This window comes from Fluviicola sp., assembly GCF_039596395.1.
GTDB lineage: Bacteria > Bacteroidota > Bacteroidia > Flavobacteriales_D > Crocinitomicaceae > Fluviicola.
Genome location: NZ_JBCNJT010000003.1, coordinates 1 through 461,373, shown reverse-complemented (window position 1 = coordinate 461,373; position 461,373 = coordinate 1). Strand labels below are relative to the sequence as shown.

Below are 461,373 nucleotides of genomic sequence, written 5' to 3'. Positions count from 1 at the left end.
ACAGCCTGAGTTCCGACCAGATCATCATTCTTTCTTTCCAGATCCTCATCCTGATTATTGCCAGTTTCGGAGGATTCTGGGCGCTTCTGAACTTTGACGTGGGAGAAATTCTCGGGGCTGAATACGCGCGGCCTTCCATGAGTACATTCCAGGTTGGCCTGACCGCTTCGATTTGTTTCGGGATTCTGTTGAGTGTGATCAAATTGCGTAAACAGTTATTCTCACATGTAAAAGGATTATTTGCGCTTTTCAGCCTGGCAGTTCCGGTACTGATCTGGATCGGATGCATCTCACCGGTAAGTTTGCAACACCTATATTCCATTTTCCTGCTGGTATTGGGGATCATAGTTTTGGTCTACAGTGCCAAAAAATCCAATCTGACGGTAGCCAACTTTGCGCTCGGACTGATCGGTTTGGTGATGCTGTGCCGCTTTTTCGACCTGAAAATGTCTTTAACCGTGAAGGGAATCCTGTTCATTCTGATCGGAAGTTCCTTTTTTGTTGCCAACTACCTCATTCTAAAAAACAGAAAGCATGAAACCAGTAAATAAAAGACTCATCGGGCTGATCGCCATTTCGTTGATCCAGCTGACTTTCCCGCTTTTTTTCATCGCAGCCAAAGAACAAGTCATTGAAACCGGGAAAGAATACCTGTTCCGCATACAACCGGTTGATCCCTACGATTTTTTCCAGGGAAGATACGTGAGGCTGAATGTGCAGCCCTTGTTTTACAAAACAGATAAACCAGGCGATTTCAAACGCAACGACATCGTTTATGCCGAATTTGTACAGGATACCGCAGGAGTAAAAATCACGTCCGTTTCCCATAAAAAGACAAAGCATTCCCTGAAGCTGAAATTGTATGCAGAACCACGTAATACGCTATACATCCAATTGCCGTTCAGACGATTCTACCTGGAAGAAAACAAAGCTTTGACGATTGAAAACAGACTCTTAACAGACCGGCAACATACGAACTTCGTTCATGTAAAGATCCTGAAAGGCGATTTTGTCATAACCGACATCAGTTCCAACGGAAAATCGCTGATTACCGGCTTACCCGTTAAAACACCTGCATTAGCAAACAAAAACTAAGCGTTTTACCCGCGAAAACATTATAATTCAAAAAAGAATTCATTTGAGGCCGTTATTCGGTGAAAAAACTCGAAATTTGTGACTCAGTTAAAAATCAGCATGTCTATAAAAGATAAATACGAAGTGGTTATTGGTTTGGAGGTTCACGCACAGTTGCTGACCAAAACCAAAGCCTATTCTTCAGATCTCAACGAATACGGAGCGCATCCGAACACCAATGTGAGTGTAATTACTCTGGGCCATCCGGGAACTTTGCCCGTGATGAACAAGAAAACAATCGAGTTTGCTGTCAGACTGGGTCTGGCTTGCGGTTGTACGATTGCAGAGCACCAGCATTTTGCCCGCAAAAATTATTTCTATCCCGATCTTCCGAAAGGATACCAGATTACACAGGATACTACTCCGATTTGCACGGGCGGTTCTATCGTGATTAAGGGTGATGACGGTGCAGAAAAAACCATCGGTCTGACGCGTATCCACATGGAAGAAGATGCCGGTAAATCGATCCACGATGTGGATTTGTACGATACATTGGTCGATTTGAACCGCGCGGGAACTCCCTTATTGGAAATCGTTTCCGAGCCGGAAATCCGTTCCAGCCAGGAAGCATACAATTATTTGACAGAAGTGCGCCGTTTGGTGCGTTACCTGGATATTTGTGACGGAAACATGGAAGAAGGTTCCCTTCGCTGTGATGCCAATATTTCCGTTCGCCTGAAAGGTGCTGCTGAATTCGGAACGAAGGTCGAAGTGAAAAACATGAACTCGATCCGGAACGTACAGCGTGCTATTGAATTCGAAGTGGAACGCCAGATTGAAGCGGTGGAGAACGGAGAACGCATTTCACAGGAAACACGCAGCTTTGACGCTTTGAAAGGAATTACCATTTCCATGCGAAGCAAAGAAGCCGCAAACGATTACCGGTATTTCCCGGAGCCGGATTTACAGCCGATCGTTGTGGATGCAACTTACGTGAATTCCGTAAAAGCGAAAATGCCCGCTCTTCCGAGAGAATTGTACGCCAAATACACACAAGAGTTAAAACTTTCCGATTACGACGCTGGAATTCTGACCGATTCCAAATCGATCGCCCTGTTCTTCGAAGAGGTGATTTCGAACACGAAAAATTACAAATCGGCAGCGAACTGGGTCATGGGTGAAGTGAAATCTTACCTGAACCAAAACGGGTTAGAAATCGAAGATTTACCTGTTTCGGCGAAGCAAATTGCGGGAATTATCAACATGATCGAAGGCGGAAAAGTTTCCAACTCCGCTGCGGCACAAAAGCTTTTCCCGGCATTGATCGAAAATCCTGCTGCAGATATCGATGAACTAGCTGTCTCCCTGAATATCATTCAGGAATCCAATGCTGACTCATTAAAAGAAGTTATTTTGGGAGTTTTCGGGCAACACCCGAACGAAGTTTCCCGTTTTAAAGCAGGAGAAAATCAGCTGACAGGATTTTTCATGGGTAAAATCATGCAGGCTTCTGGCGGAAAAGCTGATCCAAGAACAACAAATACGCTGTTGCGTGAATTAATACAAACCGTTTGATGAACCGTTTTTCTTTTTTGAGTGTCCTTTTTTCAGGAATAGTCCTTTTCTCTGCTTGCGGAGACAACAACCTGGATGAAAAAACAGGATTGGAAAACAATTTCCACATCGAAGGCCATATCCAGGGTGCTGCCAACGAAAAACTGAAGATCGAAGCACAATCCCAGCAAGGAGTGATTTCCGTTGCTGAAACAACAACAGATGCTTCGGGGAATTTCGAATTGGACGGCAACATTCCAGGAATGGGGATTTACTCCATGACCTTGGGAGGAAACAGCAAAAATGCGGTCGTGATTCCTTTGGATGTCAACGATCAGCTGGTGGTGAATGCAACGAAGGAAAACTTTGCCATCACACCTTCTTTCTCCGGTACAAAATGGGCGAAACCTTTAACGAAATACATGGTACTGTTCGGCGATTTTGCCAAAAAGCAAATGGAGCAATTGCCTAACATCAAAGACCCTGAACAACAATTGGCCGCTTTCTCCCGCTTGAAACAGCCGATTGTCAAATTCTCCCAGCAGCAGATCCGCAAAGATCCAGGAAATCCGGTGAATATGATCCTGATCAATTTGATGATGCCGTCCCAGGAAGAAGGTTTCGCCAATTGGGATTCTCAAAACCTGGAAGATCTGAGAAAAATGGAAGCAGCTTTTCAGCGAAACTATGCCGATTCTCCGATCACCGGGATGATTTCCCAGCAGGTGGCAGCCATTGATGCACAATACCAAAGTTACCAGCAATACAATGCCGGAACGATGGCCGCTCCTGAAATTGCATTGAAAAACCCTTCCGGAACAGAATTGCGTTTGTCTGCTTTAAAAGGAAAAGTAGTCCTGATCGACTTCTGGGCTTCCTGGTGTGCTCCGTGCCGCAAGGAAAACCCGAATGTGGTTCGCATGTACCAAAAATACCGCAACCAGGGATTTGAAGTATTCTCCGTTTCCTTAGACCAAGACCCGGAAGCATGGAAAGGTGCAATTGCCAAAGACGGATTGATCTGGAAAAACCATGTTTCCGATTTGATGGGCTGGCAAACTCCACTAGTTCAGTCTTATGGTATCCAGGGAATTCCGCATACCGTTCTTTTGAACCGGGAAGGGAATATTGTAGGCGTTGGATTAAGAGGCGCAAAATTGGAACAGAAATTGATAGAACAACTGGCAAAAAATTAAGACTCAGCGCAGGCTGATAACAACTTACAACACAATGACTATGAAACAATTGATTCTTTGTTTGACACTACTATCCGGAATAGCTTTCGGCCAGAAACCGATAGATGTGGAAGTGAGCGGAAACATCTTCAACACAGCCGGAGACAGTATCAAGATCTCACAGTTTTACGGTTCTCACTACCAGGATTTCATCAGCGGAAAACTGGATAAAAAAGGGAATTATTCCCTGAAAGGAAAAGTTCCTGTGGCAGATTATTACGTATTGCGTTTAGGCCAGCAGCACATTAACCTCATTCTGAAAGAAGGATCCGTAATCCGCATCAACGCAGACGGAAACAATATCAATGCGTTCCATACCATTACCGGTTCCGATGAAAGCATCGCCCTGAATGAGTTTGTGGGACAAATGCAGTATTTCAACCAAAAGAAAGATTCTGCCATTACTGCCATGAAAGCAACTCCTGAAAACCAGGAAGCAATCAATAAGTATTACCAAACGGAATATTACAAGTTCTCGGCTTACAGACAGAAGTTCATTGCGGAACACGCGAATTCTCCGGCACTTTTACCGGTTGTAAGCACGCTTGACACCGATAAAGAATTATCTACTTACGAAGCAATTGTGAACCAGTTGCTGGTTGCTTTCCCTTCCTCTCCGAGTGTGCAGAATGCAAAAACCAGTTACGATCAGCTGAAAGCTCAGAAAGACAAGCAAAACTTCCTGGGCTCCGGAAAACCAGCTCCAAACTTCACGCAGAACGACGTAAACGGTAAACCGCTTTCTTTATCCGATCTGAAAGGAAAAGTGATCCTGTTGGATTTCTGGGCTTCCTGGTGCGGCCCTTGCCGTAAGGAAAACCCGAATGTGGTTGCACTTTACAACAAGTACAAAGACGCAGGCTTCACGGTTATGAGTGTGTCGTTGGATAAAGACAAAGCACCGTGGCTTGCTGCTATTGAAAAAGACAAATTGATCTGGCCGAATCACGTTTCCGATCTAAAATACTGGTCCAATGAAGTGGCGAAACTGTACCAGGTTTCTTCCATTCCGTTCACCGTATTGATCGACAGAGACGGAAATATCATCGATACCAAATTAAGAGGAGTGGAATTAGAGCAGGCGCTTAAAACAATCTTCGGATTCTAAGATGGAAATTCCAACAGGAAAGAAAATATACTTTGCTTCTGATTTTCATTTAGGTGTCCCGGTTGGAAAGTCGAGTTTTGAGCGCGAAAAACGCATCATTGACTGGTTGGAGCATATCCGGCAGGACGCTTTTGAAATTTACCTGGTCGGAGACATTTTCGATTTCTGGTTTGAGTACAAACACGCCATCCCGAAAGGATTTGTAAGGGTTCAGGGGAAAATTGCCGAACTGGTTGATTCGGGTATTCCTGTGTATTTCTTTACCGGCAACCACGACATGTGGATGTTTGACTATTTCGAAAAGGAGCTTGGAGTAAAAATCTACCGCGAGCCCATTCAAACGATTTATAACGGCAAGAAGTTCTTCATCGGTCACGGTGACGGTTTAGGCCCGGGAGATCGCGGATATAAGTTTATCAAAAAAGTTTTCGCAGCGAAATGGTCGCAATGGATGTTTGCGCGCCTGCATCCGAATTTCGGCATCGGGCTGGCGAATTATTTCTCCCGCAAAAGCCGCATTGCAACCGGTGATTCTGACAGTAAATTCCTGGGAGAAGATAACGAATGGCTGGTGCAGTATTGCAGGGAACAGGAAGCTATCAATCCGCAGGATTATTACATTTTCGGTCACCGCCACCTTCCGATGACTATCCGGATCAATGAAAGGGCCATATACATCAACCTGGGTGAATGGATTCACTACAACACCTATGCGGTGTTTGACGGGTTTGAGGCGAAATTATTGGAATGGAAGAAATAATTACGAATGCCGAATTGCGAATTCCTAATTCGTGTTCACACAAGTGTAACCAGGTTTAATTATCAATTATAAAGGATAAATTATCAAGAACAATTCATACTTGATAATTTATCATTGATCATTCCCTTTACTCCCCTTCTTTCTTTGGTTCCGGTTCTTTTGGTTTCGGGTCCTTCTTCTTTTTCTCTTTTTCCTTCTTTTGCTTGGTTGTGGTCGGCATCGCATCATCTTCTTTGCCGGAATTCGGAGTTCCGCCAAATGTCCGGATCTCTCTTCCCTGCTCATCGAAGACATGTTCTTCTACCAACACATCTTTTTTGTAAATCGCCGTACTTTTCAATTTACCGTCCGGGAAACGTTCTTCGAACAATCCTTCACGCACTTCTGTCTTCGTCATGGATTTCAATTCGCTGACAACCGCTATGTAATACAATTTCCCGGATTTGATCGGGCGGTTCACTCCTTTTGCCAGGTTATTCCCTTTCAGGATGGCATTTTCGCTCACTGCCTCTCCGCGAACTTCAGTCACCACGATATTTGCATCTTTCAAACTATCTAAAGCCTCTTTTTTCGTCTTTTTATCATACAGCATTTGTCCCAACGCATTCGCAACTGCTTCCGAAGGACAAGCAAATAATTCTGCGTATACGTACTGGTTTGGTTTTGCAGTGACCTTTTTATAATTTTCAATTGACTGAATGGTCTGATTGTAAAACAAGGTCTTAAACTCTCCGTTGCGCGAATCCATATCCCAGGTTTCCGTACGCAGGAGCTTTCCATCGTCGTAATAATAATGCTGAACACCGTGTTTCTTTCCTTCCTTGAAGTTCAACTCTTCAATGATCTTTCCTTCATTGTTAAAAACCAGGAAAGGGCCGTCCAACAAACCTTTTACATAATTTACCTGCTTGATACGCATTCCTTTCGAATTGTACGTAATTTTCGGGCCGTTCAATACGCCCTGGATGTATTTCTCATATTTTGCCGTATCACCTTTCGCGTTGTAAGTCAACTGAGGTCCTTCCAATTGTCCCAGTTTGTAGGTTTTCTCCCACGCAGGAATTTGTGTCGAATCGTTGAAATAAGTCCAGTGGCCGTCTTCCACTCCCTGAACGTGTGAACGGATTACCATGATACAACCCGATTTGTAATAAGTAGTATCGATTCCGTTTGCATAACCGTCCACGAATGTTACACGGCGCTCCAAAATCCCGTTCATGTGACAGGTTTCGCACATTCCGGAGAAAGGCATTTTCTGGGAACTGGTCACTACCCGTTTTCCGTCCTGAGACATTTCCAGTTTCTCATTACAATTTACCACTCCGGCAATTTTACCACATTCCCATTCCGTGTACCTTGCTTTGGAACGATCGGCAGCTTTCTGGTAACAGGGAACCGCTTCTTTTTTGGCAACTCCAAAATTGGGCTGGGCAGCAACCGCCAGCGAAAACAAACAAAACAATGCAACGAGGATTCTCATAGTTATGGATTTTACGACTTGAGAATGTTAGGATTTCAGGCTTTTAAGTCTTTCTATCCTGATGTTCTGAAGTCTTGATGTCTAATCAACCAATTATTGTTCCAACTTCAGCGAAAGTTTAGACAAAGCGTCCTTCATTCTTTTCGGAATCGGAATCGAACATTTATTTACACTGTCGTAGCAAACCAGCACGGAGCTTCCGGTGGTTTTAACTTCGTTCAGCACTTTTACTTCGTAAGATAAGGTAAAACTTTTTTCTCCGATGTGTTTCAGGTAGACAAAAATTTCAACAGGTTCATGCAGAAACACCGGTTTCAGGTATTCCAATTCGTTTTTTCGAAGGATTACACCTGTCTTCTTCCAATCCCAATCTGTTCCAAGCATCTGCCGGAAATAATGGATACGAGCTTCTTCGAAATAATTCAGGTAAACAGCATTATTAACGTGCTGCATCATGTCGCAATCGGAAAAACGAACTTGTAATCTATACGAATCTAACATCGCTTATTTTTTATCTAAAACACTATACTCTGAGTTGTTTGAAATGAATTCAGGAACAACTTCTTTCATCAGACGGACCAATCCGAGATTATCCGTTTTACCTATGGAATCCAGCAGGCTGTCAATGGTTTTGTAAACCTCCGGATCCACTTCTCTTTCAGATGCGATCAGGATCTTCGGATGATGCGTTTCCTGTACGTTTTCAGCATCGTTCAGAAGCTCTTCATACAATTTTTCACCCGGCCTCAATCCCGAATAGCGGATCTCGATATCTTTTCCAAGCTCCAAACCGGATAACTGGATCATTTTCTTTGCCAGATCTACAATTCGAACGGATTTCCCCATGTCGAACACGTAAATCTCGCCTCCGCTTCCCATGATTCCGGCTTCGAGTACCAACTGGCAAGCTTCCGGAATGGTCATGAAATAACGTGTAATGCGTTCATCAGTTACGGTTAGCGGTCCGCCCTGCTCAATTTGTTTCTTAAACAAAGGAATTACCGAACCGTTTGATCCCAATACGTTCCCGAACCGTGTTGTAATGAACTGTGTCTGGCCGTTATTCGCCGCTTGTGCAATGATCTCGGCAATGCGCTTGCTTGCTCCCATTACATTCGTCGGATTCACCGCTTTATCCGTGGAGATCATAACAAATTTGTGAACGGCTTTTTTATTGGATAAATCCACCAGGATCTTGGTTCCTTTCACATTATTCCTCACTGCTTCCGAAGGGTTCAACTCCATCATCGGCACGTGCTTGTATGCTGCCGCATGAAATACCCACGAAGGTTTGAAAGTATCGAATAACTTCTCCATGCGTTCTTCGTTGCAAATGTCTCCGATCACCACTTCGAATGCAGGAATGTCTTTCAATTGTTTCAATTCAAACTCCAGGTCGTACATAGCCGATTCGGCCTGATCGAGTAAGACAACCAATTTGGGCTGATACTCCAATACTTGTCGCACAATTCCCGATCCGATAGAACCTGCTGCACCGGTTACCAATACAACCTGGTCCTTCAACCCGTCGATCAGTTTATCCTGGTTCAGCACGATAGGAGTTCTTCCCAATAAATCTTCGATATTGACCTGCGCTATCTGGTTGGTGGTAAATGCACCGTTGATCCAGCTTTTGGGACTCGGTACTTTTTTCACTTCCACTCCTGCATCCATAGCTTTCTCCACAATGGCACTCCTTTTTTCAGGTTCCAGGTTTTGAATGGCTATAATGATCTGGTAAATGTTGTTTTTCTGAAGGATTTCTTCCAGTTTGGAGGTATGGAATACTTCCGTCCCTTCTATCCTGCTCCCCGAAATGCGGTTATTATCGTCCAGGAAACCGAATACTTTCAGGTTGATACGCACATCTTTTTCGATCATGCGTTTTGCAATAAGCCCGGAAACACCCGCTCCGTAAATCAGCACCAGTTTTTGCTCGCTGCTCGACTTTACAGATTCGAGGTAAAGCAATTTCACCACGAACCGGGAAACAGCCAACAGGAAAAAACAAAACACGTATTCGATTACGATCACCGAAGTCGGGAACAGGAAATAATCATCGATCCAATTGTAACGGACAATCCCTATAACGACGAACAGCGCCGAAGAAACGGTGGTTGCTAAAAAAAGTCGTTTAAAATCCGATGTGGAAGTATGCCGGACCAATCCTTTTTGAATTCCGAACAAGAGGAAAACAATGAGCCTGACAGCAAAAAAAACAATGATCGAATACTTGACGATTCCCAGCTCCATCTTCCATTGAGCCCCATCTGCCTTGATATCAAAACGAATCAGGTAAGCAAGCACCAAAGAAATCGCCGAAATGAATAAATCAATCAGAATTATAATCCACCGGGGCAAATTTTTTTTAGGAAACATGTTGATCGTGCTACTCATTTTGTTCACTGCAAATTTAAGCGAATAAATCAGGTAAACAACCCGCCATTTAAAGAAATCGTTTGTCCGGTAACATAATCGGATTCGTCTTTTAAGAGCCAGTCCATGGTGCTCAGGATGGTTTCCACTCCTCCCAGTCGGTTCTTCGGAATTTGAGCAATAATCTGCTCTTGCATTTCTTCCGAAACTTCGGAGATCATTCCCTGGTCGAAGTAGCCAAGAGCCAAAGCATTGCAGGTAATAGCGCCGTTTGCCAGTTCTTTGGCAACCGTTTTCGTAAGCCCCAGGATTCCGGCTTTACTTGCCGCATAGGCAACTGTTCCGGGAACACCTGTTTGCGCCACCACGGAAGAAATATTGATAATTCGTCCGTAATTATTGCTGCGCATGGAAGGAATCAATCCCTGGCAGAGTAAGAACGGCGCCGTCAGGTTTACCGCAATTACTTCGTTGAAATCAGCAGTGGCAAGTTTCCAGCTCATTCCGTTTTTTGAGATTCCGGCATTGTTGATGAGTACATCCACCCTTCCGAAATTGGCCAGGATACTGGCAATTAAATTCTTGACCTGGTTCTCATCTCTCAGGTCAGCTTTGAACCACGCGTGCTCAGCATTCACATCAAAAGGTTCTTGCTGAAACGTGTGTAAAGCCAATCTCACATCCTGCTTTTCAAAATGCTTCACCATTGACGAACCCAATCCACCGGTTGCCCCTGTAATCAGAATTACTTTTTTGTCCATTTATCTCTTATCTTTTTCACTGTTCTCCACCAAAACGGAGCATTGTTCCAGCTTACATGCGAATATACGATATCTTGCGCGCCGAAATTCAAATTAAATCTTCTGACAGATTCCACATTGGAACCACCAAAATCGAACTTTTTATCTTTGGAAGCAGCATATTCGATCGCGTGCAGCATCAATTTGTACATGCCCCCGGATTTTTTGGCTTCTTCCACCGTAGTTCCTTTCAGGTAAAGGACCGTAGAATCCGTTTCCAAAATCCAGATTCCTCCCAGCCACTTTTTTTCGTGGAGCAAATTGAATTGCACCAACCTTTTGTGGGAATACCGGTTTACCAATTTCTCCAGGATCGGAAGTGTTTGTCCATTGATTCCATGAATGCGGTTCTGAAGTTCATCTTGAAGCAGTTTCATCATGGCCGGAATGTTTTCTTCCTGTGTTACTGTAAACCCGGAAGCTTTATTCACCGAGCGTTTTGCCTGCTGGTTCAACTTGATTTTTCCCGGTTCCAGTTGCTGAAAAATGCGTTGATTCCCGCTAAATCCGTTTCCAAGCTGTAAATCCGCTACCGGAAATTCACGCTTCAGCGCGGCAATGAGTACTTCTTCGGAAACCGGGTCACCGATCCATTCCATATAGCGATTGAAAAACGGCGTCACCAAAACTTTCATTCCTCCTTTCACCACATACGGACAAGCCATTCCGGATTTACGGTCGTCTGAAAACAAGACAGACCAATATTCGGAGGTCGCATCCAAATAAATCGATTCTGAAAATACGGATGCCCGGTGCAATGAGACCAATTCATCCCATTGACGTTTTATTTCCGGAGAATCCGCGCTTACAAACTGCATGACCCGAAATTTACGAATTCATAGCGTGTTTTCGTCCTTGCAACAAAAGCTTCCAGTTGTTTCAGCGAATAATTGGTCATTCCTTTCGGATGTCCGATGACTACAAAGGTTTTCACCTGCCTGTTCGCATACCTTTTGGCTTGCTTCATTAACTGTGAAGCATAATAGCCGTCAGAACTCACGTGGTTCCAGGTTTTGTTCAATAAAACGGATTTCTTTCTTCCCGGCTGGGCCAGAAAAGATCCGTCGCCGATCATTTTGTGATCAGCAGGATTCAATCGTCCCAAAGCGTATAACCGCCAATAGAACAACGGCGAAAATTCCCAGGAAGCAATCGGAATTTCCAGGAAATAGCCATCCGTTTCCGCTTTTGTAACATCCGATCGAAAGCGATACGGGTTTCGAAACGGTGAAACAGCTGTAAAATCAAATTGGTAATGCGCCGATTCGAATTTTCCTCCGGGAAATACCGTGGAATCTTTTTCAATTTCCAGTTCCCGGAACACTTTTTCGACCTGGCTAAACGGTTGGATACACCAGCCTCCTGCGCGGTATGTTGTTGGTTTCCTTCCTGCAAACTCTGAAAGGAACCGGTGATATTTACGGACAATGGTTTCTGCTTCTTCATCCGGGAAATCGGATAATTTGTAGCAGCCATCGGTTACAACCACCCATTTTTTGCCGTCGTAATGTGATTTTTCCCAATGCGGATGAATATGCAGCTGAACTTCACCATTCAATTCCAGTATTTCATAAAGCTGGTTTTTGATGCGCTCGAAATCGGCTTCCAGTTCCGGAAACTGTTCCTTGTATTCCCGGAGTTTGATCAGAAAACCGACATCTACGAAGAAAACCATCGGTATAGCGTGTTTCCGGGCAATTGCCAACAATCGATCGGTTGGCTCAATCATGCATTTTTGAACGCTTCCGGTGTTTGTTCCGAAGAACAGTTCGTAATCAAATGTCAGAATCACCTGCATACTGCGAAGATAACCGAATTTGAGTAGTTGGAGTTCTAAATTCACGATATTGCGTATTACCGCGTCAATATTGGGCAAATAGACACATGTCTATCCGTCATCTTGAACTCGAAATCGCCTGCTTTGCAAAATCTATTGTATTTTAGAGGACTTCAAGACTTTAGGACATCAGGATATTAAGACTTCATTTGCTTTGAGCAGTCATTTCAGTCTTATATCCTAAAATCCTGAAGCCTAATATCCAAAAAATGAAAGAAATTGAGCGGAAATACCTGGTAAGCGATGCCATCTCGGATGTGGTCAAATACCTGCAATCCAAAAAAATAAGACAAGGATATATTTCAGATATCGACGGAAAAACGGTTCGTGTACGTACCAAAGGCGAAAAAGGCTATTTAACCATTAAGGGAAAATCGGTCGGGATATCGAGAGATGAGTTTGAGTATGAGATTCCGCTGGAAGACGCCAATCAATTACTGGCTGATTTTTGCGCGAAAGTCCTGGAAAAAGAACGCTACGAGTTGGTGGTCGGTGAAAAGAAATGGGAAATCGACATCTTTCACGGCAAGCTGGAAGGTTTGAAGATTGCAGAAATTGAACTGGAATCGGAGGACGAGGCCTTTGAATTGCCGAATTGGATTGAAAAAGAGGTTAGTTCGGATGTACAGTATTATAATTCAAAACTGATTGAAAAGGCATGACTTCGGCTTCGCTCAGTCACCTTTTCAATTATAAAACCTCCGCTCAACACTTCAATAAAAGAAGGTTGAGCGGAGTCGAAACCTACTTTTTCAATTCTTTATCAATTTCACCGAAGAAATACCTGCAAGTGCTTCTTCCCCACCAATACGGTTTATCCACATCTTTGTAAGTAATCAAATCGTATTTTGCCTGCGCTTTTTCAAAATAAGCCTGCGCATTTTTAGCACCACCTCCGAACATTTTCGGCGTGTAGAAAGTAGATATCCCTTTCAACAGGTAAATGTGCGGATTGTTTTCATTGATCGCTTTTGCAGCTTTCAGGTTCTCATCGAAGATTTTTCCGTATTTCTGCCAGCGGTTTTCAGGATCTGCCCCGATTCGCGCATTTGCAATCAATGCTTTCATGATGTGCACTTCATCTGTCAAAGGACATGCTTCAATTTTGGTCAATTGTTCTTCGGCATTGTTTACCAGCACATCTTTAATTGCTAAAGTCGGTTCGAAATATGACATCTGCACACAGGAATAAGCATAGTAATAAGCCGGCATCCAGTTTTCCGGGAACTTTTCTTTTACGAGGGCCAACTGCTCGGATTTAGCTTTCCAGCCTTCCAGCGTGTAAGTTGAATCAAAGGTCGCACAAATCGGTTCCAATTCCTTTTTGATCTCATCCTGCGCATTTGCTTGAAGTGTAAATGCCAAAACCACTGTTAAAATCACTTGCTTCATAATCTGTAATTAAATTTCATCTTTATTAAATTCCTTCAGAGACAGGTTGAACCCGAAGAAAATATTGAAATAGAACGGAGGTTTTACTTCATATCTCTGACTTCCGTCGTAACTATACCTGTAGCCCAAAACATTGTGCTGATTGGTAATATTATCTAAACTAATATAAAAGACCGTAAAGAACTTTTTAATGGTTGTTAAATATGCCGCCGTGAAAGCAAGATTGTGGTAATCCGGTGAACGGTCTCCCAGGAACCGGGTGCTGGACGGATTGTAATACGGTCGTCCGCTTGCGTAACTATACGTCAGGGAGAAACTCGTTTGAAGCTTCATAGAGAAATACTTCATCACCACATTCAGGTTGTGATCGGAAACATAGTCGGGAGTGACTTTGCTGATGTAGTTTTGGTACAAGCGTTTCGTGTCGATGTAGCTGTATGAAATCCAGTAATCGAAATTCTTGATCGATTTTTTATCTCTCCAGAAAACATCAATTCCCTGCGCGTAACCGGATCCGCTGTTATCAACCATTCCATAATTGAAACGGAATGCATTCGGTGTGTAAGCAACACCTTGTTCACGGATCAGCTGATCGTAGGATTTGTAATATCCTTCCAGACGGAAAATCCGGTTTTTGGCGATGATCTGGTAATTCGCCATCAAATGCAGTGCTTCCTGGAAATTCGGGCGGTATCCCTGCATCAGGTAGTTTTGCGAAGCCAGCTGGTAGAAATATCCCGAAGCCAATGAAATCTGGCTCGTTTTGCTGGTCTTGATCGCCATGGCCAAACGCGGGGAAATATTTCCCTTTGCCAATAATTTCGAGTATTCCGCACGCACTCCGGGTTTGATTGCAAAATTGCGGAACGGGATGATATCTGCTTCCACGTAACCGGCGCTCAGCATTTCTGAAAATTGCCCGGTTAAAGTATCAAAAGTCTGACGGTACTGGAAATGCTGCAATTCCGAACCGATCACCATTTTAAAACGGTTTCCTGCTGTGTAGATCAATTCGCCGCGTCCCTGAACACGTTTGTCATTTCTGGTTGAAATCAACGTATCCCAGGTAATGTCATCATCGTTGTTACTTAAAGAGAATCCTACGTAATACAACCACTTGTCGTTGATGAAATTCTTGAAGGTCGTATTGACGTACGTATTCTGGTTTTTCAGTCCGAAGCGCATGTTTGCTCCCGCTACTCCCGGATTCGGGATCTCCAGGCCGGAACTGTTATAGGTTTGATTGAAGGTTGTTTTGAACATTCCGCGTGTGGAAGTTTTAGCTACATATCTTCCGGAAAAGCCAAAACCCTGCGGAGCCTCGTAGAATTTCACGTTTGATTTCGCCAATGCCAGAAAGGGAGATAAATTCTGGTAGAACCCGGTAAATTCTACCGCGCTGTTTTCCATTAATTTGGATCCTCCCAGGAAAATACCGGCAAAATTAGCCCCTATATTGATGTTGGTCTGATCCGGCAAATCCAAGGTCGATAAATCCAGGACGGAAGACAAAGCTTGTCCGTAACGCGCCGTGTACCCACCGGTACTGAAAGCCGTTCCTTTAAACTGGAAAGGATTGAAACGGGTTCTTTGCGCAACTCCCGGAACAGAACTTCCGAAGGCATTTTGCGCCACCAAACCATCCACAATAAACGATGTTTCGCTCACATCTCCTCCGCGAACCATTAAACCGGTTTGATCTCCTCCGTTTCGCTGCACACCCGGAAGTGTTTGAATAGCACCGGCAATATCTCCCTGTCCGCCGGCTGTAGTTACAATATCCAGCGGGTCGAGAATGGCTACAGTGCGGTCGTTGGATGCCGACATCGTTCCTGCCGAAATAACAACTTCTTCAATAGCTTTTGATTGTCTTACTTTGACATTTTGGGTAAGCGGCGCTCCTGTGAGGTTCACTTCGATCGCTTGTTCTTCCAATTCGTCACCCCGGATAACCAGCGTTTGTTTACCGGTCATTTTAGTAGTCAGTTTGTACGCTCCTTTTTCATCGGTTTGAGCTCCGTCAGTTGTTCCCTTCACGAAAACAGTGGCCATAAAAACAGGCTTTCCGCTTTGGTTCAGCACCGTTCCTTCAATCGTAGTTTGCGCCGCCAAATAAATGGGAATCAAACCTATAAGCAATAGTAAATACTTCATAACAAAAAATTACGAGGCTAAATTAGATTGAAAAAAAAGAAAACTGACCCTAAAATCGGTGAATTGATTTCACCCATCGGTCAAAAGCAGTTTATAACTTGTCGCTTTCCAAATCGGTCTTTTGGGTGTCAAACACACTCGACCCGATACGGATGGTGAACCATTCCAGGAACAATTCCAGCGTTGGTTTGGGGTATTCTTCATCGGAATCAACCACAGCCAGGCACTCATTTTTCATGATTTTCTTGAAATGCGCTTCGATCAGCGGTTCGTATTCAAAAAAGTCTTCTTCGATCAGGTACAGGTTTCCTTCCAGGTCGTCTGTTTCATCAAAATCAAATTCCGGATCGTGTTGTTTCGCCCAATCGCAAAAGGCTTGTTTCGGTTCTACGTAAATGTATCCTCTGTTTACTACTTTCATATTTGTTGATTTTAGGACATTATGATATTAGGATATTAAAACTTTACTTTAGTCTTAAAGTCCTGAAGCCTTAACATCCTGGCGTCCTTTTAATTCTGTTAACTCCCCTTCTTTCATCGTCGACCAGCGTGTTTTCTTCCTGCCCGGTATTTCCAGCACATAAATCCAATTGCGGTCTTTTTCCTTTTCATTCAGGATACCAATCAATTCTTCCGTTTTAATCGGTGCTTGTGATTCCAGGTAGATCAAATGATTCACTCCGATCAGGAACAAGGAATTCCTGCTTTGTTTTTTGAACTGTGAACCGACCTGGTAAGAAGTACATTTGGGCCCGTAACAATCAATCCAGTTGAAAAAGGCATTTTTTGTTCTTAAACTGTCTTTGAATTCGTAGTGAAGCGCTACAATACTGTCTTTCTGATTGAACAGGTACCATTTTTCCATTTTGGAAGGCCCGAAACGATCCGGGAACAACAAGCTGTCGAGCACAAACCAGGACGCATCTTTGTAAAGGGAATCGAAGGCTGTCAGAAAATATGCTTTTTTGGGCTTTTCATCTTTGATCTCTACTTCTTTTTTGTCGTCATCGATGTGATCGAATTTATCGGAAGTGTGGGAAATATCTTCCAGCGAAATTGTCTTGTCCGCATCATTGTCTGAGCAGGAGACAAGCCATGTTAGTGTAAATGCGGTAAAGAATATCGTGAATAGCTTCATACCTTATACTTTCTTCAATTGTTCTATTGTAAACCTCACATCTTCCGGGGAAATATCCAAATGTGTTACCAAACGGATCATTCCCGGCCCGAATGCTGAAACCTTTACTCCCAACTCTCCGAGCTTTTGAATGTAGGAATCCCGTTTTGTTTCCTCCTTCAAAATTACAACTAAAATGTTTGTCTCGACGGGCAAACTGCTTTCGATCCAACTGCACGCCAAAAAAGCACTTTCCAATTGTTTTGCTCTTTCATGGTCTTCTGCAAGCCGGCTGACATTGTTCTTCAAGGCATACAAACCTGCAGCAGCTAAAAATCCGGCCTGGCGCATTCCGCCTCCCATGACTTTGCGCACTCTTTTCGCCTGGTGAATGAAATCTTTGTTTCCAACCAATAACGATCCTACGGGAGCTCCCAGCCCTTTCGACAAACAAATGGAGATCGAATTGAATTGGGAAGCGTATTTTTTGATTTCAACGCCGTTTACTTCCAATGCATTGAAAATCCGTGCTCCGTCCAAATGAAGCGGAATATTTTTTGACCGGGCCAATTGCGCAATGGCTTCGATATCACCGAAATCATAAACGGCACCACCACCGCGATTGGCCGTATCTTCCAGGGAAATTAATTGGGTAACAGGGAAATGTACATCATCCGGCATGATCCACTTTTCGATTTCCGCAGCAGTCAAACGTCCTCTGTTTCCCTGTAACAAACGCACGGAAGCACCTGAATTCTTTGCAATTCCTCCGCCTTCGTATTTATACACATGACTTTCTTCGTGACAAATCACTTCTCCGCCCGGTTTCACATGAATGTTGATTGCTATCTGATTGGTTTGCGTTCCGCTTGCACAAAATAATGCAGCTTCTTTTCCAAAAAGCTGTGCGGCATAATCCTGCAATTCATTGACCGTCGGGTCTTCTCCATAAACATCATCGCCCACAGAAGCACTGAACATCGCATCCAGCATTTCTTTGGAAGGCTTGGTAACGGTATCTGAACGAAAATCAACGGTATACGGATTCATACTTTTTTTGTGGCAAACTTAGATCAATTCCTTGTAAAATCGACAGGAACGAGACTTTTTTTCGATTTTCCGGATACAAAATAGCACTTCCTCAAACTTTGAGGCACAAAAAAACCATCTTTCCGCACAAAACGAAAAGATGGTCGATATCTTTAATAAAGATTTACAGGCTATTAACGCTTGTGGAAACCTTCGTCAGAAACTGTCAATTTTTTACGGCCCTTGCGACGACGTGCAGCCAATACTTTACGTCCGTTCTTAGTTGCCATGCGGCTACGGAATCCGTGCTTGTTTCTTCTCTTTCTTACAGACGGTTGAAACGTTCTTTTCATGATCTATACTTTATTCGAATGTTCTTATTGCTTTCTTAAATCCCTCGAAATGTCAGACATTTGTCAGAATGGGGTGCAAAGATAGGTAGATTTTCTAATTTTTCAAGTTTTAATTGAAAATAATCGAAAAAAAAGTTTGTTTCAATCGATCACCTATTACTTTTGTGTTACAAAATTAGGAAAAAGATGTTGCGACCAAAGCAAGCGAAGAAAGAAAAGATCCAGTTAACACGTGACAGCTATAAAAAGGCCCGCAAACTTTTTCATTATTTGAAACCTTACCGGTTCCAATATGCGGTCGGCTGGATTTTCCTCGTACTTTCTACATCCGTCGGGTTGATTTTTCCCATTTTGCTGGGACAATTACTGGGTCTGAGCAGCGGTTCACAAACCAGTATGGCAGAGGCTATTAAAGCAATTGATCTTTCCAATATTACAACCGTTGCTGTAGCACTTTTCGCACTTTTCGGCGGACAAGCAGTTTTCAGTTACTTCCGCGTAGTTTTGTTCACCAATGTGACTGAAAAAGCCTTGCGTGATTTGCGTTACGATGTTTTCCAGCGCATGCTTCACCTTCCGATGGATTTTTTTAACCGAAATACCGTTGGTGAGCTAACCAGTCGTATTTCTGCCGATATTACCCAAATCCAGGAAACACTTCGCACTACAGTTGCTGAATTTTTCAGACAAGTAGTGATGGTTGTCGGAGGAATTGCCTACTTGACTTTCGTGTCCTGGAAGCTTTCCCTGATCATGCTTTCAACAGTTCCGGTTATTATGATCGTGGCTGTTTTGTTCGGAAGATTCATCAAACGTTTATCCAAAGATGCCCAGGACCAAACTGCCAGCGCAAATGCCATTGCAGAAGAGTCTTTAACCGGAATCGGGAATATCAAGGCTTTCACCAACGAAAACTACCTCATCAACCGCTTCAAGAGTGCAATTGAAGAAATACGCCGCCTGAATATCAAAAGCGGGATTTGGCGAGGTTTATTCATCTCTTTCATGGTTTTCTGCATGTTCGGATCGATTGTCTTTATCGTTTGGCAAGGACTGTTGATGACCCAGGGAACTCACCCGGAACTGAGCCAGGGAGATTTGTATTCCTTCCTGATGGTGACACTGCTGATGGCAGCAAGTATCGGTTCACTTCCTGAATTTTATACGGGAATTCAAAAAACGATCGGTGGAACGGAAAAGTTGATGGATATTATCAATGAATCCAGTGAGTCTGAAATTTTCAAGGGAACAAACAAACCGGAAATTGACGGATCAATCCGTTTCGAAAATGTGCGTTTCTCCTACCCGCAGCGTTCGGAAATCGAGGTTTTGAAAGGTATTTCTTTCGAACTGAACCGCAACGAAACTTTGGCTTTAGTCGGTACTTCCGGCGGTGGAAAGACCACGATCTCTTCGTTGGTACTAAATTACTACAAAGTCAGCCAGGGAGCGATTTATTTCGGCGACACCAATGCGGACGCCATCGACATTAAATATTTACGCGAACACATTGCGATCGTTCCGCAAGACGTACTATTGTTTGCAGGAACCATCTTCGAGAACATTGCATTCGGAAGGCCGGGAGCAAGCGAAGAAGAAATCATCAGTGCCGCAAAACAGGCAAATGCTTACGATTTCATTACGAGTTTCCCGGATGGTTTCAAAACACAGGTCGGAGATCGTGGAATCCAGTTATCCGGCGGTCAGAAACAGCGTATTGCCATTGCACGCGCCATTTTGAAGAATCCGACTATTTTGATTTTGGACGAAGCTACATCTGCTTTGGATTCCGAATCGGAAAGAGTGGTTCAAGATGCTTTGGAAAAATTGATGCAGGGAAGAACCTGTATTGTCATCGCACATCGTTTGAGTACTATTCGCAATGCGGATAAAATTTTGGTGCTTCAGAACGGACAGATCGTTGAAAGCGGAAATCACTCGGACCTGATGGCAACCAGTGGTGCTTATTCGGATTTGGTAAAAATGCAGATTAATTTGGGATAAATTCATGAATTTACTTGTTTATAAATTTGTGAACAGACTCAAATACAACTGATTAATTTTCAGAAAGATACCGAGATTTTTTTTTTGGGAATTCGTGAATCTTTATAGTACACATTCCTGGTTGTGGAATAACCAGATTCCTCTATGTCAGAACCCATGATTCACATATTCAAGCCCCCATTTATGCAATTCATCAATACTGGGTTTTAGCTTTTCCCCTTTTGTTGTTAAAGTATATTCTACCGTTGGAGGAACAGTTGCAAAAACTTCCCTCTTAACGATTCCGTTTGCTTCCATATTTTTCAATTCCTTCACCAGCATGCGGGTATTGATGTTGGGAATCAAACGTTCCAACTCACTGAAGCGTTTCTTCCCGGTAAACAACGCGTAGATAATCGACATCGACCATTTTCCGCCTATTACCCCCAAGATTTCCTGAAGCGCACATCTTGCTACATTTTTTTCATTTTTTATTTCAGCCATAACCCATTGATTTAATTGAATACTTTAATTTGTGTTATTACTATACATTCGTGTTACTACTTTCAAAAGTAAAGTTTTGTATTTTACTTTGCAACTCATTTTCAAAATAATCAATATGAAGGATTTAAAAAACCGGCAAGTTGCCTTAATAACCGGTGGAACAAAAGGCATCGGAAAAGCCATTGCAGACAAATTGAGCAGCAAAGGAATCCAGGTGGTAGTAACTGCCCGGACTGCACCGAAAGAAAACACAAACGGACACCATTTTATAGCAGCAGACTTAACTCAAGCGGGAAGTGCGGAAAAGATCGCAAAGGAAATCGTAGAAAAGTACGGCAAACTGGATATCATTGTCAATAACGCAGGAGCCAATTTAAGCCCGGGCGGTGGATTCAATGAACTTTCCGACGAACATTGGTTAAATGACTGGCAACTGAATTTCATGTCTGTAGTACGCATCAACAAAGCGTTATTGCCCCTGATGCTGGAACGAAAGAACGGAGTAATTATTAACGTCTCAACAGGAGCTGCCAAACTACCGATCTGGGAAATGACCATGTCTTATTCGTCTGCAAAAGCAGCATTGAATGCATACAGCAAAGCATTGGCAAGCGAAGTAGGTCCGAAAGGCATACGGGTGAATGTTGTTTCTCCGGGAGTTGTCAAAACACCTTTAATGCTTGAATTCATTGAGAATATCGCGAAATCATCAGCCATTAGCTCAGAAGAAGCATTCAAAATTGTCATGGACAAAGTGGGTACGTCACTGGGCAGAATGGCTGAACCGAAAGAAATTGCGGATCTGGTAGCCTTCCTGGTATCTTCGGAAGCGAGCTATATTACAGGAACCAATTATTCCATTGATGGCGGAGCATTGCCGACTGTCTGATTTCAATTTCCGAATTCATAAATTTACTTGTTCATAAATTTGTGAACAGACATTCAAATAACTACTTAACAATCAGTTGATTAAATATTAAACGATTAAAAAAAATCAGATCAATTTAGGTTGATTCTGAAAACATCTAAGTCATAAACAATGTTTGTTTTTTGGGGAATTTGGAAAATTGGGTGTTCCCAAAGATATAAACACACTACTATTTAAGATACTGATTATCAACAACAAAACTTTTTTACTAAAAAAAACGCAGATCTCCGGACCTGCGTTTTTCTTTAAACCGTAACTACTTATTTCACGATCAGCAACTTCCTGGTGATTGCGCTACTTGAAGTGTTGATCCGAACGATGTATTCGCCGGCCTGAAGTGTTTGTGTATCAAAAAAAGCAATGGTACTTCCTGCAGGAATGATCTTCTCCATCACCATACGGCCTGTCATATCCGCCAGGCCAACTGTCAGATTCTCTTTCACCAGGCCATTTACCTGAAGCGTTACCAAACCATTTGCCGGATTCGGGAAAAGATCGATATTCAAATTCTCCAATTCGGATTGGGTCAATCCGGCAGTTGTCGGTGTGTAAGTGGTGGTGGTCTCCCCTACCGAAGTAACTTTTGTGACTACTTTGTTTCCGTAAAACGTAGGACCAACCACGTACGGATAGGCAGAGTTCCAGTTTTCATCCACGGTAGCAAAATAGCAGTAAATCCCTGCAGGATATTCCGGCGTGACGCAGAAACGTCCGTTGTGAATATCGAGATAATCTGAACTGGCAGGAGTTGTAAATTCATAATCTTCGCGGAAATAACCCAAAGGATAAGTTGCATTCACATTCGGGCCGGCAGTGACCGAAGTTCCGTCGTAATAGATATTTCGGACGGTGATATTCCGGAGCGAAAAAGAAGATTTCATGCGCACTATTCCACCTGTCCCGTCTGCATTCTTAAATCCATAAGCTCCGTAAATCGGAAACCCGTCATAGGCATAACCGATTAAGGGTGAATGCTGCGTACTGTCAATCGCGTACAATCCATCCGAATCGTAGAGGTTACAAACCGTGGAAATGACTTGCAGATCCAAATCAAATGCGCTTGGATTCTGATGATGGTGGTAATTTCCCATGGCAGGATGGCCTTTCGCACAGTCAAAACCGCCTCGTTCGCCTACAACTGCATCGCGGTTCCAGACACCGTCTCCCATTCCTCCAAGCGGACCACCGGCAAGAGCATTCGAAGAATTCTTCCAGGAAACTCCATCGCGGTAATCAAACAAGGCAACACCGTTGATAAACACACCGATATTCCCACCGGTTGTAGCGGTAAGTGTTCCCGTATTTTGTGTCGGATTGAGAGGGATTTTAAAAATCGCGTTCTGATCTGTTGCCTGGCTTGGGTTTCCATCCAGAAAAGGGCCGGTCGGATAAGAAGGGATCCCATTGGTCGTTACGTAAACCCAGGAAGCAGAATATTGGATCAATTGCGTGTTTACAGGGACATTATCCTGAACGGGTGTTGAATTTCCGCTCACATAATGGCTTCCCATCAAAGTGGTATTTTGCAACCAGGAAGTGATTGCCGGACCTTGGGAAAAGCCTATTCCGGAGGAAATAGAAAATAGAATCATTGCAGCTGTCTGTTTCATAGTATAAAGCATTTAACCGGTTAGACGACGCTTTTACATGAAACCCTCGCATCAAACAAAATAACCTGTTTCTCTCATTCCCTGCTGGTAAACCGGATTTCTTATTCTCTATAAAACCGGTCCATTCATTAAACCAATGAAGGCAACATGAACAAACCGGCTTTTCTTACGCATATATAGAGGTAACAATTTACTGCAATGCAATTTTTGAATAACTTACTTTTCCGTTATTCGTCACTTTTAAGGTAAAAACACCGGAAGATTCCTTTGAAAGATCAATGATTTGTTCATTTCCGGTAAATTGAGTGGAATAAACAAGCTGACCTGTCGTGTTGTAAATTTCCAGCTCTACATTCCCTGAAACATCCGGCAATTTTAAATTGAAAATTCCATTCGACGGATTCGGAGCAACCTCGGCATCCATTTTCTGAATTTCTTTCACAGATAGCGGTTCCGTAAAACAAGTAACCCCTGAAGAAGGAATGGTTATGTTTGCACCCATGGTAATATCTGCTGTTTCAGGAGCACCATAGTAGGAAGTCCCTAAAATATAAGGGAACTCAGGAGTTCCGTTTCCATCGATCGTGATAAAATAGGCATATGTGCCGGATGGATATTCCGGTGTCACACAAAAACGCCCGTTGTATATATCTAGGTCTCCACCGTTGGCCTGTGACCACGCGTAGTCTTCCACATAAGTTCCTAACGGATAAGTAGCACTGACTGCAGGTCCGTATTGGCCGGAGTTCAATACTGTTCCATCGGGAAGAGTGGTTCGTGTGGTAATATTTCTCAAAGCAAAACCGGTTTTCATACGCGTAATACCACTTGAAGCATCTGTTGCTGTCACATAACCGTAAGGGCCGTAAATTGGATAACCATCAAAGGCGTAACCGATAATCGGTGAATGCTGGGTAGCCGGAGTTCCTTCGTACAATCTTGTCGGGTTTGCATGGCTGTGGTATGCACCTTGCTGTTGAGGATGGGCGCCCATGGTAGTATCCAATACAAATCCTTCGGAAAGGTAAACTTCCACATTCCAGGTCCCTACTCCCATTCCATTGTTATTCGTCCCGTTGTAGTAATGAGCATTTGATAACCCGAAAGCAGGAACACCGTTATTTAATAAGGCAATTGCTCCAACCATAGGAACAGCTGTTTTTGTGACTGGAACTGTAGGTACTCTTGGAAAACGGTAGGTATAATTTTGCTCTGTAGGAGCACCCGGATTCAAAAACCGCCCCATGTTGGTGGTCATCCCGTCTGACTGGGTCCAGACATAAGTGTTGTTATAACATACTTTAGTGACATTTGCCAAAACGGTTGATGTATAAAACACATAAGTTGGCGGGCCTGCCTGTCCGGCGGTATTTTCCCAGTAACTAGCAAATTCTCCCTGATTCATAATCCAGTTATCCAAACCGGTTTGAGCTTGTGTTTTTAAGCTGATTAAAGCCAAAACAAGCAGTGCTGTTTTTTTCATGCTTATTGAATTGTTCGTGGGTATTGAAATTGTTTATTGTTTAAAAAGGTATAGTCTGTCAATGTTTTCAGGAAAGCGATGATGTTCCTTTTATCTTCTTCCATCAGGTTGATCCCGTTCTTTAATTGCGAAGCGAGTGTCGGTGAGGAATGAATGGCTGATGAATAATGGAATAATACCATCTGAAGGTTCCGGTATCTACCGTCGTGCATATAAGGAGCGGACCGCTCGATATTCCGCAATGTAGGAACCTTGAATTTGAGAGAATCGGCACTTTTTTGAGTGATTTTCATCCGGCCGATGTCCTGAAGCGTGGAATCGGGAGCCAGGCCATTATTCTGAAAAGTCTGGTTTGTAAACAAAGGTTCTGAGTGACAGGAAGCACAATGTTGTTTGAACAAAGCATATCCTTTGTTTTCAGAATCGGTAAACTGAACACCCGCTTCGCCCCGCATCACGCGGTCGTATTTGGAATCGGAGCTTACCAGAGTAAGCATGAACTGCGAGATGGCTTTCAAAAAACGTTCGCCGGTGATAGTTTCCGAATGAAAAGCATTTTTGAAAAGCTGCCTGTATTTTTCCTGCTTACGGATCTTTTGAAGCACATTCGGCAAGGTTTCATCCATTTCCAGGTGGTTTTCCAAAGGAGCAAGTGCCTGCATATCGAGATGATTGACCGCTCCGTCCCACATAAACGTTTTTCCCCAGGCCAAATTCACCAAAACCGGGGAATTCCGTGTTCCGATGCGGTCTTTGATTCCATGGCTCAATGCGTGATCTGCGTGTGTGAATGCATTGTAGGGAGAATGACAACTTGCGCAGGAAACCGAACTGTCTGAAGACAAAACCGGATCGTAGAAAAGAACCCTGCCTAATTGCACGGTTGCAGAATCCAGGGGATTCTTTTTGAAATTATAGACCGGTTCAGGCCAATGCGCAGGTGTTTTCCAAAGTCTTTCCGTATAACGAAAAGAAATTGTCAGTAAAATGACCAGCAGGCAAACCAGTTCAACCTTTTTCATCGTTTCAGGTCAATGGATTTAGCCAGCAATCGGGCATATTCAACAGCCCGGGAACCCGGCGACATTACTTGTCGTTCTGTTTTGCCGCTTATAACACGCTCCAACAGGAAATTCAGGTCGATAGTTATTTGCGGGGTTTTCCCGGAATCTGTTTTCAATACAATTTGCTGTGCACCGAAAAATGGATGAGCGTACCCACCGAGATGCAACTGAAATGCTTCTTTTTCCGGCGTTAAGAACGTTCCTTCCAGTTTGCAGTTGATATAACCGCTTTGCCAACTCCAGTACATGCCGTGCATCGGGTCCAATGCTCCGGCCATAGCACCTGAAGTATTTGTAGCGCTATCTATTCCGAATAAAAAACGGATTTCGTCCACTTCAAAGGCAGCTATACCCGGAAAAACCAATTTTCGTGTCGAATCAATTTCAAAATCCACCAAATAAGCCGGAACCGGATCCCGGAATGTCAGCTGTCCGTTATGATAAAACTCAAATTTCGACAGGTAAAACCGTGCCTGCTCCAGCTGGAAAGAATAAGCGTCTGATTGAACAGGAGTATTTAAACCGATGGCCTGATTCTCACATTTCAGGCTTATGTCCACGGTCAATTGTCCCCACCCGAAAAGTGGTACCAGGAACAGGCAATATGTGGCAATTTTAATCAAGGACGAGGTCTTTTTCCGGGTGAAAACAAGTGAGCAATTTCCCGGTTCAGGGCTTTAAACTGTTTTTTCTGATCCGGCCTGCACAACTTCTGTATGTCTTTGAAATGATTGAAATGAATATGCTCGATCTTTGCTTCCACCTTCAAAATTTCCTGCAATAAACTATCTGAAAAAGGTTCATCCAGGTTTGCGTAGAGTTTTTGTTTTTGCTGCTGCAATTCTTTTTGAGCGTTTTCAATTGCACTTCTGTGGCCTTGTATCAACACATCGTATTCGGCTACCTGCTTCTCATCGAAGTGTAATCTTTCGATAATTTCATTCCGGGGCCCGTGATGCCTTCTCTCCGGAGCCATCCACCATTTGTAAATGAACAAAGCATTACTTAGCAGCAATACGACTATGAATCCGTTCCTGATCACTGACTTTTTCATGGGTACAATTGATTGGAAGGTGTCAAATTCATTTCTGAAACCAGATTCGCATCGGTTTCGGAGGAACTTTTTGCCCCCAGCACCAGGATGTTCAAAGTGATGATCATTGCAATTCCCGCCAGGTAAATCACTGTCTGCTTCGTTGAAAGCTTTTCGAGCAATTGTTCCTGCACTTTCGCCTGGATACGCGTAAAAAGGAAGGGCGAAACTTCTGCCGCTTCTATTTTTTCCAGGATATGTAATGAATCTTTTTTCATGCTGTTCATTTTTTAGACGACATTTTGAAGGTTAACCCTCGCTGTCCGTTATTTTTTTTGAAAGATTTGTTTTTGCCCGCTGCACCAAAGATTCTACAGCCTTCGGTGTAAGCTCCATAATCACTGCTATTTCAGCCAATGGAAGCTGCTCTATTTTATTCAGGATTAAAGCAGTTTTTTGATTATCCGGAAGTTCATTGATACACGAAAAAATGAATGCTGTTTCCTCCTTGTTCTCGATTAAAACTCCCGGGTGATTGAATTCAACGGAATCATTTTCGGTCAGTTCGCTCGTAAACCAAAAGAAGCGTTTCTTCCGTTTTTTTGCTTTCAGGAAATCCAGTGATTTATTGATGGTAATCCGGTAAAGCCAGGTACTGTGATTGGCTTCATTCCGGAATTTATCCAATGATTTATAAGCCGCCAGGAAAACATCCTGTGTGATTTCTTCGGCATCGTTTGAATTTTGAACATACTGCAATGCCAGGTTATAAACCTGTTTGGCATATTTTTCATACAGTAGTTCGAGTGTCATTTATGTTCCAGTAGTCCTTAAGAAGCATAATGATACTAAAAGTTTAATTGCCCGGATTTATTTCCGGTAAACATCCATGGCAAATTTGGAAAGTGCTTTCGAACGGAAAGGGTCCGTTACTTCCCTGATTTGAATGAATTCCGTGAGCAGGTAAGCGTTCTCGCCAATCGGGTAGCCTTTTGCCTCGAAGAACAAAAACTGTTGTTTTCGTGTCAAATCCTCTTCGTTATAATTCCAGACACCGGTCTTCTTATAGGAAGCAGAATCCATGTAAATCACCAGTGGTTTTTCCTGGTCATTCCGGATAGATACATAGGGCGCATACAACTGGTTGTTTTCCTTCAACAACGCATACAGGCGCAATTCATCTGTCAACCGGTTCTTTCGCTGTGCTTTTTTGTAAGCATGCTCATACCCTGCAAGTTCTTTTTCAGCCTGATCCTCAGGTAAACCGTAGGCACTGAATCTGTTTATCCACGGAAAATCCACCTCTCCTTTTAGCTCCACGATTTCCTGGCCACTAACAAAGGAATAAAATCCGAAAAATAATAGGAATAACAAAAGCGATTTCATGCAGACAAAATTGTTTCACTTAAAGTTACCTATTCGCAGGTTAGAATTACAGGATCATAACCTTTTAATAACATTTTGCTCTCAAAACATTCATTATTTCACCCTATCTTTGCGGTGAAAAATTGAACTTGTAATCCTTGAGGCACAAGATCCGTTGCTGAAACCAGGTTCAATTAGAGTTTATTTACGGTCAAAAATGCGTTTTCTCAGCGTACTTATTCCACTATTAGGAATTATTTCATTTCAATCCTACTCACAACAACTAATCATCAATGAAGTTTCCCAGGGAACCGGTTCTGCCGAATATGTAGAATTACTGGTTATCGGAACTCCAAGCTGTCAGACTCCAACACCTTGCATGGATTTGAGAGGAGTTGTCCTGGATGACAATAACGGGTATTTTGCGGCAGGAAGCGGAACAGGGATTGCACAAGGTGCGGTACGTTTTGCCAATAATGCATTTTGGAGCTGTATTCCACAGGGAACTATGATTGTGGTGTACAACGACAATGACCGCAATACGGCTATTCCACCGGATGATTTAAGTATGTCGGACGGAAACTGCCGGTTGATTATCCCGGTAAATTCCAACTTGTTGGAAGGACAAAGCATCAGTCCGGCAGCAGGAAACACGGCTTACCCGACGACTGGCTGGTTTGCAGGCGCAGGTACGTGGAACCAGGTTGCTATGTCAAATTCAGGGGATTCTTTCCTGATTATGACGAGCATCAGTGCTGCTTCCCCTTCTCACGCTGTAAGCTACGGAAACAACAGCACCAATGCGATTATTTATTTTTCCGGAGGAGCGTCCGGAAAAGTATTCTCCATGACCAATAACACCAATAACAATCCCTCACTTCAGGCAAACTGGACTTCCGGAAATGTGGGAACGAATGAAACTCCCGGAGCCGCGAATAACACCGCAAACAGTGCATGGATCGCTTCTATGAATCCGCAATGTGGAATTACCAACGGATTGCAAGCCACTGCAACAGCAACACCTACAGGTTGCGGGCCAACTTGCACCGGAACTGTTACAACTACTGTTACAGGCGGAACGGCTCCATACAGCTATTCCTGGACAGGAAGCGGAGCTACAACAGCAAACCTTTCCTCCCAATGTGCAGGAACTTATACGGTGACCGTAACAGATGCAGGAGGATGTTCGACAACTGCACAAGCTACCGTAACTTCTTCCGGTGGCGCAACTATCAATGTTACTGCAACTGCTGTAAATGAAACCTGTCCGGGTGCATGCAACGGTTCAGTCTCTGCAACAGTTACCGGCGGATCGGCTCCATACAGTTATTCCTGGACAGGAAACCCGGCTACAACAGCAACCATTTCCAATTTATGCCCGAACAATTATTCCGTTACCGTAACAGACCAGAATGGTTGTACAGGTTCTGCACAGGCAACAGTTGCAGCAGGAACAGCTTTAAATGTAACAGCAGGTGCGGTGAACGAAACGTGTACGAATGCATGCAACGGTTCTGTTTCAACAACAGTAACCGGCGGATCGGCTCCCTACAGCTATTCCTGGACCGGAAACCCGGCTACCACAGCAATTATTTCCAATTTATGCCCGAATAATTATTCCGTTACTGTAACCGACCAAAACGGTTGTACAGGTTCTGCACAGGCAACAGTTAGTGCCGGAGCAGGCTTGAACGTAACAATCACTTCTTCCAATGAAACGTGTGCAGGTGCATGCGACGGCGGATTAACGGGAAGCGCTTCGGGAGGAGCAACGCCTTACTCCTATTTATGGTCTGACAACAGCACTTTTGCGAATATTTCGAATAAATGTCCCGGAACTTACTCGGTAACTGTAACCGACCAGAATGGTTGTACCGGAAATGCTTCCGGAACCGTAGGAGCCGGCCCGGCTGCCCCCGATGCAACCATTATTACAACAGGTCCTTTCGCTACCACAGACGCTCCTGTTCAATTTACCGCAACAACTCCCGGAGGAACATGGACAGCAAATTGCGGAACGTGTATTTCAGCTTCCGGAGTGTTCAATCCTGCTTCTGCCGGAGCAGGAACATACCAGATTTGCTATACGGTAGGAAACGGCGGATGTTCCGACCAGGATTGCAAAAGTATCGTAGTAACAGGATGTACTCCTCAAACAACCAGTGAATCGCACAGTATCTGTCCGGGCGATTCTTACACCTTCAACGGACAAACTTTTACGAACGCAGGTTCCTACCCCTTTGTATTTACCGGACAAAACGGCTGCGATAGTACACATACGTTGAATCTTTCGGTATTCACTGTCACTCCGAGTTCCAATAACATTACGCGTTGTGAGGGAGATTCTGTCATCGTTGAAGGAACCTGGTACTATGAATCAGACAATGTAGTGATCAACATTACAGATGCAAACGGTTGTCCGACAACCCATACTACTCAAATCGTATTTGAGGATTGCAGCATTGAAGACTATGCGGTTTTCATCCCGAACGTGTTCACGCCGAATAATGACAACATCAATGACTTCTTCTCGGTAAGTATCATGGGAGGTTACCTGGTGGAAGGTTTCATCCTGAACAGATGGGGAAATACCATCAAGGAATTCCACGAAAACGACCTGAAATGGGACGGAAGAACCCAGGACGGAATGATGGTACAGGATGGAGTTTACACGTATGTTTTTATTATCTCAGATAACAACGGGCACAAAACCCGATACAATGGATTCGTGACGGTGATCAGGTAAGAAACAAAGTTCAACTAAAAGAATGCGGGTAATTGGATATTACACGAATTCTTTTGTTTAAATGGTTCAAAATGTTGAACATTTAAACTTTTGAACCATTGAACTTACCCTATTTCTTCACCCGTATCCCGATCACATTCGGTAAGCGCCAGAAAGTTTCATTGGTATCCTTTGCATAAGTTCCCGCAACATAGCTTCCCACCTTTTGCAGGCAAAAATCCCCGATGCTGACATACAAACTGGTTTCCGGGCCGCCCTCCATGTAAATGGCATTGTGAAGCGGATCAGGGAATTGCTTCATAAAAGCGATCAGTTCATTCGGAGTAAAAGGAGACCGGTTGAAAATAAGGATCAGGTTCTCCTGGTCGTCGTGGGCACAAACCAGCATGCTGCACGCTTGGTTCTTTTTCCAGTTCATCGGGTTACCGGCACAATCCAACATGCGTATTCCCTGGGCAAAGCTCGTATATTTTTCCCGGATCGAATCGTAGGCAATGCACTGCATATCATATACTACCGCATCCATTGCATTGAGTGTGTCAACCGGGTTGATCGCAAACATGACATTCCATCCTTCTTTGAATGCAAACTGGTTGTGGTGATCCCGGTTTTTCAACAATCCCCTGCTGATCAGCGGTTTTGCAAGGTCATACATTCCCGCGTTGAAGACGATATTCAGATTCATGGTATCTGCCCATACATTCACGGGCCTGGAAATACTGTCCATGGCAGAAGCGGTAAACAGGTCAAATTCCACTTGCTTCGGATCGATTTTCAACATAGTCAGTTTGGAATCACCGATAATGGACTTCAAAGGTGCATCCGTTTCACAAAATTGCACACCCTTCCCGATCTGCTGCCATTTCACCACCAGGTCCATGGTATCTTTCGGTCGCTTATAAAGCGTATCTGTTCTGTCCTGGGCGAAAATAATCCCGGAACAACCTAAAAGAAATATCGTGATTCCGGCACTAAGACTTCTCATTCCAGTCAAACTTCTTTTTTTCAAACGGGAAAAGATCAAAAAGCTCGCCGGAATAATAGAACTGGTACGCAATTGCACCGAAAGAATAAGGTTTTTCATAAATCTTGATCGTAGAACCTCCAACTCTCGGATTGGGTTTTGGTTTCGATTGCGGATATCCTACATTGAACAAGGTAGCCAAAATTTCCGGACGTTTGTCAATCGGGTAACCGGCTTTTTCCCACTGTACTTTCACCTGCTTTAAAAACAAAGCTGCATACAGGTAGGAATAATAATGGTTGTGAAAGTCCGTGAGGCGATCAATACGTTCTTTGTTAATGCTTGCCGTGTCTTGTCCCACAAAATTCAATAACCCCTCGTATTGAGGCCCCAGATAGTAAATGCTCGACGGATCTTTCAGGTTGTGCTCGATATTCATTGCCGTTTGCTCCTTAATACCGGTTACACCGAACGAGAATTGCGACTCCACGGAAAGTACTTTCAGCGGCCCGATCCATTTTTTATATGCTTCCCGCGAAGAATTAAACAAACGGATTTGTTCTCCAACCAGGCAGGATACGATTAAGCGGCCCTCTACCCCCGTTTGCTTTGCCACCGAATCGATTAGTTTCTTGTCTTTCGAAACAGCTTCCTTAAAGGTTTTCCATTCCGCGATATTCATCCACTCAAAAGCACTCAGATTCGTTACTTCTTTGGTTTGCTTCGCGTTGAATTTAATCCGTGAAAGTGCCTTTCTATACGATTTATTGTCTTTTAACTGCAAATCGACCGCATCGAGCATACGCAATACTTCGTATTCATCCGCCCCTTTTTGAAGAGCCGCCAAAATGTACTGTGCATTTTGAGGATAATATTCATTCAGGACAATGATACGCTCCATTGCTTCGTAGCGTTTTTGTACCATGGTTGCACTGTCGACCTTAAAATCCTGGTTATACTTATCCTGCATTTCCTGGAAATAACGGTTGTTTGCATCAACAATACCACCTTCCTTGGTCCATCCGAGTTGAATGGCTGCATAGGAAACCGTCAGGAAAAAGCCGATCGCGGCAAACAGAAAGGTCAGGGTGAAGAATGGAATTTTAAACCATTTGCTTTTAAATAATCTTTTCACTGGAAGATAAATTTTGGCGCAAAAGTACTATGTTTCAACTAAGTTTATTCGAATGAGCAAATAAAAATCAATTCCTTAGACGGATTATTCTTTCAACCGCACAAAATGACAATATTCCGGCATGTGAAAAGGTTGAATGCCATAACCTTCCGTGCTCGGATAAGATGAATGCAGCCACAAGACTTTATTTTTGAGATCCATGTGCGAAACAATTCCACAATGTCCCCAGGAATTCGGATACCAGAACTGAACAAAATCTCCCGGGAGAACCTGTGACGGATCAGTAATTTCGATTCCTCTTCCGTTGGAAACAAGCGCGTGAACAACTCCTTTCGGATAAGGCAATCCTTCTTTCATTTGCCGGTAAACGTCCTTGATGCTTTCCCGCGGCTGATCTATCCGGATATTGACGGTATCTTCCGAAGTCAATTGCATAAAATGTCCCAAAACTCCGATCACAAATTCGGTACAGACAGCACTTTCATAAGTCGGGGAAATGGTTCTTCCGTAGATCATTGCAGTATCCAGCACTTGCCGGTTTATTCCCGGAAGTTGTTTCAATGAATCTATTGCCGGTTTTTGGGCACAGCTCAGGCAAGCAATCATCAAGGTGATTAAAAAAACTCTTTCTTTCATGGATTATTGTCAGGAGAAAGGTACTTGAAAATTCGGTACTTTTGTTCCGGCTAACTCATTGATCGTAATCGTTTAATCAATCTCATGATGCTTTCACCGGTAATTATCACTTCCAATCACATCGAACTTTCGAATTTCAGACTGAACAAAAGCGGATATTCCATCACTCTGATCCTGATGTACATTACAATTTTGATTCCGGTCATTGTAAGCATCCTGATTTTTTCGTCAGGTGGGAAACCTAGCTTCGGGTTGTTCATTTCCTGGGCCATTTTTGGTTTTATCGCTTACTTTTTCTACCGGCTGGCGACCTGGAACAAGCACGGAAAAGAATATTTTATCCTTGAAAACGACCGGTTGATTTACAAGCCGCAAGCCAAAAACATTTCCTATAAAATCCACGAATTCAACGTTGAAAACCTGGTTGTTTCCATAGTCCAATCGACCGATACAGTCACATACGATGGTGTTACACAAAACCTGGCCTGGTTGCGTTTCAGGGAAGGAGAAAACAGTATTCAAACGAATATAAAAACACCTCAGTCTGTAATTCTTGGAATTGTTCAAACACTCGAAGCAAGAGGAATTAAAAACGACCTTTTCCTGGACAATATCAAAGAGTGAGTAACCGGGCGCTATCCGTTAATGCGTTTTATTCTACCTTTGCATTATGGATAACAATTACGTTTTTTACAAGCTTCGCAAAATTTATCAATGGGACGAAGAGAAAATCGGGAACCTCTTCAAGTCGGTTGAATTCATTGTTTCTCCGCTGGACATTTTTGCCTGGATGAAGCAGGAACAGTACGAAGGTTTCAAAGCCATGCCCGACCAGGCACTGGCAGCTTTACTGAACGGTTTCATCGTAGACCGGAGAGGATTGAAAGACGGAAAAATCCCGGAAGCAGAGGAAAAACTTACCAATAACATTATTTTCCGCAAGCTGCGAATTGCCTTGAATTTCAAGGACGATGATATTGTGGAAACATTGAAGAAGGCGGATATCCGAATCGGTAAACCCGAACTGAATGCTTTTTTCAGAGATCCGAAACACCCGCATTACCGGGTTTGCGGCGACCAGTTCCTGCGCAACTTTCTCCGCGGACTTCAGTTAGGAACCAATCAAAAACGGACATAGTTATGCTGATTTCAACTACTGCTTTTTTAATTTTCAAGTTTGCTGCGGGGATCGCTTTATTTGCAATCTGTTTTTACCTAATCAAACAGCACCTGGAGCAAAAGAAGAAAACGGTGATCAGCATCCTCGCCGGAGTAATTGGCTTCAGCGCCGTTCAGTTGACCTGCTCCAAAGTTTACATCATTGACAGGGACCTGATTTACGAGGAATACTACCTGATGGGAAGCACCAAACAGGCTTTGGGTAACGGGAAAACCATCTCTGTTTCTCCAAACCGCTTTGATGATGTTACCATCATTAATAAATCCGAATTCAAATTAATCCTGGAAGAGGTTATTTACACGGATAATGCGAACAGCGTGCATGCCGACGGTGATTATGAAATAGCTCCTCACTCAGCCTTCGAAGTCTTTTTGCCCGGTAATGAGATTACGTATTTCTTCGAGCAGAATATTCCGGATGCTATTGAAGTGCGAAACGGTAGTTCCAAAACACAGTATTGGTTGCGTCTGGAAAGCCAGAGCGGAGATAATGAAACGATGGAAGCAGTGGATTGACCACATAGAATCTATTTGGTTAAAACCTCAGTTTCGTCATTTCCAGACTCAACAGATCGAAAATGTGAAAGATATTGAGATTGATCTCCAATTCCAGGATGCATTTTAAGGCTTCATTGGCCATCAATGTTCCGATCACTCCCGGAACAACTCCTAAAACACCGTTATCCGAGCAATTCGGAACATCTTCTGCGTTCGGAGGCTCCGGAAATAAATCCCGCAGGTTTTTACTTCCCCGGTGATTGAAAACCGCCAACTGTCCCTGGAAACCGAGAATGCTTCCGTAGACCAATGATTTTCCCAATTCCACACAAGTATCATTTACCGTATAGCGCGTCAGGAAATTATCACAGCCATCGATCACCAAATCGAATTGTGACAAAATGAATGCTGCATTTTCATCCGTGAGTGCACAATCAAAAAGCTCTATTTGCGTATCGGGGTTTTGGGCCAACGCCCGTTCTTTAGCTACTTCCGCTTTCTTCTCCCCCACATCTTCGGGACCGTACAAAACCTGGCGGTGTAAATTCGAATGTTCGATCACATCAAAATCCACAATGCCGATTGTTCCTACACCACATGCAGACAAATACTGCACGATCGGACAACCCAAACCTCCGGCACCAATAACCACAACTCTTGCGTTTTTTAGCTTTGCCTGGCCTAACAATCCCACCTCATCCAGGATTGTTTGTTTGGTGTAGCGTTTTGATTCGTTGGAACTAAACATGAGAAGTTCTTTCTTTATTGGAAACTCCTTCATCCCCTAAATTGTCAGCCACCCTCCTTGGTCCTCCCTCAAGGGAGGAAAAAGAATAACTTCTGTCCCAGTCTTTCCAAACGGCTTCGTAACCTTGTTTCCGGATTAGTTCAGCGATTTCCTCCACCGGGCGTTCATCCGAAATTTCAAATTGCTCCAGGGATTCAGGCTCAACGACATATCCTCCCGGGTTGGTTTTCGAACCGGCGCTCATGGTGGTAACTCCCAAAGGAATGACATGGTTTCTGAAATGTTCCGATTCGCGGGTAGAAACGGATAATTCCACATCTTCATTGAACAGGCGGTAAGCGCAGATCAGCTGTACCAATTCCCGGTCGCCAACTATCACATTGGGTTCAATGATTCCTTCTGCCGGGCGCATTCTCGGGAAAGAGATCGAGTACTTGGTTTGCCAGTACGTTTTCTGCAAATAGTCTAAATGCAACGCGCAGAAAAACGAATCTGTACGCCAGTCTTCCAGGCCCAGTAAAATACCTAAACCGATCTTGTGAATTCCCGCTCTTCCACAACGGTCGGGTGTGTCCAAACGGTACTCAAAATTCGATTTCTTCCCTTTCGGGTGATATGCTTTGTATACTTCCTGGTGATACGTTTCCTGGTAAACCAAAACGGAATACACCCCGGCCTCATGTAAAACACCGTATTCGGCTTCATCCAGAGGTTGTACTTCGATCGAAATGTTGGCAAATTCATTCCGGATCAAATCCATGACCCGCTTGAAATAAGGCACGTGAACCGTATGGTTCGCTTCACCCGTAACCAGCAAAATATGATTGAATCCACGTTCCTTCAAGTAAGCAACTTCCTGCAGGATTTCGTCATCCGTCAGCGTTTTACGACGGATCTTATTGTCGAAACTGAACCCGCAATAAGTACAAATATTGTTGCATTCGTTGCTCAGGTACATCGGTGTATAAAGCTGAATGGTTTTTCCAAAACGTTTTTGGGTCAGTGCATTGCTTTCCTGCGCCATCTGTTCCAGGTAAGGTTCGGCAGCCGGAGAAATCAATGCCTTGAAATCTTCCAAGGTTCGTTTCCCGGCAGACAAGGCACGCTCTACATCTGCAGCTGTTTTGCTGTAAATGGAAGACTTTATTTCGTCCCAATTTGTTTCAGCGAATATTTCTTTGAAATTCATAATCAATCCTCATATTACCCCCCTCCTCGATCCTCCCTCAAGGGAGGAGGCGAATTCAATTTCCCTCCTTGAGGAGGGATTAAGGTCTGACGACTCTAACGAGTATCAGACTCCGTCAGAGGAGGTGGCAATTATTATTTCACATATTCAAAAATCCTGTCAACGGGCTGGAAGCATTTGCAGAACGGGAAATTGCTCCCAAACCGGCTTCATAAGCCATTCTTCCGGATTCCACTGCCATTTTAAAAGCCAAAGCCATTTCTTCCGGGTTCTTTGCAACAGCAATTGCCGTATTTACCAAGACAGCATCTGCCCCCAATTCCATGGCGTGTGCAGCATGCGACGGAGAGCCGATTCCCGCATCCACAATAACAGGAACACGACTTTGCTCAATGATAATTTCCAAAAAATCCAGGGTTTTCAGTCCTTTATTCGTACCGATCGGTGCTCCCAATGGCATCACAGCAGCTGTTCCTGCATCTTCCAATCGCTTGCACAGAACAGGATCAGCATGAATGTACGGCAGGATCACAAATCCTAATTTTGCCAACTCTTCGGTTGCTTTCAATGTTTCTATAGGATCCGGAAGCAAGTACTTGGGATCCGGGTGGATCTCCAGTTTCAACCAATTCGTTTCCATGGCCTCGCGTGCCAATTGTGCCGCAAAAACAGCTTCTTTCGCATTTCTTGCGCCGGAAGTATTCGGCAATAAGTTGATGTGGTTATGATTCAAATGAGCCAACAGGTCATCTGTTTCGGTCTCCAAATCCACACGTTTCAACGCCACAGTCACCAATTCGGAACCCGAAGCCAACACGGCTTGTTCCATTTGTTTGGAAGAACCGAATTTCCCGGTACCTAAAAACAAACGCGACTTTAATTCTTTATCTGCCAGTTTAAGCATAATTCAATGTTTGATCAATTTCACTTACCAATGTTCCCCTGTCCGGTGCTTCCGAGATCATTCCCGAAACGGCGATTCCGTAAACACCTGTTCTTTTCAACAGTTCCACATCATTTTGTACAATTCCCCCGATTGCATAGATCGGGATCGATAGTCCGGCTAATTCCAGTTCTTTCGTAATCCGTTGGTATCCTTCAAAACCAAGAAGCGGACTTAACTTCTCTTTTGTAGCAGTAAAACGCAATGGTCCTAATCCTACATAATCGCACTTTTCACGGATTCGCTGCAATACATCCTCCAATGTATTCGCTGTTCCCCCGATAATTTTAGAAGATCCTAAAGCTTTACGTGCTTCTTCGATCGAATCATCCGTCAATCCCAAATGAATACCGTCTGCATCTACTGCTTTGGCTATTTCAATGGAATCGTTGATGATCAAAAGTGCATTTGCATACGTACACCAAATGCGGGCCTGTGAAGCAACTTCCAGGAATTCTTCCCGCGAAGCTTTTTTAAACCGGACCTGTATCATTTTACAACCGGCTTCCAGCGCATTTGAAATATTCTTTTTTTGTTCTTCGACAGTATCTCCGTGAGATATGTACTGAATCTTACTCAACATGGTATGCTAATAAATATTCGTTACTTGAAAGTCTTTTTTCGATGTATTCTTTTGCTTCCCGGCAAGCCTCCGGTAATTTTTTTCCCAGTGCCAGGCTGGAAGCAATTGCTGCGGAAAGGATGCATCCCGAACCGTGTTTGGAAGGATGTTTTGCAGTCTCTGATTTCGAAGGTATTTCCCGTGGAATTCCACCTTCAAACAACAGATCTACTCCCAAACGCACAGCGCTGTGTCCCCCTTTCAAAAGTACATTCGTCCGTTTTGCCAGTTGGAAAGCCGCCTCAATCTCATCCTCCATTTTGGCAATCCTTCTCACTTCATGCACATTCGGAGTGATCAGATCGATGCTGTCCAGAATCTGGTTCAGCCAATCTTCATTCCAGCTATCATGCAGTTCAAAACCGGATGAAGCGGATAAAACCGGGTCCCAAACGATGGGAATCCGCGGAAAGGTTCTTCTTACGAGTGCAACCAGTTCCAGCAGGATTTCCAGGTTTTGCACAATCCCGATCTTCACAGCTGCCATTTCGTAAGTGCTTAAAAGCGGCTGCAACTGGGCAGTAATTGTTTGCTTACCGAACCAGTCAACCGAAAGGAACTCGCTTTCCGTTTGGTTGGTATTCGCAGTCAGAACGGCCATTCCCAGGCAGCGATGCTGTTCAAACGTTTTCACGTCTGCAAGCACACCTGCTCCACCCGTGGGGTCGAAACCCGCCATGCTGAGAACTATGGGACGTTTGTATTTCATGTTTATTTAAAATATCAATTTGTTGGGGGCGTCCCGTACGTACGGGACGTCTCTACACAATTTCAATTCATTGATGGGATCCGGATTATTCCAGATGCTCCCTAATAATGCTGCTCCGTCAAATCCCATTTCGATTACCTGCTTCACATTCTCTGCCTGAATTCCCCCTAAACCGATTAATCGCATGGTTTTATTTCTTCGGTTTCCGAGGTCAAACTCCACAGCTTTGTATTCGGTTTTCGAAATACTGTCAAACACCGGACTCAAAAACGCATAGGCAAAATGGTCCGGAAGTTCGTTATATGCTTCGACACTGTGAACGGAAGTCGAATAAGTAAACTCCTGCGCTTCTCCGTTCCAGTTCTCCGATTCCCACTTCTGGCGGTCTCTTTCGGAATAATGAAAACGGTTCAGCCCGATACTTTTCCCCCATTCATGATCGTGATGTAAAACCAGTTTCGAACGGTATTCTACAGAAATCTCATTCACCCATTTCAACAGCGATTCTTCACTTGCTCCGTATTTTCGAATATGGAACAAATCCAATCCGGCGTGAAAGAGTTGATTGACAAGCGCTGTCTCACCGGATCTGAAATCGCTATCTGAAAGGACGATCAACATGTCTTGAAGGGTTCAAACAAAGTTTAAAAAGTTCAAAAAGGTTCAAAGGGTTCAAATCTTCTTCGCTCTGCGAGCTCCGAAGGTTCAATGTTGTTGAAAGAATGAAACATTTGAACATTTGAACATTTGAACATTTGAACATTTGAACATTTGAACATTTGAACATTTTCTTTACGAATAAATCTGACTTCCTTTGGTTTTAAATTCCTCTGATTTTTCGAACATTCCCGATTCTGCCGCATCGCGGATATCCTGTGTGATTTTCATCGAACAGAATTTCGGACCGCACATCGAACAGAAATGAGCTACTTTCGCTCCTTCCGCAGGAAGTGTTTCATCGTGGAATTCACGTGCCGTATCCGGGTCCAGAGACAGGTTGAACTGATCTTCCCAACGGAACTCGAAACGTGCCTTGCTCAAAGCATTATCTCGGTATTGTGCTCCCGGATGTCCTTTCGCCAAATCTGCAGCATGCGCCGCCAGTTTATAGGTAATTACCCCGTCTTTTACGTCCTTGCGGTTCGGTAAGCCCAAATGTTCTTTCGGAGTCACGTAACACAACATGGCTGTTCCGAACCAACCGATCATTGCCGCTCCGATAGCAGATGTAATGTGGTCGTAACCCGGTGCGATATCTGTTGTCAATGGCCCGAGCGTGTAAAAAGGTGCTTCGTGACATTCTTTCAACTGCTTGTCCATGTTTTCCTTGATCATGTGCATCGGAACGTGTCCCGGACCTTCGATCATTACCTGAACATCGTGTTTCCAGGCAATTTTTGTCAGTTCGCCCAAAGTTTCCAATTCTCCGAACTGAGCCGCATCGTTTGCATCCGCCAATGATCCCGGACGCAATCCGTCACCCAGGGAAAATGCTACGTCATACGCTTTCATGATCTCACAAATCTCTTCGAAATGCGTGTACAGGAAATTCTCTTTGTGGTGCGCCAAACACCATTTCGCCATGATGGAACCACCGCGGGAAACAATTCCCGTAACGCGTTTTGCAGTCAGAGGAATATAACGCAACAATACTCCCGCGTGAATTGTAAAGTAAGAAACTCCCTGCTCTGCCTGTTCGATCAGCGTATCACGGAAAATTTCCCACGTCAGGTCTTCTGCAATTCCGTTTACTTTTTCCAAAGCCTGGTAAATCGGAACAGTACCGATCGGAACCGGTGAATTGCGGATAATCCATTCACGTGTTTCGTGGATATTCTTCCCGGTGGAAAGGTCCATGATTGTATCAGCCCCCCAACGGCAAGCCCAAACTGCTTTTTCCACTTCTTCTTCGATGGAAGAAGTAACAGCAGAGTTCCCGATGTTCGCATTGATCTTCACCAGGAAATTACGGCCGATAATCATCGGCTCGGATTCCGGGTGATTGATGTTATTCGGGATAATTGCACGGCCTGCCGCGATTTCATCACGCACAAACTCCGGTGTAATGTATCCTTTCGGTGTATTTGCCCCGAAACTTTCCCCGGCGTGCTGAGCGGTCAGCATTTCATAACTTCCGTTCAGCTGGCTTTTCAATTCATCTACGCGCTGGTTCTCACGAATGGCAATGTATTCCATTTCCGGTGTGATAATTCCCTGTTTTGCGTAATGCAACTGGGAAACATTCATTCCCGGCTTTGCACGCAAAGGTTTGCTGATGTGTTCGAAACGCAATTCGTCCAGTTTCGCATCGTTCTTGCGCTCTTTTCCGTAATCGGAACTTACTTCCGGCAACTCTTCCACATCTCCGCGGTCCAGGATCCATTGCTCGCGTAAACGAGGCAATCCTTTACGCACGTCAATCACTGCATTGTCATCCGTGTAGGCACCACCTGTATCGTAAACAGTTACCGGAGCATTTTCCTCCAGTTTCCCGTTTGCATGTTTGGTTTGCGTCAGAGTAATCTCACGCATAGCCACCTGGATATCGTGGATCTTCCCTTTTACGTATACTTTTTTTGAGCCTGAGATAGCACCTGTGGTGATACTTCCGGCTTCGGGTGTTTTGTCTGCTTTTTTCATTTCTTTTATTGGATTTTAGGACTACATGATTTCAGGATCTTAAGACTTAAATATGTAGTTGCCCTATTAATTATTTAGTGTTCGTTTAAATGCTCCTATTTTCTTTTGGATAATTGTAAGTTGATCAACAATCGTTTCTGTTGGGATTTGATAAATTTCACCAACTAATATTAATTGGGTTTCTAATTCATAAGATGACGAAATTGCAATATCTAAAAAGCGGATAAATTCCTTTTCAGAGGATCTGCCTGAGCCCTCAGCAATATTTGAGGGGATCGAAACAGCGCATCTGTTCATCTGAGAAATCAAACCAAATTTTTCATCAATTTTCAAAGAATTTGTCAGGACATAAATTGACTTCACGAAAGACATCGATTCTTTCCAAATCTGCAGTTCTCTAAAATTGTGCGTTTTGATCATATTTAATCTTTTTAGATTTTCTAGTCCTGAAATCCTGATATCTTAATATCCTGAAGTCCGTTATCCACCCTGCGTTGCTTTAATAATTAATATATCGTCATTTTCGCTGACAGGCGTTTCCTGCCAGGAATCTTTCGGGATGACCTGCCCGTTTACGGCCACAGCAATTCCCTTTGAGTTTTCCCCCAACTGATGAAAAACGATGTTCGAAAGCATCGATTGAGCTGCTACTTCGAGTGTTTGATTGTTTACTGATATTGTCATTCCAATTGGTAATTTACGCACTTTAGGAATGACTACAAAGAATGTATCCATTTCACTTTTCCCTACGTCGGTACAAACCGAATCAGGTTCAAAGGGTATTTCTCAGTCGCAGTATGCAGACACCCCTAAAGCGATGATAAAGATAGAATGAATCGCAACGAATTAAAAATGAAAACTGTTAAATGTTGACTAACTGTCGAAAGTTCACTATTTTGCAGTAAACTTACGCCATGAAAATCAACTTCTTACTCCTTATATTTGCCGGATTATTGGTTGCTTCCTGTAAAAAACCGGAAACGAAACCGAAGACAAATGCTACCGGCCCGACAAATCCTTTTACTACGGTCAATTCTTTTTTCCTGAAGAAGGACGGTATTGCATTCAATCCCGCTTACCTGGAAGTCAGCGATCCTTTCGAATATGCCGTTTCAGTATATGCCGCAGCAACTACCCAATCGAATGCAGATGTTTACAGTATGATGATCAATAAGGACATTCCTGTGGGAACTTACGATTACGAGACACTGGTGGAAGAATATGGCTGCTGGTTTTCTTATTCTTCGCCGAACCTGGAACTATATGCTATCAATGACGGCACTTTCCAGATCACAAATCAAAATACATCAGCGGGAATCCTGGAAATGAAATTCCAATTCGAACTGGAAGACCCAAACACCGGACAGACTTACCAGGTGACAGAAGGCAAATTCAAGGTTTATTATTGATTAAAAAATCATGAAACACTACTTTTTTATCCTTTTAGGCCTTTCTTTCCTGGTATTTGGAGCTTGCAAAAAGAAAAAAGAGGAAAAGCCGAAATCAGACGCAACCGTATTCGTGGATTCATTCAGCTTGAAACAAGACGGTGTTTTGTACACTACCGATTCTCCTGACGCATCCTCTAATACGGTATGGATCGGAGTAACAGCCGGAACAATCGGTGAAACCGGTAACTTTTACCAAGTCGGAATTAAGAAAAACCTGCTTCCCGGAACTTATGAATACCAGGGCGGTATAGATGACGTTATTCAGTTTATGATGATCTCCGATCAATTGGTTTATGTTGTAAATCACGGAAATCTTACTGTTCTTTCGAACGACACCATTTTAAAACAAATGGAATGTGACTTTGAATTCGAAATGCTGGAAGATAATTCACATTCAGATACCATTCAAATTACGGAAGGACACGCCAGAATTTCCTATTAATGCTCCCGTTCTCTTCTCAAAAATCGGAAGGTAAAATACAGCATTGTCAGGAATAAGCCCATGAAAATAGTTACTCCCCACGTCCGGGTGTGATCAAATGGGTTCAGAATGCGATCGCCCACATCGCCCATGAGCCGCGTCGGATGATGCAAAATATCCCAACTATTCCAGCGCAGGTATCTCCCGATGTAAATACCGAAACTGCCTACAAACAATAAAAAGACCGAAAGCCCAGTGATCACTTTTTTAGAAAGGAATTGCTCCATCAGTTCTTCCAGGTTCCACAAACTCAGGAAACCAAACAGCAGGCCTGTCCATGCAAAAGACAAAATCAAAACGAGGTCAAACCAGATCGGCATGGAAGAATGGTGGCTCAGATGGAATAAATCCGTCAGAATGTAAGATGCATTCGGGAAAAACAAGAGCCAAACTCCGAGCATTCCGAAAACTGCCAAACGGCTTTTCTGCAAATGGAGACTCATCGTGAGAATCATTGTAAACAGCCAGGGAACAAATGCCAGGAACAGGTTCCAGTTTAAGAACAGGAAATGGCGTGTTCCGGAAAATTCCACCCTGAAAAGGGATAATCCGAAGCAGAATAAGGATAGAATTCCCATAAACAGGGAAATCCGGAATTGATTGGTTTTGATTAGTTGTTTGTACATGATGCGATGATTTTAGGTAAGAAAATGAGTATTCCGGTTATAAGCGCCAAAACAGCACTGATCAATACGGCTGCAGCAGCCAGGTCTTTTACTTTCTTGATTTGAGGATGTCTTTCCGGCGAAACGAAATCGGCCAGTGCTTCCAGTGACGTATTGAATAATTCACAGATAAAGACCAGCCCCGCTACAATGACCAAAGCCATCCATTCATTGAAGGAAATGTTCAGTACAAAACCCAGAACAATTGCAAGAACAGCAGCCACCAAATGGATCCGTGCATTGTGTTCCTCCGCAAACAGTGTTTTTAAACCTGCATAAGCATATTGAAAGCTTTTGATGCGTTCGGAAAGTGAAAATCGTTTGGATGATCCCATAGACTATGTATTGACTTTGTACAGGAACGCAAGGAATCCGGGATATTGTGGAATTAGGATTTATTGGGAAAAATAAAATGCCCTGCTTTAAAAAAGGTGAATTCCAACCTTTTGATTTTGAATACATCTTTGAGACAACATTAAAATCACCCACTATGAAAAACCTACTTTTCTTTTTGTTTCTTGTTTCAAATTTATCCTTTGGACAGCAAGCAGCTTATCATTTGAATGGGATATTTCCCTCTCATTACGATTATTTCCTTTCTCATAACAATGGAATTTACTATTCTAATATCACCGTAAATAATTTCGATTATCCATTAACTTGTTCCATTAGCTACCTACCTAAAAATGGACAATCTGGTTGGAAAAAAAACCTTGTCTTTTCTGAAAACTTTCTACCCCACAAGACAGCTATGGCTACTTGTAATTTATCTAATGATATCATTATTTGTATCCAATCCACTTATAATGATTTCTGTATTGTGCTGAAAATGACACCTAATGGAAATGTTATTTGGGGTAAAATTCTTTCATATCCTTCCTATTGGACAGATTACGGCTCAAATTCAAATCCCTTATCAATAAATGAACAAGATGAAATTACAATAACATTAACTCCAGTTGATAGGCTTTTTCTATCCAAATTGGATACAGATGGAAATCTCATCTTTTCAAAAAGTATTCAAAGTCAAAATGGTGGTGATGGTAAAAATCCAGGATTTTCAACTATTTCAACACCCGATGGAGGTTATTTAATAACCATGAAGGCTAGTAATAATCCAACAATTATAAAATTAGATTCTGAATTAGAAGTTAATTGGGCAAAAAAATGGAGTATTGATTATTATAGCCATCCCAAAGTAGGAGCTATATTACCCAATGGCAATTATTGTATTATCGGAACCGGTGATAGTTCAACGTATATTGCTAATGTCGATCCAAATGGTAATTTATTATCATACAAATATAATATTGATTTATGCTACCCATTCGCATATAATGTGATAAACGACGATTCTATTGAATTTGTTGATTGTAGGGGATTTAGACTCAAAATGAATTTATTTAATAATTCAATAGAAAACACTCACTATGAAAATCAAATACAAATATCAGGGCTTCCAATTTATGCTAATGAAACTATGAATTTCTTGGATCATTCTAATTCCATGATTTATTTGAATCTTGAAAATGATCAGATGGGATGCTTTGATAATACAACTTTTAATAATTCACTTTTAGAACTCACAGTTTATCCTAGTAGTATTTCTAATGAACAAATTTTAATTGAAGACATCGGTAATATTAGTAACTATACACCAATATTTACCATAACCAACGATGTGTCTATGACATTGACTTGTCTCAATAGTCTCGAACTCAAAGAAACTACCAAAACAAACCTTCTTCTCTATCCAAACCCTGCCGTAAAAGGACAAAAAGTCGATCTCGCAATGGAAAAAGAATCCGGACATACGATTCAAATCCTGTCACTTTCCGGAAAAATCATGGAAAATGCGGCAATAGACAAATCCGTTTTCAACGCACCACAGGAGGCCGGAATGTACTTTGTGCAGCTCCTGGACCAAGCTGGAAATGTGATTGCAGTGGAAAAATTGATCGTAGAATAAATAAGATTCATTTTCTTATGAACTAAAAAAGCCCTGACGATTAATCGTCAGGGCTTTTACTTTATGCTGTTCTAAATTACTCAGCTTTTGGAGCTTCAGCAGCCGGTTTTTCCGGTTTCGGTAATAACACTTTGCGGGACAATTTCCATTTTTTCGTTTTCGGATCTTTTCCGACTACTTTAAACTTCAATACGTCACCTTCTTTTACTACGTCTTCCATCTTCGCTACTTTCTCATGAGAGAACTCCGAAATGTGGATCAATCCGTCTGTTCCCGGAAGGATTTCTACGAATACACCGAAATCTTTGATTGCTTTCACTTTTCCTTCGTATTCCGCACCTTCTTCAACAGTTGGAGGGAATGCGATTGAACGGATACGGGATACCGCTGCTTTCATATCATCTCCGTTATTGGACATGATCTGAACACGGCCTTCACCTGTTTCCAATTCTTCGATGGTAATGGTTGTATTCGTGTCTTTCTGGATTCCCTGGATGATTTTTCCTCCAGGCCCGATGATTGCTCCGATCATATCGTTTGGCACATTGAATGCTTCGATACGAGGAGTTTGCGGTTTGAAATCCGGGTTCGGTTTCGCGATGGTCTCAACGATTTTGTTCAAGATGTGTAAACGACCTGCACGAGCCTGATCCAATGCCTGGATCAATACTTCGTATGGCAATCCGTCTACTTTGATATCCATCTGACAAGCTGTGATTCCTTTTGCCGTTCCGGTTACTTTAAAGTCCATATCTCCCAGGTGATCTTCGTCTCCTAAGATATCAGACAATACTGCGAATTTACCATCATCAGCAACCAATCCCATTGCAATACCGGATACCGGAGCTTTGATCTGAACACCACCGTCCATCAATGCCAGCGTACCGGCACAAACTGTCGCCATGGAAGACGAACCGTTTGATTCCAAAATATCCGATACCAAGCGGATCGTGTATGCGTTATCTTCCGGTAAAACCGGCTTCAATGCACGCAATGCCAGGTTTCCGTGCCCGATCTCACGACGGGAAGTTCCGCGCAATGGCTTCGCTTCTCCTGTAGAGAACGGAGGGAAGTTATAATGCAATAAGAATTTCTCTGTTCCGTGGAAAGTAACTCCGTCGATCAATTGCTCGTCCATTTTACCACCCAGGGTCAATGTTGTCAATGACTGAGTTTCCCCGCGTGTAAATACAGAAGATCCGTGAACCATCGGTAAGTAATCCACCTCAGCCCAAATCGGACGGATTTCGTCAAATTTACGGCCATCCAAACGCAATTGTTCGTGCAACATCACCCAACGAACCGCTTTTTTCTTCACTTCGGAGAAGTAAGTAGAAATGAATCCGCCAACCAGCAACAATTCTTCTTCTGTGAACGCTGCTTTTACTTCTGTTTTGATCGCATCGAATAATTCTGTGCGTTTCGCTTTATTTGCAATACCCTGACGGGCAACCTCTTTACACTTTTCCATTGCCAGTTCGTACACTTTCGCTTTTACAGCTTCATCATGTACTTCGTGGGAGTATTCGCGTTTCGGGTTAGCTGTTGGGATCAATCCAGCAAGATCCAACTGGAACTGGCACTGCTCTTTAATAGCCGCGTGTCCGATCTTGATTGCTTCAACCATTTCCAATTCAGAGATTTCCTTGAACTCTCCTTCGATCATGTTCACATCCTTCATGGTACCTGCGATCATCAAATCGATATCGGCAGATTTCATTTCTTCCATAGTAGGGTTCACGATCCACTCACCGTTTACACGACCTACACGTACTTCAGACATTGGCCCGTTGAATGGGATATCAGAAACTGCAATTGCTGCAGAAGCTGCCAAACCACACAATGCATCCGGGTTGTTTACACCATCGTAAGCCAACAACTGGATCATCAACTGAACTTCAGCGTGGTAATCATCCGGGAATAACGGACGCAAAGCGCGGTCCACCAAACGCATGATTAAAATTTCTGCTTCAGACGGACGAGCTTCTCTGCGGAAGAAACCTCCCGGGAAACGCCCTGCTGCTGCATATTTTTCACGGTAATCTACCGTTAACGGAAGGAAATCTACTCCTTCTTTTGCCTCTGGTGCTGCAACTACTGTTGCCAAAAGCACCGTGTTGCCCATTTGTAACACTACTGACCCGTCGGCTTGTTTCGCCAATTTTCCGGTCTCGATGGAAATTTCTTTCCCGCCAGTAACGATGGACTTTTTGATTCCTATATTCATATTTATCTATTACTTATTTATAAAGCCTTCTATTCTGTGTACGGACGCGATGCATCGCGTCCCCACCCTGTTTGTGTTCCAGCAAACATCAATCTTTGATGCATCGCGTCCCCACCATTTTATCCATGCTTTGTGTTCAGCACGCACGCGATGCATTGCGTACCTACTATTATCCTTTCGAATAAACCAAAAAGGGGGACACCGGATCATTCCGACAAGCCCCCCTTTTAATATTTTGTCACAAAAACACCGTGGCTTCGACTCCGCTCTGCCACCGTTGTTTTCGAATTAACGACGTAAACCTAATTCTTTGATCAACGCACGGTATTTCTCGATATCCTTTTTCTTAAGGTAATCTAACATACTACGACGTTTACCAACCAACAATTGCAAAGATCTTTGTGTTCCGTAATCTTTGCGGTTCTTTTTCAAATGCTCCGTTAAGTGAGCGATACGAAATGTAAACAAAGCAACTTGTGCTTCTGTTGAACCTGTGTTTGTCTCTGAACCTCCGTGTTTAGCGAAGATTTCTTTCTTTTTTGCTGAATCTAAATACATGCCAATATTACTTGAATGATTATTATGTAGAACTCCAACTTTTGGAATTACGGTGCAAATATAACACATAATTCTGAATTTCGGATTGCGAATGCCAAATTAGATGTAATTACCCATTCAAAATCTACAAATTGTCCAGTAAAATGCGTTTGATAATTAGCTCATTCATAATTAATCATTGAAAAGGCTACTTTTCATAATAAACCTTCAGCACCTTCCGGTATTTTTTGAACCGGTTATAAGTTGAAGCATAATTTACCGTTGCGTAATTACAACTCCAGTAGACCCATTCCATTCCGTTTTCGAGTATTGATTCATGCTTCTCAGGTTTCTCAAAGTTGACCCGAACAGTGTTGTCTTTCGAACGGTATTGAATCGCTTCGTATTTCCTGTCATCCACTGCGATGAATTCCAGCCTGGAAGTATCAAGGTATAAATCAAATGCGGCGGAATCCACTATTTTCCAGTTCTCCAGGATTTCCAATTTCACGTGTATTTCCCGGTTTACCGAATCTTTCGGGTAGATCTCAAGACCTGAAACCAGGCGTTTGCCATTCATATAACCGGCTGAAACATACAAAGCATATTTGCGGCCAAACCAGCGGTAATTCTCCTGGGAATGGGAGATAAAATTGCAGAGAAAAATGAATGGAAAAGCGAAAAGAATAATCCGGAATTCGAAATTATTCATTCGCAGCTAATTAAAGCCCTCCATCGGAGACGTACATTCCATCTTTGAAGATACGCACTTTCAGCAAGACGCCGTCGTGGTCATACACGAATACTTTTCCGTCTTTCAACTGTCCGTTCTTGAATTGTCCGTCAATCCAGATTTCATCGGATGTCGTATACAATTTGTTGAACCCGTTCGGTTGGAACGTTGCTCCTTTCGCCACACGCGGTGCATGAACAAAGGGTGCATTCATCATGGAATTGCGTACGTGAGAGTTATTGGTGTTTGAATCCTGGATACGCTCGATCTTGCTTACCACGTTTTGGATTTCCGGATTCTCAACCGTTACTTTATGCGGTGTTCTTACATTCAAATAAGTCGAATACAATTGCGGGTAGTTTTGTGACAACCACACAAAGTTTACATGTGCATTTTCAGACTGGTTCTGATTCAAGGATTCTTCCACCCAGAACTGGTAAGAATAAGGAACACTAAACGCGCGTTTTGCGAAGAAAACCTGTCCGGCAACCATTTCACGGTTGTGGAACATCATGCGGCAATCAAACAAACCGTTGTGTACTTCTAAATTCTGGGATTGGGAGATTTTTCTCGGAACTGTACTTGCCTGAAGCAATTCTCCTTTTTTATCGAAGCGGAAATAAGCACCTCCGGGTCTGTTATCCAAATATTCCCCGATCAGTCTCGGAGTTTTTCCATCCGGATAATAACAGATCCAGGCACCGAACTTACGGCCTTTAATGTATCTTCCTTCTTTTCTTTTGGTTTTACTATCCAGTGTAGTCCCATCATTTTCCTCGTCAACAACCCAGTAGCCCGTTCTTTTACCGTAAGCATCCAGTTTATTCAACGTATCTGCTTCCCTAACTTTTGCAGACCAGCTGACATTGGTAAGCAAAAAGAAAAAAGTGAGTATGCCAATTAATTTGTTCAAGGTAATGCGTCTTTAGTTCTGTAATAGTTTCCAGTAGAACGAATATATACTTTTCATCCATATTCGGTAACTCCTGATGAAAATATTTTCTGAACAAATGAATATTCATACTATTTCATTGAACAATGCATTTTTAAAGGAAATCCGGCTTAAATAATTGATTCGGCAGGTAATTTTCGCGAATTATCCGGGAAATCAACCTACTAAATCCATTTCAACGGAAATAATCCGGGAATACGCCGAATAACGTATTTCCAGTGCCTCATGCTGATCATTTACCAGCAAAACAGGAGCATGGAATAATTGGTCTTTGATCCGGCAGCTTCCTTCCTGCAGAAAAACAACACCCATAGTTTCTCCCAGTGTTGAAAGGGTTTCCTCTGGAAAATCAATCACGTGGACTTTCGGGTGGTAATTGGGCCTGAAGATCACATTGAAATCCGTAAGCTTTCCCGTTCCTTTGGTAGGCCAGGAACCGCTGAAACGCGCCAACTGAAATTCATTCACATTTTGATGAATAACCCCGTTGGGAGTTTGATGCTCCATTTTCAGCTGTCCCTTCAGGGGTATTAAAATGCGCTCATATCCTTCGAAGGGCGAGAAATCAGATACCTCTATTTCTACTACTGCCGAACTAATCCTCCAGTCAAAATTACGTTCCGCCAGGCTTGCTCCTTCCGGCGAAATAAACAATTGGGTACTCGTGCCCCCACTCCATTTTGAACTTAAAAAATCAGTCTCTGTCAGTATTTTCATAGTAAAAAAAAATCCTCCTGTTTAGTCAGGAGGATTAACGTATTATGATCTGAAAAGTTTCAGGGAATGTCCTAATTTTTCTCTTAATTCTGTTCGATTGATGATATAATCCAGGAAACCATGCTCTAAAACGAACTCGGAAGTCTGGAAGCCATCCGGAAGATCACGTCCGATTGTTTCCTTTACTACGCGCGGCCCCGCAAATCCGATCAATGCTTCCGGCTCTGCAATATTGATATCTCCCAGCATCGCAAATGAAGCGGTAACACCACCCGTTGTCGGATCTGTCAGATACGAAATATAAGGAAGCTTGTGGCTTGCCAATTGTCCCAGTTTACCGGACACTTTCGCCATCTGCATCAACGAAAATCCTGCTTCCATCATACGTGCACCTCCTGACTTTGAGATGATCATAAACGGTGCTTTCAATTCGATTGCCTTGTCAATTGCGCGGGCAATCTTCTCTCCCATTACGGATCCCATGGATCCACCAACAAACGTAAAGTCCATTGCAGCAACTACAAACGGGAATCCGTTCAAATCTCCATAAGCTGTGCGGATAGCATCTTTTAAACCTGTTGATTTTTGTGTAGCTTTAATCCGGTCTGTGTACTTTTTCGTATCAACGAATTCCAACGGGTCACCTGAAGTTACTTTCTCGTTGATCTCCGTGTATTTCCCTTCATCAAAAATGATTTTGAAGTACTGCTCGGAACCGATGCGCTCGTGGTGTGAACAACGGTCGCACACGTAGTTGTTTTTCTCCAGGTCGTCGTGCGTAAACAATGTTTTACAACGGGAACACTTATTCCACAAACCTTCCGGAGTTTCTTTCTTATCTTTCGTTGAGGTAGTAATACCTTCTTTGGAACGTTTAAACCAACTCATATCACTCTCTTATTTATTCAATGTGTTTATGTTATTCAAATCTTCAAACGATTTTTCAAGGCGCTTCACAAATGTCAATTCTCCTTCACGCAGCCATTTTCTCGGATCGTAGTATTTCTTATTCGGAACATCGTCTCCTTCCGGGTTACCGATCTGTGTTTTCAAATAATCAATTTTAGAAGTCACATAATCGCGAACTCCTTCCGTAAATGCAAACTGAAGGTCTGTATCCAGGTTCATCTTAATCACACCGTACCCGATTGCCTCGCGGATTTCTTCTACTGTTGAACCGGAACCTCCGTGGAATACGAAATCAACCGGATTGTGTCCCGTATTGAATTTTTCCTGCACGTAGTTCTGTGAGTTCAACAAGATTTTCGGAGTCAGTTTCACATTACCCGGTTTGTATACCCCGTGAACATTCCCGAATGCAGCCGCAATCGTAAAGCGTGGGCTTACTTTCATCAGTTCTTCGTAAGCATATGCCACTTCTTCCGGTTGTGTATATAATTTGGAAGAATCCACATCGCTGTTATCTACTCCGTCTTCTTCTCCACCTGTAATTCCCAATTCAATTTCCAGGGTCATCCCGATTTTGCTCATACGAGCCAAATACTTTTTACAGATCTCAATGTTTTCTTCGATCGGTTCCTCGGAAAGGTCCAGCATGTGGGAAGAGTACAATGGTTTTCCCGTTTCCTGATAGAATTTTTCACCGGCATCCAGCAAACCATCCATCCACGGAAGCAAATTTTTCGCACAATGGTCTGTATGAAGAATCACGGTTACACCATAGGCTTCTGCCAAAGCGTGAACGTGTTTCGCACCGGAAATACCTCCTAAAATAGCAGCCTGCTCATCTTTATTCGACAAGGATTTTCCTGCAAAGAAATGTGCTCCGCCATTAGAGAATTGAATGATCACCGGGGAGTTTAACTTCGCAGCTGTTTCCATTACTGCATTGACTGTAGAAGTACTTGTTACATTGACTGCCGGAAGTGCAAATCCTTTTTCTTTCGCATAACGAAAAATTTCCTGAACCTCATCTCCGGAAGCAACTCCGGGTTTAATTGAATAAGCCATTTTAGTCATTATTTGGGGTGTAAAAGTAATGAAAAGCACCGAATAACACCTGTTCAAAATAAGAATATTGTCTGAACGCTTTTTATTTCCCAAAGATGCGCGCAGCAGCAAGGTTTCTCACCACGAAGAACAGGAAGACCACAAGGAATTATAATTGTAGTGACAAACTCAGGGCTGCTGAACTCATTTTGTTTGACATCGATTTTTTGTTTTACTCATTACAAATAAGTCATAAAATCAAATCAATAAATTATCCTTGTGTGCTTTATGTGCCTTGTCGTTCTGCTCAAACCTAGAATGGGAAACCGATACCGAAGTTCAAACGCAATTGGTACAGGTATCTCGGAAGTTCATCGCGGTAGCTCGGCCCGTAAACTTGTTCGGCCAGACTGTAGAATTCGGTTTTCTTCGAGAAAATCCAGCGCTCGCCTGTCGGGAAGCCCGGATCGTGGATCGGAAGCCCCAAGTCAAATCGAAGGACGAAATAGTTGAAGTCGAAACGAAGTCCGTAACCTACGGAAACACCCAGTTCTTTCAGGAAACGCGCAGAGATTTGTCCGCCCGGACGGTTCACATCGTTATTCCTTGTCCAGATATTCCCCGCATCTACAAACAAGCCGTGATTCAAAATTCCTCCCGAACCAAAACGGTATTCCAATGAGGCGTTGAAACGGATATCCCCGATTTGCGTGGCAACCTGGTAAGGATCCAGTAAACCCTGGTAAGCACCCGGACCAAGTGTTCTCGCTGCCCATCCCCGGTTGTCATTCGATCCCCCGGCAAAGAAGGAGTAATCGTAAGGAAGGGAAGTCGGGGAGTTTTTCATCGGGAAACCAACTCCTGCCATGGTTCTGAAGGCAATCAAACTGTGTTTTCCCGTTTTATAATACGCCACTACTTTATTGTCGATAACCGAGAACTGTGAATATGGAATTCCAAAGAATAATTTGTGTCCGAGTGTATCGTAACTCGGATTGATGGACGTAATGGCATTCAACAAATTCCCTGCAATAGAAAAACTTCCGGAATAAGTCAAACGAAGTTTCGGGAACTTTTTACGTGTTTTCAGCAAGTTGTCAAAGTCAAATGTCAATTTGAAATCTTCCCAGATAAACTGATCGCGGTAAGCATTTTTCAGGAACAGGTCATTCAATTGGTTTAGTTTCTCCGTAAAATCTGGTTTCGGATTCAAAGAAACATATTTAATCACCGATGCGAAAGGTAAACCGAAGGAAACGGATTGTGTTTTCCCGTCTCCGACCAGGAATTTATACAGGTAATTGAACTGTAAAACGCTTCTGATGAAATCCGGGCGCTGCTGGTAATTGTATGCAGCAGAGAGTTCCGTACGCGGACGCTGTCTTTTTCCGAGAATGGTTACCCCGAATGGGAAAAGCCCTGGAATATCGAGTTTTGCAGAAGGACCGAATTCAAAAGTGTTGAAACTTCTTCCCTGCGTTTTGATGGTATTTCCTTTGTCGTCTTTACCGAATACACTCGGGTTGGATTCAAAACCTCCCGAAACCGAGAAAATAAAGTTCGTTCCGGTCCGGAAAATATTCCTGTTCGTGTAGTTCAAAGAAGCACTTAATCCCAGGAATCCGTTGGAGTTCTTGGCGCGAGGTTCAAAACTGAAACTTTGTTTCGTTGCCGGTACCAGGTAATAATGAACCCGGACGATACCACTTCCCGGATAAGTTTCACGGATCTCCGGTTTAATGACAGAAAACAGGTTCAATTGCACCAAACGGGTGAAAGAACGTTCCAGGTAATATTCTTTGTAATAATTATCGTTTTCCAGGTAGTTCTGCGCTTCGATAAGGGTCGGACTTACAAAAGGCTTCCCGTTGTAATAGAAGATCGCAACGCGGTTCGGATCATAGTCCACACTGTCTTTCGCCTTTCCCGACAGGGTAAAATCCACATTGCTCTTCAGGTAAACCCGCTGGCTTCTCGGAAGCCCCAATTCTTTGGCAACCGGATCTTCCACTTTTTTGCGGACTTTGCGATATACCAGGGAATCCAATGATATGATGAAACCGTTTTCTTTCAACTCCAATCCTTTTTCCGCTACCGTTTGTCTGAAATTCCCCTTGAAATTGCTGGTATCCGAAAAATGGAAATAAACATCTTCCACTTTCGTGGAAACATGCGGAATGTATCTCACCAGTCTCGGATTGTCCTCGTCCTGGATCACGCGGTCTCCGATCACAACGGTGAAGGTCATTTTCAACTCTTTGTTCTTTGAGTTCGTTGCACGTGAGGTATCCGCCTTGAAAGTCACGTTCGATTCCACGAACCCATAATACGTTTTGTCGCGCATGTAACGGGCAAATTCTCCGCGATAGGCACTGAACTTATCGGCATCGAAAGGAATATTTACAACTTTTTTATCAATAATACTCGCCTTGAAATCCGGGTTCAGCCCGCTCTTATCCGATTCCTTCTGGATGTAGCGTTGGAACTCGTCCTGCATCACAGGGTTTTTACACAGCAGTTTAACGGTATCGATGTAAATGCGGATCCCGGTTTTGATCTCGTAATTCGCAATGACTTTTTTCTTCGTTTTTTGCTTATTCAGCATGCGGTGGATCGTATCAAAATGACCGCTGACTTCCGCGTAAAAATACCCTTTCGAGTGCATGTAGGCCTGAACCTGGGTGAGTGAACGCGACATAGCTCCCGTATCTGCTATCACGGGTGCTTCCCCGAATTTGTATTTGATCAATTGTCTCAGGGTCAAATTCGGATCGAGCGTATCTTTCAGCTTGATCTTTTTGTAGATATAGTCCGGATCTCCTCTGCGGATTGCCCGCTGTCTTCTTTTTTCATTGATGCGGATCTCGCGTTTGGTCCTTTTGACATTTTTGGCATTCAGGCGGTCCAATTTGCGGATTCTTCCGCGTTCTGTTCGTGCACTGTCAATGGAATTATACAATTTCAACCGGAACGGGATTCCTAGTACTCTTAAATTCGGTTTTTGTTTGAGAACGTCTTCCACCTCTGAGGTGCTGATCTTATCCCCTTCTATTTTGAACTTATTTTTCTTGAGCAGGTGTTTGTTTTCCGGGACCAGTTTGGTGGACAAACACCCCTGAACAGCAAAGGCCAGCGCAAATAATACGAATAAGTGCTTCAACTTAAGTTGTTCCAATCCCCTCAACATACAGACAAAAATAAGAAACCAAAACAAAAATTCATTTAAAAGACGCGAATTTGGTATGTTTGACAAAAAAAAGTGGAAGCCCTTTCTAAAGCTAAACAAAAATGGATCCGATCCCTGCAGTTGAAAAAAAACCGGGACCAGGAAATGCTTTTCGTTGTGGAAGGCGAAAAATCAGTACTTGAAGGACTTTCTGCCTTTGCCTCGCATTTAGAATTGGTCGTTTCACTGGAAGCATTCTCCGAGCAAATTCCGGGCCAGTTCCATTCCAAAACTTTTACGGTTACAACAAAGGAGTTAGAACAAATCTCCGAATTGAAAACTCCCAATAAATGCATGGCTGTTTTTAAACGCCCCGACACGGGGTTATTGAACGATGCATTTACCATTGTTCTGGACGGAATCCAGGATCCCGGAAATATGGGAACAATCCTGCGATTAGCCGATTGGTTCGGGGTGAAACAGGTTGTTTGTTCCAAAGACACGGTGGATTGTTACAATTCGAAAGTGATCCAATCCTCCATGGGAGCAATTTACCGCATTCCGGTCCATTATACGGATCTGGCAAGCTATTTGAAGAACAGTCCGCAGCAAAAATACGGTGCCATGCTGAACGGAACGAATTATAAAACAATCGATTATCCGAAAGACGGAATCCTGATCATGGGAAATGAGGGAAAAGGTGTCCGTCCGGAGATTGAAGCACTGATCGATGTTCCGGTAACCATTCCGCGTTTCGGGGAAGCAGAATCGCTCAATGTAGCCACTGCAACAGCCATTTTGCTGGCAGAAATCATTCAATAAATCATGAAGTTCATATACACACTCCTTTTTATTTGCAGTTCGTTTCAGCTGTTCGCCCAATTCGAGCAAACTCCCGACACCAGTAAATACGCCTCCTACCGATTATCGGTGCGCATTGCCAATAACCGCATCAAGGCCGACAGTAACAATGCGGAAGCTTACCTTCAAAGAGGTTATTACCGGAATTTACTCAGAGATTTCGACGGAGCACTGCAGGATATCGACAAGTATCTTTCCCTGAAACCGGCTGAGGCTTCCACCTATAAATCGCGTGCAAAAGTAAACTACGAAAAAGGAGACTTGCAGCAGGCAATCGTGGATATCAACAAAGCAATCGCGCTCAAACCGGATTATTATGAAGCCATCAATGACCGTTCAACCTTGTACTATAAAACCGGGAATTACGAAGCCTGCAAGGCCGATTTGCTGCTTTTACTGAAACACAATCCGGACGACCTTTCCCAGCTTCTTTACCTGGGTTACTGCGAATCAAAACTGGAACATTTCGATAAAGCCATCAGTCATTTCAAGACGATTCTGACCAAGGATTCGCTTTACAAGGAAGCCTGGAACAACATCGGTTATTGCTATTACCGCATGGGCGACAACAAAAAGGCTTTATCCGCAATCAACAAAGCCATTCAGATCGATCCGCGCTATGCAGAAGCGTATGACAAACGGGCGCAGATCAAAATTTCCAACAATGACGGAACCGGCGCACTGGATGACCTCAACAAAGCGCTTTCCTACAATCCATTTCTGACAACTTCGCTGAACAACCGGACACAGGTTTACATGGCTGCGAAAAAATTCCCGGAAGCACTCGGCGATATCAACCTTTTGCTACAATTGGTTTATCCAACGCCGACACTTTTGAGAATGCGTGCCGACATTTACAAGGAATTGGGCGAAACCAAATTGATGGAAGAAGATTTGAAATTTGCGGAAGAACTGGATAAATAATTACGCATTCAAATCGTAATACGCTTTCACCGCATCAACACATTTCATCCCGTCGATAGCTGCAGAAATAATTCCGCCGGCGTAGCCCGCACCTTCTCCGCACGGAAACAATCCTTTGGTATTGACGCTCATACAGGTTTCACTGTCGCGGGGAACAGAAACCGGGCTGGATGTACGTGATTCAGGAGCGTGCAGCACCGCATCATTCGTCAAAAAACCGCGCATTTTACGATCGAAATCCTTGAAAGCCTGGCGCAACCTTTTCGCAATAAAATCGGGTAAAACCGTATTTAGGTCCACGGAAACAATTCCCGGCTGATAAGAGGTTCTCGGGAAATCTTTCGACTTCTTTCCTTCCACAAAATCCTTCAGGCGCTGAGCCGGAACAGCTTGCGTACTTCCCGCTGCTCTCCAGCAATCCTGTTCTACTTTTTGCTGGAATTCCAGGCTCACCAACGAATTTTCCGGGGAATAACCCGGCAATTCGGTTGGTTCTACACTTACTACAATCCCCGAATTGGCTGTGGGGTTATTGCGTTTGGAAGGCGACCAGCCATTGGTTACCACTTCCCCGTTCTCCGTTGCACAGGGCGCAATAATTCCACCCGGACACATACAGAACGAGTAAACTCCCTGATCTGCAACCTGCGTTACCAGGGCATAAGATGCCGGAGGCAGGAACCAGTCGTTGTGGCGTCCGTGGTATTGGATTTCGTCGATGATTTGCTGCGTGTGCTCTACCCGGACTCCCAGGGCAAATGCTTTGGCCTGGATAGCGACTTGTTTTTCTTTTAACAGGTAAAAAATATCACGCGCCGAATGTCCGGTTGCCAGCACCAATGCCTTACAGGGAATCGTTTGATCTCCGTTGATGGTAATCGCCTCAACTTCGCCGTTTGTAATACTGATATCTGTGAGCTTCGATTCAAAATGCACTTCGCCTCCGTATTCGCGGATACAATCGCGCATGGAAACGATGATTTGGGGCAACTTGTTCGTTCCGATATGCGGGTGTGCATCTACAATGATGTCTTCGCGAGCACCAAAATGGACAAACCACTTCAGGGCACGCATCACATCTCCCCGCTTTTTGGAACGCGTATACAACTTCCCGTCCGAATACGTTCCCGCACCGCCTTCTCCGAAACAATAATTGGATTCGGGGTTTACGATGTGTTCTTTATTGAGCTTTGCCAGGTCGCGTCTCCTGGAACGCACGTCTTTTCCCCGTTCAAAAACAATGGGTTTCAAGCCGAGTTCCAATGCTCTCAAACCGGCATACAAACCTGCGGGCCCGGCACCGATAATGTGAACTGTTTTCGAATCTTCCGTTACTTTTTGCGGGTTGAATTCCGGTTCAAACGGCGGAATAACTCCATCCGGGAACACTTCAAAACTGGCATTGATCTTAATATCGCGTTTACGGGCATCGATGGAACGTTTGTGCCATTTATACGCAAAGGAATCGATAGGAAGTTTTAATTCGCGGGAAATAGCCGAGCGGATGAATTGTTCATCTCTTGCTTCTTCCGGAGAAAATTGGAATTGTACCTGCATTCAAAAAGGATTCTGCTGCAAAGATATTTTCTTTTTACAGCAAAGAGAAAAAGAGCGTAAAGTTTTATGGGACCAGATTTTCGCCTTCAGCAGGGCCCTTCTCGTTTTTACCGCAAAGAGAAAAAGAAAAAAGAGGTGTTATCAATGATTTTAACCTTTGCGTTCTTATTTTCTTACGGTTTTTAATTATCCTTCGAAGATGAGCGAGATCCAAAGCACCTTGTTGTAAAGACTGTTGATCGGTTTGGAAACCGGTGAATTATCCTGGATCAATGAATTCTGGAAACTCTGGGAGAATTTTACTTCGAAGCCGAACTTGAAGAAAGGAGCAAACCACTCGAGGCCTCCCCCAACCTGTCCCTGGAAATCATTTGCCTTGATCTTGATAAACGGGTCGATGAAGTTTTGGGAAGCTTCTTCCTGGGATTGCAAATCGTAGGAATATTGTCCGCCGACCAGCACATACGCCGCAAAATTATTAATGCGCAATGTACGGAACTGGAGCATCAGCGGGAAATCCAGGTTCGTGGAATTCACCCGTTCTTCCTTGAAAAGGTCTTTTGTTTTGCTTGGATCCGGATCCTGGTAATAATACTGGACAGCCCGTTCCTGGAAAGATAAAGTAGGAATAAAACGCAAACGAACCACCGGATGGCCCAGCTTGACCGTTGTCACAATTCCGACCTGTCCGCCGGGCTGACGTTTGGTTTCCAGGGATCTTAATCCGTAACTGGAATAGGCATCCGTGGCCGGAACGGCTTTAAAATTGGCCGTATTCACACCCAGCATGAACCCGAAGTGAATCCAGCGTTCATCAAAACGTTTGTAGTTCTTCGGTTTTTCAGGTTGCGCGAACAGCATACCGGTCATTAAAACACCGACAAACGTTATGGCCCATTTTGTATTCATACCTTTCAAACGTGATTTATCATTTTTTATTCTAAAAAATGAGTTCAAGAGTTTAAAATGTTCAAAGGTCTAAACTATTGAACTCTTTGAACCTTTTGAACCCTTTGAACTTTTGAACTTTTGAAACTTACTTTATCCCCGAATAGATCGTTGCAATTCCTCCTGAAACCAATCTGGCAGCTACTTTGTGATACCCCAGTTTTTCGAGGATATCCGTAAATGCTTTTCCTTCCGGGAATGCGGCAACCGATTCCGGTAAGTAAGCATACGCTTTATCGTCCTTCGAAATACGTTTACCAAAGAACGGAATGATGTATTTGGAATGGAAGGCATAATACTGTTTTACGGGGAATTTCTTCGGTTTGGAGAATTCCAGGATGATCAGTTTTCCTCCCGGACGAACTACGCGCAGCATTTCCGACAAGCCTTTTTCCAGGTTCTCATAGTTACGCACTCCGAAACCAACGGTCAATGCATCGAAGTAATTGTCTTCAAAAGGCAGGTTTTCGGAATCGCCCAAACGCATGGAAATGGTTTTATCCAACTTGCGTTTCTTCATTTTTTCGCGCCCTACTTCCAGCATCCCTTCGGAAATATCCATTCCTACGATTTCTTCCGGTTTCAATTTCATCAACTGAATAGCAAAATCGCCTGTTCCGGTAGCCAGGTCCAGAATACGTTTCGGCTGGATCTCTTTCAGCATGTTAACTGCCTTTCTTCTCCAGATCTTGTCAATTCCAACCGATAAAAAATGATTCAGGAAATCATAACGCTTGGAGATCTTGTTGAACATCTCCGCAACTTCTTCCTTCTTCGATTTATCGTCTTTACCGTATGGTTTTACAACTTTTCTCTCCATCTTTTAATTGAGAATGGAAAATGGATCATTGAAAAATAAAACGGGGTTTCGACTCCGCTCAGCCACCTTATTTATTGTCGGCTTTTCAATTCTCAATTTTCAATTTTACATTTAATTATATTGTTTTCCTTCACATTCCTGGATCAACTGATCCGGATCAATACTTACCACCCCGCTTTTTTCACAAACCAAACCTCCGGCCAAATTGGATAATTCCGCAATGCTTTCGATAGAAAGTTCGGCTGTGAGGCACAAGGTTGCCACGGAAATAACCGTATCACCTGCCCCGCTTACATCCGCAATGTTCCGGAAATGCGCCGGTGTGTGGTAATCCGCTTCGTCTTTCTTAATAAAAACGCCGTGTTCCGAAAGTGTTACGAACGTAATTTCATTATCCAGTGCTTTTTCCAGTTCGGAAACGGCCTGGTTAAACAAATCGCGCTGTTGGTAAGAGCAATCAATCCCTATTCCTTCTTTCAATTCTTTCAGGTTCGGCTTGAAAAGCGTTACTCCTTTATATGCCAGGAAATTCTCTTTTTTCGGGTCAACCGTGGTTGGAATCTTTTTCTCGGAAGCCCATTTCACCACTTCACTGATTACTTTCGGAGTCAGTACTCCCTTGTTGTAATCTTCAAAAATGATCGCATCAATGGCTTCTGCATCCAAAACAGAACGGATCTTCTCCAGGAAAGCATCTTCTTCCGCTGCGGATAAAGCGTGCGTATCTTCCGCGTCAATTCGCAACAGGTGCTGATTGTTCCCGATTACACGTGTTTTCACAGTCGTTACACGTTCGGAACTTTTCAAAATCCCGTTTACTGACATGTTCAACCCGTTCAGCAGATCTGTCAGGTCATGTCCTTTTTGGTCGTTGCCAACTACAGAACAGATAACCGGGTTTGCGCCCAAAGACTGCAGGTTCAATCCCACATTTGCTGCTCCACCCAATCGCTGCTCTTCTTTCCCCAAACTGATAATGGGAACCGGTGCTTCGGGGCTTATGCGGTGAACTTTTCCCAGCATGTAAGCATCTATCATCACATCACCAATCACTAAAATGCGTTTGGTTTTGAATGCAGCAAGTATTTCGTGTATCGTCATTTAATTCAATTCTGCTAATGCGTTTGCAACGCGTTTCATGGCTTCGGTCAATGTTTCTTCTGAAGCTGCGTAGGAAATACGCATACAGTTGGCATCACCGAAAGCTTCGCCGGAAACCAGCGCCACTCCTTTATCCAACAGGTACATGCACAAATCCTCTGCAGTATTGATCGTCGCATCTCCATGCTTTTTCCCGAAGAAACTGGAAATGTCCGGGAACACATAAAATGCTCCGCCCGGTTGATTGCTCTTCACACCCGGCATCTTGTCCAAAGCATCCAACACCAGTTTCCGTCTGTTCTCAAATGCTTTCACCATGTCTTTCAGAATAGCAGGATCTGCATTGACTGCGGCAATGGTTGCACGTTGTGCGATGGAACATGTTCCTGAAGTGAACTGTCCCTGGATTTTATTACAGGCTTCTGCAATTTCTTTCGGAGCACCGATGTATCCGACTCTCCAACCGGTCATTGCCCAGGCTTTCGAAACGCCGTTTACGGTTACGATTTGCTCACGAACGTCTTCAAATTGTGCCATGGAATGGTTGTGTCCCACGAAATTGATGTGTTCGTAGATTTCGTCCGACATTACAAGAATATCCGGATTTTCTTTCACCACATCTGCCAATGCTCTCAATTCTTCTTTGGTATAAACCGTTCCCGTAGGATTACAAGGCGATGAGAACATCATCATTTTGGTTTTCGGGGAAAGTGCTTGGCGGAATTGCTCCGGGGTAAATTTAAAATCGCTTTCAATAGTCGTAGCAACCACCACCGGAATACCACCGGCCACTTTCACGATCTCTGCATAGGAAACCCAGTAAGGCGCCGGAATGATAACCTCATCGCCCGGATTGATAACAGCCATCACCAGGTTGGCAATCGATTGCTTTGCCCCGGTTGAAACAACAATGTTTTCACGTTTGTACGGAATCCCGTTATCACGGTTGAATTTATTCGCAATGGCATCTCTCAAATCATCGTATCCGGGAACAGGTGTATATGTAGTGAAGTTCTGCTCCATGGCCTCTTCGGCTGCTTTTTTAATGAAATCCGGGGTATGAAAATCCGGTTCTCCCAAACTCAATGAAATGATGTCTTTTCCCTGGGCACGTAATTCTCTGCTTTTTCGAGACATGGCCAGGGTTGCCGACTCTTCCATTTCCAATACGCGATTAGATAATTGAATCATAAATTGCTTCGTTAATGAGTTTCAAATTTAGGGATTATTCAGAACAATGATGCAATAACCCGGGAATAGTTAACGATTATAAACACCTATTTCCATGACACAAATTCCATGACACTAACCACTATTAACCAATTTTGTTATTCTACCGCAGATGCACAAATGTTTGGAGGCGCTTACCAGTGGGAGTTATGTACCTAAGTCAGGTAATCTCTTTCAGAGATTCTTATGGCAATTTTGTTCAAAGAATCAAATGATAGTTTACCACAGATGCAGATTTTTATGGCCCTTACCAGTCGCCTCTTTTACTTGTATCTGACAAAATTTTCCTTTCTGTTTACACTAATTTACATTGCTTTAAATGAATTGAATTGAGCAGGCTCTACTTTTATGGAAACGGAAAAATTATGAAAGCATTTTTAATCGGGGCATCGGTCATTTTTTGCCTTTACAGCGCGCAAACTTCAGACGTCAAAAAACAGGAAGCATCCATTCCAAAACCGGATTACCGGGAAGATACCGTGGTTTACGGCCCTCAGCCACCTTGTTATTACAGCAATGCTGTGAGTGAATACGTTCGGCGTGTTTTCCAGGACAGCCGGGGATTTTTGTGGTTCGGAACAAACTCAGACGGCCTGGCGCTTTTCGACGGGTATAAACTTTCTTACCTGACTACTTCAGACGGGCTCAGCGGGTCGCAGGTTACAGGAATCATGGAAGACAAACAGGGTAAAGTATGGTTTTCTACCAATAACGGCATTTCCAGGTATGACATTGCTGCCGGTCCGGGAAAAAGCTTCCGGAATTTCGGGGAAAAAGAAGGTTTGAGCGATAAAAGCACCTGGTGTATTTTCCAGGACAGCAGAGGCACCATTTGGGCAGGAACATCCCGGGGATTGTGCCGTTTTAACGGGGAAACCTTTGAAGCTTTCTCCTTGCCTAACGCTCAAAAAAGCTGGATCCGAGCCATTACAGAAGACCGGAAAGGAAATTTGTGGTTTGCTACCGCAGACAAGGGCGCTTTTAAATTCGACGGGAAGAACTTCCTGCAACTGAACACAAAAGACGGCTTGTGCTCAAACAACCTGACCTGCATCCTGGAAGACAAACACGGATATATGTGGTTCGGCTCCATGGATAACGGTATCAGCAAATACACTCCTACGGGGAAAGGAAAGAAGGATTTTCAAACGTTCAATGCCCAAAACGGGATCGGTGGCAATGAGGTATGGACCGTCTACGAAGACCCGAAAGAGAACATCTGGTTTTCCTGCGAAGGTTTCGGGATTTACCTATACCAAAACCAGAAGATTTACAACTACCATGAAAAGCAAGGACTCCACATGGGAGCAGTGCAAGCATTTTACCAGGATAAATTTGGTCTGATGTGGATTGGCGGCGGCGGCGGGTTGGTTCGCTTCACCGGGGATTCTTTCAAAATAATTACCAGGGAAGGTCCGTGGGACGACGGATGCTAAGGACAGTGTGGGAAACAGAATGAGAATGAGTGTGGTTTCCTTGATAATTGATACTTAACTCATTGATCATTCACATTTTTTGTAACCAATTCATTCTTTTTGCATTAATAGCTGCAAACTGAATCCAAATGCGAAACTACTTATCTTACCTCATGGCTATGGGTGTGTGTTTCCTCATCCACACCTCCTGCACTTCGCCGGCTGCTACAAAGCACACAGCGATCATCAAAAACAAAGACCAGGCAAAATTACCTGCCTCAAAACCTTCGGAAACCTTCCGGTTGGCTGCCTTCACCCGTGAACCGGAAACAGCCAATCCAACGTTCAAACGATTGAGAACTCAACCCGTAGAACCGCAACCGGTTATTCCCGAAATAACGGACCTGGAAAAACTCGGAGCTTTGCTGGCAAAATACAATCCGGAAACAGAAGTATTTACCATTGATCCTACGGAGCCTTCTTCGGTTACCAGTACCAACGGCACGCAGGTTTTCTTCCAGGAATCTGCCTTCAAAGACGAACAGGGAAATGTGGTCAGCGAGCCGGTTACCATTGAACTGAAAGTTTGTGACAACCAGCTGGCATTCCTGGCCAACAACCTGGTAACAGAAACCAGCGACGGAAAACTGTTGGAATCCGGCGGTATGATCCATATCCAGGCACTCCTGAATGATCAGAAACTGGTTTTGGACCCTGAAAAAGAAGCCATTGTGCTCTTCCCGAAATTCGGTACGAACCTCGACATGCAATCATTTAGCGGTGTGATGGACGGTGACCTGGTGAAATGGAACCTGCACACACCTGCTCCGGAAGTTTTGGAAGAACCGGTTGTTGCTGCGGAGATTAGCGCTAAAAAAGACAAAAGCCTTCACTTACGTATCCATGAATTCACCGCCAAATTGAATGAAAAAGATGTGAACTGGATGATGGAAAATACCGATCAATCCTTACTCGACTGGCTGGAAGAACAGGATATCAACGGCACCAAACTGCAATCCTGGCTGGCTTTACCCGGACGTAAGATCCAAACCAAGCTGCACCTGAACCGGAAGGGACGGATCAAGCTCATGGAATCCGACCTGGTGGCACATGAAGATATCCTGGATGAATTGCAGCGGTTGTTTGACAAAGCCCCCGCTCTGGACATCAAAACCATGTCGGCCTTCTACAACCAAACTTCCCTGTTCTTGTCTTTCACCGGTAAAAAAGGAGTTTCGGAAGACAAGATCCGCAACCGTGTAAAACGCAAATACGGTAAATTCAAAGCCGAACTGGTCGATGATTTCACGGCCAAAGAATTGAACAACTACATCCTCGAGGTCAACCAGCTGGGATGGCACAACTGCGATCATTTTAAAGAATCCGATCAGAAAGAAGACATTTTAGTGAAAGGCGATCAGAAAAAACCGGTAAAAGTAATCCTGGTGTTTGACAAATTCCAGGCACAGCTGGCCGGCAAACAAACGCTGCAAGGATGGAAATTTGAAGACATACCGCTGGATCAATCCGTACGCGTAATTGCTTTTTCCTTCGATGGCGATAAACCTTTGATGGCCAACCAAACGGTTCAGTTGACCACAAAAGAACTCACCATCAGCGAATTCAAACCATTCTCCTACAACGAACTGGAAATGGCGATGAAAAACTGATCTTATTTCCGCTTAACAAAAGCTTGATGACCGGGGAGGTTTTGGTTTTCCTCCCTGGTACTTGCTAATTTTTATCCGGCAGCACAAACCACGCCCCGTTCTGACCGATGAAAACATCTTTGCCCTTCTGATCTTTTGCACTCACAAACCAGTAATAATCTACCGAAGCTGTTTTTTTCAGGCTTTCAGGATCTAAACGAACCGGTTCCCTGGTCAGTTTTTTTCCTGTAGCGATGGAATAAATATGCACCAGTCCATTTCCGGCAGGTTCTGCTGCAAACATTGCGTCGTCGGAAATAGATGCCGCCGCACTCAGCGAACCATCCGCAAAAGTATGGATCAGGTGCTCCGATGCGCGGTCACCGGTCGGATGAAAAACATGCTGTTTCCCGTTGATGTAAGCAGAAAAAACCGGTTGAATTCCATTGTATCTGGGATTACCGTATTTCCATTCCGTGAAATAGTACCCGTTCACAGTCACCGAATCGTATTCGAACGGAATGAGCACTTTTCCTTTATTGGAGAGCATTCCCGCTTTTCCATCCTGAAAGGCCTTAAAAAAGACAGGAAGCTTATCGTCCGGTACGATGGAATCAAAATATTCATTTTCGTCACTGACCGTTAATCGCTTAAACAGGTTGAAATCTTTCAGCTGCAGCAGTTTCATCCGGGTGGTTTTCCTTGAAACAGTTTGTTTGACCCGAATAAAATACCCGTAAAACTCAAACTGGTCGTCCTTACCTCCGGTAAAAATGGTATCTATCCATTTCTTCAGCGGGTTATAAAACAACAAAAGAGAACGGTTTGCTTCTCTTACCACCAGCCACTCAGAGTTGTTGTTTCCGTACAAATGCTCCAACTCCGTGTATTTTGCCGGGAGAATTTCATTTCCGTGACTGTCCAGCGCGCCAGTGTATTTCCCTTTCCGGATCAGCAAAATGGAACTCATAGTATCGTTTCCGATAAATCCATCCGCTTCAACTTTAAACAACGTATCCTTCTGCTTAAACTGGCTTACTCCTTCGTAAAAATGTGAGCTTACTTCCCACTCATCTTTCGCACCGGAAACGCTCATTTTTGCCTGGAAAGGCCTGGTTATTGAGTTATCCAGCCATCTCGGTCTCTGGAAGGCATTGAAAAAGTTCCCATATCTTCCTGCAAGCAAATTTTCCCGATCATTCGCCAATACAAAACTCTGCTTACCTAGTGGCTGACCCAAAGGAGCTGGTCCTTCCCGTTCTTTTTTCAACCGGTAATTTTTAGGCATAACGGCCGGTATAAATACATTCTCTCTGGTTTCCGTTAAGACATGTTCGTAAGTATACGTTTTAGCGGTCTTTGCAGTTTGGTCCAAAATCGTGTAAACCTCCCTTGTCAATTGAATATACTGGTTGGAAAACGGGATGATTTCTTTTAAAACAAATGTTTTCGTATCGAAATGATACAACGCTTCCTGCTTTCCTTTCCGGAACACGAAGAACTCTTTCCAGTCCTGGATATTGTCAACAGGGTCTTTGGTCAGTAAAACCGTTTTACCGGATTCGACGTTATAAAACAACTGAAATTGCTCTTCTTTCTCAGCGAACAAAAAATTTCCCTCATAATCCGGCTCATAATCCGGCGGACTTTCCGATGTGGTGTATTTCCGGATATCTTCATACTCAAATCCCGAATGAATCACTCCATCTGTTGTTCCAAGAGCTTTCTTCCCGTTTTTCTCCAATGAAAACAGATGATACCTGAACAGGTAAACGGGAAGTACCCGGTCATATTCACAGGGAAAAACATATTTACCGTTCATGACCACACCCTCTTTTCCTTTAGCGCGTACAATGTATTCGCTCTTATGCGAAATCATATCCTGCACCTCATCAAATCGCACGGAAAAAGGAATATTGCCATTGGTATCGGCAAGAATAAACTGGTTATCGATCTTAAAGGGTTGGTAGTGATTCTGGGCAAACAAGCCTGCGCTCAGCATGCACCCAAAAAACAAAAGTGCTTTTGTCATGGTTAAAATATAAGGCAGGCTAAATTTATCCATTTTACCTCCCCGATTTCAACCTTTCGGCAGCTGCAACCAATAAATGATTAGAACTAACTAGTGGGTGCGTTTTTACATGAACTACTTATCCGGCAGCACAAACCACGCCCCGTTCCTACCCATCAGGACATCTTTACCCTGCGCATTTTTTCCGCGGATGTACCAGTATGTTTGATTGAAAGAAGCATATTTCCGGTTATCCGGGTGCAAAGAAACCGGTTCCCGGGACAACAGGTTTCCGTTGATGGAATAGATATTTACCAGGTTGGTTCCCACGTCGTCTATTACAAAAAGCCCGTCGTCGGAGATCTTTGCTGTGGCATTCAAAGTGCTTTCTTTGAACGAATGAATCATTACCGCGGATTGCTGATTATTCGTAGGATGATAAATGTGTTTCTTCCCGTTAAGGTACGCCGAAAAAATGGGCTGCAATACCCGGTAATCCGGATACCCCTGAAACCTGGAGATTAGCGGCGCATAATAGGCATCAAGTTGAATGGAATCGTACTGACAGGCAATTACAGGTATTCCCATCACGGTTAGAATTCCTTTTTTACCGTTTCTACTGGTATTCAGGAAATAAGGAAAGGGGTTACCGGGTACAATATTTTCATAAAAGTCATTGAAATCCAGGACAACCGGTTTGATGGTCTTAAACGGCGGCATCCATTTCACTAGTTTTACCTGGTATTTCTTTTTACTTACAGGTCTTTTTACAAGCAAATACTCCGTGTGGATCTCGATTTCATCCTTATTTGTACCCTTCAAAACCGTATATATTTGGCCGCTTACCTGTTCGTAAAAATACAGCACGGATTCTTTTCCTTCTTTTACCAGCATCCAGTCCTCTCCATCTTCTCCACGTAAACGTTCTATTTTTTCAAAACGGGGTGCGAATAACTCATTCCCGCGGCTATCCACGGCGCCATATAATTTCCCCGTTTTTGTCAAAATGATTCCTGTCGGAAATTCCGGAACAAACACTTCATTCGCTAATACATGAAAAGCAGTATCTTTTTGATTGTCTTTCGGGCTTGCCCATATTTTCCGAAAATGGGCGTTCACCAACCAATCTCCTTTTTTGCCTGTCACTTCAAATGTTGCCGTGTACTTCAATAAGTCTCCAAGCAAAGAAGGAGGCGTTTCTATGGTTTTAAAAGATTGGAACACGTTATCCCTGTATCCTGCCTGGAGGGATTTTCGTGCGCGGTCCAGATCTTTTTTCTCCATTACCATTTCCATTGGCGGATCGTTTTCTTCCTCCTCTTCTCCGGGGCCTATCATAGCTTCATCATACACTTCCGGTCCCTTAAAGGTTTCCAGCAGGACATGATCGTAGGAATATTTTTTAGTGATCCCTTTTTGCGGGTTCCAAACGGAATAAATGCCATATTGCAGGTTGAAAGATTGTTCCGCATACGGATGAATTTGTTTCAGGCTCAAAGTCGTCTTGTCAAATTCGAACAGCGCCTGCTGCTTTCCTTTTTTCAATACAAACATGCCGTTTGCATCCTTTATTCCGTCGACCGGCTCACCGGTAAGCAGCTTGCTTTTATTCGATTTATCCACATACATCAACAGGCTTTTAGCTGTTGGCAGGTACAATTGAAAGAAATTACCGTTGTCATTCAATCCTTTATTTTCCGAGGCACCATCGAGTGAATACAAAGCAATTCGCTGGTAATCAAACCCGGTATGGATAACTCCGTCCGTTGTGGCTAGTGCATTCAACTGTCCACGGCGCAGGATGTATAAATAAGAATAGTAAGTCGGATTCAGGCTCGTAATCTGGTCATATTCTACCGGAAAAACAGCTTGATTATGGCGCACAACGCCGTATTTCCCTTTAAAACGGACAATGTATTCCCGGTTTTGATAATCCGTTACATAGACATCATCAAAGCGTTTTCCAAAGGCAACATTCCCGTTTGTATCGGCAAAAATGTACTGGTTATCGATCTCGAACAGGAGGTTTGCAGCGGAATTTTGAGCAAAGGCGGTTTGAATAAAAACACCAAGAAGTAAGGTCAGAATTATTTTCATTACAGGGATTGATAACGCCGCTAAAATAGGAATTTTTAAGTTTCAATCCCTGCTGAAAATGGATTCATTTCAATCACTTAACTGTTCTTTATTAGAATAAATGTACCTTTCGTTATTTGGTATGTACGGCCGCTGATTTTGAACGTTTCTCCTTCTTTCATCGTTGCCAGGTTCAAAATATCATCCTCTATGGTATGCACCGATCCGCCGGTTTTGGCCGCAATCAACAGGTAATCCGGGTGCAGTCCGTAATACGTTCCGCAAAGAACAACGCGCACGGGCACTTTGACCTGCTCCAGTAAACGGATGTCTTTCACCGGCGCCAATGCATCTGCAACCAGGATCAATTCTTTACAACCCGGGTTGCTTTGATACGCTTTCAGCAAGCCTTCGATGTTATTTTCTGGTCCATCGCCGCCACAGCCCCCGGTCATCGCTTTGATGGCCAGTTTACGCACGGTTTCTATGTCACAGGTTGCCGTTTGGTAAATCCCCCCTATTTGCCCGATCTGCTTTTGAGCTTCGGTTTTCCGGTCGCCGTCGTTGAAAAACGTGATCTGTTTGACTTTTTCATTGTTGAACTGAAGTGCCAGCCACAATAACAACTGCCCGGTGTAGGGCGACATACTTCCGGTAATATCTGCGGCAATAGTCATATTTTTCCATTTATTCCGGTTAAAAACATTCGCTATCACCTGGTCGGCAGAAGCATTTGGAAATACCATACTTCCCGCAACCGGTGTCACGGAAGTTGTTGCACAAACCGCTGTTCCGGAGAGAAAATCCGTTCCTGTTCCCGTTATAGCCACTTCACGGGTTGAGGCTCCCATTGTCCGCTCAAAACTTTTGTGTGACATTGTTTTTGATTCCGGTTTTGATGGCGCACCAACTGTTTTCAGGAACGAAATTTCACTTTTCATACTTTCAATCGTTGGCGGAACACGGTAATGAACCACCACTCCATGAAAAAGCGCAGCAGCTTCTTCCAGGTTTTCACATTCCGTTTGAGCCACCAGGTTCCATTCGGAGACATTACTTTTCCTGATCACCGGGTACAATTCCAATAAAGTTTGCGCGCGTTTTTCATTCAGCACATCAAACGATCTTCCTTTCGGGAAATCGGTGTAGACGATATCAACGGCTATGACTTCGGCATGCGCAGGCAGCTTTTCTGTTAGTTCAACGGTCGATTGCGCCTTTCCGAAACGCATCGGGATGAAAGCATGTGAAAGCGCTCCGGTCGGTGCGTCGTATTTGGCAACCTGCAAGCGTTTACAGGCAGGAAGGATGGTCGTTGCGTGAGCCCCCAAAACGGAACAAACGAATACGAAGGCAAGAATTGTTTTTCTCATGGTGATTTTTGAAGGTAGTGTCGGAAACGTGAAAAGGTAACAACCTCCTCCAAAAATAATTTTGGTTATCTTCATCCGCATGGGAATCTCGAAAAAAGGGAAACGCAAAATCGTTGTGGGCGGAAAAACCTATTTCTGGTGGGTATACAACGAGTATAATGAATCGCGCTTTGACGGAGACCGGCTCCAACTCGTTGCTGAAGATCAGTCGCATTCCATTATTTACGGATTGCAGCAGGAAGACGACAAACGCCTGGCAGCAATCAATTTGCGTCACAGCCAGGGAAGCGTCTGTATTGAATGTCCGAAGTTTGAAAACGAACAGGGAATCATCACTCCGGCCGGCATCCGCAAACTGGTGGAATGGTGTAAAGCCGGAACATCCTCCAAAATCGAATTCGCCAACCACCAGGATATTCCTTATCCCTTATCGGAAGAGCAGAAACAAACCCTTTACAGGGAAATTTTGAGTTTGATATCCAGATGAGTCAACTATGACTTTCTGACAAACAATTATCTCATCCTGCCCTTCTCACGTGTAAGCGCGTAAATGCTTCTTACTCTCTTATTCTCATTTAATCCGAAGCGATCAGCCGCGGCTGATCTGCTTTGGATTCTCACTCTCATTCCGTTCTCTCATAAACCTCTCTTCCCCACTCCTCCACGCTTGTATGGCTATACTCTTCGTTCCACAGCAATTCGCTGAATTCCTGTTTTAGTTGGCGAATGGCTTCCGGGTCGGTGATGCGGATACGGGTTTCGTGGTTGAACAAACAGCCCGAACGGGTGAAATTGACAGAGCCCAGGTAGGCAATGCAATCGTCGATGATGTAGAGTTTACTGTGCAGGTTAAAATCCCTGGAGCGGCCTGGCTTTTTGCGGGTGAAATACGAACCGAAGATCTTGATGGGAAAAAGCGAACTGTAAGAGTAATGCCAGAAACGGATTCCTTTAGCGTAGTTGCGCATCCATTGACCGATAAACGCAATTCCTGTAAACAGCGTAAATGCGACGACATCGGAAACATTGACCGACTCGGCAAACAGGTCCGAAAGGTTGGCAACCGCCAGGAATCCGAACACGAGCATCAAAACAATTCCCGACACGTACAGGAATTCCTTGCGGCTTTTCAATTCTTTGTCCACGTGCTTGTGCTGTTGAATGATACGGTAGCTGTTCTTGTCCGCATGGGCGTGATCTTCCACTTCGTTGGAAGTCACCAGTTCGATGTGTACGCCGAATCTGAAACGTTCCAGGAGAATATCCACCAGCTTTGCAGACAAATACGGCGACATTACCCGGATGGATCGTTTGGCTTTCAGCATATCGTCGAGAATCATTTTCCCGGATCCTTCCCCGATGTAGATATCTCCGGTTACATTGTTGATTGTTTTGCTCATGGTCAGTGGGTTTTCGTCTATACCGACATAAGCAGAAAAAGATAAATTTGGTACAATTGCAGAGGCAGAAAATTTTCTGTCTCCTGCTGAATGATTCCTCCCAAATTTTAACAAACATTTTTTGTAATCAAAAGAAGCATTCTGTAACTTACTTATCTATTCACTGTAATATTTAAGTTTATGTATCGATCCGCAAAATATCGAAACACACTTAACTTAATACCTTTATTACTAGGAGGAATTCTAATTCTTTGCGTAAACTACCAAATCATTGTCTGGGGAATCAAAAGGGATTACCTGAGCGTGATTTATTTCATCTGGGTACTGATCGGGTTCCTGATCTTTATCTTCTACCTGGAGCTCATCTATTTTATGTACTCTGTGATGGAAATAACTCCCCGGGAGATAATTTTCACCAAACCCTGGAGGCGTTTCGGGCTGTTCCGCAAGCGACAGAGCAAATGGATTATTCCGCATTCGGAATGGACGGAATTGCATGCATTCCATGTAAAGTCGAATGCTACGCTTTATTTCAGGAAGGAGCGCGATTCGGTCTTCTTTGCTACCATAGAAGGCGGAAGTACCTTTGCCCGGAAAATCAAAAAGCATTTCCGGGAGAAATTGATCTACTATTCTCCCACCCAGTTTCCACAAAAACTGCGTAATCAAATGCTCGACGAATCATCCGAAAGAGTGATGCGGTACTGATAAAAAAATCCCGGTCTGATAAAGCAGCCGGGATTTTTCATTAAAAGTTTATACTTACGCAGGCTGGACCGTCCAGGTATTGTCCGGGTTCAGGGTCACGTTGATCGCCGATACTCCTTCCAGGAATTGGACCAACGCGGAATTGGTCATCTCTTTCACATTCAATATTTCTCCCTGTTCGTAATCTCCGAATGCTACCCAGTACTCCGGATGAGGATTCAATGCCAGGTTGGAATCCGGTTGAGCAGGCATCAAAAAAGTCGGTGCTCCGGCCATTCCCAGTCCTATCCCCAACTGGTTCGCAGGAATCGTGTTATCTGTTTTGATGTACAAAGTCCCTTCCGGCCCGTTATCAGGTTGGATCACAAAATTGTATCCGCTATCATACGTCAGCAATGCGGTATTATACTCCGTCAAACTTGCAGGAATACATTGAGACGTCACCGATTTCATACGCGCATTGATTGCTTTCTGTTCCATCCACGCAAAATCGTATGCGGGTTCCCAGCTGAACGAGCCGAGTGTAGACGGATAAAGATACTTGGTGAACCACGCTAAGGAATAAGAATCCGGTGTATTTAGCTCCGGGTATTGCTGGAAAATCATAAAACTTCCCGGGTTCATGGAATTGTTGATGAAGTTGATCCGGTATTCAACTCCTGAAGAATTGTTGTCAGCCATAATGAATAATAGTTAAGAGCCGCTAAAGTAACGAATAAATTCAATCCTCCGTTTTTCGTTCCTGAAAAGCCTCAAAACCAAGGGGAAACCCTCGAAGCCCCTTATTATTCCCCGAAAAAATTACTGCCGGATGACAAACCGCTTCATGACCGGTTCCTGGTCTTTTTGTACAAACTCCAGGAAATACTCCCCGTTTGGAAGATCTTCCGCATGGATTTCCAATTGCCCTTCCACTTCCAGGTTCGTGGCTTTATCCGTTCGTATTACTCTCCCCGTCAGGTCAGTGATGCGGATTGTAAGTTGTGACTGGTCCAGCTGGTCACAATACACTTTAAAGCTTCCTGTCGAAGGATTGGGTACTAATGAAATCTTTTCGGCGGCTTGCTCATCCAAACCTAAAAGACATCCCGACCCGGCATTATACAGGTAATGAGCCGGAATATTCGGAGGTGTTGTTAACGAGCCTCCCTGCAAAGACAAATTCGATGCCGTATAATTGCAATTGGGGCCGAAGGTATTCGGACACATGATTTGTGCGGAAAAAGCTGAATTGCTATTCCACAAAAAGATTCTTCCGGACGGAACCAGGAAAAATTGCGGAGCAGTTTGAGAGAATGATGCAACTTCATAGGGAGTATTCTGCCAATTCGCCTGGTCCATATTGTACTGCATCAGCTTGTTGTTCTCCGCACGGTATATTTTTCTGCCGTCTGATGAAAACACTCCGTCATTCGTAGTTGGAAAAGTATGCACAAGTACTAAATTCCCGGTCGGGGCATCCAGTTCGTATAAGCGGGATTTAATCATCAGATGGGTACGGTCCGGGGCAACGATAATTCTCCCGCCTTCCTGGAAAAGAGTTTGGAAAGAATCAAACCCGTTCACCCCGAAATGAATCTTATACAGCGAGTCGCCCTGGTAAGAATACACCCAGTATCCCAAAGCTCCCGATTTTTGTTCATCGTCTGTGTCCAATACCACGTTCAGAGGTTCCCAATCCGTAGATCCGCCGCCATTCAGATAAGGTACTACCACGTTGTTTTGCGAAATAACCGCACCGTTCCCGCCATTGGCCAGCATGTCGATTATTCCGTAAGAAAGTCCCGAATGATCGGATTGAGGTCCCGTGAAAGCCGCTTCAATACAATCTTTTGTCAACAGGTAATATTTTTTGCTGGTGGCCGAAATTCCCGCAGGGTCCGGTAATATGATCGCTCCCTGTTGCGTACTGAAACACCCGAGATGCTCCAGGTTTTGGCCGTTTTGAAGAAACTGCCCGTTTGCTCCCCACGCACCGCCGGTATAATTCGAAGTCGGGGAAGTTCCGCCGTTGGAATAAAATAACAGGTTCCCGGCAGAGTCACAGATAGATGCGCCCGATTCCCTCGAACTCACCGCGTTGGATGAAAGTACCTGGAAAGGTGAAAACCGGAAATCCAAAATACATGTTCCCCAATAGATCGTGCTCACTTCATTTTGGGTGAAGCATTGGGCTGTAATTAACAACGAAACGATGAAGACGCTGATTCTCATGGCAGTAATTGATTTAAACCAAATTAATGCAAATACTTCGAAAATCAAAATGTGCCATCCTGTCGGAATCAAACTTTCATTATCTTCGCGTACGAAAAAAATAAGAACTCACTTCATGAAAAAGGTAGCAGTAATTGGTGCAGGAACAATGGGAAATGGAATTGCCCACACATTCGCACAATTTGGATATACAGTATCGTTGATCGACGTAGCTCAAGCTTCATTGGACAAGGGATTGGCAACGATCACGAAAAACCTGGACCGCCAGGTGGCAAAAGAAGCCATTACAGAAGCTGACAAAGCGGCAACATTGGCAAACATCACCACTTTCACTTCCATGGAAGAAGGTGTAAAAGGAGTGGAATTGGTGGTTGAAGCTGCAACAGAAAACGTAGACCTGAAATTGAACATCTTCAAACAACTGGATGCTTTGACCCCGGAAGATGTGATCCTTGCTTCCAATACTTCTTCTATTTCCATCACGAAAATTGCTTCTGTGACCAACCGTCCGGAAAAAGTAATCGGGATGCACTTCATGAACCCGGTTCCGGTGATGAAACTGGTTGAGATCATTCGCGGGTATTCCACAACAGATGAGGTAACAAACCTGATTATGGAAACCTCCAGAAAACTGAACAAAGTTCCTGTTGAAGTAAATGATTACCCGGGATTCGTGGCAAACCGCATTTTAATGCCGATGATCAACGAAGCCATTTATACCTTGTATGAAGGTGTTGCCGGTGTGGAAGAAATCGATACGGTCATGAAACTGGGAATGGCTCACCCGATGGGACCGTTGCAATTGGCAGATTTCATCGGTTTGGATGTTTGCCTGGCAATTCTGGAAGTACTTCACGATGGTTTCGGAAACCCGAAATACGCTCCTTGTCCGCTATTGGTAAACATGGTAACTGCTGGTAAAAAAGGTGTGAAAACAGGTGAAGGATTCTATTCCTGGAACCATGGAACAAAAGATCTGATCGTGGCACCGAACTTCGCTAAAAAGTAATTTTATAAAAATAAACGGAGAAGCGGAGTTCTGAAAAGAATTCCGCTTTTTTTGTGTAACCCTGTTTGAATCGTACGTTAAACCCTTATGATCGCAAAGCACCAACTGGTTTCCTTACTCGTTTTCATCCTGGCAGGTACAGGCGTTTTCGCTCAGATTTCAGATCAGCGCAAATTTTCTCTCGACAGCATCGTTTCGTCTTTGGATCTTTCTACCCGGAAAGACCTGGAAGCTGCGCACCGTTACCTCAATGCCTGCGCGCAAAACGACGAAGAAAAAGTCTGGCTGTTTTACGGGTACCTGGGCGCTTGTTTCAAATACGACAAAAAACGCATGGGCGACATGAAAGCTCCGTTCTATAACCCGGAACTGACTGCTAAGAAATCAAAAGGAGTGTGTCGCGATTTTGCCCGTGTCTTCGAATACCTGTGCACCAAAAGCAACATTCCCTGTTTTGCCATCAGTGGAAAAACCAAAATGTCGGTTTTTGAATACATCGGCCGGAAATTTCACCGGGTAAGCACCCAAACCAATCACCAATGGAACATAGTGCGGGTAAACGGGAATTGGATGCTCATGGACCCCACCTGGACAGAGATCAGTTCCAAAACCAAAATCTCAGTTCCTGATCCCCAAACCAAAACAATGAAATCGCTGAATATTATTTCTGTGGACCGCACTTATTACAACCCGTCCCCGGAATTTATGGCGAAGACACATGCTCCCATTCATCCGGCTTTCAGTCTTTACTCTGATGTTCCAACCTTCAAATCCATCCGGAAATCACCGAAAAAACAACTCACTTACCGCGAAAATTACCGCTGCAACGAAGTCCTGGATTCCATCTGGAAACAACAAAACACCCTGTTTTCACGTGCGTTCGTGGATGAGAGCTTTCGCTATTCCAATGTTCCTACCCTGTATTCCCTGTTTCGCTACGAGTTGGACATCGCATTGGTGAAACCGGAAAGCAACCACGGAGTTACACTGCAGTTTTACGATGAACGGATCTCCCGTATCCAAAACCTGGTCAAGCACATTCATACCGTTTTTGGTGTCGATTATACCGAACAGAGCCGGGAAACCATCGAAACACTTCAAAAACGCAGGAAAGCACTTGAAAAATTGCACGCAAAACCCAAAAAGAAGTAATTCGGGTTTGGAAGGTCTAATAGAAAATTGATCGCAAGTAACTCTGAGCACTGACAGATAGACTGAGCAATCCTCCGGACAACCAATATGTGATCGTTATATCACGAAAACATAATCTCATGTTCTCAAGACATCATAATATCCGGATATCATGAAATTCAACCCGGGATTCGATCAGGAATTTCCAAATTTGGCTCATCGCCATCTTTCAATATTGCCATTTCTCAACATTTGAACATTGCAATATTGCCATGTTGATATTATGGACATATGGTCATTTTTAGAAGTTTTCTCCTAACTTAGCATTCTAAAGAAAACCGGTGAAATCATTCCTTGCACTTCCCATTTTTAAAGACATTCGCTTCTGGATCATCCTGTTTTTCCTGGTTCGCATGTATGGAATTACCAATCCTCCGCTTGAAGTTGCTCACAACTGGAGACAAACAACCGGAACCATGGTTACCCGGAATTTTTACGAAGGTTCTGCCAATATCCTTTATCCGCGTATTGATTTTGCAGGAGAAAAAACCGGCATCACCGGCATGGAATTCCCGCTCCTGAATTACCTCGATTACTGCGTTTCGGAAATATTCGGTTACCGGCATTGGTACGGACGCCTGATCAACCTCATCGTCAGCAGTTTGGGAATCTGGTACTTTTTCCGGTTGTTGAAACGCTATTTCAGCCCCGAAACCGCATTCAACGCTTCCATCATTCTTTTGGCTTCTATCTGGTTTGCATACAGCCGCAAAATCATGCCCGACACATTTGCCACTTCCCTGGTCATTATCGGGTTTTATTATGCAGCCTGCTATTTCGAAGAACAAAAGCGCCGGTGGCTGAATTTAGTGCTTTTTGCCTGCTTCACCCTTTTAGGTGTACTGGCGAAACTGCCCGCCGGATTTCTACTGGTGCTCTACGCCTTTTTCATCCTGAATAGATACATATCTATCCGTCTCAAAATCGTCTTTTTTACCGTGAGCGGAATGATTCTCGCCCCCATCGCCTGGTGGTATTTCAGCTGGGTTCCTTACCTGGTCGAAAAATATCAATTCTGGCATTTCTTCATGGGAAAACCTATCAGCATCGGGGCAAAAGAATTGGTCGACAACCTGGGCGACGGATTGAAACACTTCTACGATTCCGCCTTGAAATTCGCAGGCTTCGGGCTATTCCTGGCCGGATTGTTCTTTGCTTTCCGGAAACGGGACAAATTGCTCTTACGCATCCTCGGACTAGGTTTTGCGGCCTTCCTGGTAATTGCTCTGAAAGCCGGTTTCACCTTCACACATCACTCCTACTACATCATCCCATTTGTTCCGTTGATGGCCCTGGCTGCAGGTTATGGCGTTGCAGGCTTCCGGAATAAAACCGTTCAAATCATCTTACTTACACTAATCGTCCTGGAAGGAACACTGAACCAACTCCACGACTTCCGGTTGAAAGAACACGAAGCGGCATTCGAGAAACTGGAAGCATACATGGACAGCTTTTCCAAACGTTCCGACCTGATTGCAGTCAATACCGGCGATAACCCCACAGCTATTTATTTTGCGCACCGGAAAGGCTGGGTAGCCAGCAACGACGAATTGCTGAATGCCTCATTCCGGGAAGATATTCACCAAAAAGGATGCAAATACATCGTCATTCTGAAACGCTACCTCGGCGGTGAACTCTATTTGCCGCTTACCAGGGTAATGGATACCGAGGACTGGGCCGTTTACAAACTTTGATCATTCCTTCGGAAGTTCAATCGTTTAAAGATCCAAAAGTTTAAAATACAATTTAAGCCAGCGGCCATTGAAAACTTTAAACCGCAACGATCAGCCGCGGCTGATTTGCTACCAGTTCGACCCCTTGAACCTTTTGAACCTTTTGAACAATATTACTCTTCCTATCCATTTATTTGCATTTTACTCCTAATTTCGCAGGAAGAAAATGGCCAAAAGAAAACAAACCCGTAAAAAAGCTGCTCCCAAACGCAGATCGGCATCGCGCAAAAAAGGTAAAAACAGGTGGATCTGGATCGCACTTGTAGCCGGGGTTCTGGCATTCTTTTTCTTCTGGTACAAAACAGAAGGAATGGTCCAGACATCGACACATTTCCACGAGATCATCCCGCCGGGATACAAAGCAGTCGGACTGGATGTTTCCCACCACCAGGGAGAAATAGACTGGGATTTACTGCTCGACAAAAAGGGATTTGATACCGTTATCGACTTTGTCTACTGCAAAGTAACCGAAGGGGCCGATCATTTAGACACCCAATGGGAACGCAACCGCGAATACCTGAACAAGCACGGAATCTCGAACGGGGCCTATCACTATTTCAACCCGAAATCAGCGCCAAGGCCACAGGCTGCCCATTTCCTTTCCGTCTACAAAATCCGGAGCATAGACCTGCCGCCCGTTATTGACGTGGAAGATGAAGGATTTTCAGACGAAGACCTGCGCGCAAAAGTGCTCATCTGGTGCGAAGAAGTGAAAAAAGCAACCGGCATAAAACCCATCATCTACACCTCTTTAAGCTTCTACGAGACGAAATTCCGGGGAAAAATGGAAGGCTATAACTTTTGGATAGCTGCCTACAGCCGCGAACCTCAGTACATGACAGACCGCGAAGTATTGCACTGGCAGTTCTCAGAATCCGGAAGATTACCCGGCATCAAAGGAATGGTAGATCTGAACGTGAGCAAACTCGACCTTTATTAATTGAACATGTTCAATTGAAAATTGAAAAGAAGCTCAAAAATGAATTTCCTCACTTCAAATCTTTTCAATCCCTGTTTCCCACAAGTGTAACATTCAAAAACACATTTTCGGAATAAGCAGAGGTCATATACGGGTCAAGTACGGATCAAGTATAGGTCAAGTATGGATATAGTACCAAAACGTTATTCCTGTAACAAATCACCGGATTTTCAACAATTCACCAAATCAACCGAAACCTTTGATAAAGCAGCGTTTCTTTAAACAAAGAGAGCAAATCAAAGAGATCATCAAACCATTTATCAAGCTAAAAAATGCACCTTTTCCGGATCAAATCCTCTTTTTTTCATGCAAATTCCGTTTCTCACAAACGAGCATAAACACAATAAAAGGTGACTTCGACTCCGCTCAGTCACCTTTAAACTGCTATCAGAATCTAAGTATCCTGAGCGAAGTCGAAGGGTTAATTATTCCAATACTGCCCTTCCCCGCCTTTCATCTGGTGGTAAGAACGCGTCAAATAAGCAAGTAAAATGCGCATCGCATCAAAGGCCTCTTCCGTTTCCTGGCTGATTTCTTTTTTCTGCAGCTTCAAAAGCAATTTCATATACAAAGCATGGAAACACACTTCCAGGTGGTTCATGCCTTTCAGGTTGGAATGCTCAATAAAATCTTCGATAAAAGGAAGCGCCGTGGAATAAAGCGTCCGGTATTTCTCATCGTTTACTACCGTCAGCAAAGAATTGTGCAGGTACGACAATTCCACCATCACATCCTGTAGTTCCAGGCGGTGCCCGGATTCAATGATGCGCTCCGATTTCATATCCTGGATCAAACCTGCGTACCACGCCCTGTAACGCTCCAGATAAGCGCGATCAGGAAGATTCGGTTCCACAACCTCCTTCATGATACGGTCCAGGTCAAACTGGTATGCACGGATCAGATCTTCGATCTGGTACATGTACAGGATATATTCCGCGACGTTCTCCCTAAGTTTTTGTTGTGCTATCAGCATAATTTATTTGCCCAGGTCTTTGTCCATCATTTCTTGTTCGTGGTTCAGGAAATCAACGAATGATTGTGTCACATTCATTTTCTCATTGATGAAATTGATTTGTCCACCCTGGCCATGGATCAAAAGCACGTCAATTCCGTATTTTTCGCAGTACTTCTTCCCTGCTACTTCGATCTTTTTGGAAAGCACCGTCAAAGCCTCGTTGGTTTCTTTTTCCAACTGGGCTCCTCTCGTTTGCTGCTGGTTCAACAATTGCTCACGCATACGCATGATCTCGTTTTCCAGGTTCTGCATGTCCGCTCCGGTCATCGTACCTTCACGCATGTATTTTTCGTAGTTCTGTGCTTTTTGCTCCAATGCACGCTGCTTTGCCATCATTTCGTTCTGGAAAGCCTCGCCTTTCTTGGTGATACGCGCATCTTCGTTCTTGTAGTACGTAAAGCCGCTTTTCAAACTATCGGAATAATAGAACGCAATCTTCAACCCTTTGGAATTAACTACCGGAACTTCAGGAGCTTTTTCTTCCTTTGTTTTCGGGTCTTCTTTTTTATCTGAACAAGCAAAAGTTGTCAATCCAAGCACTAAACCTGCTGCAATAACGTGTCCTAATTTCATCCTTCTTTGTTTTTAAATGCTTCTTCCCAATCTGTTCTCATAGAAAGAAAGCGATCAAGCGAGTTACGTAATAATTGATCTGTTACCATGCGTTTCAGCTCCTCCAATCCGTTCACGTCCGTTTCGGCAATCTTAAAAGTCTGCTCAAACTGGCCCAATTCAATCTTCACCAAATACTTCGCATTGTACGAAAATATCTGGATCTTGTAACGGGGATGTGGAATGTCTGCTATAACACGCATATTCCGACAAAAATAATAATGAAATTGGAAAAATAATTGATAATGAAGAATTGAAAATTGAAAAGCGCTCAAAAAGGGAGGTTTTCCGACAGATAAAATGCAAAATTGACAATGGAGAATTGAAAAGACTCAAAGACTACCGAAGGCAGGAGTTAAAACATTGAAAATAGCAACTAATTACAATCTTTTCAATTTTCACTTTTGCATTTTGAATTCTAAGCTACTACCAGGTCGTTGTCCGTATATTCCCGGAAATCAAACGGAACATGGACCATGAAAGCATAATCCTGCCCTACTTCATACATATCTTCATCCGATTGTCTGTAGTACCATTCTACTTTCGCCTTCTTGCCAGAATCAACCAGTTCATTCAATTTATAAAGCAAGAATAAAATACGCTTGGAGGAAGTAATGTTGAAATACTCCAAATCGATTCTTACAAGCGTTTCTTCAATCGGATTCGCCATGTAATTATCAAACCATGTTAAAACTGCACCCCAAAAAGCTTCTGGATCATCCGGAATTGAACGTCCTCTAATTTCCATGATTCCTGTATCAGGATTCAAATTTACCATGGGGGTCTGAGCAGTTGCCTGAATTAATAATATATCCATTTCTCACTTTCGCTCCTGCAAGTTGTAAATTATTTTCCAAACCACAAGGTACTTTTCTACGAAAGATTTAATATTTTCGACTAAACAGCTCTGTATCAAGAGCCAAAAATCTTAACATATCCTTAATATTCATTCGCCTGGTGATAGCGCACCAAATCCCTGATCGGGCTTGCGATACGCTTTCCTGGCCGGATATTCCGGCTTTCAAACACCTGTGTAAAAACCCTTTCCTGCTCCTTGCCATAGGTCCCGATAAACGAAATTTCCTGCAATCCGGGAATTCCCATACAATATTGCTCCACAAACAATTCAGCGTTCCGTCGGTGCAAAAAACCGAAGTCCATTCCGGCAGTTTCACCCGCCAAACCGGAAATCCATTGCTGTGAATCCGAACCGGCCAGTTTCGACAGGACAAACTCACGCGACTGGAAAGCTTTTACCCAGGCTTCTTCCCATTTTTCAGTGCGGAGTAAATGCCTCACAAGTAATTTCCCGAAATAGAACCCGCTACCTTCATCGCCGACCAGTGAACCATAGCCGCCAATTCTTTTGGTAATCGTTGAACCGTCATATGCAACCAACACCGAACCTGTGCCCAAAATAGCAACCCATCCCGGTTGATTTCCGTACAAAGCCCTGCACGCCGCAAGGGTATCGGGATAAACATGTACTTCTGAAAACCCCAATTGCTGCAACAATCCGCGCATTTGTGCCTGCACCACTTCACTGGAACAACCGGCTCCGTAAAAATGAAGCGGCACCTGCATTCCTTCGAATTGTGTTTTTAATCCTCCCATGGAAAATCCTTCCGAAAGCGCATACTTCGGGTGTAAACTGTCCGTTTGAAGAAAGATTACTTCGTTGTTTTTGAGCACAATTCCCCAGGTTGTCGACGAACCTCCCGAATCTGCAATGATGTATTTGGCATCCATATTTCAAAAATACCTTTTTTAGGGTATTGTCTGACGCTCATTCCCGGCCTAATTTTGCACGCTGAAACAACACGCACGCGCGTAAGCACACGCAGGCACAAGCGGTTGTTGACCTTATTTTCAAAATGTAAGATTCATGAAATTAAAAGCTTATTGCACCATCCTATTGGCTCTTCTGGTTTTTACCCAATGTAAAAAGAAGAAAAATGAAGATACGGAATTTGACAAAGGACCAATCATGGTCAATATGGCCGATAATTACATCATTCCGGGTTATGCGGATTTGAAATCGAAGGTAATTTCGTTGGAAACTGCGTGGAATGATTTCCTGGGAGATAAAACACAGGCTAAACTGGATGTGGCAAAACAGGCATGGGTCGACGCCAATATTTCGTTCCAGCATGTAAAAGCATTTGATTTCGGGCCGGCAATGACTGCAAATATCGCCTTCACTTTCGGAACTTTCCCTACGGATACGGCTCATATCAACAGCAGTATTTCCAGTGGCAACAGCAGTGACCTCGCTTTGGACGCTTCCGGGCTGGATGCTTTGGACTATTTATTCTACAAACAGGATGCACTGATCGCTTTTCAATCGACTTCCAATGCATGCGTTTACGTATCGGCTGTTATTGCTAAAATGAAAACGGAAATCACGGCGGTTGTTGCGGGATGGGCAAGTTACCGGAGCACTTTCGTGAACGGAACAAGTAACGAGTCTACCAGTCCTTTTGCCTTATTGGTAAACAACTTCTGCAAGGATTTCGAATTGAGTAAAACCACCAAGCTTGGTTTCCCGATCGGGAACCACACCCTGGGAATTCAGCAGCCGAATTATCTGGAAGCACGCCGCTCCGGGATCGGAAGGATCTTGTTGACGGAAAACCTCCGCGCTTCCCGCTGCATTTACTACGGGTTAAATCTGAGCGGAAGCAGCAACGGACAAGGTTTTGACGATTATTTGAACGCTTTGGACAAAGGAACACTTTCCGCCACGATCGCGTCGCGTTTTGATTACATGTACTCCACTCCGCAATCCTGGACAGGAACATTGGAGCAACTCATGACTTCTTCTCCGGGCACACTGGAAAACTTCTACGATTATCAGCAGGGATCTGTGATCAATATGAAAACGGATATGGCGTCTGCTTTTGGTGTCTTGATCACTTACCAGGATACCGATGGCGATTAAGAATCGCTGGCAGGAACTCCTTTTCAGAGAGGTTTCGATCACTCCGCTCATTGCTTTCCGGATCATCATCGGGGCGCTGTTCTTGTTCAGCACGCTGCGTTTTGTTTCCAACGGATGGGTGAAGCAACTGTACATCGATCCTCCCTTCCATTTCACGTATCTCGGTTTCGATTGGGTTCACACCTTGCCGGGAAACTGGATGTATCTTCCTTTTGTGATCATGATCCTTGCCAGCCTGGGAATCATTTTCGGAGCATTTTACCGCGTTTCGGCAAGCTTGTTCTTCCTGGCATTTACGTATGTGGAATTGCTGGACAAGAGTTATTACCTCAATCATTATTATTTCGTAAGCCTCATAGCATTCATCCTGATCTGGCTGCCCGCACATGCGCAATTCAGCGTGGATGCGAAGCGTAAGCCTTCCATTCAGCGGGAAACCATTCCCAACTGGCCTATTTTTTTACTGCGCTTTCAACTGGGAATCGTTTATTGTTTCGCAGGAATCGCCAAAATCAACCCCGACTGGCTGCTGGAAGCACAACCGCTGCGCATGTGGCTGCAGGCATTCCGCGATTTACCGCTGGTCGGTGATTTACTGGCAACTTCCTGGCTGGCCTTCGTTTTTTCCTGGTTTTCCTGCTTTTACGACCTCACGATCCCTTTTTTCCTTTCCGGCAATAAAACCCGGAATATCGCCTATTTGTTCGTGGTTGTCTTTCACATTCTGACCTGGCTTTTGTTCCCTATCGGAGTTTTTCCATGGGTTATGATCCTGAGCACGCTTATTTTCTTCCCGGCCGGTTTCCACCACAAATGGCTCAACCCGCTAAAAAAACTATTCCGCTGGACCAGCCGGCCTTCTCAAAAATACATTTCGCGCTCACGCACCATTACCAGCTGTTTGTCTGTATTTCTGGCGGTTCAGTTGATTCTCCCGTTCCGTTACCTGCTTTACCCTGAAAACCTGTTCTGGCACGAGGAAGGGTTCCGGTTTTCCTGGAGGGTTATGCTGATGGAAAAGAAAGGATACGCCACTTTTTACGTGGAAGACCGCCATACGCGCCGTTCCATTGAGATCACGAACTCGGATTACTTAACGCCGCAACAGATCGACCAGATGTCGCGCCAGCCGGATATGATCCTGCAATTCGCACACTTCCTGGGGAAAAAGTACCGGGATACCACGCTTCATTTCGGCAGCAAAAGCGTACATTTGTCGCGACCAAGGGTAACCGCAGATGTTTACGTCACCTTAAACGGAAGGCCGAACCGGCATTTTGTGAGCCGGGAAACTGATTTAATGCAAGAAGAATACAATTTGAAACACCGGAAATGGATTTTACCTCTCGAAAATTAAGCCTTTCTTTCCTGTTTTCTGTGCTTGTGTCCTTTTCCTGGTCCCAGAATTTCGAAGGAACAATCATCGATCAGACGAAGAGCCCGCAATTCGGGATTTTTGTGCAATGCGGCAATCAGAAAACCATGACGGATGAACAGGGAAAATTCCGGGTTCCCTGCGACAAAGGCCCGCTGATCATTTACGGCGATCAAATCGATACACTGGTTTATGTACTGAACGGAATCGTAGCTCCGAATCCCATTATACAGGTACAAACGTCGGCAGCCGTGGAAGAAGTAGAAGTTCGCGGAAAACGCCTGCATTATTTCGACATTGGTTTCATTCCTCCTATCAAAGGAGTGCAGATTGCCACCGGTACCAATACACTGATTGAAACAGAACGCCAGGGCGGTGCTAAATCGAGCGCGAATCCGAGAGAATTATTCGCTAAAGTTCCCGGCTTAAATATTTGGGAGAGCGACGGTGCCGGAATCCAGATGGGTGTCGGAGGAAGAGGATTAAGCCCGAACCGCGCCGCCAATTTCAACACGCGTCAAAATGGCTACGATATTTCGGCCGATGCACTCGGATACCCGGAAAGTTATTACACGCCACCCCTGGAGGCACTTCAGGCCATCGAAATCATCCGCGGGTCGGCAAGTTTGCAGTACGGAACACAATTTGGCGGACTCATGAACTTCATCATCAAAGATCCGGTTCAAACCAGCCCGTTCCAGTTTACTTCCCGCAACACGGTAGGAAACTACGGCTATTTCGGTACCTTCAACCGCATTTCAGGAACAGCAGGGCGCTTTGAGTACCAGGCATACTACCAATTGAAAACCGGGAACGGTTACCGTCCCAATTCGGATTTCAATCAACAGCAGGGATTTGTTCAGTTGGGCTACCGCATCAACGAGAACAACCAAATCCGGCTCGAATACACGCGCATGAGCTACCTGGCAAAACAGCCTGGCGGATTAACCGATAAGCAATTCGAAGAAGATCCGAAACAAAGCGTGCGCGACCGCAACTGGTTCAAAGTAGACTGGAATATCCTGGCCCTTCATTACGATTCGAAACTTTCCAAAAAGACTTACCTGAATATCCGCGCTTTCGGCATGCTATCCGATCGCTATTCGTTGGGATACCTGGGAAAAATCAGCACAGCTGACCCGGGAGGCAAACGCGACATGATTGCCGGAGAATTCAAAAACACCGGTGTAGAAGCGCGTGTTTTGCATCGCTACAAAGTCACTAAAAAACAAAAGCACGAAAGCGCCTTCCTGGTCGGAGCGCGTTATTACAGAGGCCAGACCACCAATCTCCAGGGACTTGCAACAGACGGCGACCGGGCTGATTTCAAATTCGAGCACCCGGACAACATGGAAAACTCGGATTTCAGTTTCCCTTCCGAAAACTTCGCTGCTTTTACCGACAATATCTGGTTTTTAGGAAACCGCTGGACCATCAATGCCGGTTTGCGTTTTGAATACATCAAAAGTTCGGCAAAAGGCTATTATTACCAATACGCCATTCACCCGCTTACCCTCGACACCTTAAACGTGTCCCGCATTGAAAGTTCCAATACCATCAGCCGTTCCATTCCTTTGGGCGGAGCCGGGGCATCTTTCAAAACGGGGAAATATTCGAACGCTTACTTGAATTTCTGTCAGAATTACCGGGCGGTCAACTTCTCCGACATTCGCGTGGCAAACCCCAATATCGTGGTCGATTCACTAATCAAAGACGAATACGGGAACACTACTGAATTGGGCTGGCGTGGCTTTATCGGGAAATACTTTTACACCGATTTAGCGGTATTCACCCTATTCTACGGAGACAAGATCGGGTTGGCACCTCAACCGAACACCACGAAGAAGATCCGGACCAATATCGGGAACGCATTGAACACCGGTGTGGAATGTTTTGTAGAGTTCGATTTCATCAAAGCATTTATCGACAGTTCCAAAATCGGCTCTTCCATTTTCGTGAACTTCTCCTACATTCACGCTACCTACATTTCATCCAGGGAACAAAGTTATATCGGCAAGCAGGTCGAATACGTGAGTCCGATCATGCTGAAAAGCGGTTTGAAGGTACGCGCCAAAAACTGGCAGGTACAAATCCAGGGATCTTACAACTCGGCGCAGTTCAGTGATGCAACGAATTCCAAACTCGGAAGCGGTGATGCGGTCATCGGGGAAATACCGGCTTACTTCGTGATGGACCTGAGCGCGCGCTACACTTTCAAAAAGTATTTCCAACTGGAAGCAGGTGTCAACAATTTATTGAATACATCTTATTACACAAGGAGAGCAACTGCTTATCCGGGTCCGGGAATCCTTCCTTCGGATGGAATCACTTTTTATGGTACATTGCAGTTTACGATTGAAGTAAAGCGATGAACCCTGCTGAGAAATACCGGATTTTAGAACAAATAGATGCCAAAAAGAAGCGGAAATTTGCTCACATCTTCCTGACCGAAAATAAGATTTCGGGAGTAAAGTCCATTCTGAAAACCGTTCAAAAAACGGAAGAAAACAGCGTTGTTCAGGACCGCCTAAGAAAAGAAGCCGGGTTTTCGTTCATCGTAGACGGTTTACCGGAAACACTCGACTTTTTTGAAAGCGATTCAGAAATTTTCCTGTTCAAATCCTTCCAACCCGGAATAACACTGGCAGATTACCTCGACCAGTTCCGAACCAAAGAGAAAGCACAAAAACTTTTCGAAGTGCTGGAACGGCTGGAACCGATCCTGGAACACATTCATCAGAACAAGCAATACCATCTGGACATCAAACCCGGGAATATCATTGTGGATTCTTCCAAAGGAATCCGGGTGTCACTGATCGATTTCGGGCTGGCTTTGAATAAGAATGAAACAGAAACACGCAAAACGCTTTTCCCATTGGGATTTGCCGCACCGGAATTACTGCTGAATGAATTGGATCTCGTGGATCACCGAACCGATTACTTTGCACTGGGTGTTACCTGCTGGACTTGTCTGCAGGGAAGAATGCCACTGATTGATCCGAATCCGAGTATTACGACCAACCTGCAACTGACTTATCCGTTACCGAACCTGGATTCCAAATACAAAGCTTTCAGTGAAGTGATCCAGAAGCTGGCAGCAAAACATCAATTTACCGTTCCTCCGAACAAATTAAACGCCAACGAACTGAAGACGGCATTGGTAAAAGGAATGGACAAACGCTACAACTCGTATTCGACCTTTATCTCAGATTTTGAAAACAGGCTGAGCCAGAAAAAAGGTTGGTGGCCATTTTAAACCAAGTTTAAAAGGTTCAAAGGGTTCATATGTTTAAACCATTGAATAACTTCAACTTTTTGAACTTCTGATAAAATTGAAAATGTAAAAGTGGCAATTGAAAAGACTTTTCAATTGTCCATTTTCAATTATCCATTAAAAAAACAAGTCTTTCCGATACCCGATAGTAAACCCGAAATTCAGTGCTGAAACCTGGGAACTTGCGTCTCCAGATAGTTTAGCTGAACCAGCTGCTACAATGGCGTAAGACAGCGAAAGGTCCGTGAATAAAGTCCCGAATGCGAATTGCTTTTTCACACCGCCCTGAAGCCCGAAGCTTAGCAGGAATACACTTCCGCTGTTGGAAGCCTGCAAACGGTAAGCATTTACATCGATCGGATCCATGACTTTGGTAGAAAGCTTGTAGAATGAAAAATCAAAAACAGTACCTCCGTACAAACCGAAACCGTAATCGAAGTTGGAACCGATGAAATACCTTCTTGTTCCTCCCTGGATCCCGAATTGTGTAACACCGTTTTTAATTTTTACCATCAATACGGACGGGCTCGTCATCAAATCGATTGCTTCTGCATAGGTAGAATCGGTTCTTGAATTTTTCAGACTCGCATAAGCGCGGATCAAAATAGAAGCGTTCTCATCACGCGGGATTTCCACTCCTAAATTCAGTGTTTTGAACAACTGACCAGAGCCGAATCCATAATTTAAACCTGGACCTATCATCAGCCCAACCTGTGATTTTGCTGAAAAACCCAGCATCACAAGAAGTATTGGAAGTATTAATTTTGCTTTCATGACTCTTATTTTTAGTTTCAGTTTGCTTTCAACCGGACTTTTCCCCACCACTGTGGGCGATCCAATCAAAAGCTATGCTTTTTCTTCTTTATATCTAAAACAACCCGGATGATGTGCTCCCGGGAGGTAGCCGGTACTCATCAAAAATTCGTTCACAATTTCTCCACCGACGAATTTAAAATGCTTTTTAAACAACTTCACCCACTCTTCTTTGGATTTCCCTAAGTGGCTGTCTAACCATTGCTTAAAACTACCAAATTCTTTTTGCAATAACAATACCTGGTTCGCATTGTAAATAACGGCATTTATTTTCAGTTTATTTCGTATGATACCGGAATTCTGAAGTAATTCATTCACTTTATCTTCCTGATAATTAGCAATTTTATCTATCCTATAAACGTCAAAAGCTTCGGAAAAGTTTGCTTGCTTCTTTAAAATGATGTCCCAGGACAAACCTGCCTGGTTAATTTCAAGAATCAAACGCCCGAAAAGCTCATTATCATCTTCAATAGGTGTTCCATAATGAAAATCGTGATAGATACGGTGAAGGTCGTCTTTTGGTTTGGTTAAAACATAATCGCAATAACTCATTTTGCCAGTTTGATTTCATATTTTTACCAAAAATAGGTATTCATGGCGGTATATTCATTCAATGGCTTTGTTCCGGTTGTTAAAAAATCCAGTTTTATTCACCCGCAGGCTGCCGTAACGGGCAATGTGATTATCGGGGAAAATGTATACATCGGTCCGGGTGCTGCGATCCGCGGTGATTGGGGTCAGATTATCATCGAAGACGGATGCAATGTCCAGGAAAACTGCACCATTCACATGTTTCCGGGAACGACCGTTACCCTGAAAAAAGGAGCGCACATCGGTCATGGAGCTATTGTGCACGGCGGAACGATCGGTGAGAATTGCCTGATCGGGATGAATGCCGTGATTATGGACGACGTGGTAATCGAAGAAGAATGCATCATCGGGGCTTTGTGCTTCGTACCCGCAAACACGGTGATTCCGCGCCGGAGCCTCGTTGTAGGGAACCCGGCAAAAATAATCAAGGAAGTTTCCGATGAAATGATTGCCTGGAAAACCAAAGGAACCGCTCTTTACCAGGCTTTGCCGAAAGAATGTTACGAAACACTTATCCCGTGCGAACCGCTGGAAGAAATAGAGCCGAACCGCCCGAGTCAGGAAAAGATGTACCAGACGTGGGAGGCTATCAAAAAAGGATAATCGGAAATACGCTCCAGGACTTTTCGAAAAGGCAGCAAGCAGAAATGATTCAAAAACGGAATTTGAACATCCGTACAAACTAAAAACCCCGACGATTCATGGTGAATGTCGGGGCTAAAAGAAAAATATATATCGTTTATGCGTGCTTCACGTTAACCGCCATCAATCCTTTTCTTCCTTCTTCCAAGTCAAATGTAACGGCGTCGTTTTCATTCACTTTGTCCACCAATCCTGAAACGTGTACAAAGTACTCTTTGTTAGTTTCCTCTTCTTTAACAAAACCAAAACCTTTCGTTTCATTAAAGAACTTAATAGTTCCTTTATTCATATTCTCGTTTATTTGATAAACAAAGATGTAATAATAAATTGAATACGAGTTATTTATTTAAAAAAAAAGACGTAAAATTAAAATGGCCGCTCGTTTGAGCGACCATTTCCTGGAACTATCAATTTCTAAACCAGCATCATAACCGGGTTTTCCATATACTGTTTAAATGTCTGTAAGAATGCGGCTCCTGTAGCTCCGTCTACTACCCGGTGATCACAGGAAAGTGTCACTTTCATAATATTTCCGGGAACAACTTGTCCGTTTTTCACTACAGGCTCCTGGGAAATTCCTCCTACAGCCAAAATACAGCTGTCAGGTGAATTAATGATCGCCGTAAACTGCTCGATACCGAACATTCCCAGGTTCGAAATCGTAAATGTATTTCCTTCCCATTCAGCAGGCTGTAATTTCTTATCTTTTGCTTTTTGAGCCAATACTTTCACTTCTTCACCGATCTGGGTCAATCCTTTGCTGTCTGCAAAACGGATAACCGGAACCAACAACCCTTCTTCAACTGCAACTGCCACCCCGATGTGTACGTGATTGTTTCTGCGGATCACATCACCCAACCAGGATGAATTGATTGCAGGATGCTTGCGAAGTGCCATGGAAGCCGCTTTGATCACCATATCGTTGAATGAAACCTTCACTCCTTCGTTGCTGTTCATGGATTTACGTGCAGCAATTGCATTATCCATATCCAATGAGATCGTCAGGTAGAAATGCGGAGCCGTAAATTTGGACTCACCCAAACGGCGTGCAATGGTTTTACGCATTTGAGACACCGGTTCATCTGTATACGATTCGCTCATTGCGCCTCCTCCTGAAGCAGCAGCAGGTCTTGCCGGCGCATCGTAAGGAACGTAATGGTCTACGTCTCTTTTGGTGATTCTTCCGCCCTCTCCCGTTCCGGTGACAAAGCTAAGGTCTACCCCTTTCTCTTCTGCTAATTTCTTAGCAAGCGGTGAAGCCAAAATACGTCCGTTTGCGGATGTATTTGAAACTGCCGGAGCTGTTGTTTTCGGAGCTGAAGCAACCGCTGCAGGAGCTTTTTCCTCTGCTTTTACTTCTTTTGCCTCCTCTTTTTTCGGCTCTTCCGCTTTTTTCTCTTCGGTCTTTTCCTCTGCCGGAGCCTCTGCTTTACCTGCAGAAGAACCGATCAAAGACTTGATATCTTCTCCTTTTTCGCCAATGATTGCCAATAATGCGTTTACGGGAGCTGTTTTTCCTTTTTCCACACCAATGTGCAACAACACACCGTCGTAAAAAGATTCGAACTCCATGGTTGCTTTATCTGTTTCAATTTCAGCCAACAATTCACCTGATTTAACAGCGTCACCAACTTTTTTGTGCCATTCAGCAACAACACCTTCTGTCATGGTGTCGCTCAATTTGGGCATGTATATAACCTCAGCCATCTGCGATTTATTATAGTCTAATTAATATTCAATAATGTAAGGGTAGTTCGGTTCCTGGTAGATGTCCTCGTACAGATCATCTGCATCCGGGTACGGAGATTCTTCTGCGAATTTCACGGAGTCTTCCACTTCGTTTTTCACCCAGGCATCGATTTCTTCGATTTCTTTTGCCGTCAACCACTTGTTTTCTTTGATCACATTCAAACAGTGCTCGATCGGATCCTGCTCCATCCACTCCGCTACCTCTTCTTTCGTACGGTATTTTTGCGGATCGGACATGGAGTGACCTTTATAGCGGTAAGTGCGAATATCCAATAAAGTTGGCCCGTCACCTCTTCTTGCTCTTGCAACTGCTTCTTCCACTGCTTCGTGAACAGCTTCCGGAGACATTCCGTTTACTGATTTGGAAGGCATTTCGTAAGAATCACCGATTTTAGACAAGTCTGTTACGTTGGTTGTACGCTCAACGGAAGTCCCCATGGCGTAATTGTTATTTTCAATGATGTAGATTACCGGTAATTTCCAGTTCATCGCCATGTTGAATGTTTCGTGCAAAGCTCCCTGGCGAACCGCTCCGTCTCCCATGGAAACGAATACTACGTTATCGGTACCGTTGTATTTCTCTGCAAAGGCAACACCTGTTCCCATTGGAATTTGCGCTCCAACGATTCCGTGTCCACCCATGAAATTTTTCTCTTTATCGAAGAAGTGCATCGATCCACCTTTTCCTTTGGAACATCCGGTAGAACGACCGTACAATTCCGCCATCAATACGCGAACGTCCGTTCCCAACCCGATCGGATGAGCGTGATCGCGGTAAGCCGTCATGTGTGAGTCAGTTGGTTTTGACGCACTGACAGTTCCGGCAACGATTGCTTCCTGACCAATATATAAGTGGCAAAATCCACCAAATTTTTGCTGAATGTACAATTGTCCTGCTTTCTCTTCAAAGCGACGCATTAAAAGCATGTCCTTATACCATTTAATGTAAGTCTCTTTCGAAAATTTAGATGTGCTTTTCAAGGCACTCTTATTTGTTGTTTTTGATGGTTTTGAAGCTGTTTTCGTAGCCATGCTTACCCGTTTTTGTTTGTTTAACGGACAAATATAAAAAGAACTCCTTAGATAGGCATCACGGATTCAATTCAAAATGTAAAATTCAAAACACAAACCAACAGAAAGTCTTGCAGGTTCTTTGAATGAGCAGGAAATAAATTATAGTACAAACTACAATAAGATAATTTAAAACCTTTCATGTATCAAAGTAGGGCGTAAAAATTTACGCCCCTACTTTCGCATTTTGCAGGTTGAATCATTAGTTTTGCAGGCATTCGATCATCATGGTAAAAATCGGCTTACTTTCAGATACACACGGATTTCTTCCCGAACGCGTTTTTGAGTTATTCAAAGATGTGGACGAAATCTGGCATGCCGGAGATATCGGAAGCCTGGACGTGACCGACCGTTTAAAAGCATTTAAACCGCTGAGAGCCGTTTTCGGGAATATCGATGACCAGACGATCCGTTCCGAATTCCCGGAATACCTGACTTTCCGGGTGGAAGGGCTTTCCGTTTCGATGACGCATATTGCAGGAAAGCCGGGAAGATACAGCAAGAACGCCGTCGACTTTATCCGTGAAACGAAACCGAATATCTTTGTTTGCGGGCATTCGCACGTTTTACTCGTACAGCACGACAAAAGCAAAAACACCCTTTGGCTGAATCCCGGCGCATGCGGAAACAAAGGATTCCATTCCATCCAAACGGCTTTGCGGTTTCAGATTAACGGGACCAAAATTGAACAGATGGAAGTGATTGAATTCGGAAAAAGATCGAGCCTGAACAATGAAGACAACATTTAAACGTTATTGCCACATATGAAATATAAACTGGCGCTCATATTACTTATTACACTTCCTGTTGTTACTACTGCACAAACAGGAGGAATTCATTCGTTCCAGAACCTGAACTCCCAGTACAATGCACGAACAATGGGACTTGGCGGTGATGCGATCACGATTTACGACAACGACCTGAACCTGGGACTGAACAATCCGGCGATTATGAATTACGGCATGCACGGACGCTTCGGATTCAACCAGTCGATCATGGCAAGCGGTGTCAATACAGGAGCACTGACTTATGCTCGCAGGATCAGACGCACTATGGGAATGGTTCATTTCCGCTATTCTTCCTACGGAAAAATGAAGCGCACAGATATCGACGGAACTGATTTGGGAACCTTCACACCAGGTGACTTTATATTGGGCGCAAGTGCACAACACGCTTTCAACGAACGGATGTCTGTGGGTGCAACACTGAACATTTTATATTCTCAATTGGATACCTATACCGCTTTCGGGACCAGTTTGGACATTGCAGGACTTTACAGGGATTCCGCCAGAAACCTGAATGTAGTCGGTGTGATCAAAAACCTGGGAGTTCAGTGGAAAGGATTTACCACAGAGAAAAACCCATTGCCACTGGAAGTTCAATTGGGAATTTCCCACAAATTAAGACACGCACCTTTCCGCATCAGTTTGGTTGCCCAGCATTTGCAGAAATGGAACCTTTCATATGTCGACCCGAACGCAAAACCGCGTGTAGATCCATTGACCGGTGATACCATCCAGGTAAAACAATCCGGTTTCTTCGACAACCTTGCGCGCCACGCCAAAGTGCAACTGGAGATCCTGATCGGTAAGAAACTACAAATAAGAACAGCTTTCGACTACCAGCGCAGGAAAGAACTGGCCATTGTGGGCCGTGGCGGACTGGCCGGATTCAGTTTCGGAGCAGGAATGGCTTTCAAGCGTTTCAGCATCGATTATGGCTGGTATGTGTACTCGGTAGCAGGTGGCCAGCACGGCCTGACATTAAATTTTCTGCTCTCCAAAAAATAAACTTACCTCTTTTTAAATCAAGGATTTACAAGTTTTCGAGCAACTTATTTTTAAGTTATTCACCGAAATTTGTTAACATGTTTTTGTAACCTGAATCTTTTTAATACGTAGATTTGCCCAAACCAATAATAATTTATAACATGAAAAAGTTAAGTTTACTTTTAGGTGGAATGATTTTAACAACTGCTGTAATGGCACAAAAACCAACTGAAGGAGCTCCAATGACATTGGAAGGAAACGTTGCTGGTTTAGCTGCATTCGGGTTTATGAACTCTTCTGCTACAAACTTGAATCCTACAACTAACGGGGGTACTACTCCATCTATCGTTGCTCCAGGATTACGTTTCCGTTACTTTGCTACTGACAACATCGCAATTCGTTTGTCTTTAGGATTCAGCAGCAGCAAGACTACTAACAATTTCTACGAAAATGAAGTTGATAACTCAGGAGGTGCTGGTACTTACGTATCTCGTATGGGAACAACAACTATCGGAATCGGTGGAGAATACCACTTCAAAGGAACTGAGAAATTGTCTCCTTACGCTGGTTTGGATATCAACTTCGGTATGGGTAAAATGTCTGTAGAAGGTGAGCAAACTGACGGTGTTACTTGGGTTGCTGCTGATTACTCTGAAAAAGGAGAGCAAAAAACTGCAGGTTTCGGAGTTGGATTGATCGCTGGTACTGATTACTACTTCGTAGAGAACTTCTACTTAGGAGTTGAATTAGGATTAGGATTTAATTCTTACACTATGAAAGAAGGTTCTTTCTCAACTACAGTTGCTGGTGTAACTACTGAAACTACAGGAAATGAAATGAAACAAAGCGGATTCTCTAACAACGTTATGGGTATGTTCCGTTTAGGATGGAGATTCTAATACCAGAACTCATCTAAAAATATGAAGGGTTTTCGCTAAGGCGAAAGCCCTTTTTTATTGAAATCAATTGCCGTTTCCTCGATTTTAAATTAAATTCGCAGCATGCAATCGACGCAACACATTACAATCGCAATTGATGGATTTTCTTCCTGCGGGAAAAGTACGCTGGCAAAGGCACTGGCAAAGAAAATGAACTACACCTTTATCGATTCGGGAGCGATGTACCGTTGTGTAGCACTTTATGCCATTCAAAACGGCTGTGCGCTCGGAGCACATAAAATCAACCTGAGTTGCGTGGTCAACAGCCTTCCCCACATCCGGATTCAATTCGGAACACCCGATATAAACGGAAACCGGCCCGTTTTGTTAAACAGCAAAGATGTTTCCGATGCTATTCGGCAGCTGGAAGTAGCGAACATTGTCAGTGAAGTGGCAGCCATCAAGGAAGTACGCGAATTTTTAGTGAAACAACAGCAGGAACTGGGCAAAAACGGAGGTGTTGTCATGGACGGAAGAGACATCGGGACGGTTGTATTCCCGCATGCGGAATTGAAGCTTTTTATCACTGCCAAACCGGAAATCCGTGCACAAAGAAGGTTCCTGGAATTGCAGGCAAAAGGTGAAACAAACAGCCTGGATGAAATCCTGGAAAATCTCAAACACCGGGACCGTATTGACAGCACCCGCTCAATCAGTCCGCTGACACAAGCCAAGGATGCATTGGTGGTTGACAACTCAGAAATGAGCGAAACAGAACAGCTGGATTATGTGCTGAATCTCGTTAAAAATCATACGCGTGCATAACACTAACTATAACTAACGTTTAGGGATTTAACTGCTTCGTAATCTTAGAGAAATAGAATATTCATCAAACATTAAGTTTTCTTCGTTGAAATCAATAGTTTGTTCATTTTGTATAATATCTAACAGTTTTACCGCCTTTTCTGTATCCTTTTGTTTAAATTTGCACACCTATTAATTCAAACCAAATTATGTTATCAATTGGAAAAATAACAGAAGAAATTATCGGAAGAAGTCCGTTTTTGCGTGAAGCTATGACGGATGATCTGATCAATATTTCTTCACTTGCGCGTAAGATCAAACCAGAAATTGAAGAAGCTTTAGGTAAAGAAGTCAAAGAAGGTGCGATCGTGATGGCAATCAAACGGATGTCTCCGGGACTTTACCACCGTCTTAACATCAAAATCACCAATATCATCGGTGAATTGGGAGATTTCCTGGTTCGCTCGAACTTAGAAGACTTTACATTCGAAAACACGGAATCACTGCGCCTGAAACAAGCAGACCTGGTTCAACTCGTGAATTCGGAATCGGATATTTTCTATACGATCTGCAGAGGAGTTACTGAAACTACCGTTATTTGTTCTCAAAGCATCTCTCCGCGCGTTGAGAACTTATTGATCAATGAACGCTTAAAGTCTCACACCAGGGATTTGGCTTCGATCACAGTAAAACTTCCTGCCGTGAACTCCGAGGTATATGGAATTTATTATTACATCCTGAAGCATTTGGCATGGGAAGGCCTGAACATTGTTGAGATCGTTTCTACAGCCAATGAGTTTACGATCATTGTGAAACAAGATCATGTAGACAAAGCCTTTAAAGTGCTGATGCAATTGAAAAGAGGAAAATAAAAAAATGCCCGGTGAAAATCACCGGGCATTTTTTTATTTTCCTGTAGGGACGCGATGCATCGCGTCCCTACTTTTTCAATGCATCGCGTCCCTACAAATATTTATTTCAAAATGCTTTCACAGTCCCTGTTCCATTGATCAGTACATCCTGTCCCAGCGGTGTTCCCTTGTACAAAATATTCCCGGATTCGGTAATATACCCGTGAATAACCAGGTTATCAGCATTGATCTTAATATCCCCGACCGTTTCCGACGCTACGTAAATGGAATCGGAAACCGTTAACCCGCTTACATCGCAATAGCTGTTGCTCTTTGCACAAATACGTGCTTTTTGGGCAGTTCCCGTAAAGGTAAAATTACACCAGCCATGATTTGCTTCCGCATCGATTTGTATCGCATTGATATCCAGGATCACATCTCCGGCACCATCGCGGCTGTAAAAAGTAAAATAATCGGTGTTGATGGTTCCAACATTCGTCAAAGGTTCCGTTCCGATAAACCGGATATTGATGAGGTGTGTAAAATGGATTTCGGCCACCACCACTTTTTTCGCATTCCGGAGGAATCCGCAACGGTTCTTGTTCTCGATGGTCAATATCCCCCCTTCAGACTTCACTTCAATCAGGTTCAACAGGTTCTTCCCGCCTTTCAGCACCACTTTATCCAACGAATCCTGGATCAGCACGTATTCCACGTGTTCTCTCAAATCCAACTGATTAAATGATGCCAGCTGGATCTCTTTTGTAGTTTCAGATCCCAATAATTTGAAACAGGTCCTGTTTTCCGGTTTTTTACAGGAAAAAACAAGCAAACTTGTTACGATCAACACTATCCAGTTATTTCGCATGATACCTTCCTTTGTAGTTAAAAGTGTATCCAACACCATATTCAATATAATCCGCTTTTGCCCAGTGTGATTTCAAAACCAGGTTCAGCAACAAGCCGTTCCCGAACTGGTAACGCATTCCAACCCGGTGATAGAACATAGCATCCGGCTGGTAGCGGTCCTTCATATATGCTCCCATCCCGATCACAAAACGGAATTTATCCAGCGGAATATTGTATCCGATAAAACCACCGATCTGTAAAATGTCCCACTGCGTTTTCGGGATATATTCGCGGTAATAGGTAATCGATTGTTTCGAAATGACATCCAAGGCGATCTCCATTCCCACTTTCGGCTTGAACTGCTTGAAAAGCATTCCGCTCAATGCGTAAACCGGGTAGCGTCTACCTCCGGTGGGGAAAATCTGTTTATCGGAAATAATCCCGACCACCGAAACATTCCAGTTTTTGAAGAAAGGAACACGTTCGAACGTCGTCAGGTTCAGGTTCGTTACTTCTTTCTTTTTGAAGGTATATTCATAGCCCAATCCGATATAGGGCATGTTTAACCCGAGGTTCGGAACTTTACTGGACCCGTTCGAAAAATGCGTCATATCCAGGCTGTAAATCAAAGCGTGTTGCGGCTTCATGTACCATCTTCCCTGGATTCCCAGGCAAATCAACGCATTCAGATAGGTACTCATCGGTACGTTCTTCGGGTTTTTGGCTACATCATACACTTTGGTAACGGCACCCAAGCCGGCCCCCAACTTACAGGTAAATACATGTTTTTCGCCTCTTGTCCATGGGAATTCAATAAATCCGTAAGCTCCGAAGCCGTAACCCAATATTTCCCTGTTTCCTAAATTAGATCCGTAAAGTGTTATTCCCGCGTAAGGATTCCGGTATTCTTCGCACCAGTTCTTTGAGCGCAAACGCTTACTGAACGAAAGTTCTCCGGCAAAAAGACGGTCTTTGGCAAGATGTCCCATCGTACCACGATGTGCAGCTAAAAAACCGGACTTTCCTTTCAGGGAGAAAGCCCAATCATCGATTCTACTTTCCTGGGAGTAGCAAAAAACAGGAAGTAAAAAAAACAGCAAGGCAATTTTCATAATCCAAAATTACAAATTTTGTTCTATGTACATTTGCAGTATGGAATTAGCTAATAATAATTTAAATCAGGACCCGAGACTGGAAGCTTTTGCGCGTTTATTAACCATTATGGACGACCTGCGCGAAAAATGTCCGTGGGATAAAAAACAAACCATCCAATCGCTGCGGCATCTGACCATTGAGGAAACATACGAATTGGCAGATGCGATCCAAGCCAACGATTTAGCCGGTATCCAGGGCGAATTGGGAGACTTGTTCCTGCATTTGGTTTTTTATGCTAAAATCGGGTCGGAACTGGGAGCTTTTGATGTGACCAGCGTCCTCAACGGAATTTGCGACAAGTTAATCCATCGTCACCCGCACATTTACGGCAACGTAACCGCTGATTCGGAAGAAGAAGTGAAAGCAAACTGGGAAAAGATCAAACTGAAAGAAGGCAAAAAATCTGTGCTGGAAGGCGTACCGAATACGTTACCCGCTTTAATCAAAGCGATGCGCATCCAGGAAAAAGTCAAGGGAATCGGTTTTGAATGGTCTGATATTGAAGACGTCAAAAATAAAGTGATCGAAGAATTCTCGGAATTGCACGAAGCTCAGCAGACTTTGGATCCGGAAAAGATCGAAGACGAATTCGGAGACGTGATGTTCTCACTGGTAAATTATGCCCGTTTCATCAACATCAATCCCGAAGATGCCCTGGAATCCACTAACCGGAAATTCAAATCCCGTTTCCAGAAAATGGAAGAATTGATTGCCGGAGATGCTAAAAACATGGGAGAAATGTCGCTGGAAGAAATGGATGTTTATTGGGAGAAAGCGAAAGTGTTGCTGCGCAACAGTTAATGATCAATGATAAATTATCAGACCGGGGAATTCTTGATAATTGATCCATTCACAATTGATCATTCAAATTAAAGTCCGTTTAATCAATAATCTGCACGTTTAATCATTTTTCGAAGTTTTCACTCGTTAATTAGTGTTAATTATGTAACTTCGGAACTTCTTTAAAACTAGGATAAAACATATGAAACAAATACTCTCCTTATTTGCATTCTTAACCGTTTCAATTATCTCATTTTCTCAAGATCATACCGTTCGCGGATTCTTATTCAATAACGTAAACAGCGAAGTTGTTCCGTTTGAAAAAGTAATTCTTGTTCCGACCGAAAAAACTCAGGCTATCCTTGGAGCAAGTGCGGATGTGAATGGATTCTTTTCCATTCCGAAAGTTCCGATCGGGACTTATCTGTTGAAAATACAATCGGCTGATTTCAAAGAATACAACCAGGAGATCAAGGTTATTGAAAAAGGAGGTATTACCGAATTGAGAATCGAATTACTGGAAGAAGATGCTACCGATATCGGTGAAGTGGAAATTTCAGCTGAAACCAAAGCAAAAACCACCGAGGTACTCATGTCCGTGATCAAATTGGACAAAAAAGGATTGGAGCGAATTCCGGCGGTAGGTGCAGAAAACGATATTACGGCAGCTTTCTCGGTAACTCCGGGGGTTGTTACAACAGGTGACCAGGGAGGTCAGTTGTATGTTCGTGGGGGAACACCAATCCAGAATAAAGTGCTTTTGGACGGAATGACGATTTATAACCCCTTCCACTCCATTGGTTTCTTCTCAATCTTTGAAACGGAATTGGTGAAGAACGTGGATATTTACACCGGAGGATTTGATTCCAAGTACGGAGGAAGAATTTCTTCTGTCATGGATATTACCTACCGCGACGGAAATAAAAAGAATTTCGGAGGAAAAGTTTCCGTGTCTCCTTTCCTTGCAAAATTAGTAGTAGAAGGACCTATGTACCGCGCCAAAGAAGGAAGACCGGGAGCAGGATCGTTTATCTTTTCAGCAAAGCATTCCTTACTGGATTACACCTCCAAAGACTTATACCGCGGAGTAAACAACGGAAACGGGTTGCCTTATAACTTCACGGATTTATACGGAAAATTGACGTTCGCAACCGGACAGGGATCCAAAATCTCCGTCTTCGGGTTCAGCAATACCGACAAGGTAAACTACAACGAATCTGCAGCTTTGGATTTCCAGCAGGCAGGTGGAGGATTGTCGTGGATCTTATTGCCCGGTGGAGGAAAAACATTCATCAAAGGTCACTTAACAGCTTCCAGCTACAAGACCAACTTCAACGAAGTAGGTTCTCAGCCACGTACCAGCTCTATCGTGGGAACAGATCTTGGATTTGATTTCTCTTACTTCCTGAAAAATGAAAGCCAGATCGATTACGGAATCGGGATCAATATTTTCAAAACAGATTATTTGACCTACAACGAAGTGGCATCCAAAATCCAGGACCAAAACAACACGGTTGAGATCGGGGCTTATGCCAATTACAAATTCGTTACCAAAAGATTTGTGGTTCAACCGGGAATGCGCGTTCAGGCTTATGCAAGTTTGAGCACCATTTCACTGGAACCGCGTTTGGGTATCAAATACAACGCAAGCGATATATTCCGTTTGAAATTATCCGGAGGACGTTACTCTCAAAACTTTACGACCGCTTCTTCAGACAGGGATATCGTGAATTTGTTTAACGGGTTATTAAGTGCTCCGTCAAATGTTCAGGCAAATTTCATTACTGAAAACGGAAAAACGAAAAACCCGAAGAACGGGATCCAATACTCCTGGCATGCGATCATCGGTGGTGAACTTGACCTGACCAAGAACCTGATGCTGAACATCGAAGGATACTTCAAGTACTTCCCGCAACTGAGTAATATCAATATAAACAAATTATACGAAGACGTTTCCGAGTTCTCCAAAGAAGACGACGTGTATAAAAAAGACTTCCTGATCGAAAGCGGAAAATCTTACGGGGTTGACGTATTGTTGAAATACACCTTGAACAGGTTGTTCTTATGGGGAGTTTATTCCTACGGAAAGAATACACGCTGGGACGGATTTACCACTTACGCTCCTGTATTTGACCGTCGTCATAACGTAAACTTAGTTGCTTCCTATGCTTTCGGAAAGAAAAAAGACCTGGAGGTAAACGTACGCTGGAACTTCGGATCAGGGCTTCCGTTCACTCCGACTGCAGGTTACTACCAGCCTGAAACATTCGGACAAGGTGTAACAACAGATTATACGTCCACCAATTCATCAGGTGTCGGGGTATTGTTAGGAGATTTCAACTCGAAAAGACTTCCTACTTACCACCGATTGGATATCACGATCAAAAAACAGTTCAAATTCAAGAACAAAACAGAACTTGAAATCATCGCTGCAGTAACCAATGCTTACAACAGAAAGAATATTTTCTATGTGAACCGGGTTACCAATGAAAAGATTTACCAGTTCCCGCTACTTCCGAGTTTGGGGATCAGTTATAAATTCTAACTTCAGTTAAAAAGCGTGTTACTTTACAACACGCTTTTTTTAATTAACAATTTAGGCAACCAGGAATCAATTGTTTCGTTGTATATTCGAACACGAAACTAATTTATAATGTACTACTGCTACAAAACAAGGCTTCTACGCTACGTTCTTTCCGTTTCGACTATGGTTTTTTCAACTATATCGTTCGGTCAAACATCCGCACATGTTGATTCTTTAAACTCGGTTCGTTCTCAACTGATCTCGAACGGTCAATCTACTTCTGAAGTGGATATGCTGCTCCATCAGGCAGGAAGCAACTCTAAATGCATCATTCAGCAACTGGATGATTTCACCTTTACGTTTGTGTCTTATCGCCCCTTGGGAGATGCACAGCGCGAAGAACGGGTGAATCTTCGTTTAAAATCCCATTACCCCTATTTAAACGTAATCGATTTCAGTGATGACTTCACTTCCGTGCGCATCAACTGTAACGTGCAGCTTACGCCTGCAATGATCAATGAATTAGTTTTACATTTTGGATACAACGGTTATGAAATACATTAAGTTACTACTCGTTACTCTCCTATTCTCTTTTTCCTTTTCTCTTTTCACCGGAACCCAATCGGCAAATGCACAGTGTAATACCAACACCTCCATTTGTACGGCAGGAACCGCAGGGCCATACACGTTTGTGTCTCCTGGGCCGGTTGTGAGTACCTGTCTGGATTTCTTCGGCCCGAATATGGGATACATCATCCTGCACATTACGACTTCGGGGCCACTGAACATGCTGATCGACGGAAATTCCAACTCGGGTTTCCTGGATGTAGCTGTTTTCAATATTCCGAACGGGCAATCTCCATGTACTGCCATTCAAAATACCAGCAACCAAATCGGTTGTAACTATGCGAGTGCATCCAGCGGATGTAACCAGTTCGGGAACTCTTTCCCTTGTTCATCGTCTGTTCCGGCTCCGATGGTTACAGCAGGACAGGAAATCATGATCGTGGTTGAAAACTGGAGTGGAAGTTCCAGCACTTTTACCATGTCACTCGGGCCAACAGGAGCTCAAACGGGCCTTCCGAATTCGACCATTACCCCGGCAGGGCCATTTTGTGTAACATCCGGTTCCACGCAATTAATTGCTGCCGACATGGGAGGAACCTGGTCTGGACCGGGAGTTTCCCCGACAGGAGTATTCAATCCTGCAACTGCAGGTATCGGTACACATACCATCAGTTATGTAGTAGGATCAGGTGCATGTACTTCACCGGTTTCCACCACAACCATTACTGTAAACAGCGCAACAGTAACTCCACCACCTGCACAAACCATTTGTGCGGGAGGAAGTGCAACATTGACTGCAAGCGGTGCAGGAACCTATACCTGGTCGCCGCCAACAGGATTATCATCCACAACGGGAGCCACGGTCACCGCCAGTCCGGCATCAACGACCACGTATACCGTTACCGGAAATACAGCCGGCTGTACCAGTAATGCAACGGTCACCGTAACAGTCGCCCCGATCACCGTTGGTGTTACACCAAGTACAACCATTTGTTCGGGTGCTTCTACTACCTTAACAGCAACAGGTGCAACCAATTATACCTGGTCTCCGGCCACTGGATTATCGTCGACAACCGGCGCTACGGTAACTGCTAATCCAACGACAACAACTACGTATACCGTAACAGGAACAACCGGATCCTGCTCGGCAACGGCTACAACAACCGTTACCGTAACTCCATTGAACCTGACCGTTTCACCCAATGCAAGTATTTGCAGCGGTGCATCAACTACATTAACAGCCGGCGGAGCAAGCAGTTATTCCTGGTCGCCTGCAACCGGATTGTCGGCTTCCACGGGAGCAAGTGTTACGGCAACTCCTGCTTCAACGACCACTTACACAGTGACCGGTACAAACGGATCCTGTACAGCTACTCAAACGGTTACTGTAACAGTTACTCCACTTGCGCTCACGGTTTCTCCCAACGCAAGTATTTGCACCGGTGGTTCTACCGTTTTGACTGCCAGTGGAGCAACCAACTATTCCTGGTCACCTTCAACAGGATTATCGTCTACTACGGGAGCCAGTGTTACCGCCAGTCCGACGACAACCACAACGTATACGGTTTCCGGAACCAGCGGAAGCTGTACGGCTTCTTTACCGGTAACGGTTACTGTTACTCCGGTGGTTGTTTCGGTTTCACCGAATACAAGTATTTGCAGCGGAGCTTCAACGACATTAACCGCGTCAGGAGCTACCAATTACAGCTGGAGCCCTTCTACCGGGTTATCTTCTGCTACAGGAGCAAGTGTCACGGCAAATCCAACAGTTACCACTACTTATACCGTAACCGGAACAACAGGATCTTGCTCTGCAACCGCAAGCATGACCTTAACGGTTAACCCGGTTCCAACGGTTAGCGCAACGAATAACGGTCCGCTGTGTGAAGGAGGCACCATGCAACTTCAAGCGACTAGTTTACCGGGAACTAATTACAGCTGGTCAGGGCCAAACGGATTCAGCGCGGGTACTCAAAACGGTTCTATTCCTTCGGTTACAGTAAGCGCAGGCGGGACTTATACAGTTACCACATCCCTCAACGGCTGTACCTCTTCCACAACAACCGACGTAGTTGTCAATTCCGGGCAAGTACCTGTTATTACTCCTGCGGGTCCGTTCTGTGAAGCAGCAGCCAACACGATGCTTTCTGCAAGCATTTCAGGGGGAACCTGGTCGGGAGACGGAATTGTGGATGCCACTACCGGTGAATTCTCACCCACACAGGCAGGAGCAGGTTCTCATTCCATAACATATACCGTTACGAGCGGATGTGCAACACCGGCAACTTCCAGCATTCTTATCAACCCAATGCCTGTTGTTCAGATTTCGACACTACGCTCCAGCGGTTGCGTTCCATTCTCTACTTACATTGTAGACGAGAGCAATCCTTCAGGTTCCGTTACCTGGAATTTCGGAGACGGTTCTCCAAACTCAAATCAGTTGGACAGTGTGAATCATACTTTCAACAGTGCCGGATGCTATGATATTACGGTTACTTCTACCAGCCAGGCGGGATGTGCTACCACCACTTTATTCCCAAGCTTTATTTGTGCTTTGCCGAATGCCGTTGCAGCATTTTCTGTAAACGACCCGGTGCATGGTTTGATGAATCCGGAATTCCATACATTTAATACTTCTTCCAATGCTTCTGTTTATTCCTGGGATTTCGGTGACGGAGAAATGAGCAATTTGTTCAATCCAAGTCATACGTATACGGAAGATGCAGGAAACTATGTGATTACATTGATTGCAAATAATGCAGGAAATTGTCCGGATACGGCCAAAGTTACGGTAACAATCCAGGAAGAATTGGTTTACTACGTTCCGAATACCTTTACTCCGGACGGAGATGAGTTCAACAACGTATTCACTCCGGTATTTACTTCCGGATTTGATCCTTTCAATTATACATTGACGATTTATAACCGCTGGGGAGAAACGCTGTTTGAATCGAACGATACGCAATACGGCTGGGACGGCACATACAACGGTGAATTATGCAAAGCCGGAGTATACACCTGGACAGTACGTTTCAAGTCTTCGGGATCGGATAAAAAGAATACGAAAACGGGACATATCCAATTGTTGAGATAACCATTGAACAGCATAAAAACACATAGGGGCGCGATTCATCGCGCCCCTATGTGTTTGGAATAATTTATTTATTTATTTGCCTGAATGTACTCCCACTTTTCCTCGGTGGTTTTCTTTGTCTTGATTTCTTTGTTCAGCGTTTTCAACACATTTTTGTCCTTTTTAGCCACTGCATACATGATTTCCAAATCTTTGTTCAATTCTGTAACTGATGCGATGAATTTCTCTGCATTCTCCGGAGACTTATTTGCTTCAACGGCTTTCACCTTTGAATTCCAAACCTCTGTCATTCCTTCGGATAATGCTCCGTACATAGGTGTTGCTACAACCGGAGCAAGATACTGGTTCACATTCTCCACGACATTTCGTTTAAATGAAGACTGCATACGATCCAGGTCTCTTTCAGCCTGATAGTAGCTCTCCTTTTTCTGTTGAGCGCTGTAATCATCCAGTTGTTTTTTGTTGTAGATGGTATTCAACTCGATGTATCCCAACAATTCGCCCGGGGAATATTTATTTCTGAACTGGTACATATCGTTTGCATCAAAATACCCCTCTTCACCTGTGATGAAGCTGCCATATACCGCAATTTTACGTGAAACAGGAGTCGGGCCCTCGTATGTGATCTCATTTTTTGCCAGTGTCCGGTAATCTGTTTCTTTGAATTTTTTGGTATCGTACGCATAAATCGGAATGATTCCCTTCCCGCCATATTTTTTAGTGTTCAGGACGGACTCAAACTCATGAACATAAGAAAAGTTCACCTGGTCATTGCGCAAATAAGCAATCATTACCACATCGTACTTGTAAGCCTTTCTAAATGCTGCAATATCAAGATCAACTACGAAGTTTTGCTCCACATTCCCTGTCGGGCTTAAACGTAAATCTACTTTATCACCGGACTTCACTCCTGTTTTAACACCGTCGGCGATATTTACTTTTGAAAATTTGAATTGTGCGTTAACCGAATTCGCGAAAATAAAAACAGCACCTGCCAGGGCTATTTTAAACCATTTTTGATTGACCATTTTTTGAAAAATTTTCGGCAAAACTACTCAATCAAATTGCCTTTTTTCCCCGGAATTGATATTCGCCGAAGCCTAATTGGTAAGCGCTAAAAGCCGATAAACAGAAAGGGACACGATGCATCGCGTCCCTGACATAGTTGGTTTCATTAAGAGCATTCTATTTTTCCCAATATTCGAAGGCTTTTTTCTGAGCGTTGTTCGGATTTTCAATCACATTCACCCCGTATTCCAGGTAGAAGCTTCTTTGAACTTCCGGTAAAGGCAATTCGAGGATTCTTCCCTGGCGAATAACGTTCAATCGTTTGTTCTGATCGTCCAAATAGTTCAGCCAATTATCGATATCGCCATTCAGTTTGAATTCATTGACCCCAATGATTTCGTCATTGATCATAAGTCCGGCCAAATCTGCCGGCGAACCCGGGTAAATGGCAGCCACCAGGAAATGTGCTCCATGTGGCAATGCTTTAAATCCAATCCTTCCCGCTGAATATTTCTGGTTCGGTCTGTGGGTCAACTCCAATCCAATGGTTTCAAGTGCTTCCGTTAGAATCGCTTCAAACGGCCGTGTTCCATAGAAATAATCGGTGATCAGTTCTTCGATTTCAGGGCCTGCCAATTCTTTCAGTAAGCCCAGATAATCTTCCTCGCTGACTCCTTTTCCGTTTAATGCAAAATTGAAATACAGGCGTTTCATCAATTCATCCAAACCGTGTTTATTTGCAGAATATTCGCGGATTTTTACATCACAAACGAATGCCAGCAAACAACCTTCCGTGTAGATCGACACCTTTCTTCCCGGAGCGCCCGGAATATATCCATCCAGCCAGGTATCGTAAGAAGAATCCGCCACCGAATAGTGAAAACGGCCGAAATTGTCAAAGTGTTTCTGCAATTGACCGGTGAATTCATGCAAGTACTGTTTCAAATCAAATACCCCGGACTTGTACAGCATCAAATCTCCCATATACGTAGTCACACCTTCACACAAATATCCCAGCTTCGACAAATTCTCTTTCTGATAATCGTAAGGGAACATTTCGATCGGGCGAATGGCTTTCACATTCCAGGTATGGTACAATTCGTGGGAAGAAACGCCCAATAATTCGGTATAAAGCGCTCCGAATACATCATAAGTCGGGCCGAGAGCAATCACCGTTGATTTCTGGTGTTCCACTCCATGATATGCTTTATAAGGAAGAATGTGGAAGAGGAAATGGTAATGCGGTACCGGAAATTCCAGGAACTTCTCAATCTGCTTATCCGTAAATGCTTTGAAATCTTTGATCAGTCGCGGCCACTCAACGGCGCAATCGCCCTGGAACCACAAATGGAAAATCGTTCCGTGTGATTCGTATTGGTTGTATTGTAAAGTAGCCGAACAAATAAACGGAGAATCTGCCAGTTCATCGAAGTTGGCTGCTCTCAGCACGTTTCCTTCGCGTTCCATGGAACCGGCAATATTCCAGTCGGCAGGAATATTCAGGATGACTTCACATGCTTCCTCTTTTTTTCCGTCCTGGTAAATAAAACAATTTACCGGGTTGGAATACAACATTTCTTTGCTCAGGTAAGTCGAACCGGCGTTCAATTCAGCGGCATAATAACTGTATTCCACACGAATGTCCGTAGGTTCTTTTACCAGGATTTCCCAGGAAGACAAATCCACTTTTCGAAAATCCACGGCTTTACCTTCTGCATTGAATACTTTAAATCCTCTGACATTCTTTGCAAAATTTCCCAGTTCATATCTTCCGGGCCTCCATTTCGGTAAATGAATGATGGAATTCGGCGCCACCTGTTCAAAAATTACCTTGAATTGGATGTACTGCTGGTTTGCCTGTTCGATCCCGATATGATACTGAGCCATTTTATCAATTTTTGCTCAAAATTAGAAAATCCCTGTTGAATTAATTACGTTTTTTGAAATAAGGACTTCCTCCCTTGAGGGAGGACCAAGGAGGGTGGCTGCGCAGATCGTTAACCACCTCCCTTAATCCCTCCTCAAGGAGGGAAACTTAAGAAATTTTCAATTCGATACTATATTGACTCACAATTCCTGAGAATTGATTAATTTCGTCCCGTTACATTTATTGAAAAGAGAAATGAATTACGATATCATAGTTATTGGGAGTGGTCCCGGCGGATATGTTACCGCTATTCGCGCATCGCAATTGGGTTTGAAAACTGCAGTTGTAGAGCGTGATGCATTGGGTGGAATCTGTTTGAACTGGGGATGTATTCCAACAAAAGCGCTATTGAAGAGTGCAAACGTGTTTGAATACATTCAACATGCATCTGACTACGGAATTACCGTAAAGGATTCAAAAGCAGATTTCGGAGGAATGGTTGATCGTTCCAGAGGTGTTGCCAACGGAATGAGCCAGGGAATCCAGTTCCTGATGAAAAAAAACAAGATTGATGTGATCAAAGGAACAGGTGTTCTGAAAGCAGGAAAAAAAGTAGCTGTTACCGGAGAAGACGGGAAAGTGACTGAGTATTCTGCTGACAAAGGAATCATCATCGCAACAGGTGCACGTTCACGTCAGTTGCCGAATTTGCCTCAGGACGGATCCAAAATCATCGGGTACCGTGAAGCAATGAGCATGAAAACGCAACCTAAGAAAATGGTGGTTGTTGGTTCAGGTGCAATCGGTGTGGAATTTGCTTATTTCTACAATGCAATCGGAACAGAAGTAACGATCGTAGAATATTTACCGAACGTAGTTCCGATCGAAGACGAAGAAGTATCCAAGCAATTGGAAAAATCCTTCAAGAAGGCTGGAATCAATATTATGACGAACGCATCTGTTGAAGCGGTTGATACTTCCGGAAAAGGATGTGTTGTGACTATCAAAACAGCTAAAGGGGAAGAAAAGATCGAATGTGATGTGGTTCTTTCTGCTGTTGGAATCCAGGCAAACATTGAAAATATCGGATTGGAAGAATTGGGAATTGTTGTTGACAAGGGAAGAATCCTCGTAAACGATTTCTACCAGACCAATATCCCGGGTTACTTCGCAATCGGAGACGTTATTCCTACGGCTGCACTGGCACACGTTGCTTCTGCCGAAGGAATTATCTGTGTAGAGAAAATCGCGGGTCACCATCCGGAACCACTGGATTACGGAAATATCCCTGGATGTACTTACTGTTCTCCGGAAGTTGCGTCTGTTGGTATGACAGAAAAAGCAGCGAAAGAAGCAGGAATGGAAATCAAAGTGGGGAAATTCCCGTTCTCAGCATCCGGTAAAGCATCTGCCGCCGGAGCAAAAGACGGTTTCGTGAAGTTGATCTTTGACGCGAAATACGGTGAATTGCTGGGAGCTCACATGATCGGGGCAAACGTTACTGAAATGATCGCTGAGATCGTTGCTATCCGCAAACTGGAAGTAACGGGTCATGAATTGATCAAAACGGTTCACCCACACCCAACCATGTCTGAAGCAGTGATGGAAGCTGCAGCAGCTGCATACGGAGAAGTGATCCATTTGTAAGAGATAAATAAATCATTGAAAACAGCAGGGACGCGACGCATCGCGTCCCTGCTGTTTTTTTTATACCAACGCTTTGCAGGATCTCCTAGCAAAAAATAATTTGCAAAAAAATCACCAACTACTGAATTCGTTCAGTTTCGCTCATCTGCCGGAACAATCAACCACTGAGCACTAATCAACTTATTTGAATAGTTCTAAAACTTCGCCTGACAGTTCAATTTTTATTGAAATTGTAAAACAAAAATTCTACCTTGGTTTCTCTAAAACACAAAACAGAACTGATTCTCTTCTCTCTCCTGATAAGTCTAACCGGCGTTAATGACTATTAGTACCTTGATTTGTAATAACGAACACAACTAGTTCTTATGGCTTCACTCAATCCGATCACAGGAGCTCTGGGCGCCCAAAAAGCAGCACATTTACTGCGTCGTGCTACAATGGGACCTAGACTGCAGGATATTACCAGCTTTGCTGGAATGACCGCCCAGGCAGCTTTCAATACACTCGTGCAAACACAATCCGTTCCGGCACTTCCGGTCGATCCTTCAAGCGGAACAGATTGGGTGTATCCCAATACGGTAAGTCCGACCAGTACAAACCTTTCTGATTACACCCGCAGCTGGTGGATGGAAAACATGCGTACCGGCGGAGCAAACCTCACCGAACGGATGATCTGGTTTTACCATACGCATTTCCCGATGATCATGAGCCGGATCGAGAACAATCCGCAGTTTGCGATCGATTACCTGCGCCTGTTGCGCTATTATGCTCTGGGGAATTACAAAGACCTCACAAAAGCACTCATCATCGACAATGCCATGCTCCTGCACCTGGACGGGAACCTGAATATTAAAGGTGTTCCGCAGGAGAACTTTGCGCGTGAATTCCTGGAATTATACACAGTCGGTAAAGGAGAAGAAGTGAGTTTGGGGAATTACACCAATTTCACCGAGCAGGATGTACAGGCATTGACCAAAGCTTTAACCGGATGGGGAATCGATCCGACTTTCCAGACCGTTGATCCGGTAACTACTATTCCAACAGGGAAAGTGAAAGGTTCTGCCACCACTTCCTCGCAACACGACGTCAACGGAAAACAGTTTTCAAGTGCTTTTAACAATACCCTTATTCAAACTGGAAGCGTTACCGGTTCAAATGCCGCTGTAACGGCTGTTTATACGGAATTGGACGATGTCGTAAACATGGTTTTCAACTCACCGCATACGGCAAAACACATTTGCAGGAGAATTTACCGCGAATTCGTTTACTACGATATAACACCGGAAATTGAAACCGACATCATCGAACCGCTGGCAGCCACTTTGGTCAGCAACAATTACAACATTACTTCGGTATTGGAGGTGTTGTTCCAAAGCGAGCATTTCTACGACCTCGATACACCGATTACGGAAGACAACAACATCGGCGCGATCATTAAATCACCGATGGACCTGGTCATCGGAACAATGCGCTTATTCAATCTGACCGTTCCGAGTGTCAGCACACAGCTTGCTGCAAACTATGAAATGTATGCGCAGCTGATCGAACAATTGGATCTCCAGGGACTTCAGTTCTTCGAACCATACGATGTAGCGGGATACGAACCGTATTATCAATTCCCGGACTATCACCGTTACTGGATTTCCTCCAATTACCTGGCGAACCGGTATAAATTTTCGGAACTGCTCATCTCCGGATTTACAGGTATGAGCGGAAACCTTCTGAAACTCGATGTAGTGGCATTTGTAGATACCAACTGCTCAGATCCGGGAAATGCAACAACGCTTGTTCAGGAACTGGTCGACTGGCTTTTCCCCATTACCATCGACACCACCCGTTTCAATTACTTCCGCGACGAGGTTTTACTGGATCAGCTTTCGGCAGCCAACTGGACAACTGAATGGAATAATTACGTGAATACAAGCAGCGATGTCAACGTGCGTTTACAACTGGAATCGCTCTTCACGGCCATGATGCAAACACCTGAATACCAATTATTTTAAAAACTACGCCCTATGGATAGAAGAGACTTTGTACGCATTTCATCTTTACTGGGAACAGGAATGCTCTTAAAATTCAATGGTATTGCATTAAACATGGTTCAACCGGACGGAATCCTGGAATCCATGGCCAAGTCCAGCTTGAACGATAAAATACTGGTATTGATCCAGATGCACGGTGGAAATGACGGATTGAACATGGTTATTCCGATCAATCAGTACGGCAATTACTACAATCTGAGACCAAATATTGCAATTCCGCAAAGCGGAACGCGGCACTATATTACATTGGACCCGAATTTACCTGCGAATAAACAGGTAGGACTTCACCCGGACATGGTCGGTTCAAAAGCCATGTATGATGCCGGGAATATGGCAATCGTTCAGAATGTTTCCTACGAGAATATGAACGGTTCACATTTCCGCAGCCGGGATGTGTGGTACATGGGTGGAAATTACGACGACTATTTCAATTCGGGTTGGATGGGACGCTATTTCGAACATTATTACCCGGATTATCCGACCGGTTACCCGAATGCAACTGTTCCCGATCCGCTGGCATTGGAAATGGGTACGGGAGTTTCTCTGGCCTTCCACAGAAGCCAGGGCATTCCTGCAGGACTTTCCATTCAAAACCCGGATGCATTTTACAACCTGATCAACAGTGTGGGCGCTGAAGAACCTACGAACTTCCCTCCTACGCATGCCGGTGATGAGATCGAATACATCATGCAGATCGAAAGACAATCCAATAACTACGCAGAGCGCCTACGTGACGTTTACGATGCCGGAACAAATTCCGGAACGGTTTACCCGGATTTGTACCCGTATATTGCACCAAGCGGTTCATTGAACAATCCGCTGGCACCGCAATTGAAGATCGTTTCCCGTTTGATCAGCGGAGGAATCGGCACAAAGATCTTCCTGTGCCGGATCGGAGGATTTGACACGCATGCCAACCAGGTTGTCAACAACAACACAACCATGGGATCACATGCCGCTTTGATGTATCACATTTCTTCGGCTGTAAAAGCATTTTACGACGATTTGACCAACCTCGGATTGGCAGACAGGGTATTGACCATGACTTTCTCCGAATTCGGGCGCCGCGTGGCTTCCAATGCCAGTTACGGAACGGACCACGGAAATGCCGCTCCTATGCTGATATACGGAACATGCTTAAATCCGGGAGTTTACGGAGACAATCCCGACTTATCGAACCTGCAAAACGGTAATGTTCCTTTACAGCACGATTACCGGCAAGTGTTCACCTCGGTGGTCAAAGACTGGTTCGGTGCACCGGATGCGGCCATTGAGCACATCAAATTCGAGAATTTCGTAGCTAACCGCGTGGATTATGTCCGCTGTAAGGAACTAAGCGTAACCGAGCTCTTCAAAGAAAATCTGTGGCTCAAATGCTATCCGAACCCGGCGAATTCCAGCATCAGTATTTCGTATGTGCTGAAAAAAGAAACCAAGGTACATATTGAAATCAAGGACATTTCCGGGCGTACGATCGGGAATATTACCAATGCACCTACTGTTCCGGGAGAACACGTACTCGATTTCAATTTATCCCGCTATGCTGACGGAACTTATTTTGTCACTTTAGTCGCAAACGACAGCGTAGTCCTCACTGAAAAAGTAATCCTTTCCAAATAATGATGTTAAACAGAATTACCATTCTTTCACTGCTGTTCTTCCTGGCTTTCCAGGGAATAGCACAAACAAAATACACGGTTCACCGCAAAAACAGGATTTACCTTGGGATTACCGGCGGAATGAATTTCAGCGCAACTCACGTCGTAAAGGATTACAACCTGCTTACGACCACGCCGCAATCGTCGAGTGAGAATACCAATTCGGAAAAAGATTACCAGGGATTGTTTAAAAACAAAGGTTCTCAATTCGGGCTTTACTTTTCCTATTCTTTCAAAAAGAACCTGTCAATCGTTTTCCAGCCTGCCTATCAAATAAGCAGTTTCAACTACCGCACAGCTTATTCCTGGTCGGATACGGTAAACGAAGCTGATTTTGCGATGGAAATGATGCATCAGCAAAAGGTATCTTCGGTAAATCTGCCCTTACTGGTCCGCTGGGATTTTACCGTTTCCCAATTTTCGCCTTACATCCAGGGTGGAATCTTCACCAACTTCAACCACCAGGCAAGAAAAACCATTTTCTACGATTATACCATTGACGAAGATGTGGACAAAGAAACCGCAGATCGCACAGGAGAAACCGATTTTACGGAGCATCTGCTCAAAGCCAATTTCGGACTTACAGCCGGTGTCGGATTTACCTATTTTGCCAATTATTTTGCGATCAGCCTGGAAAGTAATTTCCGCTACGGGTTCCGCTCCATGGTGAACGACCAGAACCGCTATGCCGATTTTACCGGTTTGAGTATGCAATACCTGGATGTTCCGGATCAATTGAAATTCATGAACCTGGATATTCAATTGTCGGTGATGTTCCCGATTGACAACTCCATTTCATTAGGAATCCTTAGAAAAAGCAGACATTAATCCGAACAGTATGAAATTAGCTATTTATTCAATGATCTTTTTGGCACTGGGAATGGGTTTTTCAAGCTGCAAAAAGAAAGTCACCGACGAAGAAGGTCCTTTTATCAAGATCTACGACGATCAGAACGGAAACAAGCATTTCCATCCGCTGAGTATCACCACTTCCGCAAACAATGACGGATATCTGGTCATGAGCGCTTATGACGGATGGCGCATTCATTTGATGATGGTTGACAAGGCCGGCGAATTTGTCTGGAATTACGAATTGCCTGAAAACTATGTCAATGCCGTTCCGAACCTGATCAAAAGCAACGGACAAAACTATCTGGTTTGTATGGATGCCGTCGGATTGTTTACGTATGTGCTGAAAATTGATGAAAGCAATCATTCAACTACCGAGGTAACTTCCTTTGCGAATGTCCTGTACCCTACTTACGCTTACAGTTCCGGGCAAAACGTGTACATCCAGAATTACAACCGACTGAGCATGCAAACAGGCATTCACAAACTGACTCCGGACCTGGCTTCCATTGTACAATCGACAGACCTGGATATTTTCACGGATGTGGAGGATCGCATTGTGGAGCACATTACTTTCAACGGAAAACGCATGCCGTTCTTTATCAGTTCAACGCCTGAGAATAATTACATCGTCATGAACGGTTTCTATAACTACAGTTTTTCACTGATCTTCCTGGATCAGAACCTGAATTTTGCAGGCGTTTACAACGGTGCCGGATTTAACGGAGGATTGGCTGCTATTTCACCTTCGGGAGGAAACCAGTTTTCACTGGCGCGTTTTTCTTATGACAACCTGTATTACAATGCAAATGCTGCTTTGAATCCTGCTGCGATCGATATCACAGAATCCATTTCCGCGCAGGGACACTCCGAACTGGATGCGCAAAAACCGGTATTGATCAAAGAGCTTTCGGTTGGTGGAACTACTTACAAAGCATTCCTGTCTTCAACCCGGAGCAACCAGTTGCTGTTGAGTATTTATGACAAATCGGGAGGAACGCTTGCCGGGAAAAAATACCTGGGGAAGAACATTCCGCTTACAGCCTGTGATTTTATACAAACTGAAACAGGCGAATTGAATATCCTGGTCCAGGCCAAAATTATGGGAAGTTTCGACCGGATTGCCATCCTGAAATTATCCAAAGATCAGTTGGAAGCAATGATATAAAAAGGTAGGCACGCGATTAATCGCGTGCCTACCTTTTAAAATTTATACGATAGTCTCATCCAGCAGATGATTAATCGATGCAATCGTGAATTTGCCGGAGTCGGGGCACAATTCGATATCGATACGGCCTAATTTCAGACCTCCGTAACCAACCTGGTTCACAAAAACTGCTTTTCCTTCTTTGTTTTTGAATTCCTGCATATCGTCGAGGAAAGTATGCGTATGCCCGCCGATGATAACGTGAATTCCGTGAGTTGATGCCGCCAAAACCTTATCGGAAACCTGGTTGGTGTTGTATTCATAGCCTAAATGCGACAAACAAATCACCACATCACACCCTTCTTTGCGCAAAGCATCCGCCTGCGCCTGCGCTGCGGCAATCGGGTCCTGGTAAGTCAATCCTTTCCAATTCTCAACAGGAACCAATCCCTGAAGATTTACTCCCAATCCAAAAACTCCGATCTTAAATCCTGCTTTTTTAACGATGGTATAAGGTTTTACTACTTCTGCAAGCGGAGTTGAGCTCAATTCATAATTCGCATTCACTACCTGGAAAGAAGCATGCGACAAAGCTCTTTTATAAGCCTCCATCCCGATATCAAAATCATGATTACCAAGTGTTACGATATCGTAATTCATAGCTGCCATGGTTTTCATTTCAAGTACTCCTTTAAACTTATTGAAGTAAGGAGTTCCCTGGAAAATATCTCCGGCATCGAGCAATAATACGTGTTCTTCCTGCTCACGAACAGATTGGATCATAGTGGCTCTTCTGGAAACGCCTCCCATATTCGGGAATTTGGGGTGATTTACCGGGAAAGGGTCAATATTGGAATGTGTATCGTTGGTATGGAGGATCACTAATTTGTTTGGCTTTTTCTTAGCGCTGATCAATGAAGGCACCACCATAGAAGCACCGGCGACCACTCCTGTCTGTTGTAAAAATAATCTTCTTTCCATCTTACCAATTTATTCTTTCTTCGGGATAAAAAGCAATTTTTTGCTCTTTTTTAACAGCATCAATAATGAGATCCCTGAAGAGAATATTGGTGTCAAATCGCTGCAAGGGATTGTTAAAGAAGAACATATTATCGCCCCCGTTTGCCAAAAAGTCGGAAGTAACCACCCAGAAATAATTTTTCTCTTTGGCAAGATTATCCGGGAATACCAGTTTCCCCTTTTCCAGTTTAAATCCACCGATCGGTTCTCCGCCTTTTTCTTTTAAATAAGCTTCCATTTCCGGAATTTTATCCAGCGAAAGTTTCAGAAAGACCATGCGGTTATCAAAGGGCATGACTTTATAAATATCTCCGACCGTAATCGGTCCTTTCGGCAAATCGGCTCTCAAGCCTCCGATATTGATAAAGGCTACTACAGGCTCATTTTTAAAGATCACACTGTCCTTAGCATGTTTGATCAATTCGTCGCACAGCCAGAACCCGAGCGTAGAATTCGGTCTTCCGACCACCAGGTCTGTGGTGGTTTCACCGAGCACCAAACCGAATTCCTTCAGCATTTCCCTTCTGTAGGGCGCTATCAGTGAATCCATTTCCACAGATGATTTGCTTGAATCGTTCACATCCTGTTTCGATCCTTTCACCTGTAAATGATAAGAGCAGGCCGTAAGACCTGCTCCTATTAGAAAAAAAAGAAAAACTTGTTTCTTCATATTAGTTTTTAACGATCGTTTTTTGAGTTGATCCGTATGGAGTACTTACTTTCACAAGATACGAACCTGTTTTCAAATCCTGAATGTTTAACTCAATTAAAACTTCATTGATATTGTTAGCTGATTTCACCACTTTACCATCCATAGAAACAATCTCGTAAGCTGTAATAGTTGTAGCGTCTACATTCATCAGCAATTTATTTGTAACCGGGTTCGGGTACAGGATAAATCCGTTCAACAATGCTTCTTCAACTGCTGCAGTACATCCTAAAGTCTCGTAGCTCATGTTTGTAAAGTTCACAAAACAAGCAAAGTTCGGGTTATCAACGAATGGGTTACGGTTTTCCTGTAGAGAATCGATGTAATCGTTTCTGGAAATTTCCCATGCATCCGGCATATCCTGTAAGTTCCATTGTTTCAAAATAGCCTGGTCTTGTCCGTATGCAATGGAACTGCTGATAGGATTCGGGAATCCCCAGTTGTTTCCTGAAACAGTTGTGTAACAAATCGCTTCGTACATCATTGCGCGTGCAGCGTCACCTTTGTGCTCATCTCTTGGTTCGAAAACTTTGTGACCATTTGCATCAAATCCGAATTTACATCCCAAATAAGTCGTTGTCGGAGTTACCACTTTTCCTAACGGGTAGTTGCTTCTCAAAGCATTTGCATCATTTTGGTTTGTAGGGAACAAATGATGGTAGTCATTGTATTCAGGAAGAGCACTTGCATCATATGTAGGCATCCAGCTGTGGCAGTATGTGTGCTCGCGGCTTGTTCCAGTTGCTGTAAAGTCAAACGGTTCTGTATAGATGATGTTTTCACCACTGTAAACACAAGTCACTACACGACGGTTCAAAGTAGTATCTCTTGCAGCAAATTTAGCAACCATCAATGGTCCGTAGTTGCTATAGAATTGCATATCGTGCGGATTTGTCAGGTTGTGAAGATCCGCAACGAATGTCGGGCTGCTTGTAGAAATCGCAGAATAATAACCTGCAGGCATCATAGATCCTGAAGAAGTAACATTCCCTGTCAATGGAGCAGTTGTGTTGTAATTTCTGTAAGTTCCAGGACCATTGTAAGCGTATACCGCGAAGTAGTATCCTGTGCTTGCTACGATGTTATTCGGTGTGAAAGACGTGCTGTTTCCGGAGAAAACAACCTGACCGTCTCCAACCATGTCACCACGCTGGTAAACCATTCCGTCGGCAGGAACTCCTGTAATGGCAGATCCTTTTTTACGAAGTACCAAATACCCTTCTGCTGTTGCAGGAGTAAATGTACCTGTCAAGCGGTATGATTTCACGTTGGAGAAAACCAGGTTAGTTGCCTGAGCAGCCGGTTCTGTCGCAAAGTTACCACCGATACCATACAAGTTAATAACATAAGCAGCCTCATCAGCATCATCGCTGTTGATTGTCAAAACAGCGTTTCTGTTACCTGCTGCAGCCGGAGTAAAGTTTACTGTCAAAGCCTGAGTAGCTCCTGCAGCAACTGTTGCAGGGAAAGCAGGAGAAGCAACTGTAAAATCAGCAGCATTTGCTCCTGAAATAACTGCACTTGAAAGGTTCAAAGTATTGGATGTTCCCAGGTTCTCAACTGTAAAAGTAACCGGAGTCATGGTAGCAACCGGGGAATTTACAGCTTGTGTACCTCCTGAAACGATTGTTGTAGTTCCGTATTTCACATTGATTTCCTGAGCCGGAGTTGCAGCACCAACTGCAATATTCACGTCATCCAACCCGATATTTCCACTCACTTTATTGGTGTAAATGAACTTGATAAAACGTGTCAACGTGTTCGGGTTATCCGTATATTGCTGGTATACACCTGCCGGAGGTGCTGTATGTGCATGCAACGTGGTGTAAGCAACACCATCAGCAGATTCCTGAACGGTAAATGTTCCACCTGAGAAAGAGTTTCCTGCCAGGTAGTAAGTCAATGCACCCGGAGCACTTGCAAAATTGATGATCAGGTAATCACCGGTGTTGTCAAATTTCATAGCCGGAGGTGTATTACCTGAAGCCGTGTAAAATGCAGTTCCGGACTCTGTCCACCCAGTTGGAAGTGTTGTAGTTGTAAAACTCCAACTTGTAGGAAGCACTGCTTGTGCTAATGAAGTGCCCGCCGCAAATGCAGCCAACAGCACCGTTAAAATTGATTTTCTCATCCCTGTTATTTGTTTCATATTCCTATTTTTAAACCAAGGTTAAATCTTCTTCCCATCCCCACAAAAACCAATGCGGAACTGGCATCGAAGTTTAACCCGTTTTGTGAATCAGTGATGTAAACGTTATCCAAAACGTTCATGATACCACCGTTCAATGTGAAATACATTTTAGAAACTCTGAATGTATATCCCACATTAAAATCTAATAATCCGTAGCTTGGCATCTGCCAGGATTCCCTGTCCTTATTTGGCCCAACAAGTGCCAAAGGATCGAAATTCGCGAAGTTTCTGCCGAAGTAAGTGTACCTTACTTTCACATAAAGGTCTTTAATGATCTCATATCTTACGGAACCTCCGATCTGAAGCTGTGCGGCATCACCTACGTGAACGTTTTTCGCACTAAAGTCAACGGAGTCAACCATCACCCCGTTATTATCCACGATATATACTTTGGATCCGGAAATAGTCTTCCAGTCTGCAACTGTTACAACACCTTCCACATTCAGGTTCTTAGTGATGTTGTAATTGAAGTCGACTTCAACTCCTTTGTGCAATGCATCCAAACCGTTGATGTTGTAGGAGAATGTCCCGTCTGGAGTAACTACCGTAGGAGTATACTGCGGCGGTTTGTTTTTCCACAAAGTATAATACAGGTTCAGGTTCGCCGCAAATTTCTTGGTTCTGTAACCATATCCTAATTCTACGGAATATACTTTTTGGTTTTTCGTTTCTAAAAACGGCAGGTTATTGTTATCGAAAACGGTATTCATTTTCGGAGCAATACTTAAGTATCCAACATTCAGGAACACATTGTGGTGCAGGTTGATGTTATAATTCACACCTCCTTTAACCGTTCCTCCCAAAAACCATTTTCTGTCTGTTGTAGCAGTTCTGGCTTCCGGTGACTGGTTGGTGTACTTCTGACCCTTGTATTCTACCGTATCTCCGTAACCTACTGCTTGTCTCATCAAGGTATCCGATAACACAAGGTCTTTTTTCTTGAAGTAATCGATTCGCTGGTTTCCTGTTTCAGAAAGTGAACCGGTCAGGAAAGTAGACCACTTGTCTTTTTTGTACTCAACCTGCGCAAAAGCTCCTCCCCACATCACGATCGCATCGTTGTAATAGGAAACCTTGTCTCCTTTACGTTTCATCGCATAGCTTAGGTTTGCTATTCCTTTTGGTTGGTTCTTGTCCGAATTGTCGATTGCATAATCACCACCTACCAGGTCATAAATCGTTTGATAGTGGCTTCCTCTGTAATAACGTGCATCGATACCGAAAAGCGTTGAGATATTTTTATTGATCTTATAAGAGATCGAGGAAATCAAACCGACCCATTTGTGGTCGTTATTGGCAGATCTCAGGTAATTGGAAGAAGAATGCTCCGTTGTACTGTACAAACTGGAATAGCTGCTGGAGTTCTGATCGTAAATCTTTTGTAAGTTATACAATCCGGTAGTTGTATCCCTTGCCGGTGTATTTCTGAAAGAAGTACCTCCTCCTTTACCAATTGACAGGTAAGCAATCGTTGTCCAGTTGAATTTTTCGTTCGGGTTCCAGGAGTGAGATAAGTTGAACTGCGGTTTGTGGAAGTAGTTTACTTTTTCATTGTAAACTTCTCCATTAATAAATCCGTAATTCGGATTATACTTATTCCCGCGTGCTCCGATCTCTGAAGTGGTGTAATACAAGTTACTTGTACCTGCAACCGAATCAATTTGACGCTGGTAATCAACTCCCGTCTTTTTAGCCAATTTCTCGTCTACGACTGAAATCGGTAATTTGGTAGTTCTCTGACCGTGCGACTGTGGTGCACCGTTTACTCCCAAACTCATGATGTGGTGTTTTCCAAACTTCTTTTGAACTTTGAAGAAATAAGACCATGCATCATCAAATGTAGCATCTGCATAGCTGGAACCCCATTTTCTGGAACCGGCAACTGAAATTCCCCAGTTTCCTTTCATCATTCCGGTATTTAAACCGAAAGACGCTTTATATAATCCATAACTGTTTACTTCACCCTTCACGTGAACGCCAAACTTTTGGTCAATTCCTTTGGTCATGATATTCATTGTACCACCCACAGAAGTAATTGCCAGTTTGGAAGCTCCCAATCCTCTTTGTACCTGAACAGTTCTTGTAATATCACCCAAACCGTCCCAGTTACTCCAGTAAACCTGACCGTTTTCCATGTCATTTACCGGAACACCATCAACCAGAACAGCTACATTTCGCTGATCAAATCCACGGATTGAAATACGGGAATCCCCGGTTCCTCCACCCTGCTCGGTTGCATAAACACCTGGTGTTGAGTTAAGGATCATCGGTAAGTCGCGCGTACCCAATTCTTCCGCAATTTGTTTTGCTGAAATATTCGAAAAGGCAATCGGCGTTTCTCTCAGTTTTGCAACATCGCGAACGATCTCTACCTCATCAATGATATTTCCACTTACTTTCAGTGTAAAGTCATGAACGTAATCTGTATTGCCAACTGCTACTTCCGCTTTGTAATTTTCAAAGCCGTAGTATTCCATGGTGATCGTGTGCTTCGTATTTTTATCAACCTGGAAAGTGTATTTTCCATCAATATCAGTAATTGCTTTAGATGTTGAATCACATGCTACCACCGCACCGATTACCGGCTCATTGGTTTCAGGATCCATCACTACACCGGTCAGTGCAACCTTCTCCTGGGAGAAAGCAGACAACCCAATGAGCAGGCAAAAGAAGACTAGCAGATTTTTCATAAAATCAGTTAAAGGACATTATAAGATTTGAAAATGAATCAATTACTCAATTATAATGCTTTGTTGAGAAGAAGACTTATCAGCGAAATTGATTCTCAACAAGTACGCTCCTTTTCTCAATTTGTCAGTAATCACAACTGCAGCTGTACTTTGGTCGTTTTTAACCTCTGAAACAACTACTTTTCCAAGCAAGTCAATCACCTCAATTGTAGCGATTGTGTTGTTTGTGTTTACATACAAAACTCCGTTTGCAGATGGATTCGGGAAAACAGAAACTGAATTCAATGTATTTTCACCAACACTTAAGAAACAATCACAAGAGTGCTGTCCTAAGTTTGTCCATGTATCTTTCGGTAATGAATCCCATTGCTGGTTCACGATAAACGGATCCGGGTTTACTGTAACTCCTGCTTTAACAGATGCTTTACGGATCAATGTGTGGTTTTCAGTCCAGATACGACCAACAGATCCGTCGTATGGAGGCTGATCTCCCCAACCGTATGCGCTGATCATAGCAGCATCACCGATCTTACCCATCAAATCGATCATTACCGTATTCTTGAACAATGCGATTGCATCATTTCCGTTCATGTAAGTCGGAGCCGGGTATGCATGATCCAACTGATCTGCCATTGCCTGTAAAGCAGGTGAAGCAGCAGGTGAATTCGGTTGAGTTGTTGTCTGGCCATTCACAATAACAAAAGTTGAAAACGGCTGGATAGTTCCTGTAAGGTTTGTTACCCCACCAGCATTTGAAGTTGCATCCCCGTTAGAGAAACGCTCAATGCGATACCCTGACAAGCTGATTGCGTTTGCAGTCGGGTTGTACAACTCGATTGCCTTATCATTTCCTGATCCTTCTACGTATTCAGAAATAAAAATTTCCTGACAATTCTGAGCTTGAGCAACAGCAGAAGATAAAACACCTAAAAAAAGTAATGCTTTTTTCATAACTAATTGATTATTAAATTTACAGATAAATTACAGAGTAACGGTATAACAAATCCATTCAGCTTATTTGCTGAAAAATAGCGCATATAACTTCGGGTGAAGTCCTTGCTATTATGGATGCGTTTCATTTCTATTTCATTATACCAAATATTGTATTTCTAAATGGTTTCAGTCTGCATAAAATTACAGCGTCAAGGAGAACATTCAGAAATTTACGACGCAAAGTTACGGCAAATAATCTATTCCTACATTACATAATTGTTAACAATCAACTAAGGTTATACACTGAGAATTCAATCAATCAACCCTATATTAAACAAGCTGTTAACTATTTTACACCACTCATCAATAATTCACTCCCGTCGGAAACCTTTTTAATTACTTTTGCCGAAACACGATTTATATGAAAATTAAATTATTCATTTCTTTTATCTGCATCCTCTCATTCGGATATGCTCAAAACCTGACCGTTGAAAGCATTTGGAAGTCTGGAGAGTTCTATCCGAATCGCGTGGAAGGCTTTACAGCTTTAAGCGATGGTCAGTCATTTACCAAAATCGTTGAAGAAGGCGGTCAGTATTTTTTAAAAAAGTACCAGTTCAAGGACTACCAGGGAGCCGGAACTGTTCTGGTAAACCTGTCTGCCATCCAATTCAACGGAAAAGCACTGGAATTTGACGATGTAAAATTGAGCAAAAGCGGAAAATGGTTATTGGTACAGGCAAATACAACACCGATCTACCGCCACAGTTATTCAACGACTTACTATGTCTATAATATTCAAAGCAAGGAAACTCACAAAGTAAGTAACGCAGAAGCTCCGCAAACATTGGGAACTTTCTCTCCCGATGAAACCAAACTGGGATACGTTGCGGGAAATAACTTATTCGTATACGATTTGGTAAACCATACCAATAAGCAAATCACATCCGACGGAAAACAAAACAGCATTATCAACGGTACTACCGATTGGGTTTACGAAGAAGAATTTGCGATCACGCAAGGTTTTGAATGGTCACCTGATTCCAAATACCTGGCCTTTATGCGTTTTGACGAAACAAACGTGAAGCAGTTCCAGATGGCGATGTACGGACATTTATACCCGGATGAATACACCTTTAAATATCCGAAAGCAGGAGAAGACAATTCAAAAGTAACTTTCCACATTGCCAATAGCGAAACAGCTGTTGTAAAAGCAGTAAACCTGGGAACTTATGAATACCTGCCGCGCTTCCAATGGTCACCGATCAAGAATGAAGTGTTCGTTTCTACCCTGAACCGTCACCAAAGCCAGGTGAAATACCATTTGGTTACAAACCCGGATAATCCGGCAGACCGTATTTTCTACGAAGAATCATCGGATACGTATCTGGATGCTGACAATGTCATCCTGTTAAAAGACGGAAATTCCATGTTGCGTACTTCTGAAAAAGACGGATACAATCACATCTATCACCTGACCTTTGCCGGAAAACTGAGCCAGGTAACGTCCGGGAACTGGGATGTGATCGACCTTTACGGAATCGACGAAAAGAAAGGCACCGTATTTTATTCATCTTCCGAAAACGGAGCGATCAATAAAACGTTGTATTCCATCAACTGGAAAGGAACAGACAAGAAAATGCTTTCAAAAGCTTCCGGATACCACGATGCGGAATTCGCTCCGGGATTCAATTACTTTATCCGCACCAGTTCAAGTGCCAACACCGTACCAACCACTTCCCTTTGTGACCGCACGGGGAAAGAATTGCAGGTATTGGAAGCAAATACGGAACTTCAAAAGAAATTCGATGGTATGAGCTTCAGTCAGAAAGAATTCATGCAAGTGGACGGCGCTGCCGGAAAATTGAACGCATGGATGATGAAACCTGCAAACTTCGACCCGAACAAAAAATACCCGGTTTACTTCAACGTTTACTGCGGGCCGGGAAGCAACATGGTGACTAATGATTACGACGGGCCAAACTACCTGTACCACCAGTTACTGACCCGTAAAGGATACATTGTTTTCTGTGTGGATACCCGCGGTACACAATTCCGTGGTGCTAAATTCAAAAAATCGACGTACCTGCAACTGGGTAAACTGGAAACCGAAGATTTGATCGCGGTAGCCAAAAACCTTCAGAAAGAATCCTACGTTGATCCGAACAGAATCGGGATCATGGGCTGGAGTTACGGTGGTTTCATGACTTCACTGGCTATGACAAAAGGTGCTGACGTTTTCAAAATGGGAATCGCAGTGGCACCGGTTACCAACTGGAGAAATTACGACAATATCTATACCGAGCGTTTCATGCGTACTCCGCAGGAAAATGCCAGCGGTTATGACGACAATTCCCCTGTCAATCATGCCGACAAGTTAAAAGGGAAATTCTTATTGATCCACGGTTCAGCTGATGACAATGTGCATTACCAGAACACGATGGAATTCATTACCGCACTGGTAAAAGCGAACAAGCAATTTGACCTGTTTATTTATCCGAATAAAAACCATGGTATTTATGGTGGGAATACAAGAAACCACCTGTTTACAATGATGTTGGATTATACGGAGAAAAACCTGTAGATCAACCCGTTCAATTTAATAGCATTGACAAAGGCCTCCGGATTCATTTCCGGAGGCCTTTTTAGCTAACCTTTTTTGGCAAAAAAAGTTTATCGTTTGCAGTTTATTGTATTTATTTCTTTACTAATTTAGTGCGGCTAATAAAATTGTTAGATAACACTCTTATAGATCATCTCATCATGAGCAAAATTGCGAAAATCGAATTAGACGGGAAAGTATATGAATTCCCGGTTGTACAAGGTACTGAAAATGAATTGGCGATTGATATTTCAAAACTTCGTCAGGAAACGGGTTATGTAACTTTAGATGTAGGTTACAAAAATACAGGTGCTACAACCAGTGCCATCACTTTTTTAGATGGTGAAGAAGGAATTCTTCATTACCGTGGATACCCGATCGAGCAATTGGCAGAGAAGGCAAGCTTTATTGAAGTTGCTTATTTGTTGATCTATGGTGATTTGCCGACTCAGGCGCAATTGGATGAGTTTATCTCAAGCATCACTAAACACACATTGGTGCACGAAGATATGAAGCAATTCTTTGAAGCATATCCTGCTCAGGCACACCCAATGGGAGTATTATCTGCAATGGTTTGTTCACTTTCTACCTTCTACCCGGAGTCTTTGGACCCGAACAGAAGTGCTGAGAAAAAGAACAGAACAATTTTACGTTTGTTAGCGAAATTGCCTACACTGGCTGCATGGTCATACAAAAACTCCATGCGTCACCCGTTCATGTACCCTAAGAACGAATACGATTACGTAAAGAACTTCCTGTACATGATGTTTGCAATGCCAACGGAAGATTACAAAGTTGATCCGGTTGTTGTTGACGCATTGAACAAATTGTTGATCCTTCATGCGGATCACGAACAAAACTGTTCTACATCTACAGTTCGTATCGTAGGTTCATCCCAGGCAAACTTATACGCATCCATTTCCGCAGGTATTTCTGCTCTTTGGGGGCCGCTTCACGGTGGAGCTAACCAGGCAGTAATCGAAATGCTGGAGAAAATCCACAACGACGGAGGAGACGTTGACAAATGGGTATTGAAAGCAAAAGACAAGGACGATCCATTCCGTTTGATGGGATTCGGTCACCGCGTTTACAAAAACTTTGACCCGCGTGCTACGATCATTAAGAAAGCTGCAGATGACGTATTGGAGAAATTGAAAATCGACGATCCGTTATTGGAAATTGCCAAGAAATTGGAAAAAGTAGCTTTGGAAGACGAATACTTCAAATCAAGAAGCTTGTACCCGAACGTAGATTTCTACTCCGGAATCATCTACAAAGCTCTTGGAATTCCATCTGAAATGTTTACCGTAATGTTCGCATTAGGACGTCTTCCGGGATGGATTGCACAATGGAAAGAAATGTCTGAAGGTGGAGAACCGATCGGTCGCCCAAGACAAATCTACACTGGATCTGTATCCAGAGATTACGTTGCTATCAAAGACAGAAAATAAGAATCACTCTTTATATGCACAAGGCGTTCAGAAATGGGCGCCTTTTTTGTTAACCACATAGTTCACAATAGAACATAGTTTTTTTTAAACAACCCATTCAAAACTATGTGGCTTATGTACCTATGTAGTTAAAAGAAAATGAGAGCGGAGCGAAACGACAAATTGCCAGCTTGAATAGCACTAATCAAAACAAAACCTCTGTGTTCTATTACCAATGTGGTTTTTAGATTAACCCATATGGTTCATTTATATGGTTAAATACCGAACTAAAAAGGCTGCCATACCTAAGCAGACAGCCTTTTTTTTGCGAATAGTGGTGGTTTTTATTTTTACTTACTGATTACAAACTGCGAAGTGGAATTCCCTGCTTTCAGCACATAAAACCCATTTTCCAAAAGAGAAACATTCAGGTCCGTTTTCATGCTTTCCAAACGAACTTCCGCAACCTTTTGGCCTTTTGCATCATAAATGACTGCCTGTTCTCCCATCAAAGAAGTCGTTCCGATCGATAAATTCTCTGAAGCCGGAACAGGATAAACGAACAGCGCAGAAGCACTCAAATCATCCAACCCGGCACTTGAACAGGAAACAACTACCGTTTGGCTTTGAGAAGCTGTGTTCCCGTTTCCGTCATTGAAATTCCAGGTAATGGTATACGTTCCTGCTGTTGCATACGAAACAGGATCATTGGTCGTTGCAGTAATCACACCTGCGCAATCATCCGTTGCTACCGGGACAGTTACCACCTGGTTACACGTTACATTTACAGTTGGAAGCGCTGAAGTTACAGGTGCCGTGTTATCAATGACCATTACCTGCTGGTTTACACTGATCGAATTTCCGTTTCCGTCATCAAAAACCCAGGTTACAACCGTCGTTCCGATAGCAGAGATCGGGAAAGTACTTGTAGTGGTGCCTGTTATCGTTCCTGCGCAATTATCCGAAGTAGTTGGAACAACCGGTGTAACCGAACATGTTCCGCTCAGATCATCCAAAACCGGTAGAACCGGATCGGTAGTATCATCCACCACTACAGTCTGCGTTTGTGTAGCTGTTCCGTTTGCATTGGTATAAGTCCAGTTGACCGTATAGGTTCCCTGGGCGGAATAATTCATTGGATCGGTTGTTGTGCCGGTCACCGAACCATTATCAGCAGTCGGTGCTGTTACCGACACACTGCACTGGCCAGAAATCGTTGAAAGCGCAGCCTGATCCGGAACGGGAACCGAACCAACCGGAGTATGGTATGTTTTCAATACACACTTATTCGGGATAGCACATCCGGGCATAGAACCGGATTCGATAACCGTAAACGTTGTACCATCCACTACTTCGTAATATCCCGGAGCCGTGTAATTATTTGCGGAAGCAATCACAAAATCCCCCGTCGACTGATCGATATCGAAAGACCTACCGTACCCGAAAGTCCCGAAACTTCCGGTACTCCCGATCAATGTACTCGTATAAACGGGCGTTAATGGCAAAGCCGGAGGAGTTATGATATCGTATTGATAAAGTGTTTTGGCGGTATTTGCCCAGAAATAGAGTTTGTTGTTGTAGTAGCGAAGCAATTTCGCGGTTACTCCCATGTTTACTACAGTTCCTAAAGCATCATTGTTCAACACATCAACCGGAACCAGGGAGGAACCTCCCAAAACCCATAATTTCCCCTGCCCGTCATAAGCCAATCCTTTGATCGAACCTACGCCGGGATTGAATTTCGCAACAACCGCATTGGTGAGCGTATCAATCTTTACAAGCTGGCCCGCCTGATCCAGATACATGTGCCCGTTTGCATATTCCATGAAATTACAATAGGTCGTAATTTCTCCGTTTGGCTCGGCAACAGGCGTCAGCGTATTATTAACCAGGTCGATTAAAGCAACTACTCCACCCTGCGGATAACAAGCATAAGCTTTTGTTGGGCTGGCAACTCCGAGTGTTTGTGCGGATTGAGCAAACGTGTGAATTTCCGTCATTGCAGGATAATTCACGATGGTAATGCGCCCGGCACCTGAAGGTTTTTCACCGATAATGGCCTTATTCCCGGCAATTACATAATCCTGGAGTACGTCATAGCCTGTGCTGACACCATTGGCGGTTTGGTACATTCCTGCTGAGTTTACTGCAGGAGTAAGGGTCGTATTCCGTACAAAAATGTCGGCATTCGGAGTTCCGAAGTTTCCTTCGGCAATGAGTTCCAAACGAAAAGTGGTTTGGGCAGAAAGTGTAGCAGATAAGATTAAGGAAAAGAGAGCTAATCCGACTTTTTTCATCATTTATTGGTTATAAGAACGATGAAAAAGTAACGACGAAGCCAATTCATGACTTGACAATCCGTTCCTTCACTTTTTCACCGAAAGTTACAGTACATACAGATTGGCAGGTCTCCTGGCTAAGTCCTTCAATTCACCTTCCCATGCTGACAGTATCGTCTGCACAGTGGTATTTCGAATTAAATACGGACTCTTACAGTTGCGGGAACAGCTCCGGATTTACACCGGATTCCCTTTTAATCTCCGCCGGGGCGGGGAACCGAATCGCGGTGCAAAAGTAATTCGAAATAGTTGGTTTCAAAATCTTCGATTTCATTTTCATGATTTTAAACCGGGTTTTCTTTTCCATAACATGGGCTTTAAACTGTTTTAAACAAAATCAGTTTAGTAGCGTTCCGGATTTAGCTATAATATAACTTACTCATAAACAAACAACTAAACCCTTGACATACATTTGCTTTGTTCCTTTTGGAACGGATATTTCTTCTGCAACATGAAAAAAACTACAGCTATCCTTCCGTACCTTCCGGTATTCCTGGTGTTTTGGTTTACCGGCTCAATGAACTTATTTGCGCAATGTCCTTCAGGCTCAATCGGGGTATCCGGTGCCGGTTGCGGATGCATTGCAGGGTGTAATTTAACCAGTTTGGGAGGTCCAAATTGCGGCGGCGGTACTTCCGGAAACTGCAGTGCAGGTTATCTACCGATGCAGACAGATATAACCGTGCCAGCGGGATGTACCTACACCGTTAGCGCCACCATGACAGACAGACCCGGTTGTACTTCCGCCCAGGGAGCGGATGGAAATTGTCAGACATGCGACGTGGTTAAAGTAGATATTGCGGGCGGTTCCAAGATCTTCCAGCAAGGAGGAAGCAATGCAACCTTAGTGGACAGTTATACCTTAACCGGACCAGGAACCATTCGTGTTTCCGGCAGAGCCAACAGGGCCGATGAAATTATTACCTACACAACCACTTCCAGCGGACCGACCTGTGTGAACTGCATGAGTACTTTACCGGTTGAATTAACCGCATTCCAGGTTTCACCGGAAGGAAGGGCTGTTGCCTGTGAATGGTGGACCGAAACCGAACTAAACAATGATTTCTTTACAATCGAACGGAGTTTGGACGGAATTCATTTCGAAGCATTTGCCTACATGGACGGAGCAGGAAACAGTAGCGCGCCCCTGCGTTATAAAATCTATGATTACGATCCGTATTCAGATGTAGTGAGCTACTACCGTTTATCCCAAACCGATTTCAACGGGTTTACGCGTTTTCACGAGATCCGGTCGGTGAAATTAAAAAACATACATGAACTCACCATCTATCCGAATCCTTCCAGCGGAACCATTCAAATCACGGGAGATTCCAAAACCTTGCTTGCTTCCAGGTTACTGGATGCTTCCGGAAGAGAAATTGCTTTAAAAGGTGTAGCGGAAAGCAATCAGGTGACAATATCGGATTTACCGGCAGGCGTTTACACCTTCGTTTATTTCAACCAGGAACACCTGATCTCCGAGCGCATTGTTGTAACTCCTTAATCTTCCTGCTTCTCCCCTTTTTTGGAACCTTCGTAAATGGTGTATTTGCGGAAAGAACATTCCAGGTCACCATTGAAGAGTTTGTACTTCTTATCCGGTCTTAAAGCCAGGTATTTGAATCCTTCTTCGCTGGAAGAGATTACAAAACAGGAATATCCCAGTAACTGGTGCTTCATGATACTTCCCAAAGTTCCGTAAAGTTCTTCCACATCCGTTTCCAATCGTTCTCCGTAAGGAGGATTGGTAATCATGAAAGCAGGGCCTTCCGGGAACGGGAATTCATCTACCGAAGCATTGTGTACTTCCACAAATCTCCCGAAGGAAAATCCGCGAAGATTTCTGCGTGTTTTCATGACCATTTGAGAGTCAATATCTCCCCCTATCAGTGTACACGGAAGTTCTTTCACCAATTTATTGGCTTTGGAATGGATTTCATCCCACAAATCGGCATCGAAATTCGCCATATTCTTGAAAGCATAATGCGTTCTTTCGATATTCGACGGAATTCCGGCAGCCAGCAAAGCAGCTTCGATCAGGATGGTTCCTGAACCGCAGAAAGGATCTATCAATGTTGTTTTTTTATCCCATTCGCTCATACGCAAAAGAGCCGCAGCCACTACTTCATTCAAAGGTGCATCACCGGTCGATTGGCGGTAACCTCTCTGGAACAAAGGCAAACCGCTTGTATTCACTGAAATTACTCCTTCGTTCTCACGAACGTATAAATCCACTACAATTTGCGGCGATTTTACGTTGATATCCGGTCTTTCACCTTTTAAGTCGCGGAAATGGTCCACGATCGCATCTTTGATCAGCAAAAACGGGAATTGGGAATGCTTGAAAATGGTAGAATGGATCGCTCCTTTTACAGCAAAGGTCTTTTTGACATCAAACAAAGAAGACCAATTGATTTTCTTTGCTTCGTTGTATAGGTCTTTCTCCGTTTTAACCGGGAACTTGCGCAACTCCACCAATACCGAGATCGCGCAGCGCACATGCAGGTTCAGAAAATACACATCTTTCCATTCACCTTCAATCTGAACGGCTCTATTCAGTTTCGTACTTTCCGGAAATCCAAGCTCCTTTAACTCATCAGCAAGTACATCCTCTAAACCATAAAACGTTTTCAGTACAATTTTCATAAAGCGAATTCAATATTTACTGAACAAAAGTAGACATAATATTTCAACCGCGACGTTTGCAGCATGGCTACAACGAAGGCACAAAGGGAGAAAAAACGTTGTATAAAAATTGTAGGGCGGAAAATTTTACATCCTGCAGTTTTTTTGTTTCCGCAGAAATAAACCAAAAGAAGAGGCGTTTCGGTAAAAAAAAATTACTTTTGATTTTGATGCAATTAGCAAAGCGACTAACTATAATCTTATTTTTGATTACCACCCCCTTTTTCGTTTATTCTCAAGGGGTTGGAGTTGTATTGAGTGGTGGTGGAGCTTCTGGTTTTGCACATATCGGAGTCCTGAAAGCATTGGAAGAAAACAACATTCCGATCAATTACATTACAGGAACTTCATCCGGAGCATTGGTTGGTGCCATGTATGCAAGCGGTTATTCCCCGCAGGAAATCGAAGATTATGTTTTAAGCAATAAATTTCAGCTGATGTCTCAGGGGGCCATTGAACAGCGCTACGAGTTCCTGCTTCGCGAAGACAATGAAAATGCCGCCGGGATCAGTTTTCCCTTTTCGCTCGATAGTATTTTCAGCAAATCGCTTCCTACCAACTTTATCCGCCCGGAATTGCTGGATTTTGAAATGTTGCGCCTGTTCGGAGCAAGCGGTGCTTCACGCAACTACAATTTCGACAGTCTTTTTGTCCCCTTCCGTTGCGTAGCCAGTGATATCGTAGCCAAAAAAGGAGTCGTATTTTCAAACGGCCAGCTGAATGAGGCAGTCAGGGCATCCATGACCTTTCCTTTTTACGTCAACCCGATCCGCATAAACGGCGTCCTTTACTTTGACGGCGGTCTTTATAACAACTTCCCCTCGGATGTCATGTATAACAGTTTTCCGGTGGATTTCATCATCGGAAGTAATGTTTCCTACAATGCTGCTCCTCCAAGGGAAGACGATTTGATCAGTCAGCTGACAAACATGCTTGTAACGCATACTTCCTTTAAAATTCCATGTGAATCGGGAATTATCATCGAACCCAAATCGGCCATCAGCACTTTCGATTTTGACGATGTGGACAAGGCCATTGATGCCGGTTACGAATCTACCATTGCAATGATTGACAGTATCAAACTCATGCTTGATGCAAGGGTTTCTGCAGAAGAACTGAACAAACGGAGAGCAGCTTTCAAAGCAAGCATTCATCCGCTGGTTATTTCTGAAGTAAATACCACGAACAACTATGGAATGGATGAGAGCTATGTCCGGAAATCCATCCTGAAGAACAAGAAAACAGAAACCATTACCGGAATGCGCTTCAAACGCCGGTATTTCAGAACATACGCTACTCCTCAAGTCAAGTACTTGTTCCCTACCCTGGATGTAAAAGCAGATTCTACCTATGCATTGAACATCAAAGTCACCGAAGCAAAACCATTCCGTATTGATCTGGGAGGAATTGTCAGCACACGAGCCATCAACACCGGTTTTGTTCAATTGAACTACATGCGTTTGGACCGGTTTGCAAGTACTTTTCAGGCCGGGGGATATTTCGGGAAATTCTATAACTCGGGAAGAGCGAATGTAGACCTTCATTTTCCGTCTTACTACCCTATTTCGGCAAGTTTCTACGGAGTTATCAATCGCTGGGATTATTTCAAAAGCTTTACTACCTTCTTTGATGACGAAAAACCTTCTTTCCTGGTACAAAATGAAGCTTATGTCGGAGCAGGAATCAAACTGCCGATATTCAATAACTCCAAATTTGCACTGGATTACAGGCACTTTGAAACACAGGACCGCTATTACCAAAGTTCCGATTTTACGAATAAAGATACCACAGACAGAACCATTCTGTATGGAAATTCCCTGATCCTGACAGTGGAACACAATTCCCTGAACAGGAAACAATGGGCATCATCCGGGACGCTTGTCCAATTAAAAGCCATCTACAGTGATGCAAGAGAACACAGTGTTGCGGGATCAACATCTTTGGAAAAATACGATTACCGGAACGGGCACCATTGGTTCAATATTCGCGGTGAAATACAAGGTTTCCCGTTAAGCACCCGGTATTTTTCATTTGGTATCCACGGATTGGCAAGCATCACGAACCTTTCCCTGTTAAAGAATTACACGGCAACACTTCTCAATATGAATGCATTCCAGCCTTTGCCGGATTTGCAAACGTATTTCTTTGCCGAATACCGTTCACCGCAGTACGTAGGAGGTGGATTGAACGTCATTTTCTCCTTGCGGAAAAACATCGATATCCGGGTAGACGGATACTGGTATCAGCCATTTATTTCAATCACCCAAAAGGATGACGGAACATTCGGATATTCCAAACCGTTTAAAGGAGAATCCCAGGTAGCTTCCTTATCAGCCATTTACCATTCGCCATTGGGACCGATCAGAGCTTCACTTAACTATTTCCCGAAGCAAAAAACTCCTTTGGCGTTCCAGTTTACATACGGGTTTATCATTTTCCACGAACGGGCATTCCGGTAAAAGTTTCAAATTGTTCCAACTGTTTAAAAGTTCAAATCAGTGCTTATTAGCTAAACTTTGAACCATTGAACTTTTGAACGATTGAACTTTTAGTATATTCGCATCAAATTCGAAAAAATGGCAAAAATCATCTGTGGTATTCAGCAAATGGGAATCGGTGTTCCCGACGTTCAATCAATCTGGAAATGGTATAGAGAACATTTCGGTGTGGATGTACGCATTTTTGAAGAAGCAGCTGAAGCTCCTTTGATGACCAGATATACCGGAGGCGTTATCCATTCCAGAACTGCAACACTGGCCCTTTCCATGGAAAGCGGTGGTGGATTCGAGATCTGGCAGTTTACTTCCCGTCCGACAGAAAAAAGTACCGAACCCATCATCCTGGGTGATTTCGGGTTGTATGCCTGCCGCATCAAATCCAAAGATGTGAAAGCAACACATGCATTTTTAGTGAAAAAAGGCGCAAAAGTATTGTCTGAACCACAGAAACTTCCAAACGGAAGCTATCATTTCCTGGTAGAAGACCCGAACGGGAATTTATTTGACATCGTGGAAGGGTCTGGTTGGTTCATGGATACCAAATTCGAAGGAAAAACAGGTGGAGTTGCCGGATCTATGATCGGTGTCAGCTCTATCGAAAAAGCCTTGCCGCTTTATCAAAAAATTCTGGGCTACGACAAAATCGTTTACGACGTAACGGATACCTTCGATGCTTTCAACAACATTCCGAACGGAAACCAAAAAGTCAGAAGAGTCTTATTGCAACATACGGAAGACCGCAAAGGGCCATTTGCAAAATTGTTGGGACCAACTCAAATCGAATTGATTCAGGCAGTGGAACGCACGGATGCAAAATCCATTTTCAAAGACCGTTTCTGGGGCGACTGGGGCTTCATTCACCTGTGTTTTGATGTTCAGGGAATGGACGATCTGCAAAAAGAATGCGAAGAAGCAGGCTTTCCTTTTACAGTTGATTCCGGGAAAACATTCGACATGGGAGAAGCAGGCGGAAGATTCAGCTACATTGAAGATCCGGATGGCACCTGGATTGAATTCGTTGAGACTCACAAAGTTCCTGTTATGAAAAAACTGGGATGGTACATCCATCTGAAAAACAAAAAACCGGGAGCGTTTTTACCCAACTGGATGCTGAAAGCGATGAGATTTAATCGCGTAAAGGATTGATTCAACAGTAGCTTCTGTTTATTTTAATCGTTTTATCCTATTAATTAAAATTGTATTTTTGGGACAAATTGTATACATCATGAAATTTCTCCAATTTTCACTTTACTCCATTATCCTGACATCCCTGGTACTGATCACTTCGTGTGAAGACGATATTGATTTTGCCGGAGAGCATGTGGAAACACCTGTTTTGTTCGGGTTACTGGATAAAAACGACTCTTTGCACTATGTAAAGCTGACGCGTACTTTTGGAGGTTCAAACAATTCCCTGGAAGTGGCTCAGATCGAAGATTCCAGTTATTTCCAGGATGCAGAGATCAAAATCGAAGAATGGGCTTCTTTGCCTCCCAACAATGTATTCACGAAAGTCAGAACGTGGATTTTGAAAGATACGGTTTTGACCAATAAAGCTCCGGGCGCTTTCTACAGCCCGAACCAGAAAGTATACTATTTCAAAACGGAAACATTCAATATTTCCAATCCACCGGCTGTAGCTGATGCAAACTTAAACACAGCCCTGAAAGAAGACGTCACTTACAAATTGATTGCAACTATCAACGGAGGATCAATCGTAGTGAATGCTGAAACAAAACTGGTATCCGGAATGGTAATCAGCCAGCCTTCAGCTGCTGCCAGCTATCAGTTTGTTAAAACAGTAGCCGGTGTACAGCAATATAATTCACTTAGTTTAAAAGCCAACAATGGAAATGCGAAAGTAGTCGATGCACGTATGTTAATCAAATTTGACGAATACTTCAACGGTGTTCCGGTAGAAAAATCATTTACCTGGAAAGTAGGAGAATTGAACGGAGATCAACTAACGGGTGCAACCTCTAATTTTGTGGCAAACGGAGAAACATTCTATACACTTATTAAAAACAATTGTACGAATGACCCGACTATCACCAAACGTAAATTAACTTCCGTGCAATTGATTATGACCGGTGGGTCCACAGAATTGAGCAAATACATTCTGGTTAACCAACCAAGTTCCTCTTTAGCTCAAAATAAACCGAGCTATACGAACCTGAGCCGTACGGACGGTGGACCTGTAATCGGAGTCTTCAGTTCACGTATGACCAATAAACAAGAAAAATTCAACACAAACAGCACTGTCATACTTGATAATCTATCCCGAAAAGAATTGAGCATCGGTACGATAACCGGATTGCTGATGTTCTGCAGCGACTACCAGGTTGATATCAATAACGGTGAATCCTGGGTTTGTCAATAAGCTATTAAAACTGAAACATAGAAAAGTCCCGTTTGTCAGCAGATAAGCGGGATTTTTTTATCCTCTCAACAAACCCTTTTATTGTTTTTAGTTCACTAAATTTGTTCCATGAGCGAACGTGTTACTCTTTTCGTCGACATCATCTTACCCATTCCGTTAAGCCAGGAATTTACCTACCGGGTTCCTTTCGAAATGAATGACCAGGTCCGGGAATACCTTCGGGTAATTGTTCCATTCGGAAAAGGCAAATTATACACCGGAATTATCACGAAAATACACCAGGAAGCACCTCGCCTCTACCAGGCAAAATACATCGAGCATATCCTCGATGAAACGCCCATTATCAGCAAAAAACAATACTCGTTCTGGAAATGGATGTCGGAATACTACATGGCACCCATTGGCGATGTCATGAATGCAGCTCTTCCTGCGAATTTCAAATTGGCTAGTGAAACCAAAATTGTTGTTCACCCGGATTTTGACGGGGAAACAGCACAGCTATCCGACCGCGAATACCTGGTAGTGGAAGCACTTCAGATCAAAGAAACACTCGACTTGCGGGAAATTTCCGAGATCATCGGAATCAAAACAATTCAGCCGCTAATCAAAACATTGCTAGAAAAGAACATTGTTTTGACCCTGGAAGAAGTATCCAATAAATTCACTCCCAAAACGGGATTATTTGTGGTACTCCAGGAAGACTACCGTTCCGATGCCGTTCTGAATGAGTTGTTTGAACAACTTGCGCAGAAAAAAACAACCCAAAAACAAGAACAGGTTCTTTTAAAAATCCTTCAACTGGGTGGTTTTCATGAAGGAACAGTTACACCCATTCTCAGAAGATCGCTGGAAGAACAAGGCTGTTCTTTGTCTGCTATTAACACGCTTGAAAAACAAGGCATCCTACGTACCGAACGACTTGAAATCTCCCGCATCAACTCAGCGGACCAGAGCAAATTCGCTTTCCCGGAACTGAGCGAAGCCCAATCAAAAGCACTCAGCGAAATTGAAACGGGTTTCGGAGAAAAAGAAACGATTCTCTTGCAGGGAATTACCGGATCGGGGAAAACGGAAATTTACATTGAACTCATCCGAAAAGTACTCGACCAGGGAAAACAGGTCTTGTTCCTGGTTCCTGAAATTGCGCTGACCACACAGCTGATTCAGCGTTTATCGGCCTATTTCGGTGAAAAGATCGGGGTTTACCATTCCAGGTTCAATTCCAACGAGCGCGTGGAGATCTGGAACAAAGTCCTTCAAAACGACCCGAGACAATTCAGGTTGGTAGTGGGGGCCCGTTCTTCCATTTTCCTGCCGTTCCAGGATTTAGGACTGGTCATTGTGGACGAAGAACATGAATCTTCCTACAAACAACAAGATCCTTCTCCCAGGTACAATGCCCGGGATATGGCCATCGTGCTGGCGCATTACTTCAAAACAAAAACATTGCTGGGTTCTGCCACGCCTTCCATAGAAAGTTACCAGAACACCCGCGACGGCAAATACGGACATGTGTTGCTCACGGAACGCTATTCCCAGGTGAAGCTTCCGGAAATCCTGTGTGCAGATATGAAAGAAGAACGTCGTCAAAAAAGTTTGAATGGCCATTTCTCCAAATTCCTGCTCGAAAATATCATTGAAACTCTCAATAACGGCGAACAAGTAATCCTTTTCCAGAACCGGAGAGGCTACACTCCCATCTGGACCTGCGAAATTTGTGGTTTCAGCCCGAATTGCATCAATTGTGATACGACTTTGAATTACCACAAGCATTCGAACTTATTGAAATGCCACCACTGCAGTTACCAGACTCCTCCGATAGGTACTTGTCCGGCATGCGGAAGCAACCGCTTGAAAATGCTGGGATTCGGAACGGAAAAAATCGAAGACGATCTGTCATTAATCCTTCCGGATATCCGGTTAGGGCGTATGGACCTGGATACAACCCGTAACAAAAACAGCCACCTGGAATTGATCCAGGCTTTTGAAAACCGGGAAATCGATGTGTTGATCGGTACGCAAATGGTAGCAAAAGGACTGGATTTCGATCATGTGGGCCTGGTTGGTATCCTGGATGCCGATCTCATGCTCAATAAAACCGATTTCAGGGCATTTGAACGTGCCTTCCAGTTAATGACACAAGTGGCGGGAAGATCAGGCCGCAGGAACAAGCGCGGAAAGGTCATTATCCAAACCGGGAATCCGGATCATTGGGTAATTCAAAAAGTAATGGCGCATGATTACGATGCTTTTGCGATCAACGAAGTGGTTGAACGCAGGAATTATCACTATCCGCCATTCTATAAATTGATCCGGTTTACCCTGAAACACCGTGACCGGGATTTGGTAGACTCAGGTGCCCAACATTTTGCGAAATTACTGAAAGAGCAATTCCACGAACGCGTTTTAGGTCCTGAATCCCCGGTTATCGCGAGGATTCAGAACTTTTATTTGAAAGAAATTGTTTTAAAAATTGAGCAGGACGCTCCACAAAAGAAAGTAAAGGAACGCTTACATGAGCTGACGGATCAATTTTTCAGCGTTCCCCATTTCAAACCTATTCGACTGATTACTGATGTAGATCCCGCTTAACCAAGGTATGATTTAAGCATCCGGCTTCGGGATGTATGCTTCAGGCGTCGAATTGCCTTTTCTTTTATTTGTCTTACACGCTCTCTGGTCAGATCGAATAAATCTCCGATCTCTTCCAGAGTAAGCGGATGTTTTCCGTTTAGTCCGTAATAAAGTCTTACTACGTCTCCTTCCCTGCCGGATAAGGACGAAAGCGAACGTTCGATCTCTTTACGCAGGGATTCTTTGGTCAATTCATTTTCCGGGCTCGGAAGCGAATCATTCGGCAATACATCGTACATGCTTGATGAACTTTCATCGCCATCTACCAAAGGTGCATCCATGGATAAATGACGTGCTGTGTTTGCCAGCGACTGACGTACATCTTCTACCGAACATTCCAGGTACTCAGCCAATTCATCTGCTGAAGGCGGACGTTCATAAAGTTGCTCCAACTCGCTGTATGCCCTGTTGATCTTATTAATGGTCCCGATCTTGTTCAACGGAAGCCGGACAATACGTGCCTGCTCTGCCAGAGCCTGCAGGATCGATTGACGGATCCACCAAACTGCATAGGAAATAAATTTAAATCCTCTTGTTTCATCAAAGCGCTCTGCAGCCTTGATCAAACCTAAATTCCCTTCATTGATTAAGTCGGGAAGTGATAATCCTTGATTTTGGTACTGTTTGGAAACAGATACTACGAATCTTAAATTAGCTTTTGTTAAACGTTCCAACGCCCTCTTGTCCCCTGCCTTTATTCGTTTAGCTAATTCTACCTCTTCGTCGGCAGTAATTAATTCAACGCGACCAATTTCCTGAAGGTATTTATCGAGAGAAGCCGTCTCCCGATTGGTAACTTGCTTTACAATCTTTAACTGTCTCATGGTCTTTACTATTGATTTACATGAATATAACGATTATAAGATACACTTCGTTGTGTTCGTTGGAATCAAAAAATGTTAAATGAATAAACGGTTTGTTTAAACTAACAAAATGTGTGAATCAATGAAGATTTAGAAAAATCCAGTTAAAAAAGTAACTTTGCAGCCAATTTAAAGCGAATACTATGCGTGTTTTAATGGTTTGTTTGGGAAATATCTGCCGCTCTCCAATGGCAGACGGATGGCTTCGTCACAGGGTGAAAGAGCACAATCTGCAGGTAGAAGTTGATTCTGCAGGAACGGCTAATTATCATGTCGGAGAAAAGCCCGATCACCGGATGAGAAGACTTTCCCTGGAATATGGTGTTTCCATCGACGAATTGCGCGCACGCCAATTTTCCGTGGCGGATTTTGACAATTATGACATTATCTTTGCCATGGATAAAAGCAATGAGCAAAATATTCTGCGCTTAGCCAGAACTGATCAGGACAGACAAAAAGTACGGCTTTTTCTGAACGAATTGTACCCCGGCCAGGACATGGAAGTTCCGGACCCATATTATGGAACGGATATGAATTTCAAAGAAGTGATCGAACTATTGGATCTGGCAACGAACGCATTTTTAAAGAACAACCAATTAATAGAAAATTCATGAGCGCCGGTAATTTATACCTGATTCCCAATACACTTGGTGGAGAATCCACAGAAGATATCATCCCTCAAAAAGTAGCCGAAATTGCCAGTGGATTGCGTGTATTCGCTGTGGAAGACATCAAATCTGCACGTCGTTTACTGCGTAAAATTGACCGTACTTTCCCCATTGACGAATCCGAATTCTTTGTACTGAACAAAGCAACGGCGGCAACGGAAGTATATCACCTGATCAAAGCCATGAAATCGGGAAAAAGTGTAGGAATTATCAGCGAAGCGGGTTGTGCCGGCATCGCAGACCCGGGAGCAATCCTGGTTGCTCTGGCCCATGAAAACGATATTCATGTTTGCCCTACCGTGGGCCCAAGCTCTATTCTGCTCACACTGATCGGAAGCGGTTTCAACGGACAGCAATTCTCTTTCCACGGCTATTTGCCGAAAGACCAAAAAGAACGCATTCGTAAACTCAAAGACCTGGAACAACGCGTGAAAAGAAACGGTGAGACCCAATTATTCATGGATACACCTTTCAGAACGATGCACGTGTTCGAAGACCTGTTAAATATGCTGGCGGATGATACCTTGCTTTGTGTAGCATCCAACCTGACTTTATTTAATGAGCGTATCCAGACAAAAACAATCAAAGACTGGAGGGAAAATGCCTATGACCTAAGCAAGCAACCTACGATGTTTGCACTGGGGAAACTATAACCGGTTTAATGGTTCAAAGAGTTCAAAAGCTTAATCAGCAACAACTAAAACATTTTAAACTTTTGAACCATTTGGAACTTTATTTAATCAGTGTCATGTGGCCGCTTTTCGTGTATTTTTTATCCGTATTCGGATCTTTAAAGCTCACCGTCCAGACATACATTCCTTCGGGCACCAATACTCCGTTATAAGTTCCATCCCACCCCACGCTGGCATCTTTGGATTCGAAAATGGTTTCTCCCCATTTATTAAAGATCAGCAACCTAAAACTATAGGGATCGAATCCGGAAGTAAAGACCGGTTGGAACGTATTGTTGTGTTCGTCACCATTCGGCGTAAAGGAATTCGGTATGTAATAAACCAGTTCATCCAGTACACGCACCACCACTCTGGCAGTATCCGAACATCCGAAAGCATTGGTTGCAACCAATTGAACCGTATAGTTACTTGCAACCTCATCGTACTCATGTGTCGGTGAAACCGCTGCCGAGTTCCCTCCGTCACCGAATGTCCAGGTGTAAGAAGTCGCATTGGTTGACGTATTGATAAAGTGAATTTCAGAATGCGTAACCGTTGCATCGTAAGGAGATGGTGTAAAAGAAGCATCTGCACCCGGCGTGATACAAACAAAATTCACCTTCGTAGAAGTGGCAGAACATCCGTTCAGATCCGTTACGGTTAAAGCTACTGTAAAACATCCGGAAGAAGTATAAGTGGTCGAAGCATTCAAAGGTGAAGTTGCATTCAGGCCATTCCCGAAATTCCACTGAGCACTGGTTGTTGAAGATGTTTGATTGGTAAAAGTGACCGGCAAAGGTGCACAACCCGATAACGTATCGGCAATAAAGTTGGTAGCCGGTATTGCATTCACAACAATTGTTCTGGTTGAAGGCCCCGAACAGGATCCCGGAATGTCATATGTAATCGTAAACGAACCCGGACCGGAAACACCCGGATCAAATAAGCCCGTTGATGTATTTACGATACCGGTTCCGGACCAATTTCCACCCGGACTGGCAGCAACCAATGAAACCGGAGCATCATTCGCACAGAAAGGACCTGCGGCATTGATGGCTGTTGAAACTCCAGAGTTGGAAGTAACAGTTGTAGTTGCGGTAGCCGTACAGGAATTTAGCGAAATGGTCACCGTATAAACCCCGAAATCAGCACCCGTAATGGCAGGAATTGTCGGATTCTGCGAAGTGGAACTGAACGAATTCGGCCCGGTCCAGGAATAAGTTCCTCCCGTGGTGCCGTTTGCCGTTAAATTCAATGGCTGGTTCACACACAAAGGACCATTGTTCGATGCCGTCACTGTTGGAATTGCATTCACCGTAACTGCCGTAGGAGCAGACGTGGAAGAACATCCCAAAGAAGAAACTGTCACCGTATAAGAGCCGCTCGCAGTAACCGTAATAGACTGTGTGGTTGCTCCACCCGACCAGGTATTTCCGCTGGCAGCAGAAGAAGTCAGAACTACTGAACTTCCTGCACAAAATGTAGTTGGTCCGCCTGCTGTAATGGTTGGTGTTGCAGGAATAGGATTCACTGTTACCGACGTAGCAGCGGAAGTAGATGAACAAGATCCGTTTGAAACCGTCACGGTGTAAGAACCCGAAGCTGTTACTGTAATCGATTGCGTGGTTGCTCCGGTCGACCAGGTATTTCCTGTCGCTGAAGAGGATGTCAGTACCACTGAACCACCTGCACAAAAAGTTGTTGGGCCACCAGCGGTAATCGTTGGCGTTGCAGGAAGTGGATTCACAGTTACAGCAGTTGCTGCGGAAGTTGCCGAACAAGGCCCGTTTGAAACGGTTACGGTGTAAGAGCCTGAAGTCGTTACTGTAATCGATTGCGTCGTTGCTCCGGTTGACCAGGTGTTTCCAGTTGCCGATGACGAAGTCAATGTCACGGAACCGCCGGCACAAAAAGTCGTTGATCCTCCTGCTGTGATTGTTGGTGTTGCAGGAAGTGGATTAACCGTAACAGCAGTTGCTGCGGAAGTTGCCGAACACGATCCGTTAGAAACTGTTACCGTATAAGAACCTGAAGTTGTTGCTGTAATCGATTGCGTCGTTGCTCCGGTTGACCAGGTATTTCCGGTTGCCGATGACGAAGTCAACACTACTGAACCGCCCGAACAAAAAGTTGTTGGGCCACCTGCCGTAATGGTTGGCGTTGCAGGAAGCGGATTCACAGTTACAGTAGTTGCGGCAGAAACCGCTGAACAAGGCCCGTTTGAAACCGTTACGGTGTAAGAGCCCGAAGTTGTTACTGTAATCGATTGCGTAGTTGCTCCGGTTGACCAGGTATTTCCGGTTGCAGATGATGAAGTCAACGTTACGGAACCACCGGCACAAAAAGTTGTTGGGCCACCCGCAGTAATTGTTGGTGTTGCAGGAAGTGGATTAACCGTAACTGCAGTTGCAGCAGAAGTTGCCGAACAAGATCCGTTTGAAACCGTTACCGTATAAGAACCTGAAGTCGTTACTGTAATCGATTGCGTGGTTGCTCCTGTTGACCAGGTATTTCCTGTCGCTGACGAGGAAGTCAAGGTTACTGAGCCTCCCGCACAAAAAGTTGTTGGGCCACCTGCAGCAATGGTTGGTGTTGCAGGAAGCGGATTAACAGTAACGGTCGTTGCGGCAGAGATCGAAGAACACGATCCGCTGGATACGGTTACCGTGTAAGAACCGGAAGTTGTAACCGTAATCGATTGCGTCGTCGCTCCGGTCGACCAGGTATTTCCGGTTGAAGCGGATGAAGTTAATGTAACGGATCCTCCGGAACAGAATGTTGTAGGCCCTCCTGCCGTGATTGTAGGTACGGCCGGAGTCGGATTCACTGTAACAACAGTTGCTGCAGAGGTTGCAGAACACCCGTTTGCATCCATAAACGTAACGGTGTAGGAACCACTGGATGTTACAGTAATTGCTTGTGTTGTTGCGCCGGTCGACCAGGTATTTCCGGTTGCAGCTGATGACGTTAAAGTTACTGATCCTCCGGAGCAGAATGTGGTCGGCCCGCCTGCCGTAATGGTTGGTGCAGCAGGAAGCGGATTCACGGTAACAGTTGTCGATGTAGCTGCGGAAGTACAACCGCCGGCTGTAACTGTCAAGGTATAGGTTCCGCTTGTACTCACAGTTATCGACTGTGTGGTGGCACCTGTTGACCAGGTATTCCCGGTTGCCGAAGAAGAGGTCAGTGTCACAGAACCGCCGGAACAAAAAGTCGTTGGGCCGCTTGCTGTAACGGTTGGTGTTGCCGGAAGCGGAGTAACTGTAACAACGGTTGCAGCAGAAGTGGATGAACATCCTCCTCCACCTGTAACAGTAACGGTATATGAACCTCCTGCCGTTACGGTGATCGATTGGGTCGTTGCTCCGTTTGACCAGGTATTTCCGGTCGCTGAAGAGGAAGTCAATACCACAGAACCTCCCGCACAAAATGTGGTGGGACCGCCTGCTGTAATCGTCGGTGGAGTTCCTGCCGTAACTGTTACTGTTCTGCTATTGGTAACCTGGTTCCCGCAGGCATCCGTCACGATCGAATACAGTGTCACTGTTCCGGAAGTTGGGAAGGTGATGCTTGCACTTGCCCCGCTTCCAACACTCGGTGTTCCTGACGGGCTGAAGCTCCAGTTATACGTATATCCCGGTACACCGCCTGTTCCTGATGTAGAAGCAGTAAGCGAACCACCCTGACACAAAGTTGTTGCGGAAAGTGTGATCGGTGTGGTTACATTCGTATATTCCAGTGTTTTACCGATTACATTCACAACGAATGGCGAAGCAGCACCGATGCATGTGTTGGAACAGCCTGTTGATCCCCAACAGGAACGGTAGAATTTCAAAGTGAAAGTCATACTCTGCGGAGTACAGCTTGGTGCCGGTACACAGCCTGAAATATCCGAAAAGATCGTTTGATTGGTAGCGGTACATGTTCCCCCTCCGATTCCGTTGCAGAACCAATAGTATCCCGCAGCAGACGGGCTGTTACAACCTCCTAATCCGATTCGGGTTGCGCCATCCTGGAGCCAGCAGGTAGTTCCGTTGGCAGAATAGGTGAAGGAGAAATTCACATCTGTGATCGTTGCATTGGCAGGACTTGAAAACGTCAGGTTGTAATCGCAGGAGTTCGTAAAGTTGCACGAACCATTGTATCTGGATCCTGTAATGGAAGCCTGTCCTAAAGTTCCTGCTGCAGATACCGTAGGATCCACAACCAATTCATACAGACCAATGTTTTCATTGATCCAATCGTAATCAACCGCTAAATCAACCAGGTTGGAATGAATGATATATTCTCCGGAACGCGCCAGACTTTTAGGGCCGCCTTTTGCGAATAATTTCGCTTCATCCATGACAGCCAATTCCGTTGAACCGGCCATTAATTTCAAGCTTCCTATACCACGGCTGTATGTTCCTCCTGTGAATTTGGCATGAACCGGTGATCCGGCTTCCAACTCTTCCCGGAAAAGCAATTGATCAAAAACACCGAACTCATTGGACTTTATAATGAAACTTGTTTTGATCGCTCCTTTCTGAACGATCATTTCTGCATCTATTCCCGGGAAAATATGGTGAATCATTGCTCCGTCAGTTCCAACAGTATAATCAGACCAATCTGCGGTATATTTCCGGGCTTCTGTTCCGTTTTGAATCACGATCAGTTTCCATTGGTTAAAACGAAGTGTTCCGTTAGCCATTTTCAATTCCGTTCGCGCAGCTGCGAAATCAATGATAGGCTGATCCGGCAAATAAGCAGATTCGTAGCGGGTTCCGGAAACGGGACGCAAAGTAGGATCAATAGTCACCCAATCTCCGTTTACCTGGTGATGTAAATCTCCTAAAGCTCTTTGCAAATAGAATTGGTGCGTGTCATTGAGGTCGATGAAGTAACGCTCATCAACGGTTCGTTTCTCCAACACCTCCACACAATTCTCACATGGAGCATTTTCAGGAAGTTTTCCGAAATCGGGATGCGAATAATACCTGGGATCGTTGTATTTTTTCCAGTCATCCAAATGCCTGGATTCAGAAACGGGAAAAGAAGTCAGGTTATTTGTTGTTGCAATCATCCCGGACTGGGCATGCTTTTCCTGGGCAAATAAAGGAGTCATTCCAACCAGGAGAAGTAGCAGGATGAAAACGCGGTTTCCGGAGTAGTTTATTGTCGGCATGGGCCTGAATTATTTAACGCTATATGCAAATAGACGTAAATAATATCACATAGTGGCGTCGGTTTTTGTTTTTTTTAACCCCCGATTAATATATCGCTAAACTCAAGAAAACTACAACGTTATAGTCAGATTATTTGATTTTTACAGCCCTCTCGCTTTCTTAATATTGTCATAAGCTTCCTGGATGCGCTGGAATTTCTCTTTGGCGCCTTTTTGGTATTCTTCGCCCAAAGAAGCAACTTTATCTGGGTGATAACGCACCGCCATTTGACGGTAAGCTTTCTTCACTTCCTCGTCGCTGGCAGATTCTTCAATACCCAGAATTTCGTAATCGGCATTCAGGTTTTGCTTGAACATTCCCTGTACAGACCTGAAATCCATCGGTGGAACCTGTAACAAGTTTGCCAGGTATTGGAGCGTTTTGATTTCCTGGTCCGAAACCTGGCCATCCGATTGAGCAATCCCGAACAGGTAATGCAGTAATTGAATGCGGATTTCAACCTGCGCGCGCATGCGGATATCCGAACAGATCTGGTCGATCGGAATGCTGGGAGCATCTAAAAAGTGTTTGAGTGTTTGCAGGTGAGAAGTATTGAACTGGTTTCCGAATTGCTGGGCCAAAAAGGATTTCACGAAATTCAATTCCGATTTCACCACTTTCCCGTCGCTTTTCATCATGTAAGCGGAAAGCGCCAGCAATTGCGTCGGGAAATCGTAGCGCTGTGTTTGCTGTGTGTAATACTCGAAAATATCCTGGAACGACTGACGGGAACCTCCTCCCTGTCCGCCCTGATTACCACCCTGGTTATTTCGCGACCGCATCACCTGGTCAATAATCCCACCGATAAAAAAACCGATAATTGCCGGGATAATTCTTCCTCCCGAAACAGCGAACGCTACAATTGCTAAAATAATACTATACACGCTACAAAAATAAAATCCCCGCCCGGGTTGGCTCCGGACGGGGATTATTCATTATACAAATGAGATACTTCTCTCAATAAATTGGTTCAATTCTTCTCCTTTCAGCATTCCCTGGGCAAGCAGGGCAAGATCTGTCAGTTGTTTTACTTTGGTCGATTTCTCCGCATCATCCGAAAGGCTCAAAAGCGCCTCTACTTTTTGATGATTGGCATTGACAACCAGGTTGTATGTTTCCGGAAAAGCTCCGAAGAAACCACCGCCTCCATACTTCTGCTGTTCCATCATTCTGCGGATGAATTCCGGCTGAGTTACGATAATCGGTGCATCGGATTCGCTCATAGATTTGAATTCCACCTTGAATTTTTGGTTATCGACCGCCGATTCGAACAATGGTTTCAAAGCAGTTTGCTGTTCTTCCGTCAATTTTGCAGGCAGTTCGCCTTCTTTCTGGATCAATTGGTCCAGAGTGTCTGCATCCACACGGGAAAAGCTGAAGTTATCAACTGTTTGCTCGATTTTTGAAATCCAGTGCGGAGCCAATGGCCCATCGATCACTGCAACCTGGTATCCGCGGTCTTTCGCCTGTTTTACAAACGAAAAATGTTCTTCCAGGCTGTGTGTGTAAAGCGCCACAACTTTCCCGTCTTTATTGGTCTGAAGCGGTGCAATCTGCTCTTTAAACTCTTCAATGGTGTAATATTTCCCATCCGTGTTTTTGATCAGGGCGAAGCTTTTTGCTTTTTCAGCGAATTTTTCATCGGAAAGCATTCCATATTCTACGAATATCTTCAGGTCATCCCACTTCGCTTCGAAATCAGCGCGGTCCTTTTTGAACATTTCCGCTAATTTATCCGCTACTTTTTTAGTGATGTGTGCCGAAATCTTCTTCACATTCCCATCACTTTGCAGGTACGAACGCGAAACGTTCAATGGAATATCCGGTGAATCGATTACCCCGTGAAGCAAGGTCAAAAACTCAGGAACGATCTCCGCAACCGAATCGGTAATAAATACCTGATTGGAATACAAATTGATCTTATTGCGCTGAACTTCCACATTTTCCTTGATCTTCGGGAAGTAGAGAATTCCTGTCAGGTTGAACGGATAATCCACGTTCAAATGGATGTGGAACAACGGATCTTCAAAAGACATCGGGTACAATTCACGGTAGAAAGAAGTGTAATCTTCATCTTTCAGATCTACCGGAGCCGAAGTCCATGCCGGTTTCGGATTGTTTACCTGGTTCGGAACGTCTACGGAAACGCGTTTTACTTTTCCGTCTTCGTCTTTCTCACCTTCCGGCGAATCGATGTATTCTACTTTCGTTCCGAAGAAAACAGGGATCGGAAGGAATTTACAGTATTTATCCAAAATTCCCTGGATACGTGATTTCTCCAGGAACTCAAGCGATTCTTCGTTGATAAACAAAACGATGTCCGTTCCACGAGTGTCTTTTTCAATTTCTGTCAGGGTAAATTCCGGCGAACCATTACTTTCCCATTGAACCGCCTGTGAACCTTCGTGACGTGACAGCGTGCGGATCTGTACTTTTTCCGCTACCATGAACGCCGAATAGAATCCCAGACCGAAGTGCCCGATGATGCTTTCCGCACCGTCTTTTCCTTCGTATTGTTTCACGAATTCTTCCGCACCTGAAAAAGCAATCTGGTTGATGTATTTGTCGATTTCTTCGGCTGTCATACCGATTCCATTATCGCGGATAGTCAGTGTTTTAGCTTCTTTATCCAAAAGCACTTCCACTTTCAGATCACCCAACTCTCCTTTATATTCACCGGTCGAAGCAAGCACTTTCAACTTCTGACTTGCATCTACGGCATTCGATACCAACTCACGTAAGAAAATCTCATGGTCGGAATACAAGAATTTTTTAATGATTGGAAAAATATTTTCCGTTGAAACATGTATTTGTCCTGTCTTCATACTTTTTGAAATTTGGGTTTGTATTGACAAGGTTTGTGCCAAGGAAAAATGTGTGACAAAATGACAGAAACAAGATCAAAGAAGGTTCAAACAAAGTTCAAAAGGGTTCAAAAAAGTTTAAGCGTTCAATTTGAACATTTGAATCTACCGCGGCAGAAGCTTTTGAACTTTTGAACATTTGAACATTTGAACATTTGAACATTTGTACTAATCTATTTTAACCGTAATAAAAAGCACATCATCAATTTGTTCGGCATCGCCTTTCCAGCTGAAGAAGGTTTTCTCGATGAGTTTATTGCGATGGTCTGCAGGAAGGTCTGTCATTTGCTCGCATAATTTCTTGACACGTTTCGTAGAGAATTTCTTTGGAATTGCTTCTCCGAACTGATCGCTGTAGCCGTCGGAGAACATGATCAGCAAATCTCCTTTTTTAGTCGTAATTTCCTGGTTCAGGAAGTTCTTGTCCAGATAATCGTATGAACCTCCGATGGAGAATGACAATCCGCGGTAAGTTTCCAGTTTCCCTTCCGAAACATGGAAAAGCGGTCTTCCTGCCGATGAAAACATCACCTGGCTGCTCTTTTTATCGAAGCGGCAAAGGATCATGTCCATTCCATCGCGGGAATTCGGGTTTTGGTCCTGTTTCAGGGTTTTGATGATCATTTTATGCAACTGCAAAAGAATTTCAGCCGGGGTTTCCAGCTTGTAAATGGTCACGATTTCGTTGAGCAAGGTTGAGCCGATCAGGGACATAAACGCACCCGGAATTCCATGCCCGGTACAGTCTACCATGGCGTAGTAACTGTACTTTTCATTCTCCGCAAACCAGTAAAAGTCGCCGCTTACAATATCTCTTGGCTGATAGAAGATCGTGGAATCCGGGAAATTGTTCTTAATAATTCCTTCGTCCGGCAGAATGGCTTTCTGGATCCTCAATGCGTAGTTGATGCTATCGGTGATGTTCTTGTTTTTGTCCTGCAATTCATCTTTGATCTGTTCGATCACATCTTTTTCCTCCTGGAGCTCCCTGGTTTTACGGGCCACAATTTTCTCCAGCTTGAGTTTCGCCTCACGCAATGCGTTAATCCTTACACGAATAACCAGCCAAACAATCAAAAAGAACACCGCAGCCAGCAAGACATAAAACCACCATTGTTTCCAATATGGAGAACGGATCTCAAAAGTAATTTTCACCGGTTTTTTCGTCCATGTTCCCTGCGGATTACTGGCCAATAATTCAAAGGTATACGTTCCGTCATCCAGTTTCGGGAAATCCACAAAATCATTGGAAGTACTCCTCCAGGAATCATCCAAACCGATCAGGCGGTATTTGTATTCCACGCTTCTTTGGTCGGAAAAAGCAATTCCCTTGTAGCGGACCGTAACGTTGTACCGCTTGTATTTCAAGGAGATCGGGTTGTTTCCGAAAGCAGACTTCCCATCGAAAGTTATATCGCAAATGGAAGTCAAAGCAAGCTGTCCGGCGCCATTTACCGGGTTCGAATAAACGATGAGCCCGCTGGTTGTTCCGAAGAAAAGCGTATTGTTCTCGCGGTAAAAACTGTTGGTATTATTCTCCCGGAATTTCAGGTTTCCCCTTCCTTTGTCAACGATTGCAGCTTTAAACGTAAGGGTATTCAATTTCGTCATTCCGTCTTTGTGCGTCAGCCAGATCGTTTCCCCGCCATCGTAAAGAATTCCGTAGATGTAATTCGATTTCAATCCATTGGAAATCGTAAAGTTTTTAAACTTGCCGTCTTTGAAGCGGAACACACCGTCTCCTTCGGTAGCGATCCAAACCGCGCCTCCACGATCTTCCGCATAACTGACAATTTTGTAGTTTTTGAGCCCTTCGATGTCTTTGTAAGCCTTGAACTTGCCGTTTTTGTAATGGTAAGGCGGCGTTCCCGGGGAACCGATCCACAAACGGTTCTGGCTGTCTACAAAAAGATCGCGGACGTTGTTATGCATCAATCCTTCCAGGGTTGTGAGCCATTTTTGGGTATTCTTTTTGGTATCGCAAATGTACAGTCCGTCGGTAGTTCCGATATAAACAATCCCGTAAGCTGTTTGGTCGATCGAATTGATGCAGTTCAGGCGCAATCCGTGTTCTTTCGAAAAATGAGCGAATTTGCGGGTTGAAAGGTCGTAGGTAAAAGTTCCGGAATTCTTTGTCCCGATCCATAAAATGCCGTTGTATCCTTTGCGCAGGCAGGTTACCTCATCATTGATAAATCCATTCGACTTGTTGAAAACGGTAATTTCGTTATTTACCAGGTTGTAACTACACAAGCCTTTTTCGCTTCCGAGCCAAACCACATTGTTCTCCACCGTCGTTACCGCACGGATATTCGTATTCTTCAACCCGTTCTTTTCGTTGTAATAAACAAACGGCTGAATGGTTTTCAGGTACAAACCACCACCAAATGTCCCGAACCACATATTTCCTTCGTTGTCCTGGAAAATCTGCTGAATATTCAGATTATCGATCCCGTTTGCTGCGTCTATTTTCTTGATAAAAAAGGAATTCTTATCCGAACCTGTGAAAGTAATCCTGCGAATTCCTTCACCCAGAAAACCCAGCCACAGGTTGTTTTCCCTGTCGCAGATCATGCTGGTCATCCTTCCTTCCGTAATACCGAGTTTTTCGGGTCCGAAGAATGAAACGATGCGGTAACTTCTTCCTTTCCGGATAATTCCGTAAACTCCTTCTCCTTCCACACCGATCCAAAACAAGCTTCCCTGTTTATTTCCCTTGACAATCCGTGAAATGGTTTTGTATTTCAACTCTTCCGGACTTTCAATTTCGCGGGGATTTTTCAGATTATCGTAATTCATTACGACCAATCCATCGCTGGTTCCGATCAAGTAATCGTTCGCGTGATCGTATTCTACCTGGTTAATCCCGTTTGCCAGCGGATTTTCAAGAGGAATCAGTTGTTTTTTTTGATTGAATTTAAACAATCCCTTTCCCTGCGTATAAATTAAAATATCGCCATTTTTATCCTGTACAAACCCGTTGACCTTTACATTCTCCAGTTCTGTCTTTTTGATTTTTTTGAAGCGGTTGTTTTCATAGATGGTAATTCCGCCCTGGAAATGCCCGATGATCGTTTTTTTGCCGAAAGTGGCGTGAGCAGTGACGAAATTTTCTGCCAATCCGTTCTTAACGGTAAATGTTTTGAATTTATCTCCTTCAAAAACATTGAATCCGTCTCCCGTTCCGATCAGCAAAAAGCCATTTTCATTCTGGCTCATACTGTAGACGTAATTCTGGGCTAATCCATTATCGTCCGTGTACGACTTGATGTTGTACAATTGCGCACTAAGCGTTTGTATGATTCCAAAAACCAGTAAACCGGCAAGACTTATCCTGTTTAACATATCAATCTGCTTTTACCCCGATTTTGGATTTATACTTCGGAACTCCTCCGATCGGTGAGGTGTAAAACGGCATACTTTCGCCGTACTGGTTCGTAATATTAATCACAATATTATTGTTTTTCGAATCTCCCTGCTTGACAAACTGAATATCCAGCGAGGTGTTTTTTTCATCTTCCGTCACGGTAAATTCGTGCTCTTTCCACTGGTCATCTCCGGATGATTTGGAAACGGACCCTTTTTTGGAAACAGAAACCAGGCGGATAATCCCGTCGTTATCGTAGTCAAAGACGCTGATCTTCACTTTCACCACACTTTTGCTGATGAAAGGATACAAATGCGAAACCACGGTTTTCTTCTCCGACATGCGCACGCAATACTCATACGTAAAAGCGTTTCCTCCTTCTACTGCGTTGTTACTCGTTGCTGAAGTGGAAAGAAATAATTTGTACAGGTTTCCCGATTGGCCGGAAACTCCGTCTACGACTAGTTTGAACACATTTCCTCCCAATTCCGGGATAAGCTCTCCGCTGGAAGGATTGATCGGTCCGAATGTGAGCCAGTCGTTATCCAGTTTATCGCTTTGACCAACCGTTTTGGAATACAATTCCGTTCCGCTTTTATATTCTCCGGTCGGATCCAGTTTGCGGGCATCCTTATTCGAATGCGCTCCTTTTCCTCCCAGGACGATGAATTTGGTTTTGGTTTCTTCCGATCCGTACATTTCATCGTTTTTACCGCCGCAATCTGCATCGAAAACACGGATATACACCGGATTTTTCTGGGAAGTCGGAATCACAAAAAAGATGACTTGTGAGAAATCATCGTCCCCATGCGACTTATCGGCCTTTTTCCCGAAGGTAACCAGGTAGGTAAAGTTTTCTTCCGTGGAAGGGACCTGCTGGGCTATAAGCAATTGGCTCAGCATCAGGAATGCCCCTAAAACTCCCGCTTGTTTAATTTTCTTCATACACTATAATCAATGATTTTCGGCGTTTCGCGTCGGATAAAGGTTCCATATTCTTCGGAACACGTTTCCCGTAATATTCCATTTCAATTTGCGCTGCCGGAAATCCATTTTTTAGTAATTCGTCACGCACTGCAAGCGAGCGTTTTTTCGACAATTTCAGGTTGTATTCGCTTTTTCCTTTGACATCTGTAAACGAACTGATCAGGATCCGTTTATTTGCAGAGGATCGGTGGTTAAGTGCCAATACTTTGATTTCCTGCTGGTTACTTTTAGTCAGGGAAAACACATCAAAATCGTAAAAGACTTCAAAACTAGTGATTATTTGTTCTTTGCGGATTCGATTGTCCAGAATCTTTTCAATTTCAACCACCGGTGTGTGCACCAATTGGTCTTTTTGAACAAGTGAGCCGTCCTTCAGTTCCGTAACCCGCGAATTGGAGAATCCCATTTCCTGCGCCGCACGGTAATCTTCCAGCAACTCATTCTTCTGATTACTCGTACCCATGGAATACAAATAAAGGCTGTCGCCCACCGACTGAATACGTAACGAATCTTTGTTATTGATAGAGCTCACCGGCACCAGTGTATCACTCAACCCCAGAAACAAGGTGTATTGATTATCTGAAGTTTTCACGGAAGTTTCCCACGATTGGATGGAAGGACTTTCTGCAGGAACCGGAATGTTCGCGCCTTGCTGCACCACAATGGATTTCGTCACACAAAACTTCTTCTGCCCGCTTCCGTCAAGCGCCCGTGCTACAACGCCCATCGTCAATGAATGCGTTCCTTCTTCGGTGACCGACAAATGGATTTGACCGGAATCGGAAACTCTCCATTTTCCATGGTCTAAATCCCAGTAGAAATGTTCTATTTCGTAACCTTCGATTGTGGAGTTTTCTGCGGTAAACGGAATTTCTATGACCGGCGGAATGGTATCAGGGCCTTCGATATGTATTCTGTTGCTTCTTTCAATAGCGAAAGGATACGTGGTTTGATTGAAAAATACCTGACTCGTGGTTCGATCCACAATATTCAGTTCAACGAGGTATTCTCCGTAAGCTTCAAAACAATGCCGGGCTTCTTTTCCTTTTGCGGTATTTCCGTCGCCAAAGCTCCATACGTATTCGAGGGCCAGTTCTTCATCCAATTCGTCGGCTTCTTCAAAAAAAGTATAACAAAACGGATCTTTCACATACGGTTCGCAATCCTTGAAATCAGGAAACAATTCCCGGTAAAAGTAGATCTCATCGTTGCCCGTTCTGTTGGAAGAAAAATAGCCTTTGTTTTCATCTACCGGAACAAAAGCGAAATCATCCTGTGGGGTATTGAAAGGAAAGTCTTTGTGCAACAGTTGATTCCCTGCCCATTCATACAAATCCAATTTTCCGAATCCGGATTCCCTGTCACTTGAAAACACCAAACCGGTTCCGTTGAAACACGGAAACAATTCATTTTTGGCAGAATTCACTGCATTTCCCAGGTTTACAGGAGCAGACCAGGTATCGTTTTGACGGACCGAATAATACAGATCAAATCCGCCGAATCCGCCCGCGCGATCGGAAGCAAAATAAAGCGTGTCGGCCGCAGCATTCAAATACGGATGCGTGTAATTATTTGTTTTTTCGCAGAATGGAAGTTTGTTTCTTTTCGACCACTTTCCTTTTACCAACCTCGATTCATAGAGCTGCAATTTGCTTTTCTTTTTGGACGTAAAGAAGAAAAAGGCACTTTTTTCGTTGGAAGAAAAATAAAGCTGATCACCGTTTTGATTGATCCAGGCCGGTCCGCTGTTGTAACACCTGTTCAGGCGATTGTCAATTAATTCCGGTTTTGAGAAAGTGGTATCATTCAGATAATCTGCCCGGAAGATTCCCGAAAGCCGGCTCAAAGAATCCGTCGATGAAAAATAAACTCCCAAACGCTCGCGGCTATCCGAAGTGAAGAGTAATTTCCCGTTTTGGAATACAGGCGCATATTCATTTCCCTCGGAGTTGACTGAAATTTTACTTACACGAAAGTTCCCGACGGTATTTTGCGCCATCGATTTCCCTGCAAAAAGCATGATCATTACACTACAAATAACGCGGACTCTGAACATTGGTCTTGTAATCAAATGTGTAATTAATCATGACTTCGTGCGTGTTTCGCCAAAGCTGGCCTTGCGGGCCCAAATTCCGTTCGTATAAATAGGCTATTCCAAACTGTTTGTTCAAATGGAGCTGCGCATACACGTTTCCCGTTTTACTGCTCTTTGCCCCAAAACCAAGGGAAAACAATTGTTTGTAATAAAGCGTCAGGTTTCCTTCATAACTCACCGGAGAATGCACCAGGTATTTCACCAGGCAGGTTGGTTTCAACTTGAACTGTTTACCGATGTCGAATACATATCCTGCATACCCGTTGAAAGCCTGGAGTATATGTTTCTCTTTAATACGAACGATATTCGGCGCACTTATCCCGACCAATAGCGATTTGCATTTCAGCATGGTTCCCAGGTTCACATCCGGCAAAATACTTCTGCGCGACTGGTTCAAAAATGCAATATCGTCTTGCTGCACCAGGTTCAAGGCATTGTAATCCACGGACTCATTGCGGAGGCCTGCTCCTACCCCAAAAGACAAAATGCTGTTCCCGATTTTGATCCGGTATGCGTAAATGAGGTTGAATCGCAAATTATTCTGAATGCCGTATTGATCGTTGATCAGGGTTAAACCTAACCCCATTTTTTTTGACCTTGTCACTAAATGCCCACTGAATGAAAAGGTTTTCGGAGCTCCTTTGATTCCTTTCCACTGATCGCGGTAGTTTGCATTTAAAGTCAGCGCTTCTTTATTTCCTGCATAAGCCGGGTTGATCGTTAAAGCATCGTACATGTACAAACTTTGAAAATCGTTGTGTTGGCCCAATAAATTCCCACAAATAAATATGCCTATTATCCCGATCAGCTTCATTTTCGTTTCACAATTACAAATCCACTGAATTCACTTTTATCCGCCAGCACTAACTGATAGTAATACGTATCATTTGTCAGTTCCTGTCCGTTTTTCGTTTGCCCGCTCCATTCGTTCTGATAGTTCATGTTTTCATACACCACTTCTCCCCAGCGGTTGCTGATGATTACATGAGCCGGGCTGTAACTTTCAATTCCTTTGATTTCAAAAAAATCGTTCATCTGATCACCGTCCGGTGAAAATGCATTCGGAATATTGAGGTCCACAAAGGTAATTTGCATGGTATCCGTTCCGCCAAAACAACCTTCATTGGAAACAGACCAGGTAAGCAAAGTATTTCCTTTTTGCAATCCGCTTACTACCGATTGCGGGTCTGTTTCACTGATGAAAAAGGCCGATCCTTCCAACACGCTCCATTGCCCCGTTCCTGTTGCCGGAGGGGTGGCATTCAACGTTGTCTGATTGACATAAACAATTTGGTCTTTACCTGCATCCGGAAGCGCCGGAATCTGGATTTTGTAAATCACTTTGGTACAAACAGCCTGGTTTCCTGCAACATCTATGGCCTGGTATTGCAGGTTGGTAAATCCATCGGGAAAAGGGCTTCCGCTGGTCAAACCTGTTCCGTCCGTTTGACTGAATCCTGCAAGCGTACAATTATCAATCGCCGAAGGAACCTGGAAATTCACCAATGATTCACACGATTTGACCGTATCATTACAATTCGAGATCACAGGAGCTTCCGAATCGGTTACGGTTACCAATTGTGTTGCGGAAGCCGTATTTCCAGAGTTATCCGTGACAGTCCAGGTAATCGTTGTATTCCCAACCGGAAACGAAGCAGGGGCATCATTCGTCAAAGAAACAACGGTACAATTATCCGAAGTAACCGGTGTTCCCAAATTCACTCCTGTTGCCGCGCATCCCGAATTGGTCGTTGTGGTAATAGTTGCCGGCGCTATAATCGTGGGGTTCTGATTATCTGCTACCGTTACTATTTGAGTGGCTGTTGACGTATTTCCTGAGTTATCTGTTACAGTCCAGATCACAGTGGTAGTTCCAGAATGAAATATAGCCGGAGCGTTATTGCTTACCGAAGCAACTCCACAATTATCAGCTGTAGTGGGCATGCCCAAATTCACCCCGGAAGTATCACAACTTATTGTCGGGAAAACTGAAATATTGGCCGGTGCTGTAAGGGTCGGATTTTGATTATCTGTTACAATAACCGTTTGATTTGCTGTTGTTGTATTTCCGGAATTGTCGGTCACAGTCCAAATCACGGTGGTTGTTCCCAAAGGGAAAGTAGCCGGAGCGTTATTACTCACCGAAGCAACTCCGCAATTATCATTCGTTACCGGCGTTCCCAAATTCACCCCCGAAGTATCACAGCTTGTAGTGGGGAAAACTGAAACATTGGCCGGCGCTGTAATCGTCGGATCCTGATTATCTGTTACCGTAACCGTTTGGGTAGCAGTTGCCGTATTACCTGAGTTATCAGTCACTGTCCACGTTACGGTAGTCACTCCCAAAGGGAAAATTGCCGGAGCATTATTACTCACCGAAGCAACCCCGCAATTATCATTCGTTACCGGCGTTCCCAAATTCAAACCGGAAGTATCACAGCTTGTAGTGGGAAAAACCGAAACATTGGCCGGCGCTGTAATCGTCGGATCCTGATTATCTGTTACTGTAACCGTTTGATTCGCAGTCGCTGTGTTTCCCGAATTATCGGTAACTGTCCATGTTACAATGGTTGTTCCTGAAGGGAAAACAGCCGGAGAGTTGTTACTCACCGAAGCAACTCCGCAATTATCATTCGTTACCGGCGTTCCCAAATTCAACCCGGAAGTATCACAACTTGTAGTGGGAAAAACTGAAACATTGGCCGGCGCTGTAATGGTCGGATTTTGATTATCTGTTACCGTAACCGTTTGATTCGCAGTTGTCGTATTTCCGGAATTATCGGTCACAGTCCATGTTACGGTGGTTGTTCCCAAAGGGAAAGTTGTTGGAGCGTTGTTATTTACAGAAGCAACACCGCAATTATCATTCGTTACCGGCGTTCCCAAATTCACTCCCGTTGCGTCACATCCCGAATTCGTTGTCGTTGTGATATTAGCGGGGGCAGTAATTGTCGGATTTTGATTGTCTGTTACTGTAATAGTTTGAGTGGCAGTTGCCGAATTACCGGAATTGTCTGTTACCGTCCAGGTGACCGTTGTTGTTCCCAATGGGAAAGAGGCCGGAGCATTGTTTGTCAAAGAACTTATCGTACAGTTATCAGCAGTTACCGGTACTCCCAAGTTCACTCCCGTTGCAGTACATCCTGAATTCGTTGTCGTGCTGATAGTTGCCGGAGCTGTAATCGCTGGATTGTGATTGTCTGTCACCGTTACCGTTTGGGTCGCAGTTGCAGTATGCCCGGAATTATCTGTGACTGTCCAGATTACAGTTGTTGTTCCTACCGGAAAAGAAGCCGGTGCATTATTGCTTACCGAAGCAATGCCGCAATTGTCTGATGTTACAGGTGTTCCTAAATTCAACGTGGTATCACAGCCGGAAACCACAAATACGCTGATATCAGCAGGCGCAGTGATTACCGGATTCACGTTATCCGTAACGGTCACTAATTGCGTTACGGTTACTGTATTTCCGGATCTGTCGACCACGGTCCAGGTTACGGTTGTTGTTCCCAAAGGAAAAGTGGCCGGCGCATTGTTCGTGACCGAATTGATCCCGCAAGCATCTGTTACAGTTGGCGTACCCAAATTCACCCCTGTTGCGGTACATCCTGAATTTGTAAATGTGTTGATCGCTGCGGGTGGTGTTACAACCGGGCTGCTTTGATTCGTTATAACTACCAGTGTGCTGGTATCTTCCGAAAAATTATTCCCTGCGATCAAATTCTGGTTATATGCCTGCAACGTATAAATTCCATCGGCAACCACTTTATAGCGAATGGTCAATTGCACGGTTGTATTCGGGGAAAGATCTCCGATTATCCAGTTGTTTGTTGCATTGGAATAGGTTCCCTGGCCCACAACCTGCGAAAGATAGGTTAATCCTGCCGGAGCCGGTATGTTCTTCACTAAAATATTGTGGGCTGTTCCCGGGCCTGCATTGGTAAATGAAACGGTATACTGTAATGTGTCATCCAGACATGGTGTAGCGGTATTTACTGAAGTACTAACCTTCGCTTCACCTGCAAACACGAAATTACAGGATGTCGGACGGGTGGAGGGCATAAAAATGGCATTGTAAAAAATGCGCAGTCCGTTATTCCAGGTTACGTCATTTGCACGCGCATAATCGAGGCCGAGCAACCCAAGATCCAATAAATCAAAAGTTCCTTTGAGGTAGTCATGTCCGCCCAGGTAGGTTGCGTTTCCTCCTGTTGCTGCAGGACCAACTTTGCGTGTAGACATGACCACATCGCCATCCGTAACTCCGCTGGCTGGTGTCGGGCTTTTCTTCACCAAAAATTGCGTCAGTGGCTGATAACTTCCACTATTATTCTTGTAATTAACGATAGTACCTGTCGGAGCATTTGTCAGCGCTCCCTCAAATTGCATCAAAGGATTGTCTGTTCCCGAATAAATATTGGTATTGGTCTGATTTCCGGAACTGTTTTCGTACTGGATACCATTGGTGGTGTGGTAATGTTCAATTTGTTCGTAGGCACTGATCCCGGTACATTGTGCGAAGAAATTCCCCCCGGAATTCAGGAAGGAAGTGATCACATTGGTTATAGCGTTTTGTCCGTTTGTCCAATGCGGTTCGCAACCAAAAGTATAACAGCTTGCTGCGTTGGCATTCTGAGCCGGAATCGAATCGAAATGTGCCGGAGAAGAGAAACCGGCCAATCTCAATGCTTTGGTGTGAATTCCATAGCTGTTCCCATTTGTGAATACCGCAATTTTCGGCTTGAACATGATTTCGTAACGCACAGGTGCAGTAAATGCTGCTTCCGCTTTATAGACAGCTACATTATTTCCATAAGAGGCAATAACAGGTGCAGCGATATCCGCCCACAAACTGTCAATGATAAACGGACCTGCTTTAAAATCGACTGAGGCAGAACCCGTTGCTGAAGGATAAACCCTGCTCGAAGTTACTGAGAAGTCTACATCATCTTTGGCTTTGAGGTCGCGAATGATCCAATTGACGGGAATATTATTTTGCAAAAGTGCATTTACCAGTCCGTAAGCTTTAACATTGAAAGCAACCTGAGAAGAGATCAGGTTTTGTTTGGAATTATCCATCGGGATGATGAGTGATCCCCGTTTGAAATTGGTGAGCGTAGACTGGCCGAATGAATGAGAACAAACAAACACCACAACCATAAATACGATTCTTACTCTTACGCTCAATTTCATGCAATCAGATATACTGTCAAAAAATCGTTTTGGATTTTAGGTAATTCAGAATCTGTTTACGCACGAAACCGAACTAATGAAAATTCATTCAGAATCGCAGTAGAACAGTTTTCTTAAGCCCAACTAAGGCGTTATAATTTAGCGTTGCAAATCTACTGTAAACAATTGATTCTATTGTGAATAGATTGTGAAATTTTAAGAAAAAAAAGCTTTTTTAGTTCAGAGATTCACTCAAATATGGCCAGGTAATTGATTTCCCGGTAAATAACCCGTTTTTAATCAATTATTTTTCAAGGGAATACAAATAATGTTATCGTGCTTCGGAAGTTCTTCAGCTGTTTTGATCTCCAGCAATTTCCCTTTTCGTTCTTTCGTTCCTTTTTGCTTGTAAAAACGGTATGAACCGATGGTTTTTACCAATTCCATTATTTCCAATGGGCTCGGCCCGGTTTCCTTTTCCCTTTTTTCGGAAACTTCGATGATAAATACCGGTAATTGTTTTCGGAACCAGTTCATGCCTCCGCGAATAACGGGCGGTTCGAACCCTTCCACATCAATTTTCACGAGATCCACGGCCGTATTTTCATCAAACAGATCATCCAGGCGTTCCATATTCACTGTAACTCCCTGCTGACCTTCACTTTGCGAAATCAGGGACGCCCCTCCCCGGTTCACTTCCCAGTTTTCGAACAACAAAGCAGTTCCTTGCTCATCGGAAAGTGCTACCGGAAGCAATTGGATATTTTTGCAGTTATTGAGCTCGATATTGGTCTGCAAAATGGAAACCGTTCCCGGATTCGCTTCTGCGGCATACACTATTCCCTTTTCCCCGACAATTTTAGAAGCTATCACCGACATCAATCCGATGTTTGCGCCGATGTCTAAAAAGGCTGATCCCGGTTTCAGGTACTTTTCCAATAACTGGATGGTTCCTTTTTCGTATGTCCCGGTCTCAAAAAGCGAAAGTTCCACCCCTTTATCCAACGACGGATCGATCACCATTTTCACTCCGTGAATGGTTTTCAGTACATGTTTTCCAGCTGATTTCGGATCCGGCAGCAAGAGTTTGGGTAAAGCAACCGAAAGCCTGCGAATTCCTTTGACATCCCAATCGCGGAGTGCAGAGATGAATTTGTGACGGAGTAAAAAAGATCTTTCAGGGATAGACATTGGTACGAAGTTATCACTTATTGTTGGATTATTCAGCTGAGCCCAGGTCTGAATCTACAAATAATGATTTCGTTATATAACGAATACATAATATCATGATATCCGGATATCATTTTTTTGCTCTAAACGCTTGTTTCAAATCATCTTTTCCGCTAACTTAATCAAGAAACAACATTTTATGGGACGATCTAAACATCTACAGTACACTGTTCAAGAATTAAATGGTGCCAGAATTGGCCGTGCTATTGCCGCATCTGCAAGGGTGGTTATCCTTCAAGAAATCAGTAAATACCATATTGTTACAAACAAATATATTTCTCAAAGAGTAAGTCTAAGTGGAGCGGCTGTATCACAGCATTTACAAATCTTGAAAGAAACCGGTTTTATTGAAAGTAAATATCTTGGCGACGAGGAAGGTTTTCAAGGTTACACATTTACGAAACAAGGTGAAGTTGATTTCGGTAATATTAAAGGGATTATATAAAAAACGCCAACCTGAAACAGATTGGCGTTCTTATTATAATTAGTTATTTAAGCGTAAAGCTCTTCCTGCAGGCTTGCAATTTTAGCATCCTGCAAATAATCGTCGTAAGGCATCATTTTATCAATGAAACCATTCGGAGTTAATTCGATAATTCTGTTCGCCACGGTAGAAACCAACTCGTGGTCATGCGATGTAAACAGCATGGTTCCCTGGAAATCCGACATTCCGTTGTTTAATGCAGTAATCGATTCCAGATCCAGGTGGTTTGTCGGTTCGTCCATCATCAGGAAGTTTGCCTTAGCAAGCATCATTCGCGACAACATACAACGTACTTTTTCACCTCCCGAAAGAACAGTTGCGCTTTTCAATGCTTCTTCACCGGAGAACAACATTCTTCCGAGGAATCCACGAAGGTTTACTTCTTCTTTCTCTTCATCCGTTTGGGCATACTGGCGCAACCAGTCGATCAAAGACAATTTATCCTGGAAAAAGGAAGAGTTATCGTTCGGTAAATAAGCCGTCGTGATCGTAGTTCCATACGTAAAATCTCCCTTATCAGCTTGCATGTTTCCGTTCAACACTTCGAAGAATTGGGTAATTGCCAACGAGTTTTTGGAAACGATTGCCACTTTATCTCCTTTATTCAATGTGAACGACAAATCCTTGAACATGTATTCACCTTCGTGCATTTTGGTTAATCCGCTTACAGTCAAAATCTGATTTCCGGCATCACGTTCCTGCTGGAAAGAAATTCCTGGGTAACGACGGGAAGACGGCTGGATTTCTTCCAGATCCAATTTCTCGATCAACTTACGACGGCTTGTTGCCTGCTTGGATTTTGAAGCATTCGCAGAGAAACGTGCGATGAAATCCTGTAATTCCTTCTTCTTATCTTCCGCTTTCTTGTTTTTGTCAGCACGCTGACGAGCCGCCAACTGGGAAGATTGGTACCAGAATGTATAGTTACCTGTAAACAGGTTGATTTTACTAAAGTCGATATCGCAAATATGCGTACAAACCGTGTCTAAGAAGTGACGGTCGTGAGATACTACGATTACTGTATTTCTGAAATCCAGCAGGAAATCTTCCAACCACCCGATCGTTTTCAAATCCAGGTCATTGGTAGGCTCATCGAGTACCAGGACATCCGGGTTTCCGAAAAGCGCCTGTGCCAGCAAGATACGTACTTTGTATTCGGAAGGAACATCTTCCATTTTCATATAATGCTTGCTCTCGTCGATACCTAAGTTGCTTAACAATGTAGCCGCATCGGTTTCGGCATTCCATCCTTCCAAATCAGCAAATTCAGCTTCCAATTCCGAAGCCTTCATTCCGTCTTCATCCGAAAAATCAGGTTTTGCGTACAAAGCATCCTTCTCGGTCATGATCTCAAACAAACGTTTGTGTCCCATGATTACCGTTTGCAATACTTCAAATTCGTCAAAAGCAAAGTGGTTCTGACTCAATACCGCCATACGTTTTCCCGGCTCCAGTTCCACACGTCCGGAAGTTGGGTCCTGCTCACCGGTTAAAATCTTTAAGAAGGTAGATTTACCGGCACCATTCGCACCAATAACACCGTAGCAGTTACCTGAACCGAATTTGAGATTCACATCATCAAAAAGGACACGCTTACCGAATTGAAGGGATAAATTATTTACTGAAATCATGAGAAATACTTGGAATTTTGGTGCAAAGATAGCACATATTCCCCCGTTATAAAAAAGAAATACACAAATTATCAATTATTAAGGATTTAAATATCAAGGGGCTTTCCGCCGTGGCTGACTAAGCCCCTCTTGATCATTCATCCTTGATAATTAGTAAACTACTACGCGATGAGTAGATTTCGCAGTTCCCTGAACAGCATTTAGAATGTAACAGCCTTTTGCCACGTTCATCGGGATATTAACCGTCTGAACTCCTGAAGCAGCAGGAACTTCTGTTGTAGAAATAATTGCCCCCTTCAAATCCATTACCAGTAACTTCATACCGGCTTCCGGATTGGCAAGTTCAACCGACAGGTCTGAACCGCTTGCAACCGGATTCGGAGCAATGGAAATCGCCGACAGCAATTCGTTATCACCGATACCCAATGTTCCCGAGATATTGAAATTATCGAAATAGAAATTGGATGAGAAATCGGAAGCGATGAACTCGAATTTGAATTTCGTCTTGTTATCAGAAGCATTTGGCGTGTAAGTGAAACTTGCTGTTTTCCAGTGCAGGTTGTTCGAAGGAACGAAATCCGTATTTCCGACATATCCGGCGGTAAGCAACTCGGCTCCTGTTAGCATATCGCGCTGGATCCAGGTTTTTCCGCAGTCTCTGGAAGAGTAAACAATCAGTTTCTCTGTGATATCTGCCGTTGCAGTTGCTTTTGAACCATAAGCATAATCAAATGAAATGGTGATGTTGGAGGTGTTTCTCAGGTCGATTGCCGGTGAGATCAGATAATCTTTGGAATTCCCCAAACGATCATTGTAATACCAGTCCTCCGTGAACATCTGGGCATTTGCAACGTCCTTGAAATTATTCAGTTTGAAGCAAGCTGTATTTCCTTTTCCTCCGGAAGTGACACGATTAAACGCGGCGTAATTACCTTCAGGGTTATGCGTAATCCAGAAATTCGCGTTTTGATTGAAATCTTCCATGCGCGGACCTGTGTATTCTGCCCAATCGCCCTGGATGTAAATCATGTTATTGATTGTTTTGGTGTCTGATCCTACGGAATTGCCAACTGTTAGAGTGACATTGTACCATCCCGGAGCGGCATAAGTAACCGTGGGATTTTGTGTGGTCGAAGTTGCAGGACTTCCGCCCGGGAAGCTCCAGGACCAGGAAGTAACCCCGGCTTTCCAGGAAGCATCTTTGAACAGGATCGGATCGTTTGCACAAGCGGTCATTGCATTTGCATTTTGCAACAAATTCCCTGAAGAACCGTTTACATCCACATAAAAATCTGCCACCGGAATACAAGTTACCGGCGTCAAAGTGCTCGTTCCCGTATGCACAAGGTTTTCTGCCGTATACAGGTTGTTTCTGCCACTTGTTGTCTGATCCAGAACATTGTTCATAAAGTTGGACTGGCCCTTGGTGAACATCGCGGAACAATAAGCATATTCCATGTAATTCTGAATGTTATCGATCACATCGAAAGGCCAGTAATTTCCCGGTGTTGTCGGTTCCGTACAGGTATTCGCGCTCAGATCGCAGTGATCCAAACCGATACAGTTAGGCGTATCCCCGATACCGTCATCCATTCCGCAATTGGACGTGGATCCCGGGTCGTTGTTATTTCCCCAGGTGTGCGACAATCCGAGGTAATGTCCCACTTCATGAGTCAATGCTCGTGAACGGTAAGGAATACTCGTTCCGATACTTCCCGTAGAACGGTGCACCATCACGACACCATCACGCCAGAATCCTGTTCCGGTAACATCGGTCGGATAATGAGCAAAACCGGCTACATCCGGATCATCCATCGTTCCGATTACCCAGATGTTCAAGTACTTGTCGCGATCCCATTGATTCAGCTTGGAATAGCTGTCTGCCGCAACTGTTTGATGATTGTAAACGTGCTCAATTCCGTTGGTACAGTTCCCCCATGGATCCAAAGTAGCCAAACGGAATTCCAGGTGTGTATTCCCGATAATCGTATCAAAAGGCGATACAACTCCGATTGTATCCTGGTTGCGTTTCCCGAAGTCTTCATTCAGGATACGGACAGCGTCCTGGACCTGTTGATCTGAAATGTTTTCTTCTCCGTATTCGTGAATGACGTGAAATACGATCGGAATGATACGGACGGTTTCCGATTTTCCGTTTACGAGCCGGTTTTCGGTGTAACGGTGCAGCAGTTTTTCGTAATCTGCTTTGATTTGCGGATTTTCAGCGATTAATTTTTGACGCTGTTTATCGATTCCGCAACTAAAGTGCGTTTCCTGAGCAAAAGCCTTTCCCGTAGAAAGAATTCCCGTGAAAGCAAACGCCCCAAGTAGTAAATTTCTGCGCATGTTAAATAGTTTAATAGATTGGACATCATTCTCTTATGATGTGAATCTTTCAAATTCGAGGGCCCATTCGCATTTTTAAAATCACATGAAACAAATGTAGATGAAGTAATTATACGTTTTGTTAAATGTTCATTTGTTTAGTTAAATGTCATTCAGAAGAATTAAAAGCGTGGAAATTTGAAATAAGTGGTGGCCGATTTCTGTTAAAACGATCGGATTCAGATATTAAATGGATAAAAATGGATATAAAAAACGTAGGGGCGGAAAATTTTCCGCCCCTACGTTTTATTATTTTGAATTCAACATTTTGAATTTTCAATTACTTATTCATCCACTTCAGGTTCAAAGCGTAAAGGAAGATAAACAATCCGGAAATAATCAGGTTCATGATGACGGAAACCATCGGTACCATGTGAGAAGGAACAATCAGGAATGTTCCTCCGATGCTGATCAGGTTGTAAATAATGTACAGGTGAAATCCTAAGCGCTTTCCTCTGAACATAAACAATACACCTACGAATCCGGTAATCATCGTCAAAGCATTGATTCCCAAAACAGCCCAGTAACGGTGCTGCTGATAAACAGTCAAATCTGCTGCCTGTTCAATCATATCTGCAATGGTTGTCAGTTGCTTATCCCGCATTTCGCTTGCGGTTTGAATAAGCTGGTTGTAGGCTTCCTGGATTTTTTCCGGGCTCGGTTCGCCACCGATCAGGGTAAATAAAACGCCCAGCAAACCGAAACCTACGGTTATAAAACTCAAAATACAAAGTACGGTCAACAATACCGGTCTTTTTTGGTTCTGTTCTGTTTCCTGGTTGATGTTCATATAGTCTTCGTTCATATTCCGTTTTTTACAAATTCTTTACTTGCCTGCATCAATGGGTGCATGTACCCGTCTTCCTTCACAAAAGGAACTTTGCCTCTAAAGTTAGCAAATATCTCTTCCTGGCGCTGTCCGGATTTAGCCGGTCTGCGGAATTCCAGCGACTGACATGCATGCAGAATCTCAATTCCCTGGATCGAATAACAATTGTCAATCACCCGGAATAATTTTGTTGCTGCGTTGGCTCCCATGGAAACATGATCTTCCTGCCCGTTGCTGGAATCAATGGTATCGATACTTGCCGGTGTACACAACTGTTTGTTCTGGCTCACGATCGAAGCGCAGGTATATTGCGTAATCATGAAACCGGAATTCAATCCTGGTTTTGCCACCAAAAACGCCGGTAAATGGCGTGTTCCGGAAATGGATTTGTAAATGCGGCGTTCGCTGATGCTTCCCATTTCTGCCAAAGCTATTGCTAAAAAGTCCATTGCCAGGGCAAGCGGTTGTCCGTGGAAATTCCCGGCAGAAACCACGATGTCATCATCGGGGAAAACGGTTGGATTATCTGTTACCGCGTTGATCTCGCGTTCCACGATCGTTGCGCAATGTTCAATCGTATCGTAAGAAGCTCCGTGAACCTGCGGAATGCATCGGAATGAATACGGATCCTGTACATGTGCCTTTTCACGGTTTGCCAATTCACTGTCGGCCAATAGATTTCTGAAAATCTCTGCTGTTTTGATTTGTCCGACCTGGTTGCGGATTTCGTTTACCTGAACGCCAAACGGTTCTTTGCGCCCGTCGTACCCATCCAGGGAAATTGCAGCAACTTCGTTGAATTGCTTCCACAATTTGCGTGCATGGGAAATGGCGTAAGAAGCGTATCCCGACATGAATTGTGTTCCGTTCAGCAAGGCCAATCCTTCTTTCGATCTCAGAGCAATCGGCTGAAGGCCAAAACGCTCATTGATTTCCTGAGAGGTGTATTCTTTTCCTTCGAACAGCACTGTTCCTTCACCCAAAATCGGCAATACCAAATGCGCCAAAGGAGCCAAATCACCGGAAGCACCCAAACTTCCCTGCTGGAAAACAACCGGGTGAATGTGATTGTTGAAGAAGAAAACCAACCGTTCTACGGTTTCAAGCTGAACACCTGAAGCTCCGTGGGAAAGTCCCATCACTTTCAGGATCAATAATCTTCTCACGATTTCTTCCGGAACGCGCTCCCCCATTCCACATGCGTGGGAAAGTACCAGGTTTCGCTGCAATTGTTCCAGGTCTTCGGAAGAAATCGCCGTATCGCACAAACTTCCGAAACCGGTATTTACTCCGTAAATCAACCGGTCGCTTTTTGCTACTTTCTCATCTAAATAAGTGCGGCATTTTACGATGGCTGCTTTTGCTTCTTCACTGATCGAAATTTTGGCGTTCGAAGCGAGTATCTGATCGAGTTTCTCTAAAGAAACCCATTGATTATCTATGATAAAATGGTCCATGTTGTTTTAAGCTTTAAAAAAATGAAGCAATTCGTTCTCCGTCATTGCCTGCTGTTCTCCCGATTCCATGTTCTTGATCTGCAACTGTCCTTTGTTCAGTTCATCTTCACCGATCAATGCCACATACTTCACCTTGCGGTTATCGGCGTACTTGAATTGCTTTTGCATCTTGGCAGCGCTCGGATACACTTCACAGTCCACACCGATTTGACGTAATTTTTTCGTCAGTTTCATGCAATAGGCTGCTTCCTTGTCACCAAAGTTCGCGAACAGCAATGTCAAGCCGGCATTGGTATCTTCCGGGTATAAATTCAATTCGTTCAATACGTCGTAAATGCGGTCTGCCCCGAAAGAAATCCCAACTCCCGAAAGCCCGGAAAGTCCGAACAAGCCGGTCAAATCATCGTAGCGTCCGCCACCGCAGATCGATCCCATTTTTACATCGTGCACTTTCACCTCGAAAATAGCTCCGGTGTAATAGTTCAGTCCGCGCGCAAGGGTTACGTCGAAAACAACTTCTGCACGTTCCAGTCCCAATTCTTTGGTTTGGTTCAAAACGAATTCCAACTCTGCTATTCCTTTCAACCCAATTTCTGAGTTTGAAAGGAAGGATTTCATTTGTTCCAAACGCGCTTCATTATCGCCGTTCGTTTTAAATAACGGAGAAATGATTTCGATCGCTTTGTCTGAAACGCCTTTTTCTTTCAATTCCTTCACCACACCTTCTTCACCGATTTTATCCAGCTTGTCGATGGCAACCGTGATATCGATCAGTTTGTCGCTCTCGCCTGAAACTTCTGCAATTCCTGAAAGGATTTTGCGGTTGTTGATTAGAATCGTAAAGCCGGGAATCCGGAGATTCGTCAATACCTGGTCGAAAATCTGCACGAAATCCACTTCATACAATAAGGAATCCGAACCGACTACATCGGCGTCACACTGGTAAAATTCCTGGTAACGGCCGTGCTGCGGACGATCGGCTCGCCAAACAGGCTGGATCTGGTAGCGTTTGAAGGGAAATGATAACTCATTCTGGTGCTGCACCACGAAACGTGCAAAAGGCACGGTTAGATCGTAGCGCAAAGCTTTTTCTGCCAATGAATTTGCAAAACGCGCTAAGTTTTCCGATTGCAAGGCTTCCAAATCGGCCTTTTTCATTTTTTCCCCTGAATTCAAAATGCGGAATATCAAGCGGTCTCCTTCCTCTCCGTATTTCCCCAATAAAGTGGTGGAAAGTTCGAAAGAAGGTGTTTCGATCGGTGCAAACCCGTAACTTTTGAAAACGGATTTGATCGTGTCGAAAATATACGTACGGCGAGCTACCTCGTCTGGTAGGAAATCTCTGGTCCCTTTTGGGATTGCCGGTTTTTGAGCCATTGTTAAATTATTTGGGGCAAATTTACTTTTTTTCCGGCGAAATCAGTCATATAAAACAGTCGCCATGCGATTAATCGGGAATTAATCACCATGCTCACCCACTCTTAATTTTTGACCACTGATGCACAGATAAAGAGAGGCGCTTACCAGTCGCCTCTGTATTGCAAAATTTATAAATTGTTGGTATTCTTAAAAGGCGAGGTGGTGCACCTGCGCTAAAGCTATTGGCGACACGTGATAAGTATTAACCGGGCTAAAAATCTGCACATCTGTGGTAAACCAGAAAACACCATTCGTCAAAATTGGCCTGGATGATTAATCATGCTCATAGTGTTTGGTTTGGTTAGCTAAAATATTCATTGACGCATCCTTTAAATAAAATAGAATTGTTTTACCTTTAATTCGAATCAAAAAAACCGCCTCATGAAACTCGCTTTTATTTCCTTTGCTATTCTATTGCTTTTGTTCGGATGTTATAAGGACAAATCTCATCTCAGAGGTTATGACGCATTTTTTTCAGGACACTATACTAAAAACGGAATTAGAATCGATTCATACAGAAAGCATTATATTAAAATAGTTTCCGTAAGTAAAAATGAGATCAATTGCTCGAATTCGTTGTACGATGACGTGGATTTCACACTCAAAAGAGATGGAAAGCTGGTATCCGGAATCCTAACTGTTTCCGGTTGGGGAGGAAGCGGTCCTCCAATTGGACCAAGCTATTCTTCAAGCGATATACATATAGAAGGGACCTTGAAAAAAAAGGCGGGATATTATGAAATTTCCGGGTATTATCAATATATCTATTACGAAGTAACCCAACAAAATCAGGATACTACCCAATATCAGGTAAGTGGTGAATTTTGGATCAAAAAACAGGATAAAACAAAGTAGGCCACGCGATTAATCATGTGCCTACCGGTATTATTTAAGGAATCAATTCCTGCAATTCGAATTTCGGAGCGCCTTTTACACCGTTTTCATTGTAGTAATCCACGAACCGCATTTTATAATAACGGCCCAAAACGGTTTTCACGATAAACGTGCGGTTGCTGTTCACCACATATGTTCCGTTGTCGAAATCGTAGGTTTTCCAGTCGTAACCGATTACGTTAATGCGGTCTTCAAATGCCGATTCCACAATGTCTGCGTGGGTCATATTCTCAAAAGGAATACTTACTTCCTGTACTTTTACTCCGTAGCGGTTCGACAAAACTCCAACCACCGAATAAGGCGTATGTTCATCGAAAACATGACAGTAAGCCGTGAATATCAAATCCCAGGTCGCTTTATCCGGTTCGATGTCTTTCAAAGATCCGCTTCCGGTCATGGAAAAATAAGTAAACCCGGCCGTTGTTGATTTCGGGATTGTGAAGGTTTGAATGGAAGAGCTGCTCAAATCCGCAAACTGGATCTGGTATTCGGTTGTTGATACGGAAACCACTTTCAGTTTTTTCTTTCCCAGGTTGCCACCGGTAAGTGCTGTTCCCAAATCAATGGCATACACTTTCCCCAAACTCTGCCAATCTCCGATCGCTGTCGAATCCAGGTTCCCGGTATGATAATCCCAGGTATAAGTTAAACCGGCATCGGAAGTCAGAGCCGTAATATCTGTTTCGTTGGAAAGTGCAGCAGCCATAATCCGCGATTCGTTCAGCAGGACGTGAAAACCGTTGTCTCCCGCTTCGAAAGCCAAATCCCACACTTCGCGGTTGTTTTGACGGATAATGGAATTGGTTTCCAAATCGTAATAGATCTGGTTGGCGTAATTTCCGCCCAACTCTACCTGTGCAGTCGTTGCACCTGAAACTGGCTTTTCAACCGGGATTTCTTTTTTAAAGCATGCGCCTAAAACCGGGATCAATGCGATTAAAAGTGCTTTTTTCATTGCTTTGATTTTATCAAATAAGTAATATTCAGGTAGAAACTTCTTCCCCAGGCAATCGGTGCTGTTCCCGAACCGGAAACGTGTGCACCGCCGGAAGTTCCGCTTCCCGCATTGATATTCGTCACATTCAGTAAGTTCTTGCCGCCCAGTGAAACGCTCAGTGTTTTCTTCAGGAACCATTGCTGAACCTGTAAATCCAATAAACTGTAATCGGAAATGAAGGATTGCGTAATGGAAGCATCTTCATTCAGGAAGTAAGCAACCACTTTCCCGGTGTATTTATAGAAAGCGCTGAATTTGGTTGTTCCGTTCTTTAACTGGTAAGAAACGTTTGAAACCAATTCCGGCGAATAGGCATATCGATTGTCCGAATAGTTGGAAGCCGTTCCGATATAGTTAAATCCGACATTTACATTCCATTGTTTTTGCCCCACTTTCACCAAGGATTGAATTCCTCTTGCATAAAACTGATCGATGTTGAAATAGCTGTAATTCACTCCGTCTGCGGATTGCGACAAACTGATGCGGTTGTGAATATCCTGGTAATACCCGGACAACTCAAATCCTAACTGGAATTTCTTCGGTTCCCAATTGAAGTTATACCACCCCTGCACGTGGTTCGCGATTTCGGGTTTCAAGTCCGGGTTTCCGTGAATGTTGTGGTTGATATCCACAAACTCCATGTACAATTCCTTGATGGAAGGCGAACGGAACCCCGAGGCAATACTTCCGCGCAAAATGTGTTTTTTCTTTCCCAATTTCACATTCAAAGCCGGCATAAATGCTTCTTTGTAGAGCGAATTATAGGTAAAGCGCAATCCCGGTTTCAGGTGCAGCCAATTCCAGGGCGCCCAATTGAATGTACCGAAAAGCGCGTAATCTCCGATTTCTTTCCGTTTGTTCTCAATGCGGTTCCCGAATCCTTCTTCGTAGTTGATATCGTAACCGACTTCGTAATTGAACTTGCGGTCGAAATTATTCCGGGTCAGGGTAACGCGGTTGAAATAAAGAATAAAACGCGAAGTGTCCTGTTCCGACATCGCCAGCAATTTGCGGTCAAGTGTGGTGAGATCCGTCAGGTAAGAATTCTTGATGCGTTTGTAATTGGAATAGTTCAGCTGTACATCCAGTTTCAAATCTTTTTTCAACCAGCCGATTACTTCCAGTCCAGCATTCTGGCGATTGGTCACGTATTCGTCGTCAAAAGCTGAAATCTGATAGGGCGCTCTGGGGTAACCGCGGTTCACGATTTTCTCCCGGAAAAGATCCAGTGAAGGAATCAGTTCTATTTTTTTGAATTTCCAGGAGTATTTCAATCCGCCCAAATACTGTTCTTTCATTTTCCACTGCTGGAAGCGCCCGGAATCTGCCAGTTCCTTTTTCGGGAATTCGATGGCTTTGTCGCCGGGTGTCCAGCCGTCAAAAAAATTGCGTGCTCCGTATGCAGAAATGGCGTGATTCTTCACGCGCGAAGTCACTCCGAGGTTCAGGTTGTAATTCCCGACCGTTTCGTAGAAAGCTCCTAAGTTTATGTCGTAGCCTTTGTTTTTCGGCTTTTTAGTGATCAGATTAATGGTACCTGCCATGGCGTTACTTCCATAGTTGGTACTGAGTGGTCCTTCTACGATTTCCACCCGTTCGATGTTGGAAAGGTTGATCTGGCTCAAATCGATGTTTCCGTTTTGGCGGCCGATTACCGGAACTCCGTCTATCAGGATTTTGACTCCTTCCCCGCTGATTCCCAGCATCGACATTCCGCTTCCGAGGATTTGGTCCTGGCTGATGCGGATATTCAATTCGTTTTGCAATAAATCGCGCAGATTTACCGCTCCTTTCGCTTCGATGGTGGCGCGGTCGATCAGTTTTACTTTATTCGTGGAATTGGTTACCGATCCCGCACCCAATTGCCCGGTAATGACTACTTCACCGATGTCTTTGGCGTTTGTGCGCAGCTGAACACGGTGATTTTTTCCTTTTGAAATGGTATCGGTTTCCTGGTGAAAACCGTCCGTACTGACTTTCACAATCAGTTGCTTTCCAGTTGCGTAAAAAGCCTCCGGAACGACCAGGATTCCCCGTTCATCCGATTGAACATAATTTGTTTTCTTCGCATCCGGGTTCTGGATGGCGACTTGTGCAAACGGCACAGCTATCCCCGCTTCATCTTTGATGTATAAAGTATCCTGAGCAGTCGCCAAACCACTCAGGATACTCATCAAAATAAGCAAATACGCTTTTGGATTCATGATTTACAATTCTGCGATCAATTTTCTCCAGGATTCCAATTCGGGAACTCCCGGTTTGCGTGCTCCAAAAAGCGTACACACCAATTCTTTTTTCGCGTTGAATAACTCCAGGGAAGTGACGATTCCGTCTTCCGTTGGTTTGCGTACAATCCAGGATTCAGCAATGGCATCTTCTTTTGCATGCAGGTTGAATAGCGGGTCCAATACATTGATCCACGGGCCATGCTCTACGATATTTTTCACTTCACCGGTGTGGATTTGAATCATTCCTGCATTCCCAACAAATACCATGATGGAAACCTGCTCTTTTGCAGCTGCTTCCAATGCTCTTCGCAAAGCTTTGTTGTCGGTCTTTTTCGCATAAGTTTCATCCGGGGCGAAACGCAAAGCCTGTGTTCTGGTTAATTTGTGCTTTCTCAGCAAACCGAAGAACTCGTGCGTATCTTTCAGGTTGATCCATCCTTCCTGGAATGCTTTCACGTCGATTTCGCTATCCGGTAATTCAGGAGATTCCAATGGCAATAAAGCACCGATTTCCAATTCCGAAGACTGGTTTTCGTCTTTGTATTTTGCGACCAAAGCTTCATAAGCTTCCATATTGCTTTTCGACTCCAGGTAGATTTTGTGCGTAGCAACTCCGTCTGTTGTAAAGAACTGCAAGCTATGACGTGGTTTCTCATCTCCTTCGGTTACTGCAAATGCATATGCCCAGGAATTTGGGAAAATACGCAAATCGATATCTTTTCCTACGAAAAGGGATGCATGCGGAGTTGTGCTGAAGTTCTCGTAAATTCCTTTACGTTCGTGAACCACATCGTCATTGCGTGTCAAAGCCATTACAAAACCCAATGATTCGATCTCACGCAAGATTGCTACAAATTCAGGGCGCAAACGAACTGCTGTCGTTCCAACACCCAAAGCAACTAATTCCGCCTCTGAAGCATTCAAACGCTTCGCATATTCTCTGATTCTCAATTTCGGTTCGCTTTCTTTCAGTTGTTCGAAAGCTTCTTTTAATGACAAAGTTGTTTCCATTGTTGTTGTTTATTTAATTCATTCCTGATTTGCTACCGCAAATCATCTATCGGAGGCAGCGCCTCCTCTTATTTCATTATTACTTAACAGGCTGGATGTATAAGAGATGTGCCGGTAAAACACTTCTCCGTCCAGTGATTGGATTTTTTCCAATTCGATTTGATATGTTTCACTTAGTAGTTCCGGGCTCATGACTTCCTGAACGGTTCCGTCCATGATCACTTTTCCCTGCTTCATCAACAACACACGGTCCGCATACTGGTAGCACAAATTGATGTCGTGCATGACTACAATCACACTTCCGCGCTTATCGTCTACAAACTTGCGGGCATATTTCAGCAATTCGATCTGGTAGCGCACATCCAGGTTGTTGAGCGGTTCATCCAGGAACAAATACTTCACCGGCTGGATTTCTCCTTCGCTTTCCAATTGCAGCAATACCCTTCCGAATTGTACCCGCTGCTTTTCTCCCCCGGAAAGGAAATTGAATTCCACATCCAAAAGTGCCTGCAGATTCAGTTCTTTCACAATTTTCTCAATCACTGTTTTGTTGAACTGATTTTTTGTTTCCGGGTAACGGTAACGGGCCATTTCCAACACTTCACGGACCGTAAAACTGGAAGCGATCATGCTTTCCTGGTGCATGTATGCGCGGTACTTGGCCAATTGGTCAATCGTCCATTCGTTCAGTTCCTTCCCGTAATAGGAAACACTTCCCGAGCTCGGTTGCAATCCGCTGGAAAGCAATTTCACCAGGGTACTTTTTCCAGCTCCGTTCGGACCAAGGATCACGATAAACTCTTCCTGTTCGGTCGTAAAACTGACCGGCTGCAGGATTTGTCTGCCTTTGACTCCAAACGCTATGTTTTTTGCTTCTATCACACCGAGAATTTGCGTTTGTGTTTAAAAATGATTGCAATGAAAACCGGGGTTCCCATCAATGCGGTAATGATTCCGATCGGCACTTCCGTGGGAGGTAAAATGGTCCGTGAGATCATATCTGCCACCGAAAGCAGGATTGCCCCGAAAAACGCACTGAAAGGCAATAGCACTTTGTGGTCGGGCCCTGCTACAATGCGAATGATATGCGGAACCACCAAACCGATAAAACCGATTACTCCGGCCATGGAAACGGCAGAACCAACCATGCAGGTTGAACAGATAATCACCAGCAACTTAATAGTTTTCACTTGATAGCCCATGTATTGTGCGTTGCTTTCGCCCAGTGCCAGTACATTCAAGCTTTTGGCACGGAAGAATATAACGATCATCGGGACAATGGTGAAAACAGCCAGCAAGATCACAGAATCGTTGTTTGCAGACCCCAAACTTCCCAGTGTCCAGAAGGTCAGATCGCGCAATTCATCATCGGTTGCAAAGTAAGTCAGCAACCCGGTCAGTGCAGCTGTCAGCGCATTCAAAGCAATCCCTGCAAGAATCAGGGTCAACGAATTGATCTCGCCATTACTCAGCGACAAGCGGTAAACGATAAATGCCACGATGGAAGCTCCCAGAAAGGCTACGATAGAAAGGGAAAGTCCCTCGTTGAAAATAATCAACCAGGGAACCAATCCGTTGAACAAAATGAATAGTGATGCAAAAAGAGAGGCACCCGTTGAGATCCCGATTAAAGCGGAATCGACCAAAGGGTTCCTGAATATTCCCTGTAATGCCGCACCTGAAACTGCTAATCCTGCACCTATCAAACAGGAATAGACTGCTCTTGGAAACCGAATGTTGTAAACTACCTGGTATTCGATATCCGTTATTTTCAGACCGGTCGTAAAACCGACTTTTTCAATCAAACTGCCAAAGACATGGGACACCGGGACATGAACGTTCCCTACTGACAAGTTTATTACAAAGCAAACTATCAGTAAAACCACTAACAAAAGACCTATTATCCGCTGTCTTGACATAACTTTTTGTTCCAAAAAGTTCAAGGTTCAAAAGGTTTAAATGTTCAAAGAGTTTAATTAACCTTTGGAGCTTTTTACACTATTGAACTTCCTTTGAACCTTCTTTGAACTATTTGATCTTTTTAAACGCTTTATTCAATTCCGTAAGCGCTTCAGCTACACGCGGACCGAACCCGCTCAATAACTGGCCGTCCATCTGGATCAGCGCTTTGTTTTTTCCTGCTGTTGTTGTTGCTACTCCCGGTACGTTGAAAATTCCGTCAGGCCCCAGGCTTTGCGCTCCTGAAGTGAACATCAGGATCACATCCGGGTTTGCCGCAATCACCGATTCGCTTGTCAGAGGTTTGAAGTCCGTGAAACCTTTCCCTGCATTTTCTCCGCCCGCCAAAACGATCATTTTTTCAAGCGGAGTATTTTCTCCGGCAACCATCAATGTTCCCGCACCTCTTGCATAAACGAACAGTACTTTCGGCTTTTTGTCAAGCTTGCTCAATTTTTGGATATCTGCATCGATCTTAGCAGTCAACTCTTTGGAAGCATCTTCTTTACCCAGCCACTTAGCAACATCTTTTATCAAAGACTTTGCATCTGCTACACTGTTCGGGTGTTTGAAGGTTACCAATTCGATCTTCGCCTGCTTCAATTTAGATTTCAAATCCGGTGAAACCTCATCTTCCAGCATAACCACGTGTGTAGGATTCAATGCCAGCAAGCTCTCTACCGCCAGTTTACGCACGTGCCCCAAATTCGTCAGCTTTTCAGCTGCTGCCGGATAAGTGCTGGTCACATCCACGCCAATGAGTTCCTTTTGGGAACCCACTGCGTAGATGATTTCTGTTATTGAACCGCTCAGAGAAACGATTCGTTTTGCTTCGACTTTTGCTTCTTTTTGTTCTTCCTGCTTTGCTCCTGAATTACAAGCTGTAGTCAGTGCCAAAAGAGCCAGAAATAAAAAACCAATCTTTTTCATCTTTTCTTTTTAAGCGGAAGATTAATGTTGTACAACCAAACGTTGTGTAGTTGTTGCAGCTCCGTTGGAAACCTGAACCAGGTAAACCCCGTTTGTGAAATCTACAGTTGAAATAGTCATTGCCTGTAAAGCATTGGAGGTTGCAGCATTTTCAAATACCACCTGACCTGTCATGCTCACCACTTTTACCGTTGCATCTGATTCTGAATCAACCATTACGGTTACCTGGTTTGCAGCAGGATTCGGGAAAATTCCGGAGATCAATTCCTTGTTCTCAGTAATCCCCAAAGACGATACTTTTTCTTTCTTGAAATTAAATTTACCCAGGCTTGTTCCCGAGAAACCTGTCATGATCAATCTCCAGTAATCCCCGTCTACATCTTTTACGAAGTAAACCAATGAATCTTCGATGGTGTAAGATCCGGAATAGGTTTTCCAGTCGTAACCGATTGTGTTGATGTCTTCTGAATAAGTTGCAATACCGAAAGACATGTCTGTTTCAGGGTTGTTCACCGGGTGAACTTCCGCTACTTCTACTCCCACATTGTGCAAAATACCTGTTACCATGTTGTATGGGTAAGGAGCCCCGTTGTTTGCAGCGTATTGAGTAAACAATAAATCCCAGGTCGTGGAAGCCGGTTCTCTGTCAACCACAGCACCACCTAATGGTAAATAAACAAAGTTTTTGGTTGCATAAGCAGTGATCCCTACTGTTGCAGATCCCGTTCCGCTGTGGTCAGCGTTGGAGTAATCAACCGTATAGGAAGAACTCATGAACGACAAGGAAACCGTAAACAATTTCACGGAGTTGTTTGTGTATTTAATCGCAAAAACGCGGTTTGCAACGATTCCTGTATGGTTTACAGCATCGTAATTTCCCCAACCGTAATCCGTTCCGCCTGCGCTTGCAGCGTTCAAAGCTCCTTCGCTCCAGGTTTCTTCGGAATTGTAAAGCGGAGTCCATGACGCCATTCCTGTTGTATCCGCTGTAGCCAAATCTGTTCCGTTGGAACCCGGTACCGCGTACACCGCCCCGATCTTGTTATTGAAGATGATAGATGCTGCCAATGGGTTTGAAGGGCTGATTGTTGTAGCAAATCCCAAATCCCAGTTGTTAGCAGCCTGTGCTGTTCCCTGCTCGTCATTTTGCAAGCTGTACCAAATGTTGTTTGCATATCCTGCGCCCATCGTTACTGAGTCGCTTACCAACTGTGCGTTTGAAAATCCTGCAAATGCCAGGAACGATAGAAGTAATCCTTTTTTCATGTTTGTTGTATTTATGGTATCCGTTGTAGGATTGTTTTAATTTATACTTAATCTAAATAACGATTGCAAAATTAGGTTTCAAACGAAGTGGACGCAATCGCCAAAATCAGCGGAAAAAAATACCTTTTTAAGGGTAGGTTTATTTTTTGAATACTTGATTTTCCATTTCGAACAGCAAAAGTTCGGAGAGAGATTTCACTTTTAGTTTCTTAAAACAATTCTTGCGATGGGTCTGAACGGTGTGCGGACTAAGCCCCAGTTCCCGGCTTATTTCTGCCGTGGTTTTCCCGTTCAGTAAGGATTCCACTATTTCTATTTCGCGTTTGGTGAGACTGAATTGCGCCGGAGAGGTAATTTCTTCATCCTGGTTCAGGATCTTATTCCAAACCTGTTCGCAATAGTAATTCTGGTTGTGCAAAATCTTCTGGAAAGCTTCCTTCAGTTCGTTCCTGGTGCAATTCATATCAATGAATCCTGAAACGCCGTAAGAAACCAGTTTCGGAAGAGCAGACACATCCCCGCTGATAATCAAAACTACCTTAATGCTGTTCGTATCTTCCGGATTCGTTTTCAGATTATTCTCAATTTCCAGGTAATTATCGGCGAAATTGTAAACTATTACCTGCTTTTGATCCGATAGCACCTGCCCTGCCTTTGGATTTCCGGAATGCCACTCCACCAATACCTCGCCAAGAATGGACTGGACCAACTCCCTGAATCCGAGGCTTATTAACTGGTTGCGACTATCTAAATACAGGTTCATGCTATGTAGAATAATTCTAAATAGCAAAATTGCTTCGGGATAGAGTATTGTGCAATACCACAAAAAAGGTAAATCAATTGCTCAAACTACCCTCCATACATTAATCGGATTTTACCGCTGCTGGATATGTCCTTTCTGATTCCCGGGGATGTGCAGCACCCAGTCGTAATAGCCAATAAAATGGGAATCGAAATAGCCTTTGTGCTTGTAGAGCGATCGCGGGAAATAGATTCGCTGCTTTTCCGTGAGGCCTTTCACGGAAGCCTGCGGTGCAACACCATCCTGCAGGCACGGAGCATCCTGTCCAACCGTATGCAGGTTACTTCCATACTGCCAAACCTGCTTCCATTCTTTCTGGTTGACAGTTCCTGCCGATGCATTTTCGGGAGCTAAAATGTAGTATCCTCCGAAATTAATCTTCCCGCGAAGCTGATCAATCATTCCCTGGGCATACGCAAAGCCCATGCTGTGGACCACCAGGTAAAGCGTGTCATTTTTAGACGAGTTCGGTAATTCATTGAGCATTTGATACAAATTCCTGCCGGCAATCCTTCCGCCGTTTGAACGGATGGCAAATCCTCTTTTGTTGGATTTCGTAGCGAGTAAACTGTAAGTCCGAGCTTTTTTGGAACCGAAAATTTTAGATCCCACCGTACTGGTAGTATAACAGGTGTGGTGTTTCGGATTTCTGCACCGTTTCGGGTACAAATTGGAATTTGTGGTAAAATTCAACAGGCTCCGGTGATTGGAGGTCGAAACGGAGTGGTGTCCGTCGGCGTAATAATATTCCGTAGGGTTGATGCGCAGTTTGAAGGTGTCATCGATTTGCCTCCACGGATTCCAGTAATTGTAGCGGTCCTCCGTAAACAAACGGTTGAGTGAATTCGGGAACTCCAGGCCGTTGCTGCGAATGTCTTCAAAATTTTCTTCGAAAGTACTTCCCAGGGAAGTCGGACGGTAACCGTTTACAAAAACCAGTACGCGTTTGGGCGGATCCTGCAATTTTAATTTAGCAGTAAGGTCAACACCCAAATGATTGTACACTTGGTCGCGCAGCCATTTTCCCTTCGCAGAATAGATTTTCACGACCATGTAATGGCTTTCTGCTTCAACCGGTTCATCCAGCAGGGAGGTCTTCAGGGAATCCGAGTTTGCAATCAGGCGCAACTTCAGGATATTCCCTTTGGAAACATTCATTTTGAAGTAAAGCACTTTCTTCCGTTCATACAGGAAATAATTGGTTTTCCGCTTGATGATCAACTCCGAACCAATATTCTTTTCTTCTAGCTTATTCGGGTGTGTATTATTGAATAAGAGATCCGCTACTTTTTTCTCGTTGAGCCCGGAATAGGATTTGATAATCCCGTCGGTAACTTCAAACCACCCGTATCCCATATCGACTGCTTTAACCAGTACGTATGACAATACGATCATCCCGGTCCACTGGATGAACCGTGAAAGTATATTCACCCAAAGCGGCTTTTTCATGCGTTTCCTGACAAATGCACGCAGTTTTCGGAAACCATAAACACACCCGAAAACAGACCCCAATACACTCAGGATGTGCAGCGCATTGAACGGTTTTGACCGGATGCGGAACAATGTTTTGTAGAGAATATTGTCGATTTGAAGATGATACGAATAGGTATTCTTCTTCATCGGGCGGCTGATCGAAGCTAAAAAACTGTTGTTCTTAAGTACGATCGTTCCGTCTTTTGACTGCTCGAAGAAATAATAAGCGATTAACCCGTTATTGGTCACCACTTCTTCATAGTCATCGATGATGGAATAAATGTGCGGATTTTTGTTGATCCTGACCCACTCTTCGTTATCCAGGTTCCATTTGTCGCGTTCTCTTCTGAACAGATCGATGGCTTCTACATTTGCAAAACCATCCACGTATTCTCCTGCAATTGCATGGGATAATTGCCTGGAATCTGTATTCACTACAAAACCCAGCGATTTATTCCGGACCATGTAGCCTTTCCATTTCGGATTGACAAACCCGGGAACAACAAAAAACAACAGGGTATTGACCGTTTTTTCCTTGTAGATATTCTTGTAAACATCCCGCGTGTGCCGCATCTGATCGGTATATTTCAAGCGATCGGAACCCGGATTTTCAAATGCATCCGAAACTTCCAGCGCATCATTTTCGAAACGCGGTTCAATGGTTACCTCAAACCGGACATTGGCAGGGGCAAAGAAGGCATTCAACTCTTTTTCCAGGCTATCCCGGTTGATTTTCGTTTTCAATAAAGGAACAATCCGGACTTTCTGGGTAACAACCGGTAGGACGGAAACATGAAGAGTTGAAACAACGGTTCCCCTGAATTTTGCCACCACATCGTAATCTTTATTGGAAGCCGGTAAGAATATCCGCTGTTTAATCTCGCTGATGTGTATACCCGGAATGCGGTTTTCATGAATGAAAAATTCAATCGAATCAACAGAAGGGAATTTAAAACGGTTGATCTTAAAATCGACCACATCTGTTTGTGCTTTTCCAACGGATTTATAAACTTCTACATAGAATTCGTCCTTGCTGTTTTTCTTTAAACGTTCATAAAAGCCAAAGCGTTGATTCTTATTCCTGACAAAACGCCCGTATTCAATGGGCAAATGGTCCAACGAATCTTTTCGCTCCTGTGAAAAAGCAAAGCCGGTCAGAAGGTAAAGTGAAATAAGAAACAGAATTTTTCGAAGCATGATCCCGGGTTAAATGGATGTTTTTCCCAGCCAGCGCAATACGTTGTCGCACCAGATCGCATCTGATTCTTTTTGGTCGAGAATCCCGACTTCGACCGCAAAATCGATCACTCTTCCCGGGTAAGAATTCGCTACGCCTTCCATTTCTCCCAATGGATACGGATCATCCAAACCGGAAACGATCTGGGAAGAACCTACCCGGATTTTGAGCAATTGAAGGGTATATGAATCGTGAACCAAGGTATCGAAAAACAAATTCGGGTGTCCCAAACTGGCACGCGGATCCCTGGCTTCAGTGAACAAATCCGGACGGCCGTCAAATCCCTGGAGCCTTCTTCCGTAGTTGGCCTGGCCCAGCATGCAACCGTGTGCAAAGCATGTCCGGATATCGGGGTATTTATTGACGAAATCTTTCAGTGCGTACATGTGCAGCGTATCCGCTGTTTGTGCCATCATCCAAACCAGGTGAAAACGCCAGTACATATCTTTCAGCGCCACCATTTTTTCACCGTCATACGGATGGATCTCAATTGCCAGCTTGTATTCGTTGGCCAATTCGAACAAAGGCAAAGTCGAATCATCAACCACCGAAAGCCATTCGTTATCTTTATTCAAAAAGTGTGTCGGCAGGCACAACAGGTTCATGTTCAAATCTTCCACGCAGCGACGGATCTCATCCAGCGCATCGTCCATATACAAAGGCTGAACCACAAATCCGCTTGTAAATTTATCCGGGCGGCGTTCCTGCACACTTGCATTGAAATCGTTTTGCCAGCGGATAGCATCAAAAGCATCCTGTTTCGACCAACCGTTGCAATAAACCTGTGACAGGTTCAGCATCACTCCGTGATCAATCTGATGCTTTTCCATCCATTCGATCTTCTCATCAAAAAAGAAACTCGGATCGGTAATCGGCCGCGCCCAATCGTCCTGTCTCATGAATTTTTTATCATCATCTATCCAAAACAATTTCTTTTCGCGCATGAATTTCGGAATTTCCGAAGGTTCAGGCAATATGTGTCCGTGACCATTGATCTTTAGTTTCTGCATGTTTGATGGAATGTTTATTCAAATTTAAGGAAAAAAGTAGGGGCGCGATTAATCGCGCCCCTACTTTTTGTATTTGAAAAAAATCTATTTACTAATCACCACCTGGTGGTATTTCGTTCCGAATTCACCATAGACCTGTAAGGTATAATGTCCGTTTGCATAAGCCGACAGATCAATTGTCTTCACCGGTTCGAACTGATCGATTTTCACATCGAAGATCAGTTTGCCCTGAGCATCCACCATTTTCAGGTTGGAGTAAGGCACATCCGATGTAATCTCGATCTGACCGATGGATGGGTTCGGATAGATGGACATGTTCCATTTCTCATTCTCTCCGACTGATAAACAAGGATCCACAATGATCGTACTTTGAGCCGTTCCGGAACATCCGTTCGCATCCGTGTAAATGTAAGTGATCGGGAAACTTCCTGCACCGCTCGCAGCCGGATCAAAACTTCCTGAACTCACTCCTGTTCCGGAATAGGTTCCACCCGCAGGAGATCCGCCTGTCAGCACAAATGCCGGGTTGTACGTACAAACCTGTCCTAAACTTGCAAATGCAACAGTTGGGTTTGAATTCACGGTTACCAGAACCTGATCTGTCAATTGACATCCGTTTCCGTCGGTTGCTGTTAAAGTATACGTTGTTGTACCTGCCGGAACAAATGCCACTCCATCCTGAACACCATTGCTCCATCCCAAAGTAGGTGAACCTGTTGAAGCCCCGGTTAAAGTAACCGAACCTCCTGAACAAATAGCCTGGTCATTTCCTGCATTCACACTAAACGGTGCCGCCGCAGTAATTGTAACCGGGTTGGAAGTTGAAGTACAACCTGCATTGGTTACCTGAACCGTATAAGTTCCTGCCGCGGAAATAGTAATGCTGGAAGCTGTTTCCGTAGTTGACCAGGTATTTCCGGATGTGTAAGAGGAAGTCAATGTCACTGTTCCTCCCGGGCACAGGATTGTTGAAGTTGGAGTGATTACCGGAGGTGTCGGTGCTCCCGGATCCGTTAAGCTTCCCATAATGGAGTTGGAAGCACATCCTGCCCCACTTGTCAAAACAATCGTGTAAGATCCTGCTCCCAGGCTGGAAATGGTAGTTGGCAACGAAGCAACAGTCGTTGATCCAGAAGCTGCTCCTGTCCAGGAAATGGATCCCGAACCTGTACCGTTAACTGCGATGGAACCCGTAGTTGAACCACAAGCATTTGGATCGGTTAATGTTCCCAAAGTAATTGCCGGTGTCGGATTTACTGTAATGCTTGTTCCCGCACTAGCTGTACTTTGACAGCCAGAAGCATTGGTAACCTGAACCGTATACGTTCCGGACGTGGACGGAGTAATCGTTTGTGTTGTTGCTCCGTTCGACCACAAATAGGACGATCCTGCTGTGGAAGTCAAAGTGGTCGGTGTTCCCGAACAGAATGTCGTTGGTCCGCTTGCACTGATTGTCGGTGCAGCAGGAGTCGGGTTAACTGTAACCGTTGTAGCTGCACTCGCTGCACTCTGACATCCGGAAGCATTCGTTACCTGAACGGTATATGTTCCTGCTGTAGTTGCAGTAATTGTTTGCGTCGTTGCACCATTTGACCACAGGTAAGAATTTCCTGCCGTAGAAGTCAATGCTACCGAACCTCCCGAACAGAATGTGGTTGCTCCGCCAGCCGTAATGGCCGGTGTAGCCGGAGTTGGATTTACCGTAACTGTCGTAGCTGCACTTGCCGCACTTTGACATCCGGAAGCGTTGGACACCTGAACGGTATATGTTCCTGCTGTTGTAGCAGTAATCGTTTGAGTTGTTGCACCATTTGACCACAAATAAGAACTTCCTGCACTGGAAGTCAGCGTAACCGAACCTCCTGAACAGAATGTGGTTGTTCCGCCAGCGGTAATTGTCGGTGCAGCCGGAGTTGGATTTACCGTTACGGTTATCGCGTTACTGTTCGGACTTTGACAACCGGCAGGACTTACCACTTTCACCGTATAAGTTCCGGCAGTGGTTGCGGTAATCGATTGAGTGGTTGCTCCCGTCGACCATAAATAAGCATTTCCAGTTGTGGAAGTCAATGTTACCGACCCACCTGAACAGAAGGTCGTTGCTCCGCCCGCAGTAAGTGTCGGTGCGGATGGCGTTGGATTCACGGTAACCGTTGTTGCAGAACTGGCCGCACTTTGACAACCGGCAGGGTTACTCACCTGAACGGTATATGTTCCTGCTGTTGTTGCTGTAATGGATTGTGTTGTTGCGCCATTTGACCACAAGTAGGAAGTTCCTGCAGAAGACGTCAGTGTCACGGAACCTCCGGAACAGAAGGTAGTTGATCCACCAGCTGTAACAGTCGGCGTTGCAGGAGTTGTTCCAACAGTTACCGTAATAGCGTTACTATTCGGACTTTGACAACCTGCAGAACTCACCACTTTACAAGTGTACGTTCCTGCTGCGGAAACGGTAATCGATTGTGTAGTTGCTCCTGTTGACCACAAGTAAGCATTTCCTGTTGTAGAAGTCAATGTTACCGAACCACCGGAACATAGTGCTGTTGCTCCGCCTGCCGTGATGGTCGGTGCGGAAGGTGTAGGATTCACTACAACTGTGGTTGCCGCACTTGCCGCACTTTGACAGCCTGCTGCACTGCTTACCTGAACCGTATATGTTCCGGCAGTTGTTGCAGTAATGGATTGCGTTGTCGCACCGGTCGACCACAGGTAAGAATTTCCGGCACTTGATGTAAGTGTTACCGAACCGCCTGAACAAAATGTGGTTGATCCTCCGGTAGTAATGGTCGGTGTTGCAGGAACTGCGTTCACTGTTACGTAATTCGTCATCGTCGTGGTATTCGACCCCGAACCATTGGTAGCAGTTAAGACTACGTTGTAAGTTCCGGCCGTATTATAAGTCACTGTTGGACTTGCAGCCGTTGAAGTGGAAGGTGTTCCACCCGGGAAAGACCAGGAATAGGACGTAGGAGAACCTGTCGATGTATTGGTATAAGTAATGCTCTGACCGGCACAAACCGTACTTGAAACGGTCGTAAAGCTTGGAGTCGGAGGTGTTGACGAAACTACTCCCGTTACATTGATGTTGTCTACATACAGGTTATTCCCGTATCCGGAAAGGTTTTTAAATGCAATGATCACATTTGCCTGGCCGATATATGGCGTAAGGTCAATAGTTTCCGTTCTCCACTGTGAAGTAGTCGGCACAAAAGCCGTATTCCCGGTAGCTGCAGCCGTTGCCAGTGTGGTATTTGATTTGGAATAAACAGAAGTGAATGAACTTCCGCAGTTGGTAGAAACCAATACCTCCAAACCATCATAATTCGCAGCATCATACGGCGCATAAGCTACATCGAAAGTCATTTGAGCAGATGAAAGACCGGTAAAAGCAAGTGCTTTCAAACGTACCACATCATCGTCCGAATCATTGTAAGCGTAGTTATTGAACCACATCGAATTTCCTGCTGTTGGTGCACGCCCAACTGTTGTTGATCTGGCCCATGAAGTCGGAGAAGCATTGTTATTGATCAATGACCATCCTGTTGGTACAAATGTAGTTGTCGTAAACCCTTCGGACAATGGCAAAGCTGTAGCAGTAGAAGCAACTACAGTAATATAGGCATTCTTGGTTTCCGTATCCGAACCATTAGCATTTGTAGCTACAAGTGTCACCGCATAAGTTCCCGCCGTGTTGTAGGTAACTGTTGGGCTGGTTGCCGTTGAAGTTCCCGGAGTCCCTCCTGTAAACGTCCACGCATACGAAGTAGCATAAGTAGATAAATTCGTAAATGTAACCGTAGATCCCTGGCAAATGGTTGTTTGGGCTGCGGAGAAATCTGCAACCGGCGGAGTAGCAATTCCCGAACCGTTCAATATGAAGTTGTAAGTTCCTTCATCACAATCGTTCGTACCGAAGGAAACAGTTCCTGTGAAGTTACCTGCTGTAGCCGGTGAGAAAGTTACTGTAAAAGTGGTTGTAGATCCCGGAGTAACGGTTGTTGTTCCGAAACCTGTCCCCAATGCAAATCCTGTCCCTGTAACAGTAATCGGGTTTGTTAAAGTCAAATTGGTTGTTCCGGTATTGGTAACGGTAAACGTTGCGGTTGTAGATCCGCCCGTTTGCGTATTGGCAAAATTGTAGAATCCTTCGTCCAGCACATCGTTTCCTGCTACCGTTACATTGATTTCTCCCGGAGTTGTACCTTCAAATTTCACGTTATCGATGAAAATGTTGTTCCCGTTATTGGAAACTCCCCTAAAGCGGAACATCAGGTTTTTGGACGTTGTTCCCACGTAAGACATCAAACTGATTGTCTCTGTTCTCCAATCGGTAGCAACTGTCGGATAATACTCCGTTGCCAATAGGGTTGAATTCTGCCACAAATACGGAGAAACGTTACCCGATTTGCTGTATACATTTGTCCAGGTAGCACCGCAATCCGTTGAGATCTGTACGATTAACTGGTCATTGGATGCCGCCACTCTTTTCCGGTAAGCCACATCGAATTTCAGTGTTGCTGCTGTTGCGTTACACGGCAATAAGAACACCGGTGTATAAAGATCTTCGTTCGAGGTAGAACCATCGCCGAAGAAAGGAAGTTCCGCAATGTTGTTGATAAACGTTCCGGTTGAAGACATTCCCGAAGCCGGTGTCCATTTGTAACAATCTCCGTTTACGTTGTCGACTCTCCATCTCACATCCGGAGGGAAAGATTGTGCTTCGAAATCCTGGGTATAATTCGGCATGATCCCGTTCGAAACCACGAAATCAATTCCGGAGGTATCATAAACGGTATAAGGATCTGCAATTCCATTCGGAAGCGTTGAATAAGCTCTGAACGAATGTACTCCCAATGGAGCGGTAAAAGCCGGTAAAGCAACTGTTGCCGTTGAATTCGGTGCCAGGTTACCTGTCCAGCTATAAGTAACTGCCGTTCCATTATCTACTTTGTAGGAAATGGTTGCTGACGTGAGGTTATTGGAACCTCTGTTCTTCAATTGAACACTTGGTGTAATGGGTCCGGCACAATTATCGCCAACCGGTGCAAATACATCTGTAACGGATGCATCACTCGGATTCGGAGGCGTACAGGCATCCGAATTGATGAGGGATAATCGCAAAGGAGAACCCTCCAATACCGCGCGCATACGTTGTTTTTGATCGTTGGTAAAAATATTCATACACGCATCATCGGTGTAATCCATGTAGTTTTCCACCATGTCATTCCCCGGATCCGGAGCATTGGTACAGCTGTTAATTGTCGGACAGCCGTAATTTGCCGCCGCCGCTTCAGGTGTATCGTTACAATAATCGTCTACCGTACATCCGCCATCTCCCCAAATGTGACGCAGTCCTAACCAGTGACCGATTTCATGCGTTGCAGTTCGCCCTTCATTGTAAGGCCCGGGAAACCCCGTTACGGAACTTTTCCCGATGGAACTGTAAAGGAAAACTACACCATCCGTTCCGTTTACCGGCGATCCACAGCCCATTCCTCCCAATGGAGATTGAGGAAACTGAGCATATCCGAGTAGTCCGTTCCCCAGGTTACACAACCAGATATTCATGTATTTGGCAGGATCCCAGCCTCTGGCATAGGTACCAACAACTGCAGGCGTATTGTTGTTATAACTATAAGCTTTGATCGTGTTCTCAACATAGGTTTGAGAATAAGGTGGCGCTGTAAATCCGGCAGTATTGCGGTTAATACGGTTTACTCCGTCTTCTCCGTTGGGATAAGCAGAACCGTCCGGTCTTCTTTTAGACAAACAGAACTCGATTTGCGTATCTGCTCCCAATGGATTGGTATTGTACCCGTTGGAACCGAAAATTCTTCGAAAATCTTCGTTCAATACATCGATCTGGGACTGGATTGCCGCATAGCTCACGTTACTTGCTGTTCCTACGGCTTCCCCGTTGTGGATGACGTGAACAACAACAGGAATTTGGTATACTCCTCCGATAATTTTACCGGACGCCATGTTTGCAGCCATTTCAGACTGGATCCATTGTTCAAATTGTTGTGTTGATTCTAATTCCGGATGGTTTGCGTGGAGAATTGCATTGTTCTCATCCGTGTAGCACCGAACAACTCCGTTTGTTTGAGCGAATACCCCATTAAGGAGCACCGAAAAAAACAAACATGCGAAGAGGGCACGTAGTTTTACTCCGTTAGTTTTCATAAAAGCAGTTTTTCATTTTCGAACGGGGCACTCTTCCTCCTCAAATGGAAATAATTGATTCAGAGTACTCAATTCTAGTTTTAGCAAACCAATGTTACTAAAAAAAACTTGAAACTAACCTTTTAGAGTTTGAAATTTAACATTGACTTATCAACAATGTTGAATTATTCGAACATGTCTCCCAGCATATTTTCTCCCGCCTGACCAATGAAAGGAACACCTTTTTTCCGGCCCTGGATAGCATCAATCAAGCCAAGCAGCCAGCAACTGAAAATAGCAAGGGATAAAATGTTGATGATAAATAACCCGAAATAAGGAACAAAAAAGAAAATGGTATCGATAATACTAACTGCTGCTCCCAACAACATCAGGAGAAGCATTTGGCGTAAATGAAATGCTGCAAATTTCCGCTCCTCGCCTTCCAGCGAAGAAACCCTGGCTAAAGAAATAATCCAGCCGATCAAGGTGCAATACGCAAGTATTGCCACGGTTTTGTTGAGCGATTTTTTATTCATGTCGATATAGACACAAATGTACGACCTTAAATTATAAAATTAGTTGTAAAATTCGCAGATTGCCCGTATGACTGATTGATTTTCACATTTATTCACCAAAGATCGAAGCCACAAATTCTTCCTTGCGGAAAACCTGCAGGTCTTCAATCCCTTCACCGACTCCGATGAAACGCACAGGAATGCTCATTTGGTCGGATATCCCGATCACCACACCTCCTTTTGCCGTTCCGTCCAGTTTGGTAATGATCAGACCGGTTAAAGAAGTTGCCAGAGCGAATTGTTTGGCCTGTTCGAACGCATTTTGCCCGGTTGAACCATCCAATACCAACAATATTTCGTGCGGAGCATCCGGAACCACTTTTTCCATCACACGTTTGATCTTGGAAAGTTCGTTCATCAGGTTCACCTTGTTGTGAAGTCTTCCCGCTGTGTCGATAATCACTACATCGGCACCTTGCGCTTTTGCAGAACTTAATGCATCAAAAGCAACGGAAGCCGGGTCAGCACCCATTCCCTGCTGCACGATCGGAACACCAACACGTTCTGACCAGATAATCAATTGATCTACGGCAGCAGCACGGAACGTATCCGCTGCACCCAACACCACTTTTTTACCTGCTTTTTTGAATTGGTTGGCCAGTTTCCCGATGGAAGTCGTTTTCCCTACTCCATTCACACCAACCACCATGATGACATGCGGATTGCCGTTATGGCCCGGAATGTTGTATTCATTGGGCCCACCGTTATCGTTTTCCGACAACAGGGCTGCAATTTCTTCTTTCAGGACTTTATTCAGTTCGTCCGTTCCTACATATTTATCCCTGGAAACGCGTTCGTTAATCCGGTCGATGATTTTTAGTGTAGTGTTTACGCCTACATCGGAGCTGATCAGGATCTCTTCCAATTCATCCAGTACCTCATCATCAACTCTTGATTTACCTACCAGTGAGCGTGTTAACTTTCCGAAAAAACTTTCTTTTGTTTTTTCAAGTCCTTTATCGAGTGTTTCTTTGTTTTCCTTGGAAAACCAACCAAATAATGCCATAGTTCAAAAATACAAAAAAAACCCCTCCGCCATGAGCGAAGAGGTTTTTAAAACAATATCGAGTTTACAACTTAAAGAATCTGATTACTTGCTGAACCAGTCTTTTACTTTATCGTTGTGTACGATTTCTTCTTTGAATGTGAAAGAACCGGTCTTAGACTTAACCATCTTGATCACTTTCGTATGCTCTTTTCCTCCACCTTTTTGTAGGGATGCTACTACTTTCTTAGCCATGACTTAAATATTTTAAAAAGTTTTCAATTTGAAGTTTTTCCCGTCTACGGACTGCGATCAAATCAATCCGCCTCGGCGGATCACTTACTTAATCTCTTTATGAACTGTGTAACGCTTCAGGATCGGGTTGAATTTTTTAATCTCCAAACGATCCGGAGTGTTCTTACGATTTTTCATCGTAATGTAACGGGAAGTTCCCGCCATTCCAGATTCTTTGTGCTCTGTGCACTCTAAAATAACCTGGATTCTATTTCCTTTTGCTTTCTTAGCCATTTTTATTCAATTTGATTGGTTACCCAACCTATGGTTGGAAAAATCGAAGCTATGCTTCTCTTACTTTAAAAAACCTTTTTCACGTGCTTCTTTCAAACACGCAGAAATACCTTTCTTATTAATTGTTCTTAAAGCTGCAGCAGAGATCTTTAATGTAACATACATATCGTCTTCTGGTACGTAGAACTTCTTAGTTAACAAGTTCGGGTAAAACTTGCGTTTAGTTTTGCGGTTTGAGTGAGAAACATTGTTTCCTACCATTACCGACTTTCCTGTGATTTGACAAACTCGTGACATTGTATTTTATTTTTCCTTATTCTAAAAGCGGGTGCAAAGAAAAGCAAATTCTAACAATTACGCAACATTAACTTTGCTTTTTTTCAATATTTATTCCTAAAATCTCACAACGCAATAAATTTAAAGCAGTAAGGACTGTCATTTGCACCGTTCTCTGGCGATCTGTTCCGAATAAAAATTTCCGGGACACTTTCTGTTTAGGTCCGTCAATTGCAATCCAAACCGTGCCTACAGGTTTTTCGTCACTACCTCCTAGCGGGCCCGCAATCCCGGAAACTGAAATACACCAGTCTACGCCCAATTCCTTCTTTCCGCCGGCTGACATTTCCAAAACCGTTTCTTCCGATACCGCTCCGAAATCTTCCAGTGTTCCGGCACTTACATGGGCCAATTTCATTTTCAGGTCATTGCTGTACGTGATCAATCCTCCCTGTACATACCCGGAAGAACCCGAAACGCTTGTCAAAGCAGCCATGATACTTCCTCCCGTGCAACTTTCAACCGTTCCGATCGTTTCGCCGGCGTTCTGAAGCAATTTTCCCACGACTTCCGGTAAGGTTTCCTCCTCTTCCCCATATAAATAGGCCGGGATTCTTTTTTTCAGTTCTTCCCCGAAATGTGCAACCCGCTCCTGGTTTCCCGATGCGGAACTGATGCGCAGTTTCACCATTCCCGGAGAAGGCAGGTACGCCAGGTCCAATCCTTCTTCCCGCAATTGGTTTTCCCAGTCGCTTACTTTTTCAGCCAAAAACGATTCTCCGATTCCCTGTGTCAGATAGGTTCTCTGGATCAGTTTCTTCAGCGGATATTTTGCTGTCAGACGCGGAATCACGTGAGCCTCCATCAAATGTCGCATTTCATACGGAACTCCGGGCATGGAAACAAAAATCGTATCGTCCTGTTCGAACCACATTCCGGGAGCTGTTCCCTGCTCGTTAAACAGTACTTCACACGCTTCAGGAACCATTGCCTGCATTTTATTGACTTCCAACATCGGACGGTTCCTTTTAATAAAGAACGATTCCACATGATGTAAAACGCGTTCATCCAAAACCAGTTTCGTATGAAAATACTCGCAAAGCACCTGCTTGGTTATATCGTCTTTCGTGGGGCCGAGGCCACCTGTGATCAAAACCACCTGACTTCTTTTATGCGCCTGGGCCAAAGCTCCTGTAATTGCTTCGCGGGTATCTGAAATGGTTACTACGTTGGAAACCTTAATCCCGCTAACCGCCAACTGAGCTCCCATCCATGAAGCGTTTGTATTAATGGTCTGTCCGATCAACAGTTCATCTCCGATAGAAATTATTTCAACATTAATCATGGTACTGTTTTTGAACTACGGACAAAATTATTCTTAAGTTTGAACATAAAAAATTATCCTATGAGAAAATTCACACGAATCCTTGCTTTAGGCAGTATAATGATTGGTTTACAGGCATGCGAAACGGTTAAGGAGGCTGCCGGCGCATTAAACACAGGAACCAATACCACTCCGGCTTTGACAAATTCGGAAGTGATCTCCGGTTTAAAGGAAGCTTTAACGGTTGGGATTCAAAACTCGGTGAATTTAACCTCTGTAACGGATGGTTTCCTGAAAAACGATGCAATCCGATTACCTTTTCCTCCTGACGCTTTGAAAGTAAAGCAAAAAGCCATGGATTGGGGCTTAAGTGCACAGGTTGAAAAATTCGAAACCACCTTAAACAGAGCCGCTGAAGAAGCAACGAAAGAAGCTTTACCTATTTTCAAGGATGCGATCCTGAACATGAGTATCTCTGACGGGTTCAGCATTTTGAACGGTGGAGACGGCGCTGCAACGCGTTATCTGAAAGACAATACGACTTCCAAATTGGTAGCTGCATTTTCCCCGAAAGTAAAAGAAGCTATTTCCAAAGTGAAACTAACGGAATACTGGAACCCGATCATTACCAAGTACAACAGCGCTATGAGCTTAACGGGCGGTGAGAAGATCAATCCGGATTTGAACCAGTATGTGACCGAAAGAGCGATTGCAGGGTTGTTCCAGATGGTGGAAAAGGAAGAGAACAAAATCCGGAAAGATCCGGCAGCACGTGTAACGGATTTATTGACGAAAGTATTCGGGAGCATCAAGAAATAATTGAGAAGGTAGAAGGTAAAAAGGTAAAAGGTTACATGTAAAAAGTGATTCGCTCCTGCTTACAGGAAGATATGCTTTCATTTTTTAAATTTTCAATTCTCCTTTTAAACTTTTAATTTAATCACATTTAACATAAAGAATGAAGTATCCTGCATCAGAACTTGTATTGGACTCGAAAGGACATGTCTATCATTTGGGAATCTCTCCCGAAGACATTGCTCCAACCATTTTACTGGTCGGTGATCAGGACCGCGTTTCGGCTATTTCGGCTTTTTTCGATGAGATTACGCATCAATCCAAGCACCGGGAATTTGTTTGTCACACCGGAATCTATAAAGGAAAGCGCATCACCGCTCTCTCAACAGGAATCGGAACGGACAATATCGACATTGTGATCAACGAACTGGATGCATTGGTAAACATCGACCTGGAAAACCGGGAAAACCGTCCGGCGCTTACTTCCTTGAATTTGATCCGTATCGGGACTTGCGGGATCCTGCAGGCCGACATCGATGTACACAGTTATATTCTGTCGAGTCACGCAGTGGGAATTGATAACGTAGCTCACTTCTACCCCATTCCATTCAACCCGGAAGAAGAAGCCATTGCAAAGGCCTTAGATGCTTTTGTAGGATTTCCGGAAGAGATCATTCCTTACTGTGCAGAAAGTTCTTCCGGGCTCATGCAAAAACTGGACGGTGAAAAAGTCCGGAAAGGAATTACGGTAACCAGTTCCGGATTCTATGCTCCACAGGGAAGATCGCTCCGTTTGGGCACGCGTACTTCGGAAGTGAATGAAAAACTGGAACAATTTGCTTTCGGCAATCACCGGGTGGTCAATTTTGAAATGGAAAGTTCCGCACTTTTCGCTTTAGGAAAAGCAATGGGTCACCAATGCATTACTATTTGCCTGGGAATTGCAAACAGGCCCCGCATGGAATTCAGCAAGGGCTATGAACATGAAATGAACGGATTGATCCGATACGTGCTGGACCGGATATCCTAATCCTTCGAGTATTTGGCCTCGTATTCGTCCGGAGTTAAATTTTCACCGGTTTCATCGTCGCGGATCAAAACATCAAAAGTCTTTTCGTGTACCGTTAAATTCAATTTTACAACGGTAGCGCTCCCGACGTGCTGAACCACCTGGAACCAATAAAACCCTTTTCCTTTATTCAGCAAATCCTTGCTCATTTTTAATGATATGGACTGATTCTTTGCTTCGGCACTTGCCTGCAGGTCTTTCACAACTTTCAGGTTTTGAACGATGTCGTATGCTTTATATTCAGGCGTACTTTGATCTACTCCTACATCCGCTTTCTCTTCTCCTTTGCCTCCGCATGAGACAACACCGGTTACCAATACCAAAGCAATGACTGCTGTAATCAGATTTCTCATCTTTTTCAATTTGATTACAAAATAGGGAATATATTTCTAATAGTACCATAAAACAGTAGGCGCGCAATTAATCGCGCGCCTACTGTTTTTTACAAATCCTACAATTATTGTTTTACCAAAGAATATACTTTGGATCCGTTTTTCACGATATAAACTCCTGCCCTCAGCGAAGAAATATCCAGAACCAATGTCCCGTCGCCCTGTTTGTAGGAAGAAACATTCATGCGGATATCCTGCCCCATTGCATTCAATAGTTTAAAGGTGCTCAGGGAAACAATGTCTCCTTTGAAAGTAACCAGGTTCGTAGCCGGATTCGGGAAGATCACCAAATCATTCATCCCGGAAACATCAATATATACCGATTCCATTTCATGCACACGTTCCTGTCCGTTGAAATCAATCTGCTTCAATCGGTAGTAAGAAACACCGTTCAACGGCATATTATCGACATCTGCGTAGAATTTCGGCGTTTCGGAATTCCCGGCACCGTCAACAGTACCGATCTGTTCCCAACCGTCTGAACCGCTCAAAGAACGCTCTACCACGAAGTAGTCATTTTCCTGCTCGGAGCTTGTTTCCCAACTCAACATCACCGAATGGTTGTCTACAGCGGTCGCTTCAAAACTCACCAAGCCGATCGGCAATGAAGTTCCGCAGTTCACGGTAATACATTGCGGCTGCGTATAAGTACACCCGAAATTATCCGTTACACTGTATGAAAAACAAGGTGTTCCCTGGTTAGTCGGTGTAACGTTGGCTGTTGTTGCCCCTGTACTTGAAAGTGTCGGTGCAGCGGTCCATCCCTGGGATACAATGGTCGGTGTGAAAGATGCGGCAGAAAGCAACGCCGCACTGAAATTGATGTCCCAGTTAAAAATATACCCGTTATCCGAAGACAAGTTATCCGTTACGGTGATTGTCCAGCTTCCGTTCAAAGGACAACCGATCAGGCTGTTGAATGTCTGCATCGGCAAATACGTACCGGCAGGAATGTATGAATCCGTATACGTTGACGGACCATTTCCGCTTACAAAAGTACCTCCCGTAACCGGGCTGCTTGCCCATGCCGTACTCGCTGTGGAAGAAAAACAGTAATTTGCTCCTACACCAGGAGTAGTTGTTGATGAACTTCCGTCAACGGTTCCTGTGGCCCATGGAGTTCCCAGGTTGGCAGAACCTGTTCCGGATGAATAAGTAATCAAACTGGTGCTTTGTCCGTTCGGACAAGTAATACTCATGGATAAGTCACCCGAATAGGAATGCTCCATATTCAGACAGATATTCGTGATATCGGTAGCAGCTGTTACGGTAGCACTCGGACTGTAGCAATTGGTTGTAATGGAAGTCGAATAGGAAACTCCCGATCCGTCCGGAAGGAATGTGGTTCCGGAAACCGGAGGTGTACAGTTTACAGTATACGGATTCATCGTAACAGTAGCCGATAAAGCAGATGTTTGGTTCGTACACAAAGTAGCCGGCGAGGCAGAAGTTGTTATGGTTGGCGTTGTAGAAACCTGGATATTCCGGTTAATGGAATTCGTATTGGTACACCCGCTCGGATCGGTAATGACCAGGTTTGCCAGGTAACTTCCCACAGCAGGATAAGTGTAATTGATATTTGCCCCGCTGACAGTTACCCCGTTCCCCATATTCCAGGCATAAGTTGCTCCGGTTCCTGAAGTTCCGAATGTTCCGCTTCCAACCAGGTTAATACTTTGTCCCTGGCAAATGCGGATGATTCCATCCGCCATTGGCGCTTCATTGGAGCTTACCCAGTTTGAAGTAATGCTCTGACATGGGATCACGCAGGAAATCGCGGCTACCCATCCCGGGTAAGTCACCGAACCATCAGAAGTGAACCGGAAAGTCAGACACCCGGTTGCATTGCTGGCAGAAGCCTGAACAGTTCCCGGGCTAGTAGTTCCGCTGTATGTTCCCAAAAGAGGAGCTCCTGTTGAATTTCCGTCAAAAATTTGCAGCACGTCCAAACTGCTTTCTGTTTGAAACGAACTGAAAACTGCTTTTAATTTAGCACCTGCTGTAGAAGGACAAATCGTGAAAACACGGGTATCGGAACTACTGTAATCAGATAATCCGCCACCGTCATAAAAAGTTCCGCTGCACGCCGAAGTGCTTCCCGATGCCGGCATAACGATGGATCCTGCAGGCAGTACAGGCGGTGCAGTCACACACATGGTGAATGTTCCCGTGCCCGAACTGTAAGCCCACACTCGGATATAATAAGTTGTACTTGCAGCCAATGAAACAGTGAGCATGGACATTGATCCGTTCGGTGAACTGTCATCATCACATGAAATTTCAGTCAGTGAACTACAAGATGCCCCACCATAAATTCCCATACCGCTGTCCGTCATGGTTCCGGTGTTCATATCAATCGTGTAGTTACCGGCGCTGGTAGTTGTAAATACAAACCAAACGTCGGGCGCCCCTGGGCTTGCACAGGAAGGAGTACCTCCGTTATTTGCATTATTTTGGTAGGTTTGACTAACTGTTGTACCACTGATACTGTACGAACAGGAGGTAGTTGGAGTAATAGAAGTAGCAGTACAAGGTGTATTTCCTCCCTGAGACCAGCTAAAGGAAATCTGTAAAAGAGTCAGAAAAGCTGCAAGAGAAAGTGTTCGAAGTGTAGTATAGTTTTTCATGATTATTAATTGTGTTGAATGGGTTTAACAATCATAATATAGGGAGTCGTATCAATGCGATACACAAACGTTCTGTCTGAAAAGAAATCCAGGTTATACGTTAAAGGGTTAAACGTATTTACATTGAAATTTGCAAAATCTGCCCCCTGAACCGCCGCGTTCGATTTAGTCATTAACGGCATGGAAGACAACAAAGGATACTTTTCGTCCGGATCCTGATTAACAACCTGGTACTCAATCCTGTCAGTCATGACCTTTCCCCAGGCTGAAACGAGGGTCGGATTGCCGGAGACATAATCACCGCCGTGAACATACGCAACGCGCTCGGCGATTTGTTCTGGGGTTAGTTGCTGGGTGACAGTTTGTCCATGGGAAAAGTAGGAAAACTGTAGTAGAATCAGGGCGAGAGAACCCTTGATTAGTAGTGTTTTCATAAGTATTATAGTTCTGTAATGGGCTAAATATAAATCAAATAACCATAAACAAACTATAACTAAAATGTTAAAAAAGAGAACAAAAAGTCAACAGTTTTTTAACAACAAAAAATAGTCGACGAATGTTATAAAATACTCGTTATAAAATCATTTATAAATAAATTCAACAAAACTGATCCAAAAATTAACAGTTATTTTTTTTTGATTTTTTTGAAAAAAATTTTGAAAAAAGAACAATTCGGTCCGAATTCTTTCTATTTGGGAACCCGGACCAAATCAATTTCAGGTTATTGACGTATCAATGAATAAACCCTCGAACCGTTTTTAATCACATAAACGCCGGATCTTAAGGAAGAAATATCCAATACCAGTGTTCCGTCTGCCTGTTTATAAGAATTCACATCCATACGGATATCCTGCCCCATCGTATTCAGTAATTGGAAGGAACTTAAGGAAACAATATCCCCTTTGATAGTAACCAGGTCTGTGGCAGGATTCGGGAAGATAACCAATTCACCGCTTCCTGAATCATCGATATAAACGGACTGCACGTCGTGGATTCGTTCCTGACCATTGTAATCCGTCTGCTTCAAACGGTAATAAGAAACTCCGCTCAATGGCATATCGTCTGTCGCAACATAATCTTTTGGAGTTTCCGAGTTACCGGCCCCGGCAACAATAGCAATCTCCTTCCAGCCATCCGCTCCGTTTACGGAACGCTCTACCGTAAAGAAATCATTGTTCTGCTCGGAACTTGTTTCCCAATCCAGTTTCACCGAATGGCTGTTTACTGCAGTAGCATCAAAGCTCACCAACCCGATTGGTAAAGACGTTCCGCAGTTAACGGTAATGCATTGCGGCTGTGTATATGTACATCCGAAATTGTCTGTCACACTGTAGGTAAAACAAGGTGTTCCCTGGTTCGTCGGAGTTACATTGGCAGTAGTTGCCCCTGTGCTCGAAAGCGTTGGCGCAGCTGTCCATCCCTGGGACACAATAGTAGGTGTGAATGACGGTGCAGAATACAATGCCGAGTTGAAAGTCAGATCCCAGCTAAAAATGTATCCGTTATCCGAAGCCAGGTGATCCGTTACGGAAATAGTCCAGCTTCCGTTCAGCGGGCAGCCAATCAAACCGGCGAAACTCTGCATCGGCGTATAGGTTCCTGCTGGAATGTAAGTATCCGTATATGTTCCCGGCCCGTTTCCATTCGGGAAAGTTCCGCCCGATACCGGAGAAGTAGCCCATGCCGTACCGCCTGTCATAGAGAAACAGTAATTAGCTCCCGTTCCCGGAGTAGTATTTCCGGAGTTCAGATCGACTGTACCCGTTGCCCATGGAGTTCCAAGATTTGCAGATCCGGTTCCGGAAGGATACGTTATCAGGTCAATGCTTTGTCCGTTCGGACAAGTAATGGTCATCGATAAATCTCCGGAATAAGAATGCTCCATGTTCAAGCAAATATTCGTGAGGTCCGTAGCAGCGGTTACTACCGCACTCGGGCTGTAACAATTCGTTGTAATGGATGTTGAATAAGAAACGCCCGATCCGTCCGGCAGGAAGGTTGTTCCTGAAACAGGCGGCGTACAGTTGACATTAAAGGGAGTCATGGTTACCGTTGCTGCCAGTGCAGACGTTTGATTCGTACACAAAGTTGAAGGTGTTGCAGAAGTTGTAATTGTCGGTGTAGTGGAAACCTGGATATTCCTGTTAATTGAATTTGAGTTGGTACATCCGGTCGGATCCGTAACAATCAGATTAACCAGGTAACTTCCTACTGCCGGATAGGTGTAATTAATATTTGCTCCACTTACCGTCACACCGTTCCCCATATTCCAGGCATACGTAGCTCCTGTGCCCGAAGTACCGAATGTTCCGCTTCCAACCAGGTTAACACTTTGCCCCTGACAAAGACGAATAACTCCATCTGGTTCGGGGGCTTCATTTGAACTTACCCAATTCGATGTAATTGATTGACAGGAGAGCACGCAAGAAATATTTGCCGACCAACCTGCAGCTACGTTAGAACCATCCGATGTGAAACGGAAAGTCAGACAGCCTGAAGCATTTCCGGCAGAAGCCTGCACCGTTCCCGGACTTGTAGAACCACTGTATGTTCCCAAAAGCGTTGCTCCAGTTGAGTTTCCATCATAGATATAAAGGTAGTCATACCCGCTTTCCGTAGCAAAAGCTGTAAAAATCGCTTTCAAACGGGCTCCGGCCGTAGAAGGACAGATTGTATAGGTATAACTGGAGTTATTGGCATAATTCCCCGTTCCTCCCGGATCTAAAAACGTTGCCCCGCAAGTACTTGTACTTCCGTTAACCATCGTAATGGAAGGTGCAGGAACAGTTGATGTGACACAAATAGTTCCGGTCATATCATTGGCATTGTTGTTATTCGTTCGAATGATCCGTACATAATAGGTTGCTCCTACTGTTGTTGTAATGGTAAGAGATTCTGTACCGGTAGTAGCAACCGCATCCGCACATCCGAGCAAGCTGGCAGCAGCACAACTGGAATAAACAGCCAGTGCCATTGTACGGTCATTATTGGTACAGTTAATATAGGAAGTCGTTGAGGTTGCAACAAACGAATACCATCCGTCGCGGAAACTTCCACCTGCACACGCAGGATAAGCAATCGCCGAATTCGTAAACGTACTCGCAACGGTCCAGTTTGTTAATCCGCAGCTTGTACCTACAACCAACGCAGGAGCAGTTGCACATTCGTCCGTTTGTGCATGTAGAAATTGACTGTTCAACATGAGGATCCCTCCCAGAACAGCTGTTCGAAGTAATGTAAAGATTGTTTTCATGACTAGTTTGTAGTAATAGGATTGACAATCATAATGTAGTTTGTATTGTCAATACGCATGACCTGGGTTTTATCGGAAAAAAATTCAAAATGGTATACCAACGGATTGAATGACTGTAAATCAAAATCTTCGAAATCAGTTCCTTCGAGTGAAGGATTGTTTTTATTCATCAGCGGATAGGAAGACAAAGCAGGATATTTTTCATCTGCTCCGGCAGGAGTATTCATAAATGAGATCCGTTCATTGAGTAATTTTCCAAATGCTTCAACCAGGGAAGGGTTCTGTGCAGTATAATCATTCCCGTAAACTTCACTCACTCTGCTCTGAATTTGAGCATCTGAAAGTTGCATGGAAATGGTTTGTGAGTACCCTTGAAAAGCACCAAATAACAGCACAAAAAAGAGTGCTTTTTTTAATCGTTTTTTCATAGCAGAACTAAGTTGTAATAACCTAAATATAAGCGATTAAACCCTAAGTAAGACTCAACTAATTTGTTAAAAACAACCCTTCCGGAACCGCCCTTTACACGTGCTCAAAAATGCTCGATCCGTTAGACCAAATTTTCGCGAAAAAGACCATTTTAAAAAATCATAACATTTCTTCTTTTAAAATTAACATGGAAAAAAAATGGAATTATTTTTCAGAATTTGTTCCAAAAGAAAAAATGAGGCACCTTTTCATAAAAAAAGGCCGTTAAAAAAACGGCCTTCTGTCTTATCAGTCATTGAATTGTCATTTATTGCTTTATCAATGAATACATTTTTGATCCGTTCCTGATCATGTAAACTCCGGCTCTTAAAGTCGAAATATCCAGGACCAAGGTCCCGTCTCCCTGCTTATAGGAAATCACGTTCATCCGCACATCCTGTCCCACGGTATTCAACAGACGGAATGTACTCAATGAAACCAGGTCGCCCCGCACGGTAACCAGGTCTGTTGCGGGATTCGGGAAAATAACCAGGTCATTGACACCTGCCATATCTATGTAAACAGATTCCATTTCATGGATACGCTCCTGTCCGTCAAAATCAACTTGTTTCAACCGGTAATAGGAAATCCCGTTCAAAGGCATATGATCTATTGTATAATAATCATTCGGCACCTGGGAATTTCCTGCGCCGTCTACCATCGCTATTTCTTCCCAACCGTCAGCACCGCTCACCGATCTTTCCACCACAAAGTAATCATTGTTCTGCTCCGTACTGGTTTCCCAGTTTAATCTCACGGCCGCATTGTCCACCGCCGTAGCCTCGAAACTTACCAGGCCAATCGGCAGGGAAGTACCGCAATTTACCGTAATACACTGCGGAGAACTGTTATAGGTACATCCGAAATTGTCGGTTATGCTGTAAACAAAACAAGGTGTTCCCTGGTTGGTCGGAGTCACATTCGCAGTCGTTGCACCGGTACTGGAAAGAATCGGGCTGGCAGACCACCCTTGTGAAACGATCGTTGGTGTATACGACGCTGCTGAAAGCACAGCAGCACTGAAATTGATATCCCAGTTGAAAATATAACCGTTATCGATTGCCAGGTGATCCGTTACCTGGATGGTCCAGTTTCCGTTCATCGGACAACCAATTAACCCGGAGAAAGAATTTGCCGGCATGTAATTTCCGGGAGCTATGGAAGCCCCGGCAGGATTCCCCGCAGTAACCGTTCCACCGTTTACCAATAATACGGAGGCTGATGGTGTGAAACAATAGGTCGCCCCTACTCCCGGTCCGGTCCCTCCGTCATCCAGCGCTCCGCCAAGGTATGTTCCTCCTCCACCCGGATAATCTTTCAAACTGATCGATTGCCCGTTCGGACAAACCAACCGGATATCCAAATCCCCCAGGAATGAGTGCTCGATATTCAGACACACATTCGTAACGTCAGTTGCAGCAGTGATCGTAGCACTTGGACTGTAACAATTGGTCGTGATGGAGGTACTATAGGAAACTCCCGAACCGTCCGGAAGAAAGGTCGTTCCGGAAACCGGCGGTGTACAATTTACCGTATACGGAGTCATTGTTACCGTAGCAGCCAGCGCAGATGTCTGGTTCGTACACAAAGTAGCCGGCGTGGCAGAAGTCGTAATGGTTGGCGTGGTAGAAACCTGGATGTTCCGGTTAATAGAATTGGAGTTTGTACAACCGTTCGGATCGGTAATGACCAGGTTCGCGAGGTAACTTCCGATTACCGGATAAGTATAATTGATATTTGCACCACTGACCGTAACTCCGTTCCCCATATTCCAGGCGTATGTAGCTCCCGTTCCGGAAGTCCCGAATGTTCCACTTCCTACCAGGTTGATACTTTGTCCCTGGCAAATGCGTATGACACCATCAACGTCCGGAGCTTCATTCGAACTTACCCAGTTGGAAGAAATGGTCTGACAGGTTACTACACATGATATCGTGGCTGTCCAACCGGCGTAGGTGACCGAACCGTCCGAAGTGAAGCGGAAAGTCAGACATCCTGAAGTGTTTGCCGCCGAGGCTATCACTGTTCCCGGACTTGTTCCTCCGGAGTAGGTACCGATCAGCGTAGCTCCTGTTGAGTTTCCATCATAAATGTATAAATAATCCCAGGAAGCTTCTGTTTGGAAAGAAGTGAAAGCAGCCTGTACTTTCGCTCCTGCTGTTGACGGGCAAATCGTATAGGTATAGTTTGCACTATTCGGATAATTTCCTGTTCCTCCCGGATCCAGAAAAGTAGCGGCACAGGCAGATGTTGATCCTGTTCCCATGACAATAGTTGGCGGTGGTGGTGCAACACAACTGATTGTAGCCACCCAACCTGAATAATTGACACTTCCGTCTGAAGTGAACCGGAAGGTCAAACAACCGTTCGCAGCGGAAGAAACAATGGTACCCGGACTCGTTGTACCGGTATAGGTCCCGATTAATGGTGCACCGGTTGAATTTCCATTATAGATGTACAAATAATCCCAGCCTGATTCAATATTCAGAGTTGAAAAAGCAACCTGGATCGATTGTCCGGCTGTGGAAGGACAAATCGTGTAAGTCAGGTTCTGCCCGTCAGTATAATTTCCTCCTGAACCTCCTGAATCATAGAAAGTTCCCGAACACGCACTGGAAGAACCATTTGCCATATTGATAGTTTGAGCCTTGGCAGTAATCGAAAAGATCACTGCTCCAACTAGTAATAGTCTTTTCATAATCAATATTTTACAGGATCTATTACGATGATGTAATTGGTTCCATCCACACGGACCACTTGCGTCTGATCGCTAAAAAAAGGAAGGTTGTAGGTAATCGGGACAAATGTGGATGGGTTGAACTGGCTGTAATCTATGGCGGAAATTGCCGGATTAAATTTGTTCATAACCGGAAAAGAAGAAAGCAAGGGATATTTGTCATTCTCAGTCAATGGCTCAATCAGGTATCTCATTCGATTGATAAAACAATCCTCCAATACATTTACAGCATCCGGATTTTCAGAAACCCATACTTCTCCGTAAACGGCTTTAATTTCAGGCAAATACGAAGAAACATCGGTTAATTGGTAAGGAGCTGATTCATTCTGACAGAACGCACTCCATGAATAGGCGCAGAATACCCACGCGAGAGCAGTAGTAAGTAAGTAGTTCATTTTTAAAATGTTTGAAACAAAAATAGAAGAAAGGAATATCTCAAAAACACCTCAAAATGAACCCGTTAAAATCTGAACAAGCTAATTATTTAGTAAAATCTATTTATTCGATAGACTTTTACAAATATTCATTCAACACCAACTAATTTTAATACTTCACGAAAAAGTAAAAATTGACTCGTGTTACATAAACAACAACTATTATTGATAAATCATTTTTTTCAAACAAAACCTTCTTCCGTTTCTTAAAAGAGGGCTCTTATTTATCTTTTTACGAGAGCATACACTTTCGCTCCGTTCTTGATCACATATATTCCTGCGCTGAGTAATGAAATATCCAAAACCAGCGCACCATTATTCGGTTTAAATGAAGGCACCTGCACCCGGACATCCTGCCCCATTGCGTTTAACAACTGGAATGTACTCAGAGAAACTATATCGCCCTGTATAGTAACCTGGTCAGTGGCCGGATTCGGAAATATGATCAGGTCGTTCATTCCTGTTATGTCTATGTACACGGATTCTGTTTCGTGCACCCGCACCTGGCCATCGAAGTCAATTTGTTTCAGCCTGTAATAAGAAACACCGTTCAAAGGCACCTCATCCGATGTTGTATAGTAATTGGCCGTTTGGGAATCACCCGCACCGTCGACGGTTGAAACCGGCTGCCATCCTTCAAAACCACTCGCAGAACGCTCCACCACAAAATAATCGTTGTTCTGCTCCATACTGGTTTCCCAGGTCAATCGCACGGATTGATTATTGACAGCTGTAGCATCGAAACTAACCAGCCCGACCGGCAGAGAAGCTCCGCAATTTACCGTAATACACTGCGGATGCGTATAGGTACATCCGAAATTATCAGTCACACTATAGGTAAAACAAGGAGTTCCCTGGTTGGTCGGAACCACGTTTGCCGTGGTACTCCCGGTACTTGTTAAAGTAGGAACTGCCACCCACCCTTGTGATACGATTGTCGGAGTGAAAGAAGAAGCTGTAACCAGGGCCGTGCTGAAATTGATATCCCAGTTAAAAATGTACCCGTTATCTGAAGCCAGGTTGTCTGTTACTGTAATGGTCCAGTTTCCGTTGAGCGGGCATCCCACCAAACCGGCAAAACTCTGAATCGGTGCATAGGTTCCTGCCGGGATGTAGGTATCGGTATAAGTTCCGGGACCGTTACCACTCACAAATGTACCACCGGATACCGGCGCACTTGCCCAGGCTGCTCCGCCCATTGCAAAACAGTAATTGGCACCGGTTCCAGGTGTAGTTGTCGTAGAACTTCCGTCAACCGGCGCTGTTGCCCATGGAGTTCCCAGGTTTGCGGATCCCGTTCCCGAAGGATAAGTCAAAATACTCACATTCTGCCCGTTGGGACAAGTAATCCGCATCGACAAGTCACCCGAATAGGAATGCTCCATATTCAGACAGATATTCGTGATATCGGATATGGAAGTAACCGTGGATCCCGGAGGATAACAATTGGTTGTAATGGAAGTCGAGTATGAAGCTCCGGAACCATCCGGAAGGAAGGTTGTGCCCGAAACAGGCGGCGTACAGTTCACAGTATAAGTTGTCATTGTAACGTTCGCCGCGAAAGCCGAAGTCTGGTTCGTACATAAGGTAGATGGTGTTGCCGTACTGGTAATGGTTGGTGTTGTGGAAACCTGGATATTCCGGTTCAGGTTATTGGTATTGGTACAACCGCTGGGATCGGTAATGATCAGGTTTGCCAGGTAACTTCCTGCCGCCGGATACGTGTAATTGATATTTGCTCCGCTGACAGTTACCCCGTTCCCCATATTCCAGGCATAGGTTGCTCCCGTCCCTGATGTACCGAAGGTTCCGCTTCCCACCAGGTTGATACTTTGGCCCTGGCAAATGCGGATAATTCCATCCGGCTCGGGTGCCTCGTTCGAGCTTACCCAATTGGAGGTAATGCTTTGACAAGGGACAATACAGCTGACTGTTGCCGCCCAGCCCGCAAAGGTAGAAGGAGACAAAATACTTCCGTCGGAAGTGAACCGGAAAGTCAGACAGCCGGAAGCATTGCTGGTGGATGCAGTGATGACTCCCGGACTGGTACTTCCGGAAAAAGCTCCGATCAAAGGTGCTGCCGTACTGTTCCCGTCATAGATATAAAGGAAATCAAAATTGAGTTCCGTGGCAAAAGAGGTAAAAGTGACCCGTGCCTTGTTGCCTGCAACGCTGGGACAAATGGTATAAGTCCGGTTATCGTTGTAGGTGTAGTTTCCCCCGCTTCCTCCCGAATCGTAAAAAGTTCCGCTGCAGGTAGAAACCGTATTCGTTCCCGCAGGCATATTATAGGTCTGAGCAAAAGATTCTTTCATCCAGAAAGAACACACAATAAAGGGTATTACTATCTTTTTCATATCAGTTGCGCGTTTTTACCGGTTCAATAATGATGATATAATCAGTGCCATCTACCCGTATAACCTGTGTTTGATCACTGAAAAAAGGCAGGCAATAAATGATGGGTGTAAATGTTGACGGATTGAACTGACTGTAGTCAATCGCAACAATCGACGGATTATTCTTGTTCATCAGCGGGAAAGATGAAAGCGAGGGATATTTATCGGTCGCAGTTAAAGGTTCGATCACATAGTTCATGCGGTGCAGAAAACAATCCTGCAGTACTGAAACAGCTTCTGGGTTATCAGCAACCCAGGTTTCCCCATAAACGGATTTGATTGCAAGCAGATGAATATCTGTTACCAAGTCTGAAAGGTTTTCTTCCTGTTCCTGTCCGAACGCGTGGCTATAAAACAAAGTGCACGCAATGATTATGACGCGAATGTGGTTCATTGTAACTAATTTTTACATTCCAATTTAAGGAATTAATTCGTGTAAAAAAAGCCAAAGATCCAGATTTTAAAAAGCCCGTTTAAACTACTTCATTAGTAAAAATAAATTTTCAGAGACTGCCATGAAATGTTCATTAGGAAAAAAGAAATATTAATTCCCTGCCAATTATTCCAGATTATAAAAAACAATGAATTCAACAAAAACAAAACTTTTTGTTGAATTAAAAACAAAAAAAACACCCTTCCATACCGAGATACGAAAGGGTGTTTTTAAACGTAAAAAGGAATTACATATTTCTGCGGTACTGACCTCCTACCTCGAATAAGGATTTGGTAATCTGACCCAAAGAAGCATATTTACACACCTCCATCAATTGTTCGAAGATATTTTTATTCTGGATTGCTGTTCGCTGCAATTCACTCAGCATGGCATCCAGTTTATCTTTGTGATTCTCATGCAAAGCTTTCAGCATGGTGATCTGGTATTGCTTTTCTTCTTCGGAAGCACGGATCACTTCTTTCGGTTCTACGGTCGGAGAACCTTTGGAACTTAAGAAAGTATTTACACCGATGATCGGGAAATCTCCATTATGCTTCAATGTTTCATAATACAAGGATTCTTCCTGGATCTTTGAACGCTGGTACATGGTTTCCATTGCTCCCAAAACACCTCCGCGCTCAGTAATACGGTCAAATTCCGACAATACAGCTTCTTCCACCAGATCAGTCAATTCTTCGATGATGAATGAGCCTTGCAGCGGGTTTTCATTTTTCGCCAATCCCAATTCGCGGTTGATGATCAGCTGAATAGCCATCGCTCTGCGTACGGATTCTTCCGTAGGCGTAGTAATCGCTTCATCATACGCATTGGTATGCAATGAATTACAGTTATCATAGATCGCATACAGAGCCTGTAACGTCGTACGGATATCGTTGAAATCGATTTCCTGCGCATGCAAAGAGCGTCCGGAAGTCTGAATGTGGTATTTCAACATTTGGGCACGTGCATTTGCCCCGTATTTTTTGGCAAGCGCTTTTGCCCAGATTCTTCTTGCCACACGGCCGATTACCGCGTATTCCGGATCGATTCCGTTGGAGAAGAAGAATGACAGGTTCGGCCCGAATGCATTGATATCCATTCCACGGCTCAGGTAATACTCGACATACGTGAACCCGTTTGCCAACGTAAATGCCAGCTGCGTGATCGGATTTGCACCGGCTTCCGCAATGTGGTATCCCGAAATAGATACGGAATAGAAATTGCGCACCTGCTTTTCAATAAAGTATTGCTGCACGTCACCCATCAGGCGCAATGCAAATTCGGTAGAGAAAATACAGGTGTTCTGCGCCTGATCTTCTTTCAAAATATCTGCCTGAACGGTTCCGCGAACCTGCTTCAGTGTTTCTGTCTTAATTTCAGCATAAACATCTGCCGGAAGCACCTGGTCTCCGGTAACACCCAAAAGCATCAGTCCCAGTCCGTCATTTCCTTCCGGAAGTTCTCCCTGGTATTTCGGGCGGTCTACCCCTTTTGCTTTATAGATAGCTGCGATCTTCGCTTCTGTTTCTTTCTCCAACCCGTTTGCCTTGATGTACTTTTCGCAGTTCTGATCAATGGCAGCATTCATGAAGAAACCAAGGAGCATCGGTGCCGGACCGTTGATAGTCATGGAAACTGAAGTCGCCGGATGCGACAGGTCGAAACCGGAATACAATTTTTTTGCATCGTCCAAACAACAGATTGAAACTCCGGAGTTTCCTACTTTCCCGTAAATATCCGGTCTCAAATCCGGGTCGTTACCATATAATGTTACCGAATCGAAAGCTGTTGACAAACGTTTTGCCGGCATTCCCAAACTCACGTAATGGAAACGGCGGTTGGTTCTTTCCGGGCCACCTTCACCGGCAAACATACGCGTAGGGTCTTCTCCTTCGCGTTTGAACGGGAATAAACCGGAAGTGTAAGGAAATTCTCCCGGAACATTTTCCTGCAAAGACCAGCGCAAAATATCTCCCCACGATTTGAATTTCGGAAGGGCCACTTTCGGAATCTGTGTATGAGAAAGTGATTCGGTATGGGTAGCCATGCGCAATTCCTTATCACGTACTTTGAAAATGAATTCCGGTGCTGCATAGGATGCTTTTTTTGCTTCCCATGCTTCCAGGATTTGCCAGTTGTGCGGATCCAGATCGCGTTTTACCGTTTCAAATGCTTCCTGAACACCTTTCACCAAGCGGTCTTTATCGTCCATGGAGCTTGCCTGAAGTGTTTCGATCGAACGCTGCAAACCGTATAATTTATCCGCTACATCTACCTGCTTGTTCACCCATTTGTCAAAGTTCCGGTTGTTCTCGGAAATTTCAGACAAGTAACGGGTTCTGTCAGGCGGAATAACGAAGATTTTTTCAGACATTTCCTTCGTGATCTCGAATTTGGAATCCAAAGGAGCATTTGTTTTATCTTTCACCTTATCCATGATCACTTTATACAAAGTATTCATTCCCGGATCGTTGAACTGAGAAGCGATAGTCCCGAAAACAGGCATTTCGTCTACATTCTTATCCCACAAATTATGGTTTCGCTGGAATTGCTTGCGAACATCACGCAAAGCATCCAAAGCTCCTCTTTTATCGAATTTGTTCAATGCAATCACATCCGCAAAGTCCAGCATGTCGATTTTCTCCAACTGGGTTGCAGCTCCGTATTCCGGAGTCATTACATATAAAGAAACATCGGAGTGATCTAAAATTTCCGTATCTGACTGCCCGATCCCGGAAGTTTCCAGGATGATCAGGTCGTAATTGGCTGCTTTCAAAATCTGGATGGCTTCCGCAACGTGCTTGGACAAGGCCAGATTTGACTGACGAGTCGCTAATGAACGCATGTAAACACGATTGTTTTTGATCGCATTCATACGGATACGGTCACCCAACAATGCACCTCCCGTCTTTCTTTTTGACGGATCCACAGAAACTACTGCAATTTGCTTGTCCGTGAAATCCATCAGGAAACGGCGCACCAATTCGTCCACCAACGAAGATTTTCCGGCACCACCAGTACCTGTAATTCCCAAAACAGGAACATCGTTCTTAGCCGCCATTTCGTGAACCTGGCTCATGATCGGCGCCGCCATTTCAGGATAATTTTCAGCTGCGGAGATCAAACGTGCAATTGACGGAACATGTTTTTCCGCCAAATGATTCACTTCACCGTTCAGCACATCTCCAACCGGGTAATCCGAACGCTCCACCAAATCGTTGATCATTCCCTGCAATCCAAGTGCACGGCCATCATCCGGGTGATACAAACGCGTGATCCCGTAATTTTGTAATTCTTCAATTTCAGAAAGCAGGATCGTTCCTCCTCCTCCACCGAAGATCTTAATATGCGGAGCACCTTTTTCCTTTAGCAAATCATACATGTACTTGAAATACTCCGTATGTCCTCCCTGGTAAGATGTCATCGCAATGGCCTGCGCATCTTCCTGGATAGCGGTATCCACCACTTCTTCCACCGAGCGGTCATGGCCTAAGTGAATAACCTCACAACCGGTTGACTGAATGATCCGGCGCATGATATTGATTGCCGCGTCATGCCCGTCAAACAAGGATGCTGCTGTAACAATCCGGATATTGTTTTTGGATTTGTAGGGTGCTTGTTGCTCCATAATTGAAGTTGTTTTCTTTGATTTTAAGGTCTCAAAGATAACTCAATTTGCAGATACTTTTTCGTTCCCAAAGCGAAATTCAATCCACCACAAACACAAAGCGGGCAATTATTTCCTGAAATGGTCATTTCTTCCATTATTTGGTCCTGAAAAAATACGCTAAAACATTCTTTTTGCAACCAGATATTCATTCACTTTCAATTCCCTCCTCCAAATCAATGTTCCGGAGATAGTGAACCAATTACTGTCTCTTTTTTAGTAATCTTGTATCGTGAAAACCTTCCGTTTTGCCTGTTTGTTTTTTCTCTTTGCTTTCGGTGCGAACGGACAGGAATTGTATGGAAAATACCTGGATCACGAACAAGGCCTGCTCTCCAAAGAATGTTACGACATCATTTGCGATAAAAAAGGGTATTTGCTCATCAGTACACAATATGGCCCGGTAAAATACGACGGTGAAAAATGTACGCCCATTTGTATGAACCTTCCGATCGAAGAGCGGGTGATTTATGATTTTGAAAAAGCCCCGGACGGAACCATTTACCTGCTGAACTCCAAACAACAAATCCTGAAACTGAAAGGAAATAAAGCCATCCATATCGGGCCGAAAAAACTACCCTACGATTTTGCAGATTATGGTTTCATCAAATTACATTGGGCTAAGAGCGGCTTGTATATCCTGTCTGCCCAGCGCTATTTGAAATATTCATTCCGATCAAAAAAAATACACACCTTCTACAACTATAACAGACCTCAGAATTCCTATTTTAAGTATGTATTTGACTCCAGGAGGGAATTTCCGTTTTTAAAATATATTCAGGACATTACTACTTATTTCAATGATCAAATTGTCGAAATTGAGTATCCCGAGACTCATCAGCGTTTAGATTCTCAGAAAACCATCACAGTGCAATCCAGAGAAGACGCGTTAACCCTTGGAAAAACTACTTATATACTCATTAACACGGTTTTATATCGTAAAAAGGATGGTTATGTAACTCCCCTAAACTTCAAACGTGTTCTTTTCATGGAGCAATTCTATAACCGGATCTGGCTTTGCTCTTATGACGGCTTGCTGGAACTGGACTTGAACGGAAACCTGATCCGTCACTATTTTAAAGGACAATTGGTGGCCGGGGTTTCTCCGCTGAGATCCGGAGGTCTCGCTGTCTCATTCAACAAACACGGGGTCTTTATTTGTTCCAATAGCAATAATCGGATTTACAAAGACATTACAGCTTCCTCCGCAGTCCAAATTCCTCCATATAATCTTATCGGCACTTCAAACGGAAGTATTTATCAGTATAAGGATCAACATTTTTGCAAACTGGCAAAGATTGATTCACTGGGTTATGCGGAAAAGGTAGGTGTGGCAAATGCCATTTGGGAAATCAATGCGTATGAGAACTACCTGCTGGTCACTTCAACGAGCGGCATGTATTGTTATGACCGGAATTTTCGATTGATCCGGCATGTAACAAATCCCAGATGTTATTACTTCGGATTAATTATTAATAACAATAATTTTTACTTTACCCAGCGCATCAGTCTCCGGAAAACGACCTGGCAGAAATGGAAATCTCAAACTTATGATCAGTACCATTATGTATCAAAAAAGATCTTCCTAAAAGACATCAGATGCTACTATCGCTTAAATGATTCCATCGTTCTTATCGGCACGGATAACGGATTAATTCATTTTAATGTAAAAACAGACAGACTTAAGCGTTCCCCATTCTTTAATCAGGAATATGCAGTCAGAGCATTAAAAAGAACTGCATCCGGTGAAGTAGTTGTCTTTTCAAGGTATCACGGCATTTATATTTTTGATGGAACTAAATTGGTAAGGCACATTCCTTCACCGAGTGTTTCTGTCATGAGTGGTTTGGTTTACAAAAATCACCTCATTGTCCAGGGAAATGACGGTATTTTTATGCGCTGCCTGGATCACTGGAGATCCGGCGAATGGATCAAAATTTTCAACGGAGAGACCCAAAGTGTTTTTGCACTTGAAAACAGCCTGTTGATCTCTTACAACAATGACCTGATCATTACTCACTTGGCCGATTACAAGAAGGAGCAAATACCGGTTATTCTAAATACTGTCGAATTGGGAGAAACCAGGGTAAAGACTTTACCGGCCAAAATTGCTCCGAACAGATCCATTTCCCTGGATTTTGACATTCTTCATTACGAAGCTGATAAACTCGACCTGTTCTACCGGTTAAACGGAAGTACAAGCATCCGGCAGAGCGTAAAAGGAACTCAGATCAATTTTGATGCATTGAAAAGCGGCCAATACATCCTGCTTGTCTATCCGGTAATCAATGGAGAAATACATTTCGATAATCCTAAAAAGTACCATTTTACGATTGAAAAGACTTTTTGGGAAAGCACCGCTTTCTATATTATTACAGGCTTTTTACTTGTTTCTATCATTATTTCCATTGTGCTGATCATCCATTTAAGACGCCGCAAACGAAAATCCGAACGCTCGGAACTGGAAAGCAAACTGAATGAATATAAACTCCTTGCTGTAAAAGCACAGGTAAACCCGCATTTCCTGAGTAATGGGTTTGCTGCCATCCAGGCATTGATCTTAAAAGAAGATAATGATCTGGCCGCTCAATACCTGGCAAAATTCAGTTTCCTGATGCGGAAAATCCTCTATTACAGTGAAACGCAGTTCATCACCGTCAAACAAGAACTGGAACTGGTAGACGCTTACCTGGAACTGGAATTGCTACGCTTCAGACACCGCTTTAACGTCCGCAAAGAAATGAACCTTTCGGAAAGTCAATTGAGTGAATTCCGTTTTCCATCGCTGCTCCTGCAGCCAATTTTAGAGAACGCTATCTGGCATGGCTTGAAATTCCAGGAAAATGACCCGGAACTGAACATTTCATTTTCTTTCAATCCAGCCGGGCAACTGATTGTTCGGATCAGCGACAATGGACCCGGGTTCAATACAGCCAACCAAAGCGAGGAACATTTATCAAAAGGCAATAAACTGATCCGGGAACGGATTGATGCACTCAATCTGCAATTCCAAAAAGCAGTAGCTTTCATGGAAGTCAGCAGTTCTTCTTCCGGCACAACCATCACATTCCTATTCAGTCCCGAAGTCTACCAATCCCAACAACTATGAAGGCATATTTAATCGATGACGAACAGGCAAACCGGGAAGTCCTTCACATCCTGGTCCAAAAATATTACCCGGAAATTACGATCATTGGCGAGTCTGACAATTTGGACACCTTTCTTAACAGCAGGCAGCTACAGGAAAATACCGACTTGTTGTTTTTGGATATTTTAATGCCCGACAGTACCGGTTTCGATTTATTGAACCGGCTCAAAAAACGCAGGTTTGAAGTCATTCTGGTAACCGGGTTCGAACAATTTGCTCTGCAGGCATTTGAGCATTCCGTGATTGATTACATTCTAAAACCGATCGACAAAGACCGCTTTTGTGCGGCAATTGAAAAAGCCAGGAAGCGGATTTCGGAAAAGAAACTCATCGATTCGGTTAAAAGCCAATTGGACGACCGTTGCAAAATTGCAGTCATTAAGAACAAAAAAACACATTACATCAATTGTTCCGGTGTGGCCTACATGGTCGGACAATCGGGAGGATACACCTCCATTTTTTGTAAGAACGGAGATTCTTACCTGGTATCCAAATCACTCAGCACCCTGGAAAATGAACACAAAGAAGTTCCTTACCTTATCCGGGCAAGCCAATCGGTCATTATCAACCTCGACGATATTGCAAGCTGCGACCAGGGCGGATCAGGTTATATCGGTTTAAAGACCAATGATTTCGAAGTATTTCTTCCGAGAAGAAAAAAAAGAGAAGTGCTTCAGCAGGTCGATGCCTATCTGAAATCGCAATCGTAAAGGAGGTTCAAAGAGTTTAAAGGATTCAATTTGAACTTTTGAACTTTTATTTATTCCGCGGAAAAACCGTCTTCAGTCGGAAGCAGCAACGCCTTCCCGTACTTTTCAATACGCAGCGCGTGGCGTTTTTTGACGTATTCCGCAATCGGCAGGGATTTCCCTTCTTCATCGATTCGCACAAAAGTCATATTGGTATGCGTCACCAAATCCTGGTTCCCGGTATAAACGTTGTGTTTGCGGATTTCCATGTACAATTCAATGGAAGAATTCCCGAATCGCACGACTTTCCCATAGACTTTCAGAATGGCCCCGGATTTCACCGCTTTTTTGAAGACCAGCTCATCCACTTTGATCGTAACCATGTTGGGCGAATCACAAATCTGCGAAGCAAAAGAACCAGCAGCGTCGTCAATCAGGGACATCAATTTCCCACCAAACATGTTGTTGTGAATGCCTATATCAAAGTCTTTACAAATATATGTGGTGATCAATTCCATTTCCATTATGCTCAAAGTGCTGCAATGCTTATGCTTCAGCAACGCCACAAAAGTAACAAGAGATCATGGATCAATAGTCAAAACATGCGAAATGTTTATTTCCTTTAACAAAGCTTATGACTATAATACGTATTATTGTGACGTGAAAAATTCCTTGCTCACTATTGCTTTGATGTTGGTTTTTGTTCCTTCCCGGGGACAAACGAGTGGTATTGATTCCATTTACCGGCTGGGAAAATCCGAAAAAAACATCCGAAAAAAACTACTTTTATTCAACGAGGCTGTTGCTTATGGGTGGTATTACGGCGATTACGACAAAGCAATCAGTTACGGAAAAGAATCTCTGAAACTTGCCCGCAGGCACCACGAAGATTCCATTGCAAGTTTGCTTGATAACAATATCGGTATTGCATTCGACTACAAGGGCGATTACTCACAGGCTCTGACCCATTTTTTCAAGGCATTGCGCGTTGCCGAAAAGATAAAGGACCGGAACAACGAAGCCTACATTCTGAGCAATATCGGATTGATCTACAACAACCAGGAACAATATGAAAAAGCGCTTCAATACCACGAGAAATCCCTTCGTATCCGGCGTGAATTGAAGTTTCAAAAAGGAATTGCGGCTTCGGTCAACAACCTGGCAATCGTTTTTATGAACCAGGAGAAATATGAAAAAGCCATTCATTATTACCGGGAATCTATGGCGATCGACATCGAAATGAACGACAGTCTGGGACTTTCCGATGATTTCAATAACCTGGGGGTTTGTTACCAGAAACAGGGAGATTACAAACGATCGGAATATTACCAGCTTAAATCATTGGCTATTCGCGAAAAACTCAACCTGAGCCTGGGAGTTGCTACTTCGAAATTAAACCTGGGAGTGGTGGCCGTCAAGCAGGGAAAACTGGCAGAAGGAGAAAAGTACCTGAACGAATCCATGGCCCTGGCTGAAAAACTGGGCGCTAAGGAAATTTTGAAATCAGTTTGCCAGTCACTCTCCGAATCGGCTGAAAAAAGAGGCGATTTCAAAACCGCTTTTAAATACCTGCACCGGTTTAACCAGATTGAAAAAGAACTGGCCAACGAAGACAATATCCGCAAGCAGACCCAGGAAGAAATGAACTACAAGTTCGACAAAGAGCGTGAAACACAACGCCTGAACCAATTGGCAACAGCTTTGGAAAACAAAAAGAAGCAGGAACAGGCGCTGATCATTAACTGGGCAATCGCCATTGTCGGAATACTGATCCTTGGTTTCTCATTCATCCTTTACCGGCGCTGGAACGAAGTCAAAAAGCAAAAAGTGATCATCGAGGAGAAAAATCGCCAGGTAGAAGAGAAAAACCATGAGATCCTGGATTCCATTAACTATGCCAAACGCATTCAAACAGCCATTCTTCCTTCCAGTCAATTGCGCGAACGCGTCTTACCGGAACATTTCGTTCTTTACGAACCGAAAGACATTGTAGCCGGCGATTTTTACTGGCTGGAAGAAACCAAAGATTCGATCATTTTTGCCGTGGCCGACTGCACCGGACATGGAGTTCCAGGAGCCATGATGAGTGTGGTTTGTCACAACGCCCTGAACCGTTCGGTCAAAGAATTCGGTTTAAGAGACCCGGGATTGATCCTGGACAAAACGCGTGAATTCATTGTAGATGAATTATCCAAGGAAGAGGAAGATATCGAGATTTCAGACGGAATGGATATTTCCCTGTGCACCTGGAATAAGAGCACTCACCAAATTACCTGGGCAGGGGCTAACAATCCGCTTTGGATCTGGAAAAAAGAAAGCAGCGAGATCGTGGAGATCAAACCCAATAAGCAACCCATCGGGAAGCATTTCGACATGAAACCATTTACAACGCACGTTGTAGAACTGGAAAAAGGCGATCGTATCTACCTCATTACCGACGGCTATGCAGATCAGTTCGGCGGACCGGAATCGAAGAAATTCAAGGCGAAAAACCTGAAAAATCTCCTGGTTCAGATCTCCCATGAACAAATCGCCCGCCAAATCGATAGTTTGAGAACAACTTTCTTCAATTGGAAAGGCGACTTAGAACAGATAGATGATGTGTGTATTATGGGGATTGAGATTGAATAATTCCTAATTACGAATGCCGAATTAGGAATTATTAAATGGGGTTCATCCTGATAATTAGTAGATCCTCGAATTAAATGGGTAAAAAATGACTAAAATCCTCGAAACGCCCCGCCTCTACCTTCGGGAAATGACCCCGGACGATGCTGAAAATGCTTATTTGCTGAATTCAGATCCGGAAGTGCTTCGATATACCGGCGACGATCCTTTTGAAAGCATTGAAGAAGCCCGCACATTCCTGGAAAACTACGAATCTTACCGAAAATATGGGTTTGGCCGTTGGGCAATGATCCTGAAAGAAACCGGCGAATATCTGGGCTGGTGCGGATTGAAATACACTCCCGAACTGGATGAATTCGATATCGGTTACCGGCTCATGAAAAAATTCTGGGGAAAAGGTTATGCCACGGAAGCTGCCGGAGCTTGCCTGGAACTGGGATTCGGTCAGTTGGGCATGGAAACAATTGTGGGACGAGCTATGCCGGAAAATGGTGCTTCTGTGTGCGTACTTGAAAAAATTGGCTTAACTTACCTGGAGAATCGAATGACAGAAGGAACAGAAGAAGTTATTTACATCAAACACAAATCGTAAAAAGTATGACAGATCCCAGGGTTAGTGAATACATTTCAGCATTGGAACCTGCCGAACAGGAATTTGTGGCTTATGTCCGGAGTTTTGTTCCGAACATCGATCCTGAAATCCGCGAACAGATCAAATGGAATTCATTAGCATTCTTTTATTCGGGTGAAATGAAAGCTTTCGACGCCAAAGAATACAAACGGGATTTGCTGGTGGTAAATTTACACCGTGGAAAATTCCTATTGGTCTTCCCCACCGGTTCAAAGATCGACAATGCTATTTTGAAAGGAACCAATTATCCGGACGGACGGAAGATCGTAACTATCGATTCGTTAAACGCTTTGAAATCGATCGAACCAAACCTGCATGCCGGAATCTTAAACTGGATAGCACAAATTGAAAAATAGAAGGTATGAGCAAAGTAAGTCAGTTATGTTTCGTTTTATTGGTCGGAGTAACCATCACATCCTGCGGCGAATCCACTCGTGAAAAAGCCAAAAGATCGGTGGAAACAGAACCAAAAACACCGGCACAAAAAGAATGTGAAACACCCACCGAAAAACCTGGCTACCTGATCGAAAATAAAATCCTGCATACTTTTTCGGATCCCGGAAAGAAAGACGAATTCCGAATTGTTGTCACGGGGGAAAACCTCCTGAAAGGAAAAGTACTTTTCACCATCACCACTTCGGAAGGCAAGAACATTCTAAAAGAAGAATTCGAAGCAGATTACCTGCTTGGTTATGATTTCACAGGAGACATTCATTCCCAAAAAGAAACGGACGCCTTTATAACCAAGCGCATCAAAGAATTTTTCTCCAAAGACCGATTCACCACACCGGCTATTGAAGAAGACGTACTTTTTGAAGACCAGAGTTATTACATCGACCAGGAAACCTGGGAAGAAATAAAAGCCAATAAACAGGCCGTAGGGTTTTATTATTTGCTGGGCAAGGAAGACGGGAGACATGTTGCCTTCTCGAAGAAAAAAGGAAGAGCGGTAATGTATTACAATTGTTGCTGATCACTTGTTTAGGTCTAAGAGTTTACTCACTCACATTCAAAAACATCCGTTCAAACCTCCATTTTAGTTAAGAATTCCTAATACAGCATGCGAACAAAAATTAGTACTATATTCGCTTAACATTTTAAACTTAAAAACATGATCGCTGGACTTATTATTGGAGGTGTTGTATTGATTCTAATCTTTTGGTTAATCTCTATTAACAACCGACTTGTTTCATTGAAAAACAATCGCGAAAGCGCTTTTGCGGATATCGACGTACAATTGAAACAACGTTACGACTTAATTCCACAATTATTGGGGGCTGTTAAAGGCTACATGAACCACGAAAGTGAAGTATTGACACGCGTTACAGAAGCTCGTTCCAGATACCTGCATGCAGGAACTATTTCTGAAAAGATCGCTGCTGAAAATAACATGGCTGCTGCAATGAACGGATTGAACGTCCAGATTGAAGCTTACCCGGATTTGAAAGCAAACACGAACTTTATGCATTTGCAGCAGGAAATTGGTGATTTGGAAAACAAACTGGCTGCTGTTCGCCGTTATTTCAACTCTTCTACCAAAGAATACAACAACGGTATCGAACAGTTCCCAAGCAGTTTGATCGCTGGTTTCAAAGGATACAAAACAGAACCGATGTTCGACCTTGGAGTGGAGCAACGCCAGACTTTGGACAAAGCTCCTGAAGTTAAATTCTAATTGGTCTGAATGGCAGCTTATATTGGTCTTCATCAACAGATCCGAAGCAACAATTTAAAATCAGCTTTGATATTGGCAGGATTCCCGTTATTGATTTTAGCGGGAGTCTATGCTTTTTTCTTCTTTATGATGGGAGGAAAAGATCACATGGAACAAGTCAATCAGCGCTTTATCACAACAATTCCTTTTGTGATCGCAGGAGTATTGATCTGGTTCCTGATCGCTTATTTTTTCAACGCTTCGATGATCCAGATGGCTTCCGGCTCACGTCCACTGGAGCGCAGAGAGAACATGCGTGTTTACAACCTGACGGAAAACTTATGCATGTCCGTAGGAATGAAAATGCCGCAATTGTTTGTGATTGATTCTCCGGCTCTGAACGCTTTTGCCAGCGGGATCAATGAAAAAAGCTACGCCGTTACGCTCACAACTGGTATTATCGACCATTTGAACGACGAAGAACTGGAAGGTGTAATCGCCCACGAACTAACGCACATTCGAAACAAAGACGTTCGTTTACTGATTGTTTCCATCATTTTTGTCGGGATTCTTTCTTTCGCGGTAGACCTTTTACTGCGCAACCTGCTTTGGGGCGGAGGCCGCAGAGATAAAGATGACAACAAAGGTGTTTTGATTGCATTAGTCATTTCAGCCGTTGCCTTGTTATTGTCAGTCCTTTTCAAATTCGCTTTATCCCGCAGACGCGAATACCTTGCCGATGCAGGTGCTGTACAAATGACACGCAACTCACGTGCTATGGCTTCCGCTTTGCGTAAAATCTCCGGTCATTCGGAGGTTTCTAACGTAAAAAGCGAGGACGTCAAGCAAATGTTCATCGAACACAAAGCATTGGACGGTGCAGGATTTGCAGGTTTATTTGCCACCCACCCTCCTATCGAAAAACGCATTGCCGTTTTGGAACAGATGTAATGCATTCAAAGGCAACTCACCAGACTTTCATCACGCTTGGAATCATCGCCCTGGCATTTGCCGGGTTTCTTCCGTTGGGTTATTCCATCATTCATCTCAAAGGAGAAAACAATTTCGGAAAATTCATTGCCAGACCCGCTTTCGGGATTACTCATTCGGTTTACTACCTGAATTTCCTGCTGCTTACTATTCCGCTCGTTTGCGGATACCATGGGAAAAGAGTAATCGCCCGAGTATTGGTCATTCTATTCGCTATCTCAGCTGTTGCAATAACTTTTATAGGGTGTACTTTTATCGGCTTTCATTGGAGTGGGCCCATTCACGGAAATACCGGGATAGGGATGATTTCCATGCTTGCAGGTGATTTGCTGATTATGACCGGATGTTTGTTGCAGATCCGGTACAACAGGAACCAAAATCAGGATCAACCTACGGTATAAACAAAGCCAAATAGACGGATGTCTATCCGTATTTTTTCTCCAAAAAGTACTTGTTTGAAATGATCTTTTACACTAACTTAAGTAGAAATCGTAAAAAATCAGTTCATCATGGGAGCAATTAAACTAGCCATTTATCCACGTACTCAAATCCGGAAATCTGACGTTGCAAGAGCCATATCTGTACCCGCAAGGATTACCATTCTAAAGACAATTATAGAAGACGGTAGAACAAACGGAATATATTTGTCAGATGTATTGAAGTTAAGTCAACCAACCATTCATCATCATTTAATGGTCCTGAAATCCACCGGATTAATCAAGGGAGATTTTTTTGATGAAGACTATTACTGGTTCCTGAATTATGAATGTGAGGATGAGCTCAATGCTTTAAGATGGTTCCTGGAAGATTAACGTGCTTATTTAAGACAACAGATTCTTCCGCAATCGCGCGCCCACACTGGGCAAATAGACGCATGTCTATGCGTATTTTGAGGATTGAATCACGGTGCACTAAATCTGGCTATCAACTTCACATTGAACCTTCGCTGCGTCACGTAATTCGACAGTGAGTTCACAACCTTAAATCGTTCAGGAAAATTAGCATCTTACTTCTAAGCTCAATACCCGGCAATCCCGCGTCCACACTGGGCAAATAGACGCATGTCTATGCGTATTTTGAGGATTGAATGACGGTGCACTAAATCTGGCTATCAACTTCACATTGAACCTTCTGTGTCACGTAATTCGACAGTGAGTTCACTACCTTAAATCGTTCAGGAAAAATCAGCATCTTACCTCTAGCTCAATACCCCGCAATCCCGCGCCCACACTGGGTAAATAGACGCATGTCTATGCGTATTTTGAGGATTGAATGACGGTTTGCTAAATCCTGACTATCAACTTCACATTGAACCTTCGCTGCGTCAGATAATTCGGGATCGAATAATACTTCCCGGAAACGTCTTGTACCCATTGCTTGGAGAGCACGTTATTCACCCCAAGCAGGTTAAACACCTCAAACGAAATGATAGCACTTTCCATTTTCTTCAGGAAATTCCGCGTTTTTCCCGGTTTTCGGTACAGGATATCGTAAGACATCCCCATATCCACGCGGAAATAAGATTTCATGGTCAGAGTATCCTTGTAGCGCGAATGATCCGGCGGACCATAAGGCAAACGGGAACCATAGGTAATTCCAACCTGACAGGTCAATTGCTGTAATCCGGGCATGTGATCCTGGAACAATACACCAACGGTAACATGCTGATCCGTCGGTCTGCGGATATATCCTGGATTTACCCGGTTTGAATCCACCGCAACCTGATCTTCGCTGTACCCGTAAATAATCTTTTCACCCGCAGCATTGTAATAATCGTAGTAATAATCGCCTTTGATATCTTCCTTCGTAGAAAGTAATCCCAATTTAAAAAAGGACATCAGGCCGGGAACGAATTCACCGTTCAGGTTCAGGTCCAAACCGGTCGCGTAAGCCACAGCATCGTTGTTGGCAAAATAGCGCGTACGAACGTTGTCAACTTCGTAAGGGTTTACGTCCCATAAGTATTTGTAATAAGCTTCTGCAGAGAATTTAAAAGGAGCCTCGCGTTTCCACATAAAGAAACTGTAATCCATTCCTAATACAAAATGCGCTGACTTCTGCGATTTTACGTTCTGATTGAGTTGCCCGGTAAATGTCCGGAACTCCCGGTAAAAAGGAGGCTGATAATACAATCCGGAAGAAAAACGGTAACGAACTCCCCGGCGGACAAATCTCCCGTTGTGGTAAACATATTTCACCGGGAAATAAGTTAAGGATAAACGCGGAGTAATGAAACCGTCACTATTGAAACTCGTGTAAGTTCCTCTTAAACCATAATCCAGGCTGAATCCGGAACGTGACTCATTAATCGTATCACGAATGAAGCGCTCTCGAAGTTTGCCCGTTGAGTCTTCGTAAGTAATTTTCTTTTCAACAGGAATATTTTTACGAACCTTTTTCCATTCCCAGTGATCCTGCAAATATCCGTTGTAACGCTGATTTTCAAGCTGTAATTTGCCTTTGATTACTTCGTAAAGATCTACTTCATCTGTTGGCTGGTCTACCTGCGAATAACCGGCAGAATCCACATATTTCCATTCGCTCAATACATCATTGAAATGATCGATCTGGATTCCCGCTCCCACTTTCAACTCGTGACGGGTATTCTGGTTCTTTGGTTTAAAAATAACCGATCCGTCGTGGTAAACGCTGATAATATCTGCATTCAGTTTATTGCGTGCATGGTTCAGAAAACCACCGATACCCAAAACTGCGATTGAATCTCCGAATTCTTCTTTGGAAGGGTCTGTTTCCAGTTCGTTGATGAAATATTCACCCAGAATATCAAAGGTTTCGCGCTCATCACTACGGAAATAGGTGAAGAAAGTCCGTCCATCGTATTTTTTGGATGAGTAGTTCAAAGATGTTCCCACGGTAGAAGTCAGGAATTTCGTTTTTTCCTGTCCTTCGAAATAAATATTGAACGAGTAAGCCTGGTTTGCCGTCCCGAAATCGGTTTGACTGGTTTGCGGAGCGAATTGGTACAGGTTGGAAGAAATATGCCCGAGCATCGTCCAGGACCAGTGTTCGTTGATGGTATAATTTGTCACCGCCTGTGCATCCCAAAAAACCGGATTGTAATTTCCCTTGGTAGGAAGCGAATTCAATAAATACCCGTTAGCCCGGTATCTAGCCCCGAATAAATACTGGAAACGGTCGTGTTTACCCACTTTATCTTCTACATGTGCTTCGACACCCAATAAGGAAGCCATTGCCGAAATACGCAACGAATCCGGTTTCCGGTAGTGAATATCCAAAACCGAGCTCAATTTATCGCCGTACATGGATTGAAAACCTCCAGAAGAGAAGTAAATATCCTGTACCAAAGCGGTATTGATAAAGCTTAATCCCTCTTGTTGACCGGATCGCGTCAGGAAAGGCCTGTTGATCAAAAATCCGTCGACATACACTAAATTCTCGTCGTAATTTCCTCCGCGAACGTTGTAATTGGAAGTCAATTCGTTATTGGAGTTAACTCCGGCCTGGGTCAATACGAGCATCCGTTCCACTCCACCCAACACCTGTTTTTGCAAATCAATCGGTGGAATACGATCCAAGCCGTTAACTTCTTCTTTGACCGTTTTAATCACAACCCCGTCGATGATTCCGAAATCAAAAACCACCGGATCCAGTATAAACGAATTTACTTCAGGGATCTGGACATTTTTGCGGTACTCATTTTCGGAATCGAATTGAGCGATCATCCCGTATTTATTGGGCATCAACTGAACCTGGAAACGGCCGTTTTTATCCGTGGTAGCAGCAACCGTGTCTTTCCCCAAAATAAAAAAGACATTCACGTTCGCCAACGCTATTTTCCGATTATCCAGCACATTTCCGGTTACCTGAACCTGCGACCACAAAGCAGTCAATGGCATAAAAACAAGAAGAAATAGTACAAGAAATTGGTTTCGCATCTTCGCTTAAACGTTGAAATGCCGAAATTAGTGTAAAGTTTTTTATTTCATTGGAAGATCAACTCATTTTTGGAATATTTCCCACAGACGGGTGCAGATGAATATGGAAGAAATTTCACCAAAGGTTAATCTTCTTCTCTGTAAATAGAGATGCATATATCAAGAATCATAAAAAAGAATCCAAAATGGAAGGATTCCTTTCTATTTCAGAGCAGTTTAAATAACAAAAACATCTGTGTTCATCTGCGCTATCAGCGGGAGTTATTTTGCCAGATCAACCACGATTAAGGCCGCCTCAAACGGATCAATTTCCGCATGTATCCGTTTCAAAAGCTCATTATAAGCTCCGCTCGGAGCAAATTGCAACCAATGGAAATAACGTTCCTGCAAGGAATTTTCCGGGATAATGCGCTCCGAAATAAAATCGATCGACTGAAGAACTTGCTCGTGGCGCTGCTTCAATTGTTTGACCAAACGCTGTTCGAATGACTCCAATTGTTTTTTCATGCGAACGGTTTCTGCCTCTGCAAAAGATTCCAGGGTTGCTTCAATGGATTTTGCCTTTTCGATCATCGTTGTACGAAGCGTATCAAATTCCTTGTAAAGCGTGGAAAGATCCAGATCATCGCCTTCATTTTCCTTCAGGAACAATTTTTTCAAATCTTCTCTTGGTTCGAAAAAACGTTCGTTTGGCCAGTTCAATTTATCCATGCGTTTTTTCAGCGTACCATCTATCAATTGCAGGGAAACACGCTGCTGAATTAACGGGAACAAGGTTTGATGCACTTCAAAAACTCCTTTCAACTGGATCCAGTAAGCCATTTCTCCTCCTCCTCCGACATAAACCAGATTCGGTAAGATCGTTTCCTGGTAAACGGGACGCAGGATTACATTCGGAGAGAAGTTTTCCGGTTCCTGTTCGACCAATTCTGCCAATGCTTCACGCGTGTAGACCTTTCCGTCAATTGCCAGTCCGTTAGCTGTAGGTTCGATGCGCAAACGCTCACCTGCTTTCAGGTAAAACAAATTACAATCGCGGGAATGCGCCTGAGGTTTGTACCCGGCCGCTTCAACCAGTTTATTCATATTCTGAACAGCATGATTAGCCAGGTCACTGGAAATTTCTCTCAGAACAACCGGGATAAATTCGCGTTTCAGGTCCCGGTCATCCGGTTGAAGTACCAACACTCCGAATTCGGCAAATAACTTGCTGATAAACTCCTGTTGATACGCCGCGTAATCCGGTTTTTCAGCAATTGAAAGCAATGCGTTGATTTCCGTTTCTTTCCCTTCAAAAAAAGCACTGAACTGAGACTTTACCTCGTTGAAATCCTCCATATTGAAACGGCCAACAGGCCCTGTCTGGCCAGATTCCCAGGTCAGTTTCTGGTTGAATAACTGAGTGGATTTCACTTCATCGAAATCGTGGTCTTCGGAAGCCATCCAAAATACCGGAACGGCCTTAAATGCACTTTGGCTTTTATTGAATTCTTCGGAAAGACGAACCACGTGAAGCACTTTATAGATGAGGTAAAGCGGTCCGGCAAAAAGTGTCAGCTGATGCCCCGTTGTAATGGTAAACGTGTTTTCGTTTTCCAGCAATTTCAGGTTTTCCAATTGACTTTCCGATGCATAGGAACCGATTTGCCTGTTCCAAACCGTTACCAGTTTTTTTCGTTTCTCAGAAGAATAAACTTCTTTCTTTTTTTGCGCCTGTACCTCTAAATCCGAAATGGAGTTTAGTGGCGCTGTCAGAAATTGCCCGAATGCTGATTGGTTCCCAAAAGCCTGGGAAAATGATGAAAATTGTTTGATATGTTGTCGAGCGATTGTTGTATGATTCATGGGGCAAATGTACATATCATTTTCAGTTGTAGCAGTTACCATGGAAAGCAAACTGTTAAAAACTCCCAACTGGTTACCGATAGGTTTTCAAGGATACAGGAGGCCTTCACTGAATTCCGTTAACCTTATTCATGAGTTATTTTCAAAACGGTACGCCTGCTCTGTTTAATTTCCTTTTGAATTTTCACATTTTCAATTCTCAATTATAGAGTATCTTTGTATAAATTTTTAAAGAAAATAATGGAAGCTATTATTCGTACCGAAAAGGGAGATATGCGTGTGACCTTCTTCCAGGAAGATGCACCGAATACAGTTGCGAACTTCGTGAAACTGGCAAAAGAAGGATTTTACGACGGTTTGACGTTTCACCGCGTTTTACCTGATTTCGTAATCCAGGGAGGATGCCCGAACTCACGTGAAGGAGCAACAGGAATGCCTGGAACAGGCGGACCGGGTTACAAAATTGATTGTGAATTAACAGGAGGAAATCAATTCCACGACCGTGGAGTACTTTCCATGGCTCACGCAGGAAGAAACACAGGTGGATCCCAGTTCTTCATCTGCCACAGCAGAAACAACACGGCACATTTGGACCGCAATCATACTTGTTTCGGAAAAGTAACAGATGGTATTGACATCGTGGATGATATCAGACAAGGTGACCGCATCCTTGCAATTGAAATCCAGGATTAATAAAGTCCTTTCAAACAAAAACCCCGTAGTGAATGTAATTCTGCTACGGGGTTTTTTATTTCTGAATAATCTATCTTAGTTTGTCTTCGGAGTTTCAGCCGGTGCTTCCTGAGGCAATACTTTTCCTGTAATTGTCAGGATAATAGGCTCAGTAGAAGCGTTTGTAGTAACAGTGATTGTTTTAGTGAACTGACCAACACGCTTAGTATCGTAATTCACAACAATTTTAGAAGATTTTCCTTTAGCGATCGGCTCAGTTGGTTTCTCAGCAGCAGTACAACCACAAGAAGTCTGAACATTCGTAATAATCAAAGGAGTTTTCCCGTTGTTTTTGAATTCGAAGATGAATGGCTCTTTGGAATCGTAAGGGATTTCTGCTCTTTCGATTTTCAAAGTTTTAAAAGCTACAGGAGATTTAGTCGCCTCAGTTTTTACGTCTTTTTTCGCTTTATCAGTTGTTGTTTGTGCAAATGATCCAAGTGAGATCAGTGAAACTGCCAGAATTGCTATTACTTTCATGTGTTTTTCTTTAGATACCGATATTTAATCGTCGGTGAGTTTTAACTATACAAGAATACGAACTCTTTTTCGAATGGTTGTTTAATTAACAAAAAATTAAATGCAAATTTTTAACCGCCCGGAGGTGTTCAAAAGTTTAAAAAGTTCCAGGTTCAAAACCCCCAATAAGATTGAACTCCTGGAACAATCTTGAACTCTTTGAACATTTTAATTATTTTCGTAACCCATTCAAAAAGAGTTTCATGAAGTTACTGATCGGTTGCATCCTGTTCCTCACCACCGGATCTTTAATGGCACAAACACAGCAACAGCTGGATTCGCTGGAGCGTTTGATTCCTAAAAAACAGGGAAAAGAACAAGTGCAGCTACTCAACGACCTTACGTTCTATTACTTTCGTTCGGATGCCAAAAAAGCAATCGGGTTTGGGTCCAGATCCCTGAAACTGGCAAAAACACTCAACGACGACGCTCTTTTGGCGAATACCTACAACGATTACTCCATGCCTTTTCTCACCACCGGGAATTTCCAAAAATCGGTGGAACTGAATTACAAAGCACTGGAAATCCGCAAGCGTTTACAGGATACCACTGGCATGATCTCTTCTTACGCGAAATTGGGAAATGGCTACTACGAATTGGGTCAATACAAGAAAGCTCAGCAATCCTATAATCGCGCGATTTATTTTGCAAAGATCCTCGGTGACGAAAACACCTTGTTGCAGATTTATCAAAACAGTGCCAACGTACTGGAAGCGGGAGGTTTTATAAAGGAAGCACTGAAAATGCAGCTGGACGTGCATGAAATTGCCATTCGGACGGATAATAAATTGGTCCAGATTTCTAACTACGGCAACCTGGGATCCTGTTACCAGAAATTGAAGCAATTCGATAAAGCACGTGAAATGTACCTGAAGGCAGTTCCGATCGCCAAAGAAATGAACCAGCCCGAACAACTTGCAATGGTTTACCAGGGATTGGGAGTGGTAGAACGTGCCGCCAAAAACACCGACCTCGGCCTCAAATATTACCAGCAGGCCTTAAAGCTCTACAAAAAACTGCATTCCAAAACCGGTGAAGGAATCATCGCCGTGAATATCGGGAACTCTTTTGCAGACCTGAATCAAACCGATTCTGCTGATTTCTACCTGAATTACGGGTTGAAACTGGTGAAGGAAACCAAATCCTACAGGCAGATCATGAATGCCTACAACGGATTGGCCGATTTGGAACTCAAACGGAAAAACTTCCAGAAAGCCTCGGAATATTTAGTTCTGAAAAACAACTACCAGGACAGTGTTTCTATTTTCCAGGGAAATGAGCTCATTGCAGATGTATTCGGGAAATACGAGTTGGAAAAGAACGAGCGTGCCTTGGCAGAAAGCGAAGCCAAAAATGCCAAAAACCAATTGTACCAGGCAATCTGGCTCGGAGTTTCCGTGACCTTGCTACTGCTATTCGTAGTAGTTTTCCTGTTCTTCCGGCACAAACGGAAAATCGCCAAAGAAGAACTGATCCGTACCAGACAGGAAGAACATTACCTGCGTGAGAAACAACTGAACGATCAAAAACTCAGTATTTCCAGGGAATTACACGACAATGTGGGATCGCAGATTACTTACCTGATCTCCTCCATCGACAATCTTTCCTATCTCGACGAAGCAAACGAGCAACTGAATTCCAAACTTCACGATCTCAGCGATTTCGGAAGGAATACCATGCAGGAATTGCGAAGCACGATCTGGGCCATGAATTCCGAAGACGGAAGCATTCAAACACTTCTCACACGACTGGAAAGTATCAAAAGTAAAATTCCGCTTCCGATTGAGATCAACAATCAATTGCGGGAGAATTACCCCTTAAAATCGACGGAATTGCTAAACTTGTACCGCATCATCCAGGAATCGATCCAAAACACTTTAAAACATGCAGAAGCGACAGCAATCCGGATTTTGCTGGAAGAAAAGCAGAATAAGGTTGCCGTTTCCATCAGTGATAACGGAAAAGGAATGAAAACCAAAGACGGGAGCGGAAACGGATTGCAAAACATGCGCTACCGCTGCGAACAGATGGCCGGTGAATTTGAACTGAAGACCGCAGAAAATGGAACCACGATTTCATGTACATTCGGCATTTGACGTATTGGATAATCTCACAAAAGGTTTCACTTTTGTGAGAAGTTCAAAAGTTGAATCGTTTAATTGAACTTTTTGAACTCTTTTAGAACCTTTTGAATAGTTGAACTCAATCATGATAAGAATTGCAGTAGCCGAAGACAACGCTTTTTTAGCTAAATCCATCCAGGAAAAACTAGCCCTTTTCCCGGGAGAATTGAAATTTAAATTCCATGCATTCAACGGGAAATTATTTCTTGAAAAGCTTGCTGAAGATACCACCGTGGATGTAATCCTTATGGACATTCAAATGCCCGAAATGGACGGGATCGAAACCACACGGATTATTTCCGAACGCTATCCGCACATCAAAATCATTATGCTGACTGTGCTCGATGACGAAGAATCCATCTTCCAGGCAATCCTTGCGGGTGCAAACGGCTATTTATTGAAAGACGAAAATCCGCGTATCCTGCTTCAAAGTATTTTATCCATTGTAGAAGGCGGAGCTCCCATGTCATCCGGAATCGCACTGAAAGCACTGAGATTATTAAGAAATCCGCTCAAACCTGAAGAGCTCAAATCCGACCTTGAAAAACCGGAACTCTCTCCCCGTGAAATAGACGTGCTGAACCAGTTGAGCAAAGGAATGGACTACAAGCAAATTGCCGAAAACCTGATCATTTCCCCTTCCACAGTCCGCAAACACATCGAAAATATTTACAGCAAGCTACAGGCACACAACAAAATCGAAGCCGTAAAAATTGCGCAGAAACACCGCATTATTGATTAATTATCAATTCTCAGCGATTTAAATGAGCAAGATGTGCCCCTTTGACAATTGATATTTAATCATTGATAATTTAAAAATCCGCTGCCATATCCAACACCTCTTTAATCGAATCATAGGTATTCTCACGGATCATTTTCCACTCCTCTTTTTCGATCCAGATCGCCTGAGTAATCGATTCTTCTTCCTGCGGAAACACCTCCATGGAACCGGAATAATTAAGAGCATACCACCAGTTTTTCTTGATCGTTGGCCTTCCCATGTAGGAATAAGTATGAAAAGTAATTCCCAGCAGGTGATCGATCACGGGCCCTGAAATTCCGCATTCTTCTTCAATTTCGCGAACCGCTGCCTCCCAGGGTTGCTCATCTGAGTCCAGTTTTCCTTTGGGAATATCCCACATTCCATGTCGTTCAATAAATAAATACCGCCGATCACACTTTACTATTCCTCCGGCTGCATCCATAAATTCATACCCGTGGAAAACTTTATTCAGCGCCAGTTCCAAATCTTCATAAATCACTAACAAACAACCGTTTGAACGGGAAAAATCAAACTCATCCAGGAGGATAGACAAATCATTTTCCAGGGAATTACGGACCAGGTCATACCTCTTGGAAGGTACTTTTTCCGACGAATCCAAAAATTCAATAACCGAATTATCCATAAAAACTTTGTACATTTGCAGTATGATTTTAAATAAAGATCGAGCACTAAAAGTAGCGGAATTTTTGCTACAAATTAAAGCAGTAAAATTACAACCAAATTCTCCTTTTACATGGGCTTCAGGTTGGAAATCCCCAATATATTGCGATAACAGGATTACACTTTCTTTTCCTGCAATCAGAACATACATTCGTCAGGGATACGCAGATGCCATCCTGGAACATTTCGGGAAACCGGATATTATTGCAGGAGTTGCAACAGGAGGAATTGCACAAGGTGCATTGGTGGCGCAGGAATTGGGAATTCCTTTCATCTATGTTCGCAGTTCGGCGAAAGCACATGGAATGGGAAATATGATCGAAGGTCATTTTGAGAAAGGTCAGCGTGTGGTGGTTATCGAAGATTTGATCTCTACCGGCGGAAGCAGCTTGCAGGCTGTGAAAGCATTGAAAGAAGCAGGCCTGGAAGTAAAAGGACTGGTAGCAATCTTTACCTATGGTTTTGATATCTCCATGAAAAACTTCGCAAATGCAGAATGTCCGTTCGTTACATTGACAGATTACGACCACCTGATTGACCAGGCATTGAAATCTGATTACGTGACAGATTCTGACATAGATTCGTTACGTGAATGGAAAATCAATCCTGACAATTGGAAAAACTAAGGATATGTTATTAAAAACGGATGCTTCACCGGTAAATGCTTCGGCACAAAAAGTATTTGAATTTCTTTCGGAAGCAAAGAACTTCCAGCATTTATTGCCTCAGGATAAGATCTCGGATTTCCAGGCGGATGAAAAAGGCTGTTCTTTCAAAGCACAGGGAGGAATTGTAATTCCTTTGATCTACGTATCGAAAGAACCGTATACCAAAATCGTGATGGAATCCGGTGAAAAAGCACCGTTCAAATATACTTTATCAATCATTCTGAAGGAAACCGGCGCAACCTGTGAAGGTCATCTTGAATTCGAAGCACACATCAACATGTTCATGAAAATGATGGTTGAAAAGCCACTGTCAAACCTGTTTGGGGTAATGACGAAAAATCTTCAAAAACAATTTGAATAAAAATACATTATCGTAGGGACGCGATGCCTCGCGTCCCTACTGTTTTTTTTATGAATTCGGAATTGCTTTCCCGTAATTCGCTTCAAAATTCAATTCCTGGTTGTGATAGATCAATACCACACCATCTTTCTCTACCAATAAATTCCCGATTTGGTCCACTCCACGGATAATTCCGGTAAACGGAACCGGATTCTGACGTTCTTCCAGGGTAATTTCTTCGTCTTTCTTCCATAAAAAGGACTCATAAGTGTGTTTCAACCGGTCGAAATCCGCTTGCTGGATATAGTGGTAATATTCGTTCATAGACTTGCTCAATGCGTCCAGAACACTCAGTACATCCGGAGATTTCCCAGAAAGTTCTTCCAAAGAAGTTGCATAACCCACGCTTTGTACCGGGGAAATATTTACTCCTATTCCTACGATTGCTCCTTCTACCCGTCCGTTTTTCCAATTTGTTTCGATCAAAATCCCGGCAATTTTCTGGTTCCCGATAAAAATATCGTTCGGCCATTTGATAGCAGCTTTCCTGCGCGTAAACGACTGTACCATGTCGCGAACAGCCAGTGCAATGGCCATATTCAGGTAACACAAGTGGTCAACTGACAAAAAATCAGTTTTCAGGAAATAGGTTCCTGTAAACTGCTTAGCGCCCACAGACTGCCAGTTTCTTCCTCTTTGCCCTCTCCCGGCTGTTTGGTGCTCTGCCAAAATTACAGTTCCATGCGTCAGTTTACCTTCCGAAAGTAGCTTGGCAGCATAATTGTTGGTGGAGTCTACCTCATGTAATTGGATAATTTGTTGACCAATCATGTTTTATTAACAAGTATTTGCATTTAACAATCACACAAATCAAGCTAATAAATGCTTAGATTTGTACTTACAAATTTACGAATGTATAAATTAAAAAAGGACATAGATTCTAAAGTACTTTGCGACGCTATCGTTGAGGGTATGCAAGAAAACAAAGCGAAAGACATCGTTGTATTAGACCTACGAAACATTTCAAGTGCAGTTACAGACTTTTTCGTCATTTGCTCCGGGGAATCCAGCGTGCAGGTTGACGGTATTGCCTCAACTGTAACCAGACACACCCGTAAAGAATTACAGGAAAAACCCTGGCACCAGGAAGGAAAAACAACTTCCGAGTGGGTTTTGCTGGATTATGTAAGTGTTGTAGCGCATATTTTCTACAAGGATGCAAGACATTTTTATGAATTGGAAGATCTCTGGTCAGATGCTATCAGAACAGATATTCCAAATTTGAATTAATTAATTATGGCTGAAAATAACAATTCAAACAAACCGAAAAGGAATCCTTATGCGATCTACTGGATTTATGCAGTAATCGTATTGGGAATCATCGTTGCAGCTTACTACAATGGTTCTTCAGATGCTCAGTTGCGTAACATCAACACCTTTTATTCCCTGGCGGATTCCAGCATGATTGCTGACGCACGTATTGTAAACTACAAGCGTGTTGACTTCAAGATCAACGAAGCCGGTGAAAAGGCCATCAAGGCAAATCCGAATCCGAAAGGTGAATTAAAGTTCATTAAGAAGGCGCTGGAAAAGAAAAGCAACGGTTTCACTCAAAAAAGTGCACCGGTTTTCTCTATTGATATCGTGGATGCTGGAAATTTTGAAACCAAACTGGATGAAATCAACGAGCGTTTGGTAGCCAAAGGAAAAGCAACTGTTTCTGCTCCACCGGTTGAAGAACGCGATTATTTCGGTTCGATCATCGGTTTCCTGTTACCGATTCTGATTATCGTCCTGATCTGGGTGTTCGTCATGAGACGTATGTCAGGCGGAGGTGGCGGTGCCGGAGGCCAGATCTTCAACATCGGGAAATCCCGTGCGCAGGTTTACGAAAAAGGAAAATCCACCAACGTAACATTCAAAGATGTTGCAGGTTTGGAAGGAGCAAAAGAAGAGATCCAGGAAATTGTGGAATTCTTAAGAAGTCCGCAGCGCTACACCGAATTGGGAGCTAAAATTCCAAAAGGAGCTTTATTGGTAGGCCCTCCGGGAACCGGTAAAACCTTATTGGCAAAAGCCGTAGCAGGTGAAGCAAAAGTTCCTTTCTTTTCGCTTTCCGGATCTGATTTCGTGGAAATGTTCGTAGGGGTCGGAGCATCCCGTGTGCGTGACTTATTCCGACAGGCAAAAGAAAAAGCACCTGCCATCATCTTCATCGACGAGATCGATGCGATCGGTCGTGCAAGAGGGAAAAACAACGGATTCAACTCCAACGACGAGCGCGAAAACACCCTGAACCAACTATTGACAGAAATGGATGGTTTCGGAACAAACTCCGGGGTAATCATTCTGGCAGCAACCAACCGCGCAGATGTACTGGATGCAGCTTTGATGCGTGCAGGTCGTTTTGACCGCCAGATCTATGTAGACATGCCGGATTTGAATGAACGGAAGGAAATTTTCCAGGTTCACTTAAAGCCGTTGAAGCTGGATAAGAACATGGATATCGACTTCCTGAGCAAGCAAACACCGGGATTCTCCGGAGCGGATATCGCAAACTTGTGTAACGAAGCTGCATTGATCGCAGCGCGTAAGAACAAGAAGTTTGTTGAACGACAGGATTTCTTAGATGCCGTTGACCGTATTATCGGTGGATTGGAAAAGAAAAACAAGATCATTACCAAAGAAGAGAAACGCGCCATTGCTTTCCACGAAGCGGGTCACGCAACCACTTCCTGGTTACTGGAACATGCGCATCCTTTGGTAAAAGTAACGATTGTACCTCGCGGACGTTCATTGGGAGCAGCGTGGTATTTGCCGGAAGAACGACAAATCACCACTACGGAGCAAATCCTCGATGACATGTGTTCTGCTTTGGGAGGCCGTGCTGCAGAGCAATTGATGTTCGGAAAAATCTCTACGGGAGCTTTGAGCGATTTGGAGAAAGTAACCAAACAAGCATACGCCATGGTTTCCATCTACGGATTGAACGAACGTGTAGGAAATATTTCCTTCTACGATTCCCAGGGACGTGATGCGTTTACAAAACCATATTCGGATGAAACAGCACGTATCATTGACGAAGAGGTGAGTAAACTGATCGAAGAGCAATACCAGCGTGCGTTAAATATTCTTTCCGAGAATAAGGACAAGCTGACTGCTTTGGCGAATAAGCTTTTGGAAAAAGAAGTGATCTTCAAGGAAGACCTGGAAGAAATCTTCGGAAAACGCCTGTGGAATTCTGAAGAAGAAGTGAACACAGCGATCAACAATCCTCCAAGCGACGATTCGACTATTGATATCAATCCTGAGAACCCGGTGAACGAAGACACTAAAACGGATCAGGACTCAAATATCATCAATCCGACGATTGAACCGTTGGACAACTCGAACAATTCAGAAGAGTAATAAACTTTAAAATAACCCCATAGCAGAATTACATGTGCTATGGGGTATTTTTTTCTATGAAAGATGTATTGATACGCTCCGTTTTCGGGGCTTTATTTTTGATGGTGGTTTTCACTCCTTTCGTATACGATGTGAGAAACAATGCCAATATCCTGAATCTTGTTTTCTATGTGTTTACCATGCTCGGAACCCATGAATTATCGGAAATGAGCAAGAAAAGCCCGTATAAACACACGATGAAACTTCCGGCTCTTTTATTGGTAACCGCTTTGTTCATGCCGCTTTTGATCCAAACAGCAAAAGACTTCTATCCCTTACTCTACAACCCGGCCTGGGATTTCTTTCTTAAAACTCCTGCTGCGTTGATTCTTTGGGGAATCCTGATCGTAACGATCATTGTTCTGTCTTTCTGGATCTTCACAAAAGAAAAGATCGACTTTGTATTCAAAAGCCCGTTTGTATTCAACTTTTTCTACCCGGTTTTACCGATGTGGACTTTAGCAATAGCATACACGCTGACCAACCAGTTCGACAAACAAATGCTGCTGATCGTGTTATTGCCGATTTATCTGAACGATACACTGGCATACGTTTTCGGTCGTTTATTCGGGAAAACGCCATTGATTCCAAGCGTTTCTCCCAAGAAAACCCGCGAAGGATTTATCGGTGGAATGATCGGCGCTGCACTTGTCATGCTGGCCATTCTTTATTTCGTGGGATCTTTCACTACCAAAAATGCCCTGGCTATTGCCGGAGTATCTGTTTTGGCCAGTATTTTAGCTACGCTGGGCGATCTTTTTGAAAGCAAGCTGAAACGTTCCATCAACATCAAAGATTCCGGAAATATTCTCCCGGGTCACGGCGGAATTCTGGACCGAATTGACGCAATGCTATTCGTAGCTCCCGTTTTATACGTACTTTTGGCACTCATTAGTTAACACAAAAACATGACACTCCACAGGGAAGGAACAACTACAATCATCATCGCAGTAATCATCTTGGGCTTGATCCAATGGGGAAATTACTGGCTGTATACAAAAACAGAATGGCTTTGGTTATTCTTATTATTATCTGCCGGAGCATTGGTAATGCTTTATTTAGTGATACAATTCTTCCGGATCCCGAAACGCACGTTTACTTTTACAGATTCAGACATTTTGTGTCCGGCTGACGGAAAAGTGGTGGTGATCGAAGAAGTGGAAGAAACCGAATATTTTAAAGACCGCCGTATCCAGGTTTCTATTTTCATGTCGCCGCTAAACGTGCATGCAAATTACTTCCCGATCAGCGGAATTGTCAAGTACGTGAAATACCACAAAGGGCTTTTCTTAGTAGCATGGCATCCGAAAAGCTCTACGGATAACGAACGAAGCACGGTGGTGGTTCAACATTCATCCGGACAGGAAGTATTGTTCCGCCAGATTGCCGGTGCTGTTGCAAGAAGAATCTGTTACTATGCAAAGGAAGGTCAAACGGCTGAAACGGGCCAGGAATTCGGGTTTATCAAATTCGGTTCCCGTGTGGATGTCTTTTTACCGCTTGGCACGAAATTAGATGTTAAAATCGACCAGGATGTTAAAGCTAAGTTAACGAAGCTTGGCTCATTCTAATATTAATTGTATTTTTAAGCAAATTAAAACATTTGAATCATGAAAAAAGCATTTGTTGCATTGACTTTATTGATGTTCGTAGGTTCTGTGAGCGCTACTTACGCTGCAGATAACACAACGGTTTCTATCGTTAAACACGACGATAAAAAAGGTAAGAAGAAAAAAGGAACTAAAAAAGGGACTTGCGCTGGTGAAAAATCAGGTGGAACTTGCTGCCAGAAGAAAGCTGCGTAATACAACTTTCAACGAAATAAAAAACCCCGACGATTGACGTCGGGGTTTTTTGTATTCAATAATTTCCGTTTAATCTGCTTTTATCCACGTTTGTGTTCTGTAGAACGGCCCCACATAACCTCTTACGTGCAATTTGGTAAAATCATCACGGTCAATCCAAATGGCGCAGGTATACACTTTTCCGTTTTCAGGATCCACGATCGTTCCGTCTTCCCATTCTCCTCCATCCCATTTCAATCCGCGGATAATTTGCAAACCAACAAGCGGCTGATCCTTGCGGTCGTCCGTACATTTCTTGCACTTCGGATTGTCTTCTCTTCCTTCGCGCGGATACAGATAGGTGATTTTTCCGTAAAGTTTCTCATCCTTCTTGTAAAGCTCCACTTTCGACTTTTTCTTGCCTGTTTTGTCGTCAATTGTAATCCATACACCCACGCAAGACTGCGCTTTGGCAACTACAAAAAACAACAGAAATAATGATGTGGTTATCCATTTCATAGTTTCAAATTTTAACCCAATATAGGACTTTTTTCTATGAATGCATAAGAATTAACACGCCGATGCGCAATTCTAATCTCATTTTAATCTTCAAAACAACCGGAATTTGAAAAAGAATGAACCTGTTGCAACAGATTATTGAAAGCGAAAATAATTTCCCTTCTTTAATATACCGATCGGTATTATTCATTATATTCGAATTGTTCAAAACAAACTAAGATCAACAGCTATGAATACAAGTTATTTAGAAAGTGTCATCAAGCAATTTGAATACTACAAAATGCTGGGCGAAAAAACTGTTGCCCAAATCCCCGATGAAAAGCTGTTTTGGCAATACAACGAAGACAGCAACAGCATTGCGATCATTGTAAAGCACCTTTGGGGGAACATGATGAGTCGCTGGACCGACTTTTTGACAACAGACGGAGAAAAGGACTGGCGCAACCGTGACGCTGAATTTGAAAACGACTTTCAAAACAAAGAAGAACTGGTTGAAAAATGGAACGAAGGCTGGAACGTGTTTCTGAATACCCTTAAATCGCTCAAAGAAGAAGACCTCGAAAAAATCATATACATCCGCAACCAGGGGCATACTGTCCTGGAAGCCATCAACCGGCAATTAGCTCATTACCCGTATCACATCGGGCAGTTAGTTTATATCGGTAAATTGTGTGCGGAAAATTGGGAATCGCTGTCCATTCCGAAAGGAAAATCAACCGATTTCAATGCGGAGAAATTTTCCAAACCCAAAGAGCGCGGGCATTTCACCGACGAATTTCTAAACAAGGACAAGTCATGAAAATCCGGAAGCTAAACTGGGCGGGAATAGCAGTAACATGCGGCGATAAAACCGTCCTGATCGATGCAGTGGAAAATTTCACTCCCTACTTTCAAATTTTGGGAGCTCCGTTAACTCCCCTAATCCGTTTTTCAGATACGCTAAAAGCAGATTACATCCTCCTTACGCATTTGCATCTGGACCATTTCGACAAGGAAGTCATTGAAAAATGCTTAAATCCTGGCGGAAAGATTATCGCTTACACCAAACACGAAAAAGCAATTGCCAAACTCAACCGGGATTACATTCTGCTGGATAACAATGAAACATTCGGCGAAAACGGGATTACGTTTAAAGCGGTCTATTCCCTGGATGGAATCGGTGAAGAACAAACTGCCTGGATTGTGGATTTTAATGGCGTCAAATTATTCCACGGTGGCGACACTATCTGGCACAATCAGTTCTGGCGATTAGGCAAAGAAAACCCACACATAAACTTTGCCTTCCTGCCGGTCAATGGTGCAGTAGTCAACTTTCAAATGGCCGGTTTGGAATACAGCACCGTTCCTGCTTCACTGACTCCAGAACAGGCATTTAACGCGGCCAAATTGCTGCATGCCGAAAAACTGGTTCCCATTCACTACGAAAAGTTCGCTTCTCCATACTATCAACCGGCCGACACCAGTGAAGCGATATTCAACCGGTATTCGGAAGAGATTAAACAGCCGTACCAGTTAGTAAATGATGGCGAATACGTGAATTAAAAAACAAGCTTATGGAATTCTCATTAGACAAATCATTGGAAATTATCGCGAATACACCGGTCGTTATTTCCACCTTATTGCATAACCTGAGTGACGACTGGACCGACCGCAACGAAGGAGAAAACACGTGGACCGTAAAAGAAGTGGTGGCGCACCTGATCGAATGCGAACAAACAAACTGGCTGCCGAGAATACGAATCGTGCTCAATAGTCCCGAAACGGTCTTTGCACCGATGGACATGCAGGCCCATATGGAACAGGCAAAAAACCATTCGCTCGGGGAACTGCTGGTCCAATTCGATCAGCTCCGGGCAAATGCCATCCGTGAATTAAAGCAATACGACCTCAAGGAAGAAGATTTTTTGAAGACTGCTACTCACCCGGTCATCGGGAAAGTGAGCCTGGTAAACCTTATTTCTACCTGGACAGCACACGATATGACCCATCTGGCGCAAATTGCCCGGATCATAGCCCGGCAAAATAAAGAATTAGTAGGTAACTTTAAACAGTATTTAAACATTCTAAACTGAAACAGATGGATACACAAACAGCAGAAAAATTTGCGCAGGAATGGATCAGTTCCTGGAACGGACACAATATCCAGGACATCTTATCCCACTATGCAGACGACGTAACCTTCTATTCTCCATTCATTCCGCTTCTAAAATTCAATGAAACCGGAGTCATCACGAACAAAAACGATTTAAAAAAATACTTCGAGATCGGGTTGAACAGCTATCCTGATTTGCACTTCCGGTTTCATCATTGTTTTGCCGGCATCAACACCGTGGTGATCTACTATACATCGGTGAACGGCAGACTGGCAGCAGAAGTATTCGAATTAAACGAGCAGGGAAAAGCCATCCAGGTTTATTGTAATTATTCCGATCCGAAACCGCAATGAATTGGATAAAACATCCTGCGTTGCTGAAGGGACAGCATGTAAGTCTGGTTCCTTTGAACGAATCACATATCGCTGAGTTGGTTGAATTGGCGCAGGACAAAAGCATTTGGAAGCATTATGCCATAGACGGAAGCGATAAGGACAAACTGAAAACCAGTTTGGAACAAGGAATCGCCGACCGTGAAGGTGGAACTCAATATCCTTTTGTGATTCAGCTGAATGAAAACGGGCAACTCATTGGCAGCACCCGCTTTTTAGACATCCAGGAGAACCATCAAAAACTGGAGATCGGTTGGACCTGGCTTCATCCGGATTACTGGGGAACGAATATCAATACGGAATGCAAATACTTACTGCTCACTTTCTGCTTCGAAGAATTGCAGGCTAAACGCGTTCAATTGAGAACGGATGAAAACAACCTGCGTTCCCGGAAAGCCATTGAAAAAATCGGCGGACAGTTTGAAGGTATTCTGCGAAACGACATGGTCCGGGACAACGGAACAACCCGGAATTCGGCGTATTTCAGCATCATTCCCGAAGAATGGCAACAGACGAAGGCTCAACTTCAGGAATTACTGGCCAGCGAATGAATCACTTTTGACAATTTCCACGAAGTTTTCAATCATTTTTAATCCGTGGGGAGTGAGAATGCTTTCGGGATGAAATTGAACGGCATAAATCTTCTTTTCGGGAATTTCCATCGACATCAAAACTCCGGTTTCCGAAAAAGCAGTTGGAGTAAACGGTGATTCTTCCTTCAATCGCACGGCCCAGGAATGGTACAAGCCCACTTCAAAAGTTTGGGGAATTTGCGCATAAAAAAGGGAATCCTTTTTCACCAGTTGGATTTCTTCTGCCAGTCCGTGCTTGACAATTTCCTGGTTGTAAACAGAATCGCCGGTGTGAATAGCCAAAGCCTGCATTCCCAGGCAAACTCCTAAAACAGGAATGTTTTGTACGAATGACCGGGCAACGACTTCCATCAGTTTCCCTGCCTGCGGCGGCAGGCCCGGACCGGGAGAAAGCACCAGTGCGTCGTATTCATTCGGCGAGGAAGGATCGACATCCAGGTTTGTAACCACATCTACTGTTACCCCGCATTGTTCCAGGTAATGGACAATGTTATAGGTAAAGGAATCGAAGTTATCTACTAATAAAAACCGCATGTGCCCCAAATTTACTAAACTTGCAAAAAAGAATCGATGAAAAAGGCAATTACAATCCCGGGAGCTCCTGCTCCGATCGGGCCATACAGTCAGGCAATTGTTAGCGGTGACACTATTTACGTCAGTGGCCAGATTCCTTTAAACCCGTTTACAGGTGAATTGGAGGTCGGATCCATTGAAGAAGCAACGCACCGCATCCTGAAAAACATCGAGTCTTTATTGCAGGAAGCCGGGCTTACATTGAACCACATAGTGAAGTGCAGCATTTTCATGACCGACTTAGGGCAATTTTCCGAGATGAACGCCGTTTATGGTTCATATTTCCAGGACGTGCCTCCGGCAAGAGAAACCGTACAAGTTTCGAAGTTGCCGATGAACGTTCCGATTGAGATTTCTTGTATTGCCGTAAAATAACATACTAATACCCTCGCGTAATTGTGACCCATTCTGCTCCGAAAATTGCTGTTATCATAGTCAACTACAATGTTGTCTTTTTCCTGGAGCAATGCCTGAATTCCGTTTCGGAAGCTATGAAACAGGAACCGGCGGAAGTTTGGGTGGTCGACAATAATTCGGTGGATGGCTCCGTGGAAATGGTCCGCGAGAAATTTCCTTGGGTAAAGGTCATAGCCAACAAAGACAACAAAGGATTTTCCAAAGCGAACAACCAGGCGATGGAAATCTCCGAATGCAATTATCAGCTGCTTCTGAACCCGGATACGGTGATCGAGGAAGATACCTTGTTCAAAGTAGTGAAATACATGGACGAACACCCGGAAGTGGGCGGATTGGGCGTTAGAATGGTTGACGGAAAAGGAGTTTTCCTTCCCGAATCCAAAAGAGGTTTGCCTACACCGGCGGTTGCATTCTACAAAATATTCGGTATTTCCCGCATTTTCCCCAAGTCGAAAATCTTCGGAAAGTACCACCTGGGCTATTTGTCCGAATTTGAAACCAACGAAATCGAGATCCTTTCCGGTGCGTTTATGCTCATGCGCAAGGAAGCCCTGGACAAAGTAGGTTTGCTGGACGAAGCATTTTTCATGTACGGGGAAGACATCGATTTGTCTTACCGCATTATCAAAGGAGGTTATAAAAACGTTTACTTCCCGGAAACGCGGATTATCCATTACAAAGGAGAAAGTACCAAGAAGAGTTCGGTCAACTACGTGTTCGTGTTTTACCGGGCGATGGTCATCTTTGCGCGCAAACACTTTTCCCAGAAAAATGCGCGCCTGTTCTCCTTCCTGATCAATTCCGCCATTTATTTCCGCGCAGGATTGGCAATCGGGATGCGTTTTATCCGCAAGATTACCCTTCCGGTTTTCGATACCTTGTATTTGTTACTGGGATTGTTTGCCCTGACCAATTACTGGCAGCAGGCACAAATTGATTTCCCCGAACAAAGCACCAATATCCTGATCCTGGTTTACACCTTCATCTGGATGACTTCCGTGGCATTGCAGGGCGGATACGATCAGCCCATTACCTTCCGGAAATTCATTTTCGGCGGAGCGATCGGAACGGCTTTTATCCTGATCCTCTATGCACTTTTCCCGAAAGAATGGCAGTTCTCACGCTTGTTTATTTTACTGGGAGCAGGCTGGACCATCGCTTATTACATCCTTTCGCGCTGTATTCTTCACCTGGCAATCGGAAAGCGCTTTACTATCAACGGGCGCAAACATGCCAATTTTGCCATTGTGGGTTCGCCGGAAGAATTCGAACGCGTGTCGCATTTGTTGCACCAAACACAGCCCAAGATCGCTCAGATCGTTTCGGTTTCACTGACTGAGAACCATGGAAAAGATTCACTCGGATCGATCGATCAACTGGAACAAATTGCGCGGGTACACAACATCGATGAAATTATCTTTTGCGCCAAAGATTTGAGTGCTGCTGATATTATTCACTGGATGACGGCCATTCCGGATGTTTCGGTAGATTATAAAATTGCACAGCCCGACAGTCAGTACCTGATCGGTTCCAACTCGATTGAAACAGCCGGAGATCTTTACATCCTGGAGATCAACGCGATCAGTCAGCCGGCCAAAAAGCGACAAAAGCGCCTGTTTGATTTCCTGACGGGCATGTTGCTGCTGCTCACTTCTCCCCTGATCATCTGGGTTTACAAAAATAAACTCCAGTTCCTGGGAAATATTCTGAAACTGATCAGCGGGCGAAAAACCGTTGTTTCCTATAATGATCCGGGCAATTTATCCAACAAACAATTACCCAAGATCAAGAAGGGAATCCTTACTCCGACCGACCAATTAAGCGGTTTGGACGAAAATCTGAAATCCAAACTGGATTTGTTGTACGCACGCGAATATTCGGTGTTGCGCGACATCCAGATATTGTGGAAATCGTGGAAAAAATTAGATCAATAAAAAGCATTGGTGAAAATCCTATTTTTTCCGTTATTTTTGTACGAAAATTAATCGAGTATTCTTAGTCGTTATATGGCACAAATTGAAATTCGTCTTCCAAAAATGGGAGAAAGCGTTACAGAAGCTACCATCACAAACTGGTTAAAAGAAGTAGGTGATACAGTGGCAATGGATGAACCTTTGGTAGAAGTTGCAACGGATAAAGTTGACAACGAATTACCATCCGAAGCTGCCGGGGTTTTGGTTCAAAAATTATTTGAAAAAGACCAGGTTGCTCAAGTTGGTGACGTAATTGCGATTATCTCTACGGACGGAGATGCTGCACCGGCTGCACCAAAAGCTGAGCCTGCTGCAGTAGCGGCGGTTGCTGAAACAGTTTCAGCGGCACAGGCAGTTGTTTCAAACGGAGGAGTTACGCTTGATAAAAGCAGCGGGAACGGAAAATTCATTTCCCCGCTTGTGAGAAGCATTGCACAAAAAGAAAATATTTCCATGTCGGAAATTGACGCGATCAGCGGAACAGGCATGGGCGGAAGAGTGACTAAAAAAGACATTCTTTCCTACATCGATACACGCGGAACGGAGGCACCGGCCGCTGCAGCAACAACTGCCGCACAGCCAACACCTGCAGTTTCCGCACCGGCTGCATCCAGCAACGGAACTGCTCCGGTTGTTTCGGGAGGATCTTCTTTCCTGAGCAACATCAAAGAGCCGGTTGTGATTGCAAACCCGGGTGATGAAATCCTGGAAATGGACCGTATGCGCAAGCTGATCGCTGAGCACATGGTGATGTCCAAGCATGTTTCTCCGCACGTGACTTCTTTCGTGGAAGCTGACGTAACGAACATCGTGAACTGGAGAAACAAAATGAAAAAAGAGTTTGAAAAGCGTGAAGGTGAAAACTTAACGTTCACTCCTATTTTCATGGAAGCAATCGTGAAAGCAATCAAAGACTTCCCGATGATCAACGTTTCCTTATCCGGTAACCAGATTATCAAAAGAAAAGACATCAATATCGGGATGGCGACAGCGCTTCCTTCCGGAAACTTAATTGTTCCGGTAATTAAGCAGGCCGACCGCATGAACTTAACGGGAATTGCCAAATCCGTAAACGAACTGGCAAGAAACGCCCGCGACAACAAATTGAAGCCGGAAGATATCCAGGGCGGAACATATACCGTAACAAACGTAGGTACATTCGGGAACGTGATGGGAACACCTATCATCAACCAGCCGCAGGTTGCTATCCTTGCTTTGGGAGCAATCCGTAAAATGCCTGCTGTTATTGAAACACCTGAAGGAGATTTCATCGGTATCCGTCACAAAATGTTCTTATCTCACTCGTATGACCACCGTGTGGTTGACGGTTCTTTGGGAGGACAATTCGTACGAAGAGTTGCTGACTACCTGGAGCAATTCGATGTCAACAGAGAGATCTAAGTTTGTATTTTTTGTAACTAAAAAATAAAATGATCGTAAGACCCACCAACTTAAACTGAAAGAGGTGGGTCTTTCTTAATTTATAGAGCACATGAAATTACTGCAATCTACTATTTTACTTATGCTTTTGTGTCCATTGATTTCCTTCGGACAATACGACACTAAAAAAGTAATGGAAATGATCAATAGCGGGTCCGAATCCGAATTGGTGATGGAAAGTGCGATCATGATCCAGGAAGGATACTACTACCAGGCCGGGATGATCGTAGACAAGTTATTGGAATTTCAACCGACCAGTTCGAACTACAATTACCGCCGCGGGTTTATCTACCTGGAAATGTCATCTGATTTTGTAAAAGCAATGCCATACCTGGAAAGAGCGGTGGTGAAAACGGACAAAAAATACGATCCGTTCAACACCAAGGAAACAGCTGCACCCATCGATGCTTATTTTGAAATGGGAAAATGCTACCACATGGCAGGAAATATCGATAAAGCAGAAGAATATTACAACAAGTTCATCGCTTCTTCCATTACGAAATCGAACAATATTTTCTTTGCGAAACTGTACCTGGAACAATGTAAAGTAGCCCGTGCAGAAATGCAAAATCCGAAAAACGTGTACCTGAAGAATATGGGAACTTCCATTAACACGGCAAATCCCGAATATTCACCGGTTATTTCCCTGGATGGTTCTGCCTTGTATTATACCTCCCGCAGAAGATGGCCCACCGGAGCGTCCGACAAAGGGTTGGACCCGAGAAACAACCTGTACCCGGAAGATATTTACGTGTCTTACCGCGATTTCGATTCTACATGGATGGACCCTATCAGACTGGAATTCTGTGATTCCCTGCAAAATGAGGCAACACTGGCAGTAAGCCCCGATGAGCGTCGCGTATACGTGTACCAGGATACCAAAGGGAACGGAGATATTTTTTACTCGGATTTCTCTACCAATAAATTCCAGCTGGTGACTCACCTGGACGATAAGCGAATCAATACGAATGATTGGGAAACTCACGCAACCGTTACTCCCGACGGGCAACGCATGTATTTCGTATCCAACCGCAAAGGTGGTTTCGGTGGAAGAGATATTTACTACTGTATCAAACAAAAAGACGGTACCTGGGGTGAACCTGTGAATGCAGGACCGAACATCAACGGACCGATGGATGAAGAATCTCCATTCGTTTCCATTGACAACAGCACGCTTTACTTTTCCAGCAACGGAAATAAAAGTATGGGATGGTTCGACATTTTCATGTCCACAGCTGACGGAAAAGGAAACTGGGGACCTGCAATGAACCTAGGTGCTCCTATCAACTCCACGTGCGACGATTTGTTCTATACAACAACCGTTGACGGGTTGACCGGATACATGACTTCTGTTCGTATAGAAGGAAAAGGAGAAAAAGATATCTACGAAATCAAGAACAACTACTTAGGAGTTAAGAACATTGCCGTATTGAACGGAAAAATCAACGTAATCGGAAACAAGCCATTGCCGGAAGATGTTTCTGTAACCTTGAGATGCCTGAACTGCGAGAATCCTTACGACCGCAAATTATTCCCACGTGTACGTGACGGTGTATTCATGAATTCACTGGAGCCATGTAAAGAATACGACCTGACATTCTCTTATGAGAAAGACGGGAAGAAAAACTTCTACAACGAGAAATTCAAAACAGAATGTAACAAAGAATACTCCGAAGTTTACCGCGAATTCTGGCTGGATCTTGACAAGCAGATGATGGTGAAGCCTTACTATATAGTAGGAACGATTACGGATAGCAAGACCAACCAGAAATTATCGGATGTTGCCGTTACTTTGATCAACAAAAAGACCGGAGAGAAACTGTTCGGATCTTACACGAAAGGCGGTAATTACAAAACAGATACGATCGGAGGAATGAAGAAAGGTGACAACGTGGAATTTGCTTTAACACTGGAAAAAGCAGGATACGTGACCATGACTTATGATGCTCCGGTACTGCTGGGCGACAATTCCGAGATCCGCATTGACCGCTCACTGGCGAAAAACGAAGTGGGAACGGATATCGGCCTGGATGTAAACCCGATCTATTTCGACTACAGAAAATGGGATATCCGTCCGGATGCAGCGAAGGAACTGGATAAGATCGTGAAGATCATGAAGGCAAACCCGGGAATCAAGATCGAATTGGGTTCACACACGGATAGCCGCGGTACGGATGAATACAACATGAAGTTGTCCGATCAGCGTGCGAAAGCTTCTGCCCGCTACATTGTTTCGAAAGGAATTGCGGCCAACCGGATTACCGGGAAAGGATATGGTGAAAGCAAGTTGAAGGTATCCGATGAGACGATCAACAGCATGCCGGCTAAAGAAGAGCAGGAAAAAGCGCATCAGCTGAACCGTAGAACCGAGTTTATTATTGTGAAGTAAACAACACAAAACACATACGAACGCCGACCCCATAGGTCGGCGTTTTTGTTTCCCGCAGATAACGCAGATAGCGCAGATTTTAATTTGTTGGAGTTACTAACAGGGGGAACGTTTTTAACGTTATTTTTTACATAATATCGTAATTAGCATCATCCATGGTAGAAAAACATTAGGTATCAGGTGTCAAGTTCCCTACATTTTCGCCATCTTTGGGTATAACTTTTTGCATTATGAATTTATCACTCACCCGGAATTTTGTTATGTTGGACCTGGAAACCACCGGGCTGGATGTGGCAAAGGACCGGATCATTGAAATTGCTTTAATTAAACTTACTCCCAACGGCGAACAGAGTGAATATTACAAACGCATCAACCCCACTATTCCGATTAGCAAAGAATCTGCTGAAATTACCGGGATTACCGATGAAATGGTTGCCGGAGAACCTACGTTTGCCCAATTGGCAGACGAAATTGCTGCTTTTATCGGTGATGCCGACCTGGGAGGATACAATTCCAACAAATTCGACATTCCTGTCCTGGCGGAAGAGTTCCTGCGTATTAACCATCCGTTTAAAGTAAACGACCGCCGGTTTATCGATGTTCAGAATATCTTCCACAAAATGGAACAGCGCACATTGGCAGCTGCCTACCAGTTTTACTGCCAGGAATCGATGGAGAATGCACACAATGCTTTGTACGATACCAAGGTGACACTGGACGTTTTTAAAGCACAATTGGAGCGTTATCCGGACCTGGCGAATACCATTCCCGAGTTATCCGATTTCTCGCGCCAGGGAAACCAGGAATGGCATGATTTCGCGGGAAGACTGGCAAAAACGAAAAACGGCCAGGTTTGCTACAATTTTGGAAAGCACAAAGGGAAAACGGTTGAAGAAGTTGCTGAATCGGAGCCGGGGTATTTCGGCTGGATGATGGATGCCGACTTTCCACTGTTTACCAAGCAGTTATTGCGCGAAGAAATGGAACGCATCAAGCAGAAACGCCGGGAGAAACGCGAAGGAGAAAACCCCAATATGAGTATGGAAGACAAGCTGGCGGCGCTGCAAAATAAGTTCAAAAAGTAGAAAAGTTCAAAAGGTTCAAACGAGTTCCAAAAGTTTAAGGGTTCAATTTGAACATTTGAACATTTGAACATTTGAACATTTGAACATTTGAACATTTGAACATTTGAACATTTGAACATAAAAATTAAGAAATGAAAATCATCTGCATAGGGCGTAATTACGCTGATCACGCCAAAGAATTGAATAACCCGCTTCCTGCGGAGCCTGTTTTCTTTCTAAAACCGGATACGGCATACCTGCCGGCAGGAAACGACTTCTACATCCCGGATTTTACGAAGGATTTGCATTACGAATGCGAAGTCGTGGTTAAGATCAAAAAAGTGGGAAAAAACATCCAGGAGAAATTTGCCTCGACTTATTACGACGAGATCTCCCTGGGAATTGACTTTACGGCTCGTGACCTGCAGGAACAATGCAAAGCGAAAAGCCTCCCGTGGGAAAAAGCAAAAGCATTCGACAACAGCGCACCGATGGGAACGCATTTCGTTCCTGTTGCTTCCCTGGATTTGAACGACCTGCATTTTACCCTGAAAAAGAACGGAGAACCTGTTCAAAAAGGGCATACAGCGGATATGATCTTTTCAATCGATAAAATCATTGCATTCGTTTCACAATACATAACGCTTAAAACCGGCGACCTGATCTTTACAGGAACACCTGCGGGAGTTGGGCCGGTGGCGATCGGAGATCATTTGGAAGGATTTATCGGCGAAGAAAAATTGCTGGATTTAAAAATCAAGTAGGGGCGGAAAATTTCCGCCCCTACCCATTTAATATTATTCGGAATCCGGCATTCTCAATTCTGAAAAGGCCATTCCGAGTTCCTTTTCGCTTTCACGAAATAAACGATCGTTCCGAGGCTGATTACGCCCAATCCTGCCAGGATCATTTGCCAGCCGGTAGAAAGCAGGATTCCTACCCACAGAATGATTGCCAGGATTGCCGGGACCGGGAATAAAGGCATTTTCCAGGGAAAGAATGCTTTTCCGTGTTTTCTATGGAGTAAGATCAACCCAATGGATTGCCCGATGAACTGGATGAGGATGCGCATGGCTAAAATAGCACTGATGACATCGCTGAGCCGGAACAGCAAACTGAAAAGAAACCCGAGTCCACCCAGGAAGAGCAGGGAAATATGCGGGAATTGTTTCGTTGGGTGCAATTTTGCAAAGACTTTGAAGAATGAACCGTCGGCAGCGGCTGCATAGGGAATCCGGCTGTAACCGAGCGTAGCTGAGAATAAGGACGCAAAGGCAACCCACAAAATGAGGCAAGTAACCACAACAGCCGCTGTACTTCCCATCAAACGCTCCATAAACAAACTGATGACGAATTCACTGTCTTTGGCTTCCTTCCATGGAACAACGCTCGTTACACTGATATTCATAGCTAGGTAAAGCACTGAAATTCCCGCAATGGACAGGAACATACTTCGCGGAATGTTGCGTGTGGGATTTTTGATCTCGCTTCCCAGGTGGCAGGCATTGTAATAGCCCAAATAGCTATAAACCGTTTTCACGCTGGCAAAGCCCATTGCTGATATGAATGCATAGTTGACTGTCAACCCATCGTTCATGTGGGTGACCGGGCCGAAAAAGTTCCCGTGTGAAATTCCTCCGGCAACGATCCAAAGGATGGTAATGATTACCCCGAACCACAGAAAGACGCTGATCTTCCCGATTGTTTCGATTTTGCGGTAGAGCATCAATACGATCAGGATCACTACTCCCCCGCTCACCATTTTCGAGGTGTATTCATTTAAGGGAACGAGGTAGGAGAAATAGGCTGCAAAACCGATGGCTGCCGAAGCAATGACGAGCGGAGCCTGTATCATGGTTTGCCAAACAAAGAGGAAACTCATGAGTCCCCCGGCTTTATTGGGTCCGTAAGCTTCTTTGAGAAAATTATACGACCCTCCGGCTTTCGGAAACGCTGCGCCAAGTTCACTCCAGACCATCGCATCTACAAACGATAAAAGCGCCCCGGCAAGCCAGGCGTACAAAAAGTACTGCCCGTTCATCATGGTAATGATCATCGGCAGGGTGATAAACGGCCCGATACCGACCATATCGATCATGTTTATAGCAGTAGCTTGTCCAAGTCCTAATCGTCTTTCCAACATAGTTATTCAAAATTACGAATTACGGATGATGAATTGCGAATGACGGATCGGATTTTAGAAGGCTCGCCGTTTTTTGTACCGTAAATGAACGGATGCAGGTAGTTTATTCGAGGTAACTACTCTACCGGATCAGTTTAAATGCTCATTAATGAGAAATACACTCACCGGGAGAGAAGTTTGTTTTTTAGCCGTAAAAACATCCTTTTTTGAACCCTTACGTACCATTTGTGCAAGCTGCTTACAGCCCAAACGATGGCATCAATCCCTTATTGTTGCACGGTTTCAGAGGAATGAGGTGAATTTGTTAAGAATAACGTGATTTGTTAAAGATATCATGTTTTGATACTATATCCATACTTGACCCGTACTTGATCCGTACTTGACCCATACATCACCCCGATCGGACCCCATTTTGACGATAACAAGAGCATTCCTTCGTTACATTTTTGTAACAAATGGTCTTGAATCAATTGTTTTATTACTGCATTCCGGAAATTCAACATTTATCCCGTCAATTTCATAGCAATAATCGGTGCCTGTATCCATAGCTTTGATTTTATCAGTTAAACTTAAAATGATCGTTATGAAAAAACTAATTTATTTAATTGCAGTAGTTATACTTCCTTTATTTGCAGCTGCACAATTACAGAATATGGACTTTGAAAATTGGGAAAACCCCATACCTTCCAATCAAAATAAACCGGTCGGATGGATTTGGACGAATACCTTATTGATAGAACCCAATTTTACGTTTTATTATCCCCCGGTTGAGGATGCTCAATCCAATGATTATGCTTTAAAGCTTAGTGTGTGGTACAATTACACGAAGGATGCCGCTATCCAAACTGCGCCGATTAATTACAGACCTGCTTCTCTTAAAGGTTTTTATAGGTATGAAGATAACGTTATCTTCGGGGAAACAGAGACTCCGCTGAGAGATACAGCCAAGATAAGTGTCTATCTGACTAAATTCAATACTACCACCCAGAGTAATGATACCGTTGGATCTGGCTGGCTAAATATCGGTGATAGCGTCAGTGTTTATACTGAATTTACAGTGGATATCGAATACATTCGTCCCGAAATGCCGGATAATATTACTGTTATTCTTGACCCGTCTCTTGTGAGAAGGTATCCGGACAGGCTTTATTCTATTCTTGGTAGTGGTTTGACTTCTTTTTTCACGGTTGATAATCTTTCGCTTGTAGGTGAAAGTACTGCAGGCATAACGGAGATCCAGTCAAAGAACAGCATCGGTATTTTCCCGAACCCGGCACAGGACATTATCTGGTTTGAAGCGACCGGCGGACAGTTTACAATTTTTGATCTGACAGGAAAACAAGTGAAAGAGATAGCATCCGGCAACATGGATTTTATTGATGTGAGTGATCTGAATAAAGGGTTTTATTTTCTGAGGATTACTAACAAGGATCACATGCTACAGGAAAAATTTGAGAAATGGTGAGCAAGAAAAACCACTTAGCGTAAAGAAGTAAAAATAAGGAAGTGAGAGCTTTCCTTATTTTTTGTTCGGTTCTGCAGCTCCGAAAAATACGGATAGACATCTGTCTATTAGCCCAGTGGTGATAAGCGTTTCGGGAACATATGCGGCTGAAAATCCATTCCCCAAACCTCCGGCTATAATTTCCGGTTTCTTTTTGCCAAATGGCAAATTTCTTCGTTTTTTCCCGAAATACCTTTGCTGTGTTCAATTAAAAATTCTGAAAGATGAAAAAGACGGTATTGATAACGGGAGCGTCAGCAGGAATCGGGAAAGCGACGGCTATCCACCTTGCTCAAAACGGTTACAAAGTATATGGCGCAGCAAGAAGGCTGGAGAAAATGGACGAACTGAAAGGTTTCGGTATCATCCCGCTTTCACTGGATGTTACGGATGATGCAAGTATTACAACCTGTGTGAATCGCATACAGGACGAAGCAGGAACTATTGATGTTTTGGTGAATTGTGCAGGGTTAGGTTCTTACGGTGCTTTGGAAGATGTTCCGATGGCGGAAGCGCGCAATCAGCTGGAAATTAATTTGTTTGCAGCGGCGCGTTTGATCCAGCTGGTACTTCCGGGAATGCGCAAAAAGAAATCCGGGAAGATCGTGAATATTTCGTCTATCGGCGGAAAGGTTGGCATGCCGATGGGAAGCTGGTACCATGCGAGCAAGTTTGCCATTGAAGGCTTGAGCGACTGCCTTCGCAATGAAGTAAAGCCATTCGGGATCGATGTAATTGTGATTGAACCCGGAGGAACCAGGTCGGAAATGAAGGGTTTAGGTGCTCTAGACCTGATGCGGGTTTCAGGAAACACTGTTTACGGGAAATTGGCTTCAGGAATGGCAAAGATATACGGGGAAATGGAGAAAAACGATTCGGATCCGTTGGTTATTGCAAAGCTTATCCGCACCGGGATTGAGGCAAAAAATCCAAAAACGCGTTATATTGGAGGAAAAATGGCGAAACCGATGTTGTTTATGCGAAAAATGTTGTCGGATAAATTATTTGACCGCATGCTGATGAGGCAGATGAAATGATACGGCAAAAACCAGGAATAAATGAAACCGCGCAAAGAGAATAGGGACGCAAAGTTTTCTAAGCGGTTAAGCGAAAAAGACATGGAAACTCTTATAAACTATATCTTACAATTCGGGCAGTTGAACCAGCAGCAAATTGACCTGGTGAAGAGTAAAGCGGTTTTGAAGACACTCAAAAAGGAGGAATATTACCAGGAAGCGGGGAAAATTCCGCGTGAGATTATCTTCCTGACAAAGGGGATCCTGCGAGTGAGTTATTACGACAACAAGGGGAATGACATCACGAAGTATTTCATGGATGAGAACCGTTTTGTGGCTGATATCAACTGTTACAACCAGGGCATTCCCTCCACGGAATACGTGCAGGCTGTTACGGATTGTGAATACCTGTCATTTTCGAAAAGCGCCATGGACGAATTATCGTTGACTATTATCGGCTGGGATGCGATCGTTTCCAAAATTACGGCCAAGGGGCTGGCTGATAAATTAAACCGCATTAGTGCTATGATGATCGAGGATGGAACGGAACGCTACCTGCATTTCCTGGAGCTTTTTCCGGGGCTGGCAAACCGGATTCCGTTGTCTCAATTGGCTTCGTATCTGGGAATTACGCAGTCGTCGCTGAGCAGGATCAGGCGGAATATTTAGAAGTTGGATAAAAAAGATGAACCACAGAGGGATATGTTTTTTTGTGTTGGTGCTTCAAGGAGGTGATTTGTTGTTTCGCTCTGCTCTCAGTTTTTTTACCACAAGGACGCGAAGACATAGCAGATCAGCCGCGGCTGACCGCTATATCTTTCAGAACACGAAGGGATTGAAGTTGCCGGTGTTTCAGCGGAGTGATTTTAGTTTCGCTGCGCTCTCGGTTTTTTTTAAACCACATAGGGTACATAGAGCACATAGTTTTTGTGTTAGTTTTTCAAACAAGACGAGTTGTTGTTTCGCTCTGCTCTCAGTTTTTTTACCACAAGGACGCGAAGACATAGCAGATCAGCCGCGGCTGACCGCTATATCTTTCAGAACACGAAGAGATTGAAGTTGCTGGTGTTTCAGCGGAGTGATTTTAGTTTCGCTGCGCTCGCGTTTTTTAACCACATAGGGCACATAGAGCACATAGTTTTTGTGTTAGTTTTTCAAACAAGACGAGTTGTTGTTTCGCTCTGCTCTCAGTTTTTTTTACCACAAAGGGCGCGAAGACATAGCAGATCAGCCGCGGCTGACCGCTATATCTTTCAGAACACGAAGGGATTGAAGTTGCCGGTGTTTCAGCGGAGTGATTTTAGTTTCGCTACGCTCGCGTTTTTTAACCACACAGGGCACATAGGGCACATAGTTTTTTGTTATTAGTTTTTCAAACAAGACGAGTTATTGTTTCGCTTTGCCCCCGGTTTTTTAAATATGGTTACAGGACGCTTGAGCTTGTATACAGGTTAAAGACTTGTTAAATAACCTCTTGACTCATTCCTGCCCGGTTAAATCGTTATATTTGGGCCTAACCGGAACAAACCGGCTAACATCAACTATCTAATATGAAACAATTTTTACTTAGCGGCATGCTCTTCGGCGCATGTTTATCTGCAAACGCACAATGGAATACGATTACTTCCTCCGCGACTGACAAATTACATGCTATTCATTTTTTTGATGCCAATAACGGGATTTGTTCAGGCTACTCACCGCAGCAGGGAACGGTTAACGGCGGTACAAGCTGGACCAATATGTCTATAGGAGGAGCGAACGATTACAGTTTTGCGAGTTCCACAGTTGGCTATGCAGCCGGATCGGCAGGAAATTCTATGAGAAAAACAACTAATGCCGGTGTTTCCTGGACTTCTATCACTCCCCCAACCTCCAATTCCCTTTGGGCGGTTTACGCGGTTGATGCAAACGTTGCCTATTTTGTAGGTACCGGTGGTGTGCTCTGGAAGACGGCCAATGGTGGTACCAGCGTATCCGTATTGAATTCAGGGACAACAGACCAGTTAACCGATATCGTGTTTACCAGTGCCACCAACGGACTTCTTGTAACGCAAACCGGTTATATCAAACGCACTACGAACGGAGGTTCAAGCTGGACAACAGTCTATGATGCAGCATCAGGAGTATCTTTGAGCGAAATGCACTTTACAGATGCAATGACCGGTTATGTTTGCGGATCGAAAGGAACCATTGTTAAAACAACCGACGGTGGAGCAAACTGGACGGAATTGAACAGCGGCAGTACTACTGCTGTTTTCCAGGGAATTCACTTTTTTGATGCAAACCATGGAATTACGGTAGGTTTAGCCGGTACGATGTCGTTTACCACAGACGGAGGAGCAAACTGGTGTTTTCAAACCATTTCAGCCAATCATTTACGGGATGTGCGTATGCTAACAGCAACCGGTGCGATTGTAACCGGAGAAAGCGGTACGATCTTAAAAAACACGAATATTGCCTGCACGCTTGGCCTCAATGATGAGTTGACAGAAGAGACGGTAATTTCTCCGAATCCTTTTAACGACCAATTGACAATCACGGCGAAAGACCTGGAACAGGTTACTCTTTACAATGCTTCGGGCCAAGCGGTATCCGTACCTGTACAATCCGTTCAAGACGGGTCATTGACTTTCAATTGTTCCGAGGTTCCCGCGGGAATTTATATGGCCGTTATAGAAACAGCACACGGAGTTACGCAAAGAAAGGTTGTGAAGCTTTGATTATAAACTACAAAAAGAGGGTAAGAAACCGAACTTTTAGAGGATATTGATATCTGCTTAAGGATTACCCTTTCACACTCAATCCTAACACCCACACTGAAAAGAAAAAGAGTTCAGAGCGAGTTTGAGTGTGAGAGAAGAGGGAAAAAGCGAATTACTGCTGCAATTCGCTTTTTCTTTTTTGTACATCGGTACGGAAAGTTATCAAACTTTTGGGAGATCTATTGTTTATTTAATCAATTTAAATTCTTTATCATCGCATAAAGTATTCGCGATAGTTCATCTGCTCTTTTCAAAAATGAATCAAATATGTCCTTGTCAATGGAACCGGAATCATGAAGAATGTCGAAAATAGCCGCGCATTCAAAAACAGAACCTCGTGAAACAATGAAAAAGTTACGTCTGTCTGGTTTTGAAAATCGACCGGAACCTTCCGCAATATTTAGAGCGATACTAAACGAAGCTCTTGTTAATTGATCTTTTATTGTTTTATCCGGGTTAATTGAGTGAATCAATTGCTTTGATTCCAGGTGAAATACCTTCGCTTTTCTTATAAGCCTCCAAGTTCTGAAATTCAAACATAGTAGTGAAATGTAGTTGTTACTTGAATGTACGGATTCTTTTTCAGAACTACAATTCAAAATCATCATTCTCTCAGCCGCGGCTGATTGTTTCTCATTCTCAAAATAAAGGCTGAGACAGAATGAGTATGAGAACGAGAATGAAGACAAAAAATAAAAGGCCAAGAAGAAAACTTCTCAGCCTTTATTTTTTGGTACATCGGGCCGGAAAGAAATCGAACTTTCTTGAAGATTTAAATGCCTGTATCATTTGATCGAATATTTTAGAATGTCTAAAATGTCCATTATTCGCCAGAATAAGAACAAGACGATCCCTAAAAAGAATAGAACTAACATCCACATATAAGCTTTTTCACTTTTAATAACTTTGGCTCGGATTTGAACATTTAACTGTTCGATCTGAGCTTTTTTATATCCTTCTGGTGGTGTTGAATCATGAAACCATTTTTCAACTAAACCAGCGTTAATATCGCGTTGGTGCATATCATATTGCAACAACTTAAATTGGGTTAGAATCCATTTGATAGCATAAGCAATTGAAATTAGCCACGCTACTACTGCAAATAACAGCATGATATGATTTCCATAAATATGGTTCAAATCAATGGTATTTGAGACAGTAAAACCAATTGCCGCCACATTTAGCCCCATTAAGTAATAGACAAATTTTTCCTGTCTTTCCCTAAAAGTTTTTATTGTATCATTTTCAATTGTTGAATCACTCATGGTCTCCATTTTTTGACCTTAAATAAGATGAATCTGAACTTTCGTATTATCAATTGATTTAGGTATCAATTAATAATTATTTCTGTACTCTTTCAACAAATTAAACACATCAATGTCGCCGATACGTGTAAACATATTCTCTCCTTTTTTGCGACAGTATATTACACTTCCATTAAAGTGATCATTATGTTCCGGGAAAAAGTTAATAAATGATTCTAAATTATACCTACTTACAAGAGGATGGGACAACCCGGTAATTAGATACGTTCCAGATTCATTAGTTGTTATTCCTTCCTTTACTGACTGTATGGTTATGTCTAGATCAAGTTCTTCCTTTATCTTACTTTTAAAATCTTTCATACTCTTGGTAGATTTAGTAAATAGTATATGATTGTCTTTTCTCAATATTCGTTTTATCATTTATCCTACTCTTCGACATCAAATCTGAGAATTTCAATTAACCTAGCCCTGGTTTTAGTTTTTTTTGCTTGGCCCGTTACGGTAATATTTAATTTCATTTTGTGAGCTTCAATAGCTCTTTTATACTGGTCACTATTCAAATTGGCAGCTACTATCATTGGCATGTCTTCGAAAATACATGCGAAAGTTACCCCATTATGACCACCGTCAGGATCTTTCGATTTTAATGCAGTGATTGTCCCTGTAAAAGTGTATATACCAATATCAAAAGTGTGTGATTCTATAGCAGATACAAATTGATTTAACTTATATAACTTAGCGCCGGTGATTTCCTGGTTTACTATTACTTGGCTATTATCGATACTGTGAAACGAAAAATCAATGTTCTTTAAATTGGCCTTTTTATAAAAGGTTTCAATGTCCTTTAGCAATTTGATATTCAGCTTATCCTCATTCTCAATAAGATATTCGTCTGTAACATTCACGTCTCCTTCTAAAATGTTTTGTTGCACAAATGAAAGAACCTCAGAAAGTTTATTATTTATCTCTTTTGAGTAAACCTGCCCTCGTTCAAACAATTCGCCATCTTTAATAAGTTCTTCCGATGGTAATTGAATTTTCGCAACGAAGCTTCCCTTTTCAGTTTGCATAAAACTGCATAGGTTCAAATATCTTGCAACCTCTTCCGGAATCCTGGTTGAGGTAACACTTCGATCAATGACAAAACTAGCTGTATCACTTAAAATTGTTCGTATTCTCTCAATTAGTTCCTCGAATCTATTGAGTGAAATATTCCCTTCTGATGTATTATCGTCATAAACCCGTACCTTAAGAACTGTATTTTGTTTTTGAAAAATTACATTTAAATCATCGAGTGTAAGAGTATAAAAGTCACCAATTATATTTAGAATGTTATTCAAAAAAAGATCAGAATCTATTTTATTAAAATTGTTAGGAATTTTCAATTGAAATTCCATAGGAAAGTTAAATTCCGTAGGCGGTTTCAATATGGTAAATGAATCATTACTTTGGCTTACACTCCATGACCGATTTACTAGAAATTGTACTATATTTTGACTGATAACAATCATTTCACGGAAAGAATTTTAAATGCAAATTATTAAAACAATCTGCATCAAGTAAATTTGATTTATCAATTTCAATTGTTATCGTTCTTCCGTTTTCTGTTTGAACAGCTCCATCCGGAGGATAATACCAAAATGCATTCCGGCGCAGTTTAATTTCAGAAGCATCCATGTTAACCCAGGTTGCCACATCAGCAGGCAGAATAAAAAGAATTAATATTAAAGGAGCAAAACCATTAGATTTTCTTTCAATTAAATCATTGTAGTTTTTAGCTTCTAACACGTATTTAATTGAATTTGTTGTATAAGTTATGTTGTCCTCGGTAGTTGATTTCAACTGAATATCCAGGTAGTTACCATCCGTTAAATATCGCGTTTCACCTTTTGGATTGACGTAAGGAACAGCCTTTTTTAGTTGGTAATCCACGCCAAAATCTGAACTCGGCTTATCTAAGGTAAATCCTTTATTCGCAGCCAAAATTCCGATGAAATTGTTGGATAGTTGTTCTTTTATTTGTTCAATAGTCATTAGAGCCGGGTATACGATTGTATATTGAAAAGGTTTCTTGTTTAGCGTTCAATACTAACAATAAATTCTTTGATGCTATTTTCCGCTTAAAAAATATGTGGTTTTCCGCAATTCAAATTGTGGTAAACACTGAAACAATTTTGATATAATATTCTTTTCGTTAAACTTAAAAATTGAGCTTAATGGCTTTAACTCGGAACTTTTCCAATCCGTGCATTATCTCAATAGAAGTTTTTCCAAGGTCGTCCTGATTTGTTATTAGATCAATTGAGTAAACTTCTTCGATTTTCTGAAAATACCATTTTACAGCTTCCAGTTGAATATCTTCATTTTTTATGACAATCAATCTAAAAATACTGTCCCGTACTTTGAATTGAATAGTTTTTTCGTTTGTCTGCTCATTTGAATTTGTTGAGTGAAAATTACTTTGAAGTATTAAATCAATTTGGATTAATTCACTTACAATTGTAACAAAATCTAAGATTGGAACATGACCCGTTTTTGGTTCGTTCATAGTGGTTGTAAAATTTTTGATTTTAAACAAAGGAGCCCCCCCTTATTCAAAGAATAGGATAATAAGGAGCGACACACTTTGAATTTCTCAAAGTGTGTCGCTGCCGTCACAAAACTATTTACGTTTAAAAGTCCATTTACCGGTCAATACGGAATTGGTCCATGGGTCACCATTAACGTCACGCCAAATGATTTCAAAATGACCATCGTCCACAGTGTAAGCCCTTCCCTTTTGGGTATAAGCTCCTTCCAGAGAAAGATCTCCATGTTTACCGTCAGCAATTATTTCACCTGAACAAATAAATTTACCATTCACTTTCAGGAAGTAATAATCGTTGAATACCGTTGTATATATGGCCTTCCCGTGATACTTTTTCACTGTTGTTTCTTTTTCCGTAACAGTTCCGACATCTGTCAATATATCACCGTTATCGAACAACAATTTTATTTCGTATTCGCGCTTTCCATTTTCTTTATGGCATCCTGAAATAAACAAACAAAATGCTATAAAAGGTATTATTCCAAGTCTTAACATAGATTATTCTTTTCGTGTTAAAGTGAGACTACCTGAAAGAGTGTCACCTGATTCAAATTGAATCAATAAATTATCCGAGTTGTGATCTTCATAAGTAATTGTTGAATTTGTATTCACCTGAGCTAAAAAGCGCTGGTTAATAATACTCTTGTAAGTTCCAACTCTAAAAAATTTCAGCGATTTATCGATTTGCAAATCCTGCTTTATCCAAAAATAGTAGTCCGCAGCTTGTATGTAAGGTCCTGACAACTCACCTTTTACAGTATCTTGACCGGAACTATTGTTTAATATATAAACAAAGTCAAATTTTCCTGGATTGAGGTCGTCAAGAGCTCCTTTTTCTTTTTTACAAGAAAGAACACTCAGTAGGATAAAACTACAACTTAACCACTTTAATGTGTTGTGTATCATTATTATTGAATTTTAGAATAATGGTATATACTCCGGATGCCAATTCACGAATATCGTATAAATTATTAGATGGTGCAAATTGTTTAACCACTGCTCCATTCTGATCTAAAACTAAGATTTGCTGAAGTAAATTGCTCGTTGAGATTTGTAGAAAATCAGTTGTCGGATTAGGGAATAAAAATACTCCATTTTCGTTAGTGGAATTCAGACCTGCGGTTTGATTTAAAATCGCCCGTTGTTCAAATTCGGAAGGAGTGGGCATCTTTATTGGCAAACTTAAGTCCTTCCCGCTTGTAGATGGAGCAACGAAACTTCCTATTTGATTATCCAAACCACAAGTTTGACATGAATCATTTACTGCAATGGAATAAGGTGTATTTTGGGAAGTGTAAAGATTTCCGCAGGTAATTTTTCCAACTTCAATGGTGATCCCTTCTGGCATGTTATTCGGATCGTAAATTCCTGCGTCCAATTGTACGTAATCCAGGGCTTTTAAAGTAACAGGTGTATTTCCATAGATGTTTGCATTAACAGTTAAGTTTTCAAAAGCCCCGATCATCAAACCTTCTCCTGAATAAACCATCATGTCTGTATAATCGTCCGTATTGATATCGTAATCTACTAGTCGATTAATCAGATCGTGATAAAGGGGTTTGTCTCCATCATCATTGGCATAGATCAAATTATATAACATCATATAATCAACACCTGAAAACCAACCTTCCATGATATCATCGCCCTTAATGCCATCATCCCATCGATCATGATCACCATCGAAAATAAAAGGAACATTCCAGTAAATCGGAATTCCATCTGGATCTTGTACGGCAGAGTAAGGTCCATCTGGAACATAATTATGTTCAGGGTTTCCATAAGTAGTATATCCAAAATTATGCGGCCCCACACATGGAGCTTGATCTAACATCAAATTGGCGTAATTGTAGGCATGTTGCTTTCTTTCTTCATCGTTTTCATTGTCACTGGTATCCCATCCCCAGAAATATTCATATAAAGGAACGTATAGACCATCAATGTCTTGATCAGCACTTTTATTAGCTACAAATCGCGGTACAGGCAGAAAACCGGACCCACTGTTTGAAATCACATTTAAGATCAAAGCCATTTTAGCATTTACATTATCATTGTAACCATTGATTCCGGAATTCCATAAAGCCTGTGCAACCGGATTATAACTCATAATGGTTGAATAACTGGAAGAACCAAGCCCAATGTCGTTCCCGGTAGTAAATAAGGGATCAGAAATCATTTGCATCGGAATCATATATTGAAACGGGGATGAACCGATTTGAACTTCTTTTAAACGTGGATTGATAATTGTCCAATAGGGTGCGCCCGGGATTCCCAATGATGGATAAAGAACTGGTAAATTTTGACTTGGGGGTATGTCCATGGTTCCACTGAATTGGCCAGCCATTCGCCCAATGATATTGGTACTATGTCTTTTGGCTTCTTCGTGAAAATTCATGATTACATCATCAACTCCATCCTTGTCTTTATCAATCCCAAAAGGCATATCTGGAATACTCTTTATGATGGAGAAAAAACCTAACAATAATCGAATTACTTGATCCTGACTTTCTTCGCCGAAACCATATTTATTTTCATCGAAGCCTTTTTTATAATTAACAATAGGGTTTAAAGGATCGGTTGGTTCTGGTGGTGTTGTTGAAGTAACACTTCCTGCTAACCCCCATAAACCGGAATAATCACTTTTACTATATGTCAACAATCCATAATCAATACCTGTTTTTTCGTTTGTTAGTGAATAGTAATTAGGAGTAAACTCATTATGGTTATCAATATCCGGATCAAGATTTAAAAAATCAGGTGGCACATCGTCACGAAAAAAATAACCGTTTACATCTTCAGGTAATCTTGAATCACCAGTTCTATATATTTCGTCGAAACCTGGTTCTGAAGAATAAAATGTTTCTGCTACACGATCCAAACGTTCAAAAGCTTTAATTGCATAATATAATTCTCGTTCGTTGTTTTTTAAATCGGCCCATCTTCCTTTGTCTTGCAGAATTTTGTGTTCAAGGGCAAGCATGGTTAAGTAGTAACCATGCATAATGGTTACATCGCCCCATAGCATGTACTGTGCTCGCCATTTGTTCCTTACATCAGCAACTAAACTCTGTCCTGGACCTTCGCCCATTACCATAAAGTCGTTGCGTAAACGCCACCGATAGAACCAATATTTTGCAAGCCTACCGTGCATGTTTGGCGTTTGACTTAAACTGACTGGCGGACTCACTATTGTTAATGTGAGCAATGCCAATAAACTTAATAATACCTTTCTCATGGTTTCTCTTGTTTTAATGTTTCCAATTCTGCTTTTACTTTTTCCAATTCCTTATTTTGCTGAATTAAATAGAGTGTCAATTCTTCAATTTTTTCCATCATCTTCACATTCATTTCAGCTAGGTCAATCCCTTCTTCCTTCATTACTTTTTCAGACGGAATAGAAGGAAGGTGCTTGTGCTCCTTTAGGAAGCTTTCTACCTCACTTAATGGCATCAATTTGTAAGTTGGCTCAAAAACATAATCCGCCCAAACGTCTGCATCTACTTTGATCTTCCGTGCTCGGGTCAATCCGCTGGCTTCAACAACAAAAGTTTTTTGAGTATTGTTGCTTACTGAAAACATCCCATTTGTTCCAAAATGGAAGATATTAGCAACCCCATTGAAAAGGTCCATTTGTCCGTCAGCTCTTAGTTCCATGGCCAGTTGATTCGTTGACGTATTATATACTTCCATAATTTTTGTGTCGGGGTTATCATATTCAAATCTCATTAGGCGCTGATATGGTTGTGTATTTCCAACTGCACTACCAAAAATCACGGCAGGGCGGTTCGTATTTACAATACTTAATTTTGAAAATGTACCCATATCTGACCCAATAGAAACAGAGCCATTTGCCCATAAATGTGCGCTAACCTTAGCGTTACCTACAACATCGAGTTGGCGGGTGGGAGTGGAAGTCCCGATTCCTACAAGAACCTGCGGACATTCACTGAACAATTTGTTTGGTCCATTCGCCCATGATGGACTAGCTACTGAACCGCCAGTTACAATATCACAGTTTCTTGAATAGATTATATCTCTTAAAGTAGTAGCTGCGACTTTTCTAGTAATTCCATTTTCACCACTAACAAGAATAGTTTCTTCATGAATGCTATTCAATTGCTGAATATTTGGAAGATAAAGGTCTCCTTCGACTTTTAAATCTTCTCCTACCCGAGCACTTGTTGCCATTACTACCGAATCGTTAACTGTCAGCGTTGAGTCAATTCGTGTTGATCCTGCAACTTGCAAACGCGCGGTTGGTGCAGCGGAACCAGTACCAATACCAACGTTTCCATTTTCGGTAATGTTGTTTTCTTGCGCAAATAATTGATTAACGCTAAATAATGCTGATAAAGACAGCAAATAAGTGATTTTTTTCATAAGTATATTTTTATAGTGCCGAGGTTAAATTTTAAAGTATTGTATTGGTTTTCGGCATTTATTCCAATACTAACACTCATATTTCAACTGTCTGTAACCAATGAAATATGATAAAACAAGATTTACAGATTCTCGTTTTAATGACTGAAGTTCTTTTTAATAAATGGGAATTTGGTGAATAGTTCTTTGATGGAATAATTTGATCATTTTTCAATATTGCGTCACAAAGATAGCTTTCAACCTCGTAACCTATTTACGCTTCAAAACCAAGTATTTTTAATTCGAATGCAACGTTAAAATTAATGTCAAAATTCAGCTTCAAAAAAACACGTATTTTACACGTATTTTTCAATTTTCACGTACGTGTTTCGTACGTGTTTTTGTTAATTAACTGATTTTCAATTGAATCCACAGAAGATTCTGATTTGAAATTTTCTCCGCTAAATTTCTCTATAAAATCTTTTTTGTTATTGGATTCTGTTTTTTTATAAATATTTGAAGCATGTTTTGAAACAGTTTTTGGAGTGATAAATGTTTCCTGGGCGATGTCTTCATAGGTCATATTTTTGTTTTTTAGGATCAGATAGGCAATATCCAATTCCCTTGAAGTCAGCCCGCTTTTTTCAAGTAATGCCGACTGCAATTCATTCAATTCATTAGTAGTTTCTTTAATTCCTAAGAAACCTGCTTTTTTAAGTAAGTTATATTCTACTTTGCTTTGAAATAAATAATACTTCGTATATGCATAAAAGGTAATTACGAAGCTAATGTTTACCAATCCATTATTTATTGTCTGATAATCACCGAAGAAAACAACAATTGGCATCGTTGCCATGAAAATAATTCCTATGTAGCCGGAATATATCATGAGTTTAAAAGGTGTTTCTTCCAACTTCTGTTTCTTTCTTTTTTTCGAAAGAAACTTAACGGTAGTAATGCAAAAATATATCGAGATTAGAACCGGGAGAAAAATGAAATTTCGTTTTGAAATGGCGATACTACCAGTAATAAAATATGTAAGAATGAAGCCTACTCCAAAAGATAAAACTAAACTCCAAAATAGAACTTTTGTATTGAATAGCTTTTCCTGGGAAATGTTTAGTTCCTGAACCAAATAATAAAAGTAATAGGTGGCAAGTATAATTCCGCTGCCAAATGCTAAAATGTTTTGTGCGAGAATGTGAATCGGAATCCGTTCGTCTGGGAGTAATCCACTGCAAAGATTATAAAAAATAAAAGCAATAATGAGAATCAAAAACCTGAATCGGGATTTGTCTTGCCTACGAGATAAATAATTCGGTAATTGAAAAAATAAAACGATTAGTTCAATGCAGGTAAAAATGAATGTTGTTAGTTTAAGTTCCGTTCCAAACATTTGCTTAATTCTCTTTTAAGTACATTTTTAATGGATAACCTAAAGTGTTTATTTCAGAGATAACTTTAAACCCGAGCTTTTCGTAAAATGGAAAGTTTCTCTCGGTAGATGTCTCCAAATAAATTGGTAATCGCTTCTCTCTTGCATCATGGATAATTCGCGCCATCATTTCAGTTCCTTTAGCTTTACCCTGTTCCGCCGGCTCTACACCGATATACCATAGATGAAGGAATGGAAAGTCCGGGTGATGTTTTTTGATTTCGCTTTCGCGTTTTAGAACCTTTTTGACGTTTGAAATTCCCATGCAGCCGAAAACCAGTTTCAGATCCCACAAAATACTTTTTAGTGTGGTTTTTTGCTTAGATGGGTCCAATATTATAGCGCAAGTCTTTTGATCTTTTGAGATATAAATTTGACCAAAATGTTTTCCTTTAAAATAGGAATACTCCATTAGTTTCCTAATCCTAGCTTCACGTTTATTGTCCTGTTTTACTACAAAATTCACGGATTTATTATCCATAAACGATTTATGCAGAATGTCAATTATAATCTGCTTTTCGTTGCTGTTGTATTGCATTTTATATTAAGTGTTTGTTCGCAGAAGGGGTAAGAGTAATTGGTTGTAACACAATTGTTTTACCGATTCAGTGAAAGTTTATTTTTAGTTGATCAAAATTAAATATTTAATCGGTTTCTGGAATTTATGTTTCCTGTTTAGAATCAAATCTAATAATAAATGCAAAACCCGACATATATGTCGGGTTATTTTTTTCTATGGTTTCTGATTTTTGACCGTGGAGAACACAATCTATATATTCGACAAAGAAAGGCTAGGAACTAAAATTCAGTCAATGAGGAAGGAGCAAAAAATTTCTCAGGAGGAACTTGCTGCTAATTGTAATGTCGATGTCCGCACAATCCAACGACTTGAAAAAGGGGAGCAAAATGTTACTATCGAATTATTCTTTGCAATTTCTAGTAATCTAAAAACTTCACCGGAAGATTTAATTAAATTCGGAGTAAAAACAAATTGATTATATTTTAATCTTTTTTTGATTTGAATTTGAACATTTCGTAGTTTTGCGAAATGAAGTACACAAAATACGTCTCAGCATTAATTAGGCAATTTGGTGGTATCTATCTCCATCAAGAAGCTTTGCGGACCGTATTAAACGTCATACACCTAGAAGCGGAACTTAAGGTATACAAAAGTTTGAATAGGGAAAATTGCTACATACTTAAAATTCACGATATTGAGCAAACAATCAAGTTGTTAACAGCGGGATTAGAACCTAAAATTTTTATTGAAAAATTATACAACGGAGAACTTATGAGACCTCCGGGAAAACCTCACATTAGTACTACAAAGCCTTGGGATGAATTCGACATTTATATGACCAATCCTAAAAAGAGACAATAATTTTATTTGTGAGGACTCATTCTCATAAGTGTGAAATATTTTATATATTTGGATTGACTCTGTTTAGTTGCATAAAAAGAGCCGGTAAATTAAATTGAAAGAGGTGTTACCGCACCTCTTTTTTGTTTCTATTTTTTTGATCCTAAAAGAATTGCGAATCAGAATATTACTTATTTTTCTCGCTCAAAACACCCGCGACTTATCGCAACATTATTCACTTAAAGCAAAAAAAATGATCTTAAAAATTTTAAATGTCTCAGACCAATCAGATAAAACTAGACAGCGATTGGCTTTGGAAGTTACGAAAGATGGCAATCTTTCCGGTTATGCCGTTGTTGACAATACATTTACTGAAAAGGGAACTCCTTCTAACAAACAGCGCCATTTTTTCGCCTTTCCCGATTATAAAGTCAAGGAAGGAGATCAAGTAGTTCTGTACACTAGAGCAGGGTCCAGCCCTCCAAAAGAGAGGAATGCTGAAAAAGGCACAAAGTATCATTTTTTCTATTGGGATGTTGATCATTCAATTTGGAATAAAGACGATACTGCTCATTTATTGCAGTTAGTAGATTCAAGTAATAAACAAGTGTAATAATGGCAAAATCAAACAGTACAGAGCGACCTCCCAACGGTCCAAGTACAACAGGAAAACCATCAGGTGGCGGTCGTGGGAACAATCCACCAAAACCGCAGGGACCTAAGAAGTAACAAAAAGGACTGTTCGAAAACAGTCCTTTTTTGTTTATTATTTCCGCAGCGAAATTGCGGTTGCGTAATTTACCAATTCAAGGAAACTGGTTTCATTAATTAGTGCTTTGTACTCTTTCCCGTCCCTGTAACCGTCAAGCAGACCAGCATTGAAAAACACACCAATCTTTGACGCGTTCCAATCCAGATCATCCACTACCTGGGGGTATTTGTGTACCAGTTCGTCAGGCGTATAGAAATCAAGGTTAACGGAAGTTTTCGCTAGTAGAATCTCACTTTTCTTTATCAGTAACTTGTTACAATAGTCGATCAACTCTAAAAAACTAGTTTCAGTAATTCGGGCTTTAAGAAGTTTACGTTTTCCAATTAAAAGGTTTGCACTAAAGAAAGTGCCGATTTTTGAAGAGTTCCAACCCCATTTTTCGGTTTCGGGGTATTTGCAAATTAATTCATGTGGGGTTAGGCTAGTGCTTGATTGTAAGGCACACATAAGGCGATTATTTAGGACGTTTACACTAGGTTTATTACAAGCTTAACGAAAAGTTGTTTAATTGATATATCTATTGACTGGTAATTTTAGTTAAATAATACTTTTATTGAGGGATTGGTACACTTATCAATTAAACTTTCTACCCTCTAATTCATCTAATGCGCTTCAAATTTTTTGGTTGTAAAAAAACGCCAGAAATGTGCCGTTTTTGGCAATTTGTGTAACATGGTGTACAATGGTGTAATGTTATGAAATCATGGTGTAAAGTACCTCTTGCAATGGTGTAAAGTTCATTTTTGAGGATTAGGATGAAATCGCCGTTCAAACACCATTTTCCTATACCCCTTTATCCCTCCCCCCTTTTTATGGAAGGATACCCCCGTATCCTTGGCGGATACCTCTGTATCCCTTGATTGTGGCGACTTTTCAAATGTTCTTCTTTTGCTGAAAAACATCATCTAAATCAAATTGTCATGGAAAAGCAGCAATTAAAGGGCGGCATCTTTATTACTCCCAAAGAAATTGAACTAATTACCGGACTAAGTATCAATCGCGCCCGCTTGGAGCACCAGGCAATCCGGGACGCTTTAGGTAAACCCGGAAATCGTCTCACGGTTCGCGAGTTCTGTGAATACAACTTACTGGACTTCGACGAAGTTGTGGCCTATATCAATCCTTATCGTTAACCCCAAATTTTAGAAATCATGAACATTGAAAAACGGGATGTAAATATCTTCCTTACCCTTTGGATCAAGCACGACCGCGAATTATGGTCAGAGCTTCGGGACATCCAGATCCGCTTATTGATTGACCGAATAGTGAAAGAAATGACTTTCCAGGAAATGGGACAACAGCACGGAGTTTCAGAAACGAAAATGCGCCAGTTGTTCGAAGCGATCCTTTTTAAAATTGATCGTTGCATGTCTTCCGAAGTTGCAAAATACCTGCGGATCATCAACAACAAACTGGATCAAAGACCGGATAAGCCATTTTCTACAATCGAAGTTTTCCTGAATTGACCCTCAAAAAAACACACCGAAGTTCACCAAAGTACACCAAATGTAACCGAAGCTCACCGTTTTGAAAATGCCTCGGTCGCCACTTTCGGAACTTTGAGAAAAGCAAAAGAAAAAGCCATGGAAGCATTAATGATTATCAACAGCATTTTGGTTGCCGTCACGCTATACTTTATCAAAGAAGCCCACCGGGATTTCAAAGAAATGGTAAAGAAAGTCGGCAGACTGGAAGAAAAAGTAAAGGGTATTTCGGCAAAGCTCAACGGCCAGCCGGCCGGAACACCCAAAGAGTAAACCCACCACCTAAAAAAGCACGGAAAGCATGAAAGCAATTAAGTATCTGGTTATTGGAGGCGCCATAGTACTCACCGGGAAATATCTATTATCCCTGAACAGAGCGCAGAAAAAAATAGTCATAGTGGCAACGGGGAAACGTGGTAAAATCTCAGCACAAGGGATAAGCATTGTAATACGCTACAACATCAAGAATCCCACTAAAGCAAGAATGACAATGACTCCGCCACTCATTAAGTTAAGTTTAAACGGAACACTGATTGGCACAAGCAACATGCAAATGAATGATATTCCCGCAGATGTTCGCGACAAAACCGGGAAAATCATCATCCGTGCTTTTAATGAAACAGGTAACATCGAAGCCAGTGTTTTTATACCATGGCTAAATCTTCTCACGGTCGGCGGCGATTTGATCAAACGATTTAAAAGCACTGATCCTAAAGACCAGATTACGGTCGAGGTTGAAACCATTTCACAGGTTTACAGCATGATTGGAAACTTCCCGCACGAGGAAACTTTAAGCATTAAGTTATGAGAACGGGAAAGCGAACAATTGAGCGGGGAGATGAATACAACTACCTGTTCCAGCAAGCCAAAGGGGAGTTCATCGAGGTAAAGAAGTACGCGGCTCTAAATGACACGGTGGGTCTAATGAAAGACGTGATTTTGAAAACCCTGGACGACACTGTAAAACTGGCAAAGATGCTTAAAACAGATTCCGTTAAGGAAACCTGCCACAATGTGTGGAACTTCTGTTTTCATCACATTCAGTACGAAAAAGATGCGATAAATATTGAACAGGTCCGAAGACCTGCACGGGTTTGGAAAGACCGATTTGCAGGAGTGGATTGCGATTGTTTAACGGTCTTTATAGGTTCAATTCTTACAAACCTCAGAATCCCCTTTGTGATCCGGATCACGAAGTATTCAGAGGGCCGGGACTTCGAACATGTTTACCCGGTTGCACTTGTCGGAAATCAACCAATCATTTTAGACACAGTGGTACACGCATTCAATTACGAAGTACCCTACACCCAAAAAAAAGACATCAGTATGAAACTAGAGTATTTGAACGGCTTTGAAGACGACGAGGACGACGACTTCGGGGCTGACGATGAAAACCAAACATTCGGCTTTGAACGAACCGATGTTCCGGAAGATGCAGAAGCCCTGCTGTTTTACGATTCGGAAGATCTGGAAGGTTTAGAGGGGAAGGCAAAACGCGAAGCCCGAAAAGCAAAACGCGCCGAAAAACGCGAGGAAAAAAAAGCAAGTGGAAAACCGACATTGAAAGACCGCTTGAAAAAGGGGCTGAATGTGATTAACAAACTGAATCCCGCAACTGCTTTGCTCCGGGCCGGAATATTGGCAAGTATGAAACTGAACATCGGAAAAGGTGCTGCCAAATTACGCTATGCGTATTGGACCGAAGCCGAAGCGAACGCAAACCAGATGGAACCCGGAAAGTATCAGCAGTTACAACAGGTTCGCAAGAAACTGGAAAACATCTTTTACGGAGCCGGTGGCAATTTGAAAAATCTGAAAAAAGCAATCCTGACTGGAAAGGGAAACAAAGATAAACGAGTAGCCCTAAATGGACTCGGTGCCATTGTTCAGCCAGTTTCGGACTATCAGGATTTGCAGACTGTGATCGGACATGATACCTACGCGGAAGAGTTCGACGAAATGCACTCGAACACATCCATTAACGGATTGGGTGAACCCATCACAATTGGGGCGGCAGTTGCCGCAGCTTCGGGAGTTATTGCAGCCATTGTCGCAATGATTAAAAAGTTGGGAGGGATTTTCAAAAAGGGAAGCCCGCAGGAACAGCAGGAGATCATTAACGACAATACTGCGGACGAAGAAGAAAAAACCCGTCCTATGAGTTTGAAAAACATTGCCAAGAATGTAAGCAGTGTGGTAAAAAACAACCCATTGATTGCAAACCGTCTGGCCCCTGTTGTTGCAAGTAAAACCGATTTGATGCCTGAAAGTTCCGGGAGCGGTTCGGAAATGGAAGACCGCGCGGAACTGGACGAAACCGGGGATTCTCCTACACCAACCGAATTAGATGTTTCGACACTTCCTGTACCTGTAAAATCGGATGTTCCGGCAGTTCTCCCATCAGGGGATAACCTACCAAGCAGCGCCGGAACAGCAAGTGCCAAAGATACCACACCGACCAAAGACGATACACCCCCAAAAGCAGGACTTATGGCTTGGGTACAGGAACACAAGGCACTAACTGCCGGGATTGTAATTGGAACTATCGGGCTTGCTTACCTGGGTTACAGGGCCTACCAAAACAGTAAGAAAAAAGAATCAACGAGAAATCTTTCAGGTTCACCCGCCGGATCGAAAGGAAAGCAAACAAAGACAGCTAAGGGCGGAATTAAGAAAGTGAAGCTGTTGTAATTTTTAAAACCAATCATCATGTCAAAAAGAAGAAAAAAAGGCAAGCGCAGTGGACTTGCCGGGTTTCTTGACTCATACAATGAGCGGGAAACTGGGGCGGGAAACGTCGGTAACACTGCACTAAAAACAGTTGTTGATGCTATACTGGGTGTTCCGGTCGGTATCGCAATCGGTGGTGCGGCTGGTCTATGGTCTTTGCCCTTCGGTTTAGTCCTGATCGGTGCGGGGCATCATTTCAAAGATCAATCCGGGCTACTTCGAATTACCGGGGCTTCGGCCATCGCTTACGGAGTCGCTAAGAACATCGAGTTTACCAATGCAGCAAAACAAGCAGCAGTAAACGGGGTCGGTGGATTGGAAGGAACAGGACAAGCGATCAAAGACCGATTGAAAACGGTGAAAGACGATTTGCTTGCTGCGTACTTCTTAGACCGCCTTTTCAAAAAAGGAGATTCTGAGACCAAAACAGCGGCAAAAATGGCGGAACTGGACGAGGACCTTTCAACAGTCGGAGCAATAGATCTTTCAGACCTGGATCTGTTCGAACAGTTCAATCAACAGGAAGCAGACGAGTTCGAAGCACAACAAGCCCAGGAAGCACTATACCGCGAACCGGAAAGTTTACCCGCGCCGGATTATTCGATGAATTACCCGGATTCAGCAAGCCAGGAAGCCGCGTTTGCGATGTACGACGAATCCGGCGATTCCGACGAACCAGACCTTTCCGAACTCTAACCACACTCCTTTCAGTAATCAACAAACAGTAAATAATCACCACCGCCAATTGGCGGACTAAATCAAAAATTATGGACGATTTCCTAAATTCAGAGTACAACAACGCAGGGGAACTTTTCGGACTTGATGCCATTAACAGAATGGTAAGAAGTGCGAACCCGGTGCAACAGGCAGTAGCACTAAAAAAGGTTGTTCAATCTTCTCAGGTGGGTGTTTCAAGACGCTCACGCGGAGAAATGGAAAAGAACTTTAAACAGCTTCCGCCCCATGTGAAAAATGAGTTGTTAAAAGGTGGTGTTCGCCTTGCGGACTACACGATCTACTCCATGAAAAAAATCACTTCCAAGACGATCAAAATGTTCGAACCGCAGGATGATAAAGAAGTCGGTGTACGCAATATTTCCAACGCCAAACTTCCTAAAAACATGGTGTTCCTGGTTAGTGGTATCTACCTTTTAACGGGAGTAAATGCAGAGCCGGCAAACCCGGAAGGACACAAGGGTATTCGCTTTACCAGCGTTGCTTCCGTACCAGCGATTTGTAACGGTGAATTCTCGCTAAAAGCGAACCGAAAACAAATCATCCCGGAAAACCAGGCAATCCGAAGATTTGCAACGGATAACGATATGACAATTCCTTTGGGTTACTACAAGTTGGATAACCCCCGCCTTATCCGCGACGAGGAATTAATTGAATTCACCGTTGAACTCGGAACGCAGTTGAACGTTCCTGCGGAGCAGTGGTTGTACGTGGGGTTGGACGGAACAGGAACAACACCGTGATCTTATAATAGTGTTCGTATGCGGGGGCCGGGAGATCAAAAACCGGCTCCCCGCTAACCCTAAGTTTCCACTTAACAATTTTCAGCCATGAGTTTTAAACACCACCTTATCAAAGAACGCTTTGATATTTCTATCGCATCTGCGGACGCATCATTCAAAGGCGAATTCGAACTGGATAAGAACGCAAACTTCCTTTTAGGAATTGCGCTCACATCCGACCGGGACGACTTACTGTTTTACCGGGGATCGCAAAAGATGCTTTTAAATGACATTGAACTTTTCCCTGAAGGATTCGAAAGCAAGCTATTGATGTCGGGGTTAAATGTTGCCCCAGATCAGCGAATGATCACTTTAGGGGAGATAGCCACCGGGAACGGGAAACTGGATGTTCTTTACAAAGATATTACCCACCCGAACACGTCTTTCACCCCTTACCGGGTAACGATTTACACCTTTTCAGTAGTTGAAAAACCAGTAACACCCTAAGCCATGAAAAAGACCCTCATTCATACCATTGCTATTTCTAAGCCGGGCGAAAAAAAACAGCTTCAAATCAAACTGCCACGGAATACGAAATGTGTTCAAGCCATTACCATTACCGCGAATGGAATACCAAGCCGATTTATCGGTAGAAAGGATTTAGGTTGGTTATGGCTTCGTATTCCTGAACAGCGTGACATCTTTTTCGCTGAGGTCGTAAAAATGCCATTGAATGACTATGATCTGGCAAGTTTCGCGGATTTAGATTCTGTTTCGTTCGGCTCAGGAAAAGCATGGATTGACGGAGGTAAGGAAAGTTCATTTTCGGTACTGGTTGAAAAGTGTTCAACACTTTTGGAAGGGTATTACATCGACCAGTTAAAAGGAGATATGAAACCGGGTTACACAGTAAAAATTTACTTAACAATCGAGGTATGACAGAAGGATTAGCCATCGAGATTGCCTGCGCGAAAATGCAGGAACTCGGAATAGGAAAAAATTATCTGCTTAGATACCGCCACTTTCAATTGCAGGGTTCAGACACCATGAATCTAAAATCAGACAATGACCTGTTTATCCTGCTGACTCCGGAAACTGATACGCGGGTGTTTTCAAGGATGGGAATTTTTGACTTAAAAGACCTTGCTGTTAGTGAAATGCAGTACATCCATTCGGGAAGTATCAACATTGAAAACCTCAATATCAAATTTCCGATCCAGGTAAAATTCCTACAAGTAATACCAATACTTCAAACATCCTAAATCATGGAAGATCAAAAATTTCAGCGCAATAACCAAACTCGGACTATCAAGGAGCCTTACAGCCGGGAGCGGTTGGAAAATCTGCGGAACATCGTTTCACGATTCCGAAAAAATGGGAAAGGTAAACGGTATTCAATCATAGTTGACGGGGAAATGGTAATACCAAAAACCGACGACCCCGAACAGTTTGACGAATACCTGGATTACGTGAACCATTTAACATACTATGTAGAAGTAAGAACGTATTTCGGAAACTCCCCCAACTGCAATATTTACCGTTTCGATCTTCGTGAAAATCCAACTTTTCAATCCCTGAACGGACCCGCTCCACTTGGAGCAGTTGAAGTCCAGGAAAAGATACAGGAGGCATTATCACGCCAAAGACTGGAAACAGATATTCTGCTTTTGGAGCGGGAAAAAGCACAAAGGGATGCCGAGATAGTGAACCTGAGAAAGAAACTCAAAGGGTATAAAAAACTGCAAGCCAAATTGGATGAAAAGCAGATCGACATTAGCGATTTGTTTACAAAGGGAATCGAGCTTTTCGGGGCTTTTCAAGCAAAGAAAATGGGCGCATCCGGACAGGTCCAGGGGCTTCCCGGTCCTGCTCCTGCGGAAGTAGAAATTACCAGGGAGGTTTCCGAAGCAGATCAGCATTTCGAAGAACTAAAAACCGTGTATTCAGACAAGGAACTTTTAAAGGCTTTACAAGCTAGTGAGTTGTTCGCCAAATACCCGGAACTCCGCAAAGAATTTCAAGCAGTAGTAAACGCCAAAATCAAACAAAATGAGTAAGCACCAATTCAAAATCAGCATTTCGGGAACTGAAAAAGAAGCAACCGAAAAAGCGTTAGGGCTTGCAGTATTAGCAAGTCAACTAGACGCCAAAACAATCACCGCCCTTGCACGGATCGTGCAGACAGATCCGGCGAAGGTTGCCTTAGCAAAGAGCTTTTTAGGCATCCAGTAAAAATCACCCAAAACACCACCTTAAATCATGGAAAGCGAGGCAAATATCAAGAAGCTCGACCAGACGGTAACACCCCTAATTGTTGAATCACCACAGAAACAAAAACTTTGGAATTCCCTTAGCGATGGTCAGCGGAGATTGTTTGCTTCGCTCATTGCCGGGGGTGTGGTGGTGGGGGTTGCCTGGCTCATTATCTGGCTGGTTGACCGAAAGGTGAAAAAGTACCGCGCCAATCTGGAAGAAAATAAGGCTTTTGGAGCAGACAAACACGCAACCTGGGCAAAGCAATTCAAACAGGGGTTTGACAATGACGGGTGGTGGGGAACGGATGTTCCACTAGTACGCCAAACCATGCGCGCAATCCCATCGAAAGAAGACTTTAAAAAAGTCCAGGATTCCTACCGGGTGCTTTATCAAGGGGCAAACCTGATCGCGGATTTATCAGACGAATTGACCAAAACAGAATTCGAAGAAATGCTTGCAATCAAAAACAGCAAACCTGAGAAAGCAAAAGGAGCTTCAAGCGTGAAAATATACGACCCCACCGGATGGGCTAAACGAATCCACGCAGCAATCAATTACAACTGGTTTGCTTTCATCCCAGGAACAGACGAGGACGCAATAAAAGCGGTGTTCATGGAAATCCCAACACAGCGGGCTTTTTATGCCACAGCAACGGTTTATCTCAAACTCTACGGAAACCACCTTTGGGATGATTTGGATGGCGACCTTAACTGGTCAATGGATTGGCGGGCACTGCTCAAAAAGAAACCAAAAAAATAATTAAGTCATGGAAAAAGGAACGAAATATTTACTGATTGGTGCAGGAGTTCTTGCCCTTGGAACCGGGGGCTATTTCCTGTACCAGCATCTGACTAAAAAAGGAACACAGGAAGCGGTAGACGATTTTACAGAAAAGGTCGAAGACAATCAACTTCCAACCGGTTCAGGCAAACCGAAAATTCCGAGTGGTTACAAACCAAAACCCGCAACAACCACCTTTCCGATTAAGATGAAAAGCAAAGGTGCGCTTGTGAAAAATGTTCAATCTGCACTTTTGAAAAAATACCCGGAAGCACTGCCCAAATATGGAGCTGACGGATACTTCGGTAAGGAGCTTCAAACTGCTCTTACAAAACATGGCATTTCAACCACCATTGATAAGGAACTGTACGATCAAATCCTGTCTGGTAAAGCTTTTAAAGGTTCGGGAAATGACGATTCAAACGAAACGCCGTTAAGCCCGGATTCAATCGCAGACCTATTATACAGCGGTATCATTCAGACCAATATCGATACATGTCTTAGAGCACTTTGGAAAATCAAAGGAGTTAAGGGTTACACGAAAGTAAATGAGGTTTTCAAAACCAAACGTATTGACGGAGTACGCAAGACAATTGCAACGGCTCTTTCCCATGCTTTCCCGGATGATCCTGAACGCAAAAAATACCGTGCGCAGTTATACACCATTGGTTTAAAATGGCGCAATGATCAGTGGGCGTTATCGGGACTTTCAGCAGAACCGGAAAACAGGTTGATCACAGTTAAGCGAACAAAGATTTGGGATAATACCGGGAACTTTTTGATGATCCCGAACGGAACAATCATTGGGACGCTGCTATCTGCCAAGAATGGATTGACCGAGTTTTTGACCATTGACGGAAGAAACCTTTTTGTTGATACAACTGCAATCAGATACCATCATGATTAAGGCAATTAAAGAACTGGCATCGGAAAGGGATTTTGTTATTTACGAGCAACCAAACTTTCTGAACATTTGGGGATTTCGTGCGAACAACAAAACCCCGAATTCATTTGACGATCAAATCCATGTTTTTACAGTCGTAGAAACTGCGCAATCCCCGGTTTGGGCTTACTGGATTTTCAAATGTACAACCGATCCCGGAACGTTTTGGTTAAAGAACCCGGATGCACCAAAGGGAACAGCGATTTTGAACCCAGGGCAGTATATAAACTCCCATGCAATCGGACAGCATCGGGGACAATATACCGCCCTTGTTCAGATCGCCCCTTTAACTGTAACTCGGGATTACAACCGGGATAATATTCTGGACTTTGAGAACGGCAAGACCGCAAGTGGTATTTACGGGATCAACATTCACCGGGCATCAAGACACGGTGACACATTCCGGGTAGATAAATATTCGGCAGGTTGCCAGGTATTCAAGAACATCAAAGACTTTGATTTCTTCATTGGTCTTTGTCAGAAACACCGCAAGTTATACGGGAACAAATTCACCTATACACTGATCGACAAACAAATGGAAAGCATGAGTAAGATCAAGCAGTCCACAAAACCGTCAAAATCGGTAACAAGTCAGTATAAGGTAAAACCTTCCACGTACGCGTTTTTCTCACCTGAAACTGTTGCAGATTCTATTTACAAAGGAATTGTTTCAAAAGATTTGGATAAGGTCCTGAAAGGTTTGTTCCGGATCACAGATACCGAAGAATACAAAAAGGTCAATGAACTGATCAAGGCAAAACAACCCGAGACAACAACAGCAAAGGGAATTAGCACCCTGCTTTCAAAGGTTTTTCCGGAAGATCCATTTAGAAGCAAGTACCGGGCGCAACTGTTCCGCATAGGGCTAAAATGGGGTGCAAAAGGTTGGATGCTTTCAGGGATCGAAGAACGCGAACTTTTCAGCAATCAAGACGCTGTTATCTGGGACAGTTCCGGGAACTGCTTTAATGTCCCTTACGGGGCTTACATCGGTAAACTGATCGCGGAACAGAACGGGATAACCACTTTTCAAGCAACTGACGGGAGACCGTATTTTATTCACACCACCTCAATTAAAAATCATGATTAAAGAAGTCAAAAAACTAGCAAAAGAAAAGGGCTTTGTCGTTTACGATAAACCCTATTATTTGAACATCTGGGGCTTTCGTGCCAACAGTCAAACTCCGAACTCTTTTGATGATGAAATACACGTATTTACCAACATCGGAACTATTCGCCGCCCTAAGTGGGCTTACTGGGTTTTCAAATGTACGACCGATCCCGGAACGTACTGGTTGAAAAATCCAATGAACCCACAGGGAACAGCAATTTTGAACCCAGGCCAATACGTGGACGCGTACCAATTAGGGTTGCATCGTGGCAAGTATCGCGCACTCGTTCAATGTAAAGCTGTCAGCGTTACGCGCGATTACAACCGCAACGCAGTCCTGGACTTTAACAACGGACGAATTGCCAAAGGTCTTTTCGGTATCAACATCCACCGCGCCTCACAAATCGGGACGACTTTCGTAGTAGATAAGTACTCGGCAGGTTGCCAGGTATTCAAAAACGTGAAAGACTTCGATTTCTTCATTAAGCTTTGCGAACTGCACCGCAATTACCATGGGAACAAGTTCACCTATACACTGGTAGATAAGCGCATGGAACACCGGGAAAATTTAAAGCTCATTGCAATCGGTGGGGTATTGATTGGGCTTGTTGTCGGTGGCTTCTTTTTGGTTTCCAATGATGAAACAGCACCTAAAGTACTTGACAAATGAAAAAGCCAAATATCCCCTACCACAAACTCAATTTCGGATTATCTGTAATTGGGTTCATCGGAAGCCTCGGTTTCTATTACGGTGTACTTCGCAAAGTCTACACAGATAAAGCACCGGACCAAAAGCAGCAGATTGAACAGTTAGAAAAGGAGAACAAGCAGCTAAAACAAAGGCTTGAAAAATGCTACTCCGCGGGAAAAAACGATTCAGTCTGAAACACTTTAAACCATCCATCTAAATCGTAGTATCATGATTAATGCAAGTAATTATTTCCGGGAAATTGAAAAATTAGATATTTCAAAACTCCCGGAGCAGATTGTAAGAGGTTACAATCAAATTGCTAAAACCACCTCAAACGGTAAGAATTGGTCGAAATATGAAACCAATAGTTTGATCAAAGAAGCAATCGACCAACATTTTGAAAACCTAAACGCCTATTTAGGCAAAAAGGGATCATTCACCCGCAAGCGTGTCGCAAAAGCTAGGACAGCGTCCGCGCCCCGTAAACGCACAACAACCGCGACAAAAACAAAACGTCCGGTTGCAAAGAAAAAGCCCGTTTTAAAAAAGGATATTGTAATAGGCAAAACTAGATCAGGAAAAACTATCTACGAACTATACAACCATCCTAAGCACAAGAATTTCACTGCAAGGGACCATGAAGACGCAGGAACCGCGCAGTTGAATTCTAATAAATCCACTTTGACTATTGCGCGCCGGGATGAACAGGTAGCATTACATGCCAAAAAGCGTGATCAAATTCTGGCACAGGATAAGAAGGTTAGAGAACAAAAGAAGACGAAAGCCCGAGCGCTTAAAGTTCGTAAGGCTGCACGATTGAAGAAACGCACTTATCATTTTGAAGGGGAACACGTTGAACGGATTACCGAGGAATTGAAATTCATTAAGCGTTTTGTTTTGATGCACGGAAAAAGCAAAACCCCTCAGCAAATCCGCCTGTTTATCAACGCGCTTCAAAAAGCAATGACAGAAAAACGGATTCGTAAGACCTCGAAGTATGCAACCGAAATTTTGGAGATTCAGGACTTATTGCTTTCTCTTTACACTAAACTAAAAGGTCGTAAAGCAATTAAGGTTGAAATTGGTGAGGAACGACGTTCACATTTTCTGACCATTACCGGGAAACAGCGCTTATTACCGTCGGTTCGTATCATTAAAAGCTACATTAGTTTACAGGGGCGAATTGTCCCGGTAGCCGCCGCAAAAAATCTGCTTACTCGAATCGATAAAGCGCTTTTAACTAAAGCGGTCCCGCTTCGTGACCCGTACGCAAAACAGATCAGTGAAATAACTCAAACGCTTAATGCATTCATAGCTAAAACTAAAGTTGAGGGGGTGTTATTAATTCCAAGCCGTGAACTGAACGGTTTAAACGGAATCATGGATGAACTGGAGGGAATAAGTTTCAACAGCGAATTGGACGGGTTCAACGGATTTGGCAGTATTCCGGATGATGCCATTATAAACACATTGGATATTGTAAACATGGAATTCCCAACCATCGGATTTACTGGCAAATGGCTTCGTTTTGTAGGCGATCCGAACAAAGGATTTACTGCAATGGTTTTCGGGCTTCCGAAATACGGTAAATCTTATTTGTGTGTTGATTGGGCGGGTTATCTGGCACGTAATCACGGACGCGTTTTGTATGTTGCTAAGGAGGAAAAAGTTGGGGGAACGTTGAAAACAAAGTTACGAGAAACGCAGATGGCGCACCCAAACTTTGATTCAACCGGAGCCTTACCAATGGACCTTTCAGATTATGACTTTGTTTTCCTGGATAGTGTCACCAAATTGGGTTTATCTCCTGAAGACCTTGACGAGTTGAAAGCAGAATATCCGGGTGTTTCTTTCATCTATGTTTTTCAAACCACCAAACAAGGAGCCTTCCGCGGTTCAAACGGTTATCAGCACGATGTTGATATAGTGATCGAAGTACCGGAGCCAGGCAAAGCAATTCAGTATGGTAGATACAATCAGCGATCCGAAATGGATATAACCTTTTAAATCAAATAAACACATGAAAACAAAATTTGCATTAGTACTATCCGGCGGCGGTTTTAATGGCGCGTTTCAGGTAGGAGCGTTAAAGTACATTTCCGAAAAGTGGAGAAGCATTTCAGGAAGTGACAAACCAATGAAATTTGACATTATTTCGGGTGTCAGTGCAGGAGCCATTAACGGGGCCTTGGTTGCAATGAATGAATTGAGCTTGCTTCAAGACCTTTGGGTTAACAAGATTGGTAAAAATGGGGCTTCTGAAATCTACACATCCCCTGTTATCGATACTTCAAGCAAGGAAGACAAGCTGAAATTTAAACTGGATAAAAAGGAACTAGGCAGGCAGCTATTGGAGAACATTGACCTAAAGCTGTCTTTCTTCGGAAAGTTGGGTATCATCTTTTCAAAGGAGAAACGCCAGGCGTTTATTGATTCAGCGTTTGAGCAGTTAGGGAACGTGGTAAAATCTAATCTGCATAAGATCAAAAGCGTTGCCGACAATACACCACTACAAATCAAACTGTCAAAGTACCTGGATCGCAACAAAATCAAAGACACGATTTACACTTGTGGTTTTGTGTCGCTCAATAGCGGACAGTATCACAGCGTTAAACATTCAGATTTTGTCACTCATGACGACTTTTTAAATGGTGTTCTTTCTTCAACCGCCATGCCTGCAATTTGGAAGCCGGTGGAAAAGGTTTCTTTTTATGAAGGGGCAAGTATGGTATCAGCATACAACAATATCGACGGGGGCGTAATGAATGTTTCACCGCTAGGGGATGTTATCAAGCTGATCAATGAAGACCCGGAAGAATGCCGGTATAAAATCATCGTCATAAACTGCAATAGTGGTTTCCCAAAAATTCAGGATTATCAAAACAAGTCGATCGGAGAAATTACGGTCCGCGCAATCTATGAACTTTCACTGACTGAAATCTTCAACAATGACGTTAGCCATTTTCTGCAAATGAATGAACTGGTTCAACAGTTCCGCGAGTACGGAAAAAATGTTCAGTTGCGTTCGGTTTCGAATCGCCCAATCAAGGCATTTGACGCAATAGTGGTTAACCCTGATCGAAACGTGGAAATGGGTAATTCTTTGGTTGCAAATGAAAAATTGATCGATCAAAGAATAGCGCACGGGTACGCTAACGCCCAAAAAGCGTTCCTGGTATAATCTCCCCAGGAAAATCATTAGAAACCCCTCTAACCCCTCAATCCAGGGCCGTTATGAGGGGTTTTTAACATAAATTAACATAAAATCAATCCTTTTAGGGGGTCCTGGCCCCTAACAAGGCCCTAAATCTTAGACCATGGCATCAAATATGATAAGTGAGATTCGCCAAGAACTCAGTAAAATCAAGGGATTGCGAAAACAAACGGCGCAAAAACTAACCGCTGAAACCTTAAAGCTGTACAAAGGATTTGAAAACCTCAGTACAGAGAAACGTCAACAGCTCTTAGATGCGATGCGCGAGTTTGCAACAATAGCAGTTCTTCAACTGAATCGATTGATAACATTGAAAACAACAGAAAATGAACACAACAACAAAAACCGCATTTAATCAATTTGCAGGAAAGAAAAAAGATACAGCGCGTGTTAACCAAAACGGCTGTTTAATTTATACCCGTGTTTCAAGTGGAAGACAAGAAGAAGGCGCCAGTTTGGAAACTCAACTTGAATTCTGTCACGACCTTGTTAGAAAGCACAAGCTTAATATCCTCGCCTATTTCGGAGGGGGGAAAAGTGAATCTGCAAAAACTGATGAACGCACGGAGTTTAAAAAAATGCTTGAGTTTGCTAAACGAAATAAACAAGTTGGCTACATTGTCATTTACGCTTATAGCCGTTTTTCACGTACAGGGGGCAGCGCAATGGGAATAATTGATCAACTAAAGGCGATGGGGGTTTATATTATTTCCGCAACGCAGGAAGTGGACGCTAAGACATCAACCGGAACGCTTCAAGAAGGAATTCAAATGGTGTTTTCCCGATATGATAATGACCAAAGAACGGAGAACTGTATTAACGGGATGAAAACAAAACTTAGAAACGGTTACGTTTCCGGAAACATTCCAATCGGTTACACCAACATGAACCCCGGAAAGCGCAAACAACCTGTATTGAAGATAAACAAGGAAGGGGAACTGATCCGCGAAGCATTCCTCTTAAAAGCAAACCACGATCTAAGTTATAATGAAATTACAGAGCGTCTTAAAAAGAAAGGCTGGCCCCGTGATGCTAAACGACTAAGTGAAATATTCCGCAACCCGTTTTATTGTGGAATCATTGTTTCAACCCTTATACCGGGTGAGGTGATTAAGACGGATAAACACCCCGCTCTTATTTCGGAGGAAGTATTTTTGAAGGTGAACGGTATACTACGTCAAAAGCGCACTCTGGGATATAAATACAACCGGGACGAGGAAAACCTACCTTTAAAACAGTTCTTGCGCTCAGCAAGCGATAATACACCTTTTACCGGGTATATTGTAAAACGCAAAGGGTTGTATTATTACAAGAACAACACTAAAGGCAGTAAAGAGAACAAAAGCGCTAAACAAATGCACGAAGCTTTTAAAGCCCTACTTTCTGAATATGTGCTTTCAGATTCCAGCATGGTTGAACCAATCAAAAAGCTAATGATTGAAATGTGTATGGAAATGCAACAGGAAAGCATTGAGCAAGCGGTAAAGCTTGAAAGCGAGGTTTCAAAGATTGAAAAGAACCTAGATACCATAGAACGCCGCTTTGTTCTAGGGGAGATAAACGGTGATTTGTACAACAAATATTATGAGGAATTTCAGCTTGAATTGGTTCGAACTAAGGAAGAATTGGTAAAATCATCATTTGATTTATCGAACCTTGAAACAGCAGTCGATAAGGCCCTCGATTATGCGCTGAAACTCCCGTCATTGTGGGAATCTGGCGATTTGGAAGAAAAGAGACGTATTCAGAATATGGTATTTCCTTCCGGTTTGGTTTATGATTTCCAAAAAGGTGAATATCGAACCGACGAAGTGAACAGCCTATTTTCGTTCATCCCAATATTTACAAGGGTTTCGGCGGAAAAGCAAAACGGGACAGTAGATAAAAACTATCTGCTGTCCCGTTTGGTACCCAAGACTGGACTCGAACCAGCACACCTTACGGCACCGCCACCTGAAGACGGCGTGTCTACCATTTCACCACTTGGGCATCCTGCCTACAAAAATAATCGTTTTCCGGATTAAAGCAAGGAAACCGGGCCGCCTTTCTTTGGTTTCTTCATTCGGACAACTTGCTCTTTGTTTTTTTTAACCTTTCTATGCCTCTGCATTTTGTACTTTACATTGAAGATTATTCTTATGAAAATAGCAACCTATAATGTGAATGGCATCAACGGAAGGCTTCCGGTATTGTTGCGCTGGCTGGAAGAAGCACAGCCCGATATCGTTTGCTTGCAGGAGCTTAAGGCACCGAACGAAAAGTTTCCCGAAAAAGCAATCCGAGATGCCGGTTATACCGCACTCTGGCACGGACAAAAAAGCTGGAACGGTGTAGCGATTCTCACCCGCGGACTTGAAATAGAAGAAATCTGCCGGGAACTTCCCGGGGAAAAAGAAGATACCCAGAGCCGTTATATGGAGGCCATGATAGCGGGAATGGTGATCTGCTGCCTGTATTTGCCCAACGGGAATCCGGCGCCCGGACCCAAGTTTGACTATAAGTTGCGTTGGTTCGACAGGCTGACTGACCGTGCCAATACCCTGCTTGGTTTCAAAACTCCGGTAATTCTTGTCGGGGATTTCAATGTTATGCCAACCGAACAGGATGTTTACAAACCTGAACGCTGGCTAAAAGATGCGCTCTTCCGCCCGGAAACCCGCGCTGCATTCCACCAATTGGTTTCCCAGGGGTGGACCGATGCAATCAGGTACTTATACCCGAATGAAACGATTTATACCTTCTGGGATTATTTCAGACAAGCCTATCAACGAAATGCCGGTTTGCGCATTGATCATTTCCTGTTGAGCCCGGAATTGAAGAGCAAACTGAAAGATGCCGGTGTGGACCGAAACGTAAGGGGCTGGGAAAAAACGAGCGATCATGCGCCGGTATGGATTCAACTGGATTAATGCCGGTCGCTAAATTTCTCTTCCTGACATGTGAATTACACAAATGAATCCATTGATTGTATAATGGAAACCGTTAAGGGTTTTCTCAATTTGCTATTGGAAACAGGACGATAAGGATTGTCTTTATCTAAAAACACATTCCATGGCACAAAAAAACATAATTCCAAAACAGATTGTCGGTGGAAAGACAGGAGCAACGGCTTCGGTAAAGACTTCATCCGTTGAAGCTGCCAAAGTGTTGTTCGAGGAGGCCAAACACCGATTGTTCGCGATTAATAACTGGCAAAAGGTATGCGGAGGGAAAGGCGCAAGCTTCCTGTTAACGGATAAACACGGAAATCCACTGACTCAGACAACACCCGAGATTGGGAATTTGATTAAAATAAAGCTCCCGGCGCCACCGAATAAACAAGGAGACGGCTATGACTGGGTACGTATTGAAACATTCGAGAATACAACCAATCCTGTCAATGATGAGGAAACAGTTGGTTTTCGCGTAAGGCCTGTCAGCAATCCGGCGGATCATTCCGGGGAAAGTGCGCACTTCTATACGAGTGATGCCACCAGTTCTTTTTTGGTTATCAGAAGAGGTTCGCGTGTATATGCACTGGAGCGCGGCAGAAATGAACAACCCAATCCTTCGGGTGGATTTTGGAATAAGATCCGGAATATCCTCATTGCATTGGCAGCAATGCTGGGGCTGGCGGTGCCGCAATGGAAAATGCTGGTTAATGGGATAGTAGGTAAAAAGTGAGTGTTATCTATGCAGTTATTCTGCAGGAATAACCACGGATGTATAAAGGCTGCAAACTTTCCATCCCAAAGATTCATAAAGCCCTCTTCCCTGTTCTGTGGCAACCAAAAAATTTTTACTAATATTTTCCGACAAAGCAATTCGTTCCAATTCCCTCATCAAAAAAGCAGCAAGGCCTTTTCGTTGGTGATTCTTTTCGGTCATAATCCGGTCGTAAACTGCTAAATCATCTACCAGGATAAGACGTCCGCTGGAAGCCGGTTCGCCATCCGGAGAAATAATCCGGAGAACTATCGTGGAATTATATGTATCGAACTCAGTACGATATCCTTTCGGCAAGTCTTTGTTCTGGATAAACATCGGTGCATCACGGTACATCATGTATCCTTGCGGTTGAAGGATCCATCTTCCGGGCACTTTACTTTTGAGTTCTTCCGGAGATGCACAAACTTTCAGGAAAACCCAGGGTTCGTAAATGGTTTCCGAAAGCCGGATAAAGTCATCGGTGAGCTTTGGAAACACATAGCGGATTTTTTGTTTCTCATAACCAACCTCTATCTTATAACCCGATTTATAGTTTACGGGCGGCGGCAATTCCCGCGACAAAGACCAGGCAGTCAGCCACTTTTCTAAAATATCCGAAGAAATACAGTGATCCATCTCAGGTATTAAAATTAAGAATTAACCTCTTCAAGCTTATTATCAACATTCTAAAAAAGGAGACAACCGGAAATTTAATTTGTTTCTTCCGGAACGAAAAAATCGGGACCAAGAGTAAAAATAAATTCATTTTTGTGCCGGTCTGCAACCATGGCAATCGTACGCGTCCAGGATTTAGCATGCTTATGGTCGCTACCCTCTTTGGTAAATGTGAAATACATTCCTGAATAGCGGTACCTGGGAACCCCGGTATTGAGCGATGATGCACCTCCGAATACAGAAGCAATTCCAGTATGCGCTCCTGTAACAGTAACTCCGTCGCAGATAAATGGAACAATGATATGGCCGGTGCTGTCTATGACACCCCATTTCTTTTCTTCACTGTGTATTTGCCAAAAACCGGTAGTTGTATCTGCGTTATCGAATGTGAGGAACAGTCCGTCGAAAAGCGGGATCAGTGTATCGTATTCCGATTTCATTTTTTCGAACACTTCAGTGTTTTCCCGGACAGAATGAATCTTCGGGACTTTTTTTGAATGTTCAGAATTTTGTGTGCAACCGACCAGCAAAAACAATAAAAGATAAAGAAGCGACTTATTCATAAGGTTGAATCAATGTTGAAATAAAATTAAGTAATTGCTTTCAATAAGCTTCTCGTCCAGTCTGTTGAAATGAAAAAAGGAGATAACTTCTGAACAAATTTTATAGTTATTGTCCCAAGCAGAATTCGTTCCTCATTCGCTTTGGGACGACGAAGTGAAAGGCATATAAAATCAGAAAGGCTGTGGAGAATCTCTACAGCCTTTCTGATTCGTCGTGCGCAATTCGGTCTAAATGTAGAACCGGTTTGATTTTGGCTAATCATTTACTGCATACCAGTTCTCTTTTATCTTGAAATCATTTCCTCCATTTTTTACATTTGCATCCATCTCCGCTATAACTGTAGAATCATTCGTGAAGACAATTGCAGAATAATGATCTAATAAACCACGATCCATATAGAAGGTAATTGTTGTTTTTTTTGTGTCAATTCCAATATGTCCATTATAGCTGTTGATTGAAAACCCGTCATCAAAAGGGTACCCAAACTCATCTGGAAAATGATTATTTCCAGATTGATACTTCAAATCACCTTTTTCTAAAATATCATTTTTAAGCTTTTCAAGTCGAAAACGATTCTCTGACCATTCTTTTTTCCAATCGATCTTTCTTGATCCACAACTGGTGTTAAGAAAAAAGATTAGTGCGATATAGACTAGTTTTTTCATTGTTTTTAAACGAAAAATCCCAATAAATATTACTTTATCGGGGATTTAACAAAGAGAGTGCATGACTGGACTTACCGACGAAGCTGAATTATCATTCATCTTGTCGGTACCTTGCTTCTCGTCCAGTCCGTATAGAATGAAAAAAGGAGATAACTTCCGTTATCTCCCTTATCGCGTGCGCATGACTGGACTCGAACCAGCACATCCGTAGGAAACCACCCCCTCAAGATGGCGTGTCTACCAATTTCACCACATGCGCGGTTTGCGTTAAAACGCTTGCGAAGATAGTATTTTTTCGGATTCATTCGTCTTCTATAAAACAGATATTGCCGGAACATTTACACTAATCCGGTTTTGCCGGTTTGCGGCACTTGGCTATATTTGCGCTTCCAATATGTTACCATGAAGCACACCATACTTCTGCTGGCGCTGATTTGTCCGGCTTTATTTTCCTCTGCACAGTCTCAACAGAACAGCCTTTCTTTTGACGGAACCAATGATTATGTTTCCTGTGCGCTGCCGGGTATCTTTACGAATCTTGCCAACAATGATTTTACGTTCGAAGCCTGGGTTAAAATCGAAAGTACTTCACCTGGGCGTGTATTCTTTGCCCAGCAGGACAACAGTAATTTCGCCACCCTGCTCCTTTCCAACGGGATGCTTTTTTATGTAAAGATTTCCAATATCACGTATACTTCCAGTGTTGCGCTTCCGCCACAGAACCAGTGGGTACACCTGGCGGCAACGTGGGATGCATCTGAACAATTGCCGATTATCTATATGAACGGAGTACGTCAATACGGTACTTCAGGCGGTGCCTCCAGTTCTGCTGTCAACAGTACGATGACTATCGGAAGCCGTACGGATGGCGCGCAGTTATTTACCGGTGAAATGGATGAAGTGCGGATCTGGAATACCGCCCGGAAAGAATGTGAAATCAGAAGTACGATGCACAGCATACCTGCCGGGAATGAAGTGAACCTGATCCATTATTACAACTTCAACCGCGGAACAGCCGGGGGAAATAACCCGACTTTTACCTTATTGCCGGACCTTGCAGGTATTAATAGCGGTACGCTTATGAATTTTGCATTGAACGGAAACACATCCAATTGGGTATCCTCTACTGCCCCACTGACAGGCATTGGACCTCAAAACGCGTATGAAACGACTGACACAGCTGCTATTTGTGAAGGAGAAAGTTATTCCTTCGGGACCCAAAACCTGACAGCGACAGGAGTTTACCAGGAAACATTTACAAGTGCGGAAGGCTGCGACAGCCTTGTGACCTTACAACTGAATGTACGTACCGTAAACATGCCACCGGTAATCCAGGCATCGTGTGCGTCTTATTTCTGGCCGCAAACCGGGCAAACTTACTTCACCAGCGGGATTTACAGGGATACCCTGACAAGCAGTTACGGATGCGATTCGATTCTTACGCTTGATCTTACAATCGGCCAGCACAGCGCTGCTTCCGTTCAAATGGATGCCTGCGGATCCTACACCTGGTCATTGACCGGAGAAACGTATACTGCAAGTGGTCTTTATTACGATACCATTCCGAATGCTTCGGGATGTGATTCCGTGATTACGCTGGACCTGACCATCCTGGAACCGACAACATCCACCTGGCCGGTGACTTCGTGTTCATCGTACGAATGGCCACAAAACGGGGAAACCTATACTGCCAGCGGACTTTATTACGATACGATCTCCAATGCTGCAGGTTGTGATTCGATTATCACGCTCGACCTCACCATCCTGGAGCCAACAACAGCAATCATCTATGCCAGTTCTTGTGGACCTTACTATTGGTCGCAAACAGGACTAACCTACAGTTTCAGCGGTTCTTACCAGGATACTATTCCGAATGCGGCTGGTTGTGATTCGGTGGTAACTCTTTCACTGCTTATAAACCAACTGCCCCAGGGCGTGATTACTGACAACGGACAAGGAACGCTTTCTGTAACTACCATTGCTGAAGTCAGCGACTGGATCGATTGCTCAACCGGTCAAGCCATCCCGGGACAGCAGGGACAAAGTACATTCACGCCTGTTCAGAACGGAAGTTATGCTGCAATCCTGGAGAATACCATGACACTTTGCAAAGACACAACTGCATGTTATACGATTGGTTCCGTAGGTTTGGAAGAACACGCATTTTCTGACCTGCACATAACACCTAATCCTGCACACGACCAGGTAACCGTGTTATTTCAGGGAGAAACCGCACATTTGACCGTATTGGACGCACAAGGCAAACAAGTATTGACACAAACGGTATCGAGCGGAGCACAAATTTCCCTGCTTACTCTGGAACAGGGCATTTACTTGTTCCGCCTGGAGAATTCTTACGGTACGGCAATCCAGCGGGTTGTGAAGGAATAAAAAGCTAATTGATACAAGGAGGAAAGATCAATCTGTTTATGCGGGTTGATCGGGAGGTGCGGGAATATCTGACAGGCACGATATGTGTCTGCGAAACTTTCCGTTGTTTCGGGTGACATCGTTTTAACCTTTCGCAATTGATGTGTCAGATTACCGCTGTTATTCGGATCCTGCTGAAAATTGTGATCCATATTCCCGGTATTTCATTGAAACACTTATTTTTGCTGTCATTATCACTTTCTAAATCTTTATGAAATACATCACCACCTTTTTTGCCTTCATCATACTGTTTTTTTCAGGGACGGTTATCGGACAAAAACGCGACCAGGTTGCGGAACAGGCCATTGAAAAAGAGCTACAGTCCATTGCACCTGCTTATGTAGATGAATTCAGGCAAGCTACCAATGCTATGGATAAAGGCGATTTGATTTTGGCAGACAGCATTTATTCAATCATTTACGAACACGCCCCGTCGTTTGATCACGTAGTGAGACGTTTGGGAAGTATTAAAAATGAACTTGGCCAACAAGACGAAGGACTCGTCCTTTGTGAACGAGCAGTTGAGATGAATCGCTCTTATGCCAACCTTATTACACTGGTAAACTGTATCATCCAGCAAACCAATGCATCTACCATTGATCTGGCACGTGCAGACAGTCTTCTCCAAGAGTCAAAATTATTACCTGAGTCTAAAAATGATGTGAGTTTTTATTTAATGGATGCTCAGATCGGGCTGCGATTAAATAATATGTCACAATTCCGGGCAGCGACGAATTTCCTGGAAGCCAATTTCAAAAATGAGATGGCAACACATTATTACGCAGCGATTCTCGCTGCCAATAACGGAGATCCGCAAAAGGCAGATAAAGAGATCCGAATTGCAAATAAACTGGGTTTACCGAACGAGGAAATGAATGCTTTCCTGGCAGCAAATGCGGATTATACACCGTACAATCCGGATACAGGCCCATCATCAACAGAAAGTGCGATCTGGAATTTCCTGGACATTCTTTTTGTAATCGTCATTGCTTGGATCAGCGGTATTGTATTGCTTTACCTGGTTGGAATTATTTTGTCGATGATTACATTACGTTCCATTGAACAGCAGATCAAAAACAATGATTTGCAGGCAAGTTCCAGGCTTCGAAAGGTTTATAAAATCCTGATCACTACCGCAGGTTTCTATTACTATGTTTCCCTGCCCATTATAGTGGTTTTGGTTCTGGCAATCGGAGGCGGGCTTGTTTTCGGTATGCTATCGGCGGGTATTATTGCCTTTAAACTTGTCATTATTATTGTCATTGTTGTAGGTGGTACGATCATCGGGTTATTAAGATCTTTACTTGTGAGAGGCCGTTTGCAGGAACCTGGAAGATTGCTGAATGAACCGGAAGCACCTGAATTATTTGCTTTGACCCGCTCGGTAGCAAAAGACCTGAATACACGACCAATCGACGAAATCCGGATTACCCCGGAAACAGATCTGGCAGTTTATGAAACCGGTTCGTGGAGGGCTAAAATGCAAGATAACGGTAAGCGCGTCCTTATTTTAGGAGTTGCTGTTTTGAAAGACTTCCGGAAAGATGATTTCAAGGCTATTCTGGCACATGAATACGGGCATTTTGCCAATCGTGATACAGCGGGCGGAGGCGTTGCGATGCGTGTTCAGCGGGATATGACCAACTATTACATTGCGCTCTACAATTCCGGGAATGCTACCTGGTGGAGTATTGCCTTTTTGTTTTTGAAGTTTTATCATTTCATCTTTACACGTATATCTGCCGGCGCCACCCGTTTACAGGAAGTACTTGCAGATCGTATTGCTGCTGAAACTTACGGTGCACAATCGTTTCGCAACGGATTGACATTCGTGGTACGCCGTTCTATTGAATTCAGTATGCTGGCAAATGCTGAAATCAAGCAAGCAGAAGAACAAAAAAGAGGGCATGCAAACTTCTACGAATTGTCAGATCTTCCTGACACCGAATTTGACCTTGAAAGTGAATTACAGAAGTCGCTCAACCGCAAAACGAGCGAACAGGACACACATCCAAGCCCTGTTGACCGTTTCCGCTATGTGGAAGGTATCACCACCATTCCAAAACAGGATACCGGCACTGTACATGAATTCTTCACCAACTGGGGAGAACTTACCGGGGAAATGACTCTGGAAATTGATAAAATCATTCAAGAGCAAAAACGAATGACCAGTTAATAAAACAATAGGGGTTGGTTTTTTTATTTATTTCTTTCTCATCAAGATAATCAGCAAATTCATCCGGAGAAGTATATAGAAAATTAGGAATTCCAAATCAAGTTATGTTTCCCGAAGAATTTGCAAAATATTTAAAGAGGCTTTGGTCAGAGGGCGTATAAACGATTTATGTCCTCTTTTTTCATCGTCAGACGCAAAATAAGGAGAAGAATAATACAAATTATACCGAATACCATTTGGGTTTGAATGACATCCATCATAGAATCTTCTTTTAAAGGCAACGGTTCCAATTTGAAAATCGAACTGTACATCCCGTGGAAGTTAATTAAACCATGTAATACTCCTATTAGTATTATATTTTTGAATCGGATGAAAAGACCCTCAAGGAACAATCCCATGAGGAATGCGAATAGCATCTGGTTCAATACAGAAAAAATATCAAGGTCTCCCGTTATTAGATTACCAATGTGAAGCAATGCAAAAATAGCTGAAACTATAATAATTTGTCCAAATGCCTTTCTTCTTGGATATGCTGCTACTACCAAGCCGAAAATAATCCATCGACACAATACCTCCTCCGAAAACCCCACACTGAAGCATTTAAAGTAATATGCTGTTAGGTTTTCCCATCCGTAACGAACTCCAATATAGGGTAAAGCAAAACGAAGCGATAAGAAAAGAAGTATCCCAACTACAATAGCTACTCCCACATTATTTTTCAGGACTTTTTTTAAATCGAAGAAAGCTTCTTTTTTAAGTGCCAGGTAAAAACCAAACAATAATAACAATCTACCTAGACCAGATATAAGTAAAGCTGCAGTTCCGTTGTCATTTAATTTATAAATCTGTACGATTCCACTCACCATAAACTTTACAAGCATTAGGGAAGCAAAAAGTAAGAGTAGAAAATACAGAAGAAACTTTTTCATGTTTGAAAATAACACCCCCTATGCTAATTGACATAGAGGGATATGGTATAATTTAATCAAAAAAACTTATTTCACCCTTACATGCGTAAAATTCGATACATCCACCCCATGAACATGGAATTCCCATAGCAGAGTACCCCTCATATGTCGTTCTTATTTTACATTTAAAACTAATGTGGAACTCAGAAGCAGCTTCGTCAAAGTGTTCGAAATCATCCGAAACAAGAGCAACATTAGCAGGTACTGCTACATAGGATGCAATTGGTTTTTTAATCACTGATGTGTAAACACCATCACCAGCTACTACATCATTGAATTTTCCATCATCCGTGTAATCTACATTATTAAGAATGTAAGAATCTGACGGAACATAGGACTCATCAAACATCAACAATGAAAATTGTTGAACATACTCCGTTCCATTGTTAACTACCAAATGGCTTTTAGGTAAAATAGCCACCGACCGATAAAACAATGACGTAATTGCTCCTGATTTTTCAGCATCTATTGCTGTTTCTGTTTTTGCGTTTGGTGACTGGTTAGGATTTAGGTTTTGCTTATTACAAGCCACTAAAATTGCTCCTCCTGCAATTGCCAGAAAGGAAATTCCATAAATTAACTTTTTCATTTTTTAAATGATTCTTGTGAATAATGATTATTTAAGTTCCGCAAACCTAGCAATCAGGAATTATTTCGTCAACCGTATTTACCACATTTTTTAAAAATGTAGTTTTCCTAAATTCTGGTAAAAAAACTCCTCACCGAAAATGACTAATAAGAAAAACAGCTCTCATCTTGAGAGCCGTTTTTAATAATTTTAAAGTCGGGTGGGAATTCTGATTAATCCCCGATTAATCGTACCCTTATTGTTTTATCTTATTCAAAGCGAAATATTGAATAGGATAAAAAATATTTTTTTCTGTCACAAAATAACCACCTTCCGGTCTTTGGTATAAAAAACGATTATGGATACTCCTTTTTTATTACCGATCGAGAAGCCGAAAAGCCTTCTCTGGAAACTGGTCTACTTCATGACCCGCAAACGCTTCGGCAAGGTCATAACCCCTTTGAAAGTATCTGCCGTGAGAATGCCGGTGGCTTTCGGAAGTTTTTCGGGGAAGATTGCCCAACTGGATAAAAAACTGCAGCTTCCGGCAGAGACCGTGATGCTGATCCGTGAACAGGTGGCTCATATTAATGTGTGTGAGTTCTGCATGGACATCGGCCGGGCGCAAACCATTGTTTCATCCATGAATCAGAGGAAGTTTGACGAACTAGCGGATTACAAATCCAGTTTGCTGTTCTCCGATAAGGAGCGTGTGATGCTGGATTTTGTGACGATGCTCGCACAGGAACGCAAAATGGAAAAAGACCTTTTCGACAAGCTGGCAACCCATTACAGCGAACGGGAGATCTGTGAAATCGTGTGGATTGTTTCTTCCGAGTTTTATTACAACATCGGGAATATCGGGTTGAACATTCATTCGGATATGCTGTGTGATATTGCGAAAAAACGTATGCACTAACCGATTGACAAAAGAAACGTATCAGTCCTTTTTAGTAGTTTTATCGCATGGAATTAACACCCGAAATATTCGCACTTCGCCCCTATTTGTTCAGTATATCCTACAATATGCTGGGAATGGTTGAAGAGGCAGAAGACATTGTGCAGGACGTTTTTGAAAAATGGATGTCCGCCGCGGAAGTCCGCGATGCAAAAGCGTACCTGGCGCGCATCGCTGTGAACCAAAGCATCAACCGGTTGAACGAACTGCGGAAAACGCGGGAAAATTATGTCGGAATGTGGCTTCCGGAACCTTACATAACCCTGGAACCGGAGCCTGTTCCTACACTTGAATACGGTATGCTCTTTTTATTGGAACGCCTGAACCCGAATGAACGGGCGGTTTTCATTTTGCGCGAAAGTTTCTCCGAAGAATACACTTCCATTGCCGAAATCACCGGGCTTTCTGCAGAAAATTGCCGGCAGCTGTTGCACCGGGCGCATGAAAAACTGGGACGAAGCAAACCGCTGCAGGTAGATCCTGAAAAACAACGTGCCTTTACCATTGCTTTCCTGACAGCGCTTCACGGTCAGGATCGTTCGGAACTGGATCATTTACTGCGAAAAGACATTGAACTTTACAGCGACGGAGGTGGTAAACGGGCTGCTGCTCTGAAAGCGCTTTTCGGATTGGACAAAGTGTTGAAATTCCTGCTTGGTGTAACCCAACTTCCGGAAGCCCGGGAAAATCACTTCGAATACCGGGCTGTTTACGTAAATGGCCGTCCGGCGGCATTGCTTTTCAACCGCACAACCGAACAGCTGGATTCCATGCAGTATGTGGAAATGGAAAACGAAGAAATAAGCCGCCTACTGTTTGTGCGCAACCCGGATAAGCTGACGATACGGGGGAAATTGAACTAGTGTTACGATCTCAGGTATATCATATCCGTGACCAGTCTGAAGAATGCTATTGAAACGTTGCCTTAACAGGCATATAACAGGTTTTAGAAACCGCTTTCACGTTATCGGGAAGCGGTTTTTTCTTTTTCAGGCAGTGGTCCACAACAAGTTCAAAATCGCATAAGTTAAAATCAGGTGATTAATCAAACAGTTGGTACAGAAGCGGATGTGATTGCACTGTTTGTTATTTCAAGCTGTTTTTATCATTTTTTAAGAAAAAACGCCTGCTAAAGATGGAAAATTGCTTGATATGTAATAATTAAGTGGTATTTTGGAGATACGATTTTGAGAAAAACACACCGGTTAACACACAGTATGAACCAATAATTCACTGCTATGTACTCTACTCTATTCACAACGGAATCCCTGCTTATCCACCCTGATTTCGGAGAAAAAGACATTCATTTTCTGAAAGAGTTCTATGAGTTCAGCATAAAATACTATGCTCAGGTAGAAGAAGACTTAAGAGATTCTTTCAGGGATCACCCTTTTTGGGGAGAATTGTTAAAGATGCAATCTCCGGAAGATCAGAAAAGAAATACGGAACGCGCCCACCAACTTCAGTATAATGCCATTTACAACGGCGAATGGGATGAGTTCACAGAAGATACGATTCAACAGGGAAGAATGTATGCTCGGATGAATGTCAAGTATTCGGATTGGTATGAATTCATTAAAATTTACAAAGACTGCCTCAACTTCTATATTTTGAAGGAATGCCCGGACGATACCGAACGGGCGGTCAATATCTGTAAAGGATTGCGCATACTCACCGACTACATGATGTACCTCATTGCCGAGGCTTATTTCCATGAAAAGAACATCATTATTTCACAGGTCAATGCCGATTTGGAGCGCCGTGTGACAGAACGGACAGCGGAGCTCAGCGAGATCAACGAAGAACTGGAACGTTTCAGTTATTCCGTTTCACACGACCTTCGGGCACCTTTACGTGCCATTGACGGATTTGCCAAGATCCTGGAAAAAACACAGGCTTCCAACCTGGATGATTCCGGAAAAAAATACCTGGGAATCATTACCGGAAGTGTCGCACGGATGGGAAACCTGATCGATGATTTGCTGGCATTTTCCCGCCTGGGCAGGTTAAACAAAAACATGAATGTTTTCAGCATGCGGGGATTGTTCAATGAAGTATTCCAGATCCTGAAACTTTCTGAAGAAGATAAAAACCTGGAACTGATCATCGATGACCTGCCTGATGTGACTGCTGACCGGGAAATGATGAAGCATGTAGTGAATAACCTGCTTGGTAATGCGATCAAATTCACCTCTAAAAAAGCATATGCCAAGATCGAAGTGAGTGCCAGAGAAACCGAAGATGAATTCATTTTTGCTGTAAAAGACAACGGTGCCGGGTTCGATATGCGGTACATGTCCAATCTCTTCGGCATCTTCCAGCGCCTGCATTCCGATACGGACTTTCCGGGTACGGGAGTCGGGCTGGCCATTGTACAGCGCGTGATATTGAAGCACGGCGGAAGAGTTTGGGCGGAAGGTGAAGTGGGAAAAGGCGCTACGTTCTACTTTACGTTAAAGAAACATCCTTCATTCGAGACACAATCTAAAACTGAAACACATGAAAACGACTGAGTTTATTGATATCCTGTTTGTGGAAGACAGCGAATTGGACGCAGAATTGACACTGATTGCCCTGCGGGAGGAAAACCTGGCAAACAATGTGATCTGGCTGAAAGATGGCGCCCAGGCACTGGATTTCATTTTTGCAGAAGGTGAATATTCCCACCGCAACATTGAAACGCAGCCGAAACTCATCTTACTGGATCTGAAAATGCCGAAAGTGGGCGGAATTGAGGTTGTGCAACGCATTCGTTCGGATGAACGGACCAAGAGCATTCCGATTGTAATCATGACCTCATCCAAAGAAGAAAAGGATGTGCTGGACACCTACAAACTCGGAATCAACTCTTATATCGTTAAACCGGTAGATTTCGATAAATTTTCAAAAAGTGTCAAAGAAATCGGGTTTTACTGGTTGCTTATGAACCAGTCTCCCTTACCAGGTTAATCGGATTGTATGTTGAAACCATTGAAAATTCTCATTCTGGAAGACGAAGCGAGTGATGCCGAATTGGTGAAGTACCACGCTTCAACCCTGGATTATGCCTGCGAATTCAGGCATGCATTCTCAGAAGAGACCTTTTTACAAGCCCTGAACGAATTTGTTCCGGATATCGTTCTGTCGGATTATAAACTGAACGGATACGATGGAATGCGTGCGCTGGAGCGATGCAATGAACTCCTACCTTTCGTACCGTTTGTTCTGGTTACGGGAACACTCGGAGAAGAACTTGCTGTAAAAATCATCAAACAGGGAGCGAGTGATTTCCTGTTGAAAGGACATCTTTCCAACCTTCCCAAGACCATTGTACGCGTGCTTCGCGAAGCAGAAAAAAAACGGGAAGCTGCTAAATTGCAAGAGGAAAGGGATTTACTTTTCAGTCAGTCCATAGACCTGATCGGTATTGCCGGAACAGATGGATATTTTAAAACCATTAACCCGGCATTCGAACGGACATTGGGGTACAGCCTGGAAGAAATACTTACTACTCCTTACATCGAATTCATTCACCCGGAAGACCGTGAAAAGACCTTACAAAGTGTCGAAAACCTCCAAAATGCTTCTCAACCGGTTTCCATCGTCAATCGAAGCAAATGCAAGAACGGAGCATATGTTTGGCTGGAATGGCATTTGGTTATGCGGGCAGACCTGGTTTTTGCCAATGCCCGTGACATGACCGAGCGCATGCGTTCGGAACGGGAAATTCTAAAGCTGAACCAGGAACTGGAACAAAAAGTGGAGCAAAGAACACAGGAACTTTCGATTGTGAATGCTTCACTCCTGGAAAAGAACCGGGAAGTTACAGACAGTATTCACTATGCCAAACGGATACAGCGTGCCAAGATCCCACGAATAGAATACCTTCAGAACCGTCTTTCGGAATGTTTTGTATTCTTTCAACCGAAAGATATCGTGAGCGGAGATTTTTACTACTTCCATCAAACAGGAGAAACACTTTTTATTGCAGCAGCCGATTGCACGGGACACGGAGTTCCAGGAGCATTGCTAAGTATGATCGCCATGGAAAAACTGGAAGATGCTTTTAAAAACAGCTCTGATCCGGCGGAAGTTTTGAGTCTCTTAAACAGGAGCATCAAAGCAGCTTTCCAGCATAAAGAAGACCGGAAATCACTTCATGACGGACTGGACATTGCTCTCTGTGCGCTGAATACGACCACCGGATTTATGAAATTCGCAGGAGCAAACCGTCCTTTATGGATTATCCGGAGAGGAATGAACGATATTGAAGAATTCAAAGGAACGCGCAAAGCAATCGGTGGGATTACCCACGAGAATGATCCGTTCGAATGTCATGAAATACAATTAAAAAAGGGCGACACGTGTTACATGTTTTCGGATGGATATGCCGATACTTTCGGTGGTGAAAACGATAAAAAAATGATGACCCGGCGTTTTAAGGATATCCTGCTGGGTATCCAGGAATACACATTGGACCAGCATGAGCGATTGCTGGAAAAGCACCTGCACGAATGGAAAAAAGAGAACGGCCAGACAGATGATATCCTGGTTGTGGGATTCCGGTTTTAGAACTATTCCGCAAAATTACGAAACATCACGGTTATAGTTTGTAACTTTTTCTCACACAAAATTTAGGAATATAACTTTCAGCACTTCTTTTGTGCTTTATCAGACCGGAAAACCACATTTAACGTTTTCCCATTTGGCTCAGGATCAGGAATGAATTAACTTCCTCTCATTAACTATTATTCACTTTAGTATGAGAACAACACTATTTGCAGTTGCGCTACTTCTTGCGCCAATCTTTGGTAACTCCCAACGGATTCTGGAGGTCACAAACGGAAGCTGGTTCAATCAAAACCTGTCTGTGGAAACCTTCCAGGACTTTGTGATCAGCGGTTACACGGAAACCAACCCCGCAACCGGCTTTTTAACACCCACATTCAAAATTTCCAACATTGCGGGAGCACCTATGAACACCTATTATGTCGATTATCCTGATCCTGTTTATTTAATGGATTTCACCATCCGGGAAGCTACCAACACCATTATTCTTACCGGAATGACCGCGTCGCTTGCCAGTGGAACACCTTATAAGATGTTTGTTGCGGAAGTAGACTTTTTCACGGGAGCCCCGGTACAAAGTTCGCTGGAATATACGTTTAACGGAAACTCCATGGTTCCTCACCAGGTAATCTGCTCCGAATCTACCTCACAGGTAACAATCGTAGGAACGGAGATTGCGGGAACCATCACTTCCAGCAACTACGGTACGATCCCGAAATTCGGATTTGTACTTGGGCTGGATCTCAACAATTTCAATACGATCCTGTACAACCCGATCGAAATGGACCTTCCGGCTGTTAGTATCTGGGATTACGACATGCTGGAAAACATTACGGAAGTGCCGGGATCAGGTTATTTCATTTCCGGGTCTTGCAATGCCCCCACTTCCGCGGAGCAAAACCTCATTACGGTATGTACCGATTACGCCGGGAACGTAACCTTCTCGAATATCATTGACAACACGAATTCCCGTTTTTCAGGTTCTTCCGTTCTGTACAACCCGGTTTTGAACGTGGTTTACCTGCTGGCAAACAACAGTGTGATCCATCAGTTCAATGTTGCCATCTGTAACCCGTTTAACGGAGCATTCCTCACTCCGTGGACACGCCATCAATTGGCGGGATACCCGATCGGAAGCGGAGTTGACCAGAATGGTTTCCGTTTGCAGCAATCCAAAGCCAATATGATTGTGATCGGCGGATATTTGAGCGCTCCGTCTGGGGCATTGCCGCAATTGCTTACTCCTTTCCAGATTACGATGAAGGATAATCTGACTTTCCTGGGGGCCAAAATTTACCAATCCGGGAATAACTCACCGCTTGCACCGAGCTATTATGAAGAAAGTGGTAATTCGGTTTTCATCAATACACCGGACATGATCGTTTACAACCGTTTTTCGGACCGTACTTACCTGGTAAACCAAAACACAGTCAACGGAGGATTCGACCTGAATGTATCTTCCCTGCTGAAAATATCGAAATGTGAGAAATCGGTTCCTGTAAACACTGTTACAACCAACCCGGTTATTGTAGGAACAGGAAACTTCAATCCGCTTCCGATGTACCCGGCACCGTATCCTCCCAACCCGATCCCAAGACCTATCCAGGAAGTGATCCTGTGCCAGAGCATTGCACCTACGCTGGTTGCAAACGATCCGGGCGTGACCTTGTCTCCGAATCCGGCAAACGAGTTCTTACAAGTTACTTTGGATGAAGAAACGATCCAGGATGTATTGGTTTACGACCTGAAAGGAAACCTGGTACTTTCGCAAAAAGCTAGTGCAAGAACTGCTGAAACAATGAGCATTGCAATAAGCAAACTAGACCAGGGAGCTTACATCCTTGAAGTGACATCGAAAGAAGGAATTGTTCACCGCGAACGTTTCGTGAAGGAATAAGTTCTAAACTATTTACGTTTAAAAGGAGGTAATGAAAGTTATCTCCTTTTTTGCTATCGGAGAGCGGCTCAGCGCTGAAATAAATGGATCCAGATGATCCGGGACAGGCGGAAATTAAAAAAGCTCAACAAGATTATAATCACGGTGATCAGTATAAAGAAAACCCACAGCGGTACAAATGCAAAAAACGCTATGAAAACTGCTATCATTTCCGCTACCGTAAGCGCATAACTTACATACATAGCCCCCAGGAAATAACCCGGCTCTTTATCAAAAAGATAATTACAAACCGGACAACGTTCGTGCATTACAGGAGCTTTCAGTAAAAAAATAGTTCCCCGGTATTTAAAAATGGGCCCTTTTTCGCATTTGGGACATGTTCCTGCTATAATGGATGAAATTTTTGACATGGCTTACTATTTATTGAAAGGTACGCCGCCTAATCCTGCTTTAAAAATGGATATACTTATTTTGATCCAATAAATGTTAAGCCCTTTTTATAATAAAGTATATTGATTATAAAATAATCCAAATAAAATTAATTTTTAATCAATTGATTCTTTTACCTATTTTTGTTTCATGCAAGAACGTATCCAGGAAAAACTGAACATACTGGCAGATTCTGCCAAATACGATGTTTCGTGCTCTTCCAGCGGAAGTGACCGAAAGAATGAAAACAAAGGCCTTGGCAATGCCTCTGCATCGGGTATTTGCCATACGTATACGGAAGACGGGCGCTGCGTTTCCCTGTTGAAAATCCTGCTTACGAACCATTGCATTTTCGACTGTGCTTATTGTGTGTCCCGGAAAAGCAATGATGTAAAACGCGCGGCTTTCACCGTTCAGGAGGTCGTTGACCTGACCATCGGGTTTTATCGCCGGAACTACATAGAAGGATTGTTTCTCAGTTCCGGGATTTTCAAAGACGCAGATACGACCATGGAACGCCTGGTGCGTGTTGCCAAAAAACTGAGGCTTGAACACGGCTTCAACGGCTATATTCACCTGAAGACAATTCCCGGTGCCAGTAATGAACTCATGCATGAAGCCGGCTTGTATGCCGACCGGTTGAGCGTGAATATCGAACTTCCGACCGAGCGAGGTTTAAAACTATTGGCTCCCGACAAGACATTCGAAACCATGGAGAAACCGATGGGATTCATTTCAGAAACCTTGACCGCACTGAACGACACCCGGAAACTCATAGTGAGTACACCGAAATTTGCCCCCGCCGGACAAAGTACGCAGGTTATTATTGGCGCCACGGATGAATCGGACCGGGAAATTATCCAGACAGCGGACCGTTTTTACCGCGGATTCAACTTAAAGCGCGTGTATTATTCCGGGTATGTTCCCGTATTATCAGATGATCGTTTGCCTTCTTTGTCGATGCAGGTTCCTTTGCTTCGCGAAAACCGCCTGTACCAGGCAGATTGGCTGATGCGTTTTTACGGGTTCGGGGCACACGAGATTTTAGACGACTCGAATCCGAACCTCGACCTGGAGATTGACCCGAAATTCGGATGGGCACTGCGCAACCTGCATCTCTTTCCGCTGGATATCAACAAAGCTGACCTGGAATTGATTCTTCGCGTTCCGGGAATCGGAGTCCGATCCGCACAAAAGATCGTGGCCGCACGAAAATTCGGAAACCTGGGTTGGGAAAATCTCCGCAAGCTGGGTATTTCTTTGAACCGTGCGCGTTATTTCATTGTTTGCAAAGACCGTGCGCTGGAAACAAAAGACTATTCGGCGGAAACACTGCGGCATTTGGTATTAGCTACCGCAAATTCCAAATTCAGTCAACTACACGGAACACAAACGTCGCTTTTCGGATGATCTGGCTGGTATACGACGGTAGTTTTGAAGGATTACTGACTACCGTTTTTGAAGTGTATGAATACAAATGGCCGGAAATCCACATTCGTAAAGAAGGAATGGCCGTTCCTCCACTTTTTGCAGAGATACGCCATGTTGTAACGGATGACGAAAAAGCAAAGCGGGTCTGGAAAAAATTGATCGGTCTATTCGGGCCGTCGGGAGTACGCACTTTGTGGATCTCCTGGCTCAGCGAACTGGAAACTATTGAGGAAACCATTCTCGAAGTAATCCGGTATGGACTCAAATTGCAGCAGCATGTATTGAATGACTTCGGGAACCTGCATGTGTTGCAATTGCAGCAAGCAGTCAAATCAGTTGGCCGTGAAAAGCACCGCATGGAGGCTTTTGTGCGTTTCCAGCTCACCAAAGACGCCATTTATTTCTCGGTCATTGAGCCGGATTTCAATGTGCTTCCACTCATTTTATCACATTTCCGGGACCGCTATGCCGACCAAAAATGGTTTATTTACGATTCGCGCAGGGCTTACGGCATTTACTACGACCTGGAAAGAGCCGAATTGGTGGATTTCATTCCGAATGCATTGCTCTCGCCAAATGGACTTTCAAGCGAAGCTTTCAGTGAGAATGAAATGCTTTTTCAGAAACTGTGGAAGGATTATTTCAAAAGCACGAATATTGTTGGGCGTAAGAATATCCAATTACACGTGCAGCATGTCCCGAAACGGTATTGGAAGTATTTGGTGGAGAAGCGTTTATGACAGAATGAAAATGAGAGTGAGAACTTAACAAAAAACTATCAACTCTGCTGAAAGAATGAAGTTGACAATGTTCCAACAACCGTTATGGCTTATTGGAGGTTCGTTTTCCAAATTAATTCGCCCGTGTCAGAAATACTTTCACGAACCCCCAAAGTGCGGCTGCTCCAAAAATGCCACACCCGATTGCACCGCCTTTCAAACCACTGTCGGCTATTACTTCATAGGATCCTCCTATTGACGTTTCTCTTACATAATAACTCTGCGTCTGCACCCCGAAAGCAACACATCCGATAAAACCGGCTATTGCCAGGAAAAGGAATACTATCATAACTACTGCTGCAGGTTTTGCATTTGATTCTTGAGTCATGGTTAAATGTTTAGATCCTAAATATAAAATTTCCGTAGATTTATTCTATTCATTACCGGTTTTATTCCAGACAAATTCCCCGAACTCTTCCCCTACTTCCTGCACATATTCCTTTCCTTCAACAGAATGGATCATATACTCCGGAATATCACCGATCCCATATTTTCCGGCAAGAATTCCCGTGCAGATGGAAGCCAGCGAATCCACATCTCCGCCTATATTGACGGAATATTTGAGTGCTTCGAAAGATGTTTTGGCATGTTTAAGCACATAAAGGACACAAACGGCTGTTTGCATCGCGTTGGAAGGCAAGCCGCAGATTCCCGGCAAAAATTGGTCTTCCCGGATGGGTTGCGGGCCACACAAAATTTCGTAATCCCCTTCCTGCAGGTTTTCCGGGCCAGGAAGCTGATCAGCCTTTTTCAGTAACGCTATTGTTTCCGGCTCGTTTATAAACTGCAGACAATATGCAATCAATTGTTCCGGCTGAATGTCCTTTAGCAGGAATCCCTGCGCAGCACGAGCCACCAAAATACTTGATGCAACTGCCAACGGATGCGGGTGGGTACAATTCGCATTGATTGCTGCATACAGATCGATCCGGTCTTCCGGAGCAAAAGCCAGTGGGATGGCGCGCATGGGTGGCGCATTTCCCGGGTATTTCTTGTCTTTTTGGAACGATTTGATTTCTTCAATGCTTTTTTCACCACTGAAATACCAGCGCATGGCACCGTGTCCGTTTCGTTTGTATCCTCTTTTCAGGAACGTAAGATTGTATTCTTCGGAAAAGAAATTAACCAATAAATCCTCCGTAAACGGTTGCTCCGACATCATGGCTTTTGCCACCGCAATGGTCATTTCTGCATCGTCCGTGTAGTCCCACGCTTTGTAATCCCGGGTGAAAAGTTCGATCTTATCGGAACGGATATCCATTCGTTTGTTGACAAACTCCGTGAAATCAACGTGTTCCCGGATCCAGTTGCGATCCTGGAATTCCAGTCCGGCACCGTAAGCGTCGCCGATAGCCACTCCGAGGAAAAGATCTTTGAAATTTACCTGCATAGTCTCAAAAATAAAAAGAATACAGGCATACATCCTCTTGTTTTCCGGAATAAATGAATCGTGACTTTCCCATTTTCAACTATTTTTACTAGTATTGAGCAATCCTGAAAAATCAGTTGGCTTACTGAACAACGCATAATTGAACAATTCAATGCATACCATTTTACCTTTTTTGCTGGCCATGGTCGCAGTGATCGTATTGCTGAACATGTGGGCGAACAAACTGAAAATCGCATATCCTATTTTACTGGTAATCGGTGGGTTACTGATTAGCTTCATTCCCGGACTGCCGACCGTAAAGATTGATCCGGACCTGATCTTTTTCATTTTTCTTCCTCCGCTATTGTTTGAGGCTTCCTGGTCGGTTTCCTTCAAGGAAATGCGGAAATGGTGGCGCATCATCGGAAGTTTTGCTTTCCTGGTGGTATTTTTCACGGCCTTGTCCGTTGCGGTTGTCACCAATCATTTCATTCCCGGGTTCTCTATCGCTTTGGGATTTTTGCTGGGCGGAATCGTTTCACCACCCGATGCAGTGAGTACAGGAGCCATTACCAAATTTGTCAAAATTCCCAAATCAACTTCCGCTATCCTGGAAGGAGAAAGCTTATTGAACGACGCTTCTTCGTTGATTATTTTCCGTTTCGCACTCGTAGCAATAGGATCCGGGCAATTTATCTGGCACCAAGCCGCATTGAGCTTTTTATGGATGATCATCGGAGGAACCGCAGTTGGGCTGATTGTAGCGTGGCTGTTTGTCCGGGCACACAAACTCTTACCTACGGATGCTTCATCGGACATTGCCCTGACGCTGATCGAACCGTATTTCATGTACTGGATTGCCGAACAACTGGAATGTTCGGGCGTATTGGCAGTTGTCAGCGGCGGATTGTATATGTCGGCCAGGCAATTGGTGTTTCTCAACAGTTCCAGCCGGATCCAGGGGTTCAGTTTTTGGGAAAGCTTTATTTTCATCCTCAACGGGATCGTCTTCCTGATCATCGGATTGGAACTACCGGAAATTGTGGACGGTTTGAAGGTAGAAGGAACTTCATTCGGCACTGCAATCGGCTACGGAGTTTTGGTTACTGCGGTACTGATCCTTTCCCGGATGATCAGTTCTTATGCGGCAATGGTTTCTACCATGATCTTTCGTCCGAGTGTGGCTCCCGGGCGGGGTTCTATGCGAAACAGGCTCTTACTTCCGCTCATGCTTGGCTGGACAGGAATGCGCGGAGTGGTTTCACTGGCTGCCGCTTTGGCCATTCCCATTACCCTGAACGGAGAACCTTTTCCGCACCGGAACCTTATCCTGTTCATTACTTTCGTAGCTATCCTGCTCACTTTGGTTATTCAGGGACTCACACTTCCCTATCTCATCAACCGCTGGCATTTATTCGATTCTTTTATCAACGAAGAAGCCGAGGAAGCAACCCGCAGGGAAATGAAACGCGGATTGAAACAACATGTATTTGAATTCCTGAAAAAGAAACAGGAAACCGAACTGAAAGATCATGCGGGATTAGAACTGTTCATGCGCCATTGGGAAGAAAAGTCGAAGGCCTCTGATGACAGCTGGATGAATGAACAAACAAAAGCTATTTTTATCGAAATGCTGGAAGTGCAGCGGGCATACCTGACGGAACTCAATAAAGACCCGAAGATCAACGAAGAAATAATCCGTACGCAGTTGTACCAGATTGATCTGGAAGAAGAACGGATAAAAAGCATTTAAGGACAACCGGAAAATGGGATATCCTATTTTTATGAAATCGTGATATCACGATTTTACAATTCCCGATCAAACAGTAGAAAAAACGATTAACATTCACAGAAATTCATCCCATGAAAATTGCATTTACAGGAGCTCACCGCGTAGGAAAAACCACGCTTGCCGAAAAAATCCATGCCTTAGCGCCGGAATTCCTTTTCATCCCCGAACCTTACCGGGAACTGCTGGAAGAAGGACATTTATTTTCCGAAACGCCAAGCACTGAAGATTTTTCCATGCAACTGGATCGTGCCCTGGAAAATGTAGAAATCGATGAACTGGACGTATTATTTGACCGTTCTCCGCTCGATCTGCTTGCCTATATCCACATCATTGGCGGAGCGGAAGCTTCCCGGAAATACTACTTGCAAGTCAAGGAAACAATGGACGAAATTGACCTGCTGGTATTTGTTCCGGTTGAAAAACACGATGTGATCGGTTGCCCGGAATCCGAATTCCCGAAATTGCGCAGGCAAGTCAACGAATTGCTGGAAGAATGGATCGATGCCTTTGACCTGGATACGATCACTGTGAGCGGAACCTTAGCTGAGCGGGAGAAGCAAGTCATTGAAGCAATCCTTCGTTTCGATTAAACTTTCAGAGAGCAACCGGGTCTAAGGAGTTATGAGCGAAAATGAAAAACCCGAATTCTGGGAATCCAGCTTCCGTGACAAGCAGGAAATGTGGGGAATCAACCCTTCCAAATCTGCTATTGTCACCAAAGACCTTTTCCGGGAGCGATCCGTTAAGAATGTGCTTATCCCCGGAATCGGTTACGGGCGAAATGCGCAAATATTCCGGGAAAACGGGATGGAAGTAACCGGAATTGAAATTGCCGAAACGGCTATCCGATTGCTCCGAAAACATTACGGCGAAGAAATGACGGTTTACCACGGCTCCGTCACAGACATGCCTTTCGACCAAAAACTTTATGAGGGGATTTTCTGTTATGCATTGATCCACCTGCTGGACGAAAACGAACGCAGAAAACTCATTGAAGACTGTTATAACCAACTCTCCGAAAACGGCTGTATGGTTTTCACCGTTATTTCCAAAAAAGCACCCACTTACGGAACCGGCACACCCATCGGGAAAGACCGTTTCCAGCAATTCGGCGGCGTAAACATGTTCTTCTACGACGAAGATGCGATCCGGGAAGAATTCGGTGCATCCGGTTTGGCAGAAATCCGGGAGATCGAGGAGAATTTTCCGTTCTTTTTGATTATTTGCGAGAAGAAGAAGTAACAGCAACTTATTTAAACCGCACTGCATCCCCTTTAAAAGGCTGAGAAATCCAGTTTTCCACGATCGCATTGAACAATTCCGGGTTAAGGGTCGGCATGCGGTGCACTTCTCCGGGAGAAATATTCAGATTGGCAAAGCGCAGGTTGATGTAGATCCAAAAAGTATGCTCTTCCCGGATGACGTCGCGGTCGCCGGAAGTAATGAGCACCGGAATAGCAATTTTCTTCAGGTCTTCGGCACTGATGTGCGGCTGGAATTCCATCATACGGTTTTTCTGCTGTTCGAGCTTCCAGTTTTTGGTCGTATCCCCTTTCGCCAGCATGGTTTCAGCTTCTACGCGTTTATCGTGGATTTCTTTCGCGGATTGGACATACAAGCCGTCCGGTTCTGCATTAGCCGAATGTGACACCAATTGCTTCAGGTTTTCCGGGTAATGGATTGCCATCAGCAAGCCGATAATTCCACCGTCGCTTTTCCCGATGACAGTCACGTCCTTCAACTTCAATTCCCGGATCAAAACAGACAAATCATTTGCCTGCTGCAGATAAGTCAGTGAATCGGTCCCCAATTCGGAGTTTCCGCGACCACGGCAATCAACCGCGATAACCTGGTATTTCTTCGAAAAATGGGTAATCTGCGGTGTCCAGCCTTTGATCCCGGTGCTGTTTCCATGAATCAGTAAAATGGGGGCTCCTGTTCCGTAAACTTCATAGTACAAATTCACCCCGTTGATCTTCAGGTATTTTCCCACCTCTTTGTTGGAACCATAAGGAATGGCGTTTTGGGAAAACCCGGCAATAGAACATGCCATCAGCACAACCAGCAAAAGGAATCGGTTCATGAGAAAGTGAATTTGAATGAGTTAAAAATAAGTATTCAGGTTCAATTGCTTTCTTTTTCAAGCTTTTAATTCAAATTACATTAATTTTGAACTATGAATATCTATTCTGCACTACAGATTGGCAGTTTCCACTCAAATCATTGCGAAGATTTTACAACTATATCAGAACTAGACTCCGGAAAAAAACTTATTGCTGTTATGGACGGCTGCACCATGGGAGAAGATTCGGTATTTGCATCCATTCTTGTTGGAAAGATCCTGAAAAAAATTAGCAAAAAATACTATTACCGGCATTTTAGAGACACAGGGAGAGATCAAGATCTGAAAACTTACCTGAAAGAAATTCTGAGGGAATTGGTTACTGAACTCAAACAGGTTAAAAACCAACTCGGACTCGAAACTATTGAACTTTTAACAACCCTTGTTCTTGGGATTATTGACGAAAACACCTTTGATGCTGAAATAGTTGTTATTGGTGACGGGTTAATTTGCGTGGATGGACATTACACTGAATTTGAACAAGACGACAGACCTGATTATTTGGCTTACCATTTGAGCAAAAATTTCGAAAGTTGGTTTGATGATCAAGAGCAGTTTCTTTCCGTTCATGCATTCTCCAACCTGGCAATTTGTACCGATGGAATTTACACCTTCAAAAACTTTGGAAATTCAAAGAATCAAAAAGATGAAGAAACATTCAAAACATTTCTTTTAGAAGACATCGAGGGCTGTGAGCAGGAAAATTTTCTGGCTAACAAATTGCTTTTCATACGTGACGAATGGAAACATTCTCCGAGTGATGATCTGGCACTTATACGAATAATTCGATCTTAGAATAAGCTTCCTTAATCTTAACTCATTATTTTAGCTTTCATGAACGCTAAAGAATTGCTCCGGGACTACCTTTCGAAAACAGTGACTCTTTCCGAAGAGCAGTTTGACTATGTATTCGCCCATTTCGAAGAACAGCAATTCACCAAAGGGCAAACACTCATTTCTGCCGGCGATAAAGTGAACCGGGAATACTTTGTAGTGGAAGGCTGTCTGAAGTCTTTTTACATCAACGACGAGGTAAAACTATTTATCCTGCAATTTTCCATGCCGAATTGGTGGGCTTCCGATTTCGAAGCATTGTACAGTGGTGAAAAAGCCCGGATCCATGTCGACTGTATAACGGATGCAACCGTTCTGGCACTTTCGAATGAAAACCGGGAGAAATTGTGCCGCGAAATCCATGAAATGGAATATTTCTTTCGATGGCGGACCAATAAAGGATATGTTGCGACCCAAAAGCGCCTGCTTTCTTTTATGAACAACAATGCCAAACAGCGCTACGAAGAATTGCTGGCCCTATATCCGCAACTCTACAATCTCGTTCCGAAACATTTGATTGCTGCTTACCTGGGCGTTTCACGAGAGACTTTGAGCCGTCTATAGTTCGAAATAATACTCCTTCTCTTTCTGTCTCTCATTCTCTTTCTGTCTCTCATTCTCATTCTGTTCATTCTAATTCTGTTTCTCAATCTCATTATGTGACTTACATCACGTAATCCTTCTTTTTTTCCGCCTCAACTTTGTGTCATTCATATTAAAGATTCAAAAACATGAAAACACAATTTGAGATCAACAAGGCAAAAAGCAAAGTAGCCTGGACAGGCAGAAAAGTAACAGGTGCTCACAACGGAACTATCGACTTCAAAGCCGGTCACATTCAATTCAACGAAAACGTGCTAAGCGGTGGAAACTTCGTGATTGATACCACATCCATCAAAATCCTGGACATTACAGATCGGGCCACAAATGCGCAATTCGCAGGCCATTTGGCTTCGGATGATTTCTTTAGTTCCGAACAATTTCCGGAAGCAAGTATGGAAATCGTACATGCAGAACCGCGCGAAAACGGATCTTATCACATCAACGGCGATCTGACTATCAAAGGAATTACGCATCCGGTTGAATTCGACATGCAGGTTAATCAAACAGATAACTTAGTAACAGCATCCGGGAAAATAACCATCGACCGGACGAAATACGGTATCCGGTTCCGCTCCGGGAACTTCTTCACAAACCTCGGGGACACACTCATTTACAACCATTTCGATTTAGACTTCACCTTCACAGCTGAGGCTTAAACTTTTTCAATTATGCCAGTCATCAACATAGAACTAACGCGCGAAGGCGTTACACGCGAGCAAAAACAGCAGCTTATCAAACAATTGACGGATGTAGTTACAACTGTCTTGAATAAAGATCCGCAGCTCACACAGGTGGTAATCCGGGAAATCGATACCGACAATTGGGGAGTTGGAGGAGAACAAGTCTCCGTACTCAGGGAACAGGGAATTACCGCAGATAAAAAATGAAATTATTCACCATCGCATGGATACTGTGTATTGTTCACGGTATCCACGCACAAAAACGGAATGTCATGGAAACAAAAACAACCAAAGAGGAAGCCATTAAAGCCGTCCTTCAGGACTATTTAGAAGGAATCAGAACCGGAGACACCACACTTTTGGGACAAACGTTTCATCCGGATGCATTATGCATTGCTTTTCGGAGACATCAACGGAACTCCCTACGCTAAAACCCGGAATGAATATCTAAGTGGCGTCGCAAACCGGGTAAGTCCGGAAGAATCGGGGCTGCCATTCGGAAGGCGAAATTCTTGCTATTGATGTGATCAATTCCATCGCAACGGCAAAACTGCATGTCCGGATGTATACATTCAATTACTACAATTTCATTACGCTTCACGAAACGGACGGTAATTGGCTGATTGTGAATAAAACACTGACAAACGTTATCGATTAATTCCTTAAATTCAATCATTATGTGGAACAAGACAAAAGCAACGGAACTCCTGGAAATCGATTATCCCATTTTACAAGGGCCTTTTGGCGGCGGATTATCAACTCCCGAACTTGTAGCAACTGTTTCAAACCGGGGTGGTTTGGGCGGATATGGAGCTTACAGCATTTCACCGCAGGAAATTTACGAGGTCGACCGGCAAATCAAATCGCTGACCGGTAAACCGTATAATCTCAACTTGTGGGTTTCCGATACGGATGCACCCAACGGAACAGTCAGCGACAAACAATATGAACGCACGAAAACCTTCTTCAAACCTTATTTCGATAAGTTAGGAGTAGACCTTCCTGCCAAACCGGATTTCAAAACGCGGTTTGAAAACCAGTTCCAGGTGATTCTGGACATCAAACCTAAGGTATTCAGTTTCGTTTTCGGAATTCCTTCTGCAGACATGCTGGAAGAAGCCCGCAAACGCGGAATCCTGCTCGTCGGCAATGCAACTACGTTGGATGAGGCCATTGCTTTGGAAGCTGCAGGTGTGGACGCGATCGTTGCATCCGGCTTCGAAGCAGGCGGACATCGCCCTTCCTTTTTGGAACCGGCCGAATTATCGATTACCGGGAGTTTTGTTCTGACGCAATTGGTCCGCGAAAAGGTGAAAGTGCCTCTTATTACAGCCGGAGGAATTGCAAACGGAAAGGGAATTGCCGCAGCTTTTGCTTTAGGAGCAGATGCTGTGCAAATCGGTACAGCTTTTTTGGCAACGGAAGAATCCGGTGCTTTGCCGGAACACCGGGAAGCCCTGTTTTCGGATGCTGCGAAAAAAACCATATTGACACGTGCTTATACCGGACGCCTGGGTAGAGGAATTACTACGCAACTCGCAAAAGAAGTCCACGGGAAAGAACACGAACTCCTTCCCTTCCCGCTTCAAACTACTTTGATGTCTTCCCTGCGAAAAGCTGCTTTGGCACAGAACAAACACGATTTGGTCTTATTCTGGAGTGGTCAGATCGCCCCTGTTTTGAAATACCGGAAGGCCTCCGAATTGATGGAAGCTTTGATTGAGGAAACAGGGAAATTGACCTAAAAACATTTAATTCATCCAAAAAAACAATTACTTCACATGAAAAACGAACTTCCGAAAGATATCCTAAGTAAAGTCGCGGAATTATTTCCGGCTGAGCCTGACAGGAATGAAATTATCCGGTTGATTGAAGAGATTTATACCCACGATTGGGGAGTTGGGAAAGACCAGCTGGTTCGGGCATTGCTTATGCTTTCAAAGGGAAAGGTGGATGAATTCAAAAAACATAGTACAAACATTGTAGATCCGCGCGACACTATTACGGATGCAACTCCATTTATTCGTGACGATGAAGCGGATGACGAATTTCCGCCGGATATAAGGGAAAAAGTGTTGGAACTATTTCCTGCTGAAACCGACAGGGATGAACTATTCTTGTTGATTGAAGACATTTACACCCACGATTGGGGTGTAGGGAAAGATCAACTGGTACGCGCATTATTAGTTCTTTCCGAAGGGAACGCTAATTCCTTTAAAGATCGCAGTAAAAATATGGAACCAAGAGACCTCATTATGGAAGCCGAAGCAATGCTTGGAAACCCGGGACATTATTTCCTGGAACCATTTGATTGAACACGATTTTATGGAATTTTTCGCCCTTGTTCATCTGTAAGAGAAATTGTACGTATGAAATCACTTTTCTACACTTTTCTGTTTTTATTCCCGGCAGTACCAGCCCTTGCTCAAACTCCTGTTGCGGATTCTTTGATTGTCAGAGGTGAAACTATTTATTACATTGATGGAGTGAAGGTTCGCAAATCTGCTCAATTGACCGGTACCATTGTAAAGGAAGAAGACATCACGGTAATTATTGGCGGCCTTCCAGTAAATTACGGAGACATAGGTTCTTCCATTATCCGGATTGCAAACACAAAAATTCCTCCGCGCAAACCAACCGTTCCAGACAAGGAGCAAAAAATGGCAACGGAGTAAAATAAGTTTCGCAGCCATGCAACCAAGACGTCCATTATTCCATCTCCATTCTGTAAATACTAAAAAGAATTTATAAAGCATGCTCCCAAATATTACACTTACTGCCGACCAGCAAAAAGAGATCCACCAAAAACTAAAATCTTTTTTCCAGGATACGAAACTGGATTTCATGGAACAACTGAAAGCATACTACGATTACCAGGTAGAATTGGTGAAAACACACGGTCGCGAAGGTTTGATGGTGTTCCTGGACACAGAAACACAAGTGTATGTCGACGGGATAAACAACCGCAGTCTGGAGATCATGCATTATTCGGAAGTTCCGGAAAGTTGTCCGTGGCATGATTTGCATTTGTTACCACAAGACGAAGCCATTAGCAAGGTTTGGGAGAATTTCCCCATCAGCTTCGTAGATTCACTGGTGAAATACACCCTGGAGCTCTTTGCTATTTTTGAGGAAGGAAAATGGTATCTGGCTTATGCTTACCAGGTAAAGGATTACGCAGACAATATTTTTTACGAATTCCTGGGAGGAAGAGAACCGAACCCGGACGCAAAATTACCCGGAGACCTTGTAAAAGCAGGGTGGAAAATGCCTGCCGACCTGAAAGCATTGTATTCCGTCCATGCAAACTTCGGAGATTTAAAAAGCGCTTTGAGAGATGACCGATCGCATTGTATCTGTGCAGCGGAAAAACTGGAAACATCCCTGACTTTCCTGGAAGAACACGTGGAGGAATGGGAAGCAGATTACAGCTTTTTCGACTTATTGCCTTTCTGGGAAGACGGTGCAGGAAATTGCCAGAACTTTTACAAAAAAGAACCGATAGGCAATTCGTATGAAACCGTAGATTGGGATCATGAAACCAAAGAAATTTCCGGTTACAGCAGGTTAGCGAAATTCATCGATTATCATGACGGGCAGAAATTGCGCGGAGAGTATTAAGCAATTGAAAATGTAAAATTGACCTTAAAGAAAATTCATTCAATTTTACCATGCTGCATTTTCATTACAACTACTTGGATTCAATCCCCAACACTTCAAGTACCCGGATTTTTTAATGACCAGAAAACTATCATCTTTCTATAAGGATGATTCTCAAGGCGAAAGCGAGTACCAAGCTAATGCTTTGAACTAAAAATTAAGTACTGAAAATCAATTAGTTATCAAACAAGGGGAAACCCCCGATTTTCATTTTTTTCTTTTAAGAGGAAGGAAAACCAAATTAAAAGCCCTAGATTCGCAGCGAATTTTTAAATCACTATTTATGATAAAAAGTCTACACTTAATTTTTCTTGCGTTTACACTTTTGGGATTTAAAGCTTATGCCCAGCCCTGTTCGACCATCATTATGGCCACAGATTCATTGGTATGTTCCGGAGACAACATTACACTGAATGCTTTTGCGAACGGACCGGATGTGCAGATCATGGCTTCCAATACAGCAGGAAACAATCACCGTGGTAACATGTTCGACATCGTTGCTACCAACCCGGTAACAATTCTGTCATTTGATGCTTCTCCGATGGGAAATACAACCATCGAAATCTATTACAAAGTAGGTACCTGGAACGGATTTGCAAATACTCCTTCTGCCTGGACATTCATCGGCTCAGCACCAGTCCCTTACACAGGCGGGTTCTCAGCCGTACCGGTAGACGTAAATGTCACGATCCCGGCAGGACAAACGTATGCATTCTACATTACATCGAACACATCTGCAGTAAGCTTAAACTATTCAAACGGTACAGCTGTAGGAAACGTTTACAGCGCCGATGCAAACATTACTTTCCTCGAAGGTGGTGGTATGGAATATCCGTTTACAGCGAATACAGGCGCTGTTTACCAGCCGCGTGTTTGGAACGGAAATATTCACTATGCACTGGCGAATCAACCGGGATCTATCCTTACCTGGGGAACCGGTGAAACAACTCCATCTCTTGCAGTAACGCCAACTACAACAACAACTTATACCGCATCGGCAAACGTTCCGGGATGTGCTCAATCATTCGACACACTGGAAATTGTTGTTTCCATTCCTGTGGTAACAGCGCACGGGCCTATGACTGCATGTGCTGAAGACAGTGTGGCACTTTATGGTCAGGGAGCTGCAAGCTATACCTGGACAAATGGTGTAACAAACAACGTCTTTTTCGAAGCTATGACAACCAACACATATGTCGTAACCGGTACCGATTCAATCGGGTGTACGGATACAGATACGCTAATAATGACGGTACACCAGCTTCCGAATGTGAATGCAGGAGCAGATTTCGGTGTATGTGAAGGAACGAATATCACGTTATCCGGACAGGGCGCAGATACTTATACCTGGAATAACGGTGTGATCAATAATATGCCGTTCGAACTGACTAGCACCACGACTTACACCGTAACCGGAACAGACACCAACGGATGTGTTAAAAGCGATGCAATCACAGTAACATTCAATCCGAATCCGGTTGTTTCTGCAGGGCCTGACCTGGATCTTTGCCAGGGAATCGAACACACTTTGACGGGAACAGGAGCTCAAACTTATACCTGGACAAACGGAGCAACGAACGGTATGCCTTTCATTCCGATTAACGGAATTTATACCGTAACGGGAACAGATGCAAACGGTTGTACCGGAACAGATGATATGCGAATTACCCTTCACAATGTAATGGCTTCGGTTTTTGCTTCCGGAGGAACATTGACTGCCGGAACATTGATCGATATGACCGCTCAGTGGGTAAACTGTTCGGATATGTCAGTAATCCCGGGTGAGACAGATGTTGTATTCAACCCTGATCTAAACGGTAGCTATGCGATTATCGTTGTGGACAATGTTTACGGTTGCCGCGATACTTCAAACTGTGTTTCAGTAGATTTTACAGGACTGGAGGAAACAGCAGCAGCAGAATTAAGCGTTTACCCGGTTCCGACAAACGGTAAATTGACCGTAGCTTCTTCAGGAGCAGTAATCGAACGCCTGGAACTGATCGACTTGCTTGGCAAGGTTTTGGAAACTGCCGAACCGAATACACTTCAAACGGAATTGGAGCTTTCAGGTTATGAATCGAACACTTTCTTCTTACGCATTTACCGTGCAGGTCAGATGAACCTGGTGAAAATCGTGAAGAACTGATAAGATATACGTTCAGTTGGCAGGCTTCATAACTGTCAACACCCAGCAAATCCCGGTAAAACAGATAAGTTTACCGGGATTTGTTTTTTTAGCGCATCGCCACTCGTTATCAACAGATTTTAACGAATTTTAAGGTTTACGTTCGTTTCGAAAATCGATTTAATGACGTACCTTTATTCGTTCGAAAGTACAAGCTTTATCTGATTCATTTCATTGACCGAATATTTCATCCGACTCACGGTCAATCACAACTAAAAACAAACAACAATATGCGCAAAGGATTTGTATTTACGCCCTATTCCGCTCCCGAGCTTTCTCCGTTCGACAGGCTCTTCGAGATTTTCAAGGAGCTCATTACACACACTTCCGGAGATTTTGACGAAGCCATTGACTGGCTTCGCGTCCTGGACAAGGAGTACGAACTAACTACACCGGATTACACCATCGATGATTTCGTGGAAGATTTACGGAAAAAGAATTACATCCGGGATAAAAGCGGTGAAAACGGAAGCGGAGGAGCAGAAATTACTGCAAAAATGGAACGGGCGATCCGTCAGCATGCACTGGAACAGATTTTCGGGAATCTGAAAAAAAGCGGAGTCGGGAACCACCGCACAAAGCATAGCGGAACCGGTGACGAGCAAACCGGCGATTACCGGCAGTTTAACTTCGGCGACGGGTTGGAAAAAATCTCTATGACCGAAAGTCTTCGGAATGCACAGATCAACAATGGAATGGGTGAATTCCAGTTGCACGAGCGCGATCTGGTGGTCGAAGAAAGTTTCTACAAAGCCCAGATGAGTACTGTTTTGATGATCGACATCAGCCACAGTATGATCCTGTATGGTGAAGACCGCATTACTCCGGCGAAAAAGGTAGCAATGGCTTTGGCCGAACTGATCAAAACCCGTTACCCGAAAGATACACTGGACATCCTGGTTTTCGGCGACGATGCCTGGGCCATTGAAGCAAAAGATCTTCCGTACCTCGAAGTTGGCCCGTATCACACCAACACGGTTGCAGGGCTCGAACTGGCGATGGATTTACTGCGCCGGAAACGGAATACCAACAAACAGATCTTCATGATCACGGACGGAAAACCAAGCTGCGTCATTGAACCGGACGGTTCGTATTACATGAATTCCGTAGGTTTGGATAAGTACATTGTTGACAAGTGTTACACAACGGCACAGCAAGCACGCAAACTTCATATCCCGATCACGACTTTCATGATCGCGCAAGACCCGTATTTACAGCAATTCATTCAAAATTTCACCGCTGCAAACCAGGGAAAAGCGTTCTACACCGGAATCCAGGGACTGGGACAAATGATCTTTGAGGATTACCAGACAAACAGAATTAAACGGATAAGAGGATAAAGAAAGATCAAAAAGTTCAAATTTTCTTCGCTCTACGAACTTCGAAGGTTCAAAGAGTTTAATCATTCAATTTGAACATTTGAATAAAATAAATTACACAGACAAAACGTATGAAATCAATCAAAACATTGGGCGAATTAAAAGCCTCAGGATACCAGACAAAGAGCGTTAAAGAAGAATTGCGATCGAATTTAATGGAAGCCCTCAAATCGGGAAAGCAAGCCTTTGAAGGAATTCACGGCTATGAAAACACGGTTATTCCGGAATTGGAACGCGCCATTTTAGCCAAACACAACATCAATTTACTGGGATTGCGCGGGCAGGCCAAAACGCGTTTGGCGCGCCTGATGGTGAACCTGTTGGACGAATGGATGCCGATTGTTCAGGGTTCGGAAGTCAATGACGATCCGTTTGCCCCGCTTTCACGCTATGCGAAGGACCTGATTGCTGAAAAAGGCGACGAAACACCAATTGCATGGGTTCACCGGGAAGAGCGCTTTGCTGAAAAGCTGGCCACTCCGGATGTAACCATTGCCGACCTCATCGGTGATGTGGACCCTATCAAGGCAGCAAACATGAAATTGTCTTACGCTGATGAGCGTGTGATCCATTTCGGGATGATACCGCGTGCCAACCGCTGTATTTTTGTGATTAACGAATTACCGGATTTGCAGGCGCGTATCCAGGTGGCACTTTTCAATATTCTGCAGGAAGGCGATATCCAGATCCGTGGTTTCCAATTGCGTTTCCCGCTGGACATTCAATTTGTGTTCACGGCAAACCCGGAAGATTATACCAATCGCGGAAGTATTGTAACGCCGTTGAAAGACCGTATCGGTTCACAAATCCTGACCCATTACCCGGAAACAATCCAGGTTGCGCGTACCATTACCGAACAGGAAGCGAAACTGGAAGGCGATCAAAAAGAAAATATTACCGTACCGGGATTGGCAATGGACCTGATCGAACAAATTGGTTTCGAAGCTCGCAACAGCGAATACATCGACGTGAAAAGTGGTGTGAGTGCACGGATGAGTATTTCAGCTTTTGAAAACCTGGTGAGTGCTGCAGAATTGCGCGGATTAAAAAGCAAAAGCCCTAAAACCAGCGTTCGACTGGCAGATTTCCAAGGAATTATTCCGGCCTTAACCGGGAAAATGGAATTGGTTTACGAAGGTGAGCAGGAAGGAAGTACCTATGTTGCCGAACAATTGATCGGAAGAGCGGTGAAAACCTTGTTTGAAAGCTATTTCCCGAAAGTTGAGAAACTGGAAAAACCGGGAGAAAGCGGTCCTTACCAGGCGATTGTGGATTGGTTCTTTGAGCAGGATGAATTCGTGCTCTCTGAAGATGCCGATGATAAAACGTATCATGCACAATTGGACTCGATTGCTCCTTTGGAAGCTTTGATCCAAAAATACCAGCCGAAAGTTGCCGCTGCCGAAAAACATTTCCTGAAGGAATTTGTGTTGTGGGGTTTGGTGGAAAGTAAAAAACTCAGCAAGTCACAAATGAACAACCATACAACATTCAGTGACCAATTCAGTTCATACGTACGCGGAGGACTGAATTAAGAAAGCGAAAAATGAGAATGAGAATGAGGATGAGGATGAGGATTGGGTTCTTCATCCTCATTTTTTTACTTATTTGCTTCCAGGCGAAGCCTGACCTTTTTGGACGACACTTGTCCGTTTGAGGAATTCACATGCAAACTTTCTGATTCCATCCACAGTTCTTTCCGGGTTGAATGGGTAATGGTATAAATCATTGCTTTTTCACCCGTGAGGTAAGTGTGAGAATCCGTTATCGTTGTATCCGGAAAGGCAGGATTGTTACCACCACCGGTTTGTGAAGCAACAGATGATTCGAATAAGATATTGAATAATATACGTTCGTTCTTTTTGAAATCATCGCCTTTTGTTTTTTGAATAAAACTCCAGGTTCCTCTCTGAGTCAGGGCTTTTTTGTTCGTCAGGAAAACAGACCCTCCAAAAACAACACCCGAAGTAGAACCCGACTTATTCCAGGACCAGGTCCCGTCTTTATCAATGATAAACCGGTTCGAAGTGATGGAATTATCCACAGAAGTAAAGCCATCAATTTCTTCCGTATCAAAAATGACATTCCATTTATTCGTAACTTTTCCCCTGGTCGGTTTTTCGCAGGAGATCAGTAATAGAATTGTCAATGATGCACTTAAGCTGTAAAAGATGATTTTTTTCACGGTGATTCTGATTTGATGGATACCCTAAAAGTATGCAATAAATCAGGAACAATCCTATTCTACGATAATTTTTTGTGTTATCAATTCCTTTCCTTTCGCTGTCTGAATGAAATAGATTCCCGGATTCAACCCGGAAAGGTCCATTGCCAATGTATGTTGGTTGACCTTTTCCAAAGAGGTGATCAAACGTCCGTCAGCACTCAAAACACGGATCATTTCCATGGAAAAATCTGCCTTTACGATTACTTCACCGTTAGTCGGATTCGGGTAAACATTCAACTGATGCGACAGGTTGTTTTCGTTCAAGCCAAGGTTCAGGTTTCCCTGGACAAAAATTCCCAGACTCGGGTTCACAAACTGTCCGCAGCCGCTTTCTTCTGTTTCAACCGCGCGAACCATGTACCAGTCACCGTAATGGTAATCGTTGTCTGTGTAAGTCAAAGTTGTCAGCTGGTTGGTTGTCACGCGATTGTAAACACCCAATTCCGCCGTGCTTTTGTAGACATGATATCCGCTCACATTCGCATCCGGTGAAGCTGTCCAGTTCAATACCGCTTCATTGTTCACATTTGCTATGGTCAGGTTCGAAGCGGGCTGCAATTGGTACAAACGGATCGTCGGATCGCCGTTGTAGGCAAAATGTGTACGTCCCCACCAATTTGTATCGTCCCAGTTTTGCTGTGGCTTCTGGATATTGTTGTTGACAGTATTGTTATTCATCACTTCTTTGATCGCTTTTCCAAGTGCTTCGCCACTGCAAGCCTGGTGGAACATATTCAAAGCGGTAGTTGCCCAAAGTGTTACCAGGCACTTTGTATTTTCAGCAAGCAATCCACGGATCCTGCCATAGTAGAAACTTTGCGGCTCGTCATTGAATCCCCAGTAACTTTGGTCGCTGGAATACACCGTTGCATTCATCCCGTAAGTTTCCCACTCCCCCAATTCCGGGAAATTCTGGTTTTGCATATACACTTTAAACGGCCCGTTGTTCTGTACCCATTGTGGGTGCGGAGCTCCGGCCGTATTCTGGTACACATTGGCACTTTTCGAAATTCCTGGCAAAGTGCGGTAGGAACCGTCAACGGAATTGTCGTAGCCGACATAAAACCCGGATTTATCTCCCATATCCCAGCCGCTTACAACATTTTTGTAATTGCTCAAACGGTCTAGGTACTGTTCGGTTAATACGAGTTCTGACTGTGAGGGCTGAATCAGATCTGCAAAATCTACGCGTCCGAAAGCCATTTCCAGTTCGGAAGGATAAAAATCCTGGTCCCACTTATAGTCGCCCGGCAGATTCACTGCCAAAGGTGTTGCCAAACCTCCCGGATTAAAGGTATTTGCGTCCGTATAAACGCCGTCGATATCTGCATAATATCCGTCACAGCCGCGCGCGCCTTTGTTCTGATCGTGGCCATCAGGTGCAGTAACGGTTGAAGAACCGGATCTCGGAAGGGGAACATGCCCCAGGATGAACACCATTTTAGGTTTATCGCCTGCCGGTGCATTGTTATAGACTGCTGCAATCTGGTTACGGATTCCTACAACTGTATCTCCGCTGTCCCACCCGTTCGCATGCGGAACGATCAGTTCATTCACAAACCAACCGTCGCCGGTCAACTCCTTTTTCAATCGTTTAACTTTGGAGGTAAGTCCGTTGTAAATATTGTCGGCAACAACAAAAATAAGTTGTCCATGGTAATTGGAATTGTCCTTCAGCAAAGCACCGACCGTATAACCCGTTGCGTCATAGCTTTGACCTCCATACGTCCAGGTACCGGTGCGTTTCACCTGGTATTCCCAAATTTCTCCCGCGTTGACATTTACATCGATCCATTGTGTAGTTCCTGCAGGTAGCCCACTTGCCACGGAAACCCATTGATCTCCTGTTCCATAAAGCGGCCTTCTGAAAATGCTTGTTTGCTGCGTGGTGTTTGAAGCGGCATCCAATAAATGAATGGTGACCGAAGGTGTAGCTAAGTTTACACTTGCTTCAACCAGGCAAACACGTGCTCCCGTGGTATTAAAGTTGAAATTGTAGTTTTGGGCAGTCAGTGAAAGTGTTAAGCTCAGCGCAAGAAATGTCAGTACGTTTTTCATAAGTCAGATAATCGTTGAGTAGCTGTAAAATGATGTTTCAGTGAGCCTAAATTAATCATTTCTTATGCTCGCTAATGCCCACACAAAACAAATTAACAACTTTCAAAAATCGTGTAAAACAAAAAGGGAACCTATAACAGGTTCCCTTTTAATATTGATATTGATCTGATTCTTATTTCTCAGCCAACTTGATAGTTGTTTTTCCGGAAGTGGAGTTTGTTGAGCTACCAGTAGTGCTTGAGTTACCCATTTCAGCTTCCAAAGCCAATTCTTTACCTTTAGACTCAGTAACAGTGTAGATCATTACGTTCTCACCTGTCATGTAAGTATCAGTACTTGTTGTAGTTTGAGAGCTTCCTCCGAAAGAAACTACCTGAGTATTTGTTTCAGACAAAGTGTTGAACATTACACGCTCGTTTTTCTTGAACTCATCACCTTTAGTTTTTCCTACGAAAGCCCAAGTTCCGCTTGTAGTAGTAGTCAATTTTTGAGTGATTCCGTTGCTAGTTGAAGAAATGTCACGAGTACTTGTCCATGTACCATCTTTTTCGATAGTCATTTCATTCATGTTAACTGTCGCTGTACTTGTAGTTGTAGTTGTTGAACCGTTAGACGTTGAAGCAGTAGTGTAAGTGTAGTTAGATTCTGTCATGGTGGTAGTGTACACCGTTTTGTCACCGTTAGACTGTGTGTCAGTTTCTGTAGAGTTGTACTCAGTCACTTTCCACTCATTAGCCATTTTACCTTTGCTTGATTTACCACAAGAAGACAAACCAACCGTTAGAAACGCAACACTTAAAGTGCAGTAAAAAATCTTTTTCATTATTGTAAGTTATAAATTAGTTGGGCAAATGTACCACTATTCTGATAATAGTCAAACTTTTAACAAAAAGATAACCAGAAAATAGTTGATATGCCATTCATTTAATTTTCAGTTAACGAAGCGGGAAAGCGGAAGATAGCACTTATTTTTTAGTTGTTTTTTACCGGTTCATTTTAACAGAAAACTCAAGCTATTCCTTACTTTTCATGACTATTGTACTCGATATTGAATTGCTGTTCGAAGTTGAATTTTGAGTAGTCACATTTTGGGCTTCCGACTCCAATTCCAATTCTCCTTTTTTAGATTCTTTAACAGTATAGATCATGGTATTCTTCCCGGTCGAGTAAACAAGGTCGCTCGTATCCTCATCGGTCACTACTCCATTCTCCATATCCACTTCATGAAGTTTTGCAGCCAGTACATTGAACAGGATTCGTTCATTCTTCTTGAAATTATCCCCTTTCGATTTCGCTAAAAAACTCCACGTGCCGCTCTGTTCTACCATTTCGGTCTCCGTTGAATTCCCGTTATCCCCGGTGTAAGTAACACTGGTAGTCCAGGTCCAGGTGCCATCTTTTTTAATGACCATCTCGTTGGTATTCATCGTTCCTGTTCGGGTAGTGCTGGTAGTAACACCGGATGCGGGATAATAATCGTCTTTTTCCGAAGCACTGCTTTCGTTCATCGAAAGGGTCGAAACGTGTTTATCCCCGTTTGAATTAATAGACGTTTCCACATTTTCCATGGAAGTCACTTTCCATGTATTGGTTACTTTACCTTTGGTGCTTTTTGCACAAGCGGTCATTCCGACAACTGTAAGCGCTAAACTTAGCGTATATATCAGGATTTTTTTCATTTTGTTCGTGTTTGATTTTATGATTCTCTTGCTTTCAAGCCTAAAGATTCAAAGCTTAAAAAAACTGTATTTGTCTTATTAACTACTTTTCCTGTAAAGTCATACTTACAGACTCATTATTTATGTTACTTGAACCGTTATCCATTGTAATAGATACATCATTCACCGATTCCAGTTGTAATTCTTTCTTCTTCGATTCTTTGATAGTAAAGATTTGGACATTCTCACCGGCCAGGTAGGTTTTATTGGTTATAAATTGAGAAACAACCGTTGAATTGTTGCTTTGGGTAGAAGTCAGTTTCTCCGTCAGGGTATTAAAGAGAATGCGCTCATTCTTTTTGAACTCATCGCCCTTCGTTTTTCCTACAAAAGTCCAGGTCCCGGTTTGTTCCGTAACATTCTTCTGTTCACTGTTCCCTCCCGTATCAGATGTCAAATCCCGGATCATACTCCAGGTACCGTCCTTTTTAATGCTGAACATGTGTGCATTGACAGTTCCCTGGTAATTAGTGGTCACAACCATTCCATCATCATTGGAAACAAATTGTTGGGTAAAGGATGTTTCCTGTATATTGGTGGTCGTACTATTCGAATAGCCTGCACCGGTGACCTGGTAAGATTCTGTTTTTAGATAGGAAACTACTTTCCATTCATTACTAACCTTCCGGTTTGTAGATTTTGCACAGGACGCCATTCCGACAGCCAAAAATGCAATGCTCAGCGCATAAGTGATTTTTCTCATCGTGATGTTTAGATAAATTGTTGCCCGTAAAAACTGCAATTCTGCTTATTTATTGTTTAATGAGTTCATTAGGACCAACAAAAAAGGGATTTGCTTTGAACAAATCCCTTTCTTTTAAGCTTTAAAATCCGGCTACTTTCCTTTTAAAGTGAGCTTTTGAATCAAGCTGTTCGTACTAGTTCCCGAATTATTTGTAAATGCACTGTTTTTCTCCAGTTCTATTTCAAGCTCATCTTTTTTGGATGTTTTGATCGCATAAACCAGCACTTTTTCTCCGGTTGCATACGTATTAACCGCTGAACTACTGCTAACAACAGTTCCTCCCGACGACGAGGTTTCTACTTCTTTAGAATTCAACACATTGAAATGTACCCGCTCATTCTTTTTGAAATCGTCGCTTTTGTTTTTCTTCAGAAAGCTCCAGGTGCCGCTTTGTTCGATTCTGCTAACAGAGGAAGATGCACCGCTCCCAAAAGCAATTTCCCGAACAGAAGACCACGTACCGTCTTTTTTAATGAGAAACTCATAAGCATTTAATGTACCTGTTTGTGAGTTGGTAACTTCGGGGCCTGTGGGAGGATGATAGAACGTACTGCTTGTCACTTCATTATCGGTGGTAGTAAGCGTATTCACCGTATGCTCATCATTGGCATTGCGAAATTCCTGTTCTTCAAAGGAAGAAACAACTTTCCAGTCATTGACCAGTTTGCCTTTGGTGGTTTTTCCACAAGCTGCTAGTACAGTTATCAATGCGATATTTAAGGCAATCCCTGCGATTTTTTTCATATTCTTGATTATTAAACCCGGAGGTATTCTGAATGATTTACTATTATTTTTCTTTTAAACTCATGCTTTGAACCATATCAGATGAAACGGTTTCTCCGTCAACAGTGCGCTGATAGTTTCCCTCCAGTTCCAATTCCAGTTCCTTATTCTTTGACTTGACAATGGTATATATCCACATATTTCCCCCTGCAGCAAAAGTGGTTTCCGAGCCGTTACTACTCACCAGTACCTGGTCCTGTTTTTGGAAAACAGAATTTGATTCCTTCAAAACATTCAAGGCAATGCGTTCATTTTTCTTAAAATCATCTCCCTTCGTCTTCGCTACAAAATTCCAGGTACCGCTTTGAATGGTTTTAATATCCGTATGGAGCAACATCCCGTTCTGTTCTCCTTCATAGTACCATTCCTTGTTCCAGATCCAGGTTCCGTCTTTTTTGATGTTGATGGTATTGGCACTCACTTTCCCGGAACTTTCCTGGATAGTCGTCACTCCCGAAGATGTTTGTTCATGATGGGTGGAAATCGTGGTTTCCGTGAAAGAAGTGTGTGTATAATCTTTATCACCGTTTGATTGTAGGGACGTACGATTTTCTTCGGAAGAAACAACGGTCCAGTTATTTGCAATTTTCCCGGTGGTAGACTTGCCGCAGGAAACCATTCCAATGGCTATCACTGCAAAACCAAATCCCAAAAAGGTATTTTTTTTCATGTTAGATGAGTTAAATAAAGTGTCTTAATTCTTGATAACGTTGTTATGCGCAATACGGTTGGTTTTTGATGATTTTACCGAATCAGGTTTACATGTCCGTTAAACTCAGTGGGCAACCCGAAACAATCTTCATAAATTGCATGAATGGCGTAGATTCCATCAGGACAGATTTCCCCGCGATACATACCGTCCCAGCCTTTAAATGCACCTGTTTCGGTAAAGATCTCTTCTCCCCAGCGATTGAAAATCCGGATTTCCCGCACCGTGATATTTTCTCCTTTAAATTCAAAACGGTCGTTGTGTCCGTCATTATTCGGTGTAAAGGAATTCGGCAGGTAGAAGAATTGTTCATTCTGCAGGTTCACGTAGATCGAATCCCATCTTTCCCCGCAAGGATTGAACGCATGAACCAGGTACCAACCCGATTCATTCAGGTAAGTTCCTGCCGGATCTCCGTCAGGTTCAAAGATCTCCAGGCTGTAATTCGTTTCTATCTGCAATACCGATACGGACAATTGTTTTTCACACACTTTGACCGAATCTTCCGGAAAGTACAGATCAACTTCTGTGAATCGTCGTACCTGCATGGAATCAGTCACACTTCTGCATTGGTTGGTCAGCGTTACGCTATAAGTTCCTTCCTGCGAAATCCATTCGGATGCAGTTTGCGAACCCGAACTCCATTGGTAGAAACCCGGAGAACCAGCTGCGGTGTAGGAAAACCCGACTCCTATATCGAAACAAGTGTCCAAGGTTGCAGGCAGGAATAATTCGGGGAAATAGTGGATAATTACGAAACAACTCGCAGAATCGGTTCCGCAGCTATTGGATGCATAAACCGTATAATTTCCGGAGGTTGATACTGTTAACTGGTTTCCGCTGCTTCCGTCCTGCCAAAGAATGGTTGTTACATCACTGAATATCGGAGCAAGTACTATGTTTCCACCATTTTGAATACAGGTGTCAATCGAAGGAATTACCTGCACATCCGGCAGATTTATTTGAGTAACCGAAATAATCGCATTGACCGTTCCACAGGAATTTGTTGCGGAAATCGTGTAGTTCCCGGGACCGTTTACACTTCTTGATGCAGTGTTAGTTCCATCATCCCACAAAACGGTTGCACCGGCAGAAACCGTAGGATTTAAAAGAATCGGAAAGTTTCCTGTACACACTTCTACATCCGCAGTATCTCCGATAAGCGGTAAAAAATTGATGCCGATTGTAATCGAATCACGCAAAGTGACACAGCCATCAGACACATCTACCCAATAAGTTCCAGCTTGTGTGACATTCAATGAAGAACCCGTAGAAGCATTATTCCACAAATAAGTAATCGCACCGTTTGCACCGGAAAAAACCGGATTGATGGTAAATGAACTTCCGGGTTGCAAACAAACTGTTGTATCGTTCGGCAGGTTCATCACAAAAGAAGACGAAGTAATGGAAGGAACAATCGTATCGATTAACTCACAGCATTTGGTATCCAGCACGCGAACAATGATCGTATCGGAAGTACTTACTGCCAATGTATCAGAAGTCCCACTGGTTCCGTTCGACCAGTAAAAAGTCGGGTCTGTAAATCCAACAGTAGCTGCGGTAACACTTACCTGACAACCTGTATTTTGTACGAGGTTCAGGGATACGGTTGTACAGGGATCCTGAAAAGGTTCATCCTGGATGGTAATTCCGTTGGTGTACGTAAGCGGAAAAGGAGCGGCAGAGATAGACAACTGTACCATGGAGGCCGGAACATTTGTTTCCAGATAAGGCAATTCAAGGGTTTCAGAACAATCTCCAACGATGTTCAGATCTTCGTCCAAAATAATCTGGTTGATGTTCATATCAAAAACGGTGCTTGCAGATTCAGCTGTCACGAAATAATGAAGCCCGTTGAGAAAAGTACTGTTTCCCATCAAAAAATCAAGACCGAAGGGAACATAATAGTAAACATTCGGTTTGCTGATCGCAACGCATTTATCGAAAACTCCGTTTTTGGAAACCTTTACCGCATATAAGTGTTGTCCTCCTGTTATGTTGAACCCGTAAAGGACATAGTGGGTTGCTGTTTCATTCAGCGCAGTCAATACTTTCAGGTTATTACCCGGAAGTCCGTAACGCTTGGCAAAAATCAGGTTTCCCGATGTATCACACTTGACAAAAAACGGATCCATGGTAACATTCGTAATGTTATCTGAAACAATCAGTATCAGGTTTTGGTCCTGATCATATTCAATGCGTTGTCCGATGTATTCGTCAAGTGTCCATTGCGCCACCGGGAGATCGATGTACTTCTGTAAAAAAATCGTTCCGTTTTCAGTAATACCCAGCAGGAATGGCCGTTCCATGCTTATATTGAAATTATGAACGGAACCCGTAATGTACATTTTTCCGTTAATCATTTCGGTTGCGCTCACAAATAAGGTACGTGAGTAACCGCCCGGTGTGGTAAAAACTCCCTGTAAGCTGTTGGTTTGCCAAAGAACCTGCCCCGTTTGAGAAGAAACCGCCAGTACTCTTCCCCCATAATTGGTGGAAGCTCCATAACCTCCTCCAACCAGGAAAAATTTCCCGTTTGAATAGCGCATACAGGATAAATAATTGGGGCCGCTTGCTTCGTATCTGGACCAATAAACTGCACCGGTCTGAGCATTCATCTTGAAATAAAAAGATCCTTTCCCTATAGCATTCGCATTATCCGCTATCTTACCGCATCCGAAAACAGTATCTCCTACAACATCTAAAAAACCCATACTCACCCAGTCGTTCGGATCAGAAGTAAAAGTCAGCGTTTTACTCCACTGGATCACATTCAGCGCATTTTGTTTGACAATCAGCCCTTTTTGACCGGACTCACCGCCAATGTATTTGTACCCCGAATTGTCTGCGCAAATAGCCACGCCAAATTCCCGGATTCCCGGATTTCCTATCAGGGTACTTTTCTCATCATTTTGGGAAAATGCCGGCTTCGCGATACTTAACAATAAGGAAGTCAGCGCCAGAAGAAGTAGTCCTTTTTTCATATTTCAGCAGTTAAAGTCTTCATTAAAGCTAGGGCTATTTCACCGGATTTCCTTATCTGCCGGGTGTTGGAAGTCAAAACTGTTTTGAAAGAAATTTCGCTACCACCAAAAGGATAAGCTACTAATTAACAGGTTTTTAATATTCATCTCTTTTTAATTGACACATCAACAATGGCTAAAAGCGTACATTTCTTCTGCTTCGATCATTTAGCCAGCATCCGCATTTGTTGATTCTGTGATTTAAAACAAAATCCGGATCTTCTATGTAATTGATTCATCAGGCTTTTGAAAAATATTGTTGTTCTTTTTTTGCGCTTAATGGGTTAAAATGCTGAACTTTGCCGGAGAAAATTTATTTAGAATGATTCGATTCATCTTTTTAGTTCCACTAATCGCCCTTGCTTTCAGCTTTACGGGAAAGAAAGAACTTAAGTTCACGGTGGAAAAACCACCTGTTTCCAATCACGAATTGGAGGACACCCTGAAAATCAATGACCTGACTTTTGCGGATTTCTTTTCTCCGAACGGTGACGGATACAACGATCATTTTATCATTCTGAATGTTTTGAACTACCCGACCAATTATTTGAAAGTATTCAACCGTTGGGGAGAAACGGTTTATTATGCGTCTCCGTACCTGAACCTTTGGGATGGAAGATCGAACCAGCCGAACGCCATGCTCGGAGAAGAGTGTTCTACCGGGGTTTATTATTTTGAATTCAACGACGGAAACGGAAACATCGCGTCAGGTAAAATAACATTGAAACGATGAGAAAAATTTACTCCCTTTTGGTGTTATTGACTATCACCCTGACATCTTCCGCGCAATTACGCACCTTGTACAATCAATACATGCTCAACCAGGCTGTGTTCAATCCGGGTTACATGGATATTTCTACGCGTTTCAGTGCAACCCTGCATTTCAAAAAGCAATGGATGACTACTCCTGAAACTCCTTTGACCTTTACAGCAAACGGCCATTACCACATTACGAAAAATCATGGGGTCGGTGCCATTGCAATCAGCGATTTTACTGCCGGAGTGAATTCCCTGGAAATTGGTGCAATCTACAATTACCATGTGTGGCTGGGCGAAAAAACAGCACTTGGTTTGGGAGTAAAAGTCGGATACCAGCAACGTTCCCTGCAAACAGATTACATCTACTTCAGTGAAAAAGAGCCGACTTTGGACAACCGTGTAACAAGAGGTGTAAACCTGGGAGTTGGTTTGTCCATTCAATCACAGAACTTTGATTTCGGGATTTCCATGCCGAGCATTTTCGACAATGCGTTGGCTGATCCGTCGAGTATTTACACCACCACTTACAACCATTTCTATTCGCACATCGGTTACAAAATCCGTTTCAACGACAACATTATCCTGTATCCTACTGCCATGGCACGCATGGTAAAAGGTTCGCGCTTAAACATGTCTTTCGACGGGCATTTCCTGTTCGGTCAGCTGGTTTGGGTCGGCGGCGGCTATCAATCGGATAATTCGGTAACGGGAAGTCTGGGCTTCTTTTTAGAAAAAGGATTGCGGATTGTATATACCTACCAAACCGGTACTTTCTCACCACATAAAACAACTTTCGAGCACACGCATGAGATCACGCTGAATTTTGCACGTACTATTGATGATCTGCCATTTGCAAAACGCAAATTCATTACCCGCAAGGGAGGGCAGTTCCGTAAGAAGCAAAAATGGTAAGAGGTATTGAACCACAATAGGTACATAGGCACATAGGGGTGTTTTGGAAGTTGGAATAGTAAAATTCATTTGTGTTTGTCCGAATTGAAGCTGGGGTTTCTACTAAATTTCCATGTGTTTTGCAAAAGCATTACTTTCTCCTCTTTATTTGAGTGAACTTCATAGGGTATATTTATGTGTAAGTTAAAAACTGCACTCCTTCTTATCTGAAATCCGCAAATAAAAGTTAAGCTAGATACAAAACCTAGTGTGCCTTGTACTCCTGCATCAAAAGTCTATGTGTCCTATGTTTCTATGTGGTTAAAAGAAATGAGAGCGGAGCGAAACGACAAATTACCAGCTTGAATAGCACTAATCAAAAAAAACTCTGTGTTCTATATACCTATGTGGCTATTATTTCTTCTTTGCCCGGAAAATCAGGATAGGCACAATGAAAATAGCCAGCGTCAACCCGGAGATGCACAAGTCAAACTGTTCCGATTCGATCCATTTCGTTGCAGGAACAAAATGCACGAGCAAGGCCAGGCACAACTTAATTCCCAGGATTCCGATTACCAGGAAAGCCGCATTCTCCAGGAAAGGATATTTCTCCATCAGCAACACAAAATACTTCGCAACGTAACGCATGGCTAAAATCCCGATGAACACCCCGATACAAATCAGGATCACATTGTCGGAATAAGCAACCACCGCAAAGATGTTGTCGATCGAAAAGACAATATCCATGAATTCTACCGCCAATACGGTCGACCAGAAAATACCGATCACTCCGACCGTTGCGCGGTAAACAAAATTTTTCTTCGTTTGCTGCACTTCCGACTCAATTTCCTCCTGCACACTTTTCGCTGCAAAATGCTTCACAGCCATGTAAATCAGGTAAGCACCGCCGATCGGTTTGAACCACCAGATACTCAGGATGGATTCCACCAATATCAGCGCCAGTCCGCGAAAAATATAAGCTCCCAGAATTCCGTATTTCAATGCTTTTGCCTGTTGTTCTTTCGGCAAGTCTTTCACCATCGTGGCCAGTACGGCTGCATTGTCGAATGATAAAATAATTTCAAGCAGTAAAATTCCAAGAATCAGTAAAATGGCATTCAACGGATGCTCTGACATGAGCGCTGTAAATTCATGGAATTGTTTCATCATAGGACGCTGCGTATACTTTTAAACGAAACTCAAAGATACGATTAAATAAAAAGTGAAAATTGAGAATTGAAAAGGTTTTCCGAAATTCCTTCCAATTTAACCAATTTCATCCTGCTTAATTGGCAATTCATAATCCGCAATTGGCTATATTTGTTACTATGGATTTCCAACTCACTTCTGAATTTAAACCGACGGGTGATCAGCCTGTTGCCATTGAACAATTAGTCAGCGGAATCCGCGACGGACACTTTGCGCAAACATTGCTGGGTGTTACCGGAAGTGGGAAGACCTTTACCATGGCAAACGTGATCCAGCAGGTCGAAAAACCGACCCTGATCCTTTCCCACAACAAAACACTTGCGGCACAGCTTTACGGGGAGTTCAAACAGTTCTTCCCCAATAACGCCGTGGAGTACTTTGTGAGTTATTACGATTATTATCAGCCCGAAGCGTACTTGCCGGTTACGGATACGTATATCGAGAAGGACTTGCAGATCAACGACGAAATTGAAAAGCTGCGGCTTTCGGCTACTTCTGCCCTGCTTTCGGGAAGAAGGGACGTGATCGTGATCGCTTCCGTGAGTTGTATTTACGGTATCGGGAACCCGAATGAATTTGCAAATTCCATCATTCCGATCCGCATCGGGCAATCGTTTCCCAGAAATAAATTCCTGTTGCGGCTGGTCGAAAATTTATATTCACGTACAGAAGGCGAATTCAAACGCGGAACTTTCCGTGTGAAAGGCGATACGGTTGATATTTACCTCGCTTACGCCGATTATGCGTTGCGCGTAGAATTCTGGGGAGACGAGATCGAACGCATCCGTACCATTGATCCGGAGAACAATTCCGAAATCGAGATTTTTTCCGAAATCAACATTTACCCGGCAAACATTTTCGTTTCCAGCCCGGCAACTACCCGCAGAGCTATTGACCAGATCGGTGAAGACATGGTCATCCAGGTCGAGAATTTTAAGCGTGAAGGCAAATTGCTTGAGGCAAAACGACTGGAAGAACGCACTTCCTACGACATGGAAATGATGCGCGAATTAGGCTATTGCTCGGGAATCGAGAACTATTCCCGCTATTTCGATCAGCGTGCTCCGGGAACACGGCCTTTCTGTTTGCTGGACTATTTCCCGGACGATTATTTGATGATCGTGGACGAAAGCCACGTAACAATGCCGCAAATCCGCGCCATGTACGGTGGGGACCGCGCACGTAAGATCAACCTGGTGGATTATGGTTTCCGAATCCAGGCAGCAATGGACAACCGTCCTTTAATGTTTGACGAGTTCATGTCGCTGGTAAATCAGATCGTTTATGTATCTGCTACTCCGGCCGATTTTGAACTGGAGCAATCCGAAGGAGTAGTCGTGGAGCAGCTCATCCGTCCTACCGGCTTATTGGATCCGGTAATCGAAGTGCGGCCGAGTCTGAACCAGATCGATGATTTGATCGAAGAAATGCAGGTACGCATTGAAAAGGACGAACGCACGCTGGTAACCACACTGACCAAGCGAATGGCCGAGGAATTGCAAAAATACCTGGACAAACTGGGTATTGCCTGCCGATACATTCACTCGGACATCGACACGATTGAGCGTGTGGAGATTTTGCGCCAATTGCGACTGGGTGAATTTGATGTGCTGATCGGGGTGAACCTGCTTCGCGAAGGACTCGATTTGCCGGAAGTAAGTTTGGTAGCGATCATCGATGCAGATAAAGAAGGATTTTTGAGAAACGAACGCTCCCTGGTGCAAACGGTCGGTCGTGCGGCACGAAACGTGAACGGACGCGTGATCATGTATGCCGATAAAATAACGGATTCCATGGAGCGTACGATTACGGAAACCGAACGCAGAAGAGCAATGCAGATAGCATACAATGAAGCGAACGGCATTGTTCCGACAGCGCTGAACAAATCGAAAGAAGTGATCCTGAAATCGACAAAAGTGGCGGACGGAGATCCGGAAACGCGTTCTCAGAAAGCCTATTATGCACCGGAAGAAAGTTCGATGGCTGCAGAACCTAAGGTTCACTACAACGATCCGGAAGAACTGGAAAAAGCGATCGTGGCGAAACGCAAACAGATGGAAAAAGCGGCCAAAGACCTGGATTTCATCGAAGCGGCACGCTTACGGGACGAATTATTTGAATTACAGGCAAAGAAAAAGTAAAATCAACATACGACAGCAGATTTTTAGCTGACATACTGAAATCCTGATGTCTTAATATCTAAAAGAATGAAAAACATCCTCTTCCTTACTGCAACATGCCTCCTGCTGTTTGGCTGCAACAAACCACTTTTGAAATACAACTCCGAATTTGAGGGAACCTGGTACAGTGAAAAGCAGTACAACCCGGACATGGGCGCTTTTGTAAGTGATGAACTGGTATTTTCCGGCAAGGAAGGCAGCTACCAGGTCGATTGTAAAGACACATGTGCAACAAACTTGTGTGAATGTACCGGCAAACTGACCGGAACACCCGAAATCAACAAGCAACATACCATTATCCGTTTGAATTCACAAACACCTCGCACCTTTACCCTGGATGCAGAACCTTACGAACAAGGAGGTTCCTGGTACATGAAGATTGATGGGAAAGTTTATAAGAAGCAATAAGAATAAACTATTTATCTTATGATTGTAATAGGCGTAGAAAAACCTTTTTTCTCGTCACAACTTTCGTAAGATCCCATCAAAAAATAAACTCCTTCAAATAAAGGATTACCCCGATTGTCTTCCCCTTTCCAAATCTTCGAATTGGAATCATTGAAAACCTCCTCTCCCCATCTGTTCACAATATAAAAATCAGAGAATTCTGATAGATCAATAAAATCATTTATATTATCATTATTCGGAGTAACGATATTGGGAAGCTGTATTTCAAAATTAGTAAACGGCATTTCAATATTGGGAGGCTGCATTTCACCATCTACTAATTCCTTCACACTAAAGTCATCTAACAGGAAATAACATACATATTGTACATTTGCATATGGACCAAGCTGGATATAACTTTCTGTACTATCTTTTAAAAAATGACCGATGGTTAAAAATTGATGAGGCGCATCTGAAATGAATTCGAATGATATTTTTATCCAGTTAGCTGTATCGTTAATCACAGCCAGACTATCAGTATATTGAGGAATGTAATTTTCATATAAAAAATCATTGGAATTGATTCGAGTTTCTGAAAATAAAAAACCTATATTTTTAATGGTATGCGTGGATGAGTTGCCTAGATTAAAATACCCTTCAACCATGTATTTATGTGCATATTCCAGTGGTTTACAAAAGGATAATTGGATATATTCCCTGTACCGTGAATATGGACCATCGATACAAAAATAACCAACCATGCCATTTCCGCTTCTTGGACTTTGGTACCCTAAGAACGTGTTCGGAACTCCCACTGTAGAAGCTGTTGTAAAACAGGCATTGAAGTAATCAGAAGTGCTTACGTTCAATGCACAAGGATTATAAACATATTTACATCGTTCAATCTGAGAGGCATTATCCGGACATTCCCAATACTTCTCGAAATCACCATTCAAAATGAGGTTTCCCTGCCCTAAAGTATGAAAAGTAAACAGGAAAAAGAATACTATATATTTGATGATATGATCCAAAATTTGTTTCTAATTATAGTAAAGATCGTTCTTATATATGAATAGATATATTTCAATTCTTACTTTGTTAGGATTCATGATTCCCTCAATGGTTGGAAAATCTTTTTCGGTGAATTGTACCGCCCTTTAAACTTCATGCACTAATTTCGCAAACAAAAAATTATGAACTTCAAATCTGCTTTGGGTGCACTCCGCATCGTCGGGATACTGGAAGGGATTTCCTTTCTTTCGTTTTTGGTGACCATGCCTTTGAAATACATGATGGACATTACTGCTCCCAATAAAATCGTGGGAATGGCACACGGAGTTTTGTTCATTGCTTACATATTCCTCGTTTTCTGGGCTTCAACGGAAACAAAATGGGACACAAAAACCAAATTCTGGGCTTACGTAGCTTCACTTTTGCCGTTCGGGACCTTTGTTGCAGACGCGAAAATTTTCAAACCGACCCAGGAATCCCTGAAATCCATCTGATTTTAGTACCTTCGCACTTAATATGGATACAAGAAAGCTGATCGAAGTTTGCTATACTCCCGGTGAGTACGCATATTTTAAAGATGAATTTGAAATCGTAGTAGTAATCGACGTGTTGCGTGCAACCTCGGCTATTTGTGCGGCATTCGACAATGGAATTGCATCCATTATTCCAGTTCCTACCGTGGAAGAAGCGTGGGAATACAAGCAAAAAGGCTTCCTGGCAGGTGCAGAACGCAAAGGTCAGATCGTAGAAGGTTTCGACTTCGGGAACTCGCCTTTTTCTTACATGAAGGAAGAATTCAAAGGTCAGGAAGTAGTTTTGACGACCACTAATGGAACCAAATCACTGGATGTTGCCAAAGATGCGGAAATCGTAGTAGTCGGTTCTTTCTTAAACCTCAACCATTTGAATCAATGGCTTGAAAAGCAGGACAAAAACATTTTGTGTTTGTGTTCCGGCTGGCAGGACAAGTTCAACCTGGAAGACACCATTTGCGCGGGAGCAATCTGCGATCACCTGATCAACACCGGGAATTTCACTTCCGTGGAAGATTCATCCATCGCTGCCAAATACCTGTATCTTTCCGCAAAAGACAATTATCTCGGATTTTTAAAGTCCAGTTCGCACAGAAGACGATTAAAAAACTTAAATTTGAATGAAGACATCAAGTATTGTTTGACACCAAACCAAACAAACGTGATTCCAATTTTAAGAAATGGTAAACTCGTCAACATTTCGGAGAACTAGCACTATTTTACTACTGAGCCTGCTTCTGACAGGCTTCGGGAACGCAGCTCCCCTTCCTGTTTTTCAGAAACCCAATCCGGCCTTGTGGGGCTTCTTCGGGCACAAACGCATTAACCGCGTGGCTACGTTTACGCTTCCCCCGGAAATGTTCGGTTTTTTCAAGGAAAACATTGAATTCATTACAGAACATGCCGTGGATCCGGATAAAAGACGTTACGGCGTGGACGGAGAAGCTCAGCGGCATTACATCGACATCGACCATTATTCGGTAAACGGGCAAAATCCGTTTGAAGTCGTGCCGAAACGCTGGAAAGATGCGGTAGAAAAATTCACCGAAGACACATTACAGGCTTACGGAATTGTTCCATGGCACATTGTGGTCATGAAAAACCGGCTTCAGAAAGCCTTCGAATCGAAGAATATTGACCTGATTCTGAAAAACGCGACGGAAATCGGCCATTACATCGGCGATGCTCACGTTCCTTTGCACACTACCGAGAATTACAACGGACAACTGACCGGCCAGCGCGGAATTCATGGTTTGTGGGAAAGCCGCATCGTAGAACTGAATGCGGAGGATTACGATTATTTCGTAGGAAAAGGAAAATACATTCCCGATGTACTGGAATTTGCCTGGGATGCCGTAAAAGCTTCCAATGCAGCAGTAGATTCGGTTCTCTCAATGGAAAAAGAATTGACTGCAGAGTTTCCGAGTGACCAGAAATACACGTATGAAACGCGCGGAAATGTGGTGATCCAAACTTATTCCAAAGCTTTTTGCGACGAATACCAAAAACGCATGAACGGAATGGTCGAAAGACGTATGCGCCAAGCTATTATTGCTGTTGGTTCTATCTGGTACACGGCCTGGGTAGACGCCGGACAACCCGATTTAGCAAAATTAACAAACAGTCCGCCTTCTGCTCAACTCCTGAAAGAACTGGAAGAATTGGACCAATTATACCAGCATTCCGACCATAAAGGGACAATTTGTGATTAGGTTGCGCGAATTTTACCTTACTTTTATATAAGTAAATTAGAGTATATGACAGTAGACACAAACATGGTGGTTTCCTTGAGTTACAGGTTAACCAATCACAAAACAGGTGAATTGATCGAGGAAACATCGGAAAGTCAGCCAATGGAATTCTTGTACGGAGTTGAACGCATCATCCCGACTTTCGAAGTAAATATTCACGGATTGAAACCGGGTGACACATTTGAGTTCGATATTCCATCAGCAGAGGCTTACGGTGAAAAGAACGACGACCATGTTGCACTGATTCCGATTTCCGTATTTTTTGACGAATCCGGAAAGATCGATGAAACACAGATCAAAGTAGGTGCAGTACTGCCAATGACAGATAACGAAGGAAATCATTTGAGAGGAACGATTCTTGAAATCACGGACGAAACAGTAACCATGGATTTCAATCACCCGCTTGCAGGAACAGACCTGTTTTTCTCAGGTACTATTTTGACCGTAAGAGCGGCAACCCAGGAAGAGTTGGATCACGGACACTCACACGGTGCACACGGACATCATCACTAACAAGTTACAAAGTTCAAAGGGTTCAACTGTTTAAAATAATTGAACCCTTTGAATCTGCCGCGGCAGAAACATTTAATTTTTTTGAACTTTTAATCTCGACATGAAAAACACCTTCATCATTACCTTATTTTTTGCACTGGGAATCACTTCCCTTCAGGCTCAAACATCCAACCGTTACGACTGGGGAATTGAAGGCGGGCCGAACCTGAGTACTTTCAGAGCCCAGGAAATGCCATTCTTTGATATCTCACCGGCTGTATACGGATCAGGAGGTTTTATCTTCCAGTACAATACTAAAAAGATTCTTTCTTTTAAAACCGGGTTTTCCTACCAGCGAAAAGGATACCAGATCAAAGGCCTTACTTTCACAGACGTTGACGGAAATTACCTCGAAACAGGTAAAGCGATTGTGAGCCTGGATTACATTACCCTACCCCTGCTGGTAAAGGCTTCCTTTGGAAAAAAGACCCAATTCTTCATCAATGCGGGACCCTACGGAGGCTTCCTCTTATCCGCAAAAGGAAGGTATATCTATAACGGACAGGAAAATCAAAAAGAAACCTTTACGAATGATGTACAACGCTGGGATTTCGGGGTTGCAAGCGGAATCGGGATAGCCATTCCAATCAAAGAGGCGTGGAAAATACATGCAGAATTGCGCAATTATTTCGGACTGATAGATCTGAGCAATAGTGGCGGAGGTACCGGAATTTATACTAACACAACAGATTTGCGTTTAGGTGTTGTATACCGTTTGGGTTTTCGCGAGTAAATCAATCAATAAATTTCGATAGAGATACGTAGGGCGAAATTTTTCAACCCCCTACGTATTTCATTGCAGCTATCAAATCATCCGACATGAAAAACACCTTATTAATCACTTTTCTGTTTTTGGCAGGAATCAACTCACTCAGCGCACAATCATCCAACCGTTACGACTGGGGAATTGAAGGCGGGCCGAATTTGAGTACTTTGCGCATCTCGAACAGGCAAACCAATTCGGTGGTTTACGGATCAGCCGGATTCATCTTTCAATACAATACGCGTAAAATCCTTTCGTTTAAAACCGGGTTTTCCTATCAGCGAAAAGGAGCTCAAATGAGCGGTGGGTATTACTTCAATCCTCTATATAATCAGAATGCGTATTTTTCACAGGGGAAATCCATATTCAGCATGGATTACATCAGTTTGCCCCTATTGGTAAAAGCTTCCTTCGGAAAAAAAACAAAATTCTTTATCAATGCAGGTCCTTATGCTGCTTTTCTACTCTCCGAAAAGACACATTTTACCTATGGAGACTATACTTCTCACCTAAGTAATCTGAGCAGTTTCAAACGCCTGGATTTTGGTGTTACCGGTGGAATCGGTCTGGCTGTTCCAATCAAAGAATTCTGGATGGTTCACATAGAATTCAGAAATTATTTGGGAGCACAGGAAATCCATGCTTACAGTGGCGACCGGATTTTCACCAATACCACGGACATGCGCTTAGGAGTTGTATACCGTTTGGGTTTCCGGGAAGAGAAGAATTAACTAACTTTCGGCATGGAAAAACCGGTTTATTACATTTTATCGGGTTTAGGAGCGGACGAACGCGTTTTTGATCAAATCGATTTCGGCTCCATATCTCCTGTTTTCATTCCCTGGGAACCGGTCGATCCGGATCAGACCTTCGGGTCTTATGTCAAACAATTGAGTAGCCATATAAAAAGTGCACATCCGGTCCTTATCGGTATTTCATTCGGCGGAATAGTTGCCCAGGAAATGAGCGTCTTGCTGAATAATTGTCCGGTTTTAATTATTTCAAGTGTCAGAACCCGCCGGGAACTCTCTCCGATCATGCGCTTCAGTGGGAAAATCGGACTGCATAAGCTCATATCGGTGAAACGGATACAAAAACCAAACCGCGTCAATTACTGGCTGTTCGGAACACAAACACAAAGCGAACGCACGCTATTGGATGCGATCATTGCCGACACAGATCCCGTTTTCGCCCAATGGGCCATTCACCAGATATCAAACTGGAAAAGAGAAGAACGAGTTCCTGCAAAAGTGATCCACATTCATGGTGATCAAGACCGCATCTTCCCTATTTCAAATGTGCATCCGGATTACATCATCCACGAAGGAACACATTTCATGACAGTCTCCAAACACGAAGAAGTGAGCCGTGTCATCCGACAAGCATTGGAAGAGATTCGCAATTCGGCATTCGGCATTCGTAATTCGTAATTCGTAATTCTATAAAACCACTCATCCTCAAAAATCACTTTCATCCTGTATTTACTGGAATTCCTGGAAACATCTTATTACTTTAGTGGGATAATCTCACATCTATGATTCAAATCTCTCATCTCAGTAAATCTTTTACTTTAAACAGACAGCAGAAGAAAGAATTGGGAACCACGCAGGATTCGGTACTGGCAGTCGACGATATCAGCTTCGAGTGTCTTCCCGGACGTGTCCATGCGCTTCTTGGTCCGAACGGTGCCGGAAAAACTACTACACTCCGGATGTTATCTACGATTTTCAAGCCTACCAAAGGAACGATTGTCATAGATAATATCGACGCAGTGAAAAATCCGCAGGAAGCACGCAAACACATCGGTTTTTTAACCGGCTCTGCAGGACTTTATGCCCGGCTCACTCCCAACGAACTCATTGCTTATTTCGGCGAGCTATACGGTGTTTCAAAGAACGACATCGACATGCGTAAGAAAAAGTTGTACGACCTGCTCGACATGCATGATTTCCAGAACAAACGCATTGGGAAACTGAGCACCGGGATGAAACAAAAAGTTTCGATTTGCCGGACCATGATCCACGATCCGCAAGTCGTTATTTTCGACGAACCTACAAGCGGCCTGGACGTGATTACAGCTGAAAACATCATCCAGCTTATCCGCGATTGCAAAAACCAGGGAAAAACCGTCATCTTTTCCAGTCACATCATGGGAGAAGTAGACTTGTTGTGTGATGACATTACCATCATTCACAAAGGAAAAGTCCTGTTTAACGACACCATGGAAGCATTCCGTGCACAACAGCAGGCGCCAAACCTCACTGCAGAGTTTATCCGAATTGTTAACGATAAAAAATCCGAAGCACTATGATCTTTACCGTATTTAAAAAGGAATTACGCGATACCCTGCGCGACCGCAGAACAGTTATGATGATGATCGTCATCCCCACATTGGTTTTCCCGATGATCATGAGCATCTTCATGTCTGTATCCGAAAGTTTCCAGAAAAAAGCCGCTGAGAAAAAAGTGAAAATCGGGTTAGTAAGCAACCAGGTGGGAAGTTTGGAAGCCGATTTACTGAAAGTTCCGGAAGTGCTCGGAAAGAAGGAGTTTATTCCGTTTACAGATACTCTTTCGTTAATTCAGGCAATCCGTGAAGATTCGATCCAGGTGGGGATTTATGTGCCTAATAATGCCGAACAACTGAAAAGTGCCATGAAACCTATTTCGGTAACTGTTTTCCATGACGGAACGGATCTGGGAATGAAAGAACGTGCAGATGCTTATTTGACTTTCGTGCAGGAAAACTGGAAAAAACAGCGTTATGCCGAATTGAAAATCGACGAAGCTAAAATTACACCTTTCGTGATGGCTTATTCCAATGTGGCATCCAGCAAGGAAATGATCGGGAAACTGGCAGGCGGATTCCTCCCGTACCTGTTTATTGCTTTCGGATTTATGGGCTGTATGTTCCCCGCAATTGATTTGTTCACAGGAGAAAAAGAACGTGCCACGATCGAAACTTTACTGACTACTCCTGTTCCGCGCTGGAAAATCCTTTTCGGGAAAATGGGAGTGGTGGTGCTTTCCGGTCTACTGGCTGCGACCTTTAACTTACTGGGAATTTATTTATCGATCGAAGTCCTGAACCTGGTAAAAGACCCGGTTGTTCTTCAGGCTATTAAAGACATTCTATCACCCACATTCATCGTCATGCTTTACGCCTTGCTTTGCCCGCTGATCATCTTCTTTGCAGGAATTATGATCCCGATATCGGTTCGTGCCAAGAGCTTCAAGGAAGCACAAAGTATCATTTCCCCGCTCAACCTGTTGATCATTTTACCGGCCATGGTAGGATTTTTCCCGGGCGTGGAATTGAATGAAGTAACGGCTTTGATCCCGGTAGTGAATATTGTTTTGGCAACGAAAGAATTGATCGCCGGAACGCTGGAATGGCATTTGGTAGCTATCGCTTTCGGGGTGATGGTGGTACTGGCCGTAATTGCAATTATGCTTTCTTACCGCAAATTCGAGAACGAAAATAACGTGATTTCATAACAAAAATCTCCCACAGAGGAACACGGAAGAACAGAAGTTTGATTACTCTATTATTTGAAATTAAATGAAGTTTTTCACCCGCGTTCATCTGTGCACGTCTGTGGGAAACTTTATCTTCGTGGATCAAAACAAACCATGCAAGCGTTACACCCTCATTTGGAACAGGCCGTAAAGGAAGAAATTTCCTACTCTCAGGCATTGGCAGCCGAACATTTAAAGGCTTCCCCCAATGAGTTGCGCAAACAGGGATTGAGTTTATTCCCTTGTGAAATTGCAGACATTCGCAGTGGCATAGACGGTGATTTTTACCAGTTGGAAACTTCCTTCGTGATCAACAATACCTTTTTCAAGCGGGGAGCAACGGTTTTATTGTACGTAGCGGATAAATCTTACAAAGCTCGTATAGCTGAGTTGAATGCTTATTCCCTGCTCCTTTTCTGCAAGGAAGAAATTGAAGGAAACCTGCGTGAAGATGCTATCCGGGTAGATTTCACGCCTGACGACCGCACCTTGGAATGCATGCATTTAGGCCTGCGCTTCCTGAAAGAACAGAAACACCTGCAGGAATTTGAAAGCAGTTTTCAAACAGTGCATGAAACCGCTGTTTTCTCCTATCCTACACTCAACGAATCCCAGCAAAAAGCAGTCGGGGCAATTTTAAGTCCCGAACTGACGACGGTGATTCAAGGTCCTCCGGGAACAGGAAAAACGCATACACTTTCCATTGCCATTGAAGAATTGGTAAAACGCGGAAAGAAAGTGTTGGTCACTGCACCTAGCAATACAGCCGTTGATAATCTCTGTAAGAAGATTGCTGCTGCTAAGATTTCCTTGCTGCGCGTAGGAAACGAAGAAAAAGTAGCAGCCGAGATCATGCCTTATACCATGGATGCTTACCTGGATTCGGGAAGAGGGGCACAATATGCCCAGAGTTTGAAAAAACAAATTCAGAAGGCCGAACAAATCGCCAACAGGCACATCCGGAATTACACCAAAGAAGCGGCAGACGAAAGACGCGCAGCCCGGAAAGAATTGCGCGAATTGCAAAAAGAACTGCGAAAGCTGGCTCACGACTCCGAAGCACAGCTGATCGACTCCAGTTCGGTGATTGCCGGAACACCAGTCGGATTGTTCAACGAGCTTTCCAAAAACCATTCGTTTGATGTGGTGATAATGGATGAAGCCGGACAGGCTTTGGCACCTCTGACCTGGCTGGTAGCAAGTTTTGGGAAGAAATTGGTTCTTTGCGGGGATCCGCAGCAATTACCACCGGTTGTTTTAAGTGCAAAAGCAGTCCAATTGGGGTTGAATAAAAGTTTATTGGAAACAGTCAGTGAAGTTCAGCCACCGATATTACTGAACGAACAATACCGCATGTCACCTGAAATTGTTTCCGTCATTAATCCTTACTTCTACCGGGGACTCCTTCAAACTGCGGCAGGAATTCCGGCTGGGCAGATCCAGTTTATCGATATGGCAGGATTCGGGAACGGTGAAACACAACATGAAACTACGGGAAGTTTTGAGAACGGCGATGAGATCGCAATCCTTCAAAAACTCATCACATCTGAGGGTCTTGACTCAAAGCGAACAGTTATTCTTGCTCCCTATTCCGCACAGATTGCACGTTTGCAGAAAGAACTGGGGAGTGAATGGAAAGTATCCACCATTGATGCCATCCAGGGACAGGAAGAAGAAAATATCGTGGTGAGTTTCACACGCTCCAATCCGGATGGTACGATTGGTTTCCTAAGTGATTACCGCAGAACGAACGTGGCAATTTCCCGTGCCAAAAGAGCGTGCTATTTAATTGGCGACAGCGCCACACTGGGAAGTGATCCTTTCTACTCGGAATTACTGAAAGAACTGGAGCAACATGGGATTTACAGAAGTGCCTGGGAATTCGACAACTAATTGAAAAATTGTAATGGACTCTTCTCCATTTTACATTTTACATTTTACATTTTACATTTTACATTTTGAATTTTGAATTACACAAAAAGCTGCGTCTTCTCCGAATAATCAATGACCTTAATCCGGATGTTTGTGCCGGAATCTTCTCCCCCGTTCTTACCCACGATAATGCTGGCATCAATCTGTTCACACAACGAGCGGATCAATTCAAAACCGAGTGATTGATTGAGTTCTTTCCCCGATTTAATTCCCGGTCCGTTATCCGTCACTTCGACCTGCAATGAATGACCGATTTGGGTCACATGGATCTTAACGATTAATTTCCTTTCAGGTACCATGGCATGTTTGTACGAATTGGTAATCAACTCATTCATGATCAAACCTATGGGCACTGCTTTGGAAATGGGTACGATCAATTCGTCGGAATCGACTTCCAGTATGACGTCTGCATCACCGCCGAAAGCATGCTCCACGTTTCGTATCAATTCGACCAGGTAACTCATCATGTTCAAATTCCCGACTTTCGACCCGGAATACATTTGCTGATGTACCAACGCCATTGAATACACACGCCCTCTGCAATCTTCCAGAGCATCTATCACTTCCTGGGAATTCGAATTGTTCTTTTTAATATTGATCAGGCTGGTGACAATGTTCAGGTTGTTTTTCACCCGGTGGTACAACTCGGCCAAAAGGAGTCGTTTCTCTTCAATCACATTCCGTATTTGCTCTTCCTGACGAATATTCAGCCAGGTAATGACCGTGATCTGCATTAATCCGCAAAAGAATGCAAAGAGTCCGTTGAAAACCTTCAAAGTTTCCATCGTCGAGCTATAGATCGTAACCGGGTAATATTTCGGGCCGAAAATCACCAAAAAACTGATGGTCAGGAAATAAATAATGCACCAGACGATCAAATGCCCAAAGGTTTCTTTTCGTCCGTAAATCTGTACGATAGAAAGCGTCAATGGAAAAAAATACATGAGCACATTGCTTTCCAGCTGCATATAAACGGTTGCAACACCCAGCAAATAAACTCCGATGGCAAAAAAGAGGTAGGACGCGAGGATGAACATGCCCCGGTAATTCAGCAAAAAGATCGTTGCCGCCAAACCTAAAACCACCAAAAGATGCAGGTTTAGGAATTGAAATCCGATGAATTGAAAAATAATAAACGAAGCAATCACATTAAAGGTACCAATCAAGCTTAGGAAATTGACCTTACGAACTAAATTTTTCTTCCATTCAGGTGTTGTTTCAGGCCAATTTAGTCCTAATTTGTTGCTTCTCACGCGTTTCAGTTTTGGCTAATATACCAACATTTTTGAAAAAAAATGCGGGATATGTCAGATATGCTGTATACATTTGGGGCAAATTAATAGACTCGATCCATGCCTATGCAGAAGACTTTCCTACATGCAGTCTTGCTTTTCACTTTTTTGTTTGTCACCAACTGTGCTGATGCCCAACCTTACGTATTAGGAAACCGCAAACCTTACTCCTGGATGATCGGTATCAGCTGGACAGCAGTGGAAGATGACGGCCGTGGTTTGTGTCAGCCTTTTGACGTGGCTCAGTCCTGGAATTACGAATACTTTCCAACGCGCATCATGGTCGACAAGTACTTTAAGTACGGATTAAGCGCAGAATTTTCCGGAGCTTATGTGACTTATAAACCTGCAAAATTAATCAACGACACCATTGGCCGCTCGGGAGTATTTCTGGCACTGGACCTGAATTGTAAATACAGCTTTTATCCTTTAATTACTCCACGTTGGCTGGATCCGTATGTTTCTTTGGGAATCGGGATGACCCAGCGCACTTCAATGCCGGGAGTTACTGCCCTGACAGGAAATGTGGGTGTTGGAGTCAATTTATTCTTCTACCGTGGTTTGGGTTTCCAGCTTCAGTCTTCGGGTAAATTTGCTTTCACCGGTGGAGCTTTGGCAGGAGGAAATTATTTGCAGCACAATGTCGGATTCGTCTACAAGTTCAATTCCGGTGCACGCGGAAGAGAAAACTTCAACAAGAAGCGTTACAAGTGGACGAATAAGAAGCAGAAATATAAAGGCAATAAGCGCGGAGGATAATTTAATGATCAATGGTTGAATTATGAATTATCAAGCGGATTTCCAATCTTGATAATTCTTTCATTCATAATTGATAATTAACCTTTCAGTCCCATCATCAACAGATCGATATCTTTGTATTTCAGGTCGAAAACGCGGCCCAGTACTTCGCTGACCAAAATTCCTTTGTAGATATACACTCCGGAACGGAATCCGTGATCATTTCGGATCAGGTCCAGGCATCCTCCGGATTCTCCCATATCCATCAGGATCGGAGAAAAGATATTGGACAGGGCAAAAGAAGCTGTCCTCGGTACGCGCGAAGCAATATTCGGAACGCAGTAATGCACTACTCCGTGTTTCACAAAGGTAGGATTGATATGATTCGTCACGCGGGAAGTTTCAAAACATCCTCCCTGGTCAATACTGATATCTACGATTACAGAACCTTCTTTCATGTTCTCTACCATTTCTTCGGAAACCACACATGGAGTTCTTCCCAAAGGAGATCGGATTGCCCCGATTACCACATCGGCACGCATGATGGATTTTGCAAGAACTTTCGGCTGCAAAACGGATGTATAAACGCGTGAGCCCAAATCGTTCTGCAAACGGCGCAAACGCGACAAACTGTTATCAAATACTTTCACGGAAGCTCCTAATCCGAGAGCTGCACGGGTTGCAAATTCCCCAACGGTACCTGCTCCCAAAACAACGACTTCGGTTGGCTGCACACCGGCAATTCCGCCCAACATGATTCCTTTTCCTTCGTTGAAAGAAGAAAGCAATTCTCCTGCGATCAAAATGGATGTTGTTCCGGCAATTTCTCCCATTGTACGTACTACAGGAAACACTCCCTGCTCATCACGGATATAATCCCAGGCAATGGCCGTTATTTTCTTTTCGATTAATTTCTGCAGAATGCTTTTCGGCTGAATGCTCAATTGTAAAGCGGAAATAAGGGTTTGGTTCCCTTTCATCAGGTCTACTTCCTCTTCGGAGGCCGGTGTGACTTTCAAAATAATGTCGCATTCAAAAATCTCCTTATTGGAAGGACAAAGCTCCGCCCCTGCTTCGGAATATTCGCGGTCACTGAATTTGCTGGACTCTCCTGCTCCTCTTTCTACCCGGACATCGTGTCCGTTTGCTACTAACAATGAAACGGCTTCCGGAACCAGTGCAACACGCCGTTCCTGGAAACTCAGCTCTTTCGGGATGCCTATTACCAATCTTCCTTTTTTCTTAGCAATTTCCAGCATTTCTTCCATTGGAAGAATATTGCCCTCTTTCAAAAGTTGCTTGAGTAATTCCGGGTCCTTTACCATAAGTCTGCGTCTCCAATTTTAGCCAAACGAAGATACGAAAAAAAGGAATATGAAAGTTCCTGAATCAGGATGTAATTAGAGAAATTCTCCAGGGTCTGAAAAAGGCGAAAAACAGGTTTCAAAATTTCTGAATTCCTAAAAACCAATATTGAAACCGTTCTTAAAATCAACAAGACACACGGGGCTTAAATCGCTTTAAAACAGATACTTAATTAAAAATCTGTTCATATCTTTGTGAAGAAGAGAATTTGTAAATTCTAAAATTTTCAAAGCAGAAAATTTCGATTTTTTGACCTTACAGCTATCCGATCAAAATGAGTTTTAATCAATCCGAATCAACCGCTCACCCGCAGCATTCAGCGTAATGGAAACTTTCACCGCATCTTCCGGCAACAAAGGTTCAATAATCTCTGCCCATTCCACAAAGCAATACGCATCGGAATAAAGCATTTCTTCCACACCGGCATCCAGGGCTTCTTCCACCGAGTTCAGACGGTAAACATCAAAGTGCATCACTTCCCCGAAATAGGGAGAATCATAGGTGTTAACCAGCGAATAGGTCGGAGAACCTTCCGGAGATTCAATTCCCATAGCCCGCAAAACAGCTGAAATAAGGGTCGTTTTTCCCGAACCCATTTCTGCGTAAAAAGCTACAACCTTCCTGTTCCCGATAGCCTCCAGCAATTCTTTGGCAACAAAAGGAACATCGTCCAAATTATGTGCTATCAGTTCTTTCACTTCGATTGTAAAATGACAAATGGGATTAACAATTCCTCCATGGAAATTCCTCCATGCTGGAATGTGTCGTTGTAGTAATTCACGAAATGATTGTAGTTATTGGGGTAAACAAAATAGTCCTGCTCGCGGGTAAATACAAATTCGGCCGACAAGCTCGATTTCGGTAAGCCCACTTTATCCGGGTGTTTGATTGTAAATACTTCTTTGTCTTTGTAGCTCAGATTCCGCCCGGTTTTGTAACGCAGGTTGGTATTTGTACTGCGGTCACCAACGATTTTCACCGGATTCGTCACACGAACCGTTCCATGATCTGTTGTGATAATTACTTTCCCTCCTTTTTCAGCGATTTTCTTAAACATTTCCTGCAACGGAGAATGCTCGAACCACGAAAGGGTCAGTGAGCGATACGCCGCTTCGTCTGCCGCTAGTTCCTTGATCATATCCATTTCGGTACGGGCATGAGAAAGCATGTCCACAAAATTGTAAACGATAGCATTCAGCTGGTTATCCCAAAGCGTGTGGAATTGGTCCACCAATTTCTTCCCGGCATCGAGGTTGGTAATCTTGTGGTAAGACCATTTGATGTTTTTCCCGTTCCGTTTCAGGTTTCCTTCCAAAAATGCCGCTTCCTGCATGTTTTTCCCTCCTTCATCTTCTTCGTTCAACCACAGGTTCGGGAACCGTTTTTCTATTTCCGACGGCATTAACCCGGCAAACAAGGCATTTCTGGCATAATGTGTCGCGGAAGGCAAAATCGAATAGACAATATCTTCCTTTTCAATAGTGAAATAATTCGAAATGATCGGTTTTAAGATCTGCCACTGGTCGTAGCGCAAATTATCGATCACCATTAGAAAAACACGCTCATTCAACAAGGGAAAAACCTGTTCTTTCAACAAATGATGCACCATGTCGGGGGCCTCTTCCTGCCCGTTGAACCAGTCTTCGTAATTATTCTCAATGAAACGGCAGAACAAGTCGTTTGCCTCCTTTCGCTGGGCATCCAGGATTTCGCGCATTCCCTGGTCTTCAATGCCATTGAACTCAAGATCCCAATAAGTCAGTTTTTTAAAGATGTCTTTCCATTCCTCGGCATCCAAACGGCCATTCAATTGCATTCCCAACTGGCGGAATTCCTGCTGGTAGTTTGAATTCGTTTTTTGGGAAACCAATTTGCGGTGATCCAGGTTCTTCTTCAGGCAAAGCAACAGCTGGTTCGGATTGACCGGTTTAATCAGGTAATCGGCAATTTTACTACCGATTGCTTCTTCCATGATCGATTCCTCTTCACTTTTCGTAATCATCACAACCGGCGTCATCGGGGTAATTTCCTTGATTCGCGCCAATGTCTCCAAACCGGAAATACCAGGCATATTCTCGTCCAAAAAGACAATGTCGTAATTGTTTTCCTGGCACTTCTCCACCGCTTCACTACCGTTGTTGATGAGTTCCACCTGGTATCCTTTTGCTTCCAAAAAGAGTACGTGAGGTTTTAGAAACTCCATTTCGTCGTCTGCCCACAGAATCTTTGCTTGCATATCCTAAAGATTAATTAGCTTTGATATTTGATTTATAAAGGTATTCAATTGCGCACAAACACACATCGAAATAATAAAAAGAAAATCATCAACGACCCCGTTTATGGTTTTATTTCAATTCCCGACGAATTTATTTTCGACCTGGTGGAGCATCCTTTTTTCCAAAGACTCAGAAGAATCAAGCAATTGGGAATGACGCACCTCGTTTACCCGGGAGCTTTGCACACACGTTTTCACCATGCTATCGGGGCAATGCACCTGATGGCGCAGGCTGTTGCTGTAATTCGCAGAAAAGGACACGAAATTACTACCGAAGAGGAACGCGCCGTTTTAGTGGCGATCCTGCTGCACGATATCGGGCACGGTCCTTTCAGCCACGCTTTGGAATACGACATTGTGAAAAATGTCAGCCACGAACAGATTTCTTACTACTTCATCCAGGCATTGAAACGCGATTTCCCCGAAAATTCGGACGACCTGGAACGCGCATTGATGATCTTTGCGAATAAATACCACAAAACATTCCTGTACCAATTGGTTTCGAGCCAACTGGATATGGACCGCCTGGATTATTTGACCCGGGATAGCTTTTTCACCGGTGTTTCGGAAGGAATTGTGGGAACGGAACGCATCATCGAAATGCTGAATGTGCACAACGACCAATTGGTGATCGACGAAAAAGGAATTTACAGCATTGAGAAATTCCTGGTAGCAAGACGCGTGATGTACTGGCAGGTTTACCTGCACAAGACGGTTGTTTCGGGCGAATTCATGCTGATCAACATCCTGCGCAGGGCAAAAAAACTGATCCGCGACGGGGAAAACCTGTTTGGCAGTCCTGCTTTGCTGTTCTTCATGAGCCAGGATATTCAAAAAACAGATTTCGAAACGAATCCGGAAATCCTGAACACTTTTGCACAATTGGACGATTTTGACGTGATGGGAGCCGTAAAAGTGTGGCAAAATCACCCGGACAAAGTATTATCCATTCTTTCCAAAAACCTGGTGAACCGCAATTTACATAAGGTGGAAATCGCGAAAGAGCCTTTTAGTCCCGACCGTATTTTGATGGAAAAGGAACTGGTGCGCACGCAATTTCACCTGAACGATGAAGAGATCAATTATTTCGTGTATTCGGAATTGCTTTCGAACAATGCTTACAGCCAAGTCAAACAAACCATTAACCTGTTGAAGAAAGACGGTCAGACGATCGATGTTTCCAAAGCATCCGACAACCTGAATATTTCTGCATTGGCCCAGCCGGTAGAAAAATATTGTTTGTGTTACCCGGTTATCAGACATTAGGATTTTAGACCGAATTTGGTATTATACACCAATCTAAGTCCTGATATCTCAAAAAATCGTTTATTTACACAAATTTTAAAGCTTATGATGATTGTTTGGATTATTCTGGGAGCGATCGGTGGATTGATTGCCCTTGTATTGATTATTGCTGCTTTCAGCAAGAAAGATTTTGCCGTAGAACGCACCATTACAGTCAACAAACCACTACCTGAAACATATGATTTCCTGACCTCTATGAAAAAACAAAACCAGTGGAGTAAATGGAACCGGTTGGACCCGAACATCAAATTGACCTACACCGGGGAAGACAAAACCGTTGGATTTATTTCCAAATGGGAAAGTTCACACAAACAAGTGGGTGAAGGCGAACAGGAGATCAAAAAACTGATCCCGAACCAACGCATCGAAAACGAACTGCGCTTTCTGAAACCCATGAGAAGTATCGCAAATGCCTATTTTACAGTAGCTGATGAAGGCGATAACCGCACACGCGTTGCCTGGGGATTCACCAGCAAAACTCCCTGGCCTTTCAATGCCTTTATGTTGTTCTTCAACATGGAAAATGCCATCGGAAAGGATTTTGAAGAAGGATTGGAAAATATGAAACAAATGATCGAAGCGGAGTAATCCGCTTTTATTTTTTACCGCAAAGAATAAGAAGGACGCAAAGCATGATGTATCCAAAAGACCTTTCATAAGAGAATGAGAGAAATCACATTTTATTGGAATCAATTGCTTTTAGCCATGTTATTTACAATTCTTCTGAGTCCATTTTTCAAGCGAACTTCATTGAAATTGATTAAAAGACCTAATCTTAGATCTGTCAATTTTAAATAGGTCAAAGTCTGTGCAACATGAATATCGCAAAGTTCTCTAACAGCTTTTAACTCAATGATTACCTTGTCCTGAACTATCAGATCCAATCTGAGACCAGAGTCCAGGCATAGATTCTTATATTTTACCGGAAGCTCAACTTGTCTCTCGACTTTTAAGCCCAGTTGTTTAAGTTCATAGTACAAACATGTTTCATAAACACTTTCAAGGAGTCCTGGACCAAGTTGTGTGTGAACTTCAATGGCCACTCCAATAATAATTGAGGATAATTCGTTTTCTGACATATTGAATAGTAGTAAGTTACTATTCTTAAGTTAAGAAAATTTTCATTACAAAGAAAGATGCACTTAATCTTTGCGCTCTTCTTCTCTCTGCGGTTAGCTAAGCACTTCAGAACAAACCTCTTTTCTTTTGTAATGGAAACTAATCCGAAAAATCCACCGGCAGCGCTGCTATAATCTCATCAGCACCTTTCTTTACCGATTCAAAGAATGTTACTATTTCTTCATCGGAAAGGTCGTCAATGAAGTGCTGTTGGAAATGCTCATTCAATCGCTGACTCATTTGATGTTTGATCGCAAATACCAACTCAGCCAACTGTTCCCTGTCAGCAGAAGCATAATCCAGCGCATTCAATTTTTTGCGGAGATTGATCAAATACGATTCTAAAAGTTGTTCTTTCGTCATTACGGAAAGTTACAAAAAATCAACAGGATTCTTTGATAGACATTTACTCTATTTGCGTACTTCTTCTCTTTGCGGTTCCATCAAAACTCTTTACTGCTTAACCAGCATACTTTGAGTAGAAACTCCATCTTTCTTCAACTCCACAAAATATACTCCGCTCTTTAATTCCGATAACGGAATCAGTACTTCTTTTCCATTCGAAAAATCTACCTGCTGCGTTTTAACCACTTCTCCGGAAACGTTCAAAACGCTTAGTTCTATCATTCCCAACTCAAACGCGTTCTCACAACGAAGGGTCACACTTTCTGTCGCCGGATTCGGGAACAAGGTGAAATCCGTTCCTGCAAACAATTCCGCTACGGAAGTGGTATTGGAGAAAACCGTTGTTTGAACTGTTAATGAACAGCCGTTCTGGTCGGTGATTACGCAGGAATAAGTTCCTGCACACAAGTTGGTAGCTGTTGCAGTTGTTTGGTTCTGTGGGTCGTTCCATTGATATGTATAAGGAGAATTCCCCCCCGAAACCACCACAAAGGATTGTCCGTTGCACGTTCCGTAGTCCATTCCGTCGAAACCATTTGCGCTCATTGGACTGGTTGTTTCCACTTCAAAACAAACCTGGTCGGTCAATCCGTTATTGTCCGTTACGGTTACACAATAACTTCCTCCCTGCAGGTTTGTAGCAGTATTCGTGGTTTGAGAACCGGCATTCGCGCTCCATTGGTAAGTATAAGGCCCCTGACCTAAATTCGGATGAACCGTTACGCTTGTTCCACCTGTCTGGCATCCGCTTCCTGCATACGTCAAAGTCAGGTTCAAACCGAAATTCGTCGGGATGGTTACAAGTGCATCCATTTTCACCGGCAAGTGATCCGAAGCGTAATACAAAGCGCGCACCACCGAATCCGGGTATTGGGAATTCGTGCCGGCCAGGATACTTTGATTGTAGTGATTCCCGTCGTTACCGATCGCTTTATACGAATTCGCTGTGTATTGCAGCAGGTTCGACCCATTCATCACGTTTTGCGAAACAAGGATGTGATCGAATCGGTCATCCAGTCCGCCGGTAACACCGCAATCCGTTGAGCCGCTTGCACGTGGCGATTGTGTATGAATGGCAGCAAACGAAGCATTGGTCGTCCAGTTTCCGGGCATATTCAGCGGATCTTTCAGGAAAGTTGTACCACCGCTCACCAGGTTTTGGTAACCGACTTCCGAGCTGCGGTAGGTATTCAAGTCTCCGCAAACAAACAAATGCCGTCCCTGTGGTCTGTTGTCAAGCACCGAACGAAGCAACTGTGTTTGAGCCGCACGATCGCTCAGGTCAGCGCTTGCACTTCCGGCTTTCAAATGGCACATAAACACTTCGATAAAACAGGTATCGTGGTGTTGTGGCAACGTATTGTCATTCACATAAAGAATGTAATGACTGATATCGCGCGGAGAAGTCTGTACAATACGCTGTTCTTTCAAAGTCAGTTTCGCGGAATTGTAAAACAGCATGTTCTGCAAATCACCGCCAAACGAGTTGTTCACCCATTGCGCACGCTGGTAATATGTCGTTCCGAAAACATTCAGAGCCCGGTTCAATACACTGTCGCAACCTGCCGGAGTTTGGATCTCACACCCCACGAAAATATCCGGCTTGAGATACTGCATGATCTTGCGCAAAGAATCCGCACGGTTCGGCAGGTTCACATTCCCGGAACCACAATCCGTTCTTCCGTTCGGAAAATTGAGCAGGTTGTAGGAAACAATGCGCACGGGAACAGTTTGGGCAACAACAGCCGTCATCCCGAAAATCATCCCAAAAACAAGTAAAGCGTATTTCATACTGCAAAATTACGACGGAAAACTCCCGCAAACCAATATTAATTCAGGTAAACCGATATAGCAACTATAAAGTTTCCTGCAGAACGCCGCAAGGAACGCTGAATAATATTTCCCCCAGATCTAGCTTCGCTGAACTTACGTTTCGCGGATGACGCAGATAAAGGTTTTACTCAAAGAAGAGTTGTAAACTTTATCTATATTGCATACATGTTTTTCAAATTCTTAAAAAAACAACCGAAAGAACTCACTTCGGATGATCAGGAAATATTACTTCAGATATTGGAGATTATTAAGTCAACAATCAATCCTGAAACGGAGCTCATTTTTTCATATTTCGAGAGTGTCGAAAAACTGATCCGGGAATTAGATGAACTCTCTGAAGCTGTTAAGAATGGAAATTTAGAATCTTTAGAAGAATTATCCATGCATTTTGCACCTACCTCAAGCTTTCAGGAACTCTCCATTCAAAACGGCTGGTCCGACGAATATTTGAAATTGGCTGAAAGCTTTGACCGCATTTACAGTAATTACAAATAATGTATCAAACACCATTTCCTGGTGTGCTTCGTGTTCTTCGTGGTCAACCATTCGCAATTAATAACTACTTTCAATTCCTAAAACCCAAAATCCCATGAAACAATCTTCCTTCCTCATTCTCATTCTCGCTCTCGTTCTTCATTCCTGTAGTACGGAAACAAAAAAATCGCTTGCTGCCAGTGACGAATTGAAGAAGTACATCCTGGAGCGGTATCAAACTTCGGATGTGACTGCAACTATCGGGAAAACATTTAAGAACGGGAAAACCGAAAGCACTTTCGAAATCAGCGTGGGGAAAAGTACTTTGATCGATAACTCCAAATCTGACCCGGAGCAATTCGCATCAGATATCGCTTTGCGCCTGTATTCCAGCCTGGACCAAACGGAGCGCAGGAAATACGATATTTTCGCTGTCAGGATTACCAAAAAGAACCGCACCACCGAAATACGGTATCCGAACAACAGTTTGCAGGAAGCAACCAACAACCTGACCTGGCTGGAAGGATACTTTTTACTGATCGATGATAAAGAGTATGAAAATGCCAAACTGCAATTCGATCCTGGAGTCGACACAGCCTCACTTGATCTGAAAACGCTCTACGAAACACTATCCAACCGATTCGGTGAACTTAAAAACAGGGATTTGCAAAGCTTTACCATCGGGGAAACCCAAATGAACGGCAAAACGGTCAGAGCCATGAAAGCAACTTACATTTTGTTCTACGAAAAACATTACCTCTTAACGCATTACATTTTGCTCATGGATAAACCGGGCCGTAAACTGACGGCTATCGACGTGGAGTAAGTGAGTTGTACAACGAGGCGTCTTAAACACAGAGAATAGTTTTCAGTAAATGTGGCTCAACAAACCCGAATGATTATTAACTTCGGTACTCCAATAATCCTTCTTATGCATTTTAAAATTCTTTCAATCGCAGTTTTATCCTGCTTCCTGTTCTCCTGTGGCGGGAACGAAAACAAAGAAACCGGAAATGATTCCCTGAAGAACCTGCCCATCGAAAAACAGTTGGAAAAAGCCGATTTGCTGAAGGGAGTTCCTTTCAAGAAATTGCCGGTAGTCGATTCCACCAGTTTCGATGATTTCGAGGGAAAAACAGTGCTTTCGAAAGAAATTGCCACCAAACTAAAATTGAAAAGTGACGATCCGGAGCACCAGCACTTTTATTCGCGGTATCGCGTGGCGCTTTCGGATAAGATCGACGCGGTGGTGGTTACATTGGCCGGTGAATTTGAAATGCAAACTTTTTTAATTTCCTATACCAAAGAAGATTACAAAGTCATCGACAAGGTGGTGATTGCCTACGATGAGATCGCCGAATCTGCATTTTCCTCTATCGGAAAAGTTTCCAAAATCGGTATTGTAGTGACCAATTACAACTACATGGATGAAGAACCTGTAATCGAAACACTCAACTACGAAATCGAGCCGTCCGGTAAGTTTGTTAAGAAGCACTAACATACAAATGACAATTTTCTTGGAAGACCTAATCGTTTTCGAAAAAACAATTCAAAACGGCGCTTTGGTGAACAAGATCGGGCACCTGTGCAGTAAATGACAGTAAATTTTTCATACTGTTTGAGGCGGTACGCTGAGTTTATGAAAAATTCTGTCATAACCTGCTAACAGGTCGATTGGTTTACCCGCGCCTAGACCTTTTTGGCTACACCTTTTTACGGCAATGGTAAAAAGGTGGAAAATGATTATCTTGGAGGATGCAACAAGAACTTCATCCCTGGAATTGGTTCGCACCGGAAAACAGCCGTGTTCTCATTGTCGGGACCTTCCCGCCGACCAAACGGAACTGGTCCTTCGATTTCTTTTACCCGAATAAGGCGAATTTTTTCTGGAGGATCATGGCACGCATTGCCGAAACGGAAATTCAGTATCCGAGCGGAGAACTCGCTGTAGAGGAACGAAAAGACATCCTCAGAAAACTGCGTGTAGCAGTTACAGATATGGGCCGTCACATTCAGCGCAGCGGGAACAGTTCGCTGGACGAAAACCTGAGCATCGTCGAGTACATGAATATCTTCCAGATACTGGACGAAAATCCAGGTATACACAAAGTCATTTTTACCAGCAGCTCGGGGAAAGAAAGTGCTGCTCGATGGTTCAATAACTTTCTGGCAACACACGACATCAAACACCGCTTCCCTACCGGGAAAAGACCGATCAAAAGCGCTTTTCAATACCGCGACCGGACGATCGAACTGGTGGTTTTGTATTCTACATCTCCACGTGCCGCGAACCGTTTTTCTTTTGAGGATTTGGTGGAGTTATATAGAAATGAGATCGTAGACTAGCCCGATGATTCGCAAACTATGTCTGCTAATAAAACTAAACCTGCCCGAATTATTTTTTAGAATGAATTTTAGATCAGCTGAAAAAGGATTTGAATGGCGATCAGGTGAACAAGATCGGGCACCTGTGCAGTAAATGCCAGTAAATTTCTCATACTGTTTGAGGCGCAGCTGAGTTTATGAGAAATTCTGGCATAACCTGCTAACAGGTCGATTGGTTTACCACGCCTAGACCTTTTTGGCTCCACCTTTTTGTGGCAATGACAAAAAGGTGGAAATCTATTGCCGCAATTTTAGTTTATTTTAAGTTTCTATAATGCACTATTCCGTGTATCTTTAAAACTGTCAAACGATTTAAATACTCCATTATGAAGCCAGGTTTGCATCTTTTATTATTCGTTCTGTTTTCTTTTTTCGTCACTCAGCTGACGGCGCAAAAGGAATTCGAAGGCGTTATCAAGTATAAACACACGGTGACTCCCAAAGAAAAAAGCTACGATGTCAATTACGACTATTCCGCATTGGGACAAAAATCCGAATACTATTATAAAAAAGGCAATTACAAATTCGTGAACCATGGCGGACTATTTGCCGGCGATTTATTCCGGGCTTCGGAGGTTGCCAATTATTTGCCCATGAGTAAATCCGACACTGCTTACCGGGTCGACGGAACCGTTACCGACATGGATGTAATGGATGTGGAAGTGAAGGATTACGAAGAAAAAATCCTAGGCCATTCCTGCGTTGTGGTGACCTTAAAACTCATTCCTTCCGGACAAGACGGACCAATTTCTTACCGCAGGTATTACTGCTCCAAAGATTTCCCGGTAGACCCGGATCATTTTAAGAATTGCAAAGGAAATGCATACAATGTCATTTATGAAAAATCGCAGTCTTTGCCTTTGAAAATCGAGTTTGAATGGCCCGACAGAACCATCACCTGGGAAGCGTATGCGGCCACTCCTCAAAAAGTAAATAGCAAACTATTCGAAATCGGAAAAAAATGGGTCATTGTCCCGATTAACTAATGCAAATCAAAGCTCACACCATTAACAACGTTTCCATTGCGGAAATAAATGCGGAAGGTTTGATCATCGAAAAGGAAGAAGACGGGCTTGACCTGTTGGGAAATCTCTATTACCAGGGTTTCGACCGGATCATTATCCATGAAAAGAACCTCACTCCTGCTTTCTTCGATCTGAAAAACAGGATGGCCGGAGAAATTCTTCAGAAATTTTCGAATTACCGGGTCCGCCTGGCCATTGTAGGAGATTTTTCTGCCTGCACCGGGAAAAGCATCACTGATTTCATGTACGAATCCAATAAAGGGAAACTGATCAACTTTTTAGGATCAACGGAAGAAGCACTGAACAAATTAGCGCAGGGATAGTGATTCCTGAAAAAAGAGAATAGTCAATTATAAGGACTAATTTTTCTTACTTTTATCCCCGGAAATACAACAATCAACTGAACAAACCAATGGACAACATCCTGATACGCTTATTAGAGCGCTCCAAACTCACCAAAGAATTATTGGAATTCTGGCAATACGGAAATACGGAAAATTTCTGGTGCGGATATGTAATCGATTACAATGAAACACTGGTTTCGATCCAGCATTATTCCAAATACGGGATGAAAGACGGCATCCTGATCTGGCCGATCGATAAGATCCAGAACATTGATTTCCAGAACGATTACATTTTTTGCCTGCAACACATCATCGAACAGGTCAACGATCAATCGGGATATCCGATCCATTTCAATTTGCCGAACCACGACGAATGGCAATTCGACATGCTGGTACAACTGGAGGGCGACCAGGCTTTCCTGACCAGTACGGAACTCAACGGCGGAAGTTTATTTACCGGTTTCATTGAAGATGTTACGGAAGAGGATTTTGTGATCGCATGCATCGGGTACACCGGCAATAGCGAAGGAAAATCGCTGTATAAAGTCAATGAAATCACCGGCTTCCATTTGGATGATATGGACAACCAAAAACGGTTCAAGTTGTATCACTGGAAAAAATAACCTTTATCCAACTCAAAATGAAAAATAAATCAAGCGAACAAATGGTCTTTCCCATTATAGTTGGAGCTTTCTCACTTTTTAAATTGGTGCAAAATATCCAAACCCCGGTTATTTCTTCCATACTGGTTTCGCTGTTAGGCCTTGCAGGAGTAGCACTTTTTTTCAGTGGAAAAAAACCAGCAGGCAGCTTGTTCTATATCTGGATCATTTCCCAATTGGTAACTTACCAAACCCCGAGCTTCATCTATTTTACAGACCAGGTTTCATTGTTTCATCTCGGGATGACATTCCAATCGCCGAATTCGGTATTTGCCATCAATTTTGTCCCGCTGTTTTTCTTCATCGGTTACCGAATATTGAAAATGTATGACCTGATCGGTAAAAATGTGAGTATCAGGCCATTTAAAGCTGATTCGCCGTTAACACCAATAGAAGGCGAAATTTCAGCAATTATAAATCGCGGAAAAGAAGGCAGATGGCTGAAAGTCGATTTTCAGAATGACAGTCAGGAACCGCAATCCGTATTGATAAAACCCAAAGGAGACGAACGCTTTTCCAAAAAGAAATCCATTCTTGGTTTTGTAAATGACTTTAGTGGCGGACAAAAATTCATTGACTGGGGAAAAGTGCGCCTGAAGTGAAAGATAGCAGAATAGTAAAGCAATGGGTATCTAATAAAAAGGATTCCGTATTTATTTCTGAAGAATTGCTCTATTACGGCAAATTCCTTTCAGGAAAAAATGCTGAAAATCTCAACCCCGAAGATTTAAATAAGTTGGTATCAATTCCCCTTTCCTATCTCAGGTCATTTCAGATAGACCGGAAGAAAAAAACAACCACCCTCGAATATGGAAAACGGTCGGAATCCACGATTTTGATCCGATGGGAAAGTATGGATTCGATAAACGACTTTAAACATTTCCTGTTAAACCGGTTTCCCGGTTCACACATCTTAGCAAGAGAACACAAAGTAAAATCAAAAACAAAAGGGGCAGCAGCTGCACTTATCATCATTCCCAGTGTTTATATGATTGCATTGGTAACAAAAACCGATAAACCCTATTATTCCGGATCCCGAAGATTTAGCGATGCAATGATAGCCTTGTTCCAGGCATTATCGTCCATGGGAATTTTGATGTTGACTATTTTGTTTGGTAGTTTGTTCCTGGTAGCTTTACTATCACTGGTTCATGCCCGGAAAAGAAGTGCAGATATCACAATGATTCAATTAAGATAAATTAAGTAGGATTTCAAAATAAAGGGGCGTAACTTGAGTCACAAACACACAAGTTATGATCAAATCTCATATTATTTCAATCATTTACCTGCTTACAGCGCTGCTTATCGGATTATTTGCGTTCCTCGAATGGTCAGAATCCCTGGATATTGCGCTTCACGAAATCTATTTTGCAGTCCCAAAAGGTATAGCGTGGCTGGTCCTTGCATTTTGCTTTTTAATATTCTGGGCAATTTCCCTGACCTTTGAACTTAACAAAAAACCGATCAACCCTTACTTTTTCGGAGCGCATTATTTGCTCACGGTCATTGGCCTGGCCGTCTTTTATTTCGCCTTGCCACAGGAAGTTTCGACAACACCCTATATGGAAGATTTCAGCATTTCCGAAGAGCAAACCGAACACACCATCAATACGGTAGATGGAGCTCCGTTTATTGTTTACCTGATAATCGGCGCACAAGTGATTTTTGTTTTGAATGTATTGCTTTCGCTATTAAAAGCCAGAAGAATCCGGAAAGTACAGAGTTAATTGGACCAGGAGCAGAAGTTTGTAACATTTCCACCCACTTTCAGTCTTAGTAAGTAAATGACCGAATTCGCAATTCGCAATTCGCAATTCGCAATTCGTAATTCGTAATTAGATATTAGTACATTTAGCTCCAATTAAAATACCGATCCGAATGAAACAGATCCTTACCCTTTTACTTACAACCACTTGCGCGCTTACAGCCGTTTCTCAAACCAAAACAAAAACCCCTGATTACACCAAAAGGCTCTCCGGAGTTGAAAAAGAACTGGAAAAAGTACTGGCAGACCAAAAAGTGGCCGGTTATTCCGTGGCCGTTGTTTACAAAGACAAAGTGATCTACAGCAAAGGTTTCGGTTACCGCGATGTAGCAAACAAAAAACCGGTAACTCCGAATACTTTATTTGCGATCGGTTCTTCCAGCAAGGCATTTACTGCTGCTATTTTAGGCCAATTGGAAAAAGAAGACAAACTGAAACTGGATGACCTGGCAAGAACACATCTTCCTAAACTGGAATTTAAGTACGATTACATGAACACAGGAATTACGATTCGCGATATGATGTGCCACAGAACCGGCCTTCCACGCTTCGATTATTCGTGGTACCTGTTTAATACAAGTAACCGCGACAGTTTGATCCAGCGCGTGAAATACATGGAACCGAATGCAAAACTGCGTCAGAAATGGCAGTACAACAACTTCATGTTCCTGGCTCAGGGAATGATTGCAGAGAAAATCACGGAAAAAAGCTGGGAAGACAATATCCGTGAGCGTTTCTTCAAGCCCCTGAACATGACTCACAGCAACACGGACATCTTCGCTACGCAAAAAGATGCGGACGCTTCCCTTCCCTATACGGTCGATGAGAAATTGGAGATCAAAAAACTGGATTACTACCATATCAACGGAATGGGACCGGCAGGAAGTATCAATTCATGTGCAAACGATATGGCAAACTGGGTTTCAACCTGGATTATGGGCGGAAAATTCAAAGGAACGGAAATCATTCCTGCCTCTTATGTAAGAGAAGCATCCAGTTCACAAATGGTCGTTTCAGGAGGAAGGCCGGGCGTTCATCCCGACATTCAGTTCAAAAACTACGGTTTGGGATGGTTCCTGGAATCCTACCGCGGACATTATTTGGTAGAACATGGCGGAAACATCGACGGCTTCTCCGCAAGCGTGGGCTTCTACCCTTCCGATTCCATCGGGATTGTGGTATTGACCAACCAAAACGGTTCCGCTGCAACAGGCATTGTACGCAATATCCTTTCCGACAGATTATTCGCTCTGGAGCTCATTCCATGGAACGCGGATGCAAAAAAGGCACAGGAAGAAATGGCCGAAATGTCGAAAAAAGGGGAACAAAGCAAAGACACCATGCAGGTTAAAAACACCCATCCTTCCCATCCGCTTGCAGATTACGCAGGTTTGTATGGAAATTCTGCCTTTTCGGAATTTAAGGTTCAGTTGAAAAACGATACTTTATTTACGGTTGTAGCAGGAAAAAAAGTATGGCTGAAACATTACCATTACGACGTGTTTTCGATAGAATCGACAGATCCTGCAGACCAGGGAGATGGCGATAGTCAATTCTTCATCAATTTCGGAACAGCAAACACCGGAAAAATTGAAAGTGCCTCCATCGAAATGGATGAACCCGGAAAACCGACCGTTTTTGAACGAAGAGCCATCAAAGTCCATTTATCCGGAGACGACCTGAACAAATACGTAGGTGATTACGACCTGGAAGGGTTGACCGTGAAAATTTACCTGAAAGGAACCACTCTCATGGTATTGGTTCCCGGACAACCGGATTACGAAACGGTTTCCGTAGGAAACGACACCTTCAATTTAGCCATTGCAAAAGGCTACAGCGTCAAATTCACCGTTGAGAACGGGGTTTCCAAAGCAGTGACCTTTATTCAGCCGAACGGAAACTTTACGGCAAAACGCAAATAGCACGAAGGCTTTTATGGATAGTATGCGTCATCCTGTGCGGGAAAATGGTTTCTGCACAGGAACAATACAATCTGAATTTAGCCTAAAGACAGATACACAGAAGTGTAACCCGAAAAACGATCAAAAAACAGCAAAATTGGTTGCGCAGGGGTTCTGTATAGATATCCCCAGTGTCAAGTATAGGTCAAGTATAGATATAGTATCAAAAAGTTAAGAAATTAACTTCCGGTTTTACTGCATTTCAGGAAATCCCGGTTCAAAAACACCCATTTCAGTTCCGCATTTCCGGTATTCGGAACCTCCTCTCCATTTCACACACATGTGAAGTAAAAATCGTATATAAACTCGTCTGTTCATTCGAAAAGCCAATAAAACCTAAATCCGGCAGAAGTAAAAACCGATGAATTAAATTCAGGTATACTTAAATGAAAGACATGAAGCATTCATTACTTTGTTTTTCAACCTGCATCCTTTTCACCGCCTCTTTTTTTGCACAGGAAACGGATTCCCTTAAGAATCACTGGCTGACCATTCATGCGCAAACAACGGTTATCAATCAGTTCAAACCGCATTTCCATGCACCTTATTCCGGGGAGAACAGCCTGGAAAAGGAACAGGAAAATAAAACCTCCATTACATCCACCCTGTATCTGGGTGCCCGGTTATGGAAAGGAGCAAGTATTTATTTCAACCCGGAAATTGCAGGAGGTTCTGGTTTAAGCGGCGCTTTGGGAATCGGTGATGCTACAAACGGTGAAACATTCCGCGTGGGAAGTCCTGCACCGCAGCTTTACCTGGCACGCCTGTATTTCACCCAACGGTTTGCCCTGACCAAAGAAACAACGTACCAGGAAAGCGACCAGAATCAATTGGGAATGTTTGTTCCCGAAAGCTACCTTTCACTAACGATTGGTAAAGTTTCCATTACTGATTTCTTCGACGACAACGAGTACAGTCACGATCCCAGAACACAGTTTATGGCCTGGTCCCTGATGGATTTCGGAGCCTGGGATTATCCGGCAAATACCCGCGGTTATACGCCAAGTGTCATACTGGAATACATTTCTCCCGATCACGAAGTCCGTTATGCCGTTTCCCTGCTTCCTGTGCAGGCAAATGCAAATACCATGGACTGGGACATTCGCCGGTCTGCTTCCCATAACTTCGAATACGTACACAGGCATCAGATCAATAACCTCGAAGGCGCCGTGCACTTCCTCGCCTACTTCAATACGACCCAAATGGGAAATTACCGCCAGAGTCTCAACGGTTTGGCAGACAGTTTAGCTCCCGACATTACTTCCGTGCGCGCCTTCGGAAGATCCAAATACGGCTTCGGGATCAATGCAGAACAGGCTGTGAGCGAAACTATCGGCGTGTTTTTGAGAGCCAGCTGGAATGACGGGAACAACGAAACCTGGGCTTTCACGGAAATCGACCATAGCATCAGTGCCGGAGCGGTTTGCAAGGGAAATAAATGGAAACGTCCGGATGATGAACTTGGACTTGCCTATGTTACGTCGGGGCTTTCCAAACCACATCGCGATTACCTGCAAGCCGGAGGACTGGGTTTTATTCTCGGAGACGGCCAGCTGAATTATGCCTGGGAACATTTGACGGAACTTTATTACTCGGCCGCTTTGATAAAAGACAACCTGTTCCTGAGCGGTGCTTACCAGTTTTTGGTAAACCCGGGATATAACAGAGACCGCAGAGGCCCCGTACATATTTTTTCACTCCGGCTTCATCTAACCATCTAGCGAATCAGTCCGCGATGCTTTCTGCTCATTTTTAATTGACATTGAACCGGAATTTAGCTAGTTTCAAATCATTATTTTTACAACCATTATTACTGAAAAATATGACAAAAGAAATTTGGCTGAATTTGCCGGCTAAAGATGTGGATGCTTCACAGGCATTTTTCACAACAATCGGTTTCACACCCAAACCGGAACGGTCTGCTCCCGGAGATCGTGCTTGTTTCCAGGCGGGAAAATCCGTTGTGATGTTATTCAATGCGGAATCATTCAAGCATGTCAATGGCGGACTGGAAATGAACGACACTTCGAAAACCGCTCAAATGCTTATCTCATTTGATGCAGAAAGCAGGGAAGAAATCGATGAACTGGCTGAAAAGGTGAAAAAAGCCGGTGGAAAAGTGTTTGCTGAACCGGCAGAAATCCAGGGCTGGATGTACGGTTTTGCTTTTGCAGACCTGGACGGACATCGCTGGAACGGCCTTTACATGGATTTTTCAAAAATGTGAGAATATCTACTTAATAATTATTGAAACGCACTACCATGAAAGGAGTTAAAATTACATTTTGGGTCAGCACCAGCCTGATCGGTTTATTCATTATTCCCGGAGTTTTCTTCTTGAATGCTCCACTTGCCAAAGAAGGCATGAGACATCTGGATTTACCACTTTGGTTCCACTGGGAACTGGGAATTCTAAAAGCAATCGGGGCGTTGGTACTGCTCTTGCCTTTTGCAGGAAACCGCATCAAAGAATGGGCTTACTTCGGTTTATTCCTCGATGTTTTGTCGGCATTTTATGCATTGGCATGGACAGACGGAATGCAGGGTTCGACATTCTTCCCGCTCGTTATTTTTGCATTGCTCGCAATTTCCTACTGGAGCCATCACAAATTGAATAAAGTCTTTAAATAACATACGATTCCATGACACAGGAAATTAAACAAATACAGGCAGGACTTGAAGAAGTTCGCCAGGAAGTAGTAAACCATCCCAGCTACAAAGCGATCCAATCGATCGAAGACATCCGCATTTTTATGGAACACCATATTTATGCGGTTTGGGATTTTATGTCGCTGCTGAAAGCACTTCAAAATCAATTGACGTGCACACAGGTTCCATGGTTTCCCGTTGGTTCCGCAGAAGTACGCTACCTCATCAATGAGATCGTGTGCGGGGAAGAATCCGACCTGGCTTCGGAAGAAGATGTGAAAAACGGAGACGGTATCCGTAAAAGCCATTTCGAATTGTACCTGGAAGCGATGGAGCAAACCGGGGCTTCACGTGAAGGAATCGATGCGCTTTTTGCTCAAATCCAGCAGGGGAAAACCGTGGAGGAAGCTATTGAAGCAGTTTCTATTCCTGAAGCGGCAAAACGTTTCCTCCGCTTTACATTCGAGGTCATTGCAACAAAAAAACCGCATGTGATCGCGGCTGTATTTACCTTCGGAAGAGAAGACCTCATCCCGAATATGTTCCACAACATTGTCAGCGATTTGAATGCCAAATTCCCGGCTCAATTGACCACGTTCAAGTTCTACCTGGACCGTCACATTGAAGTGGACGGAGATCATCACGGACACCTGGCCCTTCAGATGGTCAGCGAATTGTGTGGAAACGACTCTCAAAAATGGGAAGAAGCGAAAACCTACTCGATCAAATCCCTGGAAATGCGCAAGCAATTGTGGGATGGCGTGTATGAAGAAATGAAAAAACACCAACCGGTATAAATACGTAACACTTTGCGTTCTTTGTTCGATCAGGGGTAATTTTTACCGCAAAGAAACAGAGGACGCAAAGGTGTTATTCAGAATGCCTTATAGAGGACTAATATTTTTAAAACACAATAGTTTTTTTCTCTTAATAACAATAAAGGGCTCACTCAAAAACTTTGCGCTCTTCTTCTCTCTGCGGTTAATGAATATCATTCCGTAAAATTTTCTTTGCGTTTCTTCCAGGTTGCATAAGAATAGGTCACCCCGTTTTCCACGCTCACCACACGGCCGTCTTCCAGGATCACGATGTTCGTCAATCCTTCCGGGTACAATACTTTTCCTTTGAGATCAATGAGGAAGATCTTCCCATCTTTAAACAGGAACTGGTTCTCATCCAGGTAATCAGACATCACAGCTTCTTCGCGGAGCAGTACGTTGTTGAAATCACGCGCTTCATAACCCGTCGGTGTTTTCACAAAACCGGTTTCATTGATCACCAGATCAAAAGCAGGTGCCTGAAGAAAAGTAGTTTGGCCGGGAACTTTCCCTTCGAAGAATTCCATATTGTACCACTTGTTTCCTATTCTCGCACGCAGGAAATATTTCCCGAAGCCGGAAGATGCAATAAAAGCTTCATCCAAAACCGGTTGGATCTTTTCATCCAGGTTGTAATCATACACGCCGAATTTCCCGTTCTTCTCCACGATAAAAGCTGCATCCGGAACATAATTTACCCGGTTGTAAATCGCTGGGATTTCCTTTCGCAGGTTCAGGCTTAAAATCCCATGAAACCCGCCTATTCTCGTAAAACATTGTTCGTCGTAATCCCGGTATGGAAATTCAACCGGAATGCTATTTTCTTTGCTGGCCCCGAATCGCAGTTCGTCGTATTGGAAAGGAAAAAGGGTGTCGGCATAGGAAGAAATGATCCCCCATTTTTTATCCGTTCCTTTCGCCAAAAAGTGAATGCCGTCCCAGGTTTGCAGAATTTCCGTGTATTGATAGGGAATCACCGCTGTCTTTTTATCGTAGGTATCTTCAAAATCCGAATACATTTCTGATCCTTTGAATTTCCCTTTTTTGGAAATGCCCCTTTCGGTATTTACGGAATAAAAAGTGCGTCCTTTGTGATCCACATAATGCTTTTCATCTTCTCCCAGGCGATAGATCAAAGCAAGGCCGTCGAGCAGGTAGAAAAAGCCCGGTGACGGACGGTCTGCCCGGAACACGGATCCCCAAGCAATGTCTGCCGCGCCCCAAAGATTTCCGGAACGATACTCCAATAAACTGCTGGAAAGCGGGCTTTGGAAAAGGGTGTCTGCATCCAAATCACGCACTTTTCCATTCCAGGAAATAAATCCGAATGTTCCATGTGCGTTTTTGAAGATCGTAAAAGGTGTTCTGAAAGCAGGATGCAGATTTTCCGGCTCGGTTCCCCGATAAGCATAATAATTCCCGAAATCGTCTACATAACCATTGGCATGTTCCGGGTCAAACTCCTGGACACTCCGGGTATCTGCGCCAATATAATTCAGGCTTCCGAAACTCTTCTCCAGTTTACCCCGTTCCACAAAAGCAGAATCTCCCACCAGTTCGCAGAGTATGTAAACGGTGTCTTCCGGCTTTTTGAATGCGTAGAATTGATTTCCGACGTGATAAATATCCAGGTAGTCGTAATCAGATCGTTTTCCGTTTGAAAGGCCGAAAGCCATCCGGTCAACTTCGTTCTTATAAATCCAAACAATCGATCCGGAAGGATGAATGCCTTTACTCACGAACGTGATTGTTTTCTCCCAACCGGAAACCACTTGTTCGTTTTTCAGGTCGTAAATCGCTGTCAGAAGTTCAAAGTCGTCTCCACTTGTCATCTTTTGGACATATACAAAGTCTTCAAAAAGAGGCTCGGTGTAATAGTTTGATGTCATTTCTCCATCTTCCGTGTAGACCCACGACAGTTTGACCGGAACACTTACAAAAACAAAGGTATCAACCGCCTGGTTAAACAGGTTATGGATCACCTGTTCCGTTCCGGTAAATCCGAACTTCCACTCCATAAATTCCTGGACATCCACATAAGGAGAATAGGTGATTTCGAATTGACTGTTCAGCGTTGCCAGCTTTTTGGTCAACCTCAAACTCATCTCGTTCTTATCCGGGTTCACCTCCGAAACTTCCGTAAAAACAGAATCGGAAATTAACGTTCCGTCTGCTTTCATGAGCACGTATTCCGGAGCACCCAGGCTATAATAACCACCAGCTTCCGGACTGTAGAAATAGGGCGATTTATCCAACACCAAAATATAGTCTGCCGGTGCTGCATTTTTCAATGCATATGGAAAGGATTTTACGCGTTCAACAGTGGAATATTCGAAAGGAACAACAACAGTTCCTTTTTGGTCGATAATTCCCGATTTTTCGTCTTTGCGAACCATAATCAGCCCCGCTTCCAAAAGCACGTCTTCTTCGGATAATTTGACCTCCGCATCCAGGTCGCTCGCTATGAGTTCCGTACCGAAATACAAATCCATGGTCCCGTTTTCAGTTCGTGCCTCGAAATAACTGTAAACTTGCGTAATCTCTTTGTAGTTTGCCGGAATTGGCCGGTCAAATCCTTTCGGTAAAAATCCCTGCAATTCCCCGTCAAAAAACCGAATCCCCCAAGGCTCGATTTTCAAATCCGTATATGCCGGTTCAAGGACTGACTTCCCGGTGTTCCGGTTGACCAACCCCACTTTCCCGTTTACTTTGATGAATTTGAGGGTATCGTTTTCCCGTTCCGGGTCCATCTGGCAAAAGCCCTGAAATGCCAGGAAGAGGAAGAAAATAGCTGGTAGCTGCTTCATGTAGTTTATTTGAAACGAAATTACGGAAGTCGATTTTCGCAGCAATAAGCCATTTGCAGTATTTGTATAAAAACAGTGGAGACGCGATTAATCGCGTCTCCACATGTAATCATTGTTTTTTCACTTCCACCTTCGGCGGGATCAATTTGTAAATAATCGGTGTGACAACCCGCGAAAGCAAAGTAGAACTGATCAATCCTCCGATCAATACAATGGCCAACGGCGAAATCAGCGGATTGGTAGAAATTGCGATCGGTATCAATCCTCCGATTGCTGTGAGCGATGTGAGTACGATCGGTAAGAAACGGACTTCTCCGGCTTCACGGATCGCTTCGTCCAGGGTTCGCCCTTCTTCACGCAGGTGATTGGTAAAATCAACGAGCAAAATCGAGTTTTTCACTTCAATTCCAGCCAATGCGATCAATCCGATTACCGCAACGAAGGAAAGCGAATTCCCTGTCATCCAAAGCGCAATCACCGCTCCTACAATTCCAAGCGGAATAACCGACAATACGATCAGCGTACTTTTGAATGTTTTGAACAACAGGATCAGTACGGCGACGAACAGGAAAACCGTAATCGTAATAATGGTATTGAAACCACCGAACGATTCGTTGCGCGATTCAAATTCACCTCCCATTACATAGGAATAACCACGCGGAAGCTTCTTCGCATCCATTTTCGCAATTACTTCATTGATCAGGTTGTCTGCCAAAACCCCTTTTTGGGCAAAAGCACTCACCGAAACCGTGCGGACCTTGTTCAGGTGATTGATGAATAAAGGAGAACTTTCCAGTTCCAGGCGCGCGATCTGGGAAAGTAAAATGGCTTGCCCCTGCTGGTTATTGATGTACAATTGATTGAACACATCCAAAGTTGCGCGCTCACCTTTATGCGTAGTCAGCAACATCGAAAACTCGTCGTTGTTCTGATCTGAAAATGTTCCCAGGTCGACTCCGGCAATTGCCAGGCGCACTGTCCGGTCAATATCAACGGTATTTATCCCCAAAGCACGTGCTTTTTCTTTAGAAATGACCAGTTTGAAATCGGATTTCAGGTTGCTCACCGGGTTGTTGACGTACATGGTTCCCGGGGTTTCCTTCAACAAGGTTTCCACTTCCTGGGCCAGTTTTCGCAAGGTATCCAGGTTATCTCCCGAAAGGCGTACTTCAACCGGGGCAACCATCGGCGGGCCCTGTTCGAAATTCTTCACTTCGATCTTGGCTCCAGGGTACTCATCGAAGATGGAACGCAAATGATCCGCAATTTCCTGTTTCTTGTCAACGCCTGTATGCTTATCCAGCTGAACGAAGACCTGTGCGAAATCCGTGCGTTCGTTTTCCTGCGCTACGTTGTAATAAACCTGCGGGTTACCTTTCCCCACATTGGAAGCGTAGTATTTCACTTCCGGAATTTTGCTTAATTCCTTCTCGACGTATTTCGTAATCTCATTCGTGTGATTCAGGTTTGTCTGCAAAGGCGCCGAAACATTCACCATGAACTGCGGTTTTTCCGAAGCCGGGAACAAACTGAAACCGATTACCGGGAACAAAGCCAAAGATCCGACAAAGATCGCCAGTGCTACGGTCAACGTAATGATGGGTCTTTTCAACGCTTTATCCAGCAACACGGAGTAAGTACCGGAAATGGCTTTTTGCAAAGCTCTCAGGAAAATATTCCCGTCGTGTTGTCCCTGGTGTTGTTTCAGCAAACGGCTCGACAAGAACGGGATAATCGTGAGCGAAACCAGCATGGAAGCCAAAACACTCGCAATAACCGCCATCGGAAGACTGCGGATAAAATCACCGGCAACTTCCGGCAGGAATACCAGCGGTAAAAAGGCAATGATCAATGTAACGGTACAACCGATCACCGAAAGGCCGATCTGCTGGGTCGCCATTAAGGTTGCATCCATGCGGGAATGACCTTCGCGCAGCCAGCGTTCGATATTTTCAACCACCACGATACTGTCGTCGACCAATAATCCGAGTGCCACCACCAAACCAACAATACTCAGCTGGTTGATGTTGTATCCCATCACATTCAGAAGCACCAATCCGATTGCCAGGGAAAGCGGGATGGAAATCATTACCACCAATGAAGCTCTTCCCCCCAAAGGAAGCAGGGTAATTGCCACCAGGAGAATGGCAATCAGGAAATCCATACCCAAACCGCCCAAACGCGTATTCACATTGTCTCCCTGGTCAAAATGATTCACCAGGTCGATGTTGGAAGGAATGTGCGGATCAAATTCATCCAATACTTTTTGGTATTTCTTCTGTGTTTCGGAAATATTGAATCCTTCCTTTTGCGCAGCCGTTACAAACACACAGCGGTGACCGTTCAGTCGCGTAATGTGCTTTGTTTCTGAAAAATCGTAATAAACATCCGCTACATCTTTCAGCGGAATGGTTTTTCCTTCGGAAGCATAAATAATGGTATTTGCAATTTCATCCAGCGACACATAATTCCCGCTCGTTTTCACGTTCAGGGACTTTGTTCCCACATCGATACTTCCTCCCGGAATATTCGCGATCTCACTTTGCAAAGTTCCCACCACCGCATTTAAAGGAAGGTGCAACTGCGCCAGTTTATCTGTTCTCAGGTCAATACGTACCTGCTCATCCGACAAACCGTGGATTTTGACATTCTTCAGTTCCGGCAGTTTTTCCAGTTCTTCCTGCAAATCTTCTGCTACCCGTTTCAGGGATTTCCGCGATGCATTTTCACTGATCAATGCCGTTTGAATGACGTTTACATCCGAAGCTACCAGTTTCTTCACTTCGATGCTCAGGATCTCATCCGGAAGTTCGGAACGCATTCCGTTGACTTCGCGGGTCAGTTCCTGGAACTTTTCATTCACGTCCGATTCGTATTTGTACTCGACCTGCATGATCGCCACACCGTCTTTGATCTGGGTTTTGATCCGTTTGATGTTTTCCAGGCTGTAAATCTGTTTTTCCAGCGGCTTCACCACCAATTCTTCCATATCCGACGGACTTGTTCCGGGATAAACCACGATCACCGGGAACATCGGGGAATTGGTAGCAGGGTCCTCACTTCGAGGCATCGTCAACAGCGTATTCACTCCCAAAGCGATCGCCATGACGAACAACACCAAAGTAAATTGGTAGTTGCGTACTGCGTAAGTTGCTATTTTCATGCTCGAAGTATTACTTGGATGAAATGGTCGAATTCTCGTTCAGGTAAGGCCCGCCGGAAACGATTACGTATTTGTATCCTTCCAGGCCTTCGGAGATTTCCACAACATTCTGGTCGAGGTTCTCAATCTTCACCGGAACTTTCTTCACCGTTTTCTGATCGTTCGAAATAAAGACATACCCATCGTCTGCGTTTCCGTCCAGCAATGCTTCGTAAGGAATTTTCCAGTTCTCGGAAGTTTCGGAAAGTTTGATCGTTGCTTTTCCGAAAACACCGCTTGCCAGTCCTTCCGGCAATTTGCCCTGCAATTCCAGTTCCACGGTAAATGTTCCGCTATACGGGTCTATGCTCTCTGACTTGCGGGAAACTTTTGCTTTCAAAGTCTTGTTTTTAAAAACATCTGCCTGGACCGTTGCTTCGTCCCCGATTTGGATCTGGCTCCACTGCCGGTCACTAACACCTACTTTCAACTTAAAGGAATTGGAACCTGCGCCGTTTGTTTGAAAAACCGGTGTTCCGCTGCTCACCAATTGTCCCTGGTTAGCCATTTTTTTGAGGATAAAACCGTTTGAAACGGCTCTGATCTCCGCGTACTTCATGTTGAATAACGCCGATTGCAATTGTTCCTGTGCAACATCGCAAGCAGTTTGCGCATTTTGCATTTGTTCCAGGGTTGCAAAGCCTTCTTTTTGCAGATTCTTCGCACGTTCCAAATCGCGTTTAGCTTTTTCCAATCCCAGTTTTGCCTGGCTCACGGTAGCTTTTACCAGGGTCAGGTCCAGGGTTGCCAGCAATTGTCCTTTGCGCACTTTATCGCCCTCTTTGACATATAACTTCTGGATAACTCCACCCGAAAGGAAAGACAAATACGTTTCATCGTCTGTGGTGAACTGACCGGAAACATGGATTTCTTCGTAGGAATTCATCGACCGGATAGATTCCAGTTTTACCGGGATGATTTCTGCTTTTGGAATTTCATTGGTTGGCTTTTCTTTCGAGCCGCAGGAAGCAACCAAAAATGAAAGAAACAGCGCCGGAATGACTACATTTTTCATAATCGAATAGTTTTTTAATTGAATTTCAATGGATATGTTGCTGCTGCCCGCTCAAGTTCAGCCAGTGAACTCAAGTAATTTTGATATTGAATGAGGACAAACAATTCAGCATTGGTCACTTGATTGGAGGCATCAATGAATTCCAGCTGATTGGTAAGCCCTTCCCTGTTTGCACCGGAAACCAGCGCAAAGTATTCTTTGGAAGCTTCTAATTGAACTTTAGCCGTTTCCCAATTTTCCTGTGCGTTTAACACATTGCGCAATGCTTGTGTACGCTGCAGTTCCAATTGTTGTGCTACCTGGTCCAATTGCAAGCGTGCATTTTCCAGTTCGTATTTCGTTTGTTTGATCTGTTGCTGATTGCGGGAACCGTTGTAGATGGGAATGGAAGCAGAAACCCCGAACATATAGTAAGCCGATTTTCTGCTCACTTCCCAATTCGTGCCCTGCGAACCCAAATCCAGGAATGCGTTGATTTTCGGTACCCAATAGTTCTTGTTCATTTTCAAAACGGATTCCTGTACTTCGATCGATTGATTGATCAATTGAAGTTCTTCCCGTTCCTGTTTCGTTTCCAATTGCGGGTTTGCCGACAAAGCGTCTTCTAATACAATTTCCGAATCCAATGGTTTGTTGATCAGGAAATTGAAATAGGCCTGTGCATTTTTCAATTGGTTCTTAGCCGTTGAAATTGAAGTGTTCATTTTCATCAACTCGGTTTGAGCTTTTACTAAAGTCACTTTCAAACCTTTTCCCTGTTTGATCAACGCTTCGTTCAAAGCCACATTCTGTTCCAGGATCTTTTCGTTCGACTCATACACTTCTACGGATTTGGAAGCCATGATCACATTGTAGTAAGCCACTTTGATGTTCTTCACCAACTCACGCGCATAAACCTGCATATCCAGGCTGCTTAATTCCACTTTTTGCTCCTGGATGCGTTTGTTGGAAATAATGTCCATGTTCAGCAGGGGAACGGAAGTGCGGATGTAAGTATCGTAGAAGTTATTCGGAAGGAAGTTGATCTGCTCGTTCTTGATTTGCGGAAAAGCATTGGTTCCGGTCATCTGGTTTAAAGTCGTATAAACCGGGTTCAGCATATCTCCCACCGGAAGTTCGGAATAACGCCCGCCCTCTGCGGTTGTATAAGAGGCATTGAAATTCACGGAAGGCAGAAAATTGCTTTTCGCCGTATTCAAGGTCAGAAGCGCTTTTTCCAACTGAACAGAACGCTGTTTAAGCACCAGGTTGGAGTCGAGTCCCTGCCGGACATAATTCTCCAGTGCGGTTTGTGACTGAGCAAGCGTATGAACGAACATACTTGCTAAAATCACAACCAGAAAGCTCATTTTTTGTTTCATAGTAACCATTGTTATTTTACTGAACACTGTTAAGTAGTTATTAAAAAAATTAGCGACCGAACGCGTCGAGCATTCTTAAGAACTCAGCAAAACCCAAATCAACGATTTGTTCGCTCTTTTCTTCATCCAATACCTTGCAGCGGCCACGATCGTATAAATTACACATTCCATGCAGTGTCGACCACAACATGTATGCTCCGGCTTCTACATCCCTGAACGGAAGGTATCCCTGGTCTATACATTGTTGAACAGAGAATTTCAACGCATCAAAAGTGCTTTGTCCTTCCCTCCATACTTCGTGATCTTCGTCCAGTTTGTTCATGGGTGATTTCTGTACGAACATCAGGTCGTAGTAATCCGGATAATCCATTGCAAACTGGATATACACACGTCCCATCGCTTTGATTCGTTCCAGCGGATTTTCCACCATATTGAGCACCTCCATTTTGCTCCCCAGCAGGTTGAATCCTTCCGTATGCAAGGCATACAGGATCGCATCTTTATCCTTGAAATACAAATAAATAGTTGTGGGACTGTATTCAATTTTTTGGGCAATGGAACGAATGGAAGTCTGGTCAAAGCCTTTTTCCAAAAAGACCTCACGAGCAGCTGTGAGGATGCTTTTTTGCAACACTTCTTTTTCCCGTTCCTTACGTTCGTTTATTCCCATTTTGAATCTTGAATGGTACAAATATACTTAACACTGTTAAGTCTGCAAATTTTATTTCAAAAAAATGCAAGAAAATTTTAAAACCACATAGGCGCATAGAACACATAGAAATTATTTAACCTCTATTTTCAAGGCTTTTATCCAAAAACTATGTGAACTATGTTTCTATGTGGTTAATCATATAGGTAGTTAGCCGAGGGGAAGGATTTTTAAATCTTTAATTGCATCATGGAGCAATGTAATAAGCACATAACTTTGAGCGCTTGATGGCGCATAATGACTGAAACGGTCCAATGTATGCCGTTTCGGTACCCGTGCAACCCAATCCGGAAACATAATAGGTGTAAAATCTTACAGAAAGATCTCCGCAACTGTTTACCGGCGTTCCGTCTACCATGGAAACTTCCAGGTAAGTGGTACTCGCCTCCTTGCTCCCGAAAGCGGTATTAACGGTTTGGTTTGCTCCGATGAAATAATCCTGGTTCATGTACCCGTCATTGGAAGCACTCAGCGACATGGGGGCTCCCATATAGGAGTAAGCGATCGTACCATTCGGACTTACTACATATCCGCTGGAATCCCTGTTGTAATATTCTGTAGGTGCATTCCTGTATTTCCCTTTGTAATGCTGAAATACTTCTCCGTGAATCGTCGTATCGCCGACAATACGAATGGTATCTTTCCAACTGACATTCCAGGGTGTTTCATTTCCGGTAGAATCTACGTCGTACCATTCATAAACCCAGTAAGAGCCAACTGTGCTGACATGTGTGTAAGAATTGGCAGCTTGTGGAACAGGATTCAATTTGTCTTTTTTGCAGGACAGGATCAGGAGACTCAGGGTTGTTAAGGCAAGTATCTTTTTCATAAGTGATTTTTTTATTTGCCTTCAAAAACGGTGATCCGATGGTGATATTGTGCGTACAATATTTTTGCACGAGCCTCGTTGCAATTTTTAACAAGCTAAAAATCAATGAGTTTTGTAATGGAAAAAAATTAGCAAATCCTCCAAAAAAAAATTTGGTCAGCCTTTTAAAAATCCAATCAGATGATCTATTTCAGGTTCCGTATTGAATGCATGAATACAAATGCGTAAACGCTGTGAACCGGCTGGAACGGTTGGTGGTAAAATGGCTTTTACTGCAAATCCTGCTTGCTGCAATTGATCCGCTTTTTGTTTACAAACTTCCAGATCTGAGAATTCCAGAACCTGGATCGGAGAGTTAGAGGCGCTTAAAGTAGATTGAATGCTTTGGGTAAAATGAGCGATATTTTTCTGCAGTTTTTCTCTTAAAGCAGGATTCTTACTCTGTTCGATCTGATGTACGATATGCAGATACATGGCTTCCGGAAGAGCCGTTGTGTAAATGAAGGAACGCGCAAAATTGATCAGGAACTGCCTGACTTCTTCCGGGCAGCAAACAGCCGCTCCATGCGCCCCGTAAGCTTTCCCGAAGGTGAATAAACGGATGAAAACGGAATCTGAAATTCCCAGTTCGTTGCACAACCCTTTTCCTTCCTTCCCGAACACGCCTCCGGAATGTGCTTCGTCTACGATCAATAAGGCTTTATATGCGGTGCAGAGGCGATTTATTTCAACCAAAGGCGCTATGTCTCCATCCATGCTGTAAAGCGATTCCACAGCTACAAAAATGGTCCCGGTTGCTTTTTTCAATTTCTTCTCCAGATCTGCCGCATCGTTATGCCTGAACGAAAAGGAATTGGCAAAGCTCAGACGGATCCCGTCGCGGACAGAAGCGTGCACCAATTCATCGTATAGAATGGTGTCGCCTTTTTGCGGAAGGGAAGAAAACAATCCCACGTTTGCATCGTAGCCCGAATTAAAGACAAGGGCTGCTTCGGATTGAAAATGAGCAGCAATCCTGCTTTCCGAATCTTCTATCGTTTTCGAATTTCCCGAAATTAAACGGGAACCGGTGCTTCCGGTTATCTCAATAGTGTGCGCACGTTGTGCCAGGCCCAAATAGTCGTTCGACCAAAAATCAGCGTGGTTATCAAACGACAAAAGGGAGCGTAAACTCCCCTTCTCTATTCTATCCTGTAAATGGTGTTGAAACTTCAAACCTGCGATTTAAGAAACAGTCACTTTGCGCGGAACAAATCCGGCTGATGCGATTTTTGCCTCCGCCAATTCTTTTGCACGCTGCGCTTCTTTTTCTTTTCTTGCTTCGATGATCGGATCTGGTTTCGAAACCGGCTGTTCACCATCGGCGAATGCTTCTTTCGGGATCAATCCCAAAATTTCGAACATCTCTTTGTCTTCGTTAAACTCCGGATTCGGAGTGGTCAATAACTTATCTCCTGCGAAAATAGATCCCGCTCCTGCCATGAAGCATAAAGCCTGACCTTCCATCGTCATTTTTGTTCTTCCTGCGGATAAACGCACAACTGCTTCCGGGAATGCGATACGCGTAGTTGCCACCATGCGGATCATTTCCCATTGTTCGATTGGTTTTTGGTCTTCCAACGGCGTTCCTTCTACTGCAACCAGGGCATTGATCGGAATAGACTCCGGTGGATTTTCCATTTCCATGTAGCTCATCAATAAACCTACACGGTCTTCAACAGCTTCTCCCATCCCGATAATTCCCCCGGAACAAACCGTCAAACCGGCTTTTTTCGCATTGTCGATCGTATTCAAACGATCTTCGTATTCACGGGTAGAAATCACGTCTCCGTAAAACTCTTTGGAAGAATCCAGGTTGTGATTGTATGCAAACAAACCGGCATTTTTCAAACGTTTAGCCTGGTCTTCGTTCATCATTCCAAGCGTTGCACAAACTTCCATTCCCAGTCCGTTTACTGCTGCAACCATTTCAATTACATTGTCGAAATCCTTGTTATCACGCACTTCTCTCCATGCTGCTCCCATACACAAACGGGAAGAACCGTTTGCCTGTGCATTTTTTGCCTGCTCGATCACCGATTCAACTGTCATTAACTTGTGAGCTTCTACATTGGTATGATAACGTGCAGCCTGCGGACAATATCCGCAATCTTCCGGGCATCCTCCTGTTTTAATACTCAACAGGGAAGACATCTGTACTTCTCTCGGGTTATGGTATTGACGGTGGATGGTTGCTGCTTCAAAAACAAGTTCCAACAAAGGCTTGTTGTACAATTCCAATAAACTTTCTTTCGTGTTGTATGCGGGGTTTACTTTCATGTCTGAATTCTTATGAAGAACAAATATACAAAGTCTCCCGAAGGTGACGTCTACTTGTGTTTTGAAATTATGAACAGGGAAAGAATTATATTTAGCGGTAAGAATTTTCAGTGATGAACCAGCAAACAGCAAACATAAGAACGTACCGGGATTCCGACAAAGACTCCTGCATGGAAATCTTCCGGACAAATGTTCCGAAATATTTTACCCTGGAGGAAGTGGATGAATTTGAGCGCTTTTTAACGAAGCTCGGAGATCCGGAAGCGACGGATAATCCACCTTATTATGTGCTGGAACTGGAAAATAAACCCATTGGCTGCGGAGGGATCGGTGAAAAGAAAGGAATCGATGGGGTTGATTCCATTACCTTCGTTTGGGGAATGGTACGCCGTAATTACCATAAAAAAGGATTCGGCGAACAATTGCTCCGTTTTCGATTGAAAGAGATCGACCGCTTATTTCCCGGCAGGAAAGTCATCCTGGACACCACCCAGTTTTCGTATTCGTTTTTTGAAAAGTATGGATTCCGGACGGTGAAAATAACTGAGAATTCCTATGGAGAAGGCATGCACCGGTATGATATGGTCTTAGATGGTTCAAAAAGTTAAAACTGTTCAAAGAGTTCCAAAGGTTTAAAAAGTTCAATTTGAACATTTGAACATTTGAACATTTGAACATTTGAACTTTTGAACTTTTGAACTTTTGAACTATTTCGTCACCAAACAAACGGCATAAGCTTTCACGGCTTCCCCGGCACCGAATGAATCTACTTTTTCATGCGTGGTTGCCTTGATGGAAACACGATCAGTTTCCACTTCCAACAGCTTGGCCAGAATGGCTTGCATTTCAGGAATGTGCGGATTCACTTTCGGTTTTTCCAAAATCACGGTTGTGTCGATATTGACCACTGAAAACTGCTTTTCTTTGATCAGGCCCATGACATTCTTCAGTAAAATTTTGGAATCGATTCCTTTGTATTGCGGGTCGGTATCTGAAAAATGGAACCCGATATCACGCAGGTTCAAAGCACCCAATAAAGCATCGCAAATAGCATGAATGAGCACATCCGCATCTGAATGCCCAACGGCACCAAACGAAGAAGGGAGCTTTAAACCTCCCAACCAAAATTCGCGGCCTTCTTCCAGGCGATGAACATCAACTCCGAAACCTATCCGAATATCCATTATTCAGGTTTAGCCTCTGTTTTATCTGCTTTGTCACCCAATGTGAAGCGAAGCGTGAAACGCATCGTGTTTGCCAATGGGTTGTTTCTTTTCATTGCTGCCAGGTATGAGAAGTCAAAACTGAAGATGTTGTACTTGAATCCGACACCCATCGTAAAGAACTGACGACCTCCTTTTGAAATGTTTTCGTAGAAATAACCTCCACGTACAGCGAAGATGTTGTTGTACCAATATTCCAATCCGGAACCGATCATGATTTCACGCATTTCTTCTCCGAACTTGGATCCTTTTTTCACCTGGTAAGTTCCGTCACCGTTATCAATCGGATCTCCGTTGTCGTCTTTCAAAACTCTTCCCGGTGCATCGTAAAAGGACTGAATCATCCCCGCAATTACACCTACATCGTTGTTTTTACCTGAGATCAGTGTTTGTTCTCCGTTGATAGTTGCGTAAACCGGTGGAGTCGGAACCAATAATTTGGATACGTCCACACTTACTGTCAAACTGTTGTATTTATCGATCTTAGCTGTATAGGCGTTCCCGATTCTTAAAGCCGTAGGCAAGAAATCTCTTCGTGCATTTGCAGAGTAAGCAACCTTATTACCTACGTTTGCGATCACTACTCCCAGGGAATAAACTCCCGGCACTTTAAACCAATCGATATCTTCCGTTCTGTAGGCATAAGAGATATCCGCGATACCTGCAATTGCAGCCTTGGTTTCCGTTCCTGCAGTTACCAAACCACCTGTCAGGTTCGAGTATGCAAACTTTCCGTTTACACCGATACTGTGTTTTTCGGCAAGCTTAAATGCATACGACAAAGTCAATTCGAACTCATTCGGTTTAAATTCACGAATGTAATTTCCTGCCTGGTCTGTAAATGTAATTTCACCCAAGCTGAAGTAACGCAAAGCACCTCCGATTACGTGTCTTTCTCCTACTCTGGCATAACCAGAAAGGTAAGAAAGGTGCATGTCATTGGTCAACTGTCTCAACCACGGAGTATAGCTCACACCGATTTCCGATTTTGATTCGGCAAAATTAAGCATGGCTGTATTCCACATCGTAGAGGACGAATTCGGACTTAAAGCTGTTCCTGCATCACCCATTGCCCCGGATCGTGAATCAGGATTGATTCCCAGGAAAGGCAAGGCCGTTGTGATTGTGTTCAACTGGATATCATTTTGAGTAACTCCTTGTCCTCCTTGAGAGAACGAGAAAAAACCAACAAAAAGATTAATTACTAGTAATTTATGTGATAACATGAATGCTTTTCAGTTTTAATTGTGACAAAAATACGCAAAACTAGGACTTTTATTGTGCAACTATCTTAAAAGAACCAATTTTTCCATTTTTTGAGCCTTCTTTCCATCCGGCATGGTGACTTTTAATTGATATACGTAAACTCCTTTTGCCAGCTGATCGCCGAAATCGTCTTTTCCATCCCAGGAAATTCCTTCCACACGGAATCCGTTGGTTGGAACCAGCTGATTGATCGTTTTCACCAAACGGCCAGAAACCGTATAGATATTGATCTGGGTTTCCAGAGAAGCACAGGATTGATTGTGCTCATACATAAACATCGTATGGGTTGTAAACGGATTCGGGTAATTCAGTACGTGGTCCAGTTGCACATCCTGGTCTTCCGTTACCGTGAAATCCAGGCGAACGGTGCTTGAGTTGTTGTTAACGTCCCAAACCTTTACGTCCAGTGTGTGCGAACCAACCGACAGGTTTCGCATCGTATACTGCAGCTTTCCGTTCTGGTAACTGTCCAGGTTTGATTTGTAGTACTCGTTCAATACGATCGGGCTGCCGGTATTTCCGTCCAGAACAGCTGTAATATCGTGACCGATCCCGTTTCCTACCGTGTTGATCCCGAATTCATCGTAAGCCTCAACAACCAGCAACGGATTGGCACTTGAAATACTTCCGTTCACGAAAGAATCGTCGTTCAAATAGATTTTCAGTTCCGGGCCCACATTATCCACCGGCGGATTCGGGTTGATGCCACCCACAATAAATGTAGTGTCCCAACCGTCTGCATCGACTACTTTATCATCCGCGTAATAACTGATCTTCCCTCTTCCGTAATTGAAGTCGATATCCTTAGGCACAATGAACTCAAACTTAAAATCTCCGTTTGTAACGGTTGCTCGTCCTTTGTACAATGCGTTCTTTTGTGTTGTAAATGTGATGATCGGCGAACCGTCCGGATTGGATGGAGTTATCGGATCATTGGCAAGTGTCTGAACTTTTTTCGGCTTATCGAAAATGGTCGGAGCTAAAATCCCGTTGAAGGCTGTCAGTTTATTTCCACCGTAATCTTCCAAATGTCCTACGACATGCATTTTCGTCAGTGCACGAACTGTGTCGGCTCCGTTTGAAACAGAGACGTGATTGATCGAATCCGTCACGATTCGCCATTTCGGAAGGCAGATTTTCAAGGCCGGATCCCCGATCAGGTTGAAACATCTTCTGTTATCCTGTCCTCCGGAAGTATTTTTCGTGCGGCGCATGATCTCACCGAATGTCAGTGCATCGAAATTGGCGTCGCGCTCCAACACGTGTGAGAAAAAGCTTGCCACCACTACGGTATTGATTGAAATGTAAACCGATCTGGTAGTTGTCATCAATGCGATACACCCTCCTTTCGGGTTCAGGGAAATCAATTCCCCGATAGACTCTCTCGAAGGATCATCGAATTTCGTAAACTCACAGGTTGAAGTCACGAATAAGCCCATACGGTTCAGGTTTGTCCAGGAATTTGCCTGCGGAATGGTAATAATCCGTTCTTCTGCTGCACCGACTTCTCCTCCGTGGCCAATATAATTAGTAATCAAACTTCCTCTTTCAACACGGTCCGTAATGGCATTCAGCACATCCGGATAACGGTGTCCGCCCGTTGTAGAAACCTGTGTATATGCATCCGAATAGATCTTCTCGCAATTCATTTCATTGGATTCCGACTGAACTTGCTGGAACGCCGGTTCTGCATCCGTGGTAACAAATGTTCCGCTTTCCTCATCATCCGTAATATTCGTATAAACTTGTCTCCAGTCTCCGAACATATTTGCCGCCTCCCCGATACAACAACTGTTCGGATCATTGGAAACAATCGGTGAATTGATCCCGTTTTTCATGTAATGCTCGATCTTGTCGACCTGCGTCTGTGCATGTGTGGCATTGGAAATCAACAAACGTCCCACACCAAGATCCATCAAATCCGTACCGCTGATAGACTCATTGTTGTCCATAAATCCGAAATAATCGTCTGTTACCAAAGCAGAAATGTGATTTTCGGAATTCAGGTATTCATAAGTCGGGATCATATAGTTATTTCCTGCCACGCGGTTTTTCGGATCATATGTTACATCGCCGAACAAGCACAGGTATTTTGGCTGCAAAGCCGCGTTCCCTCCTGCACGTTCGTAAAACATTTTCACAAACCGGCGGATGGCTGTTGCATCCTGATTCCCGGAAGAAAACTCATTGTAAACAGTTTCTACATCTACCACAAGCGTTGACAAACCATTTGCCTGGTGCAAATCTCCCAGACGATTCGCCTGGTTCATAAATTGTTTCGGGCTTACAATGATGTAATCAAACTGGCCCAGAGCATGTAAATCCTGGTTATCCACCTGCTTGATAAACGTTGGTTGGGAATAACTGTTTTCATTAAAAACCAAAAATTCTCTCAAAGTATCCGTAGCTTGTTTGAATGAAAAAATATTTCCGGCCAGCGTTCCTTCAATCAATCGGGGATTTGTTTTTGAAGTCACATCCCACACTTTATGTGCAGCATTCACCCCGGAAACAGTGAACAGGCTCACATTTCCGACACCCACGGAATTCAAATCCCGGAAGAGCATCGAATTTCCGAAAAACACCAGGCTTCTTCTTCCCACCAGCTGGATATAATCCAGATATGCTCTTACGGATGCATTCACCCGGTTCAACGTGAGAACGAGTTCCGGAGAGGAAGAAGCATTGAATGTAAAACTTCCCGGCGTACGCATATAATCCGAACCGGCAGAATACAGAGGCAGGTTGTCGACCTGTGAACCGTTGTAAGTTACCTGGAAGCTGTTTCCTCCCGAACTCGCATTGGATGCCGTTGCATAAGTCACCTGAACAGGCGTTGCTCCATCCAGATTCGGGATATTGAACTTAAAGGACTGCGTGAGGTTTGCATCGAATTGCTCTCCGTACCAGCGCTGACCTCCCTGAACCAGGTTCACCAGTTCATTCTCGTGAATATCATAAAACGTATAGGAGTTAACGGTCTGTGTGGAAGGAAGAGGTGATTGCGGCAGGTTTTGAATGCGAAGCGGAGCATCTGCTGCATCAATGTGAATGAAATAAGTATTTACCGCGCTGTAAATATGCATTTTGCGGTCGTAATTCGTTCCCGAGCCGCGATCCCAGCGATTGGGTCCTGCGCCGAAGAACACAAAATATTCGTCATCCGCAAAAGCAGTATCGGTATTTCCCACAAACTGGATGGAATTCTTTTTCAAATCGTCGCGGTACGGGTCACTATTCAGTTCGGAAAGGATCCCGTCTGCATTTCCGTATAAGTTGACGGTATTCGGATCGAGGTTATCCACGTCCACTCCCATGCTTTTGAAAAATGCTTTATCCAATTGGTAAATCCCGTCATTCGGAACGGAAATTTTGTACCAGAGCCCACTGTTAAGTACCGAATTGGATGCATAACTTTTCAAATAATTTGAATTCGAAACGGGTCCGGCAGCAATTGTTCGCAATTTATAGGCGGTAATTTTCTGATATCCGGAAGCTGTTTTGATATAGGGAATACATTTGGAGAACAGGAATTGTTCGTTTCGTGCCCGGGAAACCTTTGCTTCGATCTGTGCAGATACCGGAACAAGGTCTTTGATGGTATTCAGGTAATTGGTCTCGTAAGAGCTCACTGCTTCGGTTTGAATATCCAGCACAAGTACCTGGTAATTACCGGATTTAAACTTTTGCTGAAAGGAGTGCATCGGAAGTTGGTTTTCAAAATCCCCTCCGGAAATGAACGGAACCATCATTTGAACACCATTAATCATCAATTCTTTCGGTTGCTGCCATTGGATTTCCACAGGAACATCCTGAGCGACAGATGAATGACCAAGTAAAAGTAAAATAAGGAGTTTGTAATAATTGTTAAAAATGTAACTTGCTTGTGTTTTGTCGTTTTTCATAGCACAAAATTCGAAAACTAGATGAATGTTCAATCAAACGTATGAATTCTTTTTTTATTTTTGTGTTTCGGCGATTTAGTTGTAACCATTGTATTTTTTTTTCGTAACATTGGCGAACCAATGCTACAATTAGCTTGAAAAAATATTCTTAACCGAATGAGAAATATTAAACTATTAGCGTTTGTTGGATGCTTTTTTGGCGCGTGCCAGTTGTATGCGCAAGATCCAACTTTTACGCAGTTTTACGCGAACCCTTTGTACCTGAACCCTGCTTTTGCCGGATCTCATGGATGTGCTCGTTTTGCGATGAATTATCGGAACGAATGGCCCAGTCTTTCTGGGAACTATGTGACTTACAGCGCATCCTATGACCAGTACTTCAAAAACATTTCAGGAGGGATCGGAGTCCTGGCTACTCATGACATGCAAGGTCAGGGTACGATTAACACATCTATGTTAGGCTTGATTTACTCTTACCACTTAAAGGTAAATCGAAAATTCGCCATGCTTTTCGGAGCCCGCGCTGCCTGGTACCAAAAATTCCTGGATTGGGATAAACTGACTTTCGGGGATATGATCGACCCGCGAAGAGGATTCATTTACCAGACAGGAGATTTAAAACGTGGAGGTTCAAGAGGGTTCTTTGATGCTTCCGCAGGTTTCGTAGGATATTCAAAACATTTCTTCTTCGGAGGAGCGGTTCACCACTTAAACATGCCGAATGAGTCCGTAATCATTGGTAACTCACCGATGCCTATGCGCTTCACAGGACACATGGGAGCTGAAATTCCATTGGGAGGAAAATCAAAATACAACAACACAACCTCCATTATGCCCAACATCATATACCAGTACCAGCAAGGTTTCCAGGAAATCAACATCGGTACGTATATCAAGTATGGTGCATTCAATGCGGGAGCATGGTTCAGAAACAGAGACGCGTTCATCCTTACGATCGGTGTAACAACTCCTTCTTTCAAGATCGGCTACAGCTATGACGTTACCGTTTCACGATTAAACAATGGCGTTTCAGGTGGTTCGCACGAAGTTTCATTAGGAATCTATACCAAGTGTAAAGGTCCGGTGAAAACATTCAAAACAATCTCTTGTCCGTCATTCTAAATATTTTTTGTAACCTTTTGTTGATAATCCGTTTATAAACTTAACTTTGGTGTCCCAAAAAATGAAAAAACAAACCAAGCATATGAAAATGTTGCGTTTATTTATCTTAGCGGTTGCAGGTGTTGCAATAGCTTCGTGTAGTCGAGATTCCTCCTCATCAACAGGATGGGACTACAACAATGTACAACATGGAGGCTTTCAAAAAGTTCCGTTTGTAGATCAGGAAACTGGTCCCGGATTAATCCTCGTTGAAGGTGGTACATTTACGATGGGTATGGTTGAACAAGATGTTATGTTCGACTATAACAACCGTCCTGCCCGTGTTACCGTTTCTTCCTTCTACATGGATCAGACAGAAGTAACAAATTTCCACTGGCTGGAATATTTGTACTGGATTAAAAGATCTTACGAGAAGTACAACATGGTGTACCGCAACGCTTTGCCGGATACACTTGCATGGAGAAGCCCTCTGGCATTCATGGATAAGTATGTAGATTACTACTTACGTCACCCTGCCTACAGAGATTACCCGGTAGTTGGTGTTTCCTGGTTGCAGGCAACAGACTTCTGTAAATGGCGTACAGACCGTGTGAATGAGTATATTTTGATCCGCGAAGGAGTTCTTGGATGGGATATCGATGCAGCAGATGCGGAAACATTCAACACGGATGCTTATTTGGTAGGTCAGTTTGAGCAGGACGAAGAGCTTGGAGGAAGAAAATTAAAAGATACAGATCCAACTCACAGAGATGGTAAAAAATTAGGCGAGCGTATCGTACGTTTGGAAGATGGAATCCTTCTTCCGAGATACCGTCTCCCAACTGAAGCTGAATGGGAATATGCAGCAATCGGATTGATCGGGAACCTTTCAGAAGGTACTGAAGTAATCACAGAGCGTCGTCAATACCCTTGGAACGGTCACTTCGTTCGTCAGGACAATAAAGAATTCACAGGTGCTATCCGAGCTAACTTCGTAAGAGGAAAAGGGGATTACATGGGGGTTGCAGGTCGTTTGAACGATGGGGCTGACGTAACTGCTCCGGTTGAATCTTTCTGGCCGAATGACTATGGTTTATACCACATGGCCGGTAACGTTTCAGAGTGGGTAATGGATGTTTACCGTCCGTTGTCTTCGGAAGATTTCGATGAGTTCCGTCCTTTCCGTGGAAACGTATTCCAAACGAAAGTATTGAACAACGATGGAGCGGTTGAGCAAAAAGATCAGCAGGTAATGTATGATGTTCACGGTATGAAAGAATACCTGAATGCATTCGAACGTGTACGTTACCAGCGTGTATCTGCAGCAAACCACGATCCGAACGATTCTATCATCCCTGGAGGTACGCAAATGCACAACAAAGCTGAATACCGTACAAAACGCGGAGCAGCTCCTGATCCATACTACGTTTCTCACGGAAAGAAAAAGGATTCAATCGAATTAGCTTTGATCGCAGAAATCAATGCGGTCTTAGACAGAGCGATCCAGGATAAGAACGAGAAATACGATATCGAAGCTTCTTCTATCGTTCAGGATGAGATCTTTGAAGGAATCTTCGCTGAAAGAACAAGACAAGGTAGAGATGAAGAATATTCATTCGAAATCATCCCGATGTTGCGTGAAGGATTCAACCAGTTCATTATCGGTACTCCGGGTAAACTGAAGTACAGAAATGTAACGGAAGAAGAAAATATCGGACGTTTGAACTACCGTAAAGATGACTACATCGATTATTTGGACGGTGATATCGAAAGCTCTATTTACTACGACAACGATGATCGCAAAAACGGTATCAACGAAGCAACTCGTGATCCGCACCTGATCATGTACCAGAACGAATACGAGACTTACGATTTGAATGGTACGCCAATCAAACCGGAAGACAGAACTTCCTGGCCAACAACTTTGATCTCTGATAAATCAAGAGTTTACAAAGGTGGTTCCTGGAGAGATCGTGCATACTGGTTGAACGCAGGATCAAGAAGATTCCTTGACGAAGCTCAGTCAACTTGTACTATCGGATTCCGTTGTGCGATGGATCGTGTAGGAAGCCCGGTTGGTCACAACTACGGTAAAAAGAAACAAAAGAAAAAATAATAGTTATTGATTATCAGAAACCCTGGCTTCCAAAAGAACGTCAGGGTTTTTTATGCATTATGGAAACACTTTATACCTTATTTAAATCCAGTACCGGTGTAGAAACCGACACACGTAAAATCCAAAAAGGGTGTTTGTTCTTTTGTTTGAAAGGAGCCAATTTCGACGGGAACACCTTTGCAGAAGAAGCTATCAGGCTTGGAGCAATTGCAGCAGTAGTTGATAATCCGGAATACCACACAGAAGGAAAAACGGTCCTGGTAGACGATGTCCTGCTCGCCCTTCAAAACCTGGCAAGACATCACAGGAACCAATTTCAGATCCCTGTAATCGGAATTACCGGAAGCAATGGAAAAACAACTTCCAAAGAGCTTATATCAACTGTTTTGGCAACCCAATACCGCGTTCATTTTACGCAGGGAAATTTCAACAATCACATTGGAGTGCCCTTAACGCTTTTACAGCTCAATGAAACGCACGAGATCGCTGTTATCGAAATGGGAGCAAATAAACCCGGGGATATCAAAGAACTGGTGGAAATTGCCTTGCCTACCCATGGGATTATTACCAATATCGGAAGAGCTCACCTCGAAGGATTCAAATCTCTGGAGGGCGTTATCAAAACCAAAACGGAATTATTCGATTTCCTGGCTCAAACGAAAGGACATCTTTTTGCAAATAAACAAGACGAAACAATTACCGGAAAACTTCCGGCTACAACACAGAACCATTTCTACAACGATGATTCGGAATTGGGAGGCTCACTACTGAGATTGACTCCTTTGGTGGAAATGGAATGGTTCGAACCGGATTATAAAAGTCCGGCTATTCAAACCAACCTGGTTGGAGAATACAATTTCATCAACTTCCTGGCAGCAATCCGGATCGGCCGGTTCTTCGGGATCAGCCCTGAAAACTGCAACCAGGCGATTTCCGGGTACGAACCTACCAACAACCGTTCTCAGGTGACTAAAACGGATAAAAACACCTTGATCGTAGATTGTTACAATGCCAATCCGACCAGCATGCGCTCTGCCCTATCCAGCTTTGCGAAAATCGACAACCATGCGAAGATCTTCATATTGGGCGATATGCGCGAAATGGGTGCCGATGCTCCGATGGTTCACGAAGAAGTGATTCAGCAAACCATCGACCTGCGCCTGAGCGGATTTTTTATCGGAGAAGAATTTTTGAAGTTCAAGGGTATGCATCCGAATGCCATCTTTTTGAAATCAACGGATCCGTTGATCGAACATTTCACACAAAACCCACCTTCAGACCTGTTGATTCTTTTAAAAGGATCGAGAGGAATTTCTCTGGAGAAGGTGATACCATATTTGTAAATCAACCATTAAAATAATTGGCACAAAAAAAGGGCGGAGAATTTCCGCCCTTTTGATTTCTTATGATTGATTATTAATCAGCCAAAATATTTCTTGAAATAACGATCTTTTGTACTTCAGAAGTTCCTTCGTAAATCTGAGTAATCTTCGCATCACGCATCAAACGCTCAACGTGGTACTCTTTTACGTATCCGTAACCTCCGTGGATCTGAACAGCCTCAACTGTTTGTTCCATTGCTACTTTGGAAGCATATAATTTCGCCATTGCAGAAGACTGGTCAAAGTTTCTTCCTGCATCTTTATCAGCAGCAGCGCGGTAAACCAACAAACGTGCAGCTTCAATTTCCGTAGCCATGTCAGCGATCTTAAATGCAATTGCCTGGTGTTTGTAGATCTCTTTTCCGAACGCTTTACGTTCTTTGGAATAAGCAGAAGCCAATTCAAATGCTCCGGCAGCAATTCCCAAAGCCTGGGCAGCAATCCCGATACGACCTCCGGAAAGTGTTTTCATCGCGAATTTGAAACCGAATCCATCCTCACCGATACGGTTTGCTTTCGGAACTTTTACGTCGTTGAACAACAAAGTATGCGTATCACTTCCGCGGATTCCCAATTTATCTTCTTTCGCTCCGACGATGAAACCTTCCATCCCTCTTTCCACGATCAGGGCATTGATCCCTCTGTGACCCAATTCAGGATTCGTTTGAGCAATTACGATGTAAGTAGAAGCCGTTGAACCGTTCGTGATCCAGTTTTTCGTTCCGTTTAACAGGTAATAATCTCCCATATCAACAGCTGTTGTACGCTGAGATGTAGCATCAGAACCAGCTTCAGGCTCAGACAAACAAAATGCTCCGATTTTCTCTCCTTTTGCAAGTGGAACCAGGAATTTCTCCTTTTGCTCTTCGTTACCGAATTTTTCCAATCCCCAACAAACCAGGGAATTGTTTACTGACATACAAACTGAAGTGGATGCATCTACTTTGGAAATTTCTTCCATTGCCAACACGTAGGACATGGTGTCCATACCTCCACCTCCATATTTCGGATCAACCATCATTCCTAAGAATCCTAGTTCACCAAGTTGTTTCATTTCTTCAACGGGAAATTTCTGATCTCTGTCACGATCTATTACCCCAGGTTTTAAAACGTTTTGAGCGAAATCACGCGCAGCTTCTTTTACTGCTTTTTGTTCTTCTGTCAATTCGAAATTCATCTGTATCGCAGTTTATTTTATATTTGTTCAGGAGACAAATGTACCGATAAAAACTTAATTTTCGTCTTTTATGAATTCATTCAAAATAATCGGCTTAATGTCAGGCACTTCACTGGATGGAGTCGATGTCACTTACGCAACATATACGAAGGTTTCTGACAAGAATTGGGAGTTTACAATCCATGCATCTCACACTTTTCAATTCCCGGAAATCCTGCTTTCCAGCTTGCACGAAGCCAGTAAGTTATCGGGTTCTCAATTGATGACCCTGGACCACGATTTGGGAATTTTCTTCTCTTCCTGCATCAACCAGTTCCTGTCGGAAAATAACATCCCAAAGGAAGAAGTGGACGCAATTGCTTCGCACGGACAAACGATTTTCCACCAGCCGTTACGCGGGTTTACCACACAAATCGGTAATCCGGCAGTAATTGCCGTGAAAACCGGGATCCGGACAATCGGGGATTTCCGGACAAAAGACGTGCTTTACGGCGGACAGGGAGCTCCTTTGGTACCAATCGGCGATCAGTACTTATTCGGATCAAAGGCAGACGGATTTATCAATATCGGCGGATTTGCCAACATCAGCTTTGAGGAAAAAGGAATTGTACAGGCTTACGATATTTGCCCGGCCAATCTTCCGATGAATAAACTGGCACGTTCCAAAAACCTGGAATACGATAAAAACGGGGATCTGGCCCGCGCAGGTGAATTGAACTATTTCCTGCTGGATTTATTGAACAGCCTGGAATATTACAAAGAAGAAGGACCGAAATCCTTGGGTACGGAATGGCTGGAGCAACACTTCTACCCGCTTCTCAAATTCGACAAGGACATTGAAAATAACCTGGCGACGGTTGTTGAACACATCGCGATCCAAATCGGGGAGATTTGTACCCAAAAAGAACTTAAGCGCGTCATGATTACCGGCGGAGGTGCAAAAAATACTTTTTTAATCGAACGACTGAAACGTTATTATACTGGTGAGATCATTCCGGTTGACCGTGAACTGATTGATTATAAGGAAGCTTTGATTTTCGGCCTGTTGGGAGCACTCAATCTGAACCAGGAACCGAATTGTATTTCCAGCGTTACCGGGGCATCCAAAAATGTGATCGGCGGGGTTCATCATTTGCCTTAGGATTCGGGTTACACGCAAATAATACCGGATAATTCAGCTGTTTTCTCATGCTGAAAGAGCAATAATGCCTACTTTTACACCTCAATATTTGAATGATCCAACGAATAAGTTAATATGAAAGATTTACTTCACAAGTTTGAAAATAAGCGCCCGGAAATCGTTTTCGAGTGGAAAGATGCTGAAACTGAAGCAGAAGGATGGGTAGTTATTAATTCTTTACGTGGCGGAGCTGCCGGAGGTGGTACCCGTATGCGTGTAGGTTTGGACAAACGTGAAGTAGAAAGTCTTGCAAAAACGATGGAAGTAAAATTCACCGTTGCAGGGCCTCCGATCGGCGGAGCGAAATCCGGAATTAACTTTGACCCGAAGGATCCGCGTAAAGAAGGCGTTTTGAGACGCTGGTACGCTGCCGTTACCCCGCTTTTGAAACATTATTACGGAACAGGTGGTGATTTGAACGTGGACGAAATCCACGAAGTGATTCCGATTACGGAAGATTGCGGGATCTGGCATCCGCAGGAAGGTGTTTTCAACGGACACTTCCAACCGAGAGAAGCTCAAAAAATCAATCGTATCGGTCAGTTGAGACAAGGTGTTTTGAAAGTGATCGAAGACAAACAATACAGCCCGAGCGTAGAAAAGAAATACGTAGTTGCCGATATGATCACTGGATATGGTGTAGCTCAATCGGTTGCTCATTACTACGACATTTGGGGCGGTGACCTGAAAGACAAGAAAGTGATCGTTCAGGGTTGGGGAAATGTGGCTTCGGCAGGAGCATATTACCTGGCGCAATCCGGAGCTAAGATTGTAGGAATCATTGACCGTGTAGGTGGTTTGATCAACGAAAACGGATTCACATTTGAAGAGATCAAAGAATTGTTCCTGACTAAAAAAGGAAACGAGATCGTACACCCGGATTTGAAATCATTTGACGAGATTAATGCAAAAATCTGGGATATCCGCGCAGATGTATTTATTCCATGTGCTGCTTCCCGTTTAATTACACAGGAACAGGTAGAACGCATGATCAAATCAGGAGTGCAGGTGATTGCTGCAGGGGCAAATGTTCCGTTCGCAGACAAAGAGATTTTCTTCGGACCAATTGCTGATTACGCAGACAATCATATTTCCGTGATCCCGGATTTCATTTCGAACTGCGGAATGGCACGTGTGTTTGCTTATTTGATGAGCAACGACCTGAAAGAACTGACGGATAAAGGAATTTTCGAAGATACGAGTACTATTATCGGTGATGCATTGAAAAAAGCGCATGCAAAAAATCCAACCAAAACGGGAATTGCAAAAGCTGCTTTCGAAATCGCCTTGAATCAGTTGGTCTAGACCAACTGATTGTTAAAGCGTTCAAAACGTTTAAATGTTCAAAATTTGAACCCTTTGAACTGTTTTAAACTTTTGGACTTCTAACAGACTTTATGACTAAACGAAAGCCAGACAGCAGTAGTATCTTCAAAAAGTTTTTTGAAAGTGAAAAATCAAGTGGTTTAACGCTGATTGCATTTACCATTTTGTCACTCATTTTAGCCAATTCTTCCGTTCAGCATTCCTACATCGAATTTTGGGAAACTCCGATTGCCGGCTTGAAAATCGAACATTGGGTCAACGACGGCTTCATGGCTGTCTTCTTCCTCCTGGTCGGACTGGAGCTCAAGCATGAATTCACGGCCGGGGAACTTTCTTCCGTGAAAAAAGCTACACTGCCCATTTTCAGCGCAGTTGGAGGAATGCTGGTGCCTGCAGGGATTTTTGTAATCCTGAATTGGGGCAAATCCACTGTTTCCGGTTTCGGTATTCCGATGGCCACAGATATTGCCTTTGCCCTGGGAGCTCTTTCCCTGTTGGGAAATAAAGTCCCGCTTTCCATCAAAGTTTTCCTCACAGCACTGGCTGTAATCGATGACCTCGGGGCAATCGTGGTGATTGGAGTTTTTTACACCAAAACCATCTTCTGGCTGAACTTCGGAATAGCGATCGGAATCTTCATCGGGTTAGTAATCCTCAACAAACTAAAAGTACGCTCGCTTTGGATCTACCTTCCTTTGGGAATCGCCATGTGGTATTTTATGCTTCATTCAGGGATTCACGCAACTATTTCAGGAGTTTTACTCGCATTTACCATTCCTTCTTTCAGCAACTCCCATTCAAAATCACCGGCAAACCGCTTGCAACAAGCTTTACACTACCCTGTTCCGTTTATTATTCTTCCGCTGTTTGCGTTGGTAAACACAGCTGTTCCCATTAGCCCGGATTGGAATACTGCGTTGTTTGAGCCTGTCAGCCTTGGAATCATTTCAGGACTGGTAATCGGCAAACCAATCGGGATTTTTCTATTCACCTGGTTGTCCATTCGTTTCAAATTTGCCGAAAAACCAAAAGGAACTACCTGGAACCAGTTGTTTGGCGTTGGAATATTGGGCGGAATCGGTTTCACCATGTCTATTTTCGTGACCATTCTTGCATTTACAGATCCGGAAATTGTCACCAATTCCAAATTTGCCATATTGGTTTCATCCCTGATAGCAGGAATGATCGGTTATACCTGGTTGCGAATCAGTTTCCGGGATCGCAAAAAAAATAACCGGCCCCTGGTCCGACAAAACTAGAATTCGCGTTTTAACGAACTTCAACAAGCAACATAAGGTTCCGGAATTCTATTCCACAAAACTATCTCCGACCTTGTAACCAAATCCGCTTACACTGCTTATTCTAAGTATACACGCGAATCACAAAATCCCCACTCCTATAAACAAAATACTGTGAATATCTCTTTAAAAGAAGGGAAAATCATCTGTTAATGGGGCGTATTTTTGGAAATTGATTCATGTATTCATTTATAAACCAGATGAGAAAAGCAGCAATATTTACCATTTTATTCTTGGCAACTCCGTTGTTGAGCTTGGCGCAAATCGTTAAAGACAGCGTACCGGAGGCTGAAGAAAAAGCAGCAAAAGCAGGTGAAAAAATCACGGCATTGGAGTTCGTAATGAAAGGTGGTGTGTTCATCATTCCCATCATCATTTTGTTGTTCTACACCCTGTATGTGGTGATTGAGCGCTACCGCTACATCAAACGCATGTCTGTATACAATTCCAATTTGTTGAATGATATCCGGATGAATTTGGAGAAAGGAAATATCCAGGATGCATTGAATACCGTGCAGCGCGACCAAAGTGCTTACGGTTCTGTTGTTGCAGAAGGTATCCAAACAATCGGAAGGCCGGTTTCCGAGATCGAGTCCAATATGGATAAGGTTGCCAATATCGAGATCGGTAAAATGGAAAAAGGAATGGGAACGCTAGGATTGGTTGCGGGTATCGCTCCAACTTTCGGGTTCATCGGTACCATTGCGGGGGTAATTAAGATCTTCTACAACATTTCCATTTCTGAAAACGTAAGTATCGGTAACATCTCCGGTGGTTTATATGAAAAAATGATTAGTTCCGGTGCCGGATTGGTCGTAGGTATCATTGCCTACTCCGCATATCACATCCTGAATGCGATGATCGACAGCTATGCCCTGAAAATCCAGTCAACGAACTTAGGATTTATTAATATCATTCAACGTCCCGGAAAATGGCAATAAAACGCAAAAAACGCTTTCATGCGGGAGTAGAATCCTCCTCCATGAGTGATATCATGTTCTTCTTGCTTTTGTTCTTCCTCATTATCTCAACATTGGCAAACCCGAACGTGATCAAAGTTCCGCTGCCGGATGCAAAAGAAACGGATACGAAAGTGGGATCACATCTGACTTTGACTGTAACCAGTGATAAAAAGTATTACCTGGATAAAGACGAAGTAGCGCCACAGGATCTGGAAGTACGCTTATTACAGGAAACAAAATTGCGAAAAGATGAAACCGTAGTGCTTCGTCCTGCGTATGACCTGGATGTTCAGGAATTGATAGACTTATTGCAGCTTGGATTGAAACACCAATTGAAGTTTGTAATTGCTACCAAAGCCGGATAGTCAGTTAAAAACCAGGAATTATGGACTTCAGTGTTGAAACAGAGAAAGCGATCCGGTTAAAAGATCGCAAAATAGCCGGAATCGTAGCATTCACGGCTTTTGGTTTATTACTAGCCCTGCTTTATTTCATCGGATATCATATTTCGAATCCGCCGCTTTCCAAACCTGCGGCATACAAAGAAATGGCTTTCATTCCGCTCGATCCGCAAATTTTGGAACAGGTGCGCCAGGGAAGCCAATCGGGAACTCCGGCAAAGGCCAGCAAAACGGAAATAACTCCTTTACAAACGGAACGAATACTGACTGCAGCAAACAGTTCTGCACACGTCACATCGGGAAATTCCACTATCACGAATACGAATGTCCCGAATAATAATCCATCAAGTGCAAAGCATGTGAGTGACAATCCGTTCGGAACGGGAGGAATAAATGATGGAACTCACCGCGATTATCGCACAAACGGTATTTGGGATACACAAAACGAAGATTCAAAACCGGCAGAAAAAGTCAAGCGCTACCTCATTACTCAACCCAACACAAATTCCATTCAGTCGGATGAAAACTGTAAGATCGTTCTTTCGGTTTTGGTTGATCCGGATGGAAATGTTGTAGGAAGCCCGGTCTTTACCAAAGGAAATTCCACTACAAATGATATGGTTTTAATCAACCAGGTGATTTATGTAGTAAAGAGCCAGGCGCAGTTTAATAAAATAAAAGGAACTAGAAACACGAAAGAGGTCATTGCGATTCGTATTACAGCGAACTAGCTTTGCTAAAAGTCATTAAAAAAATGAACGATTCCGCGATTGAGTGGTAACTTAGTTAAAATACAAATCCGGAAAACAACAAGAAAAACATGGAAGAATTTGCATTTGAAGTAGTAAAAGCTGAAGAGATCAAAGATCGCAAGGTTGCAGGAATCATTGCAATATCTGCATTTGCGCTTTTGTTGGCAATCCTTCATTTTCTGGGATACCGCATTCCTACCCCTCCGCTTCCCGAACAATTATTGTATAAGGACATGGAAATGGAATTGGTTCCTGTTGAACTCCAGCAATTGCCAACCGGTACAGGTGGTGGAGGTTCCGGAACTCCTACGAAAGCAGAAAAAGCAGAAAATACTCCGGAACAAATGGAAGAATTGCTGACACAAAGTTCCAGCAGTTCGCATGTAAAATCCGGCGGTTCCAATCACACCAATACCACCAAACCCAACAACAATCCCCCAAGCGCACAGCACGTTAGCGATAATCCATTCGGGACAGGCGGAAGCGGCGGCGGATCGGGAACGGGAAATGGCCACGGAATCGGGAATGACGACGGAAACGGAAATGGCCCGGGTTCAGGTGGGGACGGTAGCGGTGGAAATGTCAGACGGTTCCTGGTACAGCAGCCGAATACCAATAACATTCAATCCGACGAAAACTGTAAGATCGTATTGTCAGTTTTGGTAGATCCGAGCGGGGAAATCATCGGGAAACCGACTTTCATCAAGAATGGCTCCACAACAAACGACATGGTTCTGATCAACCAGGTTATCAACGTCGTAAAAGAACAGGCACGATTCAACAAAGTGTCCGGATCCAGAAATGTGAAGGAGGCAATCGTTATCCGGATCAGTGCCAATTAGTTTTCGTTAAAGTCGTTTAAAAAACTGTTTTCTTCGTTTTTTACTTGTAGATTTAGGTTGGTTTACTAAGAGGTTTTATGTTATTCGTATATATTCTGTTTATACTCATTATTATTTTTTCACTCTACCAATATGTAGACAATAGTGAATGGGAAGAATTTCACGCGAAAAATTTCAAAACTATTTTCGAACACCGGAATAAACGTTACGGCGCTTACCAGACAAGAACCCGCCAGCCGGTCATAATGATGTATGTTCTTCTGGGTTCTGTTGCTTTGGGAATAGGTTCGATTTACACCAAAACGATCATCGATAACTACGAGGGTTTAAATGAAATGTCTTTCAGCGAAGTTTCCGATACAACACAGTTCAGTTTAAATAATCAGAATGTAAAAGAAACACCACCCAAACAATTCAATTACGAGGGTGAAAACGGTGACGGGCTTCCGGAAGCGAAAGAAGGCGGGGAAATTCGTGAGGATCGTCCGGAAACGACGGAAGCTTCTTCCAAACCGAAATCCCAGCCGGAACAATCCAAACCCCAAACAACGGAAGAATCTGTTCTGGACTTCGAAAAAAAGCAATTCGAACTCACAGGCGGGGCAGCTGAGCGCGAAAAAATCCAGAAAGAAATGGATAAGCGCAAAAGAGAACGTGAAGAGAAAAAAAGACAGCAGCAAAAACAGGATGGCGGTACCGGAAGGCCTGCGGGAGAAAATTCCGGTACAAGTGGAAAAAACCTTGCCGAATGGAATGTAAACGGACGCAAACCGCTTCAGAACAACCCGGATTACATCAAAGTTCCCGGTTATATGTGCGGCAGATCCATCACCGAAAAAGTCGTTGTAAAAGTTAAGGTTAATTCAAACGGTGACGTTTACTGGACGCAATCCCTTGCACCCGATGGAGCCAATCCATGCTGCGTGGAACAGGCATTGAGCTATGCCAAAAAATCCCGTTTCGAATATTCTGAAAAACCCATTGAAGAAGGTACTATTACCTATTATTTCAAGCCGCAACAATAATTAAAATGAACTATACTGAAACCATCGACTGGTTGTTTCAACAATTCCCGGCTTATCACAATTTGGGAGCACAAGCCTATAATCCCGGATTAAAAAACATCGAAGAATTGAGTGCTTTTTTCGGAAATCCTGAAAAAGAAATGCGCTTCATTCATGTCGGCGGAACAAACGGAAAAGGTTCCGTATCGAATATGCTGGCATCCATCCTGACGGAAAGCGGAGAAAAAACCGGCCTGTTCACTTCTCCTCACTTGTTTGACTTTACGGAACGGATCCGCATCAATGGCAAACCGGTAGACGAACAATTTGTGATTGAATTTTGCGAAAAAGTAAGAAATCACTCCTGGAATATTCAACCTTCCTTCTTTGAGATTACCTGGATGATGGCGCTTGCCTTTTTTCGTCAGAATAATTGTTCGATAGTCATTGCAGAAGTTGGTCTGGGCGGAAGATTAGACGCCACAAACATCATTCAGCCGCTTATTTCCGTGATTACGAACATCGGGCTCGACCATGTCAACATATTGGGTGATACGCGCGCAAAAATAGCGTACGAAAAAGCCGGGATTATCAAAAAGCAAACTCCGGTCGTATTGGGAGAAAAAGATTCCGAAACTTTCCCTGTTTTTGAAACGAAGGCAAAAGAAATGGAATCGCAGATCATTCTTCCCGAACCGAACATTTCATTACCGAAAGAAATCATCGGTTATCAGGTCGGAAATTACGGGATCGTATCGGCAGTTTGTGATTACCTGGAAACACTTGGTTTTACGGTTGATCAATCCACACGTGAAAAAGGAATTCAGAACCTGAAAAAAAATACCGGTTTCTTCGGTCGTATGGAAGTAATCGCACAGGAACCGTTAACGATCGTTGACTGCGCACACAATGCCGAAGGGATCCATGCCTTGTTCAATTCCATTCAGGAGATTAATAAAGGAGCACTTCATTGCATCTACGGCACCAGTTCCGACAAGGATTTGGATGCCATTTTAAAGGAATTTCCGGAAAACGCCCATTTTTACTTCACTCCTTTTTCCAATCCAAGAAGCATCCGGATCGAAGATTTGAAAGAAAAAGTGGATTCGAGAATAGAAAAAAAACTTTTTTTTAATTCTCCGTTAACAGCATTCAAACAAGCGCAAGAATCTGCAAACAAAGCGGATACGATTTTAATTTTCGGTTCTTTCTTTTTGGTCCACGATTTTTTTGAAGTTTTTTTTCAAAAAGGGCTTGCCGAAACGAAATAATGCCTTATATTTGCACTCGCAATCGGGAAACAACGGTTAACCGGAAAAGCAAAAAACAGGAAAATTGGTTCAGAGCATTCCGATTAAAATCGGAAGGGTCGGGAATCAAAATCCCAAAATTGGGAGATTAGCTCAGTTGGTTCAGAGCACCTGCCTTACAAGCAGGGGGTCGGGGGTTCGAATCCCTCATCTCCCACCACCACGAAAGTAGAAAAAGGTCATTCCCTTATTAGGAATGACCTTTTCACTTTGTGGTAGGTGGGTCCGTAGTGATGGCGGAACGACATCTACTGCGGAAATCACACAAATAATTCTTCTGTCATTTTAAAATGGTTAAGTAATTTTAATTATCTTAAAGTATGACACAACCACTTCCTTTTTGTACTTATGTTTTGTTTAGCGAAAAAGACGCAATGCTATATATTGGATACTCATCTAACCTGGAGAACCGATTAAAAAGTCACAATTATGGAAACGTAAAAAGTACTTCAAATAGAAGACCATTGAAACTGATCTTTTGTGAATTCTATCTCTTCGAGAAAGATGCAAGAAACAGAGAAAAATATTTTAAAACCACTGCCGGAAAAAAAGCGATCAAATTAATGCTTAGATCAACGTTATATACTTTAGGGTATGCCGAAAAGGTAGCTTTCATTTTTGAAGAAGATTAACTAGATTTTTTTTTCAATGTAAACGCAAACTCTTTCTGTTTTTTTCTTTTTGCAGCGTGTGAGAAGATGGTGGAATCCCGCTTCAAAACCCTGATTGAACTTTGGACGGATAATTAATCGACTTCTTCTCTTTCAGATTTTTTTTGGGGAATCCCGATAAAAAAAGGTAACTTGATTTCATACAAACTAGTTGATACGAATAATCACTATGAAAACATCCAACTTTCAAAATGTTATGAGGATCTTGCTTGGAGCGTTTATGCTATTGGCAGGTATTGGTCATTTAACCTTTCAACGGACGGAATTCCAGGCCCAGGTTCCGAGTTGGCTTCCCGATAATCCGCATTTTATAGATTTTGTGGTCGTTGCTTCCGGAGTCGTTGAAATTATTTTGGGATTAGCGATGATATTCTGGGTCAAACAAAAAATAAAGGTTGGGATCGTTTTAGCTATTTTCTACGTGCTGGTCTTTCCCGGGAACATATCGCAATACACGAATGGAATTGACGCATTTGGGTTGGATACCGACCTAAAACGGTTGATTCGCTTATTCTTCCAGCCCGTACTGATTTTATGGGCGCTTTGGTCAACCGGAGTATTCAGAGCAAAAATGAAAACGAGAACGTGAAATGAGTTTAGATTTCATTCTCATTCTCATTCTCATTCTGTTTTCGTACCTTGCCTCCAACTTATCACCCAATTCATTCGTCTTCAACCAGAGAACCTTTAAATCACACGTATGAAATTAGTTACCATCCTGTTTTTTCTCTTACTTGTTCAAATCGCTTTTGGACAACAGGTTCCTATTCAGAGCTACACTGTGGATGTAAAAGGACAGGTCCGTCTGGAAGTGAATTCAACAAGCGGAAAGTACTACCTGCTGCAGGTAAAACATCATCCGGATTCGGCATTTGCCCTGGCGACTTCCATGACTTTGGGTCAAACCGGTACAACGATTATTACAGAACCTTTGAGGGCTTATCCGCTCAATCATTACCAGGTATTGGAATACGACCAAAGCAATCCGATGGATTCGGACCAGGACGGAACGAACGATCTGGAAGAATTTAACGCTATGCCTTCAAAAGGTCCGTTGAATGCTGCGCCCACACTTTCTTCCGAACATGCATTAGTAACCCTCAATACGATTGCTGCTTTTCATACGGTATCCACGGAAGAAAACGGAACTCCCTGGGTCGAATACCTGAATGATGTGGAATACACCAAGTTCATCATTCTCGATTTTTATACTACTCAGCCGAAGATTTATTTCATCAATAGCAATAATTACGACCTGCATGCCGATTTTGCCGCTTACCTGGGAATCAATCACCTCTCCCCGACTCTGGTAAAAGGACAATTGATTTACAATCCACATATTCTTTCCTCAAACGGAACTTTGGGCACTTATGCTTTCAATTTCACGAACAACGAAGCAAAACCGTTTGCCGTTGTGCAGCGAACCCAGGAACTGCTTGCCGCAAACATGCCTTACCTAAGCAATAACCTGTCTTATTTTATTACGGAGAATAACGAACAGGATTACCAGGACAACAGTGCTTTGTATCAAAATTCGCGGGTGCCGGTTTTATTTGAATCCGATGTATATGCCGGGATCAATTACTGGGGACTGCACCAGGCTGAGGGCTACGGATTTTTCCGGTTGATGGCGCCGGGAGAAGTTCCGGATTCCAGGGATATTGTGCTGTACGAAGCACTTCCCAATTCGCTGCCACGTGTCGGCGGAATCATTTCTTCGGTGATACAAACACCGCTTTCTCATGTAAATCTGCGGGCTATTCACGACAACGTTCCGAATGCTTTTATCCGGGATCCATTATTGAATGACAGTATTTCAAATCTCCTGGGGCATTACATCTATTTCAAGACTAATCAAAGTTCGTATGAACTCCGCGAAGCTACTTTGGAAGAAGTCAATGCCTGGTTCGAAAGCAAACGTCCGGCCAACGAACAAACTCCTCCGTTGAACCTGTCTTACAAATCCATTCTTCCGCTGGATGCTATTTCCTTTGGAATGTATGACGGATTCGGTGCGAAAGTGGCCAATGTTGCTACCATGAGAACCTTTGGTTTCCCGGAGGGAACAATTCCGGACGGTTTTGGAGTACCGTTCTATTTTTACCAGGAATTCATGAAATACAATGGTTTCTTCGACGAGATCACCTCCATGATGCAGGATTCTTCCTTTATGGCAGACCGGAATGTCCGTGACACACGTTTAGAAACCTTACGTGATGCGATCGAGGACGCAAACATGCCGGCCTGGATGATGGACAGTCTGACAATCATGCAAAACTCTTTTCCTTCCGGAACTTCTATACGCAGCCGTTCCAGTACCAACAATGAAGACCTTCCCGGATTCAGCGGTGCCGGCTTGTACGATTCCAAAACCCATCATCCGGACGAAGGACACATTTCAAAAACGATCAAGGAAGTGTATGCCAGCCTGTGGAACCTTCGCGCTTTTGAAGAACGGGAATTTTACCGTGTGAACCATTTCAAAGCTTCCATGGGCGTATTGTGTCATCCTAATTTTGATGATGAGCAAGTAAACGGAGTTGGCGTAAGTGCCGATCCGGTATACAACACAGAAAACACTTTTTACCTGAATTCGCAATTAGGAGAAGAATTAATTACGAACCCGGAAAATACGTACCCGGAGGAACTATTGCTGAAGCGCTATCCGGACGGGAACGACAATTATTCCGTGATTCAATATTCCAGTTTGCTGGATGTGGACACTTTGTTAATGAACGATGTGCAATTGGATTTACTTCGTCAGTATTTGAGCGTGATCCACGACCGGTTTGCCCTTTTGTACAATGCGGTTGGCAATTCTACTTTTGCCATGGACATCGAATACAAGATCGACAGCACGAATCAATTGGTGATTAAACAAGCGCGGCCATGGGTTTCCTACGTTCCGTCAATTGCTGCGAAGCCGGTAGGATCTTTCAATTGTAATTTTGCGCTATTCCCGAATCCGGCGCAGGACCTGATTCACATTGCCTGTGAAGATTGCGGGATTGTGAGGATCCGTATTGCGGATATGAAAGGAAGTCTTGTACTGGATAAAATCATGGAACAAGCCGAGAACTGGAACCCGGAGGTTTCGATCGGACATCTTCAGAACGGGCTTTATTTCATCAGCGGGTTTATGGACGGTGCGGTTTGCAAAACGCTGAAATTCATCAAACACTGACTCCTTAAAAAGAAAAATCCCGACATCAGTTAATGATTGCCGGGATTCAAACTAATAAGAAGGGCACCTATTTTTTGCAATTGCTTGCAATCTGGGTCATAACCTTCGTAGTAATTTGCATTTCTTCCTGAGTTAATCCGCTCAATGCCGTAGCACGGTTGCTCGGAATTACCTCGTCCATCGCCTCCATAGCGTCCAGCGCTTTTTGGGTTACCAAAATATCCATTTTGCGTCGATCAGATTTATTGATCTTGCGTTTCAGGTACTTTGATTCCACCAACAGGTTAATCATTCGGTTGACAGACGCTGCATCCTTAAAAACCAATTCCGAAATCTCATTTTGCTGAATCCCGGGATTTTCAATCAAACATCGAATTACCAGCCATTGGTCAATGGTGATTTGATGTCCCAAAGATCTCAAACGAGCCTGCGCAAATTGGCGATAAGTACGGATCGCCCTGTCGATCTTGTAAAAGATTATCGATTCTAGTTTTTCCACTTGAATAAAATTGTTGTAGTACATAAGATAAATTGAGTTATTGATATAACGTCAATTACTCACTGTAAGTTGCATTCCGTGGACAAAATCCGTGAATTCTTTTAAAAGCCTTGCTGAAAGAAGCCAAATCTGCATATCCGAAAATGGAACTGATTTCCGTCCAGGTGTACCGATCCTGCATATGCAACTCCCTGGCTTTCTCCATTTTAATTGTGCGGAAATAGCTTGCAGGCCCGATTCCCATGTATGCCTTGAAACTTTTGTTCAATTTTGATACTGAAAAGCCGATCATCCGTGCATGCTTCGCCACATCGAAGTTCTCCTGCGGATGTTCATTCATGTAAGTAATCAATTTATCGATCGCCTTACTGTCTTCCGGATGCAAAATCTTATTCATAGCCAATGGATTACCTAAACAAAGGTAATGATTGATACATCAATTAATAGACCGTAGTCATTTTATATGACCACTTGTCATTCATTCTGAACCGCTTACAAATTCGGGTAAAAACAGACAACAAAAAACCAACTGAAAACGCTGATTTTTGGTGAAACAATTAAACACAAAGGATATGATTCAATGGTTTTCACATCAAATAAGCATTATCGATCTTTTTGCAATTTTCGGTAAAAAATAACTCCAGATATTTCTTCGGGTCGCTGCTCGTTCCTTACTCCTGATTCCACTCAGGAGAGCACATGGAGATATAGAGTACGGTTAGGTAATATAAGTTAAAATGTTTCAGCATTTAAACAAAGCAAAGGGACGAAAGCAATCCGGAGAAAGTCAGCTTTGATAGCTGAGTAAATTAAAGAGAAAACCCCGCTATCTAGCTAGCGGGGCTTTTTTCATTTTCGATCGTTTCCTCATCGATTTCCTCATCCAACAATTCAGCATTGGCTTTAAATGCAATCTTACTGAACACGTAACGCAATAAAATCAGTGCTATAACTGCCAGAGCAGCGGCAACAAAAAACGGTGATCCGTAAAAAACCGGATTCTTCTCAGCCAGTGGAACCGATTTATAGAAAATCCACATCATAAATATCGGGCCGGTCATTTCTGCCAGACTCATCAATGAAGTGAAGATGCCTTGTAATTCTCCCTGCTCATTATTTTTCACCTGGCTTGAAACCAGTGACCGCACACTCGGATCTACAATTCCCGAAAATGCGTAAGGTAAAATAATGATGTACATCATCCATCCGTAAGGGATCAAACCGATTCCGACCGTGACCACGCTTAGAATGACCAAACCGAGTGTGGCCGCTCCTTTTTCGCCCAACTTCTTCACAATCGGCCCGGACAATGCTCCCTGGACCAATCCGAAACAAACACCGACTACAGCCAGTGAAATTCCAACTGCCTGCTCGTCCCATCCGTAGCGCGCCATGGTGTAGTAATTCCACACCGAATGAATGGCCATGTTGGACAACAAAACGATAAATGTGACTACAAACAATCCTCTGTATTTCGGAAAATGAACGATCTGTTTAATCGCCCCGATCGGATTAGCACGTTTCCATTCAAATGCCCTGCGTTCGGATACCGGCAAAGATTCTTTCAAAAAGAGCAATCCGTAAAGGAAGTTTAATAAGGATAAACACGCTGCAACCATGAAAGGAACACGCAATCCGAATCCAGCAGCAATTCCTCCGATTGCCGGCCCGATGATAAAGCCGACACCAAATGCCGCACCGATCAACCCGAAATTCTGAGCCCGATTCTTATCGGTCGAAATATCCGCAATGTATGCCGCAGCAGTGGTAAAACTTGCCCCGAACATTCCCGAAACAGCTCTCCCCAGGATCAGCCACGCCAAATTCGGCGCGAAAAACATGAAAACATAATCCAATCCAAGTCCTAAAAGGGACATCAGAATGATCGGCCGGCGCCCGTAGCGGTCACTCAGGTTCCCGATCAACGGTGAAAAAAGGAACTGCATCGCTGCATAAGTAGCCAATACAATCCCGGAATACTTGGATGATTCCTTGATTGTTAAATGGGTAGCATCAGCAATCAAACTCGGAAGGGAAGGAATGATGATTCCCAAACCGATACAATCGATACAAATGGTAATTAAAATAAAAATTAAGCCTTTGGTCTGTTTTTCACTCATGCCGCAAAATTAAGGATTCATTTCCGTTGAGAAAAACCGGAAGTTTAATTTTAGGTAAACTGTGGATTTAGGAGTGTAAATGGCGTTGAAAATGGAGAATTTAAAATTGAAAAGGGGTAAGACAATTCCTGAACTTGTAAATTTTCCGATCTCTCCCTTTTAACTTGTCAATTTTCAATTTTCAATTAATTAGCTTTGCAGCATGAAACGCGAATTGGTAAAAACTGCAGATGGTTCAACGACAATCTATCTTCCGGAGTGGAATGAGCATTATCATTCGAGTCACGGGGCTTTACAGGAAGCGCAACACGTTTTCATCAAACACGGACTCAATCCGAAATCAGAGGATTACCTGACAATCTTTGAAATGGGTTTCGGAACGGGATTGAATGCCCTTCTCACCTATTTCGCTTCCGAAAAACGCAATCAGTACATTCATTACATCGCATTGGAAGCTTTCCCGCCAAAAGCTGAGGAAATCGAAGGAATGAACTACACTTCCTTTACTACGGACGAAGAAGCTTTGGAAGTATTCAAAAAAATGCACCGGGTGGACTGGAACATTCCGCGGGAAATTTCGGAACACTTTGTATTGGAAAAGGTGGAGAAACAAATCCAGGACCTGGAACTGGCGAACGAATCGATCGATTTGTGCTATTACGATGCATTTGGCCCGCGGGTACAACCGGAATTGTGGACTGCCGAAATCTTTCAAAAAATTTACGATTGGCTGAGCCCGGGAGGAGTTTTGGTGACTTACTGTGCCAAAGGACAAGTTAAGCGCGACCTGAAATCCGTTGGATTTGAAGTGATTTCACTGCCTGGCCCTCCGGGAAAACGGGAAATGACGAAGGCAATTAAAAATTCAAAATGATGAATTCAAAACTGCGAATTAAGCAGTACTTTTAAATACTCAAAAACACAATAAAATGGCAAACACAACATTAGGAGGAAATCCTGTACACACTAACGGTGACTTACCGGCAAAAGGATCACATGCAGCAGATTTTTCATTGGTAAACACGGACCTGGGAACGGTTTCACTGGACAACTACAAAGGAAAAAAACTGATCTTAAATATCTTCCCGAGCATTGATACGGGAACATGTGCAGCTTCTGTGCGTGAATTCAACAAGAAAGCTTCTTCCCTGGAAAACACTACTGTATTGTGTATTTCCCGCGATCTTCCTTTCGCTCAGAAACGTTTTTGCGGAGCAGAAGGAATTGAAAACGTGGTAACACTTTCTGATTTCAGAGATGGTGCCTTCGGGAAAAACTACGGATTGCACTTGCTGGATGGCCCGTTACAAGGATTGCTTGCAAGATCAGTGGTTGTTTTGGATGAAAATCACGATGTTGTTTATACGGAATTGGTTCCGGATATTAAAGATGAACCGGATTACGAAGGAGCATTGGCTGCTTTATAAGATTCACACTAGTTTAAATAAATCCCGTTTGGCCAGGCTGAGCGGGATTTTTTTATTTATTCACCTCCTACATTTGGCAGGTTCAGTCCTTCCGACTCGTTTTTCTCAACCCTTCCGAAAGAATAGGAAACTTTAAACCAAATAATGCGTGTGTCCTGTTTGGAATAGCTATTCATTTCGATATTGGGAAATGAAACGCGGTTGTTGCTTTGATCCTTATTGAAGATATCCTCAAAAGAAACGGATGCTTTTAATTTTTTATCGTAGAACTCCCGGCTGAAAGTCACATCCAATGCCGAACGGTTCCTGACAAATTCATAAATCTGGTAATTTCCCTTTCCGGTTAAATAGTACTCCACATTCAGGCGGATCTTCCAGGGCAAAATAAATTGCGAATACACTCCAGCCGTCCACATTCCCTTATTCGGATTCACGTAATTATAATCCGGAATCCTGGTTTTGGTGAACGAACTGTAAAGGTACAAGAACGACATCTTATCCACTTCAACCGGCTCATCCATGAATTTTAACCCCTTGGTGAAAAGTACAAAAGGAACAGGAAGCGCCACGAAATAATTGATGGAGTTTACATCTTTATAAGTCCGGAAAGTCTGAACGGTCTGCAGGGAATTCGGTTGCGCAACCACTTCTCCCAGGTTCAAAAACTGGGAATGGGTAAAATTGACCGAAAACTGTGCATAATCGAAGAAAGTGATCTTGAACTGCGCGTTGTCATAAAAATTCGGTTTCAGCTGTGTATTCCCGCTGGAAGAACTTAAAGGATCGTAATACCCGGAATTGTTCGGATCGTATTGCGAAAAACCGGGAATACCGATTTTACGGGAATAAGTCCCGATCACATTCACCAGCGAATTCATGCGGTAAATGGCGTTGAAGGAAGGGAAGAAATTGAAATAATGATTCACCGCAGTACTCGTCACATTGGAAGCTCTTTTCAAACTGAAATTCTCAGCCCTCACTCCCGCTCCCAGCGAAACTTTCTTTCCCAGTTTTTTCTTCAGGTCCACGTATGCCGCCAGGTTATCTTCCAGGTAATTAAAATCGATAACCGAAGAATACGTTCGGTTTTCCAATATATCCGAAGAAGTATTGTTCAAATTATAGGAACCGGTGTTGTCCACATGCATCACACTGTATTTCACTCCCGTATTCACATAGAACTTGATCTTCTCAAAGGGAATTTCTGCATCGGCACGCAAATAAAACCGGTGAATATTCATGTAATAATCCAGAATGCTGAAATCCGACGTGTCCAGGATTTGCTGCGTATTACTTCTTTTGGACCGGTTCTGATAATTGGAGTAAAATGCTGTCACGTTCAGCACGCGTTTAAGGGTATCGAATTCCTGCCGGAACTTGATCATTCCTTCATTCCCCATTCCGTAATTGCGCGATTTATAAGCTGTCTGAAGATTCACGGAAGGAAGCATTCCGGGGCTTTCTGTTACGGAATTCCCTTTGATCCGGTTATCCCCGAACGAACCGTTATAATTCAGGATTAAGCTGGAACGGCGGGAAAAATTAAAGGTAATAGCCGGTTTGAAATAATAGTAACTGCTTCCCGTTTGTTCCTGCCGGTCCGAATTTAAACCGATCACCGGATTGAATGAGTTTAAAACCCGTGCCGAAGTATCCCGGCTGGAGCGTTCCATATTGGAATATCCCACCTGCATCTGCCAATTCCATTTCGACTGGCGGCCGCTTAAGACCAGAGACGGGGAAATTTTCTGGTTTTGGTTTAACCCGTAATTCAACGTAACCGTTCCTGAAAGCCATTTCGTAGGTTTACCGATGCTGTTGATATTAATAATGGCTCCGCTCACGTTTGCATCAAAAGAAGCTCCCGGATTCGAAATAATCTCTATTTTTTCAACGGAACTCGCCGGCAGGCTTTTCAATAGGCTCATCAAGTCGTCGGTAGACAAACTGCTGGGAACTCCCTCGAAATAAACCGAAGCCATTTGTCCGCCAACAGCAAATCCGCCACCTGGATACGGCATAATTCCCGGAACTTTCAAAATAGCATCATACACACTACTGATCGACAACACCGGATTATCTTTCACTAACAGCGTGGTTTTATCCGCATCGATCTCAATGAATTTTCTTGGAATTCCGGTTACCGTCACCTCATCCAGTTCCGAAACCGCTTCTTTTAGGGCCAATTCACCCAATTGGATCGTATCCGCAGTGGTTTCTTTGATCTCGAAACTTAGTAAAACGGGCTGGTACAATTGCGTTTTAATCGTGAAGGAATACACTCCTGTCCTTTTTGGAATTTCCAGCAATTGCTGGCAATCTGTAAACTGCTCTTTCAGGATAACACTGTCTTTTCCCGCAATAAGGGTTGAAAGAATAACCTGCTTGGGAACATCTTCACACGGAATGTCCTTTCCCAAAACCGAAAAACGGATCCATTGCGATTGTGCGGATAAATGAGCTGAAAAAAGCAAAAAGCAAATAAGGCCCAGGAGTCGAGTCATTACAGTGTTTGATTTGGAGATCTAAAAGTAGTATTAATGTTCTTAGGAAAAGTGAATTTGGGATAGATGGTTACAGAAGCTGTTGACTAATATTCTTTTGGAGCTATTTCCCGCTTTCCGCGCTACATGGTAGTTTGCTCCAATCGGGGCTATAGTTTCTGTTTGATTGGTAACAGTTTAGGGGAAGCTTACATAAATCGCATGATAGTTTCAATGTCGCAACCCTCGGAGGGATCCTTGTACATTTTTGTCATCCATTTGCTAAGACTGCACATTTGATAGTATTCTAAAAACAAATATAATTGCTGCCTACCAACCTATCCGACTTAAAAGTAAATTCTGCAATACAATGATCCAAACTATCAATAAATTTTCCATCTCTGCATATTGCATCAAAATAGTAACTTAAAATTTGCTTACCATCCCTTTCATCTATCATATTTGGATTACAGAACACCCTTAAGAACTCTGTTTGAGTTCTATTTTCCAACTTCAAACTATCGATAATAATTTCAGATGCTTGTTTGGTTCTTAGTTTCTTACATCCCAAACTATCAGTCCGCCAATTTTCAACCAAAATTTCTACCTCCTTAACTTCTTGTATTGTTTTATCATTAGATGAAATAGTGTTTCTAGTACTTACACAAGACATTATCATCATAAAAACTATTTGTAGTATGATGATATTAAGGTGTTTTTTTCTTTTCATATCCAGTGGTTTCATAAATTCGGTTTGTTACTGTTCCTATTTGACCTTTACCTCTTTTATCAAAGGTTACACCTTTGAACATATCAGTAATATTTCCTTGCGCCTCTGTAATCCAATCCTGTCTCTTTATCCCGTTCATGCTGCGTGGTCAAATACCTATCTCCGACTCCATTATCGTATTCTCTTAAAATCTTTCCATAGGAATAATAATCCAGTGCATTTACAATTAACGGAATGTTCAGGGAATTCACCATGAAAGCTACGGGAGTATTACACAAATGGCCATAAATAAAATAGGTCGTTTCATCGACATTGATTTTTGCATTGGAGTCAAGGCTGGTAATACACACACGGTCTGATTCGTACATAAAATCTGTTGTGACTTCATGAATTCGTTAGCTTTTACTTCTCATACTTCATACTCTTATAGAATTTTTCAAATGCCTTCACATCCGATTCGTTCTTTAAGTTCTCGAATACGATAGTTAAGGATTTATAACCTATATGTTTCTTGTAAGTTTTCGGTATCTCTGCGACAAATACTTTGTAAGCGTGCGAATAAGGGATTCGTGGTTTCAATATTTTTACAGGCATATTATCAATGGTGTCAAAAAAGACATTGTATATCCGGTAATAATCCAGATCAACATCTGACTTTATTTTAGTCGCGACAAAAGGCAATTTAGCCTCTTCAAACTCCTTTATTTGCAAAGTGTCAAACGACGGTATGATTGGAACATCAAACTCATAAAGATTATTAGCATAATAACTGCTACTAAGTGAGACTGTCATATTATTTAATTCAAAAGACAAGCGACTTCCTTCCATCGTGCCTATCTCTTTTTTGTCGCTTACGTTATTTTCACACTTGAATGCAAAATGATCATACTTCAAAGTATGTTCCGAATTACAGGCTGTAAGAATTATAACCGTTCCGAAATAGATTATAAAAAGATTCATTTTCAACATATTACCAAATTTATTATTTCTTTATTGCTGCTGTATTATATGAGGAAGAGGTATAATTATCCAAAAAAGATTTAATATCAGCATTACTATTTCCAGTACCAAATTGTTGAGGGTAAACTCCTGTGTTTACATTATGAAACCAATTAGTCTGTTGTTTAATGGTATTCTTACCGAAAGATGTTTTGCCGGTATTTGTTTCTTCCATAGCTCCTCCAGGTTCATGATCCATCCCCAGATTATGACCTATTTCATGTATTATCACTGACTTAAGTGTGTTGAAATTTTTGGTGTATTCGGCAAGAGCCTTATTACCTCCAATTTCTCCCCAACCCAACATATTTTTTCCTTGTTCACCTTTTGCTCCATCAACAATAAATAAAACATTGGCTCCACTTGGAATAGAGGATATTGATTCCACATATTTAAAACTAATCTCAATACTAACTGTAGTGTTAGTTACATTTTTCCCATTAACCTTTTTTGGCCCACCATCATTTAATCTTTCAGTATATCCAGATCCAAGTTGAGGTGAAATACCAGAAGCAAGTTTGTTTTTTGTAGCATCTACAATGTAATATGTTGCAGTAACTCGGGTATTCATTGTATAAGTTTTATTATCGGTATTTTTAGTTAACGTTGAACTTACAACATGATCTTTACCATTTGGATCAATTAAAATAATTGGATTCCCGGCAACATAATTATAAGGAGAAAGACTTGGGTATTTGCTTACTTTTGGATCAAGTGATAGAAACCTCGCCACATCACTGTCGTAGTAACGTGCTCCTCTGTAATCCAAACCGGTTTCTTTATCCCGTTCATGCTGAGTGGTCAGGTAACGATCTCCCGAACCATTATCGTATTCCCGTAAAATCTTTCCGTAAGAGTAATAATCCAGTGCATTTACAATTAACGGAATGTTGATGGAATCCACCATGAAAGCTACGCGTGTATTCCCCAAATGGTCATAAATAAAGTAGGTCGCTTCCGCAGGATGAATTTTAGCAGCTGGAGTTGTTGTACTGGCTGTAATACGGGCTACTCTATCAGAACCATACACAAAATATTCAGAGCTTGAAGTAGTGGTACTTCCCGTGGTGGTGAATTTCACAATGCTCAAATCCCTGCCCGTGGCGTCTTTGATGTACATTTCTCGCGTGGTCTGGCCGCTGCCAACTACTTTTTTGAAAATGCGCTGGTCCGAACCGTCGTACAAGTAATAGGAATCCGTGGAGTCCTGCTCTACCTGGTACGGGTAAGTTCCGCGCAGGTACACAGTTGCATTGATATCCCGGTGATCATCGGTGAGCAGGTTCCCGTTTTCATCGTAGGTATAATTGCGTGCCGCCGAAGAAACCAGGTCTTCTACTTTTTTCAGACGGTTGTTGCCGTTGAAGTATGTATAGGAGAAGTCTTCCTGGGTGGAACTGTTGTTGACATTCGCTGCCGGTTTGGTGCGGTTCTGGATCAGGATGTTCCCGATGCGGTCGTATTTCCAGACCTCATCACCGATTCCGTAAGAAGTGCCCGGGTTCACATTGGAAGTATTCCCGAACTGGGCATCCACGATATCGCCTACCAACCCATCTGCCTGGACCAACCGGTTGATGCGGTCGTATTTGTAGCCATATATGGTTTCTTTGGAGAACAATGGAACTGAATTACTTGCTGTACTAAAGTTATAACTTATTTTGGTTCCCTTCACATTTCCGTTAAAAGTGTTTTGCTGGCCCACCGTTGAATTGTTGTAGGAAGGCATAGCTGTTGCGTCGTAATAAAGTTGTTCCCAAAACAGGGTATTGCTGTTACCGATCCCGGTGAGGCGGTCGCGGTCGTCGTAGAAATAAGGCATTACCTGTGCCGGTGTACCTGTTTCCCCATGGAAACGTTTGGATATAACAGTACCGCGTGCATTGTCATACACATACGAACAAATAGCAGTTCCGTCATTGGCAGTGCTTACATCTCCCTGTGCGGCAAACACCTTTTGCAGGCGGTTCAGCTGGTCGTATTCGTAGAAATATTTCATATCTACGGAGCCGTTGCTTCCCATGTCGAGTTTTTGTTCCAATAAAGCCCCCCTGAAATTGTAGAGCGCATACGTAATGGTAACTTTTACCAGGAACTGGTCGTTTGTAGCCACATTGGTGGGATGCTGCAGAATGACCTGGCTGGCTAATAAGTCTTCGGAATTGTAGGTATACGTGATCTTCTGGATTGAATTGGCGTATGCACCCAGTGAAGGCCCGTAGGAATTGGACTCAATCAGTTTGCCCAGTGAAGACGGGGTCAGCTGGGAGGTTCCGTAAATCATGGTTTTCTCACTGATTACCGTTGTGAAAGAAGGGATGTTCGGCATTCCAGCTATGCTCATCGTGTCCTCGTCAAATGGGTCGAGGGTTTTATACCGGATCAGCCAATCCTGCGTCATTCGGTTGGAGAAGGTATAGTGGAAATAATGCGGCAGGCTGTTTATATCGTATTCGTAATTTCCGGGGGCTCCTACTGCTTTCGTTTCAAAGCAGAACGGATCGATGTGGTACGGATTGGTTACCAGTGATTGTGAGATCAGGTTCCCGTAACTATCGTACTCAAATTTGCGGTAGCGTGGTTCCAGTGCATCATGTGTGTCTACATGTCTGCGGTCAGCTTCATCCTGCACCGCACTGATCTTGCCGTGCTTGTTGTAGATGTAGCGTTTTTCGCCGCCGTCCACATTGGTTTCACGGATCAACTGCCCCAGCAGGTTGTATTGGTAATTGGTATGCTGACGCAGCGCATTGATGGTTTTCGACAAGTTCCCGTAAGAATCATATACATACAGCGTCACCACTTTTTCGGTGGTATTGGCCATAGCCATGGTTGCCACAGTTTGTCCGGTGGCATTGGTATACGTAACGGTTTCCTTGTTGTCCTGATCTTTCACAGAAGTACGTGTAAAGCGGAAACTACCCGTAGCCCCGGAATTCATAATAAGGTTTAGCTCTGTTCTGCTCAATCCAAGTTCACAGGACATGTAAATGTTATTGGTAATCCAGGTTTGCTTCTTCATGGTGGTAGAATCCGTGATGCTGATTCCCGGGTCCGAATGCCTGATATCCAGTGAGCCCGGATCATTCTCGTATTTGGTTTCATTGTAAAGTGGAGAAGCCAGGTTGTATTTATACAGGATCGGGTTGAGCGCCGTTACCGGGATGGAATCGTAAAACACGGAAGGTTTGCGCTGGATCTTTGGTCGCCCCCAATTGTCGTAATCCACGGAACCGCTCGATATCTGGATGGTTCCTTCATCGCGGTAAGCTTTCACAATTCCTGCCTTCCTGCCCAACGGATCAATAAATGCTTTCTGGAACTCCCGGTAATCGGCAGTATCTGTGTTGTTTTGGTACAAAACAGAGTACACATAGTTTTCATCGGTTCGTTCTTTGAAGGTCCGGGAAAAATTGTGTTTCCAGAGTTGGTATTCATTCCGGGAAAGCAAACGTGTGCCGTTTTCGGTAATATTTTTAAGGCGGTTGAAGCCATCAAATGCATACTCCATGTAATGCCCCGAAGGAGCAATCATTTTACTGACCTGCCCGTCATCGGTGTATTCAAAAGATGTTCCCAGGGAATCGGCACGGCCGTAACCCACTGTTACATGAATTGGCAAACCGATATTCCGCGTTTCGACGGAGGAATAATTGTATAAAAAGCTGAAATGCGGGTTGGTACAATTGGTATCGACATTCCAATTGATCTTCGTGGTGTTGTAATAAAATTTCGTCAGCAGGCCGACTTGGTTGGAAATCAAGGTCGGCTGCATGTGCTGGTTGCGTTTATGAACCCTGGATGTTGTGAGCGTATCGAATGGGAAGAGCATTTTAAAGGGGTGAATGAATCCGTTGGCATCTACTCCTGCATAGTCTACGTAGAAATCAGCAACCTGTGTATTGCTGCGGTCAAAACGTTTGGTGGAGAAAGCCGTTGAAACTGCATCCATAATGGTGTCCAGCTGAGTGATCGTGGAGCGTAATTGCAAGGTCTTTTTCAGGACATCTGTCAGGATAGGCAATTCAGCCGGGCCGCCTTCCTCGTCATCACCGGTCGGGATAGCCGGGTTGCAGCCAATCAGTTCCACTCCCGGGTAACAAGTTGCATAGTTGATAGTTGAAGGACAGGCGTAGTAACCAACCACCGGATCTTTCCATAAGCAATAATTGAAAGGGAGTTGTGCCAGGAATTCTTCTTCCGTACCATTTTTCCAGCGCACACAGGAAGCACAACTCACCGGGTCGACCGGAGGAGTACCGATTTCAGGGCATGAAGGCCCATCGTATTCTACTGTTTGATTGGTTGAGAAAGCATCGACCGGCCAGCGGGCATCGTAAAGGTAGTATTCACTTTTGCGTAATTCAGCGGCATCGCGCTGGTTTTTGGTAATATGTGTTTGCTGGAATGGCGTGGAACGCATGGCATATTGGCGGCTGCGGGTCATTCCGTCGTATTTCGGCAATTCCGGCGCAATTCCGGCGGTATAGGTATCCACATAATCAGGGTCCCAACGGAACGAGTACATGACCGTATCCTGGTCGTCGTTCAGCAGAACATGATCGAACTGTGTTCCTACTCCATTAATGGTTTTGATGTCGTAGTTATACCAGTAACGGTCATAGCGGTTCTTCAGATCATACAAGTAGAAATACTGTTTTTCATCCTTGGCAGTTGGCAAATGCGGAGAGGTATTGGTGATACTGAAGACCTGCCAGGAAGGTTCGTGTTTGAGGCGCAGCGAATTGATCGTTTTGGTTCCGCCAGTTCCGAAAATATCGGTGGAAGAAACAGTTCTTCCCGGGATATCCTCCAGTCCCATGAGTGCTTTGTAAGCCCTTCCATTGGAAGTTCCTTTATAATCCGCCTCGTAATATTCGTAGGTTGTTTTCGTTTCAATGTAACTCCAGTTGCTTTGCGCTGCATTGTTGCAGTAAACATCCAGTGGGTTCCCGGTAAATGCAAATCCTGTAAGGAAAGGTTTGCTTCCGTAAATAGCGATCAGGGAAGACAGGACAGCCGGTTCGATATCGCGGTTTGCCACAGCAATGATGCGTTCCATTTCGCTTTCGGTAAAGGCAGGACTACGGGCCATTAAAGCATTGAATACTGTTTCGGAAGGGTATTTATTTCCGGTTTCGATAATTTCCACAATGGTATTATTCGAAATTGCAGATTTCCCGATAATGGTTGAGAAGTTAGCATCTGTAATAACCTGGCTCATGAGAATATTTCGAAGGGTTGCGGGTGTCAGGTAACGGGAGTTCACAATTTTAGTGATTGCCGATTCCGAAAATTGCGGTTGATTGGTTAGTATCTTTAAGAAAGAGTTGGTACCAAAGTACCGGGAAGTTCCATCTGCCAGGGCTTTCACCACCGGATCAGATAAGTACTCGTTTTTCAGGAACAGCGTTTCTATAAAATCAGAGCTCCATCTTATTGAAGTGTTTTGTGCAGCACTAAGGAGCACCTCATCTGCAATGTAGCTTTGCTGATTGATTACAGAAATCGGCGAGATAGAAGTAAAAAGCAGGTTCGTTCCGAATTTACCCATGAAACGGATCAAAGTCAGGTTACTCAGATTTCCCTGCGCCAGCAGGAGTGTCATTTTTTGCTGATCGGATATCCGGGTGGTATACATCACATGGTACAATACCGTGTCCATGATCGGTGAATGGGTAAGTAAGGTATCAACAATGGCGCTTGCAGTTGCCGTATTTATTAATGAAATTTGGGCTGTCGCCAATGTGGCGTTATAAACTCTCGGATTGGTATGTCCCGGCCCGAAAGGGTTTGCCCCTGTATACACGTATGGAGCAGGAAGCGTTCCCGAAGAGATAATGGCCTGTTTGTAGAGGTAATTGTCGTATTTGCGATTGATTTCTTCTTTTTTCTTAATGAAATAAGAATGGAACATGTAAGCAGGGTTTGCAGTGTCTAAAACAGGGAAGAATTCAAATTCCAGGAATTTCGGAAGTTCAAAATCACTGCCTGATCCATTGAAAACAGGAATGTCGAGCCACGGATATGCAGCAGAGCCGGTATAGGTTATTCCGGGCCCGGAACCAATAGTAACCGATACAGGCTTGTTCAGGTAATAATCGCGGTATTCGTATTGTCCGCCGGGGTTATCGTATTCCTGTTCCCAAACCAGGTCTTCCCGGTACGGATTGGGGCGGGTATACCCGTTTTGGTAGGCGAGTGTGTATTCGTAACTGATCAGTTTCTCAGAAAACAGCTTATTGTTTACATCGTATTCTTTGACCGATTTCAATTTCCCATGATACAAATAATCTTCTGCGGAAGGAAAGGTAACCTGGTAGTCAAAATCACCGCCATAATGTACATAATCTGTTCTGTTGACGTATTCATTCCCATCTTCCATCAAAGAAGGTCCGTAAACAGATACTTTTTTAAACCCGACATCAAAATTGAATCGTCTTCCATTGTAAAAACGCTTGTCTGAAATTTGGATCAGGGTAGATTTTTTGACCATGGAATCTGTTTTAAAATCGTAGAACCATCGTTTGTGGCCGTTATTAGTTGATGAAGTACCGTTTTTTACCAAATCGTCCTCGTCATTTTTTAAAACGTATTTCACAATAGGATGAACAACATCTGACCGGGAAAGTCCATATCCTGTAGTTGCCACAACGCCGCAAAACCCTGAATTTTCTCTTGAGAAGGCCCCCGTGAACCGCGTTCTCGGATCTGATGTGGGGTAATATTCAATTTTGGTGATACCACCTAGATTATCGACGATTTGCGTGAGTACCATTCCGGTATGACCGTTCAATAATTGATCGGATTGGTAAGTTGCCTGGTTATTTTTGAACTTCGAATAGGAAAAGAAAGTTGTCAGTAACTGTGTCGTATCGCTGGTCCAACCGATCGGGATTTCACGAACTGCCTTTAATAAAACAAAAACTTGCTTTACGTCGTTCCGGTACTGTAACGGATCTCCATTATTGTATGCATAATTTTGAAGCATCCGGCAGGTGTCGGATGTATATTCCAGTTTTTTCCTGTTGATCAGTTTCAAACCAGTTTCAACAGGTCCACCAATCTCCCCGTTTACCTTGAAATAATTAACGCCAACCAGCATGTAAGGATTTTTGGTGTAACGGATCAATTCAAAATCTTCCAGTTTTACGGTCGCATCCAGTTTGGTTGGAGTATTTGAAGTAGACGGCAGTGCACCTGTCAGGGATGTATTCATAAAGTTCCACCAGAAATGATAAGCTTCTTTCCCACTTCCACTTGCATAGTTTAGCGGGTTTTCGTGTGTAATCATGTGCTCATAAATGGGTGAAACCATATTCCAAGGTAAGCCAATTCCGAAATTTCCGGGAATATCCGCGGCAGATTTCAACGCAAATGATAAGGGTTCGCCATACCGGCAGATGTATGCATTTTCGGTCATTAATTCATAGATCGAATCCGTTGTATTGAAGTCCCAGACTTCTGTTGGAAGCAGAGAATAATTCATATCCGAGTTCCCCGGGCCGATCTGGAAATTGAATCCCTGGTATTTTGTGGGGATATTCGGCATCACAAAAAGGTTTGAAAGCTGCTTGTTGCTTTCGCCATAGTTCAAGGACCATTTTAAGGCCATATTGAACGTAGAATAAAGTACTTTGGAGCGCGAAGAATTGTAATTGTCCGTTGAGAAATAAATTCCATTGTTTAAGTTATACTCGCTAAAATCGGCATTCAAACTATCCAGCCCTCTTGGATTTTCTAAATCCCCTGTGACGATGCGCATGTCGAAAGTTCCGGCATTTTGAAATATCTGAGGTTCGGATTCACCATTTGGCCTGGTTATACGCGACCGGACTTCGTAAATATCTCCCGGGTAGATTTTGTCGGTCATTAGTCGCGGACTCTCAATAAAACTATGAGCAAACGAAATGGAAGAACTATCACCGGTATTGGAACGCAAATACCCGCCGGATGTTGAATAAGGATCTGAAGGATTAATTGCATTCGGATTCGTAGTTCCATTGATCTTTGAATGCTGGTAACGTTTCCATTCGCTATTGAAAACATCGTCCGATTTTCCGTCACTGAAAATGGACTGGTAACTGTATAAACTATCCAGTCGCCCGTTGCCATTGGCAGTGAAATTGATAAACTCGTTGTTATTGTTTAAGATCAGATTTTTATCGGTAGCATAATTCAATTCCAAACGGTCTACCAGTCCATCAATGGAAATCGCTTCCACTTTCATGAGTAATAAATCAGCGTAACAGGAAAAATCATGCTCTTTGGCAAAGGTTGAAGAGGAGAATTTGGCCGCCGCCGCATATTTGTAAGCCTCCTGATCAAATTCTTTAAAATAATTGAATTTCCCAAACCCTTTGTATGTGAAATTAATTCCCTGGAATGGCTGGTTACGATGTGTAATCGCATCGCAGTACCACAAATTATATTTCTGCTTCGGAAGGATGGAATTTTCTATTGCCGCTGCCTGACCAGCATTTTCATAATCACCTAAGACCTGAACATCTTCCGCATCATTCACCCCTGTATTTGTGTGCGCCTGATCGTAATACAAAACGCGTTTATTTGATGGGGCATTATAGGATTGAACGGCTGTCCGGAATGTATATCGTGTTCCATCTGCAGTAATAACAATCCAGCTATCACCGGTATATCGTATTTCCACATGATTTTCGAAAGCATTCAATTCGAAAACCGCGGTTTTGTTATCATCTACATCGATATATTTGAAAACTGCTCTTCCACTTGCAACCCCCGGAATATTAATATAAGGAGAAAACCAGTATACATCTCCTTCATTCACCACACGATTGCCCACTGAGCTAAAATTCAAAAGTGTAGAGCTTGTTCCTGATTCGGTACAATAATCATCCAGTTTAAAATTGTTAAAGACTTCTGTTTCGATTGAAATGGTGGGGATATTCAAATTCCAGCCTTCACCATAAGGTATTCCCGTTGAAACAGGCATTGTGTTCCCTATAGAAAAAGAACTGCTGTAATTCAAACTCAGGGCGAAACTCAAACCACTTGGAGTAGAAACGGAACCAAGCTGAATGGTTGAATTATAATCTCCTGAAAACAAATTGACGTCACCGGAGTAAACTCCCGAACTTAATTCGGATGGCTTGGAAACCTGAGGTATCATTTCAGAATTGTTTCTTCCTCCAATGACCTGGGAAAAAGAATGAAAACTCCATACGCAAAAGAGCAAAATGATTGATTTAGGCATTTTTGATAGAAATTAGTAGCATTAGTATTTTTCAGTAGTAGTAAATAATTAGGTTTTAAATATACTATTTTTCATTTCATAAGTTTCAATTTAATAATTTGTTACACAAGTCTATACAAAGATCGTTTCCCAGTTCGTAATCAATTTACGATCCCATGAACTATTACAGTTATTTAAAGCTTATGAAACAATCATATTTCGGTTAAAATATAATCAAAACACTTGTTTCAAATCAACTTTTCACGTAACTTAAAGTGAAAACGAAACAAATTATGCTGGTAAAAACTTATGGAAGTGCCGTATTCGGGATTGATGCAACAACCATTACAATCGAAGTAAATATTGCGAACGGAGTTAATTTTATGCTTGTCGGATTGCCGGACAAAGCCGTTCAGGAAAGTCATCAACGGATCAAGGCTGCTTTAAAGAACAACAACCTGAATTACCCCGGAAAAGAAATCACCGTCAACATGGCTCCGGCAGATATCCGGAAGGAAGGATCGACATTCGACCTGGCAATCGGAATCGGGATATTAGCGGCCTCCGAGCAAATTTCTGCTACCAAACTGGAAGATTATCTCCTGCTCGGTGAATTATCACTCGACGGAACGTTGCAGGTCATCAAGGGAGTTTTACCCATTGTTATGCAAGCCAAAAAAGACGGTTTCAAAGGAATCCTTCTTCCCAAACAAAACGAATCCGAAGCTGCGATTGTGGAAGGAATAGCTATTTATGGAATGGAAAACATGCGGGATGTCATCGATTTTCTGAATGGATCCAAACCCTTCACACCGGCAGTATTCAATAGTGAAGAAGAATTTCAACGTCAGCTTCATGAAAATGAAGTCGATTTTAAAGATGTGAAAGGCCAGAGTGCCATCAAACGGGCTTTTGAAATTGCGGCTGCGGGTGGACACAATGTCATCCTGATCGGTCCTCCGGGAGCTGGAAAATCCATGCTGGCCAAGAGGCTTCCGACCATACTTCCGCCTATGAGCATCGACGAATCACTGGAGACGACCAAGATTCATTCTGTAGCAGGTAAAATCGGGAAAAACAACGGGCTGATTACCCAAAGACCTTTTAGGAAACCGCATCACACCATTTCGGATGTGGCGCTAGTGGGCGGTGGTTCTTATCCGCAACCCGGAGAAATTTCACTCGCACACAACGGGGTGCTGTTCCTGGATGAACTTCCGGAATACAAAAGGCAGGTGCTGGAAGTCATGCGACAACCCCTGGAAGACCGGACAGTGAATGTTTCACGGGCGCGGTTCTCAGTCGATTATCCTGCCGGATTTATGTTAGTGGCCGCGATGAATCCTTGTCCGTGCGGATATTACAATCATCCCGAAAAAGAATGCGTATGCGCACCGGGAACTGTGCAGCGTTATTTGAATAAGATCTCCGGGCCGTTATTGGACCGCATTGATCTGCATGTGGAAGTCACCCCGGTTTCTTTTGACGACCTGGCTTTCAATGCTCCAACCGAAACCAGCACTGAAATCCGGGAACGCGTAATCCGTGCAAGAATGGTCCAGCTGAACCGTTATCAGGGTTCACAAACACATTGCAATGCACAAATGCAACGTAAAGAACTGACTGAATTTTGCGAAATATCGCCGGAAGGAAAACAATTACTCAAGAATGCCATGGATCGTTTGGGACTTTCCGCAAGAGCATACGACCGCATCCTGAAAGTTGCCCGCACAATAGCCGATCTGGATAACTCTGCAACTATTGAAACGGTTCATTTGTCGGAAGCAATCCAATTGCGCAACCTGGACCGGGAAAATTGGGCGGGATGAAATCAGTAGGGGCCTATTTAACCGATTTAATATCCTTTGCGGTGATGTAAATCTGGCCGGAATCATCTTTCCAGAATGTGCCTTTCGCCCAAATATGTTCTCCAGTCTGAAATTGCTTGTATGTACCGCCAGACTTTTGCAGGTTAACAATACTGATGGTTACCACGTAGTTTTTGTTGTCAGAATCTTTTACGGTAGCCATATATCCGTCTTTGCCATTTTCAATCTTTACAATTTCACCAGTCACTTCCATTTCCTGTTGTTCGGAAGTTTGTGAAGTTTCTGCCGCCTTTTTTTGATTGGAACAAGCTGGCGCCGATGCAATTAGAAACAAGAAACCTATGGACAAAAAAGATGCTTTCATTTGACTATTTTTTGCAAAGATAAGCACTTCCGAAATCAGGGAACGCGGATGCAATAAAATCACTTCAAATTAATAAGCCTGATGCCTTCTTTTAACAGCATCTTAAATTATCGGAACAAGCATTACTCTTTCACGAAACTCAAGGTATAATTTTCAGACTCTGTTTGAATGTTTAAGAAATACATCCCGTTTGTTAAACCGGAAAGATCAATTGTATTTTCTTCTAAACGGGGATTAATCACTTTTCCATCCAGCGAAATAATCGACATTCCCGCTACCGGCAATTCATTGAGATTCAAAACATGCAGTAAATTAGATGCCGGATTCGGGTAAAGCAGGAAGGAAACGGTTTTTTCATGTTCATCCACCGCAAGCGTATTCAAAGCCAGTTTCACCGCTGCGTAAGCGTTGACTTTCCCCATCCCCCACTTGGTATCGCCGGGAGCCACAATTGCACCGGTGTAATTATCCAGACGGGCAGTTGTTTTAATGATATTCTTCACTTGCTGGCTGGACAAATTCGGATTGGCGTCCAGTATCAGGGAAACAATACCGGTCACACAGGGTGTCGCCATGGATGTTCCGGAGAATCGGGCAAAATCGTAAGTTTTGTTATTGAAAGTGATCGATGCCACAGAAGTATATGCCGCATCGGTATAAGACGAAATGGATGAAATGACGTTCACTCCCGGGGCCGCAATATCCGGCTTCATCGTTTCATTATGCAATGGCCCGATACTAGTGAATGATGCCGGGGCACCACCAACTGTTGTTCCTCCTCCGTTTACATAACTGGAAGCATACGCAGCAACGGTTATTGCGCTATTCGCACAACCCGGTTCCCCGATTGCATAGTACGAATCTCCGGCTATTCCGTTCGCTCCGTAAGCCGTAAAAGTCTGACCGAAATTTCCTGCACCATTCGTTAGTTCCGGAAGGTTCCAGTAATGAACAGTTCCGTCTGCAGCTGATCCTGTCAACACGATCCGGTAATTGGTATTCAGCGAACGAATCCGGATTTGCATCCCCGGTTTTCCATTGAGCGGATTAGCCGTTTCCGAAGAAATAGTGAAAACAATCGTGTCATTTCCTGCAACCAACATCGAATCCAGGTAACCGGTCGTTGAAGTGGAATAAAAAGGACTTGCAACCAGCAAGGTTCCGGCACCGTTATAAACGGAAATCTTATTCGAAAAATCGTGTCCCTGTTCTCCCCAGGCCGTGATGCATTCTCCCCACATATAAGGATTGGCAGCATAAGAATAGAAACCGATCCGGGAATTGAAGATGTTATTGTTGAACGTTTTTTTGATGTGGAAATTCGTTCCGTTATTATTTCCGGCAGCTGCCACAAAAACAACCTGGTTCGTTGCACTCAGTTCGTCAATCGCTTCGGACAGCAAAGAAAACCCATCCAAACTTCCCATTTGATTGTAATAAACTCCCCAACTCATGTTTACAACCAATCGTTTTCCGGCTGCCTGAGCTTTATCTTTCATCCACACAAAAGCATCGATGGCTGAAGCCTGATCGATATAGAATGTCACGAACAGATACTCAGATTCAAAACCAAATCCGCGATAGATGGATCCGGCCCCGCTTCCGCCTGCAATACCGGCTACGTGAGATCCGTGGGTGTGGTGACTGTAAATATTGGCAGTGTCTGTTTCTGCAGCAGCCAATTCTGACGGAGTGTCGTATTCTGCTCCATAAGTTTGACCTACCGGAAGTGTTCCGGCTTGTTTGTACTGGTCCCACGCCGCATAAACCCGGGATTGTGTGAGCAATGTGTCGTAAAACATCGGATGGCCGTAATCAAATCCCCAATCCGTTACACCGATCAAAATATCTTTTCCGGTAAATGCTGCCGGTAAATTAATTCCGCGTTGAACGCTGTCGGCTCTGGTGTCTTTGACTGCTTTATCCAACTGAGGAACAATTTTCCCCGGAATTTCCAGGTAGGAATAGAATTGTGAGAAATCTGCTTCATGCACTCTTTCCAACGGAACTTTCATGGTGGTGATTCTTCCCACAGAGCTACCCAAAAGGATGTTGTTATCGTTGATGAAATTCCAGTTGCAATCCGGAAGTCTTTTCCCGTAAAGCGACACGTACCAAACTCCTGAAATCTTGTAAACCGGGAAAGCATCTGTGATTTCCTTGGAAACACCCGACCCGTTTTTGAAAGTTGCGGAATAGTGAACCAATTTATCCCAACGCATTCGGTTGGAAGCACTTTGAGTTTGTGCAGCTAAAAAGCCGGTTGTAAAAGCAAGTGTCAGCAGTAATAAGTATTTCATAGCTCTTCTATTAAAGATTCCCTATCAGCAAAAGCAAAACAGGTTCAACAAAATTAAACTTTTAGACGACAATCAGGAAGATATCCCGAAAGCTCTTCTTACCAACTCGTCATGCAGGATCTGCTGATGGGATTCCAGCATTTTGGATTCCTTTTCAATGATCAATATCCGCGAGCAGTATTCGATGCAAAAGTCAATGTCGTGCGACGCAATAATCACGAGCCGGTTACTTTCTGTGGCAATTCTCCCAAGCAAAGACATTACTTCCTTTTTGGTTGGGTAGTCCAAAAAAGCGGTCGGTTCGTCCAACAGGATAATCGGTGTTTCCTGGATCAGTGCTTTGGCAATTCCAACACGCTGACGTTCGCCGTCACTCAAGGTCGAAGTCGATTGGTCCAGTACCTTTTCCAAATGAAGCGTTTCTACGTATTTTTGGACAATAGAACGGTCTTCGGCAGACAAACGCCCGGTGAAATTCGTGTAGGAATGTCGACCTAATTCCAAATACTCATTCACTTTCAGGTAATCGAAGCCTAAAAAATGATTATCAACCAACGTAATCTGGTGTGCACGCTCCGTGAGTTTCAAATCGTTCCAATTCCGTCCTTCAACGCTAACTTTCCCCTGGGAAAATTTCCCCTGGATGAGCGAATCCATCAGGGTCGATTTACCGGAACCGTTCGCACCTATCAATGCCACAAATTCACTGCGCTTCAATTCCAGCAGGGGAATTTCATACAAGAGATGATCGTGTCCTATTCTGCAGTTTTCGAACTTAAGCATTGCGAATGTTTTTAAGTAAGAGGAATAACACGATCGGCGCTCCGAGTAAGGAAGTCAAGCTGTTGACCGGAAGAACCATAATGGGTTCAAACATGCGGATCAGCAAAACGCAAAGCACCATCACACTTGCTCCGATCAACCCGGAAGCCAGCAATAAATGACCGTGACGGGCAGTTTTGTAGAACATCCGTACCAGATTCGGAACAATCAATCCCACAAAGCCGATCGGTCCGCAAAAAGCTGTTACCAGTCCGGCCAGCAGTGAAACGACAAAAATGATTTTCCAGCGTGTCTGTTTCACTTTGACTCCCAAAATAGCTGCAGGTTTTTCACCCAGGATCAATGCATTCAGAGGTTTGGTCAATAAAAACGCCAATCCGATCCCGATGAGAAACAACAAACTGATCAAAGGAATTTGTTCGATACTGACCTGCTGCAACGACCCCATTCCCCAAATCGAAAAGGCTTTAACACTGTTTGCATCCGCCTTCATCAAAATAATGTTCGTAATAGCAGAAACAAAGGTTCCAAGCATCATTCCCACCAACAATAAAGAAACCATCGAACGAATACGAGCCGCAATAACCAGGATCAATAACCCGAAAATCAGCGCACCGATAGTTGCTGAAACTGTAATTCCAATATCCAGGATTTCCAGCCCCAGAATGGAACTTCCCATAATGGTGAGAGCAACCATTAAGTGCGAACCCGCCGTAAGTCCCAAAATAGAAGGTCCGGCAAGCGGATTATTCAAGGTAGTTTGTAAAAGCAATCCGGCAATGGACAAAGCAAATCCGGCAATAATCGCTATAAACACTTCCGGAATGCGGTAAATCACAAACAATTGCCAGGCCTGGTCGTCGGAAGTATTCAGGAAGGAAAACCAGGGATCATTTCCATGCGGAAAACCAATCGTAATCACGGTGATTACCACAAACAGGATGAATGAAATCAGGTGTTTCTTCCACATAGTCTATTTCAGCTGCTTGTAAAAATGCAAGTTACCTTGCGTCTTGTTTTGGTTAATACGCATAAAATCTTCCAGCAACCAATGCGGATTCACCTGGCTGTATTCCCAGTAATAATTCGGATTATGCATGTATCCGAAGACTTTTCCTTCTTTTACCGTATGGAAATACTGGAATTTCGGGTTCAATTCGAACAACTTTTTCAAGCTGGACGCTTCGGCATTGATCCACACATCACAGGATTGATCATCATTGAAAACCTGCTCCAAACTCAGTGAAATACTTGCTGTACCTTCGGTGTTTTTGTAGCGGTAATTCATGTTTGCATCTTTCATGATTCCGGCCATAAACGATTTTCCGGCGGGTGCGTACCACACATCACCGGCCATTCCGCCGCACATCACCGTAAGTTGATCTCTCTCTGTCTCTGCTGCCGAAGTGATCTGTTTTCTTAATTCGTGATAGGATCTGACAACTTCATTGAAATAATCGTCAGCCTCCTTGTCTTTGCAAACCAAGGCGCCAAAAACTTTGATCCACTCGGCTTTCCCAAGCGGGTGTTTTTCCTCCCAATCGTAATTGGCCATGCAAACCACTCCCAGTTGAGCGAATTTATCTTCATTCGGGAAGGGTTGTCCGAAACCACTGAATACAATCAGCGGAATTTTTGCTTTCAAAACCGCTTCCGGTGTCAAACCGGTTTCATAACCTGCCGTGAGCACTTTTCCGGCATCAATCGCCTTTACCAGCTGTTTATTATAAATGTATTGTTTCTCAGTGGTCGCCTTAATGACGTCAATGTTCCCGATTGCATGTAGCATACCAATGAAAGAGGTAGAAAGCGCTGCCATATTTTGTACCGGCACTTCGATAATTTTGGCATTTGCAGGGCGCTTCATTTTGGAATTACGCGGGAAGAGCACATACCGGCTTTCAACTTCCAGGGTCTTCGGATTTTTAATGATCAGTTCCTTGTATCCCGGTTTCTGTTCGATGGAAACCAAACGCGCGTACCGGAATCCTTTTACCTGGAAATCGTCGGTTTCTTTCTGCCTGGTTGTACAGGAAAACAGGAAAAGAATGCATGATGCAATCAGTAAGGTGTTTTTCATTGGATGGGACATTTTGCGTGTTTCATGGCGGTAGCAAGTTGCTGGTCGTTCGGAGTACGATTATTCAAATCTGTCAGAATCCGGTTAAAATCGGTTTCATTCCTGTTTTGGGACAACTTAAATCCGGCTTCCAGGTGTTCGATCTCCAGCCGGAACCCGGTAATTTCCTTCATATAAGCATCAATCAGGTCCGCCGGCCATTGATCCATACTCACTTTGTTTTCCCGGCCGCTTTCGAAAGCATCTACCAGCCTGGTAAGGTGATTCTTCAATTCCGTATCTGACAACTCTTCGATTTTACCCGAAACATGCACTGCTTCGTAATTGTAAGTCGGAACATTGACATGGGTATAAACAGAGGAAGAAACATATCCGTGGACTCCCAAAACTATCATTTTCCCTTTTTTCATGTGTGAAATAGCGGAAACAATGGAATTTGCCTTTGCCACATGGAATTCCAGATACTTTGTGTTGCTGTCGAATTCACACGTAAAAGGAATGTGAACAATCGCCGGAAATCCATCCGGGCTATTAACAGCCAAAGATCCGAACGGGTGCGTTTCCAAAAATTTCAGCACCAGCTCCTGATCTTTCAGCTCAAAGTCCTTCGGGATATACATACGGCAAATATACCATTTCAGGAGCAACTGAGAGAATCAGGTTTTCATTCCATCCAACTTTTGCTCTCAGCTGCGCACTCTGAGCGAATCGTTACCTCATCCATTCACGTAATCTGCGGGCTACCAAAATTTGGATTAACTTTGTAAAAAACTGTTCCATGTTATTTTCGGATTATCCCATCTCCAAAGAAATTAAAGCGCAACTGGAAGTGCTGGGTTTTAGAAGACCTACCGACATCCAGTTCAAAGCGATCACTCCTATCCTGAACGGAGAGGATGTATTTGGTATTGCGCAAACGGGAACCGGGAAAACGGCAGCTTTTGCCATTCCGATCATTCACAAACTGAGTAGTTCGAAAGCCCGGTCAAAAAGCCCGAGATGTATTGTTATGGCACCCACTCGTGAATTGGCCGAACAGATCAAACAGGCATTTGAAAGCATTGCGAAAGGTTCGGATATCCGGATCACGGCAATTCTCGGAGGATTGGAACAAGACAAGCAAATTAAAGAACTGAAACGCGGAACGGATGTAGTTGTCGCAACTCCCGGGCGTGTATTTGATTTACGCTCCCAGGGATACCTTTCACTGGATTCCATTCAGTTTTTAGTCTTGGATGAAGCAGACCGTATGCTGGAACTCGGCTTCGCACACGATATGAAGGCGATTCACAAACTTTCTCCTCAAAGAAACCGGCAAACTTTATTTTTCTCGGCAACCATCGATAAAAAAATCAAGGCTTTGGCTTACGACATGGTGAGAGATGCCATCCGCATCCAGGTTTCACCGAAAGACCCGGTTTCAAAAAATATTGAGCACGGTTACATCAAGGTTGAAATGGACGACAAACGCTTCTTCCTGGAAAATATCATCAAAGAATACGAAGAACTGAAATACGTAGTTTTTGTCCGTACAAAAGTGCGTTGTGAACGCGTAGTAGCAGCCATGGAACGTGTGGGCATTCATAGCGAAGCCTTACATGGGAACGTGGAACAAAAAGAACGGTTCAAAGTATTGGAACGATTCCGGTCAGGAGAAAACAAAGTATTGATTACTACAGACGTTTCTGCACGCGGAATTGATATCCAGGGAGTTGATTACGTAATTAATTACGATTTACCCGAACAAGCCGAACAATATGTGCACCGGATCGGGCGAACCGGGCGTGGAGAAAACAAAGGCCAGGCACTTTCTTTTTGCAGCAAGGAAGAAGAAAAAATGCTGGAAGAAATTCAATTGTATCTGGGATACGATATCGAAGAAATTGTGATCAGCAAAGGTGATTATTCTGCGATCCTGAAAGATACAGAGGATACTACCTACGACTGGAAGAAATTGCTGGACGAAGCGAACGAAGAAGACGGAACGAAAGATACGTGGTAATCCCAGATTAATAACCATAGGATAATATATGAACCACATAGGCACATAGTCCACATAGGAAATGTCCTGAGTGATGGTTTTGAATGACTTAAAATTATTAAATAAAATTTTCTATTGGTAAACCAAAGTTTTGCAGTTTCTCAATGATAAATATTGCTTACAGGACAACGAAAACTATGTGAACTATGCACCTATGTGGTAAAAACAAAAAAGCCCCAACATTGAATCATCGGGGCTTATCTATATGTGGTGTTAATTATTTTCCGGCTGCTGCAACGTCGTATTGAAAATCAATCTGAGAAAGCTGCACATCCATTTCATTCCAGGAATACAATTCGACATACAAACCTGTAACGGAATCAAAAACAGTTACGCGGCGGTCTTTTTTGCGGTACGTGTCGTAAGCTTTTGCATTGAACAATTGTCTTTGCGAACGAAGCACCATCTGATTGTCGGCAAAACGATACGATTGTGCCATCACATAATTCAGTTTAGACAGTTTGCGCCCGTCATTTTCCAATTCAAGGCGCTCTTCTGTGGAAAAATTTTCCTGGATCAAACGCTGGGTAACTGGCGCACAATCTGAAAATTTCTGTACGAGGGTAACGGTGTTAGCTTGAGAGAATCCTACAAAGCTTAAACAAGTAAAAGCTAAAATGGTAAATGTAGTTTTCATAGCAGTGTGTGTTTTGAGATGATCTTAATAATGGCTTTCATTATTAACTATCTAAAAGCTATGAATAATTTATACAGGAATCAAATCTGTGGAATTTCTAACACATCAACTCAACGAAACAAACACCCTGTTTACTGAGAGTTACAAAATATCATTAAAAATACGTAATTCATCCAGATCGGCGGTATATTCATTAGGCGTGCATAAATATTCATCCGAAAGGCTGTTTTAGTCATTTAGCACCTAAATGGATTTAGTAAGCTACAAAATATTCACTTCGCGCTCCAATGTCACGCCGAATTTGGAGCGGATGTCTTCAATGATCATTCCCGAAAGTTCATAAATTTCGCTTCCGGTTGCGCCGCCGTAATTCACCAGGACCAAAGCTTGTTTTTCGTGAACACCGCAATCTCCAATACGTTTTCCTTTCCAGCCGGCTTTTTCTATCAGCCAGCCCGCCGCCAGCTTTTCTTCTCCTGATTCCTGCGGATAATGGGGAGCGTCCGGGTAATTGACTGAAATTTGTTCGAACACTTCTTTTGAAACAACGGGATTTTTAAAGAAACTTCCTGCATTTCCCAACATTTTCGGGTCCGGAAGTTTGCTTCTGCGAATATTCATAACGGCCTGACTTACCGTATCGACCGTCACTTCACTCACACCCATGGTTTCTATTTCAGATTGAATGGCTCCGTAAGTCGTATTGATTACCGGATTTTTCGACAACCGGTAGGAAACCGATACAATCACATACTGATCTTTCAAAGCGCGTTTGAAAACACTTTCCCGGTAACCGAACTGGCATTCTTCCTTGTTAAATGTGTGCACTTCCAACGTATCAATGTGAAGTGCTTCCAGGGAAACGAATGTATCCTTGATCTCTGCGCCATAAGCTCCGATATTCTGCATAGGGCTTGCTCCGACACTTCCGGGAATCAAACTCATATTCTCAATTCCTCCCCAACCTTTCTCAACCGTATATCGAACAAAGGAATGCCATTCCACTCCCGAACCAACTTTCACTACCACGGTTGCATCCGTTTCTTCCACAACCTCAATCCCCGAAATCTCATTCTTCAGCACAAAAAACGGAAGGTCCTTCGTAAGCAGGATATTGCTTCCGCCTCCAAGGATTAACAATGGTGTTTCCTGATCCCTGTTGCGAAGTAAATCTTTCAGTTCGTCCAATGACCCGAAACGTCCGAATGACTTGGCCTTGACATCAATTCCGAAGGTGTTGTAAGGTTTTAAAGAAATGTTGTGTTCGATCATGAGGCAAAATTAACCAATTATAAAAACAGTAGGGGCGTAAAATTTTACGCCCCTACTGTTTTTTTCTATAGCATCATTATTTAATGCAAATCGATCTCGTATGGCATTCTCATTTGAATTCCGGTATACGATTCCAGTTTCATCAATCGCTTCGTCAGATCGTCAATCACTTTCGGAACCGCCTGTTGCTTGATCTTCAACTGTTCCTGGTCATCAGCAGATAATTGGTCAATCAATTCTTCAAACGGATCTTCTTTCACTTTCGGATAATACTGAACGTGCGCATCCTTGATTTTAGCTTCTTTGATTGCAAAAGCCAATGCATCGTTTACTCCGCCCAACTTGTCCACCAATCCGATTTTCAAAGCATCAGCTCCTGTCCAGACTCTTCCGCGCGCAATGGTCTGTACCTGATTTGTCGTCAAGCCTCTTCCGTCAGCAACGCGTTTCTTAAATTGCATATAAATCTGGTCCACTTCCGCCTGGATCAATCCCAATTCTTCAGGAGTCAATCTTCTGTTGGTAGACAATACACTGTGCTTATTCGTTTGAACACGGTCGAATGTCAGCCCCAATTTATTTTCCATGAAGCCACCTGTATAAGGAATTACTCCGAACACACCGATTGACCCCGTAATGGTTGTCGGTTCGGCAAAGATCGTAGAAGCAGGTGTTGAGATGTAGTAACCTCCCGAAGCCGCAACATCTCCCATAGAAACGATCACTTTTTTCTTTTTTGTTGTCAGGGAAACCTCTCTCCAGATTTCTTCGGAAGCCAAAGCACTTCCTCCAGGGCTGTTTACCCGGAAAACAACTACTTTGATGTTATCGTCGTTGCGCACTTCTCTGAAATACTTACACACTTTATCGGAAGTCAATTCGTCACCATCTACGGTAATAGCTCCTTCTGCAACAATCACCGCTACATTCGGCTTAGAAGTCTTGTCTTCGAAAGCCAATTGCTTGTTCTTAAATCCTTTTGAAGCATATTCCTCGAAAGTCATGATATCTTTCAAATCTTTCAACCCTGACTTTTTCAGGATAATCTCCTCTACTTCATCGCGGTATTTTACGGCATCGATCAATTTGAACTTCACCGCATCATCTACCCGCTGGATTTTTGCATTTTCGGCAATGTCGTTTAATATAGCCGGTGTCAATTTACGATCGGCAGCAATCTGTGAACGTACATCACTCCAGATAGAAGCCATGTAACGCTGTGTCTGCAAACGGCTGGAATCACTCATATCCGTTCTGAAATAAGGTTCCACCGCACTTTTAAAGTCGTTATTGGAACCACGGATTACCTGCATTTCAATTCCCAGTTTATCAAAAGTGTTTTTGAAGAACATCAATTCTCCTCCCAAACCGATGAATTCCATTGCCGAAGTAGAGAAACCATACACTTCATCGGAAACCGAACTGATGTAGTATTGTTTTTGGGTGATCACTTCACCGTTCAGGTAAGCCACCAGGAATTTTCCGGACTTTTTGAAATCCTTCAGCGCGTCACGAATTTCCATCGCTGTTGCATAACCGCATTGTACATTCCCCAGTTCCAGGTATATTCCTTTCACATGTTTATCCTCTTTTGCTTTTTCCAAACCGGTCAGGATATCAGCCAAACCATTCGTTTTATCCATTTTAAAATTGGAAGGGTTCAATGTGGAAGAACTTCTTTCCCCGATTGCCCCGCTGAGAGTCATGTGTAAAACCGTGGAATCTTTTGCATCAGGTTCTTCACCCAGCATAGACCCGAAAATGATTAACCAAAAAATCCATCCGAAAACCGATAAGATCATGGAAGCCAGTAATGACGGCCAAAAAATCCGCCAAAAAGAAACTTTAACTGTAGACGTTGACATAGATATAACTTTGGAACAAATATACACCCAATTAAAAAAGTCATTTCACCTTTAATGATGTAAGTTATCTTTACTCTATCAAAAGGATAAATAGTTATATAAATGGTAAGTCCGGAAAAAAGCAATTACGGGGAATTTATTTACATCGGAGTCGGCACCAATTTGGGCGACCGGATGGCTCATATCAGGCAGGCAATAGAAGAATTAACTTTAATTAGCATTGATATCATCAGGACCTCTTCTGTTTACGAGACAGAAGCATGGGGATTTGAATCGAATAACCTTTTCTTAAACACTGTTTTTGAATGTGTTAGCTCATTAAATCCACCAGATTGTTTAAAAGCACTTCAGCTTGTGGAAAAAAAAATGGGCCGGAAAAAGAGCCTGAACGGCGAATACGAATCCAGAATCATTGATTTGGACATTCTCTTGTTCAAAGATCAACAGATCCAACTCCCTGAGTTAACAATTCCACATCCGTATATCACTGAAAGACAGTTTGTAATCGCACCGATGCAAGAACTAACGGGTTCGTTTTTCTTTCATTCGCTTGGTTCCGATTTTGACGAACTAAAAACCAAATTCAAAAATGCAAAAAATCCATTCGTCGTCTATAATCCGCCACTTATCAATCAATAAATGCGTATTAATCTTCATAGGTTAAAAAATTATGTTTATTATTGCAAGGAATTTTATTAGGTAGTAACTAACAATTGAATATGAAAAAGCAAAGTATCAAAGGATTAGCTTTTATCGCTGTAACTGGTTCGCTTGTTTCAAGTTGTGATCTTTTAAAGGATCTGGATTACACAGTAACTCCAAGCCCTCTTGAGATGCACGCTGACAGTGTACGCGTAAAAGTTGACATTAAATTCCCAGAGAAAGGAATCAAGAAGAAGGCGTATGCTGAGATCACTCCGAAATTGGCAGGAACACCGTTGAAAACGGTAACTGTTCAGGGAGAGAAAGCAACAGCGAATGGTACAGTAATTCAGTACAAACCAGGTGGAACAATGACATACACAGATGTTATTCCTTACAAACCTGAGTTCGAGTACACTGAGTTAATCGTAACTGGTAAAGTATTCAAAGGAGGTAAAGAAAAAGTAGGAAAATTTGAGGATAAAGAAATCGCAAAAGGTACTATTATCACTCCTTACTTAGTGAATAAAGACTTCAAGTGCATTTACGCGAAGGATGAGTTTAAGCGTGTAACAGAGCAAACTGCTGCTGCACAAATCAACTACCTGAAAGGTAAGCACGACGTTCGTCCGACAGAAATGAAAGACAAGGATATCGTAGATTTGGGAACATGGTTGACAGCTGCTCAATCCAATCCGAAAATCAACATCAAATCTATCAACATTACTGGTTTTGCATCTCCTGAAGGGGAAGTAGCATTCAATGACAACTTGTCAACTGACCGTGCTAACTCCGGAAAGACTGCAACGATGAATGTAGCTAAGAAAGCTAAAAACGAGAAAGCTTCAGGTGAGATTTACAACCTGGCTGGACGTGGTGAGGATTTTGACGGGTTCAAAGTTCAGTTGGCTAAAAACACAGCTATCAAGCAGGAAGACAAAGATTTGATCTTACGCGTACTTCAAATGTATGCTGATCCGAATCAGCGTGAAACTGAAATGAGAAACTTAGGAAAATCATTTACAGAATTGGATAAAAACATCTTCCCGTTGTTGCGTCGTGCTGAGATCAGCGTAGTTTACGATCTGACTGGATATTCTGATGATGAATTGAAAACTATCTCTACTTCAGATCCTCAAAAACTGACTTTGGAAGAGTTGTTGTTCACAGCTACTTTGACTGAAGATGTAAACGAGAAATTGCGTTTATACCGTGAGGCTGAGAAAAAAGATCCATCTGATTACCGTGCTGCAAACAACGTTGGTGTTGCTTTGTACAACCAGGGGAAAGTTGCTGAAGCTAAATCTCAGTTCGAAAAAGCAAACGGTTTGAAAGACAATGCTATCTCTAAAAACAACTTAGGAGCTGTTGCAGGAGTAAGCGGAGATCGCAAGAAAGCTGCTGATCTATTCGGACAAGCTAACGGAGCTGGTGAAGAAGTAAACTACAACAAAGGAATCATTGCTATCCAAAACGGTAAGTATGCGGATGCAGTGAGCTCTTTCGGTGGAAAAGCTTCTTTCAACAAAGCATTGGCTCAATTGTTGAACGGTGATGCTGCTGCAGCTATCAAAACGATCAACGATTCTAACGATAAAGAGTCTGGTCAGGGATATTACCTGAAAGCAATCGCATCTGCTCGTCAAAGCAATTTGACAGAAACTGTTAGCAACCTGAAAAACGCTATCGGTAAAGATGCTGCATGGAAAGCAAAAGCTGCTAAGGACCGTGAGTTCTTAAAGTATGCTGAAGACGCTTCTATGTCTTTCATCAAGTAAGTAATAACTTCTTATACTAGAACCCCGGTCCCGTATTTACAGGACCGGGGTTTTTATTTCATGAAAATTTCTTGTAGTGATGCGGAGCTTCGTGTCACTACTTTATATTTACAAAATAAAAAACCGTTTTATGAACTCCATCTTTCTTCGCGCAAAACATTGGCAGCTGTTCGTCCCTGCAATCGTTGTTCCTTTTGTAACCATGATTACCTTCAGTATCATCGCCTTCTTTGCAATTATCCGTTTGGAAAAGAATAACGACCGGCCGGAGGATTTTCTGTGGATGTTTTACCTCATGCCGGTTATTTTTATACTCTGCGGGTTCGTTCAATTCGGATGGTCATGGAGCGTACTGAGCAAATTAAGCAAATTGATTCCGCCTCATGTTCGGTTCCCGGTCAGAAGGGTCAAACTGCTTTTTATTGTTCCGATTCTGTATTTCTGCCTGCTTCCGTTTTACATCATTTTCATCATCAAAACAATCACTTACCAGGATGAAGCAAACCTGCTTACGGTTGCTGTTTTAGGGCTTTTCTTTTTTTTACTGCATTTCTTCAGCATCTTTTGCATGCTGCATACGTTTTTCTTCGTCGCAAAAACCGTAAAAAGTATTGAACTACAGCGAAATCCCCGTTTTTCGAATTTTGTAGGAGACTTTTTCCTGATCTGGATTTTCCCGGTTGGGATCTGGTTTATTCAGCCACGGATCAATGCACTGGTAGAAAAAGCAACCAATTTCAGCGCCGGCCAGGAAGAACTGATCGACTCGATCTGATTAAATAAAGGCAAAGTCTACCCTCCTGTTCAATTGTTTTCCTTCTGCCGATTTATTGTCGCTGACCGGGTTCTTTTCACCCTTGAAATCGATCACAATCCGATCGCGCTTTAACCCGGCTTTCACAAAGAAATCGATGATTGCTTCCGCCCGGCGTTTTGAAAGGTCATCGTTGTATGCATCGGAACCATCTGCATCGGTGTTTCCCGTAACGCGTACCCGCAAATCGGAGTGACTATTGATCACATATACAATCCGTTTTAAGAAAGCTTCGTATTCGGGGCGAATGTCTGCTTTGTCGTAATCAAAGTAAATGGGTTCGAACTGGAAATTCTTGCGTTCCGAGTCACGAACTTCCCGTGATTTGCGGCCATTCTTGATATCGTCAATGAAAATCGGCCTCCAGGATTGTAACTCAACCGAAGTTTGTTCTTTCGCAAGCGTTTCGGAAACCTTAAAACAAACGAGCTTACCACTCACACCTTTACATTCCAGGCTGTAGAACTTTCCTTGTAAATACCCGGTTGAATCAACAAATGCCATTTCAAAATCCAGCGCACACCAGCGATTTCCATAAATATCTTTTTTCTTCACCATGGTCGATTGCTTCGCCTTGATCTGCCCATTCTTCGTTTCCATTTTCAATGTCCGGACAGCAAATCCCTCTTTCCCTGTAACCTCTTCACGGGTCAGCGGTTCTTTCCCGAAATCAAAATAAATGATCGAAGCCTGTTCCAGTTTCTGTCCGTCACGGATCAATACTCCCTTCCAAACTCCGGTAAGCTGAGCATTCATTAAAAACGAGACAAAAATTGAAAAAATGAAAAGTTGATACTTCATGTGGACTTATTCGTTAATTTTAGAAAAAAGTTGCCTTTTTGACACATTAAGAACAATAAATTTTTGATTATGAAAGCAATCCTATTTTCGTTATTCGTACTTGCAAGCGCCATTGCTTCCTCCCAATCGATCTATGATTTCAAAGTAACCGACATTGACGGCAAGGAATTTGACCTGGCCTCTTTAAAGGGGAAAAAGGTTATGATCGTAAATACAGCCTCCAAATGCGGGTTAACTCCTCAATACGAAGAGTTGGAAAAACTGTATGAAACCTATAAAGATAAAAACTTCGTGATTGTCGGATTTCCATCCAATGACTTCATGTCGCAGGAACCGGGATCCAATGACGAGATCAAGGAGTTCTGCAAAAAGAATTACGGAGTAAGCTTCCCGATGATGAGTAAAATCGAAGTAAAAGGAAAAGGAATGCATCCGCTCTACCAGTTTCTGACAGAGAAAAAACAAAACGGGTATTCCGATAATTCCGTGAAGTGGAATTTTCAAAAATACCTGATCAACGAAGAAGGAAAACTGGAAAAAGTAATTGCTCCTGGAACAAAACCGCTTTCGGAGGAAATTACCTCCTGGATTGTAAACAAGTAAAACAAACAGATACAAATGAAAATTAGAAACCTTGCTACCATCGCCTTGATCGGTACCACCTTTGCAAGCACCGCCTTTGCACAAGATGAAAAAATTACCACCTCCAAAGAATTCGAATACCAGGTAGGAGAACCCTATCCGGTCGTTGATGCGGCAGTAAAAAGCTATGCGTCAAAAGACGGAAGTGTAGTTTCCTTTAAAATGAGCAGAGGAAAAGTAACCGTCCAGAAATTCGGAGGAAAGGCTTTCACCCAGGAATCCATTGAAGTGTATGAAGACTTTCCGAAAGGAACTGTTTACGAAGATGATATTGAAACAGAAGATTTCGTTTACCTGCTGTTCTCTGTTTGGGATAAAGCCAATAAAACAGAACAACTGTATGTAAGAGCAATCAATCTTACATCCGGGAAGTTTGAAAATGAAGGAGAACGCGTGATCGCAGTAGAAGGAAAAGTAACCGGCGGTGACGGAAACAAGTTCAAGCTGGCAACTTCTTTCGACCATTCGAAATTATTGATTTACTTCCGTAAGAAACCGGAATCCCGCAACGACAAAATCAACCACGATGTGATCGGTTTGCATGTATTCAATACCGACTTAAAGGAACTTTGGGGGAAAGACGTAGAAATGCCGTACACGGAAGCACGTATGAACAACATCGATTACACCGTTGGATCAAACGGGGATGTTTTCATCTTGACAGAAGTGATGAAAGACGGAGAAACCAGACGCTTTGACCGCGATGACAACCCGAATTTCGATTACCAATTGGTATCGGTTTCCGAATCCGGTGTGGATGTGAATGCTTCTGACGTGGATGTGAAAGGAAAATATGTAACTCAGGTAAACTTCTTCGAAGGAAGAGACAACGCCCTTCTTATTGCCGGATTCTACGGAAATAAAAGAGGTGTCCAGGTTGACGGAATCTTCTATTGCACATTGAACAAAGACGGAAAACAGGCAGATTTCAAATCTTTCGAGATCCCGACCGAACTGATCAAGCAATACATGTCGCAGAGAAGTCAGGACAAAATGGACAAGAAAGAAGATAAAGGAAAAGATCTTGGAATGACCAGCATGCGCCTGCGGGAATTGATCATTGAAGATGACGGAAGTATCTTATTTGCGAGTGAAAAATATTATGTTGTATCCTATACAGATACAAAAACGGGACAAACTACCTACACGCATTATTACGAAGAAATGCTGGCAGGTAAAATCAATAAAAACGGAGAGTTGGTGTACATGAAAAAGCTTCCGAAAAGACAAATCAGCGGCAGAACGAATTCACCTTACTATCGCGGTGGATTGGGATACCGTTTGGTCGATTCGAAAAACAACTATTATTTCATGTTCCTGGACAACGTAAAAAACATCGAATTGGCAGAGAACAAAGTGCCGGAAAGACACCAGGACGGAAGAGGAGGTTTCTTAACGGCTTACCAGGTCAATAAAGAAACCGGTGCGGTTCGCAAATTGTCTATTCTGGACACCCGCGATGCACAGGGATACGACCTGTTCCAGTTCAATACAGAACGAATTGTTGCAGTAGATGATGATGAGTTTGCATTGGAATGTTACATCAAAAGCAAACAGGATATTATGATTCGGATTAAAGTTTTGGAATAAGACAAATCCCCTGACATTTTTGCCAGGGGATTTTTATTTTTATTCTATCCCTCTATTCCTTCTTTAATTAATATCTTTAACATTCTATTTTTCATCTTACAGGACCTTGAAACAACTAAAAATCAACAAAGCTGCATTATTAGGCTCACTAGTAGCGCTAACATTTAACGCCTTTACCCAGGACAAAGACATTGTATTCGAAACCTCCAGGGAATTTGAATACCATTTTGGCGAACCTTATCCGGTAGTTGATGCACGTGTCAAAAATTACGTATCAAAAGACGGAAATATTATCTCCTTCAAAATGGAAAAGGATTTTGCCACTATCCAAAAATTTGACGGGCCAAACTTCAGTCAAACATCGATTAATACCTATGAGGATTTTCCCAAAGGAACTGTTTATGAAGATCAGATTGAGTTGGACGATTTCGTTTACATTCTTTTTTCAGCTTGGGATAAATCGAACTCAACAGAGCAGCTTTTTGTAAGAAAAGTCAATAAATCAACCGGTCAATTCGAAGGTCCGGAGGAACGGCTCATTGCTGTTGAAGGAAAGATAACCGGGGGTGACGGAAACAAATTTAAACTTGCTAGATCTTTTGATCAATCAAAGATTCTGATACAATATCGCAGGAAACCTGAGACCAAGAAAGACAAACTCAATAAAGATGTGATCGGACTATACACATTTACAAAGGAGTTATCCCTGGTCTGGGGGAAAGATGTGGAAATGCCTTATAGCGAGGCACAAATGGAGAATATCGATTATGCCATTGACAAAGATGCCAACGTTTTCATTCTTGCCGAAGTTTTAAAGGGTACTGAGACGGAAAATTCTTTAAAAGGCAAAAATGCAAATCTAGAATACGAAATAGTTGCTATCCGTGAATCAGGAACCTCTTTAGTCAACACGCCTATTTCTGCGCAAGGGAAATTCATAAACCAGGTAAAGTTTTTTGAAGGCAACAACAATTCTCTTTTAATCGCTGGTTTCTACAGCAACGTAATAGAAGGATTAATTGACGGTATTTTCTTTTGCACCATTGATAAAGACCTCAATCAAACGGGATTGAAATCTGTTAAAATCCCAAGTGAAATCATCAAACAATTTAATTCAGAAAAAACACAGAAGAAAATTGAAAAAGCGGAAGAGGAAGGAAACAATATAGGATTGAAAGATTTCGTTCTCAGACAAATCAAAATCGATGCGGATGGAAGTATCCTTTTTGTCGGAGAAAAGTATTATTACTTTATCAGAGTACACAAAGACGCTGGTGATACTTATAATTATTACTATGAAGAGATGCTGGCTGCAAAAATTGCTCCGGACGGAAGTATCATTTTCATCAAGAAATTACCTAAAAGACAGTTTGCAAATAGTCCCAATCCACCGAGCAGATTTAATACGCTCGGGATGGACATGCTGAGCAAAGTATTCGACGGAGAATCCCTGGGATATCATTTAATCGAATCATCCGAATATTATTACTTCCTGTTTTTGGACAACATTAAAAACCTGGAATTAGAAGAAAACAAAGCCCCTGAATATCATGAAAATGGCCATGGAGGTTTTTTAACCGCCTACCAGGTAAACAAAAAATCTGGAGCCGTGAAGAAATTATCTATTCTTGACACCAGGGATGCAAAAGAATACGATCTTCATCAATTTAAACCGACCAGAATTGTAGAAGTTGGCAACAACGAATTTGCTTTGGAGTGTTATATCAAAAAGAAGCAGGATATTATGATTCGGATCAAGGTTCTGGAATAAGACAAAAAGTCCCGGTTAAGCCGGGACTTTTTGTATGTTCAAATGTCAATATTTTGTTGATAAGTACTAGTCTCCCGGCGCATTTCCAACTAGTAAAAACGGCTTAAATTCCGTATATTTGTTGGGCATTGAAAAATGCACTTTTTAAGCAACTTATTTATGAGCGAAGAAAAAAAGAATCAGGATTATTCTGCGGATAATATCCAGGTATTAGAAGGTCTGGAAGCTGTTCGTAAACGTCCTGCCATGTACATTGGTGATGTTGGAGTAAAAGGTCTTCACCACCTTGTTTATGAGGTCGTTGATAACTCCATCGATGAGGCTTTGGCCGGTCACTGTGACACTATCGGTGTTTGGATCAATGAAGACAACTCGATCACTGTAAAAGACAACGGTCGCGGAATTCCGACAGGTATCAATGCCAAGCACGGAAAATCAGCACTTGAGATTGTAATGACAGTCCTTCACGCCGGTGGTAAATTCGATAAAGACACCTATAAAGTTTCCGGTGGATTACACGGGGTTGGGGTTTCCTGTGTGAATGCTTTGTCTGTTCACATGCGTACGGAAGTTCACCGCGAAGGAAAAATTTTCGAACAGGAATACTCCATCGGGAAACCGCTTTACGATGTAAGAGAAATCGGAACTTCAGACGATACCGGAACGATTCAGACTTTCAAACCTGATAATACGATATTTGAATTTACCGAGTATAACTACGATACACTTTGCGCCCGTATGCGTGAACTGGCGTTCCTGAACAAAGGAATCACCATCACCATTACGGATAATCGCGAAAAAGACGAAAACGGGAAACCGGTTTCCAATGTGTTCCATTCCGAAGGAGGATTGCGCGAGTTTGCCCAGTACCTGGACCGCAACCGCGAACCGTTGATTTCAGATGTCATCTATTTCGAAGGAGAACGCGAAGGTATTCCGGTAGAAGTTGCATTAACTTACAATACTTCCTACACGGAAAATATCCAGGCGTATGTCAACAACATCAACACACACGAGGGAGGAACACACCTTTCAGGTTTCCGCCGTGGTTTGACGAATACCCTGAAAAAATATGCTACTGACAGCGGTATGCTGGCAAAAGAGAAAATCGAGATCGACGGGGATGATTTCCGTGAAGGATTGACAGCTGTTGTATCGGTAAAAGTTCAGGAACCTCAATTTGAAGGCCAGACCAAAACAAAATTGGGTAACCGGGAAGTAACTGCTCCGGTTTCTCAGGGAGTTTCGGAAATGCTTACGATTTACCTGGAAGAGCATCCTGCGGAAGCAAAGATCATCGTTGACAAGGTCATTCTTGCCGCAAGAGCGCGTCATGCTGCCAGAAAAGCACGTGAAATGGTTCAGAGAAAGAACGTGATGTCCGGTTCAGGATTACCTGGAAAACTGGCTGACTGTTCTGAAAAAGATCCTTCGTTGTGCGAGATTTACTTCGTCGAGGGAGATTCGGCGGGTGGAACTGCAAAACAAGGCCGCGACAGACATTTCCAGGCAATCATGCCGCTTCGCGGGAAAATTCTGAACGTGGAAAAGGCTATGCAGCACAAAATTTTCGAGAACGAGGAAATCAAAAACATGTATACCGCGTTAGGTGTGCGCATCGGAACCGAAGAAGATTCAAAAGCGTTGAACCTGGATAAACTGCGCTACCACAAGATCATTATCATGTGTGATGCCGACGTCGATGGTTCTCACATTGAGACGCTTATTTTAACGTTCTTCTTCCGTTACATGAAAGAATTGATCGAAAACGGATATGTCTATATTGCAACTCCGCCATTGTACCAGGTGAAGAAGGGAACGAAAGCAGAATACGCATGGAACGAGGACCAGCGTGACCTTTTAATCACACAATTGAAAGGAAACGGTGCCGATTCTTCCGTAAACGTTCAGCGATACAAAGGTTTGGGTGAGATGAACGCAGAACAGTTGTGGGATACTACGATGAACCCTGAGCACAGAACATTGCGCCAGGTAACAATCGAAAACGCTGCTGAGTGTGATCAAATCTTCTCCATGTTAATGGGAGACGAAGTTCCACCAAGACGTGAATTCATTGAGAAAAATGCGAAATACGCAAAAATCGATATCTAAAAGAAAGAGCCCTGACATTCATCGTCAGGGCTTTTTTTTATATTTATATCCGAATCAATTTTAGTCAAACGAAATCCGTCTTATGATTTATCGATTAGTGCTCTTGCTCATTCCCGTTTTCCTGGTCGTAGGATGTTTCGATTATGACAAGGAGAACAAGGAACTCAGGGAAGCTTTTAAAAACAATCACTACAATTTCAAATTGGATAAAACCCTCAAATACGAAGGGATTTCATTTAAGCTACCGGACCATTTCAAGCAAAACTATTCGCACAATTATACCATCAAAAGTTCTTCCCTGACACGCACCAGTAATGCCTTCAACATTTACTTTTCGGTGGAACGCTTTAATCAATCGGACCTGAATAAAGCCTTTGTTTACGACTTCGTAATCGACGGAGATCTATTGAATACCTTCCAGGATGCCTATGTTTGGCGTCGTTTTGAATCACTGGATAATTCGGGCGTTTCCATCAAAAAGGAACTTCCGAAAAACTTCCGGAACAAAGGGCTTATTCAAACCGTTTCCGGTGACGGAACTTATTCCGGACAAGCTTATTACGTGACTTCTACTCTAAAAGTCGGAAAAGAATACTATGTTTTCCAATGGATCACCAGCAAACCGATCATGAATTATACCTACGATGATTTTGAGCGGATCCTGAAAAGCGTACGAAAATCAAAATGACACACGCAGAACTGGTTTCGAAATTTGATCAGGAATTGCCCGGTGAACGTTCTCATTTGGCATTTATGCCTGTAAGAGGAAGTTCCAGGGAGCAGATCCGGCAGGGAATTGCGTACAGGGATGCGGCAGTAGCTATTATTTTGTTCCACAACGAAGCGGGTAAATTGTGTACGATCGTGACCAGAAGACAAGAATACGATGGTTCTCACAGCGGTCAGATCAGCTTTCCCGGAGGAAAAAAAGAGTTGGATGATAAAAACTTGCTGGAGACAGCCATCCGGGAATGTTACGAGGAAATCGGGGTGTATGCCAGTAATTTTGAACTGCTGAAAGAATTAACGCCGCTTTTCGTTCCTGTAAGCCAGTTTTTGATCACTCCCTACGTCTTCTATTCCGAAAACAAATCATTCGATTACATGCGCTCTGAGCGCGAAGTAGCAGCTATTCATGAACTGGATATCCTGGAGCTTTTTCATTCCGAAGTTGTACAAGTCGATATTCCGATCAATCCTGAATTTACACTCAAAAATGTCCCCCATTTCAAACAGGGAGACATTCTTATCTGGGGAGCAACTGCTCTTATCTTAAATGAATTGAAGGATATCCTGATCTAGAATCTCACACGGGCAAATCCCAAAGCAGCAGAAACGCTTGTTCCGTTCTTCAGGAAGAAACTCAGCGCATCACGGGAAGCCACACCGAATTCATAAGCTCCGTCTTTGATAATAAAGGTCAATCCGAGTGGGATATTGTTCTTATAAACGCCGCCACCGTAATAACCGATGCTCAATTGCAACCATTTCACCGGGATGATATCTCCTCCGAAAGAATATACCGGGTTTTGGATCGAACCTGGAGTTTCTTTATTGAAAGGCGCTACCACATCAAATCCTAAACGCACGTACTTGATCGGTTCATAGCTCACTCCAAATCTGAAATCGGAAGCATTGATAACCGTATATTTCTGCTCTCCTTCCAAAGTCAGCAGTCCGTTATCGCGCACCAACTGGTTTACTGTTTGCGTGATGTTGTCACTGCTTACTCCATTCAGGTTAAAACTCGCAAACAAGGTGTCTTTTACTTTGTAAACATTTCGTTTGTAAGTCACCGAACCGATATTATTCACAGCAGCCGCAACACGTACTTTGTTGAATAAAATAAAGCTGGCGGAAAGATCGATTCCGTATCCTGTTCCCATTACAGGCGCGATTCCTTTTGATTTCTTGGGTACAGAATTAGTCCCGCTGACATTTCCATAATCAATATCGAAAGTCGGAGTAATGGCGGAATACATTCTCAATCCTTCGTCATCCGAAGTCATGTTGAACATGGCCATGGAAGTAATCAACCTCGCTCCAATTCCTCCGAACACCTGGAAAGTAGAATCTTTTCCAAACAGTTTTCGACCGTAACCGATGTTATAGCTTCTGTTCCAAACCATCTGGATTTGTGTTCCTTTCGTGAGTTCACTGATGCGAATAGGAACATTGAGCGTTCCTCCGATCACGTGTCCCATAGAATCCTGGGAAATATTCGCATTGTTGGCAATTCGTGAAGTATCCGAACCATAAACGACCGTTAATGAGTCAAACACGGAAGACAATTTTCCTCTGAATAATAAATCCGTAGTTTGCGAATTCATTTTCGAATACCAGCTATAGCTTTCTCTCACGTTGAAGGCGATTCCTCCGAATTTTTCTCCGTAATAAGAAAATCCGAGCCAGTTGTAATCGAAATTAATAGCTACGCCGGATTCCGCATAATCTCCCGCAGATTGCATTTGTCTTTGATAATCAACTTCATTCGGGTTCTTATGCTGAGCCGCGTTGTAAAGCGTACTTGTGAGGTTTTGCAGCTTTTTGGAATTCAACGACGGCGAAGAAACTGCAAATGCAAATTCGGATGTTCCGGTCGTAAATTTCTTGCCCGCATATCTTGGTTTCCAGCCCAATGCCGAAGTATTGATGCCCAGAGAGTGATAATCGGTAACAAAGGGTGTTGCAACGCCTTTTCCTACTGTTGGAAAAGCAACGCCTTGTGTTTGGGAAAATGAAAAGGAATAACTTAAAAGGAATAAAAGAACCAGTTTTAGCTTCATATTTGTAGTTTGTGTGTTGTAGTGTACAAGAAACACAAAAAAAACGAGAATCTATTCAGCAAAAACAAAAAGAGGAGTAAATTCAATGTAATTTACTCCTCTTTTTGCTAAACCATGCTAAAACTATAAAACCCAAAACTAACAACTATGAAAATTGTTGTTCTTGAAACAAAGGTACTCCAGTTTATTGAACTGACAACTTAAAATGATTTTTTTTTCTTCCAATAAAACTTCCATTCTTGAATTCTTGAATGAAGTATTTTACTAAAGTTTAGTTAGATACAACGCTTTTTTTGAAAGGTGAAACGAGCACTGCAATCAAAAAAATCAAACCGTTTACACATACAATCAAAGGTGAAATAGAGATATTGATCCACTTTCCAAGAAACACTCCAAGGACGCACGCTACTATTCCTATGCATGCCGAATATAAAAAAGTTCTTGCCAAAGTCCTGGAAAACTGCAATGCTGTAGCTGCCGGAAGCACCAATAATCCAACCACAAGAATTACTCCGACACTTTCAAAACTCAATACTGCATGAACACTTAGCAATAACATCAGTACCAAGTGGAAAAACTGAACAGGAATCCCGATGAAAGATCCGAATTGTGGATTGAAAGCCCATACTTTCCAGCCTTTGAATCCTACGATGATCACTATCAATAAAACAACTGTCAAAGGAAGAAGCTGTAAAATTGCACGTGTTCCGTAAAGGTATTCTCCCACAATAACCTGGTCGAGAATGGATGTTTCCAAATCTCCGTACAATACGCATTCCTGGTCCAAATCACTGTTCTTGCCGGCGAAAACGGCAATCATCAATACTCCGATTGCAAACAGGAAAGTAAAGGTAAAACCGATCGCCGCATCTTCCTGGATCCGCCATTTTTTTCTCAGGAAATCAATCAGGAAAGTAGTCAGAAAACCAGTCACGGCAGCACCGAAAAGCATCGGAACAGAATCCCTGGTTCCGCTCATCAAATAAGCAACAACAATTCCCGGCAAAACGGCGTGTGAAATGGCGTCTCCAACCATTACCAAACTTTTAGAAACCAGCAAAACACCCAGCAAAGAAGCAGGAACAGCTACCGAACAAGCAGTTAATATCATCAATAAATCGTTCATCGCGTTTGGTTGGTTTTAAATGAAACGCGTACAATAAGCGCAACTGAAATGGCACAAAGGCTCAACACCAAAATGATACATGGTCCTGTTGGAATGTTCTTCCCTAAAACGGATATATAGGATCCCAATAAAGAAGATACGGTTCCGAAAACCAGTGACAAAGAGATCAGGGAACTCAGCCGGTAAGTAAGCATTCTTGCCGTAAGTACAGGAATAATCAGCAGTGCCGACATCAATACCACTCCGACTGCCTGAACTCCCATCGCAACTACCAAAATTGTCATTGCATTTAAAATGAAATCGTTCCAGCGCAGTGAAAATCCTTTACTGATCATAAACTCTTTATTGAAGGCAAAGCTGAACATCACTTTATATCTGAAAAAAGTAACGGCAATAATGAGAACGGAAACGATCGCAAATAAATAGAGGTCTTCGATATTCAAGGCTGCAATTTTTCCGAATAGAAAATCACTCAATCCTGCCTGGCCGTCATCGGGCCTTCCCTGAATATATGAAAGCAAAGCCAATCCTGCTGCGAAGAATATACTCAAAGTCGCTGCTACAACAGTATCGGATTTCAACCGTGTTTTTCGTTGGAGCCAGGATATTTGCTGAGTTGCAAGCCAACCTGAGGCAAAAGCCCCCAACATCAGGATAAGTGTATTTCGTTGCCCGGAAAGCATGTAAGCCAATACAATTCCGGGTAGAATGGAATGAGAAATAGCATCACCGATCAGGGATTTCTTTTGCAGGAAGGTAAATGTCCCTACCAAAGCTGCAGAAATTCCGATCAGCGCAGTACCGATAAATACGATCCAAATACTTAAATCCATCTTATTTTTTGTTGAGTAAAAGCGTCATTCCGTAAGCTTTTTCGATATTCTCCGATTTCAGGATTTCATCGATCGGGCCGCTTGCGATCAGTTTTTTATTCAATAAAACTACTTCATCAAAATACTGCGCCACTACAGAAAGGTCGTGATGCACAATAATGACGGTTTTTCCGGAATCCCTCAATTTCTGGACGATCGCTAAAATAGATTCCTGGGAAGCCATATCAATCCCAACGAAAGGTTCATCCATCACGATCAGTTCGGCTTCCTGGGCAAGTGCACGCGCCAGGAAAACACGCTGCTGCTGCCCTCCCGACAATTGTCCGATCTGCCGGTGCGCGAACTCGGAAAGCTGAACTTTCTTCAATGTTTCCTTTACGATATCCTTATCAGCCATGGTTGTTCGCGACCACCATTTTTTCGGGCGAATCCTTCCCATCGCTACCACTTCCTCTACAGTAATCGGGAAGTCCCAATCAATTGATTCTCTTTGCGGAACATAGGCAATCTTTGAACGGTATTTTTCCAACGAACTTCCGAAGAATGTAACTTCTCCCCTTTTCACCGGTATAATCCCTAAAATACCTTTCAATAGAGTAGACTTCCCGGAACCGTTCGGCCCGATAATTCCTGTAATTTTTCCAGCATTGATGGTCAGCGATACGTGGTCCAAAGCCAGTGTATCACGATAGAAAACGCTAAATTCTTTTATTTCAACGGCTTTTCTCATTTCAATCCTTCTTTAATCGCATTTACATTGTGGCTCAACATTCCCAGGTAAGTGTCCGCACCGCTTCCCTTCGAACCCAGGGCATCCGAAAAAAGAGTTCCTCCTATTTTTACCTGATAACCTCTTCGTTCAACGGAACTTAAAACACTTTTTAAAGCTTTCGGGCTTACCGAATTTTCGACAAAAATGGCCTTCACACGATGTTTCACAATGAAGTCTACCAGATCAATGACATCTCTTACTCCCGGCTCCTGGGAAGTGGATACTCCCTGCAGCGCTTTCACACGCACATCAAACGTTCTTCCGAAGTAATGGAATGCATCGTGGGAAGTAATTAAGACCCGTTGTTCCTGGGGAATTTCGCTCAATTTCAATTTTAACTCTGCAGTCTTCTTCTGAACCTTCACCTGGAATTTGTAAAAGTTCTCTCTGAATTCCAGTTCGTATTCCGGGTAGAGTTCCACCAGTTTATCAACAACCCCGTTCATACTGTGCACCCAGGATTCCGTATCAAACCAAACATGTGGATCGGGTGTAATCTCATCCGTATAAAGCACCTGATCTTTGGGAAAATCCAACTGGAAAGAAACTACAGCCTTTCTTTCTGATAAGCGGGAGAATAATTCCGCCATTTTGCCTTCCAGGTGAAACCCGGTATAGACAACCAATTTCGCATCGTTGAGCAATACCACATCGCTGGGTCTCGGATTATAGGTATGCGGATCAACTCCGGGTCCCATCAATGATTTAACAATCAGTTTATCGCCCACCACTTGTCTGACACAATCAGCAGTAACTGAAGTAGAACAAACGATTAGTTTCTCGTTCGCTTTGGTCTTTTTGATCTTACACCCAAAAATGATCCAAACACCGATCAATATGTAAGCAAAGTGCTTCATAACGGTTTGATGGATATTTGTTTTGCGATCGTTATTGAAAATTGTACCTGCTTCTCATTCATAGTAATGATGATTGATCCGTCAAAATTGAGTTTATCGAGCACATCAATCTGTGTTCCCAAATGAAGACCGATCTTATTGAGGTATTGCAGAAATTCCGTTTGATCGTCCTCCACTCCCATAACGATCGCCTTCATTCCTACCACAGCTTCCGATAAAAGAATCCTGTTCGATACCGACTCTATCTTTCCATCTTTGCCGGGAATCGGTTCTCCATGCGGATCTGTTTTAGGAAAACCTAAAAACTCATCAAGCCGGTCTGTTAATTCAGTGGAATGAATATGCTCCAGTTGCTCTGCAATTTCATGTACTTCGTCCCAACCAAAACTCAACTTGTCTACTAGGAATGTTTCCCAAAGCCGGTGTTTTCTAATAATGGCCAAAGCATGTGATTTTCCGGTATCCGTCAGAATACACCCCTGGTACTTCTGATATTCCAGCAACTCCTTCTCGCATAATTTTTTCAGCATATCCGTTACTGACGATGCTTTTGTAAGCATTTTCTCCGCCAGATCGTTGGTAGAGATCGCGCCCGACACGTCCTGGCTAAGTGTAAAGATTGCTTTGAGGTAATTTTCTTCGCTTTGAGTTAAACGGAGCATGTTGTTTTTTCTACAAATATAAAACATTTTTTAGACTTGCCTAAAAATTAAATGATTCTATCTGATTCAAAGCGATTACCATGTAATCATATTGAGAAAATAGTTGTATTTTTGCAGCAAATTATTCAAATCAATTAAGATGTCAGGCAACAGAACATTTACAATGTTAAAACCAGATGCGATCGAAAACGGTCACATGGGAAAAATTATTGATATGATTATCCAGGCTGGATTTTCAATCAAAGCAATGAAATTCACTCGTTTAACAGAGGATCAGGCAAAGAAATTCTACGAAGTTCACGCTGAGCGTCCATTCTATGGTGAATTGGTTGAGTATATGACATCCGGACCAATTGTTGCAGCAATTTTAGAGAAAGACAATGCAGTTGCAGATTTCCGTGCGTTGATCGGTGCTACTGATCCTGCTGAAGCTGCTGAAGGTACTATTCGTAAGTACTATGCTGAATCAAAAGGAAGAAATGCAGTTCACGGATCTGATTCTGATGAGAACGCTGCTATCGAAGGAAAATTCCATTTTACAGATTCAGAGATTTTCTAATCAGATCTCTTTTAAATAATGAAAGCCTTACTTTTAGTGAGGCTTTTTTTATGGAGTAAAGTGAGATTCAATTTTCTCTACCGCCAAAGGAGATGATGTCTTATAGAATTAATTGACTTGTAAAACAAATAGAAACTGCCCACACTCCACTTTATTTAACACCTCTTATTCTAATTTAACATTCCTTGTATTGAAAACAAGTCCTTAAAGTCTAATTTGCTCAAACGATATATTTCAAAAACTTATATGTATGAGCACAGAAAATTTGAATAATGCGGAGGCTGTAAAAAAACTTACCGAGCTAGTAGACAAAATAGATATCGGAATGGTTATTACACGAAGTAAAGATGATGAGTTACATATTGTACCTCTAAGCCGCCAGGAAGTTGATGAACATGGCAATATTTGGATGTTAATATCTGCAGAAAGCAACACCTGCAAAAATTTAATTGATAACAAGCAGGTAGATATTGCCTACAGTCATGTCGGAGATTATAATTTCCTGTCAGTCAGCGGCAGAGGAACTGTTTCAAAGGACCAGGCAAGAATAGATAAATACTGGAATAAAACGATGGATGCCTGGTTTGAAAAAGGCAAAGAGGATTCACAAATCCGCGTTTTAATGGTTGAAACTACCGATGCACATTATTGGGATAATAAAACCAATAAACTCGTTACCTTTTTTAAGGTCGCTACAAGTGCAATCACCGGAGCTAAAATGGATATTGGAAGAGAAGGGAACCTGGATTTGTAAATATAAAGCAGGAGTGCACCTGATGGATTTCCGGAGAATCCTCTCTAAAAACAGGATAAAAAAAATCCCGACGATGCATTGCATGTCGGGATTATTAAAAGTGGCATCGACTTACTCTCCCACCCTCAAAAGGGCAGTACCATCAGCGCTAACGGGCTTAACTTCTCTGTTCGGAATGGGAAGAGGTGGACCTCGTTGCTATAGACACCTAAAGCTAT

The 461,373-nt window shown here is 43.3% G+C and carries 405 protein-coding genes, 3 tRNA genes, 1 rRNA gene and 2 riboswitches (1 of these 411 only partly in view); of the genes, 206 read left to right on the top strand and 203 right to left on the bottom strand.

All coding sequences use genetic code 11. The features are described 5' to 3' along the window. From ABDW02_RS17265 to ABDW02_RS17240, 6 genes are all read left to right on the top strand, one after another. On the top strand, nucleotides 1-551 hold the end of the coding sequence (locus ABDW02_RS17265) for a DUF2157 domain-containing protein (RefSeq protein ID WP_343636770.1). The gene continues 1,309 nt to the left of window position 1, outside the view; 551 of the gene's 1,860 nt are visible here — the last part of the coding sequence; the start codon falls outside the window, past its left edge; it ends in the stop codon at nucleotides 549-551. Next, nucleotides 535-1,095 (top strand): GDYXXLXY domain-containing protein, encoded by a 561-nt coding sequence (locus ABDW02_RS17260; RefSeq protein WP_343636768.1) that lies wholly within the window; start codon nucleotides 535-537, stop codon nucleotides 1,093-1,095. The genes ABDW02_RS17265 and ABDW02_RS17260 overlap by 17 nt, the downstream gene beginning before the upstream one ends. A 99-nt stretch (nucleotides 1,096-1,194) precedes the next feature. Next, entirely contained in the window at nucleotides 1,195-2,649 is a 1,455-nt protein-coding gene (gatB, locus tag ABDW02_RS17255; protein WP_343636766.1) for an Asp-tRNA(Asn)/Glu-tRNA(Gln) amidotransferase subunit GatB, read from the top strand. Beyond that, nucleotides 2,649-3,824, top strand: coding sequence for a TlpA disulfide reductase family protein (locus tag ABDW02_RS17250; protein WP_343636764.1), 1,176 nt, complete (start codon nucleotides 2,649-2,651; stop codon nucleotides 3,822-3,824). The genes gatB and ABDW02_RS17250 overlap by 1 nt, the downstream gene beginning before the upstream one ends. A 40-nt stretch (nucleotides 3,825-3,864) precedes the next feature. Then, complete coding sequence (locus tag ABDW02_RS17245) at nucleotides 3,865-4,971, top strand: TlpA disulfide reductase family protein (protein ID WP_343636762.1); 1,107 nt, start codon at nucleotides 3,865-3,867, stop codon at nucleotides 4,969-4,971. Between the two features lies 1 nt (nucleotide 4,972). Further along, the gene (locus ABDW02_RS17240; RefSeq protein WP_343636760.1) at nucleotides 4,973-5,731 is read left to right on the top strand and encodes a UDP-2,3-diacylglucosamine diphosphatase; all 759 of its coding nucleotides are present in this window, start codon (nucleotides 4,973-4,975) and stop codon (nucleotides 5,729-5,731) included. 127 nt (nucleotides 5,732-5,858) lie between these two features. Here ABDW02_RS17240 and ABDW02_RS17235 read toward each other — a convergent pair whose 3' ends face one another. The 6 genes from ABDW02_RS17235 to ABDW02_RS17210 all read right to left on the bottom strand — a co-directional run bounded on the left by ABDW02_RS17235 (nucleotide 5,859) and on the right by ABDW02_RS17210 (nucleotide 12,230). Next, nucleotides 5,859-7,211: a hypothetical protein gene (locus ABDW02_RS17235; RefSeq protein WP_343636758.1), complete on the bottom strand. Its 1,353-nt coding sequence runs from the start codon at nucleotides 7,209-7,211 to the stop codon at nucleotides 5,859-5,861. A gap of 93 nt (nucleotides 7,212-7,304) precedes the next feature. Next, nucleotides 7,305-7,712 carry a thioesterase family protein gene (locus ABDW02_RS17230; RefSeq protein ID WP_343636756.1) on the bottom strand — a complete coding sequence of 136 codons (408 nt, stop codon included), beginning with the start codon at nucleotides 7,710-7,712 and terminating at the stop codon, nucleotides 7,305-7,307. Between the two features lie 3 nt (nucleotides 7,713-7,715). After that, on the bottom strand, nucleotides 7,716-9,590 hold the full coding sequence (locus ABDW02_RS17225; RefSeq protein ID WP_343636754.1) for a nucleoside-diphosphate sugar epimerase/dehydratase: 1,875 nt from the start codon (nucleotides 9,588-9,590) through the stop codon (nucleotides 7,716-7,718). A 47-nt stretch (nucleotides 9,591-9,637) separates the two neighbouring features. Beyond that, the gene (locus ABDW02_RS17220; RefSeq protein WP_343636752.1) at nucleotides 9,638-10,348 is read right to left on the bottom strand and encodes an SDR family NAD(P)-dependent oxidoreductase; all 711 of its coding nucleotides are present in this window, start codon (nucleotides 10,346-10,348) and stop codon (nucleotides 9,638-9,640) included. Then, complete coding sequence (locus tag ABDW02_RS17215) at nucleotides 10,333-11,205, bottom strand: GNAT family N-acetyltransferase (RefSeq protein ID WP_343636750.1); 873 nt, start codon at nucleotides 11,203-11,205, stop codon at nucleotides 10,333-10,335. Before ABDW02_RS17215 ends, ABDW02_RS17220 begins: the two co-directional genes overlap by 16 nt. Beyond that, nucleotides 11,193-12,230 carry a hypothetical protein gene (locus ABDW02_RS17210; protein WP_343636748.1) on the bottom strand — a complete coding sequence of 346 codons (1,038 nt, stop codon included), beginning with the start codon at nucleotides 12,228-12,230 and terminating at the stop codon, nucleotides 11,193-11,195. Before ABDW02_RS17210 ends, ABDW02_RS17215 begins: the two co-directional genes overlap by 13 nt. A gap of 203 nt (nucleotides 12,231-12,433) precedes the next feature. On the opposite strand from ABDW02_RS17210, the gene ABDW02_RS17205 reads away from it, so the two are divergent. After that, nucleotides 12,434-12,886, top strand: coding sequence for a CYTH domain-containing protein (locus ABDW02_RS17205; RefSeq protein ID WP_343636746.1), 453 nt, complete (start codon nucleotides 12,434-12,436; stop codon nucleotides 12,884-12,886). An 82-nt stretch (nucleotides 12,887-12,968) separates the two neighbouring features. On the opposite strand, the gene ABDW02_RS17200 is transcribed toward ABDW02_RS17205, so the two are convergent. From ABDW02_RS17200 to rpmH, 6 genes are all read right to left on the bottom strand, one after another. Beyond that, nucleotides 12,969-13,616 carry a hypothetical protein gene (locus ABDW02_RS17200; RefSeq protein WP_343636744.1) on the bottom strand — a complete coding sequence of 216 codons (648 nt, stop codon included), beginning with the start codon at nucleotides 13,614-13,616 and terminating at the stop codon, nucleotides 12,969-12,971. A 9-nt stretch (nucleotides 13,617-13,625) separates the two neighbouring features. Continuing rightward, nucleotides 13,626-15,770 carry a TonB-dependent receptor gene (locus ABDW02_RS17195; RefSeq protein WP_343636742.1) on the bottom strand — a complete coding sequence of 715 codons (2,145 nt, stop codon included), beginning with the start codon at nucleotides 15,768-15,770 and terminating at the stop codon, nucleotides 13,626-13,628. A gap of 91 nt (nucleotides 15,771-15,861) precedes the next feature. Then, nucleotides 15,862-16,191, bottom strand: coding sequence for a hypothetical protein (locus tag ABDW02_RS17190; RefSeq protein WP_343636740.1), 330 nt, complete (start codon nucleotides 16,189-16,191; stop codon nucleotides 15,862-15,864). Between the two features lie 54 nt (nucleotides 16,192-16,245). Beyond that, nucleotides 16,246-16,908: a hypothetical protein gene (locus ABDW02_RS17185; protein ID WP_343636738.1), complete on the bottom strand. Its 663-nt coding sequence runs from the start codon at nucleotides 16,906-16,908 to the stop codon at nucleotides 16,246-16,248. A gap of 3 nt (nucleotides 16,909-16,911) precedes the next feature. Then, nucleotides 16,912-17,937, bottom strand: a complete 1,026-nt coding sequence (gene ltaE, locus ABDW02_RS17180) for a low-specificity L-threonine aldolase (protein WP_343636736.1) — start codon at nucleotides 17,935-17,937, stop codon at nucleotides 16,912-16,914. Between the two features lie 173 nt (nucleotides 17,938-18,110). Further along, on the bottom strand, nucleotides 18,111-18,269 hold the full coding sequence (gene rpmH, locus ABDW02_RS17175) for a 50S ribosomal protein L34 (protein WP_144333335.1): 159 nt from the start codon (nucleotides 18,267-18,269) through the stop codon (nucleotides 18,111-18,113). Between the two features lie 186 nt (nucleotides 18,270-18,455). Between rpmH and ABDW02_RS17170 the strand changes: the two genes are divergently transcribed. Then, nucleotides 18,456-20,273 (top strand): ABC transporter ATP-binding protein, encoded by a 1,818-nt coding sequence (locus ABDW02_RS17170; RefSeq protein ID WP_343636734.1) that lies wholly within the window; start codon nucleotides 18,456-18,458, stop codon nucleotides 20,271-20,273. A 147-nt stretch (nucleotides 20,274-20,420) separates the two neighbouring features. Here ABDW02_RS17170 and ABDW02_RS17165 read toward each other — a convergent pair whose 3' ends face one another. Next, complete coding sequence (locus tag ABDW02_RS17165) at nucleotides 20,421-20,756, bottom strand: winged helix-turn-helix transcriptional regulator (protein ID WP_343636732.1); 336 nt, start codon at nucleotides 20,754-20,756, stop codon at nucleotides 20,421-20,423. A 115-nt stretch (nucleotides 20,757-20,871) separates the two neighbouring features. On the opposite strand from ABDW02_RS17165, the gene ABDW02_RS17160 reads away from it, so the two are divergent. Continuing rightward, entirely contained in the window at nucleotides 20,872-21,645 is a 774-nt protein-coding gene (locus ABDW02_RS17160) for an SDR family oxidoreductase (RefSeq protein WP_343636730.1), read from the top strand. Nucleotides 21,646-21,944: 299 nt separating this feature from the next. Here ABDW02_RS17160 and ABDW02_RS17155 read toward each other — a convergent pair whose 3' ends face one another. The 8 genes from ABDW02_RS17155 to ABDW02_RS17120 form a co-directional block, all read right to left on the bottom strand. Beyond that, nucleotides 21,945-23,294, bottom strand: coding sequence for a YHYH protein (locus ABDW02_RS17155; protein WP_343636728.1), 1,350 nt, complete (start codon nucleotides 23,292-23,294; stop codon nucleotides 21,945-21,947). Between the two features lie 190 nt (nucleotides 23,295-23,484). Then, nucleotides 23,485-24,777, bottom strand: coding sequence for a YHYH protein (locus tag ABDW02_RS17150; protein ID WP_343636726.1), 1,293 nt, complete (start codon nucleotides 24,775-24,777; stop codon nucleotides 23,485-23,487). Between the two features lie 2 nt (nucleotides 24,778-24,779). Continuing rightward, complete coding sequence (locus ABDW02_RS17145) at nucleotides 24,780-25,799, bottom strand: cytochrome c peroxidase (RefSeq protein ID WP_343636724.1); 1,020 nt, start codon at nucleotides 25,797-25,799, stop codon at nucleotides 24,780-24,782. Beyond that, nucleotides 25,796-26,464 (bottom strand): MbnP family protein, encoded by a 669-nt coding sequence (locus ABDW02_RS17140; RefSeq protein WP_343636722.1) that lies wholly within the window; start codon nucleotides 26,462-26,464, stop codon nucleotides 25,796-25,798. The genes ABDW02_RS17145 and ABDW02_RS17140 overlap by 4 nt, the downstream gene beginning before the upstream one ends. Then, nucleotides 26,461-26,895, bottom strand: a complete 435-nt coding sequence (locus tag ABDW02_RS17135; RefSeq protein ID WP_343636720.1) for a hypothetical protein — start codon at nucleotides 26,893-26,895, stop codon at nucleotides 26,461-26,463. The genes ABDW02_RS17140 and ABDW02_RS17135 overlap by 4 nt, the downstream gene beginning before the upstream one ends. Further along, on the bottom strand, nucleotides 26,892-27,152 hold the full coding sequence (locus tag ABDW02_RS17130) for a hypothetical protein (protein ID WP_343636718.1): 261 nt from the start codon (nucleotides 27,150-27,152) through the stop codon (nucleotides 26,892-26,894). The genes ABDW02_RS17135 and ABDW02_RS17130 overlap by 4 nt, the downstream gene beginning before the upstream one ends. Nucleotides 27,153-27,183: 31 nt before the next feature. Next, nucleotides 27,184-27,687, bottom strand: a complete 504-nt coding sequence (locus ABDW02_RS17125; RefSeq protein WP_343636716.1) for an RNA polymerase sigma factor — start codon at nucleotides 27,685-27,687, stop codon at nucleotides 27,184-27,186. 57 nt (nucleotides 27,688-27,744) lie between these two features. Further along, nucleotides 27,745-28,260 carry a hypothetical protein gene (locus ABDW02_RS17120; protein ID WP_343636714.1) on the bottom strand — a complete coding sequence of 172 codons (516 nt, stop codon included), beginning with the start codon at nucleotides 28,258-28,260 and terminating at the stop codon, nucleotides 27,745-27,747. A gap of 196 nt (nucleotides 28,261-28,456) precedes the next feature. On the opposite strand from ABDW02_RS17120, the gene ABDW02_RS17115 reads away from it, so the two are divergent. Next, nucleotides 28,457-30,985 carry a gliding motility-associated C-terminal domain-containing protein gene (locus tag ABDW02_RS17115; RefSeq protein ID WP_343636712.1) on the top strand — a complete coding sequence of 843 codons (2,529 nt, stop codon included), beginning with the start codon at nucleotides 28,457-28,459 and terminating at the stop codon, nucleotides 30,983-30,985. Between the two features lie 109 nt (nucleotides 30,986-31,094). Here ABDW02_RS17115 and ABDW02_RS17110 read toward each other — a convergent pair whose 3' ends face one another. The 3 genes from ABDW02_RS17110 to ABDW02_RS17100 form a co-directional block, all read right to left on the bottom strand. After that, nucleotides 31,095-31,970: a hypothetical protein gene (locus ABDW02_RS17110; RefSeq protein ID WP_343636709.1), complete on the bottom strand. Its 876-nt coding sequence runs from the start codon at nucleotides 31,968-31,970 to the stop codon at nucleotides 31,095-31,097. Then, nucleotides 31,957-33,084 (bottom strand): hypothetical protein, encoded by a 1,128-nt coding sequence (locus ABDW02_RS17105; RefSeq protein WP_343636707.1) that lies wholly within the window; start codon nucleotides 33,082-33,084, stop codon nucleotides 31,957-31,959. The genes ABDW02_RS17110 and ABDW02_RS17105 overlap by 14 nt, the downstream gene beginning before the upstream one ends. 84 nt (nucleotides 33,085-33,168) lie before the next feature. Beyond that, nucleotides 33,169-33,720, bottom strand: a complete 552-nt coding sequence (locus ABDW02_RS17100; RefSeq protein ID WP_343636705.1) for a hypothetical protein — start codon at nucleotides 33,718-33,720, stop codon at nucleotides 33,169-33,171. Between the two features lie 84 nt (nucleotides 33,721-33,804). Here ABDW02_RS17100 and ABDW02_RS17095 point away from each other — a divergent pair, with 84 nt between their 5' ends. The 3 genes from ABDW02_RS17095 to ABDW02_RS17085 are packed head-to-tail and all read left to right on the top strand — an operon-like array spanning nucleotide 33,805 to nucleotide 35,415. After that, nucleotides 33,805-34,344 carry a hypothetical protein gene (locus ABDW02_RS17095; RefSeq protein ID WP_343636703.1) on the top strand — a complete coding sequence of 180 codons (540 nt, stop codon included), beginning with the start codon at nucleotides 33,805-33,807 and terminating at the stop codon, nucleotides 34,342-34,344. Between the two features lie 46 nt (nucleotides 34,345-34,390). Further along, on the top strand, nucleotides 34,391-34,858 hold the full coding sequence (locus ABDW02_RS17090) for a DUF1456 family protein (protein WP_343636701.1): 468 nt from the start codon (nucleotides 34,391-34,393) through the stop codon (nucleotides 34,856-34,858). Between the two features lie 2 nt (nucleotides 34,859-34,860). Beyond that, entirely contained in the window at nucleotides 34,861-35,415 is a 555-nt protein-coding gene (locus tag ABDW02_RS17085) for a hypothetical protein (protein WP_343636699.1), read from the top strand. 19 nt (nucleotides 35,416-35,434) lie between these two features. Here ABDW02_RS17085 and ABDW02_RS17080 read toward each other — a convergent pair whose 3' ends face one another. The 9 genes from ABDW02_RS17080 to thiS form a co-directional block, all read right to left on the bottom strand. Beyond that, entirely contained in the window at nucleotides 35,435-36,145 is a 711-nt protein-coding gene (locus ABDW02_RS17080) for a HesA/MoeB/ThiF family protein (protein ID WP_343636697.1), read from the bottom strand. Continuing rightward, nucleotides 36,138-37,334, bottom strand: coding sequence for a 2-iminoacetate synthase ThiH (gene thiH, locus ABDW02_RS17075; RefSeq protein WP_343636695.1), 1,197 nt, complete (start codon nucleotides 37,332-37,334; stop codon nucleotides 36,138-36,140). Before thiH ends, ABDW02_RS17080 begins: the two co-directional genes overlap by 8 nt. A 139-nt stretch (nucleotides 37,335-37,473) precedes the next feature. Continuing rightward, nucleotides 37,474-38,238: a thiazole synthase gene (locus tag ABDW02_RS17070; RefSeq protein WP_343636693.1), complete on the bottom strand. Its 765-nt coding sequence runs from the start codon at nucleotides 38,236-38,238 to the stop codon at nucleotides 37,474-37,476. Beyond that, nucleotides 38,231-38,860, bottom strand: a complete 630-nt coding sequence (gene thiE, locus ABDW02_RS17065; protein WP_343636691.1) for a thiamine phosphate synthase — start codon at nucleotides 38,858-38,860, stop codon at nucleotides 38,231-38,233. The genes ABDW02_RS17070 and thiE overlap by 8 nt, the downstream gene beginning before the upstream one ends. Further along, a complete protein-coding gene (locus tag ABDW02_RS17060; RefSeq protein ID WP_343636689.1) occupies nucleotides 38,850-39,608 on the bottom strand; it encodes a hydroxymethylpyrimidine/phosphomethylpyrimidine kinase in 759 nt (252 codons plus the stop codon). The genes thiE and ABDW02_RS17060 overlap by 11 nt, the downstream gene beginning before the upstream one ends. 6 nt (nucleotides 39,609-39,614) lie before the next feature. Next, on the bottom strand, nucleotides 39,615-40,229 hold the full coding sequence (locus ABDW02_RS17055; RefSeq protein WP_343636687.1) for a thiamine phosphate synthase: 615 nt from the start codon (nucleotides 40,227-40,229) through the stop codon (nucleotides 39,615-39,617). 171 nt (nucleotides 40,230-40,400) lie between these two features. Beyond that, entirely contained in the window at nucleotides 40,401-42,248 is a 1,848-nt protein-coding gene (thiC, locus tag ABDW02_RS17050; RefSeq protein ID WP_343636685.1) for a phosphomethylpyrimidine synthase ThiC, read from the bottom strand. A 66-nt stretch (nucleotides 42,249-42,314) separates the two neighbouring features. Next, nucleotides 42,315-42,668 (bottom strand): four helix bundle protein, encoded by a 354-nt coding sequence (locus tag ABDW02_RS17045; RefSeq protein WP_343636683.1) that lies wholly within the window; start codon nucleotides 42,666-42,668, stop codon nucleotides 42,315-42,317. A 60-nt stretch (nucleotides 42,669-42,728) separates the two neighbouring features. Then, the gene (gene thiS / locus ABDW02_RS17040; RefSeq protein ID WP_343636681.1) at nucleotides 42,729-42,932 is read right to left on the bottom strand and encodes a sulfur carrier protein ThiS; all 204 of its coding nucleotides are present in this window, start codon (nucleotides 42,930-42,932) and stop codon (nucleotides 42,729-42,731) included. Between the two features lie 42 nt (nucleotides 42,933-42,974). Next, nucleotides 42,975-43,069, bottom strand: a riboswitch (TPP riboswitch). Nucleotides 43,070-43,162: 93 nt separating this feature from the next. On the opposite strand from thiS, the gene ABDW02_RS17035 reads away from it, so the two are divergent. After that, on the top strand, nucleotides 43,163-43,657 hold the full coding sequence (locus ABDW02_RS17035; protein WP_343636679.1) for a hypothetical protein: 495 nt from the start codon (nucleotides 43,163-43,165) through the stop codon (nucleotides 43,655-43,657). Between the two features lie 10 nt (nucleotides 43,658-43,667). Beyond that, nucleotides 43,668-44,141 carry a hypothetical protein gene (locus ABDW02_RS17030; RefSeq protein ID WP_343636677.1) on the top strand — a complete coding sequence of 158 codons (474 nt, stop codon included), beginning with the start codon at nucleotides 43,668-43,670 and terminating at the stop codon, nucleotides 44,139-44,141. On the opposite strand, the gene ABDW02_RS17025 is transcribed toward ABDW02_RS17030, so the two are convergent. Together ABDW02_RS17025 and ABDW02_RS17020 are read right to left on the bottom strand one after the other, a co-directional pair. Beyond that, nucleotides 44,138-44,806 carry a DUF1361 domain-containing protein gene (locus ABDW02_RS17025; protein WP_343636675.1) on the bottom strand — a complete coding sequence of 223 codons (669 nt, stop codon included), beginning with the start codon at nucleotides 44,804-44,806 and terminating at the stop codon, nucleotides 44,138-44,140. The two genes, ABDW02_RS17030 and ABDW02_RS17025, sit on opposite strands and share 4 nt — an antisense overlap. Further along, nucleotides 44,791-45,180: a diacylglycerol kinase family protein gene (locus tag ABDW02_RS17020; protein ID WP_343636673.1), complete on the bottom strand. Its 390-nt coding sequence runs from the start codon at nucleotides 45,178-45,180 to the stop codon at nucleotides 44,791-44,793. The genes ABDW02_RS17025 and ABDW02_RS17020 overlap by 16 nt, the downstream gene beginning before the upstream one ends. Nucleotides 45,181-45,227: 47 nt before the next feature. On the opposite strand from ABDW02_RS17020, the gene ABDW02_RS17015 reads away from it, so the two are divergent. After that, entirely contained in the window at nucleotides 45,228-46,814 is a 1,587-nt protein-coding gene (locus tag ABDW02_RS17015) for a T9SS type A sorting domain-containing protein (RefSeq protein WP_343636671.1), read from the top strand. A 76-nt stretch (nucleotides 46,815-46,890) separates the two neighbouring features. On the opposite strand, the gene ABDW02_RS17010 is transcribed toward ABDW02_RS17015, so the two are convergent. From ABDW02_RS17010 to ABDW02_RS16975, 8 genes are all read right to left on the bottom strand, one after another. After that, nucleotides 46,891-49,041, bottom strand: a complete 2,151-nt coding sequence (locus tag ABDW02_RS17010) for a polyribonucleotide nucleotidyltransferase (protein ID WP_343636669.1) — start codon at nucleotides 49,039-49,041, stop codon at nucleotides 46,891-46,893. 288 nt (nucleotides 49,042-49,329) lie between these two features. Further along, on the bottom strand, nucleotides 49,330-49,599 hold the full coding sequence (rpsO, locus tag ABDW02_RS17005) for a 30S ribosomal protein S15 (protein WP_144333364.1): 270 nt from the start codon (nucleotides 49,597-49,599) through the stop codon (nucleotides 49,330-49,332). A gap of 187 nt (nucleotides 49,600-49,786) precedes the next feature. Beyond that, nucleotides 49,787-50,290, bottom strand: a complete 504-nt coding sequence (locus ABDW02_RS17000; RefSeq protein ID WP_343636667.1) for a hypothetical protein — start codon at nucleotides 50,288-50,290, stop codon at nucleotides 49,787-49,789. A gap of 10 nt (nucleotides 50,291-50,300) precedes the next feature. After that, complete coding sequence (locus ABDW02_RS16995; protein WP_343636665.1) at nucleotides 50,301-51,224, bottom strand: hypothetical protein; 924 nt, start codon at nucleotides 51,222-51,224, stop codon at nucleotides 50,301-50,303. Nucleotides 51,225-51,419: 195 nt separating this feature from the next. Beyond that, a complete protein-coding gene (locus tag ABDW02_RS16990; protein ID WP_343636663.1) occupies nucleotides 51,420-51,980 on the bottom strand; it encodes a HutD family protein in 561 nt (186 codons plus the stop codon). A 42-nt stretch (nucleotides 51,981-52,022) separates the two neighbouring features. Beyond that, nucleotides 52,023-52,868 carry an acetyl-CoA carboxylase, carboxyltransferase subunit beta gene (gene accD / locus ABDW02_RS16985; RefSeq protein WP_343636661.1) on the bottom strand — a complete coding sequence of 282 codons (846 nt, stop codon included), beginning with the start codon at nucleotides 52,866-52,868 and terminating at the stop codon, nucleotides 52,023-52,025. Nucleotides 52,869-52,877: 9 nt separating this feature from the next. After that, nucleotides 52,878-53,951, bottom strand: coding sequence for a class II fructose-bisphosphate aldolase (fbaA, locus tag ABDW02_RS16980; RefSeq protein WP_343636659.1), 1,074 nt, complete (start codon nucleotides 53,949-53,951; stop codon nucleotides 52,878-52,880). 292 nt (nucleotides 53,952-54,243) lie between these two features. After that, nucleotides 54,244-57,090: a BamA/TamA family outer membrane protein gene (locus tag ABDW02_RS16975; protein WP_343636657.1), complete on the bottom strand. Its 2,847-nt coding sequence runs from the start codon at nucleotides 57,088-57,090 to the stop codon at nucleotides 54,244-54,246. A gap of 147 nt (nucleotides 57,091-57,237) precedes the next feature. Between ABDW02_RS16975 and ABDW02_RS16970 the strand changes: the two genes are divergently transcribed. Next, nucleotides 57,238-57,918 carry an RNA methyltransferase gene (locus tag ABDW02_RS16970; RefSeq protein ID WP_343636655.1) on the top strand — a complete coding sequence of 227 codons (681 nt, stop codon included), beginning with the start codon at nucleotides 57,238-57,240 and terminating at the stop codon, nucleotides 57,916-57,918. A 3-nt stretch (nucleotides 57,919-57,921) separates the two neighbouring features. Beyond that, on the top strand, nucleotides 57,922-58,881 hold the full coding sequence (locus tag ABDW02_RS16965; protein WP_343636653.1) for a tetratricopeptide repeat protein: 960 nt from the start codon (nucleotides 57,922-57,924) through the stop codon (nucleotides 58,879-58,881). Here the strand turns inward: ABDW02_RS16965 and ABDW02_RS16960 are convergent, their stop codons facing one another. From ABDW02_RS16960 to ABDW02_RS16940, 5 genes are all read right to left on the bottom strand, one after another. Then, the gene (locus tag ABDW02_RS16960) at nucleotides 58,882-60,438 is read right to left on the bottom strand and encodes an FAD-dependent protein (RefSeq protein WP_343636651.1); all 1,557 of its coding nucleotides are present in this window, start codon (nucleotides 60,436-60,438) and stop codon (nucleotides 58,882-58,884) included. A gap of 186 nt (nucleotides 60,439-60,624) precedes the next feature. After that, on the bottom strand, nucleotides 60,625-61,347 hold the full coding sequence (locus ABDW02_RS16955; RefSeq protein ID WP_343636649.1) for a porin family protein: 723 nt from the start codon (nucleotides 61,345-61,347) through the stop codon (nucleotides 60,625-60,627). A gap of 127 nt (nucleotides 61,348-61,474) precedes the next feature. After that, the gene (gene ubiE, locus ABDW02_RS16950) at nucleotides 61,475-62,206 is read right to left on the bottom strand and encodes a bifunctional demethylmenaquinone methyltransferase/2-methoxy-6-polyprenyl-1,4-benzoquinol methylase UbiE (RefSeq protein ID WP_343636647.1); all 732 of its coding nucleotides are present in this window, start codon (nucleotides 62,204-62,206) and stop codon (nucleotides 61,475-61,477) included. Between the two features lie 111 nt (nucleotides 62,207-62,317). Next, a complete protein-coding gene (locus ABDW02_RS16945) occupies nucleotides 62,318-63,307 on the bottom strand; it encodes a bifunctional ADP-heptose synthase (protein ID WP_343636645.1) in 990 nt (329 codons plus the stop codon). Next, complete coding sequence (locus tag ABDW02_RS16940) at nucleotides 63,308-64,498, bottom strand: pyridoxal phosphate-dependent aminotransferase (RefSeq protein WP_343636643.1); 1,191 nt, start codon at nucleotides 64,496-64,498, stop codon at nucleotides 63,308-63,310. It lies immediately after the preceding gene. A 404-nt stretch (nucleotides 64,499-64,902) separates the two neighbouring features. Here ABDW02_RS16940 and ABDW02_RS16935 point away from each other — a divergent pair, with 404 nt between their 5' ends. Beyond that, nucleotides 64,903-65,973 (top strand): two-component regulator propeller domain-containing protein, encoded by a 1,071-nt coding sequence (locus ABDW02_RS16935; protein WP_343636642.1) that lies wholly within the window; start codon nucleotides 64,903-64,905, stop codon nucleotides 65,971-65,973. A 128-nt stretch (nucleotides 65,974-66,101) separates the two neighbouring features. Further along, entirely contained in the window at nucleotides 66,102-67,622 is a 1,521-nt protein-coding gene (locus ABDW02_RS16930) for a hypothetical protein (protein WP_343636640.1), read from the top strand. Between the two features lie 64 nt (nucleotides 67,623-67,686). Here ABDW02_RS16930 and ABDW02_RS16925 read toward each other — a convergent pair whose 3' ends face one another. The 3 genes from ABDW02_RS16925 to ABDW02_RS16915 all read right to left on the bottom strand — a co-directional run bounded on the left by ABDW02_RS16925 (nucleotide 67,687) and on the right by ABDW02_RS16915 (nucleotide 73,061). Further along, nucleotides 67,687-69,633, bottom strand: a complete 1,947-nt coding sequence (locus ABDW02_RS16925) for a WG repeat-containing protein (RefSeq protein WP_343636638.1) — start codon at nucleotides 69,631-69,633, stop codon at nucleotides 67,687-67,689. Between the two features lie 114 nt (nucleotides 69,634-69,747). Continuing rightward, nucleotides 69,748-71,709: a hypothetical protein gene (locus ABDW02_RS16920; RefSeq protein WP_343636637.1), complete on the bottom strand. Its 1,962-nt coding sequence runs from the start codon at nucleotides 71,707-71,709 to the stop codon at nucleotides 69,748-69,750. Nucleotides 71,710-71,786: 77 nt separating this feature from the next. Continuing rightward, a complete protein-coding gene (locus tag ABDW02_RS16915) occupies nucleotides 71,787-73,061 on the bottom strand; it encodes a hypothetical protein (protein WP_343636635.1) in 1,275 nt (424 codons plus the stop codon). A gap of 79 nt (nucleotides 73,062-73,140) precedes the next feature. On the opposite strand from ABDW02_RS16915, the gene ABDW02_RS16910 reads away from it, so the two are divergent. Then, a complete protein-coding gene (locus tag ABDW02_RS16910) occupies nucleotides 73,141-73,548 on the top strand; it encodes a hypothetical protein (protein WP_343636633.1) in 408 nt (135 codons plus the stop codon). Between the two features lie 136 nt (nucleotides 73,549-73,684). On the opposite strand, the gene ABDW02_RS16905 is transcribed toward ABDW02_RS16910, so the two are convergent. Then, a complete protein-coding gene (locus tag ABDW02_RS16905; protein WP_343636631.1) occupies nucleotides 73,685-74,461 on the bottom strand; it encodes a phospholipase D-like domain-containing protein in 777 nt (258 codons plus the stop codon). Nucleotides 74,462-74,641: 180 nt separating this feature from the next. Between ABDW02_RS16905 and ABDW02_RS16900 the strand changes: the two genes are divergently transcribed. Then, on the top strand, nucleotides 74,642-75,169 hold the full coding sequence (locus ABDW02_RS16900) for a hypothetical protein (RefSeq protein WP_343636629.1): 528 nt from the start codon (nucleotides 74,642-74,644) through the stop codon (nucleotides 75,167-75,169). 54 nt (nucleotides 75,170-75,223) lie between these two features. Here ABDW02_RS16900 and ABDW02_RS16895 read toward each other — a convergent pair whose 3' ends face one another. Next, a complete protein-coding gene (locus ABDW02_RS16895) occupies nucleotides 75,224-75,850 on the bottom strand; it encodes a hypothetical protein (RefSeq protein WP_343636627.1) in 627 nt (208 codons plus the stop codon). 120 nt (nucleotides 75,851-75,970) lie between these two features. Continuing rightward, complete coding sequence (locus tag ABDW02_RS16890; RefSeq protein ID WP_343636625.1) at nucleotides 75,971-77,383, bottom strand: T9SS type A sorting domain-containing protein; 1,413 nt, start codon at nucleotides 77,381-77,383, stop codon at nucleotides 75,971-75,973. Nucleotides 77,384-77,498: 115 nt separating this feature from the next. Here ABDW02_RS16890 and ABDW02_RS16885 point away from each other — a divergent pair, with 115 nt between their 5' ends. The 4 genes from ABDW02_RS16885 to ABDW02_RS16870 all read left to right on the top strand — a co-directional run bounded on the left by ABDW02_RS16885 (nucleotide 77,499) and on the right by ABDW02_RS16870 (nucleotide 82,256). Beyond that, complete coding sequence (locus tag ABDW02_RS16885; protein WP_343636623.1) at nucleotides 77,499-78,392, top strand: 3-hydroxybutyryl-CoA dehydrogenase; 894 nt, start codon at nucleotides 77,499-77,501, stop codon at nucleotides 78,390-78,392. A gap of 87 nt (nucleotides 78,393-78,479) precedes the next feature. Further along, nucleotides 78,480-79,544 (top strand): transglutaminase domain-containing protein, encoded by a 1,065-nt coding sequence (locus tag ABDW02_RS16880; RefSeq protein ID WP_343636621.1) that lies wholly within the window; start codon nucleotides 78,480-78,482, stop codon nucleotides 79,542-79,544. A gap of 320 nt (nucleotides 79,545-79,864) precedes the next feature. Continuing rightward, nucleotides 79,865-81,277, top strand: a complete 1,413-nt coding sequence (locus tag ABDW02_RS16875) for a glycosyltransferase family 39 protein (protein ID WP_343636619.1) — start codon at nucleotides 79,865-79,867, stop codon at nucleotides 81,275-81,277. 205 nt (nucleotides 81,278-81,482) lie between these two features. After that, nucleotides 81,483-82,256: a GH25 family lysozyme gene (locus tag ABDW02_RS16870; protein ID WP_343636617.1), complete on the top strand. Its 774-nt coding sequence runs from the start codon at nucleotides 81,483-81,485 to the stop codon at nucleotides 82,254-82,256. Between the two features lie 460 nt (nucleotides 82,257-82,716). Here the strand turns inward: ABDW02_RS16870 and ABDW02_RS16865 are convergent, their stop codons facing one another. The 5 genes from ABDW02_RS16865 to ABDW02_RS16845 all read right to left on the bottom strand — a co-directional run bounded on the left by ABDW02_RS16865 (nucleotide 82,717) and on the right by ABDW02_RS16845 (nucleotide 85,671). Continuing rightward, nucleotides 82,717-83,268, bottom strand: coding sequence for a DUF4924 family protein (locus ABDW02_RS16865; RefSeq protein ID WP_343636615.1), 552 nt, complete (start codon nucleotides 83,266-83,268; stop codon nucleotides 82,717-82,719). A gap of 3 nt (nucleotides 83,269-83,271) precedes the next feature. Next, entirely contained in the window at nucleotides 83,272-83,883 is a 612-nt protein-coding gene (locus ABDW02_RS16860; RefSeq protein WP_343636613.1) for an OmpH family outer membrane protein, read from the bottom strand. Continuing rightward, complete coding sequence (locus tag ABDW02_RS16855; RefSeq protein WP_343636611.1) at nucleotides 83,880-84,125, bottom strand: hypothetical protein; 246 nt, start codon at nucleotides 84,123-84,125, stop codon at nucleotides 83,880-83,882. Before ABDW02_RS16855 ends, ABDW02_RS16860 begins: the two co-directional genes overlap by 4 nt. A gap of 215 nt (nucleotides 84,126-84,340) precedes the next feature. Beyond that, on the bottom strand, nucleotides 84,341-84,739 hold the full coding sequence (locus ABDW02_RS16850) for a DUF1987 domain-containing protein (RefSeq protein ID WP_343636609.1): 399 nt from the start codon (nucleotides 84,737-84,739) through the stop codon (nucleotides 84,341-84,343). 122 nt (nucleotides 84,740-84,861) lie between these two features. After that, entirely contained in the window at nucleotides 84,862-85,671 is an 810-nt protein-coding gene (locus ABDW02_RS16845) for a hypothetical protein (protein WP_343636607.1), read from the bottom strand. Between the two features lie 136 nt (nucleotides 85,672-85,807). On the opposite strand from ABDW02_RS16845, the gene ABDW02_RS16840 reads away from it, so the two are divergent. The 4 genes from ABDW02_RS16840 to ABDW02_RS16825 are packed head-to-tail and all read left to right on the top strand — an operon-like array spanning nucleotide 85,808 to nucleotide 91,494. After that, nucleotides 85,808-86,863: an imelysin family protein gene (locus ABDW02_RS16840; protein WP_343636605.1), complete on the top strand. Its 1,056-nt coding sequence runs from the start codon at nucleotides 85,808-85,810 to the stop codon at nucleotides 86,861-86,863. After that, nucleotides 86,853-88,220 carry an HTTM domain-containing protein gene (locus ABDW02_RS16835; protein WP_343636603.1) on the top strand — a complete coding sequence of 456 codons (1,368 nt, stop codon included), beginning with the start codon at nucleotides 86,853-86,855 and terminating at the stop codon, nucleotides 88,218-88,220. Before ABDW02_RS16840 ends, ABDW02_RS16835 begins: the two co-directional genes overlap by 11 nt. Beyond that, on the top strand, nucleotides 88,196-90,610 hold the full coding sequence (locus ABDW02_RS16830) for a TonB-dependent receptor (RefSeq protein ID WP_343636602.1): 2,415 nt from the start codon (nucleotides 88,196-88,198) through the stop codon (nucleotides 90,608-90,610). Before ABDW02_RS16835 ends, ABDW02_RS16830 begins: the two co-directional genes overlap by 25 nt. Beyond that, nucleotides 90,607-91,494: a protein kinase gene (locus tag ABDW02_RS16825; protein ID WP_343636601.1), complete on the top strand. Its 888-nt coding sequence runs from the start codon at nucleotides 90,607-90,609 to the stop codon at nucleotides 91,492-91,494. Before ABDW02_RS16830 ends, ABDW02_RS16825 begins: the two co-directional genes overlap by 4 nt. Nucleotides 91,495-91,629: 135 nt before the next feature. Here ABDW02_RS16825 and ABDW02_RS16820 read toward each other — a convergent pair whose 3' ends face one another. Together ABDW02_RS16820 and ABDW02_RS16815 are read right to left on the bottom strand one after the other, a co-directional pair. Then, nucleotides 91,630-92,286, bottom strand: a complete 657-nt coding sequence (locus ABDW02_RS16820; protein WP_343636599.1) for a hypothetical protein — start codon at nucleotides 92,284-92,286, stop codon at nucleotides 91,630-91,632. A gap of 72 nt (nucleotides 92,287-92,358) precedes the next feature. Beyond that, nucleotides 92,359-92,877 (bottom strand): DNA-3-methyladenine glycosylase I, encoded by a 519-nt coding sequence (locus tag ABDW02_RS16815; RefSeq protein ID WP_343636597.1) that lies wholly within the window; start codon nucleotides 92,875-92,877, stop codon nucleotides 92,359-92,361. A gap of 42 nt (nucleotides 92,878-92,919) precedes the next feature. Between ABDW02_RS16815 and ABDW02_RS16810 the strand changes: the two genes are divergently transcribed. Next, the gene (locus ABDW02_RS16810; RefSeq protein ID WP_343636595.1) at nucleotides 92,920-93,519 is read left to right on the top strand and encodes a transferase hexapeptide repeat family protein; all 600 of its coding nucleotides are present in this window, start codon (nucleotides 92,920-92,922) and stop codon (nucleotides 93,517-93,519) included. A 136-nt stretch (nucleotides 93,520-93,655) separates the two neighbouring features. Here ABDW02_RS16810 and ABDW02_RS16805 read toward each other — a convergent pair whose 3' ends face one another. From ABDW02_RS16805 to pdhA, 3 genes are all read right to left on the bottom strand, one after another. Beyond that, a complete protein-coding gene (locus ABDW02_RS16805) occupies nucleotides 93,656-93,847 on the bottom strand; it encodes a cold shock domain-containing protein (RefSeq protein ID WP_343636593.1) in 192 nt (63 codons plus the stop codon). Nucleotides 93,848-93,972: 125 nt separating this feature from the next. Then, on the bottom strand, nucleotides 93,973-95,265 hold the full coding sequence (locus ABDW02_RS16800; protein ID WP_343636591.1) for a pyruvate dehydrogenase complex dihydrolipoamide acetyltransferase: 1,293 nt from the start codon (nucleotides 95,263-95,265) through the stop codon (nucleotides 93,973-93,975). 21 nt (nucleotides 95,266-95,286) lie between these two features. Further along, nucleotides 95,287-96,339 (bottom strand): pyruvate dehydrogenase (acetyl-transferring) E1 component subunit alpha, encoded by a 1,053-nt coding sequence (gene pdhA, locus ABDW02_RS16795; protein WP_343636589.1) that lies wholly within the window; start codon nucleotides 96,337-96,339, stop codon nucleotides 95,287-95,289. A gap of 266 nt (nucleotides 96,340-96,605) precedes the next feature. Between pdhA and ABDW02_RS16790 the strand changes: the two genes are divergently transcribed. The 5 genes from ABDW02_RS16790 to ABDW02_RS16770 all read left to right on the top strand — a co-directional run bounded on the left by ABDW02_RS16790 (nucleotide 96,606) and on the right by ABDW02_RS16770 (nucleotide 100,701). Continuing rightward, on the top strand, nucleotides 96,606-97,127 hold the full coding sequence (locus tag ABDW02_RS16790; protein WP_343636587.1) for a metallophosphoesterase family protein: 522 nt from the start codon (nucleotides 96,606-96,608) through the stop codon (nucleotides 97,125-97,127). Nucleotides 97,128-97,142: 15 nt separating this feature from the next. Continuing rightward, nucleotides 97,143-98,168, top strand: a complete 1,026-nt coding sequence (porQ, locus tag ABDW02_RS16785) for a type IX secretion system protein PorQ (RefSeq protein WP_343636585.1) — start codon at nucleotides 97,143-97,145, stop codon at nucleotides 98,166-98,168. A 140-nt stretch (nucleotides 98,169-98,308) separates the two neighbouring features. Next, the gene (locus ABDW02_RS16780) at nucleotides 98,309-99,046 is read left to right on the top strand and encodes an outer membrane beta-barrel protein (protein ID WP_343636583.1); all 738 of its coding nucleotides are present in this window, start codon (nucleotides 98,309-98,311) and stop codon (nucleotides 99,044-99,046) included. 102 nt (nucleotides 99,047-99,148) lie between these two features. Next, nucleotides 99,149-99,850 carry a (d)CMP kinase gene (gene cmk / locus ABDW02_RS16775; RefSeq protein ID WP_343636581.1) on the top strand — a complete coding sequence of 234 codons (702 nt, stop codon included), beginning with the start codon at nucleotides 99,149-99,151 and terminating at the stop codon, nucleotides 99,848-99,850. Nucleotides 99,851-100,038: 188 nt separating this feature from the next. After that, a complete protein-coding gene (locus tag ABDW02_RS16770) occupies nucleotides 100,039-100,701 on the top strand; it encodes a hypothetical protein (RefSeq protein ID WP_013687505.1) in 663 nt (220 codons plus the stop codon). Between the two features lie 106 nt (nucleotides 100,702-100,807). On the opposite strand, the gene ABDW02_RS16765 is transcribed toward ABDW02_RS16770, so the two are convergent. After that, nucleotides 100,808-101,548, bottom strand: a complete 741-nt coding sequence (locus ABDW02_RS16765) for a DUF2807 domain-containing protein (RefSeq protein WP_343636573.1) — start codon at nucleotides 101,546-101,548, stop codon at nucleotides 100,808-100,810. Then, nucleotides 101,538-102,641 (bottom strand): acyloxyacyl hydrolase, encoded by a 1,104-nt coding sequence (locus tag ABDW02_RS16760; RefSeq protein WP_343636571.1) that lies wholly within the window; start codon nucleotides 102,639-102,641, stop codon nucleotides 101,538-101,540. The genes ABDW02_RS16765 and ABDW02_RS16760 overlap by 11 nt, the downstream gene beginning before the upstream one ends. 40 nt (nucleotides 102,642-102,681) lie before the next feature. Here ABDW02_RS16760 and mazG point away from each other — a divergent pair, with 40 nt between their 5' ends. The 4 genes from mazG (at nucleotide 102,682) to ABDW02_RS16740 (ending at nucleotide 109,649) form a co-directional block, all read left to right on the top strand. After that, nucleotides 102,682-103,485, top strand: a complete 804-nt coding sequence (gene mazG / locus ABDW02_RS16755; RefSeq protein WP_343636569.1) for a nucleoside triphosphate pyrophosphohydrolase — start codon at nucleotides 102,682-102,684, stop codon at nucleotides 103,483-103,485. Nucleotides 103,486-103,666: 181 nt separating this feature from the next. Continuing rightward, nucleotides 103,667-106,009: a TonB-dependent receptor gene (locus ABDW02_RS16750; RefSeq protein WP_343636567.1), complete on the top strand. Its 2,343-nt coding sequence runs from the start codon at nucleotides 103,667-103,669 to the stop codon at nucleotides 106,007-106,009. A 108-nt stretch (nucleotides 106,010-106,117) separates the two neighbouring features. Continuing rightward, complete coding sequence (locus ABDW02_RS16745; protein WP_343636565.1) at nucleotides 106,118-106,552, top strand: hypothetical protein; 435 nt, start codon at nucleotides 106,118-106,120, stop codon at nucleotides 106,550-106,552. Continuing rightward, nucleotides 106,539-109,649 (top strand): PKD domain-containing protein, encoded by a 3,111-nt coding sequence (locus ABDW02_RS16740; RefSeq protein ID WP_343636564.1) that lies wholly within the window; start codon nucleotides 106,539-106,541, stop codon nucleotides 109,647-109,649. The genes ABDW02_RS16745 and ABDW02_RS16740 overlap by 14 nt, the downstream gene beginning before the upstream one ends. Before the next feature lie 68 nt (nucleotides 109,650-109,717). On the opposite strand, the gene ABDW02_RS16735 is transcribed toward ABDW02_RS16740, so the two are convergent. Next, complete coding sequence (locus ABDW02_RS16735) at nucleotides 109,718-110,677, bottom strand: hypothetical protein (protein ID WP_343636562.1); 960 nt, start codon at nucleotides 110,675-110,677, stop codon at nucleotides 109,718-109,720. A 157-nt stretch (nucleotides 110,678-110,834) separates the two neighbouring features. After that, nucleotides 110,835-112,544 (bottom strand): hypothetical protein, encoded by a 1,710-nt coding sequence (locus ABDW02_RS16730; protein ID WP_343636560.1) that lies wholly within the window; start codon nucleotides 112,542-112,544, stop codon nucleotides 110,835-110,837. A gap of 235 nt (nucleotides 112,545-112,779) precedes the next feature. Between ABDW02_RS16730 and lpdA the strand changes: the two genes are divergently transcribed. The 5 genes from lpdA to ABDW02_RS16705 all read left to right on the top strand — a co-directional run bounded on the left by lpdA (nucleotide 112,780) and on the right by ABDW02_RS16705 (nucleotide 119,888). Continuing rightward, on the top strand, nucleotides 112,780-114,171 hold the full coding sequence (gene lpdA, locus ABDW02_RS16725) for a dihydrolipoyl dehydrogenase (RefSeq protein WP_343636558.1): 1,392 nt from the start codon (nucleotides 112,780-112,782) through the stop codon (nucleotides 114,169-114,171). Between the two features lie 365 nt (nucleotides 114,172-114,536). Beyond that, on the top strand, nucleotides 114,537-116,174 hold the full coding sequence (locus ABDW02_RS16720) for a DUF1800 family protein (RefSeq protein ID WP_343636556.1): 1,638 nt from the start codon (nucleotides 114,537-114,539) through the stop codon (nucleotides 116,172-116,174). Between the two features lie 12 nt (nucleotides 116,175-116,186). Beyond that, entirely contained in the window at nucleotides 116,187-117,833 is a 1,647-nt protein-coding gene (locus tag ABDW02_RS16715; RefSeq protein WP_343636554.1) for a DUF1501 domain-containing protein, read from the top strand. Beyond that, complete coding sequence (locus ABDW02_RS16710; RefSeq protein WP_343636552.1) at nucleotides 117,833-118,699, top strand: hypothetical protein; 867 nt, start codon at nucleotides 117,833-117,835, stop codon at nucleotides 118,697-118,699. Before ABDW02_RS16715 ends, ABDW02_RS16710 begins: the two co-directional genes overlap by 1 nt. Nucleotides 118,700-118,709: 10 nt before the next feature. Further along, entirely contained in the window at nucleotides 118,710-119,888 is a 1,179-nt protein-coding gene (locus ABDW02_RS16705) for a hypothetical protein (RefSeq protein WP_343636550.1), read from the top strand. A 42-nt stretch (nucleotides 119,889-119,930) separates the two neighbouring features. On the opposite strand, the gene ABDW02_RS16700 is transcribed toward ABDW02_RS16705, so the two are convergent. Genes ABDW02_RS16700 through ABDW02_RS16680 form a run of 5 tightly spaced genes read right to left on the bottom strand, consistent with a single transcriptional unit; the run spans nucleotide 119,931 to nucleotide 127,428 of the window. Next, entirely contained in the window at nucleotides 119,931-120,848 is a 918-nt protein-coding gene (locus ABDW02_RS16700; RefSeq protein WP_343636548.1) for a metallophosphatase, read from the bottom strand. 1 nt (nucleotide 120,849) lies between these two features. Then, nucleotides 120,850-121,557 carry a 5'-nucleotidase gene (locus tag ABDW02_RS16695; protein WP_343636546.1) on the bottom strand — a complete coding sequence of 236 codons (708 nt, stop codon included), beginning with the start codon at nucleotides 121,555-121,557 and terminating at the stop codon, nucleotides 120,850-120,852. 1 nt (nucleotide 121,558) lies between these two features. Further along, nucleotides 121,559-123,727 carry an endonuclease gene (locus ABDW02_RS16690; protein ID WP_343636544.1) on the bottom strand — a complete coding sequence of 723 codons (2,169 nt, stop codon included), beginning with the start codon at nucleotides 123,725-123,727 and terminating at the stop codon, nucleotides 121,559-121,561. A 14-nt stretch (nucleotides 123,728-123,741) separates the two neighbouring features. Next, nucleotides 123,742-126,477 (bottom strand): TonB-dependent receptor plug domain-containing protein, encoded by a 2,736-nt coding sequence (locus tag ABDW02_RS16685; RefSeq protein ID WP_343636542.1) that lies wholly within the window; start codon nucleotides 126,475-126,477, stop codon nucleotides 123,742-123,744. A gap of 42 nt (nucleotides 126,478-126,519) precedes the next feature. After that, nucleotides 126,520-127,428, bottom strand: coding sequence for a lamin tail domain-containing protein (locus ABDW02_RS16680; RefSeq protein ID WP_343636540.1), 909 nt, complete (start codon nucleotides 127,426-127,428; stop codon nucleotides 126,520-126,522). 403 nt (nucleotides 127,429-127,831) lie between these two features. Between ABDW02_RS16680 and ABDW02_RS16675 the strand changes: the two genes are divergently transcribed. Beyond that, nucleotides 127,832-129,994 (top strand): S9 family peptidase, encoded by a 2,163-nt coding sequence (locus ABDW02_RS16675; protein ID WP_343636538.1) that lies wholly within the window; start codon nucleotides 127,832-127,834, stop codon nucleotides 129,992-129,994. A 179-nt stretch (nucleotides 129,995-130,173) separates the two neighbouring features. Then, nucleotides 130,174-131,463, top strand: coding sequence for a citrate synthase (locus tag ABDW02_RS16670; protein ID WP_343636536.1), 1,290 nt, complete (start codon nucleotides 130,174-130,176; stop codon nucleotides 131,461-131,463). A gap of 329 nt (nucleotides 131,464-131,792) precedes the next feature. Here the strand turns inward: ABDW02_RS16670 and ABDW02_RS16665 are convergent, their stop codons facing one another. Next, nucleotides 131,793-133,742: a T9SS type A sorting domain-containing protein gene (locus tag ABDW02_RS16665; RefSeq protein ID WP_343636533.1), complete on the bottom strand. Its 1,950-nt coding sequence runs from the start codon at nucleotides 133,740-133,742 to the stop codon at nucleotides 131,793-131,795. Between the two features lie 84 nt (nucleotides 133,743-133,826). Next, nucleotides 133,827-134,018, bottom strand: a riboswitch (cobalamin riboswitch). A 214-nt stretch (nucleotides 134,019-134,232) separates the two neighbouring features. On the opposite strand from ABDW02_RS16665, the gene ABDW02_RS16660 reads away from it, so the two are divergent. Continuing rightward, nucleotides 134,233-135,285 carry a T9SS type A sorting domain-containing protein gene (locus tag ABDW02_RS16660; protein ID WP_343636531.1) on the top strand — a complete coding sequence of 351 codons (1,053 nt, stop codon included), beginning with the start codon at nucleotides 134,233-134,235 and terminating at the stop codon, nucleotides 135,283-135,285. Here ABDW02_RS16660 and ABDW02_RS16655 read toward each other — a convergent pair. Next, a complete protein-coding gene (locus ABDW02_RS16655) occupies nucleotides 135,282-136,427 on the bottom strand; it encodes a THUMP domain-containing protein (protein WP_343636529.1) in 1,146 nt (381 codons plus the stop codon). The two genes, ABDW02_RS16660 and ABDW02_RS16655, sit on opposite strands and share 4 nt — an antisense overlap. Before the next feature lie 245 nt (nucleotides 136,428-136,672). Here ABDW02_RS16655 and ABDW02_RS16650 point away from each other — a divergent pair, with 245 nt between their 5' ends. The 4 genes from ABDW02_RS16650 (at nucleotide 136,673) to priA (ending at nucleotide 143,936) form a co-directional block, all read left to right on the top strand. Continuing rightward, nucleotides 136,673-138,925: a patatin-like phospholipase family protein gene (locus ABDW02_RS16650; RefSeq protein WP_343636527.1), complete on the top strand. Its 2,253-nt coding sequence runs from the start codon at nucleotides 136,673-136,675 to the stop codon at nucleotides 138,923-138,925. A gap of 117 nt (nucleotides 138,926-139,042) precedes the next feature. Beyond that, a complete protein-coding gene (locus ABDW02_RS16645; RefSeq protein WP_343636525.1) occupies nucleotides 139,043-140,110 on the top strand; it encodes a VOC family protein in 1,068 nt (355 codons plus the stop codon). 79 nt (nucleotides 140,111-140,189) lie between these two features. Then, a complete protein-coding gene (locus ABDW02_RS16640; protein ID WP_343636523.1) occupies nucleotides 140,190-141,344 on the top strand; it encodes a hypothetical protein in 1,155 nt (384 codons plus the stop codon). A 108-nt stretch (nucleotides 141,345-141,452) separates the two neighbouring features. Continuing rightward, a complete protein-coding gene (gene priA, locus ABDW02_RS16635; protein WP_343636521.1) occupies nucleotides 141,453-143,936 on the top strand; it encodes a primosomal protein N' in 2,484 nt (827 codons plus the stop codon). Here priA and ABDW02_RS16630 read toward each other — a convergent pair. Beyond that, complete coding sequence (locus tag ABDW02_RS16630; RefSeq protein WP_144333433.1) at nucleotides 143,933-144,802, bottom strand: sigma-70 family RNA polymerase sigma factor; 870 nt, start codon at nucleotides 144,800-144,802, stop codon at nucleotides 143,933-143,935. The genes priA and ABDW02_RS16630 overlap by 4 nt on opposite strands. 182 nt (nucleotides 144,803-144,984) lie before the next feature. Here ABDW02_RS16630 and ABDW02_RS16625 point away from each other — a divergent pair, with 182 nt between their 5' ends. Beyond that, a complete protein-coding gene (locus ABDW02_RS16625) occupies nucleotides 144,985-145,455 on the top strand; it encodes a low molecular weight protein-tyrosine-phosphatase (RefSeq protein ID WP_343636516.1) in 471 nt (156 codons plus the stop codon). Then, nucleotides 145,452-146,162, top strand: coding sequence for an SAM-dependent methyltransferase (locus tag ABDW02_RS16620; protein ID WP_343636514.1), 711 nt, complete (start codon nucleotides 145,452-145,454; stop codon nucleotides 146,160-146,162). The genes ABDW02_RS16625 and ABDW02_RS16620 overlap by 4 nt, the downstream gene beginning before the upstream one ends. Nucleotides 146,163-146,241: 79 nt before the next feature. Here the strand turns inward: ABDW02_RS16620 and ABDW02_RS16615 are convergent, their stop codons facing one another. The 9 genes from ABDW02_RS16615 to ABDW02_RS16575 form a co-directional block, all read right to left on the bottom strand. Beyond that, complete coding sequence (locus ABDW02_RS16615) at nucleotides 146,242-151,344, bottom strand: PKD domain-containing protein (RefSeq protein ID WP_343636512.1); 5,103 nt, start codon at nucleotides 151,342-151,344, stop codon at nucleotides 146,242-146,244. 141 nt (nucleotides 151,345-151,485) lie between these two features. Continuing rightward, nucleotides 151,486-152,268: a TerB family tellurite resistance protein gene (locus ABDW02_RS16610; protein ID WP_343636510.1), complete on the bottom strand. Its 783-nt coding sequence runs from the start codon at nucleotides 152,266-152,268 to the stop codon at nucleotides 151,486-151,488. Nucleotides 152,269-152,319: 51 nt separating this feature from the next. Further along, a complete protein-coding gene (gene htpG / locus ABDW02_RS16605; RefSeq protein ID WP_343636508.1) occupies nucleotides 152,320-154,209 on the bottom strand; it encodes a molecular chaperone HtpG in 1,890 nt (629 codons plus the stop codon). Between the two features lie 207 nt (nucleotides 154,210-154,416). Beyond that, on the bottom strand, nucleotides 154,417-157,593 hold the full coding sequence (locus ABDW02_RS16600) for a two-component regulator propeller domain-containing protein (RefSeq protein WP_343636506.1): 3,177 nt from the start codon (nucleotides 157,591-157,593) through the stop codon (nucleotides 154,417-154,419). A gap of 1 nt (nucleotide 157,594) precedes the next feature. Beyond that, on the bottom strand, nucleotides 157,595-158,560 hold the full coding sequence (locus tag ABDW02_RS16595) for a hypothetical protein (RefSeq protein WP_343636504.1): 966 nt from the start codon (nucleotides 158,558-158,560) through the stop codon (nucleotides 157,595-157,597). Continuing rightward, nucleotides 158,547-160,658 carry an OmpA family protein gene (locus ABDW02_RS16590; RefSeq protein WP_343636502.1) on the bottom strand — a complete coding sequence of 704 codons (2,112 nt, stop codon included), beginning with the start codon at nucleotides 160,656-160,658 and terminating at the stop codon, nucleotides 158,547-158,549. Before ABDW02_RS16590 ends, ABDW02_RS16595 begins: the two co-directional genes overlap by 14 nt. Further along, on the bottom strand, nucleotides 160,633-161,511 hold the full coding sequence (locus ABDW02_RS16585) for a PorP/SprF family type IX secretion system membrane protein (protein ID WP_343636500.1): 879 nt from the start codon (nucleotides 161,509-161,511) through the stop codon (nucleotides 160,633-160,635). Before ABDW02_RS16585 ends, ABDW02_RS16590 begins: the two co-directional genes overlap by 26 nt. Next, entirely contained in the window at nucleotides 161,508-165,890 is a 4,383-nt protein-coding gene (locus ABDW02_RS16580) for an HYR domain-containing protein (RefSeq protein ID WP_343636498.1), read from the bottom strand. Before ABDW02_RS16580 ends, ABDW02_RS16585 begins: the two co-directional genes overlap by 4 nt. A gap of 279 nt (nucleotides 165,891-166,169) precedes the next feature. After that, complete coding sequence (locus ABDW02_RS16575) at nucleotides 166,170-167,060, bottom strand: FkbM family methyltransferase (protein ID WP_343636496.1); 891 nt, start codon at nucleotides 167,058-167,060, stop codon at nucleotides 166,170-166,172. Nucleotides 167,061-167,238: 178 nt separating this feature from the next. Here ABDW02_RS16575 and ABDW02_RS16570 point away from each other — a divergent pair, with 178 nt between their 5' ends. After that, the gene (locus tag ABDW02_RS16570) at nucleotides 167,239-167,544 is read left to right on the top strand and encodes a winged helix-turn-helix domain-containing protein (protein WP_343636494.1); all 306 of its coding nucleotides are present in this window, start codon (nucleotides 167,239-167,241) and stop codon (nucleotides 167,542-167,544) included. A gap of 47 nt (nucleotides 167,545-167,591) precedes the next feature. Here the strand turns inward: ABDW02_RS16570 and ABDW02_RS16565 are convergent, their stop codons facing one another. The 5 genes from ABDW02_RS16565 to hisS form a co-directional block, all read right to left on the bottom strand. Then, nucleotides 167,592-169,214 (bottom strand): ATP-binding cassette domain-containing protein, encoded by a 1,623-nt coding sequence (locus ABDW02_RS16565; protein ID WP_343636492.1) that lies wholly within the window; start codon nucleotides 169,212-169,214, stop codon nucleotides 167,592-167,594. Between the two features lie 150 nt (nucleotides 169,215-169,364). Then, nucleotides 169,365-171,560 (bottom strand): M43 family zinc metalloprotease, encoded by a 2,196-nt coding sequence (locus ABDW02_RS16560; RefSeq protein WP_343636490.1) that lies wholly within the window; start codon nucleotides 171,558-171,560, stop codon nucleotides 169,365-169,367. 319 nt (nucleotides 171,561-171,879) lie between these two features. Next, entirely contained in the window at nucleotides 171,880-172,404 is a 525-nt protein-coding gene (locus ABDW02_RS16555; protein ID WP_343636488.1) for a hypothetical protein, read from the bottom strand. Next, entirely contained in the window at nucleotides 172,401-173,885 is a 1,485-nt protein-coding gene (gene hutH, locus ABDW02_RS16550; RefSeq protein WP_343636486.1) for a histidine ammonia-lyase, read from the bottom strand. The genes ABDW02_RS16555 and hutH overlap by 4 nt, the downstream gene beginning before the upstream one ends. A gap of 6 nt (nucleotides 173,886-173,891) precedes the next feature. Then, nucleotides 173,892-175,262, bottom strand: a complete 1,371-nt coding sequence (hisS, locus tag ABDW02_RS16545; protein ID WP_343636484.1) for a histidine--tRNA ligase — start codon at nucleotides 175,260-175,262, stop codon at nucleotides 173,892-173,894. Between the two features lie 423 nt (nucleotides 175,263-175,685). On the opposite strand from hisS, the gene ABDW02_RS16540 reads away from it, so the two are divergent. Then, nucleotides 175,686-176,159 (top strand): hypothetical protein, encoded by a 474-nt coding sequence (locus ABDW02_RS16540; protein ID WP_343636482.1) that lies wholly within the window; start codon nucleotides 175,686-175,688, stop codon nucleotides 176,157-176,159. A gap of 34 nt (nucleotides 176,160-176,193) precedes the next feature. Here the strand turns inward: ABDW02_RS16540 and ABDW02_RS16535 are convergent, their stop codons facing one another. The 17 genes from ABDW02_RS16535 to ABDW02_RS16455 all read right to left on the bottom strand — a co-directional run bounded on the left by ABDW02_RS16535 (nucleotide 176,194) and on the right by ABDW02_RS16455 (nucleotide 198,982). Next, entirely contained in the window at nucleotides 176,194-177,153 is a 960-nt protein-coding gene (locus ABDW02_RS16535) for an HmuY family protein (RefSeq protein ID WP_343636480.1), read from the bottom strand. Next, a complete protein-coding gene (locus tag ABDW02_RS16530; RefSeq protein WP_343636478.1) occupies nucleotides 177,150-179,399 on the bottom strand; it encodes a TonB-dependent receptor plug domain-containing protein in 2,250 nt (749 codons plus the stop codon). The genes ABDW02_RS16535 and ABDW02_RS16530 overlap by 4 nt, the downstream gene beginning before the upstream one ends. A gap of 3 nt (nucleotides 179,400-179,402) precedes the next feature. After that, complete coding sequence (locus tag ABDW02_RS16525) at nucleotides 179,403-180,434, bottom strand: ChuX/HutX family heme-like substrate-binding protein (RefSeq protein WP_343636476.1); 1,032 nt, start codon at nucleotides 180,432-180,434, stop codon at nucleotides 179,403-179,405. A gap of 42 nt (nucleotides 180,435-180,476) precedes the next feature. Next, nucleotides 180,477-181,316 (bottom strand): ATP-binding cassette domain-containing protein, encoded by an 840-nt coding sequence (locus ABDW02_RS16520; RefSeq protein ID WP_343636474.1) that lies wholly within the window; start codon nucleotides 181,314-181,316, stop codon nucleotides 180,477-180,479. After that, nucleotides 181,313-182,353 carry an iron ABC transporter permease gene (locus ABDW02_RS16515; RefSeq protein WP_343636473.1) on the bottom strand — a complete coding sequence of 347 codons (1,041 nt, stop codon included), beginning with the start codon at nucleotides 182,351-182,353 and terminating at the stop codon, nucleotides 181,313-181,315. The genes ABDW02_RS16520 and ABDW02_RS16515 overlap by 4 nt, the downstream gene beginning before the upstream one ends. Nucleotides 182,354-182,462: 109 nt before the next feature. Beyond that, complete coding sequence (locus ABDW02_RS16510; RefSeq protein WP_343636471.1) at nucleotides 182,463-183,323, bottom strand: ABC transporter substrate-binding protein; 861 nt, start codon at nucleotides 183,321-183,323, stop codon at nucleotides 182,463-182,465. A 21-nt stretch (nucleotides 183,324-183,344) separates the two neighbouring features. Then, nucleotides 183,345-184,589, bottom strand: a complete 1,245-nt coding sequence (locus tag ABDW02_RS16505) for a T9SS type A sorting domain-containing protein (RefSeq protein WP_343636469.1) — start codon at nucleotides 184,587-184,589, stop codon at nucleotides 183,345-183,347. Between the two features lie 139 nt (nucleotides 184,590-184,728). After that, nucleotides 184,729-185,352 carry a LuxR C-terminal-related transcriptional regulator gene (locus ABDW02_RS16500; protein WP_343636467.1) on the bottom strand — a complete coding sequence of 208 codons (624 nt, stop codon included), beginning with the start codon at nucleotides 185,350-185,352 and terminating at the stop codon, nucleotides 184,729-184,731. Nucleotides 185,353-185,463: 111 nt separating this feature from the next. Continuing rightward, complete coding sequence (locus ABDW02_RS16495) at nucleotides 185,464-188,061, bottom strand: hypothetical protein (RefSeq protein WP_343636465.1); 2,598 nt, start codon at nucleotides 188,059-188,061, stop codon at nucleotides 185,464-185,466. A 9-nt stretch (nucleotides 188,062-188,070) separates the two neighbouring features. Beyond that, on the bottom strand, nucleotides 188,071-189,111 hold the full coding sequence (locus ABDW02_RS16490; RefSeq protein WP_343636463.1) for an amidohydrolase family protein: 1,041 nt from the start codon (nucleotides 189,109-189,111) through the stop codon (nucleotides 188,071-188,073). 84 nt (nucleotides 189,112-189,195) lie between these two features. Further along, nucleotides 189,196-195,294 carry a PKD domain-containing protein gene (locus ABDW02_RS16485; protein WP_343636461.1) on the bottom strand — a complete coding sequence of 2,033 codons (6,099 nt, stop codon included), beginning with the start codon at nucleotides 195,292-195,294 and terminating at the stop codon, nucleotides 189,196-189,198. A 164-nt stretch (nucleotides 195,295-195,458) separates the two neighbouring features. Further along, nucleotides 195,459-195,782: a hypothetical protein gene (locus ABDW02_RS16480; protein WP_343636459.1), complete on the bottom strand. Its 324-nt coding sequence runs from the start codon at nucleotides 195,780-195,782 to the stop codon at nucleotides 195,459-195,461. Nucleotides 195,783-195,897: 115 nt separating this feature from the next. Further along, on the bottom strand, nucleotides 195,898-196,854 hold the full coding sequence (gene ftsY, locus ABDW02_RS16475) for a signal recognition particle-docking protein FtsY (RefSeq protein ID WP_343636457.1): 957 nt from the start codon (nucleotides 196,852-196,854) through the stop codon (nucleotides 195,898-195,900). A gap of 84 nt (nucleotides 196,855-196,938) precedes the next feature. Continuing rightward, nucleotides 196,939-197,088 (bottom strand): DUF4295 domain-containing protein, encoded by a 150-nt coding sequence (locus ABDW02_RS16470; RefSeq protein ID WP_294677132.1) that lies wholly within the window; start codon nucleotides 197,086-197,088, stop codon nucleotides 196,939-196,941. A gap of 84 nt (nucleotides 197,089-197,172) precedes the next feature. Then, nucleotides 197,173-197,361 (bottom strand): 50S ribosomal protein L33, encoded by a 189-nt coding sequence (gene rpmG, locus ABDW02_RS16465; RefSeq protein ID WP_294677131.1) that lies wholly within the window; start codon nucleotides 197,359-197,361, stop codon nucleotides 197,173-197,175. 60 nt (nucleotides 197,362-197,421) lie between these two features. After that, nucleotides 197,422-197,658 carry a 50S ribosomal protein L28 gene (gene rpmB, locus ABDW02_RS16460; protein WP_294677130.1) on the bottom strand — a complete coding sequence of 79 codons (237 nt, stop codon included), beginning with the start codon at nucleotides 197,656-197,658 and terminating at the stop codon, nucleotides 197,422-197,424. Between the two features lie 67 nt (nucleotides 197,659-197,725). Continuing rightward, nucleotides 197,726-198,982, bottom strand: a complete 1,257-nt coding sequence (locus tag ABDW02_RS16455; RefSeq protein ID WP_343636452.1) for a competence/damage-inducible protein A — start codon at nucleotides 198,980-198,982, stop codon at nucleotides 197,726-197,728. 60 nt (nucleotides 198,983-199,042) lie between these two features. Between ABDW02_RS16455 and ABDW02_RS16450 the strand changes: the two genes are divergently transcribed. Both ABDW02_RS16450 and ABDW02_RS16445 read left to right on the top strand, forming a co-directional pair. Next, the gene (locus ABDW02_RS16450; protein WP_343636450.1) at nucleotides 199,043-199,780 is read left to right on the top strand and encodes a DUF4197 domain-containing protein; all 738 of its coding nucleotides are present in this window, start codon (nucleotides 199,043-199,045) and stop codon (nucleotides 199,778-199,780) included. Between the two features lie 139 nt (nucleotides 199,781-199,919). Further along, nucleotides 199,920-200,786, top strand: coding sequence for a nucleoside phosphorylase (locus tag ABDW02_RS16445; RefSeq protein ID WP_343636448.1), 867 nt, complete (start codon nucleotides 199,920-199,922; stop codon nucleotides 200,784-200,786). Here ABDW02_RS16445 and ABDW02_RS16440 read toward each other — a convergent pair. The 10 genes from ABDW02_RS16440 to ABDW02_RS16395 form a co-directional block, all read right to left on the bottom strand. Further along, complete coding sequence (locus ABDW02_RS16440) at nucleotides 200,783-201,178, bottom strand: hypothetical protein (protein WP_343636446.1); 396 nt, start codon at nucleotides 201,176-201,178, stop codon at nucleotides 200,783-200,785. The genes ABDW02_RS16445 and ABDW02_RS16440 overlap by 4 nt on opposite strands. Nucleotides 201,179-201,282: 104 nt before the next feature. Next, nucleotides 201,283-203,844, bottom strand: a complete 2,562-nt coding sequence (locus ABDW02_RS16435) for a PKD domain-containing protein (RefSeq protein ID WP_343636444.1) — start codon at nucleotides 203,842-203,844, stop codon at nucleotides 201,283-201,285. Between the two features lie 5 nt (nucleotides 203,845-203,849). Next, nucleotides 203,850-204,278, bottom strand: a complete 429-nt coding sequence (locus tag ABDW02_RS16430) for a hypothetical protein (RefSeq protein WP_343636442.1) — start codon at nucleotides 204,276-204,278, stop codon at nucleotides 203,850-203,852. A gap of 287 nt (nucleotides 204,279-204,565) precedes the next feature. Then, nucleotides 204,566-207,097 carry a PKD domain-containing protein gene (locus ABDW02_RS16425; protein WP_343636440.1) on the bottom strand — a complete coding sequence of 844 codons (2,532 nt, stop codon included), beginning with the start codon at nucleotides 207,095-207,097 and terminating at the stop codon, nucleotides 204,566-204,568. 2 nt (nucleotides 207,098-207,099) lie between these two features. Continuing rightward, complete coding sequence (locus tag ABDW02_RS16420; RefSeq protein WP_343636438.1) at nucleotides 207,100-207,525, bottom strand: hypothetical protein; 426 nt, start codon at nucleotides 207,523-207,525, stop codon at nucleotides 207,100-207,102. Between the two features lie 308 nt (nucleotides 207,526-207,833). Beyond that, nucleotides 207,834-210,263, bottom strand: coding sequence for a CUB domain-containing protein (locus ABDW02_RS16415; RefSeq protein ID WP_343636436.1), 2,430 nt, complete (start codon nucleotides 210,261-210,263; stop codon nucleotides 207,834-207,836). 2 nt (nucleotides 210,264-210,265) lie between these two features. Next, a complete protein-coding gene (locus ABDW02_RS16410; protein WP_343636434.1) occupies nucleotides 210,266-210,697 on the bottom strand; it encodes a hypothetical protein in 432 nt (143 codons plus the stop codon). Between the two features lie 263 nt (nucleotides 210,698-210,960). Further along, nucleotides 210,961-213,093: a PKD domain-containing protein gene (locus tag ABDW02_RS16405; RefSeq protein WP_343636433.1), complete on the bottom strand. Its 2,133-nt coding sequence runs from the start codon at nucleotides 213,091-213,093 to the stop codon at nucleotides 210,961-210,963. A gap of 1 nt (nucleotide 213,094) precedes the next feature. Beyond that, complete coding sequence (locus tag ABDW02_RS16400) at nucleotides 213,095-213,526, bottom strand: hypothetical protein (protein ID WP_343636428.1); 432 nt, start codon at nucleotides 213,524-213,526, stop codon at nucleotides 213,095-213,097. A gap of 286 nt (nucleotides 213,527-213,812) precedes the next feature. Continuing rightward, nucleotides 213,813-217,193 (bottom strand): methylmalonyl-CoA mutase family protein, encoded by a 3,381-nt coding sequence (locus ABDW02_RS16395; protein ID WP_343636426.1) that lies wholly within the window; start codon nucleotides 217,191-217,193, stop codon nucleotides 213,813-213,815. A gap of 271 nt (nucleotides 217,194-217,464) precedes the next feature. Between ABDW02_RS16395 and ABDW02_RS16390 the strand changes: the two genes are divergently transcribed. After that, complete coding sequence (locus tag ABDW02_RS16390) at nucleotides 217,465-220,341, top strand: histidine kinase (RefSeq protein ID WP_343636424.1); 2,877 nt, start codon at nucleotides 217,465-217,467, stop codon at nucleotides 220,339-220,341. After that, nucleotides 220,338-221,090, top strand: a complete 753-nt coding sequence (locus ABDW02_RS16385) for a LytTR family DNA-binding domain-containing protein (protein ID WP_343636422.1) — start codon at nucleotides 220,338-220,340, stop codon at nucleotides 221,088-221,090. Before ABDW02_RS16390 ends, ABDW02_RS16385 begins: the two co-directional genes overlap by 4 nt. 50 nt (nucleotides 221,091-221,140) lie before the next feature. Here ABDW02_RS16385 and ABDW02_RS16380 read toward each other — a convergent pair whose 3' ends face one another. Then, nucleotides 221,141-221,593 carry a hotdog domain-containing protein gene (locus ABDW02_RS16380; protein ID WP_343636420.1) on the bottom strand — a complete coding sequence of 151 codons (453 nt, stop codon included), beginning with the start codon at nucleotides 221,591-221,593 and terminating at the stop codon, nucleotides 221,141-221,143. 85 nt (nucleotides 221,594-221,678) lie between these two features. Between ABDW02_RS16380 and ABDW02_RS16375 the strand changes: the two genes are divergently transcribed. The 8 genes from ABDW02_RS16375 to ABDW02_RS16340 all read left to right on the top strand — a co-directional run bounded on the left by ABDW02_RS16375 (nucleotide 221,679) and on the right by ABDW02_RS16340 (nucleotide 227,784). Further along, on the top strand, nucleotides 221,679-223,700 hold the full coding sequence (locus ABDW02_RS16375; protein ID WP_343636418.1) for a tetratricopeptide repeat protein: 2,022 nt from the start codon (nucleotides 221,679-221,681) through the stop codon (nucleotides 223,698-223,700). Between the two features lie 85 nt (nucleotides 223,701-223,785). Beyond that, on the top strand, nucleotides 223,786-224,289 hold the full coding sequence (locus tag ABDW02_RS16370; protein WP_343636416.1) for a GNAT family N-acetyltransferase: 504 nt from the start codon (nucleotides 223,786-223,788) through the stop codon (nucleotides 224,287-224,289). A 5-nt stretch (nucleotides 224,290-224,294) separates the two neighbouring features. Then, a complete protein-coding gene (locus ABDW02_RS16365; protein WP_343636414.1) occupies nucleotides 224,295-224,684 on the top strand; it encodes a hypothetical protein in 390 nt (129 codons plus the stop codon). Nucleotides 224,685-224,689: 5 nt separating this feature from the next. Then, nucleotides 224,690-225,301: a hypothetical protein gene (locus ABDW02_RS16360; protein ID WP_343636412.1), complete on the top strand. Its 612-nt coding sequence runs from the start codon at nucleotides 224,690-224,692 to the stop codon at nucleotides 225,299-225,301. Nucleotides 225,302-225,439: 138 nt separating this feature from the next. After that, the gene (locus ABDW02_RS16355; protein WP_343636410.1) at nucleotides 225,440-226,003 is read left to right on the top strand and encodes a LemA family protein; all 564 of its coding nucleotides are present in this window, start codon (nucleotides 225,440-225,442) and stop codon (nucleotides 226,001-226,003) included. Nucleotides 226,004-226,012: 9 nt separating this feature from the next. Continuing rightward, a complete protein-coding gene (locus ABDW02_RS16350; RefSeq protein ID WP_343636408.1) occupies nucleotides 226,013-226,933 on the top strand; it encodes a M48 family metallopeptidase in 921 nt (306 codons plus the stop codon). Then, a complete protein-coding gene (locus ABDW02_RS16345) occupies nucleotides 226,933-227,373 on the top strand; it encodes a hypothetical protein (protein ID WP_343636406.1) in 441 nt (146 codons plus the stop codon). Before ABDW02_RS16350 ends, ABDW02_RS16345 begins: the two co-directional genes overlap by 1 nt. A gap of 108 nt (nucleotides 227,374-227,481) precedes the next feature. After that, nucleotides 227,482-227,784 (top strand): winged helix-turn-helix transcriptional regulator, encoded by a 303-nt coding sequence (locus ABDW02_RS16340; protein WP_343636404.1) that lies wholly within the window; start codon nucleotides 227,482-227,484, stop codon nucleotides 227,782-227,784. A 471-nt stretch (nucleotides 227,785-228,255) separates the two neighbouring features. On the opposite strand, the gene ABDW02_RS16335 is transcribed toward ABDW02_RS16340, so the two are convergent. Together ABDW02_RS16335 and bshC are read right to left on the bottom strand one after the other, a co-directional pair. Further along, nucleotides 228,256-230,850, bottom strand: coding sequence for a TonB-dependent receptor plug domain-containing protein (locus tag ABDW02_RS16335; RefSeq protein ID WP_343636402.1), 2,595 nt, complete (start codon nucleotides 230,848-230,850; stop codon nucleotides 228,256-228,258). A 300-nt stretch (nucleotides 230,851-231,150) separates the two neighbouring features. After that, complete coding sequence (gene bshC / locus ABDW02_RS16330; protein ID WP_343636400.1) at nucleotides 231,151-232,734, bottom strand: bacillithiol biosynthesis cysteine-adding enzyme BshC; 1,584 nt, start codon at nucleotides 232,732-232,734, stop codon at nucleotides 231,151-231,153. A gap of 240 nt (nucleotides 232,735-232,974) precedes the next feature. On the opposite strand from bshC, the gene ABDW02_RS16325 reads away from it, so the two are divergent. After that, nucleotides 232,975-233,427 (top strand): peptidylprolyl isomerase, encoded by a 453-nt coding sequence (locus ABDW02_RS16325; RefSeq protein WP_343636398.1) that lies wholly within the window; start codon nucleotides 232,975-232,977, stop codon nucleotides 233,425-233,427. A gap of 75 nt (nucleotides 233,428-233,502) precedes the next feature. On the opposite strand, the gene ABDW02_RS16320 is transcribed toward ABDW02_RS16325, so the two are convergent. Then, nucleotides 233,503-233,946: a DUF1573 domain-containing protein gene (locus ABDW02_RS16320; protein WP_343636396.1), complete on the bottom strand. Its 444-nt coding sequence runs from the start codon at nucleotides 233,944-233,946 to the stop codon at nucleotides 233,503-233,505. Between the two features lie 242 nt (nucleotides 233,947-234,188). Here ABDW02_RS16320 and ABDW02_RS16315 point away from each other — a divergent pair, with 242 nt between their 5' ends. Both ABDW02_RS16315 and ABDW02_RS16310 read left to right on the top strand, forming a co-directional pair. Further along, nucleotides 234,189-236,081, top strand: coding sequence for a tetratricopeptide repeat protein (locus tag ABDW02_RS16315; RefSeq protein ID WP_343636394.1), 1,893 nt, complete (start codon nucleotides 234,189-234,191; stop codon nucleotides 236,079-236,081). A 112-nt stretch (nucleotides 236,082-236,193) separates the two neighbouring features. Further along, entirely contained in the window at nucleotides 236,194-236,850 is a 657-nt protein-coding gene (locus tag ABDW02_RS16310; RefSeq protein WP_343636392.1) for a response regulator transcription factor, read from the top strand. 70 nt (nucleotides 236,851-236,920) lie between these two features. Here the strand turns inward: ABDW02_RS16310 and ABDW02_RS16305 are convergent, their stop codons facing one another. Beyond that, on the bottom strand, nucleotides 236,921-237,529 hold the full coding sequence (locus tag ABDW02_RS16305) for an NUDIX domain-containing protein (RefSeq protein WP_343636390.1): 609 nt from the start codon (nucleotides 237,527-237,529) through the stop codon (nucleotides 236,921-236,923). Between the two features lie 7 nt (nucleotides 237,530-237,536). Between ABDW02_RS16305 and pyrE the strand changes: the two genes are divergently transcribed. After that, on the top strand, nucleotides 237,537-238,178 hold the full coding sequence (gene pyrE, locus ABDW02_RS16300) for an orotate phosphoribosyltransferase (protein ID WP_343636388.1): 642 nt from the start codon (nucleotides 237,537-237,539) through the stop codon (nucleotides 238,176-238,178). A 4-nt stretch (nucleotides 238,179-238,182) separates the two neighbouring features. After that, nucleotides 238,183-238,581: a hypothetical protein gene (locus ABDW02_RS16295; protein ID WP_343636386.1), complete on the top strand. Its 399-nt coding sequence runs from the start codon at nucleotides 238,183-238,185 to the stop codon at nucleotides 238,579-238,581. Between the two features lie 48 nt (nucleotides 238,582-238,629). On the opposite strand, the gene ABDW02_RS16290 is transcribed toward ABDW02_RS16295, so the two are convergent. Beyond that, entirely contained in the window at nucleotides 238,630-239,391 is a 762-nt protein-coding gene (locus ABDW02_RS16290) for a biotin--[acetyl-CoA-carboxylase] ligase (RefSeq protein ID WP_343636384.1), read from the bottom strand. A gap of 81 nt (nucleotides 239,392-239,472) precedes the next feature. On the opposite strand from ABDW02_RS16290, the gene rsfS reads away from it, so the two are divergent. Genes rsfS through ABDW02_RS16265 form a run of 5 tightly spaced genes read left to right on the top strand, consistent with a single transcriptional unit; the run spans nucleotide 239,473 to nucleotide 243,812 of the window. Then, on the top strand, nucleotides 239,473-239,850 hold the full coding sequence (gene rsfS, locus ABDW02_RS16285) for a ribosome silencing factor (RefSeq protein ID WP_343636382.1): 378 nt from the start codon (nucleotides 239,473-239,475) through the stop codon (nucleotides 239,848-239,850). Between the two features lie 6 nt (nucleotides 239,851-239,856). Next, nucleotides 239,857-241,968: an ATP-dependent zinc metalloprotease FtsH gene (ftsH, locus tag ABDW02_RS16280; protein WP_343636380.1), complete on the top strand. Its 2,112-nt coding sequence runs from the start codon at nucleotides 239,857-239,859 to the stop codon at nucleotides 241,966-241,968. Between the two features lie 56 nt (nucleotides 241,969-242,024). Then, the gene (locus ABDW02_RS16275; protein WP_343636378.1) at nucleotides 242,025-242,906 is read left to right on the top strand and encodes a phosphatidate cytidylyltransferase; all 882 of its coding nucleotides are present in this window, start codon (nucleotides 242,025-242,027) and stop codon (nucleotides 242,904-242,906) included. 9 nt (nucleotides 242,907-242,915) lie between these two features. Further along, a complete protein-coding gene (locus ABDW02_RS16270) occupies nucleotides 242,916-243,578 on the top strand; it encodes a phosphatidylserine decarboxylase family protein (RefSeq protein ID WP_343636376.1) in 663 nt (220 codons plus the stop codon). 39 nt (nucleotides 243,579-243,617) lie between these two features. After that, on the top strand, nucleotides 243,618-243,812 hold the full coding sequence (locus tag ABDW02_RS16265; RefSeq protein ID WP_343636374.1) for a hypothetical protein: 195 nt from the start codon (nucleotides 243,618-243,620) through the stop codon (nucleotides 243,810-243,812). 69 nt (nucleotides 243,813-243,881) lie between these two features. On the opposite strand, the gene ABDW02_RS16260 is transcribed toward ABDW02_RS16265, so the two are convergent. Next, entirely contained in the window at nucleotides 243,882-244,310 is a 429-nt protein-coding gene (locus ABDW02_RS16260) for a DUF2147 domain-containing protein (RefSeq protein WP_343636372.1), read from the bottom strand. A gap of 229 nt (nucleotides 244,311-244,539) precedes the next feature. Here ABDW02_RS16260 and ABDW02_RS16255 point away from each other — a divergent pair, with 229 nt between their 5' ends. From ABDW02_RS16255 to ABDW02_RS16235, 5 genes are read left to right on the top strand one after another with little or no spacing between them, the layout of a single operon-like run. Continuing rightward, nucleotides 244,540-245,109 (top strand): DUF1572 domain-containing protein, encoded by a 570-nt coding sequence (locus tag ABDW02_RS16255; RefSeq protein WP_343636370.1) that lies wholly within the window; start codon nucleotides 244,540-244,542, stop codon nucleotides 245,107-245,109. Next, on the top strand, nucleotides 245,106-245,852 hold the full coding sequence (locus tag ABDW02_RS16250) for an MBL fold metallo-hydrolase (RefSeq protein ID WP_343636368.1): 747 nt from the start codon (nucleotides 245,106-245,108) through the stop codon (nucleotides 245,850-245,852). The genes ABDW02_RS16255 and ABDW02_RS16250 overlap by 4 nt, the downstream gene beginning before the upstream one ends. Nucleotides 245,853-245,863: 11 nt before the next feature. After that, a complete protein-coding gene (locus tag ABDW02_RS16245) occupies nucleotides 245,864-246,382 on the top strand; it encodes a DinB family protein (protein ID WP_343636366.1) in 519 nt (172 codons plus the stop codon). Between the two features lie 5 nt (nucleotides 246,383-246,387). Continuing rightward, on the top strand, nucleotides 246,388-246,756 hold the full coding sequence (locus ABDW02_RS16240) for a nuclear transport factor 2 family protein (RefSeq protein ID WP_343636362.1): 369 nt from the start codon (nucleotides 246,388-246,390) through the stop codon (nucleotides 246,754-246,756). After that, the gene (locus tag ABDW02_RS16235) at nucleotides 246,753-247,346 is read left to right on the top strand and encodes a GNAT family N-acetyltransferase (protein ID WP_343636360.1); all 594 of its coding nucleotides are present in this window, start codon (nucleotides 246,753-246,755) and stop codon (nucleotides 247,344-247,346) included. The genes ABDW02_RS16240 and ABDW02_RS16235 overlap by 4 nt, the downstream gene beginning before the upstream one ends. On the opposite strand, the gene ABDW02_RS16230 is transcribed toward ABDW02_RS16235, so the two are convergent. Continuing rightward, nucleotides 247,329-247,922, bottom strand: a complete 594-nt coding sequence (locus tag ABDW02_RS16230; RefSeq protein WP_343636358.1) for an aminodeoxychorismate/anthranilate synthase component II — start codon at nucleotides 247,920-247,922, stop codon at nucleotides 247,329-247,331. The two genes, ABDW02_RS16235 and ABDW02_RS16230, sit on opposite strands and share 18 nt — an antisense overlap. Before the next feature lie 36 nt (nucleotides 247,923-247,958). On the opposite strand from ABDW02_RS16230, the gene ABDW02_RS16225 reads away from it, so the two are divergent. The 6 genes from ABDW02_RS16225 to ABDW02_RS16200 all read left to right on the top strand — a co-directional run bounded on the left by ABDW02_RS16225 (nucleotide 247,959) and on the right by ABDW02_RS16200 (nucleotide 256,008). Further along, nucleotides 247,959-248,336 (top strand): RidA family protein, encoded by a 378-nt coding sequence (locus ABDW02_RS16225; RefSeq protein ID WP_343636356.1) that lies wholly within the window; start codon nucleotides 247,959-247,961, stop codon nucleotides 248,334-248,336. 23 nt (nucleotides 248,337-248,359) lie between these two features. Then, nucleotides 248,360-250,312 carry a glycosyltransferase gene (locus tag ABDW02_RS16220; RefSeq protein ID WP_343636353.1) on the top strand — a complete coding sequence of 651 codons (1,953 nt, stop codon included), beginning with the start codon at nucleotides 248,360-248,362 and terminating at the stop codon, nucleotides 250,310-250,312. A 72-nt stretch (nucleotides 250,313-250,384) separates the two neighbouring features. Continuing rightward, a complete protein-coding gene (locus ABDW02_RS16215; RefSeq protein WP_343636352.1) occupies nucleotides 250,385-251,752 on the top strand; it encodes a dihydrolipoamide acetyltransferase family protein in 1,368 nt (455 codons plus the stop codon). A 91-nt stretch (nucleotides 251,753-251,843) separates the two neighbouring features. Further along, nucleotides 251,844-254,180: an OmpA family protein gene (locus tag ABDW02_RS16210; RefSeq protein WP_343636350.1), complete on the top strand. Its 2,337-nt coding sequence runs from the start codon at nucleotides 251,844-251,846 to the stop codon at nucleotides 254,178-254,180. Nucleotides 254,181-254,410: 230 nt separating this feature from the next. Then, on the top strand, nucleotides 254,411-255,265 hold the full coding sequence (locus ABDW02_RS16205; protein ID WP_343636348.1) for a 3'-5' exonuclease: 855 nt from the start codon (nucleotides 254,411-254,413) through the stop codon (nucleotides 255,263-255,265). A 131-nt stretch (nucleotides 255,266-255,396) separates the two neighbouring features. Continuing rightward, entirely contained in the window at nucleotides 255,397-256,008 is a 612-nt protein-coding gene (locus ABDW02_RS16200) for a fumarylacetoacetate hydrolase family protein (protein ID WP_343636346.1), read from the top strand. A 53-nt stretch (nucleotides 256,009-256,061) separates the two neighbouring features. Here the strand turns inward: ABDW02_RS16200 and ABDW02_RS16195 are convergent, their stop codons facing one another. Continuing rightward, the gene (locus ABDW02_RS16195) at nucleotides 256,062-257,387 is read right to left on the bottom strand and encodes an amino acid permease (RefSeq protein ID WP_343636344.1); all 1,326 of its coding nucleotides are present in this window, start codon (nucleotides 257,385-257,387) and stop codon (nucleotides 256,062-256,064) included. 583 nt (nucleotides 257,388-257,970) lie between these two features. Here ABDW02_RS16195 and ABDW02_RS16190 point away from each other — a divergent pair. The 4 genes from ABDW02_RS16190 (at nucleotide 257,971) to ABDW02_RS16175 (ending at nucleotide 262,627) form a co-directional block, all read left to right on the top strand. Next, nucleotides 257,971-258,852, top strand: coding sequence for a T9SS type A sorting domain-containing protein (locus tag ABDW02_RS16190; RefSeq protein ID WP_343636342.1), 882 nt, complete (start codon nucleotides 257,971-257,973; stop codon nucleotides 258,850-258,852). 263 nt (nucleotides 258,853-259,115) lie between these two features. Beyond that, a complete protein-coding gene (locus tag ABDW02_RS16185) occupies nucleotides 259,116-259,928 on the top strand; it encodes an oxidoreductase (RefSeq protein ID WP_343636340.1) in 813 nt (270 codons plus the stop codon). 81 nt (nucleotides 259,929-260,009) lie between these two features. Beyond that, entirely contained in the window at nucleotides 260,010-260,576 is a 567-nt protein-coding gene (locus ABDW02_RS16180) for a Crp/Fnr family transcriptional regulator (protein WP_343636338.1), read from the top strand. Nucleotides 260,577-261,457: 881 nt separating this feature from the next. Further along, a complete protein-coding gene (locus ABDW02_RS16175) occupies nucleotides 261,458-262,627 on the top strand; it encodes a YCF48-related protein (RefSeq protein ID WP_343636336.1) in 1,170 nt (389 codons plus the stop codon). An 827-nt stretch (nucleotides 262,628-263,454) separates the two neighbouring features. Here ABDW02_RS16175 and ABDW02_RS16170 read toward each other — a convergent pair. The 10 genes from ABDW02_RS16170 to ABDW02_RS16125 form a co-directional block, all read right to left on the bottom strand. Then, entirely contained in the window at nucleotides 263,455-263,934 is a 480-nt protein-coding gene (locus ABDW02_RS16170; protein WP_343636334.1) for a hypothetical protein, read from the bottom strand. 425 nt (nucleotides 263,935-264,359) lie between these two features. Further along, nucleotides 264,360-265,331, bottom strand: coding sequence for a hypothetical protein (locus ABDW02_RS16165; RefSeq protein WP_343636332.1), 972 nt, complete (start codon nucleotides 265,329-265,331; stop codon nucleotides 264,360-264,362). A 115-nt stretch (nucleotides 265,332-265,446) separates the two neighbouring features. Beyond that, a complete protein-coding gene (locus ABDW02_RS16160; protein ID WP_343636330.1) occupies nucleotides 265,447-265,968 on the bottom strand; it encodes a DUF4365 domain-containing protein in 522 nt (173 codons plus the stop codon). A 166-nt stretch (nucleotides 265,969-266,134) separates the two neighbouring features. After that, a complete protein-coding gene (locus ABDW02_RS16155) occupies nucleotides 266,135-266,482 on the bottom strand; it encodes a hypothetical protein (protein ID WP_343636328.1) in 348 nt (115 codons plus the stop codon). A 114-nt stretch (nucleotides 266,483-266,596) separates the two neighbouring features. Further along, entirely contained in the window at nucleotides 266,597-267,016 is a 420-nt protein-coding gene (locus tag ABDW02_RS16150) for a hypothetical protein (RefSeq protein WP_343636326.1), read from the bottom strand. Between the two features lie 3 nt (nucleotides 267,017-267,019). Beyond that, entirely contained in the window at nucleotides 267,020-267,427 is a 408-nt protein-coding gene (locus ABDW02_RS16145) for a hypothetical protein (RefSeq protein WP_343636324.1), read from the bottom strand. Then, nucleotides 267,393-269,753 carry a T9SS type A sorting domain-containing protein gene (locus tag ABDW02_RS16140; protein ID WP_343636322.1) on the bottom strand — a complete coding sequence of 787 codons (2,361 nt, stop codon included), beginning with the start codon at nucleotides 269,751-269,753 and terminating at the stop codon, nucleotides 267,393-267,395. The genes ABDW02_RS16145 and ABDW02_RS16140 overlap by 35 nt, the downstream gene beginning before the upstream one ends. Beyond that, nucleotides 269,750-270,898 carry a hypothetical protein gene (locus ABDW02_RS16135; RefSeq protein ID WP_343636320.1) on the bottom strand — a complete coding sequence of 383 codons (1,149 nt, stop codon included), beginning with the start codon at nucleotides 270,896-270,898 and terminating at the stop codon, nucleotides 269,750-269,752. The genes ABDW02_RS16140 and ABDW02_RS16135 overlap by 4 nt, the downstream gene beginning before the upstream one ends. A 355-nt stretch (nucleotides 270,899-271,253) precedes the next feature. Beyond that, nucleotides 271,254-272,273, bottom strand: a complete 1,020-nt coding sequence (locus ABDW02_RS16130) for a helix-turn-helix transcriptional regulator (protein WP_343636318.1) — start codon at nucleotides 272,271-272,273, stop codon at nucleotides 271,254-271,256. 4 nt (nucleotides 272,274-272,277) lie between these two features. Beyond that, nucleotides 272,278-272,793, bottom strand: coding sequence for a GNAT family N-acetyltransferase (locus tag ABDW02_RS16125; RefSeq protein ID WP_343636316.1), 516 nt, complete (start codon nucleotides 272,791-272,793; stop codon nucleotides 272,278-272,280). Between the two features lie 274 nt (nucleotides 272,794-273,067). On the opposite strand from ABDW02_RS16125, the gene ABDW02_RS16120 reads away from it, so the two are divergent. Together ABDW02_RS16120 and ABDW02_RS16115 are read left to right on the top strand one after the other, a co-directional pair. Further along, nucleotides 273,068-273,307 (top strand): helix-turn-helix transcriptional regulator, encoded by a 240-nt coding sequence (locus tag ABDW02_RS16120; protein ID WP_343636314.1) that lies wholly within the window; start codon nucleotides 273,068-273,070, stop codon nucleotides 273,305-273,307. 489 nt (nucleotides 273,308-273,796) lie between these two features. Next, nucleotides 273,797-274,285 (top strand): hypothetical protein, encoded by a 489-nt coding sequence (locus ABDW02_RS16115; RefSeq protein ID WP_343636312.1) that lies wholly within the window; start codon nucleotides 273,797-273,799, stop codon nucleotides 274,283-274,285. Between the two features lie 153 nt (nucleotides 274,286-274,438). Here ABDW02_RS16115 and ABDW02_RS16110 read toward each other — a convergent pair whose 3' ends face one another. Next, nucleotides 274,439-274,891, bottom strand: coding sequence for a hypothetical protein (locus tag ABDW02_RS16110; RefSeq protein WP_343636310.1), 453 nt, complete (start codon nucleotides 274,889-274,891; stop codon nucleotides 274,439-274,441). A gap of 473 nt (nucleotides 274,892-275,364) precedes the next feature. Here ABDW02_RS16110 and ABDW02_RS16105 point away from each other — a divergent pair, with 473 nt between their 5' ends. The 19 genes from ABDW02_RS16105 to ABDW02_RS16015 all read left to right on the top strand — a co-directional run bounded on the left by ABDW02_RS16105 (nucleotide 275,365) and on the right by ABDW02_RS16015 (nucleotide 289,465). Further along, on the top strand, nucleotides 275,365-275,577 hold the full coding sequence (locus ABDW02_RS16105) for a hypothetical protein (RefSeq protein WP_343636308.1): 213 nt from the start codon (nucleotides 275,365-275,367) through the stop codon (nucleotides 275,575-275,577). Between the two features lie 18 nt (nucleotides 275,578-275,595). Then, entirely contained in the window at nucleotides 275,596-275,910 is a 315-nt protein-coding gene (locus ABDW02_RS16100) for a hypothetical protein (protein ID WP_343636306.1), read from the top strand. 93 nt (nucleotides 275,911-276,003) lie between these two features. Continuing rightward, nucleotides 276,004-276,201, top strand: a complete 198-nt coding sequence (locus tag ABDW02_RS16095) for a hypothetical protein (RefSeq protein WP_343636304.1) — start codon at nucleotides 276,004-276,006, stop codon at nucleotides 276,199-276,201. A 28-nt stretch (nucleotides 276,202-276,229) separates the two neighbouring features. Then, nucleotides 276,230-276,736, top strand: coding sequence for a hypothetical protein (locus tag ABDW02_RS16090; RefSeq protein ID WP_343636302.1), 507 nt, complete (start codon nucleotides 276,230-276,232; stop codon nucleotides 276,734-276,736). Then, nucleotides 276,733-278,619 carry a hypothetical protein gene (locus ABDW02_RS16085; protein WP_343636300.1) on the top strand — a complete coding sequence of 629 codons (1,887 nt, stop codon included), beginning with the start codon at nucleotides 276,733-276,735 and terminating at the stop codon, nucleotides 278,617-278,619. The genes ABDW02_RS16090 and ABDW02_RS16085 overlap by 4 nt, the downstream gene beginning before the upstream one ends. An 18-nt stretch (nucleotides 278,620-278,637) precedes the next feature. Next, entirely contained in the window at nucleotides 278,638-279,354 is a 717-nt protein-coding gene (locus ABDW02_RS16080) for a hypothetical protein (RefSeq protein ID WP_343636298.1), read from the top strand. 71 nt (nucleotides 279,355-279,425) lie between these two features. Next, nucleotides 279,426-280,136, top strand: coding sequence for a hypothetical protein (locus tag ABDW02_RS16075; RefSeq protein WP_343636296.1), 711 nt, complete (start codon nucleotides 279,426-279,428; stop codon nucleotides 280,134-280,136). A gap of 87 nt (nucleotides 280,137-280,223) precedes the next feature. Further along, entirely contained in the window at nucleotides 280,224-280,622 is a 399-nt protein-coding gene (locus ABDW02_RS16070) for a hypothetical protein (protein ID WP_343636294.1), read from the top strand. Between the two features lie 3 nt (nucleotides 280,623-280,625). Next, nucleotides 280,626-281,054, top strand: coding sequence for a hypothetical protein (locus ABDW02_RS16065; RefSeq protein ID WP_343636292.1), 429 nt, complete (start codon nucleotides 280,626-280,628; stop codon nucleotides 281,052-281,054). Beyond that, nucleotides 281,051-281,377 (top strand): hypothetical protein, encoded by a 327-nt coding sequence (locus ABDW02_RS16060; RefSeq protein WP_343636290.1) that lies wholly within the window; start codon nucleotides 281,051-281,053, stop codon nucleotides 281,375-281,377. The genes ABDW02_RS16065 and ABDW02_RS16060 overlap by 4 nt, the downstream gene beginning before the upstream one ends. A 153-nt stretch (nucleotides 281,378-281,530) precedes the next feature. Then, complete coding sequence (locus tag ABDW02_RS16055; RefSeq protein WP_343636289.1) at nucleotides 281,531-282,172, top strand: hypothetical protein; 642 nt, start codon at nucleotides 281,531-281,533, stop codon at nucleotides 282,170-282,172. Continuing rightward, nucleotides 282,165-282,347 carry a hypothetical protein gene (locus ABDW02_RS16050; protein WP_343636287.1) on the top strand — a complete coding sequence of 61 codons (183 nt, stop codon included), beginning with the start codon at nucleotides 282,165-282,167 and terminating at the stop codon, nucleotides 282,345-282,347. The genes ABDW02_RS16055 and ABDW02_RS16050 overlap by 8 nt, the downstream gene beginning before the upstream one ends. Nucleotides 282,348-282,374: 27 nt before the next feature. Further along, nucleotides 282,375-283,130 carry a hypothetical protein gene (locus ABDW02_RS16045; protein ID WP_343636285.1) on the top strand — a complete coding sequence of 252 codons (756 nt, stop codon included), beginning with the start codon at nucleotides 282,375-282,377 and terminating at the stop codon, nucleotides 283,128-283,130. 7 nt (nucleotides 283,131-283,137) lie between these two features. Continuing rightward, complete coding sequence (locus ABDW02_RS16040; protein WP_343636283.1) at nucleotides 283,138-284,058, top strand: hypothetical protein; 921 nt, start codon at nucleotides 283,138-283,140, stop codon at nucleotides 284,056-284,058. Then, nucleotides 284,051-285,184, top strand: coding sequence for a hypothetical protein (locus ABDW02_RS16035; protein WP_343636281.1), 1,134 nt, complete (start codon nucleotides 284,051-284,053; stop codon nucleotides 285,182-285,184). Before ABDW02_RS16040 ends, ABDW02_RS16035 begins: the two co-directional genes overlap by 8 nt. Then, a complete protein-coding gene (locus tag ABDW02_RS16030) occupies nucleotides 285,177-285,875 on the top strand; it encodes a hypothetical protein (RefSeq protein ID WP_343636280.1) in 699 nt (232 codons plus the stop codon). Before ABDW02_RS16035 ends, ABDW02_RS16030 begins: the two co-directional genes overlap by 8 nt. A 249-nt stretch (nucleotides 285,876-286,124) precedes the next feature. Beyond that, nucleotides 286,125-287,903 (top strand): hypothetical protein, encoded by a 1,779-nt coding sequence (locus tag ABDW02_RS16025; protein ID WP_343636278.1) that lies wholly within the window; start codon nucleotides 286,125-286,127, stop codon nucleotides 287,901-287,903. Nucleotides 287,904-287,916: 13 nt separating this feature from the next. Continuing rightward, the gene (locus tag ABDW02_RS16020) at nucleotides 287,917-289,077 is read left to right on the top strand and encodes a patatin-like phospholipase family protein (RefSeq protein WP_343636276.1); all 1,161 of its coding nucleotides are present in this window, start codon (nucleotides 287,917-287,919) and stop codon (nucleotides 289,075-289,077) included. Nucleotides 289,078-289,213: 136 nt separating this feature from the next. Continuing rightward, on the top strand, nucleotides 289,214-289,465 hold the full coding sequence (locus ABDW02_RS16015; protein ID WP_343636274.1) for a hypothetical protein: 252 nt from the start codon (nucleotides 289,214-289,216) through the stop codon (nucleotides 289,463-289,465). 1,550 nt (nucleotides 289,466-291,015) lie between these two features. Here the strand turns inward: ABDW02_RS16015 and ABDW02_RS16010 are convergent. Continuing rightward, nucleotides 291,016-291,099 (bottom strand) — tRNA-Leu (locus ABDW02_RS16010). A gap of 149 nt (nucleotides 291,100-291,248) precedes the next feature. Between ABDW02_RS16010 and xth the strand changes: the two genes are divergently transcribed. Further along, a complete protein-coding gene (gene xth, locus ABDW02_RS16005; protein WP_343636272.1) occupies nucleotides 291,249-292,019 on the top strand; it encodes an exodeoxyribonuclease III in 771 nt (256 codons plus the stop codon). Nucleotides 292,020-292,161: 142 nt separating this feature from the next. Further along, nucleotides 292,162-292,773, top strand: a complete 612-nt coding sequence (locus ABDW02_RS16000) for a hypothetical protein (protein WP_343636270.1) — start codon at nucleotides 292,162-292,164, stop codon at nucleotides 292,771-292,773. A 15-nt stretch (nucleotides 292,774-292,788) separates the two neighbouring features. Here the strand turns inward: ABDW02_RS16000 and ABDW02_RS15995 are convergent, their stop codons facing one another. The 4 genes from ABDW02_RS15995 to ABDW02_RS15980 form a co-directional block, all read right to left on the bottom strand. After that, complete coding sequence (locus ABDW02_RS15995) at nucleotides 292,789-293,433, bottom strand: GNAT family N-acetyltransferase (RefSeq protein WP_343636268.1); 645 nt, start codon at nucleotides 293,431-293,433, stop codon at nucleotides 292,789-292,791. Nucleotides 293,434-293,507: 74 nt separating this feature from the next. Continuing rightward, nucleotides 293,508-293,912: a hypothetical protein gene (locus ABDW02_RS15990; RefSeq protein WP_343636266.1), complete on the bottom strand. Its 405-nt coding sequence runs from the start codon at nucleotides 293,910-293,912 to the stop codon at nucleotides 293,508-293,510. A gap of 378 nt (nucleotides 293,913-294,290) precedes the next feature. Beyond that, nucleotides 294,291-294,701 carry a hypothetical protein gene (locus tag ABDW02_RS15985; RefSeq protein WP_343636264.1) on the bottom strand — a complete coding sequence of 137 codons (411 nt, stop codon included), beginning with the start codon at nucleotides 294,699-294,701 and terminating at the stop codon, nucleotides 294,291-294,293. A 176-nt stretch (nucleotides 294,702-294,877) separates the two neighbouring features. Then, a tRNA-Leu gene (locus ABDW02_RS15980) sits at nucleotides 294,878-294,960 on the bottom strand. A 143-nt stretch (nucleotides 294,961-295,103) separates the two neighbouring features. Here ABDW02_RS15980 and ABDW02_RS15975 point away from each other — a divergent pair. After that, complete coding sequence (locus ABDW02_RS15975; protein ID WP_343636262.1) at nucleotides 295,104-297,092, top strand: LamG-like jellyroll fold domain-containing protein; 1,989 nt, start codon at nucleotides 295,104-295,106, stop codon at nucleotides 297,090-297,092. On the opposite strand, the gene ABDW02_RS15970 is transcribed toward ABDW02_RS15975, so the two are convergent. Beyond that, nucleotides 297,056-297,283: a hypothetical protein gene (locus ABDW02_RS15970; protein WP_343636259.1), complete on the bottom strand. Its 228-nt coding sequence runs from the start codon at nucleotides 297,281-297,283 to the stop codon at nucleotides 297,056-297,058. The two genes, ABDW02_RS15975 and ABDW02_RS15970, sit on opposite strands and share 37 nt — an antisense overlap. Before the next feature lie 59 nt (nucleotides 297,284-297,342). On the opposite strand from ABDW02_RS15970, the gene ABDW02_RS15965 reads away from it, so the two are divergent. Continuing rightward, nucleotides 297,343-299,307, top strand: a complete 1,965-nt coding sequence (locus ABDW02_RS15965) for a M48 family metalloprotease (RefSeq protein WP_343636257.1) — start codon at nucleotides 297,343-297,345, stop codon at nucleotides 299,305-299,307. A 146-nt stretch (nucleotides 299,308-299,453) separates the two neighbouring features. Here the strand turns inward: ABDW02_RS15965 and ABDW02_RS15960 are convergent, their stop codons facing one another. Both ABDW02_RS15960 and ABDW02_RS15955 read right to left on the bottom strand, forming a co-directional pair. Beyond that, nucleotides 299,454-300,236 (bottom strand): CPBP family intramembrane glutamic endopeptidase, encoded by a 783-nt coding sequence (locus ABDW02_RS15960; RefSeq protein WP_343636254.1) that lies wholly within the window; start codon nucleotides 300,234-300,236, stop codon nucleotides 299,454-299,456. Nucleotides 300,237-300,288: 52 nt separating this feature from the next. After that, nucleotides 300,289-300,864, bottom strand: coding sequence for a hypothetical protein (locus tag ABDW02_RS15955; protein WP_343636253.1), 576 nt, complete (start codon nucleotides 300,862-300,864; stop codon nucleotides 300,289-300,291). A gap of 337 nt (nucleotides 300,865-301,201) precedes the next feature. Between ABDW02_RS15955 and ABDW02_RS15950 the strand changes: the two genes are divergently transcribed. The 6 genes from ABDW02_RS15950 to ABDW02_RS15925 all read left to right on the top strand — a co-directional run bounded on the left by ABDW02_RS15950 (nucleotide 301,202) and on the right by ABDW02_RS15925 (nucleotide 308,246). Further along, entirely contained in the window at nucleotides 301,202-301,762 is a 561-nt protein-coding gene (locus tag ABDW02_RS15950) for a hypothetical protein (RefSeq protein WP_343636251.1), read from the top strand. Nucleotides 301,763-301,809: 47 nt separating this feature from the next. Next, nucleotides 301,810-302,664, top strand: coding sequence for a sigma factor-like helix-turn-helix DNA-binding protein (locus tag ABDW02_RS15945; protein ID WP_343636249.1), 855 nt, complete (start codon nucleotides 301,810-301,812; stop codon nucleotides 302,662-302,664). 375 nt (nucleotides 302,665-303,039) lie between these two features. Then, the gene (locus tag ABDW02_RS15940) at nucleotides 303,040-304,314 is read left to right on the top strand and encodes an ATP-binding protein (RefSeq protein ID WP_343636247.1); all 1,275 of its coding nucleotides are present in this window, start codon (nucleotides 303,040-303,042) and stop codon (nucleotides 304,312-304,314) included. After that, the gene (locus ABDW02_RS15935; protein WP_343636245.1) at nucleotides 304,301-304,750 is read left to right on the top strand and encodes a response regulator; all 450 of its coding nucleotides are present in this window, start codon (nucleotides 304,301-304,303) and stop codon (nucleotides 304,748-304,750) included. The genes ABDW02_RS15940 and ABDW02_RS15935 overlap by 14 nt, the downstream gene beginning before the upstream one ends. Before the next feature lie 9 nt (nucleotides 304,751-304,759). Continuing rightward, nucleotides 304,760-306,352 (top strand): SpoIIE family protein phosphatase, encoded by a 1,593-nt coding sequence (locus ABDW02_RS15930; protein ID WP_343636243.1) that lies wholly within the window; start codon nucleotides 304,760-304,762, stop codon nucleotides 306,350-306,352. A gap of 190 nt (nucleotides 306,353-306,542) precedes the next feature. Then, entirely contained in the window at nucleotides 306,543-308,246 is a 1,704-nt protein-coding gene (locus tag ABDW02_RS15925) for a T9SS type A sorting domain-containing protein (RefSeq protein WP_343636241.1), read from the top strand. A gap of 68 nt (nucleotides 308,247-308,314) precedes the next feature. Here ABDW02_RS15925 and ABDW02_RS15920 read toward each other — a convergent pair whose 3' ends face one another. After that, on the bottom strand, nucleotides 308,315-308,656 hold the full coding sequence (locus tag ABDW02_RS15920; RefSeq protein WP_343636239.1) for a DUF983 domain-containing protein: 342 nt from the start codon (nucleotides 308,654-308,656) through the stop codon (nucleotides 308,315-308,317). A 169-nt stretch (nucleotides 308,657-308,825) separates the two neighbouring features. On the opposite strand from ABDW02_RS15920, the gene ABDW02_RS15915 reads away from it, so the two are divergent. After that, nucleotides 308,826-310,085, top strand: a complete 1,260-nt coding sequence (locus ABDW02_RS15915) for a putative DNA modification/repair radical SAM protein (protein WP_343636237.1) — start codon at nucleotides 308,826-308,828, stop codon at nucleotides 310,083-310,085. Further along, nucleotides 310,082-310,846 carry a TIGR03915 family putative DNA repair protein gene (locus ABDW02_RS15910; protein ID WP_343636235.1) on the top strand — a complete coding sequence of 255 codons (765 nt, stop codon included), beginning with the start codon at nucleotides 310,082-310,084 and terminating at the stop codon, nucleotides 310,844-310,846. Before ABDW02_RS15915 ends, ABDW02_RS15910 begins: the two co-directional genes overlap by 4 nt. 112 nt (nucleotides 310,847-310,958) lie before the next feature. Here the strand turns inward: ABDW02_RS15910 and ABDW02_RS15905 are convergent, their stop codons facing one another. Further along, complete coding sequence (locus tag ABDW02_RS15905) at nucleotides 310,959-311,213, bottom strand: hypothetical protein (protein WP_343636233.1); 255 nt, start codon at nucleotides 311,211-311,213, stop codon at nucleotides 310,959-310,961. Nucleotides 311,214-311,258: 45 nt separating this feature from the next. Beyond that, nucleotides 311,259-312,275, bottom strand: coding sequence for an ADP-ribosylglycohydrolase family protein (locus ABDW02_RS15900; RefSeq protein WP_343636230.1), 1,017 nt, complete (start codon nucleotides 312,273-312,275; stop codon nucleotides 311,259-311,261). Between the two features lie 151 nt (nucleotides 312,276-312,426). Between ABDW02_RS15900 and ABDW02_RS15895 the strand changes: the two genes are divergently transcribed. From ABDW02_RS15895 to ABDW02_RS15885, 3 genes are all read left to right on the top strand, one after another. After that, nucleotides 312,427-314,007 carry a Na+/H+ antiporter gene (locus tag ABDW02_RS15895; RefSeq protein ID WP_343636228.1) on the top strand — a complete coding sequence of 527 codons (1,581 nt, stop codon included), beginning with the start codon at nucleotides 312,427-312,429 and terminating at the stop codon, nucleotides 314,005-314,007. 110 nt (nucleotides 314,008-314,117) lie between these two features. Continuing rightward, nucleotides 314,118-314,636, top strand: a complete 519-nt coding sequence (locus tag ABDW02_RS15890) for an ATP-binding protein (protein WP_343636226.1) — start codon at nucleotides 314,118-314,120, stop codon at nucleotides 314,634-314,636. A gap of 31 nt (nucleotides 314,637-314,667) precedes the next feature. Next, nucleotides 314,668-315,288 (top strand): class I SAM-dependent methyltransferase, encoded by a 621-nt coding sequence (locus tag ABDW02_RS15885; RefSeq protein ID WP_343636224.1) that lies wholly within the window; start codon nucleotides 314,668-314,670, stop codon nucleotides 315,286-315,288. Nucleotides 315,289-315,295: 7 nt separating this feature from the next. On the opposite strand, the gene ABDW02_RS15880 is transcribed toward ABDW02_RS15885, so the two are convergent. Further along, nucleotides 315,296-316,129, bottom strand: coding sequence for an alpha/beta hydrolase (locus ABDW02_RS15880; RefSeq protein ID WP_343636222.1), 834 nt, complete (start codon nucleotides 316,127-316,129; stop codon nucleotides 315,296-315,298). A gap of 93 nt (nucleotides 316,130-316,222) precedes the next feature. Here ABDW02_RS15880 and ABDW02_RS15875 point away from each other — a divergent pair, with 93 nt between their 5' ends. The 13 genes from ABDW02_RS15875 to ABDW02_RS15815 all read left to right on the top strand — a co-directional run bounded on the left by ABDW02_RS15875 (nucleotide 316,223) and on the right by ABDW02_RS15815 (nucleotide 327,044). Beyond that, nucleotides 316,223-316,963 (top strand): protein phosphatase 2C domain-containing protein, encoded by a 741-nt coding sequence (locus ABDW02_RS15875; protein WP_343636220.1) that lies wholly within the window; start codon nucleotides 316,223-316,225, stop codon nucleotides 316,961-316,963. Between the two features lie 39 nt (nucleotides 316,964-317,002). Then, a complete protein-coding gene (locus ABDW02_RS15870) occupies nucleotides 317,003-317,566 on the top strand; it encodes a Crp/Fnr family transcriptional regulator (protein ID WP_343636218.1) in 564 nt (187 codons plus the stop codon). A gap of 167 nt (nucleotides 317,567-317,733) precedes the next feature. Beyond that, nucleotides 317,734-318,261: a YceI family protein gene (locus ABDW02_RS15865; RefSeq protein ID WP_343636216.1), complete on the top strand. Its 528-nt coding sequence runs from the start codon at nucleotides 317,734-317,736 to the stop codon at nucleotides 318,259-318,261. 12 nt (nucleotides 318,262-318,273) lie between these two features. Next, nucleotides 318,274-318,492 carry a 4-oxalocrotonate tautomerase family protein gene (locus ABDW02_RS15860; protein ID WP_343636214.1) on the top strand — a complete coding sequence of 73 codons (219 nt, stop codon included), beginning with the start codon at nucleotides 318,274-318,276 and terminating at the stop codon, nucleotides 318,490-318,492. Then, nucleotides 318,489-318,716 (top strand): nuclear transport factor 2 family protein, encoded by a 228-nt coding sequence (locus tag ABDW02_RS15855; RefSeq protein ID WP_343636212.1) that lies wholly within the window; start codon nucleotides 318,489-318,491, stop codon nucleotides 318,714-318,716. Before ABDW02_RS15860 ends, ABDW02_RS15855 begins: the two co-directional genes overlap by 4 nt. A 92-nt stretch (nucleotides 318,717-318,808) precedes the next feature. After that, nucleotides 318,809-318,943 (top strand): nuclear transport factor 2 family protein, encoded by a 135-nt coding sequence (locus tag ABDW02_RS15850; RefSeq protein ID WP_343636210.1) that lies wholly within the window; start codon nucleotides 318,809-318,811, stop codon nucleotides 318,941-318,943. Between the two features lie 19 nt (nucleotides 318,944-318,962). Beyond that, nucleotides 318,963-320,030, top strand: coding sequence for a nitronate monooxygenase (locus ABDW02_RS15845; RefSeq protein WP_343636208.1), 1,068 nt, complete (start codon nucleotides 318,963-318,965; stop codon nucleotides 320,028-320,030). Nucleotides 320,031-320,066: 36 nt separating this feature from the next. Continuing rightward, nucleotides 320,067-320,600 carry a hypothetical protein gene (locus tag ABDW02_RS15840; RefSeq protein ID WP_343636206.1) on the top strand — a complete coding sequence of 178 codons (534 nt, stop codon included), beginning with the start codon at nucleotides 320,067-320,069 and terminating at the stop codon, nucleotides 320,598-320,600. A 54-nt stretch (nucleotides 320,601-320,654) separates the two neighbouring features. Beyond that, nucleotides 320,655-320,960, top strand: coding sequence for a hypothetical protein (locus ABDW02_RS15835; protein ID WP_343636204.1), 306 nt, complete (start codon nucleotides 320,655-320,657; stop codon nucleotides 320,958-320,960). A 79-nt stretch (nucleotides 320,961-321,039) separates the two neighbouring features. Beyond that, nucleotides 321,040-321,906, top strand: coding sequence for a hypothetical protein (locus ABDW02_RS15830; RefSeq protein ID WP_343636203.1), 867 nt, complete (start codon nucleotides 321,040-321,042; stop codon nucleotides 321,904-321,906). A 322-nt stretch (nucleotides 321,907-322,228) separates the two neighbouring features. Then, complete coding sequence (locus ABDW02_RS15825; RefSeq protein ID WP_343636202.1) at nucleotides 322,229-324,091, top strand: hypothetical protein; 1,863 nt, start codon at nucleotides 322,229-322,231, stop codon at nucleotides 324,089-324,091. Between the two features lie 269 nt (nucleotides 324,092-324,360). Next, the gene (locus ABDW02_RS15820) at nucleotides 324,361-325,470 is read left to right on the top strand and encodes a VWA domain-containing protein (RefSeq protein WP_343636200.1); all 1,110 of its coding nucleotides are present in this window, start codon (nucleotides 324,361-324,363) and stop codon (nucleotides 325,468-325,470) included. Nucleotides 325,471-325,580: 110 nt separating this feature from the next. Continuing rightward, a complete protein-coding gene (locus ABDW02_RS15815) occupies nucleotides 325,581-327,044 on the top strand; it encodes a magnesium chelatase (RefSeq protein ID WP_343636198.1) in 1,464 nt (487 codons plus the stop codon). Nucleotides 327,045-327,109: 65 nt separating this feature from the next. On the opposite strand, the gene ABDW02_RS15810 is transcribed toward ABDW02_RS15815, so the two are convergent. The 8 genes from ABDW02_RS15810 to ABDW02_RS15775 form a co-directional block, all read right to left on the bottom strand. After that, on the bottom strand, nucleotides 327,110-327,694 hold the full coding sequence (locus ABDW02_RS15810; protein ID WP_343636196.1) for a hypothetical protein: 585 nt from the start codon (nucleotides 327,692-327,694) through the stop codon (nucleotides 327,110-327,112). Nucleotides 327,695-327,748: 54 nt separating this feature from the next. After that, on the bottom strand, nucleotides 327,749-329,794 hold the full coding sequence (locus tag ABDW02_RS15805) for a T9SS type A sorting domain-containing protein (protein WP_343636194.1): 2,046 nt from the start codon (nucleotides 329,792-329,794) through the stop codon (nucleotides 327,749-327,751). Nucleotides 329,795-329,966: 172 nt separating this feature from the next. Next, nucleotides 329,967-330,533: a hypothetical protein gene (locus tag ABDW02_RS15800; RefSeq protein ID WP_343636192.1), complete on the bottom strand. Its 567-nt coding sequence runs from the start codon at nucleotides 330,531-330,533 to the stop codon at nucleotides 329,967-329,969. Nucleotides 330,534-330,807: 274 nt separating this feature from the next. Continuing rightward, nucleotides 330,808-331,473, bottom strand: a complete 666-nt coding sequence (locus ABDW02_RS15795; RefSeq protein WP_343636190.1) for a hypothetical protein — start codon at nucleotides 331,471-331,473, stop codon at nucleotides 330,808-330,810. 82 nt (nucleotides 331,474-331,555) lie between these two features. Beyond that, the gene (locus ABDW02_RS15790) at nucleotides 331,556-332,215 is read right to left on the bottom strand and encodes a hypothetical protein (RefSeq protein WP_343636188.1); all 660 of its coding nucleotides are present in this window, start codon (nucleotides 332,213-332,215) and stop codon (nucleotides 331,556-331,558) included. Between the two features lie 132 nt (nucleotides 332,216-332,347). Next, nucleotides 332,348-333,001 carry a hypothetical protein gene (locus ABDW02_RS15785; protein ID WP_343636186.1) on the bottom strand — a complete coding sequence of 218 codons (654 nt, stop codon included), beginning with the start codon at nucleotides 332,999-333,001 and terminating at the stop codon, nucleotides 332,348-332,350. A gap of 43 nt (nucleotides 333,002-333,044) precedes the next feature. Beyond that, nucleotides 333,045-333,710 (bottom strand): hypothetical protein, encoded by a 666-nt coding sequence (locus ABDW02_RS15780; protein ID WP_343636184.1) that lies wholly within the window; start codon nucleotides 333,708-333,710, stop codon nucleotides 333,045-333,047. A gap of 74 nt (nucleotides 333,711-333,784) precedes the next feature. After that, the gene (locus ABDW02_RS15775; RefSeq protein ID WP_343636182.1) at nucleotides 333,785-336,733 is read right to left on the bottom strand and encodes a gliding motility-associated C-terminal domain-containing protein; all 2,949 of its coding nucleotides are present in this window, start codon (nucleotides 336,731-336,733) and stop codon (nucleotides 333,785-333,787) included. A 361-nt stretch (nucleotides 336,734-337,094) separates the two neighbouring features. Here ABDW02_RS15775 and ABDW02_RS15770 point away from each other — a divergent pair, with 361 nt between their 5' ends. Further along, complete coding sequence (locus tag ABDW02_RS15770; protein WP_343636180.1) at nucleotides 337,095-337,505, top strand: gliding motility-associated C-terminal domain-containing protein; 411 nt, start codon at nucleotides 337,095-337,097, stop codon at nucleotides 337,503-337,505. Then, on the top strand, nucleotides 337,502-338,443 hold the full coding sequence (locus ABDW02_RS15765; protein WP_343636178.1) for a type IX secretion system membrane protein PorP/SprF: 942 nt from the start codon (nucleotides 337,502-337,504) through the stop codon (nucleotides 338,441-338,443). The genes ABDW02_RS15770 and ABDW02_RS15765 overlap by 4 nt, the downstream gene beginning before the upstream one ends. A gap of 393 nt (nucleotides 338,444-338,836) precedes the next feature. Here ABDW02_RS15765 and ABDW02_RS15760 read toward each other — a convergent pair whose 3' ends face one another. After that, the gene (locus tag ABDW02_RS15760; RefSeq protein WP_343636176.1) at nucleotides 338,837-339,592 is read right to left on the bottom strand and encodes a DUF475 domain-containing protein; all 756 of its coding nucleotides are present in this window, start codon (nucleotides 339,590-339,592) and stop codon (nucleotides 338,837-338,839) included. A 158-nt stretch (nucleotides 339,593-339,750) separates the two neighbouring features. On the opposite strand from ABDW02_RS15760, the gene uvrB reads away from it, so the two are divergent. Together uvrB and ABDW02_RS15750 are read left to right on the top strand one after the other, a co-directional pair. Beyond that, the gene (gene uvrB, locus ABDW02_RS15755; protein WP_343636174.1) at nucleotides 339,751-341,772 is read left to right on the top strand and encodes an excinuclease ABC subunit UvrB; all 2,022 of its coding nucleotides are present in this window, start codon (nucleotides 339,751-339,753) and stop codon (nucleotides 341,770-341,772) included. Between the two features lie 66 nt (nucleotides 341,773-341,838). Then, the gene (locus ABDW02_RS15750; protein WP_343636172.1) at nucleotides 341,839-342,219 is read left to right on the top strand and encodes a hypothetical protein; all 381 of its coding nucleotides are present in this window, start codon (nucleotides 341,839-341,841) and stop codon (nucleotides 342,217-342,219) included. 11 nt (nucleotides 342,220-342,230) lie between these two features. Here the strand turns inward: ABDW02_RS15750 and ABDW02_RS15745 are convergent, their stop codons facing one another. Beyond that, on the bottom strand, nucleotides 342,231-343,229 hold the full coding sequence (locus ABDW02_RS15745) for a gliding motility-associated C-terminal domain-containing protein (protein WP_343636170.1): 999 nt from the start codon (nucleotides 343,227-343,229) through the stop codon (nucleotides 342,231-342,233). Between the two features lie 162 nt (nucleotides 343,230-343,391). Between ABDW02_RS15745 and ABDW02_RS15740 the strand changes: the two genes are divergently transcribed. The 10 genes from ABDW02_RS15740 to ABDW02_RS15695 all read left to right on the top strand — a co-directional run bounded on the left by ABDW02_RS15740 (nucleotide 343,392) and on the right by ABDW02_RS15695 (nucleotide 352,220). After that, nucleotides 343,392-343,703, top strand: coding sequence for a DUF3817 domain-containing protein (locus tag ABDW02_RS15740; RefSeq protein WP_343636168.1), 312 nt, complete (start codon nucleotides 343,392-343,394; stop codon nucleotides 343,701-343,703). Between the two features lie 22 nt (nucleotides 343,704-343,725). Continuing rightward, on the top strand, nucleotides 343,726-344,454 hold the full coding sequence (locus tag ABDW02_RS15735) for a 2-phosphosulfolactate phosphatase (protein ID WP_343636166.1): 729 nt from the start codon (nucleotides 343,726-343,728) through the stop codon (nucleotides 344,452-344,454). Continuing rightward, a complete protein-coding gene (locus ABDW02_RS15730) occupies nucleotides 344,423-345,454 on the top strand; it encodes a zinc dependent phospholipase C family protein (protein ID WP_343636165.1) in 1,032 nt (343 codons plus the stop codon). The genes ABDW02_RS15735 and ABDW02_RS15730 overlap by 32 nt, the downstream gene beginning before the upstream one ends. A gap of 45 nt (nucleotides 345,455-345,499) precedes the next feature. Then, nucleotides 345,500-346,006 (top strand): FKBP-type peptidyl-prolyl cis-trans isomerase, encoded by a 507-nt coding sequence (locus tag ABDW02_RS15725; protein ID WP_343636163.1) that lies wholly within the window; start codon nucleotides 345,500-345,502, stop codon nucleotides 346,004-346,006. A 100-nt stretch (nucleotides 346,007-346,106) separates the two neighbouring features. After that, a complete protein-coding gene (locus ABDW02_RS15720; protein ID WP_343636161.1) occupies nucleotides 346,107-346,778 on the top strand; it encodes a porin family protein in 672 nt (223 codons plus the stop codon). Between the two features lie 86 nt (nucleotides 346,779-346,864). After that, nucleotides 346,865-347,539, top strand: a complete 675-nt coding sequence (locus tag ABDW02_RS15715) for a porin family protein (RefSeq protein ID WP_343636159.1) — start codon at nucleotides 346,865-346,867, stop codon at nucleotides 347,537-347,539. 12 nt (nucleotides 347,540-347,551) lie between these two features. Beyond that, entirely contained in the window at nucleotides 347,552-348,238 is a 687-nt protein-coding gene (locus ABDW02_RS15710; RefSeq protein ID WP_343636156.1) for an alpha/beta hydrolase, read from the top strand. A gap of 104 nt (nucleotides 348,239-348,342) precedes the next feature. After that, on the top strand, nucleotides 348,343-349,119 hold the full coding sequence (locus tag ABDW02_RS15705) for an ATP-binding cassette domain-containing protein (protein ID WP_343636154.1): 777 nt from the start codon (nucleotides 348,343-348,345) through the stop codon (nucleotides 349,117-349,119). Further along, a complete protein-coding gene (locus tag ABDW02_RS15700) occupies nucleotides 349,116-350,306 on the top strand; it encodes an ABC transporter permease (protein ID WP_343636152.1) in 1,191 nt (396 codons plus the stop codon). Before ABDW02_RS15705 ends, ABDW02_RS15700 begins: the two co-directional genes overlap by 4 nt. Nucleotides 350,307-350,441: 135 nt before the next feature. Continuing rightward, nucleotides 350,442-352,220, top strand: coding sequence for an AAA domain-containing protein (locus ABDW02_RS15695; RefSeq protein ID WP_343636150.1), 1,779 nt, complete (start codon nucleotides 350,442-350,444; stop codon nucleotides 352,218-352,220). A 77-nt stretch (nucleotides 352,221-352,297) separates the two neighbouring features. On the opposite strand, the gene ABDW02_RS15690 is transcribed toward ABDW02_RS15695, so the two are convergent. Next, nucleotides 352,298-353,425 carry a sensor histidine kinase gene (locus ABDW02_RS15690; RefSeq protein WP_343636148.1) on the bottom strand — a complete coding sequence of 376 codons (1,128 nt, stop codon included), beginning with the start codon at nucleotides 353,423-353,425 and terminating at the stop codon, nucleotides 352,298-352,300. Between the two features lie 192 nt (nucleotides 353,426-353,617). Between ABDW02_RS15690 and ABDW02_RS15685 the strand changes: the two genes are divergently transcribed. Further along, on the top strand, nucleotides 353,618-354,310 hold the full coding sequence (locus ABDW02_RS15685) for a hypothetical protein (protein ID WP_343636146.1): 693 nt from the start codon (nucleotides 353,618-353,620) through the stop codon (nucleotides 354,308-354,310). A 77-nt stretch (nucleotides 354,311-354,387) separates the two neighbouring features. On the opposite strand, the gene ABDW02_RS15680 is transcribed toward ABDW02_RS15685, so the two are convergent. From ABDW02_RS15680 to ABDW02_RS15670, 3 genes are all read right to left on the bottom strand, one after another. Continuing rightward, a complete protein-coding gene (locus ABDW02_RS15680; protein ID WP_343636144.1) occupies nucleotides 354,388-355,614 on the bottom strand; it encodes an alanine dehydrogenase in 1,227 nt (408 codons plus the stop codon). A 321-nt stretch (nucleotides 355,615-355,935) separates the two neighbouring features. After that, the gene (gene tsaE, locus ABDW02_RS15675; protein WP_343636142.1) at nucleotides 355,936-356,352 is read right to left on the bottom strand and encodes a tRNA (adenosine(37)-N6)-threonylcarbamoyltransferase complex ATPase subunit type 1 TsaE; all 417 of its coding nucleotides are present in this window, start codon (nucleotides 356,350-356,352) and stop codon (nucleotides 355,936-355,938) included. Then, nucleotides 356,349-357,890 carry a PglZ domain-containing protein gene (locus tag ABDW02_RS15670; protein WP_343636140.1) on the bottom strand — a complete coding sequence of 514 codons (1,542 nt, stop codon included), beginning with the start codon at nucleotides 357,888-357,890 and terminating at the stop codon, nucleotides 356,349-356,351. Before ABDW02_RS15670 ends, tsaE begins: the two co-directional genes overlap by 4 nt. 48 nt (nucleotides 357,891-357,938) lie before the next feature. Here ABDW02_RS15670 and ABDW02_RS15665 point away from each other — a divergent pair, with 48 nt between their 5' ends. Together ABDW02_RS15665 and ABDW02_RS15660 are read left to right on the top strand one after the other, a co-directional pair. Next, the gene (locus tag ABDW02_RS15665) at nucleotides 357,939-359,195 is read left to right on the top strand and encodes an HD domain-containing protein (protein ID WP_343636138.1); all 1,257 of its coding nucleotides are present in this window, start codon (nucleotides 357,939-357,941) and stop codon (nucleotides 359,193-359,195) included. Nucleotides 359,196-359,279: 84 nt separating this feature from the next. After that, nucleotides 359,280-359,822: an SRPBCC family protein gene (locus ABDW02_RS15660; protein WP_343636136.1), complete on the top strand. Its 543-nt coding sequence runs from the start codon at nucleotides 359,280-359,282 to the stop codon at nucleotides 359,820-359,822. 101 nt (nucleotides 359,823-359,923) lie between these two features. Here ABDW02_RS15660 and ABDW02_RS15655 read toward each other — a convergent pair whose 3' ends face one another. The 3 genes from ABDW02_RS15655 to ABDW02_RS15645 form a co-directional block, all read right to left on the bottom strand. Beyond that, on the bottom strand, nucleotides 359,924-360,313 hold the full coding sequence (locus ABDW02_RS15655; protein ID WP_343636134.1) for a GxxExxY protein: 390 nt from the start codon (nucleotides 360,311-360,313) through the stop codon (nucleotides 359,924-359,926). Nucleotides 360,314-360,452: 139 nt separating this feature from the next. Further along, on the bottom strand, nucleotides 360,453-360,716 hold the full coding sequence (locus ABDW02_RS15650) for a hypothetical protein (RefSeq protein WP_343636132.1): 264 nt from the start codon (nucleotides 360,714-360,716) through the stop codon (nucleotides 360,453-360,455). 90 nt (nucleotides 360,717-360,806) lie between these two features. Beyond that, nucleotides 360,807-362,549, bottom strand: coding sequence for a T9SS type A sorting domain-containing protein (locus ABDW02_RS15645; RefSeq protein WP_343636130.1), 1,743 nt, complete (start codon nucleotides 362,547-362,549; stop codon nucleotides 360,807-360,809). 207 nt (nucleotides 362,550-362,756) lie between these two features. On the opposite strand from ABDW02_RS15645, the gene ABDW02_RS15640 reads away from it, so the two are divergent. The 15 genes from ABDW02_RS15640 (at nucleotide 362,757) to ABDW02_RS15570 (ending at nucleotide 374,653) form a co-directional block, all read left to right on the top strand. After that, complete coding sequence (locus ABDW02_RS15640; protein ID WP_343636128.1) at nucleotides 362,757-363,086, top strand: hypothetical protein; 330 nt, start codon at nucleotides 362,757-362,759, stop codon at nucleotides 363,084-363,086. 94 nt (nucleotides 363,087-363,180) lie between these two features. Next, nucleotides 363,181-363,891 carry a hypothetical protein gene (locus ABDW02_RS15635; RefSeq protein WP_343636126.1) on the top strand — a complete coding sequence of 237 codons (711 nt, stop codon included), beginning with the start codon at nucleotides 363,181-363,183 and terminating at the stop codon, nucleotides 363,889-363,891. A gap of 105 nt (nucleotides 363,892-363,996) precedes the next feature. Continuing rightward, a complete protein-coding gene (locus ABDW02_RS15630; protein ID WP_343636120.1) occupies nucleotides 363,997-364,563 on the top strand; it encodes a hypothetical protein in 567 nt (188 codons plus the stop codon). A gap of 257 nt (nucleotides 364,564-364,820) precedes the next feature. Next, on the top strand, nucleotides 364,821-365,411 hold the full coding sequence (locus ABDW02_RS15625; protein WP_343636119.1) for a hypothetical protein: 591 nt from the start codon (nucleotides 364,821-364,823) through the stop codon (nucleotides 365,409-365,411). Between the two features lie 365 nt (nucleotides 365,412-365,776). Beyond that, complete coding sequence (locus tag ABDW02_RS15620; protein ID WP_343636117.1) at nucleotides 365,777-366,436, top strand: hypothetical protein; 660 nt, start codon at nucleotides 365,777-365,779, stop codon at nucleotides 366,434-366,436. Continuing rightward, entirely contained in the window at nucleotides 366,436-366,798 is a 363-nt protein-coding gene (locus ABDW02_RS15615) for a DUF4180 domain-containing protein (protein WP_343636115.1), read from the top strand. Before ABDW02_RS15620 ends, ABDW02_RS15615 begins: the two co-directional genes overlap by 1 nt. A gap of 89 nt (nucleotides 366,799-366,887) precedes the next feature. Then, nucleotides 366,888-367,442 (top strand): hypothetical protein, encoded by a 555-nt coding sequence (locus tag ABDW02_RS15610; RefSeq protein ID WP_343636113.1) that lies wholly within the window; start codon nucleotides 366,888-366,890, stop codon nucleotides 367,440-367,442. A 17-nt stretch (nucleotides 367,443-367,459) separates the two neighbouring features. Continuing rightward, on the top strand, nucleotides 367,460-368,083 hold the full coding sequence (locus tag ABDW02_RS15605) for a hypothetical protein (protein WP_343636111.1): 624 nt from the start codon (nucleotides 367,460-367,462) through the stop codon (nucleotides 368,081-368,083). Beyond that, nucleotides 368,080-368,679, top strand: a complete 600-nt coding sequence (locus ABDW02_RS15600) for a hypothetical protein (protein WP_343636109.1) — start codon at nucleotides 368,080-368,082, stop codon at nucleotides 368,677-368,679. The genes ABDW02_RS15605 and ABDW02_RS15600 overlap by 4 nt, the downstream gene beginning before the upstream one ends. 55 nt (nucleotides 368,680-368,734) lie before the next feature. Beyond that, complete coding sequence (locus ABDW02_RS15595; protein WP_343636107.1) at nucleotides 368,735-369,208, top strand: hypothetical protein; 474 nt, start codon at nucleotides 368,735-368,737, stop codon at nucleotides 369,206-369,208. Between the two features lie 151 nt (nucleotides 369,209-369,359). Beyond that, nucleotides 369,360-371,168 carry a serine hydrolase gene (locus ABDW02_RS15590; protein WP_343636105.1) on the top strand — a complete coding sequence of 603 codons (1,809 nt, stop codon included), beginning with the start codon at nucleotides 369,360-369,362 and terminating at the stop codon, nucleotides 371,166-371,168. A 434-nt stretch (nucleotides 371,169-371,602) separates the two neighbouring features. Next, nucleotides 371,603-372,928: a carbohydrate porin gene (locus tag ABDW02_RS15585; RefSeq protein WP_343636103.1), complete on the top strand. Its 1,326-nt coding sequence runs from the start codon at nucleotides 371,603-371,605 to the stop codon at nucleotides 372,926-372,928. Between the two features lie 101 nt (nucleotides 372,929-373,029). Beyond that, on the top strand, nucleotides 373,030-373,434 hold the full coding sequence (locus ABDW02_RS15580) for a VOC family protein (protein WP_343636101.1): 405 nt from the start codon (nucleotides 373,030-373,032) through the stop codon (nucleotides 373,432-373,434). 35 nt (nucleotides 373,435-373,469) lie between these two features. Next, nucleotides 373,470-373,838 carry a DoxX family protein gene (locus tag ABDW02_RS15575; protein ID WP_343636099.1) on the top strand — a complete coding sequence of 123 codons (369 nt, stop codon included), beginning with the start codon at nucleotides 373,470-373,472 and terminating at the stop codon, nucleotides 373,836-373,838. Between the two features lie 11 nt (nucleotides 373,839-373,849). Then, nucleotides 373,850-374,653, top strand: coding sequence for a DUF3050 domain-containing protein (locus ABDW02_RS15570; protein WP_343636097.1), 804 nt, complete (start codon nucleotides 373,850-373,852; stop codon nucleotides 374,651-374,653). Between the two features lie 194 nt (nucleotides 374,654-374,847). Here the strand turns inward: ABDW02_RS15570 and ABDW02_RS15565 are convergent, their stop codons facing one another. The 8 genes from ABDW02_RS15565 to bioB all read right to left on the bottom strand — a co-directional run bounded on the left by ABDW02_RS15565 (nucleotide 374,848) and on the right by bioB (nucleotide 386,916). After that, nucleotides 374,848-377,481, bottom strand: a complete 2,634-nt coding sequence (locus ABDW02_RS15565; RefSeq protein ID WP_343636095.1) for a hypothetical protein — start codon at nucleotides 377,479-377,481, stop codon at nucleotides 374,848-374,850. Nucleotides 377,482-377,590: 109 nt separating this feature from the next. After that, entirely contained in the window at nucleotides 377,591-380,644 is a 3,054-nt protein-coding gene (locus tag ABDW02_RS15560; RefSeq protein ID WP_343636093.1) for an efflux RND transporter permease subunit, read from the bottom strand. 10 nt (nucleotides 380,645-380,654) lie between these two features. Continuing rightward, complete coding sequence (locus ABDW02_RS15555) at nucleotides 380,655-381,698, bottom strand: efflux RND transporter periplasmic adaptor subunit (RefSeq protein ID WP_343636091.1); 1,044 nt, start codon at nucleotides 381,696-381,698, stop codon at nucleotides 380,655-380,657. Between the two features lie 14 nt (nucleotides 381,699-381,712). After that, nucleotides 381,713-383,059, bottom strand: coding sequence for a TolC family protein (locus ABDW02_RS15550; protein WP_343636089.1), 1,347 nt, complete (start codon nucleotides 383,057-383,059; stop codon nucleotides 381,713-381,715). A 49-nt stretch (nucleotides 383,060-383,108) separates the two neighbouring features. Further along, entirely contained in the window at nucleotides 383,109-383,729 is a 621-nt protein-coding gene (locus ABDW02_RS15545) for a TetR/AcrR family transcriptional regulator (protein ID WP_343636087.1), read from the bottom strand. Nucleotides 383,730-383,955: 226 nt separating this feature from the next. After that, complete coding sequence (locus tag ABDW02_RS15540; RefSeq protein ID WP_343636085.1) at nucleotides 383,956-384,597, bottom strand: hypothetical protein; 642 nt, start codon at nucleotides 384,595-384,597, stop codon at nucleotides 383,956-383,958. Nucleotides 384,598-384,753: 156 nt separating this feature from the next. Beyond that, nucleotides 384,754-385,812 carry an 8-amino-7-oxononanoate synthase gene (locus ABDW02_RS15535; RefSeq protein WP_343636083.1) on the bottom strand — a complete coding sequence of 353 codons (1,059 nt, stop codon included), beginning with the start codon at nucleotides 385,810-385,812 and terminating at the stop codon, nucleotides 384,754-384,756. A gap of 9 nt (nucleotides 385,813-385,821) precedes the next feature. Continuing rightward, nucleotides 385,822-386,916, bottom strand: coding sequence for a biotin synthase BioB (gene bioB / locus ABDW02_RS15530; protein ID WP_343636081.1), 1,095 nt, complete (start codon nucleotides 386,914-386,916; stop codon nucleotides 385,822-385,824). Between the two features lie 113 nt (nucleotides 386,917-387,029). Between bioB and ABDW02_RS15525 the strand changes: the two genes are divergently transcribed. Continuing rightward, complete coding sequence (locus ABDW02_RS15525) at nucleotides 387,030-387,524, top strand: GNAT family N-acetyltransferase (protein ID WP_343636079.1); 495 nt, start codon at nucleotides 387,030-387,032, stop codon at nucleotides 387,522-387,524. Between the two features lie 99 nt (nucleotides 387,525-387,623). Here the strand turns inward: ABDW02_RS15525 and ispF are convergent, their stop codons facing one another. From ispF to porU, 3 genes are read right to left on the bottom strand one after another with little or no spacing between them, the layout of a single operon-like run. Continuing rightward, nucleotides 387,624-388,100, bottom strand: coding sequence for a 2-C-methyl-D-erythritol 2,4-cyclodiphosphate synthase (ispF, locus tag ABDW02_RS15520; protein ID WP_343636077.1), 477 nt, complete (start codon nucleotides 388,098-388,100; stop codon nucleotides 387,624-387,626). Continuing rightward, nucleotides 388,100-389,365: a type IX secretion system outer membrane channel protein PorV gene (porV, locus tag ABDW02_RS15515; protein WP_343636075.1), complete on the bottom strand. Its 1,266-nt coding sequence runs from the start codon at nucleotides 389,363-389,365 to the stop codon at nucleotides 388,100-388,102. The genes ispF and porV overlap by 1 nt, the downstream gene beginning before the upstream one ends. Nucleotides 389,366-389,425: 60 nt before the next feature. After that, nucleotides 389,426-393,310 carry a type IX secretion system sortase PorU gene (gene porU / locus ABDW02_RS15510; RefSeq protein WP_343636073.1) on the bottom strand — a complete coding sequence of 1,295 codons (3,885 nt, stop codon included), beginning with the start codon at nucleotides 393,308-393,310 and terminating at the stop codon, nucleotides 389,426-389,428. A gap of 156 nt (nucleotides 393,311-393,466) precedes the next feature. Between porU and ABDW02_RS15505 the strand changes: the two genes are divergently transcribed. From ABDW02_RS15505 to murF, 3 genes are all read left to right on the top strand, one after another. Continuing rightward, nucleotides 393,467-394,432: a type IX secretion system membrane protein PorP/SprF gene (locus ABDW02_RS15505; RefSeq protein WP_343636071.1), complete on the top strand. Its 966-nt coding sequence runs from the start codon at nucleotides 393,467-393,469 to the stop codon at nucleotides 394,430-394,432. A gap of 61 nt (nucleotides 394,433-394,493) precedes the next feature. Continuing rightward, a complete protein-coding gene (locus ABDW02_RS15500) occupies nucleotides 394,494-396,527 on the top strand; it encodes an SUMF1/EgtB/PvdO family nonheme iron enzyme (RefSeq protein ID WP_343636069.1) in 2,034 nt (677 codons plus the stop codon). Nucleotides 396,528-396,586: 59 nt separating this feature from the next. Further along, the gene (gene murF, locus ABDW02_RS15495; protein ID WP_343636067.1) at nucleotides 396,587-397,870 is read left to right on the top strand and encodes a UDP-N-acetylmuramoyl-tripeptide--D-alanyl-D-alanine ligase; all 1,284 of its coding nucleotides are present in this window, start codon (nucleotides 396,587-396,589) and stop codon (nucleotides 397,868-397,870) included. A 73-nt stretch (nucleotides 397,871-397,943) separates the two neighbouring features. Here murF and ABDW02_RS15490 read toward each other — a convergent pair whose 3' ends face one another. Further along, complete coding sequence (locus ABDW02_RS15490; RefSeq protein WP_343636065.1) at nucleotides 397,944-399,086, bottom strand: acyl-CoA dehydrogenase; 1,143 nt, start codon at nucleotides 399,084-399,086, stop codon at nucleotides 397,944-397,946. A gap of 97 nt (nucleotides 399,087-399,183) precedes the next feature. Between ABDW02_RS15490 and ABDW02_RS15485 the strand changes: the two genes are divergently transcribed. The 13 genes from ABDW02_RS15485 to ABDW02_RS15425 all read left to right on the top strand — a co-directional run bounded on the left by ABDW02_RS15485 (nucleotide 399,184) and on the right by ABDW02_RS15425 (nucleotide 412,016). After that, nucleotides 399,184-400,227: an anhydro-N-acetylmuramic acid kinase gene (locus ABDW02_RS15485; RefSeq protein WP_343636063.1), complete on the top strand. Its 1,044-nt coding sequence runs from the start codon at nucleotides 399,184-399,186 to the stop codon at nucleotides 400,225-400,227. A 114-nt stretch (nucleotides 400,228-400,341) separates the two neighbouring features. After that, nucleotides 400,342-401,571, top strand: a complete 1,230-nt coding sequence (locus ABDW02_RS15480) for a Glu/Leu/Phe/Val dehydrogenase dimerization domain-containing protein (RefSeq protein ID WP_343636061.1) — start codon at nucleotides 400,342-400,344, stop codon at nucleotides 401,569-401,571. Between the two features lie 92 nt (nucleotides 401,572-401,663). Beyond that, nucleotides 401,664-402,851 carry a Na+/H+ antiporter NhaA gene (gene nhaA, locus ABDW02_RS15475; RefSeq protein WP_343636059.1) on the top strand — a complete coding sequence of 396 codons (1,188 nt, stop codon included), beginning with the start codon at nucleotides 401,664-401,666 and terminating at the stop codon, nucleotides 402,849-402,851. 239 nt (nucleotides 402,852-403,090) lie between these two features. Then, entirely contained in the window at nucleotides 403,091-403,831 is a 741-nt protein-coding gene (locus ABDW02_RS15470) for a MotA/TolQ/ExbB proton channel family protein (RefSeq protein ID WP_343636057.1), read from the top strand. Next, nucleotides 403,822-404,217 carry a biopolymer transporter ExbD gene (locus ABDW02_RS15465; RefSeq protein WP_343636055.1) on the top strand — a complete coding sequence of 132 codons (396 nt, stop codon included), beginning with the start codon at nucleotides 403,822-403,824 and terminating at the stop codon, nucleotides 404,215-404,217. The genes ABDW02_RS15470 and ABDW02_RS15465 overlap by 10 nt, the downstream gene beginning before the upstream one ends. Before the next feature lie 20 nt (nucleotides 404,218-404,237). Continuing rightward, nucleotides 404,238-404,984 carry a hypothetical protein gene (locus tag ABDW02_RS15460; RefSeq protein ID WP_343636053.1) on the top strand — a complete coding sequence of 249 codons (747 nt, stop codon included), beginning with the start codon at nucleotides 404,238-404,240 and terminating at the stop codon, nucleotides 404,982-404,984. Between the two features lie 89 nt (nucleotides 404,985-405,073). Further along, nucleotides 405,074-405,847: a hypothetical protein gene (locus tag ABDW02_RS15455; RefSeq protein ID WP_343636051.1), complete on the top strand. Its 774-nt coding sequence runs from the start codon at nucleotides 405,074-405,076 to the stop codon at nucleotides 405,845-405,847. 77 nt (nucleotides 405,848-405,924) lie between these two features. Next, a complete protein-coding gene (locus ABDW02_RS15450; protein WP_343636049.1) occupies nucleotides 405,925-406,872 on the top strand; it encodes a hypothetical protein in 948 nt (315 codons plus the stop codon). A gap of 5 nt (nucleotides 406,873-406,877) precedes the next feature. Further along, nucleotides 406,878-408,122, top strand: a complete 1,245-nt coding sequence (locus ABDW02_RS15445; protein WP_343636047.1) for a folylpolyglutamate synthase/dihydrofolate synthase family protein — start codon at nucleotides 406,878-406,880, stop codon at nucleotides 408,120-408,122. 121 nt (nucleotides 408,123-408,243) lie between these two features. Further along, nucleotides 408,244-408,321 (top strand) — tRNA-Val (locus ABDW02_RS15440). Nucleotides 408,322-408,481: 160 nt separating this feature from the next. Continuing rightward, nucleotides 408,482-408,793 carry a GIY-YIG nuclease family protein gene (locus ABDW02_RS15435; protein ID WP_343636045.1) on the top strand — a complete coding sequence of 104 codons (312 nt, stop codon included), beginning with the start codon at nucleotides 408,482-408,484 and terminating at the stop codon, nucleotides 408,791-408,793. Between the two features lie 208 nt (nucleotides 408,794-409,001). Next, nucleotides 409,002-409,421 (top strand): MauE/DoxX family redox-associated membrane protein, encoded by a 420-nt coding sequence (locus ABDW02_RS15430; RefSeq protein WP_343636043.1) that lies wholly within the window; start codon nucleotides 409,002-409,004, stop codon nucleotides 409,419-409,421. 111 nt (nucleotides 409,422-409,532) lie between these two features. Next, nucleotides 409,533-412,016 carry a PEP/pyruvate-binding domain-containing protein gene (locus ABDW02_RS15425; protein WP_343636041.1) on the top strand — a complete coding sequence of 828 codons (2,484 nt, stop codon included), beginning with the start codon at nucleotides 409,533-409,535 and terminating at the stop codon, nucleotides 412,014-412,016. A 67-nt stretch (nucleotides 412,017-412,083) separates the two neighbouring features. Here the strand turns inward: ABDW02_RS15425 and ABDW02_RS15420 are convergent, their stop codons facing one another. From ABDW02_RS15420 to ABDW02_RS15410, 3 genes are all read right to left on the bottom strand, one after another. Further along, nucleotides 412,084-412,515, bottom strand: a complete 432-nt coding sequence (locus ABDW02_RS15420) for a MarR family transcriptional regulator (RefSeq protein WP_343636039.1) — start codon at nucleotides 412,513-412,515, stop codon at nucleotides 412,084-412,086. A gap of 55 nt (nucleotides 412,516-412,570) precedes the next feature. Beyond that, entirely contained in the window at nucleotides 412,571-412,912 is a 342-nt protein-coding gene (locus ABDW02_RS15415) for an AraC family transcriptional regulator (RefSeq protein ID WP_343636037.1), read from the bottom strand. Between the two features lie 433 nt (nucleotides 412,913-413,345). Continuing rightward, nucleotides 413,346-414,635, bottom strand: coding sequence for a TCR/Tet family MFS transporter (locus tag ABDW02_RS15410; RefSeq protein ID WP_343636035.1), 1,290 nt, complete (start codon nucleotides 414,633-414,635; stop codon nucleotides 413,346-413,348). Nucleotides 414,636-414,837: 202 nt separating this feature from the next. On the opposite strand from ABDW02_RS15410, the gene mnmD reads away from it, so the two are divergent. Both mnmD and tpx read left to right on the top strand, forming a co-directional pair. Beyond that, nucleotides 414,838-415,509: a tRNA (5-methylaminomethyl-2-thiouridine)(34)-methyltransferase MnmD gene (mnmD, locus tag ABDW02_RS15405; protein ID WP_343636032.1), complete on the top strand. Its 672-nt coding sequence runs from the start codon at nucleotides 414,838-414,840 to the stop codon at nucleotides 415,507-415,509. Nucleotides 415,510-415,564: 55 nt separating this feature from the next. Continuing rightward, nucleotides 415,565-416,062: a thiol peroxidase gene (gene tpx / locus ABDW02_RS15400; RefSeq protein ID WP_343636030.1), complete on the top strand. Its 498-nt coding sequence runs from the start codon at nucleotides 415,565-415,567 to the stop codon at nucleotides 416,060-416,062. A gap of 56 nt (nucleotides 416,063-416,118) precedes the next feature. Here the strand turns inward: tpx and ABDW02_RS15395 are convergent, their stop codons facing one another. From ABDW02_RS15395 to ABDW02_RS15375, 5 genes are all read right to left on the bottom strand, one after another. Further along, nucleotides 416,119-418,566: an outer membrane beta-barrel family protein gene (locus tag ABDW02_RS15395; RefSeq protein ID WP_343636028.1), complete on the bottom strand. Its 2,448-nt coding sequence runs from the start codon at nucleotides 418,564-418,566 to the stop codon at nucleotides 416,119-416,121. A gap of 286 nt (nucleotides 418,567-418,852) precedes the next feature. Further along, nucleotides 418,853-419,290, bottom strand: coding sequence for a hypothetical protein (locus ABDW02_RS15390; protein WP_343636026.1), 438 nt, complete (start codon nucleotides 419,288-419,290; stop codon nucleotides 418,853-418,855). A gap of 68 nt (nucleotides 419,291-419,358) precedes the next feature. After that, nucleotides 419,359-419,643: a hypothetical protein gene (locus ABDW02_RS15385; RefSeq protein WP_343636024.1), complete on the bottom strand. Its 285-nt coding sequence runs from the start codon at nucleotides 419,641-419,643 to the stop codon at nucleotides 419,359-419,361. A 34-nt stretch (nucleotides 419,644-419,677) separates the two neighbouring features. Next, nucleotides 419,678-420,244 carry a hypothetical protein gene (locus ABDW02_RS15380; RefSeq protein WP_343636022.1) on the bottom strand — a complete coding sequence of 189 codons (567 nt, stop codon included), beginning with the start codon at nucleotides 420,242-420,244 and terminating at the stop codon, nucleotides 419,678-419,680. A 13-nt stretch (nucleotides 420,245-420,257) separates the two neighbouring features. Beyond that, nucleotides 420,258-429,422 (bottom strand): RHS repeat-associated core domain-containing protein, encoded by a 9,165-nt coding sequence (locus tag ABDW02_RS15375; protein WP_343636020.1) that lies wholly within the window; start codon nucleotides 429,420-429,422, stop codon nucleotides 420,258-420,260. Nucleotides 429,423-429,778: 356 nt separating this feature from the next. Between ABDW02_RS15375 and ABDW02_RS15370 the strand changes: the two genes are divergently transcribed. After that, on the top strand, nucleotides 429,779-431,314 hold the full coding sequence (locus ABDW02_RS15370) for a YifB family Mg chelatase-like AAA ATPase (protein WP_343636018.1): 1,536 nt from the start codon (nucleotides 429,779-429,781) through the stop codon (nucleotides 431,312-431,314). Between the two features lie 13 nt (nucleotides 431,315-431,327). Here the strand turns inward: ABDW02_RS15370 and ABDW02_RS15365 are convergent, their stop codons facing one another. The 6 genes from ABDW02_RS15365 to ABDW02_RS15340 form a co-directional block, all read right to left on the bottom strand. Then, nucleotides 431,328-431,678 carry a hypothetical protein gene (locus tag ABDW02_RS15365; protein ID WP_343636016.1) on the bottom strand — a complete coding sequence of 117 codons (351 nt, stop codon included), beginning with the start codon at nucleotides 431,676-431,678 and terminating at the stop codon, nucleotides 431,328-431,330. A gap of 122 nt (nucleotides 431,679-431,800) precedes the next feature. After that, entirely contained in the window at nucleotides 431,801-433,978 is a 2,178-nt protein-coding gene (locus ABDW02_RS15360; protein WP_343636015.1) for a S8 family peptidase, read from the bottom strand. A 72-nt stretch (nucleotides 433,979-434,050) separates the two neighbouring features. Further along, entirely contained in the window at nucleotides 434,051-434,761 is a 711-nt protein-coding gene (locus tag ABDW02_RS15355) for an ABC transporter ATP-binding protein (protein ID WP_343636012.1), read from the bottom strand. Then, the gene (locus tag ABDW02_RS15350; protein ID WP_343636010.1) at nucleotides 434,754-435,731 is read right to left on the bottom strand and encodes an iron ABC transporter permease; all 978 of its coding nucleotides are present in this window, start codon (nucleotides 435,729-435,731) and stop codon (nucleotides 434,754-434,756) included. Before ABDW02_RS15350 ends, ABDW02_RS15355 begins: the two co-directional genes overlap by 8 nt. 3 nt (nucleotides 435,732-435,734) lie before the next feature. After that, nucleotides 435,735-436,841: an ABC transporter substrate-binding protein gene (locus ABDW02_RS15345; RefSeq protein WP_343636008.1), complete on the bottom strand. Its 1,107-nt coding sequence runs from the start codon at nucleotides 436,839-436,841 to the stop codon at nucleotides 435,735-435,737. Then, nucleotides 436,838-437,461, bottom strand: coding sequence for an FMN-binding negative transcriptional regulator (locus ABDW02_RS15340; RefSeq protein WP_343636006.1), 624 nt, complete (start codon nucleotides 437,459-437,461; stop codon nucleotides 436,838-436,840). Before ABDW02_RS15340 ends, ABDW02_RS15345 begins: the two co-directional genes overlap by 4 nt. 158 nt (nucleotides 437,462-437,619) lie before the next feature. On the opposite strand from ABDW02_RS15340, the gene ABDW02_RS15335 reads away from it, so the two are divergent. Then, a complete protein-coding gene (locus ABDW02_RS15335) occupies nucleotides 437,620-438,843 on the top strand; it encodes a DEAD/DEAH box helicase (protein WP_343636004.1) in 1,224 nt (407 codons plus the stop codon). Nucleotides 438,844-439,099: 256 nt separating this feature from the next. On the opposite strand, the gene ABDW02_RS15330 is transcribed toward ABDW02_RS15335, so the two are convergent. From ABDW02_RS15330 to sppA, 3 genes are all read right to left on the bottom strand, one after another. After that, nucleotides 439,100-439,519: a hypothetical protein gene (locus tag ABDW02_RS15330; RefSeq protein ID WP_343636003.1), complete on the bottom strand. Its 420-nt coding sequence runs from the start codon at nucleotides 439,517-439,519 to the stop codon at nucleotides 439,100-439,102. Nucleotides 439,520-439,780: 261 nt separating this feature from the next. Then, nucleotides 439,781-440,791, bottom strand: a complete 1,011-nt coding sequence (murB, locus tag ABDW02_RS15325; RefSeq protein WP_343636001.1) for a UDP-N-acetylmuramate dehydrogenase — start codon at nucleotides 440,789-440,791, stop codon at nucleotides 439,781-439,783. Nucleotides 440,792-440,871: 80 nt separating this feature from the next. Then, complete coding sequence (gene sppA, locus ABDW02_RS15320; protein WP_343635999.1) at nucleotides 440,872-442,656, bottom strand: signal peptide peptidase SppA; 1,785 nt, start codon at nucleotides 442,654-442,656, stop codon at nucleotides 440,872-440,874. A gap of 102 nt (nucleotides 442,657-442,758) precedes the next feature. Here sppA and folK point away from each other — a divergent pair, with 102 nt between their 5' ends. The 3 genes from folK to ABDW02_RS15305 all read left to right on the top strand — a co-directional run bounded on the left by folK (nucleotide 442,759) and on the right by ABDW02_RS15305 (nucleotide 445,851). Then, nucleotides 442,759-443,295 carry a 2-amino-4-hydroxy-6-hydroxymethyldihydropteridine diphosphokinase gene (folK, locus tag ABDW02_RS15315; RefSeq protein ID WP_343635997.1) on the top strand — a complete coding sequence of 179 codons (537 nt, stop codon included), beginning with the start codon at nucleotides 442,759-442,761 and terminating at the stop codon, nucleotides 443,293-443,295. Between the two features lie 80 nt (nucleotides 443,296-443,375). After that, nucleotides 443,376-445,076 (top strand): tetratricopeptide repeat protein, encoded by a 1,701-nt coding sequence (locus tag ABDW02_RS15310; protein ID WP_343635995.1) that lies wholly within the window; start codon nucleotides 443,376-443,378, stop codon nucleotides 445,074-445,076. Nucleotides 445,077-445,206: 130 nt separating this feature from the next. After that, the gene (locus tag ABDW02_RS15305) at nucleotides 445,207-445,851 is read left to right on the top strand and encodes a hypothetical protein (RefSeq protein WP_343635993.1); all 645 of its coding nucleotides are present in this window, start codon (nucleotides 445,207-445,209) and stop codon (nucleotides 445,849-445,851) included. Here ABDW02_RS15305 and ABDW02_RS15300 read toward each other — a convergent pair whose 3' ends face one another. Continuing rightward, nucleotides 445,852-446,691 (bottom strand): OmpA family protein, encoded by an 840-nt coding sequence (locus tag ABDW02_RS15300; protein WP_343635991.1) that lies wholly within the window; start codon nucleotides 446,689-446,691, stop codon nucleotides 445,852-445,854. Nucleotides 446,692-446,760: 69 nt separating this feature from the next. On the opposite strand from ABDW02_RS15300, the gene ABDW02_RS15295 reads away from it, so the two are divergent. From ABDW02_RS15295 to ABDW02_RS15270, 6 genes are all read left to right on the top strand, one after another. After that, the gene (locus ABDW02_RS15295) at nucleotides 446,761-447,294 is read left to right on the top strand and encodes a glutathione peroxidase (RefSeq protein WP_343635983.1); all 534 of its coding nucleotides are present in this window, start codon (nucleotides 446,761-446,763) and stop codon (nucleotides 447,292-447,294) included. Nucleotides 447,295-447,309: 15 nt separating this feature from the next. Further along, a complete protein-coding gene (locus tag ABDW02_RS15290; RefSeq protein ID WP_343635982.1) occupies nucleotides 447,310-448,923 on the top strand; it encodes a hypothetical protein in 1,614 nt (537 codons plus the stop codon). Between the two features lie 106 nt (nucleotides 448,924-449,029). Beyond that, entirely contained in the window at nucleotides 449,030-450,694 is a 1,665-nt protein-coding gene (locus ABDW02_RS15285; protein ID WP_343635981.1) for a hypothetical protein, read from the top strand. Nucleotides 450,695-450,853: 159 nt separating this feature from the next. Then, nucleotides 450,854-452,806 carry a DNA topoisomerase (ATP-hydrolyzing) subunit B gene (gene gyrB / locus ABDW02_RS15280; RefSeq protein ID WP_343635980.1) on the top strand — a complete coding sequence of 651 codons (1,953 nt, stop codon included), beginning with the start codon at nucleotides 450,854-450,856 and terminating at the stop codon, nucleotides 452,804-452,806. An 82-nt stretch (nucleotides 452,807-452,888) separates the two neighbouring features. Continuing rightward, on the top strand, nucleotides 452,889-453,494 hold the full coding sequence (locus tag ABDW02_RS15275) for a hypothetical protein (RefSeq protein ID WP_343635979.1): 606 nt from the start codon (nucleotides 452,889-452,891) through the stop codon (nucleotides 453,492-453,494). Continuing rightward, nucleotides 453,491-454,108, top strand: a complete 618-nt coding sequence (locus ABDW02_RS15270; protein ID WP_343635978.1) for a CoA pyrophosphatase — start codon at nucleotides 453,491-453,493, stop codon at nucleotides 454,106-454,108. The genes ABDW02_RS15275 and ABDW02_RS15270 overlap by 4 nt, the downstream gene beginning before the upstream one ends. On the opposite strand, the gene ABDW02_RS15265 is transcribed toward ABDW02_RS15270, so the two are convergent. The 6 genes from ABDW02_RS15265 to ABDW02_RS15240 all read right to left on the bottom strand — a co-directional run bounded on the left by ABDW02_RS15265 (nucleotide 454,105) and on the right by ABDW02_RS15240 (nucleotide 459,842). After that, on the bottom strand, nucleotides 454,105-455,592 hold the full coding sequence (locus ABDW02_RS15265) for a DUF5723 family protein (protein WP_343635977.1): 1,488 nt from the start codon (nucleotides 455,590-455,592) through the stop codon (nucleotides 454,105-454,107). The two genes, ABDW02_RS15270 and ABDW02_RS15265, sit on opposite strands and share 4 nt — an antisense overlap. 271 nt (nucleotides 455,593-455,863) lie before the next feature. Then, on the bottom strand, nucleotides 455,864-456,718 hold the full coding sequence (locus ABDW02_RS15260; protein ID WP_343635976.1) for a metal ABC transporter permease: 855 nt from the start codon (nucleotides 456,716-456,718) through the stop codon (nucleotides 455,864-455,866). Continuing rightward, entirely contained in the window at nucleotides 456,715-457,551 is an 837-nt protein-coding gene (locus tag ABDW02_RS15255; protein WP_343635974.1) for a metal ABC transporter permease, read from the bottom strand. Before ABDW02_RS15255 ends, ABDW02_RS15260 begins: the two co-directional genes overlap by 4 nt. Before the next feature lies 1 nt (nucleotide 457,552). Next, the gene (locus ABDW02_RS15250; protein ID WP_343635972.1) at nucleotides 457,553-458,281 is read right to left on the bottom strand and encodes a metal ABC transporter ATP-binding protein; all 729 of its coding nucleotides are present in this window, start codon (nucleotides 458,279-458,281) and stop codon (nucleotides 457,553-457,555) included. Next, nucleotides 458,278-459,180, bottom strand: coding sequence for a zinc ABC transporter substrate-binding protein (locus tag ABDW02_RS15245; RefSeq protein ID WP_343635970.1), 903 nt, complete (start codon nucleotides 459,178-459,180; stop codon nucleotides 458,278-458,280). The genes ABDW02_RS15250 and ABDW02_RS15245 overlap by 4 nt, the downstream gene beginning before the upstream one ends. Beyond that, nucleotides 459,177-459,842 carry a metal-dependent transcriptional regulator gene (locus ABDW02_RS15240; RefSeq protein WP_343635968.1) on the bottom strand — a complete coding sequence of 222 codons (666 nt, stop codon included), beginning with the start codon at nucleotides 459,840-459,842 and terminating at the stop codon, nucleotides 459,177-459,179. The genes ABDW02_RS15245 and ABDW02_RS15240 overlap by 4 nt, the downstream gene beginning before the upstream one ends. Before the next feature lie 139 nt (nucleotides 459,843-459,981). Here ABDW02_RS15240 and ABDW02_RS15235 point away from each other — a divergent pair, with 139 nt between their 5' ends. Next, nucleotides 459,982-460,401, top strand: coding sequence for a nucleoside-diphosphate kinase (locus ABDW02_RS15235; RefSeq protein ID WP_343635966.1), 420 nt, complete (start codon nucleotides 459,982-459,984; stop codon nucleotides 460,399-460,401). 250 nt (nucleotides 460,402-460,651) lie between these two features. Continuing rightward, entirely contained in the window at nucleotides 460,652-461,155 is a 504-nt protein-coding gene (locus ABDW02_RS15230; protein WP_343635964.1) for a pyridoxamine 5'-phosphate oxidase family protein, read from the top strand. A gap of 98 nt (nucleotides 461,156-461,253) precedes the next feature. Here ABDW02_RS15230 and rrf read toward each other — a convergent pair. After that, nucleotides 461,254-461,367 (bottom strand): 5S ribosomal RNA (gene rrf / locus ABDW02_RS15225). Nucleotides 461,368-461,373: the final 6 nt, after the last annotated feature.

What these genes read in the sequence shown, in the direction of transcription:
- ABDW02_RS17260 (WP_343636768.1), top strand. Translation starts at nt 535, where the DNA reads ATGAAACCAGTAAATAAAAGACTCATCGGGCTGATCGCCATTTCGTTG.
- gatB (WP_343636766.1), top strand. Translation starts at nt 1,195, where the DNA reads ATGTCTATAAAAGATAAATACGAAGTGGTTATTGGTTTGGAGGTTCAC.
- ABDW02_RS17250 (WP_343636764.1), top strand. Translation starts at nt 2,649, where the DNA reads ATGAACCGTTTTTCTTTTTTGAGTGTCCTTTTTTCAGGAATAGTCCTT.
- ABDW02_RS17245 (WP_343636762.1), top strand. Translation starts at nt 3,865, where the DNA reads ATGAAACAATTGATTCTTTGTTTGACACTACTATCCGGAATAGCTTTC.
- ABDW02_RS17240 (WP_343636760.1), top strand. Translation starts at nt 4,973, where the DNA reads ATGGAAATTCCAACAGGAAAGAAAATATACTTTGCTTCTGATTTTCAT.
- ABDW02_RS17235 (WP_343636758.1), bottom strand. Translation starts at nt 7,211, where the DNA reads ATGAGAATCCTCGTTGCATTGTTTTGTTTGTTTTCGCTGGCGGTTGCT.
- ABDW02_RS17230 (WP_343636756.1), bottom strand. Translation starts at nt 7,712, where the DNA reads ATGTTAGATTCGTATAGATTACAAGTTCGTTTTTCCGATTGCGACATG.
- ABDW02_RS17225 (WP_343636754.1), bottom strand. Translation starts at nt 9,590, where the DNA reads ATGTTTCCTAAAAAAAATTTGCCCCGGTGGATTATAATTCTGATTGAT.
- ABDW02_RS17220 (WP_343636752.1), bottom strand. Translation starts at nt 10,348, where the DNA reads ATGGACAAAAAAGTAATTCTGATTACAGGGGCAACCGGTGGATTGGGT.
- ABDW02_RS17215 (WP_343636750.1), bottom strand. Translation starts at nt 11,205, where the DNA reads ATGCAGTTTGTAAGCGCGGATTCTCCGGAAATAAAACGTCAATGGGAT.
- ABDW02_RS17205 (WP_343636746.1), top strand. Translation starts at nt 12,434, where the DNA reads ATGAAAGAAATTGAGCGGAAATACCTGGTAAGCGATGCCATCTCGGAT.
- ABDW02_RS17200 (WP_343636744.1), bottom strand. Translation starts at nt 13,616, where the DNA reads ATGAAGCAAGTGATTTTAACAGTGGTTTTGGCATTTACACTTCAAGCA.
- ABDW02_RS17195 (WP_343636742.1), bottom strand. Translation starts at nt 15,770, where the DNA reads ATGAAGTATTTACTATTGCTTATAGGTTTGATTCCCATTTATTTGGCG.
- ABDW02_RS17190 (WP_343636740.1), bottom strand. Translation starts at nt 16,191, where the DNA reads ATGAAAGTAGTAAACAGAGGATACATTTACGTAGAACCGAAACAAGCC.
- ABDW02_RS17185 (WP_343636738.1), bottom strand. Translation starts at nt 16,908, where the DNA reads ATGAAGCTATTCACGATATTCTTTACCGCATTTACACTAACATGGCTT.
- ltaE (WP_343636736.1), bottom strand. Translation starts at nt 17,937, where the DNA reads ATGAATCCGTATACCGTTGATTTTCGTTCAGATACCGTTACCAAGCCT.
- rpmH (WP_144333335.1), bottom strand. Translation starts at nt 18,269, where the DNA reads ATGAAAAGAACGTTTCAACCGTCTGTAAGAAAGAGAAGAAACAAGCAC.
- ABDW02_RS17170 (WP_343636734.1), top strand. Translation starts at nt 18,456, where the DNA reads ATGTTGCGACCAAAGCAAGCGAAGAAAGAAAAGATCCAGTTAACACGT.
- ABDW02_RS17165 (WP_343636732.1), bottom strand. Translation starts at nt 20,756, where the DNA reads ATGGCTGAAATAAAAAATGAAAAAAATGTAGCAAGATGTGCGCTTCAG.
- ABDW02_RS17160 (WP_343636730.1), top strand. Translation starts at nt 20,872, where the DNA reads ATGAAGGATTTAAAAAACCGGCAAGTTGCCTTAATAACCGGTGGAACA.
- ABDW02_RS17155 (WP_343636728.1), bottom strand. Translation starts at nt 23,294, where the DNA reads ATGAAACAGACAGCTGCAATGATTCTATTTTCTATTTCCTCCGGAATA.
- ABDW02_RS17150 (WP_343636726.1), bottom strand. Translation starts at nt 24,777, where the DNA reads ATGAAAAAAACAGCACTGCTTGTTTTGGCTTTAATCAGCTTAAAAACA.
- ABDW02_RS17145 (WP_343636724.1), bottom strand. Translation starts at nt 25,799, where the DNA reads ATGAAAAAGGTTGAACTGGTTTGCCTGCTGGTCATTTTACTGACAATT.
- ABDW02_RS17135 (WP_343636720.1), bottom strand. Translation starts at nt 26,895, where the DNA reads ATGAAAAAGTCAGTGATCAGGAACGGATTCATAGTCGTATTGCTGCTA.
- ABDW02_RS17130 (WP_343636718.1), bottom strand. Translation starts at nt 27,152, where the DNA reads ATGAAAAAAGATTCATTACATATCCTGGAAAAAATAGAAGCGGCAGAA.
- ABDW02_RS17125 (WP_343636716.1), bottom strand. Translation starts at nt 27,687, where the DNA reads ATGACACTCGAACTACTGTATGAAAAATATGCCAAACAGGTTTATAAC.
- ABDW02_RS17120 (WP_343636714.1), bottom strand. Translation starts at nt 28,260, where the DNA reads ATGAAATCGCTTTTGTTATTCCTATTATTTTTCGGATTTTATTCCTTT.
- ABDW02_RS17115 (WP_343636712.1), top strand. Translation starts at nt 28,457, where the DNA reads ATGCGTTTTCTCAGCGTACTTATTCCACTATTAGGAATTATTTCATTT.
- ABDW02_RS17110 (WP_343636709.1), bottom strand. Translation starts at nt 31,970, where the DNA reads ATGAGAAGTCTTAGTGCCGGAATCACGATATTTCTTTTAGGTTGTTCC.
- ABDW02_RS17100 (WP_343636705.1), bottom strand. Translation starts at nt 33,720, where the DNA reads ATGAAAGAAAGAGTTTTTTTAATCACCTTGATGATTGCTTGCCTGAGC.
- ABDW02_RS17095 (WP_343636703.1), top strand. Translation starts at nt 33,805, where the DNA reads ATGATGCTTTCACCGGTAATTATCACTTCCAATCACATCGAACTTTCG.
- ABDW02_RS17090 (WP_343636701.1), top strand. Translation starts at nt 34,391, where the DNA reads ATGGATAACAATTACGTTTTTTACAAGCTTCGCAAAATTTATCAATGG.
- ABDW02_RS17085 (WP_343636699.1), top strand. Translation starts at nt 34,861, where the DNA reads ATGCTGATTTCAACTACTGCTTTTTTAATTTTCAAGTTTGCTGCGGGG.
- ABDW02_RS17080 (WP_343636697.1), bottom strand. Translation starts at nt 36,145, where the DNA reads ATGTTTAGTTCCAACGAATCAAAACGCTACACCAAACAAACAATCCTG.
- thiH (WP_343636695.1), bottom strand. Translation starts at nt 37,334, where the DNA reads ATGAATTTCAAAGAAATATTCGCTGAAACAAATTGGGACGAAATAAAG.
- ABDW02_RS17070 (WP_343636693.1), bottom strand. Translation starts at nt 38,238, where the DNA reads ATGCTTAAACTGGCAGATAAAGAATTAAAGTCGCGTTTGTTTTTAGGT.
- thiE (WP_343636691.1), bottom strand. Translation starts at nt 38,860, where the DNA reads ATGTTGAGTAAGATTCAGTACATATCTCACGGAGATACTGTCGAAGAA.
- ABDW02_RS17060 (WP_343636689.1), bottom strand. Translation starts at nt 39,608, where the DNA reads ATGAAATACAAACGTCCCATAGTTCTCAGCATGGCGGGTTTCGACCCC.
- ABDW02_RS17055 (WP_343636687.1), bottom strand. Translation starts at nt 40,229, where the DNA reads ATGTTGATCGTCCTTTCAGATAGCGATTTCAGATCCGGTGAGACAGCG.
- thiC (WP_343636685.1), bottom strand. Translation starts at nt 42,248, where the DNA reads ATGAAAAAAGCAGACAAAACACCCGAAGCCGGAAGTATCACCACAGGT.
- ABDW02_RS17045 (WP_343636683.1), bottom strand. Translation starts at nt 42,668, where the DNA reads ATGATCAAAACGCACAATTTTAGAGAACTGCAGATTTGGAAAGAATCG.
- thiS (WP_343636681.1), bottom strand. Translation starts at nt 42,932, where the DNA reads ATGACAATATCAGTAAACAATCAAACACTCGAAGTAGCAGCTCAATCG.
- ABDW02_RS17035 (WP_343636679.1), top strand. Translation starts at nt 43,163, where the DNA reads ATGAAAATCAACTTCTTACTCCTTATATTTGCCGGATTATTGGTTGCT.
- ABDW02_RS17030 (WP_343636677.1), top strand. Translation starts at nt 43,668, where the DNA reads ATGAAACACTACTTTTTTATCCTTTTAGGCCTTTCTTTCCTGGTATTT.
- ABDW02_RS17025 (WP_343636675.1), bottom strand. Translation starts at nt 44,806, where the DNA reads ATGTACAAACAACTAATCAAAACCAATCAATTCCGGATTTCCCTGTTT.
- ABDW02_RS17020 (WP_343636673.1), bottom strand. Translation starts at nt 45,180, where the DNA reads ATGGGATCATCCAAACGATTTTCACTTTCCGAACGCATCAAAAGCTTT.
- ABDW02_RS17010 (WP_343636669.1), bottom strand. Translation starts at nt 49,041, where the DNA reads ATGAATATAGGAATCAAAAAGTCCATCGTTACTGGCGGGAAAGAAATT.
- rpsO (WP_144333364.1), bottom strand. Translation starts at nt 49,599, where the DNA reads ATGTATTTAGATTCAGCAAAAAAGAAAGAAATCTTCGCTAAACACGGA.
- ABDW02_RS17000 (WP_343636667.1), bottom strand. Translation starts at nt 50,290, where the DNA reads ATGAATAATTTCGAATTCCGGATTATTCTTTTCGCTTTTCCATTCATT.
- ABDW02_RS16990 (WP_343636663.1), bottom strand. Translation starts at nt 51,980, where the DNA reads ATGAAAATACTGACAGAGACTGATTTTTTAAGTTCAAAATGGAGTGGG.
- accD (WP_343636661.1), bottom strand. Translation starts at nt 52,868, where the DNA reads ATGAGTTGGTTTAAACGTTCCAAAGAAGGTATTACTACCTCAACGAAA.
- fbaA (WP_343636659.1), bottom strand. Translation starts at nt 53,951, where the DNA reads ATGGCTTATTCAATTAAACCCGGAGTTGCTTCCGGAGATGAGGTTCAG.
- ABDW02_RS16965 (WP_343636653.1), top strand. Translation starts at nt 57,922, where the DNA reads ATGAAGTTCATATACACACTCCTTTTTATTTGCAGTTCGTTTCAGCTG.
- ABDW02_RS16960 (WP_343636651.1), bottom strand. Translation starts at nt 60,438, where the DNA reads ATGCAGGTACAATTCCAATTTTCTCCGGAAGAAGCAAGAGATGAACAA.
- ABDW02_RS16955 (WP_343636649.1), bottom strand. Translation starts at nt 61,347, where the DNA reads ATGAATACAAAATGGGCCATAACGTTTGTCGGTGTTTTAATGACCGGT.
- ubiE (WP_343636647.1), bottom strand. Translation starts at nt 62,206, where the DNA reads ATGGAGAGAAAAGTTGTAAAACCATACGGTAAAGACGATAAATCGAAG.
- ABDW02_RS16945 (WP_343636645.1), bottom strand. Translation starts at nt 63,307, where the DNA reads ATGACGATACACGAAATACTTGCTGCATTCAAAACCAAACGCATTTTA.
- ABDW02_RS16940 (WP_343636643.1), bottom strand. Translation starts at nt 64,498, where the DNA reads ATGATTCAATTATCTAATCGCGTATTGGAAATGGAAGAGTCGGCAACC.
- ABDW02_RS16935 (WP_343636642.1), top strand. Translation starts at nt 64,903, where the DNA reads ATGAAAGCATTTTTAATCGGGGCATCGGTCATTTTTTGCCTTTACAGC.
- ABDW02_RS16930 (WP_343636640.1), top strand. Translation starts at nt 66,102, where the DNA reads ATGCGAAACTACTTATCTTACCTCATGGCTATGGGTGTGTGTTTCCTC.
- ABDW02_RS16925 (WP_343636638.1), bottom strand. Translation starts at nt 69,633, where the DNA reads ATGACAAAAGCACTTTTGTTTTTTGGGTGCATGCTGAGCGCAGGCTTG.
- ABDW02_RS16920 (WP_343636637.1), bottom strand. Translation starts at nt 71,709, where the DNA reads ATGAAAATAATTCTGACCTTACTTCTTGGTGTTTTTATTCAAACCGCC.
- ABDW02_RS16915 (WP_343636635.1), bottom strand. Translation starts at nt 73,061, where the DNA reads ATGAGAAAAACAATTCTTGCCTTCGTATTCGTTTGTTCCGTTTTGGGG.
- ABDW02_RS16910 (WP_343636633.1), top strand. Translation starts at nt 73,141, where the DNA reads ATGGGAATCTCGAAAAAAGGGAAACGCAAAATCGTTGTGGGCGGAAAA.
- ABDW02_RS16905 (WP_343636631.1), bottom strand. Translation starts at nt 74,461, where the DNA reads ATGAGCAAAACAATCAACAATGTAACCGGAGATATCTACATCGGGGAA.
- ABDW02_RS16900 (WP_343636629.1), top strand. Translation starts at nt 74,642, where the DNA reads ATGTATCGATCCGCAAAATATCGAAACACACTTAACTTAATACCTTTA.
- ABDW02_RS16895 (WP_343636627.1), bottom strand. Translation starts at nt 75,850, where the DNA reads ATGGCTGACAACAATTCTTCAGGAGTTGAATACCGGATCAACTTCATC.
- ABDW02_RS16890 (WP_343636625.1), bottom strand. Translation starts at nt 77,383, where the DNA reads ATGAGAATCAGCGTCTTCATCGTTTCGTTGTTAATTACAGCCCAATGC.
- ABDW02_RS16885 (WP_343636623.1), top strand. Translation starts at nt 77,499, where the DNA reads ATGAAAAAGGTAGCAGTAATTGGTGCAGGAACAATGGGAAATGGAATT.
- ABDW02_RS16880 (WP_343636621.1), top strand. Translation starts at nt 78,480, where the DNA reads ATGATCGCAAAGCACCAACTGGTTTCCTTACTCGTTTTCATCCTGGCA.
- ABDW02_RS16870 (WP_343636617.1), top strand. Translation starts at nt 81,483, where the DNA reads ATGGCCAAAAGAAAACAAACCCGTAAAAAAGCTGCTCCCAAACGCAGA.
- ABDW02_RS16865 (WP_343636615.1), bottom strand. Translation starts at nt 83,268, where the DNA reads ATGCTGATAGCACAACAAAAACTTAGGGAGAACGTCGCGGAATATATC.
- ABDW02_RS16860 (WP_343636613.1), bottom strand. Translation starts at nt 83,883, where the DNA reads ATGAAATTAGGACACGTTATTGCAGCAGGTTTAGTGCTTGGATTGACA.
- ABDW02_RS16855 (WP_343636611.1), bottom strand. Translation starts at nt 84,125, where the DNA reads ATGCGTGTTATAGCAGACATTCCACATCCCCGTTACAAGATCCAGATA.
- ABDW02_RS16850 (WP_343636609.1), bottom strand. Translation starts at nt 84,739, where the DNA reads ATGGATATATTATTAATTCAGGCAACTGCTCAGACCCCCATGGTAAAT.
- ABDW02_RS16845 (WP_343636607.1), bottom strand. Translation starts at nt 85,671, where the DNA reads ATGGATGCCAAATACATCATTGCAGATTCGGGAGGTTCGTCGACAACC.
- ABDW02_RS16840 (WP_343636605.1), top strand. Translation starts at nt 85,808, where the DNA reads ATGAAATTAAAAGCTTATTGCACCATCCTATTGGCTCTTCTGGTTTTT.
- ABDW02_RS16835 (WP_343636603.1), top strand. Translation starts at nt 86,853, where the DNA reads ATGGCGATTAAGAATCGCTGGCAGGAACTCCTTTTCAGAGAGGTTTCG.
- ABDW02_RS16830 (WP_343636602.1), top strand. Translation starts at nt 88,196, where the DNA reads ATGGATTTTACCTCTCGAAAATTAAGCCTTTCTTTCCTGTTTTCTGTG.
- ABDW02_RS16825 (WP_343636601.1), top strand. Translation starts at nt 90,607, where the DNA reads ATGAACCCTGCTGAGAAATACCGGATTTTAGAACAAATAGATGCCAAA.
- ABDW02_RS16820 (WP_343636599.1), bottom strand. Translation starts at nt 92,286, where the DNA reads ATGAAAGCAAAATTAATACTTCCAATACTTCTTGTGATGCTGGGTTTT.
- ABDW02_RS16815 (WP_343636597.1), bottom strand. Translation starts at nt 92,877, where the DNA reads ATGAGTTATTGCGATTATGTTTTAACCAAACCAAAAGACGACCTTCAC.
- ABDW02_RS16810 (WP_343636595.1), top strand. Translation starts at nt 92,920, where the DNA reads ATGGCGGTATATTCATTCAATGGCTTTGTTCCGGTTGTTAAAAAATCC.
- ABDW02_RS16805 (WP_343636593.1), bottom strand. Translation starts at nt 93,847, where the DNA reads ATGAATAAAGGAACTATTAAGTTCTTTAATGAAACGAAAGGTTTTGGT.
- ABDW02_RS16800 (WP_343636591.1), bottom strand. Translation starts at nt 95,265, where the DNA reads ATGGCTGAGGTTATATACATGCCCAAATTGAGCGACACCATGACAGAA.
- pdhA (WP_343636589.1), bottom strand. Translation starts at nt 96,339, where the DNA reads ATGGCTACGAAAACAGCTTCAAAACCATCAAAAACAACAAATAAGAGT.
- ABDW02_RS16790 (WP_343636587.1), top strand. Translation starts at nt 96,606, where the DNA reads ATGGTAAAAATCGGCTTACTTTCAGATACACACGGATTTCTTCCCGAA.
- porQ (WP_343636585.1), top strand. Translation starts at nt 97,143, where the DNA reads ATGAAATATAAACTGGCGCTCATATTACTTATTACACTTCCTGTTGTT.
- ABDW02_RS16780 (WP_343636583.1), top strand. Translation starts at nt 98,309, where the DNA reads ATGAAAAAGTTAAGTTTACTTTTAGGTGGAATGATTTTAACAACTGCT.
- cmk (WP_343636581.1), top strand. Translation starts at nt 99,149, where the DNA reads ATGCAATCGACGCAACACATTACAATCGCAATTGATGGATTTTCTTCC.
- ABDW02_RS16770 (WP_013687505.1), top strand. Translation starts at nt 100,039, where the DNA reads ATGTTATCAATTGGAAAAATAACAGAAGAAATTATCGGAAGAAGTCCG.
- ABDW02_RS16765 (WP_343636573.1), bottom strand. Translation starts at nt 101,548, where the DNA reads ATGCGAAATAACTGGATAGTGTTGATCGTAACAAGTTTGCTTGTTTTT.
- ABDW02_RS16760 (WP_343636571.1), bottom strand. Translation starts at nt 102,641, where the DNA reads ATGAAAATTGCCTTGCTGTTTTTTTTACTTCCTGTTTTTTGCTACTCC.
- mazG (WP_343636569.1), top strand. Translation starts at nt 102,682, where the DNA reads ATGGAATTAGCTAATAATAATTTAAATCAGGACCCGAGACTGGAAGCT.
- ABDW02_RS16750 (WP_343636567.1), top strand. Translation starts at nt 103,667, where the DNA reads ATGAAACAAATACTCTCCTTATTTGCATTCTTAACCGTTTCAATTATC.
- ABDW02_RS16745 (WP_343636565.1), top strand. Translation starts at nt 106,118, where the DNA reads ATGTACTACTGCTACAAAACAAGGCTTCTACGCTACGTTCTTTCCGTT.
- ABDW02_RS16740 (WP_343636564.1), top strand. Translation starts at nt 106,539, where the DNA reads ATGAAATACATTAAGTTACTACTCGTTACTCTCCTATTCTCTTTTTCC.
- ABDW02_RS16735 (WP_343636562.1), bottom strand. Translation starts at nt 110,677, where the DNA reads ATGGTCAATCAAAAATGGTTTAAAATAGCCCTGGCAGGTGCTGTTTTT.
- ABDW02_RS16730 (WP_343636560.1), bottom strand. Translation starts at nt 112,544, where the DNA reads ATGGCTCAGTATCATATCGGGATCGAACAGGCAAACCAGCAGTACATC.
- lpdA (WP_343636558.1), top strand. Translation starts at nt 112,780, where the DNA reads ATGAATTACGATATCATAGTTATTGGGAGTGGTCCCGGCGGATATGTT.
- ABDW02_RS16720 (WP_343636556.1), top strand. Translation starts at nt 114,537, where the DNA reads ATGGCTTCACTCAATCCGATCACAGGAGCTCTGGGCGCCCAAAAAGCA.
- ABDW02_RS16715 (WP_343636554.1), top strand. Translation starts at nt 116,187, where the DNA reads ATGGATAGAAGAGACTTTGTACGCATTTCATCTTTACTGGGAACAGGA.
- ABDW02_RS16710 (WP_343636552.1), top strand. Translation starts at nt 117,833, where the DNA reads ATGATGTTAAACAGAATTACCATTCTTTCACTGCTGTTCTTCCTGGCT.
- ABDW02_RS16705 (WP_343636550.1), top strand. Translation starts at nt 118,710, where the DNA reads ATGAAATTAGCTATTTATTCAATGATCTTTTTGGCACTGGGAATGGGT.
- ABDW02_RS16700 (WP_343636548.1), bottom strand. Translation starts at nt 120,848, where the DNA reads ATGGAAAGAAGATTATTTTTACAACAGACAGGAGTGGTCGCCGGTGCT.
- ABDW02_RS16695 (WP_343636546.1), bottom strand. Translation starts at nt 121,557, where the DNA reads ATGAAGAAACAAGTTTTTCTTTTTTTTCTAATAGGAGCAGGTCTTACG.
- ABDW02_RS16690 (WP_343636544.1), bottom strand. Translation starts at nt 123,727, where the DNA reads ATGAGAAAATCAATTTTAACGGTGCTGTTGGCTGCATTTGCGGCGGGC.
- ABDW02_RS16685 (WP_343636542.1), bottom strand. Translation starts at nt 126,477, where the DNA reads ATGAAAAATCTGCTAGTCTTCTTTTGCCTGCTCATTGGGTTGTCTGCT.
- ABDW02_RS16680 (WP_343636540.1), bottom strand. Translation starts at nt 127,428, where the DNA reads ATGAAAAAAGCATTACTTTTTTTAGGTGTTTTATCTTCTGCTGTTGCT.
- ABDW02_RS16675 (WP_343636538.1), top strand. Translation starts at nt 127,832, where the DNA reads ATGAAAATTAAATTATTCATTTCTTTTATCTGCATCCTCTCATTCGGA.
- ABDW02_RS16670 (WP_343636536.1), top strand. Translation starts at nt 130,174, where the DNA reads ATGAGCAAAATTGCGAAAATCGAATTAGACGGGAAAGTATATGAATTC.
- ABDW02_RS16665 (WP_343636533.1), bottom strand. Translation starts at nt 133,742, where the DNA reads ATGATGAAAAAAGTCGGATTAGCTCTCTTTTCCTTAATCTTATCTGCT.
- ABDW02_RS16660 (WP_343636531.1), top strand. Translation starts at nt 134,233, where the DNA reads ATGAAAAAAACTACAGCTATCCTTCCGTACCTTCCGGTATTCCTGGTG.
- ABDW02_RS16655 (WP_343636529.1), bottom strand. Translation starts at nt 136,427, where the DNA reads ATGAAAATTGTACTGAAAACGTTTTATGGTTTAGAGGATGTACTTGCT.
- ABDW02_RS16645 (WP_343636525.1), top strand. Translation starts at nt 139,043, where the DNA reads ATGGCAAAAATCATCTGTGGTATTCAGCAAATGGGAATCGGTGTTCCC.
- ABDW02_RS16640 (WP_343636523.1), top strand. Translation starts at nt 140,190, where the DNA reads ATGAAATTTCTCCAATTTTCACTTTACTCCATTATCCTGACATCCCTG.
- priA (WP_343636521.1), top strand. Translation starts at nt 141,453, where the DNA reads ATGAGCGAACGTGTTACTCTTTTCGTCGACATCATCTTACCCATTCCG.
- ABDW02_RS16630 (WP_144333433.1), bottom strand. Translation starts at nt 144,802, where the DNA reads ATGAGACAGTTAAAGATTGTAAAGCAAGTTACCAATCGGGAGACGGCT.
- ABDW02_RS16625 (WP_343636516.1), top strand. Translation starts at nt 144,985, where the DNA reads ATGCGTGTTTTAATGGTTTGTTTGGGAAATATCTGCCGCTCTCCAATG.
- ABDW02_RS16620 (WP_343636514.1), top strand. Translation starts at nt 145,452, where the DNA reads ATGAGCGCCGGTAATTTATACCTGATTCCCAATACACTTGGTGGAGAA.
- ABDW02_RS16615 (WP_343636512.1), bottom strand. Translation starts at nt 151,344, where the DNA reads ATGCCGACAATAAACTACTCCGGAAACCGCGTTTTCATCCTGCTACTT.
- htpG (WP_343636508.1), bottom strand. Translation starts at nt 154,209, where the DNA reads ATGAAGACAGGACAAATACATGTTTCAACGGAAAATATTTTTCCAATC.
- ABDW02_RS16600 (WP_343636506.1), bottom strand. Translation starts at nt 157,593, where the DNA reads ATGTTAAACAGGATAAGTCTTGCCGGTTTACTGGTTTTTGGAATCATA.
- ABDW02_RS16595 (WP_343636504.1), bottom strand. Translation starts at nt 158,560, where the DNA reads ATGAAGAAAATTAAACAAGCGGGAGTTTTAGGGGCATTCCTGATGCTG.
- ABDW02_RS16590 (WP_343636502.1), bottom strand. Translation starts at nt 160,658, where the DNA reads ATGTTCAGAGTCCGCGTTATTTGTAGTGTAATGATCATGCTTTTTGCA.
- ABDW02_RS16585 (WP_343636500.1), bottom strand. Translation starts at nt 161,511, where the DNA reads ATGAAGCTGATCGGGATAATAGGCATATTTATTTGTGGGAATTTATTG.
- ABDW02_RS16580 (WP_343636498.1), bottom strand. Translation starts at nt 165,890, where the DNA reads ATGAAATTGAGCGTAAGAGTAAGAATCGTATTTATGGTTGTGGTGTTT.
- ABDW02_RS16575 (WP_343636496.1), bottom strand. Translation starts at nt 167,060, where the DNA reads ATGTCTATCCCTGAAAGATCTTTTTTACTCCGTCACAAATTCATCTCT.
- ABDW02_RS16570 (WP_343636494.1), top strand. Translation starts at nt 167,239, where the DNA reads ATGGGACGATCTAAACATCTACAGTACACTGTTCAAGAATTAAATGGT.
- ABDW02_RS16565 (WP_343636492.1), bottom strand. Translation starts at nt 169,214, where the DNA reads ATGATTTCAGTAAATAATTTATCCCTTCAATTCGGTAAGCGTGTCCTT.
- ABDW02_RS16560 (WP_343636490.1), bottom strand. Translation starts at nt 171,560, where the DNA reads ATGCGCAGAAATTTACTACTTGGGGCGTTTGCTTTCACGGGAATTCTT.
- ABDW02_RS16555 (WP_343636488.1), bottom strand. Translation starts at nt 172,404, where the DNA reads ATGAACGAAGACTATATGAACATCAACCAGGAAACAGAACAGAACCAA.
- hutH (WP_343636486.1), bottom strand. Translation starts at nt 173,885, where the DNA reads ATGGACCATTTTATCATAGATAATCAATGGGTTTCTTTAGAGAAACTC.
- hisS (WP_343636484.1), bottom strand. Translation starts at nt 175,262, where the DNA reads ATGGCTCAAAAACCGGCAATCCCAAAAGGGACCAGAGATTTCCTACCA.
- ABDW02_RS16540 (WP_343636482.1), top strand. Translation starts at nt 175,686, where the DNA reads ATGAAACTCGCTTTTATTTCCTTTGCTATTCTATTGCTTTTGTTCGGA.
- ABDW02_RS16535 (WP_343636480.1), bottom strand. Translation starts at nt 177,153, where the DNA reads ATGAAAAAAGCACTTTTAATCGCATTGATCCCGGTTTTAGGCGCATGC.
- ABDW02_RS16530 (WP_343636478.1), bottom strand. Translation starts at nt 179,399, where the DNA reads ATGAATCCAAAAGCGTATTTGCTTATTTTGATGAGTATCCTGAGTGGT.
- ABDW02_RS16525 (WP_343636476.1), bottom strand. Translation starts at nt 180,434, where the DNA reads ATGGAAACAACTTTGTCATTAAAAGAAGCTTTCGAACAACTGAAAGAA.
- ABDW02_RS16515 (WP_343636473.1), bottom strand. Translation starts at nt 182,353, where the DNA reads ATGTCAAGACAGCGGATAATAGGTCTTTTGTTAGTGGTTTTACTGATA.
- ABDW02_RS16510 (WP_343636471.1), bottom strand. Translation starts at nt 183,323, where the DNA reads ATGAAAAAGATTGGTTTTTTATTTCTGGCTCTTTTGGCACTGACTACA.
- ABDW02_RS16505 (WP_343636469.1), bottom strand. Translation starts at nt 184,589, where the DNA reads ATGAAAAAAGGATTACTTCTATCGTTCCTGGCATTTGCAGGATTTTCA.
- ABDW02_RS16500 (WP_343636467.1), bottom strand. Translation starts at nt 185,352, where the DNA reads ATGAACCTGTATTTAGATAGTCGCAACCAGTTAATAAGCCTCGGATTC.
- ABDW02_RS16495 (WP_343636465.1), bottom strand. Translation starts at nt 188,061, where the DNA reads ATGCTTCGAAAAATTCTGTTTCTTATTTCACTTTACCTTCTGACCGGC.
- ABDW02_RS16490 (WP_343636463.1), bottom strand. Translation starts at nt 189,111, where the DNA reads ATGCAGAAACTAAAGATCAATGGTCACGGACACATATTGCCTGAACCT.
- ABDW02_RS16485 (WP_343636461.1), bottom strand. Translation starts at nt 195,294, where the DNA reads ATGAAAACTAACGGAGTAAAACTACGTGCCCTCTTCGCATGTTTGTTT.
- ftsY (WP_343636457.1), bottom strand. Translation starts at nt 196,854, where the DNA reads ATGGCATTATTTGGTTGGTTTTCCAAGGAAAACAAAGAAACACTCGAT.
- ABDW02_RS16470 (WP_294677132.1), bottom strand. Translation starts at nt 197,088, where the DNA reads ATGGCTAAGAAAGTAGTAGCATCCCTACAAAAAGGTGGAGGAAAAGAG.
- rpmG (WP_294677131.1), bottom strand. Translation starts at nt 197,361, where the DNA reads ATGGCTAAGAAAGCAAAAGGAAATAGAATCCAGGTTATTTTAGAGTGC.
- rpmB (WP_294677130.1), bottom strand. Translation starts at nt 197,658, where the DNA reads ATGTCACGAGTTTGTCAAATCACAGGAAAGTCGGTAATGGTAGGAAAC.
- ABDW02_RS16455 (WP_343636452.1), bottom strand. Translation starts at nt 198,982, where the DNA reads ATGATTAATGTTGAAATAATTTCTATCGGAGATGAACTGTTGATCGGA.
- ABDW02_RS16450 (WP_343636450.1), top strand. Translation starts at nt 199,043, where the DNA reads ATGAGAAAATTCACACGAATCCTTGCTTTAGGCAGTATAATGATTGGT.
- ABDW02_RS16445 (WP_343636448.1), top strand. Translation starts at nt 199,920, where the DNA reads ATGAAGTATCCTGCATCAGAACTTGTATTGGACTCGAAAGGACATGTC.
- ABDW02_RS16440 (WP_343636446.1), bottom strand. Translation starts at nt 201,178, where the DNA reads ATGAGAAATCTGATTACAGCAGTCATTGCTTTGGTATTGGTAACCGGT.
- ABDW02_RS16435 (WP_343636444.1), bottom strand. Translation starts at nt 203,844, where the DNA reads ATGAAAAACTATACTACACTTCGAACACTTTCTCTTGCAGCTTTTCTG.
- ABDW02_RS16430 (WP_343636442.1), bottom strand. Translation starts at nt 204,278, where the DNA reads ATGAAAACACTACTAATCAAGGGTTCTCTCGCCCTGATTCTACTACAG.
- ABDW02_RS16425 (WP_343636440.1), bottom strand. Translation starts at nt 207,097, where the DNA reads ATGAAAACAATCTTTACATTACTTCGAACAGCTGTTCTGGGAGGGATC.
- ABDW02_RS16420 (WP_343636438.1), bottom strand. Translation starts at nt 207,525, where the DNA reads ATGAAAAAACGATTAAAAAAAGCACTCTTTTTTGTGCTGTTATTTGGT.
- ABDW02_RS16415 (WP_343636436.1), bottom strand. Translation starts at nt 210,263, where the DNA reads ATGAAAAGACTATTACTAGTTGGAGCAGTGATCTTTTCGATTACTGCC.
- ABDW02_RS16410 (WP_343636434.1), bottom strand. Translation starts at nt 210,697, where the DNA reads ATGAACTACTTACTTACTACTGCTCTCGCGTGGGTATTCTGCGCCTAT.
- ABDW02_RS16405 (WP_343636433.1), bottom strand. Translation starts at nt 213,093, where the DNA reads ATGAAAAAGATAGTAATACCCTTTATTGTGTGTTCTTTCTGGATGAAA.
- ABDW02_RS16400 (WP_343636428.1), bottom strand. Translation starts at nt 213,526, where the DNA reads ATGAACCACATTCGCGTCATAATCATTGCGTGCACTTTGTTTTATAGC.
- ABDW02_RS16395 (WP_343636426.1), bottom strand. Translation starts at nt 217,193, where the DNA reads ATGGAGCAACAAGCACCCTACAAATCCAAAAACAATATCCGGATTGTT.
- ABDW02_RS16385 (WP_343636422.1), top strand. Translation starts at nt 220,338, where the DNA reads ATGAAGGCATATTTAATCGATGACGAACAGGCAAACCGGGAAGTCCTT.
- ABDW02_RS16380 (WP_343636420.1), bottom strand. Translation starts at nt 221,593, where the DNA reads ATGGAAATGGAATTGATCACCACATATATTTGTAAAGACTTTGATATA.
- ABDW02_RS16375 (WP_343636418.1), top strand. Translation starts at nt 221,679, where the DNA reads ATGTTTATTTCCTTTAACAAAGCTTATGACTATAATACGTATTATTGT.
- ABDW02_RS16370 (WP_343636416.1), top strand. Translation starts at nt 223,786, where the DNA reads ATGACTAAAATCCTCGAAACGCCCCGCCTCTACCTTCGGGAAATGACC.
- ABDW02_RS16365 (WP_343636414.1), top strand. Translation starts at nt 224,295, where the DNA reads ATGACAGATCCCAGGGTTAGTGAATACATTTCAGCATTGGAACCTGCC.
- ABDW02_RS16360 (WP_343636412.1), top strand. Translation starts at nt 224,690, where the DNA reads ATGAGCAAAGTAAGTCAGTTATGTTTCGTTTTATTGGTCGGAGTAACC.
- ABDW02_RS16355 (WP_343636410.1), top strand. Translation starts at nt 225,440, where the DNA reads ATGATCGCTGGACTTATTATTGGAGGTGTTGTATTGATTCTAATCTTT.
- ABDW02_RS16350 (WP_343636408.1), top strand. Translation starts at nt 226,013, where the DNA reads ATGGCAGCTTATATTGGTCTTCATCAACAGATCCGAAGCAACAATTTA.
- ABDW02_RS16345 (WP_343636406.1), top strand. Translation starts at nt 226,933, where the DNA reads ATGCATTCAAAGGCAACTCACCAGACTTTCATCACGCTTGGAATCATC.
- ABDW02_RS16340 (WP_343636404.1), top strand. Translation starts at nt 227,482, where the DNA reads ATGGGAGCAATTAAACTAGCCATTTATCCACGTACTCAAATCCGGAAA.
- ABDW02_RS16335 (WP_343636402.1), bottom strand. Translation starts at nt 230,850, where the DNA reads ATGCCATTGACTGCTTTGTGGTCGCAGGTTCAGGTAACCGGAAATGTG.
- bshC (WP_343636400.1), bottom strand. Translation starts at nt 232,734, where the DNA reads ATGAATCATACAACAATCGCTCGACAACATATCAAACAATTTTCATCA.
- ABDW02_RS16325 (WP_343636398.1), top strand. Translation starts at nt 232,975, where the DNA reads ATGGAAGCTATTATTCGTACCGAAAAGGGAGATATGCGTGTGACCTTC.
- ABDW02_RS16320 (WP_343636396.1), bottom strand. Translation starts at nt 233,946, where the DNA reads ATGAAAGTAATAGCAATTCTGGCAGTTTCACTGATCTCACTTGGATCA.
- ABDW02_RS16315 (WP_343636394.1), top strand. Translation starts at nt 234,189, where the DNA reads ATGAAGTTACTGATCGGTTGCATCCTGTTCCTCACCACCGGATCTTTA.
- ABDW02_RS16310 (WP_343636392.1), top strand. Translation starts at nt 236,194, where the DNA reads ATGATAAGAATTGCAGTAGCCGAAGACAACGCTTTTTTAGCTAAATCC.
- ABDW02_RS16305 (WP_343636390.1), bottom strand. Translation starts at nt 237,529, where the DNA reads ATGTACAAAGTTTTTATGGATAATTCGGTTATTGAATTTTTGGATTCG.
- pyrE (WP_343636388.1), top strand. Translation starts at nt 237,537, where the DNA reads ATGATTTTAAATAAAGATCGAGCACTAAAAGTAGCGGAATTTTTGCTA.
- ABDW02_RS16295 (WP_343636386.1), top strand. Translation starts at nt 238,183, where the DNA reads ATGTTATTAAAAACGGATGCTTCACCGGTAAATGCTTCGGCACAAAAA.
- ABDW02_RS16290 (WP_343636384.1), bottom strand. Translation starts at nt 239,391, where the DNA reads ATGATTGGTCAACAAATTATCCAATTACATGAGGTAGACTCCACCAAC.
- rsfS (WP_343636382.1), top strand. Translation starts at nt 239,473, where the DNA reads ATGTATAAATTAAAAAAGGACATAGATTCTAAAGTACTTTGCGACGCT.
- ftsH (WP_343636380.1), top strand. Translation starts at nt 239,857, where the DNA reads ATGGCTGAAAATAACAATTCAAACAAACCGAAAAGGAATCCTTATGCG.
- ABDW02_RS16275 (WP_343636378.1), top strand. Translation starts at nt 242,025, where the DNA reads ATGAAAGATGTATTGATACGCTCCGTTTTCGGGGCTTTATTTTTGATG.
- ABDW02_RS16270 (WP_343636376.1), top strand. Translation starts at nt 242,916, where the DNA reads ATGACACTCCACAGGGAAGGAACAACTACAATCATCATCGCAGTAATC.
- ABDW02_RS16265 (WP_343636374.1), top strand. Translation starts at nt 243,618, where the DNA reads ATGAAAAAAGCATTTGTTGCATTGACTTTATTGATGTTCGTAGGTTCT.
- ABDW02_RS16260 (WP_343636372.1), bottom strand. Translation starts at nt 244,310, where the DNA reads ATGAAATGGATAACCACATCATTATTTCTGTTGTTTTTTGTAGTTGCC.
- ABDW02_RS16255 (WP_343636370.1), top strand. Translation starts at nt 244,540, where the DNA reads ATGAATACAAGTTATTTAGAAAGTGTCATCAAGCAATTTGAATACTAC.
- ABDW02_RS16250 (WP_343636368.1), top strand. Translation starts at nt 245,106, where the DNA reads ATGAAAATCCGGAAGCTAAACTGGGCGGGAATAGCAGTAACATGCGGC.
- ABDW02_RS16245 (WP_343636366.1), top strand. Translation starts at nt 245,864, where the DNA reads ATGGAATTCTCATTAGACAAATCATTGGAAATTATCGCGAATACACCG.
- ABDW02_RS16240 (WP_343636362.1), top strand. Translation starts at nt 246,388, where the DNA reads ATGGATACACAAACAGCAGAAAAATTTGCGCAGGAATGGATCAGTTCC.
- ABDW02_RS16235 (WP_343636360.1), top strand. Translation starts at nt 246,753, where the DNA reads ATGAATTGGATAAAACATCCTGCGTTGCTGAAGGGACAGCATGTAAGT.
- ABDW02_RS16230 (WP_343636358.1), bottom strand. Translation starts at nt 247,922, where the DNA reads ATGCGGTTTTTATTAGTAGATAACTTCGATTCCTTTACCTATAACATT.
- ABDW02_RS16225 (WP_343636356.1), top strand. Translation starts at nt 247,959, where the DNA reads ATGAAAAAGGCAATTACAATCCCGGGAGCTCCTGCTCCGATCGGGCCA.
- ABDW02_RS16215 (WP_343636352.1), top strand. Translation starts at nt 250,385, where the DNA reads ATGGCACAAATTGAAATTCGTCTTCCAAAAATGGGAGAAAGCGTTACA.
- ABDW02_RS16210 (WP_343636350.1), top strand. Translation starts at nt 251,844, where the DNA reads ATGAAATTACTGCAATCTACTATTTTACTTATGCTTTTGTGTCCATTG.
- ABDW02_RS16205 (WP_343636348.1), top strand. Translation starts at nt 254,411, where the DNA reads ATGAATTTATCACTCACCCGGAATTTTGTTATGTTGGACCTGGAAACC.
- ABDW02_RS16200 (WP_343636346.1), top strand. Translation starts at nt 255,397, where the DNA reads ATGAAAATCATCTGCATAGGGCGTAATTACGCTGATCACGCCAAAGAA.
- ABDW02_RS16195 (WP_343636344.1), bottom strand. Translation starts at nt 257,387, where the DNA reads ATGTTGGAAAGACGATTAGGACTTGGACAAGCTACTGCTATAAACATG.
- ABDW02_RS16190 (WP_343636342.1), top strand. Translation starts at nt 257,971, where the DNA reads ATGAAAAAACTAATTTATTTAATTGCAGTAGTTATACTTCCTTTATTT.
- ABDW02_RS16185 (WP_343636340.1), top strand. Translation starts at nt 259,116, where the DNA reads ATGAAAAAGACGGTATTGATAACGGGAGCGTCAGCAGGAATCGGGAAA.
- ABDW02_RS16180 (WP_343636338.1), top strand. Translation starts at nt 260,010, where the DNA reads ATGGAAACTCTTATAAACTATATCTTACAATTCGGGCAGTTGAACCAG.
- ABDW02_RS16175 (WP_343636336.1), top strand. Translation starts at nt 261,458, where the DNA reads ATGAAACAATTTTTACTTAGCGGCATGCTCTTCGGCGCATGTTTATCT.
- ABDW02_RS16170 (WP_343636334.1), bottom strand. Translation starts at nt 263,934, where the DNA reads ATGAGTGATTCAACAATTGAAAATGATACAATAAAAACTTTTAGGGAA.
- ABDW02_RS16165 (WP_343636332.1), bottom strand. Translation starts at nt 265,331, where the DNA reads ATGGAATTTCAATTGAAAATTCCTAACAATTTTAATAAAATAGATTCT.
- ABDW02_RS16160 (WP_343636330.1), bottom strand. Translation starts at nt 265,968, where the DNA reads ATGACTATTGAACAAATAAAAGAACAACTATCCAACAATTTCATCGGA.
- ABDW02_RS16155 (WP_343636328.1), bottom strand. Translation starts at nt 266,482, where the DNA reads ATGAACGAACCAAAAACGGGTCATGTTCCAATCTTAGATTTTGTTACA.
- ABDW02_RS16150 (WP_343636326.1), bottom strand. Translation starts at nt 267,016, where the DNA reads ATGTTAAGACTTGGAATAATACCTTTTATAGCATTTTGTTTGTTTATT.
- ABDW02_RS16145 (WP_343636324.1), bottom strand. Translation starts at nt 267,427, where the DNA reads ATGATACACAACACATTAAAGTGGTTAAGTTGTAGTTTTATCCTACTG.
- ABDW02_RS16140 (WP_343636322.1), bottom strand. Translation starts at nt 269,753, where the DNA reads ATGAGAAAGGTATTATTAAGTTTATTGGCATTGCTCACATTAACAATA.
- ABDW02_RS16135 (WP_343636320.1), bottom strand. Translation starts at nt 270,898, where the DNA reads ATGAAAAAAATCACTTATTTGCTGTCTTTATCAGCATTATTTAGCGTT.
- ABDW02_RS16130 (WP_343636318.1), bottom strand. Translation starts at nt 272,273, where the DNA reads ATGTTTGGAACGGAACTTAAACTAACAACATTCATTTTTACCTGCATT.
- ABDW02_RS16125 (WP_343636316.1), bottom strand. Translation starts at nt 272,793, where the DNA reads ATGGATAATAAATCCGTGAATTTTGTAGTAAAACAGGACAATAAACGT.
- ABDW02_RS16110 (WP_343636310.1), bottom strand. Translation starts at nt 274,891, where the DNA reads ATGTGTGCCTTACAATCAAGCACTAGCCTAACCCCACATGAATTAATT.
- ABDW02_RS16105 (WP_343636308.1), top strand. Translation starts at nt 275,365, where the DNA reads ATGGAAAAGCAGCAATTAAAGGGCGGCATCTTTATTACTCCCAAAGAA.
- ABDW02_RS16100 (WP_343636306.1), top strand. Translation starts at nt 275,596, where the DNA reads ATGAACATTGAAAAACGGGATGTAAATATCTTCCTTACCCTTTGGATC.
- ABDW02_RS16090 (WP_343636302.1), top strand. Translation starts at nt 276,230, where the DNA reads ATGAAAGCAATTAAGTATCTGGTTATTGGAGGCGCCATAGTACTCACC.
- ABDW02_RS16085 (WP_343636300.1), top strand. Translation starts at nt 276,733, where the DNA reads ATGAGAACGGGAAAGCGAACAATTGAGCGGGGAGATGAATACAACTAC.
- ABDW02_RS16080 (WP_343636298.1), top strand. Translation starts at nt 278,638, where the DNA reads ATGTCAAAAAGAAGAAAAAAAGGCAAGCGCAGTGGACTTGCCGGGTTT.
- ABDW02_RS16075 (WP_343636296.1), top strand. Translation starts at nt 279,426, where the DNA reads ATGGACGATTTCCTAAATTCAGAGTACAACAACGCAGGGGAACTTTTC.
- ABDW02_RS16070 (WP_343636294.1), top strand. Translation starts at nt 280,224, where the DNA reads ATGAGTTTTAAACACCACCTTATCAAAGAACGCTTTGATATTTCTATC.
- ABDW02_RS16065 (WP_343636292.1), top strand. Translation starts at nt 280,626, where the DNA reads ATGAAAAAGACCCTCATTCATACCATTGCTATTTCTAAGCCGGGCGAA.
- ABDW02_RS16060 (WP_343636290.1), top strand. Translation starts at nt 281,051, where the DNA reads ATGACAGAAGGATTAGCCATCGAGATTGCCTGCGCGAAAATGCAGGAA.
- ABDW02_RS16055 (WP_343636289.1), top strand. Translation starts at nt 281,531, where the DNA reads ATGGTAATACCAAAAACCGACGACCCCGAACAGTTTGACGAATACCTG.
- ABDW02_RS16050 (WP_343636287.1), top strand. Translation starts at nt 282,165, where the DNA reads ATGAGTAAGCACCAATTCAAAATCAGCATTTCGGGAACTGAAAAAGAA.
- ABDW02_RS16045 (WP_343636285.1), top strand. Translation starts at nt 282,375, where the DNA reads ATGGAAAGCGAGGCAAATATCAAGAAGCTCGACCAGACGGTAACACCC.
- ABDW02_RS16040 (WP_343636283.1), top strand. Translation starts at nt 283,138, where the DNA reads ATGGAAAAAGGAACGAAATATTTACTGATTGGTGCAGGAGTTCTTGCC.
- ABDW02_RS16035 (WP_343636281.1), top strand. Translation starts at nt 284,051, where the DNA reads ATGATTAAGGCAATTAAAGAACTGGCATCGGAAAGGGATTTTGTTATT.
- ABDW02_RS16030 (WP_343636280.1), top strand. Translation starts at nt 285,177, where the DNA reads ATGATTAAAGAAGTCAAAAAACTAGCAAAAGAAAAGGGCTTTGTCGTT.
- ABDW02_RS16025 (WP_343636278.1), top strand. Translation starts at nt 286,125, where the DNA reads ATGATTAATGCAAGTAATTATTTCCGGGAAATTGAAAAATTAGATATT.
- ABDW02_RS16020 (WP_343636276.1), top strand. Translation starts at nt 287,917, where the DNA reads ATGAAAACAAAATTTGCATTAGTACTATCCGGCGGCGGTTTTAATGGC.
- ABDW02_RS16015 (WP_343636274.1), top strand. Translation starts at nt 289,214, where the DNA reads ATGGCATCAAATATGATAAGTGAGATTCGCCAAGAACTCAGTAAAATC.
- xth (WP_343636272.1), top strand. Translation starts at nt 291,249, where the DNA reads ATGAAAATAGCAACCTATAATGTGAATGGCATCAACGGAAGGCTTCCG.
- ABDW02_RS16000 (WP_343636270.1), top strand. Translation starts at nt 292,162, where the DNA reads ATGGCACAAAAAAACATAATTCCAAAACAGATTGTCGGTGGAAAGACA.
- ABDW02_RS15995 (WP_343636268.1), bottom strand. Translation starts at nt 293,433, where the DNA reads ATGGATCACTGTATTTCTTCGGATATTTTAGAAAAGTGGCTGACTGCC.
- ABDW02_RS15990 (WP_343636266.1), bottom strand. Translation starts at nt 293,912, where the DNA reads ATGAAATCGGAATACGATACACTGATCCCGCTTTTCGACGGACTGTTC.
- ABDW02_RS15985 (WP_343636264.1), bottom strand. Translation starts at nt 294,701, where the DNA reads ATGAAAAAACTAGTCTATATCGCACTAATCTTTTTTCTTAACACCAGT.
- ABDW02_RS15975 (WP_343636262.1), top strand. Translation starts at nt 295,104, where the DNA reads ATGAAGCACACCATACTTCTGCTGGCGCTGATTTGTCCGGCTTTATTT.
- ABDW02_RS15970 (WP_343636259.1), bottom strand. Translation starts at nt 297,283, where the DNA reads ATGGATCACAATTTTCAGCAGGATCCGAATAACAGCGGTAATCTGACA.
- ABDW02_RS15965 (WP_343636257.1), top strand. Translation starts at nt 297,343, where the DNA reads ATGAAATACATCACCACCTTTTTTGCCTTCATCATACTGTTTTTTTCA.
- ABDW02_RS15960 (WP_343636254.1), bottom strand. Translation starts at nt 300,236, where the DNA reads ATGAAAAAGTTTCTTCTGTATTTTCTACTCTTACTTTTTGCTTCCCTA.
- ABDW02_RS15955 (WP_343636253.1), bottom strand. Translation starts at nt 300,864, where the DNA reads ATGAAAAAGTTAATTTATGGAATTTCCTTTCTGGCAATTGCAGGAGGA.
- ABDW02_RS15950 (WP_343636251.1), top strand. Translation starts at nt 301,202, where the DNA reads ATGGATACTCCTTTTTTATTACCGATCGAGAAGCCGAAAAGCCTTCTC.
- ABDW02_RS15945 (WP_343636249.1), top strand. Translation starts at nt 301,810, where the DNA reads ATGGAATTAACACCCGAAATATTCGCACTTCGCCCCTATTTGTTCAGT.
- ABDW02_RS15940 (WP_343636247.1), top strand. Translation starts at nt 303,040, where the DNA reads ATGTACTCTACTCTATTCACAACGGAATCCCTGCTTATCCACCCTGAT.
- ABDW02_RS15935 (WP_343636245.1), top strand. Translation starts at nt 304,301, where the DNA reads ATGAAAACGACTGAGTTTATTGATATCCTGTTTGTGGAAGACAGCGAA.
- ABDW02_RS15930 (WP_343636243.1), top strand. Translation starts at nt 304,760, where the DNA reads ATGTTGAAACCATTGAAAATTCTCATTCTGGAAGACGAAGCGAGTGAT.
- ABDW02_RS15925 (WP_343636241.1), top strand. Translation starts at nt 306,543, where the DNA reads ATGAGAACAACACTATTTGCAGTTGCGCTACTTCTTGCGCCAATCTTT.
- ABDW02_RS15920 (WP_343636239.1), bottom strand. Translation starts at nt 308,656, where the DNA reads ATGTCAAAAATTTCATCCATTATAGCAGGAACATGTCCCAAATGCGAA.
- ABDW02_RS15915 (WP_343636237.1), top strand. Translation starts at nt 308,826, where the DNA reads ATGCAAGAACGTATCCAGGAAAAACTGAACATACTGGCAGATTCTGCC.
- ABDW02_RS15910 (WP_343636235.1), top strand. Translation starts at nt 310,082, where the DNA reads ATGATCTGGCTGGTATACGACGGTAGTTTTGAAGGATTACTGACTACC.
- ABDW02_RS15905 (WP_343636233.1), bottom strand. Translation starts at nt 311,213, where the DNA reads ATGACTCAAGAATCAAATGCAAAACCTGCAGCAGTAGTTATGATAGTA.
- ABDW02_RS15900 (WP_343636230.1), bottom strand. Translation starts at nt 312,275, where the DNA reads ATGCAGGTAAATTTCAAAGATCTTTTCCTCGGAGTGGCTATCGGCGAC.
- ABDW02_RS15895 (WP_343636228.1), top strand. Translation starts at nt 312,427, where the DNA reads ATGCATACCATTTTACCTTTTTTGCTGGCCATGGTCGCAGTGATCGTA.
- ABDW02_RS15890 (WP_343636226.1), top strand. Translation starts at nt 314,118, where the DNA reads ATGAAAATTGCATTTACAGGAGCTCACCGCGTAGGAAAAACCACGCTT.
- ABDW02_RS15885 (WP_343636224.1), top strand. Translation starts at nt 314,668, where the DNA reads ATGAGCGAAAATGAAAAACCCGAATTCTGGGAATCCAGCTTCCGTGAC.
- ABDW02_RS15880 (WP_343636222.1), bottom strand. Translation starts at nt 316,129, where the DNA reads ATGAACCGATTCCTTTTGCTGGTTGTGCTGATGGCATGTTCTATTGCC.
- ABDW02_RS15875 (WP_343636220.1), top strand. Translation starts at nt 316,223, where the DNA reads ATGAATATCTATTCTGCACTACAGATTGGCAGTTTCCACTCAAATCAT.
- ABDW02_RS15870 (WP_343636218.1), top strand. Translation starts at nt 317,003, where the DNA reads ATGAACGCTAAAGAATTGCTCCGGGACTACCTTTCGAAAACAGTGACT.
- ABDW02_RS15865 (WP_343636216.1), top strand. Translation starts at nt 317,734, where the DNA reads ATGAAAACACAATTTGAGATCAACAAGGCAAAAAGCAAAGTAGCCTGG.
- ABDW02_RS15860 (WP_343636214.1), top strand. Translation starts at nt 318,274, where the DNA reads ATGCCAGTCATCAACATAGAACTAACGCGCGAAGGCGTTACACGCGAG.
- ABDW02_RS15855 (WP_343636212.1), top strand. Translation starts at nt 318,489, where the DNA reads ATGAAATTATTCACCATCGCATGGATACTGTGTATTGTTCACGGTATC.
- ABDW02_RS15845 (WP_343636208.1), top strand. Translation starts at nt 318,963, where the DNA reads ATGTGGAACAAGACAAAAGCAACGGAACTCCTGGAAATCGATTATCCC.
- ABDW02_RS15840 (WP_343636206.1), top strand. Translation starts at nt 320,067, where the DNA reads ATGAAAAACGAACTTCCGAAAGATATCCTAAGTAAAGTCGCGGAATTA.
- ABDW02_RS15835 (WP_343636204.1), top strand. Translation starts at nt 320,655, where the DNA reads ATGAAATCACTTTTCTACACTTTTCTGTTTTTATTCCCGGCAGTACCA.
- ABDW02_RS15830 (WP_343636203.1), top strand. Translation starts at nt 321,040, where the DNA reads ATGCTCCCAAATATTACACTTACTGCCGACCAGCAAAAAGAGATCCAC.
- ABDW02_RS15825 (WP_343636202.1), top strand. Translation starts at nt 322,229, where the DNA reads ATGATAAAAAGTCTACACTTAATTTTTCTTGCGTTTACACTTTTGGGA.
- ABDW02_RS15820 (WP_343636200.1), top strand. Translation starts at nt 324,361, where the DNA reads ATGCGCAAAGGATTTGTATTTACGCCCTATTCCGCTCCCGAGCTTTCT.
- ABDW02_RS15815 (WP_343636198.1), top strand. Translation starts at nt 325,581, where the DNA reads ATGAAATCAATCAAAACATTGGGCGAATTAAAAGCCTCAGGATACCAG.
- ABDW02_RS15805 (WP_343636194.1), bottom strand. Translation starts at nt 329,794, where the DNA reads ATGAAAAACGTACTGACATTTCTTGCGCTGAGCTTAACACTTTCACTG.
- ABDW02_RS15800 (WP_343636192.1), bottom strand. Translation starts at nt 330,533, where the DNA reads ATGGCTAATGAGTGGAAAGTGACTGAGTACAACTCTACAGAAACTGAC.
- ABDW02_RS15795 (WP_343636190.1), bottom strand. Translation starts at nt 331,473, where the DNA reads ATGAAAAAAATCCTGATATATACGCTAAGTTTAGCGCTTACAGTTGTC.
- ABDW02_RS15790 (WP_343636188.1), bottom strand. Translation starts at nt 332,215, where the DNA reads ATGAGAAAAATCACTTATGCGCTGAGCATTGCATTTTTGGCTGTCGGA.
- ABDW02_RS15785 (WP_343636186.1), bottom strand. Translation starts at nt 333,001, where the DNA reads ATGAAAAAAATCGCAGGGATTGCCTTAAATATCGCATTGATAACTGTA.
- ABDW02_RS15780 (WP_343636184.1), bottom strand. Translation starts at nt 333,710, where the DNA reads ATGAAAAAAAATACCTTTTTGGGATTTGGTTTTGCAGTGATAGCCATT.
- ABDW02_RS15775 (WP_343636182.1), bottom strand. Translation starts at nt 336,733, where the DNA reads ATGAAAAAAGGACTACTTCTTCTGGCGCTGACTTCCTTATTGTTAAGT.
- ABDW02_RS15770 (WP_343636180.1), top strand. Translation starts at nt 337,095, where the DNA reads ATGATTCGATTCATCTTTTTAGTTCCACTAATCGCCCTTGCTTTCAGC.
- ABDW02_RS15765 (WP_343636178.1), top strand. Translation starts at nt 337,502, where the DNA reads ATGAGAAAAATTTACTCCCTTTTGGTGTTATTGACTATCACCCTGACA.
- ABDW02_RS15760 (WP_343636176.1), bottom strand. Translation starts at nt 339,592, where the DNA reads ATGATGAAACAATTCCATGAATTTACAGCGCTCATGTCAGAGCATCCG.
- uvrB (WP_343636174.1), top strand. Translation starts at nt 339,751, where the DNA reads ATGGATTTCCAACTCACTTCTGAATTTAAACCGACGGGTGATCAGCCT.
- ABDW02_RS15750 (WP_343636172.1), top strand. Translation starts at nt 341,839, where the DNA reads ATGAAAAACATCCTCTTCCTTACTGCAACATGCCTCCTGCTGTTTGGC.
- ABDW02_RS15740 (WP_343636168.1), top strand. Translation starts at nt 343,392, where the DNA reads ATGAACTTCAAATCTGCTTTGGGTGCACTCCGCATCGTCGGGATACTG.
- ABDW02_RS15735 (WP_343636166.1), top strand. Translation starts at nt 343,726, where the DNA reads ATGGATACAAGAAAGCTGATCGAAGTTTGCTATACTCCCGGTGAGTAC.
- ABDW02_RS15730 (WP_343636165.1), top strand. Translation starts at nt 344,423, where the DNA reads ATGGTAAACTCGTCAACATTTCGGAGAACTAGCACTATTTTACTACTG.
- ABDW02_RS15725 (WP_343636163.1), top strand. Translation starts at nt 345,500, where the DNA reads ATGACAGTAGACACAAACATGGTGGTTTCCTTGAGTTACAGGTTAACC.
- ABDW02_RS15720 (WP_343636161.1), top strand. Translation starts at nt 346,107, where the DNA reads ATGAAAAACACCTTCATCATTACCTTATTTTTTGCACTGGGAATCACT.
- ABDW02_RS15715 (WP_343636159.1), top strand. Translation starts at nt 346,865, where the DNA reads ATGAAAAACACCTTATTAATCACTTTTCTGTTTTTGGCAGGAATCAAC.
- ABDW02_RS15710 (WP_343636156.1), top strand. Translation starts at nt 347,552, where the DNA reads ATGGAAAAACCGGTTTATTACATTTTATCGGGTTTAGGAGCGGACGAA.
- ABDW02_RS15705 (WP_343636154.1), top strand. Translation starts at nt 348,343, where the DNA reads ATGATTCAAATCTCTCATCTCAGTAAATCTTTTACTTTAAACAGACAG.
- ABDW02_RS15700 (WP_343636152.1), top strand. Translation starts at nt 349,116, where the DNA reads ATGATCTTTACCGTATTTAAAAAGGAATTACGCGATACCCTGCGCGAC.
- ABDW02_RS15695 (WP_343636150.1), top strand. Translation starts at nt 350,442, where the DNA reads ATGCAAGCGTTACACCCTCATTTGGAACAGGCCGTAAAGGAAGAAATT.
- ABDW02_RS15685 (WP_343636146.1), top strand. Translation starts at nt 353,618, where the DNA reads ATGCAGAAGACTTTCCTACATGCAGTCTTGCTTTTCACTTTTTTGTTT.
- ABDW02_RS15680 (WP_343636144.1), bottom strand. Translation starts at nt 355,614, where the DNA reads ATGGTAAAGGACCCGGAATTACTCAAGCAACTTTTGAAAGAGGGCAAT.
- ABDW02_RS15670 (WP_343636140.1), bottom strand. Translation starts at nt 357,890, where the DNA reads ATGCAAGCAAAGATTCTGTGGGCAGACGACGAAATGGAGTTTCTAAAA.
- ABDW02_RS15660 (WP_343636136.1), top strand. Translation starts at nt 359,280, where the DNA reads ATGATGATTGTTTGGATTATTCTGGGAGCGATCGGTGGATTGATTGCC.
- ABDW02_RS15655 (WP_343636134.1), bottom strand. Translation starts at nt 360,313, where the DNA reads ATGTCAGAAAACGAATTATCCTCAATTATTATTGGAGTGGCCATTGAA.
- ABDW02_RS15650 (WP_343636132.1), bottom strand. Translation starts at nt 360,716, where the DNA reads ATGACGAAAGAACAACTTTTAGAATCGTATTTGATCAATCTCCGCAAA.
- ABDW02_RS15645 (WP_343636130.1), bottom strand. Translation starts at nt 362,549, where the DNA reads ATGAAATACGCTTTACTTGTTTTTGGGATGATTTTCGGGATGACGGCT.
- ABDW02_RS15640 (WP_343636128.1), top strand. Translation starts at nt 362,757, where the DNA reads ATGTTTTTCAAATTCTTAAAAAAACAACCGAAAGAACTCACTTCGGAT.
- ABDW02_RS15635 (WP_343636126.1), top strand. Translation starts at nt 363,181, where the DNA reads ATGAAACAATCTTCCTTCCTCATTCTCATTCTCGCTCTCGTTCTTCAT.
- ABDW02_RS15630 (WP_343636120.1), top strand. Translation starts at nt 363,997, where the DNA reads ATGCATTTTAAAATTCTTTCAATCGCAGTTTTATCCTGCTTCCTGTTC.
- ABDW02_RS15625 (WP_343636119.1), top strand. Translation starts at nt 364,821, where the DNA reads ATGCAACAAGAACTTCATCCCTGGAATTGGTTCGCACCGGAAAACAGC.
- ABDW02_RS15620 (WP_343636117.1), top strand. Translation starts at nt 365,777, where the DNA reads ATGAAGCCAGGTTTGCATCTTTTATTATTCGTTCTGTTTTCTTTTTTC.
- ABDW02_RS15615 (WP_343636115.1), top strand. Translation starts at nt 366,436, where the DNA reads ATGCAAATCAAAGCTCACACCATTAACAACGTTTCCATTGCGGAAATA.
- ABDW02_RS15610 (WP_343636113.1), top strand. Translation starts at nt 366,888, where the DNA reads ATGGACAACATCCTGATACGCTTATTAGAGCGCTCCAAACTCACCAAA.
- ABDW02_RS15605 (WP_343636111.1), top strand. Translation starts at nt 367,460, where the DNA reads ATGAAAAATAAATCAAGCGAACAAATGGTCTTTCCCATTATAGTTGGA.
- ABDW02_RS15595 (WP_343636107.1), top strand. Translation starts at nt 368,735, where the DNA reads ATGATCAAATCTCATATTATTTCAATCATTTACCTGCTTACAGCGCTG.
- ABDW02_RS15590 (WP_343636105.1), top strand. Translation starts at nt 369,360, where the DNA reads ATGAAACAGATCCTTACCCTTTTACTTACAACCACTTGCGCGCTTACA.
- ABDW02_RS15585 (WP_343636103.1), top strand. Translation starts at nt 371,603, where the DNA reads ATGAAGCATTCATTACTTTGTTTTTCAACCTGCATCCTTTTCACCGCC.
- ABDW02_RS15580 (WP_343636101.1), top strand. Translation starts at nt 373,030, where the DNA reads ATGACAAAAGAAATTTGGCTGAATTTGCCGGCTAAAGATGTGGATGCT.
- ABDW02_RS15575 (WP_343636099.1), top strand. Translation starts at nt 373,470, where the DNA reads ATGAAAGGAGTTAAAATTACATTTTGGGTCAGCACCAGCCTGATCGGT.
- ABDW02_RS15570 (WP_343636097.1), top strand. Translation starts at nt 373,850, where the DNA reads ATGACACAGGAAATTAAACAAATACAGGCAGGACTTGAAGAAGTTCGC.
- ABDW02_RS15565 (WP_343636095.1), bottom strand. Translation starts at nt 377,481, where the DNA reads ATGAAGCAGCTACCAGCTATTTTCTTCCTCTTCCTGGCATTTCAGGGC.
- ABDW02_RS15560 (WP_343636093.1), bottom strand. Translation starts at nt 380,644, where the DNA reads ATGAAAATAGCAACTTACGCAGTACGCAACTACCAATTTACTTTGGTG.
- ABDW02_RS15555 (WP_343636091.1), bottom strand. Translation starts at nt 381,698, where the DNA reads ATGAAAAATGTAGTCATTCCGGCGCTGTTTCTTTCATTTTTGGTTGCT.
- ABDW02_RS15550 (WP_343636089.1), bottom strand. Translation starts at nt 383,059, where the DNA reads ATGAAACAAAAAATGAGCTTTCTGGTTGTGATTTTAGCAAGTATGTTC.
- ABDW02_RS15545 (WP_343636087.1), bottom strand. Translation starts at nt 383,729, where the DNA reads ATGGGAATAAACGAACGTAAGGAACGGGAAAAAGAAGTGTTGCAAAAA.
- ABDW02_RS15540 (WP_343636085.1), bottom strand. Translation starts at nt 384,597, where the DNA reads ATGAAAAAGATACTTGCCTTAACAACCCTGAGTCTCCTGATCCTGTCC.
- bioB (WP_343636081.1), bottom strand. Translation starts at nt 386,916, where the DNA reads ATGAAAGTAAACCCCGCATACAACACGAAAGAAAGTTTATTGGAATTG.
- ABDW02_RS15525 (WP_343636079.1), top strand. Translation starts at nt 387,030, where the DNA reads ATGAACCAGCAAACAGCAAACATAAGAACGTACCGGGATTCCGACAAA.
- ispF (WP_343636077.1), bottom strand. Translation starts at nt 388,100, where the DNA reads ATGGATATTCGGATAGGTTTCGGAGTTGATGTTCATCGCCTGGAAGAA.
- porV (WP_343636075.1), bottom strand. Translation starts at nt 389,365, where the DNA reads ATGTTATCACATAAATTACTAGTAATTAATCTTTTTGTTGGTTTTTTC.
- porU (WP_343636073.1), bottom strand. Translation starts at nt 393,310, where the DNA reads ATGAAAAACGACAAAACACAAGCAAGTTACATTTTTAACAATTATTAC.
- ABDW02_RS15505 (WP_343636071.1), top strand. Translation starts at nt 393,467, where the DNA reads ATGAGAAATATTAAACTATTAGCGTTTGTTGGATGCTTTTTTGGCGCG.
- ABDW02_RS15500 (WP_343636069.1), top strand. Translation starts at nt 394,494, where the DNA reads ATGAAAAAACAAACCAAGCATATGAAAATGTTGCGTTTATTTATCTTA.
- murF (WP_343636067.1), top strand. Translation starts at nt 396,587, where the DNA reads ATGGAAACACTTTATACCTTATTTAAATCCAGTACCGGTGTAGAAACC.
- ABDW02_RS15490 (WP_343636065.1), bottom strand. Translation starts at nt 399,086, where the DNA reads ATGAATTTCGAATTGACAGAAGAACAAAAAGCAGTAAAAGAAGCTGCG.
- ABDW02_RS15485 (WP_343636063.1), top strand. Translation starts at nt 399,184, where the DNA reads ATGTCAGGCACTTCACTGGATGGAGTCGATGTCACTTACGCAACATAT.
- ABDW02_RS15480 (WP_343636061.1), top strand. Translation starts at nt 400,342, where the DNA reads ATGAAAGATTTACTTCACAAGTTTGAAAATAAGCGCCCGGAAATCGTT.
- nhaA (WP_343636059.1), top strand. Translation starts at nt 401,664, where the DNA reads ATGACTAAACGAAAGCCAGACAGCAGTAGTATCTTCAAAAAGTTTTTT.
- ABDW02_RS15470 (WP_343636057.1), top strand. Translation starts at nt 403,091, where the DNA reads ATGAGAAAAGCAGCAATATTTACCATTTTATTCTTGGCAACTCCGTTG.
- ABDW02_RS15465 (WP_343636055.1), top strand. Translation starts at nt 403,822, where the DNA reads ATGGCAATAAAACGCAAAAAACGCTTTCATGCGGGAGTAGAATCCTCC.
- ABDW02_RS15460 (WP_343636053.1), top strand. Translation starts at nt 404,238, where the DNA reads ATGGACTTCAGTGTTGAAACAGAGAAAGCGATCCGGTTAAAAGATCGC.
- ABDW02_RS15455 (WP_343636051.1), top strand. Translation starts at nt 405,074, where the DNA reads ATGGAAGAATTTGCATTTGAAGTAGTAAAAGCTGAAGAGATCAAAGAT.
- ABDW02_RS15450 (WP_343636049.1), top strand. Translation starts at nt 405,925, where the DNA reads ATGTTATTCGTATATATTCTGTTTATACTCATTATTATTTTTTCACTC.
- ABDW02_RS15445 (WP_343636047.1), top strand. Translation starts at nt 406,878, where the DNA reads ATGAACTATACTGAAACCATCGACTGGTTGTTTCAACAATTCCCGGCT.
- ABDW02_RS15435 (WP_343636045.1), top strand. Translation starts at nt 408,482, where the DNA reads ATGACACAACCACTTCCTTTTTGTACTTATGTTTTGTTTAGCGAAAAA.
- ABDW02_RS15430 (WP_343636043.1), top strand. Translation starts at nt 409,002, where the DNA reads ATGAAAACATCCAACTTTCAAAATGTTATGAGGATCTTGCTTGGAGCG.
- ABDW02_RS15425 (WP_343636041.1), top strand. Translation starts at nt 409,533, where the DNA reads ATGAAATTAGTTACCATCCTGTTTTTTCTCTTACTTGTTCAAATCGCT.
- ABDW02_RS15415 (WP_343636037.1), bottom strand. Translation starts at nt 412,912, where the DNA reads ATGAATAAGATTTTGCATCCGGAAGACAGTAAGGCGATCGATAAATTG.
- ABDW02_RS15410 (WP_343636035.1), bottom strand. Translation starts at nt 414,635, where the DNA reads ATGAGTGAAAAACAGACCAAAGGCTTAATTTTTATTTTAATTACCATT.
- mnmD (WP_343636032.1), top strand. Translation starts at nt 414,838, where the DNA reads ATGAAACGCGAATTGGTAAAAACTGCAGATGGTTCAACGACAATCTAT.
- tpx (WP_343636030.1), top strand. Translation starts at nt 415,565, where the DNA reads ATGGCAAACACAACATTAGGAGGAAATCCTGTACACACTAACGGTGAC.
- ABDW02_RS15395 (WP_343636028.1), bottom strand. Translation starts at nt 418,566, where the DNA reads ATGACTCGACTCCTGGGCCTTATTTGCTTTTTGCTTTTTTCAGCTCAT.
- ABDW02_RS15390 (WP_343636026.1), bottom strand. Translation starts at nt 419,290, where the DNA reads ATGAAACCACTGGATATGAAAAGAAAAAAACACCTTAATATCATCATA.
- ABDW02_RS15385 (WP_343636024.1), bottom strand. Translation starts at nt 419,643, where the DNA reads ATGTACGAATCAGACCGTGTGTGTATTACCAGCCTTGACTCCAATGCA.
- ABDW02_RS15380 (WP_343636022.1), bottom strand. Translation starts at nt 420,244, where the DNA reads ATGTTGAAAATGAATCTTTTTATAATCTATTTCGGAACGGTTATAATT.
- ABDW02_RS15375 (WP_343636020.1), bottom strand. Translation starts at nt 429,422, where the DNA reads ATGATACCTCAGGTTTCCAAGCCATCCGAATTAAGTTCGGGAGTTTAC.
- ABDW02_RS15370 (WP_343636018.1), top strand. Translation starts at nt 429,779, where the DNA reads ATGCTGGTAAAAACTTATGGAAGTGCCGTATTCGGGATTGATGCAACA.
- ABDW02_RS15365 (WP_343636016.1), bottom strand. Translation starts at nt 431,678, where the DNA reads ATGAAAGCATCTTTTTTGTCCATAGGTTTCTTGTTTCTAATTGCATCG.
- ABDW02_RS15360 (WP_343636015.1), bottom strand. Translation starts at nt 433,978, where the DNA reads ATGAAATACTTATTACTGCTGACACTTGCTTTTACAACCGGCTTTTTA.
- ABDW02_RS15355 (WP_343636012.1), bottom strand. Translation starts at nt 434,761, where the DNA reads ATGCTTAAGTTCGAAAACTGCAGAATAGGACACGATCATCTCTTGTAT.
- ABDW02_RS15350 (WP_343636010.1), bottom strand. Translation starts at nt 435,731, where the DNA reads ATGTGGAAGAAACACCTGATTTCATTCATCCTGTTTGTGGTAATCACC.
- ABDW02_RS15345 (WP_343636008.1), bottom strand. Translation starts at nt 436,841, where the DNA reads ATGAAAAACACCTTACTGATTGCATCATGCATTCTTTTCCTGTTTTCC.
- ABDW02_RS15340 (WP_343636006.1), bottom strand. Translation starts at nt 437,461, where the DNA reads ATGTATATCCCGAAGGACTTTGAGCTGAAAGATCAGGAGCTGGTGCTG.
- ABDW02_RS15335 (WP_343636004.1), top strand. Translation starts at nt 437,620, where the DNA reads ATGTTATTTTCGGATTATCCCATCTCCAAAGAAATTAAAGCGCAACTG.
- ABDW02_RS15330 (WP_343636003.1), bottom strand. Translation starts at nt 439,519, where the DNA reads ATGAAAACTACATTTACCATTTTAGCTTTTACTTGTTTAAGCTTTGTA.
- murB (WP_343636001.1), bottom strand. Translation starts at nt 440,791, where the DNA reads ATGATCGAACACAACATTTCTTTAAAACCTTACAACACCTTCGGAATT.
- sppA (WP_343635999.1), bottom strand. Translation starts at nt 442,656, where the DNA reads ATGTCAACGTCTACAGTTAAAGTTTCTTTTTGGCGGATTTTTTGGCCG.
- folK (WP_343635997.1), top strand. Translation starts at nt 442,759, where the DNA reads ATGGTAAGTCCGGAAAAAAGCAATTACGGGGAATTTATTTACATCGGA.
- ABDW02_RS15310 (WP_343635995.1), top strand. Translation starts at nt 443,376, where the DNA reads ATGAAAAAGCAAAGTATCAAAGGATTAGCTTTTATCGCTGTAACTGGT.
- ABDW02_RS15305 (WP_343635993.1), top strand. Translation starts at nt 445,207, where the DNA reads ATGAACTCCATCTTTCTTCGCGCAAAACATTGGCAGCTGTTCGTCCCT.
- ABDW02_RS15300 (WP_343635991.1), bottom strand. Translation starts at nt 446,691, where the DNA reads ATGAAGTATCAACTTTTCATTTTTTCAATTTTTGTCTCGTTTTTAATG.
- ABDW02_RS15295 (WP_343635983.1), top strand. Translation starts at nt 446,761, where the DNA reads ATGAAAGCAATCCTATTTTCGTTATTCGTACTTGCAAGCGCCATTGCT.
- ABDW02_RS15290 (WP_343635982.1), top strand. Translation starts at nt 447,310, where the DNA reads ATGAAAATTAGAAACCTTGCTACCATCGCCTTGATCGGTACCACCTTT.
- gyrB (WP_343635980.1), top strand. Translation starts at nt 450,854, where the DNA reads ATGAGCGAAGAAAAAAAGAATCAGGATTATTCTGCGGATAATATCCAG.
- ABDW02_RS15275 (WP_343635979.1), top strand. Translation starts at nt 452,889, where the DNA reads ATGATTTATCGATTAGTGCTCTTGCTCATTCCCGTTTTCCTGGTCGTA.
- ABDW02_RS15270 (WP_343635978.1), top strand. Translation starts at nt 453,491, where the DNA reads ATGACACACGCAGAACTGGTTTCGAAATTTGATCAGGAATTGCCCGGT.
- ABDW02_RS15265 (WP_343635977.1), bottom strand. Translation starts at nt 455,592, where the DNA reads ATGAAGCTAAAACTGGTTCTTTTATTCCTTTTAAGTTATTCCTTTTCA.
- ABDW02_RS15260 (WP_343635976.1), bottom strand. Translation starts at nt 456,718, where the DNA reads ATGAACGATTTATTGATGATATTAACTGCTTGTTCGGTAGCTGTTCCT.
- ABDW02_RS15255 (WP_343635974.1), bottom strand. Translation starts at nt 457,551, where the DNA reads ATGGATTTAAGTATTTGGATCGTATTTATCGGTACTGCGCTGATCGGA.
- ABDW02_RS15250 (WP_343635972.1), bottom strand. Translation starts at nt 458,281, where the DNA reads ATGAGAAAAGCCGTTGAAATAAAAGAATTTAGCGTTTTCTATCGTGAT.
- ABDW02_RS15245 (WP_343635970.1), bottom strand. Translation starts at nt 459,180, where the DNA reads ATGAAGCACTTTGCTTACATATTGATCGGTGTTTGGATCATTTTTGGG.
- ABDW02_RS15240 (WP_343635968.1), bottom strand. Translation starts at nt 459,842, where the DNA reads ATGCTCCGTTTAACTCAAAGCGAAGAAAATTACCTCAAAGCAATCTTT.
- ABDW02_RS15235 (WP_343635966.1), top strand. Translation starts at nt 459,982, where the DNA reads ATGTCAGGCAACAGAACATTTACAATGTTAAAACCAGATGCGATCGAA.
- ABDW02_RS15230 (WP_343635964.1), top strand. Translation starts at nt 460,652, where the DNA reads ATGAGCACAGAAAATTTGAATAATGCGGAGGCTGTAAAAAAACTTACC.